The organism is Pseudonocardia sp. ICBG162 (assembly GCF_020496225.1).
GTDB classification, from domain to species: Bacteria; Actinomycetota; Actinomycetes; order Mycobacteriales; family Pseudonocardiaceae; genus Pseudonocardia; species Pseudonocardia alni.
The window spans coordinates 114,711-516,861 of record NZ_JAHLJD010000019.1; the positions used below are offsets into that span (position 1 = coordinate 114,711).

General features: G+C 75.0%; 370 protein-coding genes, 8 tRNA genes and 1 pseudogene (1 of these 379 running past the window's edge). 188 read left to right on the plus strand and 191 right to left on the minus strand.

Going from position 1 to position 402,151, the window contains the following annotated elements:
- On the minus strand, nucleotides 1-639 hold the 5' portion of the coding sequence (locus KPL60_RS19030) for a response regulator transcription factor (protein WP_226366684.1). It extends 39 nt beyond the left edge of the window; 639 of the gene's 678 nt are visible here — the first part of the coding sequence; its start codon is at nucleotides 637-639; its stop codon lies beyond the left edge, outside the window.
- Nucleotides 636-1,892 (minus strand): histidine kinase, encoded by a 1,257-nt coding sequence (locus tag KPL60_RS34735; protein WP_226366685.1) that lies wholly within the window; start codon nucleotides 1,890-1,892, stop codon nucleotides 636-638. Before KPL60_RS34735 ends, KPL60_RS19030 begins: the two co-directional genes overlap by 4 nt.
- Nucleotides 1,893-2,096: 204 nt before the next feature.
- Here KPL60_RS34735 and KPL60_RS19040 point away from each other — a divergent pair, with 204 nt between their 5' ends.
- Nucleotides 2,097-2,300, plus strand: coding sequence for a hypothetical protein (locus tag KPL60_RS19040; RefSeq protein ID WP_226366686.1), 204 nt, complete (start codon nucleotides 2,097-2,099; stop codon nucleotides 2,298-2,300).
- A 13-nt stretch (nucleotides 2,301-2,313) separates the two neighbouring features.
- Here the strand turns inward: KPL60_RS19040 and KPL60_RS19045 are convergent, their stop codons facing one another.
- The 4 genes from KPL60_RS19045 to KPL60_RS19055 are packed head-to-tail and all read right to left on the minus strand — an operon-like array spanning nucleotide 2,314 to nucleotide 7,463.
- Nucleotides 2,314-3,645, minus strand: coding sequence for an MFS transporter (locus tag KPL60_RS19045; protein ID WP_226366687.1), 1,332 nt, complete (start codon nucleotides 3,643-3,645; stop codon nucleotides 2,314-2,316).
- Between the two features lie 25 nt (nucleotides 3,646-3,670).
- Nucleotides 3,671-4,036 carry a hydantoinase B/oxoprolinase family protein gene (locus KPL60_RS33870; RefSeq protein ID WP_255656194.1) on the minus strand — a complete coding sequence of 122 codons (366 nt, stop codon included), beginning with the start codon at nucleotides 4,034-4,036 and terminating at the stop codon, nucleotides 3,671-3,673.
- Complete coding sequence (locus KPL60_RS19050; protein WP_308016781.1) at nucleotides 4,033-5,379, minus strand: hydantoinase B/oxoprolinase family protein; 1,347 nt, start codon at nucleotides 5,377-5,379, stop codon at nucleotides 4,033-4,035. Before KPL60_RS19050 ends, KPL60_RS33870 begins: the two co-directional genes overlap by 4 nt.
- Complete coding sequence (locus KPL60_RS19055) at nucleotides 5,376-7,463, minus strand: hydantoinase/oxoprolinase family protein (protein WP_226366688.1); 2,088 nt, start codon at nucleotides 7,461-7,463, stop codon at nucleotides 5,376-5,378. The genes KPL60_RS19050 and KPL60_RS19055 overlap by 4 nt, the downstream gene beginning before the upstream one ends.
- A gap of 180 nt (nucleotides 7,464-7,643) precedes the next feature.
- Here KPL60_RS19055 and KPL60_RS19060 point away from each other — a divergent pair, with 180 nt between their 5' ends.
- Nucleotides 7,644-8,366 (plus strand): GntR family transcriptional regulator, encoded by a 723-nt coding sequence (locus KPL60_RS19060; RefSeq protein ID WP_226366689.1) that lies wholly within the window; start codon nucleotides 7,644-7,646, stop codon nucleotides 8,364-8,366.
- On the opposite strand, the gene KPL60_RS19065 is transcribed toward KPL60_RS19060, so the two are convergent.
- Entirely contained in the window at nucleotides 8,367-9,443 is a 1,077-nt protein-coding gene (locus tag KPL60_RS19065; protein WP_226366690.1) for a pyridoxal phosphate-dependent aminotransferase, read from the minus strand.
- A 180-nt stretch (nucleotides 9,444-9,623) separates the two neighbouring features.
- On the minus strand, nucleotides 9,624-10,103 hold the full coding sequence (locus KPL60_RS19070; protein ID WP_226350247.1) for a hypothetical protein: 480 nt from the start codon (nucleotides 10,101-10,103) through the stop codon (nucleotides 9,624-9,626).
- Between the two features lie 286 nt (nucleotides 10,104-10,389).
- On the opposite strand from KPL60_RS19070, the gene KPL60_RS19075 reads away from it, so the two are divergent.
- Nucleotides 10,390-11,895, plus strand: coding sequence for a sugar transferase (locus KPL60_RS19075; RefSeq protein WP_226366691.1), 1,506 nt, complete (start codon nucleotides 10,390-10,392; stop codon nucleotides 11,893-11,895).
- Nucleotides 11,896-11,920: 25 nt separating this feature from the next.
- Here the strand turns inward: KPL60_RS19075 and KPL60_RS19080 are convergent, their stop codons facing one another.
- From KPL60_RS19080 to KPL60_RS19095, 4 genes are all read right to left on the minus strand, one after another.
- Nucleotides 11,921-13,204 (minus strand): NAD(P)H-dependent oxidoreductase, encoded by a 1,284-nt coding sequence (locus tag KPL60_RS19080; RefSeq protein WP_226350245.1) that lies wholly within the window; start codon nucleotides 13,202-13,204, stop codon nucleotides 11,921-11,923.
- Nucleotides 13,204-13,767 (minus strand): dTDP-4-dehydrorhamnose 3,5-epimerase, encoded by a 564-nt coding sequence (rfbC, locus tag KPL60_RS19085; RefSeq protein WP_226366692.1) that lies wholly within the window; start codon nucleotides 13,765-13,767, stop codon nucleotides 13,204-13,206. Before rfbC ends, KPL60_RS19080 begins: the two co-directional genes overlap by 1 nt.
- Before the next feature lie 112 nt (nucleotides 13,768-13,879).
- Nucleotides 13,880-14,614, minus strand: a complete 735-nt coding sequence (locus KPL60_RS19090) for a hypothetical protein (protein ID WP_226366693.1) — start codon at nucleotides 14,612-14,614, stop codon at nucleotides 13,880-13,882.
- A 104-nt stretch (nucleotides 14,615-14,718) separates the two neighbouring features.
- Complete coding sequence (locus tag KPL60_RS19095; RefSeq protein WP_226366694.1) at nucleotides 14,719-15,306, minus strand: DUF4232 domain-containing protein; 588 nt, start codon at nucleotides 15,304-15,306, stop codon at nucleotides 14,719-14,721.
- Between the two features lie 162 nt (nucleotides 15,307-15,468).
- Here KPL60_RS19095 and KPL60_RS19100 point away from each other — a divergent pair, with 162 nt between their 5' ends.
- A complete protein-coding gene (locus tag KPL60_RS19100) occupies nucleotides 15,469-17,283 on the plus strand; it encodes an aminotransferase class I/II-fold pyridoxal phosphate-dependent enzyme (RefSeq protein WP_226366695.1) in 1,815 nt (604 codons plus the stop codon).
- The gene (locus KPL60_RS19105; protein ID WP_226366696.1) at nucleotides 17,280-17,921 is read left to right on the plus strand and encodes a bifunctional 2-polyprenyl-6-hydroxyphenol methylase/3-demethylubiquinol 3-O-methyltransferase UbiG; all 642 of its coding nucleotides are present in this window, start codon (nucleotides 17,280-17,282) and stop codon (nucleotides 17,919-17,921) included. Before KPL60_RS19100 ends, KPL60_RS19105 begins: the two co-directional genes overlap by 4 nt.
- Here KPL60_RS19105 and KPL60_RS19110 read toward each other — a convergent pair.
- From KPL60_RS19110 to KPL60_RS19130, 5 genes are read right to left on the minus strand one after another with little or no spacing between them, the layout of a single operon-like run.
- The gene (locus KPL60_RS19110; protein ID WP_226366697.1) at nucleotides 17,903-18,553 is read right to left on the minus strand and encodes a hypothetical protein; all 651 of its coding nucleotides are present in this window, start codon (nucleotides 18,551-18,553) and stop codon (nucleotides 17,903-17,905) included. The genes KPL60_RS19105 and KPL60_RS19110 overlap by 19 nt on opposite strands.
- Entirely contained in the window at nucleotides 18,465-19,910 is a 1,446-nt protein-coding gene (locus tag KPL60_RS34740) for an O-antigen ligase family protein (RefSeq protein WP_226366698.1), read from the minus strand. Before KPL60_RS34740 ends, KPL60_RS19110 begins: the two co-directional genes overlap by 89 nt.
- Complete coding sequence (locus tag KPL60_RS19120; RefSeq protein WP_226366699.1) at nucleotides 19,907-20,701, minus strand: WecB/TagA/CpsF family glycosyltransferase; 795 nt, start codon at nucleotides 20,699-20,701, stop codon at nucleotides 19,907-19,909. Before KPL60_RS19120 ends, KPL60_RS34740 begins: the two co-directional genes overlap by 4 nt.
- On the minus strand, nucleotides 20,698-21,942 hold the full coding sequence (locus KPL60_RS19125; RefSeq protein ID WP_226366700.1) for a hypothetical protein: 1,245 nt from the start codon (nucleotides 21,940-21,942) through the stop codon (nucleotides 20,698-20,700). The genes KPL60_RS19120 and KPL60_RS19125 overlap by 4 nt, the downstream gene beginning before the upstream one ends.
- Nucleotides 21,939-23,369 (minus strand): polysaccharide biosynthesis tyrosine autokinase, encoded by a 1,431-nt coding sequence (locus KPL60_RS19130; RefSeq protein WP_226366701.1) that lies wholly within the window; start codon nucleotides 23,367-23,369, stop codon nucleotides 21,939-21,941. The genes KPL60_RS19125 and KPL60_RS19130 overlap by 4 nt, the downstream gene beginning before the upstream one ends.
- A gap of 316 nt (nucleotides 23,370-23,685) precedes the next feature.
- Here KPL60_RS19130 and KPL60_RS19135 point away from each other — a divergent pair, with 316 nt between their 5' ends.
- Nucleotides 23,686-25,128 (plus strand): sugar transferase, encoded by a 1,443-nt coding sequence (locus KPL60_RS19135; RefSeq protein WP_226366702.1) that lies wholly within the window; start codon nucleotides 23,686-23,688, stop codon nucleotides 25,126-25,128.
- A gap of 9 nt (nucleotides 25,129-25,137) precedes the next feature.
- On the opposite strand, the gene KPL60_RS19140 is transcribed toward KPL60_RS19135, so the two are convergent.
- The 3 genes from KPL60_RS19140 to KPL60_RS19150 form a co-directional block, all read right to left on the minus strand.
- A complete protein-coding gene (locus KPL60_RS19140; RefSeq protein WP_226366703.1) occupies nucleotides 25,138-25,848 on the minus strand; it encodes a hypothetical protein in 711 nt (236 codons plus the stop codon).
- 85 nt (nucleotides 25,849-25,933) lie between these two features.
- Nucleotides 25,934-27,460: a hypothetical protein gene (locus KPL60_RS19145; protein ID WP_226366704.1), complete on the minus strand. Its 1,527-nt coding sequence runs from the start codon at nucleotides 27,458-27,460 to the stop codon at nucleotides 25,934-25,936.
- Between the two features lie 89 nt (nucleotides 27,461-27,549).
- Nucleotides 27,550-28,230, minus strand: coding sequence for a hypothetical protein (locus KPL60_RS19150; protein WP_226366705.1), 681 nt, complete (start codon nucleotides 28,228-28,230; stop codon nucleotides 27,550-27,552).
- A 226-nt stretch (nucleotides 28,231-28,456) separates the two neighbouring features.
- On the opposite strand from KPL60_RS19150, the gene KPL60_RS19155 reads away from it, so the two are divergent.
- On the plus strand, nucleotides 28,457-29,632 hold the full coding sequence (locus KPL60_RS19155; protein WP_226366706.1) for a glycosyltransferase: 1,176 nt from the start codon (nucleotides 28,457-28,459) through the stop codon (nucleotides 29,630-29,632).
- A 2-nt stretch (nucleotides 29,633-29,634) separates the two neighbouring features.
- Here the strand turns inward: KPL60_RS19155 and KPL60_RS19160 are convergent, their stop codons facing one another.
- Nucleotides 29,635-30,375, minus strand: coding sequence for an FkbM family methyltransferase (locus KPL60_RS19160; protein WP_226366707.1), 741 nt, complete (start codon nucleotides 30,373-30,375; stop codon nucleotides 29,635-29,637).
- 223 nt (nucleotides 30,376-30,598) lie between these two features.
- Between KPL60_RS19160 and KPL60_RS19165 the strand changes: the two genes are divergently transcribed.
- The 11 genes from KPL60_RS19165 (at nucleotide 30,599) to KPL60_RS19215 (ending at nucleotide 42,539) form a co-directional block, all read left to right on the plus strand.
- The gene (locus tag KPL60_RS19165; RefSeq protein WP_226366708.1) at nucleotides 30,599-31,933 is read left to right on the plus strand and encodes a glycosyltransferase; all 1,335 of its coding nucleotides are present in this window, start codon (nucleotides 30,599-30,601) and stop codon (nucleotides 31,931-31,933) included.
- Entirely contained in the window at nucleotides 31,930-33,165 is a 1,236-nt protein-coding gene (locus tag KPL60_RS19170; protein WP_226366709.1) for a hypothetical protein, read from the plus strand. Before KPL60_RS19165 ends, KPL60_RS19170 begins: the two co-directional genes overlap by 4 nt.
- Nucleotides 33,162-34,595, plus strand: coding sequence for an O-antigen ligase (locus KPL60_RS19175; RefSeq protein WP_226366710.1), 1,434 nt, complete (start codon nucleotides 33,162-33,164; stop codon nucleotides 34,593-34,595). Before KPL60_RS19170 ends, KPL60_RS19175 begins: the two co-directional genes overlap by 4 nt.
- On the plus strand, nucleotides 34,592-36,130 hold the full coding sequence (locus KPL60_RS19180) for a polysaccharide biosynthesis tyrosine autokinase (protein ID WP_226366711.1): 1,539 nt from the start codon (nucleotides 34,592-34,594) through the stop codon (nucleotides 36,128-36,130). Before KPL60_RS19175 ends, KPL60_RS19180 begins: the two co-directional genes overlap by 4 nt.
- Nucleotides 36,127-36,825 carry a hypothetical protein gene (locus KPL60_RS19185; protein WP_226366712.1) on the plus strand — a complete coding sequence of 233 codons (699 nt, stop codon included), beginning with the start codon at nucleotides 36,127-36,129 and terminating at the stop codon, nucleotides 36,823-36,825. The genes KPL60_RS19180 and KPL60_RS19185 overlap by 4 nt, the downstream gene beginning before the upstream one ends.
- Nucleotides 36,826-36,947: 122 nt before the next feature.
- Nucleotides 36,948-37,985, plus strand: coding sequence for a GDP-mannose 4,6-dehydratase (gene gmd / locus KPL60_RS19190; RefSeq protein ID WP_226366713.1), 1,038 nt, complete (start codon nucleotides 36,948-36,950; stop codon nucleotides 37,983-37,985).
- On the plus strand, nucleotides 37,975-38,925 hold the full coding sequence (locus KPL60_RS19195; protein WP_226366714.1) for a GDP-L-fucose synthase: 951 nt from the start codon (nucleotides 37,975-37,977) through the stop codon (nucleotides 38,923-38,925). The genes gmd and KPL60_RS19195 overlap by 11 nt, the downstream gene beginning before the upstream one ends.
- 84 nt (nucleotides 38,926-39,009) lie before the next feature.
- A complete protein-coding gene (locus KPL60_RS19200) occupies nucleotides 39,010-39,315 on the plus strand; it encodes a hypothetical protein (RefSeq protein ID WP_226350240.1) in 306 nt (101 codons plus the stop codon).
- Nucleotides 39,305-40,603, plus strand: coding sequence for a JmjC domain-containing protein (locus KPL60_RS19205; protein WP_226366715.1), 1,299 nt, complete (start codon nucleotides 39,305-39,307; stop codon nucleotides 40,601-40,603). The genes KPL60_RS19200 and KPL60_RS19205 overlap by 11 nt, the downstream gene beginning before the upstream one ends.
- Nucleotides 40,600-41,490: a sucrase ferredoxin gene (locus KPL60_RS34745; RefSeq protein WP_226366716.1), complete on the plus strand. Its 891-nt coding sequence runs from the start codon at nucleotides 40,600-40,602 to the stop codon at nucleotides 41,488-41,490. Before KPL60_RS19205 ends, KPL60_RS34745 begins: the two co-directional genes overlap by 4 nt.
- Before the next feature lie 251 nt (nucleotides 41,491-41,741).
- Nucleotides 41,742-42,539, plus strand: coding sequence for a glucose-1-phosphate cytidylyltransferase (locus KPL60_RS19215; RefSeq protein ID WP_226350237.1), 798 nt, complete (start codon nucleotides 41,742-41,744; stop codon nucleotides 42,537-42,539).
- 49 nt (nucleotides 42,540-42,588) lie between these two features.
- On the opposite strand, the gene KPL60_RS19220 is transcribed toward KPL60_RS19215, so the two are convergent.
- Nucleotides 42,589-43,656 carry an LCP family protein gene (locus KPL60_RS19220; protein WP_226366717.1) on the minus strand — a complete coding sequence of 356 codons (1,068 nt, stop codon included), beginning with the start codon at nucleotides 43,654-43,656 and terminating at the stop codon, nucleotides 42,589-42,591.
- A 269-nt stretch (nucleotides 43,657-43,925) separates the two neighbouring features.
- Between KPL60_RS19220 and KPL60_RS19225 the strand changes: the two genes are divergently transcribed.
- Nucleotides 43,926-44,225, plus strand: a complete 300-nt coding sequence (locus tag KPL60_RS19225; RefSeq protein ID WP_226366718.1) for a hypothetical protein — start codon at nucleotides 43,926-43,928, stop codon at nucleotides 44,223-44,225.
- 107 nt (nucleotides 44,226-44,332) lie between these two features.
- Here the strand turns inward: KPL60_RS19225 and KPL60_RS34750 are convergent, their stop codons facing one another.
- The 3 genes from KPL60_RS34750 to KPL60_RS19240 all read right to left on the minus strand — a co-directional run bounded on the left by KPL60_RS34750 (nucleotide 44,333) and on the right by KPL60_RS19240 (nucleotide 46,918).
- Nucleotides 44,333-45,433: a class I SAM-dependent methyltransferase gene (locus tag KPL60_RS34750; RefSeq protein WP_226366719.1), complete on the minus strand. Its 1,101-nt coding sequence runs from the start codon at nucleotides 45,431-45,433 to the stop codon at nucleotides 44,333-44,335.
- Complete coding sequence (locus KPL60_RS19235) at nucleotides 45,430-46,020, minus strand: dTDP-4-dehydrorhamnose 3,5-epimerase family protein (RefSeq protein WP_226366720.1); 591 nt, start codon at nucleotides 46,018-46,020, stop codon at nucleotides 45,430-45,432. Before KPL60_RS19235 ends, KPL60_RS34750 begins: the two co-directional genes overlap by 4 nt.
- Before the next feature lie 151 nt (nucleotides 46,021-46,171).
- A complete protein-coding gene (locus KPL60_RS19240) occupies nucleotides 46,172-46,918 on the minus strand; it encodes an SDR family oxidoreductase (protein ID WP_226366721.1) in 747 nt (248 codons plus the stop codon).
- 41 nt (nucleotides 46,919-46,959) lie between these two features.
- Here KPL60_RS19240 and KPL60_RS19245 point away from each other — a divergent pair, with 41 nt between their 5' ends.
- Nucleotides 46,960-48,183: a putative glycoside hydrolase gene (locus tag KPL60_RS19245; RefSeq protein WP_226366722.1), complete on the plus strand. Its 1,224-nt coding sequence runs from the start codon at nucleotides 46,960-46,962 to the stop codon at nucleotides 48,181-48,183.
- Here the strand turns inward: KPL60_RS19245 and KPL60_RS19250 are convergent.
- The 10 genes from KPL60_RS19250 to KPL60_RS19300 all read right to left on the minus strand — a co-directional run bounded on the left by KPL60_RS19250 (nucleotide 48,140) and on the right by KPL60_RS19300 (nucleotide 59,982).
- Nucleotides 48,140-49,318, minus strand: a complete 1,179-nt coding sequence (locus KPL60_RS19250; RefSeq protein ID WP_226366723.1) for a glycosyltransferase family 4 protein — start codon at nucleotides 49,316-49,318, stop codon at nucleotides 48,140-48,142. The two genes, KPL60_RS19245 and KPL60_RS19250, sit on opposite strands and share 44 nt — an antisense overlap.
- Entirely contained in the window at nucleotides 49,315-50,196 is an 882-nt protein-coding gene (locus KPL60_RS19255; protein WP_226366724.1) for a methyltransferase domain-containing protein, read from the minus strand. Before KPL60_RS19255 ends, KPL60_RS19250 begins: the two co-directional genes overlap by 4 nt.
- On the minus strand, nucleotides 50,172-51,710 hold the full coding sequence (locus KPL60_RS19260) for an oligosaccharide flippase family protein (protein ID WP_226366725.1): 1,539 nt from the start codon (nucleotides 51,708-51,710) through the stop codon (nucleotides 50,172-50,174). The genes KPL60_RS19255 and KPL60_RS19260 overlap by 25 nt, the downstream gene beginning before the upstream one ends.
- Nucleotides 51,711-51,717: 7 nt before the next feature.
- Complete coding sequence (locus tag KPL60_RS19265; protein ID WP_226366726.1) at nucleotides 51,718-52,740, minus strand: hypothetical protein; 1,023 nt, start codon at nucleotides 52,738-52,740, stop codon at nucleotides 51,718-51,720.
- A gap of 32 nt (nucleotides 52,741-52,772) precedes the next feature.
- Entirely contained in the window at nucleotides 52,773-53,960 is a 1,188-nt protein-coding gene (locus KPL60_RS19270; RefSeq protein WP_226366727.1) for a glycosyltransferase, read from the minus strand.
- A 19-nt stretch (nucleotides 53,961-53,979) separates the two neighbouring features.
- Complete coding sequence (locus KPL60_RS19275) at nucleotides 53,980-54,834, minus strand: class F sortase (protein ID WP_308016784.1); 855 nt, start codon at nucleotides 54,832-54,834, stop codon at nucleotides 53,980-53,982.
- Between the two features lie 3 nt (nucleotides 54,835-54,837).
- Nucleotides 54,838-55,731, minus strand: coding sequence for a DUF4397 domain-containing protein (locus KPL60_RS19285; protein WP_226366728.1), 894 nt, complete (start codon nucleotides 55,729-55,731; stop codon nucleotides 54,838-54,840).
- 145 nt (nucleotides 55,732-55,876) lie between these two features.
- Entirely contained in the window at nucleotides 55,877-56,482 is a 606-nt protein-coding gene (locus KPL60_RS19290) for an HNH endonuclease (protein WP_226366729.1), read from the minus strand.
- A 210-nt stretch (nucleotides 56,483-56,692) separates the two neighbouring features.
- Nucleotides 56,693-58,693 carry a glycosyltransferase gene (locus KPL60_RS19295; RefSeq protein WP_226366730.1) on the minus strand — a complete coding sequence of 667 codons (2,001 nt, stop codon included), beginning with the start codon at nucleotides 58,691-58,693 and terminating at the stop codon, nucleotides 56,693-56,695.
- Nucleotides 58,690-59,982, minus strand: a complete 1,293-nt coding sequence (locus KPL60_RS19300) for an O-antigen ligase (RefSeq protein WP_226366731.1) — start codon at nucleotides 59,980-59,982, stop codon at nucleotides 58,690-58,692. Before KPL60_RS19300 ends, KPL60_RS19295 begins: the two co-directional genes overlap by 4 nt.
- Nucleotides 59,983-60,145: 163 nt before the next feature.
- Between KPL60_RS19300 and KPL60_RS19305 the strand changes: the two genes are divergently transcribed.
- Entirely contained in the window at nucleotides 60,146-61,174 is a 1,029-nt protein-coding gene (locus KPL60_RS19305; RefSeq protein ID WP_226366732.1) for a glycosyltransferase family A protein, read from the plus strand.
- Nucleotides 61,175-61,203: 29 nt separating this feature from the next.
- Here the strand turns inward: KPL60_RS19305 and KPL60_RS19310 are convergent, their stop codons facing one another.
- From KPL60_RS19310 to KPL60_RS19325, 4 genes are all read right to left on the minus strand, one after another.
- On the minus strand, nucleotides 61,204-62,121 hold the full coding sequence (locus KPL60_RS19310) for a class I SAM-dependent methyltransferase (protein WP_226366733.1): 918 nt from the start codon (nucleotides 62,119-62,121) through the stop codon (nucleotides 61,204-61,206).
- Nucleotides 62,122-62,183: 62 nt separating this feature from the next.
- Nucleotides 62,184-63,296: a cystathionine gamma-lyase gene (locus KPL60_RS19315; protein ID WP_226366734.1), complete on the minus strand. Its 1,113-nt coding sequence runs from the start codon at nucleotides 63,294-63,296 to the stop codon at nucleotides 62,184-62,186.
- A gap of 5 nt (nucleotides 63,297-63,301) precedes the next feature.
- A complete protein-coding gene (locus KPL60_RS19320; RefSeq protein ID WP_178376295.1) occupies nucleotides 63,302-64,360 on the minus strand; it encodes an NAD(P)H-dependent glycerol-3-phosphate dehydrogenase in 1,059 nt (352 codons plus the stop codon).
- Nucleotides 64,357-65,076: a 1-acyl-sn-glycerol-3-phosphate acyltransferase gene (locus tag KPL60_RS19325; protein WP_226366735.1), complete on the minus strand. Its 720-nt coding sequence runs from the start codon at nucleotides 65,074-65,076 to the stop codon at nucleotides 64,357-64,359. The genes KPL60_RS19320 and KPL60_RS19325 overlap by 4 nt, the downstream gene beginning before the upstream one ends.
- Nucleotides 65,077-65,206: 130 nt before the next feature.
- On the opposite strand from KPL60_RS19325, the gene cofC reads away from it, so the two are divergent.
- From cofC to KPL60_RS19345, 4 genes are all read left to right on the plus strand, one after another.
- Nucleotides 65,207-65,944: a 2-phospho-L-lactate guanylyltransferase gene (gene cofC, locus KPL60_RS19330; RefSeq protein WP_308016785.1), complete on the plus strand. Its 738-nt coding sequence runs from the start codon at nucleotides 65,207-65,209 to the stop codon at nucleotides 65,942-65,944.
- A gap of 61 nt (nucleotides 65,945-66,005) precedes the next feature.
- Nucleotides 66,006-68,387, plus strand: a complete 2,382-nt coding sequence (locus tag KPL60_RS19335) for an RNA degradosome polyphosphate kinase (protein WP_226366736.1) — start codon at nucleotides 66,006-66,008, stop codon at nucleotides 68,385-68,387.
- Nucleotides 68,387-69,334 (plus strand): NUDIX hydrolase, encoded by a 948-nt coding sequence (locus tag KPL60_RS19340; protein WP_226366737.1) that lies wholly within the window; start codon nucleotides 68,387-68,389, stop codon nucleotides 69,332-69,334. Before KPL60_RS19335 ends, KPL60_RS19340 begins: the two co-directional genes overlap by 1 nt.
- Nucleotides 69,335-69,539: 205 nt before the next feature.
- Nucleotides 69,540-70,472, plus strand: a complete 933-nt coding sequence (locus KPL60_RS19345) for an endonuclease domain-containing protein (protein ID WP_226366738.1) — start codon at nucleotides 69,540-69,542, stop codon at nucleotides 70,470-70,472.
- 198 nt (nucleotides 70,473-70,670) lie between these two features.
- Here the strand turns inward: KPL60_RS19345 and KPL60_RS19350 are convergent, their stop codons facing one another.
- The 3 genes from KPL60_RS19350 to leuC all read right to left on the minus strand — a co-directional run bounded on the left by KPL60_RS19350 (nucleotide 70,671) and on the right by leuC (nucleotide 73,316).
- Nucleotides 70,671-71,159: an HU family DNA-binding protein gene (locus KPL60_RS19350; RefSeq protein WP_226366739.1), complete on the minus strand. Its 489-nt coding sequence runs from the start codon at nucleotides 71,157-71,159 to the stop codon at nucleotides 70,671-70,673.
- 139 nt (nucleotides 71,160-71,298) lie between these two features.
- Nucleotides 71,299-71,889 (minus strand): 3-isopropylmalate dehydratase small subunit, encoded by a 591-nt coding sequence (gene leuD / locus KPL60_RS19355; RefSeq protein ID WP_226350226.1) that lies wholly within the window; start codon nucleotides 71,887-71,889, stop codon nucleotides 71,299-71,301.
- The gene (gene leuC / locus KPL60_RS19360) at nucleotides 71,889-73,316 is read right to left on the minus strand and encodes a 3-isopropylmalate dehydratase large subunit (protein WP_226366740.1); all 1,428 of its coding nucleotides are present in this window, start codon (nucleotides 73,314-73,316) and stop codon (nucleotides 71,889-71,891) included. Before leuC ends, leuD begins: the two co-directional genes overlap by 1 nt.
- Before the next feature lie 64 nt (nucleotides 73,317-73,380).
- Here leuC and KPL60_RS19365 point away from each other — a divergent pair, with 64 nt between their 5' ends.
- From KPL60_RS19365 to KPL60_RS19390, 5 genes are all read left to right on the plus strand, one after another.
- Nucleotides 73,381-74,085 (plus strand): IclR family transcriptional regulator, encoded by a 705-nt coding sequence (locus KPL60_RS19365; protein ID WP_226350224.1) that lies wholly within the window; start codon nucleotides 73,381-73,383, stop codon nucleotides 74,083-74,085.
- A gap of 116 nt (nucleotides 74,086-74,201) precedes the next feature.
- Nucleotides 74,202-75,956 carry an Hsp70 family protein gene (locus KPL60_RS19370; protein ID WP_226366741.1) on the plus strand — a complete coding sequence of 585 codons (1,755 nt, stop codon included), beginning with the start codon at nucleotides 74,202-74,204 and terminating at the stop codon, nucleotides 75,954-75,956.
- Nucleotides 75,957-76,018: 62 nt separating this feature from the next.
- Nucleotides 76,019-76,462, plus strand: a complete 444-nt coding sequence (locus KPL60_RS33895; protein ID WP_305080698.1) for a MarR family winged helix-turn-helix transcriptional regulator — start codon at nucleotides 76,019-76,021, stop codon at nucleotides 76,460-76,462.
- Nucleotides 76,462-77,859 carry an MFS transporter gene (locus KPL60_RS19385; protein WP_226366742.1) on the plus strand — a complete coding sequence of 466 codons (1,398 nt, stop codon included), beginning with the start codon at nucleotides 76,462-76,464 and terminating at the stop codon, nucleotides 77,857-77,859. Before KPL60_RS33895 ends, KPL60_RS19385 begins: the two co-directional genes overlap by 1 nt.
- Entirely contained in the window at nucleotides 77,856-78,455 is a 600-nt protein-coding gene (locus KPL60_RS19390; RefSeq protein ID WP_226350220.1) for an isochorismatase family protein, read from the plus strand. Before KPL60_RS19385 ends, KPL60_RS19390 begins: the two co-directional genes overlap by 4 nt.
- A 48-nt stretch (nucleotides 78,456-78,503) precedes the next feature.
- Here KPL60_RS19390 and KPL60_RS19395 read toward each other — a convergent pair.
- From KPL60_RS19395 to gltX, 4 genes are all read right to left on the minus strand, one after another.
- Nucleotides 78,504-78,576, minus strand: a tRNA-Glu gene (locus KPL60_RS19395).
- A gap of 48 nt (nucleotides 78,577-78,624) precedes the next feature.
- A tRNA-Glu gene (locus KPL60_RS19400) sits at nucleotides 78,625-78,700 on the minus strand.
- 58 nt (nucleotides 78,701-78,758) lie between these two features.
- Nucleotides 78,759-78,830, minus strand: a tRNA-Gln gene (locus KPL60_RS19405).
- Nucleotides 78,831-78,885: 55 nt separating this feature from the next.
- A complete protein-coding gene (gene gltX, locus KPL60_RS19410) occupies nucleotides 78,886-80,364 on the minus strand; it encodes a glutamate--tRNA ligase (protein ID WP_226366743.1) in 1,479 nt (492 codons plus the stop codon).
- A 116-nt stretch (nucleotides 80,365-80,480) separates the two neighbouring features.
- Here gltX and KPL60_RS19415 point away from each other — a divergent pair, with 116 nt between their 5' ends.
- Entirely contained in the window at nucleotides 80,481-80,789 is a 309-nt protein-coding gene (locus KPL60_RS19415; RefSeq protein ID WP_226350218.1) for an EthD family reductase, read from the plus strand.
- A gap of 43 nt (nucleotides 80,790-80,832) precedes the next feature.
- Here KPL60_RS19415 and KPL60_RS19420 read toward each other — a convergent pair whose 3' ends face one another.
- Entirely contained in the window at nucleotides 80,833-81,873 is a 1,041-nt protein-coding gene (locus tag KPL60_RS19420; protein WP_062397147.1) for a 3-isopropylmalate dehydrogenase, read from the minus strand.
- Between the two features lie 245 nt (nucleotides 81,874-82,118).
- Here KPL60_RS19420 and KPL60_RS19425 point away from each other — a divergent pair, with 245 nt between their 5' ends.
- Complete coding sequence (locus KPL60_RS19425) at nucleotides 82,119-83,129, plus strand: LLM class flavin-dependent oxidoreductase (protein WP_226366744.1); 1,011 nt, start codon at nucleotides 82,119-82,121, stop codon at nucleotides 83,127-83,129.
- A gap of 30 nt (nucleotides 83,130-83,159) precedes the next feature.
- Here KPL60_RS19425 and KPL60_RS19430 read toward each other — a convergent pair whose 3' ends face one another.
- On the minus strand, nucleotides 83,160-83,420 hold the full coding sequence (locus tag KPL60_RS19430; protein WP_226350217.1) for a hypothetical protein: 261 nt from the start codon (nucleotides 83,418-83,420) through the stop codon (nucleotides 83,160-83,162).
- A 219-nt stretch (nucleotides 83,421-83,639) separates the two neighbouring features.
- Here KPL60_RS19430 and KPL60_RS19435 point away from each other — a divergent pair, with 219 nt between their 5' ends.
- Nucleotides 83,640-85,040: an IS1380 family transposase gene (locus KPL60_RS19435; RefSeq protein WP_226365313.1), complete on the plus strand. Its 1,401-nt coding sequence runs from the start codon at nucleotides 83,640-83,642 to the stop codon at nucleotides 85,038-85,040.
- Between the two features lie 59 nt (nucleotides 85,041-85,099).
- Here the strand turns inward: KPL60_RS19435 and KPL60_RS19440 are convergent, their stop codons facing one another.
- The 8 genes from KPL60_RS19440 to KPL60_RS19475 form a co-directional block, all read right to left on the minus strand.
- Nucleotides 85,100-86,866, minus strand: coding sequence for a selenium-binding family protein (locus KPL60_RS19440; RefSeq protein ID WP_226366745.1), 1,767 nt, complete (start codon nucleotides 86,864-86,866; stop codon nucleotides 85,100-85,102).
- On the minus strand, nucleotides 86,863-87,213 hold the full coding sequence (locus KPL60_RS19445) for a hypothetical protein (RefSeq protein WP_062400879.1): 351 nt from the start codon (nucleotides 87,211-87,213) through the stop codon (nucleotides 86,863-86,865). The genes KPL60_RS19440 and KPL60_RS19445 overlap by 4 nt, the downstream gene beginning before the upstream one ends.
- 701 nt (nucleotides 87,214-87,914) lie before the next feature.
- Entirely contained in the window at nucleotides 87,915-88,787 is an 873-nt protein-coding gene (gene couO / locus KPL60_RS19450) for a 4-hydroxyphenyl-beta-ketoacyl-CoA hydrolase (protein WP_226366746.1), read from the minus strand.
- A 13-nt stretch (nucleotides 88,788-88,800) separates the two neighbouring features.
- Nucleotides 88,801-89,766, minus strand: a complete 966-nt coding sequence (locus tag KPL60_RS34755; RefSeq protein ID WP_226366747.1) for a 3-hydroxyacyl-CoA dehydrogenase NAD-binding domain-containing protein — start codon at nucleotides 89,764-89,766, stop codon at nucleotides 88,801-88,803.
- Nucleotides 89,763-91,709: an acetoacetate--CoA ligase gene (locus KPL60_RS19460; RefSeq protein ID WP_226355663.1), complete on the minus strand. Its 1,947-nt coding sequence runs from the start codon at nucleotides 91,707-91,709 to the stop codon at nucleotides 89,763-89,765. Before KPL60_RS19460 ends, KPL60_RS34755 begins: the two co-directional genes overlap by 4 nt.
- Complete coding sequence (locus tag KPL60_RS19465) at nucleotides 91,706-92,482, minus strand: crotonase/enoyl-CoA hydratase family protein (protein WP_226366748.1); 777 nt, start codon at nucleotides 92,480-92,482, stop codon at nucleotides 91,706-91,708. Before KPL60_RS19465 ends, KPL60_RS19460 begins: the two co-directional genes overlap by 4 nt.
- Nucleotides 92,479-93,987, minus strand: coding sequence for a long-chain fatty acid--CoA ligase (locus tag KPL60_RS19470; RefSeq protein WP_226366749.1), 1,509 nt, complete (start codon nucleotides 93,985-93,987; stop codon nucleotides 92,479-92,481). The genes KPL60_RS19465 and KPL60_RS19470 overlap by 4 nt, the downstream gene beginning before the upstream one ends.
- A 56-nt stretch (nucleotides 93,988-94,043) precedes the next feature.
- Nucleotides 94,044-94,523 (minus strand): MarR family winged helix-turn-helix transcriptional regulator, encoded by a 480-nt coding sequence (locus tag KPL60_RS19475; RefSeq protein WP_226366750.1) that lies wholly within the window; start codon nucleotides 94,521-94,523, stop codon nucleotides 94,044-94,046.
- Between the two features lie 85 nt (nucleotides 94,524-94,608).
- Here KPL60_RS19475 and KPL60_RS19480 point away from each other — a divergent pair, with 85 nt between their 5' ends.
- The gene (locus tag KPL60_RS19480; protein ID WP_226355659.1) at nucleotides 94,609-95,940 is read left to right on the plus strand and encodes an MFS transporter; all 1,332 of its coding nucleotides are present in this window, start codon (nucleotides 94,609-94,611) and stop codon (nucleotides 95,938-95,940) included.
- A gap of 148 nt (nucleotides 95,941-96,088) precedes the next feature.
- On the opposite strand, the gene KPL60_RS19485 is transcribed toward KPL60_RS19480, so the two are convergent.
- The gene (locus KPL60_RS19485) at nucleotides 96,089-97,540 is read right to left on the minus strand and encodes a DHA2 family efflux MFS transporter permease subunit (RefSeq protein ID WP_226366751.1); all 1,452 of its coding nucleotides are present in this window, start codon (nucleotides 97,538-97,540) and stop codon (nucleotides 96,089-96,091) included.
- Between the two features lie 150 nt (nucleotides 97,541-97,690).
- Here KPL60_RS19485 and KPL60_RS19490 point away from each other — a divergent pair, with 150 nt between their 5' ends.
- The 4 genes from KPL60_RS19490 (at nucleotide 97,691) to KPL60_RS19505 (ending at nucleotide 101,209) form a co-directional block, all read left to right on the plus strand.
- Entirely contained in the window at nucleotides 97,691-98,860 is a 1,170-nt protein-coding gene (locus KPL60_RS19490) for a geranylgeranyl reductase family protein (RefSeq protein WP_226366752.1), read from the plus strand.
- 52 nt (nucleotides 98,861-98,912) lie between these two features.
- Nucleotides 98,913-99,452 carry an isopentenyl-diphosphate Delta-isomerase gene (gene idi, locus KPL60_RS19495; RefSeq protein ID WP_062400875.1) on the plus strand — a complete coding sequence of 180 codons (540 nt, stop codon included), beginning with the start codon at nucleotides 98,913-98,915 and terminating at the stop codon, nucleotides 99,450-99,452.
- A gap of 24 nt (nucleotides 99,453-99,476) precedes the next feature.
- Nucleotides 99,477-100,472 (plus strand): small ribosomal subunit Rsm22 family protein, encoded by a 996-nt coding sequence (locus KPL60_RS19500; protein WP_226366753.1) that lies wholly within the window; start codon nucleotides 99,477-99,479, stop codon nucleotides 100,470-100,472.
- Between the two features lie 164 nt (nucleotides 100,473-100,636).
- Nucleotides 100,637-101,209, plus strand: coding sequence for a hypothetical protein (locus KPL60_RS19505; protein ID WP_226355655.1), 573 nt, complete (start codon nucleotides 100,637-100,639; stop codon nucleotides 101,207-101,209).
- A gap of 16 nt (nucleotides 101,210-101,225) precedes the next feature.
- On the opposite strand, the gene KPL60_RS19510 is transcribed toward KPL60_RS19505, so the two are convergent.
- Nucleotides 101,226-102,227, minus strand: coding sequence for a GTP-binding protein (locus KPL60_RS19510; protein ID WP_226366754.1), 1,002 nt, complete (start codon nucleotides 102,225-102,227; stop codon nucleotides 101,226-101,228).
- A 98-nt stretch (nucleotides 102,228-102,325) separates the two neighbouring features.
- On the opposite strand from KPL60_RS19510, the gene KPL60_RS19515 reads away from it, so the two are divergent.
- Entirely contained in the window at nucleotides 102,326-103,315 is a 990-nt protein-coding gene (locus KPL60_RS19515; protein WP_226355653.1) for a carbohydrate kinase, read from the plus strand.
- A 3-nt stretch (nucleotides 103,316-103,318) separates the two neighbouring features.
- Here the strand turns inward: KPL60_RS19515 and KPL60_RS19520 are convergent, their stop codons facing one another.
- Nucleotides 103,319-104,428 carry a glycoside hydrolase family 16 protein gene (locus tag KPL60_RS19520; RefSeq protein ID WP_226366755.1) on the minus strand — a complete coding sequence of 370 codons (1,110 nt, stop codon included), beginning with the start codon at nucleotides 104,426-104,428 and terminating at the stop codon, nucleotides 103,319-103,321.
- Between the two features lie 581 nt (nucleotides 104,429-105,009).
- Between KPL60_RS19520 and KPL60_RS19525 the strand changes: the two genes are divergently transcribed.
- Complete coding sequence (locus KPL60_RS19525) at nucleotides 105,010-105,411, plus strand: cupin domain-containing protein (protein ID WP_226366756.1); 402 nt, start codon at nucleotides 105,010-105,012, stop codon at nucleotides 105,409-105,411.
- A gap of 25 nt (nucleotides 105,412-105,436) precedes the next feature.
- Here KPL60_RS19525 and KPL60_RS19530 read toward each other — a convergent pair whose 3' ends face one another.
- The 4 genes from KPL60_RS19530 to KPL60_RS19545 are packed head-to-tail and all read right to left on the minus strand — an operon-like array spanning nucleotide 105,437 to nucleotide 110,610.
- On the minus strand, nucleotides 105,437-106,471 hold the full coding sequence (locus KPL60_RS19530; protein ID WP_226355650.1) for a PHP domain-containing protein: 1,035 nt from the start codon (nucleotides 106,469-106,471) through the stop codon (nucleotides 105,437-105,439).
- Nucleotides 106,472-106,481: 10 nt separating this feature from the next.
- Complete coding sequence (locus KPL60_RS19535) at nucleotides 106,482-108,068, minus strand: CHAD domain-containing protein (protein ID WP_226366757.1); 1,587 nt, start codon at nucleotides 108,066-108,068, stop codon at nucleotides 106,482-106,484.
- 60 nt (nucleotides 108,069-108,128) lie between these two features.
- On the minus strand, nucleotides 108,129-109,616 hold the full coding sequence (locus tag KPL60_RS19540) for an FAD-binding oxidoreductase (RefSeq protein WP_226366758.1): 1,488 nt from the start codon (nucleotides 109,614-109,616) through the stop codon (nucleotides 108,129-108,131).
- Between the two features lie 40 nt (nucleotides 109,617-109,656).
- On the minus strand, nucleotides 109,657-110,610 hold the full coding sequence (locus KPL60_RS19545) for an FAD-dependent oxidoreductase (protein WP_226366759.1): 954 nt from the start codon (nucleotides 110,608-110,610) through the stop codon (nucleotides 109,657-109,659).
- Between the two features lie 73 nt (nucleotides 110,611-110,683).
- Between KPL60_RS19545 and KPL60_RS19550 the strand changes: the two genes are divergently transcribed.
- Nucleotides 110,684-111,295, plus strand: coding sequence for an MSMEG_1061 family FMN-dependent PPOX-type flavoprotein (locus KPL60_RS19550; protein ID WP_226355646.1), 612 nt, complete (start codon nucleotides 110,684-110,686; stop codon nucleotides 111,293-111,295).
- On the opposite strand, the gene KPL60_RS19555 is transcribed toward KPL60_RS19550, so the two are convergent.
- The gene (locus KPL60_RS19555; protein ID WP_226356672.1) at nucleotides 111,282-112,253 is read right to left on the minus strand and encodes an o-succinylbenzoate synthase; all 972 of its coding nucleotides are present in this window, start codon (nucleotides 112,251-112,253) and stop codon (nucleotides 111,282-111,284) included. The two genes, KPL60_RS19550 and KPL60_RS19555, sit on opposite strands and share 14 nt — an antisense overlap.
- Before the next feature lie 49 nt (nucleotides 112,254-112,302).
- Between KPL60_RS19555 and KPL60_RS19560 the strand changes: the two genes are divergently transcribed.
- The 4 genes from KPL60_RS19560 to KPL60_RS19575 are packed head-to-tail and all read left to right on the plus strand — an operon-like array spanning nucleotide 112,303 to nucleotide 115,996.
- Nucleotides 112,303-112,908, plus strand: coding sequence for a TetR/AcrR family transcriptional regulator (locus KPL60_RS19560; protein WP_226366760.1), 606 nt, complete (start codon nucleotides 112,303-112,305; stop codon nucleotides 112,906-112,908).
- Between the two features lie 26 nt (nucleotides 112,909-112,934).
- Entirely contained in the window at nucleotides 112,935-113,696 is a 762-nt protein-coding gene (locus KPL60_RS19565; RefSeq protein ID WP_226366761.1) for a siderophore-interacting protein, read from the plus strand.
- 52 nt (nucleotides 113,697-113,748) lie between these two features.
- Nucleotides 113,749-114,489, plus strand: coding sequence for a response regulator transcription factor (locus KPL60_RS19570; RefSeq protein WP_226366762.1), 741 nt, complete (start codon nucleotides 113,749-113,751; stop codon nucleotides 114,487-114,489).
- Nucleotides 114,490-114,493: 4 nt separating this feature from the next.
- Nucleotides 114,494-115,996 (plus strand): cell wall metabolism sensor histidine kinase WalK, encoded by a 1,503-nt coding sequence (locus KPL60_RS19575; RefSeq protein ID WP_226355642.1) that lies wholly within the window; start codon nucleotides 114,494-114,496, stop codon nucleotides 115,994-115,996.
- On the opposite strand, the gene KPL60_RS19580 is transcribed toward KPL60_RS19575, so the two are convergent.
- The 3 genes from KPL60_RS19580 to KPL60_RS19590 form a co-directional block, all read right to left on the minus strand.
- Nucleotides 115,985-116,779: a MerR family transcriptional regulator gene (locus KPL60_RS19580; protein ID WP_226355641.1), complete on the minus strand. Its 795-nt coding sequence runs from the start codon at nucleotides 116,777-116,779 to the stop codon at nucleotides 115,985-115,987. The genes KPL60_RS19575 and KPL60_RS19580 overlap by 12 nt on opposite strands.
- A 349-nt stretch (nucleotides 116,780-117,128) precedes the next feature.
- Nucleotides 117,129-117,668 (minus strand): spermidine N1-acetyltransferase, encoded by a 540-nt coding sequence (gene speG / locus KPL60_RS19585; RefSeq protein WP_226355640.1) that lies wholly within the window; start codon nucleotides 117,666-117,668, stop codon nucleotides 117,129-117,131.
- A 62-nt stretch (nucleotides 117,669-117,730) separates the two neighbouring features.
- Entirely contained in the window at nucleotides 117,731-117,931 is a 201-nt protein-coding gene (locus KPL60_RS19590) for a hypothetical protein (protein ID WP_226355639.1), read from the minus strand.
- Between the two features lie 165 nt (nucleotides 117,932-118,096).
- Here KPL60_RS19590 and KPL60_RS19595 point away from each other — a divergent pair, with 165 nt between their 5' ends.
- Both KPL60_RS19595 and KPL60_RS19600 read left to right on the plus strand, forming a co-directional pair.
- Nucleotides 118,097-119,755, plus strand: a complete 1,659-nt coding sequence (locus KPL60_RS19595; protein ID WP_226366763.1) for an AMP-binding protein — start codon at nucleotides 118,097-118,099, stop codon at nucleotides 119,753-119,755.
- 53 nt (nucleotides 119,756-119,808) lie between these two features.
- Nucleotides 119,809-120,720, plus strand: a complete 912-nt coding sequence (locus KPL60_RS19600) for a sucrase ferredoxin (RefSeq protein ID WP_226366764.1) — start codon at nucleotides 119,809-119,811, stop codon at nucleotides 120,718-120,720.
- On the opposite strand, the gene KPL60_RS34760 is transcribed toward KPL60_RS19600, so the two are convergent.
- A complete protein-coding gene (locus KPL60_RS34760; protein WP_226366765.1) occupies nucleotides 120,717-121,502 on the minus strand; it encodes an HAD family hydrolase in 786 nt (261 codons plus the stop codon). The genes KPL60_RS19600 and KPL60_RS34760 overlap by 4 nt on opposite strands.
- On the minus strand, nucleotides 121,499-121,999 hold the full coding sequence (locus tag KPL60_RS19610) for a GNAT family N-acetyltransferase (protein ID WP_226366766.1): 501 nt from the start codon (nucleotides 121,997-121,999) through the stop codon (nucleotides 121,499-121,501). Before KPL60_RS19610 ends, KPL60_RS34760 begins: the two co-directional genes overlap by 4 nt.
- Before the next feature lie 112 nt (nucleotides 122,000-122,111).
- Here KPL60_RS19610 and KPL60_RS19615 point away from each other — a divergent pair, with 112 nt between their 5' ends.
- From KPL60_RS19615 to KPL60_RS19640, 5 genes are all read left to right on the plus strand, one after another.
- Nucleotides 122,112-124,229 carry a glycosyltransferase family 39 protein gene (locus KPL60_RS19615; protein ID WP_226366767.1) on the plus strand — a complete coding sequence of 706 codons (2,118 nt, stop codon included), beginning with the start codon at nucleotides 122,112-122,114 and terminating at the stop codon, nucleotides 124,227-124,229.
- Nucleotides 124,230-124,312: 83 nt separating this feature from the next.
- Nucleotides 124,313-125,614, plus strand: a complete 1,302-nt coding sequence (locus KPL60_RS19620; protein ID WP_226366768.1) for a bifunctional glycosyltransferase family 2/GtrA family protein — start codon at nucleotides 124,313-124,315, stop codon at nucleotides 125,612-125,614.
- The gene (locus KPL60_RS34300) at nucleotides 125,611-127,701 is read left to right on the plus strand and encodes a glycosyltransferase family 39 protein (protein ID WP_305080699.1); all 2,091 of its coding nucleotides are present in this window, start codon (nucleotides 125,611-125,613) and stop codon (nucleotides 127,699-127,701) included. The genes KPL60_RS19620 and KPL60_RS34300 overlap by 4 nt, the downstream gene beginning before the upstream one ends.
- Before the next feature lie 206 nt (nucleotides 127,702-127,907).
- Complete coding sequence (locus KPL60_RS19635) at nucleotides 127,908-128,459, plus strand: PH domain-containing protein (protein ID WP_226366770.1); 552 nt, start codon at nucleotides 127,908-127,910, stop codon at nucleotides 128,457-128,459.
- A complete protein-coding gene (locus KPL60_RS19640) occupies nucleotides 128,456-130,093 on the plus strand; it encodes a PH domain-containing protein (protein ID WP_226366771.1) in 1,638 nt (545 codons plus the stop codon). Before KPL60_RS19635 ends, KPL60_RS19640 begins: the two co-directional genes overlap by 4 nt.
- An 8-nt stretch (nucleotides 130,094-130,101) precedes the next feature.
- Here KPL60_RS19640 and KPL60_RS19645 read toward each other — a convergent pair whose 3' ends face one another.
- Nucleotides 130,102-131,670 carry a helicase HerA-like domain-containing protein gene (locus KPL60_RS19645; RefSeq protein WP_226366772.1) on the minus strand — a complete coding sequence of 523 codons (1,569 nt, stop codon included), beginning with the start codon at nucleotides 131,668-131,670 and terminating at the stop codon, nucleotides 130,102-130,104.
- Between the two features lie 79 nt (nucleotides 131,671-131,749).
- Here KPL60_RS19645 and orn point away from each other — a divergent pair, with 79 nt between their 5' ends.
- From orn to KPL60_RS19675, 6 genes are all read left to right on the plus strand, one after another.
- Nucleotides 131,750-132,382 carry an oligoribonuclease gene (orn, locus tag KPL60_RS19650; protein ID WP_208821361.1) on the plus strand — a complete coding sequence of 211 codons (633 nt, stop codon included), beginning with the start codon at nucleotides 131,750-131,752 and terminating at the stop codon, nucleotides 132,380-132,382.
- Between the two features lie 64 nt (nucleotides 132,383-132,446).
- Nucleotides 132,447-132,519: transfer RNA gene (locus KPL60_RS19655), tRNA-His, on the plus strand.
- Between the two features lie 81 nt (nucleotides 132,520-132,600).
- Nucleotides 132,601-132,676 (plus strand) — tRNA-Lys (locus KPL60_RS19660).
- A gap of 100 nt (nucleotides 132,677-132,776) precedes the next feature.
- Nucleotides 132,777-133,559, plus strand: coding sequence for an SDR family NAD(P)-dependent oxidoreductase (locus KPL60_RS19665; RefSeq protein WP_226355629.1), 783 nt, complete (start codon nucleotides 132,777-132,779; stop codon nucleotides 133,557-133,559).
- 26 nt (nucleotides 133,560-133,585) lie between these two features.
- The gene (locus KPL60_RS19670; protein WP_305080700.1) at nucleotides 133,586-135,514 is read left to right on the plus strand and encodes an NAD(P)/FAD-dependent oxidoreductase; all 1,929 of its coding nucleotides are present in this window, start codon (nucleotides 133,586-133,588) and stop codon (nucleotides 135,512-135,514) included.
- A gap of 81 nt (nucleotides 135,515-135,595) precedes the next feature.
- Nucleotides 135,596-137,041 (plus strand): MFS transporter, encoded by a 1,446-nt coding sequence (locus KPL60_RS19675; protein WP_226366773.1) that lies wholly within the window; start codon nucleotides 135,596-135,598, stop codon nucleotides 137,039-137,041.
- 16 nt (nucleotides 137,042-137,057) lie between these two features.
- On the opposite strand, the gene KPL60_RS19680 is transcribed toward KPL60_RS19675, so the two are convergent.
- The 7 genes from KPL60_RS19680 to KPL60_RS19710 form a co-directional block, all read right to left on the minus strand.
- On the minus strand, nucleotides 137,058-137,867 hold the full coding sequence (locus tag KPL60_RS19680; protein ID WP_226364783.1) for a D-glutamate cyclase family protein: 810 nt from the start codon (nucleotides 137,865-137,867) through the stop codon (nucleotides 137,058-137,060).
- Complete coding sequence (locus tag KPL60_RS19685) at nucleotides 137,864-139,195, minus strand: MFS transporter (protein WP_226364784.1); 1,332 nt, start codon at nucleotides 139,193-139,195, stop codon at nucleotides 137,864-137,866. The genes KPL60_RS19680 and KPL60_RS19685 overlap by 4 nt, the downstream gene beginning before the upstream one ends.
- 191 nt (nucleotides 139,196-139,386) lie before the next feature.
- Nucleotides 139,387-139,860 (minus strand): VOC family protein, encoded by a 474-nt coding sequence (locus tag KPL60_RS19690; RefSeq protein WP_226355624.1) that lies wholly within the window; start codon nucleotides 139,858-139,860, stop codon nucleotides 139,387-139,389.
- A gap of 11 nt (nucleotides 139,861-139,871) precedes the next feature.
- The gene (locus KPL60_RS19695) at nucleotides 139,872-140,813 is read right to left on the minus strand and encodes a biotin-dependent carboxyltransferase family protein (protein WP_226355623.1); all 942 of its coding nucleotides are present in this window, start codon (nucleotides 140,811-140,813) and stop codon (nucleotides 139,872-139,874) included.
- Nucleotides 140,810-141,445, minus strand: coding sequence for an allophanate hydrolase subunit 1 (locus tag KPL60_RS19700; protein ID WP_226364785.1), 636 nt, complete (start codon nucleotides 141,443-141,445; stop codon nucleotides 140,810-140,812). Before KPL60_RS19700 ends, KPL60_RS19695 begins: the two co-directional genes overlap by 4 nt.
- Nucleotides 141,442-142,242: a LamB/YcsF family protein gene (locus KPL60_RS19705; RefSeq protein WP_226364786.1), complete on the minus strand. Its 801-nt coding sequence runs from the start codon at nucleotides 142,240-142,242 to the stop codon at nucleotides 141,442-141,444. Before KPL60_RS19705 ends, KPL60_RS19700 begins: the two co-directional genes overlap by 4 nt.
- The gene (locus tag KPL60_RS19710; protein WP_226355620.1) at nucleotides 142,239-142,913 is read right to left on the minus strand and encodes a GntR family transcriptional regulator; all 675 of its coding nucleotides are present in this window, start codon (nucleotides 142,911-142,913) and stop codon (nucleotides 142,239-142,241) included. Before KPL60_RS19710 ends, KPL60_RS19705 begins: the two co-directional genes overlap by 4 nt.
- Nucleotides 142,914-143,060: 147 nt before the next feature.
- Here KPL60_RS19710 and KPL60_RS19715 point away from each other — a divergent pair, with 147 nt between their 5' ends.
- The 3 genes from KPL60_RS19715 to KPL60_RS19725 are packed head-to-tail and all read left to right on the plus strand — an operon-like array spanning nucleotide 143,061 to nucleotide 145,957.
- Entirely contained in the window at nucleotides 143,061-143,693 is a 633-nt protein-coding gene (locus KPL60_RS19715) for a class I SAM-dependent methyltransferase (protein ID WP_226355619.1), read from the plus strand.
- Nucleotides 143,694-143,702: 9 nt separating this feature from the next.
- A complete protein-coding gene (locus KPL60_RS19720) occupies nucleotides 143,703-144,944 on the plus strand; it encodes an FAD-dependent oxidoreductase (RefSeq protein ID WP_226364787.1) in 1,242 nt (413 codons plus the stop codon).
- Between the two features lie 32 nt (nucleotides 144,945-144,976).
- Nucleotides 144,977-145,957: an asparaginase gene (locus tag KPL60_RS19725; protein ID WP_226364788.1), complete on the plus strand. Its 981-nt coding sequence runs from the start codon at nucleotides 144,977-144,979 to the stop codon at nucleotides 145,955-145,957.
- A 9-nt stretch (nucleotides 145,958-145,966) separates the two neighbouring features.
- Here the strand turns inward: KPL60_RS19725 and KPL60_RS19730 are convergent, their stop codons facing one another.
- Nucleotides 145,967-146,944 carry a YafY family protein gene (locus KPL60_RS19730; protein ID WP_226364789.1) on the minus strand — a complete coding sequence of 326 codons (978 nt, stop codon included), beginning with the start codon at nucleotides 146,942-146,944 and terminating at the stop codon, nucleotides 145,967-145,969.
- Nucleotides 146,945-147,019: 75 nt separating this feature from the next.
- Between KPL60_RS19730 and KPL60_RS19735 the strand changes: the two genes are divergently transcribed.
- On the plus strand, nucleotides 147,020-148,471 hold the full coding sequence (locus KPL60_RS19735) for a carboxylesterase/lipase family protein (RefSeq protein ID WP_226366774.1): 1,452 nt from the start codon (nucleotides 147,020-147,022) through the stop codon (nucleotides 148,469-148,471).
- A gap of 49 nt (nucleotides 148,472-148,520) precedes the next feature.
- Nucleotides 148,521-148,850, plus strand: a complete 330-nt coding sequence (locus KPL60_RS19740; RefSeq protein ID WP_020623433.1) for a putative quinol monooxygenase — start codon at nucleotides 148,521-148,523, stop codon at nucleotides 148,848-148,850.
- 22 nt (nucleotides 148,851-148,872) lie between these two features.
- Here KPL60_RS19740 and KPL60_RS19745 read toward each other — a convergent pair whose 3' ends face one another.
- The 3 genes from KPL60_RS19745 to KPL60_RS19755 form a co-directional block, all read right to left on the minus strand.
- Nucleotides 148,873-149,877 carry a TerC family protein gene (locus KPL60_RS19745; protein ID WP_226355614.1) on the minus strand — a complete coding sequence of 335 codons (1,005 nt, stop codon included), beginning with the start codon at nucleotides 149,875-149,877 and terminating at the stop codon, nucleotides 148,873-148,875.
- A 110-nt stretch (nucleotides 149,878-149,987) separates the two neighbouring features.
- Complete coding sequence (locus KPL60_RS19750) at nucleotides 149,988-150,887, minus strand: hypothetical protein (protein ID WP_226366775.1); 900 nt, start codon at nucleotides 150,885-150,887, stop codon at nucleotides 149,988-149,990.
- Between the two features lie 23 nt (nucleotides 150,888-150,910).
- Nucleotides 150,911-152,221, minus strand: coding sequence for an SLC13 family permease (locus KPL60_RS19755; RefSeq protein ID WP_226366776.1), 1,311 nt, complete (start codon nucleotides 152,219-152,221; stop codon nucleotides 150,911-150,913).
- 367 nt (nucleotides 152,222-152,588) lie between these two features.
- Here KPL60_RS19755 and KPL60_RS19760 point away from each other — a divergent pair, with 367 nt between their 5' ends.
- Complete coding sequence (locus KPL60_RS19760) at nucleotides 152,589-153,110, plus strand: MarR family winged helix-turn-helix transcriptional regulator (protein ID WP_226366777.1); 522 nt, start codon at nucleotides 152,589-152,591, stop codon at nucleotides 153,108-153,110.
- 3 nt (nucleotides 153,111-153,113) lie between these two features.
- Here KPL60_RS19760 and glpK (KPL60_RS19765) read toward each other — a convergent pair whose 3' ends face one another.
- Nucleotides 153,114-154,631, minus strand: coding sequence for a glycerol kinase GlpK (gene glpK, locus KPL60_RS19765; protein ID WP_226366778.1), 1,518 nt, complete (start codon nucleotides 154,629-154,631; stop codon nucleotides 153,114-153,116).
- Nucleotides 154,628-155,389, minus strand: a complete 762-nt coding sequence (locus KPL60_RS19770; protein WP_226355607.1) for an IclR family transcriptional regulator — start codon at nucleotides 155,387-155,389, stop codon at nucleotides 154,628-154,630. Before KPL60_RS19770 ends, glpK (KPL60_RS19765) begins: the two co-directional genes overlap by 4 nt.
- A gap of 302 nt (nucleotides 155,390-155,691) precedes the next feature.
- Between KPL60_RS19770 and KPL60_RS19775 the strand changes: the two genes are divergently transcribed.
- The 8 genes from KPL60_RS19775 to KPL60_RS19810 all read left to right on the plus strand — a co-directional run bounded on the left by KPL60_RS19775 (nucleotide 155,692) and on the right by KPL60_RS19810 (nucleotide 164,197).
- Nucleotides 155,692-156,432, plus strand: coding sequence for an MIP/aquaporin family protein (locus tag KPL60_RS19775; RefSeq protein ID WP_374228726.1), 741 nt, complete (start codon nucleotides 155,692-155,694; stop codon nucleotides 156,430-156,432).
- A 52-nt stretch (nucleotides 156,433-156,484) separates the two neighbouring features.
- Entirely contained in the window at nucleotides 156,485-158,002 is a 1,518-nt protein-coding gene (glpK, locus tag KPL60_RS19780; RefSeq protein WP_226366780.1) for a glycerol kinase GlpK, read from the plus strand.
- Nucleotides 158,003-158,132: 130 nt separating this feature from the next.
- Nucleotides 158,133-159,845: a glycerol-3-phosphate dehydrogenase/oxidase gene (locus KPL60_RS19785; protein WP_374228724.1), complete on the plus strand. Its 1,713-nt coding sequence runs from the start codon at nucleotides 158,133-158,135 to the stop codon at nucleotides 159,843-159,845.
- A 15-nt stretch (nucleotides 159,846-159,860) separates the two neighbouring features.
- Complete coding sequence (locus tag KPL60_RS19790; protein ID WP_226366781.1) at nucleotides 159,861-160,163, plus strand: hypothetical protein; 303 nt, start codon at nucleotides 159,861-159,863, stop codon at nucleotides 160,161-160,163.
- Between the two features lie 110 nt (nucleotides 160,164-160,273).
- Nucleotides 160,274-160,867, plus strand: coding sequence for a DinB family protein (locus KPL60_RS19795; protein WP_226366782.1), 594 nt, complete (start codon nucleotides 160,274-160,276; stop codon nucleotides 160,865-160,867).
- Between the two features lie 154 nt (nucleotides 160,868-161,021).
- Nucleotides 161,022-161,984: a cytochrome c oxidase assembly protein gene (locus KPL60_RS19800; protein WP_226366783.1), complete on the plus strand. Its 963-nt coding sequence runs from the start codon at nucleotides 161,022-161,024 to the stop codon at nucleotides 161,982-161,984.
- A gap of 49 nt (nucleotides 161,985-162,033) precedes the next feature.
- Entirely contained in the window at nucleotides 162,034-162,990 is a 957-nt protein-coding gene (locus tag KPL60_RS19805) for a pyridoxal-phosphate dependent enzyme (RefSeq protein WP_226366784.1), read from the plus strand.
- A 67-nt stretch (nucleotides 162,991-163,057) separates the two neighbouring features.
- Nucleotides 163,058-164,197 (plus strand): NAD(P)/FAD-dependent oxidoreductase, encoded by a 1,140-nt coding sequence (locus tag KPL60_RS19810; RefSeq protein WP_226366785.1) that lies wholly within the window; start codon nucleotides 163,058-163,060, stop codon nucleotides 164,195-164,197.
- On the opposite strand, the gene KPL60_RS19815 is transcribed toward KPL60_RS19810, so the two are convergent.
- Genes KPL60_RS19815 through KPL60_RS19825 form a run of 3 tightly spaced genes read right to left on the minus strand, consistent with a single transcriptional unit; the run spans nucleotide 164,174 to nucleotide 166,667 of the window.
- On the minus strand, nucleotides 164,174-164,695 hold the full coding sequence (locus KPL60_RS19815; RefSeq protein WP_226366786.1) for a DUF2127 domain-containing protein: 522 nt from the start codon (nucleotides 164,693-164,695) through the stop codon (nucleotides 164,174-164,176). The genes KPL60_RS19810 and KPL60_RS19815 overlap by 24 nt on opposite strands.
- A complete protein-coding gene (locus KPL60_RS19820) occupies nucleotides 164,692-165,855 on the minus strand; it encodes a YncE family protein (protein WP_226366787.1) in 1,164 nt (387 codons plus the stop codon). The genes KPL60_RS19815 and KPL60_RS19820 overlap by 4 nt, the downstream gene beginning before the upstream one ends.
- Before the next feature lie 23 nt (nucleotides 165,856-165,878).
- Entirely contained in the window at nucleotides 165,879-166,667 is a 789-nt protein-coding gene (locus tag KPL60_RS19825) for a polysaccharide deacetylase family protein (protein ID WP_226350893.1), read from the minus strand.
- Nucleotides 166,668-166,790: 123 nt separating this feature from the next.
- Here KPL60_RS19825 and KPL60_RS19830 point away from each other — a divergent pair, with 123 nt between their 5' ends.
- Nucleotides 166,791-168,503 (plus strand): MFS transporter, encoded by a 1,713-nt coding sequence (locus KPL60_RS19830; RefSeq protein WP_226366788.1) that lies wholly within the window; start codon nucleotides 166,791-166,793, stop codon nucleotides 168,501-168,503.
- A gap of 29 nt (nucleotides 168,504-168,532) precedes the next feature.
- Here KPL60_RS19830 and gndA read toward each other — a convergent pair whose 3' ends face one another.
- Nucleotides 168,533-169,969, minus strand: coding sequence for an NADP-dependent phosphogluconate dehydrogenase (gene gndA / locus KPL60_RS19835; RefSeq protein WP_226366789.1), 1,437 nt, complete (start codon nucleotides 169,967-169,969; stop codon nucleotides 168,533-168,535).
- Between the two features lie 94 nt (nucleotides 169,970-170,063).
- A complete protein-coding gene (locus tag KPL60_RS19840) occupies nucleotides 170,064-170,927 on the minus strand; it encodes an alpha/beta fold hydrolase (protein WP_226366790.1) in 864 nt (287 codons plus the stop codon).
- 77 nt (nucleotides 170,928-171,004) lie between these two features.
- Here KPL60_RS19840 and KPL60_RS19845 point away from each other — a divergent pair, with 77 nt between their 5' ends.
- Entirely contained in the window at nucleotides 171,005-171,829 is an 825-nt protein-coding gene (locus KPL60_RS19845) for a sulfite exporter TauE/SafE family protein (protein ID WP_226366791.1), read from the plus strand.
- Nucleotides 171,830-171,864: 35 nt separating this feature from the next.
- A complete protein-coding gene (locus KPL60_RS19850; protein WP_226366792.1) occupies nucleotides 171,865-174,168 on the plus strand; it encodes a UvrD-helicase domain-containing protein in 2,304 nt (767 codons plus the stop codon).
- Here KPL60_RS19850 and KPL60_RS19855 read toward each other — a convergent pair.
- The 5 genes from KPL60_RS19855 to KPL60_RS19875 form a co-directional block, all read right to left on the minus strand.
- Nucleotides 174,165-175,175 (minus strand): IS481 family transposase, encoded by a 1,011-nt coding sequence (locus KPL60_RS19855; protein ID WP_226364751.1) that lies wholly within the window; start codon nucleotides 175,173-175,175, stop codon nucleotides 174,165-174,167. The genes KPL60_RS19850 and KPL60_RS19855 overlap by 4 nt on opposite strands.
- A gap of 123 nt (nucleotides 175,176-175,298) precedes the next feature.
- On the minus strand, nucleotides 175,299-176,186 hold the full coding sequence (locus KPL60_RS19860; protein ID WP_308016786.1) for an SCO1664 family protein: 888 nt from the start codon (nucleotides 176,184-176,186) through the stop codon (nucleotides 175,299-175,301).
- Nucleotides 176,183-176,767, minus strand: coding sequence for a DUF3090 domain-containing protein (locus tag KPL60_RS19865; RefSeq protein WP_208821306.1), 585 nt, complete (start codon nucleotides 176,765-176,767; stop codon nucleotides 176,183-176,185). The genes KPL60_RS19860 and KPL60_RS19865 overlap by 4 nt, the downstream gene beginning before the upstream one ends.
- 97 nt (nucleotides 176,768-176,864) lie before the next feature.
- On the minus strand, nucleotides 176,865-177,572 hold the full coding sequence (locus tag KPL60_RS19870) for a histidine phosphatase family protein (protein WP_226366793.1): 708 nt from the start codon (nucleotides 177,570-177,572) through the stop codon (nucleotides 176,865-176,867).
- Nucleotides 177,573-177,601: 29 nt separating this feature from the next.
- A complete protein-coding gene (locus KPL60_RS19875) occupies nucleotides 177,602-178,423 on the minus strand; it encodes an undecaprenyl-diphosphate phosphatase (protein ID WP_226355602.1) in 822 nt (273 codons plus the stop codon).
- Nucleotides 178,424-178,591: 168 nt separating this feature from the next.
- On the opposite strand from KPL60_RS19875, the gene KPL60_RS19880 reads away from it, so the two are divergent.
- Nucleotides 178,592-179,539, plus strand: coding sequence for an aldo/keto reductase (locus KPL60_RS19880; protein ID WP_226355601.1), 948 nt, complete (start codon nucleotides 178,592-178,594; stop codon nucleotides 179,537-179,539).
- 105 nt (nucleotides 179,540-179,644) lie between these two features.
- Complete coding sequence (locus KPL60_RS19885; protein ID WP_062400830.1) at nucleotides 179,645-179,929, plus strand: DUF5703 family protein; 285 nt, start codon at nucleotides 179,645-179,647, stop codon at nucleotides 179,927-179,929.
- 13 nt (nucleotides 179,930-179,942) lie between these two features.
- On the opposite strand, the gene KPL60_RS19890 is transcribed toward KPL60_RS19885, so the two are convergent.
- The 3 genes from KPL60_RS19890 to KPL60_RS19900 all read right to left on the minus strand — a co-directional run bounded on the left by KPL60_RS19890 (nucleotide 179,943) and on the right by KPL60_RS19900 (nucleotide 182,689).
- The gene (locus KPL60_RS19890) at nucleotides 179,943-180,320 is read right to left on the minus strand and encodes a VOC family protein (protein WP_226366794.1); all 378 of its coding nucleotides are present in this window, start codon (nucleotides 180,318-180,320) and stop codon (nucleotides 179,943-179,945) included.
- A gap of 66 nt (nucleotides 180,321-180,386) precedes the next feature.
- Nucleotides 180,387-181,157 (minus strand): SDR family oxidoreductase, encoded by a 771-nt coding sequence (locus KPL60_RS19895; protein WP_226355599.1) that lies wholly within the window; start codon nucleotides 181,155-181,157, stop codon nucleotides 180,387-180,389.
- A 200-nt stretch (nucleotides 181,158-181,357) separates the two neighbouring features.
- A complete protein-coding gene (locus tag KPL60_RS19900; RefSeq protein WP_226366795.1) occupies nucleotides 181,358-182,689 on the minus strand; it encodes a M20/M25/M40 family metallo-hydrolase in 1,332 nt (443 codons plus the stop codon).
- A 99-nt stretch (nucleotides 182,690-182,788) separates the two neighbouring features.
- Between KPL60_RS19900 and KPL60_RS19905 the strand changes: the two genes are divergently transcribed.
- The 4 genes from KPL60_RS19905 to KPL60_RS19920 all read left to right on the plus strand — a co-directional run bounded on the left by KPL60_RS19905 (nucleotide 182,789) and on the right by KPL60_RS19920 (nucleotide 186,351).
- Nucleotides 182,789-182,873, plus strand: a tRNA-Leu gene (locus KPL60_RS19905).
- A 125-nt stretch (nucleotides 182,874-182,998) separates the two neighbouring features.
- The gene (locus tag KPL60_RS19910) at nucleotides 182,999-184,180 is read left to right on the plus strand and encodes an oxygenase MpaB family protein (RefSeq protein ID WP_226366796.1); all 1,182 of its coding nucleotides are present in this window, start codon (nucleotides 182,999-183,001) and stop codon (nucleotides 184,178-184,180) included.
- 78 nt (nucleotides 184,181-184,258) lie between these two features.
- A complete protein-coding gene (locus tag KPL60_RS19915; protein WP_226366797.1) occupies nucleotides 184,259-184,699 on the plus strand; it encodes a metalloregulator ArsR/SmtB family transcription factor in 441 nt (146 codons plus the stop codon).
- Nucleotides 184,696-186,351, plus strand: coding sequence for a SulP family inorganic anion transporter (locus KPL60_RS19920; protein ID WP_226366798.1), 1,656 nt, complete (start codon nucleotides 184,696-184,698; stop codon nucleotides 186,349-186,351). Before KPL60_RS19915 ends, KPL60_RS19920 begins: the two co-directional genes overlap by 4 nt.
- Nucleotides 186,352-186,358: 7 nt before the next feature.
- Here the strand turns inward: KPL60_RS19920 and KPL60_RS19925 are convergent, their stop codons facing one another.
- A complete protein-coding gene (locus KPL60_RS19925; RefSeq protein ID WP_226355594.1) occupies nucleotides 186,359-187,552 on the minus strand; it encodes an MFS transporter in 1,194 nt (397 codons plus the stop codon).
- Nucleotides 187,553-187,678: 126 nt separating this feature from the next.
- Between KPL60_RS19925 and KPL60_RS19930 the strand changes: the two genes are divergently transcribed.
- The 3 genes from KPL60_RS19930 to KPL60_RS19940 all read left to right on the plus strand — a co-directional run bounded on the left by KPL60_RS19930 (nucleotide 187,679) and on the right by KPL60_RS19940 (nucleotide 191,547).
- Nucleotides 187,679-188,872, plus strand: coding sequence for an aminotransferase (locus tag KPL60_RS19930; RefSeq protein ID WP_226366799.1), 1,194 nt, complete (start codon nucleotides 187,679-187,681; stop codon nucleotides 188,870-188,872).
- Nucleotides 188,873-188,923: 51 nt separating this feature from the next.
- The gene (locus KPL60_RS19935; RefSeq protein ID WP_226366800.1) at nucleotides 188,924-190,360 is read left to right on the plus strand and encodes an MFS transporter; all 1,437 of its coding nucleotides are present in this window, start codon (nucleotides 188,924-188,926) and stop codon (nucleotides 190,358-190,360) included.
- An 86-nt stretch (nucleotides 190,361-190,446) separates the two neighbouring features.
- Nucleotides 190,447-191,547, plus strand: coding sequence for a diguanylate cyclase domain-containing protein (locus tag KPL60_RS19940; protein ID WP_226366801.1), 1,101 nt, complete (start codon nucleotides 190,447-190,449; stop codon nucleotides 191,545-191,547).
- Nucleotides 191,548-191,557: 10 nt separating this feature from the next.
- On the opposite strand, the gene KPL60_RS19945 is transcribed toward KPL60_RS19940, so the two are convergent.
- The gene (locus KPL60_RS19945) at nucleotides 191,558-193,213 is read right to left on the minus strand and encodes an FAD-dependent oxidoreductase (protein ID WP_226366802.1); all 1,656 of its coding nucleotides are present in this window, start codon (nucleotides 193,211-193,213) and stop codon (nucleotides 191,558-191,560) included.
- A gap of 165 nt (nucleotides 193,214-193,378) precedes the next feature.
- Between KPL60_RS19945 and KPL60_RS19950 the strand changes: the two genes are divergently transcribed.
- Nucleotides 193,379-194,533: a DegT/DnrJ/EryC1/StrS aminotransferase family protein gene (locus tag KPL60_RS19950; RefSeq protein WP_226355589.1), complete on the plus strand. Its 1,155-nt coding sequence runs from the start codon at nucleotides 193,379-193,381 to the stop codon at nucleotides 194,531-194,533.
- Nucleotides 194,534-194,558: 25 nt separating this feature from the next.
- Here KPL60_RS19950 and KPL60_RS19955 read toward each other — a convergent pair whose 3' ends face one another.
- A complete protein-coding gene (locus KPL60_RS19955) occupies nucleotides 194,559-195,218 on the minus strand; it encodes an ATP-binding protein (protein WP_226366910.1) in 660 nt (219 codons plus the stop codon).
- Nucleotides 195,219-195,342: 124 nt separating this feature from the next.
- Between KPL60_RS19955 and KPL60_RS19960 the strand changes: the two genes are divergently transcribed.
- The 4 genes from KPL60_RS19960 to KPL60_RS19975 all read left to right on the plus strand — a co-directional run bounded on the left by KPL60_RS19960 (nucleotide 195,343) and on the right by KPL60_RS19975 (nucleotide 199,364).
- Nucleotides 195,343-195,942: a sigma-70 family RNA polymerase sigma factor gene (locus tag KPL60_RS19960; protein WP_226366803.1), complete on the plus strand. Its 600-nt coding sequence runs from the start codon at nucleotides 195,343-195,345 to the stop codon at nucleotides 195,940-195,942.
- 212 nt (nucleotides 195,943-196,154) lie between these two features.
- Complete coding sequence (locus tag KPL60_RS19965; RefSeq protein WP_226355588.1) at nucleotides 196,155-196,988, plus strand: DUF5134 domain-containing protein; 834 nt, start codon at nucleotides 196,155-196,157, stop codon at nucleotides 196,986-196,988.
- Nucleotides 196,985-198,391, plus strand: a complete 1,407-nt coding sequence (locus KPL60_RS19970; protein WP_226355587.1) for a PepSY domain-containing protein — start codon at nucleotides 196,985-196,987, stop codon at nucleotides 198,389-198,391. Before KPL60_RS19965 ends, KPL60_RS19970 begins: the two co-directional genes overlap by 4 nt.
- A 79-nt stretch (nucleotides 198,392-198,470) precedes the next feature.
- The gene (locus KPL60_RS19975) at nucleotides 198,471-199,364 is read left to right on the plus strand and encodes an oxidoreductase (protein ID WP_226355586.1); all 894 of its coding nucleotides are present in this window, start codon (nucleotides 198,471-198,473) and stop codon (nucleotides 199,362-199,364) included.
- Between the two features lie 53 nt (nucleotides 199,365-199,417).
- Here the strand turns inward: KPL60_RS19975 and mftD are convergent, their stop codons facing one another.
- Nucleotides 199,418-200,635: a pre-mycofactocin synthase MftD gene (gene mftD / locus KPL60_RS19980; protein WP_226366804.1), complete on the minus strand. Its 1,218-nt coding sequence runs from the start codon at nucleotides 200,633-200,635 to the stop codon at nucleotides 199,418-199,420.
- 596 nt (nucleotides 200,636-201,231) lie between these two features.
- Between mftD and KPL60_RS19985 the strand changes: the two genes are divergently transcribed.
- The 7 genes from KPL60_RS19985 (at nucleotide 201,232) to KPL60_RS34770 (ending at nucleotide 211,296) form a co-directional block, all read left to right on the plus strand.
- Nucleotides 201,232-202,113 carry a LytTR family DNA-binding domain-containing protein gene (locus tag KPL60_RS19985; RefSeq protein ID WP_226356667.1) on the plus strand — a complete coding sequence of 294 codons (882 nt, stop codon included), beginning with the start codon at nucleotides 201,232-201,234 and terminating at the stop codon, nucleotides 202,111-202,113.
- A 104-nt stretch (nucleotides 202,114-202,217) separates the two neighbouring features.
- Nucleotides 202,218-203,231, plus strand: a complete 1,014-nt coding sequence (locus KPL60_RS19990; protein WP_226366805.1) for a hypothetical protein — start codon at nucleotides 202,218-202,220, stop codon at nucleotides 203,229-203,231.
- Nucleotides 203,232-203,420: 189 nt separating this feature from the next.
- Nucleotides 203,421-206,534 (plus strand): LCP family protein, encoded by a 3,114-nt coding sequence (locus KPL60_RS34765; RefSeq protein ID WP_308016787.1) that lies wholly within the window; start codon nucleotides 203,421-203,423, stop codon nucleotides 206,532-206,534.
- A gap of 138 nt (nucleotides 206,535-206,672) precedes the next feature.
- Nucleotides 206,673-207,671, plus strand: a complete 999-nt coding sequence (locus KPL60_RS20000; RefSeq protein ID WP_226355583.1) for an ABC transporter substrate-binding protein — start codon at nucleotides 206,673-206,675, stop codon at nucleotides 207,669-207,671.
- Nucleotides 207,672-207,725: 54 nt separating this feature from the next.
- Nucleotides 207,726-208,727 carry an iron ABC transporter permease gene (locus tag KPL60_RS20005; RefSeq protein ID WP_226366806.1) on the plus strand — a complete coding sequence of 334 codons (1,002 nt, stop codon included), beginning with the start codon at nucleotides 207,726-207,728 and terminating at the stop codon, nucleotides 208,725-208,727.
- Nucleotides 208,724-209,773, plus strand: coding sequence for an iron chelate uptake ABC transporter family permease subunit (locus tag KPL60_RS20010; RefSeq protein WP_226366807.1), 1,050 nt, complete (start codon nucleotides 208,724-208,726; stop codon nucleotides 209,771-209,773). The genes KPL60_RS20005 and KPL60_RS20010 overlap by 4 nt, the downstream gene beginning before the upstream one ends.
- On the plus strand, nucleotides 209,770-211,296 hold the full coding sequence (locus KPL60_RS34770) for an ATP-binding cassette domain-containing protein (RefSeq protein ID WP_308016788.1): 1,527 nt from the start codon (nucleotides 209,770-209,772) through the stop codon (nucleotides 211,294-211,296). Before KPL60_RS20010 ends, KPL60_RS34770 begins: the two co-directional genes overlap by 4 nt.
- On the opposite strand, the gene asnB is transcribed toward KPL60_RS34770, so the two are convergent.
- Entirely contained in the window at nucleotides 211,221-212,834 is a 1,614-nt protein-coding gene (gene asnB, locus KPL60_RS20025; RefSeq protein WP_226355580.1) for an asparagine synthase (glutamine-hydrolyzing), read from the minus strand. The two genes, KPL60_RS34770 and asnB, sit on opposite strands and share 76 nt — an antisense overlap.
- Nucleotides 212,835-213,095: 261 nt before the next feature.
- On the opposite strand from asnB, the gene KPL60_RS20030 reads away from it, so the two are divergent.
- The 3 genes from KPL60_RS20030 to mihF all read left to right on the plus strand — a co-directional run bounded on the left by KPL60_RS20030 (nucleotide 213,096) and on the right by mihF (nucleotide 215,620).
- Nucleotides 213,096-214,526, plus strand: coding sequence for an NAD(P)/FAD-dependent oxidoreductase (locus tag KPL60_RS20030; protein ID WP_226355579.1), 1,431 nt, complete (start codon nucleotides 213,096-213,098; stop codon nucleotides 214,524-214,526).
- 91 nt (nucleotides 214,527-214,617) lie between these two features.
- A complete protein-coding gene (locus tag KPL60_RS20035) occupies nucleotides 214,618-215,061 on the plus strand; it encodes an ester cyclase (RefSeq protein WP_226355578.1) in 444 nt (147 codons plus the stop codon).
- 247 nt (nucleotides 215,062-215,308) lie between these two features.
- Entirely contained in the window at nucleotides 215,309-215,620 is a 312-nt protein-coding gene (gene mihF / locus KPL60_RS20040; RefSeq protein WP_020621796.1) for an integration host factor, actinobacterial type, read from the plus strand.
- 70 nt (nucleotides 215,621-215,690) lie between these two features.
- Here mihF and KPL60_RS20045 read toward each other — a convergent pair whose 3' ends face one another.
- Genes KPL60_RS20045 through KPL60_RS20060 form a run of 4 tightly spaced genes read right to left on the minus strand, consistent with a single transcriptional unit; the run spans nucleotide 215,691 to nucleotide 219,258 of the window.
- A complete protein-coding gene (locus KPL60_RS20045; RefSeq protein ID WP_226366808.1) occupies nucleotides 215,691-216,677 on the minus strand; it encodes a glycine betaine ABC transporter substrate-binding protein in 987 nt (328 codons plus the stop codon).
- Between the two features lies 1 nt (nucleotide 216,678).
- Nucleotides 216,679-217,473, minus strand: coding sequence for an ABC transporter permease (locus KPL60_RS20050; RefSeq protein WP_073575474.1), 795 nt, complete (start codon nucleotides 217,471-217,473; stop codon nucleotides 216,679-216,681).
- Entirely contained in the window at nucleotides 217,470-218,606 is a 1,137-nt protein-coding gene (locus KPL60_RS20055; protein WP_226366913.1) for an ABC transporter ATP-binding protein, read from the minus strand. The genes KPL60_RS20050 and KPL60_RS20055 overlap by 4 nt, the downstream gene beginning before the upstream one ends.
- 4 nt (nucleotides 218,607-218,610) lie before the next feature.
- Nucleotides 218,611-219,258 carry an ABC transporter permease gene (locus KPL60_RS20060; protein ID WP_226355575.1) on the minus strand — a complete coding sequence of 216 codons (648 nt, stop codon included), beginning with the start codon at nucleotides 219,256-219,258 and terminating at the stop codon, nucleotides 218,611-218,613.
- Nucleotides 219,259-219,341: 83 nt separating this feature from the next.
- Between KPL60_RS20060 and KPL60_RS20065 the strand changes: the two genes are divergently transcribed.
- Nucleotides 219,342-220,361 (plus strand): alpha/beta hydrolase, encoded by a 1,020-nt coding sequence (locus KPL60_RS20065; protein ID WP_308016789.1) that lies wholly within the window; start codon nucleotides 219,342-219,344, stop codon nucleotides 220,359-220,361.
- On the opposite strand, the gene KPL60_RS20070 is transcribed toward KPL60_RS20065, so the two are convergent.
- Together KPL60_RS20070 and KPL60_RS20075 are read right to left on the minus strand one after the other, a co-directional pair.
- Nucleotides 220,343-221,041, minus strand: coding sequence for a response regulator (locus KPL60_RS20070; protein WP_226355573.1), 699 nt, complete (start codon nucleotides 221,039-221,041; stop codon nucleotides 220,343-220,345). The genes KPL60_RS20065 and KPL60_RS20070 overlap by 19 nt on opposite strands.
- Nucleotides 221,038-222,666: a sensor histidine kinase gene (locus KPL60_RS20075; protein WP_226366809.1), complete on the minus strand. Its 1,629-nt coding sequence runs from the start codon at nucleotides 222,664-222,666 to the stop codon at nucleotides 221,038-221,040. Before KPL60_RS20075 ends, KPL60_RS20070 begins: the two co-directional genes overlap by 4 nt.
- 144 nt (nucleotides 222,667-222,810) lie before the next feature.
- Between KPL60_RS20075 and KPL60_RS20080 the strand changes: the two genes are divergently transcribed.
- The 6 genes from KPL60_RS20080 to KPL60_RS20105 all read left to right on the plus strand — a co-directional run bounded on the left by KPL60_RS20080 (nucleotide 222,811) and on the right by KPL60_RS20105 (nucleotide 229,589).
- Nucleotides 222,811-223,845 (plus strand): tripartite tricarboxylate transporter substrate binding protein, encoded by a 1,035-nt coding sequence (locus KPL60_RS20080; protein ID WP_226355571.1) that lies wholly within the window; start codon nucleotides 222,811-222,813, stop codon nucleotides 223,843-223,845.
- A gap of 234 nt (nucleotides 223,846-224,079) precedes the next feature.
- The gene (locus KPL60_RS20085; RefSeq protein ID WP_226366810.1) at nucleotides 224,080-225,042 is read left to right on the plus strand and encodes a tripartite tricarboxylate transporter substrate binding protein; all 963 of its coding nucleotides are present in this window, start codon (nucleotides 224,080-224,082) and stop codon (nucleotides 225,040-225,042) included.
- A complete protein-coding gene (locus KPL60_RS20090) occupies nucleotides 225,039-225,572 on the plus strand; it encodes a tripartite tricarboxylate transporter TctB family protein (RefSeq protein ID WP_226355569.1) in 534 nt (177 codons plus the stop codon). The genes KPL60_RS20085 and KPL60_RS20090 overlap by 4 nt, the downstream gene beginning before the upstream one ends.
- A complete protein-coding gene (locus KPL60_RS20095; RefSeq protein WP_226366811.1) occupies nucleotides 225,572-227,080 on the plus strand; it encodes a tripartite tricarboxylate transporter permease in 1,509 nt (502 codons plus the stop codon). The genes KPL60_RS20090 and KPL60_RS20095 overlap by 1 nt, the downstream gene beginning before the upstream one ends.
- 148 nt (nucleotides 227,081-227,228) lie before the next feature.
- Nucleotides 227,229-227,603: a hypothetical protein gene (locus KPL60_RS20100; RefSeq protein WP_226355567.1), complete on the plus strand. Its 375-nt coding sequence runs from the start codon at nucleotides 227,229-227,231 to the stop codon at nucleotides 227,601-227,603.
- 15 nt (nucleotides 227,604-227,618) lie between these two features.
- A complete protein-coding gene (locus KPL60_RS20105) occupies nucleotides 227,619-229,589 on the plus strand; it encodes an amino acid transporter (protein ID WP_226366812.1) in 1,971 nt (656 codons plus the stop codon).
- Here the strand turns inward: KPL60_RS20105 and KPL60_RS20110 are convergent.
- Nucleotides 229,586-231,172: an AMP-binding protein gene (locus KPL60_RS20110; RefSeq protein WP_226355565.1), complete on the minus strand. Its 1,587-nt coding sequence runs from the start codon at nucleotides 231,170-231,172 to the stop codon at nucleotides 229,586-229,588. The genes KPL60_RS20105 and KPL60_RS20110 overlap by 4 nt on opposite strands.
- The gene (locus KPL60_RS20115) at nucleotides 231,172-232,323 is read right to left on the minus strand and encodes an acyl-CoA dehydrogenase family protein (protein ID WP_226355564.1); all 1,152 of its coding nucleotides are present in this window, start codon (nucleotides 232,321-232,323) and stop codon (nucleotides 231,172-231,174) included. Before KPL60_RS20115 ends, KPL60_RS20110 begins: the two co-directional genes overlap by 1 nt.
- A gap of 67 nt (nucleotides 232,324-232,390) precedes the next feature.
- Here KPL60_RS20115 and KPL60_RS20120 point away from each other — a divergent pair, with 67 nt between their 5' ends.
- From KPL60_RS20120 to KPL60_RS20130, 4 genes are all read left to right on the plus strand, one after another.
- The gene (locus tag KPL60_RS20120; protein ID WP_062400803.1) at nucleotides 232,391-233,005 is read left to right on the plus strand and encodes a TetR/AcrR family transcriptional regulator; all 615 of its coding nucleotides are present in this window, start codon (nucleotides 232,391-232,393) and stop codon (nucleotides 233,003-233,005) included.
- Between the two features lie 268 nt (nucleotides 233,006-233,273).
- A complete protein-coding gene (sfnG, locus tag KPL60_RS20125; RefSeq protein ID WP_226356663.1) occupies nucleotides 233,274-234,392 on the plus strand; it encodes a dimethylsulfone monooxygenase SfnG in 1,119 nt (372 codons plus the stop codon).
- Nucleotides 234,393-234,553: 161 nt separating this feature from the next.
- Nucleotides 234,554-234,625, plus strand: a complete 72-nt coding sequence (locus tag KPL60_RS35160) for a putative leader peptide (RefSeq protein WP_350590274.1) — start codon at nucleotides 234,554-234,556, stop codon at nucleotides 234,623-234,625.
- A gap of 194 nt (nucleotides 234,626-234,819) precedes the next feature.
- Nucleotides 234,820-236,058 (plus strand): acyl-CoA dehydrogenase family protein, encoded by a 1,239-nt coding sequence (locus KPL60_RS20130; protein ID WP_226366813.1) that lies wholly within the window; start codon nucleotides 234,820-234,822, stop codon nucleotides 236,056-236,058.
- Between the two features lie 70 nt (nucleotides 236,059-236,128).
- On the opposite strand, the gene KPL60_RS20135 is transcribed toward KPL60_RS20130, so the two are convergent.
- Together KPL60_RS20135 and KPL60_RS20140 are read right to left on the minus strand one after the other, a co-directional pair.
- A complete protein-coding gene (locus tag KPL60_RS20135) occupies nucleotides 236,129-236,956 on the minus strand; it encodes an SDR family oxidoreductase (protein ID WP_226366814.1) in 828 nt (275 codons plus the stop codon).
- A gap of 119 nt (nucleotides 236,957-237,075) precedes the next feature.
- Nucleotides 237,076-238,389: a TMEM165/GDT1 family protein gene (locus tag KPL60_RS20140; protein ID WP_226355560.1), complete on the minus strand. Its 1,314-nt coding sequence runs from the start codon at nucleotides 238,387-238,389 to the stop codon at nucleotides 237,076-237,078.
- A gap of 316 nt (nucleotides 238,390-238,705) precedes the next feature.
- Between KPL60_RS20140 and KPL60_RS20145 the strand changes: the two genes are divergently transcribed.
- From KPL60_RS20145 to KPL60_RS20155, 3 genes are all read left to right on the plus strand, one after another.
- Nucleotides 238,706-239,875 carry a thiolase family protein gene (locus KPL60_RS20145; protein WP_226366815.1) on the plus strand — a complete coding sequence of 390 codons (1,170 nt, stop codon included), beginning with the start codon at nucleotides 238,706-238,708 and terminating at the stop codon, nucleotides 239,873-239,875.
- A gap of 17 nt (nucleotides 239,876-239,892) precedes the next feature.
- Complete coding sequence (locus KPL60_RS20150; protein ID WP_226366816.1) at nucleotides 239,893-240,639, plus strand: E3 ubiquitin ligase family protein; 747 nt, start codon at nucleotides 239,893-239,895, stop codon at nucleotides 240,637-240,639.
- Nucleotides 240,640-240,750: 111 nt separating this feature from the next.
- Entirely contained in the window at nucleotides 240,751-242,271 is a 1,521-nt protein-coding gene (locus tag KPL60_RS20155; RefSeq protein ID WP_226366817.1) for a S1C family serine protease, read from the plus strand.
- A 132-nt stretch (nucleotides 242,272-242,403) separates the two neighbouring features.
- Here KPL60_RS20155 and KPL60_RS20160 read toward each other — a convergent pair whose 3' ends face one another.
- From KPL60_RS20160 to KPL60_RS20170, 3 genes are read right to left on the minus strand one after another with little or no spacing between them, the layout of a single operon-like run.
- Nucleotides 242,404-243,060, minus strand: a complete 657-nt coding sequence (locus KPL60_RS20160; protein ID WP_226355556.1) for a DedA family protein — start codon at nucleotides 243,058-243,060, stop codon at nucleotides 242,404-242,406.
- Entirely contained in the window at nucleotides 243,057-243,857 is an 801-nt protein-coding gene (locus tag KPL60_RS20165) for an MBL fold metallo-hydrolase (protein WP_226366818.1), read from the minus strand. Before KPL60_RS20165 ends, KPL60_RS20160 begins: the two co-directional genes overlap by 4 nt.
- Before the next feature lie 16 nt (nucleotides 243,858-243,873).
- On the minus strand, nucleotides 243,874-244,308 hold the full coding sequence (locus tag KPL60_RS20170; protein ID WP_226355554.1) for a pyridoxamine 5'-phosphate oxidase family protein: 435 nt from the start codon (nucleotides 244,306-244,308) through the stop codon (nucleotides 243,874-243,876).
- A 211-nt stretch (nucleotides 244,309-244,519) separates the two neighbouring features.
- Between KPL60_RS20170 and KPL60_RS20175 the strand changes: the two genes are divergently transcribed.
- Both KPL60_RS20175 and KPL60_RS20180 read left to right on the plus strand, forming a co-directional pair.
- Complete coding sequence (locus KPL60_RS20175) at nucleotides 244,520-245,212, plus strand: hypothetical protein (RefSeq protein WP_226366819.1); 693 nt, start codon at nucleotides 244,520-244,522, stop codon at nucleotides 245,210-245,212.
- Nucleotides 245,213-245,376: 164 nt separating this feature from the next.
- A complete protein-coding gene (locus KPL60_RS20180) occupies nucleotides 245,377-245,973 on the plus strand; it encodes a class F sortase (protein ID WP_226366820.1) in 597 nt (198 codons plus the stop codon).
- Here KPL60_RS20180 and KPL60_RS20185 read toward each other — a convergent pair.
- A complete protein-coding gene (locus tag KPL60_RS20185; RefSeq protein ID WP_226366821.1) occupies nucleotides 245,913-247,223 on the minus strand; it encodes a citrate/2-methylcitrate synthase in 1,311 nt (436 codons plus the stop codon). The genes KPL60_RS20180 and KPL60_RS20185 overlap by 61 nt on opposite strands.
- 69 nt (nucleotides 247,224-247,292) lie before the next feature.
- On the opposite strand from KPL60_RS20185, the gene KPL60_RS20190 reads away from it, so the two are divergent.
- From KPL60_RS20190 to KPL60_RS20210, 5 genes are all read left to right on the plus strand, one after another.
- Complete coding sequence (locus tag KPL60_RS20190; RefSeq protein WP_226366822.1) at nucleotides 247,293-248,465, plus strand: citrate/2-methylcitrate synthase; 1,173 nt, start codon at nucleotides 247,293-247,295, stop codon at nucleotides 248,463-248,465.
- Nucleotides 248,466-248,567: 102 nt separating this feature from the next.
- The gene (locus tag KPL60_RS20195) at nucleotides 248,568-250,040 is read left to right on the plus strand and encodes an MFS transporter (protein WP_226366823.1); all 1,473 of its coding nucleotides are present in this window, start codon (nucleotides 248,568-248,570) and stop codon (nucleotides 250,038-250,040) included.
- A gap of 541 nt (nucleotides 250,041-250,581) precedes the next feature.
- A complete protein-coding gene (locus KPL60_RS20200) occupies nucleotides 250,582-252,531 on the plus strand; it encodes a 3-oxoacyl-[acyl-carrier-protein] synthase III C-terminal domain-containing protein (RefSeq protein WP_226366824.1) in 1,950 nt (649 codons plus the stop codon).
- Between the two features lie 184 nt (nucleotides 252,532-252,715).
- Entirely contained in the window at nucleotides 252,716-258,337 is a 5,622-nt protein-coding gene (locus KPL60_RS20205; RefSeq protein WP_226366825.1) for a biotin carboxylase N-terminal domain-containing protein, read from the plus strand.
- Nucleotides 258,334-259,101, plus strand: coding sequence for a beta-ketoacyl-ACP reductase (locus KPL60_RS20210; protein ID WP_226355546.1), 768 nt, complete (start codon nucleotides 258,334-258,336; stop codon nucleotides 259,099-259,101). The genes KPL60_RS20205 and KPL60_RS20210 overlap by 4 nt, the downstream gene beginning before the upstream one ends.
- Before the next feature lie 69 nt (nucleotides 259,102-259,170).
- Here the strand turns inward: KPL60_RS20210 and KPL60_RS20215 are convergent, their stop codons facing one another.
- Both KPL60_RS20215 and KPL60_RS20220 read right to left on the minus strand, forming a co-directional pair.
- Nucleotides 259,171-260,358 carry a glycoside hydrolase family 3 N-terminal domain-containing protein gene (locus KPL60_RS20215; RefSeq protein ID WP_374228727.1) on the minus strand — a complete coding sequence of 396 codons (1,188 nt, stop codon included), beginning with the start codon at nucleotides 260,356-260,358 and terminating at the stop codon, nucleotides 259,171-259,173.
- 125 nt (nucleotides 260,359-260,483) lie between these two features.
- Nucleotides 260,484-261,473, minus strand: coding sequence for a glutathione S-transferase family protein (locus tag KPL60_RS20220; RefSeq protein WP_226355544.1), 990 nt, complete (start codon nucleotides 261,471-261,473; stop codon nucleotides 260,484-260,486).
- A 35-nt stretch (nucleotides 261,474-261,508) separates the two neighbouring features.
- Between KPL60_RS20220 and KPL60_RS20225 the strand changes: the two genes are divergently transcribed.
- The 4 genes from KPL60_RS20225 to KPL60_RS34780 all read left to right on the plus strand — a co-directional run bounded on the left by KPL60_RS20225 (nucleotide 261,509) and on the right by KPL60_RS34780 (nucleotide 264,736).
- Entirely contained in the window at nucleotides 261,509-261,871 is a 363-nt protein-coding gene (locus tag KPL60_RS20225) for a hypothetical protein (protein WP_226366827.1), read from the plus strand.
- Between the two features lie 28 nt (nucleotides 261,872-261,899).
- Nucleotides 261,900-262,715, plus strand: coding sequence for an acetyl-CoA hydrolase/transferase C-terminal domain-containing protein (locus KPL60_RS20230; protein ID WP_226366828.1), 816 nt, complete (start codon nucleotides 261,900-261,902; stop codon nucleotides 262,713-262,715).
- 336 nt (nucleotides 262,716-263,051) lie between these two features.
- Nucleotides 263,052-263,903 (plus strand): class I SAM-dependent methyltransferase, encoded by an 852-nt coding sequence (locus KPL60_RS34775; RefSeq protein WP_308016790.1) that lies wholly within the window; start codon nucleotides 263,052-263,054, stop codon nucleotides 263,901-263,903.
- Entirely contained in the window at nucleotides 263,900-264,736 is an 837-nt protein-coding gene (locus tag KPL60_RS34780; RefSeq protein ID WP_308016791.1) for a methyltransferase domain-containing protein, read from the plus strand. Before KPL60_RS34775 ends, KPL60_RS34780 begins: the two co-directional genes overlap by 4 nt.
- A 31-nt stretch (nucleotides 264,737-264,767) precedes the next feature.
- On the opposite strand, the gene KPL60_RS20240 is transcribed toward KPL60_RS34780, so the two are convergent.
- From KPL60_RS20240 to KPL60_RS20260, 5 genes are all read right to left on the minus strand, one after another.
- Complete coding sequence (locus KPL60_RS20240; RefSeq protein ID WP_226355542.1) at nucleotides 264,768-265,679, minus strand: alpha/beta fold hydrolase; 912 nt, start codon at nucleotides 265,677-265,679, stop codon at nucleotides 264,768-264,770.
- Complete coding sequence (locus tag KPL60_RS20245; protein WP_226366829.1) at nucleotides 265,643-266,218, minus strand: GtrA family protein; 576 nt, start codon at nucleotides 266,216-266,218, stop codon at nucleotides 265,643-265,645. The genes KPL60_RS20240 and KPL60_RS20245 overlap by 37 nt, the downstream gene beginning before the upstream one ends.
- A 127-nt stretch (nucleotides 266,219-266,345) precedes the next feature.
- On the minus strand, nucleotides 266,346-266,921 hold the full coding sequence (gene pcaG, locus KPL60_RS20250; protein WP_226355540.1) for a protocatechuate 3,4-dioxygenase subunit alpha: 576 nt from the start codon (nucleotides 266,919-266,921) through the stop codon (nucleotides 266,346-266,348).
- On the minus strand, nucleotides 266,918-267,616 hold the full coding sequence (gene pcaH, locus KPL60_RS20255; protein WP_226366830.1) for a protocatechuate 3,4-dioxygenase subunit beta: 699 nt from the start codon (nucleotides 267,614-267,616) through the stop codon (nucleotides 266,918-266,920). Before pcaH ends, pcaG begins: the two co-directional genes overlap by 4 nt.
- 29 nt (nucleotides 267,617-267,645) lie before the next feature.
- A complete protein-coding gene (locus KPL60_RS20260) occupies nucleotides 267,646-268,869 on the minus strand; it encodes a 4-hydroxybenzoate 3-monooxygenase (RefSeq protein ID WP_226366831.1) in 1,224 nt (407 codons plus the stop codon).
- 70 nt (nucleotides 268,870-268,939) lie between these two features.
- Here KPL60_RS20260 and KPL60_RS20265 point away from each other — a divergent pair, with 70 nt between their 5' ends.
- The gene (locus tag KPL60_RS20265; protein ID WP_226366832.1) at nucleotides 268,940-269,698 is read left to right on the plus strand and encodes an IclR family transcriptional regulator; all 759 of its coding nucleotides are present in this window, start codon (nucleotides 268,940-268,942) and stop codon (nucleotides 269,696-269,698) included.
- A gap of 57 nt (nucleotides 269,699-269,755) precedes the next feature.
- On the plus strand, nucleotides 269,756-270,883 hold the full coding sequence (locus tag KPL60_RS20270) for an epoxide hydrolase family protein (RefSeq protein ID WP_226355536.1): 1,128 nt from the start codon (nucleotides 269,756-269,758) through the stop codon (nucleotides 270,881-270,883).
- A gap of 4 nt (nucleotides 270,884-270,887) precedes the next feature.
- On the opposite strand, the gene KPL60_RS20275 is transcribed toward KPL60_RS20270, so the two are convergent.
- Together KPL60_RS20275 and KPL60_RS20280 are read right to left on the minus strand one after the other, a co-directional pair.
- A complete protein-coding gene (locus KPL60_RS20275; RefSeq protein WP_226355535.1) occupies nucleotides 270,888-272,117 on the minus strand; it encodes an FIST N-terminal domain-containing protein in 1,230 nt (409 codons plus the stop codon).
- Between the two features lie 96 nt (nucleotides 272,118-272,213).
- Nucleotides 272,214-272,681 carry a S24/S26 family peptidase gene (locus KPL60_RS20280; protein WP_226366833.1) on the minus strand — a complete coding sequence of 156 codons (468 nt, stop codon included), beginning with the start codon at nucleotides 272,679-272,681 and terminating at the stop codon, nucleotides 272,214-272,216.
- On the opposite strand from KPL60_RS20280, the gene sodN reads away from it, so the two are divergent.
- Both sodN and KPL60_RS20290 read left to right on the plus strand, forming a co-directional pair.
- Entirely contained in the window at nucleotides 272,634-273,041 is a 408-nt protein-coding gene (gene sodN, locus KPL60_RS20285; RefSeq protein ID WP_062400785.1) for a superoxide dismutase, Ni, read from the plus strand. The genes KPL60_RS20280 and sodN overlap by 48 nt on opposite strands.
- 116 nt (nucleotides 273,042-273,157) lie before the next feature.
- The gene (locus tag KPL60_RS20290; protein WP_226366834.1) at nucleotides 273,158-273,691 is read left to right on the plus strand and encodes an AAA family ATPase; all 534 of its coding nucleotides are present in this window, start codon (nucleotides 273,158-273,160) and stop codon (nucleotides 273,689-273,691) included.
- Between the two features lie 12 nt (nucleotides 273,692-273,703).
- Here the strand turns inward: KPL60_RS20290 and KPL60_RS20295 are convergent, their stop codons facing one another.
- Complete coding sequence (locus KPL60_RS20295; RefSeq protein WP_226355532.1) at nucleotides 273,704-274,171, minus strand: MarR family winged helix-turn-helix transcriptional regulator; 468 nt, start codon at nucleotides 274,169-274,171, stop codon at nucleotides 273,704-273,706.
- An 80-nt stretch (nucleotides 274,172-274,251) separates the two neighbouring features.
- On the opposite strand from KPL60_RS20295, the gene KPL60_RS20300 reads away from it, so the two are divergent.
- The 3 genes from KPL60_RS20300 to KPL60_RS20310 all read left to right on the plus strand — a co-directional run bounded on the left by KPL60_RS20300 (nucleotide 274,252) and on the right by KPL60_RS20310 (nucleotide 276,856).
- Nucleotides 274,252-275,427: an FAD-dependent monooxygenase gene (locus KPL60_RS20300; RefSeq protein WP_226366835.1), complete on the plus strand. Its 1,176-nt coding sequence runs from the start codon at nucleotides 274,252-274,254 to the stop codon at nucleotides 275,425-275,427.
- A gap of 19 nt (nucleotides 275,428-275,446) precedes the next feature.
- Complete coding sequence (locus KPL60_RS34305; RefSeq protein ID WP_308016792.1) at nucleotides 275,447-276,001, plus strand: DUF1697 domain-containing protein; 555 nt, start codon at nucleotides 275,447-275,449, stop codon at nucleotides 275,999-276,001.
- Between the two features lie 255 nt (nucleotides 276,002-276,256).
- Complete coding sequence (locus KPL60_RS20310; RefSeq protein WP_226366836.1) at nucleotides 276,257-276,856, plus strand: superoxide dismutase; 600 nt, start codon at nucleotides 276,257-276,259, stop codon at nucleotides 276,854-276,856.
- Between the two features lie 57 nt (nucleotides 276,857-276,913).
- Here KPL60_RS20310 and KPL60_RS20315 read toward each other — a convergent pair whose 3' ends face one another.
- Nucleotides 276,914-278,206, minus strand: a complete 1,293-nt coding sequence (locus KPL60_RS20315) for a competence/damage-inducible protein A (protein ID WP_226366837.1) — start codon at nucleotides 278,204-278,206, stop codon at nucleotides 276,914-276,916.
- A gap of 405 nt (nucleotides 278,207-278,611) precedes the next feature.
- Here KPL60_RS20315 and KPL60_RS20320 point away from each other — a divergent pair, with 405 nt between their 5' ends.
- On the plus strand, nucleotides 278,612-280,057 hold the full coding sequence (locus KPL60_RS20320) for a glycosyltransferase family 2 protein (RefSeq protein WP_226366838.1): 1,446 nt from the start codon (nucleotides 278,612-278,614) through the stop codon (nucleotides 280,055-280,057).
- A 44-nt stretch (nucleotides 280,058-280,101) separates the two neighbouring features.
- Here the strand turns inward: KPL60_RS20320 and KPL60_RS20325 are convergent, their stop codons facing one another.
- Nucleotides 280,102-280,578, minus strand: coding sequence for a thioesterase family protein (locus KPL60_RS20325; protein WP_226366839.1), 477 nt, complete (start codon nucleotides 280,576-280,578; stop codon nucleotides 280,102-280,104).
- A 255-nt stretch (nucleotides 280,579-280,833) separates the two neighbouring features.
- Between KPL60_RS20325 and KPL60_RS20330 the strand changes: the two genes are divergently transcribed.
- From KPL60_RS20330 to KPL60_RS20340, 3 genes are all read left to right on the plus strand, one after another.
- The gene (locus KPL60_RS20330; RefSeq protein ID WP_226355526.1) at nucleotides 280,834-281,226 is read left to right on the plus strand and encodes an STAS domain-containing protein; all 393 of its coding nucleotides are present in this window, start codon (nucleotides 280,834-280,836) and stop codon (nucleotides 281,224-281,226) included.
- Between the two features lie 6 nt (nucleotides 281,227-281,232).
- Nucleotides 281,233-281,325: transfer RNA gene (locus KPL60_RS20335), tRNA-Sec, on the plus strand.
- A gap of 43 nt (nucleotides 281,326-281,368) precedes the next feature.
- On the plus strand, nucleotides 281,369-282,622 hold the full coding sequence (locus KPL60_RS20340) for an amidase family protein (RefSeq protein WP_226366840.1): 1,254 nt from the start codon (nucleotides 281,369-281,371) through the stop codon (nucleotides 282,620-282,622).
- Nucleotides 282,623-282,635: 13 nt separating this feature from the next.
- On the opposite strand, the gene KPL60_RS20345 is transcribed toward KPL60_RS20340, so the two are convergent.
- Together KPL60_RS20345 and selD are read right to left on the minus strand one after the other, a co-directional pair.
- Nucleotides 282,636-283,682: a PLP-dependent cysteine synthase family protein gene (locus tag KPL60_RS20345; protein WP_226356662.1), complete on the minus strand. Its 1,047-nt coding sequence runs from the start codon at nucleotides 283,680-283,682 to the stop codon at nucleotides 282,636-282,638.
- 75 nt (nucleotides 283,683-283,757) lie between these two features.
- Nucleotides 283,758-284,792 (minus strand): selenide, water dikinase SelD, encoded by a 1,035-nt coding sequence (selD, locus tag KPL60_RS20350; protein WP_226366841.1) that lies wholly within the window; start codon nucleotides 284,790-284,792, stop codon nucleotides 283,758-283,760.
- 151 nt (nucleotides 284,793-284,943) lie between these two features.
- Here selD and KPL60_RS20355 point away from each other — a divergent pair, with 151 nt between their 5' ends.
- The 5 genes from KPL60_RS20355 (at nucleotide 284,944) to KPL60_RS20375 (ending at nucleotide 290,114) form a co-directional block, all read left to right on the plus strand.
- Complete coding sequence (locus tag KPL60_RS20355; RefSeq protein ID WP_226366842.1) at nucleotides 284,944-285,843, plus strand: DivIVA domain-containing protein; 900 nt, start codon at nucleotides 284,944-284,946, stop codon at nucleotides 285,841-285,843.
- A 67-nt stretch (nucleotides 285,844-285,910) separates the two neighbouring features.
- Entirely contained in the window at nucleotides 285,911-287,242 is a 1,332-nt protein-coding gene (gene selA / locus KPL60_RS20360; RefSeq protein ID WP_226366843.1) for an L-seryl-tRNA(Sec) selenium transferase, read from the plus strand.
- A 3-nt stretch (nucleotides 287,243-287,245) separates the two neighbouring features.
- Nucleotides 287,246-289,066: a selenocysteine-specific translation elongation factor gene (locus tag KPL60_RS20365; RefSeq protein ID WP_226366844.1), complete on the plus strand. Its 1,821-nt coding sequence runs from the start codon at nucleotides 287,246-287,248 to the stop codon at nucleotides 289,064-289,066.
- Nucleotides 289,067-289,114: 48 nt separating this feature from the next.
- Nucleotides 289,115-289,528, plus strand: coding sequence for an STAS domain-containing protein (locus tag KPL60_RS20370; RefSeq protein ID WP_062400770.1), 414 nt, complete (start codon nucleotides 289,115-289,117; stop codon nucleotides 289,526-289,528).
- 259 nt (nucleotides 289,529-289,787) lie between these two features.
- On the plus strand, nucleotides 289,788-290,114 hold the full coding sequence (locus tag KPL60_RS20375; protein WP_060710891.1) for a WhiB family transcriptional regulator: 327 nt from the start codon (nucleotides 289,788-289,790) through the stop codon (nucleotides 290,112-290,114).
- Nucleotides 290,115-290,218: 104 nt separating this feature from the next.
- Here the strand turns inward: KPL60_RS20375 and KPL60_RS20380 are convergent, their stop codons facing one another.
- Nucleotides 290,219-290,704, minus strand: coding sequence for a hypothetical protein (locus tag KPL60_RS20380; RefSeq protein WP_226355520.1), 486 nt, complete (start codon nucleotides 290,702-290,704; stop codon nucleotides 290,219-290,221).
- 443 nt (nucleotides 290,705-291,147) lie between these two features.
- Nucleotides 291,148-293,445, minus strand: coding sequence for a SpoIIE family protein phosphatase (locus KPL60_RS20385; protein ID WP_226355519.1), 2,298 nt, complete (start codon nucleotides 293,443-293,445; stop codon nucleotides 291,148-291,150).
- A 215-nt stretch (nucleotides 293,446-293,660) separates the two neighbouring features.
- Between KPL60_RS20385 and KPL60_RS20390 the strand changes: the two genes are divergently transcribed.
- From KPL60_RS20390 to KPL60_RS20405, 4 genes are all read left to right on the plus strand, one after another.
- Nucleotides 293,661-294,089: an STAS domain-containing protein gene (locus tag KPL60_RS20390; RefSeq protein ID WP_226355518.1), complete on the plus strand. Its 429-nt coding sequence runs from the start codon at nucleotides 293,661-293,663 to the stop codon at nucleotides 294,087-294,089.
- 82 nt (nucleotides 294,090-294,171) lie between these two features.
- Complete coding sequence (locus KPL60_RS20395; protein ID WP_226366845.1) at nucleotides 294,172-294,603, plus strand: ATP-binding protein; 432 nt, start codon at nucleotides 294,172-294,174, stop codon at nucleotides 294,601-294,603.
- 1 nt (nucleotide 294,604) lies between these two features.
- The gene (locus tag KPL60_RS20400) at nucleotides 294,605-295,381 is read left to right on the plus strand and encodes a SigB/SigF/SigG family RNA polymerase sigma factor (protein ID WP_226355516.1); all 777 of its coding nucleotides are present in this window, start codon (nucleotides 294,605-294,607) and stop codon (nucleotides 295,379-295,381) included.
- Between the two features lie 90 nt (nucleotides 295,382-295,471).
- Nucleotides 295,472-296,689: an NAD(P)/FAD-dependent oxidoreductase gene (locus KPL60_RS20405; protein ID WP_226366846.1), complete on the plus strand. Its 1,218-nt coding sequence runs from the start codon at nucleotides 295,472-295,474 to the stop codon at nucleotides 296,687-296,689.
- Nucleotides 296,690-296,742: 53 nt separating this feature from the next.
- Here KPL60_RS20405 and KPL60_RS20410 read toward each other — a convergent pair whose 3' ends face one another.
- Nucleotides 296,743-296,964, minus strand: a complete 222-nt coding sequence (locus KPL60_RS20410) for a DUF3618 domain-containing protein (protein WP_062404273.1) — start codon at nucleotides 296,962-296,964, stop codon at nucleotides 296,743-296,745.
- Nucleotides 296,965-297,239: 275 nt separating this feature from the next.
- Between KPL60_RS20410 and bcp the strand changes: the two genes are divergently transcribed.
- From bcp to KPL60_RS20425, 3 genes are all read left to right on the plus strand, one after another.
- On the plus strand, nucleotides 297,240-297,707 hold the full coding sequence (gene bcp / locus KPL60_RS20415) for a thioredoxin-dependent thiol peroxidase (protein WP_305080701.1): 468 nt from the start codon (nucleotides 297,240-297,242) through the stop codon (nucleotides 297,705-297,707).
- 35 nt (nucleotides 297,708-297,742) lie between these two features.
- The gene (locus KPL60_RS20420) at nucleotides 297,743-298,393 is read left to right on the plus strand and encodes an HNH endonuclease signature motif containing protein (RefSeq protein ID WP_226366847.1); all 651 of its coding nucleotides are present in this window, start codon (nucleotides 297,743-297,745) and stop codon (nucleotides 298,391-298,393) included.
- Nucleotides 298,384-298,456, plus strand: a tRNA-Leu gene (locus KPL60_RS20425). The genes KPL60_RS20420 and KPL60_RS20425 overlap by 10 nt, the downstream gene beginning before the upstream one ends.
- Nucleotides 298,457-298,474: 18 nt before the next feature.
- Here the strand turns inward: KPL60_RS20425 and KPL60_RS20430 are convergent.
- The gene (locus KPL60_RS20430; RefSeq protein ID WP_226355513.1) at nucleotides 298,475-299,188 is read right to left on the minus strand and encodes a TVP38/TMEM64 family protein; all 714 of its coding nucleotides are present in this window, start codon (nucleotides 299,186-299,188) and stop codon (nucleotides 298,475-298,477) included.
- Nucleotides 299,189-299,365: 177 nt separating this feature from the next.
- Here KPL60_RS20430 and KPL60_RS20435 point away from each other — a divergent pair, with 177 nt between their 5' ends.
- Nucleotides 299,366-299,764, plus strand: coding sequence for a carboxymuconolactone decarboxylase family protein (locus KPL60_RS20435; RefSeq protein WP_062404267.1), 399 nt, complete (start codon nucleotides 299,366-299,368; stop codon nucleotides 299,762-299,764).
- Nucleotides 299,765-299,767: 3 nt separating this feature from the next.
- On the opposite strand, the gene KPL60_RS20440 is transcribed toward KPL60_RS20435, so the two are convergent.
- From KPL60_RS20440 to KPL60_RS20485, 10 genes are all read right to left on the minus strand, one after another.
- Nucleotides 299,768-300,457 carry a non-canonical purine NTP pyrophosphatase gene (locus KPL60_RS20440; protein ID WP_226366848.1) on the minus strand — a complete coding sequence of 230 codons (690 nt, stop codon included), beginning with the start codon at nucleotides 300,455-300,457 and terminating at the stop codon, nucleotides 299,768-299,770.
- Complete coding sequence (gene rph, locus KPL60_RS20445; RefSeq protein WP_226355511.1) at nucleotides 300,454-301,254, minus strand: ribonuclease PH; 801 nt, start codon at nucleotides 301,252-301,254, stop codon at nucleotides 300,454-300,456. Before rph ends, KPL60_RS20440 begins: the two co-directional genes overlap by 4 nt.
- A 22-nt stretch (nucleotides 301,255-301,276) precedes the next feature.
- Nucleotides 301,277-302,062, minus strand: coding sequence for an MBL fold metallo-hydrolase (locus KPL60_RS20450; protein WP_226355510.1), 786 nt, complete (start codon nucleotides 302,060-302,062; stop codon nucleotides 301,277-301,279).
- 8 nt (nucleotides 302,063-302,070) lie between these two features.
- Complete coding sequence (locus tag KPL60_RS20455; RefSeq protein ID WP_226366849.1) at nucleotides 302,071-302,472, minus strand: hypothetical protein; 402 nt, start codon at nucleotides 302,470-302,472, stop codon at nucleotides 302,071-302,073.
- Nucleotides 302,465-302,839, minus strand: a complete 375-nt coding sequence (locus tag KPL60_RS20460) for a hypothetical protein (protein WP_226366850.1) — start codon at nucleotides 302,837-302,839, stop codon at nucleotides 302,465-302,467. The genes KPL60_RS20455 and KPL60_RS20460 overlap by 8 nt, the downstream gene beginning before the upstream one ends.
- A gap of 62 nt (nucleotides 302,840-302,901) precedes the next feature.
- A complete protein-coding gene (gene murI, locus KPL60_RS20465; protein ID WP_062400757.1) occupies nucleotides 302,902-303,732 on the minus strand; it encodes a glutamate racemase in 831 nt (276 codons plus the stop codon).
- The gene (locus KPL60_RS20470; RefSeq protein ID WP_226366851.1) at nucleotides 303,729-304,331 is read right to left on the minus strand and encodes a rhomboid family intramembrane serine protease; all 603 of its coding nucleotides are present in this window, start codon (nucleotides 304,329-304,331) and stop codon (nucleotides 303,729-303,731) included. Before KPL60_RS20470 ends, murI begins: the two co-directional genes overlap by 4 nt.
- 49 nt (nucleotides 304,332-304,380) lie before the next feature.
- The gene (locus tag KPL60_RS20475) at nucleotides 304,381-305,328 is read right to left on the minus strand and encodes a PLP-dependent cysteine synthase family protein (protein ID WP_226355508.1); all 948 of its coding nucleotides are present in this window, start codon (nucleotides 305,326-305,328) and stop codon (nucleotides 304,381-304,383) included.
- Between the two features lie 62 nt (nucleotides 305,329-305,390).
- Entirely contained in the window at nucleotides 305,391-305,666 is a 276-nt protein-coding gene (locus KPL60_RS20480; protein ID WP_226356660.1) for a MoaD/ThiS family protein, read from the minus strand.
- 115 nt (nucleotides 305,667-305,781) lie between these two features.
- Nucleotides 305,782-306,276: a Mov34/MPN/PAD-1 family protein gene (locus KPL60_RS20485; protein WP_226366852.1), complete on the minus strand. Its 495-nt coding sequence runs from the start codon at nucleotides 306,274-306,276 to the stop codon at nucleotides 305,782-305,784.
- 134 nt (nucleotides 306,277-306,410) lie between these two features.
- Between KPL60_RS20485 and KPL60_RS20490 the strand changes: the two genes are divergently transcribed.
- Nucleotides 306,411-308,096: a bifunctional UDP-sugar hydrolase/5'-nucleotidase gene (locus KPL60_RS20490; RefSeq protein WP_226366853.1), complete on the plus strand. Its 1,686-nt coding sequence runs from the start codon at nucleotides 306,411-306,413 to the stop codon at nucleotides 308,094-308,096.
- Between the two features lie 15 nt (nucleotides 308,097-308,111).
- Here the strand turns inward: KPL60_RS20490 and KPL60_RS20495 are convergent, their stop codons facing one another.
- Together KPL60_RS20495 and clpS are read right to left on the minus strand one after the other, a co-directional pair.
- A complete protein-coding gene (locus KPL60_RS20495) occupies nucleotides 308,112-308,663 on the minus strand; it encodes a DUF2017 domain-containing protein (protein WP_226366854.1) in 552 nt (183 codons plus the stop codon).
- A gap of 2 nt (nucleotides 308,664-308,665) precedes the next feature.
- Entirely contained in the window at nucleotides 308,666-308,974 is a 309-nt protein-coding gene (clpS, locus tag KPL60_RS20500) for an ATP-dependent Clp protease adapter ClpS (protein ID WP_226355505.1), read from the minus strand.
- Between the two features lie 124 nt (nucleotides 308,975-309,098).
- Between clpS and KPL60_RS20505 the strand changes: the two genes are divergently transcribed.
- Nucleotides 309,099-310,385 carry a nicotinate phosphoribosyltransferase gene (locus KPL60_RS20505; protein WP_226355504.1) on the plus strand — a complete coding sequence of 429 codons (1,287 nt, stop codon included), beginning with the start codon at nucleotides 309,099-309,101 and terminating at the stop codon, nucleotides 310,383-310,385.
- A 3-nt stretch (nucleotides 310,386-310,388) separates the two neighbouring features.
- Nucleotides 310,389-310,964: an isochorismatase family protein gene (locus KPL60_RS20510; protein ID WP_226355503.1), complete on the plus strand. Its 576-nt coding sequence runs from the start codon at nucleotides 310,389-310,391 to the stop codon at nucleotides 310,962-310,964.
- Nucleotides 310,965-311,146: 182 nt separating this feature from the next.
- Here KPL60_RS20510 and KPL60_RS20515 read toward each other — a convergent pair whose 3' ends face one another.
- Together KPL60_RS20515 and KPL60_RS20520 are read right to left on the minus strand one after the other, a co-directional pair.
- Complete coding sequence (locus tag KPL60_RS20515; RefSeq protein ID WP_226365313.1) at nucleotides 311,147-312,547, minus strand: IS1380 family transposase; 1,401 nt, start codon at nucleotides 312,545-312,547, stop codon at nucleotides 311,147-311,149.
- 122 nt (nucleotides 312,548-312,669) lie between these two features.
- The gene (locus KPL60_RS20520) at nucleotides 312,670-314,475 is read right to left on the minus strand and encodes a BCCT family transporter (RefSeq protein WP_226355502.1); all 1,806 of its coding nucleotides are present in this window, start codon (nucleotides 314,473-314,475) and stop codon (nucleotides 312,670-312,672) included.
- A gap of 742 nt (nucleotides 314,476-315,217) precedes the next feature.
- Between KPL60_RS20520 and KPL60_RS20525 the strand changes: the two genes are divergently transcribed.
- Nucleotides 315,218-316,366: an aromatic ring-hydroxylating dioxygenase subunit alpha gene (locus KPL60_RS20525; RefSeq protein WP_226366855.1), complete on the plus strand. Its 1,149-nt coding sequence runs from the start codon at nucleotides 315,218-315,220 to the stop codon at nucleotides 316,364-316,366.
- 76 nt (nucleotides 316,367-316,442) lie between these two features.
- Here KPL60_RS20525 and KPL60_RS20530 read toward each other — a convergent pair whose 3' ends face one another.
- On the minus strand, nucleotides 316,443-317,363 hold the full coding sequence (locus KPL60_RS20530) for an alpha/beta hydrolase (RefSeq protein ID WP_226366856.1): 921 nt from the start codon (nucleotides 317,361-317,363) through the stop codon (nucleotides 316,443-316,445).
- A 177-nt stretch (nucleotides 317,364-317,540) separates the two neighbouring features.
- On the minus strand, nucleotides 317,541-318,389 hold the full coding sequence (gene purU / locus KPL60_RS20535; protein ID WP_226355499.1) for a formyltetrahydrofolate deformylase: 849 nt from the start codon (nucleotides 318,387-318,389) through the stop codon (nucleotides 317,541-317,543).
- Between the two features lie 138 nt (nucleotides 318,390-318,527).
- On the opposite strand from purU, the gene KPL60_RS20540 reads away from it, so the two are divergent.
- The gene (locus KPL60_RS20540) at nucleotides 318,528-319,193 is read left to right on the plus strand and encodes a GntR family transcriptional regulator (protein WP_226366857.1); all 666 of its coding nucleotides are present in this window, start codon (nucleotides 318,528-318,530) and stop codon (nucleotides 319,191-319,193) included.
- Between the two features lie 7 nt (nucleotides 319,194-319,200).
- Here KPL60_RS20540 and KPL60_RS20545 read toward each other — a convergent pair whose 3' ends face one another.
- The 10 genes from KPL60_RS20545 to KPL60_RS20590 form a co-directional block, all read right to left on the minus strand.
- Nucleotides 319,201-320,073 carry a bifunctional 5,10-methylenetetrahydrofolate dehydrogenase/5,10-methenyltetrahydrofolate cyclohydrolase gene (locus tag KPL60_RS20545; protein WP_226355497.1) on the minus strand — a complete coding sequence of 291 codons (873 nt, stop codon included), beginning with the start codon at nucleotides 320,071-320,073 and terminating at the stop codon, nucleotides 319,201-319,203.
- On the minus strand, nucleotides 320,070-320,690 hold the full coding sequence (locus KPL60_RS20550; RefSeq protein WP_226355496.1) for a cyclodeaminase/cyclohydrolase family protein: 621 nt from the start codon (nucleotides 320,688-320,690) through the stop codon (nucleotides 320,070-320,072). Before KPL60_RS20550 ends, KPL60_RS20545 begins: the two co-directional genes overlap by 4 nt.
- Nucleotides 320,691-320,778: 88 nt before the next feature.
- Complete coding sequence (locus KPL60_RS20555) at nucleotides 320,779-323,250, minus strand: FAD-dependent oxidoreductase (protein ID WP_226366858.1); 2,472 nt, start codon at nucleotides 323,248-323,250, stop codon at nucleotides 320,779-320,781.
- 31 nt (nucleotides 323,251-323,281) lie between these two features.
- Entirely contained in the window at nucleotides 323,282-323,938 is a 657-nt protein-coding gene (locus tag KPL60_RS20560; protein ID WP_226366859.1) for a sarcosine oxidase subunit gamma, read from the minus strand.
- Nucleotides 323,928-326,714 carry a 2Fe-2S iron-sulfur cluster-binding protein gene (locus KPL60_RS20565; RefSeq protein ID WP_226355493.1) on the minus strand — a complete coding sequence of 929 codons (2,787 nt, stop codon included), beginning with the start codon at nucleotides 326,712-326,714 and terminating at the stop codon, nucleotides 323,928-323,930. Before KPL60_RS20565 ends, KPL60_RS20560 begins: the two co-directional genes overlap by 11 nt.
- Complete coding sequence (locus KPL60_RS20570) at nucleotides 326,711-327,001, minus strand: sarcosine oxidase subunit delta (RefSeq protein WP_226355492.1); 291 nt, start codon at nucleotides 326,999-327,001, stop codon at nucleotides 326,711-326,713. Before KPL60_RS20570 ends, KPL60_RS20565 begins: the two co-directional genes overlap by 4 nt.
- Nucleotides 327,002-327,018: 17 nt before the next feature.
- Nucleotides 327,019-328,290 (minus strand): sarcosine oxidase subunit beta family protein, encoded by a 1,272-nt coding sequence (locus tag KPL60_RS20575; RefSeq protein ID WP_226366860.1) that lies wholly within the window; start codon nucleotides 328,288-328,290, stop codon nucleotides 327,019-327,021.
- Nucleotides 328,287-329,591 (minus strand): serine hydroxymethyltransferase, encoded by a 1,305-nt coding sequence (gene glyA, locus KPL60_RS20580; protein WP_226366861.1) that lies wholly within the window; start codon nucleotides 329,589-329,591, stop codon nucleotides 328,287-328,289. The genes KPL60_RS20575 and glyA overlap by 4 nt, the downstream gene beginning before the upstream one ends.
- 181 nt (nucleotides 329,592-329,772) lie before the next feature.
- The gene (locus KPL60_RS20585) at nucleotides 329,773-330,942 is read right to left on the minus strand and encodes an NAD(P)/FAD-dependent oxidoreductase (RefSeq protein ID WP_226355489.1); all 1,170 of its coding nucleotides are present in this window, start codon (nucleotides 330,940-330,942) and stop codon (nucleotides 329,773-329,775) included.
- Entirely contained in the window at nucleotides 330,942-331,295 is a 354-nt protein-coding gene (locus KPL60_RS20590; protein WP_226355488.1) for a bifunctional 3-phenylpropionate/cinnamic acid dioxygenase ferredoxin subunit, read from the minus strand. Before KPL60_RS20590 ends, KPL60_RS20585 begins: the two co-directional genes overlap by 1 nt.
- Nucleotides 331,296-331,622: 327 nt before the next feature.
- On the opposite strand from KPL60_RS20590, the gene KPL60_RS20595 reads away from it, so the two are divergent.
- The 6 genes from KPL60_RS20595 to KPL60_RS20620 all read left to right on the plus strand — a co-directional run bounded on the left by KPL60_RS20595 (nucleotide 331,623) and on the right by KPL60_RS20620 (nucleotide 338,333).
- A complete protein-coding gene (locus tag KPL60_RS20595; protein WP_226355487.1) occupies nucleotides 331,623-333,062 on the plus strand; it encodes an MFS transporter in 1,440 nt (479 codons plus the stop codon).
- A gap of 135 nt (nucleotides 333,063-333,197) precedes the next feature.
- Nucleotides 333,198-334,571 carry an L-serine ammonia-lyase gene (locus KPL60_RS20600; RefSeq protein ID WP_308016797.1) on the plus strand — a complete coding sequence of 458 codons (1,374 nt, stop codon included), beginning with the start codon at nucleotides 333,198-333,200 and terminating at the stop codon, nucleotides 334,569-334,571.
- 3 nt (nucleotides 334,572-334,574) lie between these two features.
- On the plus strand, nucleotides 334,575-335,921 hold the full coding sequence (locus tag KPL60_RS20605; RefSeq protein WP_226366862.1) for a folylpolyglutamate synthase/dihydrofolate synthase family protein: 1,347 nt from the start codon (nucleotides 334,575-334,577) through the stop codon (nucleotides 335,919-335,921).
- Nucleotides 335,918-336,589, plus strand: a complete 672-nt coding sequence (locus tag KPL60_RS20610) for a GntR family transcriptional regulator (RefSeq protein ID WP_178374185.1) — start codon at nucleotides 335,918-335,920, stop codon at nucleotides 336,587-336,589. Before KPL60_RS20605 ends, KPL60_RS20610 begins: the two co-directional genes overlap by 4 nt.
- A gap of 29 nt (nucleotides 336,590-336,618) precedes the next feature.
- Nucleotides 336,619-337,707: an S-(hydroxymethyl)mycothiol dehydrogenase gene (locus KPL60_RS20615; RefSeq protein WP_226366863.1), complete on the plus strand. Its 1,089-nt coding sequence runs from the start codon at nucleotides 336,619-336,621 to the stop codon at nucleotides 337,705-337,707.
- Entirely contained in the window at nucleotides 337,707-338,333 is a 627-nt protein-coding gene (locus tag KPL60_RS20620) for an MBL fold metallo-hydrolase (RefSeq protein WP_226364609.1), read from the plus strand. Before KPL60_RS20615 ends, KPL60_RS20620 begins: the two co-directional genes overlap by 1 nt.
- Nucleotides 338,334-338,431: 98 nt before the next feature.
- Here KPL60_RS20620 and KPL60_RS20625 read toward each other — a convergent pair whose 3' ends face one another.
- A complete protein-coding gene (locus tag KPL60_RS20625) occupies nucleotides 338,432-339,322 on the minus strand; it encodes a thioesterase family protein (protein WP_226355484.1) in 891 nt (296 codons plus the stop codon).
- A 145-nt stretch (nucleotides 339,323-339,467) separates the two neighbouring features.
- On the opposite strand from KPL60_RS20625, the gene KPL60_RS20630 reads away from it, so the two are divergent.
- Together KPL60_RS20630 and KPL60_RS20635 are read left to right on the plus strand one after the other, a co-directional pair.
- On the plus strand, nucleotides 339,468-341,561 hold the full coding sequence (locus KPL60_RS20630; protein WP_374228728.1) for an ATP-dependent DNA helicase: 2,094 nt from the start codon (nucleotides 339,468-339,470) through the stop codon (nucleotides 341,559-341,561).
- Nucleotides 341,562-341,634: 73 nt separating this feature from the next.
- A complete protein-coding gene (locus KPL60_RS20635) occupies nucleotides 341,635-342,051 on the plus strand; it encodes an organic hydroperoxide resistance protein (RefSeq protein ID WP_226355483.1) in 417 nt (138 codons plus the stop codon).
- 17 nt (nucleotides 342,052-342,068) lie between these two features.
- On the opposite strand, the gene KPL60_RS20640 is transcribed toward KPL60_RS20635, so the two are convergent.
- The 4 genes from KPL60_RS20640 to ctaD are packed head-to-tail and all read right to left on the minus strand — an operon-like array spanning nucleotide 342,069 to nucleotide 346,465.
- The gene (locus tag KPL60_RS20640) at nucleotides 342,069-342,689 is read right to left on the minus strand and encodes a carboxymuconolactone decarboxylase family protein (protein WP_226355482.1); all 621 of its coding nucleotides are present in this window, start codon (nucleotides 342,687-342,689) and stop codon (nucleotides 342,069-342,071) included.
- Between the two features lie 10 nt (nucleotides 342,690-342,699).
- Complete coding sequence (locus KPL60_RS20645; protein ID WP_226355481.1) at nucleotides 342,700-343,455, minus strand: peptidyl-tRNA hydrolase; 756 nt, start codon at nucleotides 343,453-343,455, stop codon at nucleotides 342,700-342,702.
- Complete coding sequence (gene serB / locus KPL60_RS20650; protein ID WP_374203834.1) at nucleotides 343,452-344,663, minus strand: phosphoserine phosphatase SerB; 1,212 nt, start codon at nucleotides 344,661-344,663, stop codon at nucleotides 343,452-343,454. Before serB ends, KPL60_RS20645 begins: the two co-directional genes overlap by 4 nt.
- 47 nt (nucleotides 344,664-344,710) lie before the next feature.
- The gene (gene ctaD / locus KPL60_RS20655) at nucleotides 344,711-346,465 is read right to left on the minus strand and encodes a cytochrome c oxidase subunit I (protein ID WP_226355480.1); all 1,755 of its coding nucleotides are present in this window, start codon (nucleotides 346,463-346,465) and stop codon (nucleotides 344,711-344,713) included.
- A gap of 240 nt (nucleotides 346,466-346,705) precedes the next feature.
- On the opposite strand from ctaD, the gene KPL60_RS20660 reads away from it, so the two are divergent.
- A complete protein-coding gene (locus KPL60_RS20660; RefSeq protein WP_226366864.1) occupies nucleotides 346,706-347,824 on the plus strand; it encodes an acyltransferase in 1,119 nt (372 codons plus the stop codon).
- Here KPL60_RS20660 and KPL60_RS20665 read toward each other — a convergent pair.
- On the minus strand, nucleotides 347,817-348,623 hold the full coding sequence (locus tag KPL60_RS20665) for a PIG-L family deacetylase (protein ID WP_226366865.1): 807 nt from the start codon (nucleotides 348,621-348,623) through the stop codon (nucleotides 347,817-347,819). The genes KPL60_RS20660 and KPL60_RS20665 overlap by 8 nt on opposite strands.
- Before the next feature lie 127 nt (nucleotides 348,624-348,750).
- Between KPL60_RS20665 and KPL60_RS20670 the strand changes: the two genes are divergently transcribed.
- Nucleotides 348,751-350,418: a benzoate-CoA ligase family protein gene (locus tag KPL60_RS20670; RefSeq protein ID WP_226355477.1), complete on the plus strand. Its 1,668-nt coding sequence runs from the start codon at nucleotides 348,751-348,753 to the stop codon at nucleotides 350,416-350,418.
- 96 nt (nucleotides 350,419-350,514) lie between these two features.
- Nucleotides 350,515-350,958, plus strand: a complete 444-nt coding sequence (locus KPL60_RS20675; RefSeq protein WP_178374194.1) for a GNAT family N-acetyltransferase — start codon at nucleotides 350,515-350,517, stop codon at nucleotides 350,956-350,958.
- Between the two features lie 3 nt (nucleotides 350,959-350,961).
- On the opposite strand, the gene KPL60_RS20680 is transcribed toward KPL60_RS20675, so the two are convergent.
- Complete coding sequence (locus KPL60_RS20680; RefSeq protein WP_226366866.1) at nucleotides 350,962-351,486, minus strand: DUF3558 family protein; 525 nt, start codon at nucleotides 351,484-351,486, stop codon at nucleotides 350,962-350,964.
- Between the two features lie 192 nt (nucleotides 351,487-351,678).
- Here KPL60_RS20680 and boxC point away from each other — a divergent pair, with 192 nt between their 5' ends.
- The 3 genes from boxC (at nucleotide 351,679) to KPL60_RS20695 (ending at nucleotide 355,480) form a co-directional block, all read left to right on the plus strand.
- Complete coding sequence (boxC, locus tag KPL60_RS20685) at nucleotides 351,679-353,391, plus strand: 2,3-epoxybenzoyl-CoA dihydrolase (protein WP_226366867.1); 1,713 nt, start codon at nucleotides 351,679-351,681, stop codon at nucleotides 353,389-353,391.
- A gap of 3 nt (nucleotides 353,392-353,394) precedes the next feature.
- Nucleotides 353,395-354,807: a benzoyl-CoA 2,3-epoxidase subunit BoxB gene (gene boxB, locus KPL60_RS20690; protein ID WP_062400733.1), complete on the plus strand. Its 1,413-nt coding sequence runs from the start codon at nucleotides 353,395-353,397 to the stop codon at nucleotides 354,805-354,807.
- 109 nt (nucleotides 354,808-354,916) lie between these two features.
- A complete protein-coding gene (locus KPL60_RS20695) occupies nucleotides 354,917-355,480 on the plus strand; it encodes a hypothetical protein (protein ID WP_226355473.1) in 564 nt (187 codons plus the stop codon).
- Nucleotides 355,481-355,523: 43 nt separating this feature from the next.
- On the opposite strand, the gene KPL60_RS20700 is transcribed toward KPL60_RS20695, so the two are convergent.
- On the minus strand, nucleotides 355,524-356,948 hold the full coding sequence (locus tag KPL60_RS20700) for a ferric reductase-like transmembrane domain-containing protein (RefSeq protein WP_226366868.1): 1,425 nt from the start codon (nucleotides 356,946-356,948) through the stop codon (nucleotides 355,524-355,526).
- A 144-nt stretch (nucleotides 356,949-357,092) separates the two neighbouring features.
- Between KPL60_RS20700 and KPL60_RS20705 the strand changes: the two genes are divergently transcribed.
- Nucleotides 357,093-358,115, plus strand: coding sequence for a YdcF family protein (locus KPL60_RS20705; protein WP_226366869.1), 1,023 nt, complete (start codon nucleotides 357,093-357,095; stop codon nucleotides 358,113-358,115).
- 7 nt (nucleotides 358,116-358,122) lie between these two features.
- Here the strand turns inward: KPL60_RS20705 and KPL60_RS20710 are convergent, their stop codons facing one another.
- Both KPL60_RS20710 and KPL60_RS20715 read right to left on the minus strand, forming a co-directional pair.
- Entirely contained in the window at nucleotides 358,123-359,640 is a 1,518-nt protein-coding gene (locus tag KPL60_RS20710; RefSeq protein ID WP_226366870.1) for an alpha/beta hydrolase, read from the minus strand.
- Nucleotides 359,641-359,769: 129 nt separating this feature from the next.
- Nucleotides 359,770-360,981 carry a macrolide family glycosyltransferase gene (locus tag KPL60_RS20715; protein WP_226366871.1) on the minus strand — a complete coding sequence of 404 codons (1,212 nt, stop codon included), beginning with the start codon at nucleotides 360,979-360,981 and terminating at the stop codon, nucleotides 359,770-359,772.
- Between the two features lie 54 nt (nucleotides 360,982-361,035).
- On the opposite strand from KPL60_RS20715, the gene KPL60_RS20720 reads away from it, so the two are divergent.
- On the plus strand, nucleotides 361,036-361,812 hold the full coding sequence (locus tag KPL60_RS20720; protein ID WP_226366872.1) for an alpha/beta hydrolase family protein: 777 nt from the start codon (nucleotides 361,036-361,038) through the stop codon (nucleotides 361,810-361,812).
- A 16-nt stretch (nucleotides 361,813-361,828) separates the two neighbouring features.
- Here KPL60_RS20720 and KPL60_RS20725 read toward each other — a convergent pair whose 3' ends face one another.
- Nucleotides 361,829-362,548 carry an SDR family NAD(P)-dependent oxidoreductase gene (locus KPL60_RS20725; RefSeq protein ID WP_226366873.1) on the minus strand — a complete coding sequence of 240 codons (720 nt, stop codon included), beginning with the start codon at nucleotides 362,546-362,548 and terminating at the stop codon, nucleotides 361,829-361,831.
- Between the two features lie 100 nt (nucleotides 362,549-362,648).
- Between KPL60_RS20725 and KPL60_RS20730 the strand changes: the two genes are divergently transcribed.
- Nucleotides 362,649-363,512, plus strand: coding sequence for a helix-turn-helix transcriptional regulator (locus tag KPL60_RS20730; protein WP_226366874.1), 864 nt, complete (start codon nucleotides 362,649-362,651; stop codon nucleotides 363,510-363,512).
- Between the two features lie 31 nt (nucleotides 363,513-363,543).
- Here the strand turns inward: KPL60_RS20730 and KPL60_RS20735 are convergent, their stop codons facing one another.
- From KPL60_RS20735 to KPL60_RS20745, 3 genes are read right to left on the minus strand one after another with little or no spacing between them, the layout of a single operon-like run.
- Nucleotides 363,544-363,960 (minus strand): META domain-containing protein, encoded by a 417-nt coding sequence (locus KPL60_RS20735; protein WP_226366875.1) that lies wholly within the window; start codon nucleotides 363,958-363,960, stop codon nucleotides 363,544-363,546.
- Nucleotides 363,944-364,312: a cupin domain-containing protein gene (locus KPL60_RS20740; RefSeq protein WP_226366876.1), complete on the minus strand. Its 369-nt coding sequence runs from the start codon at nucleotides 364,310-364,312 to the stop codon at nucleotides 363,944-363,946. Before KPL60_RS20740 ends, KPL60_RS20735 begins: the two co-directional genes overlap by 17 nt.
- Nucleotides 364,313-364,329: 17 nt before the next feature.
- Nucleotides 364,330-364,548 carry a hypothetical protein gene (locus KPL60_RS20745; protein WP_145983253.1) on the minus strand — a complete coding sequence of 73 codons (219 nt, stop codon included), beginning with the start codon at nucleotides 364,546-364,548 and terminating at the stop codon, nucleotides 364,330-364,332.
- Between the two features lie 126 nt (nucleotides 364,549-364,674).
- Here KPL60_RS20745 and KPL60_RS20750 point away from each other — a divergent pair, with 126 nt between their 5' ends.
- Nucleotides 364,675-366,747, plus strand: coding sequence for a copper-translocating P-type ATPase (locus tag KPL60_RS20750; RefSeq protein ID WP_226366877.1), 2,073 nt, complete (start codon nucleotides 364,675-364,677; stop codon nucleotides 366,745-366,747).
- Here the strand turns inward: KPL60_RS20750 and KPL60_RS20755 are convergent.
- Nucleotides 366,740-367,744: a LacI family DNA-binding transcriptional regulator gene (locus KPL60_RS20755; RefSeq protein WP_226355461.1), complete on the minus strand. Its 1,005-nt coding sequence runs from the start codon at nucleotides 367,742-367,744 to the stop codon at nucleotides 366,740-366,742. The two genes, KPL60_RS20750 and KPL60_RS20755, sit on opposite strands and share 8 nt — an antisense overlap.
- Nucleotides 367,745-367,837: 93 nt before the next feature.
- Between KPL60_RS20755 and KPL60_RS20760 the strand changes: the two genes are divergently transcribed.
- A complete protein-coding gene (locus KPL60_RS20760) occupies nucleotides 367,838-369,490 on the plus strand; it encodes a glycoside hydrolase family 13 protein (RefSeq protein ID WP_226355460.1) in 1,653 nt (550 codons plus the stop codon).
- A gap of 64 nt (nucleotides 369,491-369,554) precedes the next feature.
- Here KPL60_RS20760 and KPL60_RS20765 read toward each other — a convergent pair whose 3' ends face one another.
- The gene (locus KPL60_RS20765) at nucleotides 369,555-370,496 is read right to left on the minus strand and encodes an SDR family NAD(P)-dependent oxidoreductase (RefSeq protein WP_226366878.1); all 942 of its coding nucleotides are present in this window, start codon (nucleotides 370,494-370,496) and stop codon (nucleotides 369,555-369,557) included.
- A gap of 176 nt (nucleotides 370,497-370,672) precedes the next feature.
- Between KPL60_RS20765 and KPL60_RS20770 the strand changes: the two genes are divergently transcribed.
- The 10 genes and pseudogenes from KPL60_RS20770 (at nucleotide 370,673) to KPL60_RS20815 (ending at nucleotide 380,713) form a co-directional block, all read left to right on the plus strand.
- Entirely contained in the window at nucleotides 370,673-371,251 is a 579-nt protein-coding gene (locus KPL60_RS20770) for a TetR/AcrR family transcriptional regulator (RefSeq protein WP_226355458.1), read from the plus strand.
- 88 nt (nucleotides 371,252-371,339) lie between these two features.
- Complete coding sequence (locus KPL60_RS20775) at nucleotides 371,340-371,840, plus strand: MarR family winged helix-turn-helix transcriptional regulator (RefSeq protein ID WP_226366879.1); 501 nt, start codon at nucleotides 371,340-371,342, stop codon at nucleotides 371,838-371,840.
- A 137-nt stretch (nucleotides 371,841-371,977) separates the two neighbouring features.
- Nucleotides 371,978-373,246: an FAD-dependent monooxygenase gene (locus KPL60_RS20780; protein ID WP_226366880.1), complete on the plus strand. Its 1,269-nt coding sequence runs from the start codon at nucleotides 371,978-371,980 to the stop codon at nucleotides 373,244-373,246.
- Nucleotides 373,247-373,258: 12 nt separating this feature from the next.
- The gene (locus tag KPL60_RS20785; RefSeq protein WP_226366881.1) at nucleotides 373,259-374,665 is read left to right on the plus strand and encodes an MFS transporter; all 1,407 of its coding nucleotides are present in this window, start codon (nucleotides 373,259-373,261) and stop codon (nucleotides 374,663-374,665) included.
- Nucleotides 374,662-375,447: a xanthine dehydrogenase family protein subunit M gene (locus KPL60_RS20790; protein WP_226366882.1), complete on the plus strand. Its 786-nt coding sequence runs from the start codon at nucleotides 374,662-374,664 to the stop codon at nucleotides 375,445-375,447. Before KPL60_RS20785 ends, KPL60_RS20790 begins: the two co-directional genes overlap by 4 nt.
- The gene (locus KPL60_RS20795; protein WP_226366883.1) at nucleotides 375,440-377,794 is read left to right on the plus strand and encodes a xanthine dehydrogenase family protein molybdopterin-binding subunit; all 2,355 of its coding nucleotides are present in this window, start codon (nucleotides 375,440-375,442) and stop codon (nucleotides 377,792-377,794) included. The genes KPL60_RS20790 and KPL60_RS20795 overlap by 8 nt, the downstream gene beginning before the upstream one ends.
- Nucleotides 377,791-378,264, plus strand: a pseudogene (locus tag KPL60_RS20800) ((2Fe-2S)-binding protein); the annotation flags it as partial. The gene KPL60_RS20795 and the pseudogene KPL60_RS20800, both read left to right, overlap by 4 nt.
- Nucleotides 378,265-378,431: 167 nt before the next feature.
- On the plus strand, nucleotides 378,432-379,085 hold the full coding sequence (locus KPL60_RS20805) for an isochorismatase family protein (protein WP_226366884.1): 654 nt from the start codon (nucleotides 378,432-378,434) through the stop codon (nucleotides 379,083-379,085).
- On the plus strand, nucleotides 379,082-379,939 hold the full coding sequence (locus KPL60_RS20810) for an alpha/beta fold hydrolase (RefSeq protein WP_226355450.1): 858 nt from the start codon (nucleotides 379,082-379,084) through the stop codon (nucleotides 379,937-379,939). Before KPL60_RS20805 ends, KPL60_RS20810 begins: the two co-directional genes overlap by 4 nt.
- 288 nt (nucleotides 379,940-380,227) lie before the next feature.
- On the plus strand, nucleotides 380,228-380,713 hold the full coding sequence (locus tag KPL60_RS20815; protein ID WP_226366885.1) for a hypothetical protein: 486 nt from the start codon (nucleotides 380,228-380,230) through the stop codon (nucleotides 380,711-380,713).
- A 582-nt stretch (nucleotides 380,714-381,295) separates the two neighbouring features.
- On the opposite strand, the gene KPL60_RS20820 is transcribed toward KPL60_RS20815, so the two are convergent.
- The 7 genes from KPL60_RS20820 to aroQ all read right to left on the minus strand — a co-directional run bounded on the left by KPL60_RS20820 (nucleotide 381,296) and on the right by aroQ (nucleotide 388,052).
- On the minus strand, nucleotides 381,296-382,213 hold the full coding sequence (locus KPL60_RS20820; protein ID WP_226366886.1) for a PfkB family carbohydrate kinase: 918 nt from the start codon (nucleotides 382,211-382,213) through the stop codon (nucleotides 381,296-381,298).
- A complete protein-coding gene (locus KPL60_RS20825; RefSeq protein ID WP_226366887.1) occupies nucleotides 382,210-383,652 on the minus strand; it encodes a cytosine permease in 1,443 nt (480 codons plus the stop codon). The genes KPL60_RS20820 and KPL60_RS20825 overlap by 4 nt, the downstream gene beginning before the upstream one ends.
- 12 nt (nucleotides 383,653-383,664) lie before the next feature.
- Nucleotides 383,665-384,666 (minus strand): ADP-ribosylglycohydrolase family protein, encoded by a 1,002-nt coding sequence (locus KPL60_RS20830; RefSeq protein ID WP_226366888.1) that lies wholly within the window; start codon nucleotides 384,664-384,666, stop codon nucleotides 383,665-383,667.
- Nucleotides 384,663-385,367: a GntR family transcriptional regulator gene (locus tag KPL60_RS20835; protein WP_226366889.1), complete on the minus strand. Its 705-nt coding sequence runs from the start codon at nucleotides 385,365-385,367 to the stop codon at nucleotides 384,663-384,665. Before KPL60_RS20835 ends, KPL60_RS20830 begins: the two co-directional genes overlap by 4 nt.
- 191 nt (nucleotides 385,368-385,558) lie before the next feature.
- Complete coding sequence (locus KPL60_RS20840; RefSeq protein ID WP_305080711.1) at nucleotides 385,559-386,284, minus strand: Asp/Glu racemase; 726 nt, start codon at nucleotides 386,282-386,284, stop codon at nucleotides 385,559-385,561.
- Between the two features lie 23 nt (nucleotides 386,285-386,307).
- Nucleotides 386,308-387,354, minus strand: coding sequence for a leucyl aminopeptidase (locus tag KPL60_RS20845; RefSeq protein ID WP_226355444.1), 1,047 nt, complete (start codon nucleotides 387,352-387,354; stop codon nucleotides 386,308-386,310).
- A gap of 98 nt (nucleotides 387,355-387,452) precedes the next feature.
- On the minus strand, nucleotides 387,453-388,052 hold the full coding sequence (aroQ, locus tag KPL60_RS20850; RefSeq protein WP_226366890.1) for a gamma subclass chorismate mutase AroQ: 600 nt from the start codon (nucleotides 388,050-388,052) through the stop codon (nucleotides 387,453-387,455).
- A gap of 62 nt (nucleotides 388,053-388,114) precedes the next feature.
- On the opposite strand from aroQ, the gene KPL60_RS20855 reads away from it, so the two are divergent.
- A complete protein-coding gene (locus tag KPL60_RS20855; protein WP_226366891.1) occupies nucleotides 388,115-389,002 on the plus strand; it encodes a 3-keto-5-aminohexanoate cleavage protein in 888 nt (295 codons plus the stop codon).
- Nucleotides 389,003-389,130: 128 nt separating this feature from the next.
- On the opposite strand, the gene KPL60_RS20860 is transcribed toward KPL60_RS20855, so the two are convergent.
- Entirely contained in the window at nucleotides 389,131-389,286 is a 156-nt protein-coding gene (locus tag KPL60_RS20860) for a hypothetical protein (RefSeq protein ID WP_178374212.1), read from the minus strand.
- 196 nt (nucleotides 389,287-389,482) lie between these two features.
- Between KPL60_RS20860 and KPL60_RS20865 the strand changes: the two genes are divergently transcribed.
- Entirely contained in the window at nucleotides 389,483-391,219 is a 1,737-nt protein-coding gene (locus KPL60_RS20865) for a pyruvate dehydrogenase (RefSeq protein WP_226366892.1), read from the plus strand.
- 10 nt (nucleotides 391,220-391,229) lie between these two features.
- Here KPL60_RS20865 and KPL60_RS20870 read toward each other — a convergent pair whose 3' ends face one another.
- Nucleotides 391,230-392,435, minus strand: a complete 1,206-nt coding sequence (locus KPL60_RS20870) for an ROK family transcriptional regulator (RefSeq protein ID WP_226366893.1) — start codon at nucleotides 392,433-392,435, stop codon at nucleotides 391,230-391,232.
- Between the two features lie 45 nt (nucleotides 392,436-392,480).
- Here KPL60_RS20870 and KPL60_RS20875 point away from each other — a divergent pair, with 45 nt between their 5' ends.
- Nucleotides 392,481-393,689, plus strand: a complete 1,209-nt coding sequence (locus KPL60_RS20875) for an MFS transporter (protein WP_226366894.1) — start codon at nucleotides 392,481-392,483, stop codon at nucleotides 393,687-393,689.
- Nucleotides 393,690-393,802: 113 nt separating this feature from the next.
- On the plus strand, nucleotides 393,803-395,389 hold the full coding sequence (locus tag KPL60_RS20880) for an AMP-binding protein (RefSeq protein WP_226366895.1): 1,587 nt from the start codon (nucleotides 393,803-393,805) through the stop codon (nucleotides 395,387-395,389).
- On the opposite strand, the gene KPL60_RS20885 is transcribed toward KPL60_RS20880, so the two are convergent.
- The gene (locus KPL60_RS20885; protein WP_226366896.1) at nucleotides 395,377-396,165 is read right to left on the minus strand and encodes an RNA methyltransferase; all 789 of its coding nucleotides are present in this window, start codon (nucleotides 396,163-396,165) and stop codon (nucleotides 395,377-395,379) included. The two genes, KPL60_RS20880 and KPL60_RS20885, sit on opposite strands and share 13 nt — an antisense overlap.
- A gap of 9 nt (nucleotides 396,166-396,174) precedes the next feature.
- Entirely contained in the window at nucleotides 396,175-397,404 is a 1,230-nt protein-coding gene (locus KPL60_RS20890) for an MFS transporter (RefSeq protein ID WP_226366897.1), read from the minus strand.
- Nucleotides 397,405-397,483: 79 nt separating this feature from the next.
- On the opposite strand from KPL60_RS20890, the gene KPL60_RS20895 reads away from it, so the two are divergent.
- The gene (locus KPL60_RS20895; protein ID WP_226355435.1) at nucleotides 397,484-398,299 is read left to right on the plus strand and encodes a crotonase/enoyl-CoA hydratase family protein; all 816 of its coding nucleotides are present in this window, start codon (nucleotides 397,484-397,486) and stop codon (nucleotides 398,297-398,299) included.
- Between the two features lie 6 nt (nucleotides 398,300-398,305).
- Here KPL60_RS20895 and KPL60_RS20900 read toward each other — a convergent pair whose 3' ends face one another.
- The 5 genes from KPL60_RS20900 to KPL60_RS20920 are packed head-to-tail and all read right to left on the minus strand — an operon-like array spanning nucleotide 398,306 to nucleotide 401,724.
- A complete protein-coding gene (locus KPL60_RS20900; RefSeq protein ID WP_226366898.1) occupies nucleotides 398,306-399,139 on the minus strand; it encodes an SAM-dependent methyltransferase in 834 nt (277 codons plus the stop codon).
- Nucleotides 399,140-399,144: 5 nt separating this feature from the next.
- A complete protein-coding gene (locus KPL60_RS20905; protein ID WP_226355433.1) occupies nucleotides 399,145-399,993 on the minus strand; it encodes an energy-coupling factor ABC transporter ATP-binding protein in 849 nt (282 codons plus the stop codon).
- Entirely contained in the window at nucleotides 399,990-400,721 is a 732-nt protein-coding gene (gene cbiQ / locus KPL60_RS20910; protein WP_226355432.1) for a cobalt ECF transporter T component CbiQ, read from the minus strand. Before cbiQ ends, KPL60_RS20905 begins: the two co-directional genes overlap by 4 nt.
- Nucleotides 400,721-401,011 (minus strand): energy-coupling factor ABC transporter substrate-binding protein, encoded by a 291-nt coding sequence (locus KPL60_RS20915; RefSeq protein WP_226355431.1) that lies wholly within the window; start codon nucleotides 401,009-401,011, stop codon nucleotides 400,721-400,723. Before KPL60_RS20915 ends, cbiQ begins: the two co-directional genes overlap by 1 nt.
- Complete coding sequence (locus KPL60_RS20920) at nucleotides 401,008-401,724, minus strand: energy-coupling factor ABC transporter permease (protein WP_226355430.1); 717 nt, start codon at nucleotides 401,722-401,724, stop codon at nucleotides 401,008-401,010. The genes KPL60_RS20915 and KPL60_RS20920 overlap by 4 nt, the downstream gene beginning before the upstream one ends.
- Before the next feature lie 56 nt (nucleotides 401,725-401,780).
- Here KPL60_RS20920 and KPL60_RS20925 point away from each other — a divergent pair.
- The coding region (locus KPL60_RS20925) for a hypothetical protein (RefSeq protein WP_226366899.1) at nucleotides 401,781-402,151 on the plus strand (371 nt) is incomplete at its 3' end.

Genomic DNA, 402,151 nt, shown 5'->3' on the forward strand with positions numbered 1-402,151 from the left:
GTGGTTCTGGTAGGCCCAGACGACGGCCTGCAGCCGCGAGGTGACCCCCAGCTTCGGCAGCATCCGGGCCAGGTGGGACTTCACCGTCGACTGCTCGACGACCAGCGTCCGGGCGATGTCGTCGTTGGACATCCCCTGGGCGAGCAGGAGGAGGATCTCGTGCTCGCGGGGGGTGAGCAGCTCCTCCGCCCGCCGGCCGGTCACCGGCTGCAGGCTCCGCCGGTGCACGAACTCGCGCAGGATGCGGCGGGTGAGGGTCTGGTCGATCGTGCCCTGGCCCGCGGCGACCTGGCGGACCGCGCGGATGATGTCGTCGGGGTCGGAGTCCTTGAGGAGGAACCCGGACGCCCCGGCCTCCAGCGCGCCGAACACGTAGTCGTCGAGGTCGAAGGTCGTCAGGACCAGCACCGCCACCTCGCCACCGGCGGCGGACAGCTCCCGGGCGACCTCGATGCCGCTGCGGCCCGGCATCCGGATGTCGAGGCAGGCGACGTCGGGCCGCAGCTCGTGGGCCAGCTCCAGGGCCCGGGTCCCGTCGGCGGCGACACCGACGACGTCGATGTCCGGCTCGGCCCCGAGCAGCGACGCCAGGCCCGCGCGTACCAGCGGCTGGTCGTCGGCGACGAGGACACGGATCATGCAGGGGCCTCCGGGCGCGGTGCGGTCGCGTCGACCGTACCGACCGTCTCGCCGAGCGGGAGCGTGAGCCGGACCTCCCAGCCGCCGTCGGCGGTGGGCCCGTGGGTGAGGTCCGCGCCGACGAGCTGCGCCCGCTCCGCCATGCCGACCAGCCCGAACCCGCCGCCGGGGCCGGGGTCGGGTCCGGCGGGCACACCGTTGCGGACGACGACGGCGACCCACCCGTCGCGGGGCGCGCCGATCTCGACCACGCAGCGGGCGCCCGGTGCGTGCACGGCCGCGTTGGCCAGGGATTCCTGCACCATCCGGTGGGCGACGAGCTGGGCGAGCGGCCCGAGGTCGACCTCCGGTGCGGCCACGACGAGATCCACCTCCGCGCCCGACGCCCGCCGCGCCCGCACCAGGGCGGCCACCGCGTCGAGGGTGGCGGGCGGTCGGTCGGCGTCGGTCTCCTCGCGCAGCAGACCGACCAGGCGGCGCAGGTCGTCGAGGACGGCGCGGCTGTGCTCCCGGATCCCGCGGGCCGACCGTCTCGCGGTCGCCGGGTCGGACTCGATCTGCCGGTCCATCGCCGCCGCCATGACCGCGATCCCCGACAGGTGGTGGGCGGCGATGTCGTGCAGCTCGCGGGACAGCGCGGTGCGCTGGCGGGACATCGCGGCCGCGAGCACCGCGTCCTGCTCACGGCGCAGCGCCAGCACCTCGTTGCGGCGTGCCCGTTCGGCGTCCCGCCGGGCGGCGACGACCAGCCCGACCAGCAACGGCAGCCCGACGACGACCGCCGCCTGCGCCACCGCACCGGCGGCGGCCGGCCCGGCCCCCGCTCCCCGGCCGACCTCGTTGACGAACTGGCCCGTCGCCAGCAGCAGCCCGGCCCCGGCCAGGGCGCCCCACAGCCGTCGCAGGGGGCGGGCGACGACGGCGAGGAACACCGCGGCGAGCTCGGCGACCGCGGTCAGGCTGTACGCCCCGCCCGGCGCCGCCCACGCGAGCAGCAGGGGCAGCGCGGTCACCCCGAGCAACGCCACGACGGGCGACCGGCTCACCCAGACGACCGTCACCGCCTGGGCCACCAGCACCGCGACGACCGCCCACCACCCGGCCCCACCGGTGCGGGGCACCGGCCCGAGGTCCGGGTCCCCACCGACGGCGGACGGCAGGGCCAGCAGCAGGGCCGTCGCGAGGACCGCGCACCCGACCGCGGCCGGGACCCGGAGCGGGGCTCGCCGGGGCTGCTGCGCTGCGGTGGACACGGCGGGCCTCCCCCGGCGGGACGATCGGTCGCGCCCATCATCGGACACGGCGCCCGGCCCGGGGCGCGGCCGGGCGCGATCTGCATCGAAAGACGGAGGTGCCCGACCGCGTCCCTCCGGCCGATGCCGGAGGGACACGTGCCGGGTCAGGCTCGGTCGCAGCGGACGGCCACCCGGGCCGCCGACCAGCGAGGAGGCACCACCATGACCGCCGACGACCGGACCGCACCGTCCCGCCCGCCGTCCCGCCCGCTGCTCTGGACGCTGCTCGTCGTGGCGCTGGCGGCGAACGCCGGCCTGTCGCTGGCCGCGCTGCCCGTGGCCGCGGCCGTCCCCGGGCTGCTCGTCCTGGTGGCCGGGGCGCTGCTGGTCCGCGACCACCGGCGCCGGGCCCGGGCCCGACCGTGACGGCCCGCGCGGCTCAGCGGTCCATGGTCGTCTCGATCCGCCGGCCCGTGGTCAGCACGACTCCGATGCCGGCCACCATGACCGCCGCGATCGTCAGCAGCGCCCAGGTGTAGCTGCCGGTCGCGTCGTGGATCGCGCCGGTGACGTACGGCCCGACGAAGCCGGACAGGTTGCTCACCGAGTTGATCACCGCGATGCCGGCGGCCGCGGCGGCGCCGGTCAGCGCCAGCGGCGGGATCCGCCAGAACTGCGGCATCGCGCTGTAGATCCCGGCGGTGCTCAGGCACACCGCCGCGACGAAGAGGAACCCGCTCCCGGCGAAGGTCGCGAGCACCAGCCCGGCAGCCCCGACGGCCATCGGCACCACGGTCGCCGTGACCGCGCTGAGCCGGCCCGACACCCGCGACCAGATGATCATCACGACGATCGCGAAGGCCGCGGGGATCGCCGAGACCAGCACGCTGTTCACGTCGCCGCCCGCCGCGTCGCTGATCGTGGAGATCATCGTCGGCAGGAAGAACGCGAGCGGGTAGAGGCCGAAGACGACGGCGAAGAACGCGATCGCGAGCCCCCACACGCGGCCGCTGCGCAGCGAGGCGCCGAACCCGCTGATGGCCCCGCCGGCGATGCGCTTCTCCTCGTCGGCGCGCAGGGCCGCCTCGACCCGCGCGCGGTCGTCGTCGGAGAGCCACTTCGCGTCCGTCGGACGGTCCGGCAGCAGGCAGAAGACGACCACCGCGATCAACAGCGTCAGCACGCCCTCGACCAGGAACAGCGACCGCCACGCGGCCAGCGGGAACAGCGCGTCGCCCCAGGACAGCAGGGCCGCGGCGAGCGGGGCACCCACGATCGACGACAGCGGGATCATCAGGAAGAACGTCGCCATCACCCAGGACCGCACCTTCCGGGGGAACCAGAAGGTGAGGTAGAGCAGGATGCCGGCGGCGAGCCCGGCCTCGGCGAAGCCCAGGGCCAGCCGGGCGAGGTAGAGGTGCGTCGCGGAGTCCACCCAGGAGGTCATCGCGGTGATCAGGCCCCAGGTGACCATGATCCGCGTGATCCACTTGCGGGCCCCGAAGCGGCGCAGCGCCATGTTGCTCGGCACCTCGACCAGGACGTAGCCGATGAAGAACAGCCCACCGGCCAGACCGATCTGGGCCGCGTCGAGCCCCAGCTCGCGGGACATCGGCTGGGCGACGTAGCCCAGGTTGGCCCGGTCGATGTAGCTCATCAGGTAGGCGAGCCCGACGATCGGGATGATGCGCCAGGCGATCCGGCGCCACAGGCGGCGCTCCGCCTCGTCCTGGATCTCCGGTTCCGTGCCCATGACGTCACTGCTGCTCATGACAGTGGCCTTCCGGTGTGTGGCCTCAGCGGGCCGAGCGGAGGAGTGCGGTGGCGGGGTGGTCGACGTGCCCGTCGTCGGTGACGACGACGCGGTAGTCCTCGCGGGCGCCGCGGGGGCTGACCTTCTGGTCGAGGACGTCGTCGAGCACGGCCTCGGGGTCGCGGGTGAACGGGTCGCCGTGTCCCCCGCCGCCGGCGGTGGTCTGCCGGTGCCGGGCGCCCGCGGGGAGCGTGAGGTGCGGCTTGGTGTCGAGCAGGACCTCGTCCGGGCCGGGGTCGCGCAGGTTCACCGACGGCGTGCCGTCGCAGCCGCCGGCGAGACCGTAGGGCAGCGACGTGCGCCGGTCGGACCGGATCTGGACGGTCGCCTGCGACGCGAGGACGGTCATGTCCCGGAAGGTGGCGGCCCGCCGCGGTAGCGGCCGGCGCCCGCCGAGTCGGTGAGGTAGCCGTAGCCGTCGATGCGGACGTGCCCGGACCGTTCGATGTCCTCGACCGGGGTGTTCGCGAGGTTGGCGCCGAGCGGGCTGATCCCGTCGATGCCGTCCTGGTCCGGCCGGGCGCCCCAGGCGCCGCACAGGACGTCCCAGAGCACGGTGGACGAGCCGTCGTCGCCGGTCACGCCGATCACCACCGAGTTCGGCCCGCCGTCGCCGGCCGCGGGGGTGCGGTCGGGGAACACCGGGGCGAGCGCCCCGAGGACGGTGTCGATGAGCCGGTAGGCGACGAGCCCGCGCGCGCCGCGGGCGGCGGGCCGGTGCGCGTCGAGGATGGAGCCGGTGGGGATCTCGAAGCGGAACACCCGCTGGAAGCCGCTGTTGGCCGGGATGTCGGCGGCGAGCAGGCCCTGCACCGCGGCGTAGCAGGCCGAGCGGGTGAACGACGCGGTGGCGTTCAGTGCGGAGGCCACCTGCGGCGAGCTGCCGGTGAAGTCGAAGCCCAGGCCGTCGGCGTCGACGGTGACCCGGACCCGGAACGGGATGGGGTCGCCGCCGAGCCCGTCGTCGTCGATCCGGTCGGCGAACTCGTAGGTGCCTGCGACCGCGCCGTCGAGCTCGGCCCGCAGCAGGGTCTCGGAGTAGTCCAGCAGCTCGTCGACGAGGCGGCCGAACTCCCCGGTGCCGTGCCGCTCCACCAGGTCCCGCAGGCCGCGGGCCCCGGTGTGGTTGGCGGCGAGCTGGGACTCCAGGTCGCCCCGGAACAGCTCGGGCTCGCGCACGTTGCGCAGGATCAGCTCGAGGAACGTCTCGTTGGTCCGGCCGGCCTCGACGAGCCGGGACGGCGGGATCTGCACCCCCTCGGCGAAGATGCTCGTCGACTGGACGGCCATCGAGCCGGCCGCCCATCCCCCGACGTCGGCGTGGTTGACGACGCTGACCGCGAACCCGGCCAGCACGGCGTCGACGAAGACCGGGGTCACCGCGAAGACGTCGGGCAGGTGCATCCCGCCGAGCGAGGGGTCGTTGAGGATGTAGACGTCGCCGTCGGCGAGCGTGTCGCCGAAGCGCTCCAGCACCGCGTCCATCGCGTCGGGGATGGAGCCGAGGTGCACCGGGCAGGTGTTGGCCTGGGCGATGGTCCGCCCGGTGGCGTCGCACAGCGCGGCGGAGAAGTCCATGCTCGACGCGACGATCTGGCTGTGCGCGGTGCGCAGCACGCTGATCGCCATCTCGTCGGCGGCGCCGGTGACGGCGTTGCGGAAGACCTCGAAGGTCGCGGCGTCGCGGATCACGGTCGGCTCCAGGAGATGACGATGTTGTTGAGCTGGTCGCGGTGCGCCGTCGCACCGGGCGGGACGAGCGTCGTCGAGTCCATGTCCTCCACGACCAGCGGGCCGGTCCGGGGGGTCGCGTCCAGCGCGGCCCGGCCGACGACCGGGACGTCGACCTCCCGGCCGTCGAAGAAGCACCGGCGGCGGGTCTCCGGTGCCGCGGGCGGGAGCGGCGCGGCGAGCGCGTCGTCCAGCCGGACACCGGCCCCGACCCGCCCGACCACCCGCAGGGTCACGATCTCGACGAGCTCGTCGGGGCCCCGGCGGCCGTAGGTGCGCCGGTGCTCGGCGTGGAACCACTCGCGGGCGGCGGCCAGCGCCGCCTCGTCGAGCGGCCCGGACGGCAGCGGCGCCCGGAGCTCGAAGCGCTGGCCGCGGTAGCGCAGGTCCAGGAACCGCTCGACGACGACCTCCCGGTCCGCGGCGGCGGACCGCAGCTCGGCCTCGACGACGGCGGCGAGCCGGTCGAACTCGTCGCCGACGGCGGCCGCGTCGGCCCGGTCGGGGTCGTGGGCGGCCGAGGCGTGCCGCTCGATGTCGGCGACGAGCAGCCCCAGCGCGGAGAACAGGCCGGGGTGGGTGGGGACGACGACGGTGCCGATGCCCAGCTCGCGGGCCAGCGCGGCGCTGTAGAGGGGGCCCGCCCCGCCGAAGGCGACCATCGTCGTCTCGCGCGGGTCGCGGCCGCGCTCGCTGGTGACGGCCTTGACCGCGGTGGTCATCCCGGAGACGGCGACGTCGTAGGCGCCCCGGGCGGTCTCGGGCACCCCGGCGCCCAGCTCGGCGGCTACCCCGGCGAGCGCCTTGGCGGCCAGGTCGGGGTGGATCCGCACCCGCCCGCCGGCGATCGCCTCCGGGTTGAGGTAGCCGAGGACGACGTTGGCGTCGGTCAGGGTGGGCCGCTCCCCGCCGTTGCCGTAGGCGGCCGGGCCGGGGCGCGAGCCCGCGCTGGACGGCCCGACGTGCAGCGCCCCGGCGGCGTCGGTGCGGACGATGCTGCCGCCACCGGCGCCGATCTCGGCGATGTCGATCGACGGCGCCCGCACCGGGTAGCCGGCGCCGGAGCCGAGTCCGCGGGCCACGTTCATGCCGCCGCCGACCTCGTAGTCGGCCGAGACGAACGGGGACCCGTCCTCGATCAGCGAGGCCTTGGCCGTCGTGCCGCCCATGTCGAAGGCGACGACGCCGGGCAGGTCCATCGCGCGGGCCAGCGCCGCCACCGCGGTCACGCCGGCCGCCGGGCCGGACTCGATGATCTCGACCGGGCGTCGGCCGACCTTCTCCGCGTCCAGCAGCCCGCCGCCGGACTGCATCACCAGCAGCGGGGCGGTGACCCCGGCGGTGACCAGGTCCCGCTCCAGCACGGTCAGGTAGTCCTGGACGGTGGGGCCGACGTAGGAGTTCACCACCGCGGTGCTGGTGCGCTCGAACTCCCCGGGCTCGGCGCCGAGGTCCACCGAGGCGGTCACGTAGACGCCCGGGAGCAGCCGGCCGAGCTCCGCGGCGATCCGCCGCTCCTCGTCGGCACGCAGGTGCGAGTTCACCAGGCACACCGCGACGGACGCGGCGCCGGAGCCCCGGATCTCCTCCGCGACCCGTGCGATCCGCCCGGGCGACGCGGCGGGCTCGACGGTGGAGTCGGCGTGGATCCGGCCGTCGACCTCGAACCGCCTGCGGCGCGGGACGAGCGGGGCGGGCTTGGTCCAGCCGAGGTCGTAGAGCGTGGGGCGACGCAACCGTCCGAGCTCGAGCACGTCCCGGAACCCGGCGGTGGTGACCAGCGCGGTCACCGCGCCGTCCTTCTCCAGGATCGCGTTCGTGGCGACCGTGGTGCCGTGCAGCATCCCGGTCACCTCCGCCGCGGTGACGCCCGCGGCCTGCACCGCGGCCGTCGTCGCGGTGACGACGCCCTCGCCGAAGGCCGGCGGGGTCGAGAGCACCTTCATGGGGACGATCCGTCCGCCGGGGCCGAGGGCGACGACGTCGGTGAAGGTGCCACCGACATCGGCTCCGACCCGCCAACCGGCAGGGGGTGAGTGGGCCACGAACGACCTCCGTCTGCGCAAGTGCGGTACCCGGACCGGCGTCGTGATGACGGGCGACGCCGCCCGGGTTGCCAAGTGGAATGCACAGTAGAAGGCGTCTGAGATCTCAGCAAGACCTCGTTGAGATCCTTGATATCGTCGCAACATATTCCACCGGCCGGACGCTGCTATCGTTCGACGGTGCGTCACGAGCCGGATCTGCTCCGCGAACCGCCCCCGGCCGACCGGCTGATGGAGACCGCCTACCGGCGGCTGAAGCGGTCGATCATCGAGCTGCACCGTCCACCGGGCACCCAGTTCTCCGAGCAGGCGGTCGCGCGCGAGTTCGGGCTGAGCAAGACCCCGGTCCGCGAGGCGCTCGCCCGGCTGCACCGTGACGGGCTGGTCACCCCGCAGCCCCGCGCCGGGTACGTGGTCTCCCCCGTGACCCTCAGCGACGTCGGCGACCTGTGCGCGATGCGCTCGTTGCTGCAGTCCGAGACCGCGGCGCTGACCGCGCGGCACGGCCTGTCCGCCGGCGAGGCGGCCCGCCTGCAGGAGCTCTGCGTCGACGACGAGGACGGCCAGCTCGGCGGACCGCGCTTCGAGGAGCGGTTCCGGGACAACTACGAGTTCGAGTCGATCATCGCCAACGGCTGCCGCAACGCCCGGCTCGCCGCGGCGGCGGTCGACACGCTGGACGAGATGGAGCGGGTGGTCCGGCTGGCACTGCGGCTGGACCCGTCGATGCCGCCCGGGCGGATCGACGAGCGCCGGGCCCTGGTCGACGCGGTCCTCGCCCGGGAGCCGGACACCGCGCGGGCCGCGATGGCCCGGCGGACGGCGTCCGCGCAGCGGGAGATCGTCGGGGCGCTGACCGCGAGTGCCGCGGTGACCAGCGCCCCGATCGCGCTCCCCCTGTAGTCAGGCGAGTCGGCGCCCGAGCTCGACGATCCCGGCGTCCGGACCGCCGTACAACAGCCGGGCGTGGTCGGCGGGGCCGCCGAACGCGTCGCCCGCGAGTGCGACGATCCCCCGGGCGAGCAGTGCGTCCTCCAGCTCCCGGCCCGCGCCGATCCGGGACAGGTCGGCGAACGCGAAGATGCCCGCCGTCGGCGGCACGACCGGCACGTCCGCCGTCCGCAGCGTCTCGACCAGCAGGTCCCGCTTGCCCCGGAACAGGCCGAACACCGTGTCGAGCCAGTCCTGCGGGCCGGTCACCGCCGCCTCCGCGGCCGCCTGCGGGATGTCCCCGACGTTGATCGCGTCCCACTCGAACGCGGTGTGCACGCGGTCCAGCAACGGCGCGGGGGCGTGCACGTAGCCGACCCGCCAGTGGGTGAACGCGTAGTTCTTGCTGAGGCTCGTCACCGTCACCAGGTCCGGGTGCCGGTCGCGCAGGGACTGGAGCGGGACGTAGCCGGGTCCGTCGTGGACGTAGCGCTCGTAGGACTCGTCGGAGAGCACGACGAGCCCGTGCCGCGCCGCGAGGTCGACGAGCTCGGCGAGCCGGTCCCGGGTGGGGGTGTGACCGGTCGGGTTGTTCGGGTTGCAGAGCAGCAGCGCGCGGGTGGCGGGGGTGATCGCGGCCGCCAGCGCCGCCGGGTCGGCCGCCCAGCCGTCGCCGGCGCGGGCCGGGACGTGCACCGGGTGCGCGCCGGCCATCCGGACCATGCCGTCGAAGAAGTAGGTCGGGGTCGGGACCAGCACCTCGTCGCCGGGCCGGAGGAGCGCGCGCAGCACCACGCTCATGCCGTGCTGGGCGCCGTGGGTGACCAGTAGCTCGCGGTCCGGGTCGTCCGCGCCGATGCGCGCGGCGAGCGCCGCGCGCAGGCTGGGCGACCCCCGGCTGAGCCGCGGGAACGGGGTGCCCGCCACGGCACGCACCGCCTCGACGACGTGCTCGGGCATCGGCAGGACCGGGACGCCACCGAGGACGACCGGGTCGGGGCGGGAGGCTCCGCGCTCGGCGAGGGCGAGGGCGGGAAGACGGTCGAGCATCGCAGCTCCTGATGACGGCACCGCGGAACGGGTGCGGAACGGTCCCGGGCGGCACGCGGCGGAGGCGTGCGGGGCCCGGGCGGGGACGAGCTCACCGGGGAGCGGTGTCATCAGGCCGCCCCGGCGTCACCGGACACTACCCACGGCGCCCCGGGTCCGCGAGGCCCCGGCACCGGAGGCTCAGAACGGCAGGTGCCCCGACAGCACGACGGCCGTGGCGACGGCGGCGGTGAGCACGACCAGGACCGCGGCCACCGTCGTCCGTCGGCGCCCCGTCGTGGGACCCGCCGACGTGGCGGCGGTACCCGGGTGCGACCAGAGGGGCCGGCCCGTCCGGCGGGCGGCGGGCCACGGCGCGACGCCGTCGTGCTCCCGGCGGGCGGCCGCGGTCAGCGCCGCGGCCCGGTCGGCCGTGGCGGGGTCGACTCCCCCGTCCCCGGCCAGCGCGGCGAGCAGCGCGCGGGTCGCGGCCTCGTCGTCGGGCAGGGTCCGTCCGCGGACGATGCCGCGGACCCGCGTCACCGGGGTCCGCAGCCGGCGCGCGATGTCGCGCTCGGACCGGCAGCCGTTCCGGTCGTGGACGGTGTCGAGCAGGTCGAGCAGCTCGCGGTGCGGACCGTGCTCGGGCCAGGACGTCCGGTCGAAGCGGCGCAACGGCACCCGTCGCCTCCTCACGCAGGATGATCGTTCGATCACCTGTCGCATTCGGGCCCGGCGGCGTTACTCAATTCTGATGAGACGCCGCGATCCACAAAGGTGATGACAACCTCCGGACCGCTGTAGGGCGATCGGCGCAACTTCCGCGGATACCGGCCGGTGATCGTTAACGGTCCGCGCGCGAGGGCCGACAACGGGGACAGCGAACGGTGCACTCCGTGTACCGGCCGGGCGACGGCGCCGACCCCAGCGGCCCCGTGGCCCCCTCTCCCAAGGAGCCTGCCGTCCCGTGAGCACGCACCCCGACGTCTCGCACGCATCCGAGTGGACGGTCCCGAGCCCACGGGTCCCCGTGGCGGACGGCGGGGCCCACCGCCCCGGCCCGCATCCGGACCCCGAGCACGGGCGACGACGGTTCACCGCCCTGGTCGTCCTCGGCGACCTCACGACCGTCGCGGTGCTCACCGCGGTCGCGGTCCTGGTGGGGCTCACCGGCTTCGAGGCCGCCGACCGCGCCCGGATCGGCTCGGGTCTGCTCGCGGCCGGTCTGCTGGCCGTCGCGCTGCCGCTGTCCCGCGCCTGGGACGGCCGGGTGCTCGGCACCGGGTCGGCGGAGTTCGTGCGGGTGGCCCGGGCCGTGGTCCTCGCCGACGTGGCACTGGCCCTGGGCGGCCTGGCGCTGATGGTCGACTCGTCGCGGGAGTGGGTGTTCCTGCTCGTGCCGGGCACCGGACTCGCGCTGCTCGGTGTGCGGTTCGCGCTGCGCAAGATGCTGCACGCCCAGCGGGCGCGGGGCCGGGGCCTGGCCCCGGTGCTGGCGGTCGGCGAGGAGGCGTGCGTGGCGGACCTGATCCGCCGCACCCGTCGCGACCCGTACTTCGGCTGGCGGGTCACCGGGGTGTGCACCCCGACCGGCACCGGCACCGGGGGCGGCTACGTCGTCGACGGCGTCCCGGTGCTGGGCGACCTCGACGCCGTGACCGGGCTGGCCCGCGACGGCGGGCACCGGGTCGTCGCGATCTGCCGCTCGCCGGGCTGGGGTCCGGCGCGGCTGCACCGCCTCGCCTGGGACCTGGAGGGGTCCGAGACCGAGCTCGCCGTCGATCCCGGCCTCATGGAGATCGCCGGGCCGCGCATGCACATCACCCCGGTCGACGGGATGCCGCTGCTGCGCCTGTCCGAGCCGCGGTTCTCGGGCGCGTCGAAGATCGTCAAGTACGTCGCGGACCGCGCGGTGGCCGCGCTGTTGATGCTGCTCGTCGGTCCGCTGTTCCTGGTGCTCGCCGTCGCGGTGAAGCTCGGCGACGGCGGCCCGGTGTTCTTCCGCCAGGAGCGCGTCGGGACGCACGGCCGGACCTTCGGGATGCTGAAGTTCCGGTCGATGTGCGTCGACGCCGAGGCGCGGCTCGCGTCGCTGGCCAACGACCACGGCGACGGCCCGCTGTTCAAGATGCGCCGCGACCCGCGCGTCACCCGGGTCGGGGCGTTCCTGCGCCGGTACTCGCTCGACGAGCTGCCGCAGCTGCTCAACGTCCTCGGCGGGTCGATGAGCCTGGTCGGGCCGCGTCCGCCGCTGCCCCGCGAGGTCGCCGCCTACGCCGACGACGCCCGCCGCCGCCTGCTGGTCAAGCCCGGCATGACCGGCCTGTGGCAGGTCAGCGGCCGCAGCTCCCTGACCTGGGAGGAGTCGGTCCGCCTCGACCTGCGCTACGTCGAGAACTGGACCCCCGCGCTGGACCTGCTGATCCTGTGGAAGACCGTGGGCGCGGTGCTCCGCAGCCGCGGCGCCTACTGACCCGGCGCCGCGGCCTGCGGGCCGCTCAGGCGAAGAGCTTCTCCTGCTCCTCGCGCAGCGCGTCGACGAGCCGGCCCGGGGGCAGGGTCACGTCGTCGTAGGTGAGCACGGCGTCCTTGGCGACGTCGCGGATGAGCGTGCAGCCCTCCGCGACACCCATCGGGAGCAGCCGCTCCGACCGCGTGACCGGCGAGGACTCGGCGACGCCGTAGGTGTCGTAGCCGCCCAGCCCGTCGACGGTGTGCCCGGCCCGCAGGTCCTGCTTGGCGGTGGCGACGACGTCGACCCGCTGCCCCGCGGGCGGGCTCAGCGCGGCGTCGGCGAAGTCCACGGCCCGCACGATGGTGTTCGGGACCTCGAAGTGACACAGGTGGTACGGGGTGTAGAAGCTGTACAGCGGGCCCTCGCCGAGCTTGTACAGGTTCAGGTAGTGGCGCTGCTTCGGGTCGTCGTGGGTGCCGAGCACGTAGATGCCGGGGCCCGGCTTGGCCCCGACCACGTAGTCGACGACGCCGCCCAGCTCGCGCAGCTCGTCGACGTCGTAGGTCTGCGTGAGCTCGTCGACGTGCCCGGCGTGGTCGCGCCCGTACATGCCGCGCTTGCCGACGGTGAAGCCGAACGCGTTGGCCACGATCGCCTGCTCGAACGACACCTTGGTGCCGTCGGCGAAGCTGGTGACCATGTAGGGGTCCTGCCCCCACTTCTCGGCGAACGCCTGCTGCGTGGTGGGCGTGCGGTACTCGTCCTGCAGACCCTTGATGTTGCCGGCGACGAGCGGGGTGACCCCGATGCCCTTCACGAAGCGCAGCAGGTTGGCCTGGACGCCGGGCTGGTCGCCGTCGGCGCCGGTCAGCACGACCCCGGCCGCGCGGGCCCGGTGCGCGAGCAGCGGGCCGACGGTGCCGTCGAGCTCGGCGTTCATCGTGACGACGGGCAGCCCGCGCTCGATGGCGGCGACGGTGACCCGGGCGCCGAACTCGACCGCGCCGGTGACGTCGACGAGCACGTCGATGTTCTCCGCCGCGAGCAGCGCGAAGGCGTCGTCCAGCACGGCCGGGACGCCCTTCGCGATCATGGCCTCGACCTGCGCGGTCGTCGACACCTCGACCGGCTCCAGCCCGGCCTCGGTGTAGGCGCGCACGGCGGTGGCGACGGTGCGGTTGGCGATCGCGGCGACGTCCATCCCGGGGGTGGAGTTCACGATCTGGTTGACCAGGCCGCGGCCCATGAACCCGGCGCCGACCAGACCGACGCGGATCGGGCGGTTCTCGGCGGCGCGCTTCGCGAGGGCGGTGTCGAGGATCAGCATCAGCGGGCTCCGGTGACCGACGGGAAGTCGGCGTTGTCGGCCAGCAGCGGCCAGTTCGCGTCCTTGTCCGAGACGTGGTCGACCGCGTGCGGCCACGCGACGTCCAGGGCCGGGTCGTCCCAGCGCAGGCCGCGCTCGGCGCCCGGGGTGTAGGGCGTCGAGACCTGGTAGATCGTCGTCGCGTCCGGGGTGAGGGTGAGGTAGGCGTGCGCGAAGTTCCGCGGCACGTACATCGCCCGGTAGTTGTCCTGGGACAGCTCGGCGCCGAACCACTGCAGGTAGGTGTCGGAGTCCGGGCGCAGGTCCACGATCACGTCGAAGATCGCGCCGCGGACGCAGCGGATGACCTTGACCTCGGCGTTCGGCTCCAGCTGGTAGTGGAAGCCGCGCAGGGTGCCCGCCTCGTGGTTGTACGAGAGGTTGCACTGGGTGATCGTCGGGTCCAGCCCGGCGTCGCGGAACTCCTGCTCGCAGAAGGCACGGGCGAAGAAGCCGCGGTCGTCCTCGAGTCGCTTCAGGTCGATGAGAGCCGATCCGGGGAGCGGGGTCTGGTGAATCTCCACGCCCGGCATCATCGGCCAGGGCCGGTCGGCCGTTATCGGGGCCCCCCACGACCGTGGCGAGGGCAACGATGACGGTCACGCTCCGTGCGCGCGACCGCCGCCGTCCTCACGGTCAGCTACTCGACCAGAGCGTCGTTCCGTTGTCGGAGATGATGATCCGGCCGTCGTCGGTGACGGACAGGAGCGCCGTGGGACGGGCGGCACCGGGGCTGGTCCACACCGGGGCGCCGGAGGCGTCGTGGACGACGAGGTGCCCGTCGCCGTCGAACTCGACGCGCGAGTGGCCCGACCACCGGTCACCCAGCACCCGCTGCAGCGCCCAGACCGGGGTGCCGTCCGGGCGACGGGACAGGACGAGGTTCCCGTCGTCCTGGAACCGCAGGGCATAGGCACCCGACGGCGACGTGTACTCGCGGCCGCGCTCCAGGTCGGTCTTCGCCGGGATCCCCGGCGACCGCACGTCGACGGTCACGGTGAACGAGCCGGTGTTGTCGTGGTGGAAGTCGACGTTGTCGTTGACGATCAGGTACAGCTCGCCGTCCTCGGTCGCGGTGTGCTGCACCGCCGGTCCGACGAGGAAGGCCGGACGGGGCGGGGCGTCCGGGGCGAGCGGGTAGCGCGGCACCTCCGGGCTGATCATGCCGAGGAGCGCGACCGAGGGCAGTGACGCCACCATCGACCGGCCGTCGGCCCGGCCGCCGTCGCCCTCGGGACCGAACTCCCGCGCGCTGTTCTGGATCCGGATCCGGCCCGTCGCCGTGATCGAGACCGTCGCGCCGCGACCGACGTGGACTCCCGTGGGGAACCACTTGGCGGACGTGGCGGGGACGAACGTCAGGGTTGTCATCGTCGGTCTCCTGGCTCGGGACGACGGTGGCGGGGCCACCGCGGATCGGTCGAGTCGATCACGCGGCGGGCCCCGGCGAATCGTGCCGATTGACGATCTGCCCGTCAGACCGACCCGGGCGCCACCGGGTGGATGTAGGTGCCGGGGTGGGTCGCGCCGTCCTGGCGGAGGACCGGGCCCTGGTCCCACTTCAGCGTCGTCGACGTGGTCTCGTCCGGAGCGGTCACGACGATGTCGGTCGGCGTCCAGCTGTCGCCGGGCAGCCAGGTGATCACGGTGTGCGCGGTGCCGCCCGGCTTCACGACGACCGAGGTGGGCTGCTCCCCGGCGCGCGGCAGCGAGTACGACGGCCCCCACTGCGGGTCGTCCGGGCCGCGCAGGTCGACGCCGCCGAACCCGGTCATCGTGCAGGGCGCGTCGGAGGTGTTGCGCCAGACGATGGTCGTGTCCTTCTGGTCGTTGCCGAGCGTGGTGCCGACCGACGCCTCCACGGTGCCGCTGGTGCAGCGGGCCACCTGCCCGCTCTCCGGCGACGCCTCACCGGTGGGCTGCTGCGCGGCCGTGGTGGGCGCCGACGACAGCGCGGCCGGGGCCTGTGCGGGGGCCGGGGCGGCGTCGTTGCCTCCGCAGCCGGTGACGAGCAGGCCGGCCGACAGCAGTCCGATCAGGAGCGAGATGCGGTGAATCGTCATGCGCGACACCGTTCCCCGGTTCGCCGGGCCCCGCCGCGCGACGGACGGAGGACCACCCGGAGGTGGGACACCCGCACCGGGTAACAGGAGGTCAGGGCTCCGCGAGTCCCTCCACACGGCTCTCGTGCCGGTGGAGTCGACGAGGAGATGCGGGGGACCCGGATGCGCGCGATCATCCTGGCGGCCGGGCTCGGCCGCCGCATGCTCCCCCTGACCCGGGACACCCACAAGACCCTGCTGCAGGTCGGCGACCGGACCATCATCGACCGGCTCATCGGCTCGCTGGAGGAGAACGGCGTCACCACCGTCACCGTCGTGACGGGCTACCTCCACGAGCAGCTCGAGCGCCACCTGCTCGAGCACCACCCGCACCTGGACATCTCGTTCGTGCGCAACCTGCGCTTCGACGAGACCAACAACATCTACTCGCTCGCGCTGGCGTTCGAGCAGATCGACATCGACGACGACCTGCTCCTGCTCGAGTCCGACCTGATCTTCGAACCGGCGGTGATGCGGCGGCTCATCGAGTGCGACCGGCCCAACGTGGCGCTCGTCGACCGGTACCGGATGGGTCTCGACGGGACGGTCGTGACGGTGTCCGGGTCCGACGTCATCACCCAGGTGATCCCCGCGTCGCTCCAGGACGCCGCGTTCGACTTCACCGACAAGTTCAAGACGCTGAACCTGTACAGGTTCTCGGCGGAGTTCTGCCGGGACGTGTTCAGCAAGCTGCTGCGGTACTACACGCAGAACTTCGACAACCAGTGCTACTACGAGCTGATCCTCGGGATGCTCGTCTACATGGGACAGGCCCGGATCCACGCCGAGCAGCTCGACGGCGAGACCTGGGCCGAGGTCGACGACCCGAACGACCTGGAGAACGCCGACTACCTGTTCGCACCCGACCGTCGTCGCCGGCACCTGGAGTCCTCCTGGGGCGGCTACTGGAACCACGAGCTGCTCGACTTCGCCTTCATCCGCAACATGCACTTCCCGCCGGACTCGCTGGTCTCCCAGATGCGCGCCTACCTGCCGCGGCTCATGGAGAACTACGGCTCGGCCCAGTCCGTACTGGACCGCAAGCTCGCCCACCACCTCCTGTGCCGTCCGGAGCACGTCGTCCTGCTCAACGGTGCGGCGCAGTTCTTCCCGACGCTGCGGACGGCGTTCGCCGGGGCGCGGGTGCTGGTCCCGTCACCGACGTTCGGCGAGTACCCGCGCGCGTTCCCCGGCGCCTCCGTCTACGACGACCGTGGCACCTTCGACCCCGACGCCGTCGCACGCGCGGCACGCGACCACGACCTGCTCGTCGTCGTGAACCCGAACAACCCGACGGGCACCACCGCCCGCACCGCGGACGTGGTCGCGGTCCTCGACCGGCTGCGCGGGAGCGGCACGACGGTCGTCGTCGACGAGTCCTTCATCGACTTCTCCGACGAGCCCTCCCTGGTCCCGCTGCTGGAGCGGGAGCCCCGCGACGGCGTGGTCGTGCTCAAGAGCCTCAGCAAGACCCTCGGTGTCCCGGGTCTGCGGATCGGCTACGTGTTCAGCACCGACCCGGCCTGGACCGCACGGGTCCGCGACGACCTCCCCGTGTGGAACATGAACTCGGTGGCCGAGCACTACGTGGAGTCGCTGCTGAAGTACCCGTCGGAGCTGGTGTCGTCGTTCGAGCGCACCAAGCTCGACCGGGACCTGTTCGCCGAGGAGCTGCGCGTGCTGCCCGCCGTGACGGCCGTCCACCCGAGCGGCGGCAACTTCCTGCTGGTGGAGCTCGGCCCGGACGCCGCGGCCGTCGCGACGTTGGAGCAACGGCTGCTCGTCGAGGAGGAGATCCTCGTGAAGAACGTGTCCGCGAAGTTCCCCGGCGACCGACGGCTCTGGCGGCTGGCGGTCCGTTCCGTGGGGGAGAACCGGCGTCTGTGCCGCTGCCTGCACCGGCTCGCCCCCGTTCCCGAAGAGGTGGTGTCCCGATGACCCGCAGCGACGTGTGGCGCTCGGTCTGGAACGACCGCGACGACGACCGCGCCGACTGGAACGGCTACGAGGCCACGATGCCCGCCGCGGAGTACGAGCGGTTCACCGCCGCCACCGCGGACCTGGTCCGCCGCCGGCTGGGCCTGGGCCCGGACGACGTCGTCGGCGACCTCGGCTGCGGCACCGGGCGGATCGCGGCGCACCTGGCACCGCACGTCGCGGCCGTCCACGGCTTCGACTACTCCGAGACCGTGCTGCGTGTCGCGCGGGAGCGCCGCGACCTGCCGAACGTCGAGTACCACTGGGCGGACCTCAACGACCTCACGTTCGAACCGCACGGCCTGACCCAGGCGTTCTCGGTCGGCGGGTTCCTCTACCTGGACTCCGAGCGCACCGCGGTCGACCTGATCCGTCGCCTGCACGTCGCCGGTATCGGGGTGGCCGTGCTCGACATCCCCGACAGCAGCCTGGTCGACACCCGCGAGCGCGCCTACGACCGGTCGGTCTACAGCCACCTCGCGATGGACGCCGACCGGCTGGCCGCGGCGTTCCCCGGCGCGGGGATCCACCGCGACGAGCTGGGGCTCGACTACGCCAACGCGGGGGTCCGGTTCAACTTCTACCTGCCGGTGTCCTGAGCCGGTCCGACGACCCAGGGGCGGGTCTCGACGACCGTCCCGTCGTCGGTGAGGTAGTGCCAGTCGGTGACCGGGATGCGCCAGTCGCCGTAGTGGCGGCGCAACAGTCCCTCGTGGTCCACCGGCTTGTTCCAGCGCCGGCCGAGGAAGGAGAAGGTCTCCGGGCGCTGCGCGGGGATCCGGCCGAGGACCTCGACCGGTTCGAGCCCGTCGCTGCCGAACATGCGGTACTCCTGCTCCTCCCCGGTGGTGGTGAGCCGGAAGAACTCGAACTTCGAGCCGCGCCGCACGAAGACACGTTCGCGCAGCTCGCCGTCGGAGTCGCGGTAGCTGAACCACGGCCGGAACCCCGCGGCCCGCAGCGCGGGCACGGCGGCGGCGAACTCGGCGTCGGCGCTCGCGTCGTAGCAGAAGTCGGCGTCACCGACGTCGTGGGCGAGCAGACCGCCCTCGCGGGCCCAGCCGAGCAGCATCCCGCCCCAGACCCAGTAGTGGGCACCGAACCGGGTCCCCGCCAGGACGTCGTTGAGCAGCAGCAGGTCCTCACGGAACGCCGCCGCCCGCCGTCGGCGGTGCGCCGGGGCCAGCAGCGGCAGCCGGCCCGCCACCCGGTGGGCGGCCAGCGCGAGCACCGTCCGCGGCCGGATCTGGCCGTTCTCCGGGACCGACCGGAGCCGGTCCAGGCGCCGGGCCCGCGAGCGCCAGCCACGGACGAGGTCGTGCCACCGGGACGTGACGGAGCGGGACGTCGTGACGGTCATGGGGTTCCTCCTCGTCGGCCGGTGCCGGATCACGGTCCAGCCGGGCCAGGGCCAGTGCGACGACGACGAACACCGGCACCAGGTGTCCCGCGTCGAGATCCTCGAACACCGACCAGACCGCGACGGTCGCGACGATCGCCCGGGGCAGCGCGGAGCGGGCCGCGCAGGTCCGCCACAGGGCGACCCCGCACACCAGCAGCGCGAGCAGCCCGACCAGGCCGGCGCGGAAGGTCAGGCCGAGGTAGGTGCTGTGCGTGGCGATGCTGGCGACCAGCCCCTCGCCACGCGGCTTGAGTCCGTACCCGAGCACCGGCAGGCCGAGCTCGGCGAGCCGGTCGAGCGTGGCGGTGTAGATCGCTCCCCGGGACTCCGCCGACCCCGCGCGGGCCGCGTTCACCGTGGTCACGGCCTCGACGACGCCGGGGGCGAACCCGGCGAGGCCCGCGGCGAGCAGCCCGCAGGCCGCCACGACGACCGCGGGTCCCGTGCGGCGGGCCCGCCAGAGCCGCCGCAGCAGGACCACCAGCAGGGCCACGGCGAGCGCGATCTGGGTGGCCCTGCTGTAGGACAGGTACACCGCGGCGACACAGGCCACCCCGGCGAGGAGCCGCCACGGTGCGGGCGCCCAGGAGCGTGCCGCCGGGCTCAGCAGGACCAGCACCGTCAGTGCGGACACCGCACCCGACCACGTGGTGTTGCCCATCATCCCCACGGCGCGCAGGACGCTGCCGTCGAGCCACCCGTGCACCACCAGCTCGTCGGTGGTGAACGCGGCGACGCCGGGCGGGAGCGATCCCGCGTACCGCGCCAGCAGCGGGACCGGCAGCAGCGTCGGGTACAGCCACACCGCGACGACCGCGACCACGCTGTGCACGGTGCCCACGGTGAGCACCGCGCGGACCAGGCGTCGCAGCTCGTCGGGCCCCGACGCCGCGACGACGCCGGTCATCGCGGCGAGCGCGAGCCACACGGCGACGTTGGCGGCGAGCCCGACGAACCGGTCGACGGAGGCGTACCCGGCAGCGGACCCGATCGCCGCGGACAGCACCAGCGCGGCGGCCACGACCAGCAACGCACCGCTCACCGCGGTCAACCGGGACCGCAGCAGCGCCGGGAGCAGCACCACGGCGGCCAGCACCCAGAACCCCGCGGCGAGGCCGAGCGTCCAGAGCACGACGTAGGCGAGGACCAGCCCGGCGAGCCGGCCGCCCGGTCCGGCCGTGCTCACGGTGGGCCGCCGGTCGTCGTCCTGCCGGACAGGGCGAGCCGCGCGACGGTCAGGGCTCCCCGGCCGTAGCGGGACGCGAGGGCCGGTCGCTGGGCGAGGCGCCAGAGCCACTCCAGGCCGCTGCGGCCCGCGATCCCGGGCGCCCTGGCCTCGTCGCCGGTGAGGAAGCCGAGCAGCCCGCCCGCGGTCAGCACGAGCGGAGCGGTGATGTCCGGCAGGTGGCGGCGTACCCAGCCCGCCTCCAGCGGCATGCCCATCGCGACGACGAGGACGTCGGGGTCCCCGGCCCGGATGGCGGCCAGCGCCCCGGCGTAGTCGTCGCGGTAGCCGTCGCACACCCCGGCGTCGACGGCGCCGAACCGCTCCCCGAGGACGGCGGCCGCACGTCCGGCCAGGCCGGGCGGCCCACCGACGATCGCGACCCGGGGCGGGCGGCCGAGCTCGAACGCGAGCCGCTCGACGATCTCCGGGGCGACGTCGGTCGTGGTGGTGCGTTCCATCCAGACCGCGCCCGCGAGACGTCCGAGCAGCACGACCGACATGCCGTCGGCGTAGACGAACCCGGCGGAGTTCATGGTCTCCGCGAACTGCGGGTCACGGGCCGCGTTGAGGCCGCCGACGTGCATCGCGAACATCACCGTCGGCCGCGCCGCCCGGCGCTTCACCGCGTCCACCGCGCGGTCGACGATGTCGTGGCGGGCGAGGTCGACCACGTCGATCCCGGCGATGCGCACGGTCGGCAGGCCCGGACGCTCGGCGGTCCCGCGGGTGGGCGCCGGTTCGACCGTCATGGTGCCTCCTGGGATCGCTCGGTTCGGAGGGCCGCGGTCCACAGTGCGCAGGACGCGACCAGATGCAGGCAGGCGAAGGACCAGGCGAAGGTGACGACGTCGCCGCGCGACAGCGCGAACAGGCTGCCGCCGGCGACCAGGGGGGCGGTGATCGTCCGGCAACGGAGGATCGTGCGGGTCGCCCCGGAGGTGAGCAGGGCCAGGGTCGGGATGGTGGTCAGGGCGGACACCGCCTGCCGGACGGCGAGCGCGGCGACGACGGTGGCCGCGACCGTCCACGTCGGGCCGAGCAGCGCGGTGCCCCACACCGCGGGGAGCAGGGCCAGGCCGAGCCCGCAGGCCAGGGCGGCCAGCGCGACGCCGGAGAACACCGGTGCGGCCGCGCGGAGCCGGCGGGTGCGTCCCGGGGGCAGGTCGCGCAGACGCGGGACGGCGGTGGTCTCGCAGGCGAGCAGCAGCACGGTGACCGGGCCGAGTGCGGTCTGGCCCAGCCGGAGCGCGCCGGTGGCCACGACCGTCAGGAACACCCCGGCCGCGACCAGGACGACCTGGTCCAGCCCGGTGTAGACGAGGTGGTCGAGCAGCAGGTGGCGTCCGGCCCGGGACCCGGGCGGGGCCGGATCGGGTCGCCAGCGGGACGACCACGGTGCGAGCACGGTGAGGGCGGCGACGGCGGGCGCCACCGCGAGTCCCGCCGCGACCACCAGGAACTCCCCGGTCACCAGCGGGACGACGGCGAACCAGGCCAGCCCGGTGAGCAGACAGACGATCTCGCCGCGGGTGAGCACCGGGTAGCGACGCGTGCCCTGGTGGTGGGCCCGGACCGCGTCCCAGTAGAGGACGGGCGGGAGACCGAGCGCGAGCGCCCAGCAGATGTCCCGCAGTCCCCCACCCGCGACGGCCCCCACCACCGACGCGACGACCGCGGCCGTCCCGGACAGCGCCAGCACCCGCGTCCGGACCTCCCGCTGGGGCGGACGTTCCCCGGCCCCGGGGCGGATCATCATCGGGGTCAGGATCCCGGCCCGCGTCACCCCCACCGCGAACATCAGCACCAGCTGCACGACGGCGAACCGTCCGAACGCCACGACGTCGAGCCGGCGCGCCACCAGCGCGGTCGCGGACAGCGCGTACAGGCTGGCGGTGGCCTGCGGGGCCGCCGCGGTGCGCCGGAGGAGGTCGGCCCCCGGGATCCGCGACGCGCGGGGCGGCGCGGCGGTGAGGACGGGCCGCCCGGTCACGTCGGGACCCTCGGGTCGGGTTCCGAGCGCTGCGGCACGACGGTGGCGGCCGGGGCCCCCACGGCGGGGGCCGGCGGGAGCGGGTCGCGGCGGTAGTCGGCGTACTCCGCGACGTGCGACGGCGGGCTCGCGCTCACCACCGTGCCCAGTGGACGCACCGAGACGGTCGCCAGGACGTGCAGCGCCTCCGCGACCCGGGGATAGGTCGCGGTCCGGTACCGGCACACCAGCAGCACACCGTCGGTGGCGGGAGCGAGTGCGGAGGCGTCGGCGAACAGCAGCAGCGGCGGGGTGTCGACGAGGACGATGTCGAAACGGGACCGGGCGGACGCCAGCAGTGCCGTCATGCCGTCGCTCGCCAGCAGCTCGCTGGGGTTGGGGACCGGGCAGCCCGCGGCGAGCACCGTGACCCCGGCGGAGCCGGCGTGCTGCAGGGCGCGCTCGAACGACACCCGTCCGACCAGGACGTCGGCGAGCCCGACCGTCGGCTCGACGCCGAGGGACTCGGCCAGCGCCGGACGGCGCAGGTCCGCGTCGACGACGAGCACGCGGCGACCGGCGGTGGCCAGCGTGGCGGCGAGGTTGACGACCGTGGTCGTCTTCCCCTCCCCCGACACCCCGCTGGTGACGAGCACGACCCGTCGCGGCCTGGCCACGTCGACGAACGCGAGCGTGGTGCGCAGCCGGCGGAACGCCTCCGCGAACTGACCGGTCGCGGCGGCGGTGGCGACGAGCCGGGTGCTGCGCAGACCGGCGTCGGTCGGGACGGACGCGAGGGTGGGGACGCCGCTGACCTCCTCGAGCCGTTCGGTCGACCGCACCGACACGTCGAGCAGCCTGCGGGCCAGCACCACGCCGCAGGCCAGCGCGAGGGCGACCGTCGCGCCCACCGTCGCCAGGAGCGCGAGGCCGGGCGGGGACGGACGGTCCGGCGCCACGGCGGGCTCGACGACGCGCAGCGTGACGGGCGCGACGGCGTCGGGCCCCGGCGGCGTCTCCATCTCGGCGACGACCTGCGTCATCACCCCGCCGATCCGGTTGGCGATCGTCGCCGCGCGGGCCGGGTCCCCGTCGCGGACCGCGACGTCGATGAGCACCGAGTCCTCCGTGGAGGTCGCGGTGACCCGGTCGGCGAGGTCCTCGGGACGCTCCGGCAGCCCGAGCTCGTCCACGACCTCCGCACTCACCCGGCGACCGGTCACCAGCAGGGTGTACGAGCGCACGCGTTGCTCGGACAGCTGTGCGCCCTGGAACGCCTGCTGGGAGTCGGCGGCGCCCCGGGCGGACACGTAGAGCGTCGCGTGGGCCGTGTACTGCGGCGGCAGCACGACGAAGAGGCCGGCGCCCGCGGCTCCGCCGAGCAGGGTGACCAGGACGATCGTGAGCCATCGCTCACGCAGGATGCGCAGACAGTCGGCGACCGTCATCGCCCGTCACCTCCAGCACTGGGACCCGGCGGTCGCGACGCGCGGTGACCCGGTGGTCATCCCCCGTGTTCACCCCGGCGCCGTCTCCCGTTCGTGCCACGACACTCGCCGGTCCTGCCACGGCGTTACGGGGAGTAAGCGGTACTGCTCCACTGATCCCATATCGCAAAACCGTCAGCTCCGTCGCGATCACGGGGTGTGCCTTGTGGACCCCGATACCGCTCCCGACCTGTGCAGCGGCTAACGCGACGCCCTCGTGCCACGAGGAATGCCGCAGCGCCCCGGCACGGGGAGTGCGCACGGGGAGGAGGCGGCGATGACCACCACCACGCCGGACGGGACCCGGACGGCGGCGGACCGCACCGTGGCACCGCGACCGGGATGGCCGAGGCATCCGGTGCGCACCACCGTCGTCGTCGACCTGTGCGCGGTGGCACTCACCGTCGCGACGGCGGTCGTCGTCGGCCTGACCGGGGAGCCCGCCGCCGACCGGGCACGCATCGGCACCGGGGTGGCCGCCGCCGTGCTGATCGCCCTGGCGCTGCCGGCCACGCGGGCGTGGGAGGCGGTGGTGGTCGGCCAGGGGTCGGTCGAGTTCGCCCGGGTCGGCCGGGCCGTCCTGCTGGCCGACGTCACGCTCGCCCTGACCGGGCTCGCCCTGCTCGTGGAGTCCGCACGCGAGTGGGTGTTCGTGCTGGTCCCGCTGACCGGGACGGTGCTGCTGGCGGCACGTTTCGCACTCCGCAAGGCCCTGCACCGGCAGCGCGGTCGGGGGCGCGGCCTGACCGAGGTCCTGGCGGTCGGCGACGAGACCGCCGTCGCCGGACTGATCCGGCGGACCCGCCGGGACCCCCACTTCGGCTGGGTGGTCACCGGGGTCTGTGTCCCGACCGGCGCCGGGGTCGCGATCGACGGCGTCCCGGTGCTCGGTGACCTGGACTCCGTGCCGCGGATCGCGACGGCGGGCACGCACGGTGTCGTCGCGGTGTGCCAGGCACCCGGCTGGGGCCCGGCGCGGCTGCACCGCCTCGCCTGGCACCTGGAGGGCTCCGACACCGAGCTCGCCGTCGACCCCGGTCTCATGGAGATCGCCGGCCCGCGCATGCACATCACCCCGGTCGACGGGCTGCCGCTGCTGCGGCTGTCCCGGCCGCGTCTGACGGCGGTGACACGGTTGCTCAAGCACGCGGCCGACCGGCTGGTCGCCGGTCTGCTCCTCGCACTGTCCGCCCCGGTGTTCGTGCTGGTGGCGGTGCTGGTGAAGGCGGGCGACGGCGGCCCGGTCCTGTTCCGGCAGGAACGCGTCGGCGCGCACGGACGCGCCTTCGGGATGCTCAAGTTCCGGTCGATGTGCGTCGGCGCCGAGGCCCTGCGGACCGCGTTGACCTCCGACGGCGACGGCCCGCTGTTCAAGGTCCGCGGCGACCCGCGCGTCACCCGCGTCGGGGCGTTCCTGCGCCGGTACTCGCTCGACGAGCTGCCCCAGCTGCTCAACGTCCTCGGCGGGTCGATGAGCCTGGTCGGACCCCGCCCGCCGCTGCCCCACGAGGTCGCCACCTACGCCGACGACGCCCGGCGGCGGCTGCTCGTCAAACCCGGCATGACCGGGCTCTGGCAGGTCTCCGGACGGTCCACCCTGACCTGGGAGGAGTCGGTCCGCCTCGACCTGCGCTACGTCGAGAACTGGACCCCCGCACTGGACCTGCTGATCCTCTGGAAGACCCTCGGCGCCGTGCTGTCCGGGCGCGGCGCCTACTGACCCGGGCGCTCAGCGGGACACGGCCGCCGCCCGTGGGGCCAGCTCGGCGACGACGGTGTGCACGGCGTCGAAGATCCGTCGTACCGCGTCGCGGTGGGCGGACTCGGGCCCGCCCATCGGGTCGGGGACGGTGTCGTCGGCCCGGGGGACCGTGCCGCGCGCGGCGCGGGCGAGACCGACCAGCGACCGGCCCCGCTCGACCGGGTCCGGCGGGAGCGCGGTGGTGTCGGCGGCCACGGCCAGTCGGGCGAACTCACGCAGCGCGAACGTGCGGTCCAGCAGGTGTGGGTAGCGCTCGAGGACGGCGGAGCGGTGCCGCACGTCGGCCCCGAGCACCAGGTCGGCCCCGGCGACCGCCCGGTCGTCGAGACCGCGGGCCCGGAACGCCTCGGCCCGGGTGTCGAGCCCCCACGGCGCGAGCTGCGCCCGGGAGAACGGGTGCATCCCCGACCCGACGACGGCGGCGACGCCGGCGCTGGAGACCTCCACCCGCGCGGCCGCCCGCCCGCCGAGCCGCCCGACCAGCAGGGACCGCATCAGCAGCTCGGCGGCCGGCGAGCGACAGATGTTGCCCGTGCACACCACCAGCACCCGGAACCGGTCGTCCGGTCCGGAACCCCGGGGGACCTGCTGCGGGATCGCCGGCGCACCGGTGGGACGGGCGTGCGGCGGATCCGGTGGCTCAGCACGGGTGTCGGCCCGCTCCGCCAACGATGTCATGGCCCTCCCCCGACGGTCCGTCCTCCGTTGAGTCGTGCGGAGGGCTCCGGCCATTTCGCCGGACGCCCGCGGGCCGCCGAGATCATCAAGATTGATGAGAACCCGGTGCCAGCGACCAGATGTACAAGGTCCCGAGCCCGGTGACCTCACCCCGGTAGAGCGGCGGCGCGGCGCACACGTCGAGACCGACCCGCGGCCCCGTCCCGAAGTACGGCTCCTCGACCCGGCACCCCACGGTCTCGCCGGGATGGGTCAGCCGGGCGAGGTAGCCGACCCCACGGTCCGCCAGCCACTCCCCCGCCGTGCCCGCCTGCAGGGCGCGCAGGTAGTCGACCGAGCCGACCAGCCCCTCGGTCTGGACGACGGGGTGACGGGTGGAGTAGGCGAACGTCCCCGCCCAGTCCCCCATCGCGATGACCGCACCCGGGGGCAGGTGCGCGTCCGCCCACGCGCCGGCGTCGATGTCGCGGGTCGCCGGGGACACCGACGTCGGGAGCTCGCCCAGCACCCTGCCCTGGTTCAGCACGACCGCGCCGAGCGCCGCCACGACCAGCGCGACGACCAGTGCCCGGCTGCCGGCGCCGCGGACGACGGCGTTCCCGATCACGCCCGCCGAGAGGACGAGCGCGACGACACCGCAGCTGAAGTACCAGCTCTGCAGCTCCCACGACGTCGCGACGGCGTAGTAGCCGACCTGGACGACCGAGGCGGCGCACAGCAGCACGACGAGCGCACGCAGCGGCCGTGCGTACTCGGCCCGCAGGCCGACGACCCGCTCGGCCCGACCGGGCGCGAGGAGCAGCACGGCGCACGCCGAGGCGAGGAGCACGGTCGCACCGAAGAACATCGGGAGCGGTCCGACCTGCCCGTAGAGCAGGAAGTCGACCACCACCCGGCCGTTCGCACCCCGCGGCCCGAGCTGCTTCGCGAGACCGCTCACCGGCACGGCCGTGCCGAACCACAGGTGGTTCAGCACCAGGTAGAGCCCGAAGGTCACCGCCGTCGGGGCGAGGAGGGGCACGAACGTGCGCAGCCACACCGACACCGGCCGCCCCCACGTCCCCCGGGCGACGAGCAGCGCCACCCCGGCCACGACGACCAGGAGGTCCAGGCGGGCGAGCACGAGGCAGGCGAGCAGCACCCCCGTGCCGGCCAGGATCCGGCGCCCCGGCGGCCGCGCGGTGAGGAGCCTGCCGCGCAGGACCAGCAGCACCAGTCCGAGCAGGAGCACCGTGGCCACGGCGTTCTCGCATCCGCCCCACCACCGGGAGTGGACCAGCAGGGCCACCAGGCCCGCCGTCGAGCCGTACCCGGCCCCGAGGACCGAGGCGATCCGGTACAGCAGGTACACCGCCCCCACCCAGAGCAGCGTGAGCAGGACCATGGTGACCACCAGGGCGTCGCCGCGGTCGGACACCGGCAGGTAGGCCGCCGACAGGATCCAGAACCACAGCGGCTGGTAGCCGTTGGTCGGGGTGATCCCGTCGAAGGTCGGCCCGAGCCCGTCCGACCAGTTCAGCGCGGTGAGCAGGTAGTAGTACAGGTCGTCGGAGGCGAAGGCGAGCGGGCGGCGCTGCGGCGGGAGCACCGCGAGCACGGTCAGCTGCACCACCGGTGGCACGACGGCGACGAGCGCGTGGATCGTGCGGACCGCTCCGTTCCCGCGGACCCCGGCCCGGTCGGCCGCCGTCGTGGTCCGGGTCAGCGGACGACCGTCTCGTCGACGTGGAACAGCTTGCTGTCCTGGTTCAGCGGCCCGATCACGCGGGCGGGGCTCCCGGCGTAGATCGTCCAGGGCTTGGGCAGCCTGCGGGTCACCACCGAGCCGGCGGCGACGAGGGCGTACTCGGGCACGCGCGCACCGGGGAGCAGCGTGCAGCGGGTCGCGACGAGCGCCCGCTCCTCCAGCACGACCGGCTTGACGGTCTGCCTGCCCTCCGCCACGTCGACGGAGTGGGTGAGGATCATCGACCAGTAGCCGGCGACGTGCGAGTAGTCCTTGAACTCCACACGGTCGCAGCAGTCGAGCAGGTTCATCACCTGGAGGCTGGCGTTGACGCCCATGATCAGCTCGAGGTGACGGTCGAGACCGGCGAAGAAGTCCTTGTCCCGGCCGACGGCGTTGATCCAGTTGAGGTGGTTGACCAGGGCACCCCGGTCGAGCCGGACGAGCTCCAGACCCCGGATCAGGTTCAGGTGCCCGATGCGGGCACCGGGCCCCATGACCAGCCGGTCCACGTTGACGACCGAGCGGCCGATCGTCGCCGTCGGGTGGATGTCGTGGCCGAGGAGCCGGTGGTGCACCGACCTCCGCAGACGGGCGGGGAGGACGACCACCAGCGCGGCCAGGAACAGTCGCGGCAGGGGGTGGCGGACACGCATCCGGGAGCTCCTTCCGAACGCCGCGGGCACCGGTCGGGGGAACGGTTGCGGCGTCGATCCTGGCTCATCTCGGTGGTCACACGCCGCGCGTTACGGATCACTGCCGGTCCGGCACCACCGCCTCCGTGACCCCGCCCCGCACGCCGGCCGGGAACGGCGTCCGGGAGGATCCGCGGACAGGACCGGGCGGTGCGACCGGGCCGACCCACACCGTCCGGAGGCCACAGTGGATGTCGAGCGGCGCGCGATCTCCGTGCTGCACGTGATGGGTGTGCTCACCGGGGACCGCGGTGGCGCGACCACCGCGACGCTCGCGATCGCCGAGGCGACCTCGCTGGCGGGCGACCGGGCCACGATCCTGACCACGGTGGCCCCCGGCGACGACCTGGACGCGGTCCGGTCGCTCACGGGCGTCGACCTCGTCACCGCTCCCCGGCACGCGCCCCGGCACGTGAGTACGTCGCTGCCCCTGGTCGGGTGGCTGTGGCGGCACGTGCGCGAGCACGACCTGGTGGAGGTGCACGAGGTCTTCGCGTTCCCGACCGTCGCCACCCGGGTGGTGTGCCGGCTGCGCGGGGTGCCGATGGTCGTCCACCCGCACGGGTCGCTGGAGCCCTACGACATGCGCAAGCACGCCCGGGTCAAGGCGCTGCTGCGGCCGGCCCTGCGGCGTCTCCTCACCGGCAGCGCGGCGGTCTGGCTCACCGCGCAGCGGGAGGCGGACAACCTCGCCCACCTCGGCGGCGGGATCACGACGGTGGTCACCCCGTTGCCGGTGCGCCCCGACGGTCTGCGCGGGGACCGGGCCGCCTTCCGCGCCCGGTACGGCCTCGACGGCTCCGACCGGGTCGTGCTGTTCCTGGGCCGGCTCGACCCGAAGAAGGGCATCGACCGGCTCGTCGAGGCGTTCGAGCGGGTCCGCGACGACGACGAGCGCGTCCGCCTGGTCGTCGCGGGGGGCGGCGACCCCGGGTTCGTCGCGACCGTGGAGCACCGCCTGGCCTCCGGCCGGCACGCCGCGTCGGTCCGGACGACCGGGTTCGTCGCCGGGCAGGACCGGGCGGACGCCTTCGCCGGCGCCGACCTGTTCTGCCTGCACTCGGACCGGGAGAACTTCGGGATCGCCCCGGTGGAGGCCGCCGGGGCCGGGCTGCCCGCACTGCTGTCGGACGAGGTGTACGTCGGCGACGACCTCGCCGCCGCCGGGGCCGCCGTGGTCGTCGCCGCGACCGACGTCGCGGCCCTGGCCGGGGCGATGGCCCGGCTGCTGGCCGACGACGCCGAGCTGGCGCGGCTCGCGACCGCGGCCCGGGCCGCCGGTGCGGGCTTCGCGCCGGAGCGGGTGGCCGAGCTCGACGCCGGGGTCCGCCGGGAGCTGCTCGGCTCCCGGCGGCGGGGCTGACCTCAGGTCCCGGCGGCGTCCGCCCGGCGCCGGAACAGCAGGTCCGCCTGGAGCTGCCGGCCGGCCCGGGTCGTGACCCCCGAGACGTGGACCAGGTCGAAGCCGCGGTCGGCCAGGAAACCGACGACCTCACCGGCCAGCGCCTGTCCGGTGTAGAGCTCGACGAACGAGCACTCGCACAGCAGCTCGTCGACCCGGCCGAGGTCGTCCCCCGCACCGCGCAGGACCTCGAGCTCGAAACCCTGGACGTCGATCTTCAGCAGGACGGGCCCCTCGGCCGTCGCGAGGTGTCCGGCCAGTGTGGTCACCGGGACCTCGCGGGTCCCGGTGGCCGCTGTGCCGGGGAAGACCTCGGCCTGGTGCCCGATCGGGAGCAGCGACGACGAGTCGTCGTGCCCGGACACGTGGATGTCGACGGCGCCGGGGCTGCTGCCGACCGCGGTGACGTGCACCTCGACCCGCCCCGGGACGACCTCGTGGATCCGGCGCGCCGCCTCCGCCAGCGGTTCGAAGCAGACGATGCGGGCCGCGGGCCAGGTGTGCCGGGCGAAGGTCGCGAACTGGCCGCGCGAGGCCCCGACGTCGACGACCGTCGCGAAGTGCGGCCCGAGGCCCGCGTCGGCGTGGTCGGTGGACGCGAGCACCCCCTTCCGCAGCGCGGCCCGGTATCCCGGGTGGCGCAGCACCCGGGAGAGCTTGCGCGCGCGCAGACGGGCGAGTGAGACCTGTGTGGACAGCGACATGTCGAGTGCTCCTGGCCGGACGTCCGGCGGTGGGTGCCGGCGGCGCCTCCGGATCTGTTGCGCTGTCGGGGGTCCGCCCCCTCCCGTTACCGCCCGCGCCGCAGACGTGCGGAATCCCATGGCGCGGTAACGATGCCGCCCCGCCGGTCGAGTCGATCACGACGGGCGAGGCCCCCCGAGACCGCTCGGTCGTGGCCGCCCGCTGAACGGAACCGGAGAGCTCGTGCGCCGACTCGACGTCCTCGTCCTCGGGCTGAACTACCCACCCGAGGTGACGGGCATCGCCCCCTACACCGGGGGGCTGGCGCGGGCCCTCGCCGGTGCCGGGCACCGGGTCCACGTCGTCGCCGGGTTCCCGCACTACCCGCAGTGGCGCATCCCGGACGGGTACCGGGGCCTGCGGCGCGTCGAGCGCGACGGGGAGGTGCGCCTCACGCGGGTGCGGCAGCCCGTCCCGGCCGATCCGACCGGTCCGGGCCGGGTCGTGATGGAGGCGGCGTTCGCGGCCGCGACCTGCACCGTCCGGACCGGACGGTCCGACGCCGTCGTCGTGGTCAGCCCGGCGCTGCTCACCGTGGCCGCGGCGCTGCTGCGGTCCCGGCTCACCCGCGGGCGGCCACCGGTCGGGGTCGTCGTGCAGGACGTCTACGGCGCCGCGATGCGGGAGACCGGGGTCCTCGGCGGGCGGGCCTCGCGGCTGGTGGGTGCCCTGGAACGGGCCCTGCTCGACCGGGCGGACCGCATCGTCTGCATCCACGACACCATGCGCGACACGCTGGTGCGGGCCGGGGTCCGCACCCCGGTCGACGTCATCCGGAACTGGTCCCACGTCGGGACCCCGTCGGTCCCGGCGGCGGAGCAGCGGGCCCGGCTCGGCTGGCGCCCCGGGCGCGTCGTCGCCCTGCACGCCGGGAACATGGGCGCCAAGCAGGGGCTGGAGAACGTCGTGGCGGCCGCGCGGCTGGCCCAGGAGCGGGACCTGCCGATCGAGTTCGTCCTGCTGGGCGACGGCAGCGCACGCCCCGGGCTGGAGCGGCTCGCCGCCGGGTGCGACCGGATCTCGTTCCTGTCCCCGCTGGCCGCCGGGCTGTTCGAGAGCACCCTGGCCGCCGCCGACGTGCTCGTGCTGAACGAGCGCGCGTCGGTGCGCGAGATGTGCGTGCCCAGCAAGCTCACGTCCTACTTCGCCGCGGCCCGGCCGGTCGTCGCGGCGTCGGCCGAGGGCGGGGCGACGGCGTTCGAGATCCGCCGCAGCGGGGGCGGGGTCGTCGTCGCGCCCGAGCGTCCGGACCTGCTGCTCGACGCGGCGCTGGGGCTCGGGCTGCGACCGGGCGACACCGGGGAGCGAGGCCGGACCTACGCCGGCACCGAGCTCACACCGGCCCGGGCCGAGACGGCCTACCGGGACTGGGTGGACGCGCTCGCCGCGCGTGCCCGCCCGGTCCGCACCGGCACCGCCGCGCTCCGGCACGGCGGACGCGGTCCCTACGCGCTCGCCCGGCGGGCAGTGGGCCGCGCCGTCGCCCGGGCCGGCACCGGACGGAGCCGCCCGACGTGACCGTGCTCGGTGCACCGGTCCGGAGACGGTCGGTGCCGCCGTCGCTGTTCGGGATGGCGTCGCAGCTGCTGAACGCGCTGACCAACGTCGCGACCGCCTACATCGCCTCGACCGCGCTGCAGCCCGCGGCGTTCGGTGAGTTCGTCCTGGCGTTCGCCGTGGTGACCCTGCTGCTGGCCACGGGCCGCGGGCTGATCGGCTCGACCCTGCTGACCCAGCTCCCGGCCACCGCGCCCGACGCCCGGCCCGCGCTGCTCCGCTCGGTGGCCGGGGCGACGGTGCTGGCCGGTCTCGGCGCGGCGGTGGTCCTCGTGGTGCTCGGTGCGGTCGCCCTCCCGGCGGTGCTCTGGTTCGCCCCCTGGATGGTGGTCGTGCTGTTCCAGGACGCCGGGCGGCACGTGTTCATCGCGACCGGCCGGTTGCGCGACGCGTTCCTCGCCGACGCCGTCTGGGCGCTGGTGCAGGGTGTCGCGCTGGCCGGGCTCCTGGCGGCCGTCGGCTCCGTCCCGGTCCCCGGTCTGGTCGCCGCCTGGGGGCTCGGCGCCCTCGCCGGCGCCGTGGTCGTCGTCGTGCGGGCGGGGCTCCCCGCCCGGCCGGGCGGACCGCGGCCGTGGGCACGCGCGACCCGTGACCTGGCCGGCTGGTTCACCGCGCTGTCGATGCTCGGCCAGCTCGAGACCTACCTGGTCCTGACCCTCACCGGAGCCCTGCTGGGGGCGGCCGACGCGGGCGGGCTCCGCGCGGTGCAGCTCCTCGTCCTCCAGCCGCCGATGGTGCTGCTCGGGGCGATGCTGGCGCTCATGGTGCCCGGGTTCGCGCGCCTGCCCGCCGACGACCCGGCGCGACGCGGCCTGTGGCTGCGCCGGTTCGCGCTCGTCGCGCCGGTGTCGGTCGGCGTCCTGCTCGTGGCCGCGCTCGCCGGACCGCTGATGGACCTGCTCTTCGCGCAGTACTCCGCCTACACCCCGCTGGTGCTCCCGGTCGCGGTGCAGTCGGCCCTGCTGGCCCTGCTCCTCCCGACGATGGCGCTGCTCGCGGGCACGCGGCGCGGACGCACCGCCTTCGTCCTGCACGTGCTGCGGACCGCGACGATCGTCGTCGGCGTCCTGGTCGGCATCGCCGTCGCCGGTGCGGCGGGTCTCGCCTGGTCGCTGGCCGTCTCGGGGGCCGTGGTCGCCCTCGTGACCACCGTCGTCGCCGCCCGTGTGACGCGGACGGGGGCTCCGCGATGAGCTCCCGCCCGTCGGCCCCGGTGCTGCTGTGGGCGGTGCTCACCGTGCTCGGCGCCGCGGGACTCGTCGTCGCCCGGGACCTGCTGGACGTCCCGCTCTGGGCGACGGTGGCCGGGGCCGTCGCCGTCGCCGGGGTCGTGCTCGCGGCCGCCGTGCTGGGGGTGGACGGGCTGGCCGTGCTGCTCCTGGTGCTCGCGGTGGGGACCTCCACCTGGAACGCGGTGGCCGCGGGACCGGTCAAGCCCGGCCCCGTCCTGCTGGCCGCCTCGGTCGTCCTGCTGCTGGTCCTGCAGGCCGGAGCCCCGGAACGGGTCCGGGTCCCCTCCTGGGTGTGGGTGCTCGGCGGGACGATCCTGCTGGTCACCGTGGCCGCGGCGCTGTTCCCGCCCTCCATCCCCTACCTGGCGGCCCGGTTCGTCAGCGACCACACCTACTCGCTGGACCAGCTGGGGACGGCGTGGGTGCTCAACCTCCTCGAGGGCGCGCAGTGGCTCGTCGCGGCGGTCGCCCTGCCGGTCGCCGTGTGCGTGGCGGCCCGCTACCGCGCCGGGCTCCTCGTCGTGCTGGTCGAGGCGTGGATCGTCGGGACGGCCGTCAACGCCGGCGTCGGCGTCGCGGACGAGTGGGCCGGGACGGGCATCAGCAGGGCCCTCATCGGCACCGTCGACATCGGCGGCCGGCAGGCGGGCCTGACGGTGCAGCCGAACCACCTGGCCGTCGCGGTCGCGATGACGCTGCCGGTGGCGCTGTGGCTGGCCCTGCGCGGGAGCCGGCCCGTGCTCATGGGGGCCTGCGCCGTGGTCGCCGCGGTGGGCCTCGCGACCACCGAGTCCCGTGGCGGGCTGGCCGCGGCGGCGCTCGCCTGCGGCGTCGTGCTGCTCGCCGACCGGCGCGCTCGCTCCGCCCTCCCGGTGCTGGGCGTGCTCGGGGTCGCCGGTGCCGTGCTCGCCGTCGCCCTGTTCCCGGACCGTCTGCTGCGCCTGGCCGAGGGCCTGCGCCTGGTCGGCGCGGCGAGCGCCCGGGAGAGCAACTCGATCCGCGTGATGATCCTGCACCAGGCGCTGGCCGACTTCACCCACGCACCGGTCCTCGGGGTGGGGCTGGAGGTCGTCGTGCAGGGCCACAACATCTGGCTCCAGCTGCTGGCCTCCGGCGGTGTGGTCCTCCTGACGGGGTTCCTCGTCGCCTGCGTCGGGTTCGCCCTGGACGCCCGGGCGACCCGTGGCGGTGCGACCGACCTGTCCACCGCGCTGCTCGTCTCCGTCGGCACCTGGCTCGGTGTCGGCGTCGTCGAGAACAACCTCACCGACCTGTTCCTGTACGTCCCGTTCGCCGTCGTCGCCGCGATGCGTGCGACGACCCCGCCCGACACCGGGCCGCCGGCCGATCCCGTCCCGGTCCACCTCACCACGGGGGAGCTCCGTCCATGACCCTGATGTCGCTGCTGCGCAGCCTGCGACGACGATGGACCTTCGTCGTCGCCGGGCTGGTGCTCGGCCTGGTCGCGGCCGGGGCGGTCACCCTGCTGACCCCACGGACGTACGCGTCGACCGCGAGCCTCTACGTCTCGGCCTACGACAGCTCCCAGAGCGCCCAGTCGGCGTACCAGGGCACGCTGCTCTCCCAGCAACGTGTGGCCTCCTACGCCGAGCTGCTGGTGTCCCACCGGGTCCTGCAGCCGGTGGCCGACCGTCTCCAGGTGGCGGACGGCGCCACCGGCCTGGCCGACGAGGTCGCGATCGGTACGACGACCGAGTCGACGATCCTGACCGTCACCGTGGACGACCGCGATCCGGCCCGCGCCACGGCGCTCGTCAACGGCATCGCCGAGCAGTTCACCCAGGTGGTGACGACGCTGGAGCGCCCGTCCCCGACGCTCCCGCCCGCGGTGAACGTCAACGTCGTCGACCCGGGGACCGTCCCGGTCGACCCGGTGAGCCCGAAGGTGTGGGTCAACCTCACCGTCGGTGCCGTCGTGGGGCTCCTCGCCGGTGTCGGGGCCGCGCTCGTCGTCGGGAGCCTGGACACCACGGTCCGCAGCCGGTCCGACCTCGGCCCGCTCGTGCCCGGCTCGGCGCTCGGCGCCCTGCCCGAGCAGGAGGAGCTGCGGTCGCGCACGCTGGTGCCGGTCCTCGACGGGACGCCCTACGCGGAGGCGGTGCGCCGGATCCGGACCAACCTGCTGTTCGCCGGGGTCGACGACCCGCCGAAGGTGCTCGCGGTGGCCAGCTCCGTGCCCGGCGAGGGCAAGACGACGCTGGCGTGCTCGCTGGCGGCCGCGTTCTGCGCGACCGGGCGGGTCGTCGTCGTCGAGGGTGACCTGCGACGCCCGGTGATGGCCGGGCGGCTCGGCCTGGTCCCCGACGTGGGGCTGACCGACGTCCTGACCCGGCGCACGACGCTGCGGGACGCGGTGCAGCCGTGGCAGGGGTCGGTCGACGTCCTGGTCTGCGGGGCGCCGCCGCCCAACCCGAACGAGCTGCTGTCGTCGCGGGCGTTCGCCCATCTCGTCGACCAGCTACGTGCCGACTACGACACCGTGATCATCGACGGCCCCCCGCTGGTACCGGTCGCCGACGGCGCGATCATCGCGAGCCGGTCCGACGGCGTCGTCCTGCTGTGCCGGGTGGGGTCGACCGGTGCCGCGCAGGTCCGTGCTTCGACCGAGGCGCTGGCCGCCGTCGGCGCGCGGGTGATCGGCTCCGTCCTGACGATGACCGACCCCGGGCCGGTGGGGCCGCAGTACGGCTACGGCCCGCAGCCGCAGGACCGTCCCCGTCCCGGGCCCGCGACCACCGCGTCCCCCCGCCCCGGGCCCCCGCCGCAGAGCCACCCGGGCGCACCGGGTGGTCCGCGCCCGGGCGAGGCCACCGAGCGGCTCCGGCTCACCCCGCAGGGCCGCGGCAGCGGCGGGGTCAACGGGCACGCCCGCACCGACGCGTCCCGCCCGGAGGTCCGCCCGTGAGGACGCGGCGGCAGGTGCTGGTCCTCGGCGCCGCGGGCCTGGCCGGCCTCGCCGTCCCGGCGGGCTGCGGCACGTCCGGGGAGGTGGTCCCGGTGTCCGCCCCCGAGGTGCCCGTGCGGGTGCGGACCCGGTGGGCCGGACGCCCCGCGGGCCCCCTCCCGGCCGCCGGGGACGAGGGGGTGCCGTTCACCATGTCGCTCGCCGGGACGACGGAGCGGCCGTCGACGGACGGTCGCGGCCTGGTCGGGAACCTGCCCGACCGGCCGTCGGCCGCCTACGTCATGCAGGGCCTGCCGGACAAGGTGCACCGCATCGGGGCGAGGGTCGGGTTCGGGCCCGGATCGGCCGAGGGGATGCTGGCGCTCGTCGCCTGGGACCCGTCGGCGCCGATGACCGCCCACTGCCACTTCGTCCTCACCCCGGACCACTGGGTCGGTGCCACCGCGGGCGACGGGTCGCTGGACGAGCTCGGCCGGGGCCGGCTCTCCGCCGATCTCCCCGGCGACGGGTCGCCGGTCACCTTCGAGGTCGTGGTGTCCGGCCGCACGGTGTGGGTGCACCTGCCCGACGGCTCGGTCACCGCGGTGCAGGGCGAGGCCGTGGAGCGGATCCAGGGCTCGATCGCCTGCTGGGAGTTCTACCGGAACGCGCCCGGCGGAGCGCCCGTGACGATCTACGAGACCTGGGCAGGATGATCCGCCCCGGCCACCGGTAACGGATCTTGCCTGCTCTCCGAGTGCCCGGTTGCACCGAGCACCCGTCGATCCCCAGCGACGGCTCATCCCGCCCGATCCCCAGGGCAGCAAGGACGTTCCCGATGCCGGACCCGACCGCCCCGACGACCGGGAGACGCGCCCTGATCACCGGTATCACCGGCCAGGACGGCTCCTACCTGGCCGAGCTGCTGCTGGCGAAGGGATACCGGGTCCACGGGCTGATCCGCCGCGCGTCCACGTTCAACACCGGCCGGATCGACCACCTCTACCAGGACCCGCACGACCCGGACGCGCGGCTGTTCCTGCACTACGGCGACCTCACCGACGCGAGCCGCCTGGTGACCCTGGTGGACAAGATCCGCCCGGACGAGGTCTACCACCTGGGGGCCCAGTCCCACGTGCGCGTCTCGTTCGACGAGCCCGAGTACACCGGCAACACGACCGGTGTCGGCACCACACGCCTGCTCGAGGCGATCAGGATGGTCGGCGTCGACTGCCGCTTCTACCAGGCGTCGTCCTCGGAGATGTTCGGGGCGACACCGCCCCCGCAGAACGAGCGGACCCTGTTCTACCCGCGGTCGCCCTACGGCGCGGCGAAGCTCTACGGCTACTGGATCGCCCGCAACTACCGCGAGGGTCACGGCCTGTACGCCGTCAACGGCATCCTGTTCAACCACGAGTCCCCCCGCCGGGGCGAGACGTTCGTGACGCGCAAGATCGCCCGCGCCGCCGCCCGCATCGCGCTGGGCATCGACCGCGACGTGTACCTCGGCAACCTCGACGCCGTCCGCGACTGGGGCTACGCCCCGGAGTACGTCGAGGGCATGTGGAGGATGCTGCAGGCCGACGAGCCCACCGACTACGTGCTGGCCACCGGCACCGCCTACACGGTGCGCGACTTCGCCCGGTTCTGCTTCGAGCACGTCGGCCTGGACTGGCACGACCACGTGCGGTTCGACGAGTCCTACCTGCGGCCCACCGAGGTCGACGCCCTGATCGGCGACGCGAGCAGGGCCGAGGAGGTCCTCGGCTGGAAGGCCCGGGTCCTGCCGCCGGAGCTGGCCCGCATCATGGTCGACGCCGAGCTGGAGCTGGAGAAGTCCGGCGGGCCGCTGGTCAGGAGTGTCGATGCTCGATAGGGACGCCCGGCTCTACGTCGCGGGCCGCCGCGGGCTCGCCGGGTCCGCGGTCGTCCGCGCCGCGCGGGCGGCCGGGTTCACCGACGTCGTCGGCGCCACCAGCGCCGAGGTCGACCTGCTCGACCGCGACACCGTGTTCGCCCACCTCGCCGCGGTCCGCCCGGACGCGCTGGTGCTGGCCGCGGCGAAGGTCGGCGGCATCGTCGCGAACGCCAGCTTCCCGACCGAGTTCCTGTCGGAGAACCTCCGGATCCAGGTCAACGTGATGGACGCGGCCCGTGCGGCGGGTGTGCGTCGTCTGCTGTTCCTCGGCTCGTCGTGCATCTACCCGAAGCTGGCCGAGCAGCCCATCCGGGAGGACTCGCTGCTCACCGGACCGCTGGAGCCGACGAACGAGGCCTACGCCGTCGCCAAGATCGCCGGGATCATGGCCGTGCAGTCGGTGCGCAGCCAGTACGGGCTGCCCTGGATCTCGGCGATGCCGACGAACCTCTACGGCCCCGGCGACAACTTCCACCCCGAGCACTCCCACGTCCTCCCCGCGCTGATCCGCCGCTTCCACGAGGCGGCCCGGTCCGGGGCGCGCGAGGTCGTGCTGTGGGGAACCGGGACGCCCCGCCGCGAGTTCCTGCACTCCGACGACCTCGGCCGCGCGCTCGTCCACCTGCTCGACCACTACGACGACCCCCGGACGATCAATGTCAGTGTGGGGTCGGACGTGACCATCCGCGAGCTCGCCGAGCTCGTCGCGGACGTCGTCGGGTTCGACGGCGCGATCGTGCAGGACACCGACCGGCCCGACGGCACCCCGCGCAAGCTGCTCGACGTCAGCCGGCTCACCGCGCTCGGCTGGGAGCCGGCCGTCGGCCTGCGTGAGGGCGTCGAACGGACCTACCGCTGGTTCGTCGAGCACCACGGCGGGGCCCGGGTCGGGCGGTGAACGACATGGCAGCCGGTCCCGGCGCATGATCGCGGACCGTCCGGGGTAAGCGCCGTCCACACCGCCACACGCAGGAGGAACACCATGGCTCTGAACGACGACGACATCACCACCTCGGGCGGCTCCGGCCCCGAGGGCCCCGCGGACTCCGGCGCCGGCCAGGGCACCCCCGGCCAGCACGACGGCGGCGCCGACGGCGGCGCGGACTCCGGCGCCGAGGGCCCGGCCGACTCCGGCGCCGGCCAGGGCACCCCCGGCCAGCACGACGGCGGCGCCGACGGCGGCGCGGACTCCGGCGCCGAGGGCCCCGCGGACTCCGGTGCCGGCGAGGGCACCCCCGGCCAGCACGACGGCGGCGCCGACGGTGGCGCCGACAGCGGTGCGAACTGAGCTGAGCGAGCCGACGGCCGGTGCCGGGCAGCCCTCCACGGGCGCCCCGGTACCGGCCGGCGCGCGTGCGGCGTCCGGCAACGGTGCGCTCGCGCGGCTGGTCGGCTCGGACACCGACTCGTTCGCCGCCCGGCACTGGGGCACCACCGCGCTGCTGCGCACCGGCGCGGACACCGGCGCGTTCCGCGACCTGCTCGACCTCGACGGCGTCGACGAGCTGCTGTCCCGCCGCGGGCTGCGCACCCCGTTCCTGCGGCTGGCCCGCAACGGGTCCGTCGTCGGCTCGGCCGACTTCACCGGCCCGGGCGGGGTGGGCGCCGAGATCGGCGACCAGGTCCGCGACGACAGGGTCGCCGCGCTGTTCGGCGACGGCAGCACCGTCGTCCTGCAGGCGCTGCACCGCGTCTGGCCCGGCGTCATCGACTTCTGCACCGCGCTCGCCGAGGACCTCGGCCACCCGGTCCAGGCGAACGCCTACATCACCCCGCCGCAGTCGCAGGGCTTCTCCGCCCACTACGACGTGCACGACGTGTTCGTGCTGCAGCTGGCCGGGCAGAAACACTGGCGCGTCCACGCACCGGTCCACACCGACCCGCTGCGCGGCCAGCCCTGGAGCGACCACGGCGACGCCGTCGCCGCCCGCGCCCGCGACGACGAGCCCGTGATCGACCGGGTCCTCGAACCCGGCGACGTGCTCTACCTGCCCCGCGGCTGGCTGCACTCCGCCACCGCGCTCGGGGACGTCTCGGCGCACCTGACCGTCGGCGTGCACGTGGTGACCCGGTACGCGCTGGTCGAGTCGTTGCTGGCGCTGGTCGCCTCGGACGAGCGGCTCCGTGCGAGCCTGCCACTGGGCGTCGACCTGGCCGACCCGCAGCAGCTCGCCCCGCACCTGGACGCGGTGCGCGCCGCACTGACCGGTGCCGTCGCCGCCGTCTCCGCCGAGGACGTGTCGCGCCGGGTCCGGAGCCGGGTGTGGTCCGGCGGGCGCCCGGAGCCGGTCCGGCCGGTCGCCTCCGCCGCGTTCGCCCGCGATCTCGCGCCCGGGGACACCGTGCGCCGGCGCCTAGGGGTGCACCACCGCCTCGTCGCGGGTGATGATCGGGTCGTGCTGGAGCTGGCCGAGAAGACGCTGACGTTGCCCGCCGTCGTCGTACCCGCGCTGCGGGCCCTGCTCGGCGGCGGCACCCACACCGTCGGGGACCTCCCCGGTCTGGACGCCGACGACCAGGTCGTCCTCGTCCGGCGGTTGCTGCGGGAGGGCGTCGTCGTCCCGGCCACCGCGTGAGCGACGCACGACGGTTCCGGCGCTGCGCCGACCTCGCCGAGGCGGCCGGTGACCCCGCCGAGGGCACGGCGCCGCCCGCGCGGTTCTGGTTCCTCGTCGAGCACCCCGGGCCGTGGCCGCGTCAGGCACTGGCCGCGCTCGACCCGGACACCGCCACCACGCTCGGGACGTGGGCCGACCGGGTCGGCGCCCGGGTCGTGCTCGTGCGTCGGCCCGGGCGCCGGGACCGCGAGGCCGTCGAGCCGGGGCGGCGCTGGTTCCGCGTCGACGCCCGGCCCGGGCACGAGGACGTCCGGACCGGCACCTGGTCCTCCCCCGCCGAGCTGGCCGCCGCCGTCCACGCCGACGGCGACCCGCACCCGGACCCGCTGGTGCTGGTCTGCGCCCACGGCAGGCACGACGCCTGCTGCGCCGTCCGCGGCCGGCCGCTCGCCGCCGCGCTCGTCGCCGACGACCCGGACGGCACCTGGGAGTGCAGCCACATCGGCGGCTGCCGGTTCGCCCCCGCCCTGGTGCTGCTCCCCCACGGCCTGACCTACGGCGGCGTGACCCCGGCCGAGGGGCCCGCCGTCGTGCGTGAGTACGGACGCGGGCTCGTCGTCCCCGGCACGCTGCGGGGCCGCTCCGCGCTGCCCCCCGCCGTGCAGGCCGCCCAGCACCACGCGCGGGTCGCCACCGGCGCGACCGGGGTGGACGACCTGGGCGTCGCGGGCGTCGACTCCGACGGGCAGCCCCCCGGGCACACGTCCTGGCGGGTCACGTTCCACCACCCGGACTGCGTGGTCGAGGTGCGGGAACGGTTCGTGGGGGTGGACCGGCCGCTGACGTGTGCGGCCCGTCCGGCCGGCCGGATCCGCGTGTTCGACCTCGTCGACGCCCGCTCCTGACGTCCGGCGGGGCCCCCGTCGTTTCCGAAACGGAACCGATGGCCGGGCACCCCCGTCCACAGCAGATCCCCGGATGACCTGCGGAGGGGGCGCCGGCCCGGTCGTGACCGGGCGACCCCCGCTGTCCGGTTCCGCCCGGTGTGAGACGGCGAACAGCCCCGAGGCGATAACAGTGCGGTAGTGGTGTTCGGTTGCACCATTACGACGCCGTCGCCCCACCACGCTCCCCACGAAGGAACGGAAGAACCCGTATGGACCCCCAGACCCCCGTCGTCATCCTCTGCGGAGGCAAGGGCACCCGCATCCGGGAGGCCTCCGAGAGCCTGCCGAAGGCGATGGTCGAGATCGGCGGACGGCCGATCGTCTGGCACATCATGAAGACCTACCGGGAGCACGGCTTCCGGCGCTTCGTCCTGTGCCTGGGGTACAAGAGCTGGGCGATCAAGGAGTACTTCCTCGACTACCGGGCCCGCTCCGCGGACTTCACCCTGTCCATGTCCGACCGGCACCGCATCGACTTCCACAGCGGCGTCGACGAGGACTGGGAGATCACCTTCGCCGAGACCGGCCTGGAGGCCGCCACCGGCTCCCGGGTGCGCACCATCGCGCCCTACGTGGACACCGAGAACTTCTTCCTGACCTACGGCGACGGCGTCGCCACCGTCGACATCACCGCACTGGCCAAGGAGCACGAGCAGTCCGGGAAGATCGGCACCGTCACCGGGGTGCACCCGACCTCGAAGTTCGGCGAGATGCAGGTCGAGGGCGACCGGGTCGTCGAGTTCAACGAGAAGCCGACCCAGGTCACCGGCTTCGTCTCGGGCGGCTTCTTCGCCTTCAAGCGGGAGTTCCTCGACTCCTACCTCGGCGAGCCCGGCGACGACGACGTCTGGCTCGAGCACGAGCCGCTGCAGCGCCTGGCCCGCGACGGGCAGCTCAACGTGCACCGCCACGAGGACTTCTGGTCGGCGATGGACACCTTCAAGGACTACGAGTACCTCAACAGCCTGTGGGCGCGCGGCGAGGCGCCCTGGAAGATCTGGGCCTGACCGACGTCGGCGACGGCCGGTCCGCTCCCCCGGGCGGGCCGGCCGTCTCCTACGACGGCGTCGAGCTCAGCGCCTCGGTCGGGTTCGGGTCCGCGTACTGCGCCACCGACCCGTTGCGGATCGCTCCCCACAGCTGCGCGCTGCGCTGCTCGTCCAGGTACACGACCGACTGCGCCCCCTCCCGCCCCAGCCCGGCCACCGGCGCGGTCACGAACGCCACACCCGAGCCGCGCAGGTTGCGGTTCTCCAGGGCCAGCTGCACCAGCCCGGTGTTGGACAGCGAGTCGTCCACGCTCACCGCGTCGCCGACGCTGGTCGCGAACGAGTAGAGCGCGGTCGGGTCGGTGGTGGCCTTCTCCTGCACCTTCGCGAGCAGCGCCTTGATCGCGTTCTGCTGGCGGGCGGCGCGGTCGATGTCGCCGTTCGGGAGGCCGTAGCGCTGGCGGACGTAGGCCAGGGCCTGGGCGCCGTCGAGGTGGTTCTCCCCCGCCCGGAAGTCCACACCGGCGTTGCTCGTGGCCCGCGCCACGGTCACGTCGATGCCGCCGACCGAGTCGACGAGCGAGGTGAACCCGGCGAAGTCGACGACGCCGAAGTGGTCCACCCGCACCCCGGTCAGCTTCTCCACGGTCTCGATGAGCAGCGGGGCGCCACCGAAGGCGTACGCGGCGTTGATCTTGTTCATGCCGCGGCCGGGGATGTCGACCCAGGAGTCGCGCGGGATCGACACGACGCTGGCGTGCTCGCCGTCGGGGGCGAGGGTGCCGAGCATGATCACGTCGGAGCGCTGGGAGCCCGCGTCGACGCCCGGGGCGGCGTCGGTGCCGGTGGTGGGGGCCTCGGCCCGGGAGTCGGTGCCGACGAGCAGGAACGTGGTGCCGCCGAACGTCGCGGGGCGGCTGCCGGCGTCGATCCCGCGGAACGCGTCCGGGATGCGGGCGATGCCGCCGCCGATGCTGGAGGTCAGGTAGGCGACCACGCCGCCGACCGCGAGCAGCAGCACGAGGACCAGCGCCGCCAGCACGGCGAGCACCCGCCGCCCGCGACACCGCGGACGCCCGTCGCGCAGGCCGGGCACGACGTCGTCGTGCCGGGTCGGGGGGACGGCGTCGCGCATCGGGTCTCCTGGATCTGTGTGGACGGTCGTCCGGTTCGTCGCTCCCGCGCGTACGGCGTTACGTGACACCGCACGGTCCCACTCCCGGTGCCCCACAACGTCACCGGTCGTCGCAGGTCAACGGCACGGTGCGCACACAGCGCAGTCACACGGGGGTGCTGTGTCATCAGATGTGTGGAACCGACGGCCCTCTCGCTAATGGTCCGGACGGACCAGGCGAATTCAGGGGCAGAACGGCCGCACGGCCGTCGCGGACCGAGGAGGAACCCATGAGCGTCACGCCCGAGACCCCCGCCACCGTCGACACCGATACCGCTCCGGTCGCCGTCCCGGCGCCGCGCGGCGCCGCCGAGAACGGCACGCTGCCGCCCGTCGCGGCCACCCCGGTCGCGGTCGACCTGTGCCGCTGCGGGCACGAGCGCGACGCCCACGACCACTACCGCGCCGGCACCGACTGCGGTGTCTGCGGCACCGCCTGCCGCGCCTTCCACGCCCGCACCGGTTCCGCCGCCGGCCGCTCGGCCGGTCGCGCCGCCCGCCTCACCTCGGCCCTGCTGCGGCGCCGCTGACCCCTGCCCTCCGTCCCCGGACGGTCCGCCGGGAGACGTTCCACGAACGCCCCCGCCTCCTCCCGTGAGGCGGGGGCGTTCGCGCGTCCGGTGCCGCCCCGGCCGGGTCACGCCCGGACCGGCACCGCGTCGGGGAGCAGCCACGTGCCGCCGGTCGCCTCCACCTGCGGCAGTGCGCGTCGCATCTCCGGGAGCAGGTCGTCGACGAACAGCAGCACCGACCGCGGCGCCGCCGCGACGAGCGCGTCCGGGGCGACGATCGGGATCGCCGTCCCCGGGGTGCGCCTGCCCTGCTTGGCCGCCGAGCCGTCGGCGATCGCGGGCAGCAGGTCCGGTCCGATCCCGGCCCGCGACAGCAGCGCCACCGCCCGCGACGCCGCGCTGTAGCCCCACACCGGGCGTCCGGCGGCATGCTCGGCCTCCAGGAACTCCCGCACCCCGGCCGTCGTCCGGTCCGCGGCCCGCTGCAGCGACGCGACCGTCGCCGCGTCGCGCATGCCGGCGGCGTCCTCGTCGGTGACCAGCGCCCGCACCGAGTCCTCCGGCTCACCGCCGGCCCGCGCGGTGAGCAGCACGGTGCCGCCGTAGAGCGGGAACCACCAGGCCCGCACCGCGGTGAGGCCGACCGTCTCCAGCATCCCGGCCAGCGCCGGGGTCGAGTAGTAGGCGAAGTGGCCGTGACGCAGGTCGTTCCACTGCGCCCCGTCGACGATCGCGCGCAGCGTGTGGAACCCGACCACGAGCGTCCCGCCCGGCCGCAGCCGGTCGGCCCGCTCGCGCAGGGCGGCGGCCTGGTCGGCGTCGTGCATGAGACCGAGGTTGTCGACGACGACGTCGGCCCGCTCCCCCGGCGCCACCGGCGTCGCGCCGGTCGCGGTCAGGTCGGCCACCCAGGAGCCGCCGTGCGGGCTGCCGTACTCGGTGAAGCCCACACCCGGCCCGACGACCCCGGCCGCGGCGAGCGCGGCGACGGCGGCACGGCCCTGCTCGACCAGCGCCGCGGGCTCCAGGCCGACGACCTCCTCCACCCCGCCCGGGTCCTCGGCGAGCTGGGCCAGCCCACACCCGTCGCACAGCCACATGCGCAGCGGGAACGTCGCGTCCGGGCCCGGGTCGGCGGCGGGCGGGAAGGTCTTGCAGTCCGGCTGGACGCCGAGGTCGAGCACGACCTCGCCGTCGATCCCCGCGCAGAACCGGCAGGCCGTCACCGGCCGGCCTCACCGCGCGGGGCCGGGACCTCGCCCGGAGCGCCGTCGAGGGTCCGCAGGTAGTCCGCCCACGACGGCGCGACCCGGTCCCGCTCGCTGGTGGCCGACGGCGGCATTGGCCAGTCGACACCGAGGTCCGGGTCCGCCCAGTGCACCGAGACGGCCTGGATCGGGTCGTGCACGCGGTCGATGGCGTAGCAGACGTCGGCGACCTCGCCGACCACCTGGAACCCGACGAGCATCCGGCGCGGCACCCGGATCGAGACCATGTCGTGGTCGTCGAGCCGGACGGCGACGTGGCGGCCCAGCGTCGGTGACTCCAGCCGCCCGTCGACGACGACCAGGTGCGCCGCGCCGTGCGCCACCCGGATGATCTTGCCCTCACCGCCGTGGTTGCGGCCGTGCAGCCCGCGGAGCACCCCGTGCCCGGAGCGGGACTGGCTGTCCTGGACGTAGTCGGCGCGGGTGATGCCCCACTCCCGCGCCACGGCGTCGTCGTAGGTGCGGGAGAAGAAGCCGCGGTCGTCGCGGAAGGGGTTCGGCCGGAAGAGCAGTACGCCCTCGAGCGCGGTCGTCTCGACGTCCACCAGTGGCTCCCTCGCGGCCGGCGGCCCGATCGGCCGCACCACGAGCGAGGTCGTCCCATCACTGATCATTGTTACGGGGTGTCGTGATAGCCACGGCCCGCGCTGCGCCGACCGGCAGGAACAGCGGCTTTACGCCACCGCCCGATCACCGTCAGTCACGACTGCGGCGGCCGAGCATGCGCTTCACCGGCCCCAGGACGCGGCCCGCGGCGTCGCGCAGCCGGGTGTCGGGGACCTCCACCACCGCGGTGTCGCGCCGCTGCGCGTCCAGCGCGGCCGAGGCCACCTGCTCCGGGGTCGCCCACCGCCACTCCGGCACCCAGGACACGTCCTCGCCGTGCCGGTCATGGAACGGGGTCCGGGTGAACCCCGGGCGCACCACGGTCACCCGCACCCCGCGCGGCGCCGCCTCGTCACGCAGTGCCCCGGCGAGCGCCTCGACCGCGGCCTTCGTCGCCGAGTAGACCGGGGTGCCCGCCGTGGGGTGCACCGCCGCCGAGCTGGACACCATGACGATGCCGCCCCGGCCGCGGCGCAGCATCGGGGTCAGCGCGGCCCGCGACAGCCGCGCCACCGCGGTGAGGTTCAGCGCGACCTGGGCGTCGATGTCGTGGTCGGCGTGCTCGGACAGGGTGCCCGGCCCCGCCGTCCCGGCGTTGTTGACCAGCAGCCCGACCGGGTCGCCGGCCATCGCCTCCTCGGTGGCGGCCAGACCGGCCTCCGTCGCCAGGTCCGCGACCAGTGTCCGCGACCGCGGCACCCCGGCCGCGACGTCGTCCAGCCGCTCCGCGTCGCGTCCCACCAGCAGCACCGGGACCCCTCGGCGGCCCAGCTCGCGGGCGAACGCGGCACCGATCCCGCTCGACGCGCCCGTCACGACCGCCCGTTCCGTCATCATGGTCCCTTCCGTCCCCTACGCCCCGGGCCAGGGATCTTGGCATGATCGGGAACGTGTGTCACCGCCGCGTCCTCGTCACGCTCGTGCTGGTCGTGGCGGTGCTCGCCGGTTGCGGCGCCGCGGCCGCTCCCCCGCCGCCGCCCGGCACCGAGCCCGCGACCGCCCCCGCGGTGTGCGGGCTGTGGGTCGCCACCGGCGGCACCCCCACCGACGAGCAGGTCCGCTATGCGGCCGGGCGCTACGGCGTGGTCGTCCTCAACGCCTGGGAGACCGACGTCGCGCGGCGGCTGCGCGCCCAGGACCCGGGGATCACGCTGCTCGTCTACAAGGACCTGTCGTCGACCCGCGGCTACGCCGAGGTCGGGCTGCACGGCGGGCTCCTGCCGACCGGTGTCGACGGCGCCACCGCCGACCCGGCCTGGTTCGCCACCGACACCGCGGGCCGGCGCATCGAGTGGGCGCCCTACCCGCAGCACTGGCAGATGACCGTGTGGGACGAGGGCTACCAGCGGGCCTGGACCGACCGCGTCGTCGCCGAGACCGTCCGCGACGGCTGGGACGGCGTGTTCGCCGACAACGACATGTCCTCGCTGCGCTTCTACTCCGACGCCGTGGTCGCCGGGACCACCGACCGCCACGGCACCGACACCCTGCTGCGCGACGGCCTCGACGCGCTGGTGACCCGCGCCGGGACCGCGCTCGCCGAGCGGGGCAAGGTGCTGGTGCCGAACCTGTCCGAGGCGCGGCTGTTCCCCGGCCGGTGGACCCGGCACGCGCGCTTCGGCGGGGCGATGGAGGAGAACTTCGCCCAGTACGGCGACGACGGCGCGCTGACCACCTGGCAGGGCCACCAGTGGGCGGAGATGCTCGCCGCCCCGCCGCAGGACCTGACCCTGCTGGTCACCGCGACCGCCGGGCGGCCCGAGGCCCGGCCCGGCGCGGCCGAGCGGGCCGGGTTCGCCGGGGCCGCCCTGCTCGGCGGTCCCCGCACCTGCTGGACGCCGTCGACGACCAGCGACTACTCCCGTCCCGAGTGGTCCGGCTACCGGTCGCTCGACCTGGGCGCGGCGAGCGGGCCCGCGGTCCGCGACGGCCGCACCGGCGTGTGGACCCGCGGGTTCGCCGGCGGCTGGGTGGCGCTCAACCCCACCGCCGACGACGCCGAGGTGCCCGTCCCGGACGGGCTGCGGACCGTCGGCGGGGCGCAGGCCGGGGGCACGGTCACCGTCGGGTCGGCCGACGCGACGATCCTGGTGCGGCGCTGAACAGCCCGTCCGGCCCCGGCCGGCCGAGCAGCGAGCGGTAGAGCGCCAGGTGCGACCGCGCCGACGCCGGGGCCGAGTACCGCTCGGCGGCCCGGGCGGCGAGGAGCCTCCCGGTCAGGCCCGGGTCGGGGTCGGCGAACAGCGCGCGCAGCGCCGTCGCCAGCGAGTCCGGGTCGCCGGGGGTGGCGGTGAACCGCGCGGCGCCGGGGGCGGCGAGCATCGTCGCGGTGTCGCCGGTGTCGGTGGCGAGCACCGGCTTGCCCGCGGCCATCGCCTCGATCACGACCAGCGGCTGCTGCTCCATCCGCGACGGCACGACGACCGCGTCGGCGGCACGCATCAGCTCCGGCACGTCCGCCCGGAACCCGAGCAGCCGGATCCGGCCGCCCGAGGCGGCGGCGCGGGCCTCGATCGCGGCGCGCTCGGGGCCGTCGCCGACGACGGTGAGGGTCGCGTCGTCGGGGAACACCCCGGGCCGCTCCAGCGCGTCGATCAGGTCGGTGATCCCCTTACGGGGCAGCAGGAGCCCGGCCGTGACGAGGTGGCGCACCGGCCCGGCGGGCGGGTCGGACGGGCCGAGGTCCAGGCCGTTGTCGATGTGCACGAGCCGCCGTGCGGGCAGCCGCAGCCGCCCGGACAGGAAGCGGCGCATCGGTTCCGCGCAGACCACGGTGCGGTCCAGCGCCCGCCCGACGACGGCGTCCGCGGCGAGCGTCGCGCGGGTGTAGCGCGACGGGGCGGGCGCCCCGGCGGTGCCGCGGAACCACGCCTCGCCGACGTCCTCGGGCACCCCGTGGTAGGTCTGCAGCAGGCGCGGGCGGCGCCGTCGCCACGCCGTCGTCGCGAGGACGAGGCCGGCGCGGCGGTCGTGGGCGTGCACCAGGTCCGGTCCCCAGTCCGCGATCCGGGTGAGCAGCGCGCGGCCCGCGGCGACGTCGGTCTTGTCCCCCACCCCGGACTCGGTGAACAGCCCGTCCGGCACGCCGGGGCCGCGGGCGGGGCGCGGGCCGAACACCCGGACCGTCGCGGCACCGGTGCGGTGCAGCTCGCGGGCCAGTGCCAGACACACCTCGACCGGGCCGCCCCGGTCCTGGGTGAGGACGAGGGCGACCCGCGGCGGCCCCGCGGGGCTCACTGGGCGCCCCGGTACTCGCCGGGCATCGCCGACGCGGGCAGCGGGGTGTCCGAGCGCGCGCCCAGGAACCAGACGCCGCTGGCGCCGTCGGACTGGAACGGCTCCGGGATGACCCGGTCCAGCAGGCGCAGCCAGAACAGCGCGAGGCGCACCGCCCGTCCGGCGGCCCGGGAGCGGGTCAGGCCCGTCACGACGGCGCCGATCGTCCAGATCAGCTGCACACCGGGTCCGCCGACCACCCCGGAACCGATGCGGTCGAAGCCGCGGAACAGCCAGCGGTGGCCGGACTCGGTGAACCGGGTGAAGTCGTAGGGGCCCTCGTGGACCTGCTGCAGGAACGGGGTCTCGGCGTAGACCAGACCGCCGGGGACGAGCACGCGGTGGATCTCGGCGACGACCGTCGCCGGGTCGAGGACGTGCTCCAGCACGGCCTGCACCACCACGCCGTGCACGACGCCGTCGGCGAAGGGGATGCGGTGCCCGTCGGCGACGAACTGCACGTGCGGGCTCGCGTAGATGTCGAAGGCGAGGACCTCGACGCCGGGGTCGGAGTAGAGCCGGTCCGCGCCGTTGCCGATCTCCCCGCCCCCGACGACGAGCACCGTCGGGCGGGTGTGCCGGGCGCGGAGCCGGTCGAGGAACACGTCGAGGTTGCGACGGGTGCCGCCGTCGGGGTTGGTGATCCGGCGCAGGTTCCGGCGCAGCGCGGCGAGCGCGCCGTGTCCCCGGTCGATCTCGCTGGCGGCGCCGCCGGCGAGCAGCCGGTCCCGGTCGAGGACGCTGGTGGCGAAGTCGACGTACACCGGGGTGTCGCCGACGTGCAGCGGCTCGGACGGCCACTCGACGAACGCGCTCAGCCGCTGCGCGGGTGCGAGCATTCCCCCACCTCCGGGTCGGTCGGGCGGGCCCCGTCGTCCGGGGCGTCGCGCAGCCCGCCGCGCAGGTCGCGCAGCAGGTCCAGGTTCGTCACCGCGACGACCGCGGCCACCGTCACGACGACGACGGTGCCGGCCGCCAGCAGCGCGGGCACCGAGGCCGGGTCACCGGCCCCCGCGGCGCGGACGGCGAGGTGGGCGAGCCCGCCCGCGACGAGCGCCGCGACCAGCCCGCCCGCGGTCCGCAGCACCGGCCACACCCGCGGGAGGCCACCGGCCCGGTGCAGCACGAGCAGCGCGGGCGGGACCACCAGCCACACCGCGACCAGCTGCGCCCAGGCCGTCGCGACGACGCCGTAGGGGACCAGCAGCGCGAGCCCGGCGACCAGCAGCGCCAGGTGGGCGAGCTGCAGCAGCAGGTAGGCACCGGGCCGGTCCACGGCCCGCACGACCTCCTGCAGCATGTACTGCACGCCGAAACCGATGCCGTAGCCGCAGAGCACCACCAGCACCGGCGCGGCCGGGGCCCAGCGCTCGTCGAGCACGACGATCCGCTCCGCGAGCAGGGCGAACGCCACGTAGGGCACCCCGGCGAGCACGAGCAGCGCGCGGACAAACCGGGTCACGGCGGGCCGCAGGTCGCGGCGCTCGCGGCGCAGCCGGGCGTACACCGGGAACGACACCGCGCCCAGCACCAGCGACACCATCACGTACGGCGCCCAGGCGATCCGGAAGCCCAGCGAGTAGACGCCGACCGCGTGCGGGCCGAGCGTCCGGGACACCGCGAGGTAGTCGACGTTCACCAGCAGCACCGCGACGACCGCGCCCGGCCCGACGACCCGGGTCCAGCGCAGCGCCTCGGCGGCGGCCGGGGTGTCCCAGCAGGGACGGATGCGCACCCCGGCGGCGATCCCGAGCAGCGGCAGCACCACCGCACCGGCGAGCAGGCCGACCGGCAGGGACAGCGCGCCGAACCCGCCCGCCGCCAGCGAGACCGCGAGCACCGTGGCGACCAGCGCGGACCCGACGTCGGGGACCATCCGGCGGCGGAACTGCAGGTTGCGGTGCATGAGCCCCATCTGCACGCCGCCCGCCGCGGTGAACGGCAGCGACAACGCGGCGATCCGCACCAGCGGCTCGGCCTCGGGAGCGCCCATCGCGGCCGCGATCGGGGCGGCCCCGAGCAGCCCGGCCAGCGCCAGCAGCGCCCCGATGCCGACCGAGACCGTCATGAGGACGCCGGCCATCACGTCGGGGTCGCGGTCGGTGCGCGCGACGATGTCGAACACGCCCATCGACTGCACGATCTGCCCGACGCCGACCAGCGCGACGGCGACGGTGACCAGGCCGAGCTCGGACTCGGTGAGGAACGCGGCGAGCACGACCGTCAGGACGATCTGGCTGCCCTTGGCCAGCAGGTTGACCAGGCCGAGCCACAGGGTCCCGCGGGTGGCGCTGCGGGCGAGACCGGTGTCGGACCCGGCCCCGGGTCCGGTGCCGGCCCCGGTCGGCGTCACGGTCACCTCAGGACACGACGGCGGCGAGCACCCGGGTGCCCGGGCGCAGCGCGCGGACCGCGGCGTCGAGGTCGGCCCCGTCGGCGGCACGGTCGACGACGAGCACGAGCGACTCGTCGGTCCCCCCGCCCGCACCGGTGCCGGGCTCGCGGGCCAGGTCGGCCTGCAGGGCGAGCACCGCGTCGGCGACGCCGGGCGACCCGGCGGCGACCCGGACCGGGCCGCCCGCGGCACGGGCCAGCACGAGCAGGCGCTCACCGGCGTCGGCGTCGCGGGCGCTCAGCACCGGAACGATCCCGTGCCCGGCCGCGACCAGCGTCGAGAGCACCGAGCGGCGCGCGTCCCCGCGGCGGGCGCGCACCCGGCGGACCAGTACCACGGCGGTGCCCAGCCCGGCGAGCGTCCCGGCGATCAGGCCCAGCCCGACGCCGAGCGTGAGGTCCGGGCCCTTCTCCAGCAGGGTGGCCTGCCGGTCGAGGACCCGCAGGGTGCCGGCCGGGGCGAGCAGGTCGGCGGCGGCGACGCGGCCGGCGAAGGCCTCGGCCAGGCGCGCGGCGAGCTCCGGCGAGCCCGCCTGGACCGACACCCGGGCCACGCCGGAGCCGGCGAGCAGCTCCACCGACACGTCGTCGGCCAGCTCGTCGGGGGGCGGGGAGCCGGGCACCGCGGCGGCGACGGCGTCGAGGGTCGACGGGGAGGTCACCAGGTCCGCGATCGAGGGCATCGCCAGGGTGACGACCTCGCCGTAGCTGGTGGACACCCCGGACTCGCTGATCAGCGCGGAGCCGGTGGAGCCCGAGGGCAGGGCGAGCAGCCCCACCCGGCCCTCCCAGCGGCCGGGCAGCAGCGCGAACACCCCCGCGACGAGCGCGGTCACCAGCAGACCCACGAGCACCGCGACCGCGGCGACCCGCAGCCCCGGGCGACGCGGCCCGGCGGCCGGGGCCGTGCGGGCGGGCGGCGGGCCGGGGTCCAGGGGTGTCGCGCGCGGGACGTGCCGATCGCGCACCACGCCGTTCGACCTGCTCACCGCGTTCCTCCCCCACCGCTCGGACCGGTTGATCATCCGGCTACTCCTGAGTCGCTCCCGGCCGTCGATCCGTTCCCCGGAGCCGCCTCCGGCGAGGATGACGTCGGCCACTCCCGCCCGGCCAGCTCCGCGACGAGCGCGGCGACCCGGGCGGTCACCCGGGTCCGGTCGAACAGTTCCTCGGCCCGGGCACGGGCCGCCCGCCCCTCCCCGGCGGCCAGGTCGGGCGCGGCCAGCCGGAGGGCGACCGCGTCGGCGAGGGCGGGCACGTCACCGGGTGGGACGGTCCGCCCGGCCGGGCCGACCGCCTCGGCCATCCCGGTCACCGCGAACCCGACGACCGGGCGCCCGCTCGCCATCGCCTCCAGCGCCACCAGTGGCATGCCCTCCCACCGCGACGGCAGCACCACGACGTCCGCGGCCCGGTGGTACGGCGCAGGGTCGGTCGTCGCCGGGTGCAGCAGCACCGAGTCGCGCAGCAGCGGGTCGGCCGCGCAGCGCTCCCCCAGCGTGGCGGCGTCCGGGCCGTCGCCGACGACCAGCAGCCGCGCGCCGGGCACCTGCGCACGGACCGACGGCCAGGCGTCGAGCAGCAGGTCCTGGCCCTTCTGCGCGGTGACCCGGCCCAGGCACAGCGCCCACGGTCCCGGGCCGAGGCCCAGCGCGGTGCGGGCGTCGTCGGGTCCGGCCGCGGTGAACCGGTCGAGGTCGACCCCGTTCGGTACGACGACGGCGGCCCCGCCGATCCCGGCCGCGCGGCCGGTGGCGAGCTCGTCGGCGGACACGCACAGCAGCAGCGACGTCCAGCGGGCCGCGACCCGTTCCCAGGTCCGGGCGGCGCGGGCGACCGGCCCGGCGACGGCGTCGAAGGACCAGGCGTGCGGCTGCACGACGGTCGGGACCCGGCCGCGGACGGCGAGCCGCCCGGCCAGCCCGGCCTTCGAGGAGTGCAGGTGCACGACGTCCGGTGCGGTGCGGGCCACGATCCGGGCCAGCGCGCGGACCTCCGCGGGGACCGACCGGCCGGGTGAGCGGGTCGCCGCCCACGTCTCGACGGGTACCCCCGCGGCGCGAGCGGCGTCGGCGAGCGGGCCGTCGGGGCAGGCGAGCCGGACGTCCCAGCCGCGGTCGTGCTGGTCGGCGCACAGCGTGCGGACGACGCCGGCCACACCGCCGTCGACGGGCTGGCTGACGTGCAGGACGCGCAGGGGTCGGGTCATCGGGGCTCCGCGGGTGCGGTCAGTGGACGGAGGCGTACACGACGACGTTGTCGGTGTAGGAGCGGACGGCACGGTCGAACGACCCGCCGCAGGTGATCAGCCGGAGCTGGGCGTTGGCGGTGCCGCCGTAGACCTCGGCGGCGGGGAAGGCGTCCTTCGGGTAGGTCGCGACCCGGTCGACGGTGAACGTGGTCCGCTTCCCGTCGGTGCGCGGGACGACGATCTGCGCACCGACCGGGATGTCGCGCAGCCGCCAGAACACCGCGGGCCCGGCGACCGAGTCGACGTGCCCGACGATCACCGCGGGCCCGGCCTGGCCGGGCCGGGGACCGGCGGCCCACCAGCCGATCCGGCGGAAGTCGGCCGGGGCGCCGAGCGTCCCGTCCGGACCGACGGCCAGCTGTTCCGGTGCGCCCGCGGTCAGCCCGATCGCGGGCACGACCAGCCCGGACGGCGGGGCGACCGGGCGCGCGGCGCGGGCCCCGGTCGTCGCGACGGCGGCGGCGCGGGTGGCCTCCGGGGCGGACGGCCCGGTGACCGAGGCAGCGGTGACCACCGGCGGCGACGCCGGTTCCGGCTCCGCCGCCGGGGTCAGCACCGGGATCAGCGGCAGCGCGAGCACGGCGGCGGCGACGGCGGCCCGGACCGCGGGCCCGGCCGGGGTGCGGGCGACCCCGGCGCGGGCGGACACCCCCACCCCGGAGGCCGCCGCCCGCAGCCGCCGGACCGGTCCGGGCGGGGTCCGCAGCGGCGGGGTCCAGGCGGGGGCGGTCGGGGTGCGCAGCGGCGCCCGCCAGGGCAGACCGGTCGCGTCGAGCCGCGTGGGGTCGGGGGTGCCGCCGGGGTGGGTGCTGCCGGGGCGCGGCGCGGACACGGCTCAGCCCCGGCGGCGCGAGGCGCGGAGCACCGAGGTCCCGTAGACCAGGACCGGCGCCGCGAGCAGGCACAGCACCAGCGGCAGCACGCCCGGGCCGTCGTCGCCCGCCGTGCCGCCGGCTCCGGCGGGGACACCGCCCCGGGGCAGCGGGGTGCCGTCGTGGGTGGCGGCGGGCTGCGCGGCGCCGACCGGCAGGCCGGGGGTGTCGGTGAGCGGGTGCACCGCGAGCGCCCCGCCGGGGCCGCCGGTCACGACGACGGTGGTGACCGACCCGCCGCCGACCGGGAGCTGCGCGGCCTTCGTCGCGGCGCCGGAGGACAGGCGCACGTCCCAGGTGCGGGCGGCGACGGTCGCGTACTCGGTGACGGCGCCGTAGCCGAGGTCGGTCGCCAGCCGGGGGCCGCCGACCGCGAGCGCCTGCAGCGGGGTGGCCGTCTCCGCGCCCTGGACGACCCGGACCCGGCCGGAGCCGGCGGCGGGCGCGGTCAGGTCGTCGGTGACGAGGTCGCCGCGGACCTGCCCGGAGCCGGTGTCGAAGAAGAACAGCGACTGCGCGGTGCCGGGCGCGATCTGCAGTCCGGCCGACAGCGGGGCGGGTGCGGACGGATCGCTCCCGACCGGACGCATGTACACCGTGTAGCGACCCGGGACGAGCCGCAGGTAGCCGGTGACGTCGCCGTAGGCGGCGTCACGGGCGACGACCTGCTCGGTGGACCCTGCGCCCTCGGGACCGGAGATCGTCGCGACGACGGCGCCGGTCCCCGGCGACAGGTGGCCGAGCCGCAGCTGCCCGACCGGCTGCGCCGCGCCCGCGACCGGCGAGAACGCCAGTCCGGCCGCGACCGCGAGCAGGATCGTGCCCACCAGAACGGCGAGCCGCCCACGCCCCTGCATCACGCTCTCCCTCGCCCCGTGCCCGGCTCGGTCACCGGGTCCGCCGCATCGCAGGATGCAACGATCATGACGGGGCGAGGTTACCCACGATCAGGGCATGATTTCCAATCTCGTGACCCTGTGTGCCCGACCGTGGACGAGCGGTTCATGCGGCGATGGTCAACCACGGCTCCCAGGCCGGCAGCGGCTCCACGGCCAGCACCAGGACCCCGGCCCCGTTGCGGGCCGGCGGTGCCGGAGTGGTGCGCAGTGTCCAGCCGATCTCCTCGATCAGCCGGTCGGCCTTGCGGGAGTTGCACGCCTTGCAGGCGGCGACGCAGTTCTCCCAGCTGTGCGCCCCGCCGCGGCTGCGCGGGACCACGTGGTCGATCGTGTCGGCGCGTTTGGCGCAGTAGGCGCAGCGGCGGGCGTCGCGGCGCAGCACACCGGCCCGGGTCATGGGGACGACGCGGCGGTAGGGCACCCGGACGTAGCGGGACAGGCGCAGCACCGACGGGGCGGGGAGCGAGAGGGACTCGGAGCGGAACTCCGCGCCCTCCAACGCCTCCTGGAGGCACTCGGCCTTGCCGGAGAGCAGCAGGCAGATCGCACGTTTGGACGTGACGACGGCCAGCGGTTCGAAGCTGGCGTTGAGGAGCAGGACCCGGGACCCCGCCGGGATGCGAGCCGTGGTCGGCGGCTCGGTCCCCGGTGCCGGGACGGGATCGTCGGGGAGCGGATCGACCGCTCTCAGGTCGCCAGGGACGATCATCTCGGCACCACTGGGGACGGGTTGTCGGTACGGCACGCGACCACCTCCGGAACGCACGAGGTCCGTGATGTAGTCGACCATACGGAAGCCCGGTTACGCGAGAGTGATAATGAGGCCTCCGGGACGTGACCGCGCGGCGCAGGCTCCCCGGGACCGCACACCGGACCGACGGCACCGCACGACGGCCCTCCCGGTCCGTACGACCGTTCGTCAGGTCAGGACGACGGCCAGCACCCGCTCCCGTTCCGGGACGGCCGCGAGGGTGCCGGTGAGGTCGTCGGTGCGGGTGCGCCGCGGGTCCGCGAGCGCCACGACCGCGCCGGGCCGGGCCCGTCCGTCCACCGGACCGTCGCGCAGCGCGAGCGCCTCGGTGATCCGCCGGGCGTCGGTCTCCAGGCCGGGTCCGGCCGGCACCACCCGCGTCACGTCCGGCCCGGCCAGCAGCCGGATCCGGTCGACGAGCACCGGGTCCGCCGCGTCCAGCACCGCGACCGGGCCGCGGCCCGCCGCGGCGACGGCACGCAGCAGCGCCGTGTGCGGGGTGGCGCGCCGCCGGGGCAGCAGCGCCGCCCCCGTCACGACGGCGACGACGATCCCCGCCAGCAGCGCGAGCGCGGCGGCCAGCGTGGTGGAGGTGGCGACCGGGGTCACCGCGGCCCGGGTGTCGACCGGCACCAGCCGTCCGGCCGGGTCGAGGACGTCGGCCGCCACGACCTGGTCGGCGACGGCCTCGGCCAGCGCCGCCGCACGGGCCGGGTCGGGGTCGCGCACCGAGATCCGCGCCAGTCCCGACGCCGGGACCAGCTCCACCGACACGGCGCGGCGCAGCTGCTCGGGGTCGGGCCCGCCGGGCACCGCGGCGGCCGCCCGGCCCAGCAGCGACGGCCCGGTGGCGATCTCGGGCAGCGCGGGCAGGGCCAGCGAGACGACCTCGCCGTAGCTGGTGGAGACCACCGAACGGGCCGTGTTCAGCGAGATCGTCGCGCCGGCGTCCGGGCGGGCCACCAGCGTGACGGTGGCCTGCTCGGTGCCCGGCCCGAGCGCGACGGCCAGCAGCACCGCGACGGCCGTCGCGAGTCCCGCGAGCGCGGCGACCGCGCCGAGCCAGATCCGGCCGGGACCGCCGGTGCCCACGGCGCGGGCGTCGCGCAGCAGCGCGTCGTAGCCGGCGGCCTGCGCGGCCGGGTCGTGCTCGGCGGCCACCCGGGCCCGCCCGGCCGCGGCCAGCGCCTCGCGGCGGCGCGGGTCGGCCAGCCGGTTCAGCGCGGCGACGACGGCGGCCGGGTCCCCCGGCGGGACGAGCAGCCCGGCGGCGGGTGCGTCGCCGCGCGGGCCGAGCGCCTCACGGACGCCGTCGACGTCGGTCGCGACCACCGGGAGCCCGGCGGCCATCGCCTCCAGGACGACCATCGGCAGGCCCTCCCAGTCGCTGGTCAGCACGGCGACGTCGGCGGCGGCGAGCAGGGTGGGCATGTCGTCGCGGGCCCCGAGGAACCGCACCCGGTCCCCCAGGTCCGCGGCCCGGTCCTCCAGGCCGGCGCGCAGCGGGCCGTCCCCGGCGAGGAGCAGCACCGGCCGGCCCGGCACCGAGCGCCAGGCGTCGAGCAGCACGTCGTGGCGCTTCTGCGGGACCAGCCGGGCCGCGCACAGCGCGACACCGGCGTCGTCGGGCAGGTCGAGGGCGCGCCGGGCCTCGGCCCGGTCGGGCAGCACCGGCGGGGTGACGGCGTTGCGCAGCACCGCGATCCGGGTGTCGTGCAGGCCCGCGGCCCGCAGCCGGTCGGCGACCGCCGCGGACACCGCCACCACGACGTCGGCGGTGCGCGACAGCAGCCGGGCCGCGGCCGGGTAGTCCTCGGCGGCGACGCCGTGGAACACCGTCACCGGCGTCGGGCTGCGGCGCCGGGTGTGCGCGGCGAGCCGGCAGACCAGACCGACCAGCACGTTGTGGGCGAGCACGACGTCCGGGCGGTGCCGCCGGACGGCGGCGGCCACGGCGAGGGCGCCGCGCAGGATCCCGGCCGGGGTGCGGCGCACGAGCGGCATCGTCTCGGTGCAATACCCCTGTGCGGCCAGCTCGTCGGCCCGCACCCCGCCCGAGGACAGGACCACGGTGTCCCAGCCGAGGCCGGTCCCGTGCCGGGCGAGGTCGGCGACGACGCGCTCCGCTCCCCCGGTCCCCATCTCGTTGACGACCTGCAGGACCTTCACCGGATCGCTCCCTCGCTGCGCAGGCCCACGGCGCAGGCCGCGGCGGTCAGTGCCCACAGGGGCATGTAGTACTGCTCGGACAGGAACGCCGAGGCGACGCAGACCGCGATCAGCGCGGTCTGCACGGCCAGCGGCAGCAGCCGCCCGGCGCGGTCGCGCGCGGCCCGGACCGCCCGCTCGGCCGACCACAGCGCGACCGCGATCATGCCGACGAACCCGGCCAGCCCGAGCACCCCGAGCTCGGCGGCGACCTCGACGTACATGTTGTGGGCGACCGGGGTCTGTTCCTCCAGCTCGGCGTTGTGCGAGGCCGCGAGGTAGTGCGAGCGGAACCCGCCGGGCCCGACGCCGAGCAGCGGGTGCTCGGGCAGCAGCGTGGCCGCCACCTCCCAGCGCAGCGCCCGGCTGTCGATGTTGGAGGCGGCGACCTGGTCCTTCTGGGACAGCGCGCGGCCGACGTCGTCGGGGAAGGCGGCGACCAGCCCGACCCCGGCGACCACGACGGCGACGGCGGCCGCGGCGAGCACCCGCGGCGCGATCGCCCCGCGCCCCGCCAGCCACACCAGGGCGACGGCCAGCGCGATCATCCCGCCGCGGGACACGGTCACCGCCGCGCCCAGCACGAGCAGCACCAGCACCACGCCGACCAGGATCTGCGCGGCCCGGGGGGCGCGCTCGCGCCCGTCGCGGCGCGGGCGGCGCAGCCACAGCGCGAGCAGCAGCGGCACCGCCGAGACCAGCACGTAGGCCAGGTCGTTGGGGTCCTCCAGCGGCCCGGTCGCCCGCGGCGAGCCCTCGATGAGGAAGCTCCACAGCGCCCCGCCGGCGGCGACCGTCGCACCGGTGACCGAGGCCCACACCGGCACCCGCACCGGGACCTCGCGGGAGCAGACGTCGATCAGCACCGTGACGGTGACCAGGAACGACACCCAGCGCTGGGCGTAGGTCATGGTGAAGGTGTCGCCGGCGTGCACCGCGGTCGAGGCGAGCACGGCCACGACCAGCACGGCGAGCGGCACGTGGACCGGGTGGAAGCGCGGCATCCGGAACGGGCGCAGCCGGGCGACCAGCCAGACGAGCACGAGCGTCGCCGCGGGGACCTTGGTGACGACGTCGTTGATGTCGAGCAGGTAGCCCTCGCAGGAGGCCACGCCGACGGTCAGGAACACCAGGCCCTGCAGCAGCCGGGCCAGCGGCGTGCGGGTGGCGACGTCGTGCACCAGCGGGGTGCCGGGCCGCGGACCGGTGTCCCGCAGGACCACCCCGGCCGGTGCGGTCTGCTGCACCATCCCCGCCTCCACCCGCCGTCCGACATCCGTCCGTACGGCGGTGCATTCGGCCGTCCACCGGGGTTCGTTACCCCCTGTGGCGGAGATCAACGACACGGCGGCGTAACACCGGCGCCGCTCCGGTACGACGATCATCCCAGCGACCCCGACAGAACGGACGACCATGGGCCACCACCGTCAGGAACGTCCGCGCGTCAGCTTCCTGTCGACCGCGTACCGCACCGAGCACGCGGTCTCGGGGATGATCGGGTCGGTGCTGGCCCAGACCGACCCGGACTGGGAGCTCGTCGTCGTCGACAACGGGATGTCCGACGAGATGGCCCGGATCGTCGGCTCCCACGCCGAGCGCGACCCGCGGATCGTGCTCGTCCGTCAGCCGAACCGGGGCGCCGCGGGCGGGATCAACCGCGCCTCGGCCGAGTCGTCGGGCCGCTACGTCGCCCTGCTCAACTCCGACGACCAGGTGCTGCCCGACTTCTGCGCCCGGCTCGGCGACGTGCTCGACTCCCGCCCGGACCTCGCCGCCGTCACCTGCGACGCCTGGTTCACCGACGCCACCACCGGGGAGCGGTTGCCCGCCTCCTACCTGGAGAACGCCGGGGCGCCCGCGCCGGACCCGGAGCACGTGCTGACCCTGCCCGAGCTCATCGAGGGGCCGTGCCCGTACTACACCGGGGTGGTGCGCCGGGAGGTGTGGGACGCCCACGGCCACGTCGACGACGCCGGGGTCACCGTCGCGGACCTGCACCTGTTCCTGCGGATCGTCGCGGCGGGCCACCGGATGGTGACCCTGCCCGAACGCCTCGCGAGCTACACCCAGGCCCCGCAGTCGCTGTCCCGCGGCGGGCCCGCGGTGCTGGCCGTGGAGCAGGCCCGGGAGCGGGCGGTCCGCGCCGCGGCCGCACGCTCGGACGACCCGGCCGTTCCCGCCGCGCTGGAGCGGGAGCTGCGCCGCAGCAGGCACCGTCGCGGCGTCGTCGGGGCCCGGGTCGCGCTGTTCGAGGGCGACGTCCCGACCGCCCGCGCCCGGGTCCGGGCGGCGCTGCGGGAGCGGGCCGACCCGCGGACCCTCGCCGTCGCCGCCGCGGTGCTGCTCGCGCCGGGGCCGACCCGCTGGGCCTACCGCCGCGCCCGGGGCGGGTCCGGCGCGGCGCCGGCCGCCCCGGTCCGGGTCGCCGATGCCACGGGCTGATCCCGCTCGGCCGGTCCGGCGGGTCCCGCTCAGCCGGTCCGGCGGGCCAGCACGACGAGCTTGTTGCCCCGGCCCATCCGCCGGAACAGCCCCTCCGCCGCGGGCCAGCCGCGCGCGAGCAGCCGGTCCACCAGGCCGGAGCCCTCGGCCCCGTGGTCGAAGGTGGCCTGCATCTTCGCCACCGGCGAGGTCATGCGGTGCACCTCGACGATGCTCACCCCGTGCGGCGCGAGGACCCGCTCCAGGCCCCGCTCGGTGAAGTAGATCTTGTGCTCCCAGTAGTACATGTTCTTGGCCAGGTCGACCCGCCCACCGGTGACCCGGTGCAGCGCGCGCACCAGCGGGCGCACCGGGAACGCGGCGTCCGGGGTCTCCAGCAGCACCCAGCCGCCGGGACGCAGCCGCGACAGTGCGTCGGTGAGGAACGGGCCCGGGTCGGCGACGTGCTCGATCACGTCCCACAGGGTGACGACGTCGACCTCGGTGTCCTGCGCGGCGAGCTGCTCGGGGGTGAACACCGTCAGGCCGCGGGCGGCCGCGCCGGCCAGTGCGCGCTCGTCGACGTCGGACCCGACGGCGTCCAGTCCGCGGGCCGTCGCCCAGGCCAGGAAGTTCCCGATACCGCAGCCGACGTCGAGCACCCGCCCGCACCGTCCGGCCCGGGCCTCGAGCCGGTCGAACACGGCGCCGTAGCGCTGCTCGTAGCCCTCGCGGACGGCGTCGCCCGCGTAGACGTCGAACTTGTAGTCCTCCCAGTACTCCCCCGCGGTCGAGCCGCCGGGGACCGGGTCGCGCAGGAACTCGGTCGCACAGCCGGTGCAGCGCAGCAGCCGGTACCGCTCCTGGACGACGTGGCGGAGCACCCGACCCGGGGCCCCGCAGGCCGGGCAGGCGGCGGCACCGGCGGGGACGGTGCCGGACGTGGGGTCGGCGTGGTCGGTGGTCATGGACGGCACCTCGTCTCGCGGCGGATCATGCACCGCTGCGGTCGTGCCGGACCGCCCCGCCGTTACCCCCCGAGGGCGCCGATCACGTCCGCGAGGAGGTCGTCGGTGTCCTCGACCCCGCAGGACAGCCGCACCAGACCGTCCGGCACCGCGTCGCCCCAGCGGGCCCGCCGGTCCGCGGCGGTGCGCAGCCCGCCGAAGCTCGTCGCCGAGTCGACCAGCGTCGTGCGGGCCAGGAAGTCCGAGACGGCGTGGGTGTCGGCCAGGGTGAACCGCAGGATCCCGTTCCAGCGGCGCATCTGGCTCCGGGCGAGCACGTGCGACGGGTCGTCGGCCAGCCCGGGCCAGCGCACGTCGTGCACGCCCGGGGTCTCCCGCAGCGCGACGGCGAGCGCGCGGGCGTTCTCGGCCTGCCGGGCCAGCCGCAGGTCCAGGGTGCCGAGCCCGCGCAGCGCCAGCCAGGTCTCCATCGGCCCGGCGATCGCGCCGCCGCGGGTGCGGAAGGCCCGGACCCGCTCGTGGTGCACCGGGTCGGCCGCGGACACGTGCCCGAGCAGCAGGTCCCCGTGCCCGGACAGCGCCTTGGTGTCGCTGGCGACGACGAGGTCCGCCCCGAGTGCGAGCGGCTGCTGCCCGAGCGGGGTGCACGTGGTGTTGTCGACGGCGACGACCGCCCCGGCCGCGTGTGCGGCGGCGGCGACCGCGGCGACGTCGCAGACCTCCAGGCCGGGGTTCGACGGCGTCTCCAGCATCACCAGCGCGGGCCGGTGCCGGGCGATCGCCGAGTCCCAGTCGCCCGCGGTCGCGCAGTAGGCGACCGGCACCCCGAGCGGGGCGAGCTCCTCGTCGGCGAGCAGACGCGCGACGTAGTAGCCGTCGCTGGGCAGCAGCACGCCGCGCCCGGTGCCGGTGAAGGCGCGCAGGACGGCGGCGACCGCGGCCATCCCGGACGGGAAGACCGTGCACGGCCCGCCGTCGAGCTCACCGACGGCGGCCTCGAACTCCCGCCACGTCGGGTTGTCGGCGCGGGCGTAGAAGTCCGCGCCCTGGTCGGCCTCCTCCGGGCGCCCGAGGTGGTACGTGCTGGTCAGCACCGGCCCGCGGTGCACCGGCTCGCCCACGGCGTGGGCGTCGTGCTCCCCGCCGCGCACGCAGCGGGTGCCGTCTCCGAGCATGGGGTTCACTCCGGCTTCGGGGCCCGGGAGATCAGTTCCTTGGCCATCTGGTGGGCGGTCATGCCCTCGTGGCAGACCCGGCGCACCGCGTCGGCGATGGGCAGCTCCACCCCGGCGCGCTCACCGAGCTCGCAGATCGACAGGCAGGACTTCACGCCCTCGGCGACCTGGCCGTGGTTGGCCTTCTCCGCCTCGGCGAGGCTCGCGCCGCGGCCCAGCTGCTCGCCGAAGGTGCGGTTGCGCGACAGCGGGGAGCTGCACGTCGCCACCAGGTCGCCCATGCCGGCCAGACCGGCGAAGGTCAGCGGCGAGGCACCGAGCGCCATCCCGAGCCGGGACATCTCGGCCAGCCCGCGGGTGATCAGCGAGGCCCGCGAGTTGTCGCCCAGCCCCATCCCGGACGCGACGCCGACGGCCAGCGCGATGACGTTCTTGCCCGCCCCGCCCAGCTCCGCCCCGACGACGTCGGTGTTGGTGTAGGCGCGGAAGTAGCCGGTCGCGCAGGCGGTCTGCAGCGCCACCGCACGGTCGTGGTCCTCGCAGGCGATGACGGTGGCCGTCGGCTGCTCGTGCGCGATCTCCGCGGCCAGGTTCGGCCCGGACACGACGGCGAGCCGGTCCACCCCGACGCCGGTGACGTCGTCGATGACCTCGGTCATCCGCTTGAGCGTCCCCAGCTCGACGCCCTTGGCCAGGCTGGTGAGGGTGACCCCGGCCGGGACCAGGTCGCGCCAGCGCTCCAGGTTGTCGCGCAGCGACTGCGACGGCACCGCGAGGATCACCGCGTCGGCCCCGTCGAGGGCCTCGGCCGCGTCGTGGGTGGCCCGCAGCGTGTCCGGCAGCGCGACGTCGGACAGGTAGTCGGGGTTGCGCCGGTCGGCGTTGATCGCCTCGGCCACCTCGACCCGGCGGGCCCACAGCCGCACGTCGCGGCCGGCGTCGCCGAGGACCTTCGCGAACGCGGTGCCCCAGCTGCCCGCGCCGAGCACGGCGACGCGGTGGATCGAGTGCACGGGCTCGTTGACCGGACGCTCCCCGAACGACGGGGCCGGGGGGACGCTCATCGGCCCGCCTCGCTCTCCGGGCGGCGGCGGTAGAACTCCTCCGGCGCGTCCTCGTCGCGGACCTCGGCGAGCAGCTCCCGCACCCGTCCCATGATCAGGTCGGTGACCTCGCGCAGGACGTGGGCGTCCAGCGGGCGCCCGCGGTAGGCGCTCAGGTCCACCGGGTCCCCCGCGCGCAGCACGACGTCGGTGCGCGGCAGCGGGCGGAACTTCTTCTCGTAGCCGTTCAGGACCTCGCGGGTCCCCCAGTGCACCATCGGGATGACCGGCACGTCCGAGGCCAGCGCCATCCGCGCGACGCCGGTGCGCGAGCGCATCGGCCACCCGTCGGGGTCGCGGGTGATGGTGCCCTCCGGGTAGATGATGACGATCTTGCCGTCGGCCAGGGCCTGCGTCCCGGCGGCCAGGCTCTGCTGGGCGTCGGCGGAGTCGCGGTAGACCGGGATCTGCCCCGAGCCGCGCAGCACCTGCCCGAGCACCGGCACCTGCCACAGGCTGCTCTTGGCCAGGAACCGGGGCACCCGCCCCGCGCTGTGCACGTAGGTCCCGGTGTGGATCGGGTCCAGGTGGGAGATGTGGTTGCCGACCAGCAGCGCGCCGCCGCGGGCCGGGAGGTGCTCACGGCCCTGGTAGCGCGGCCGGCCGGTGAGCCAGCCGATCGAGTAGAAGAACGGGACGGCGAAACCGACCCAGAATCCGCCCTTCTCGCGTGCCACCGGCGGCCTCCTCCTGCCCGCCTCCGGGGCGGGTCGTGGGGTCGTCGCGGATCGGGATGATCCGGATCTCGTCCGTGGAGTCTCCCCACAGAGGCCCCACGGTGTCACGTGGGGTGCCAGACTGGGGCCTGTGACCCTGCGGGTGGACCTGGTCGTACCGGTGAAACCGCTGCCCCGCGCCAAGACCCGGCTGCGCGGTGCCGCCGACGGCGGGGTGGGTGATCTCGACGCGCACCAGCGGCTCGCGCTGGCCCTGGCCCGCGACACCGTCGCCGCCGCCGTCGCCGCGACCGCGGTCCGGCACGTGCTGGTGATCTCCTCGGACCCGGCGGTGGCGATGGAGGTCGGCGCGCTCGGTGCGGAGGTCGTCACCGACCCCGGCCGGCGGCTCAACGGCGCGCTGCGCCACGGTGCCGCGCTGCTGCGCTCGCGCGACCCGCACGTCGCACTGGGGGCGCTGCAGGCCGACCTGCCCGCGCTGCGCCCGGCCGAGCTCGACGACGCCGTCGCCGCGGCCGCCGTGCTGTTCGCCGCCGGCGCGACCCGCGCCTTCCAGCCCGACGCCCCCGGCGAGGGCACCACGCTGCTGCTCGTCGCGCCGGGCCACGACCTCGACCCGCACTTCGGCCGCGGGTCGGCCGCCCGGCACGGCGCCTCCGGGGCACGCCCGCTGCCCGGTGACCGTCCCGGCCTGCGCCGCGACGTCGACACCGCCGCCGACCTCGACGACGCCGTCGCCCTCGGGGTGGGCACGTGGACCCGGGCCGTGGTCGACGCCCGGCACGGGCCGCCCGCCGCACCTCACCCACCCGGATGTCCCCCGCCCGGTGACGCCGTCGCCCGACGGTGTGGCACACCACGTACGTGACATCGCCGGGCGGGGCCGTGTCCACGTGGACGGTTGCGGAGCGGTACGAAACAATCGCGACGTGAGTGACGACTCGGCGACCCCGGACGGACGGAACGGCACCTCCGCGCACCCGGGAGGCCGTCCCCGGACGGCGGCGCGCCGTGCCCCGCGTCCGGCGTCGCGGCGGCTGCACACCGCGAGCCGCAGCGTCGCCGACCAGGCACCGTCCGCGGAGATCCCGGCCCAGCAGCACGTGCCGTCGGGTCCCGCGGCGCCGTCCGCGCCGCCGGCCGCCGCGCCGTCGCAGGTCCAGGGGGCCGCCCCGATCGCGCCGCCCGCGGGGGCGACCACCCCGGCGTCGACGATGGCCGAGCTGCTCCCCGAGGACCGCTACCTCAACCGTGAGCTGTCCTGGCTCGACTTCAACGCCCGGGTGCTGGCCCTGGCCGAGGACTCCAGCCAGCCGCTGCTGGAGCGCGCGAAGTTCCTCGCGATCTTCGCCTCCAACCTCGACGAGTTCTACATGGTCCGGGTCGCGGGCCTGAAGCGCCGCGACGAGACCGGCCTGTCCGTGCGCAGCGCCGACGGCCTGACCCCGCGCCAGCAGCTGGCCCGGATCACCGAGCGGAGCCGCGCGCTGTCGCGGGCGCACGCCGAGGTGTTCATGGACGAGCTGCTCCCCGAGCTCGACGCGGCCGGCGTCCACCTGCGCAGCTGGGAGGACCTGACCGACGCCGAGCGCCTGCGGCTGTCGGACTACTTCACCGAGACGGTGTTCCCGGTGCTGACCCCGCTCGCGGTGGACCCGGCGCACCCGTTCCCCTATATCTCCGGGCTGTCGCTCAACCTCGCGGTGACCGTCCGCGACCCCGAGGGCCGGACCGAGCGGTTCGCCCGGGTCAAGGTGCCGAACAACGTGCCGCGGCTGGTGTCGGTCGACCCGCCGGACACCGACACCCGGGCCGGGAACCGGCAGTGCACGTTCCTGCCGATCGAGGACCTGATCTCCGCGCACCTCGGTGACCTGTTCAACGGCATGGAGGTCACCGAGGTCCACCCGTTCCGCGTCACCCGCAACGCCGACCTCGAGGTCGAGGAGGACCGCGACGAGGACCTCCTGCAGGCCCTGGAGCGCGAGCTGGCCCGGCGCCGGTTCGGCCCGCCGGTCCGCCTCGAGGTGCTCGACACGATGTCCGAGCACGTGCTGGAGCTGCTGCTGCGCGAGCTCGACGTCGACCCGAACGACGTCGTCACCGTCCCCGGGCTGCTCGACCTCACCGGTCTGTGGCAGGTGCACGGGGTCAACCGCCCCGACCTGAAGGACGAGCCGTTCCGCCCCGCGACGCACCCGGCGTTCGCCGAGCGGGAGACCCCGCGGAGCGTGTTCGCGACCCTGCGCGAGGGCGACGTGCTGGTGCACCACCCCTACGACTCGTTCTCGACGTCGGTGCAGCGCTTCATCGAGCAGGCCGCCGCCGACCCGAACGTGCTCGCGATCAAGCAGACCCTCTACCGCACCTCCGGCGACTCCCCGATCGTCAACGCCCTGATCGACGCCGCCGAGGCGGGCAAGCAGGTCGTCGCCCTGGTGGAGATCAAGGCCCGGTTCGACGAGCAGGCCAACATCCGCTGGGCACGCAAGTTGGAGAAGGCCGGCGTGCACGTCGTCTACGGCCTGGTGGGGCTCAAGACGCACTGCAAGACCTGCCTGGTCGTGCGCCAGGAGGGGTCGGAGATCCGCCGCTACTGCCACATCGGCACCGGCAACTACAACCCGAAGACCGCGCGGCTCTACGAGGACGTCGGCGTGCTCACCGCCGACCCGACCATCGGCGCGGACCTCACCGACCTGTTCAACTCCCTCACCGGCTACTCGCGGCAGACCTCCTACCGGAGCCTGCTCGTGGCTCCGTACGGGATCCGCCGCGGCATCGTCCGCCGCATCGACGACGAGATCGAGGCGCACCTGTCCGGCGAGTCCGGCGCGCGGGTGCAGATCAAGGCGAACTCGCTGGTCGACGAGGCCATCATCGACGCCTGCTACCGGGCGTCGCAGGCGGGCGTGCCGGTCGACATCGTGGTGCGCGGCATCTGCGCGATCGTCCCCGGGCGGCCGGGGCTCAGCGAGAACATCACCGTCCGGTCGATCCTCGGGCCGTTCCTGGAGCACTCCCGGGTGCTGCACTTCGGCTCGGCCGACGAGTACTGGATCGGCTCGGCGGACATGATGCACCGCAACCTGGACCGCCGGGTCGAGGTCATGCTGCGGGTCGCCGACCCGAAGCTGGCCGACCAGCTCGGCGCGATGTTCGACTCCTGCCTGGACCCGGCGACGCGCTGCTGGACGCTCGGGCCGGACGGGACCTGGTCGCCGTCGCCTGCGCCGGGGTCGGAGAACATCCGGGTCCGCGACCACCAGGTCGAGATGATGAACTCCCGCCGCGGCAGCAGCGAGGACTGATGCTGTCCGCACAGCTCCGGACCGACGGCGCCGAGGTCGACCCGGCGGGGATCGCCGACGTCGTCGCGGCCGGGACGGTGCCGTGGCGCCGCGCGGACGACGGCACCGTCGAGGTGGCCCTGGTCCACCGTCCCCGCTACGACGACTGGTCCTGGCCCAAGGGCCATCAGGACCCGGGCGAGGCGCTGACCCTGACCGCGCTGCGCGAGACGGCCGAGGAGGCGCACCTGGGGTGCCGCCTCGGCGCCCGGCTCGGCCACACCGCCTACTCCGTGCCCGGCCGGGGCCACAAGGTCGTGCACTACTGGGCCGCCGAGGCGGTCCGCGACCACGGCTTCTCCGTCACCGACGAGACCGACGACCTGCGCTGGCTGCCCCGCGACGAGGCCGCCGCGCTGCTCACCCGCCCGGCCGACGCCGACCTGCTGGACCGGCTCGACCGGGTGGGGCCGCCGTCGTCGACGGTGGTGCTCGTGCGGCACGCCAAGGCGGGCAGCCGGACCGCCTGGGAGGGCGACGACGACCTGCGCCCCCTGTCCGGCACCGGGTTCACCCAGGCCGACCGGCTCGCGGACTTCCTCGCCCGCTTCGGCCCGGACCGGCTCGCGACCGCCCCACCGCTGCGCTGCGGCCAGACGATCGAGCCGTACGCCCACGCGTCCGGCGCGGGCGAGCCGGACGTGGAGCCGCTGCTCGGCGAGCACGGCTACTGGGTCTCCCCCGCCGACGGCCTGGCCCGCTTCCGCACCCTCGCGGCGCAGCCCGGCGTGACGCTGCTGTGCAGCCAGGGCGGGGTCATCCCGGACGTCGTCGGGCACCTGCTCGCCGCCGCGGGCCGGTCCCCCGACCCCGACCTGCCCTCGCACAAGGCCAGCACCTGGGTCCTGGGCTTCGGCGACGACGGCGCCCTGCTGTCGGCCGACTACTACCGCCGCCCGCCCTCCTGACCCGCCGCGCCGTCCCGCACCCGGCGGCCCCGGGTCCGGGCCGCTCGTCGATCAGTACCCGAGTGCTGTCCGACCCCGGGCCGGCAGCACTGGTGCACTGATCGACCGGGTCCCGGAAGCCCGCTCCCGGCGACGGCGTGTGCGATCGCGAACGGGCGCACCGGTTCCGGCCCGCCGGGCGTGGGCCGGGGTGCAGGGTGCGCGGGTGGAGGAGCCGTTCCGGGGGTCGGAGGCCGTCGCGCGTGGGACCGTCACGCCGGGGCGGCTGCGCGGGCCACGGTTCGTGCGCCTGTTCCCCGACGTGTACGTCTCCGCCGCGGTCCCCGTGACGCCGGTGCTCCGGGCCCGGGCCGCATCGATCCACGCCGGGCCCCTCGGTGCGGCGTCGGCCTACTCGGCGGCCGAGATCCTCGGCGCGTCCTGCGGACCGTGGACGGCGCCCGCCGAGCTCGTCGCACCACGGCGGATCCGGTCCCGCCCGGACCTGCGCGCCCACCAGGGCGTCCCGCTCGAACCCGGGCTCTGCGACGGCGTCCGGGTCACCTCACCCCGCGCCACGGCGTGGGAGCTGTGCCGGCGGCTCGAGCTCGTCGACGCCGTCGTCGCCCTCGACGCGCTCGCCGCCCGGAGACGGGACCGGCCGGTGTTCGTCGCGGTGCGGGGCACACCGGCCCCCGAGCAACGGACGCTGTCCCGGATGACGGCGCCGTGCCCCGGCTTCGACCCCGCCGACCTGCTGGTCCGGCGGTCGCTCCACCCGCACGTGCGGGGCTCGGCCCGGCTGGACAGGGTCGTCGCGCTCGCCGACCCACGCGCGGAGTCCCCGCCCGAGACCCGGCTACGGCTGTTGCTCGTGCTCTCCGGGCTCCCCGTCCCCCAGGTCCGGTTCCCGCTGTACGACGGCCGGAGCCGCCCCTGGGTGCGGTTCGACCTCGCCTACCCCGACGCCCTGCTCGCGATCGAGTACGACGGCGCCCACCACGACGACCCGCTCGACCGCATCCGCGACACCCGCACCGCGGCGCTGGGATGGCAGACCCTCCGGATCACCGCCGACGGCCTCACCCGCAACGCCGGTCGCACCGTCGGGACGGTCCGCGCCCTGCTCGCCCGACGGACCCGCCTCGCGCCCTACTGACCCCGACCGCACCCGGCTGCGTCACCGATGCCGCGATCCCCGTCGATCAGTACATGAGTGCTGTCCGCACCCGCTCGAACAGCACTCATGTACTGATCGACGCGCCCGCAGGCAGCGCCGGGCGGCGCGACGCGGGCAGCGCGGAACACCGTGGCGCAGCGCGGGGCGGCGCCGACCGGGGGCAGTGCGGTGGCGCGGCTACTTCTCCGCAGCGGCCTTCCGCCGGGCCGGCTTCTTCGCCGACGCGGCCGCCTTCTTCGGGGCAGCCGCCTTCTTCGCCGGTGCCGCCGCGGCGGCCGGAGCGCCCGCGGTCTCCGGCGTGATCGTCTTGCGGGTCGCGGTGCTGCGACCGTTGCCCGTCGCGGCCCGCTCGGTACGGCGGGGGGCGCTGGTCGCGTTCGCGGCGGCGGCCTCGCTGGCGGCCACCCGTTCCTTGAAGGCGGCGCCGGGCCGGAACGACGGCACCACGGTCTCCCCGACGGGCACCGTCTCCCCGGTCCGCGGGTTGCGGGCGGTGCGCGGTGCACGTCGTCGCGGCTCGAAGACCCCGAACCCGGTCAGGGTGACGGTCTCACCACGCCCGACGGCGTCCACGATCACCTCGACCATCGCGTCGACGGCCGACGTGGCGGCACGACGGTCTCCGAGCCGGGCGGTCAGCGCATCGACGAGCTGAGCCTTGTTCATGGTCACGAAAGGTAAGGCTGCGCCCCTGCCGCGCACCAGATCCCGACGCGAGTCCAGGTCGCATACCATCCATCAGTACAGGTCCGAACGGGTGATCACCACGACATCTGTCGGAGCATGGTGACCACCCGTGTTCGGATCAGGCCAGAGTGCGTGGCATCCGGGCGGGCCGGGTTCCCTCGAACGCGGTGATGTCGGCCTCGTGCCGCAGGGTGAGTCCGATGTCGTCGAGACCCTCCAGCAGCCGCCACCGGGCGTAGTCGTCGATCTCGAACGGCACGGTCAGGTCGCCGGCCTGCACGGTCTTCTCACCCAGGTCCACGGTGATCTCCGTGCCGGGCTCGGTCTCGAGCTTCTTCCAGATCAGCTCGACGTCGGGCTGGGCGACCTCGGCGGCCACCAGACCCGCCTTCGCCGAGTTGCCGCGGAAGATGTCGGCGAACCGCGACGAGATGACGACCCGGAAGCCGTAGTCCATCAGCGCCCAGACCGCGTGCTCACGCGAGGAGCCGGTACCGAAGTCCGGGCCCGCGACGAGCACCGACCCCCGGTCGAAGGGCTCGTTGTTGAGCACGAAGGACGGGTCGTCGCGCCAGGCGGAGAACAGGCCGTCCTCGAAGCCGGTGCGGGTGACCCGCTTGAGGTAGACGGCCGGGATGATCTGGTCGGTGTCCACGTTGGACCAGCGCAGCGGCACGCCGATCCCGGTGTGGGTGTCGAACTTCTCCATCAGTCCAGGTCCTCCGGGCTGCTCAGCGTGCCGCGCACGGCGGTCGCGGCGGCGACCAGCGGCGACACCAGGTGGGTACGGCCGCCCTTGCCCTGCCGCCCCTCGAAGTTGCGGTTCGAGGTGGACGCGCAGCGCTCACCGGGCGCGAGCTGGTCGGGGTTCATGCCCAGGCACATCGAACAGCCCGCGGAGCGCCACTCGGCACCGGCGGAGGTGAAGACCTTGTCCAGGCCCTCCTCCTCGGCCTGGAAACGCACCCGCATCGACCCCGGGACGACGAGCATCCGCACGCCCTTCGCGACCGAGCGCCCGTCGAGCACCTCCGCGACCGAGCGCAGGTCCTCGATCCGGCCGTTGGTGCAGGAGCCGACGAACACCGCGTCGACGGGCACCTCCCGCAGCGGGGTCCCACCGGTGAGGCCCATGTAGGACAGCGCCTTCTCCACGGCGGCGCGCTCGCCGTCGTCGGAGATGGCCTCGGGGTCGGGCACGGACTCGCCCAGCGGCAGGCCCTGGCCGGGGTTGGTACCCCAGGTGACGAACGGGGTGAGCTCGTCGGCGTCGATCCGCACGACCCGGTCGAACTCGGCGCCGTCGTCGGTGCGCAGGGACCGCCAGTCGGCGACGGCGGCGTCCCAGTCGTCGCCGACCGGGGCGTGGTCGCGGCCCTTGAGGTAGGCGAAGGTCGTCTCGTCCGGGGCGATCATGCCCGCGCGGGCACCGGCCTCGATCGACATGTTGCAGACCGTCATCCGGGCCTCCATCGAGAGGTTCTCGATGACGTTGCCCCGGTACTCCAGCACGTGGCCCTGCCCGCCGCCGGTCCCGATCCGCGCGATCACGGCGAGGATGACGTCCTTGGAGGTGACGCCCGGGCGCAGCGTGCCGTCGGCACTGGTCACCTCGATCGCCATCGTCCGGAACGGCTTGAGCGGCAGCGTCTGGGTGGCGAGCACGTGCTCGACCTCGGAGGTGCCGATGCCGAACGCCATCGCGCCGAACGCGCCGTGGGTGGAGGTGTGGGAGTCCCCGCAGACCACCGTGGTGCCGGGCTGGGTCAGCCCCAGCTGCGGTCCGACCACGTGCACGATCCCCTGCTCGGGGTCGTTCATCGGGTGCAGGCGGACGCCGAACTCCTCGCAGTTGCGACGTAGGGTCTCCACCTGGGTCCGCGAGACCTCGTCCGCGATCGGGGCGAGGACGTCGAGGGTCGGGACGTTGTGGTCCTCGGTGGCGATGGTGAGGTCCGGACGGCGCACCGGACGGCCCGCGAGCCGGAGCCCGTCGAACGCCTGCGGGCTCGTGACCTCGTGCACCAGGTGCAGGTCGATGTAGAGCAGGTCGGGCTCGTCGCCCTCGCCCTTGCGGACGAGGTGCCGGTCCCAGACCTTCTCGGCCAGCGTGCGCGGCTTCTCTGCGGTGGTCACGCCCGCCTCCTCTGTGATCTGATCGCGGTGGACTTCCCAGATCGTGGGAAGCTAGTATCGGAACGTGGGACAGTCTAGCGGGATCGGCGTGCTCGACAAGGCCGTGGGGGTTCTCCGGGCGACGGCGGAGGGGCCGTGCGGCCTGGCGGAGCTCTGTGAGCGCACCGGCCTGCCCCGGGCCACGGCCCACCGGCTCGCCGTCGGGCTCGAGGCGCACGGGATGCTGCTGCGCACACCGGACGGGCGCTGGCACCCCGGCCCGACCCTCGGCCAGCTCGCGGGCGGCCGGCCGGACCCGCTGCTCGACGCCGCGGCCGCCGTCCTGCCCCGGCTGCGCGACATCACCGGTGAGAGCGTCCAGCTCTACCGGCGCGACGGGATCCACCGGATCTGCATCGCGCACGCCGAGCCGCCGTCCGGCCTGCGGGACACCGTGCCCGTCGGCTCCCGGCTGCCGATGACCGCGGGCTCCGGGGCGAAGGTGCTCGCCGCCTGGTGCGACCCGGCCACGCAGCGGCTCATCCTCGCCGACGCGAGCTTCTCCGAGCGCGTGCTCGTCGACGTCCGCCGTCGCGGCTGGGCACAGAGCGTCGCCGAACGCGAGGCCGGGGTGGCGTCGGTGTCGGCCCCGGTGCGCGACGCGGCGGGCCAGGTCGTCGCCGCCGTCTCGGTGTCCGGGCCGGTGGACCGGATCGGGCGCCGTCCGGGGGTCCGCTGGGCCGCCGACCTGCTCGCCGCGGCCGACGCATTGCAGCACCGGCTCACCTGATCGGCCCCTGCCTGCGGCACCGACGCGACTGAGGTGACGGTTCCGGGCTCCACTACCGTGTGGAGGTCCGGCACCGGGCCGGACCCTTCGGACATGGTCGGCACACCGGGGAGACGATGGGTTACCTGCTGGGCATCGACGTCGGCACCACCCGCACCGCGGCTGCGGTCATCGGCTCCGGCACCGTCGAGATGGTCACGCTCGGTGACCACTCGGTCGACATCCCGTCCGTGGTCTACGTGGCGCCCGACGGCGGTCTGCTGTTCGGCGAGGCCGCCGAGCGCCGCGCGCTGACCGAGCCGGACCGCGTCGCCCGCGAGTTCAAGCGGCGCATCGGCGACCCCACGCCGATCCCGCTGGGCGAGCAGTCCTTCGCCCCCGAGCAGCTGTCCGCGCTGCTGGCCGAGCACGTCGTCGACGTCGTCGCGCGCACCGAGGGCGGCGCGCCCGAGCGCATCGCGGTGACCCACCCGGCGTCCTGGGGCACGCACAAGTGCGACCTGTTCGCCGCGGCCCTGGCCGAGCGCGGCCTGACCGTCACCTTCCTCACCGAGCCGCAGGCCGCCGCGCTGCACTACGCGACGAACGAGCGGGTCGAGCCCGGCGCGACCGTCGCCGTCTACGACCTGGGCGGCGGGACCTTCGACGCCGCCGTGGTGCGCAAGGAGGCCGCGGGCGGCGGGTTCACGCTGCTCGGCAGGCCCGAGGGCGTCGAGCAGCTCGGTGGCGCCGACTTCGACCAGGCCGTCGTCGACCACGTGCGCGACGCCGTCCCGGCCGCCTTCGAGGGGCTCGACGAGACCGACCCGAACGTCCTGTCCGCGATGGCCCGGCTGCGCCGCGACTGCCGCGAGGCCAAGGAGGGCCTGTCGGCCGACACCGAGGTCTCGATCCCGGTGTGGCTCGGCGAGGTCCGCACGACGGTGCGCCTGCACCGCAGCGACTTCGAGGAGCGCATCCGGCCCCGGCTGGAGGAGTCGGTCGAGGCGCTGCAGCGCGCGATCGCCTCGGCCGGGCTGGCCGCGTCCGGGCCGTCGGTGGTGCTGCTCGTGGGCGGGTCCTCGCGGGTCCCGCTGGTCGCCGAGCTGGTCTCCACCGGGCTCGGGCGTCCCGTGCAGGTCGACGCGGACCCGAAGAACACCATCGCGAAGGGCGCCGTCGTCGCGCTCGGGCCGGCCGACCCCGTGCCCGGCACCGGCTCGGGCGGGTTCGGCGCGGTGTCGGCGAGCAGCGGCCTCGCGCTCGCCCCCGACCCCGGCCCGCTGCCCTGGGAGAACCCGGACCCGGTCACCGACCGGATGCCGACCGGCGGCACGACCCAGCTCGACGGCGACCGCACCGCCTACCTCGAGGGTGCCCGCGCCGACCCGCCCACCGACCGCTTCCCCGTCGTACCGCCGATGGGCTACGACCAGACCGCCGTGCACGGGTACGGCGGCTACGACGACGGCGAGACCACCGTCGCCCCCGGGCCCGCACCCGTCCGCCGCTCCCCCGCGCTGCTCATCGGTGCCGGCGGGGTCGTCGCGGCGCTGGCCGTGCTGGGCACGGTGTTCCTCTGGCCGCAGGACCACTCGATCGGCAACGCGATCCCCAACCTTCCCGCGACGCCGACGACCACCGAGGCCCCGCCCCCGACGACCGTCGAGGAGCAGCCGGTCCGCCAGCCGGAGCGGACCCGGGAACGCACCACCGAGGCCGTCCCGACGACGACCGACGCCCCGGTCCCCGTGCCGCCGCCGGTCGTGACCACGACGACGGACGCACCGCCACCGCAGAGCTCGACGTCCTCGTCCTCCTCGACGCCGCCTCCGCCGGACAGCTCGACGCCCAATCCGCCGGAGGGGAATCCGGTCCCGCCCGGAACCTGAGGCAGCCGACAGATCGACAGTCGGGATTGATGAATCCGGACTGTCGACCTATCGTGGGTTGCATGTCGCAACCGAACACAGGGACCTCCGCCGCCACCACCGCTCGCGCGGTCCGGATCGGCGTCGGCCGGCTGCGCCGCCGCATGCGCGAGCACTACGACCGCGACCAGCTGACGGCGTCGCAGACCGCGCTGCTCGGCCGCCTCGACCGCGGCGGCCCCAGCACCGCCGCCGCGCTCGCCGCCGCCGAGGGCGTCCGCCCGCAGTCGGTCGCGATGTCGATCGCCGCCCTGGAGGAGCGGGGCCTGGTCGAGCGCCGCCCGGACCCGTCCGACGGGCGCCGTCAGATCGTCTCGGCCACCGAGCTCGGTCGCCGGTTCACCGCCGACGCCCGGTCCGCCGGCGAGGACTGGCTCGCGGGGGCGCTCGCCGACCGGCTCTGCGACGACGAGCTGCGCACCGTCAACGAGGCGATGCGGCTGCTGGAGCGGGTGACCGAGCCGTGATGCCGCACCGGAGCCGCCGCACCGGCCCGCCCACGTTCGACCGCCGGCTGCTCGTACCCATGATCGGCGGGGCCGTGCTGAACCCGGTGAACTCGTCGCTGATCGCGGTCGCGCTGGTGCCGATCGGGCTCGCCCTCGGCGCCCCCGCGACCGAGACCGCCTGGCTGGTGTCCGGTCTCTACCTCGCGACGGCGGTCGGCCAGCCCGTCACCGGGCGCCTGGTCGACCTGTACGGGCCGCGCCCGCTCTACCTGGCCGGTGCCGTGCTGGTCGGCGTCGGCGGGGTCCTGGGTGCGCTCGCCCCGGACGTCTGGTGGCTGGTCGCGGCGCGGGTCGTCATCGGGCTCGGGACGTGCGCGGGCTACCCGGCGGCGATGGCGCTGATCCGCGGCGAGGCCGACCGCACCGGCACCGACAGCCCGGAGGGCGTGCTGACGGTGCTGTCGATCGCGACGTCGACGATCGCCGTCGTCGGGCCGAGCCTGGGTGGGCTGCTCCTCGGGGTCGCGGGATGGCGGGCGGTGTTCGTGGTGAACATCCCGCTGGCCCTGCTGTGCCTGGCGCTCGGTGCGCTGCGGCTCCCCCGCACCCCGGTCACCCAGCGCGGGGTGCGGGCCGCGTTGCGCCGGGTCGACCCGCCGGGGATCGTGCTGTTCGCGGTCACCGTCGTGGCACTGCTGTTCGCCCTGCTGCACCCCGATGCCGGGGCGGTCGCCCCCGCGGTGGTGGCCGTCGCCGCCGGGGCGGCGCTGGTGGTGCGCGAGCTGCGGACCCCCGAGCCGTTCCTGGACCTGCGGGTGCTCGGCGGGAACGTGCCGCTGCTGCTGACCTTCGTCCGCGCTGTGCTCACCGCGACCGTCTCCTACTGCGTGCTGTACGGCTTCACCCAGTGGCTGGAGCAGGACCGCGGGCTCACCCCCGCGACGGCCGGGCTGGTCCTGTTGCCGATCTTCGTCACCGGGATCGGGGTGACCGCGCTGACCGGCAGGCGGCGCGCGGTCCGGGGCAAGCTGCTCGTCGGCGGGGCGGCACAGGTGCTGCTCGCCGCACTGCTGTTCGCCCTCGGGCCCGCCAGCCCGGTCTGGGTCATCGTCGTGGTCGCACTGCTCGCCGGACTGCCCCAGGGCCTGAACAACCTCGCCGTGCAGAACGCGGTCTACCGGCAGGCCGACCCGGAGCGGGTCGCGTCGTCGGCCGGGCTGATGCGCACCTTCTTCTACCTGGGCGCCATCGCCGCCTCGGCCGCGGGCGGGATCGCCTTCGGCGGTGGTACGGCGGGCGACGGCCTGCCCGTCCTCGCCGCGGTGATGCTCGTCGCCTCGACGCTGTTCGTCCTGCTCACCCTCGCCGACCGTTCACTGGCCCGGCTCGCCGGACCGGAAGGAGCACCCTCGTGACCGACCAGCTCGACCCCACCCGCACCGTGGTGCTCGTCATGGACTACCAGCGCTCGATCGTCGACGCGGTGGCCGAGCGCACCGGGCACCCCGCGCCGGTCGACGCCGCCGCCCGCGCCGTCGCCACCGCCCGGGCCGCGGGCGCCCTGGTGGGGCACGTGCGCGTCGCCCTCACCGACGAGGAGGCCGCCGCGGCCCCCGCACACAGCCTGTTCGGCCGGGCGATCGCCGCGCGGCCCGCCGGGTCGATGCACCCCGACCACCCCGGCACCGCCTTCGACGAGCGGGTCGCCCCGGAGCCCGGGGACGTCGTGGTCCGCAAGTCGCGGGTGGGGGCGTTCTCCACCACCGATCTCGACGCGCGGCTGCGCGCGGCGGGCGTCACCACCGTGGTGCTCGCCGGGCTGTCGACCAGCGGGGTGGTGCTCACCACGGTGCGCGAGGCCGCGGACCGGGACTTCCGCGTCGTCGTCCTCGGCGACGCCTGCGCCGACCCGCGGGCCGACGTCCACGACGTCCTGCTGTCCGCGGTGTTCCCCACCCAGGCCCTGGTCACCACGACCGACCGGCTCCCCGGGCTGCTCGGCGCGACCTGACCCGGGCACGACGAAGGCCCCGCTCCGTGGAGCGGGGCCTTCGTGGAGTAGTCCCGACGGGATTTGAACCCGCGCTACCGCCTTGAGAGGGCGGCGTCCTAGGCCGCTAGACGACGGGACCAGGACATTCGGCTCGATCTCGATTGCGGACCCCCTGCGAGGGAGTCCGTGGTAGTCCCGACGGGATTTGAACCCGCGCTACCGCCTTGAGAGGGCGGCGTCCTAGGCCGCTAGACGACGGGACCTTGGACGAGACCGTGCCGATTGTCAGAAATCATCATTCCGGAGAACTCGTGATTTCCGCTGGGGTACCAGGACTCGAACCTAGACTAACTGAACCAGAATCAGTCGTGCTGCCAATTACACCATACCCCATCGAAAAGCGGGCCCCGTTCCGGAGCGAGGCCCGCTCTCCGTTGATGTAGGTACTCTAACCCATGCCCTGGGAGCGTCTGACACCGGCCCCCAGGCGGGCGAGCGACCGCTCGCGGCCCAGCAGCTCCATGCTCTCGTAGAGCGGCGGGGACACCGTGCGCCCGCTGATGGCGACGCGGACGGGGGCGAACGCCTTCCGCGGCTTGAGCTCCAGACCGTCCACGAGCGAGGTCTTGAGCGACTCCTCGATCGCGGCGGCCGACCACTCCGGCAGGTCCGTGAGCCCGGCGACGGCGGCCTCCAGCACCGGGGCCGCGTCGGCGCCCAGGTTCTTCGCGGCGGCGTCGTCGTCGGGGGTGAAGGTGTCCTCGTCGCGGAAGAGGAAGGCCAGCATCCGGGCCGCGTCGGACAGCACCTGGCTGCGCTCCTGCACCAGCGGCGCGGCGGCGGCGAGCACCGAGCGGTCGGGGTCGGTGATCCCCTCGGCGGCGAGGTACGGCACGACGCGCGCGGCGAAGTCGTCGGGGGCGAGCAGGCGCAGGTGCGCGGCGTTGATCGCCTCGGCCTTCTTCAGGTCGAAGCGGGCGGCGTTGCTCGACACCCGGGACACGTCGAAGGCGGCGACCATCTCGTCGAGGGAGAACACGTCGCGGTCCTCGGCGATCGACCAGCCGAGCAGCGCGAGGTAGTTGAGCAGCCCCTCCGGCACGAACCCGCGGTCGCGGTAGTGGAACAGGTTCGACTGCGGGTCCCGCTTGGACAGCTTGCGGTTGCCCTCACCGGTGACCAGCGGGAGGTGGGCGTAGGTGAAGGTGCCGTGGCCGATGCCGACCCGGGCCAGCGCCTCCAGCAGCGCGATCTGCCGCGGGGTGGAGGCCAGCAGGTCCTCCCCTCGCAGGACGTGCGTGATCTCCATCAGCGCGTCGTCGACCGGGTTGGTCAGCGGGTACAGCGGGGTGCCGTCGCCGCGGGCCAGCACGAAGTCGGGCACCTGCCCGGCCCGGAACGTGATCTCGCCGCGGACGAGGTCGGTGAAGGTGATGTCGTGGTCGGGCATGCGCAGCCGGTAGACCGGGGCGCGGCCCTCGGCCCGGAACGCGGCGCGCTGGTCCTCGGTGAGGTCGCGGTCGGCGTTGTCGTAGCCGAGCTTGGGGTCGCGGCCCGCGGCGCGGTGCCGGGCCTCGATCTCCTCGGCGCTGGAGAACGACTCGTAGACCTCGCCGGCGTCGATCAGCCGGCGCAGGGCGTCGGCGTAGACCTCGCCGCGTTCGCTCTGCCGGTACGGCCCGTGCGGGCCGCCCTTCTCGACGCCCTCGTCCCAGTCGAGGCCGAGCCACTCCAGCGCGTCGAGCAGGGCCCGGTAGGACTCGTCGGAGTCGCGGGAGGCGTCGGTGTCCTCGATCCGGAACACCAGGGCCCCGCCGTGATGGCGGGCGTGGGCCCAGTTGAACAGGGCGGTGCGGATGAGGCCGACGTGCGGGGTACCGGTGGGCGACGGGGAGAACCGCACCCGGACCTGGGCTGGAGTACTCATGGTCGGTCCAGCGTATCGACCCCGTACGGAGGGGTGGTGCACGCGGGCGCCGGATGGACCATGGTGGAGGCAGTCGCGGCGCACCGGAGCGCCGTGCGACGCGAGGAGGGAACCCCGTGTTCCAGTTGACCGCTCTCTACAACCACCCCGAGGACGTCGCCGCGTTCGACACGCACTACGACACGGTGCACGCGCCGCTGGCACGGAAGATCCCCGGCCTGGCGCGGTTCACGGTCTCCCGGCCCGCGCCGGGTCCGGACGGGGCGAAGCCGGCGTACCACCTGGTGGCCGTGCTGGAGTTCCCGGACGCGGCCGCGTTCCAGGCCGGCATGGGCGGCGAGGAGGGGCAGGCGGCCGTCGCCGACCTCGAGAACTTCGCCGGCGCCGGGGTGTCCCTGCTGACCGGGCCGTCGAACCAGATCTGAGCCGGTGGGTGGCCGCCGGGCTCCGGCGGCCACCCGTACCGCGTCAGTTGGTGGCGACCTCGCGGCTCGACACGAGCGCGGCGAGCCGGTCCCCGATCGACGAGGTGTTGCCCGTCGCCGCGTGGTCCCGAGTGGCCAGGTCGAACGCGACCGCGGCCTCGATGCGGCGGGCCGAGTCACGCTGGCCCATGTGGTCGAGCAGCAGCGCGACCGACAGCACGGCGGCCGTCGGGTCGGCGATGCCCTGGCCCGCGATGTCCGGGGCGGAGCCGTGCACCGGCTCGAACATCGACGGGTTGGTACGGCTGGCGTCGATGTTGCCGCTGGCCGCCAGGCCGATGCCGCCGGTGACCGCCGCCGCCAGGTCGGTGAGGATGTCGCCGAACAGGTTGTCGGTGACGATCACGTCGTACCGGCCCGGGTCGGTGACCAGGTGGATCGTGGTCGAATCGACGTGCTGGTAGGCCACCGACACCTCGGGGTACTCCAGCGACACCTCCTCGACGATCCGCGACCACAGCGCACCGGCGAAGGTCAGGACGTTGGTCTTGTGGACCAGCGTCAGGTGCTTCTTCGGCCGCCGCTGGGCGCGGGCGAACGCGTCGCGCACGACACGGTCGATGCCGAACGCCGTGTTCTGGCTGACCTCGGTCGCGATCTCGTGCGGGGTGTCCTTGCGGAGCAGGCCGCCGGTGCCGACGTACGGACCCTCGGTCCCCTCGCGCACGACCACCAGGTCGATCTCCGGGTTGCCGGCCAGCGGGCCGCGCACCCCCGGGTAGAGCCGCGCGGGGCGCAGGTTCACGTGGTGGTCCAGCTCGAAGCGCAGGCGCAGGAGCAGGCCGCGCTCGAGGATGCCGCTGGGCACCGACGGGTCGCCGACCGCGCCCAGCAGGATCGCGTCGTGCTGCTTGATCTCGGTCAGCACCGTCTCCGGGAGCAGCTCGCCCGTGGAGTGCCAGCGGGCGGCACCGAGGTCGTACTCGGTCGTCTCCACGTCGCGGGCGACCTCGCCCAGGACCTTGAGTGCCTCGTTGATCACTTCCGGGCCGATGCCGTCACCGGGGATGACCGCAAGGCGCATGACCTCGTCCTCTCGTCGTACTGCTGGCCGCACGCTACCGCCTGCCGACGCAGGGTCATCGTTCGGCCACCCGGTGGGGTGGTCCCGTCCGGGTGACGCGTGCGCCGCACGCGGTCGGAGTACCCGCGACACGCGGCCGTTCCGGGGACTCCGGCCCGTTCCGAGGGGTGGGACGCCCGCCGCGGCCGTCACCCGTCCGGATGGTAGTGGGGAAGAAGCGCGACGACGGCGTCGTTGCCCCGGACGTGCCCACGCCCGACCGCCCGCTGCGTCGCCTCGGCTTCCTCACCATCGGTTCCTTCGACGGCGACGACCCCCGCCCCGGCCACGAGACGACCCTGGAGATGATCGCCCTCGGCGAGCGTCTGGGCTTCGACTCGGCCTTCGTCCGGCACCGTCACCTGCAGTTCGGCATCTCCTCGCCGGTCGCGGTGCTCGCCGCGGCGAGCCAGCGGACCTCGCGGATCGAGCTCGGGACGGCCGTGGTCCCGCTGGGCTGGGAGAACCCGCTGCGCCTCGCCGAGGACCTCGCGACGGTCGACGTGCTCTCCGGCGGCCGGCTGAACCCGGGCGTCTCTGTCGGGCCGCCGATGCAGTGGGAGCACGTGCGGGACGCGCTCTACCCGGACACCGCCGACGTCGAGGACTTCGGCCGCGAGCGGGTGTCGCGGCTGCTGCGCCTGGTGCGCGGGGAGCGGGCGAGCACCTTCTCCGGGACGGTCGGGATCGAGTCGTTCTCCGAGCGGGTGCAGCCGCACTCCCCCGGTCTGGCCGGGCGGATGTGGTACGGCGCGGGCAGCGACTCCTCCGCCGTCTGGGCCGCGGGGCAGGGCCTGAACCTGCTGACGAGCAACGTGGTGCGCTCCGGCGGGGAGACCGACTTCGCCGCGATCCAGTCCCGGCAGATCCGGGCGTACCGCGAGGCGAACCCCGCCGGGCGCGTGTCGCAGGGCCTGGTCGTCGTCCCGACCGACTCGGCGACGCCCGCCCAGCGCGAGCGCTACGCCGCCTACGCCCGCGAGCGCGACGCCCGGGTCGGCGTCCCGCAGGGCCCGGCCGGGCTGCTGTTCGCCCGCGACCTGGTCGGCACCTCCGCCGAGATCGCCGAGCGGCTGTGGGCCGACGCCGGGTTCCGCGAGGTCGACGAGGCGGTGTTCGCGCTGCCGTTCGGCTTCCCGCACGACGACTACGTCCAGATCGTCACCGACATCGCCGGCGCGCTCGGACCGGCGCTGGGCTGGGCGCCGCGCGACTGACCCGGCGGCCGCGGCACGGCCGCCCCGGGCTCAGTGCCCGGCGCGCGGCAGCGCCCGGCGGGCCCGCACCCGGCCCGGGGCCTCGATCATCGCGACGAGCGCGGCGAGGACCACGAGCATGCCGGGGCCGATCGTCATCGTCGCCGACGGCGGCCCGGTCACGATCGCCATCACCGACACGACGTAGGGCACGGTCAGCGACAGCCCGGTGACGAAGCCGACGCCGAGCAGCACCAGGCACCCCACACCGACCGCCGTGCCCGCCAGTACCAGTGCCCGCAGCCAGCTCACCGGGTCCCCCTCCGCTCGTGGCGAGCAGACACGATCCCACGACCGACCGGGTCCGCGCAGCCGTTTCCCGCAGTGCGGGACGGGGCCCGGTCGGTCAGCCTGGATCCACCGCAGGTATGCGCCGGTAGGGGCGGGTCGTGACACACGAATGCCCTTCTGAGCTGGGAAGATGTGCTTACCACGGCAACATCGATCCCTGCAGAGAAGGGCATCCGCTGGATGCGACTATCCCACGCCTGCCGCGCGATCAGCGTGCGCTTCGATGATCCGAATCTCGTGTCGTGTGTCGGGCTGGTCCCGGTCATGGCGCTGGCCGCCAGGTGCGGGCTGCGGTCCCTGCTGGCCGAGACGTTGACCCTGACCGGGACGGGCGCCGCGAACGCGGCCGCGAAGATCACCGCGCTGATCGGCGGGATGGTCGCCGGGGCGGACTCGATCACCGACATGGACATGCTGCGCCACGGCGGCATGGGCCGGGTGTTCGACCAGGTGCGGGCTCCATCGACGCTGGGGACGTTCCTGCGCCGGTTCACCTTCGGTCACGTCCGCCAACTCGACGCCGTCGCCGCGCGCCTGCTGGCTCGGCTCGCCGCGGCGACCCCGCTGCTGAGGAGCGCCGATCAGGTCGCCTACCTCGATCTGGATGACACGGTGCGCCGCACCTACGGGTACGCCAAGCAGGGCGCCGGACGCGGCTACACCGGGGTGAAAGGGTTGAACGCGCTGCTCGCGGTGCTGTCCGCCCCGGCCGCGGCGCCGGTGATCGCGGCGACCCGGCTGCGGCGCGGCGCGACGAACTCCGCCCGCGGCGCGCCCCGGCTGCTGGCCGAAGCGCTGGGCACTGCACGCCGGATCGGTGCCGGCAGCGCCCGCCACGCGATGCTGCTGGTCCGCGCGGACTCGGCCTACTACGGCCACGACATCATCAACACCTGCCGCCGCGCCGGAGCCCGGTTCTCGGTCACCGCCCGACTCACCAAGACCGTGACCAGGGCGATCAGCAGCATCGACGACGATGCGTGGACCGCGATCCGCTACCCGAACGCGATCTACGACCAGGACGAGCAACGCTGGATCTCCGACGCCGAGGTCGCCGAAGTGTCGTTCACCGCGTTCACCGGCCGCCGCAAGGCAGACCACGTCACCGCCCGGCTGATCGTGCGCCGCGTGCGGCGTCTCAACCCCCGCACCGTCACGGCCGGGCAGTCGGAGATGTTCGCGGTCTACCGCTACCACGCGGTGTTCACCGACACCCCCGAGCCGATGCTGGCGGCGGAGGCCACCCACCGTGACCACGCCATCATCGAGCAGGTCATCGCCGAACTGAAGAACGGCCCGCTCGCCCACCTGCCCTCCGGGGTGTTCACCGCGAACGCCGCCTGGCTGGTCTGCGCCGCGATCTCCCATAACCTCACCCGCGCCGCCGGTGCCCTGGCCGGCGGCCGGCATGCCCGTGAACGCGCCGCGAGCCTGCGCCGACGACTCATCGTCACCCCCGCCCGGGTCGCGCACTCCGCGCACCAACAGGTAGTCCACCTCCCCCGGGACTGGCCCTGGGAACCCGGCTTGGACGAACTGTTCCGCCGCGCTCTGCACGACCCCCTCCCCGCAGCGTCCTGACCACCCCCCACCAGGGCCGACCGGAGAACACCAGTGGAACAGCCGGACAGTCCGGCGGCTCACCCGCGCCCCGGCACCACTACCAGTCCCAAAAGATCAACAACCTGGCGGCTCAAGATCGACGGTGGATCCAGGCTGAGCGTGCCGTCCTGGGCGATGTCCACCATGCAGACCCGGTGGTCGCCGTCGAGCCCGGTGCGGGCCACGAAGTAGTTCGCGGTCGCGAGGCGCTGGGGCTGGTCGGTGTGGTGGTAGTAGCCGTCGTCACCGCGCTCCAGGTTGTCCAGCGCGCCCCAGTGCGGGCCCGCGCCGGTCTGGTCCGGGTTGATGCCGACCGTGCCCTTGAGCGTCGGGCAGTCGCCCTCGGCGCCACCGGCGGTGGTCTCCTCGATGGTGTCGATCGAGCAGCCCGGGGTCGGGCCCGAGGCCAGCAGCTTCTCGATGTCGAGCGCGATGACGCCGCCCGCGGTGCCCTTGTCGTCCGGGCCCAGCGTGCCGGCCTTGCGGCCGATCGTGGCGTGGTACAGCGTCCGGTCGTCGGCGCTGGTCTGGATCCAGCCGCCGTTCGCGCTCGGGCCGCCGTTCTCGCCACCGACGCCCAGCTCGGGCGCGGAGGTCGCCAGGTCGAAGACCTCGCGCCACTCGGGGTTGTCGGCTGTGATGTCCGGCGTGTAGAAGATCGCGCCGCCCTGCATGGTCATCGCGAACGCGCCCTTGTGCTCCGGGCGGTTGGTGACCGTGGTCTCCATGACGGCGCGGTTCTCGTTGCGCAGCGGGTCGACGCCGTTGCTGCGCGGACCGGTCGGCAGGTACTGCACCGACTTGACCTTCGGCTTGTTCAGGTCGGAGATGTCCCAGGTCCGCACGGTGGGCCGGCGCAGGTACGGCGACGGGTTCTTCACCGGGTCGAGGATGATCGTCCGCGGCTCCGCGTAGTCACTGGTGACCATGGTGTTCAGGTCCTCGCGGACCTGGATGCCGTGCGGGTTCGCGCAGGTCGGGTTGCCCAGGGCCGGCATGTTGAGGCACTGGGTCGGGTCCTCGGGCGTCTCGGTCGCGGCCGGGGCCTCGACGAGGTTCTTCCCCTCCTGGTCGAACCGGACCACCGAGCCGGGAGAGCCCGCGAAGCCGTTGCCGGTGCGGACCTCGCCGTTGGTGTAGCGGCACGGACCCGGGGCGACGGGGCCGCCCATGTAGGTGCCGTAGGCGGTGCCGTCCTTCAGGACCCAGTAGGCGTCCGGCACCGAGCCGCAGAGCGTCTGCGACGGCAGCGAGATGCCGGACAGCTTGATCTCCGGCAGCGCCGCGACGTCGAAGACGTAGGTGGCCGCGGAGAACAGGCCGCCCGCGTAGATCTTGTCGCCCTTGCGCCACGAGTACTGCATGTGGTGCGGCTCGTTCTCCACGAGCGGGCCGACGGTCGCGGTGTTGACGACCTTGCCGTAGTCCGGGGTGCCCTTGGTGACGTCGACGACGGCCAGGAAGTCCGGGCCCGGCGCGGCGTCGCGGACCTTGTCGACCGGGTCGAGCAGCGACCCGGGCAGGTTGCGCACGTCGGCGACCGCGGTGTCGGCGACGTTCTCGTCACCGGCCCAGACCAGCGCGTACTCCTTCTTGGGCCCGTCGGCGGACTGCTGACGGGCCTCCGGCGTGAGGTTGTTCTCGACCCAGTAGTTCTTGCCGTCGGCGCCGGTGACCTCGGACTTGACCTTGTCGATCGTTCCCTGGGCCGACGCGGGGATCGCGACGACCCCGGCGACGACGGCGGCGCTCGCGAGGGCGATGAGCCCCCGCCGCGCCCAGCGGGACCTCGGGAGCAGGCTCATTCGCCCGCCCCGCCGCTGAGGAAGGTCGGGGTGATCTGCTTCGGCGCCTTCGACACGACGTCGACCAGGCCGGCGGCGGGGACGCCCGCGGGGGCGAAGTCGCGCAGCTGCTGGATCGGCTGGTCGGAGTCGAACGCCTCGTAGGACGACTCGACCGGGGGCGCGGTCGGCGCCGGGTCGGGCTGGTCGTCGTTCGGGGCGCTGAGGATCGGTCCGAGGTCGGGGACCAGGTCCGGGGTGGCCGCCTGGGCCGCGCCGGACAGGCCGATCAGGGCGGTGCCGGCGAGAGCGGCGCCGCCGGCGATCAGCCGGGCCCGGGACGCGGACCGTGCGCGGTGCTGAGGCACGACGTGTCTCCTTCTTTCGTGACGGGGAGCGAGGTGGAGTCCGATGTGGACATCCGCCGAGCGGCGAGCCGGGGCGTCGTCCGTCGTGGACGGCGCCGCGGGGCGCGGGCAGGTGCGGGCGTGCGCTCCGAGGGGCGTCGGACTCCGCCCTCCCGGGCCGCCGGGAGGGCGGGGCGGGAGGTCCGCGCGGGGGCGCGGTGGTGTGTCGGGGAGTGCTGGGGGCGGTCCCGTGGCTACCGCGGCTGCGGACCCCGTGCCGGGGTCGGCGTGCGGCGGAGCGCGGGCGCGCCCCGGGAGCCGGGCGCGGTCAGGCGCCGGAACAGAGCGCGCTCGCCTGGCGGCGCAGGTCGACGTGACGCCGAACCGCGAACCGGGAGACGAGGTGCATGGGAACCAGTAAACAGACCCGTTCGGACCAATCCGACACCGGACAGGTCCACATCATGGGATCGGGCCCACGGGGCCCCGGGATCGGGCGCGGGGAGTGACCTGGGCTACCCGGTGCGGACCGGGACGACCCGCCCCGGTGCACCGGAACCGGGCGAAACGAATCACCCGATCGTGTCAACGGCGTCGGGAACCGGTCCGGCACGAGGCGCTGACCTGCGACGACGCGGGCCGCGGCAGCCCGTGCGGGAACCGGTCCGGACAACCCGGCCGCCGCCCCCGCCGGTCGGTACGGCGGCGGGGGCCGGCGCCGGTCACCCCAGGCCGAGCATCCGGACCGCGTTGTCCTTGAGGATCATCGGCCGGACCTCGGGCTTCATCTCGAGGGTCTCGAAGTCCGCGCGCCACCGGTCCGGGGTGATGACCGGGTAGTCCGAGCCGAACAGCACCTTGCGGCGCAGCATCGTGTTCGCGGCCCGCACCAGCTGCGGCGGGAAGTACTTCGGCGACCAGCCCGACAGGTCGATGTACACGTTGGACTTGTGGGTGGCGATCGAGATCGCCTCGTCCTGCCAGGGCACCGACGGGTGGGCGAGCACCACGGTGAGGTCGGGGTGGTCGGCGGCGACGTCGTCGAGCAGCATCGGGTTCGAGTAGCGCAGCTTGATGCCGCGCCCGCCCGGCAGCCCGGCGCCGATCCCGGTCTGTCCGGTGTGGAACAGCGCGGGCACGCCGAGCTCGGCGATGGCCTCGTAGAGCGGGTAGAAGCGCGTGTCGTTCGGCTCGAACGCCTGCAGGCTGGGGTGGAACTTGAAGCCGCGGACCCCGTGCTCGGTGACCAGCCGGCGGGCGCGGGCGACGGCGGCCTTGCCGGTGTGCGGGTCGACCGAGCCGAACGGGATGAGGATGTCGGCGTGCGCGGCGGCGGCGTCGGCGATCTCCTCGCTGGACAGCGGCGGGTGCCCGGTGCCCGACGGCGCGTCGACGGTGAACACCACCGCGGCGATCCGGCGTGCCCGGTAGTGCTCGGCGACCGCGTCGATGGTCGGCGTGCGGTCCTGGTCGGCCTTGAAGTACTTCGCCGAGGCGTCGAGCAGCTCCTGGTCGAGGGCCAGACAGCCGTGGCCGTCCTGTTCGACGTGGACGTGCACGTCGATCGCGTCGACGGCAGCGAGGTCGATGGGCATGGGGGAACCTCCGTCAGGGGAGCTCGGTACGGGACTTGGCCTCGAGCAGGGCGGCGAGGACGGTGTCGCGGCGGGCGGCGAGCGCGGGGCCGTCGAGGTCGCCCAGCTCGTCGCGGACGCCGTCGACCAGCGTCGCGGCCAGCTCGGGGGTGAGCGTGACCCGGCCGAGGTCGCGCCACCACCGCTCGGTGGGCGGACCGAGGTGCTCCAGGATGTGCGCGAGGCCGCCGGGGCCGCCGGACAGGTGCTGGTTGGCGAACGGGCCGAGCACCGCCCAGCGCAGGCCGGGGCCGTGGGAGATGGCGGCGTCGACGTCGGCGACCGTCGCGACACCCCGCTCGACCAGCGAGTACGCCTCCTGCCACAGCGCGGCCTGCAGCCGGTTGGCCAGGTGGCCCGGCACCTCGGCGCGCAGCCGGACCGGCCGCTTGCCCAGCGCGGTGTAGAAGGCGAGCGCGGCCTCGACGGCGGACTCCGCCGTCCGCTCCCCCGGCACGACCTCGACCAGCGGGATGACCTGCGGCGGGTTGAACGGGTGCCCGACGAGCACCCGCTCGGGGTGCCGGGCGGCGCCGCGGGCGATCGTCGTCGGCAGCAGGCCCGAGGAGCTGGAGGCGAGCACGACGCCGGGGGCGGCGGCCTCGTCCAGCTCGGCGAACAGGGTGTGCTTGAGGTCCTCGCGCTCGGGGCCGTTCTCCTGCACGAACCCGGCGGGCCCGGCGGCGTCACCGGCGCTGCCGGCGAACACCAGGTTCGCCACCGGCAGCGGGCCGTCGTGGCCGGGGAACGGTCCGAGCGCGGCGAGGTCGGCGCGCAGCCGGTCCTCGGCGCCCGGTGCGGGGTCGAAGGCGCGCACGTGCAGGCCGCGGGCCAGGAACAGCGCCGTCCAGCCGACGCCGATCACCCCCGTCCCGACGACGGCGACGGTGCCGACCCCGGCCACGGCACCGGCGCCGCCGGGGGTCCCGGGCGCGCTCACGCCGGCGTCCCGGAGGCGAAGCGGACGAACGCGTCGAGCGCGGTCGGGTCGGCGAGCACGTCGCGGGAGGCGACGTCGTCGACGGCCGCGCCGAGCAGGATGCGCTTCACGGGGACCTCCAGCTTCTTGCCGGTGCGGTTGCGCGGCACGACCGGCACCGCCTCGACCCGGTCCGGGACGTGGCGCGGGGTGAGCTCGCCGCGCAGCGCGGTGCGGATCCGGGTGACCAGGGCGTCGTCGAGGGGGGTGCCGTCGGCGGGCTGCACGAACAGCAGCAGCTCGCCGTTGCCGCCCGCGGGGTCCTCCAGGTGCACCACGAGCGAGTCCTCGACCCCGGGCAGCTCCTCGACGACGCGGTAGAACTCGGCCGTCCCCAGCCGGACGCCGCCCCGGTTGAGGGTGGCGTCGGAGCGGCCGGCGACGACCGCGGAGCCGTCGGCGGAGAAGCGGACCCAGTCGCCGTGCCGCCACACCCCGGGCCAGGTGGCGAAGTAGGTGTCGCGGTAGCGGCTGCCGTCGTCGTCGCCCCAGAAGCCGACGGGCATCGACGGCATGGGGGCCCGGATGACCAGCTCGCCGAGCTCGTCGACGACCGGGCGGCCCGCGTCGTCGAAGGCGGCGGCGTCGACCCCGAGGCAGGGCCCGGAGATCTCGCCGGACCACACCGGCTGGAACGGGCTCCCCTGCACGATGCCCGAGCACACGTCGGTGCCGCCGCTGCCCACGTTGAGCAGTACGTCCGGGCCGAACTGCTCGGCCACCCAGCGGTAGCCCTCCGGCGGGAGCGGGCTCCCGGCGGCGCCGATCTGGCGGACCGCGGACAGGTCGTGCTCGGCGGCCGGGCGCAGCCCCGCGGCGCGCGAGGCCATGAGGAACCCGGGGCTGGCACCCAGCAGCGTCGCGCCGGTCTCGGCGGCGAGACGCCACTGCCACCCGAGGTCGGGGTGGGCCGGGTTGCCGTCGATCAGCACGATCGAGGCCTGCCGCAGCAGCCCGGACACCAGCGCGTTCCACATCATCCAGGCGGTCGTGGAGTACCAGAGGATCCGGTCGCCGGGGCCGAGGTCCCAGCTCAGGGCGTGGTTCTTGAGGTGCTCGACCAGGATGCCGCCGTGGCCGTGCACGATCGCCTTGGGCAGCCCGGTGGTGCCGGAGGAGAACAGCACGCACAGCGGGTGGTCGAACGGGACCGGGTCGGCGCCCGGCTCCGGGTCGGCGGCCAGCAGCTCGTCCCAGGTCATCGCGTCGGGCACGGTGTGCGGCCCGTACGGCACGGCGACGACGTGGCGCACCCCGGGCAGCCCGGCGCGCAGGGCGGCGACCTCGTCCTGGCGGTCGACGTCGCGTCCGGCCCAGCCGTAGCCGCCGACGGTGAGCAGCACGACCGGGTCGACCTGGCCGAACCGGTCGAGCACGCTGCGGGCGCCGAACTCGGGGGCGCAGCTCGTCCAGACCGCGCCGAGCGAGGCCGTCGCGAGGAACGCGACGACGGTCTCGGGCAGGTTCGGCAGGTACGCCGCGACGCGGTCGCCACGGCCGACGCCGAGCCTGCGCAGCCCGGCCCGGGCGCGGGCGACCTGCTCGCGCAGCCCGCCCCAGGTGAGCTCGACCTTCTCGCGGGTCTGGGAGTACGCGACGACGGCGACGTCGTCCTCGGGTCCGTCCAGGGCGTGCGCGGCGTAGTTCAGCGTCGCGCCGGGGAACCACTGCGCGCCCGGCATCCCCCGGCGCCCGAGCACCGCCCGGGGCGGGGTGTCGAACCGGACGCCGAGGTGGGTCGCGACCGCGGACCAGAACGCCTCGGGCTCGGTCACCGACCAGCGGTGCAGCGCGGCGTAGTCGGGCAGGGTCAGGCCGTGCCCGCGCTCGACGGCGGTGACGAACCGGCCGATCTCCGTGGTCTCCCGGACGTCGTCGGCGACCGGGCGCAGCAGCTCGCTCACCGGCGGACCTTCCCGCCGCGGCCGTCGAGGAAGGCCCGCATCCGTTCCTGGGCCTCGGCACTGGACGAGGCGACGGCGGCGACCAGCGACTCCATCATGAAGCCGTGGTCCGGGGAGGCCTCGGCGATCCGCGGCAGCGCCTGGAGCACCGCGACGTTGGTGATCGCCGAGTTCCCGGCGACGGTGCGGGCCAGCTCGCAGGCGCGGGCCAGGCCCTCCCCCGGACCGGTGCGGTAGTGCGACAGGCCCAGCGTGTGGCCCTCGTCGGCGTCGAGGACGCGGCCGGTCAGCATCATGTCGGTCATCCGGTGCACGCCGATCAGCCGCGGCACCCGCACCGACCCGCCGCCGCCGACGAACAGCCCGTGCTGGCCCTCGGGCAGCGCGTAGAAGGTGGAGTCCTCGGCGACGCGCAGGTGGGTGGCCGAGGCCAGCTCCAGCCCGCCGCCGACGACGGCACCCTTGAGCACCGAGACGACCGGCAGCCGTCCCTCGGCGAGCCGGGCGAACGCGCGGTGCCACATCCGGGAGTGCTCCATCGCCGCGACGACGTCGCGGTCGCCGAGCTCGGACAGGTCCAGCCCGGCGCAGAAGTGGTCGCCCTCGGCGTCGAGGACGACGGCGCGCACCCCCTCGGGCGGGCGGGCGAAGAAGTCCTCGATGCCGAGCACGGTCGCGTCGTCGAGGGCGTTGCGCTTGCGGGGCCGGGACAGGCGCAGCACGGCCACCTCGTCGTGGCGTTCCACGGTCAGCGACTCGGGCAGAGAGTTCACGACAGCTCCTCGGCGACGGCCGCGGCCGCGCGCAGGTCGACGCGCCGGACCTTGCCGGACGCGTTGCGGGGCAGCTCGTCGACGAACCGCACGTACTTCGGGACCTTGTAGCGGGCCAGCCGCCCGGCGAGCAGCGCGCGCACCGCGTCGGCGTCGAGGTCGGCGCCGGGGCGCAGCTGCACGTAGGCCGCGCCGACCTCGCCCCAGCGCTCGTCGGGGACCCCGACGACGGCGCAGTCGGCGATGTCGGGATGGGTGACCGCGACCGCCTCGACCTCGGCCGGGTACACGTTCTCCCCGCCCGAGATGATCATGTCCTTGACCCGGTCGACGGCGAACGCCCAGCCGTCGTCGCCGGCCCGGAGCACGTCGCCGGTGCGGAACCACTCCCCGCGCCGCGACGCCGCGGTCTCGTCCGGGCGGTTCCAGTAGCCGGGACTGACGTGCGGCCCACGGACCAGCAGCTCGCCGGGCTCGTCGTCGAGGGGGACGAGCTCGCCGTCGCGCTCGACGGCGACGTCGGTGAAGAAGTGCGGCACCCCGACCGAGGTCGGCGGGTGCGCGGCCGTGCCGTCGCGGGTCGCCATGTGCACCCCGGGCGAGGCCTCGGTCATCCCGTAGCCCTGCTGCAGCGCGACGCCGCGCTCCAGCCAGGCCCGGGCGACCCGCTCCTGCACCGGGGACCCGCCGTAGACCACGGTGCGCAGCGACGACAGGTCCGTGCCCGCGAACGACGGGGACTCGCACAGCATCTGCAGCATCGTCGGGACGGCGGCGAAGCTGGTGATCCCGGCCTCGGCGATCCGGCCCAGGACCGCCGCCGGGTCGAACCGGGCGACGAGCTCGACGCTGCCGCCCTTGAACAGCGTGGGCAGCGTGACCTGGGAGAGCCCGACGCAGTGGAACAGCGGCGAGATGCACAGCGTGCGCTCGTCGGAGCAGACGTCGACGTGGGCGAGCTGGTTGACCGTGTTCCAGGTCAGGTTGCCGTGGGTCAGCACCGCCGCCTTCGGACGGCCGGTGGTGCCGGAGGTGTAGAGCAGCACGGCCGGGTCGTCGAGACCGGCACCGGCGTCGTCGCGGGCGGGCCCGCGGGCGAGGTCCTCGACGCCGCGCACGACCGGGATCCGCGGGGCGGTCGCGGCGACGAGGTCGTCGGCGTCGGGGCCGTGCACGAGCAGCGTCGCGCCGCAGTCGTCGAGCATGTAGCCGACCTCGGCGGGGGCCAGGCGGTAGTTCAGCGGGACCGCGACCGCGCCGAGGCGCCACGCCGCGAAGCAGGTCTCCAGGGTGGCGACGGCGTTCACCCCGAGCCAGGCGACCCGGTCCCCCGGCCCGACGCCCCGCTCCACCAGACCGCCGGCGATCCGGGCGGCGCGCCCGGCCAGCTCGGCGTGGTCGACCGCCCGCTCCCCGTCGGACAGGGCCAGGGCGTGCGGACTGATCCGCGCGCGGCGGGCGGGCCAGGTGCCCAGCCCGAGGCCGGGACCGGTGATCGGGCTCATGGGGCTCCCTCGCTCCTTGATATCAAGCAAGTTGATAGCAAGGTGCTTGCCATGGGTCAAGCGTCGCCGTCCGGCGGGATCCCGTCGCGACCGGCCAGTGCGGCGAGGCACCGTTCGAGGGCGTCGGCGAACACCTCGGCCTGGTCGGGCTCCAGCGCGTCGAGCATCCGGCGCTCGACGACCCCGGCCGCGGTGTGGCAGCGGGCCAGCGTCGCGTCGCCGTGCGGGGTGAGCCAGACCTGCAGGATCCGGCGGTTGTCCGGGTCCGGCCGGCGCTCGACGATCCCGTCGCGCTCCATCGCTGCGACGAGCTGCTGCATCGCCTGCGGGGTCACGAAGTGCCGCCGCGCGAGCTGCGCCGAGGACAGCCCGCCGCGGCGCTCCAGCACGCTGAGCGCGGTGTACTGGGCCAGCGTCACGCCCAGCGGACGCAGCGCCTCCTCCATCCGGGCCCGCTCGGCCATCTGCAGGCGCTTGACCAGGTAGGTCAGCCGCTGCCCCCGCGTCCCCGTCGGTACCGACGCCGCATCCGTCACGTGTGCGATCCTAACGATCGTGGCGCGGATCACAAGGTACTTGCTATAAAGCTGCTTTCCATCTCACGGAAGGCAGGGAGCTGCGATGACGCACCCCCGGTTCTCCCCGACCCAGCGCCGGCGCGCGGTCCTGTCGAGCTACCTCGGCAGCCTGATCGAGTACTACGACTTCCTGCTCTACGCGACGGCCTCGGCCGTCGTGTTCAACGCGGTCTTCTTCTCCGACCTCGACCCGCTGGTCGGCACCGTCGCCGCCTTCGGCACGCTGGCCACCGGCTACCTGGCCCGCCCGCTCGGCGGGATCGTGTTCGGCCACTTCGGGGACCGGGTCGGGCGCAAGAGGATGCTGGTCATCAGCATGGTGCTGATGGGGGTGGCGAGCACCCTGATCGGCCTGCTCCCCACCTATGCGCAGGTCGGCGCGCTGGCCCCGGTGCTGCTGATCGTGCTGCGGGTCGTGCAGGGCGTCGCGGTCGGCGGGGAGTGGGGCGGCGCGGTCCTGATGTCGGCCGAGCACGCGTCGTCGCGGCGGGGGCTGTGGGCGAGCTTCACCAACGCGGGCGCGCCGAGCGGCATGGTGCTGTCGACGCTGGTGCTGGCGCTGTCGGCGTCACTGACCGGGGACGCGTTCCTCACCTGGGGCTGGCGGATCCCGTTCCTGCTCAGCGTGGTGCTGCTGGGCATCGGCCTGTTCGTCCGGCTGTCGGTCACCGAGACCCCGGTGTTCGCCGCGGCGGCCGCCGCACAGCCGGCGACGCCGGCCCGCGCACCGCTGCTGGAGGTGCTGTCCCGGCCGCGCAACCTGCTGCTCGCCGTCGGCGTGGGGTTCGGGGCGTTCGTGGCGCAGGGAACGCTCACCACGTTCCTGATCTCCTACGCCGTCGGTGCCGGGTTCGAGCGCCAGACCGTGCTGAACGCGCTGACGCTGTCCTCGCTGGTCGCCATCGTGGGGATCATCGGCTTCTCCGCACTGTCGGACCGGGTCGGACGACGGCCGGTCGTCCTGGGCGGGGCCCTCGCCACCGGGCTGTGGTGCGTCGCGATCTTCCCGATGATCGACACCGGCTCGGCGGTGCTGCTCACCCTCGCCGTGGTGGTCGGGCAGGGCGTGACGCACGCGGCCTGGTTCGGGCCGTCCGCGGCGCTGTACTCGGAGATGTTCTCCACCGGCTCGCGCTACACCGGGGCCTCACTGGGCTACCAGATCTCCGGGATGGGCGCGGGCCTCTCGCCGGTGCTGTTCGCGTCGCTGCAGGCCGCCGGGTTCGGCACCGGGGTGCTGTCGGCCGTGATCGGGGTGCTGGCGCTGGTCTCGGTCGGGTCGGTGCTCGCGCTGCGCGAGACCTCCCGCGACGGGCTGAACGACCCGGACGTCCCCGCCCCGGCCGGCACCACCGAGAACACCCCCACGCGCTGACCCGCCGCGCCGCCGCAGCACCCCGCCACCTGCCGCGGCGGCCCATCGCCTGCTGCGGCGACCCGCGCGCGGGGTGCCGGGCGACGTCACGGGGCGCCACAGCGGTCCCGTACGCCGGCGGGGCGCGGGTCGCGGGGCGCGGCGGGGGTCAGGCCCGGGCGTCCTGCGGGGCCGCGGTGGGCGCCGGCAGGCGGGACGCGGCCACCGCGACGACCACCGTCACCAGGGACACCCCCGCCGCGACCAGGAAGGCCGCGTGCACCCCGGCCGCATCGACCCCGGCGCCGGCCGAGGCCAGCGTCATGACGGTGATGAACAGCGCCGTCCCCGCCGCGCCCGCGACCTGCTGCAGCGTGGTGAGGATGGCGCTGCCGTGCGAGTACAGCTCGCCGGGCAGCGAGCCGAGCGCGTCGGTCATCAGCGGCGTGAACATCAGCGCCAGCGCCGCGGACAGGCCCACGTGCAGCACCACGACCAGCCAGATCGGCGTCGCCGCGGCCAGAGTGGTGAACCCCCACATCACGATCGCGAGCAGCACCGAGCCGGGCAGCACCAGCGGACGGGCGCCGACCCGGTCGTAGGCCCGGCCGACGAACGGGCCCAGCAGCCCCATCACGAGCCCGCCCGGCAGCACCACCAGGCCGGCGACGAACGCGCTGTCGCCCAGCACCTCCTGGATGTAGAGCGGCAGCAGGATGATCGCGCCGAACAGCGACATGAACCCGGTCGCGACGAGCACCAGCGACAGCGAGTACCGGCGGACCGCGAACGGACGCAGGTCCAGCAGCGGGGCCGTGCCGGTGCCGCGCTGCAGCCGGACCTGGCGGTGCACGAACACCGCCAGCGCCGCCGCCCCGAGCACCAGCGGCACCCACGGCGGCACCGCGGTGTGCGCGCCCCCGGCGGCGGACTCGCCGATCGCGGACAGCCCGTAGACGATCCCGGAGAACGCGACCGCCGAGATCAGGACCGAGGCGACGTCTAGCGGGGTCCGCGTGGTCTCCGCGGCCACCCGCAGCCGCAGCGCCCCCGCGACCAGGGCGACCAGCGCGATCGGCAGCACGATCCAGAACATCCAGCGCCAGCCCAGCGCGGAGAGGATCACCCCGGACAGCGTCGGGCCGACCGCGGGCGCCACCGCGATGACGATCGAGATCGTGCCCATCGTCTGCCCGCGGCGGCTCGCCGGGACCAGGCGCAGGATCGTCGTCATGAGCAGCGGGATCATCACCGCGGTGCCGGTGGCCTGCACGACCCGCCCGGCCAGCAGGAACCCGAACGCGGGCGCGACCGCGCACAGCAGGGTCCCGGTGCTGAACAGGCCCATCGAGGCGAGGTAGACCGACCGCGGCGGGAACCGCCCCAGCAGGTAGCCGGCGATCGGGATGACCACGGCCATCGTCAGCAGGAACCCGCTGGTCAGCCACTGTGCGGTGGCCGGGGTGACCCGCAGGTCGGCGATCAGCGCGGGCAGCGCCACGCTCATGATCGTCTCGTTCAGGATCATAACGAACGCCGAGCCGACGAGCAGCGAGATGATCAGCAGGGCTCCGGCGGGCAGCCGCTCGGCGTCGCGGCCGGCGGCCGGCTCGGTGGTCACAGCGTGCTCCTCGGTACGTGACGGACGCGCCCACCCGCGGCGGCGGCGCACGGCGCGGCCGGGCGACGGGGTGGCGGTGTGCGAGTGCACCACGGCCGGGCGGGCGGTGGCGAGCCGTTTCCGCCCGGGCGCGGAGGGGACAATGGCGCCATGTCCACCTACGACGTCGTCGTGGTCGGGGCCGGTCCCGCCGGCTGCGCCGCGGCACTCAACGTGCTGCGGCTGCGACCGTCGGCGTCGGTGCTCCTGCTCGACGCCGCGGCCTTCCCCCGCGACAAGACCTGCGGCGACGGCGTCGCGGCCGAGGTGTTCGACCTGCTCGACGAGCTGGGCGCCACCGGGGTCCGGACGCTCGGCGTCGCGGCACCGCGGCTGCGCCTGCGCACCCCCCAGGGCCGGGTCGTGCACCGCACCGCGCCCCGGCCGAACCGGGTGGTCACACGGCTGGAGCTGGACGCGGCGCTGGTCGACGCGGCCGTCGCCGCCGGGGCGCAGCTGCGCCGCCACCGGGTCCGCACCGTCGTCCCGCACGGGGACCGGGTGCTGCTCGACGACGACGTCGTCGCGAGGGTCGTGATCGGCGCCGACGGGGCCCACTCGGTGGTCCGCCGCGCGCTCGGCGCGCCGGGCGTGCCGCCGTCGTCGACGGCGGTGGCGATCCGCGGGTACGCCCCGGTCGCCGCCGAGCCGGGGACGCTGTCGATCGAGTACGCCGGCGGCGCCGTCCCGGCCTACGCCTGGTCGTTCCCGATCGCGGGCGGCGGCGCGAACGTCGGCTACGGCGTGTTCGACGAGCGCGGCGCCGGGAACCGGGCGTCGTTGCTGGAGCGGCTCGCCGCCCTGCTGCCCGGCCAGGAACCGGACCCGGCGACGCTGCGCGCGCACCACCTGCCGCTGTCCACCGCGCCCCGGTTCCAGCCCGACGGCCGGGTGCTGCTGGCCGGCGACGCCGCGGCGAAGGTGAACCCGCTGACCGGCGAGGGGATCTTCGACGCCGTCGCCTCCGGGATCCTCGCCGGGCGCAGCGCGCTGCGCGGCGACGACGCGGGCGCCGCCCACCGCGCCGCCATGGAGCGGACCTTCGCCCGCCACCACCGCCACGTCGGGGCGCTCGCGCGGCTGGCCGCGCGTCCCGCGTTCCTCGACGCCGCGATCGGCGCCGCCGCCCGGAACCAGCGGGTGTTCGACTGCGCGGTCGGGCTGGGGCTGGCGCGGGGCACGGTCTCCCCCGCCGCGCTCGCGGTCGTCGCCGCGCACCTGCCGGGTGCCGCGCTCGGCGGCGCGGTCCGGCGCCGCGCGGCCGCCCGCTCCGGGGTGTGAGCCGGTACCGGCCGACGGGCCGCGGCCGCCGGGCTCCGGTAGACAGGACGGCATGGAACAGGTCGTGCTGCTGGACGACGACGGCAACCCGGTCGGCGTCGCGGACAAGGCCACCGTGCACGGTGCGAGCACCCCGCGGCACCTGGCGTTCTCCTGCTACGGCGTCGACGACGCCGGCCGGCTGCTGGTGACCCGGCGCGCCCGCACCAAGACCGCCTTCCCGCTGGTCTGGACCAACACCTGCTGCGGGCACCCCGCCCCCGGCGAGGACATGGCCGACGCGGTGCACCGCAGGCTGGCCGACGAGCTGGGCATCCGCGCGACCGAGCTGCGGATGGTGCTGCCGGACTTCAGCTACCGCGCGTCGCAGGACGGGATCGAGGAGAACGAGCTGTGCCCGGTGTTCGTCGCCCGGATCAGCGGCGAGCCCGAGCCGCGCCCCGACGAGGTCGAGGACGTGGCCTGGTGGAGCTGGTCTCGTTTCCGCGCCGCCGCCGACGACCCGGCCTCCGGGCTGTCGCCGTGGGCGCGGATGCAGGCCCCGCTGCTCGACGTGCTGGCCGACCCGCTGCTGGTCGGCGCCCGGGGCTGAGCCCGGGACTGGTGGAATGGGCGGGTGGTCCCCGACCTGTCCCCCGACCTGTCCGGCGCGCTGGGCGCCGCCCTCGACGACGCGCTCGACCGGGTCCCCGCCGCGCGGCTCGCGCCGGTGGTCGACCGGCTGATCCGCGACTACCGCAGCGGCACCGTGCCCACCGCGCCGATCCTGCGCACCGACGACGACGCGGCCGCCTACGCCGCGTACCGGATGCCCGCGACGCACGCGGCGGTCGTCGACGTGCTGGAGCGGGCCGCCGCGCGGGTGCCGGAGCCGGTGTCGCTGCTCGACCTCGGCGGCGGGACCGGCGCCGCGGTGTGGGCCGCGGCGCAGGTCTGGCCGTCGCTGGAGCGGGCCACGGTGCTGGAGGCTGCCGCGCCGGCCCGGGCGCTGGGCCGCAGGCTCGCGGGCGGGGCGCCGTCGGCACTGCTGCGCGGGGCCCGCTGGGAGGCCGCGGTGCTCGGCACCGCCCCGGCGCTGCCGGACACCGACCTGCTGACCGCCTGCTACCTGCTCGGGGAGCTGCCGGTGCCGGTGCGCGACGCCGTCGTCGACGCCGCCGCCCGGGCCGCGCGGGTGGTCGTGCTCGTCGAGCCGGGGACGCCGGCCGGGCACGCGCGCATCCTCGACGCCCGTGCCCGGCTGCTCGCCGCGGGCCTGACCGTCGCCGCGCCCTGCCCGCACGACGGCGCCTGCCCGGTGACCGGCGACGACTGGTGCCACTTCGCCGTGCGCGTCGGGCGCAGCTCGCGGCACCGGGTGCTGAAGGCCGGCTCGCTGGGCCACGAGGACGAGAAGTTCTCCTACGTCGTCGCCGTGCGTGACGACGACGGCACCGTCGGACGGGCCCCGGGCCGGGTGATTCGGCACCCGCACACACGCAAGGGACTGGTGACGCTGCGTGTCTGTGAGGCGGACGGGACGCTGCGGGACACCCCCGTCCCGCGCAGTCGCAAGGAGCTGTTCCGGCACGCCCGTGACACCGCGTGGGGCGACGCCTGGCCACCCGGGTGAGCCCTCCGGGTTGCTCGCAAGCGGGGGAGGCGAACGTCACAGCCCGGACGTGCCGAAGAACGTTGTGAATCTGTAACACCGACCGGCATCGTGGGCGACTGACCGGGCGAGACGGCCATCAGGTGGGCCGCGAGCAGCAGCATTCTCACAGATCGAGCACGACCATGAACGACTTCGTCGCCGGCGCCCCCGCCGACCGCCTGCCCACCCTCGTCCGCACCCGTACCGGATATCGCGTGTACGACCCGGCCCTGATCGCCGGCACCGACTACGTCGTCGACGACGCGGGCGACCTCGTCTACACGAAGCTCCCGGCCGGTGCGATGACCGGCTCCGCCGTCGTCGCCGCCGCCGTGGTGGCGCTCACCGTGGGTGAGAACAGCTGGTCCTGGTCGGCGCTGGCGTTCCTCGTCTGCCTGCCCGTCGCGCTGGGGCTGGCGATCGGGGTGCTCTCGGTCATCCACGCGGTCACCGACCCGGTCCGGCCCTACCGCGCCCGCACCGGGCACACCCGTTTCGCCCGCGACATCGCCGCGACCGACCCCGCCTCCTGGCAGCTCTGCGTGCGCGCCGAGCGGCTCGCGGCGACGCCGTCGTGGCAGGCGGGCCGGATCGACCCGACCCGCACCCTCGGTGTCCTGCTGTGGACCGCCGTCGCCGGTGGGGAGGCGTGGGCCGCCGAGGCGCTGACCCAGCTGGCCGAGCCGGCGACGGGCCCGGACCTCACCTCGGTCTGAGCCCTCCCCGGGGTCGTCAGGTCGCGTAGCGGGCGACCGGGAGCAGGGCGTCGGCGTCGCGGCGGTCGGTGTCGGTCGCGACGCAGGCCCGCAGCGACCGGTGCAGCGCGTCGGAGTCCAGCCCGGTCCCGATCAGGACCAGGGTGGTGCGGCGGGGCTCGTCGGTGTCCCACCGGCTCCGGTGGAACCGCACGTACCGGCCGACGGTGTGCAGGTCCCAGCGTTCCCGGTCGGGGGCTGCGGCGAAGCGCACCGAGCCCTTGATCCGGTACAGCCCGGACGGCCGGGCGTCGAGGAGGTCCTGCAGGCGGGCGGCGTCGAGCGGCTCGTCGCACAGGAACGTCAGGCTCTGGTAGCCGGCGTGCAGGTGGTGGGCGTGCGGCTCGTCGACGCGCTCGCCCAGCATCAGCTGCCTGCCCGGCACGATCTCGATGTCGAACAGCAGCGCCGGGTCCACCGCGCCGTCGCGGACCGGGACGATCGGGGCCCGCGGGTTCGCCTCGCGGCACAGCCGCCGGACCCGCCACAGCGGCCCCGGCCCCACCCGGTCGATCTTGTTCAGGACGACGAGGTCGGCCATGCCGACGTGCTTGTCGAGCTGGGGGTGGCGGCGCCGCGAGTCCTCGAACTCCGCGGCGTCGACGACCTCGACGAGCCCGCCGAAGCTCAGGTGCTGGCCCAGCGCGTCGAGCACGAGCTGGACCAGCGTGCCGGGCTCGGCGATGCCGCTGGCCTCGATGACGACGACGTCGATCTCGTCGCGGCGGCGGGTCAGCTTCTCCAGCACCGAGGAGACGCCGCCCTCGCCGACCTCGCAGCACAGGCAGCCGTTGCCGAGCCCGACGACGTCGCCGGCCTGACCGGCCACGCGCATCGCGTCGATGCCGACCGACCCGAAGTCGTTGACGACCACGCCGATCCGCGCGTCCCCGCCCGCGGCGAGGAGGTGGTTCAGCAGTGTCGTCTTGCCGGCTCCGAGGAATCCGGCCAGCACCACGACCGGGATCTTCCGGGGCATCCGTCATGCCTACCACGTGCGTGTCGACGCACCGTGACGTGGTCGTGACCCGTCACGGACCTGTCCGGGGACCCCGATCGGACCACTACAGTGCGGCCATGCCCGACACAGCTGCCGGACGCCCGCCACGCGGAGTGATCGCCGTCGCCGGAGAAGCACTCGTCGACATCGTCCCCGCCCCCGCGCACGGGTACTGGGAGCTCGCCCCCGGCGGCAGCCCCGCGAACGTCGCGGTCGGGCTGTCCCGCCTCGACGTGCCGGCCCGGATGCTGGCCCGGCTCGCCGACGACCTGCTCGGGCGCAAGCTGCGCGACCACCTCGCGGACAACGGCGTCGACCTGTCGCACTCGGTCGAGGCGGACGAGCCGTCGTCGCTGGCGATCGTGGAGCTGGCCGCCGACGGGCAGGCGTCCTACGACTTCCGGATCGCGGGCACCGCGGACTGGCAGTGGACCGACGACGAGCTCGCCGGGGCCCTCGACGACGGCCCGGCCGGCCCGGTCGTCGCCGTCCACTCCGGATCGCTGGCGCTGACCACCGCGCCCGGTCACGAGGCGCTGCGCGAGCTGCTCGCCTCCGCCGTGGACACCGCGACGGTGAGCTACGACCCGAACTTCCGGCCGCTGCTGATGGGCACGCCGGAGGAGATCCTGCCCGGCGTGCACGAGCTGCTCGGCGTGGCCGACGTGGTGAAGGTCAGCGAGGAGGACCTGGGCTGGCTGCACCCGGGCCGCGAGCCCGGCGACGTCGTCGGCGAGTGGCTCGAGCTCGGTCCGGCGGTCGTCGTGGTCACCCTCGGGGCGAACGGGGTGCTGGCCGGGACGTCGTCGGGGCTGCACCTGGTGCTGCCCGGCCGCACCGTCGAGGTCGTCGACACCGTCGGTGCCGGGGACAGCTTCTCCGCGGCGCTGCTCGCCGGTCTGCACCGGCGCGGGCTGCTCGGCGCGACCGCCCGCGACGACCTCTACCGCATCGACCGGCCGACGCTGGAGGCCGTGCTGACCGAGGCCGTCGCGGCGTCGGCGATCACCTGCTCGCGGCACGGCGCGAACCCGCCCACCCGCGCGGAGCTCGACGCCGCGGTCTGAGCCTCAGCGGTGCTCGCGGGCGAGCATCGCGGTCTGCGCCTGCTGCTCGGGCCCCGACAGCTCGCGCGGCTTCCGGTCGGGGAAGTCGCGGGGCTGCCCGGTCGCGGCCGAGCCGGGCGGGAGGCTCAGCGTGGCCACGGTGCTCTGCGGCAGCGCCCACTGCCGGGCCCAGTCCATGTGCATGGCGGTGGGGCCGCCGGCGTTGCCGAAGTAGTCCAGCTGCATGGTCATGTTCATCGGGCGCGGCGGGAACTGGTCGGTGTCGGTGTTGGAGTACCACTCCTTCCCGTTCACGTACGCGGTGATCTTCTCCGGGGTCCACTCCAGCGCGTAGGCCGACCACTGCGTCGAGTCGTGCTTCACCGACCCGTAGTCCTGGTCGTTGCCCGGTCCGTAGTGGAGGAAGAAGCTGGTCTTCTGGCGGGAGTCGTCCATGATCTCCATCCAGTCGACCTCGCCGCCGACCGGGAAGTCCTCGGCCACCGGCCAGAGCAGCAGCAGCGCGTTGATCCCGCCCCGGCCCTCGTCCGACTTCACGCAGGCCTCCCAGCGGCCGTACTTCTGGCCGGGGTGCCAGCTGACGGCACCGGTGTTGCCGTCGGCGTCGGCGGAGATGGTCATCGCCCCGTCGGCGACCGTGACCGCCTCCGGGGTGCGGGTGCCCTTCTTGTTGTGGCCGGGCTCGGGGCCGTAGGGGTGCCAGTCCGGCGGGACCGTGGTGCCGTCGAAATCGGACTCGCGGGTGGGAGCGCCCCAGCCGAGCTCCTGCGCCGCGGTCTCGGTGCAGTGCGACGACGCCGGGGGTGCGGCGGGGTCGGCCGGGGCCGCCTTCGCCGTCCCGCCGGCCGGGTCGCCTCCCGGGGTCGCGGTGCCCGCGGCCGGGCCGGTCGGGTCTCCGCCGGCCGGGTCGGTCGGGTCTCCGCCGGTCGGGGTGGGCGCGGCCGCGCCGCTGCCGTCCCGCGGGGGCGCCGGGTCGTCGGCGACGGTCCGGGCCACGGCGCTCGCCGGCGCCGCGGGTGCCGCCGACGCCGCCGACGCACCGGCCGTCGTGACCGCCGACAGCGTGAGCGTCGCGGCGAGCACCGCCACCGTCGTCCTGGTCCTGGTCCGCACCGTGGATCACTCCCGTCACTCGGTCACCTGCGGTCCCATCTCACGTGCGGTGGGTGAGGAGCACCAGTCGAACCACCCGTCCGGGGAGCGCGCGGACGGGTGGGATGCGGTCGTCAGTGGACGGAGGGTGATTCTCCTGCGGGCACCGGTGACGACGGGTGACCGTCCCGGTGCGCGGAGGCGGCTGTGGCGCCCCGTCGCGGCGCGGGGCACCCCGCGCGCGGGGTGCCGGGCGCGGTGGCGGGTCGCCGCGCCTCGCGCGCCCGCCGGTCGGCGCGGTCGCCGCGCCTCGCGCGCCCGCCGGTCGGCGCGGTCGCGGCGCCGACACGCACCCGGGCCGGTCGGCGGCCGCCGCCGCGGCGCACCCGGGTCCGCCGACGCGGCCGGCCCGGAGAGGCGGCGCGGTCCGGCGTCGCACCCCGCGGACGGAGGTGTCGCACCCCGGCGGGGGCTCCCGCACCCGCCGCGACGGGTGCGGCGACCGCACCAGGGGTGCGACGCGCCCCCGGGGGCCGATGCCCCGGGGCGCTGCGAGGTGGGGGTCCGGGAGGGACTGCGCGTCCGCCTGCCAGAGTGGCGGCGTGGCTCGCCCCGACCTCGCCGTCGCGCTGGACCTCGCCCCGCACCCGGAGGGTGGCTGGTACCGGCGGACCTGGACCTCACCGGTCGTCGTCGCGACCCCGTACGGTCCTCGCCCCTCGGCGACGGCGATCCTCTATCTCTTCGACGCCCCCGGCCGGTGGCACCGCGTCCGGTCCACCGAGCTGTGGTGCCGGCACTCGGGCCCCGAGGCGGACCTAATCCTCGGTGGTGACGGGCCGGACCCCGTCCCCGGGGCCCGGTTGCGCCTCGGGCCGGCCGGCCCGCAGCAGGAGGTCCCGGCCGGGGTGTGGCAGCGGGCGGAGCCGGCGGGGCCGGGGGCGGTCCTGGTCAGCTGCGTCGTCTCCCCCGGCTTCGACTTCGCCGACTTCGAGCTGCGCTGAGCCGGGCGCCCGCCGGCACAGGAGGTCAGCGGCGCAGCAGGCCCGCGAGGTCGCGGGTGTTGCGGATCCGCTCCGGGTCCACCCCGCAGGCGACGGCGCGGGCGCAGCCGTGGTCGAGCCAGTCGAGCTGTCCGGGGGCGTGCGCGTCGGTGTCGATCGTGAACTCGCACCCGGCCTCGACGGCCAGGCGCAGCAGCCGCTTCGGCGGGTCGAGGCGCTCGGGCCGGGCGTTGATCTCCACGGCGACGCCGTGTTCCGCGCAGGCGGCGAAGACGGCGTCGGCGTCGAACTCGGACTCGGGGCGCTTGCGGCGGCCGGTGACCATCCGGCCGGTGCAGTGCCCGAGCACGTCGACGTGCGGGTTCGCGACGGCGGTGAGCATCCGCTCGGTCATCTCGTCGCGGGGCATCCGCAGCTTCGAGTGCACGCTGGCCACCACCACGTCGAGCGCGGCGAGCAGGTCCTCGGACTGGTCGAGGGCGCCGTCGTCGAGGATGTCCACCTCGATGCCGGTGAGCACCCGGAAGTCCGACCCGGACGCGGCGATCCGCTCGTTGAGCTGCGCGATCTGCTCGACCTGGCGGCGCAGCCGGTCCGCGGACAGCCCGTTCGCGACGGTCAGGCGTGGCGAGTGGTCGGTGACGACGAGGTAGTCGTGGCCCAGCCCGATCGCGGTCTCGGCCATCTCGGCGAGCGGGGAGCCGCCGTCGGAGGCGTCGGTGTGGCTGTGGCAGTCCCCGCGCAGGCCCTCGCGCAGCCGCAGCGCCGCCTCGGCCAGGGGCACCCCGGTGGCGTCGGCGCGGGCGACGGCGTCCTCCAGCCGTCGCAGGTAGACCGGTTCCTCCCCGGCGACGGACTCCCCCACGCAGCGCGCGGTCACCTCGCCGACGCCCTTCAGGTCGGTGAGGCCGCCCGCGGCGTGCAGCCGGGCCAGCTCCTCGGTGTCACGGCCGCGCAGCGCGGCGGCCGCGGTCCGGAACGCGCGCACCCGGTAGGTCGACTCCTGGGCGCGTTCGAGCAGGAACGCGATCCGGCGGAGGTCGGCGACGGCGTCTCTCACCCCGCGCAGGCTAGCGGCGCATCCACCGGCGGGCGCGCCGCGTCCACGCCGTCTCCCACACCGTGGGCAGCCTGCGCTCCAGGTCGAGCATCGTCGCGGTGTCCCGGCCGTGCAGCACGCCGAAGGTGAACCCGTTGTCCCGCTCGGCGCCGGCGCGGGCCCCGAGGGTCCGCAGGGTCTCCCGGGAGACGACGGCGTCCTGGTGCTCGCCGAGCACGTCGGAGACCTTCTTGAGCCGCTTCGCGAACGCCCGCGCGTCCTTCCCGACGCCGGGCCGGGCGACCTCGGTGGCGTAGCGGAGCTGCTTGCCGGTCTTGCGGGCGTCGTGCAGCGAGTCGGGGGCGACCCGACCGGCGTCGAGGTCGGCCAGTGCGCGTTCCATCCGCCGCTCCAGCTTGCGGGCCGTGCGGCCCACCATCGCGGGCAGGACCGCGGTCGCAGGCCTGCGGGCCCGGCGCGACAGCGGCGGGTCGGCGAGCAGCCGGCGCAGCGCGCCCTGCAGCGCGGCGTAGCGCTCCCCGTCGACGACGTCGAGCACCGCCGCGCCGGTCTCGGCGCGGGTGCGGGCGAAGTGTCGGGTGACGGCGGCCTGCACCGGTCCCAGCAGCAGCTCCGGCTCCAGCGCGGTCAGCCGGGCGTTCAGGCGCTCCTCCTGGACCTCGGCGTCGCGCTCACCGGCCAGCGCCCGGCCCAGCCAGCGCAGCTCGGCGACCACGTGCGCGGCCCGCGGGCCCTCCAGGAGCCTCGCGTAGGTGCGCAGCGCGCTGCGCATCCGGCGGGCGGCGATGCGCATCTGGTGCACCGCGTCCGGGCGGTCGGCGCGCAGGTCCTGCTCGCGTGCGGCGAGCGCGTCGACCTGGTCGCCGAGGTAGCGCAGCAGCAGCGCACCGGCGCTGCCCTTGCGCCCGGTCCGCCGCGGCGGGTCGACGGGCGCCGCCTCGGCCAGCAGCGCGGTCAGCCGGGCGTACCCGCCGCGCGGGGCCCGGACGAGGCCGGTGGTGCGCAGGGCGTCGTCGAGCTGCTGCAGCAGGGCGGTCCCGGCCGTCCCCGGTTCGACGACGGCCTCGGTCCAGCTCTCGACGGTCGCCGACCCGCCCAGCGTCGCGACGTCGACCTGCTCGCGGGTCAGGGTGGCCAGGTCGCGCCCGGCGTCGTCGCGCAGCCTGCTGACGGTGCGGGTGACGTGCAACCGGCCCACCGGCACCAGCGGCGCGTCGCCGCGGATCCGGCGGACGAGCGCGTCGATGCCGTCGGGGACCGACCGGTCGGCGACGCCCTCGACCTCGCTGCCGGACAGCGGGACGCGCAGGTCGTCGTCGGGGCCGGCGTCGGGCAGCCGCAGCACCCAGACCGAGCCGGGCGCCACCACCGAGGCCCGGTCGGGCACCACGTGCTCGACGACGAGCTCGATGCCCGCGGAGAACAGCCGCAGGTCGGCGGTGTCGAGACGGTCGACCTCGCGGACCTCGGCCGCCACCACCGCCACCACCTCGTGCACGCCGTCCACGCCGGACAGCCGCGGCGCGCCGGTGTGCGCCGGGCCCCGGTAGGTCAGGGCGAGCGCGGACGGGACCAGGGCCGGGTCGGTCGTACTCATCCTCCGGGGTTCCCCGGCGCGGGGACGATCACGCGCGGCCATCCGGGCGACGCATCCGGTTCAGACGGCCTTGCCCGGGTTCAGGATGCCGTCCGGGTCCAGGGCCGCCTTCACCGCCCGCTGCAGGGCGAGCACCTCCGGGCCGAGCTCCCGCTCCATCCCGTCGCGCTTGAGCAGGCCGACGCCGTGCTCGCCGGTGACCGTCCCGCCCAGCTCGACGGCCGCGCCGATGATCTCGTCGAACGCGGCGCGGGTGCGGTCCCGGGCGTCCGGGTCGTCGTGCGGGGTGAGCATCAGCGGGTGCAGGTTCCCGTCGCCGGCGTGCGCGACGGTCGCGATCCGGACCCCGCGGCGACGGCCGATGTCCTCGATCCGGGCGAGCATCTGGGCCATCCGCGGCCGGGGGACGCAGACGTCCTCGGTCAGCATCCCCATCCCGAGCTGCTCCAGCGCCGGGTAGGCCATCCGGCGGGCGGCGAACAGCGCCTCGGACTCGGTCTCGTCGGTCGAGGCCATCGCCTCGGTCGCCCCGTGCGCGGTGAACGCGGCCAGGATCGCGTCGGCCTCGGCCTGTGCGGCGGGCTCGGGCAGGTCGGTCTGGGCGATCAGCAGCGCCGCGGCGCCGGTCGGCAGGCCCGCGTTGCGCCACGCGTTGACCGCGGCCAGGCACTCCCGGTCGACCAGCTCGAACACCGCGGGCTGCAGCCCCTGCTCGGTGACGGCGGCGACCGCGGCCCCGCAGTCGGCGAGGGAGTCGAAGAACCCGACGACGGTGCGCGGCGCGGCCGGGCGGGCCGGGCGCAGCTTCACGGTGATCTCGGTGATGATCCCGAGCGTCCCCTCCGAGCCGACCATCAGCCCGGCGAGGTCGTAGCCGACGACGCCCTTCGCGGTGCGCCGCCCGACCCGCACGACCTCCCCGGTGGCGGTGACGACCTCGAGGGCGAGCACGTAGTCGCGGGTGACGCCGTACTTGACGCAGCACAGCCCGCCCGCGTTGGTCGCGACGTTGCCGCCGATCGTCGACCAGGGCGCCGACGCCGGGTCCGGCGGGTACCAGAGGCCCTGCTCCGCGCAGGCGGCCCGCAGGTCGTCGTTGACCACCCCCGGTTCGACGACGGCGAGCCGCTCCCCCGCCGAGATCTCCCGGATCGCGGTCATCCGTTCCAGGCTGACCAGGACGCAGCCGTCGACGGCGTTCGCCCCGCCGGAGAGCCCGGTGCCCGCGCCCCGCGCGACGACCGGGACCCGGTGGGCGGCGCAGGCCCGCACGGTCGCGGCGACGTCGGCGGTGGTCCGTGCCCGCACCACGCAGAGCGGTGTGCCGTACTCGGCCCACTCGGCCTCGTCGTGGACGTAGGGGCGCACGACGTCGGGATCGGTGAGGACCCGGTCGGCGTCGAGCGCGGCGGCCAGCTCGGCGAGCACCGCGCGCCCGGCGGTGTCCGGGCCGGAGGCGTCGAGCTCCGCGGGCGCGGTGGACCCGCCGAACGGCCGTCCCTCCGGTTCGACGACGACGGGGGCGGCAGCGGTGGCGCGGTCGGGCATGCCCACGACGGTAGGTCGCCGACGCCGACGCGGCCAGGGCTCAGCGGCCCGGGCGCCCCGCGAGCTCCCCGGCCAGCTCCAGCCCGGACAGCCAGGCCGTCTGCACCCGGGACCGGCCCCAGCCGTCCCCGGCGAGGGCGATGCCGTCGTCGCCGAGGTGGAAGGTCTGCTCCCGCGTGCCGGCGGGGGCGGCGAAGCGCCAGCGGTGCACGTGCGTCCAGTCCGGCTCCGCGGTGATGCCCAGCAGCTCCCGGACGGCGGCGGTCATCGCGGGCACCGCGCCGGCGGGGTCGGCGTCGTGGGCGCGGGCGAGGTCGCCGGTGGAGTGCGCGACGAGCACCGGGGCGTCGTCGCCGCGACGGTCGCCGTCGTCGGCGACGAGGGACAGGACGGGGTGGTCGTTGACGAACGCCGCGGGCAGCCGCGGCCAGTCCCGCGCGGCGAACCCGGCGGTCAGGGCGAGCACCGGGTTCCACGCCCGCCCGGCGACCGCGGCGCCCGCGGGGGTGTCCGGGTCGAGCAGCCGGGCGGCCTGCGGGTCGGGCATCGCCAGCACGACGGCGTCGGCGCGCTCCCCGTCGACGGTCGGGCCGTCCGGGCCGGGGCGGACCCGCTCGACCGTGTGGCCGGTGCGGACGTCGAGGTCACGGGCGGTGTCGGTGACCAGCGACCGCAGCCCGGCGGGCGCCGCGAACCGCAGCGGGCCCGGGTTGTCCGCGCCCCGGGCGGCGCCGTCGAACACCGCGAGGGTGTCGGTCCACCCGCGGACCAGGCCGTCGTCGCGCCAGCGGCGGACGCGGGCGTCGAACCGGTCGTCGGAGACGGTGAAGTAGGCGGCGCCGATGTCGGCGGGACGGCCGTCGTGGCGGTGCACCGCGAGCCGTCCCCCGGCTCCGCGGGCCCGCTCGTACACCGTCACGTCCACGCCGCGGGCGGCCAGCTCCGCGGCGCAGGTCACCCCGGCGATGCCGGCCCCGATCACGATCACGCCCACACCGGGACCCTAGGCGGGGGTCGCCCCGGGAGCACGTCCACGGTTAGGGTGACCTAAGAACGAGGGGGATGCGATGGAACACGTGACCGACGAGGCCAGGCTCCGGGAGATCATCGGCGAGGTGCCCGAGTTCATCCGGGACAAGGCGCGCGACCGGGTGGACCCGGTGACCGCGGAGTTCCTGGCCGCGTCGCCGTTCTTCCTGCTGGCGACGACCGGGCCGGACGGCGTCGACGTCTCGCCGCGGGGCGACCCGGCGGGCTCGCTGATCGTGCTCGACGAGCACTCGGTCGCCTTCGCCGACCGCAAGGGCAACCGGAAGCTCGACTCGATGCGCAACATCCTGCACGACCCCCGGGTCGGGATGATCGTCGTCGTGCCGGGGTCGAACGACACCGTGCGGATCAACGGGCGGGCCCGGATCGTGTACCGGCCGGACTTCGCCGACCGGCTCACCGTGAAGGGCTCGACCCCCGAGGTGGCGATCGTCGTCGAGATCGACGAGCTGTTCCTGCACTGCGCGAAGGCGTTCCTGCGCTCGTCGCTGTGGGACACGGCGACCTGGCCGGGCAAGGCCGCGGTGCCCAGCGCCGGGAAGCTGGTGAAGGGCCAGTACCAGGTGCCCGGTCCGGCGCGGGCGATCGACGCGGCGCTGCGCCGCGACGGGCGGGTCAACCAGTACTGACCCGGCCGGCGCCGGTGGCCGCGTCGAGCAGGGCGGCGACGCGGTCGTGCCGGTCGCGCCACCAGGCGGCGCGGTCCGGGGCGGCGGCGACCCCGGCCCGGTGCACCGGCTCGGGCGCGACCCGCGGCACGGGCAGGTAGCCCCGCTGCGGGGCGAGCGGCTCGGCGACGACGTCGGCGGCCAGCAGCGAGACCGTCCCGAGCCCGCAGGCGTGGTGCAGCTCCGGCAGCGCCCCGGCCAGCGCGAGCCCGGCGGCGAGCCCGACGCTCGACTCCACCGCCGAGGACACGACGACCGGCAGCCCGACCTCCTCGGCGATCCGCAGGGCCCGGCGCACCCCACCCAGCGGCGACACCTTCAGCACGACGACGTCGGCCGCCCCGGCCCGCACCACCCGCATCGGGTCCTCGGCGCGGCGGATCGACTCGTCGGCGGCGATCGGCACGTCCACCTTCCGGCGGACGGCGGCGAGGTCCTCGACCTCCCAGCAGGGCTGCTCGACGTACTCCAGTCCCCCGGCGGCCCGGTCCAGCTCGCCGATCGCGGCGACGGCCGTGTCGACGTCCCAGGCGGCGTTGGCGTCCACCCGGACCAGCCCGGCGGGGCCGAGCGCGTCGCGGACGGCGGCGACGCGCTCGACGTCCCCGGACAACGGCGCGCCGGCGTCGGCGACCTTGACCTTCGCGGTGGTGCAGCCGGAGGCGCGCACGATCCGCTGCGCGTGTTCGGGGCCGACGGCGGGCACGGTGCAGTTGACCGGTACCCGGTCGCGCACCGGCTCCGGCCAGCCCACCTCGGCCGCCTCGCGGGCCGCGGCCAGCCACGCGACGGCCTCGCGGTCGTCGTACTCGGGGAAGGGGCAGAACTCCCCCCAACCGGCCGGGCCGGACAGCAGCAGGCCCTCGCGCACGGTGATCCCGCGGAACCGGGTGGTCATCGGCAGGGAGTAGACGTCCATTCCGCTCACTTCCTACCGTCGGTAACTTACTGCGGGTAAGCTCTCGCCCGTGACCGCGCAGACCGTACCCGGCCCCCGCCGCCGCGTGCCCAGGGCGGAGCGGGAGCGTCAGATCGTCGACGCGGCCGTCGCCGTCTTCGGCGAGCGGGGCTACGCCGAGGTCTCGATGGAGCAGGTCGCGGAGCGGGTCGGGGTCACCAAGCCGGTGCTCTACACCCACTTCGGGTCCAAGGAGGGCCTGCTGCTGGCCGCGATCGCGCGGGCCCGGTCCGAGCTGCTCGACGTCGTCGCACAGGCGGCGGGGGCCGCGGACTCGCCGGAGGCGATGCTGCGGGGCGGGACGCTGGCCTTCTTCCGCTACCTCGACCGGCGGGCGCCCGCCTGGCAGCTGTTCTGCTCCGAGGCCGGGGTCACCGACACCGCGCTGGAGGAGATCCGCGCCCAGCAGACCGACTTCACCGCCGCCCTGCTCGCCGCGCAGGTCCCCGGCACCGAACCGGCCCGGCTGACCGGCTGGGCGCAGGTGATCGTCGGGGCCTGCGAGCGGCTCGCCGTCTGGCGCGGCCAGGACGAGTCGGTCACCGCCGAGCAGGCCACCGAGTACCTGATGGACCTGGTCTGGACCGGCCTGGCGGGCCTCGGCCACCGGGCCTGAGCGCGCGTCCGGGACAATTCCCGGCCATGAGCACGACCGCACCACGCCTGCTGCAGGTGGCCCGCACCGAGCGGGTCACCCCCGGCATGGTCCGGGTGACCCTGACCGGCGAGGAGCTGGCCGGGTTCCCCGGGCACGGCCCGGACCGCCGGATCAAGATGTTCTTCCCGGTCGAGGGCCAGGAACGGCCCGCCGTGCCGCGCGCCTCGACCGGCGGACCGGTCTGGCCCGCCGGGGAGGCCCGCCCGGCGATCCGCACCTACACGGTGCGCCGCTTCGCCCCCGACGCCGGCGGCCACGGTGAGCTCGACGTCGACTTCGTCGTGCACGCCGGGCACGGCCCGGCCGCCGCCTGGGCCGTGTCGGCCGCCCCCGGGGACTGGGTCGGGGTGTCCGAGCCCGGCGGGCGCTGGGAGCCGGACCCGGCCGCCGCGCACCACCTCGTGATCGGCGACGAGTCCGCGCTGCCCGCCATCGCGACCGTCTGCGAGACCCTCGCCGAGGACGCGCCCGGGGTGCCGGTCCGGGTCGTCGCCGAGGTCGCCGACGCCGGCGAGGAGCAGACCCTGCCCGGCGACGTCGCCGTCACCTGGGTGCACCGGGGCGACGCCCCGGCAGGTGAGCCGCTGGTCGCGGCGGTGCGGGCCGCACAGCTGCCCGACGGGCGCGGCCAGGCGTGGCTGTCCGGCGAGTCCGCCGCGGTCAAGGAGCTGCGCGCGCACCTGCTCGGCGAGCGGGGGTTCGACCGGCGCGCCGTCTACGCCACGGGGTACTGGCGCGCCCGGTGAACCGACAGCCGGTGCACAGCCGTCGCACAGGTTCGTGCGGTGTGCTCCTAGCATGACCGAGGTGATGGACCGGGACGCCGACCCGCTGCGCCGCGCCGACGGCGGCCCGATCCGGGTGCTCGTGGTGGACGACGAGTCGACGCTGTCGGACCTGCTGTCGATGGCCCTGCGCTACGAGGGCTGGGAGGTCCGCGCCGCCGCCGACGGCATGTCCGCGGTCCGCCACGCCCGCGAGTTCCGCCCGGACACGATCGTGCTGGACGTGATGCTGCCCGACTTCGACGGCTTCGAGGTGCTGCGCCGGGTCCGCGCCGACACCCCCGAGGTGCCGGTGCTGTTCCTGACCGCGCGCGACGCCGTCGAGGACCGGGTCGCGGGCCTCACCGCGGGCGGCGACGACTACGTCACCAAGCCGTTCTCGCTGGAGGAGCTGGTCGCGCGGCTGCGCGGGCTGCTGCGCCGCGCCGGGATGGCCGCCGCCCAGCGCTCCTCGGAGCTGGTCGTCGGCGACCTGGTGCTCGACGAGGACGCGCACGAGGTGTCGCGTGCCGGCGACCCGGTGGAGCTGACCGCGACCGAGTTCGAGCTGCTGCGCTACCTCATGCGCAACCCGCGCCGGGTGCTGTCGAAGGCCCAGATCCTCGACCGGGTGTGGAACTACGACTTCGGCGGCCAGTCCAACGTGGTCGAGCTCTACGTCTCCTACCTGCGCAAGAAGATCGACGCCGGGCGCCGGCCGATGATCCACACGGTGCGCGGCGCGGGCTACGTGCTGCGTCCCGCGGCGGAGTGACCCGGTGGTCGTCACCCGCGTCTCCGGCCGGGTCCGCTCGCTGCGGGCCCGGCTGGTCGTCACGGTGCTGCTGCTGTTCACGGTGGCGTGCGTGGCGATCGGCGTCGCGACGACGCTCTCCCTCGACCGCTACCTGTCCACCCGGCAGGACCACGAGCTGTCGTTCTCCCTGGAGGGCTTCGTCGCCCAGCAGACCGGGCGCGCCCCCGGGCCGCTGACCCAGGACGAGGGCGACGGGACCGGCGCCCCGTCCGGCGACGGCGGCCGGCGCTCCGGCCCGCCCGACGGGGTGTTCCTCGGCCCCGGCCCGAGCGCGAACGCGATCGGCGCGGTGTTCGACGACGGCCGTGTCGTCGTGGCCCGGCTCGCCCAGCGCGGCGGCACCAGCACCGCGGTGTCCGACGACGACCTCGGCGCGCTCCGATCGGTGCCCGCCGACACCGCACCGCACGACGTCACCCTGTCCCTGGGCGACTACCGGGCGATCGGCTGGACCGAGGGGACGACGACCTACCTGATCGCACAGCCGGACAACGCCGGCGCCACCGTGACCAGGCTCGTCGTCACCGAGCTCGTGGTGCTGGGCGGGGCGGTGGTGCTCGCGGGCATCGCGGCGGCCGTGCTGGTGCGCCGCGAGCTGCGCCCCCTGGAGCGCGTCGCCGGCGTCGCCGCGCAGGTCGGCGACCTGCCGCTGGACCGGGGCGAGGTCCACCTCGCCGCCCGCGTCCCCGACCCCGACCCCCGCACCGAGGTCGGCCAGGTCGGCACCGCGCTCAACCACATGCTCGACAACGTCGAGGGCGCGCTCGCCGCCCGCCAGGAGTCCGAGACCCGGCTGCGCCGCTTCGTCGCCGACGCCAGCCACGAGCTGCGCACCCCGCTGACGGCGATCCGCGGCTACGCCGAGCTGTCGCGCCGCGAGCGCGACCCGGTCCCGGAGCGGACCACGCACGCACTGGCCCGGATCAGCTCGCAGGCCGAACGCATGTCCACCCTGGTCGAGGACCTGCTGCTGCTCGCCCGGCTCGACGCGGGCCGCCCGCTGGAGCGCGCCGAGGTGGACCTCACCCGGCTGGTCCTCGACGCCGTCGGGGACGCCCACGTGGCGGGCCGCGACCACCGCTGGTTCCCGCAGCTGCCCGACGAGCCGGTCACGGTCACCGGCGACGCCCACCGGCTCGCCCAGGTGGTCACCAACCTGTTCGCGAACGCCCGCACCCACACCCCGCCCGGCACGACGGTCACCGTCTCCCTCGACCGGCCCGTCCCCGGCCGGGTCCGGCTGCGGGTCGCCGACGACGGCCCCGGCATCGCCCCGGACGTCCTGCCCCGGGTGTTCGAGCGGTTCGCCCGCGGCGCGGAGGGACGCACCCGCGCCGGGAACGACACTCCCAGCACCGGGCTGGGCCTCGCGATCGTGGCCGCGGTCGTCGCCGCCCACGACGGGACGGTCGGGGTCGACAGCGCCCCCGGCCGGACGGTGTTCACCGTCGACCTACCGGTCTGAGTACGGCTCCGCGGCCCCGGGGCCGACGGGCGGGTCGGCCGGGGCGAGGTCGGTGGACAGCCGGCGGATGAAGTCGTCCATCGCCTGCTGCATCGTCTGGCGGAAGGCGCCCAGCAGCGACTGGGTGGCGACCGGCTGCAGGGCCTCGACCGCCGTGCGCAGGTCCGCGACGCCGCTGCGGGGCAGCCCGGCCGCGACGTGCGCCGCCCAGACCTGCTCCCGGAACAGCTCGACGAAGATCTCGGCGATCTCACGGGTGCGGGTCAGCAGCTCGTCGCCGACCTGCTGCACCGCCTCCGGGGCCAGGCCGAGGGCGACGGCGTGCGCCCCGGACCGGACCATCGACGGGTTGAGCACGCGCAGCCGCCCCGGGCCGGTGCGCTCGATCATCCCGGAGGCGACCAGCTGCCCGACGAACTCCGGGGACGTCCGGGCGCCGGCCCACTCGGCCAGGTCCTCCTCGGCGAGCTCGACCGGCTCCTCCGGCTGCCACGGGGCGAGCATGCCGCGGTAGAGGCGCAACGCCTCCTCGGCGCTGCCGGAGGGGGTCTGGTTGATCAGCACACCGATCGCGGCGAGCGAGAACCCGCGCCGCTGCAGGCCGGCGATCAGCTCCAGCCGGGCCAGGTGGACGGGGCCGTACCAGGCGGTGCGCCCGCGCATCTCCCCCGGCTGCAGCAGCCCGCGGGACAGGTGGGCGCGCACGTTGCGGACGGTCATGCCGGCACGCGCGGCGAGCTTGTCGATCGGGAACTCGTCCCCGGCCGTCGGAGTTCCGGACATCGGGGCGGATCCTACCCGGGGTAGCCGGGCGCGCACGGCGACGACGGGCGGGCCGCAACCACCCCGTGACCCGCGGCGACGACGGTCGCGGGCACTCACCCGACGATCAACGATGTCATCGGTTGCCCGATCCGCACCGCGACATCGAGCTGACACCGACCCACACCCGGTTCCTGCTGGTCATGGGCGCAGCGTAGCGGAACGTTGACACGAGTACGTGGCGGGATAGTACTGTTCATGGGTGTCGTCGTCATCACGGTCGACGCGCCCGACTCCGGTCGCATGCCCGCGACCGGTGCACGCCGGGCCGGCCGACGGGTCCCCCTCCCTGCCGGCCGGTCCGGTCCGCTCAGCGCGGTCCGTCGACGGTGCGACCGAGGTGCTCGCGCTGCAGCACCGCCATCCGGTACGCGTCGTGGTAGCGGCCGCTGGCGAAGTACTCCTCGCGCAGCTCGCCCTCCACGACGAAGCCGGTGCGTTCGTAGGCGCGCACGGCGCGGGCGTTGTCGACGTCGACGACGAGGTACACCTTGTGCAGGTTCAGCACGCCGAAGGCGTAGTCGAGGGCCGCGGCGGTGGCGCGGGCGGCGAGACCCCGGCCCTGGAAGGCGGGGGCGACGATGATCTGGAACTCGGCGTTGCGGTGGATGTAGTCGATCTCCACCAGCTCGACCAGGCCGGCGCGCTCGCCGGCGCAGTCGATGATGAACCGCCGCTCGCGGTTGTCGTGCACGTGCCGGGCGAAGATCTCCTGCAGCTCGACGAGCGACTCGTAGGGCTCCTCGAACCAGTACGACATGATCCCGGAGTCGTTCGACAGCCCGTGGACGAACGGCAGGTCCTCGCGCTCGAGGGCGCGCAGCCGCATCTCGGGGGTGGGCGTACTCATGGGGCCTCCGCGGTCGACGGGCCCGGTGCCCGTCGACCCGGGAACCTACGAGGCCGGGGCGTTCAGCGCCCGGCGCGGGCCCGCTGCGGTGTGCAGGACGGACAGTCGCGCCACGGCAGGGCGCGCGCGTCGGCGGGCCGGGCCGCTCCGCAGCGGCAGACGCCGGCGAGGCCGCCGAACCCGGGCATCGACTTGGTCGGACGTCCCGCGCGGACCAGGGTGCGGCCGGAAGTGGACGTGCGTGTGGGCAGGTAGAGGCGCATCAGGATCCCCGACGGTGTGTGGTGGAGAGTTCGGCGACCTGTGGGTCACCGAGGGACACATCGTCTTCACCCTACGAAACATGACGGACATGCTCAGTGACCTCTGACACAGATCCCCGGACCGGACCCGACGCGGCTGCGGGTGGCCCTGCCAGACTGCGCCGCATGGCTGGCTCCCCGCTGCTCCAGAACCTCTCCGGCACCGCCCGTACCGCCTACGAGCTGGGCAGCGGCACCGCCCGCGCCGCCGTGGCCCTGACCCGCTCGGGAGTCGTCCGCCCGCTCGGCCCCGGGAAGCTGTACGGGATGGGCCGGGCCCTGGTGCGCTACGGCAACAGCATCACCGCCGCGTTCGCCGTCGGGGCGGCCCGCCACCCGTACCGGCTCGCCGTCGTCGACGACGACGGGGTCACCACCTACGCCGAGCTGGAGGCCCGCACCGACAGCCTCGCGCTGGCGCTGCTCGACTCCGGCGCCGGGCCGGGCGCCCCGGTCGGGGTGCTGTGCCGCAACGCCCGCGCGCCGATCGAGGCGATGGTCGCGGCGGGCAAGGCGGGCGCCGACGTCGTGCTGGTCAACACCGGGCTCTCGGCCGAGCAGATGCGCGGGGTGCAGGAGCAGCAGCAGCTGCACACCCTCGTCGCCGACCCGGACTTCCTCGACATCGTCCCGGACGGGCCGCGCGTCGTGCTGACCCGCACCCCGGACGGGCCGCGCCCCGCGGGCGACCGCGCGCTCGACGACCTCGACGCGATGGTCGAGCGCGGCGGGCCGGGCGAGCTGCCGTTCAAGCCGGAGCCGTCCAAGCAGATCGTGCTGACCTCCGGCACCACCGGGACGCCGAAGGGCGCCAAGCGGCCGCACCCGTCGACCCTCGCCCCGGCGGCGTCGATCCTGTCGGCGATCCCGCTGCGCGCCGGTGAGCCGACGCACATCGCCGCACCGCTGTTCCACACCTGGGGCAACGCCGGGCTGCTGCTCGCCTCGCTGCACGGCGCGACCGTCGTGCTGCGCCGCAGGTTCACCCCCGAGGGGTTCCTCGACGCCGTGCGCGAGCGCCGGTGCACGACGGTGTTCGCGGTGCCGGTGATGCTCCAGCGGGTCCTGGAGTCCGAGGCCGAGGGCTGGGGCGACGACGAGGGCCCGCGGATCGTGGCCGTCTCCGGGTCGGCGCTGCCCGGCGGGCAGGCCAACCGGTTCATGGACCGCTTCGGCGACTGCCTCTACAACCTCTACGGCTCCACCGAGGTCTCCTGGGTCTCGATCGCCGGACCGGAGGACCTGCGCGACGCCCCCGGCACCGCGGGCCGCGCCCCGGCCGGCACCACCCTGGTCATCCTCGACGACGACGACCGGCCCGCCGCGGCAGGCGTCGACGGCCGGGTGTTCGTGGGCAACGACCTGCCGTTCGAGGGCTACACCGGCGGCGAGGACGGCCTGGAGGAACGCGACGGGCTGCTCGGGACCGGCGACGTCGGACACCTCGACGAGCAGGGACGGCTGTTCCTCACCGGCCGCGCCGACGACATGATCGTCTCGGGCGGGGAGAACCTGCACCCCGGCCCGGTCGAGGAGCTCGTCTCGGGGATGGACGGGGTGCGCGAGGCCTGCGTGCTCGGGGTGGACGACGACGAGTACGGCCAGCGGTTCGCCGCCTGGGTGGTGCTCGAGCCGGGAGCCGACGTCACCGCGGACGCGATCCGCAGCCGGGTGAAGTCCGACCTCGAGAAGTTCGCCGCCCCACGGGACGTGCACTTCCTGGACGAGCTGCCGCGCAACCAGACCGGCAAGGTCCTGCGCAAGGAGCTCCCCGGCCGGGAGTGACCCGACCGGGCGTCCCGGGTTGAAGTCAGGGAAACCTTCCCTAAGATGGCCCGATGACGGTCACCGCGGCACGTGGCGCACTCGGCGGTCCCCCCGCCGGGGCGCCCGCCGCGGGCTGTGCCGGGCTGAGCGAGGCCGTCGGCGAGCCGATGACCGGCACCGCGCCGCACGTGCGCCGCCTCGTCGCCGTCGAGCACATCGGGGCGTGGCCGCGGAAGGTCGCCGACCACCCGGACCCGGCGGTCACCGCGCTGTCCGACCGGCTCCGCGCCGACGACGTCATCCTCCTGCTGATCCGCCGCCCCGGCCGCGAGGGCCGCTGCGACGCCGACGGCGACCGCACCGTCTACGTCGCCGACCTCGCCCCGGGCGGCTCGCGGGTGTGGTCGCGCACCGTGCGCGGCACCGACGACCTCGCCCGCATCGACCTCGACCCGGGCGCGGGCACGCCGGTCACCGACCCGGTGATGCTGGTGTGCGCGCACGGCAGACGTGACGTCTGCTGCGCCGTCCGCGGCCGCGCGCTCGCCGGGGAGCTGGCCGCCGAGGGCGCCGACGTCTGGGAGTGCACCCACCTCGGCGGGCACCGGTTCGCGCCGACCGCGCTGGTGCTGCCCACCGGCTACGCCTACGGCCGCCTCGACACCGGCGGTGCGCTGGCCGCGCTCAAGGCCGCGGCCGGGGGCGGCGTCGACCCGTGGAGCTGCCGCGGGCACACCGGGCTGGACCCGGTCCGCCAGCTCGCCGAGCTCGCCGTGCGCGAGCACACCGGCATCGGGGACGCCTCGGCGCTGCTCGTCGACGCCGTCGACGGACCCGGGGACGTGACCGTCCGCTCCCGCGACGGCCGGACCTGGACGGTGCCGGTGGTCCTCGACCCGTCGCTGCCGCCGCGGCCGCCGTCCTGCGGGGCGGCCCTCGAGGCGGCGACGCCGCTGGTCGCGGGCACCCCCGTCGAGCACTAGCCGAACGCGCGCTCCAGGGCGCGGGCCAGGCCGTCCTCCGCGACGGTGCCGGTGGACTCGTCGGCGTCGGCGTGCACCTGCGGCGGGGCCTGCCCCATCGCGATCCCGCGGCCCGCCCAGCGCAGCATCGCGCGGTCGTTGTCGCCGTCGCCGACGGCGAGGACCTCGGAGCGGTCGACGCCGAGCCGGGCCGCGACCCGCGCGAGCCCGGACGCCTTGGACACCCCGGCCGGCACCAGCGTCACCCACGGCAGCTCGTGGTCCAGGGTCGGCTCGGTGCCGGGAACGTGCAGCCGGGCCGCGCGGGCCGCGGTCTCGTCCGGGTCGTGTCCCGGCCAGTACATGACGAGCTTGGGCGTCGGCTCGTCGAGCAGACCGGCGCGGCCGACCTCGGTGACGGTGCCGGCGAGCACGCCGTCCGGGAACGGGGCGCTGACCCGCTGCCCGACGCCGACGTGCTCGCAGGCGAACACCGCCCCCGGGAACAGCCCGGTCATCGCGTCGAGCGCCGCGGTCACGGCCTCGGGGGCGAGCCGCTCCATCGCCAGCACCCGGCGGGTCGCGGTCTCCATCTCGACCGCGCCGTTCGAGGTCAGGGTGACGCCGTCGCGCAGCCCGATCGCGTCCAGCGCGCCGGCCACGCCGACGACGGTCCGGCCGGTGCACAGCATCACCTCGGCCCGGGTCCCGGCGAGCGCGATCGCGTCGAGGACCGCGGGGCTCGGGGGCCTGCGCCCGTGGACGATGGTGCCGTCGATGTCGAGCGCGACGAGCCTGATCACGTGCCCGACCCTACGTCGAGCCGGAACCGTGCGACGCCGTCGCGGGTCCCGGTGGGGCGCATCCCGATCCGCTGCAGCACCCGCTCCGAGGCCGGGTTGCCCGGCTCGACGCCTGCGACCAGCGGGGACGCCCCGGCCGAGCGGGCCAGCGCGAGCAGCAGGCGGGCGGCCTCGACGGCGTAGCCGCGGCCGCGGCGGGAGGGCACCACGCCGTAGCCGAGCTCGACGGCGGCCGGGCCGTCGTCGGGGGCGGGGAACAGGCCCGCGCCGCCGACGACCGTGCCGCCGTCGCGTTCGACGAGCAGCCGGTGCCCGAGCTCGCCCCAGCCCGGCCCGGACGGGTCGCGGGCGAGGAGCCGGGCGATCACCCGGTCGCCCTCGGCGGGGAAGTCCGGCGCCCAGTCACCGCGCCGGGTCCCGGCGACGACGGCCGCCGCGACCTCCGGGGTCCAGCCGGGGAGCACCAGCCGGGGGCCGGTCGGGACGGGGGTCGACACACCACCGATCCTCCCCGGCGCCCGCCCCGTGCCGGCGTCGGGGTGGACCGGCACAGGTGGTTCACAGGTCGATCACCGGTTCCGCACAGCGCGGCGGAGCAGCGTCGCCCGGGTGACGAGCACCCTGTCCCGGCCCCGGCCCGCCCCCGCACCGTCCCCGCCGCCGACCCGCCGGTGGCGGCACCTGCCGCTCGCGGTGCTGCTCGCCGCGACGGCCGCGCTGTACCTGTGGGGGCTGTCGGCCTCGGGCTGGGCCAACGCGTTCTACGCGGCGGCCGCGCAGGCGGGCGGGCAGAGCTGGTCGGCGTGGTTCTTCGGCGCCTCCGACGCGGCCGGGGGCATCACCGTCGACAAGGCGCCGGGGGCGCTGTGGCCGATCGGGCTGGCGGTGCGGCTGTTCGGGCTGTCGAGCTGGAGCGTGCTGGTGCCGCAGGCGCTGATGGGCGTCGCCGCGGTCGCGCTGCTGCACGCCGCGGTCCGGCGCGTCGCCGGGCCGGGGGCCGGGCTGGTCGCCGGGGCCGCGCTCGCGCTCACCCCGGTCGCGGTGCTGATGTTCCGCTTCGACAACCCCGACGCGATGCTCGTGCTCGTCCTGACCGGCGCCGCCTACGCCCTCACCCGGGCGATCGAGCAGGGCCGCACCCGGTGGCTGGTGCTCGTCGGGGTGCTGATCGGCTACGGCTTCCTCACCAAGATGCTGCAGGCGTTCCTGGTGCTGCCGGCGTTCACCGCCGTGTGGCTGCTCGCCGCCCCGCTCGCCTGGTGGCCGCGGATCCGGGCGCTGCTCGTCGCCGGGGCCGCGCTGCTGGTCTCGGCGGGCTGGTGGGTGCTGGTCGTGGAGCTGTGGCCGGCCGCGGACCGGCCCTGGATCGGCGGCTCCCAGGGGAACAGCGTGCTGGAGCTGGTCTTCGGCTACAACGGCGTCGGCCGGCTCACCGGCGACGAGGTCGGCTCCGTCGGCGGCGGCGCGGGCGGACGTGCCGGTGGCTGGGGCCGGACCGGGCTGCTGCGGCTGTTCGGCTCGGAGATGAGCCGGGAGGCGTCCTGGCTGCTGCCCGCGGCGCTGGTGCTGCTCGGGGTCCTGCTGTGGTGGACCCGGCGGGCCCCGCGCACCGACCCGCTCCGCGCGGCGACCGTGCTCTGGGGCGGGTGGCTGCTGGTCACCGGGCTGACGTTCAGCCTGATGGCCGGGATCGTGCACAGCTACTACACCGTCGCGCTGGCCCCGGCGGTCGCCGCGCTGGTCGGGATCGGCGGGGCGACGCTGTGGCGGGACCGTGCGTCCGCGGCCGCCCGCTGGTGGCTGGCCGTGGCGGTCGCGGCGACGGCGGTGTGGGCCTACGCCCTGCTGCCCGCGGCCTGGCTGGGGTGGCTGCGGCCGGCGGTGCTCGTCGTCGGGCTCGGCGCGGCGCTCGCCCTGCTCGGGGTGCACCGGATGCCGCGGGTGCTCGCCACCGGGGTGCTCACCGCGGCGCTGCTGGCGGGGGCCGGCGGGACGACGGCCTGGGCGCTGGCGACGGCGGCGACACCGCACGCCGGCGCGATCCCGAGCTCCGGGCCGGAGGGCTACGCGTCCGGACCGGGCGGGGGCCGGGGTGGCCCCGGCGGGATGCGCGGGCCGTGGGCCGGTTCCGGGTCCGGCGCCCCGGGTGGCGCATCCGGCCCGGCCGGAACCGTCACCGGTGGGGCCGTCGGGGCACCGGGCGCGGCCGGGGGTGGTACGGCTGCGGGCTCGGCCGGGACCGGTGGGTCCGCGGGCGCACCGGGTGCCGCGACGGCGGGCGGGCCGGGCGGCCGGTGGGCCGGTGGCGGACCCACCCGGGGGCCGGGCGGTGCCGGCGGGCGCGGCGGCGGGCCGGGCGGCATCCTCAGCGCCCCCACGCCGTCGTCGCAGGTCACGGGGTTGATCGCGGCAGACGCGGACGACTTCACCTGGGCCGCGGCCACGGTGAGCTCCATGCAGGCGGCGGGCTACCAGCTCGCCTCGGGGGCACCGGTGCTCGCCGTCGGCGGGTTCAACGGCACCGACCCCTACCCGACGCTCGCGCAGTTCCGGCAGATGGTGGCGCAGCACCGGATCCACTGGTTCATCGGCTCCGCGGGCAGCGACATGATCTCCACCGCCTCCGGCGGCAGCGACGACGCGCGCCTCATCGCCGAGTGGGTCGCGGCGACGTTCCCGGCCCGCACCGTCGACGGCGTCACCCTCCACGACCTGAGCGCGTCGTGACCCGGCGGGCGGCCGACCGGCTCACAGCCGACGCACAGGTCGATCACACGGCCGCGACAGCGCAGGCCCCGATCGTCGATCCCATGACCACAGTCGTCGCCGGCCCCGCCACCGGCACCCACCCGGGCCACCCCGAGGCGCGTCCGTCCGACCGCGGCCGGACCGTGCTCGACATCGTCGTCCCCGTCTTCGACGAGGAGCGCGACCTGGAGTCCTCGGTGCGGCGCCTGCACGCGTTCCTCACCTCCGGGTTCCCCTACTCCTTCCGGATCACCGTCGCCGACAACGCCAGCACCGACGCCACCCCGGCGATCGCCCGGCGGCTGGCCGCCGAGATCCCCGAGGTCCGCACGGTGCGCCTGGAGCAGAAGGGCCGCGGCCGCGCCCTGCGCCGGGTCTGGTCGGACTCCGACGCCGATGTCCTCGCCTACTGCGACGTCGACCTGTCCACCGACCTCGGCGCGCTGCTCCCGCTCGTCGCCCCGCTCGTGTCCGGGCACTCCGACCTCGCGATCGGGACCCGCCTGGGTCGCGGCTCGCGGGTGGTGCGCGGCCCGAAGCGGGAGTTCATCTCGCGCAGCTACAACCTGATCCTGCGCGGCGCGCTCTCGGCCCGCTTCTCCGACGCCCAGTGCGGGTTCAAGGCGATCCGCTCCGACGTGGCCCGGCGGCTGCTGCCGCTGGTCGAGGACACCGGCTGGTTCTTCGACACCGAGCTGCTGGTGCTGGCCGAGCGGTCCGGGCTGCGCATCCACGAGGTGCCCGTCGACTGGGTCGACGACCCGGACTCCAGCGTGGACATCGTGGCGACGGCCGTCGCGGACCTGAAGGGCGTGTGGCGGGTCGGCCGGGCACTGGCGACGGGTGCGCTGCCGCTGGCCGAGGTCCGCGCGCAGCTCGGGCGGGCGCCGCTGGCCCCGCCGGAGGTGCCCGGGGTGCCCCGGGCGATGCCGTTCCAGCTGGCCCGCTTCGCCGCGATCGGCGTCGCGTCGACGGTGGCGAACCTGCTGCTGTTCCTCGCGCTGCGCGGGATGCTCGGGCCGATCGCGGCGAACGTCGTCGCGCTGCTGGTCTGCGCGGTCGCCAACACCGCGCTGAACCGGCGGTTCACCTTCGGGGTCCGTGGCCGGGACCGCGCGGTCACCCACCAGTTCCAGGGGCTGATCGTGTTCGCGCTCGGCCTCGTCCTGACCACCGGCGCCCTCGCCGTGCTCGGCGCCGTCGCACCCGGCGCGCACCTGGCCGTCGAGGCCGCGGTGATCGTCGGGGCCAACCTGGTCGCGACGGTGCTGCGCTTCGTCCTGTTCCGCTCCTGGGTGTTCCGCTCCTGGGTGTTCCGCACCCGGTCCACCACCGCACCGCTCGAGAAGGCGACCGCCGCATGACCAGCACCCTCGACCGGTTCCCCACCCGGTCCGACGCTCCCCCGCCCCCGTCCGACGGTCCCCGCCGCTGGACCCGGCCCGGCTCGGTCGCCGCGCTGCTCGTCGCGACGGGCGCGCTCTACCTGTGGAACCTGGGCGCCTCCGGCTGGGCCAACTCCTTCTACGCCGCCGCGGTGCAGGCCGGGGCGAACGACTGGACGGCGTTCTTCTTCGGCTCCCTCGACCCGGCGAACGCGATCACCGTCGACAAGCCGCCCGCGTCGCTGTGGCCGATGGAGATCTCCGCACGGATCTTCGGGTTCTCGTCCTGGAGCCTGCTGGTGCCGCAGGCGCTGATGGGCGTCGCCGCGGTCGGGCTGCTGTACGCCGCGGTGCGCCGGGTGTCCGGGCACGGCGCCGGGCTGCTCGCCGGGGCGCTGCTGGCGCTGACGCCCGTCGCGGCGCTGATGTTCCGCTTCGACAACCCCGACGCGCTGCTGACACTGCTGCTCCTCGCGGCGGCGTACCTGCTGGTCCGGGGTCTGGAGGACGGCCGGAACCGGTGGATCGCCGCGGTCGGGCTGCTGCTCGGTTTCGCGTTCCTGACCAAGTCCCTGCAGGCGTTCCTGGTGCTTCCCGGTCTGGCCCTGGCCTGGCTGTGGGCCGCACCCGGCCGTCCGTGGCGACGGGTGTGGCAGCTGCTCGTCGGCGGTGCCGGGATCGTCGTCGGCGCCGGCTGGTGGCTGCTCGCCGTCGCGCTGTGGCCGGTCGACGCCCGCCCCTACATCGGCGGGTCCGGGGACGACACCCCGCTCGGCCTGGCCTTCGGCTACAACGGGCTGGGCCGGCTCGTCGGCGGCGAGGGCGGCCGCGGCCGTGACACCGTGCGCGACGCCGCGGCCGGTGCGTTCCCGGGTGGCGCCCCCGCCGGTGGCGGCATGCCGCCGGGTGGTCCGGGTGGTGGGAGCTTCGGCGGTCAGGCCGGGTTCCTGCGGATGTTCGAGACGTCGTTCGGCACCCAGGTCTCCTGGCTGCTCCCGGCCGCGCTGCTGCTGCTCGTCGCGGCGCTGGTGCTGCGCGGCCGCGCGGTGCGCACCGACGCCGTCCGCGGCTCGCTGCTCGTGTGGGGCGGCTGGACGCTGGTGACGGTGCTGGTGCTGTCGTTCATGGAGGGGATCGTCCACCCGTACTACACGGTGGCGCTGGCGCCCGGGATCGCGGCGCTGGTCGCGGTCGGCGGCCGCGAGCTGCTCGCGCACCGGGACCGACGGTGGGTCCGTGGGGTGCTCGCCGTCGCCGTCGCCGGGACCGCGGTGTGGGCGTTCGTGATGCTCGGCTGGTCGCCGCAGTTCCTGCCCTGGCTGCGCTGGGTGGTGCTGGTGGCCGGCGTCGTGGCCGGCGCGGCCCTGCTGGCCCCCGCCCGCGGACGGCGATGGCTCGCCGTGGCACTCGGCGTCGCGGTCCTGAGCGGGGTCGCCGCCCCCGCGGCCTACGCGGGCCAGACCGTGGCGACCCCGCACGAGGGCTCCATCCCGACCGCCGGGCCGGAGGTCGCCGGAGGCGACCGGGGCCCGGGCGGGTTCCGCGACCGGCGGGGCGACCGGGACCGGGGCCTCGACGGGACCGGCGCGGCGGCTCCCGGCGGACCCGGGGGCCCGGCCGGTACCGGCCCGTCGGCCGGCGGCGGGCTCCCGGCCGGTACCGGGCAGGGCGGTGCGTGGCAGGGCGGGAGGTTCGGCGGCGGCCCGGAGACCGAGCGGACCGGCGCGCAGGTCGTCGCGCTGCTGCGGGACGCGGGTCCCGCCCGCTGGGCCGCGGCGACGATCGGCTCGCAGGGCGCGGCGTCGATGATGCTCGCCGCGGGCGGGGACACCGCCGTCATGGCGATCGGCGGCTTCTCCGGCAGCGACCCCTCCCCCACCCTGGAGCAGTTCCGGCAGTACGTCGCGCAGGGCGAGGTCCGGTACTTCGTCGGCGCCGGCGAGCGGGGTGGCCCCGGCGGCGGCCGCGGCACCGGGGCGGAGATCACCGCCTGGGTCGCGCAGCACTACACCGCGACGACCGTCGACGGCACCACGGTCTACGACCTGTCCGCGCCGGCCCACTGACCGTCGTCGCCCGCCGAGTGGCACACCGCGTACCCGGGCCCGGATCCCGGACGCACGTGGTGTGCCACTCGGCGGCACCCTCTGTCGGCCGCGCCCCTCTGTCGGCCGCGCCCCTCTGTCGGCCACGCTCCCTCTTTCGGCCACAGTGGGGTCTCCGACGGCGTGCTCGGATGCTCCCGCCGGGTGCGGTTCGGCAGAGTGGGACCATGACCGCCTCCGGCCCCCGCACCGGCGACCCCGGACCCGGGATCCCGACCGACGCGCTGCCGCTCCCGTTGCGCCCACCCGCGAACCGGGTCGACCCCCGCGCGATCTGGTGGTGGCGGCTCTCGGCGGCGCCCGTCCCGCTCGTGCTGCTCGTCGGCCAGGTCGTCGCGTGGTTCCTGCTGCCCGCGGTCCCGTGGCACGGGGTGCTGATCGCGACCATGGTGCTGACGGTGCTGTGGCTGCTGGTCGGGACGCTCGTCGTGCCCGGCCTGCGGTACCGGCTGCACCGCTGGGAGGTGACCGAGGACGCCGTCTACACCCGGTCGGGCTGGCTGGTGCGGGAGTGGCGGATCGCGCCGATCCCGCGGGTGCAGACCGTCGACACCGAGCACGGCCCGCTGCAGCAGGCGCTGCGCCTGGCGACGGTGACCGTCACGACCGCGTCGGCCCGCGGCCCGGTCCGCATCGCCGGCCTCGACGCCGACGCCGCCGCCGAGCTCGCCCGCCGGCTCACCGAGACGACCGGGCGGCACAGCGGGGACGCGACGTGACCGAGCCCGCACCCGTCGCACCCGTGGACGGCACCGGCACGACCCCCGACGAGGTCGGCTGGCGACGGCTGCCGGGCCGGATGCTGCTCGTCGGCCCGGCCACCGCGCTGCTGCGGCTGGCCCCCGCGCTGGTCGTGCTGGTCCTGTTCGGCGCGGGCAGCGGCAACTCCACCCAGGTCTGGATCGCGGGGGCGGCGGTCGTCGTCGCGGTCGCGGTGGGCGTCGTGCGCTGGCGCACCACCCGCTACCGGATCACCGACGAGCGCGTCGAGCTGCACAGCGGGCTGCTGAACCGGCAGCGCCGTTCGGTGCCGCGGGACCGGATCCGCACCGTCGACCTGACCGCACCGCTGCTGCACCGGCTCGTCGGGCTGTCGGTGGTGAAGGTCGGCTCCGGGCAGAGCGGGTCGGACGCGGGCCTGGACCTCGACGCCGTCATGACCGACGAGGCCGAACGGCTGCGCCGCGAGCTGCTCGCCCGCCCCGCCCCGGCACGCGGACCGGCCGCGGTCGCCGACGGGACCGGGACGGACCGGGCCCGGGTCGAGGGGGACGGTGCCGACGGCAACCATGCCGACGGGGACGCGGCCGCCGGCGACGGGACCGCAGGCCCGGCCGATCACGTCGACCCCGCGGGCGCAGAGCTCGACCGGATCCGCTGGTCCTCGCTGCGCTTCGCCCCGCTGACGGTCAGCTCGCTGGCCGCGATCGGTGCGCTGGCCGGCGCCGGCTGGAACGTACTCAACGAGACCGGCCTCGACCCGCGCTCGCTGCCCGGCGCGGACGCCGTCGCCGGGGAGCTGTCGGCCGCACCGGTCTGGGCGACGGTGCTCGTCGCGGTCGGGCTCCTGCTGCTGGTCATGGTCGCCGGCAGCATCGTGCTGTTCGTGGAGCGCTGGTGGGACTACCGGCTCAGCCGCGAGCCCGACGGCACGCTGCGGGTGCGACGCGGCCTGCTGACCAAGCGGTCGCTGTCGGTGTCCGAGCAGCGGCTGCGCGGGGTGACGGTGTCCGAGCCGCTGCTGGTGCGGGCCCTGGGCGGCGGCGCCCAGGCCGGGGCGCTGACCGTCGGGCTGGCCGGGGAGGACAAGGACTCCGGCGGCGGCGCCCTCGGCCCGCCGGTGCGCCGCGCGCACGCCCACGCCGTCGCCGCGACGGCCGCACGCGCGACCGGCCCCGTCACCGACGGCCCGCTGCGGGCGCACCCGGCGCGGGCCCGGACCCGGCGGCTGGTCCGCGCGGTCGGTCCGGCGCTCGTCCCCGCCGCGGCGCTCGGGGTGCTCGCCTGGTTCGACGCCGCGGTGTGGCCGGTCGTGGTGGGTGTGGCACTGGTGGTGCTGGCCGTGCCGCTCGCGCTGGACCGTTACCGCGCCCTGGGCCACCGGCTCGACGAGCGCTACCTCGTCGCCCGGCACGGGTCGCTGCTGCGCACGACGACCGCGCTGCGCCGCGACGGCGTCATCGGCTGGCGGGTGCGGCAGAGCCTGTTCCAGCGCCGCGCCGGGGTGCTGACGCTGGAGGCGACCACCGCCGCGGGCGGCGGCGCGGTGCAGGTGCTGGACCTGAACCCCGCCGACGCCGTCGCGCTGATGGCCGCGGTGACCCCGGACGCGGTCGCCCCGTTCCGGGCCTGACCCGGGGGTCAGCGACGCCGGCGGGTCCCGAACAGGCTGCGGGTGATCTCGCGGGTCACCGTGTTGGTGAGCTGGCGGCCGGTCGGCGACTGCAGGAAGTCCCCGATCTTGGAGAAGAACCCGCCGCCCGGCGAGTCCTGCGGCGGAGGCGGGGGCGGCGGGGCCTGGCCCGGCTCCGGGGCGGGTGCCGGGGGCGCCTCGACCGGCGTCGCCTCGCCGCCCGGCCCGGCCGCGATGCTCGCGGTGAGCTTCTCGTAGGCGGACTCGCGGTCCACCATCTGTCCGTACTTCGCCTGCAGCGGTGAGGCGGCGGCGTCGGCGCGGACGTCGTCGACCGGCAGGGCGGCCATCAGCGAGCGCGGGGCCCGCAGCCGGGTCCAGGCGACCGGGGTGGGCGCGCCGCGCTCGGACAGCACCGTCACGACCGCCTCACCGGTGCCCAGCGAGGTCAGCGCCGACTCCAGGTCGTAGACGTCGGACTTCGGGTAGGTCCGCACCGTGCGCGACAGCGCCTTCTGGTCGTCCGGGGTGAAGGCCCGCAGCGCGTGCTGGATCCGCGCGCCCAGCTGGGACAGCACCTCGTTCGGCACGTCGGTGGGCAGCTGGGTGCAGAAGAACACGCCGACGCCCTTGGACCGGATGAGCTTGACGGTCTGCTCGATGCGGTCGAGGAACGCCTTCGAGGCGTCGGTGAACAGCAGGTGCGCCTCGTCGAAGAAGAACACCAGCTTGGGCCGGTCGAGGTCGCCCGCCTCGGGCAGCTCCTCGTACAGCTCGGCGAGCAGCCACATCAGGAACGTGGAGAACAGCACCGGGTTCGCGGCGCGTTCGGCCAGCTCCAGCAGGGTGACGACGCCCTTCCCGTCGATCTGACGCATCAGGTCCGCGGGGTCGAACTCGGGCTCGCCGAAGAACTCCTCGCCGCCCTGGGCCTCCAGGTTGACCAGCGCGCGCAGGATGACCCCGGCCGTCGCCGGGGAGACCCCGCCGATGCCCTTGAGGTCGGCCTTGCCCTGGTCGGAGGTGAGGTGCTGGATGACCGCGCGCAGATCCTTGGTGTCGAGCAGCGGCAGCCCGCGCTGGTCGGCCCAGTGGAAGATCAGGCCGAGGGTGGACTCCTGGGTGGCGTTGAGGCCGAGCACCTTCGCCAGCAGGATCGGGCCGAACTGGGTCAGCGTCGCCCGCACCGGGACGGCGACGCCGCCGTCGCCCAGCGACAGGAACTGCACCGGGTACGCGGTCGGGACCCAGTCGTCGCCGGTGTCGGTCGCGCGGGCGGTGACCTTGTCGTCCGGCTCGCCCGCACGGGCCATGCCGGACAGGTCGCCCTTGACGTCGGCGAGCAGGACCGGGACCCCGGCGTCGGACAGCTGCCCGGCCAGCGCCTGCAGGGTCTTGGTCTTGCCGGTGCCGGTCGCCCCGGCCACCAGGCCGTGCCGGTTCAGCGTCGCGAGCGGGATCCGGACCCGTGCCTGCGGGTCGCACACCCCGTCGACCAGGACGGTGCCGAGCTCCAGCGCGGCCCCGTCGGTGGCGTATCCGGCGGCGATGGTGCGAGCAGGTGTGTCGTCAGCCACGGCGCGAGCCTAGGGCACTCCCCCGACGGTGACGGGCGAGGCTCGCACCCGTCGCACCGATGTCACCTAGGCTGTGGCGATGACCGATCGGCTGGTGTGGATCGACTGCGAGATGACCGGGCTGGATCTGGGCTCCGACGCCCTGATCGAGATCGCGGCACTGGTCACCGACGGCGACCTCAACATCCTCGGCGAGGGCGTCGACGTGGTGATCGCCTGTGACGACGCGAAGCTCGACGCGATGCCCGACGTCGTGCGCGACATGCACGCCCGGTCCGGGCTGACCGAGGAGGTCCGGCGCGCGACGGTCACGATCGAGCAGGCCGAGAAGATGGTGCTCGACTACGTCCGCACCCACGTCCCGGACGCCCGCTCCGCGCCGCTGGCGGGCAACTCGATCGCGACCGACCGCGGCTTCATCGCCCGGGACATGACCGAGCTCGACGGGTACCTGCACTACCGGATGATCGACGTCAGCTCGGTGAAGGAGCTGGCGCGGCGCTGGTTCCCGCGGGTGTTCTACGCGAAGCCGGAGAAGGGCCTCGCGCACCGCGCGCTCGCCGACATCCGCGAGTCGATCCGCGAGCTGGCCTACTACCGGCAGGCGCTGTTCGTGGCCCCGCCCGGTCCGACGACCGAGCAGGCGCAGGCCGCGGCGGCCGCGGTCGCGCACGTCGCGGCACCCCCGGAGGGCGGTACGACCCCCGCCTGACACCCCCCGGAGCGGGCGGGCTACAGTAGTCCAGCGCTTCCGGGAGTGCCCGGGAGAACGCATGGTGGGTGTAGCTCAGTTGGTAGAGCACCTGGTTGTGGTCCAGGGGGCCGCGGGTTCAAGTCCCGTCACTCACCCGGTCGCCGCCTCGGCGATCGATCCCACCGCACGTCCGGGATCGATCCTCCGTGCGTGGGCGAGGCACGACAACTCCACACGCGCCGTTAGCTCAATTGGCAGAGCAGCTGGCTCTTAACCAGCGGGTTCGGGGTTCAAGTCCCTGACGGCGCACCATCACGACGGCCGCCCTCCACACGGAGGGCGGCCGTCGTCGTCGTGGGGCACGGTCCACGGTTTTCTAGCGAGGCTTAGAAACGGTCGTTATGCTCGCCGCGTGACCGACCCCGCACCCCCGCCCTCCCCCGGCCCCCGCCCGTGGGTCCTCGTCGCCGGAGGGTCCGGTGGGATCGGCGCCGCCGTCTGCACCGCGCTCGCCGACGACGGCTGGGACGTCGCCCTCACCTACCGAGCGAACGCCGGCCGCGCCGAGGAGACGGCGGCGGCCGTGGCCGCGCGCGGCGCGCGCGTCCGGACCGAGGCGCTCGACCTGCGCGACGCCGGGGCGACCGGCGCGCTGGTCGACACCCTCGCCCGGGAGCACGGGCTGGCGGGCGTCGTCTACGCGGCGGGCCCGCACATCCACATGGACTACGTCGCGAACACCTCCCCGGAGCGGATGCGCGACCAGCTCCACGACGACACCCTCGCCTGCTACACGCTGCTGCAGGCGTCGCTCGCGGCGCTGCGGGAGACCTCGGGCGCGATCGTCGCCGTGTCGACGCCGGCGGTCGTCCGCTACCCGAAACGCGACCTGCTCTCCTCCGCCCCCAAGGCGGCCGTCGAGGCGATCGTGCGCGGGATCGCCGCCGAGGAGGGGCGCTACGGGGTGCGGGCGAACTGCGTCGGGCCGGGCCTGATCGAGGCCGGGATGTGGCACGACCTGAACGAGCGCGGCGACTACACCGAGCGCGCCCTGGAGATCGCCCGGTCGAACATCGCGCTGCCGCGGCTCGGGACGGCCGAGGACGTCGCGCACGCCGTGGCGTTCCTGCTCTCGGCCCGGGCGGGCTGGGTCACCGGGCAGACCCTGTACGTCGACGGCGGGTACAGCGTGTGATCCGGGCGACCCCGCGGACCGTCACGATGACGGCCGGCGACGACGAGCTCCGGGCCGCGCTGGAGTCGGCGAACCTGCCGACGCTGCTGCTCGTGCTGGAGCGCTTCACCGGTGACCCGCGCTGGCTGGCCGACCCGTACCGGCCGAGCCGGACCAAGGGCCTCGACGACAACGACGACGGCGGGTTCCCCCCGGAGGTCCGCGACCGGATCCGGAAGGCCGCGTTCACGGTGCTGACCGAGTGGCGCGACGGCCGGCGCGCACTGCCGGAGCCACCGCCGGACTCCGCGATCACCGGGCTGCTGAGCGTCTCCCTGGGCGAGACCGTCCCGCCCGAGTACGGCCCGGGCATGGCCGCGGAGGCCGGCTTCCACCCGCGCCCGGAGGTCCGCTGGACCGCGGGACGCCCGGCGGCGGCGGACCGGATGCACGTGCTGGTGGTCGGGGCGGGGCCGTCCGGGGTGGCGACGGCTGCGACGCTGCGGGAGCTCGGCATCCCCCACACCGTCGTCGAGCGGGGCGGCGACGTCGGCGGGGTCTGGGCGCAGAACGACTACCCCGGCGCCGGGGTCGACACCCCGACCCACCTCTACAGCTACTCGTTCCTGCCCCGGCCCGGCTGGACGCGGTACTACGCGAAGCAGCCCGAGATCCTCGGCTACTTCCGGCACGCCGCCGACGAGCTCGGGATCCGCCCGACGGTCCGGTTCCACACCACGGTCACCGACGCGGAGTGGGACGAGGCGGCCGCCCGGTGGGACGTCACGCTGCGCGGACCGGACGGCACGACCGACCGCATGCGGGTCACCGCGGTCATCAGCTGCGTCGGCGTGCTCACCGAGCCGTCGGTCCCGGACCTGCCCGGCGCGGACACCTTCGCGGGCCCGCTGTTCCACTCCTCCCGCTGGGACCACGCGCTCGACCTCACCGGCAGGCGGGTCGCGGTCATCGGGACCGGGGCGACCTCGCAGCAGATCGTCCCGGCCATCGCCGACGCCGCGGGCCGGGTGCTGGTCTTCCAGCGCACGCCGCAGTGGGTCGCCCCGAACCCCAACTACCGGCGGGAGGTGCCCGAGGGCGCCCGGCTGCTGCTGGAGCAGGTCCCCTACTACGGCGCCTTCTACCGGATCCGGCTGGTCTGGCAGTTCCAGGACAAGCTGCTCGCCACCCTGCACCGGGACCCGGGGTGGGAGCACCCCGAGCGGTCGGTGAACGCCGCCAACGACCGGCACCGGGCCTTCTTCACCCGGCACCTCGAGGCGGAGCTCGGCGACCGCACGGACCTGCGGGACAAGGTCCTGCCGGACTACCCGCCGTACGGCAAGCGGATCCTGATGGACAACGGCTGGTTCCGCACCCTCCTGCGCGACGACGTCGAGCTCGTCACCGACGCGGTGACCGGCTTCGACGCCCACCACGTCCACACCGCCGACGGCGGGCGGCACGAGGCCGACGTCGTCGTCCTGGCCACCGGCTTCCGGACCAGCGCCATGCTGGCCTCGATGCGCGTCCGGGGCCGGTCCGGGGCGACCCTGCGCGACCACTGGGGCGACGACGACGCCCGCGCCCACCTCGGGACGACGGTGCCGGACTTCCCGAACCTCTTCCTCGTCGGCGGGCCCAACACCTTCCTCGGCCACGGCGGCAGCACGATCCACGTCACCGAGTGCTCGGTCGCCTACATCGCCCAGCTGCTGGTCCGGATGGTCGAGGACGGGATCGCGGCGCTGGAGGTGCGGGAGGACGTGACCGCCGCCTACAACGCCGAGATCGACGCCGCGCACGAGGGCCTCGTCTGGACCCATCCCGGCACCACCAACTGGTTCCGCAACCGGGCGGGCCGGGTGGTCGCGCTGAGCCCGTTCCGCGGCGTCGACTTCTGGGCGCGGACGCGGACACCCGACCTCGCCGACTTCCACCTCACCCCGGCGGAGCCGGACCCCGCGGCGGGGTGAGACCGGTCGCCGTCGCGGGCCGGGCGCCGCGGGGCGGTCTATCGTCGACCCCGGTTCGTTAGCTCCGGACAAGGAGATGCCGTGGGGAACGACATCGTCGTACCTGCCGGGCCCGCCGGACGCCGGCACCGGCTGCTGATCCTGGCCGTGCTGTGCACGAGCATCCTCGTCGTCTCCATGGACGTCACGATCATCAACGTGGCGCTGCCCGCGCTCGTCGCGGACCTGCACGCCTCGATCACCGAGCTGCAGTGGACCGTCGACGCCTACACCGTCGTCCTGGCCTGCTTCCTGATGCTGGCCGGTGCGACGGCCGACCGGGTCGGGCGCCGCCGCGTCTTCCAGACCGGGCTCGTCCTGTTCGGGATCGGGTCGCTGCTGTGCAGCCTGGCACCGACGGTCGGCTGGCTGATCGGGGCGCGGGTGGTGCAGGCCCTCGGCGGCGCGATGCTCAACCCGGTCGCCATGTCGATCATCACCAACGTCTTCACCGACGTCCGGGAGCGGGCCCGCGCGATCGGCGTGTGGGGCGCGATGGTCGGCATCTCGCTGGGCGTCGGCCCGGTGCTCGGCGGGCTGCTCGTGGACACCGTCGGCTGGCGGGCGATCTTCTGGGTGAACATCCCCGTCGTGCTGGCGGCCTGGGCCCTGACGGCCCGGCTCGTCCCGGAGTCGCGGGCCGCCCGTCCGCGGCGGGCCGACCCGGTGGGGCAGCTCCTCGTGGTGGCGCTGCTCGGGTCGACGGTGGCGGCGGTGATCGAGGGGCCGCGGCTGGGCTGGTCGTCGGCGGGGGTGCTCGGGCTGGCGGCGCTGGCCGTCGTCGCGCTGGTCTGTCTGGTCGTCTGGGAGCGGCGCCACCCCGAACCGCTGGTGGAGCTGCGGTTCTTCCGGAGCGCCCCGTTCACCTCGGCGACGGTGATCGCGGTCTGCGCGTTCGCCGCGTTCGGCTCGCTGCTGTTCCTGTCCGCGCTCTACCTGCAGGACGTCCGCGGGCTCGGTGCGCTGCAGGCCGGGCTGACCCTGCTGCCGGCCGCCGTCGCCACCACGGTGGTCGCGCCGCTGTCCGGGCGGATGGTCGCCGCCCGCGGGGCACGCCTGCCGCTGGTGCTGGGCGGCAGCGCGATGGTGCTGGTCGCGCTCACCTTCTCCCAGCTCTCCCCGACGACGCCGCTGTGGCTGATCCTGCTCGCGCACGGGGTGTTCGGCTGCGGGTTCGCCCTGCTCAACCCGCCGATCACGAACACCGCGGTGAACGGGATGCCGCCGGAGCGGGCCGGGGTCGCCGCCGCGGTGGCCTCGACGAGCAGGCAGGCCGGGCAGTCGTTCGGCGTCGCGGTCAGCGGGACCGTGGTCGCCACCGCGGCGAGCTCCGCCGCCGGGGTCGCGACGGCGTGGGCGGTCGTGACGCCGCTGACCGTGGCGGTCGTGGTGCTCGGCGTGCTGGGGACGACGGCGCGGGCCCGTGCCTCGGCGGCACGGGTCGCGGCGCTGTTCCCCGCGGCCCCGTCCCCCGCCCGCGCGTCCTGAGCGGGGGACGGCGGCGTCACCCCCGCGGGCCGGCGGCCGCGGCCGCGTCGACCGAGTGGTCCAGCACGACCATGTGCCCGGCCGCGTGGGTGAACACGTACTCGGCGCCGCTGCCGGGCAGCGCCAGCTGCGGGGTGACGCCACAGCCCCAGAAGACCGGGACGTCGCCGTCCTCGACCACCGGCGCCGGGCCGAAGTCCGGTGCCGCGAGGTCGGCGATGCCCAGCGCGGCGGGGTCGCCGACGTGCACGGGCGCACCGTGCCCGGTCGGGTAGCGCGCCGTGACCTCCCGGGCCAGGTCGACCAGTGCGGCGGGCACCGCGCGCATGCTCACCACGAGCGGCCCGTGGACGCGGCCCGCGGGGACGGTGGGCCGGGTCGTGACGTAGACCGCGGGCGCCGGGGACTCCGGGTTGCGCCGCACCGGGACACCGGCCCGCTCCAGGGGCTCCTCGAAGGTGTGGCTGCACCCGAGCAGGAACGCCACCGAGTCCTCCCGCCACCGGTCGCGCAGGTCGGTCGGCCCGCCGTCGTCGACGCCGTGGCGCCAGGTCCGGTAGCGCGGGAAGTCGGTGCGGACGTCGACCCGGGTGTCCCCGACGGTGACGACCGGGTCGCCGGTGTCGCCGACGCCGAGCAGCGGGCACGGCGTCGGGTTCCGCACGCAGAACAGCAGGAAGTCGTACGCCGCCGCCTGCGGGACGACCACCAGGTTGGCCTGCTGGTACCCGCCGAACAGGCCCGCGGTGGGCCCGGTCCAGCGCCCGGCGGCGGCCAGTGCCCGCAGCTCGGCCGGGGTGGCGGGCGCCGTCGTCGCGGCGGTCATCGGGCCAGCTCCCGGCGTGCGGTCTCGCGGACGGTGAGCAGGGTCAGCAGCGCGACGACCGTCGCGACCATCAGCAGGTAGCCCGGCGCGAGGGGGTCGCCGGTGACCGAGGTCAGCCAGGTCGCGAGGAACGGCGTGAGACCGCCGCCGATGATCGTCCCGCCGTTGAAGGCCAGGGACAGGCCGGTGTAGCGGACCCGGGTCGGGAACTGCTCGGCGTAGGTCGGGTAGGTGACGGCCTGGACGACCGGCATGGGCAGGGCCAGCAGGAACATGCCGACGACGGCGAGGGTGAAGTCGCCGGTGCCCATCAGCGCCATCGTCGGCAGGACGAGCACCGAGTAGCCGAGGAAGCCGACGACGATGAGCTTCTTGCGGCCGTAGCGGTCGGACAGCGCGCCGGCGATCGGCATCAGGCAGGCCACGAACAGCCCGATCGCGGCCATCAGCCAGAACGTGCTCGACTTCGGGTAGCCCAGCTCCGAGGTGAGGTAGATGTTCATGAAGATCAGGCCGATCCAGTAGCCGGCGTTCGACCCGGTGGCCAGCAGCAGCACGGTCACAAGCGCGCGGCGGTGGTGGGTGAACACCTCCCGCACCGGAGCCTTGGGCAGCTCACCGGAGGCGCGGCTCTGCTCGAACTCCTCGGAGTCCTCCAGCCGGTGCCGGGCGATGAGCGTCAGCACGACCAGCGGCAGCGCGAGCAGGAACGGGATCCGCCAGCCGAACGCCGTCAGCTGCTCGGTGGTGAGGACGGTCGAGGTGATGCCGGCGACCAGCGCGGCGGTGCCGCCACCGAGCGCGACCCCGACCGGGGTGAAGGACCCGAAGAAGCCGCGACGGCCGGCCGGGGAGGACTCCGCGAGGTAGGTGGCCGACCCGGTCACCTCGCCACCGGCGAAGAAGCCCTGCGCGAGCCGGGCGAGGACCAGCAGCGCCGGGGCGAGCAGACCCGCGGTGGCCGCGGTCGGCAGGAGCCCGACCAGCGCCGTCGCGGTGCCCATCCCGGTGATCGTGAACACCAGGACGGGCTTGCGGCCGAGGCGGTCCCCGAGCCGGCCGAGGACGATGCCGCCGAGCGGGCGCATCAGGAACGCGCTGCCGAACACCGCCAGCGTCGACAGCAGGGACGCGACCGGGTCGGCGCTGGGGAAGAACAGCGGCCCGATGACGACGGCGAGGTAGCCGTAGACCCCGAACTCGTAGTACTCGACGGCGGTCCCGGACGCGGCGGCGAGCGCCGCGCGGCGGGACCGGGCCGGGCTCGGCGGGGCGACGGGCGCCGTTCCGACGGACCGCCCGGTGGGGGCGTCGCTTGATAGGGTCATGGTGGTCTCCCGGTGAGGAACGCCCGCGGGAGCGGGCAGGCGTGATCGCGATGTGGTGGGCGGACGAACCCGGCGCGCGCGAGACGGCGACACCGGCGGCACAGCGGGTCATCGGTGGGCGGCATCCCGCCGATGACCCGGCCGCGGACCGTCCGGGGACGGGCCGCGACCGTACGGGGACCTCCCCGCCGTCAGACGGCGAAGAGCTGCTCCAGGTCGGCGAAGGCCTTGAACTCGAGCGCGTTGCCCGCGGGGTCGAGGAAGAACATCGTCCACTGCTCCCCCGGCTCGCCCTCGAACCGCACGTAGGGCTCGATGACGAAGTCGGTGCCCGCGGCGGTGAGCCGCTCGGCCAGCGCGCGGAACTCCGGGACGCTCAGGACCAGGCCGAAGTGCGGGACCGGCACGTCGTGGCCGTCGACGGGGTTGGTCCCGGCCACACCGGCGCGCGGGGTGTCCGACGGCTCGCCGACCTGGTGGGTGACGACCTGGTGCCCGGCGACGTTCCAGTCCGTCCAGCGCTCGGCGGAACGGCCGCGGCCGAAGCCGAGCAGCGTGCCGTAGAACTCCCGGGCCGCCTCGATGTCGTCCACCGGGATCGCCAGGTGGAACGGCGGGCGGACGGACGTGACGATCGCGGGGGTTTCCGTGGTCGGTGCGGACACAGGGGTACCTCTCATCCTTCGGTGTCGCGCCCGGACACGATGGCGTCCAGACGCAGGGGGTCCCCGGGCCGGAGCTGGCCGAGGAGGTCGATGTCGGCGTCGGCGACGACGCCGACCACCGGGTAGCCGCCGGTCACGGGGTGGTCGGCGAGGAACAGGATGGGCTCGCCCGAGGGCGGGACCTGGATGGCGCCGAGCGGCACACCCTCGCTGGGCAGCGAGCGGTCGCCGACCGCGAGGGTGGCGCCGGTGAGCCGGATGCCGACCCGGTCGCAGTGCCCGGAGACCCGCCACGCGGCGCGCCGGAGCAGGGACCGGTCCGCCGGGCCGAGGACCGCGTCGCGAGGGCCCCAGTGGAACCGGACCCGGGTGCCGGGGCCGGGGAGCCGGGGCGCGACCAGCTCGACGGGGACGGCGGGCGGCTCGCCCGGCGCCGGGCCGAGCGGCAGGTCGGCCCCGGGGCCGACGACGGGCGGGCCGAGGCCGGTCAGCGAGTCCCGGGCCCGCGAGCCGAGCACCGGTGCGGGGCGGACCCCGCCGCCGACGGCGAGGTAGCTGCGCAGACCGTGTCGCGGGGTACCGAGCCGCAGCTCGGCACCGGCCGGGACCCGCAGGCACCGGGGGTCGGCGACCGGCCGGCCGTCGAGGGTGACCGGGACCGGGGCGCCGGTGACCGCGACCCAGCGCGGCGTGTCCAGCACGACCGCCAGGCCGCCCAGGGTGACCTCGATGGCCGCCTCCTCCGGCGGGTTCCCGACGAGCCGGTTCGCGGTGGCGAACGCGGCCCGGTCGACCGGCCCGGAGGCCGTGACCCCGAGGTGGGCGAGCCCGGGCCGGCCGGGGTCCTGCACGCTGCAGCCCGGCCGGACCTCGAGCACCCGCAGCCGGGCCCCGACGGCGGACGGGCCGGCGGGTCGCGCGGCGCGGGCGGGCGGGTCGAGCAGCGTGGTCATGCGGGCACCTCCACGAACCGGACGCGGTCGCCGAGCGCCAGCCGGTTGGGCGGGGTCGCGTCGACGTCCCAGAGGACGGCCGTGGTGGTGCCGATCCGGTGCCAGCCACCGGGCGTCCCACCCGGGTAGACGACGGTCTGGTTCCCGGCGATCGCGACCACCCCGGCTGCGACCCGGGGCCGGGGTGCGGACAGCCGCGGCAGGCGCAGCGCCTCGGGGAGCCCGTCGAGGTAGGCGAAGCCCGGCGCGAACCCGAAGAAGCCGACGTGGTGCTCGGCGGCGGCGTGCCGCCGGGCGACGAGCTCCGGGGTCGTCCCGAGCCGCTCGGCGACGGCGGGCAGGTCGGGGCCGTCGTAGCGGACGGGGACCTCGACCGTGCGGGGCCCCGGGACGGGTGTCCCCCGGCCCCGCGGGGTGCTCCCGGCGAGGGCGCGCAGGTGGCGGCGCAGCGCCGCCATCCGGGCACCGGGGCGGGCGACGACCAGCACGGTGCACGCGGCCGGGACGACGTCGGTCACCCAGGCGTCCCACCCGTCGGCCGCGGCGCCGTCGGCGACCTGGCGGACGGTCCCGGGGGGACAGTCCACGATCCACGCCCGGTCGCCCGCGCGGTGCACCGCGGGCGCGGTCACCGGAGGGCCCCGGTGACGGGGGCCAGCGGCTCCGGGCCGCAGCCGAACCCGGCGGCGGTGAGCGCGGCCCGCGCGGCCCGCGCCAGGGCGTCGGCGCCGGGGGTGTCGCCGTGCACGCACAGCGCGGCGACCGCGCCGCCCGCCGGGCGTACGGACACGACCGTCCCGTCGACGGCGGTGACCCGGCCGTCGCGGGCGATCGAGACGGCCCGGGCGGCGGCCTCGGCCGGGTCGCGCACCAGGTCGCCGGGCTGCCCGCGGGGCACCAGACCGCCGGCGGCGGTGTAGCCGCGATCGAGGAACGCCTCGGCCCGCGGGCTCAGCCCGGCCGCGCGGGCCCGCTCCCACACCTCGGTCCCGGGCAGGCACACCAGCGGCAGGCCCGCGTCGACCAGCCGGACGGCCTCGACGAGCGCGTCGGCGTGGGCCGGGTGCGTGCCGCTGGCGTGGTAGAGCGCGCCGTGCGCCTTCACGTACCCGACGCGGGTCCCCGCGGCCGCGGCGAACGCCGTCAGGGCACCGATCTGGTAGACGATGTCGTTCACCAGGGAGTCCCGGGCGACGTCGACGAAGCGGCGGCCGAACCCGGCGAGGTCGCGGTAGGACACGTGCGCACCGACCGCGACGCCGCGGCGCGCGCAGTCGTCGCAGGTGCGGCGCATGACGTCGGGGTCGCCGGCGTGGAAGCCGCAGGCGATGTTGGCCGCGTCGACGACGTCGAGCAGCGGGCGGTCGTCGTGGACCCACGCGCCGAAGCTCTCGCCGACGTCGGTGTTGAGCGCGATCGCGGTGCTCACCTCGCCTCCCGTGCCGCCCAGAACGCGGAGAGCTCGCCGCGGTCGGCCGACCAGGCCGCGTGCAGGCCCTCCTGGCCGCCGTCGATGTGGGCCAGCACGAGACGGCCGAGCTCGTCGGCGTCGCCGTCGGCCAGTGCCTGGACCATGCCCCGGTGCTCGTCCTGCACGCGGTCGTAGGCGCCGGTGCCGTGCACGTAGAACCGGGAGTAGGGCTCCAGGCGGTGGTAGAGCTGGGAGATCAGCTCGTAGCGCAGCGGCAGCCGGGCGAGCCGGTACATGTCGAGGTGGAAGGCCAGGTTGGTGCGGGACCACTCGGCGGCACCGGTCCGGGCGACCTGGTCCATGTCGCCGGCCATGCCGTCGAACCGCGCGACGTCGCGCCGGGACACCCGGTCCGCGACGTGCGGGGCGAAGCTCGGCTCGACCATGCGCCGCAGGTCGTAGATCTCGTCGATCTCGGCCAGGTCCAGCTCGGTGACGAAGGTGCCGCGGCCGGCCTCGCTGCGCAGCAGGCCCTCGCCGACCAGGGTGCGCAGCGCCTCCCGCAGCGGGATGCGGCTGACGCCGTAGCGGTCCGCCAGCTCCTCCTGCACCAGCCGGTGGCCGGGCGGGTACACGCCTTCCACGATTGCGCGACGCAGGGCGTCGACCAGCGCGTCATCCGGTGCCATGTGCTCTGTATACGGTGGATACAGCGTGTACGGAAGCCCCTCGGCGATCGCTTTATAGGAACGACACCGACCGACACACGCCCGTCGCCGGGTGACCCGGATCGCCCGGACATGACCGGGACCGCGCGAACGGCCACGATGTACCGCATGGGCCGACCCGACCACGCCGTCTTCCTCAAACGCTCGTTCTCGAAGATGGACCAGCTCGCGACCCCGTTCCTCACCGGACGGCGGCTGTGCCGCCAGCTCGCCGCCGTCGTCCCGCGCGGGACGAACGGCGTCGTCGTCGAGCTCGGCGCCGGACCAGGGGTGCTCGCCGAGCCGATCCGTGAGCGGCTCGGACCGCACGCGCGCTACCTCGCGATCGAGATCGACTCCGAGCTGGTCGCGCACCTGCGCCGGCACAAGCCGTGGCTGGAGGTCGTGCAGGGCGACGTCGCCGACCTGGACCGGATCCTCGACGAGGCCGGCATCACCGAGGTCGACGCGTTCGTCTCGACCCTGCCGTGGGCGGTGTTCCCGCAGACCCTGCGCCTGCAGGTCATGGGCACGATCGCGCGCCGGCTGGTCCCGGGCGGGGTGATGAGCATGATCATCACCTGGATGGCGCTGCCGAACCGGGTGCGGGTGCTGCGCGACCTGCTCGACACCCACTTCGACGAGGTCGTGGAGACCGCGACCGAGTGGCGCAACCCGCCGCCCGCCCGCACCTTCCTGTGCCGCCGACCGCTCCCCCAGTTCAACTCTCTCGACGAGCGAGACACTCGTTCGGCGAGCTAACATGGCCGGGTGACCGCGGAACGGACGATCGTCGCGGGCGGTGGCCCCGGCGGCATGCTGCTCGCCTACCTGCTGGCCCGGGCGGGCCTGCCGGTGACACTGCTCGAACGCCACCGGGACTTCGACCGCGACTTCCGCGGCGACTCCCTGCACCCGTGGACGCTCGAGCTGTTCGACCGGCTCGGGCTCGCCGGACGCCTGCTGGAGCAGCCGCACGTCCCGGCCCGGCGGTTCCGCTTCCGCACCGGTCGCGGGACGGTCACCACCACCGACTACGGCCTGCTCGACACCCCCTACGACTACGTCGCGCTCATGCCGCAGGCCCGGTTCCTCGACTTCCTCGCCGCCGAGGCGGCGACCCTGCCGACCTTCGAGCTGCGCACCGGCGCCGCGGTGAACGGCCTGCTCGGCGCGGGCACCGACGACGACCCCGTCCGCGGGGTGACCCTGCGGTCCGGGGAGCGGATCGACGCCGGGCTGGTCGTCGCCGCCGACGGCCGGTTCTCCCGCCTGCGCACCCTCGCCGGGCTGACCGCGGAATCCCAAGGAGCCACCACCGACCTGCTGTGGTTCGCGCTGCCCCGCCACGACGACGACCCGCCCGACGCCGCCGTCGACCTGTTCCTCGGCACCCGCAGCTACGTCGGGCTGCTCGGCGGCGAGGAGCGCTGGCAGGTCGGCCTGTCGCTGCCCAAGGGCGGCTACCCGGCGCTGCGCGAGGCCGGGGTGGAGCACGTGCGCCGCGAGGTCGCCGGGCTCGTGCCGTGGCTGGCCGACCGGGTCGGGCTGCTCACCGACCTGAACGACGCCACACTGCTGTCGGTCGACATCTCCCGGGTGCCGACCTGGCACCGGCCCGGCCTGCTGCTGATCGGCGACGCCGCGCACGTCATCTCCCCCGTCGGCGGCAACGGGATCCTGATGGCCCTGCAGGACGCGCTCGCCGCGGCGAACCACCTGGTTCCCGCGCTGCGGGCGGGCACGGTCGGCACCGCGACGCTCGCCGCGGTCCAGGCCGAGCGGGAGCCCGCGATCGTGTCCGTGCAGAGCCGGCAGGTCCGCATCGAGCGGGGCGTCGCACGGGCCCGCGAGCGCGGCCGCACCATCGCCCCGCCCGCGTTCGTCCGGCTGCTGATGCGCCTGCCCGCCGTGCGGCGGCGCTCGGCCCGGGGCAACGCCTACGGTCCCGTCCCGGTGCACCCGACGCCGGAGCTGGCACGGGAGCTGGGTCTGGCCCCGGTCCCCGCCTGAGCGCCCGCCGCGGCGGACGTAGCGTCGGCCGCATGAGCACGCCCGGCCCCGTCCCACCCGTCCCGCCCGTCCTGGCCGCCGCCGTGCCGCTGGCCGTCGTCGAGCGGGAGGGCACCGTGGAGTCGGTGCACCTGGGCACCGTCGCGGTGCACCACCCCGGCGGCACCGTGACCGGCTCCGGCGACCCGGACGTGGCGTTCCTGCCGCGCTCGGCGCTCAAGCCGGTGCAGGCGGTGGCGATGCTGCGGGCCAGGCTGGACCTCGACGGCGAGCTGCTCGCGCTGGCCTGTGCCTCGCACTCCGGCGAGCCCGGCCACGTCGACGGCGTGCGGCGCATCCTCACCGGTGCCGGGCTCGACGAGTCCGACCTGGACAACACCCCGGACCTGCCGCTGGGGCCGGCGGCCGCGGCGGCCGTCCGCGCGGCGGGGACGGGACCGTCGCCGGTGCTGCAGAACTGCTCGGGCAAGCACGCCGCGATGCTCGCCGCCTGCGTGGCCGCGGGGTGGCCGACGGCCGGCTACCGCGACCCCGCGCACCCGCTGCAGCGGCTGGTCCGGGAGACCGTCGCCGAGCTGACCGGGGTGCCGGTCGGCGTCACCACCGTCGACGGCTGCGGCGCCCCGCTCTTCGGCACCACCCCGGCCGGGCTGGCCCGGGCCTTCGCGACGCTGGCGACGGCCGCCCCGGACACCGCCGAGGGGCGGGTCGCGGCCGCGGTCCGCGCGCACCCGTGGTGGGTCGGCGGCACGGACCGGCCGGTGACCCGGCTGGCGGGCGCGGTGCCGGGCCTGGTCACCAAGGACGGCGCCGAGGGTGTGCTCGCGGCCGCACTGCCCGACGGGCGGGCGTTCGCCGTCACCGTGCTGGACGGGTCGCCGCGACCGCTGCCGGTCGTCGCACGCGCCGTGTTGGAGTCCCTCGGCGCCGGGTCCGACGCGCTCACCGCCGCGACCCGCACCGACGTGCTCGGCCACGGCACGCCCGTGGGCGCGGTCCGCGCCCTGCTCTGAGCGGCCCGGTCAGCCGCCGCCGTTCGCGCGCGCGTGGTCCGCGGCCCGCCCGAGGCGGGCGGCGACCGCGTCGAGGTGCTCCACCAGCTCGACCGGCTCGACCACCTCGAAGTCGACGCCGAAGAAGCACAGCCACACCGCCAGCGACTCCAGGGTCCAGGCCCCGGCCGTGAGCTCGCAGCGGTCCCCGCCGAGGTCGGTCACGATCCCCGACGCCGGGGTGACGTGCTCGGCGATCCGCTCCGCCGGGGCGTGGAACACGATCCGCGCCCGGTGCGGGTAGGCACCCGAGGAGATCCCGCGCTGGGCGAACGCGGCGAGCCCGCCCTCCGGTTCCGGGCGCGGGGCGAAGCGCGGCCCCGCGGGCAGCTTGGGCCGCATCCGGTCCACCCGGAAGGTGCGGCGGTCGTCGCGGCCGGTGTCCCAGGCGACGAGGTACCAGCGGCGCCCGGTGTGCACGAGCCCCTCGGGCTCGGCGACCCGGCGGGTCTCGGTCCCGTCCCCCGCGACGTAGTCGAACCGCAGGACCTCGTGGTCGCGGCAGGCGGCGGCCAGCGCGGACAGCACGTCCGCGTCGACGGTCGGGCCGCGCGCGGCGAGTGTGGACGTCGCGGTGCCCAGCGCGGCGACGCGGCGGCGCAGCCGGTTCGGCAGGACCTGCTCCAGCTTGGCCAGGGCACGGACCGAGGTCTCCTCGATGCCCGAGACCGACCCGCCCGCGGCGGTCCGGAGCCCGACCGCGACGGCGACGGCCTCGTCGTCGTCGAGCAGCAGGGGTGGCAGCGCGGCCCCGGCGCCGAGCCGGTAGCCGCCGGTCACCCCGGGTGTGGAGTGGACCGGGTAGCCGAGGGTGCGGAGCTTGTCGACGTCGCGGCGGACGGTGCGCACGTCGACGTCGAGGCGCTCGGCCAGGGCGGGCCCCGTCCAGTCGCGCGGCACCTGCAGCAGCCCGAGCAGGCGCAGCAGCCGCGCCGATGTCCCCATCACGACGACCAGTGTGCCGCCGATTCCGGTCGGATCCTGTCCTGGATGGCGGCGGGCGGATCGGAGTAGACCGGAACCATGGCATCCGAGGAGATCGTCGGCACCACCTCCGGACCGGTGCGCGGCGTCCGCACCGGCGACGTCGTCCGGTTCCGGTCCGTGCCCTACGCGGCACCGCCGGTGGGCCCGCTGCGCTACGCAGCCCCGGCCCCCGCCCCGGTGTGGGAGGGGGTCCGCGACGCCTCGGGCCCGCCCGGCCCGAACGCCCCGCAGCCGCCGCGCATGATCGCGGGCGGCCTGGACATGAGCCCGGTGATCGGCACCGGGCGGCGGCCCGGCGAGGACTTCCTGACCGTCGACGTGTGGACCCCCGACCCCGGCGCGGGCGGGCTGCCGGTGCTGGTGTTCCTGCACGGCGGCGCGTTCGTCGCGGGTGAGTCCTCGGCCCCCGCCTACGACGGGGCCGTGCTCGCGGCGGGCGGCGCCGTGCTGGTCGCGGCGAACTACCGGCTCGGTGCGGAGGGGTTCCTGCCGCTCGGGGGCGGCGCGACGAACGTCGGGCTCCGCGACCAGCTGGCGGCGCTGGAGTGGGTGCGCGACAACGCGGCCGCCTTCGGCGGGGACCCGGACCTGGTCACCGTGGTCGGCGAGTCGGCGGGGGCGATGAGCATCGGCCTGCTGCTGGCCTCGCCGCGCTCGGCCGGGCTGTTCCGCCGCGCGGTGGTGCAGTCCGGGGGCGCCGAGATGTGCCGGTCCGCGCCGGAGCGGGCGGCCCCGCTGGCCGCGGTGCTGGCCGCCGAGCTCGGCGTCGCGCCCACGGCGGAGGCCTTCCGGTCCGTCCCGGTCGACGACGTCATGGCCGCACAGGCCCGGGTGGACCTGCCCGGCCGCCGCGGCGACCTGCGCGAGCCCGGCGGCGGCGACCCCGGCTTCGGCCTGGCCGGGTTCCTCCCGGTCCTCGGCGACGACGTGCTGCCCGCCGACCCGCTCGCCGCGCTGCGCGCCGGGGCGTCGGCCGGCGTCGACCTGCTCGCCGGGAGCAACGCCGAGGAGATGAACCTCTACCTCGTCCCGACCGGGGTGCTCGACGCGCTCACCGAGGACCAGGCACGGGGCGCGCTCGCCGCCGTCGCACCGCGGGTGACGCTGCCCGGCGGCGGCACCCCCGGCGAGCGCTATGCCCGCGCCATGACCGAGCTGGTGTTCGCCGGACCGACCCGGCGGCTGCTCGACGCGCACACCGGACGCCGGTTCGGCTACCTGTTCGCGCACCGCTCCGACGCCTGCGACGGCCGGCTCGGCGCGGCACACGCGACCGAGCTGCCCTACGTGTTCGGGACGCTGGACTCCGCGTACGGCCCGTCCGGGCTCGCCGGGCACCACCCGTCGGCGGAGCTGTCGGAGCGGATGCGCGCGACGTGGCTGCGGTTCGCGGCCACCGGGGACCCCGGATGGTCCACCTGGGACCCGGCCGCCCCGGTGCACCGCCGCTTCGACGGCCCCGGCGACGCCGACGAGCCCGCGGGCTGAGCCCGCCCCGACCCCGGGGCGCCGGGAGGGGCCGTCTACGGTCGCCGCCGTGGACACGAGCGAGCGGGTCGGCCGGTACGTGCGGATGGTGGCCCTGGAGGGACAGGGGACCGAGCTGGCGGGCGCGCTGCTCCGCGTCGCCGACGACATGGCCGCCCAGCCCGGCTGCCTCGCCTACGTCGTGAACGCCACCCCCGACGAGCCCGACGTCGTCTGGGTCACCGAGATGTGGTCCGACGCCGCGTCGTCGGAGGCGGCGCTGAGCCGTGACATCGGCGAGAGCGGTCTGGGCGACGTCCTGGCGCTGCTCACCGCCCCGCCGGACTACATCGAGGTCACCCCGCTCGGCGGGCCCGGCCTGGCCGGCCTGCCCGGCTGAGCGCCGGGCCGGCCGGACCGGCTCAGTCGCGCTGCTCGGAGCGCTCCTTGCGGGCGCGCAGCGACCCGGCGTGGGCGGTCATCGACGGGTCGCCCTTGGTCTTGACGAGGCTGGCGACGGTGACGACCGCGAGGATCCCCAGGATCACGACCAGGCTGACCATGGTCGGGATCTCGGGCACGGCCGGCGAGATGTCGACGTGGAGCCAGTGCAGGATCAGCTTCACGCCGATGAACGCGAGGATGACCGCGAGCCCGGCCGACAGGTAGACCAGCCGGTCCAGCAGGCCCTTGACCAGGAAGAACAGCGCCCGCAGGCCGAGCAGCGCGAAGGCGTTGGCGGTGAAGACGATGAACGCCTCCTGGGTCACGCCGAACACCGCGGGGATCGAGTCGAGGGCGAACAGCAGGTCGATGCCGCCGATCGAGACCAGCACGATGAACATCGGGGTCGCGACCCGGCGGCCGTTGTCCCGGGTGAACAGCTTCCCGCCGTCGTACTCCTCGGTGACCGGGAAGAGCCTGCGCGCGCCCCTCACGACCATGTTGTCCTCGATGTCGGGGTCCTCGTCCTTGTGCCGGTAGAGCTGCACGGCGGTCCACAGGAGCAGCAGACCGAAGACCAGGAACATGAACGAGAACAGGTTCAGCAGCGTCGCCCCGACCGCGATGAAGATCGCGCGCATGATCAGGGCGAGCACGATGCCGAAGGTGAGCACCTTGTGCTGGTGCTCCTCCGGCACCGCGAACGTCGTCATGATCACGACGAAGACGAACAGGTTGTCGACCGACAGGCTCTTCTCGACGATGTAGCCCGTGAAGTACTGGGTTCCGAAGTCCCAGCCGTGGATCGTCGCGAACACCAGTCCGAACGCGATCGCGACCAGGATGTAGAACACCGACCAGGCGGTGGCCTCCTTGAATCCCACCCGGTGCGGCCGCAGCCAGCCCAGGACGAGGTCGAACGCGAGCAGCGCGATGATCACGCCGATCGTGACGGCCCATTCGAGACCGCTGATCTCGAGCACCGGGGGTCCTCCTGCAGGTCACCGCACCGACCACGGCGGTCGGTTGCGGAGCGCACCATATCGGGCAGTCAGGACATCGCGCCCGTCCTGAGGACGGGCGCGGACCGCGATCAGCCCTTCGGACGCGCCGCGAAGACCCCCTCGGCGGGGAACGCCCCGTTCGCCAGGGCCGTCCGGGCGAACGCCCCGCCGAGCTCGCCGAGCCGTGTGGCCCCGTCGGCGCCGAGCGCGGACCACGGGGCGGCGCCGAGGCGGTGGGTGTCGTTCTCGATCCGCTTGCGCAGCGCCGTGCCCTCCTCGGTCAGGACCGGTTCGACGGCGTCGTCCCCGGCCGTGTCGGCCGGCTGCAGCAGGCCGCGGTCCGCGAGTCCGGCGACGGCGGCGTTCCACTCGGCGGCCGACCAGCCGCGGCTGCCGCGGGCGAAGGCCACGGTGAACCCGGTGCCCGTCGCGGTCGCGGTGACCAGCGCCTCCAGCCCGGACAGCCCGGCCTCGACCAGCAGCGCGATGTGCCCGTCGCCGCGGTGCTCGCGCAGGATCGACAGCGCGTGCCAGAGGACCAGGTGCGGCGCGGTCGGCCAGGGCACGTCGAGGTGGCCGGCGGCGAGCGGGCGCCCGTCGGGGGTGACGGCCCCGGCCGCGGTCCGGGCCAGCCCGGCGGCCTCGGCCATCTCGGGCGAGGCGACGGCGTCGTCGCCCAGGGTGCGGCGCAGCGAGGCGTCGGCGACGGCGAACCGCACGTCGAGCAGATCCGGTGCGGACACCAGCTCCCAGGCCCGCGGGACCGACCTCGCGACCAGGCGCGGGGAGAAGTTGTAGAACGTCGCGGTGACCACCGAGGCGCCGACCGCGCCCATCGGTGCGGCCCGCGGGGCGAAGTAGCTCATCCGGCCCGGCTCCAGCCCGGCGGCGGTGTAGGCCGGTTCGCCCTCGGGGGCGAAGTAGACCTGGGAGTGCAGCGGTTCCAGCCCGCGGGCGAGGCGCCCGGCGGCCACGGCGGCGTCGTTCATGGCCGCGACGCTAGTCGGGCGGGTCAGAGGATGCCGGGCAGCACGAGCAGTGCCCAGGCCAGCAGCGGACCGACCAGCACGACGACGCCGGCGTAGGCGAGCATCTGCCGGTAGAAGCGGTCCCGGTCGACGTCGGCGGGCGCGTTGGCGAGCACCAGCGCCCCGTTCGTGGAGAACGGGCTGACGTCGACGACGGTCGCGGCCACCGCGAGCGCCGCCACCATCCCGACCGCGGACACCTCGCCCTGCTGCAGGAACGGCAGGGCCAGCGGGATCGCGACACCGAGGATCGCCACCGAGGACGCGAACGCCGAGAGCACGCCGCCGACGTAGCAGAGCAGCAGCGCCGCGAGCAGCGGTGCGCCGATCCCGCTGATCCCCGAGGAGACCAGGTCGACCGCGCCGGCCTCCAGGAGCACGCCGACGTAGGTGACGACGCCGCAGATCAGCAGGACGGTGGACCAGGAGATCTTCCCGACGACGTCCGGGCGGCGCGGGGCGACCAGCCGCAGCACGATCGCGACCGCGAGCGCGACGACGCCGACGTCCCAGCCGAACGCGGCGGAGCCGACCGCCATGAGCGCGATGCCGGCCAGCGTGATGCCCTGCTCCAGCCCGACCCGGCCGACGACCGGGGCCTCGGTCACGGTGCCGGTCGCGGCGCCGCTCCCGGTCCCGGCGTCCCCGGCGGGGGCGGCGTCGTCGTCCGGTGCCTCGACCGGGTCCACCGTGCGCCCGACGAGCGACCGGCCGCCGAGCACCAGGAAGATCCCGACGGCGATCACGACGTTGACCACGAGCGGGGTCAGGAACAGCGCGATCGGGTCGCTGGGCAGGCCCACGGTCGCCATCGTCGAGTTCACGAACGCGCCGTAGACGGTGATCGGCGAGAACGCCCCGCCGAGCGCGCCGTGCACGACCATCATGCCCATGAGCAGCAGGTTGATGCCGTAGCGCCGGGCGAAGGGCATCGCCAGCGGCGCGACGATCGCGACCGCGAACAACGCCCCGAGCGCCGAGAGCCCGCAGGAGATCGCGAAGAACACGAACGGCGCGAGCACCAATCGTCCGCGGACGGCCCGCATCGCCCAGTGGACCAGCAGGTCGACGGTGCCGTTGGCCGTCGCCAGCGCGAACAGGTAGGTCAGCCCGACGAGCAGCAGGAACAGGTCTCCGGGGAAGCCCGCGAGGACGCCGTCGAGGCTCAGCCCCAGCACGCCGATCCCGACCGCGGCCGCGGCGAGGAACCCCAGTGCGCCGAGGTTGACCGGCATCGTCGTGGCGATCACGAACATGACCACCAGCACGGCGATCGCGATGATCTCGGGCCCCATCGGCCTCGCTCCTCGGTGTCGACCGGCCCGGACGGCGGTGACCGGGCCGGTCGACACCGTGACAGATCACCCACATCGTGAGCAAGCCACCACATCGCGACTTTCCGTCGTCCGGTCGACCGCAGACAGCCGATCGCGACTGTGAAGCATCGCGCCGCGTTCCAGGCCGTCCGGCCCGCCGAGCTGGTAGGTGGACCCGGTGACCGTCGATCCCCCGCCTCCGATGGAGGACTCCCTCTTCGGAAACCCTTCACGGCGTGAACGGTTCTCCGGCCACCACCCCCGCTCGAGCCCCGACTCCGACTCCGGCTGTCCGGACGGCACCACCGAGCCGGAGTGGACTCCCCGAGATGGTTCATCGCATGAAGTGTTTCCACCGACATGGGGCCTCGACCCCGACCAGGTCGACCGCGTCGTCGCGCTCGGGACACTCCTCCCCCGCTGGGAGCTGACCGCGCTCTACCGGCTCCGCGTGGTCGCAGCACGCCTCGACCTCACCCTGAACGAGCTCCTCGTGGTCGCCGAGCTGCTGGTACGGGACCGGACCCTCAGCGGGGCGGAGATCGCCGGGATCGTCGGCCTCGGGGCACCGGCCGTCACCGCGATCCTCGCGCGACTCGAGGAGCGTGATCTCGTCCACCGCGATCCGGACCCGCACGACGCTCGACGCCAGGTCGTCGCCGCCTCGCCGGAGGCACGGACGATGCTGCACCGCGCCCTCCACGACCACGACACCCGACACCTCCTCGACGGTCTGTCGGCCGAGGCGGCGGACGGGGTGCTCGTCGCCGTGGGGCGGGCGGCCGACCACGGTCTGCGCCGGGTGCAGCGTGACCGCTGGGCGGACGAGCGGATCCGGCGGTCCCGCCTGGACGCACCGCGGGCGTGAGCCTCAGTCCGGGCGCGCCCACCCCGTGCTCCGCTGCACCGCGCGGCGCCAGTTGTCGTGCTCGCGGCGGCGCAGGCCGGGGTCCATCGTCGGCTCCCAGGCGGCCGCCCGGTGCCAGTTGCGGCGCAGCACCTCCGGGTCCGGCCAGTAGCCGACGGCCAGGCCGGCCGCGTAGGCCGCGCCGAGCGACACCGCCTCCGACCCGAGGGGGCGTTCCACCGTGAGGTCCAGGACGTCGGCGACGCACTGCATGAGCAGGTGGTTCGCGGTCATGCCACCGTCGACCTTCAGGCGGGTGACGGGCAGCCCGGAGTCGGCGTTCATCGCGTCGAGCACCTCGCGGGTCTGCCACGCGGTCGCCTCCAGCACCGCGCGGGCGAGGTGGCCGCGGTGGATGTAGGAGGTCAGGCCGACGATCACGCCGCGGGCGTCGGGGTACCAGTGCGGGGCGTAGAGACCGGAGAAGGCGGGGACGACGTAGCAGCCGCCGTTGTCCGGGACGGTCAGTGCGAGCGTCTCGATCCGGGCCGCCGTGGAGATCATGCCCAGCGCGTCGCGGAACCACTGCACCAGCGAGCCGGTCATCGCGATGGAGCCCTCGAGCGCGTAGACCGGGTGGTCGCCGAACAGGTAGCCGACGGTCGGGATCAGGCCGGCCTCGGAGCCCGCGATGCGGGAGCCGGTGTTCTTCAGCAGGAACGCGCCGGTCCCGTAGGTGCACTTCGCCTCGCCGGGTGCGAAGCAGGTCTGGCCCACCAGCGCCGCCTGCTGGTCGCCGAGGGCGCCGGCGACCGGCACCCCGTCGAGCAGACCGGAGCACCGGCCGTAGACGCGGGCGTTCGGCACGATGGTCGGCAGCATCCCCCGCGGCACCCGCAGCGCCGAGCACAGCGCGTCGGACCACTCCAGCGTGCGCAGGTCCATCAGCATCGTGCGGCTGGCGTTGGTGACGTCGGTGACGTGCACGCCGCCGTCGGGGCCGCCGGTGAGGTTCCAGATCAGCCAGGACTCCATCGTCCCGAACAGGACCTCGCCGCGTTCGGCGCCGTCGCGCGCGCCCGGCACGTGGTCGAGCAGCCACTGCAGCCGCGGGCCCGCGAAGTACGTCGCCGGGCCGAGCCCGCTGACCCGGGCCCAGCGGGCGGCGTCGGTGTCTGCGGCGAGACCGGCGACGATATCGGTGGTCCGGGTGTCCTGCCAGGTGATCGCCCTCGCGAGGGGGACCCCGGTGCGCCGGTTCCAGATGACCGTCGTCTCGCGCTGGTTGGCGATGCCGAGCGCGACGACGTTCTCCGGCCCCAGCCCGGCCCGCCGCAGCGCCGCGGGCACCACCCGGGTCACCGCCCGCCAGATCTCCGACGCGTCGTGCTCGGCGCGGCCCGGGCTCGGGAAGTGCTGCCGGTGCTCGCGCTGGGCGACCGCGACCATCCGGCCCGAACGGGTGAACAGCAGGCAGCGCGTCGACGTCGTCCCCTGGTCGATCGCGGCGACCACCCGCTCCCCCGACGACAGGCCGCTCACGTCAGTCCCTCCAGCCCGTCGGCGATCTCGGCGGCCGCGGCGACGAGCTCGACGACGGCCTCCGGGCGGGCGCGGCCGTCCGCGGCGAACAGCTCCTCGACGGGGGCGCCGATCCCCAACGCCGCGACGGTCAGCCCGCCCCCGCTGCGGACCGGCACCGCGAGCCCGCCGACGCCCGGCTCCCAGCCGCCGGCGTCGGCCGCCCAGCCGCGCCGCCGCATCGCGGTGATCTCGCGGGTCAGCGCCGCCGGGTCGGTCACGGTCGCCCGGGTGTAGGTCTCCAGCGGCTCGACCGCCCGCACCGACGCCGGCGCGAACGCCAGCAGGCACCGCCCCCACGCCGTCGCGTGCAACGGCTGGGTGGTGTTGGTCCGCAGCCGCTGCGGCGTGTCGTCGGGCCGGAACACGTGGTGCACCACGTCGACCCCGGCCCCGTCGGCGGACGGCACGCCCAGGTACACCGCGCAGCCGGTGCCCGCCGCCAGCGCGTCGGCCCAGTTCATCGCCCGGGCGCGCAGGTCGTGCCGGTCCCACGGGGTGCCCAGCCGCCCCAGCCCCTCGCCCAGCAGGTAGCGGCCCGACGACGACTCCTGCGCCACCAGCCCCTCCTCGCGGAGGGTGCGCAGCAGACCGTGCGCCGTCGGGCGCGGCAGGTCCAGGGCCGCCGCCAGCTCGGCCAGCGCCAGCGGGCGCCCCGCGCCGCCGAGCAGCCGCAGCAGCGCCGCCGCCCGCTCCACCGACTGGATCGCCCGTGCCACGCAGCGATCGTAGGCCGTCCGGACGCTCCGCGGAGCGGATCATGGACCGATCGACCCGCAACGTTCGGCATCGTCGAACGATCCTCGTTGCCCGCGACCGCGCGCGCTCCTAGCGTCCTACGTCACACGGCGGGGCCGCCCGGTCCCGTGAGGGGGACTCACCAGGAGGGGGTTCGATGACGAGCTCCGAGAACACCGCGGCCGATCCCGCACCCGCGGCACGGACCACACGGGCGACCCCGGCGGCCGCCGCCAAGGCGCCGTCGCTGATCGGCGAGCTGAGCGCCGAGTTCGCCGGGACGATGATCCTGATCCTCTTCGGCGTCGGCGTCGTCGCGCAGGTCGTCACCACACCGGACGGTTCGAAGGGCGCCTACGACTCGATCGCCTGGGCGTGGGGCTTCGGCGTGATGCTGGGCGTCTACGTGGCGGGCCGGATCTCCGGCGCCCACCTGAACCCGGCCGTCACGCTCGCGTTCGCCGTCTACGAGGGCTTCCCGTGGCGGAAGGTCGCACCGTTCGTGCTGGCCCAGACCCTCGGCGCGTTCGTCGCCGCGCTGATCGTCCGGTTCGTCTACGCCGACTTCATCCGGTCGGTCGACCCGAACCTGACCGAGACCCAGGGCATCTTCTCGACCTCGCCGGGCGACCCGACGACGATCACGACGGCGTTCTTCGACCAGGTCGTCGGCACCGCGATCCTGGTGTTCGTGATCTTCGCGCTGGTCCACCCGCGCAACAAGGGCCCGCTGTCCAACATGGCCCCGTTCATGATCGGCATCCTGGTCGTGGGCATCGGCATGGCCTGGGGCGCGAACGCCGGCTACGCCATCAACCCGGCCCGCGACTTCGGCCCGCGCCTGGCATCGTGGATCACCGGGTACGAGACCGCGTGGGTCACCGGTGACGGCACGCCGTACTGGTGGCTGCCGATCGTCGCGCCGCTGGTCGGCGCCCTCGTCGGCGGCGGCCTGTTCAAGCTGCTGATCGACCGCTACATCCCCGTCGAGGACGCTCCGCAGGAGGTCGGCGACGTGCGCTGACCGCACCCGCCCCCACCCCCGAACCACCCGCTCGAGACATACAGGAGAACTCATGGCCGAGTTCGTCGGCGCCGTCGACCAGGGCACCACCTCCAGCCGCTTCATGATCTTCGACCACAGCGGCAACGAGGTGGGTCGCCACCAGCTGGAGCACGAGCAGATCCTGCCGCAGGCCGGCTGGGTCGAGCACGACCCGATCGAGATCGTCGAGCGCACCAACACCTGCCTGCAGCAGGCGCTCACCAAGACCGGACTGTCCGCCTCCGACCTGGTCGCGCTGGGCATCACCAACCAGCGTGAGACCACCGTCGTGTGGAACCGGCGCACCGGGCGCCCGTACTACAACGCGATCGTCTGGCAGGACACCCGCACCGACCGGATCGCGACCGCGCTCGACCGCGACGGCCGCGGCGACGTCATCCGCCGCAAGGCCGGCCTCCCGCCCGCCACCTACTTCTCCGGCGGCAAGATCCAGTGGATCCTGGAGAACGTCGACGGCGTCCGCGAGGCCGCCGAGAACGGCGACGCGGTCTTCGGCAACACCGACACCTGGGTCATCTGGAACCTCACCGGCGGCACCAACGGCGGGCTGCACGTCACCGACGTGACCAACGCCAGCCGCACCATGCTGATGGACCTCGAGAGCCTCGACTGGGACGACGAGCTGCTCGGCTTCTTCGGCATCCCGCGGCAGATGCTGCCGGAGATCAAGCCGTCCTCCTCGGCGACCGCGTTCGGGAAGACCCTCGCGAACGGCCCGCTCGGCGGCGAGGTCCCGATCACCGGTGACCTGGGCGACCAGCAGGCGGCGACCGTCGGCCAGGTCTGCTTCGCCCCCGGCGAGGCCAAGAACACCTACGGCACCGGCAACTTCATGCTGCTCAACACCGGCACCGAGCTGGTCCGCTCGGAGTCCGGCCTGCTCACCACGATGTGCTACCAGTTCGAGGGCGAGCGTCCGGTCTACGCGCTGGAGGGCTCCATCGCGGTCACCGGCTCGGCCGTGCAGTGGCTGCGCGACCAGCTCGGCATCATCTCCGGCGCCTCGCAGTCGGAGTCGCTGGCCCGCCAGGTCGAGGACAACGGCGGCGTGTACTTCGTCCCGGCGTTCTCCGGCCTGTTCGCGCCGTACTGGCGTTCCGACGCCCGCGGCGCGATCGTCGGCCTGTCCCGGTTCAACACCAACGCGCACCTGGCCCGGGCCACGCTGGAGGCGATCTGCTACCAGTCCCGCGACGTCAGCGACGCCATGACCAAGGACTCCGGGGTGACCCTGGAGACGCTGAAGGTCGACGGCGGCGTCACCCAGAACGAGCTGTGCATGCAGATCCAGGCCGACGTGCTGGGCGTCCCGGTCTCGCGGCCCGTCGTCGCCGAGACCACCGCGCTCGGTGCGGCCTACGCGGCCGGGCTGGCCGTCGGGTTCTGGAAGAACACCGACGAGTTGCGGGAGAACTGGAACGAGGCCCGGCGCTGGGAGCCGACCTGGTCCGAGGAGCAGCGCAACGAGGGCTACGGCCGCTGGAAGAAGGCCGTCGAGCGGACCCTGGACTGGGTCGACGTCCAGTAGGACCACCCGCCCGGTGTCGCCCTCACCACACGTGGGGGCGACACGGGGCACACCCGCGATCGGACGGGTGTTCAACGGGTAGTCCCCCGGCGGGACAGCACGAGCACGAACCACTCAGGAAGGTCTGATCATGAAATCGGTGGCGCTCTCCCCGGAGGCCCGTACCACGGCGCTGCAGGCGATGGGCGACCGCGAACTGGACGTGCTGGTCGTCGGCGGTGGCGTCGTCGGCGCCGGTGCCGCCCTCGACGCGGCCACCCGTGGTCTGTCGACCGGGCTGGTCGAGGCCCGCGACTTCGCGTCCGGCACGTCGAGCCGTTCCTCCAAGCTCATCCACGGCGGCCTGCGCTACCTGGAGATGCTCGACTTCCGCCTGGTGGCCGAGGCGCTGCAGGAGCGGGGGCTGCTGATCCAGACCCTCGCGCCGCACCTCGTCCGCCCGGTGCCGTTCGTCTACCCGCTCAAGCACCACGTGTGGGAGCGCTTCTACGCCGGTGCCGGCGTCGCGCTCTACGACTCGCTCGGGCTGCTGTCCGGCCGGGCCCGCGGCCTGCCCCACCACCGGCACCTCACCCGTCGCGGCGCCCGCAAGGTCGTGCCGTCGCTGCGCAAGGACGCCCTGGTCGGGGCCCTGGAGTACTACGACGCCCAGGTCGACGACGCCCGCCACACCATGGAGATCGCCCGTACCGCGGCCGCCTATGGCGCGCACGTGGCGACCCGCGCCCGCGTCGTCGGGCTGCTGAAGGACTCCGGCCGCGTGATCGGCGCGACCGTGCAGGACCTGGAGTCCGGCGACCGGTTCGACGTCCGCGCCAAGGAGGTCATCAACGCCACCGGGGTGTGGACCGACGACACCCAGGGCCTCGCCGGCGAGCGCGGCCAGTTCAAGGTGCGTGCGTCTAAGGGCATCCACCTGGTCGTCCCGCGCGACCGGATCCGCGGCGACGCCGGGCTGATCCTGCGCACCGAGAAGTCGGTGCTGTTCGTCATCCCGTGGGGCCGGCACTGGATCATCGGCACCACCGACACCGACTGGGACCTGGACAAGGCGCACCCGGCGGCGAGCGCGGCCGACATCGAGTACCTGCTCGCGCACGTCAACGAGGTGCTGGAGCAGCCGCTGACCCACGAGGACGTCGAGGGCGTCTACGCCGGCCTGCGCCCGCTGCTGCACGGCGAGTCCGAGGCGACCTCGAAGCTGTCCCGTGAGCACGCCGTCGCCACCCCGGTTCCCGGGCTGGTCGTCGTGGCCGGGGGCAAGTACACGACCTATCGCGTGATGGCCGAGGACGCCGTCGACGCGGCCGTGCACTCGCTCGACGCGAAGGTGCCCGCCTCCTGCACCGAGAAGGTCCCGCTGCTCGGCGCCGAGGGCTTCACGGCGCTGCGCAACTCGACCCACCAGCTCGCCGCGCGCAGCGGGCTGCACCCGGTGCGGATCGAGCACCTGCTCGGCCGGTACGGCTCGCTGATCGACGAGGTCCTCGACCTCCTCATCGCCGACCCGACCCTGGCCGAGCCGCTCACCGGCGCCGAGGACTACCTGCGGGCCGAGGTCGTCTACGGCGCCTCGCACGAGGGCGCGCGGCACCTGGAGGACATCCTCGCCCGCCGCACCCGGATCTCGATCGAGACCTTCGACCGGGGCGTGGGTGCCGCCGAGGAGACCGCGAAGCTGGTCGCCCCGGTGCTGGGCTGGAACGACGAGCAGATCGCCCGCGAGGTCGACCACTACGTCAAGCGGGTCGAGGCCGAGCGGGAGAGCCAGAAGATGCCCGACGACGCCACCGCCGACGCCGCCCGCCTCGGCGCGCCGGACGTGGTGCCGGTCAGCGGCTGAGCACGCCGCCACCCCGTGAGCGAACCCGAGCGGACCCCGGACGGCCGGTACATCGTCGTCCGGGGCCGCCGGTGGCGCGCCACCGACCCGACGATCCCCGACGACGTGCGGTCCGCGCTGCAGCAGCACCTCGGGAAGGCCCGCGCCGAGGTCGGGGCCGGCAGGCGGACCGGCGACGACGACCGCGTCGCCGCCGCCCGGACGCGGGTGTCCGCGGCCAAGCACGGCCTCGGCGAGCGCGGCACCCCCTGGTGGGACCTGGACGACGACGCCCGCCGGGAGCGCTGGGAGACCGCGCTGCACGAACTCGACGACTGATTCCGGAGACGCCCCTGATCGAGGACCGGATCCGTCCGCGATCGGTCCTATCGTCGTTCCCGTCGGACCGGGACGGACCCGGTCCGCGGACCCCGAGAGGCGGCCCCGGAATGAACGCCACCGACGAGAAGCAGGCCCTGACCGGCGAGCGTGCCGAGCTGATCGCCACCCTGGAGCGGCACCGCGGCTTCCTGCTGCAGACCGCCGACGGGCTGACCGAGGAGCAGGCGCGCACCCGCAGCACGGTGAGTGCGCTGACAATCGCCTCGCTGCTCAAGCACGTCGCGGACACCGAGGAGCAGTGGTTCCGCTTCGCCGTCGAGGGCGCCGCCGCGTTCGGTGACGTCGAGGTCTACAACGACTCCGTCGACTGGGGCGCCGTCGACGCCGAGGCCGACGCGAACGGCGGTGACTGGTCCGCCTCCGGCGAGGAGTGGGTGGACACCCGGTTCGTCCTGGCCGACCACGAGACCCTGGACTACCTGCGGGCCCGGGTCGAGCAGGTCGCCGCGCGCACCGAGGAGGTGCTGCGGACCGCGGACCTGGACACGGCGCACCCCCTGCCGGTCGCGCCGTGGTTCGAGCCGAACACGTCCTGGTCGGTCCGCCGGGTCGCGATCCACATGCTCGCCGAGACCAGCCAGCACGCCGGGCACGCCGACATCATCCGCGAGGCGATCGACGGCGCGCGGACGATGGGCTGAGCCCGGGCCCGCTGCTCCGGACGACCCGCACGAACGTCGCCGAACGGATCCCGGGCGGGTTCGACGCAGTCGTGCCGACCCGCCCACCGTCCCTTCCACGGCGGTCCGGAGCGGCGCAGGATGACGCCGTGACCTGCTCCCCCGCGGCCCGACGGTGACGGCCGCCGCGCTGCTGCCGCCGCTGACGGCGCTCCGGCTGTTCACGACGTGGCGGTTCGCGCCCCTCCTGCTCGGTGCGAGTGCCACGGCGGCCGCGGGCTACACGGTCGCCGCCCGGGGCCGCCCCGGATGGCCGCGGGGCCGTGCCGCCGCGTTCGGCGCCGGGCTGGTCGTCGCCGTACTGGCCGGGTCGTCGTTCGTCGGGGTGTACGACGACACGCTGTTCTGGGTGCGCGCCGTGCAGAACCTGCTGCTGCTCATGGTGGTGCCGATGCTGCTCGCGCTCGGTGCGCCGCTGACGCTGCTGGCGGCGGGCGTGCCGGAGGACCGTCGCCCGGCCTGGCGACGGGTGCTGCGCTCCCGGGTCGCGCGGGTGCTGACCGGCCCGTTCGCGGCGACCGTGCCGCTCGTCGCGCCCCTGATGGTCGTCTACCTCACCCCGCTCTACGCCATGACCCTGCGCGACGGCGTCGTGTCCGGTGCCGTCGGAACCGGCCTCGTGGCCTGCGGGTTCGTCTACTTCTGGACCCGGCTGCGGATCGACCCGACACCCGCGTCGACGCCGTACCCGGTGACCCTGGTGCTGACGATCGCCGAGATGGTCGGCGACGCCGTGCTCGGGATCGTGCTGTGGCTGGGCCCGGCCGTCGCGGCGGCGTACTACCTGGGGCTGCACCGCGGCTGGGGCCCGGACCCGCACACCGACCAGGTGCTCGGCGCCGGGGTGCTGTGGATCGGCGGCGACGTGGTCGGGCTGCCGTTCCTCGGGGTCGTGCTGTGGCTGTTCTCCCGGGAGGACGCACGCCGGGCCCGCGCGACCGACGCCGAGGTCGACGCCGCCGAGACCCCGGCTCCTGCGTCCGGCCCGGAATCCGGAGCCGACGCCGCGCCCGCCCCGTCCCGGCTGTGGTGGCAGGACGACCCGCAGCTCGCCGACCGCTTCCGGCCCCGGACCTGACCGGGCCCGGCCGCGGGGCCGGGGTTACGTTGCGGCGGTGGCGGACCGGGTGAGCATCGCAGACATCGAGACGGCGGCGGAGCGGATCGCCGGGGGCGTGGTGCGCACCCCGACCGTCCCCTCCCCCGGGCTGTCCGCGGCCCTCGGCGCGCCCGTGCTGCTCAAGCTGGAGCACCTGCAGCGGGCCGGGTCGTTCAAGCCGCGCGGGGTGCTGGCCAAGCTCGCGTCGCTGACCGACGTCGAGCGCGCCGCGGGCGTCGTCGCGGTGTCGGGCGGCAACCACGGGCTCGCCGTCGCCGAGGTCGCGGGCGCCGCGGGGGTGGACGCGGTCGTCGTCATGCCGCGCACCGCGCCGGCCCGGTCGGTCGCCGCGGCCCGCGCCGCCGGTGCCGACGTGCGGCTCACCGACGACATCGCGGCCGCGTTCACGCAGGCCGGGGAGCTGCAGCGGGCCGGGCGGACGCTGGTGCACCCGTTCGACGACCCGGTGATCGTCGCCGCGCAGGGCACCGTGGGGCTGGAGCTGGCCCGCGACGCCGTCGCCCTCGGCGAGCCGCCGACCGACGTGCTGGTCTCCATCGGCGGCGGGGCGCTGATCTCCGGGGTCGCCACGGCCGTCCACGCCCTGCTGCCCGGCACCCGGGTGTGGGGTGTGGAGACCGTCGGTGCCGAGGCGATGTCCGCCGCCCTGGCCGCGGGCGGCCCGACGCCCGTCACGATCTCGTCGGCGATCACCACGCTGTCCGCGCCGTCGGCGTCGCAGCTGACCTACGACCACGTCCGCGCGCTGGTGCACGAGGTCCTCGTCGTCGACGACGCCGAGGCCTGCCGCGGCACCCTCGCCCTCGCCGAGCACGCGGGGATCTGGGCCGAGCCGGCCGCGGGCTGTCTGGTCCCGGCCGCCCGCCGGATCGTGGAGCGGCACCCGGACGCCCGGCTCGCCCTGGTCGTCTGCGGCGGCAACGCCGACGTCGCCGACGTGGTCCGCGCCGCGGCGCAGCCGTGATCACCGGTTGTGGAGCGCAGCGTCCGCGAGGCGGGCGTGATGCTCCACAACCGGCGATCACCGCGGGATGACCGGGTGCGGCCGGGGCGTTGGCCCGGGTGTGGAGCGGACCGGGGTCGTGGTGATCGGCGCAGGCCAGGCGGGCCTGTCGGCGGCGGCCGGGCTGCGGCGCGGCGGGCTGGAGCCGGGCCCCGGGTTCGTCGTGCTCGACGGCGAGGAGGGCCCCGGCGGCGCGTGGCGGCACCGCTGGCCGACCCTGCGGATGCGCACGGTGAACGGCATCCACGACGTCGCCGGGGTCCGCTCCGGATTCGACGCCCCCGGCGCCGACCCGGACCTGCCCGCGCGGGACGCCGTCCCGGCCTACTTCGGGCGCATCGAACGCGAGCTGGACCTGCGGGTCGTGCGCCCGGTGCACGTCCGCCGGGTGTCCGACGCCGGCGGGCCGCCGGACGTCGACACCGGCGGGCCGCTGGCGGTCGACACCGACCGCGGGACCTGGGTCGCCGACCACCTGGTCAACGCCACCGGCACCTGGACCCGCCCGTTCGTGCCCGCCTACCCGGGCCTCGCGACGTTCCGCGGCACGAGCCTGCACGCCCGTGGGTACCCGGGTCCCGAGGCCATGGCCGGCCGGCGGGTCGTCGTGGTCGGCGGCGGGATCACCGCGGTGCAGCTGCTGCTGGAGATCGCCCCGTACGCCGCCGCGACGACCTGGGTCACCCGCCGGGAGCCCGAGTGGCACGACGGGCCGTTCGGGCCCGGGCAGGGGCGCGCCGCCGTCGCCCGGGTCGAGGAGCGGGTCCGGGCCGGGCTGCCACCCCGCAGCGTCGTCGGTGTGACCGGGCTGGGGCTCACGCCCGGGGTGCGGGCCGGGATCGCGAGCGGGGTGCTGGCCCGCAGGCCGATGTTCGCCCGGGTCGTGCCGGACGGGGTGGAGTGGTCCGACGGCACCCGCGAGCCCGCGGACGTGCTGCTGTGGGCGACCGGCTGGCGGCCCGCGCTGGGCCACCTCGCCCCGCTGCGGCTGCGCGGACCGGGCGGCGGGATCGTCATGGGCGCCCCGCTGGACACCGGCGTCGTCGCCGACCCGCGGGTGCACCTGGTCGGCTACGGCCCCTCGGCGAGCACGATCGGCGCCGACCGGGCCGGTCGCGCCGCGGCGCGCGCGGTCCTGGAGCGGCTACCGGTCGCTGCCGGCGCCTGAGTCGGCGGCCTCCCGGCCGAGCAGCCGGTACTCCCGGACCACCATCACGATGATCGCGATGTCGAGCGCGGCGAGGAACGGCAGCACGATGGAGTGCGTGTGCCAGGCGTGGACCAGCTCGTACACGACGAACACCGCCAGGATCACCACCGCGGGCGGGTAGGCGGGGCGCCAGCGGGTCAGCAGCGCCGCGACCAGGCCGAGCTTGAGCACGCCGTGCAGCCCGAGGTAGACGATCACGAAGGTGCGGTCCCCGCCGGCGAAGCGGTCGACGCCCTCGGTCAGGTGCCGGGCCAGGGTGCCGTCCGGTGGACCGATCAGGTCGCGGGCGAGGATCTGCGCGACGACCCGGTGCAGCCAGTCCCCCGACACCAGCACCAGCGCGACGGCGCCCAGCAGCTCCGCGGCCCCGTCGATGCCCTTCACGACCAGGGCGACGCGGAACAGCTGCTCGGTCCGGCGGGCCGAGGTCGTCGTCGCCGTCGGTCCGGCGGTCACCGGGTGATCCCGGTGTGGCCGAGGGAGTAGCGGCCGGGCTGCGGCCACACGCACAGCCCGTGCGGGCCGTCGCCGACCGGGATCCGACGGATCAGGTGCCCGTCGTCGGTGGAGAGCACGTACACCTCCCGGTCGTAGCGCCCGGACAACCACAGGGTCCGGCCGTCGGCCGAGACGTTACCCATGTCGGGACTCGCCTTCCCGGGGATCCGCCAGAGCGCCTTCGTCGCCCCGGTGCGGGAGTCCAGCACCGAGACGCTGCCGTCGTGCCGGTTGGTGACGTAGAGGTCGCGGGCGTCGCGGGAGAGGTAGAGCCCGTGCGCGCCGGCGCCGGTCGGGATCTCGCGCAGCACGCGGGTGGCGGCGCCGTCGAGCACCCAGACCCCGTTCTCCTCGGAGTCGGCGATGTAGAACACCGAGCCGTCCGGGGCGAGCTTGATGTCCTGCGGGCCCATCATGGTGTGCTGCACCGGCATGTCGACCATCCGCAGCAGCCGTCGTCCCGGGATGTCGACGACGGCGACGCGGCCGGCGAACTCGCAGGTGAACACCGCGGTCCGGCCGTCGGGGGTGAAGTCGGCGTGGTCGATGCCCGCGCAGTCCGGGGTCGGGATCTCGGTCTGGCGGGCCCAGGTGTGCGGGTCGTAGAAGACCAGCTTCCGGCGGGCCTCCGCGACCGAGATCGCCGAGGCCCCGTCCGGGGTGAAGTACATGTTGTAGGGGTCCTCGACCGGGATGTTCCGGCCCGGCAGCCCGGTGCGCGGGTCGAACGGGGTGATCTTGTTCGTGGTGTCGTCGGTGGCGTAGAGGGTCTGCATGTCCCACGCCGGGACCACGTGCTGCAGCTCCCCGCCGAGGCGGTAGGTGCCGACGGTGGCGAAGGTCGCCGGGTCGATCACCCGGACCTCCCCCGACTTCGTGTGCGGGACGTAGACCAGCGGCTTCGCCGCACGGGCGGCGTCGGAGAGCATGTTCGCGCCGGCGGCCGCGTCGACGTTGCCGGGGTCGGTCACCGGGGGCATGCCGGGCAGCCCGGCCTGCTCCGGCGCGGCCTGCGCGGCCGACGGGGCCGGGGACGCCCCGGGGGTCGTCGGCGCGGGGCCGGAGCAGCCCGCCGCGAGCGCGGCGAGGGCCAGCAGGACGTACAGCGGGCGGCGCACGGGTTCCCTCCGGGGTGGGCGGGTCATGCCGGGGCCAGCAGGCGGGTCGCGGTGACCGCGCGCAGGCCGCGGGCGTCGAGGTCGTCGAGGACGGCGGGGAGCGCGGCGAGCGTGCCGGGGTGGCCCAGGTGCATGCTCACGACGCTGCCGGGCCCGGCCGTCCGCACCCGGGCGGCGACGGCGGCCGGTCCGGGGTCGGTGAAGTCGCGGGAGTCGACGTCGTAGGACAGGGTCACCGGGTAGCCCGCGTCGGCGGCGAGGCGGCGCAGCAGCGGGGTCGCGTGCTGGGCCTGCGAGGGCCGGAAGAACGCCCCGGGCCCGCCGGTGGCCGCCGCGATCACGTCCCGGCAGCGCTCGATCTCGACGCGGGCGGCGGCCTCGCCGAGGCCGTCGACGTCGCCGTGGGACCAGGTGTGGTTGCCGATCTCGTGGCCGAGCCCGGTGACGATCCGGGCGGCGTCGGGGCTGTCGGCGAGCCAGGTCCCGACGGCGAGCACGGTCACCGCGGCGCCCCGGTCGTGCAGCAGCGTGAGCACCCGGCGGGCCAGGTCGAGCTCGCCGGCGCCGTGGAAGGTGAGCGCCAGCTCGGGGCGCCCGGTGCCGGCGTGCGCGACCTCGGTCCCGGCCGGGTCCGGGGCGGGCGTGGTGGTCGGCGGAGCGGACGGGGTGCCGGTCACCGGGGACGGCGGCGGGGATGCCGCGGTGCCCGTGGAGCACCCGCCCGTCGCCGCCAGCAGGGCTGCGGCGGCCGCCGCGCGCAGCACCTCGCGCCGGGTCGTCCCGGCGGACGGCTCCACCCCTCGCCACCTCACGCCGCGGACTGTAGACCCCGCCCGACCTGGGAATTCCTTTACCCGAGGGAGGATCGGGACGGACCGGACGAGCCGGGCGAGACCGTGGCGCGAACGCGCACCGGAGAGCTACAGTTATTAGCGATGCTCAACAAATCGGGACCGGCCGACCGGTACAAGTGGGTCGCACTGTCGAACACCACGATGGGCGTGCTGATCGTGACGATCAACATGTCGATCCTGCTGATCGCGCTGCCGGACATCTTCCGCGGCATCGGGATCGACCCGCTGGCGCCGGACAACATCGACTACCTGCTGTGGCTGATCATGGGGTACCTGGTCGTCACGGCGGTGCTGGTCGTGAGCTTCGGCCGGCTCGGCGACATGTACGGCCGTACCCGCATGTACAACCTGGGCTTCGCCGTCTTCACGGTGTTCTCGGTGCTGCTGGCCGCCACCTGGATGCAGGGCGACGCCGGCGCGGTCTGGCTGATCACCATGCGGGTGCTGCAGGGCGTCGGCGGGGCGCTGCTGCTCGCCAACTCGACCGCGATCCTCACCGACGCGTTCCCGGTCCACCAGCGCGGGCTCGCGCTCGGGATCAACTCCGTCGCGGCGATCGCCGGCTCGTTCCTCGGGCTGGTCGTCGGCGGGGTGCTCGCCCCGGTGAACTGGCACCTGGTGTTCCTGGTGTCGGTCCCGGTCGGGGTGTTCGGCACGATCTGGGCCTACGCCCGGCTCCGCGACACCGGCGCCCGCCGCGCGGCGCGGATCGACTGGTGGGGCAACCTGACGTTCGCGGTCGGGCTCGTCGCCGTCCTGATGGGCATCACCTATGGCATCCAGCCCTACGGCGACGACGTCATGGGCTGGACCAGCCCGCTCGTCCTCGGCCTGATCCTCGGCGGGATCGCGGTGCTGGCGCTGTTCACCTGGATCGAGCGCCGGGTGCCCGAGCCGATGTTCCGCGTCTCGCTGTTCTCGATCCGCGCGTTCACCGCGGGCAACATCGCGAGCCTGCTGGCCGCGCTCGGCCGCGGCGGGCTGCAGTTCATCCTGATCATCTGGCTGCAGGGCATCTGGCTGCCCGAGCACGGCTTCCCGTTCGAGACGACGCCGCTGTGGGCGGGCATCTACATGGTCCCGCTGACGATCGGGTTCCTCGTCGCCGGACCGGTGTCGGGCATCCTGTCCGACCGCTACGGCGCCCGCGCCTTCGCCACGGTCGGGATGCTCGGCGCGGCCGCGACGTTCCTCGCGCTGCTGGCGCTGCCGGTCGACTTCGACTACCGGGCGTTCGCGCTGCTGCTGGCGCTCAACGGCCTGGCGATGGGCCTGTTCAGCTCCCCGAACCGGGCGGCGATCATGAACTCGCTGCCCGCGCACCAGCGGGGCGCCGGGGCCGGCATGACCTCGACCTTCCAGAACGCGGCGACGGTGCTGTCGATCGGGGTGTTCTTCTCGCTGCTCATCGCGGGCCTGTCGACGACGCTGCCCACGTCGCTGCACGACGGGCTCATGGCCCAGGGCGTGCCGGAGCTCGCGGCGGACCGGGTCGCGGCGCTGCCGCCGGTCGGGATCCTGTTCGCGGCGCTGCTGGGCTACAACCCGATCGCGACGCTGCTCGGCCCGCAGGTCCTCGGCGCGCTGGCGCCCGCGCAGTCGGCGTACCTGACCGGGCGGGAGTTCTTCCCGCAGCTGATCTCCGGCCCGTTCGCCGACGGGCTGACCTTCGCCCTCGGCTTCGCCGCCGTCGCCTGCCTGGTCGCCGCGGTGGCGAGCGCGCTGCGCGGCGGGAAGTACCACCACGTCGACGACGAGGCCGACGTGGTGGCCCCGGTCCCCGCCCGGACCTGACCCCCGGGGCCGGGCGGGGACCGCGGGCGTCAGTCCGCGGCGACCTCGCTGCCGTCCTGGCTCCAGCGGGTGTGGAACTTGCCGTCGGCGTCGGTGCGCGCGTACGTGTGCGCCCCGAAGTAGTCGCGCAGCCCCTGGATCAGGTTGGCCGGGCCGCGCTCGCGGCGGTAGCCGTCGTAGTAGGACAGGCTGGAGGAGAACGCGGGGATCGCCACGCCCTGCTCGGTCGCGGTCACCACGACCCGGCGCCACGCGTCCTGTGCGTTCGCGACGGCCTCGGTGAAGTACGGGACCATCAGCAGGTTGTCCAGGTCCGGGTGGGACTCGTAGGCCTCGGTGATCCGGTTGAGGAACTGGGCGCGGATGATGCAGCCGCCGCGCCAGATCCGGGCCATCGCGCCGAGGTCGAGGTCCCAGTCGTTGGCCTGCGAGGCGGCACGCATCTGCGCGAAGCCCTGGGCGTAGGCGACGACCTTGGACGCGTAGAGGGCCTGGCGGATGTCCTCGACGAGCTCGTCGCGGTTCTTCCCCGAGCCCGGGGTCGGGCCGCCCAGCGTGGTCGAGGCCTCCCGGCGCTCGTCGCGCAGGTTGGACAGCGTGCGGGCGAACACGGCCTCGGTGATGCCGGTCAGCGGGACGCCGAGGTCGAGCGCGTCGATGGCCGTCCAGCGGCCGGTGCCCTTCTGCTCGGCCTGGTCGACGATGACGTCGACGAGCGGCTTCCCGGTCTTCTCGTCGGTCTTGGCCAGCACGATGCCGGTGATCTCGATGAGGAAGGACTCGAGGTCGCCCGAGTTCCACTCCTCGAAGATCTTGCCGATCTCCGGCGCGGACAGCCCGGCGACGTGCGTGAGCAGGTCGTAGGCCTCGGCGATGAGCTGGATGTCGGCGTACTCGATGCCGTTGTGCACCATCTTCACGTAGTGCCCGGCGCCGCCGGGGCCGACGTGGGTGCAGCACGGGGTGCCGTCGACGTTCGCGGCGATCGCGGTGAGGATCTCCTCGACCTCGCCGTAGGCCTCCCTCGGGCCGCCGGGCATGATGCTCGGCCCGTTGAGGGCGCCCTCCTCGCCGCCGGACACGCCGATGCCCATGAAGCGCAGCCCGCGCTCCTCGCAGTACGCGGCACGGCGGTCGGTGTCGGGGAAGTGCGAGTTGCCGGCGTCGATGATGATGTCGCCCCGGTCGAGCAGCGGGGCCAGCTCGTCGATGACGGCGTCGACCGGCTTGCCCGCCTTCACCATGACGACGATCTTGCGCGGGGTCTCCAGCGCGTCGACGAACTCCTGCAGCGACTCGGTGCCGGTGAAGGCACCCTCGTCGCCGTAGTCCTTCATGAACTCGGTCGTCTTCGAGGTGGTGCGGTTGTGCACCGCCACCGGGAAACCACGGCGGGCCATGTTGCGGGCGAGGTTCGCCCCCATCACCGCCAGCCCGGTGACCCCGATCCGGCTCTTCTCCGCCATCAGTGCTTCCTCCGTGTCGTTCGGACGCCGCTGTACCCGACCCATCCTGGCCCGCGGCCCTCGGCAGCGCAGCGAGGAGCGCGTGTCCCCTCGGTCACCCTGCGAGGAAGTCGGCGAGCAGGGCGCTCGCGGTCTCCGGCGCCTCCTCCGGGATCCAGTGCCCGCAGCCCTCGACGAGCTCGAAGCGGAAGTCGTCGACGTACGCCGAGGACCCCCGCATCTGCCCCTCGGTGAGCGCGAGGTCGCCGTCGCTCCACACCCCCATCGTCGGCACCGTGATCCGCGGGGGCTGCGGGATCGTGGTGGGCACGAACGTCGCCGGGTCGATGTTGGCGCGGTACCAGTTCAGCGACGCCGTCAGGGCGCCCGGCCGGGACAGGTCGGCGAGCTGGCGGACGGCCATCGGGTGCCCCTCGGGCAGGGTCGCGTGCAGCCAGCCGCGCAGGAACTGCCAGTCGTCGGCCGGCATCACCTGCTCGGCGACGCCGGGGAACTGGAACCAGAGCATGTACCAGGACATCGCCTTCTGCCGGAACCCCGCGGTGGCGAACGCGGCCGGGTGCCCGACGGAGAACGCGGCGTAGCGGGTCACCCGCGGCGAGGCGAGGGTGAGGGCCCAGCCGAGGGAGGCGCCCCAGTCGTGCCCGGCGAGGGCGAACCGGTCGATCCCGAGAGCGTCGGCGACGCCGAGGACGTCGGCGACCAGGGCCCGCATCCGGTAGTGCTCGACCTCGGCGGGCCGGTCGGAGTCCCCGAAGCCGCGCAGGTCCGGGACGACGACGCGGTGCCCGGCCCCGGCGAGCGCGGCGGCCTGGTGGGTCCACAGGGCGGCCCGGTCCGGCCAGCCGTGCAGCAGCAGGACGGGGCTGCCGTCGCCGCCGGTGTCGTGCACGGACAGGGTGATCTCGGGCAGGGTCGTGCCGGGGACGGTGATCCGCTGCGGGGCCGGGAGCGTCATGGGCCGACCGTATCCCCGGTTCCCGCCCGCTGGGACGCCGCGCACGGCGGGACCGCCGGTGGGGTGACACTGGCCCGATGGTCCGCCTCTCCCCCGACACGGACCGGGACGGCCGGGCCGTGCCGGTGGGCGTGATCGGCCTGGTCGGCGGTGTCGTCGGCGGGCTGATCGGCGGCGGCAGCGGGGTGCTGTTCGTGCCCGCGCTCGACCGGTTCACCGCGATGTCGCGGGCCCGGATCCACGGCTCGTCGACGATCGCGAACATCGGGGTCTGCGTCGCCGGTGCGGCCGCCTACGCGCTCGGCGGCGGGACGCTGGACCTGCGGACCGGCGCCGGGCTGATCGTCGGCGGCACGGTCGGCGGGTGGATCGGGCCGAAGCTGCTGGCGCGCGCGTCGGAGACGCTGCTGCGGGTGCTGCTGGTGGCCGTGCTGGTGCTGACGGCGACGAAGCTGCTCGTCGACGCGCTGGGCGTGCCGCTGCTCGGCGGGGCGGTGGTGCCGGCGTCGCTGGTCGCCGATCCCTGGTTCCTGTACCCGACGGCGACGGTGGTCGGCCTGGTCATCGGGGCCTGGGCGGGTGCGATGGGACTCGGCGGCGGACTGCTCGCGGTGCCGGCGATGGTGCTGCTGTTCGGCACGGACCTGCACGTCGCGGCCGGGACCTCGCTGCTGATGTTCATCCCGAACTCGATCGTCGGGACGGTCGTGCACCTGCGTCAGGGCACCGCGTCCGGGAAGTGGGGCACGGTGCTGGCGGTGACCGCCGCGCCGGGCACGGTGGCGGGCGCGTTCCTCGGCCTGGCGCTCGACGCGGTCGTGCTGGGGCTGGTGTTCGGCACGTTCGCGACGGCGATGGCGGTGCGCGAGACCGTCGGGCTGGTCCGCCGACGACGGGAATGAGTGCGCAGGGAACCGGGGGCGCGCTACCCTGTGGGGTGCGCTCAGAACACAAGAACGTGGACCTGCACTTCAAGTGTAACACGGATGGCAAGCCCCCGGCGACCACCGACTCCGCCTACGAGGCGGAGCTGACCCGCGAGACCCGGCACCTCCGCGGGCTGCACGCCCTGCTCGACGACGAGCTCGCCGCGGCGGGCGCGCAGGCCCGGGGCGCCGCCGCCGAGCGCGCCGGGGAGCAGCTCAGCGCCCGCTGGGAGCGCGACGTGTCGGTGCAGCGCGCCTCGGAGCGGGTGCGCACGCTCACCGCGGCCCGCGCGGGACTGTGCTTCGGGCGTCTCGACCACACCGACGGGGCCGCCCCGACCCGGGTCGGCCGGATCGGGCTGACCGACCCGGCCGACGGCGAGAGCGCGCTGGTCGACTGGCGGGCCCCGGCCGCGCAGCCGTTCTACTGCGCCACCCCGGTCACCCCGCTCGGGGTGACCCGGCGCCGGCACTACACCGTCGCCGGCACCGCCCCGCACGAGCGGGTCGCCGGCTTCCACGACGACCTCCTCGACGGCGACGGGCCCGGCACCGGGACCGTGTCGGCGTCGGACCCCGCGCTCCTCGCCGCCCTCACCGCGCCGCGCGGGACCCGCATGCGCGACATCGTCACGACGATCCAGTCCGAGCAGGACGAGATCATCCGGCTGCCGCTGTCGGGCACCGTCGTGATCGAGGGCGGCCCCGGGACGGGCAAGACCGCCGTCGCGCTGCACCGGATCGCGTACCTGCTCTACACCCACCGCGACCGGCTCGCCCGCAGCGGCGTGCTCGTCGTCGGGCCGAGTGCGGGGTTCGTGCACTACGTCGGCGGGGTGCTGCCCGCGCTCGGCGAGTCCGCGGTCGTGTTCACCACCCCGGGACGCCTCGCGCACGGCGTCGTGGCGGAGACGACCGACCCGCCGGGGACGGCCCGGCTCAAGGGCGACCTGGCGATGGTCGACGTGCTGCGCCGCGCCGTCGACGACCGCCAGGAGCTGCCCGGGACACCGGTCGCGATCGAGATGGACGACGTCACCGTCGAGATCGACACGCCGCTGGCCGCCGAGGCGCGCCGCCGGGCCCGCGCCACCGGGCAGCCGCACAACACCGCCCGCGCCACATTCCGCGACACCCTCGGGCGGCTGCTCGTCGACCAGGGGCTGGAGCGGCTCGAGGTCGGTCTGGAGGACCCGCCGGAGCTCGCGGAGCTGCTGGCGGGGCTGGACATCCCGGAGATCGAGCCCGCCGGGGCGGCCGAGGTGTCGGCCGAGATGCGGGCCGAGCTGCGCGACGCCGTGCGCACCGACCCGCGGTTCCACGCGGCCGTCGAGCGGCTGTGGCCGGTCCTGACCCCGCAGCGGGCCCTGACCGAGCTGTACGCCGACCCGGACCGGCTGGCCGCCGCGGGCGCTCCGGAGTCGCTGCGGCGGGACCCGGGCACGCCGTGGACCGTGGCCGACGCGCCCCTGCTCGACGAGCTCGCCGAGCTCCTCGGCCCGGTCCCGGACGGGACACCCGCCGCGGCGCCCGAACCGGACAGCGCCTACGCCGCCGAGGTGCTGACCGTGCTGGAGTCCGCGGACCGGTCGCTCGCCGGGGAGGACCCGGACGAGCTGCGCCCCACCGACTTCGTGACCGCGGACATGCTCGCTCAGCGGCACGTCGCCGGGGTGCCGCTGACCGTGGCCGAGCGCGCGGCAGGTGACCGGGACTGGCGCTACGGGCACCTCGTCGTCGACGAGGCGCAGGAGCTGTCCGCGATGGACTGGCACGTGCTGCTGCGGCGCTGCCCGGCGCGGTCGATCACCGCGGTCGGCGACCTCGCCCAGCGCAGCGCCCCGGCCGGCGCCCGGGCCTGGGCCGACGTGCTCGCCCCGCACCTGGCCGGACGCTGGACGCACCGCACGCTGACGGTGAACTACCGGACGCCGTCGGAGATCATGGACGCCGCCGCGCGGGTGCTGGCGACCTACGCCCCGGACCGTCGCCCGCCGGAGTCGGTGCGCAGCACCGGTGAGCAGCCGTGGACCCGCACGGTCCCGGCCGGGGAGCTCCGCGCCGCGGTCCGCGCCGCCGTCGACGACGAGCGGGCCCGCACCGCCGGCGGGACGGTCACCGTCATCGCCCCGCCCGGCACCGACCTGGGGTCACCCGGCGTGCCGGTGCACACCCCGGTGTCGTCGAAGGGCCTGGAGTTCGACGCCGTCGTGATCGTCGACCCGGAGCGGATCCGGGCGGCCGACCCGGCGGACCTCTACGTCGCGATGACCCGCGCGACGCAGCGGCTCGGGCTCCTGGAGGTGACCGGCTAGATGTGATGCCCAGCCAGGTTGTTCAACCTGGTGATGGGTGTGGCCTTTCCGATTGCCGAGTGGGGCCTGTGGTGGTTGTAGTCGTGGACCCATGCTGGCAGAGCCGCGAGTCGGGCTGACTCGGAGTTGTAGAGCTTCTTGAAGGCCCAGCCCTCGGCCAGGGTCCTGTGGAAGCGCTCGATCTTCCCGTTCGTCTGCGGCCGGTAGGGCCGTGTCTTTTTCGGGGTGATGCCCAGCTCGGCACAGGTGTCGCGCCAGAGATGAGACTTGTAGCAGCCGCCGTTGTCGCTGAGCACGCGTTTGACCGTGACACCGCGGCAGGCGAACCAGGCGACCGCGTTACGCAGGACCGCGGCCGCGGTCTGCTTGGTCTCGTCCTCGTGTGCTTCGACATAGGCGACTCGAGAGTGATCGTCGATGACGGTGTGCAGGTAGCAGGTGCCCAGCAGAGGCTGGTGGTACCGACTCCTGGGCAGACCGGTTCGTGTCGAGGTCACCGCACGGTTCTTCTCGCCTTGTCGACGACCGACGTAGCGCCATCCGCCTCCGTCGGGGACCTTGCCGAGCTTCTTGACATCGACGTGGATCAAGTCGCCGGGCGCCTCGTGCTCGTAGCGGCGGATCGGCTCGCCAGTAGCCCGGTCGATGTGGGTGAGCCGGTTGATGCGACAGCGCACGAGCACGGCGTGCACGGTCGAGGACGCCATGTCGAGCCGGTCGCCGATCTCGACCGGTCCCAGGCGCTGCTTCCAGCGCAGGTGCACGATCTTGCGGACCACCGGCGCCGGCGTGCGGTTCGGCTGGTGACGGGGGGCCGAGGACCGGTCGTGCATCCCGGCCGGGCCTTCATCGCGGTAGCGCTGGGCCCACTTGTTCGCAGTCCGCCACGAGACGTCGTAGCGCTCGGCGGCGCGGGCCACAGACCAGCCTAGATCGACGACCAAGCGAGCGAGTCGGAGTCGGGCACGACAGGTGAGCGCGGCATTGGAGTGGGTAGCGTGGGACACGAAGGCCTCCTGGGTGCGGAGCGGTTCCTCGACAGCTCCACTCCACACCCGGGAGGCCTTCGCCCATCTACAGATCAGACCGTGTCGTCACACGATCTCGACCAACGTGCCTGGGCATCACAGCTAGAACGCCGGCCAGGGGATGGCCGGGCCGTAGCCGTCCGGGCCGGGGAAGCGCGGCTCGGCGAGCAGGTGGTCGATCCGGGAGCGCAGCGCCGCGACCTCGCGGCGGGTGACGTGCTCGCCGAGGACGTCGGCGAACTCGCCCGCCAGCCGGGCCCGCAGCTCCTTGAGGACGGCCGTGTGCTCCTCGCCGAGCTCGTCCCCGACCCAGCCCCACAGGACGGTGCGCAGCTTCGGCTCGGTGTGCAGGGTCAGGCCGTGGTCCACGCCGTAGACGTCGCCGTCCCCGGCGAGGATCACGTGCCCGCCCTTGCGGTCGGCGTTGTTGACGACGACGTCGAACAGCGCCATGTCCCGCAGCTGCGGGTGGTCGGCGTGGACCAGCACCACCGGGTCCCCCGCGCCGTCCCGGGCACGGAGCACCGGCAGCCAGCCGCCGGGGATCTCGTGCGGCTCGCACAGCTCGACCAGCGACTCGGTGGCGAGCTGGACGGTCTCCTCGGTGATGCCGCCGTCCAGCTCGTCGCCCGCGCCGTCGGCGGGCGGCTCGGACAGGGCGCTCTCGTCACCCGAGGAGACCCAGGCCTGCACCATGCCGGTCCCGAACGGGGCCTGGTCGCGCAGCACCGTGGGCGGGACGACGTCGAGCCCGGAGATCTGGGAGACGAGGAAGGCACCGACCTCGCGCCCGGCGAGGGTGCCGTCCGGGAAGTCCCACAGCGGGCGCTCCCCGCGCACCGGCTTGTACACGCAGCGCAGCTCGACGCCGTCGAGGGAGACGGTGCCGAACAGGGTGGCGTTGGAGGCGTCGACCATCCGGCCGGTGATGTCCATGCGGCCGGTGCGCAGGACCTCGAACACCGCGGGGTCGCGCAGGTCGAGCGTCACTCCGTCCCGGCCACGGGGTTGCGGTCGTGATAGCCGTTGAGGCGCACGCAGACGTGGCCCGCCGGGTCGAGTGGCTCGGCACACAACGGGCACGGGGCACGGCCGGCGTCGACGACCTTCTCGGCGCGCTCGGCGAAGGCCTTCGCCGCCGTCGGGGACAGGAACACGCGCAGCGCGTCCGGGCCCTCCTCGGTGTCGTCGAGGACGACCGACTCGTCGATCTCCTCCTCGGTGACCGCGAGCAGCTCGACGACGATCGAACTCGAGTCGGCGTCCCAGCCCAGGCCCATCGTCCCGACCCGGAACTCCTCCTCCAGCGGGACCGCGAGCGGGTCGTTGTCCGAGGACCCCGTGGTCACGGTCGCGCCGAGCAGGTTGTCCTCGCCGAAGCGCTTGGACACCTCGCCCAGCAGCGCCGTGATGCGTTCGGCCAGCACCGAGACCTGCTGTTTCTCCAGCAGCACACTGATCGTGCGGCTGCTCTCGATCGCCTGCAGGTAGAAGGCGCGATCGCCGGGCTCGCCGACGGTCCCGGCCACGAAGCGGTCGGGTCGGCGGAAGACGTGGATGACGCGTGCCATGACCCTTCCCAGGGTAGGCGTATCCGGCTGCGGGGGCATCCCCGCGGTGACCTGTGGGTGCGTCCACCAGGGACGATGCGAGGTGGATCACCCCGTCTCACGCGTTCGTGGAACCCCCGACCACGGCGTCGGAGGCGTTCACCGGCTGCTCCTCGCCCTCGGCGGGCTTCGGCTTGGGGACCAGGCTCGCGACGTCGCCGGACTGCTCGTTCATCCGCGCGACGAACGGCCGCAGCTCGGTGTAGGTGACGACGCTCACCGAGCAGGTGTCGACGACGATCCGCTGGAAGTTGTCGAGGTGGCTGGCCAGCGCGTCGGCGAGGATCGCCTTGATCACGTCACCGTGGCTGCAGGCCAGGACGATCGCGTCCTCGCCGTGCTCGGCCCGGACCCGGGCGACGTGGCGACGCACCGCCGCGACCGAGCGGGCCTGCATCCCGGCCAGGGACTCGCCGTCCGGGAAGGTCGCCGCCGACGGGTGCGCCTGGACGACCTTCCACAGGTCCTCCTTGAGCAGGTCGGTGATCTTCTGCCCGGTCCACGCGCCGTAGTCGACCTCGGCCAGGTCGTCCTCGACGACCGGCTCCAGCCCGCGGGCCGCCGCGAGCGGCGCGACGGTCTGGCGGCACCGCTCCAGCGGGGAGGTCACGACCGAGGCGATCGGCAGGGCCGCGAGCCGGTCGACGACGGCCGCCGCCTGCTCGCGGCCGCGGTCGTCGAGCTCCACGCCCGGGGTGCGCCCGGCCAGCACGCCCGCGGTGTTCGCGGTGGACCGGCCGTGCCGCAGCAGGATCAAGGTCGTCACGCCGACCGAGGCTACGGGAGTGACGGCGGTCAGTACGCGCTGACCGCGCCGAGCGACAGGGCGGCGAGCAGGGCGACACCCAGCGCGATCCGGTAGGCGACGAACACGTAGACGGTGTTGTTCTGCACGAACCGGAGCAGCCAGGCGATCACCGCGTAGCCGACGACGAACGCGACCACCACCGCCACCAGCATCTGCGCCCCGGACGGGCCGTCGCCGGCGAACACGTCGGGCAGCGTGAACAGGCCGGCCCCGAACACCGACGGGATCGCCAGCAGGAACGAGTACCGCACGATCGCGGGCCGGGTCAGCCCCAGGAACAGGCCGGCGGTGATCGTGCCGCCGGACCGCGAGACACCCGGGATCAGCGCCATGGCCTGGGCGAAGCCCAGCAGGATGCCGTCCTTGACGGTGATCCGTTCGACCGGCTTGACCTGCTTGCCGAAGCGCTCGGCCAGGCCGAGCAGGACACCGAACACGATCAGCGTGGTCGCGACCAGCCAGAGGTTCCGGGCGACGCCCTCGATCTGGTCCTTGAACAGCACCCCGAGCACCGCGATCGGGACCGACCCGATGATGACCAGCCAGGCCAGCCGGTAGTCGTCGGTGGCGCGGACCTCCGCGTCGCGGAACCCGCGCACCCAGGTGATGAACAGGTGCCAGATGTCCTTGGCGAAGTAGACGATCACCGCGGCCTCGGTGCCGAGCTGGGAGACGGCGGTGAACGCCGCCCCCGGGTCCCCGCCGAAACCGACCGCCGAGACGATCCGCAGGTGTGCCGAGGAGGACACCGGGAGGAACTCGGTGAGCCCCTGGACGATCCCGAGGACGACGACCTCGAGCCAGCTCACGAACGGCTCCCGTCGCGGCCGCGGACCGGGGTGCTCCGGTCCGGGGTCGTCCGGTCCTGGCGGCTCGGCTCCTGGTTGATCACGGGCCGTCACCGTACTCGCCGAGACGGGGGTCACTCTGCGCGCCCTCACCGGTCCCGCGGGCCCGCGCGCCTAGGCTCGACGACCGTGCAACGCAGACCGGTGGGCAGCAGCGGCCTCGAGGTGTCGCGGGTCGGCCTGGGCACCATGACCTGGGGCGAGGACACCTCCCCGGCCGACGCCGCGGACCAGCTGCGCGCATTCGTCGACGTCGGCGGGACCCTCGTCGAGACCGCCGAGGACTACGGCGGCGGCGCCGCCCAGCAGGTGCTCGGCGGGCTGCTGCGGGGCACCGTGCGTCGCGACGACGTCGTCCTCGCCGGGCGCGGCACGGCCGCCCCCGACGCGGGTGAACGGGCCTCGCGGACCGCGCTGCTGCGCTCACTGGACCGCACGCTGCGCCGGCTGGGCACCGAGCACCTGGACCTGTGGCAGTTCCCCGGCTGGGACCCCCGGGTGCCGCTGGACGAGACGCTGTCCGCGGTGCAGGTCGCCGTCTACTCCGGACGGGTGCGCTACGCCGGGCTGGTCGCCCCGGCCGGCTGGCAGCTGGCGACCGTCGCGGGCGGCGCCACCGCCGGGCCCGACCCGGCCGTCTGCCGTCCGGTGTCGGCGCAGGTGGAGTACTCGCTGCTCGCCCGGGAGCCGGAGGCCGAGCTCCTGCCCGCCGCCCGGCACCACGGCCTCGGGCTGCTGGCCTGGGCCCCGCTGGGCCGGGGTGTGCTGACGGGCAAGTACACCGACGGCACCCCGGCGGACTCCCGCGGCGCGAGCGCGCTGCTGGCCTCGTACGTGGAGGCGCGCCGCACCGAGCACTCGGCGCGGATCGTCCAGTCGGTCCTCACCGCCGCCGACGGGCTCGGCACCTCGCCGCTGTCGGTGGCGCTGACCTGGGTGCGGGACCGTCCGGGGGTGGCCTCGGCCGTCGTCGGGGCGCGGGACGCGGCCCAGCTGCGGGCCTCGCTCGCGGCCGAGGACCTCGTGCTGCCCGCCGAGATCCGCACCGCGCTCGACGACGTGAGCGACCCCGTCTGAGCCTCCCCCGCCGGCCCGGGTGCCCTTTACAGTGGGAATGCCCGACGCGACACCCACCGTTCACCCGGTGGGCACCGACGAGCACGGCACGACCGGGAGGCACGCATGACCGAGGGCGCTGGGAACGGGTCGGAGGACTCCGCCGCCGGGAATCGGGTGGCCGGGACTCGGGACGGCGACGGCTGGACCGACGACCGGTACGAGTACCGCCCGGTGCGCATCGAGGGGGACGTCTCCCGGCTCACGGCGTCGGTGCGGCTGGCGATCCAGGCCGAGTTCTCCGGCTGGGAGCTGTCCCGGCTGCGCCTCTACCCCGGTGGCGTACGCAAGATCGTGCTGCGACGACGGCTCGGTGCCCAGCAGGGCCTGCTGCCCGAGCCCACCTTCTGACGGTCCCCGCCCGTCAGCCGCCGTAGGGCACCGTGATGAGCTCCATCCGGTGCCCGGACGGGTCCTCGAAGTAGACGCCCCGGCCGCCGTCGTGGGTGTTGATCTCGCCGGGACGGCTCCCGCCGGGGTCGGCCCAGTACTGCTGGCCGCGGGCGGTGATCCGGGCGAACGCGGCGTCGAACTCGTCGTCGGAGACCAGGAACGCGTAGTGCTGCGGGACGATCGTCGCCGGGTCGGCGTCCATGAAGTCCAGGTCGACGCCGTTCGCGACGCGCACGACCCGGAACGGACCGAACGACGTCGGCTCGGGCAGTCCCAGGATCTCGGTCAGGTACGCCGCCCCGGCGCGCTTGTCACGGGAGTGGACGATGGTGTGGTTCAGCTCGGCCATGCCCCCAGGATGTGACCTGCACCGTGGTTCAGGTCAAGACGGTCCGGGTCACGACAGGCTCCGCGCTCAGGCGTCCTGCCAGCCGACCTCCGGCGGCGTGCCCGCCCCCCGCGGGCTGGGCACCCCCCGGAACCCGTAGGGCGCGGGCTCGCGGCCGGGCTGCACGTACCAGCACTCCCCCGGCTCGCCCCGCTCCAGGATCTGCTCGACGGCCGCGGCGACGTCGTCGGCCCCCAGCAGCGGGAAGTCACCGAACTGGGCGCGGACGTTGCCGATCAGCGGGGTGTCGGCGAACCCGGGGCACACCGCGGTGACCCGGATGCCCTCCCCCGCCAGCGCCGGGCCCGCGGCCCGGACGTAGCCGACGACGGCGTGCTTGGTCGCGGTGTAGAGCGCGTCGCCGGGCAGGCCGATCAGCCCGGCCAGCGACGCGGTCGCCACCACGTGCCCGCCCCCGGCGCGGCGCAGCGCCGGGACGGCGGCGTTGAGCCCGAACACCACGTGGTCGAGGTTCACCCCGAGGATGCGCCGGTAGCCGTCCAGGTCGAGGTCCTCGACGCCGGACTGGCCCGCCGTGATGCCGGCGTTGAGCAGCACGATGTCGAGCCGACCGAAACGCTCCTCGGCCGCGGCCACCGCGGCGGCCATCGCCGCGGGGTCGGTGACGTCGGCGGCGTGGGCGAGCCCACCGGCCTTCTCCGCGACGGCCGCGGCGCCGTCGGCGTCCCGGTCGACGACCACGACCTGCGCACCCGCCGCCACCAGCCGGTCGACCGCGGCCGCGCCGATGCCCGACGCGCCCCCGGTGACCAGGGCGACCTTCCCGGAGAGATCCATGGAGGTCACCCTGCCACCCGGCGACCGGTGCCGTCATCCGTCCCGGCGCCGGGCAGCGGCTCAGGCCGTCCGCAGGCCCCGCCCGATGTTCCTGCTCACGCTGTGCGCAGGCCCTGCCCGATGTTCCTGCTCACGCTGTGCGCAGGCCCTGCCCGATGTTCCTGCTCACGCTGTGCGCAGGCCCTGCCCGATGTTCCTGCTCACGCTGTTCGCAGGAAGCGGTCGAGCACCCGGGTGCCGAACCTCAGCGCGTCCACCGGCACCCGCTCGTCGATGCCGTGGAACAGCGACGCGAAGTCCAGCTCCGGGGGCAGCCGCAGCGGCGCGAAGCCGTAGCACTTCATGCCCAGCGTCGAGAACGCCTTCGCGTCGGTCCCCCCGGACAGCATGTAGGGGACGATCTCGGCGGTCGGGTCCTCGGTGCGCAGCGCGGCCTGCATCGCGTCGGTCAGCGCACCCTCGAACGGCGTCTCGACGGCGGGCAGGTCGGTGACCCACTCCCGCTCGACGTCCGGGCCCAGCAGCTCGTCGACCTCGCGCAGGAACGCCTCCTCGCGGCCCGGCAGCACCCGGCAGTCGACGACCGCCTCGGCCGTCGACGGGATGACGTTGGCCTTGTACCCGGCGTTGAGCATCGTCGGGTTCGCGGTGTCCCGGACGGGCGCGCCGATGATCCGCGAGATCGGGCCGAGCTTGGCCAGGGCGCCCTCGAGGTCGTCCTCCGGGTACTCGACGCCGGTCAGCTCGGTCATCCGGTCCAGGAACGCCTGCACCGTGTCGGTGATCGTGAGCGGGAACGTGTGGTTCCCGAGCCGGGCGACGGCCTCGGCCAGGATGGTGACGGCGTTGTCGTCGTGCAGGAACGAGCCGTGGCCGGGCTTGCCCTTGGCCCGCAGCCGCATCCAGGCGATGCCCTTCTCCGCGGCCTCGATCAGGTAGGCCCGCTGGTCCTCACCGAGGGTCAGCGAGAAGCCACCGACCTCGCCGACGGCCTCGGTGCACCCCTCGAACAGGTCCGGCCGGTGCTCGACCAGCCACTGCGCGCCCCACTTCCCGCCGGCCTCCTCGTCGGCGACGAAGGCCCACACGATGTCCCGCGGCGGGACGACGCCCTCACGCTTGAAGCGGCGGGCGACCGCCAGCATCATCGCGTCCATGTCCTTCATGTCGACGGCGCCGCGGCCCCAGACGTAGCCGTCCTGCACGGCCCCGGAGAACGGGTGCACCGACCACTCGCTCGCGTCCGCGGGGACGACGTCGAGGTGGCCGTGCATCAGCAGTGCGCCGCGGGAGCGGTCCGCGCCCTCGAGCCGGGCGATCACGTTCATCCGCCCGGGCATGCCGGACTCGACCAGCTCGACGTCGTAGCCGACCTCGCGCAGCTTGTCCGCCACGTAGTCGGCGGCCTCGGCCTCACCGACGAGCGTCTCCGGGTCGGCAGTGTTGGTCGTGTCGATCCGGATCAGCTCCGAACACAGCTGCACGACCTCGTCCTCGGCGCTGCTCGGGTCGTCGTTCGCTGAAGCGGTCATGGGCGTCGTTCTACCACCGGCGGCGCGTGCCGACCCCGCCGCAACCCGGCCGTGGGCCTCGGCTATGCTTCCCTCACGACGCGATCGAGAGATCGCGACGTCCGAGTGGCGGAATGGCAGACGCGCTAGCTTGAGGTGCTAGTCCCCGTATAAGGGGGTGGGGGTTCAAGTCCCCCCTCGGACACACATCCTCCGAAACCGGTCACGGTCCTCCGTGGCCGGTTTCGTGCGTTCCGGGCCCGTCGCCCTCCGTAAGGGGGGATCGGCACGCCGTGGTTGTCGCCGGGCGGCGCAACTAGGAACGACGTCATGACCACATCGAACGGAGCTCCTCCGGTACCCGGGCGGGCCGTCGGCCTCGCCGCCGCCCGTACCCGCCACGGCGACGACGTCGACCTGCTGCTGCGGATGTTGCGGGTGGGCGACCCGCTCGCCGACGCCGTCGTCGCCGAGTTCGACGAGCTCGGCGCCCCCGCCCGCGACGCGCTGCAGCGCGGTCTCGCCGCGGGGCGGGCCGGTGTGCCGGACGCCCCACCGGCCGTCGACGCGCTGCTCGCCCAGGTCGAGACCGTGCCCGGCTGGGTCTCACCGGAGCTGCTGGACACCGGCGACCGGATCTCGCTCGCCGTGCCGCCGCACTGGAACCACCTGGCCTTCGCCGGCGGATCGCTGACCCACACCTACAGCTCGCCCTCGATGGCGAGGCTGCTGGTGGGGACCGGCCGGCTGACCGCGACCGCGCCGCGCCGGCTCGCCGAGACCGGGATGTGGGCCGCCGCGGCGACCCTGCCCGGCGGTCTGCGCCGCGGCGCCCCCGGCTACGTGCAGACCGTGCAGGTCCGGCTGCTGCACGCGCGGGTCCGGGCCTCGGCCACCCGGCACGGGTGGGACGCCGACCGGTGGGGGGTGCCGGTCAACCAGGCCGACGTCGCCCGCACCTGGCTGGACTTCACCCTCGTGCCGTTCACCCTGCTGGCGGGCATCGGCCACCACCTCACCGCCCACGAGCAGTCCCGGCTGTACCGCTACTGGTGGTACGTGGGCCACCTGCTGGGCCTCGACGAGCGGCTCTTCCTCGGCATCGAGGACCACGAACGGGCCCGGACGCTGCTCGACCTGCTCGACTCGACCGCCGACGCACCGGACGCGAACAGCAGGGCGCTGGTCGAGGCCCTCTACGCCGCGGCGACCGCCAACCTCGCCGCCGCGCCGGGCTCACCGATGGACGCGGCGGGCTGGCGCGACCTGCTCCATGCCGTCGCCCGCAGCTGCCACGGCGAGGAGGTCGCCGCGGCGCTCGGCATCCCGGAGTCCCCGTTCGCGCCGTTGCTGCCGCTCCTGGCGGCGGGCGAGGCGACGGCGCGCCACCACCGGCGGCAGGTCCCGGGGGCGATGCGGCAGGCCGAGGAGGACGGCATCGCCGCCCGCCGCGGGCTCGTCGCCGTCGTCACCGGCAGCACTGCGTTCCAGGACCACATCACGCACCCGTGAACACCCGGGTGACGCGCCCGACCGTCCACGTTCTGTTTGACGACTTACGATAGTCGTCAAACGAGGAGGTGGGCGCCGGTGTCGCTCGACGACCGACGGACCGAACCGCTGTACCGGATCAAGGCCGAGCTGTTCAAGTGCCTCGCCCACCCGGTCCGGATCCGGATCCTGGAGGAGCTCGCCGCCGCGGAGGGCGACGCGGTCGCGGTGTCCGAGCTGCTCACCGTCACCGGGTGCGAGGCCTCCCAGCTCTCCCAGCACCTCGCCGTCCTGCGCCGGGCCGGGCTCGCCACCTCCACCCGCAGCGGCAACGCCGTCGACTACCGGCTGGCGGCACCGCTGGTGGCCGAGCTGCTGGTCGTCGCCCGGGCGTTCCTCCTGGCCGGTCTGGCCCGCGACGAGACGCAGCTGGCCGCCGCACGGGCACTGCCCCCGCTGCCCGGGGCCAGCGCGCGGGTCCTGCTCGAGGCGGGCGACGCCCCGGCCGGGGCCGAGGCCGGCACCGCGGCGCTGCGGTGAACGTCGCCGACCTGCTCCCCCGTCGCGAGGACTACGACCTCCGCCCCCGCACGCTGCGCGCCGACCTCGCCGCCGGGGTCACGGTCGGCGTCGTCGCCCTCCCCCTCGCGCTGGCGTTCGGCGCGAGCGCCGGGGTCGGACCGGCGGCGGGCCTGGTCACCGCGGTCGTCGCCGGGATCGTCGCCGCGGTCCTGGGCGGCTCGAACGTCCAGGTGTCCGGCCCGACCGGTGCGATGGCCGTGGTGCTCGCCCCGATCGTCGCCGCGCACGGTGCCGGCGCGGTCGCGCTCGTCAGCGTGCTCGCGGGGCTGATCGTCCTGGTCGCGGGCGTCGCGCGGCTCGGCCGGGTCGTCGGCTACCTGCCGTGGCCGGTGGTGGAGGGCTTCACCCTGGGCATCGCCTGCATCATCGCGCTCCAGCAGGTCCCGGCCGCCCTGGGCGTGCACGCCGAGGCCGGGCACGACACGGTCGTCACCGCGGTCCGGGCCGTCGTCGCGGCGGCCGGGTCCGCGTCGCCGACCACGGTCTGGACGCTCGGCGCGGGCGCCGTGGTGGCGGTGCTCGTGCCGGTCCTGTCGCGGCTGCACCCGGGCATCCCGTCCTCGTTGGTCGCGGTCGTGGTCGTCACCGTGGTCGCCGAGCTGACCCACGCGCCGGTGCCGCGGATCGGTGCGCTGCCGGACTCGCTGCCGTTGCCGGTCGTCCCCGGGTTCGACGTCGCCACGCTGCGTGAGCTCGCCGGTGCCGCACTCGCCGTGGCCGCGCTGGCCGCGGTCGAGTCGCTGCTCTCGGCCCGGGTCGCGGCGTCGATGACCCGGACCGGGTACCGCGCGGACCGCGAGCTCGTCGGCCAGGGGCTGGCCTCGGTCGCGAGCGGGCTGTTCGGCGGGATGCCCGCCACCGGCGCCATCGCCCGGACCGCGGTGAACGTGCGCGCGGGCGCCCGGACCCGGCTCTCGGCCGTGGTGCACGCGCTCGTCGTGCTGGCCGTCCTGTACCTCGCCACCGGGCCGGTCTCCCGGATCCCGCTCGCCGCGCTGGCCGGGGTGCTGCTCGTGACCAGCGTGCGGATGATCCCGGTCGCGACGGTCCGCGCCGTCGTCGGCGGGGGCCGGGCCGCGGCGTTCACCTTCGCCGTCACCGCGGTGCTCACCGTCGCCGTCGACCTCATCGTGGCGATCGAGATCGGGATCGGGATCGCCGCGTTCTTCGCGCTGCGGCACCTGTCCCGCGACGCCGGGGTGCGCCGCGAGCCGCTGCCCGGCCCCGCCGAGCCCGGTGACGAGCACATCGCGCTGTTCCGGCTGCAGGGCGCGCTGTTCTTCGGCGCCGCCGACCGGATCCTGACCACGGTGCTGGAGGGGACCGCCGGGACCGGGGCGCAGGTGGTCGTCCTGCGGCTGTCCGGGCTCGGCATCCTCGACGCGACCGGTGCCCGTGCGCTCGGCGAGCTCATCGACACGCTCGAGGCGGGCGGGCTCACCGTGATCGTCAAGGGGGTCCGCGGGGAGCACCGCGACGTGCTGAGCGGGGTGGGGGCGCTCACCGGGCTGCGGCACCCGTCGCACCTGCACACCGACCTCGACGAGGCGGTCGCGCACGCGCGCACGCACGTCCGGCGCCCCGTCGTGGACGGCACGGGGCCCCGGTAGAGCCGGGTCAGCGCGGATCACGGACCCGGGTGCCGACGGCCAGCACCGCCCCCACCGCCGCGGCCCCGGCGAGCACCGCGAACAGCTGCGGGTAGCCCCCGAGCGGCCCGGCCAGCGCCGCACCGGCCCACGGCGAGACCGCGACCGCCACCGTCGCGGGCGCCGACAGCAGCCCGCCGAGCCGCCCGTAGAACCGCGACGGCCACCGGTCCGACACCGCCGTGGCCTGCAGCAGGGTCGTGATCCCGCGGGCCGCGCCGGTCAGCACCGCCGCGCCGACCAGCAGCCACGCCGGGCCGGGCAGCAGCCCCAGCAGCGCGGTCGACGCGGCCAGCGCCGCCAGGACGAGCACCGCCCGTGCCGGTGGGGCCAGCCGTCCCACGGCGCGGGTGTAGAGGGCCCGCCCGGCGACCTGCCCGACCCCGCCGAGCCCGAGCGCCCAGGCCGCCGTCTGCACGTCGAGCCCCCGCTCGATGAGCAACGGCACCTGGTTCACCGCGACCGCGAACCCGCAGAACGTGCCGAGGAACACCGCGGCCACGGTCAGCAGGAACGGGCGGCTGCGCGCGATCGCGCCCGGGTCGGCGTGCTCGGGCGGGGCGGGGGCCTCCGGCCACGGGCCGCGCAGCCCGAGCAGGTGCGCGGGGACCGTCACGACCAGCAGGACGACGGCGAGCACCAGGTAGGTCCCGCGCCACCCGAACCCGCCGAGCAGCGCCGCCGACAGCGGCGCGAACACCGTGCTGGCCAGGCCGCCGGCCAGGGTGAGCCCGGTCAGCGCACGCACCCGGTCGCTCCCCCACCAGCGGGTCAGCGCCGCGAACGCGGGCGGGTACAGCGTCGCCGACTGCGCGAGCCCCGCGACCAGCCACGCGGCGAGGAACCACGGCCACGACGGTGCGACGGCGATCCCGACGACGGCGGGCACCCCCAGCAGCGACCCGGCCGTCATCACCCAGCGCGGGCCCCACCGGTCCAGCAGCCGTCCGACGACGATCCCGGCCAGCGCGGACACCCCGAGGCCCGCGGAGAACGCGCCGGTCACCGCGCTCACCGACCAGCCGGTGTCGGCGGAGACCGACGGCGCGAGCACCGGGAACGCGTAGTAGAGGACGCCCCAGCTGGTGATCTCGGTCAGGCACAGGACGAGCAGGACCCGGCGGCGGAACCCCGCGCCGGGCGCCGTCCGGACCTCGACCACCGTGCCACCTCGCAACGCCTCGTGCGGCGACCGTATCCCGAGGGTCGCTGGACCGCCCCGGGCCGCGTCGGCGACGATCGGACCCGCAGGACCGACGCAGGACGACCCGGAAGGCGGCATCCGACGGTGCGACTCGACCCCACGACGGCGGCCGGCAGCGACTCCCCCATCGGCGCGGCCCTCGCGCTGGCCGGCGAGCGGGACCCGGCGCGGAACGCGACGCACCCGTTGCTGGACCTGTCGCAGGCCGCGCCGCCGTACCCGCCGGCACCGGAGGTCGTCGAACGGGTGGTGGAGGTCGCCCGGGACCCGGGACTGTCCGGCTACGCGCCGGTGCCCGGCATCGCCCCGCTGCGCCGGGCGGTCGCCGACGAGCTGACCCGCGACTACGCCGGCGGGATCTCCCCGGACGACGTCGTCGTCACGGCGGGCTGCAACCAGGCGTTCGCCGTGGTCGCCGACGCCCTCGCCGGCCCGGGTGACGAGGTGATCTCGCCGCTGCCCTACTACTTCAACCACGACATGTGGCTGCGGATGCGCGGCGTCACCCCGGTGTACCTGGAGCCCGACGCGGACCTGGTCCCCCGGGCCGCCGACGCGGCGGCGCTGATCACTCCCCGCACCCGCGCGATCGTGCTGGTCACCCCCGGCAACCCGAGCGGGGTGACGGTGCCGCCGGAGGAGATCGTCGCGTTCGCCGAGCTGGCCCGCCGCCACGACCTCGCGCTGGTCCTCGACGAGACCTACCGCTCGTTCCGGCCCGACGCGCCCGCGCCCGCGCACCCGCTGTTCGCCGACCCGTCGTGGCGCTCGACCGTGGTCAGCCTGCACTCCTACTCCAAGGACCTGGCCATCCCGGCGTACCGGGTCGGATCGGTGATCGCGGGCCCCGAGCTGCGACGCCAGGTGCTCAAGCTGCTCGACTGCATCGCCATCTGCGCGCCGCGGACCGGGCAGGAGGCCGCGCTGGCCGGGCTCACCCGCGCCGGGGCGTGGCGGGCCGACCGGGTCGCGGAGATCGCCCGGCGACGGGAGTGGGTCGGTGCCGCACTCGCCGACCGGCCGGGTGGGTTCGAGATCGCCGCGCTCGGCGGGTTCTTCGCCTGGGTGCGCCACCCGTTCCCGGACCGACCGACCCTCGACGTCGTCCGGACGCTGCTGCTCGACCACGACACCCTGACCATCCCGGGCACCGCGTTCCTGCCCGACGACCGGCAGATGCTGCGGCTGTCGGTGGGGCGGGTGGACGAGGCGGCCGCGGCGCTGCTGGCCGAGCGGCTCACCGAGGCCGGGCGGCGGGCGGGGGTGGTCACCGGCTGACCCCGGGGCCCGGCGGCGGAAGAGACCGGGACGTCCCGGTGTTCGCCGACCATGGACACCGGACTGCGCACCGGCACCGCGGCCGGCCGCTGGGTCATCACGGCCTGCGTGCTCGGCTCGGGCATGGCGATGCTCGACAACACCGTCGTCACGATCGCCCTGCCCCGCATCGCCGAGGACCTCGGCGCGGGATTCGCCGGTCTCCAGTGGACGGTCAACGGCTACACCCTGACCCTGGCCGGGCTGATCCTGCTCGGCGGCTCGCTGGGCGACCGGTTCGGCAGGCGGCGGATCTTCGTGACCGGGGCGGTGTGGTTCGCGCTGGCCTCGCTGCTGTGCGGGCTGGCGCCGAGCGTCGAGGTGCTCGCCGCGGCCCGGGCCCTGCAGGGGGTGGGCGGGGCGCTGCTGACCCCGGGCAGCCTGGCGCTGATCTCGGCGTCGTTCCACGGGGCGGACCGGGCGGCGGCGATCGGGGCCTGGTCCGGGCTCGGCGGGGTCGCGGGGGCACTGGGCCCGTTCGTCGGCGGGACGCTCGTGGAGTGGTCGTGGCGGGCGGTGTTCCTGATCAACCTGCCGCTCGCGGCGGTCGTCGTCGCGGTGGCGGTGCGGCACGTGCCCGAGTCGCGTGACCCCGACGCCGCGCACCGGCTCGACGTCCCGGGCAGCGTGCTCGCCGTCGCCGGGCTGGCGTTGCTGACCTGGGCCGGGACGGCGGCCGGCGCCGGTGCGTCGCCCGGGCTGCAGGTGTGGGGCGCGGGCCTCGCCGGGGTGGCGGCACTGGTGGCGTTCGCGCTGGTCGAGCGGCGCAGCCGGTCCCCGCTGGTGCCGCCGGAGCTGTTCACCGGCACCGGCGACGCCGGGGACGGGCGCCGGTTCACCGGCGCGAACGTCGTGACCGTCGCCGTCTACGCGGCGCTGGGGCTGCTGTTCGTGCTGCTCGCCGTGCAGCTGCAGATCGTGGCCGGGTTCTCCCCGTTGCTCGCGGGGACCGCGACGCTGCCGGTCACCGTGCTCATGCTGCTGCTGTCGGCCCGCGCCGGTCGCCTCGCGACGCGCACGGGCCCGGCGCCGCTGGTCACCGGCGGGCTGCTGCTGGCCGCGGCCGGGATGCTGCTGGCGTCGCGGATCGGGCCGGGCGCGGCCTGGCTCACCGACGTGCTCCCGGCGACGGCGCTGGTCGGGCTGGGGCTGTCCGCGGCCGTCGCGCCGCTGACCACGGCGGTGCTCGACGCGGCGGCGGACCGGCACGCGGGCGTCGCGTCGGGGGTCAACAACGCGATCGCGCGGGCCGCGGGCCTGCTCGCGGTGGCGGCCGTGCCCGCCATCGCGGGGATCCGTGGGGACGCCCCGGCCGATCCGGCGTCGTTCGGGCCGGGGTTCACCATCGCCATGACGATCGGGGCGGCACTCCTCGTGACCGGCGCCGTACTCGCCGCTGCGCTACTCCGGGGACGACCTGCGACTCACACCACACCTACGCTGCAGTAGTCAGCACCCAGCGTATACCGTAAAGACAAGCGTTACTGCAAGCGAGTGAGGTGTGTGTGCGCGGACTCGGACCGGATTCCCCGGCCGTGTTCGACGCTGCGGACCGTCCCTCACGGACCGTCACCAAACCACTGCTCGTCGCGCTCGCCCGGGCGACCGAGGAGTTCGCACTCGCCCCGTCCCGGGACCGGCCGATGGCCGTCGTCGGGCTCTTCCAGCGGTCGGAGTACCTCGGGCCGGTGCTCGGCGCCTGGGACCGGCTCGCCGCCGCCTGCGGGGACGGCGCCGTCGTCGCCACCGTCGGTGCGACCCCCGACGGGCTCCCCGACGGCCTCGGGCACGTCCGTCTCACCGACGGCGAGGACGCGGCCCGCGAGTGGAGCGTCACCGTCCTGACGCCGCGGTCCGGGGCGACCGTCGTCGCCCACGACCTGGAGGCCGTCGACGGGTCGGCGCGCTCGCTGGAGCGGGGCAGGCTGTTCTCGGCCCGCTGGTCGTTCCGGCACGCCGACGCCCACTCCGAGCTGCTGCGGCTGCGCCACCAGCTCGGCGCGCGGCTGGGCTCGCGGCACACCGGCGGGCTCGACGAGGTGCTCTCCCGGGTCGTCCCCATCCCCGGCACGGCCACCGACCACCGCTACGACGCCGCCGCGGACACCCTCGCCCGTGAGCTGTCGCTGGAACGCCGCCGCGCCGACGCCGCGCAGACCCGGCTCGACGAGCTCGAACCCGGCGCCGAGCGCGACCCGCGCAGCGGGCTGCCGACCCGGGCCTTCCTGGACCGCTGGCTCGACGGGTCGGCGCCGGGCACCCTGCCGCTGGGCCTGGTGCTGCTGCGGGTGCACGGGCTGGGGTCGATGACCCGGCGGCACGGGTTCCGCGCCGAGACCGCGGTGCTCCGCGGGATCGCCCGGCTGCTCACCGGGCAGGTCGGGTCCGCCGGGCGGCCGGTGCGCGTCGGGCGCGAGGAGTTCCTCCTCCTGCTGCCCGGCACCGACGTCCGGTCCCTGGCCGCGGCCGCCCAACGGCTGTGCGAGACCGTCGCCGGGCTGGCGGCGGTGTTCCCGTTCGTCCCGACGCCGTCGCACGCGGTGATCACCCGGACCCGGCACCGCCCGCTTCCCCTCGAGGAGATGTGGGCGGCGCTCGACGACGCCGGGACCGGCGTCACGCTGCTGCGCGGCTGACCGCGCGGGCTCAGCCCCGGACGTCGGCCGCGATCAGCTCCGCGGTCCGGCAGGCCAGCGCGACCAGCGCCAGCGTCGGCCCGACCGCCCCGGCCGACGGGAACACCGCGCTGGAGGCGACGTGCACGTTCGGCGTGCCGTGCACCCGGCACGCCGGGTCCACGACGCCGGTGCGCGGCGAGTCCGACATGCGCAGCAGCCCCATCTGGTGGGTGCCGTCGGTCATGTCCATGTCGTGCACGCGCTCCACGTCGGACAGGTCGACGTGGGCGAGCCCGGTCCGCTCCAGCTCCTTGCCGATCAGCGACAGCGACGTCGCGATCGCCTCCCGGTCACCCGCGGAGACCCGGTAGTCGACCCGCAGCCGGTGCTGGCCCAGCGCGTCGCGCTCGCGGTCGAGCGTGACCCGGTTCGCCGGGTCGGGGGTCTGCTCGGCGTCGAACCGCAGCCGGCAGTGCGCGGAGTCCAGCGGCATGAACGACGGCACCCGCCGCTCCCCGGTGATCCGCGGCCGCGCCCATCCGCGGGCGAAGCGCGCCACCCGCAGCGGGTCCGCGGCCACGTTGCGCATGTGGTGGCCGATGTCGGTGGTGTGGCTGTACTGGGCGTGCGTCCCGGCGGCCTTGAACCCGGCACGGAGCTTGCCCAGACCCCAGTAGGTCAGCGCGAACGTCGACAGCAGCGCGTCGCCGTGCTCGGCGTCCTTGGGGTCGGCGAACCACAGCGCCGCCTTCAGGTTGCCCAGCCGGTGGTCGGCCTGGACCTGCGGGGACAGCGAGAGCATCCGGCGGGCGTAGACGCCGTCGTCGGTGGGCAGGTAGCCCAGGCCCAGCGTGCGCCCGGCCGTGGTCAGCCGCAGCCGCCCGACCTCGCCCACCGGGTGGGTCATGTAGTGCCGCCCGACCTGGCCGTACTCGTCACCGATCCCGGCTCCGGTCCCGGTGCCGCCGTAGCCGTCGGAGGCCAGCAGGATCCGGACCGACTCCAGACCCCCCGCCGCGACGACGAAGTGCCGCGCCCGGATCCGGATGTCGCACCCCGGCCGCGGGACGACGACGGCCTCGGTCGCGTTGCCCGACACCGGGTCGCGCTCCAGGCGGGCGACGGTGGCGTGCAGGAACAGCCGGATCCGGCCGGCCTTCGCCATGTTCTCCACGGTCGGCGCGAACGACGTCGGCGGGCTCCAGCGCCACAGGTCGTCCCAGCGCAGGGTGTCGCTGCGGATCCCGGGCGGGGGCGCCGGGAAGCCCGATCCGTCGGCCGAGTACTCGCAGGCACCGGCGTCGAGGTGCCGCTGGGCGGCCGGGTACCAGGCGCGCAGCTCCTCGTGCGGGATCGGCCACGCGGCACCGGGCATCCACTCGCGGTCGGAGAAGTCGACGTCGTCGAGCGGGGCGCAGCGGCCGCCCCAGACCAGCGAGGTGCCGCCGAGGCGCTTCTGCCGGACGGCGTCGACCGGGTCGTGCTTGCCCCGCCCGGTGATGCCCCGGTAGGTGTCGCGGGCGGTGCGGCTCAGGCCCGGGCCGCCCCCCTCCAGGACGACGACGCGCAGGCCGCGGTCGGCCAGCTCGGTCGCGGCCGCGGCCCCGGCCGGACCGCTGCCGATCACGCAGACCTCGGCCTCGAAGATGGAGCCGGGGAGCGCGCGCCGGGTGTCGATGAGCATGGAGGGCGGTTCCTTCCGAACGTGGTGCGGTACTGCCACCGATGGTGCCCCGGCTCCGCTGTGAGGACGCTGTGGCTGCTCCCACCCTCCCGTCCCCCGGTCGCGCCGACCCCGCCCGGTACGGTCGTGTCCGGTTCACACGGTTCGCATCCGGAGGAGCACGGTATGGGACTCGCCGCCATGGCGACGACCGCACGGGGGATGGCCGCGACGGTCCGGGTCCTCGGGCGCGGGGAGCTGGGACGCTTCACCGGGGGCGACCGCTCGGAGGTCGCACGGTTCGAGTCCGAGCTCGCCGGGTTCCTCGGGACCCCGCACGCGCTGGCCGTCAACAGCGGCACCAGCGCCCTGGTCGCGGCACTGGTCGGTGCCGGGGTCGGCCCCGGCGACGAGGTGCTCGTCCCCGCCTACACCTGGGTGTCGACGGCCGCCGCGGCACTCGCCGTCGGCGCCGTGCCGGTCCTGGTCGAGGTCGACGCCTCGCTCACGATGGACCCGGCCGACCTCAAGGACCGGATCACCCCGCGCAGCCGGGCGGTGCTGCCGGTGCACATGCTCAACCACGTCGCCGACATGGACGCGATCATGGACGTCGCGGCCGCCCACGACCTCGTCGTGATCGAGGACGCCTGCCAGGCCATCGGCGTCACCTACCGGGGGCGCCCGGCCGGGTCGATCGGCCACGCCGGGGCCTTCAGCTTCAACCAGCACAAGAACATCCGCTCCGGCGAGGGCGGCGCCCTGGTCACCCGGGACCCGAAGCTGTTCGAGCGGGCGTCGATGTACCACGACGTCGGCAGCTACGAGCGCGCCGGATTCGCCGGGGCCGACGCGGACCTGATCGTCGGGGTCAACCTTCGGATGCCCGAGCTGTCCGCGGCGGTGCTGCGTCCGCAGCTGGCCGGTCTGCGGGCGCAGATCGCCCGGCGCGGGCGGCACCGCGACATCATGCTGTCGGCGCTGGCGGACCGGATCGGGCGCGACCTGGAGCCGGTCCCGCACCACGACCCGGCGAACGCCGCCGGCCTGGCTCTAGCCTTCCGGACCCCCGAGGAGGCGGCGGAGTTCGGTGCCCGCCGCGGCGTGCACCGGCTCATCGACACGGGCCGGCACGTCTACACGAACTGGCGCTCGCTGAGGGCCCGCAACCCGCTGCACCCCGGGTTCGACCCGTACGCGGCGAACGGCACCGAGATCGACCACGGCCCCGGCGCCTGCCCGGGCACCCTGGAGATCCTGGCCCGGACCTGTGTGGTCGACCTCGCCCCCGAGCTGCCGACGCCGGCGTTCCGGCTGCTCGCCTCCCGCACCGCGGGCTGAGCCGCCCGGCGGCCCCGGCCCGGTCTCAGCCGGCCGGGGCCAGCACGGCCTGCACGTGGCCGTCGCGGGCGACGGTGCCGGTGACCGCGACCGGCACCTCGTGGGCGAACCCCGGCCCGTCGGTGACGAAGGTGTGGAACTCGCCGTTCTCCCCGCACGGGTCCACTCCCGGTGGCAGCGCGGCCAGGAACTCCGCGTCGAAGGCGGCCCCGGCGAGCCGCGCGGGGACCCGGTCCGGGTCGACGGCGACGACGACCGCCCGCAGCCCGGCGTCGAGCATCCCGGCGGCCAGCGCGCCGGTCGCCGCGCCCCACAGCGGGAACACCCCGGTGACCCCGGTGCCGTCGAGGACCTCCTCTCGGAACGCACGGACGTCGGCCAGCGCCAGGTCGCCGTGCACCAGCCCCGTGACATCGGACGCGGCGGCCGGCGCGAGCGCGGCCCGCAGCCGGGCCCGGTACTCCCCGTCCGGGCACGACGGCGGCAGCTCCACCCGGTGCAGCGGCAGGCCCAGCGCGTCGGCCTGGGCGGCGACGAGCGCGGCGCCCACGCCGTGCACCGCGATCTCCGCGCCACCGGGCCCGGCCGTGACGGTGCTGAGCAGCCCGGTCACCCGCGTTCCGGCCCGTCGCGCGGCGGCCAGCGCCGTCGCCGCGTCCTTGCCCCCGGACCAGCTGACCCACATGTCGGACACTCCGCGACGGTAGCGTCCGGACAGCATCGATCCGGTCACACACCGTGTTCCCACGGAGCGGACGGTGACCGGGTCGGGCTTCTGCCCCGCACGGCCGACGGCTACCGTGACCAGCGTGCCCGAACGCCACGACGACGCCACCGTGACGGCGTGGGCGTTGGCCGCGGGTGCCGGTGACACCGCCGCGCTCGCGGAGTTCGTGCGGGCGACCCAGGTCGACGTCCACCGCTTCCTCGTCCACCTCGCCGGTCGCGACGACGCCGAGGACCTCGCGCAGGAGACGTTCCTGCGGGCCCTGCGGTCGCTGCCCTCGTTCGCGGGCCGCTCCACCGCCCGCACCTGGCTGCTGTCGGTCGCCCGCCGGGTCGCCGTCGACGCGGTGCGCACCGCGGTCCGCCGGCCCCGCGTGCGGGACCTGGGCGAGGACACCCAGGAGGTGCTGGAGCGCGCGGTGCCCCGCACCGGCGCGCAGGAGGCCGTCCTGCTGCGGACGCTGGTCGACGCGCTGCCCGACGACCGTCGCGAGGCGTTCGTCCTGACCCAGGTCCTGGACCTGGGCTACGCCGAGGCCGCGCAGGTCTGCGGCTGCCCGGTCGGCACCATCCGGTCCCGGGTCGCCCGGGCCCGCGAGGACCTGCTGCGCGCGCTCGGCGAGGACGGGGCCGGGACCGCCGGGGCGCCCGCGTCCGGCGTCCGGCGCGCCGCCCGCCCCTGAGGCCGCGCCGCACCCGACGCGTCCCACCCTGCCGCCGCCCCGACCGCCGCGGCATCCGGCCGCATGCCACCCGACCACCGCCGTCCGACGGTCATGACGGGAGTGACCGGCGTCGCACCCACCGGACCGGTACGGGCGGGAACCGGACGGGCCCCGCCGGCGACCACTTCCGGCGTGCGCCCCCGCACCTCCCCCGCCCCCGAGGAGTACCTGTGATCTCGTCGTTGCCGCTGGCCTGGGCCCTGACGGCGGTGTTCGCCGCCACCGGGTCCTACGCACTGGCCCGCTGGGCCGCCGCGGTCTCGGAGCGCCGCTCCGCCGCGCACCGCACCGCGGAGCTCGCGCACCTGCTGATGAGCGCGGCGATGGTCGTCATGACCTGGACCTGGTACGGCAGCGCCGGGCTGTGGACCCAGATCGTCCTGTTCGGCGTGCTGGGCGTGTTCTTCCTGGTCACCGCGTCGCGCGGGGTGCCCTGCGGGCCGTCGGGGCGGGTCGCGGGCGCGGCGCACGCGCTGATGGCCGCGGCGATGGTCTGGATGCTCGCCGCGATGCCGCTGATCATGGCCTCGCCGGTGGCGGCCGCGGGCGGCGGCGGTGCCCACGCCCACCACGGCGGCGACACCATGGACATGTCCGGGACGGCCCACGCCGCGGGCCCGGCCGGATGGGCGGTCGCGGTGACCGTGGCGCTGTGCGCCGTGCTGCTGGCCGCCGCCGGCTACTGGGGTGCCCGCGCGCTGAGCCACGACCGCGACGCCGGGGACCCGCTGACCCCCGACGACGCGTCCACGGCCGCTGAGGCGACCGACCTGGCCGCCTGCGACTGCGCCGACCCCGCGGCGGCCCCGCAGGCCGCGCAGGCCGCGCAGCCGGTGCCGGCCGAGGCGGCGGGGGCGGCGGGGGCGACCACCGCGCTCGCCGAGCGGGTCGGGGCGCCCGCGCGGCCGGCGGGCCGGCTCGGCGCGCGCTCGGACGCCGCCTGCCACGCCGCGATGAGCGTCGGCATGGTCGTCATGCTCGCGGCGATGGTGGCGGGCTGGTGAGCGCCGGCCTCGACACCCGGCCCGGGGCGCCCGTCCCGCCGCCGGAGCGGCCCCCGCTGTTCCGGGGCCTGAAGGGCCTCGTCACCCGGATCCACTTCTACGCGGGCCTGTTCGTCGGCCCGTTCCTGCTGGTCGCGGCGCTGACGGGGCTGCTCTACACGCTGTCGCCACCGATCGAGCGCTGGATGTACGCCGACGCGCTGACCGCCCCGGTCAGCGGCCCGGAGCTCCCGCTGTCCCGGCAGGTCGAGGCGGCCGTCGCGACCCAGCCCGGCCTGCCCGTCACCGAGATCCGGCCGTCGCGCGAGCCCGGCGCGACGACCCGGGTGTCGTTCGACGCCGACCTGCCCGAGAGCTACAGCCGCACCGTGTTCGTCGACCCGTACACCGCGCAGGTGCGGGCCACCCTCGACACCTACGCCGAGTGGCTCCCCGCCCGCGGCGTGATCGACAACCTGCACCGCTCGCTGCTGCTGGGCGCCCCCGGGCAGGTCTACACCGAGCTCGCGGCGTCCTGGCTGGCCGTGCTCACCCTGTCCGGCCTCGTGGTGCAGGTGACCCGCCGGGTACGACGACGCCGGGAACGGCTGCTGCCGCGGACCGGCGGGTCGTCGCGGTCGCGGCTGCGGTCCTGGCACGGCGCGGTGGGCGTCTGGGCCTCGGTCGGGTTCCTGTTCCTCGCCGCGACCGGCCTGACCTGGTCGCAGTTCGCCGGGGCCAACGTGGGCGCGCTGCGCACCGCCCTGGACTGGACGACGCCGTCGGTCAGCAGCACGCTGCCCGCCGCCGGTGGCGACGCGGCCGCGCCCGTGACGGGTGCCGCGACGGCACCGGTCGCCCCGCGGGCGGTCCCTGCCGTCGCCCAGCGGGTCCTCGACGCCGCGCGCGCCGACGGCCTCGTCGGACCGGTCGAGCTCACCCCGGGCGAGGCCGGGGAGGCCTGGAAGGTCCAGCAGACCGTGCGCAGCTGGCCGTCGCAGCAGGACTCCGTGGCGGTGGACCCGGCGACCGGGACGATCACCGACCGGCTCGCCTTCGCGGACTGGCCGGTCGCGGCGAAGCTCGCCCGCTGGGGCATCGACGCGCACATGGGCCTGCTGTTCGGCACCGTCAACCTGGTCGCGCTCGCCGCGCTCGCGTCGGCCGTGGTCGTGCTGGTCGTGTGGGGCTACCGGATGTGGTGGCTGCGCAGGCCGACCCGGCCGGACGGGTCGCGTGCGCTCGCCGGGCCGCCCGGGTCCCGCGAGCGGCCCTCCCCCGCCGCGGTGGCGCTGGTCGGGCTGGCCGCGGTGGCGGCCGGGCTGGTGCTGCCGGTGCTGGGGGTCTCGCTGATCCTCTTCCTGCTCGTCGACGCCCTGGTCGCGGCCCGGCGGGACCGGCCGGCCGCCGAGGTGGCGGGCTGACCCCTCCGGGGTGCGGGCGGGTGGGACCCGGCCGGAGCGGGTAGACCTGGACACCCGTTCCCCGTGAAGGAGTCACCCCGTGTTCCGGACCTCACCCGCCCCCTGGACGACGGCGGACATCCCGCCCCAGCAGGGCAGGACCGTGATCGTCACCGGCGCCACCAGCGGGCTCGGGCTGGAGACCGCCCGGGCCCTGGTGCACGCCGGTGCACGCGTCGTGCTGGCCGTGCGGAACACCACGCGCGGCGAGGAGATCGCCACCGAGCTCGGCGGGGCGGCGTCGGTGCGCCGGCTCGACCTGGCCGACCTCACCTCGGTCCGCGAGTTCGCCGCCGGGTTCGAGGGCACCGCCGACGTCCTGGTCAACAACGCCGGGCTGATGGCGGTGCCGTTCTCCCGCACCGCGGACGGCTTCGAGACCCAGCTCGGGGTCAACTTCCTCGGCCACTTCGCCCTCACCGGGCTGCTGGCCGACCGGATCACCGAACGCGTCGTGACGCTGTCCAGCCTCGCCCACCGGATGGGCCGGATCGGCATCGACGACCTGAACTTCGAGCGCCGCCGCTACGAGCGCTGGACCGCCTACGGCCAGTCCAAGCTCGCCTGCCTGATGTTCGCCTACGAGCTGGAGCACCGGTTCGTCGCCGCCGGGTCGCGGCTGCGGTCGATGGCCGCCCACCCGGGCCTGTCCTCCACCAACCTCATGGGGCGCACCGAGTCCTTCCAGGACACGATCATGTCGGTGTTCACCCCGCTGGTCGCCCAGCCGGCGCCGATGGGCGCGCTGCCGACGCTGTTCGCGGCGACCGTGCCGGACCTGCCGGGCGGTGCCTACATCGGACCCGACGGGATCGGCGAGGCACGCGGCAACCCGCGTCCGGTGGGGTCCACGGCGGCCTCGCACGACCGCCGGATGCAGCGGGCGCTCTGGGAGCGCGCCGAGGAGCTGACCCGGGTCACGTACCCGCTGTGAGCAGGCGGTGGTGCGGGGGCCCGGTCGCGCCGGGCCCCGCACCACCGGGTGTCTCAGAGCTTCGAGACGCGGGTGAAGTTCTCCGGGACGATCAGGTCGTCGCGGGAGAGCTCGTGGACCGACTTCTTGCCCAGGCCCAGCAGCGCCTCGTCGATCCCCTTGTAGAGGATCGAGAGGACGTTGGTGACCCCGCGCTCGCCCTGCGCGGCCATGCCCCACAGGTACGCGCGGCCGATCAGGACCGCGCGGGCACCGAGCGCGAGCGCCTTGACGACGTCGGCGCCGCGGCGGATGCCGCCGTCCATCACGACCTCGACCTGGTCCCCGACGGCATCGACGATCGCGGGCAGCGCCCGGATCGCGGCCGGGGTGCCGTCGAGGTTGTTGCCGCCGTGGTTGGACACCGAGACCGCGGTGGCGCCCGCGTCGACGGCGCGACGGGCGTCGTCGGGGTGCATGATGCCCTTGACCATGAACGGGCCACCCCACTTCTCGCGGAGCCAGGCGATGTCGTCCCAGGTCGGGAGCGGGGTCGTCCACCAGACGCCGTAGGCGCCGAAGAAGGTGGGGGCGTCACCGCCGCCGGGGGGCGCCATGTTCGGGGCCTTCAGGTCCGGGATCCTCCCGGATTTCGCCCAGTCCAACAGGTAGCGCGGCTTGGTGATCATCTCGGGCGCGAACTGCAGCGCGGCCTTGACGTCGACCTTCTCCGGGATGGGCGGGCTGCCCCAGTCGCGGCGGGTGGCGAAGGTCCAGTCCAGGGTCACGATGAGGCCCTTGGCGCCCGCCCGCTTCGCACGCAGGGCGCGCTCGAGGATGTCCTCCTTGGACCCGGCCCAGTAGACCTGGAAGAAGACCTTGTCGTGGACGGCACAGACGTCCTCGACGGAGCGGGACGCGAACGACGACAGGCCCATCGCCGTCGACACGGTCTGGTCGGGGTTGAGCGGGTTCTGGATGTTGGAGCTGTGCGCCGCCCGCGCGACGGCGACCTCGCCCTCCGGGTCGACGGCCTGGACGCCGGTCGGCGAGATCAGGACCGGGAAGTCGATCTCCTGGCCCATCACGGTGGTCTTCTGGTCCCGCTGCGGCGGCAGCCCCGCGATGTGCGGGCGGAATCCGAGCTCGTCGAAGGCGGCGACGTTGTCCGCCAGCGTGATCCCCTGCTCCGCGCCGGCGACCAGCGCGTAGTAGACCGACTTCGGCAGACGCTTGCGCGCCCGTCGCTGTGCCTCCGCGACCGTCTCGAACCAGTCCTTCGTGCTCGCCATGCCTGCCCCTTCGCAGTCGGAGGTTTGCGCCCGGCCACCGTCGGTCGCGGCCGGTCCGACACGCCGACCGGGTACGAGACGGTCCCACGTGGCGGGTCTCACGGCACGGTAGCGTTTCGGCACCGAGTGCCACAATGGCACCCGCCCGCAGCCCGTCCGATCGGCGGGGGAACGACCCTCCGCCCGACCAGCCACGACGCCGTCCCCGGCCCGTCCCACGGCCGGAGGACGCACCGCGTCCACGACCGGCTGCCACGACTCGTGACGCTCCGCTGTCACGTCCACTCCGACGGCCCACCCCGGATCGTGTGGAACGAGAGGCCGGACCGGCCGTCGGTGACGCTCCGCTGTCTCGATACGGTGTGCCCGCAGTCACCGGTCAGCGGGCGGTGTGCCCGCGGCAAGGAGGAGCCGTGTACAGCCACGCGCGGGGTGGGCACGCTTCGGGCGCGACGCCCGCCGGCCCGGTCGGCCACGTGCTGCAGCCCGGGTACGGCGCCGCGAGCAACCACCGGCCCATCGGGGTCCCGGGACAGCTCCGCGCCCCGGAGCCGCCGCAACCACCGCCTGCCGCCGCGGCGGGGACACGGCTCACCGTGCTCGCCGTCGACGACGAGGAACCGGCCCTGCTCGAGCTGGCGCACCTGCTCGGCGAGGACCAGCGGGTCGCGACCGTGCTGACCGCACCGGACGCCACCGAGGCGCTGCGCATCCTGCACGGCTCGCAGGCCGACGCGAACACCCCGACCGTCGACGTCGTGTTCCTCGACATCCGGATGCCCGGCCTCGACGGCCTGGAGCTCGCCCGGGTGCTGAACGCGATGGCCGACCCGCCGCCGGTGGTGTTCGTGACCGCCCACGACGACCGCGCCGTCGACGCCTACGAGGTCGGCGCCGTCGACTACCTGCTCAAGCCGCTGCGCACCGAGCGGCTGTCCGGCTCGCTGGACCGCACCATGGCGCTGCGCGCGGCCCGCCGGGCCGCCCCCGGCCCACCCCCGGCGCCGCCGCGCCACGGCGCCGAGCAGGGCGGCAGGCCCGACCCCGCGGCCGCCCGCCGGGGCGCCCCCGCCGCGACCACCGACGACGAGGTGGTGCCGGTCGAGCTGGCCGGCACCACGAAGCTCGTCCCCCGCTCCTCGATCCGGTTCGTCGAGGCCCAGGGCGACTACGCCCGGCTGCACACCAACGAGGGCAGCCACCTGGTCCGGATCCCGGTCTCGGTGCTGGAGGACCGCTGGGGCGAGGCCGGGTTCGTGCGGATCCACCGCGCCTACCTGGTGTCGCTGCCGCTCATCACCGAGCTGCGCATGTCCGGGTCGGGGTACGTGGTCCGCCTCGGCAACGGGCCGGGTGCGGTCGAGCTGCCCGTCAGCCGGCGGCACACCGCGGGCCTCAAGCGGATCCTGCGGGGACGTCCGCCGCGTCCGCAGCGCGGGCCCGAGGACGGCCCGGACGGACCCGTCGTCCCGCGCTGACGCGGGGCTCACGACCGCGGCGGGTCACGGCCCGTCGCGTGGCCGACACGCCCGGTCACCGTCCGTACTGCCGTGCGCGATCCTGTCGCCTAGCCTGGTGACCGGTGTCCATCTCGGGTGAGTCCTCGCACGTCCTGTCCGTCACGAACCGTCGCCGCCCCGCGCGTCGCACGCGTCCGCCTGCGCTGCTCGTGGCGCTGCTGACCGCGTGCGCGCTGGTCGCGGGCTGCTCCGCGAGCGCCGCCGCCCCCGCCCCGGCCCCGGCCGCCCCGCCGTCCCCCGCGCAGCCGGCGCCCACCTCCGCCGCGCCCGCGGTGCCGGAGCTTCCCGGTGGTGGCACCGAGGTCTTCCCGGGCCGCCGGATGGCCGCGCTCTACGGCCACCCGGGCACCCCGTCGATGGGGGTCCTCGGCGAGCAGGACCTGCCGCGCTCGATCGCCCGCGCGAAGGACCTCGCCGCCGACTTCCAGCCGCTCGTGCGCGAGCCCGTCGTGCCGGCGTTCGAGATCATCACGACGGTCGCCGACCGCGCCCCCGGCCCGGACGGCGACTACTCGGCGGAGATGAGCGTCGACGAGCTGCGGCCGTGGGTCGAGCAGGCCGGGAAGGCCGGCGTCTACGTGGTGCTGGACCTGCAGCCCGGGACCACCGACTTCCTGACCCAGGCCGAGCGCTACGCCGAGCTGCTCGCGCAGCCGCACGTCGGGCTCGCGCTCGACCCCGAGTGGCGGCTGAAGCCGGGCCAGCGCCACGGCGTGCAGGTCGGCTCGGTGACCGCGGCCGAGATCAACCGGACCTCGGAGTGGCTGGCCGGGCTGGTGCGGGAGAAGAAGCTGCCGCAGAAGGTGTTCCTGATCCACCAGTTCCGGGTCTCGATGATCTCCGACCGGCAGACCGTGGTCACCTCCCACCGCGAGCTCGCGACCGTGCTGCACGCCGACGGCTACGGCACCCGCCAGGAGAAGACCGAGACCTGGAACGCGCTGCACGCCGCACCCCGTCCGCCGGGTCTGTGGTGGGGCTGGAAGAACTTCATCGACGAGGACAGGCCGACCTTCACCCCGCGCGAGACCTACGCCGTCCGGCCCGAGTCACCCGTCTTCGTGTCGTACCAGTGACGGGTATGTCCACCCTGTCCGGCGCCACCCACCGGGGTGGGTGGCCGCTCACCGAGATCGTGATCACGGCAAGTACCCTCACCGGGACCCGAGCGCCGTCGTCGCCGCCGGGTGCGCAGGCACGTGCCGCGGCTCCTCCGCGCGGCACGGCCACCCCGCCCGTGCCGACCAGTGAAGGGGGTGCCCCGGGTGGACGAACGACCGCAGGAGGGCTCCCGCCCCACCGGTCCGGACCGGCCACGACGACCCGGCCCTCCCGAGCGCGCCCGCCGCGACGACCGCCCGCACCTGCGGGACGAGGCCCGGCGCGGCACCCCGCCCCGGGACCGCGGTGAGACCCCGCCGCCGAACGACCGTCGCGACACCCCGCCGCCGTCCGCCCGTGGCGGTGCCGCACCCCCGCCCGGCCCCGCCGGGCCCCCGGCCCCGCAGTCCGGCAGGCCCGGCGACCGCAGACCCCCGCAGTCCGGCAGGCCTCCCCAGGAGCAGCCGTCGGGCCCCCGGCGACGACCCGGTCCGCCCGCCCCCGGTGCGCCACGCCCGCCCGCCGGTGACCCGCGCCCCGGGACCGGTCCCGCGGCGCGTCCCGGTGGCAGGCCCCCCGGCCCGCCGGACGGTGCCGGGCGCCCCGCCGAGGACGAGTCCTGGCTCCCCCGGCGCGAGCGCGAGGCCCGGGCCGCGGCCCGGCGGGCCGCCGCCTGGTCGTCCCGCTCGACCCGGGACGAGACCCCGGGCCGTGGTGGGCACAGCGACAGCAGGCCCACCGACATCCGTTCCATCCGCGCGACCCGTCGTGGCATCGGTGAGACCGTGAAGGTCCCCGGCCGGCCGGACACCGCCGCGGAGCACCGGCGGCACCGCGCGTCCGAGCCCGACGCCCCGCCGGAGGAGCGCGACCGCGCGGCCCGGCTCAGCGGTGAGCTGCCGATCGTGCCGCGCCGGCCCGGCGACCGTCCCGGTGGCCCTGTCTCCGGCGGCGCAGCGTCCGGTGGCGCAGTGCCCGGCGGCGCCGCACCCGGTGGCGCAGGGCCCGGCGACCGTTCCGGTCGCGCGGTGCCCGGCGGCCGTCCCGGTGGTGCCGTGTCCGGTGGCCCCGTGCCCGGTGGTGCCGGTGCGTCCGCGCCCGCGGGTTCGCGCCCGGACGCACCGTCGCGCCCCGGGGGCCCCGCGGTGCCGAGCGGTCCGGGTCAGTCGGGTCCGGGCCAGGCGGGTCCGGCGTCGGTGCCGCCGGGTGGCCCCCGGCGCCCCGGTGAGACCCGTCCCGGCGGTCCCGACCCGCGCTCCGGCGGCCGCCCCGACACCGGCCCGCAGGCCGTACCGGGCCGTCCCGCCGCGACCGGGCAGCCCGGCGGCGCCACCGCGGCGCCCTCCGGTGCGCGGCCGTCCGGTGCCGTCCGCCCGGACGGCACCCCCGGCCGCCCCGACACCGGCCGACCGGACGGCCCGCAGGGACGCCCCGCCGACGCACGCCCGGCAGGTCCGGGCGGGTCCGCGCCGGAGGCCCCGCGCGACACCGCACGTTCCGCTCCCCCGCGGCCGCCGCACACCGGCCTCGCCGCCGGTGCCGCGGCGGGCACCGCCGCAGCAGGGTCCGCAGCGGCGGGAGGCTCCGTGGCGAAGGCCCGGGGTGGCCGCGGCGACGCGCGCGACGAGGACACCACGCTGTCCCCGCCCGCCGGCCCGTCGGCCGCACCCGACCCCGCGCGGCGCACCCTCGCCGCCGCGCTCGGCCTCACCGCGGCATCCACCCTGGTGCCCGGCAGCGGACACCTCGCGCTGCGCCGCCGTCGTACCGGTGGGCTGATCCTCGGCACGCTGGTCGCGATCGTCGTCGGGCTGGCGGCGCTGGTGCTCCTGGCCCGCCGCTCGACGCTGCTCCAGAACCTGCTGTCGACGACCACGCTGACCGTCATCGCGGGCGCGCTGGTGGTCGCCGGGATCGCCTGGATCGCCCAGGTCGCGCGGACCTACGCACTCGCCCGGCCGCGCGGGATGCCACTCGGCCGGAAGATCCTCGGCACCGGGACCGCGGCCCTGCTGTGCCTCACCGTCGCGGTGCCCTTCGGCTACGGCGTCGAGCTGGTGAACTCCCAGCGCGGGCTGCTGAACTCGCTGTTCCAGGGCGGTGGGACCTCGGCGGCCGAGGCGCTGGGCAAGCCCCGGCTGAACGTGCTGCTGCTGGGCAGCGACGCCGGCGACGACCGGACCGGTACCCGTACCGACACCATGATGGTCGCCAGCATCGACACCCGTTCCGGCCGGACGACGCTGTTCAGCCTGCCCCGCAACATCCAGCGGGCCGAGTTCCCGCCGGGCAGCCCGGCCGCGGAGAAGTTCCCGAACGGCTTCCACGACCCGTCGCAGCCGCTGTCGGGCGACTACCTGCTCAACGCCATCTACGCCTACGCCCAGCAGCACCCCGAGATCGCGCCGTCGGGGCCGACGTCGTCGCCGGGCATCAACCTGCTCCAGTCCTCGATCGCGTACATGACCGGCCTGCCGCTGGACTACTACCTCGAGGTCAACATGGCCGGGTTCTCCTCGATGATCGACGCCGTCGGCGGGGTCACCGTGAACGTCGGGCCCGAGCCGATCCCGGTCGGCGGCGTCACCGCGTTCGGCAGGCACGTCACCCCGGACCGCTACATCAGCCCCGGGGTGCAGACCCTGGGCGGCGAGGACGCGCTGTGGTTCGCGCGCTCCCGCCGCGACGGCACCGACTACCAGCGGATGGGCCGCCAGCGCTGCCTGATCCAGGCCGTCATCTCGCAGACGACCGCGACCGAGCTGATCTCCCGGTTCCAGAGCATCGCCGCGGTGACCCGGGACAACGTCGCCACCGACATGCCCCAGCAGGTGCTGCCCGCGCTGGCCGTCCTGGCCGACGAGGGGTTCCGGCTGGAGAGCGTCGCGTTCGACCCGTCGCTGCCGGACCCGAACTCCTCGACGGGTTACTTCGTCACCGCCGACCCCGACGTCTCCTACATGCGCGAGGTCGTCCGCAACGCCATCGCCGACCCGGCCCCGGAGCCGGCGCCCGGGACCGCCCCGGCGCTCGCCGCCCCGACGACGCAGCCGTCCCCGAGCACGGAGTCGTCGCGGTCGTCCTCGGCGAGCGCGTCGCCGACCCCCGACCCCGCCGCGGCCCTGCCGCAGTCGGTCGAGGAGTCCTGCGCCGCGACCGGTGCGGCCGACGTCCCCGCCGGGGGCGAGCCCGGCACGTCGCAGGACCCGTCCGCGACCGGTTCGACCGGGGTCTCCGGCTCCGACCAGGTCGACGGCCTCCGCCCCGACCAGAACTGAGCCCCTGCCGCCGGGCCCGCCGTACCGGGGCCGCCCTGCGGCAGTTGTGGCGCAGACGGCTGCGGTCCGCTCTTCCGTTCGCCGCACCCGGGATGATGAAGTGAGGGTCACCTGTTCAGTGGAAAGGCGGCCCTTACCGTGCGTCGAACGCTCCCCCTGTTCGCCGGTCTGCTCACCGTGCTGATGGTGCTGGCCGGATGCGGCTCACCGGGACCCGCGCCCGCGCCCGGGACGGCTCCGTCCGGGGACGGCGCGTTCCCGGTGACGATCCCGACCGCGTTCGGCGACGTCACCGTCCCCGAGCAGCCCCGCCGGGTCGTCGCCCTGGGGTGGAGCGACGCCGAGACCGCACTGGCCCTGGGCATCGAGCCGGTCGGGGCCGCGGACTGGCTGGCCGTCGGCGGCGACGGCCTGGGGCCGTGGGTGCAGGCCCGCTACACCACCCCGCCGCAGATCCTCGGCACGCTCGAGGTCGACCTGGAGGCCGTCGCTGCGCTGGACCCGGACCTCGTCCTGGACACCCGGGCGTCCGGCGCCCGCGACCGCCACGACCGGCTGACCCAGCTCGGCGTCCCGGTGGTCGGCATCCCCGCCGGCGCCGAGAACTACAAGACGACCTGGCGCGACCAGCTCCGTATGGTCGGCGCCGCCCTGGGGAAGCCGCAGGAGGCGGCGCGCGCGCAGGCCGACCTGGAGCAGCGCTTCGCCGACGCCCGGGCACAGCACCCGCAGCTGCAGGGCGCCACCGTCGTATCCGGGGCCCGCAACACCCTCGGCGAGTACGCCGCCTACACCGGTGACTCCGGGCGGATCGCGTTCCTGTCCGAGCTCGGCATGGTCAACGCCCCGCAGATCGCCTCGCAGCGCACCGACGGCTTCTCCGTCCCCGTCTCCCGCGAGCGGATGAACCTGCTCGACGCCGACGTCACCGTCATGCAGGCGATCTCGAAGGACACCTCCGAGATCGCGGCCGACCCGCTGTGGCGGGCCGTGCCGTCGGTGGCCGCCGGGCGCGGCGTGCTGCTGTCGGACCGCGACGTGTCCCAGGCCTTCTCCAGTGCCTCGGTCGACGGCTGGCGCTACGCCCTCGACCGCACCGTGGGCCCGCTCGCGGACGCGGCGGCGAAGGCGCGGTGACCGCCCCGGCGACCACCGCCCCCGTCCCGCCCCCCGCCGGGCGCACCCGCGACCGTGCGGCGCCGGCGGTGGCCCGCCGCGGCCGGCCTGGCCGCTGCGCTGCTGACCGTGGCCGCGCTGAGCCTGCTGGTCGGGGCCCGGCCGCTCGCGCCCGGGTTCGTGTTCGACGTGCTCACCGGCGCCGTCGACCGGACCTCGCCGGAGGCGCTCGTCGTCACCGAGGTGCGGCTGCCGCGCACGGTGCTGGCGGTCCTCGCCGGGTCCGCGCTCGGCGTGGCCGGGGTGCTCGCGCAGGGCATGACGCGCAACCCGATCGCCGAGCCCGGCATCCTCGGGCTCAACACCGGCGCCGCGCTCGCCGTCGTGCTCGGGATCGCGCTGCTCGGCGTCGACACCCTCACCGGCTACGTCTGGTTCGGCTTCGCCGGGGCGGCGGTGGCGGCCGTCGTCGTCGCAGGGGTGGCCGGGATCGGCCGGCGCGGCAGCGTCTCCCCCGCGACGCTGGCCCTGGCGGGCGCCGCGCTCGCCGCGGGCCTGCAGTCGATCACCACCCTGTTCCTGCTCACCGACCCCCAGGCCTTCGACGACTACCGGTTCTGGCAGGTCGGCTCGGTCGCCGGGCGGGACCTGGGGATCGCCGCGCAGGCCGCGCCGTTCGTCGTCGCCGGGCTCGCACTGGCCCTGACCTGCGGGCCGCGGCTCAACGCGCTGGCGCTCGGCGACGACGTCGCCCGGTCGTTCGGCCGCGCGGTCGGAACCGACCGTGCCGTGTGCGGAGTGGCCCTGGTCGTACTGGCCGGGGCGGCGACCGCCGCCGCCGGACCGATCGCCTTCCTCGGGCTGGCCGTGCCGCACCTGGTGCGCCGCCTCGCCGGGACCGACCACCGGGTGGTGCTGCCGCTGGCGGCGCTCGCCGGGCCCGTCCTGCTGCTGGCCGCGGACGTCCTCGGGCGGATCGTCACCCCGCCCGGCGAGGTCCAGGCCGGGGTGGTGACGGCCGTCGTCGGCGCCCCGCTGTTCGTCGCGCTGGTCCGGCGGCGGAGGTTCCTGCGATGACCGCCGCGACCCTCGGCGACGACCCCACCGCGGTGCTGCGCCGGATCCGGGCCCGGTCCCGGCGCCGGCGCGCGACGGCCGGGCTCGCCGTCGCCGCGGCCGCGCTCGCCGCGTTCGTCGCCTCCCTCTCGGTCGGCGCGCAGGGCCTCGGCCCCGGCGACGTGCTGGCCGCGCTGGCCGGGCTCGGCACGCCGCGCACCGAGCTGGTGGTGCTGCGGCTGCGGATGCCGCGGGCGCTGACCGCGCTGCTGGTCGGCGCCGCGCTCGGCCTGGCCGGGGCGCTGTTCCAGCGGGTGCTGCGCAACACCCTGGCCAGCCCGGACGTGATCGGCGTGGGTGCCGGTGCCGCCGTCGGTGCGGTCACCGCCTCGGTCGTGCTCGGCCTGTCCGTCACCGGGACCTCGGCCGGCGCGGTCGTCGGCGCCGTCGCGGCGGCGCTGCTCATCAGCGTCCTGGCCCGCCGCGACGGCCTCGGCGGCACCCGCTTCGTGCTGGTCGGGGTCGGGATCGGGTCGGCGGCGATGGCCGTCGTCTCCTACCTGATGATCACCGCGTCGCTGACCACGGCGCAGCAGACGCTGGTCTGGCTGACCGGCAGCGTCACCGAGACCGGCTGGTCCACCGCCGTCCCGCTGGCGCTCGCCTGCGCCGTGCTCGTCCCGGCCGGGCTGCTGCTGGCCCGCGCGCTGCCCCGTCTGGAGCTCGGCGACGACACCGCGACCGCGCTCGGGCTGCCCGTCGGCCGGGCCCGGGCCGCGCTGCTGGCGGTGGCCGTCCTGCTGGTCGCCGCCGCGGTCGCCGCGGCCGGGCCGGTCTCGTTCGTCGCGCTGGTCAGCGGGCCGCTCGCCGCCCGGCTCGCCGGCCCCGGGCGGGCGTCGCTGCCGCACGCCGCCGGGGTCGGGGCCGCACTGGTACTGCTCGCCGACGTCGTCGCCCGCACCCTGATCGCCGAGGTCGCGCTGCCCGCGGGCGTCGTCACCGGCGCGATCGGCGCCCCCTACCTGCTGTGGCTGCTCGCCCGCTCCCGGACCGGAGGAATCCCGTGACCACGCCCGCCACCGCCCCCGCCGGGCCCGCGCTGGACGCCGACGACCTGGTCCTGCGCTACGACGAGCGCGTCGTCGTCGACGGTCTGACCGTGCACGTCCCGCCCGGCCGGATCACCGTGATCGTCGGCCCGAACGCCTGCGGCAAGTCCACCCTGCTGCGCGGGCTGGGCCGCATCGTCGCCCCGGCCGCCGGGACCGTGCGCCTCGACGGCACCGACCTCCGGACGCTGCCCGGCCGCGAGCTGGCCCGGCGGCTCGGGCTGCTGCCCCAGTCCCCGACCGCCCCGGACGGCATCACCGTCGCCGACCTGGTGGAACGCGGCCGGTCGCCGCACCAGGGCTGGTTCGGCGGCCGCGGCGACGCCGACGACGCCGCCGTCGCCGACGCGATGCGCGCGACCGGGGTGCTGGAGCTGGCCGACCGCCCGGTCGACGAGTTGTCCGGCGGTCAGCGCCAGCGCGTGTGGATCGCGATGGTGCTGGCCCAGGACACCGGGGCGCTGCTGCTCGACGAGCCGACCACGTTCCTGGACCTGCCGCACGCGGTCGAGGTGCTGGACCTGCTCGTCGACCGGAACCGGGAGCGGGGCAGCACGGTCGTCGTCGTCCTGCACGACCTGAACCTTGCCTGCCGCTACGCCGACCACCTGATCGCGATGGCCGACGGCGCGATCGTCGCGCAGGGCCCGCCCGCGACGACGATGACCGCCGACCTGGTGCGCCGGGTGTTCGGGATGGAGTCGCGGGTGGTGCCCGACCCGGTCGCGGGCACCCCGATGGTCGTCCCGGCCGGCCGGCACCACCCGCTCGCCGCACCGGGCACCGGCGCGGCCGACGGTTCCGGGATCCGGACCGAGGAGGAGCTGCGCGCCGTCGTCGCGGAGCCGCACCCGCTGGTCGCGGGCAAGTCCACCGACCGGGTCGACGAGGTCGCCGCCCGGTTCGTCGCCGCGTCGCCTCTGGTCTTCCTCGGCACCACCGCCCCCGACGGCACCGTGACGGTGACCCCGCGCGGCGACGCACCCGGTTCCGTGCGGGTCCTCGACGGCGGTCGCCGCCTCGCCGTCCCGGAACGGCCGGGCAACCGCCGCGTCGACAGCATGCGCAACCTGCTCGCCCGCGACGGCGTCGGCCTGACGTTCTGCGTGCCGCGCTCGGCCCACGTGCTGCGCGTGCACGGCCGGGCCCGGGTCACCCGGGACCCCGAGGTGCTGGCGCTGTGGGGGCCGTCCGACGCCGACGCCCAGGGCCCGGCGGCCCACCGGCCACCGCCGTTGGCGCTGCTGGTCGACGTGCACGACGCCTACGTGCACTGCGGCCGTGCGCTGACCGCGGCCGGGCTGTGGGATCCGGACAGCTGGGGCGACGGCCACGACACCCCCGGCCTGAAGGAACTCGCCGACGCGTCCCGCGCCGACCGGGCGGCCCGGGGCCGCCCTGCGGCTCAGGCCGTCGCGAACGCCCCGAGCACGTGGTCCGGCCGGATCCCGTCGAAGTGGGTGCGCCAGATCCCGTGGTAGAGGACCTCCTCCTCGCTGCGCAGCGGCCAGGAGTCGGACGGGTGCTCGGGCACCCCGTCGGTCACCCCGGCGTCGGCCGCGGCGGCGGCCTTGCGGGCGGCCAGCTCGGCGAGCACGGTGCCGGCACCGGAGCCGTCGCCGAACTGCTCCTTGCCGCGCCACAGCAGGTCCTCGGGCAGCCAGCCCTCGAACGCCTCGCGCAGGATCGCCTTCTCGGGGCGGCCGTCCGGGCACTGCTTCCACTCCGGCGGCAGCGCCAGCGCGGCCCGGACCAGGCCGGAGTCGAGGAACGGCTCGCGGGCCTCCAGCCCGAAGTACATGGTGGTGCGGTCGCAGCGCTGCAGGTTGAGGTGGTGCAGCTGCTCCAGCGAGCGGACCAGCTCGGCCTGCAGGGTGTCCGGGTCGGCGTATTCGGGTCCGTGGATGTAGGAGTAGCCGGCGAACAGCTCGTCGGCGCCCTCCCCGGTGAGCACGACCTTGACCTTCTTCGCCGCCTCGCGGGCGAGGATCAGGTTGGGCACCGCGCTGCGGACCAGGGCCGGGTCGTAGTGCTCGATCACCTCGACGGCGTGGTCGAGGGCCTCGGCGATGTCCTCGGGGGTCACCAGGATCTCGTGGTGGTCCGACCCGATGTGCGCGGCGACCTTGCGGGCCGCGATCAGGTCACCGGACTCCGCGGTCCCGACGGCGAAGGTGGGCAGCTGCTCGCCGCGGGCCCGGGCCTCCTGCGCGGCGATGGCCGCGACCAGCGCCGAGTCCAGGCCACCGGACAGGAACACGCCGACACCGACGTCGGACATCATCCGGCGGCGGACCGCGGACACCACGGCCTCGCGCACCCGGGACAGGTCCGCGTCGTCCCAGCCGGGGCGGATCGCGCGACGCGCCGGGCGGACCTCGACCGGCACGGCGTCGGCGAACCGCACCAGCCCCGACGACGGGCTCCACAGACAGCCGGGCGGGAACGAACGCACGTACGGGCGGTCCTCGGGGTCGAACGCGCGGAGCTCGCTGGCGAACAGCACCGTCTCCGAGGGGTCCGGCGCGGTGTACGGGACGTCGTCGCCACCGGTCTCGGTCGGCGGCACCCAGTACAGCGGCTTCACGCCGAACGGGTCCCGGGCGACGAGCCCGGCGCCGTCGGTGCGCCCCATGGCGACGGCGAACATGCCGTTGAGGGAGGCGACCGCGGCCTGGCCGTCCCACATCACCGCGTGCAGCGCGGCCTCGGTGTCGGACTTGGTGCGCACCGTGCCGTCCGGGAACGCCTTGGCGATGCGCTCGTGGTTGTAGATCTCGCCGTTGCCGACGATCCACGCGGTGCGGGCGGCGTCGGACATCGGCTGGTGCCCGCCGCTGACGTCCATGATCGACAGGCGCTGGTGGCCGAGCCAGGTGTTCCCCACGACCTGCACGCCGGTGTCGTCGGGCCCGCGGTGCGCCACCCGGGCGAGCATCCGCTCGTACTTCTCGGGGTCGGCGGGCTCACCGCCCGGCCACGCCGTGGGTCCACCGAACGCCGCCACGATCCCGCACATGGGCCCCATCGTCGCACGGTCGTGCGAACCCGCATCCGGCTTCCGCTCCCCCACCGTGTGAGTTCGGACTCTGAAAGGCGTTTCCGGAGCGATCCGAATTGCCCCGGCGGCCGTGGGTTCGTACGGTCGGAGACCGGCCAGGACGGCCGCCGTCCACCGCCGACACCAGGACTCAGGGTCCGGAGGCGGGGACCGACACCGGCCATCGAGCAGGTGCGCGGTGACGCCGCGCCAGGACCGACCGACAAGGGGCGGACTCAGGTGAGCACGGCAGAGCACGACGAGCGGCAGGGCCGGCACAAGGTCGTGATCGTCGGCGGAGGGTTCGGCGGTGTGCAGGCCGCCAAGGCGCTCAAGGGCGCCGATGTCGACGTGACGATCGTCGACCGCACGAACCACCACCTCTTCCAGCCGCTGCTCTACCAGGTGGCGACGGGCATCCTGTCCCCCGGCCTGATCGCCCCGGCCCTGCGCCGGGTGCTGAAGAAGCAGAGCAACGTACGCACCCTGCTCGCCGAGGTCGGCGACATCGACCTCGAGGCCAAGGTCGTCCACGCGGCCGCGCCGGACGGGCAGCGGATCGTGCTGCCCTACGACACCCTCGTCGTCGCCGCGGGCGCCACGCACGCCTACTTCGGGCACCCGGAGTGGGCCGAGCACGCGCCCGGCATGAAGTCGATCGAGGACGCCCGGCTGCTGCGCTCGCGCATCCTGGGTGCCTACGAGCTCGCCGAGGTCGCGACGACCGAGGAGGAGAAGCAGGCGTGGATGACCTTCGTGGTCGTCGGCGCCGGCCCCACCGGCGTCGAGCTCGCCGGTCAGCTCGCCGAGCTGGCGCAGTACGTGCTGCCGCGTGAGTACCGGTCGATCGACACCCGCTCCGCGAAGATCATCCTGCTCGACGCGGCGCCGGCGGTGCTCCCGCCGTTCGCGAAGAAGCTGCAGAACTACACGCGCAAGACGCTGGAGAAGAAGGGCGTCGAGGTCCGCCTGAACACCATGGCGACCGGGATGGACGCCGACTCCATCACGGTGAAGGGCCCGAACGGCGAGGAGCGCATCACCGCCCGCACCAAGGTGTGGGCCGCGGGCGTCCAGGCGTCGCCGCTGGGTGAGCTGCTGGCGAAGGCCTCCGGCGGTGAGGTGGACCGCGCGGGCCGTCTCACCGTCGACCCGGACTGCAGCCTGCCGGACCGCCGCGACGTGTTCGCGATCGGCGACATGGTCTCCACCATCGACCGGCTGCCCGGCGTCGCGCAGGTCGCGATGCAGCAGGGCACCTACGTCGGCAAGCTGATCAAGGCGCGGGCGAAGGGCGACGACACCACCCCGGCCCCGTTCAAGTACTTCGACAAGGGCTCGATGGCCACCATCGGCGCCCGCGAGGCCGTCGCCGACGTCCGCGGCATCAAGCTCACCGGCTGGCTCGGGTACTTCATCTGGTGCTACGTGCACGTGATGTTCCTGATCGGCTGGGGCAACCGCTTCGGCACGCTCTACAACTGGCTGCGGTCGCTGCGCTACGCCCGCTTCCGCGGGCACCGGCTGATCAGCGTCACCGCCTCCTACGACAAGGCGGTCGACCCGGAGAAGCCGCTGGGCGAGAAGACCGACGAGCGCGCCGAGCTGGACCCGCGGGTCTCGCCCGGCACGCCGCCCGCGCCCGAGGAGCGACCGGCCGCCACGGCCTGAGCCGGCCACGCACCACGACCGACGCCCGGGGGCATGTGCCCCCGGGCGTCGTCGCGTGCGCGGGTGGGCCGGGGCGTGGCACCGTGATCGGGTGACCCCGGCGATGCAGGTCCTGATGCGCGACATCGCACGGCTCTGGGACACCGCGGCCGACGCGCTCTACGACGCGGGCGACCCCGGTCCGGCGACGGCGGCGCTGGCCACCGATGTGAGCTGGACCGAGCTGCCGACCGGCGCCGGGGGCCACGGCCGGGACGCGGTCGCCGCGCACCTGGCCGCCGTCGCCGCGGCCCGGCCGTCCGGGCTGACCCGGACCCGGGTGTCGCGCACCGTCGACGTCCGCCGGGTGGTCGACGAGGTCCGCGTCGGCTTCACCCACGACCGGGAGCTGCCGTGGCTGCTGCCCGGGATCGCCCCCACCGGGCGCGCGGCGGAGGTGCTGGCGGTGCAGCTGGTGCGGGTGCGGCAGGGCCGGATCGACGAGGTCCGGACCCTCTGGGACGTCGCGGGACTGCGCTCCGTGCTCGACGGGTGAGCCCATCGTCACCGCTTTCGCGTTCTCATGCCGCTGACCTGCGGCAACAGTCCCGACCCCGCGTCGTGCGACGGGCGGTCGCCCGGGTGCGGTGAGCAGCGCCACGGACGGCCCCGAACAGGGCCGACACGCCCTGAAGAGGGGGTTCCCGCAGGTCGTGGCGATGTCTCTGCCAGTCTGTACCGCGATCGGAGATGGCAGTCCACCCCGGTGAGCGGGGTGCGTGAACCGAGAGGAGTTGTCAGCGATGGCTCTGCCCACCCTGACCCCGGAGCAGCGCGCCGAGGCGCTCAAGAAGGCGGCTGCGGCCCGTACCGCCCGCAAGGAGCTCCGCGACAAGATCGCCAGCGGCGAGGAGACCATCCCCGCGGTGCTGGGTCGCGCGAAGACCGACCAGATCGTCGGGAAGACCAAGGTCGCGGACCTGCTCAAGAGCGTCCCGGGCTGGGGCCCGGCGAAGGTCTCCAAGGTGATGGAGGAGGCCGGCATCGACGTGTCGCGCCGTGCCGCCGGCCTCGGCGACCGTCAGCGCGCCGCGCTGATCGAGAAGGTCGGCTGACCTTCCCCCAGCGCCTCGCGACGGCCCGGTACGCACACTGTGCGGACCGGGCCGTCGCGCGTTCTGCGGGTCAGGCCCCGATGAGGCCGTGGCCGGCGAGGAACTGCTGGGCGACCGACGTGGCGCTGCGGCCCTCCAGGTCGACCAGCCCGTTGAGCTCGATCATCACCTCGACGGTGAGCAGCTCGCCCAGCGTCGCGGCCAGCGTCCGCAGCGGCGGGTACCGGTCCACGGTCTCCGCCCGGCAGGTCAGCGCGGCCAGCTGGGTGGTGAAGAAGTTCCGGTCGTCGGCCAGCACGACGAGGTCGAGCGAGCGGATCCGCGCGTCGGTCGTGAACACCTCCGCGAGGTCGCACGGGCTGGACCGGGCGACGTTGACGAAGTTCAGCGCGAAGTCGTTCTGGTAGGTCTGCGCGGCCGGGAACGTGATGCCGTAGGCGGCCTGCATGTCGGCGAACTCGCGGTCGAGGAACTCCGCGGCCCCGCAGAACGTCGCCCGGGACTCGTCGGCGGCGAAGTAGGGCCCCAGGTCGGACAGCGTCCGGACCTCACCGAGCGGGCCGTCGGCGTCGCCGCGGCGGGCGACGGCGTACTGGTTGCCGAAGCGGGCGGGCCCGAGCCAGGCGACGTCGTTGCGCTCGAGGTCCTGGGCGGCGACGGCGTCGTAGAGCGCCCGCTCACCGGGGATGGTCGTGTCGTTGCCCAGGAACAGCGTCCAGCCGGTGCCGGCGTACTCCCAGTAGACGTCGACGTCGCCCTGTTCCAGGGCCGCACGGACGATCGTGGAGCCGGACAGGCCGGTCCGGTCGACGGTGCGGGCCCCGCAGGCCTGCAGCGCGAGCAGGGTGATCGCGCCGAGCACCCGCTGCTCGGTGAACTCCTTCGAGCCGACGGCCAGCTCGGCGCCGGACAGATCGACGTCGCGGGCCAGGGACCCGCCGCGCAGCTGCTGCGGCGACGGGCCGGCGACGGCGGCCGCGGCGCCGCAGCCCGAGACGAGCGCCGCGACCCCGGCGAGCAGGCCGGGCAGCGCGCGGCGCGGGAAACGGGTGGTCATCTCAGAGCCCCTTCGGGTGCAGGACGTCCTCGGCGAGGCCCGCCAGCCAGTCGATGAGCAGCGCGAGCGCCGCGACCAGCACGCTGCCGGTGACCAGGACGAGGGTGCGGTTGGACGCCAGACCGTTGGAGATGATGTCGCCCAGCCCGCCGGCGCCGATGAACGTCGCGAGCGCGACGGTGCCGGTGGTGATCGTCAGCGTGGTCCGGACGCCGGCCAGGATCACCGGCACCGCGAGCGGCAGCTCGACGGAGAACAGCACGCCGCGGCGCGTCATGCCCATCCCGCGTGCCGCCTCGATCACCGAGCGGTCGACCTGCTCCAGCCCGGCGATCGTGTTCCGGACGATCGGCAGGATCCCGTGGAGCACGAAGGCGAGCACCGCGATCACGGTGACCGGCAGGGTCAGGAACGCCACCGCGAACAGCACGATGAGACCGATCGACGGGATCGCCTGGCTGATGTTGGCCACGGTCAGCACCGGCCCGGCGAAGCGGCGGGTGGCCTCCCGGGTCAGCAGCACGCCCAGCGGCACCGCGATCACCAGCACCAGCACCGACACGACGGCGGTCAGCCAGACGTGCTGCCAGGTGCGGCTCGCGATGTAGGCGGCGTCGAGGCTGCGCGCCTCGATCGAGTCGAGCTCGCGGGAGGACACGACCAGGTACAGCGTCGTCAGCGCGACGACGACCACGAGCGGCCGGGCGAGCAGCGCCGCCCACCGCCGGGCCGGGCGGGCGGTCCCGTCCGGCCGCGGCCCGGTCGTCGCGCCCGGGCGGGCGGCGGTGACGGTCATCGGGCGACGCTCCGGGTGTCCTGGCCGGCCGGGGCCGCGCCCGCGGGCCGGTGCACGGTCGCGAGGATCGTGTCGAGGTCGAGCACGCCGCGGTGCACGCCGTCGCCGTCGACGACGGCCACGGCGTTCGCGTTGCCGGCGAGCATCGCGTCGAGCGCGGTGTGCAGGGTGTCGTCCGGGCCGATCCGGGTGACGACGGGCAGCCCGTGGTCGAGCACGTCACCCGAGGCGTCGCGGGGCAGCCAGCCCAGGGGGCGGCGGTCGTCGTCGAGGAGCAGCACGAACTCGTGCTCCCCCGCGCGCAGTGCGGCGAGACGCTCCTCGCGGGTCGCGCCGCGCCCGACCGTCGGCCGGACGGGCACGTCGACCTCGCCGACCCGGGTCAGGGTGAGCCGCTTGATCGTGGCGCCCGCCCCGACGAAGTCGGCGACGAACTCGCTCGCGGGCTCGGTCAGCAGCTTCTCGGGGGTGTCGAACTGCTCCACCCCGGAGCCCGCGTCGAACACCGCGATCCGGTCGCCCATCTTCACGGCCTCGTCGATGTCGTGGGTGACGAACACGATCGTCGTGCCGAGCTCGGCCTGGATGCGCAGCAGCTCGTTCTGCAGGGTCTCGCGGGTCAGCGGGTCGATCGCGCCGAACGGCTCGTCCATCAGCATCACCTCGGGGCCGGCCCCGAGTGCGCGGGCCACGCCGACGCGCTGCTGCTGGCCACCGGAGAGCTGCTTGGGGAAGCGGCCGCGGAACTCGTCCGGGTCGAGCCCGACCAGGGTGAGCAGCTCGTCGACGCGCTCGGCGGTGCGGCGGCGGTCCCAGCCGAGCATCTTCGGCACGGTCGCGACGTTCTCGGCGACGGTGCGGTGCGGGAACAGCCCGGTCTGCTGGATGGCGTAGCCGATCCGGCGGCGCAGCTGGTCCGGGTCGACGGAGGTGACGTCGTCGCCGTCGAGCAGGATCCGGCCCGAGGTCGGCTCGATCAGCCGGTTGATGAGCTTCATCGTGGTCGTCTTGCCGCAGCCCGACGGGCCGAGGAACACGACGAGCTCGCCGCGCGGCACCTCCAGGTCCAGGCGGTCGACGGCGGGCCGCTCCTGCCCCGGGTAGCGCTTGGTGAGCTGTTCCAGCCGGATCATCGGCTCAGGCACGGATCCCCCTCGAGGTGGTCAGGCGGGTGAGCAGGGCGATCGCGGCGTCGAACAGGACCGCCAGCACGACGATCCCGGCGATGCCCTGCACGGTCAGGTAGATCGCGAACGGGGTGCCCGCGCTGGACAGGCCGGACAGGATCAGGTTGCCCAGCCCCGGCCCGTTGACGGCCGCGGAGATCGCGGCGATGCCCAGCAGCAGCTGCGCGGCGACCCGGACCCCGGCGAGCACCACCGGCCAGGCCAGCGGCAGCTCGATGCCCAGCAGCAGCCGGGTGCGGTCCATCCCGACGCCGCGGGCGGACTCGGTGACCGCCGGGTCGACCGCGCGGAGCCCGACGATCGCGTTGCGGACCACCGGCAGCAGGCCGTAGAGCATCAGCGCGACGACCGCGGGGCCCCACCCGAGCCCGAGCAGCGGGATCAGCAGCCCGAACAGCGCGTAGGACGGCACCGTCATGATCAGCGACGACCCGTTGACGGCGGCGGCCCGGCCGAGGTCGGTCCGGTAGGTGGCGACGGCGAGCGGCACGCCCACCACCACCGCGAGTGCCAGCCCCACCACGACGAGCGCGGCGTGCTCGAGGGTGTACCCGAGCACCTCGCCCCAGTTCGTGGAGAGATACTCCCAGAAGCCCATGACCGGCATTCTCTACGCACACCGGACCAACCCCCCACCCGGTCGGCGGAGGCGGACCGTCACCGGTCTGGCAGCCTGCGCATGTGGAGATCGCCGGCACCGTACGCGAGGTCGAGACCGAGCCGGGCGTGACCCTCTGGGTGCAGGACCTGCCCGCACACCGGCCGACTCCGGCGGCGCCGGTGCTGCTGGTGAACGGGGCGGGCTCGGCGGGGTACGGCTGGCCGGACGCGCTGGTCGAGGTGCTGCGCGAGCGGCACCGGGTGGTCCGCTACGACCATCGCGACACCGGCCGCTCGACCCACGCGTTCGAGGACCGGCCCTACGCCGTCGCCGACCTGGCGACCGACGCGCTCGCGGTGCTCGACGGCTGCGGGATCGACCGGGCGCACCTGGTCGGGATGTCGCTGGGCGGGACGCTGGTCCAGCTGCTCGCGCTCGACGCGCCGCACCGCATGGTCAGCGCGACGCTGCTGTGCACCGCAGCGCTCGACACCGGCGACGCCGACCTGCCCGGCCCGACCCGGGACGTGCAGCGGATGTGGCAGGAGCTGGGCGACCCGCGCGACGAGGCCGGGGAGCTGGCCTGGCGGGTCGAGTACTGGCGACGCGTCTCCGGCGGGGTGCTGCCGTTCGACACCGCGGAGTTCGCCGCGCGCGAGCGGCGGATCATGGACCACACCGGGCGGGTCGAGCCGTGCACCGCGCACGCCCAGGCCGACCTCGACGGGCTGGACCGCGGCGCCGAGCTGGGCTCGGTCACGGTGCCGACGCTCGTCGTCGAGGCGCCGGAGGACCCGGTGCACCCGCCGCCGCACGCGGACCACCTGGCGGCGCGGATCGGGGCGGCCGCGCAGCTCGTCACGGTGGACGGGATGGGGCACGCCCTGCCGGACCTGCTGTGCGAGCCGATCGCGGCGGTGCTGCTGGAGCACGCCGCCGAGGCCGAGGAGGCAGAGGCCGACCCGGTGGCACCGCAGGCGGAGGCGGACCCGGCGGCTCCGCGGGCGGAGGCCGATCCGGCGGCTCCGCGGGCGGAGGCCGATCCGGCGGCTCCGCGGGCGGAGGCGCTGCGGGGCGCCGGTCAGCCGACCCAGCGGTAGCGGCGCTCCGGGCGGCCGGTGCCGCCGTAGCGCAGCCGTACGGTGACCTGCCCGGTCGACACGAAGTGCTCCAGGTAGCGGCGTGCGCTGACCCGGGACAGCCGGGTGGCCTCGGCGCACTCGGTCGCCGACAGGTCCGCCTCCGCGTCGGTCCCCGAGTGCTCGCGCAGGGTCCCCGCGACGAGCTCCGCGGTCGGGGTCGTCAGCCCCTTCGGCATCCGTTCGGGGCCGCCGGGGGTGCGGGCCGGGGCGGCACCGGTGCCGCCGAAGAGCCGGTCGATGTCGGACTGGTCGCGGACCCGGTCCAGGTCGCGCCGGATCCGCGTCGCGCGGTGCACCTGGGCGGCGAGCGCGGCGGAGTCGAACGGCTTGACCAGGTAGTGCAGCGCACCGCCGTGCAGGGCGGCGGCGACCGTGTCGGAGTCGTCGGCGGCGGTCACGACCAGCACGAACGGGTCGTCGGCGGCGCCGGTGCGCAGCCGCGTCAGCACCTCCAGGCCGGACATGTCGGGGAGGTAGACGTCGAGCAGCACCAGCTCCGGGCGGAGCCGGGCGGCGGCGTCGAGGGCGTCGGCGCCGTTGTGCGCGACGCCGACCACGGTGCAGCCCTCGATCCGCTCCACGTAGCCGGAGTGGACCTTCGCGACCATGAAGTCGTCGTCGACGACCAGGACCCTCACACCCGCACCCCCGTCGGCGCCACCGGCAGCACCGCCTCGAACACCGCACCGACCCGGCCCGCCGGTGCCGGCCGCACCGCGATGGTGCCACCCCGGCGCAGGCACGCCTGCCGGGCCAGGGCCAGGCCGAGCCCGCGGCCGCCGATCTCGGCGGCCTTGGTCGAGTAGCCGGCCCGGAACACCTCCTCGGCCAGCTCGGAGGCGATCCCGGGGCCGGAGTCGCGGACCTCGACCCAGACCTCGTCGCCGTCGGTGTCGCCGCCGCCGGCGAGCCCGATCTCGATCCGGCGCGGGCCGTCCCGCCCGGCGGTCGCGTCGATCGCGTTGTCGATCAGGTTGCCGAGCACGGTCACGAGGTCGGCGGACAGGTCCGGGTCGTGGTCGGGGTCGGTCGGGTCGAGCCGGGACTCCGGGTCCAGGGCCAGCTCCACGCCGCGCTCGGCGGCCTGGCTGTTCTTCGCGACGAGCAGCGCGGCCGTCGCCGGGTCGCCGACGCTGGCGGTGACCTCGCGGCGCCACCCCTCCGAGGCGGCGACGATCCCGGCGACGAACCGGCGCACCTCGTCGTGCTCGCCGAGCTCGGTGAGCCCGGCGATGGTGTGCAGCCGGTTGGAGAACTCGTGGGCCTGGGCGCGCAGGGTGTCGGTGACGGTGTGCGAGGCGTCGAGCCGGTGCTGCAGGGTGGTGAGCTCGGTGCGGTCCCGCAGGGTGACCACGGCGCCCACGTCGCGGCCGTCGACGCGGACCGGACGGCGGTTGAGCACCAGGGCCCGGGTGTCGCGCAGCACGAGCTGGTCCTCGCCGTCGGCGGCACCGGTGAGGACCTCGCGGAGCCGGTCGTCGATGCCCAGGTCGGCGACGGCGTCGCCCTCGCGCGCACCGGGCAGCTCCAGCAGCTCGCGGGCGACCGGGTTGAGCAGGGTGATCCGGTCCGCGGTGTCCAGCCCGACCACGCCCTCCTTGATCCCGAGCAGCATCGCCTCGCGGCGCTGCACCAGCTCGACGATCTCGTCGGGCTCCAGGCCGAGGGTCTGGCGGCGGACCCGGCGGGCGAGCAGCAGCGACCCGAGGACGCCGACGCCCAGCGCCAGCCCCAGCAGCGCGCCGGTCTCCGCGCGGGCCCCGGCGAGGGACTCCCACAGCGACGGCGCGCGGATCCCGGCCGACACCAGACCGGCGACGGCGCCGCGGTCGTCGATCACCGGCACCTGGGCGACGACGGTGCGCCCGTCGGGGTTGCCGACCCAGGCCCGGCCCTGCGGCGCGGTGCTGGCACCGGGGTCGAAGCGCTGCCGGACCCGGGACGGGTCCGGTGAGGTGCGCACGACGAGCCCGGCGTCGACGATCTCGATCTCGTCGGCCCCGGACAGGTTCTCCGCGCTGCGGGCGAACGACGGCAGCAGGTCGTAGCGCCGGGTCTGCAACGCCTCGCGGACGGTCGGCACGGACGCGACGTCCTCGGCGACCGACAGCATCCGGCGCCCCTGGGTCTCGCGGAACGACTCCGAGGACTGCACGGCGGCCAGCGCCGCGACCGCGGCGAGCAGCACGACCACGACCACCAGCTGCCAGACGAGGAACTGGCGGGCCAGCGGTCCACCCGTCCCCCCGGCGCGCCGTCGCATGCGCCCAGCGTAGGACGCGCGGCGACGGCGGCGGCCACGCGAGGCGGTGGGACCACGACGCGTCGCGCGGCTCACCCTCGGTGGACCGGCCCGGCCGCGGACGCGCAGACTCACCGGCGGCGGCACGGCGACGGGCGGGTGGGCATGGCGGGGACGGTGACGCGGCCCGGCGGGCCACCGGTCGCCCGCCGCGCCCGCCGGGGCCCGGTCGTCGCGCTGGTCGCGGTGCTCGTGCTGGCCCTCGCCGCGGTCGTCGTCCCGATCGTGCTGACCGACGGGCCGCGGCCGTTGTCCGACCTGCGCATCCTGGTCCCCAACCCACCCGGCGGCGGCTACGACGTCACCGCGCGCAGCGCGGCGAAGGTGCTGTCCGACACCGGGATCGCCGGCCCGGTCGAGGTGTTCAACCTGTCCGGTGCCGGCGGGATCGCCGGGCTCGGCCGGGTCGAGGGCGAGGCCGGCAACGGCAGGCTCCTGATGAGCATGGGGCTCGGGATCGTCGGGGCGACCGCGTCCCGGGACACCCCGCTCTCGCTCGCCGACACCACGCCGATCGCGCGGCTGACCGAGGAGTCGGAGATCGTCGTCGTGCCCGCGGACTCGCCCTACCGCGACGTCCGCGCGCTGCTCGACGCCTGGCGCGCCGCCCCCGGCGGGCTCACCGTCGGCGGCGGCTCGACCGTCGGTGGGCCGGACCACCTCGCCACGATGCTGCTCGCCGAGGGCACCGGCATCGCCCCCGCCCGGGTCCGCTACGTGTCCTACGAGGGCGGCGGTCCGCTGCTCGCGGCGGTGCTGCGCGGCGAGGTGGCCTTCGCGGTGTCCGGGGTGGGCGAGTTCGCCGACCAGATCGGGTCCGGGGACCTGCGGGTGCTCGCGGTGACCGCGGGCGAGCGGGTGCCCGGCCTCGACGTGCCGACGCTGCGCGAGTCCGGGGTGGACGTCGAGTTCAGCAACTGGCGCGGGCTGGTCGCGCCGCCCGGTCTGTCCGACGCCGACCGCGCCGCGCTGGCCGACGCCGTCGCCGCGATGCGCGGCACCCCCGAGTGGCGGCAGGTGCTGGCCGCGAACGGGTGGCACGACGCCTGGCTCCCGGGCGCGGACTTCGCCCGGTTCACCGCCTCCGAGAACGAGCGGGTGGAGCACGTCCTGGGTGAGCTGGGCCTGCGGTCGCGCTGACCCCGTCCGGCGCGACCGAAACGACCACAACGACCGTTGTGGCCGTTACGGAGACACCGGACGGGTGACTCCGCACACTTCAGCGCGTTCGCTTCGCAACGGTGAGATCGGACGCACATGCCCCAGTCGACGGCTCCTCCGCAGTCGCAGGAACCGCCCTCGCAGCACCGGCCCACGCCGGACGACCCCGCGCCGCCCGTGCCGCGGCCCCGGGTCGGACCTCTCCTCGGCACGGTGGTGGCCGTCCTGGCCGCGCTGCTCCTCGTCCCGCCCGCGGTGGGCGCGATCGGCGGCGGCGGCGACGGCACCCAGCTCCGCGGACTGCGGATGCTGGTCCCGAACGCCCCCGGCGGCGGCTACGACGTCACCGCCCGCAGTGCGGCAAAGGCCATGGAGGACGCCGGGCTGACCGGGTCGGTCGAGGTCTTCAACCTGCCCGGTGCGGGCGGCACGGTCGGGCTCGGCCGGACCGTCAACGAGGCCGGCGACGACCGGCTCGTGATGAGCATGGGCCTGGGCGTGGTCGGCAGCGTGTACTCCAACGACTCGCCGGTCACGCTCGAGCAGACCACGCCGATCGCGCGGCTCACCGAGGAGACCGAGATCGTCGTCGTCCCCGGTGACTCGCCCTACCGGAACCTCGGCGACCTGCTGGCCGCCTGGCGGGCGGCCCCGGGGAAGACCCCGGTCGGCGGCGGCTCCTCCCCCGGTGGCCCGGACCACCTGGCCCCGATGCTGATGGCCGAGGGCGCCGGCGTGGACCCGCGCGCGGTCAACTACATCTCCTACGACGGCGGCGGCGAGCTGCTCGCCTCGGTCCTCGGCGGCAAGGTCGCGTTCGGGGTGTCCGGGCTCGGCGAGTTCGCCGACCAGATCGCCTCCGGTGACCTGCGGGTGCTCGCGGTGACCGCGGGCGAGCGGATCCCGGGCCTCGACGCGCCGACGCTGCGCGAGTCCGGCATCGACGTCGAGTTCACCAACTGGCGCGGCGTCGTCGCGCCGCCGGGGCTGGGCCCCGAGGGCGTCGCCGAGCTGGAGCGCGCCTACGCCGAGCTGCACGCGACGCCGGAGTGGCGCGAGGTGCTGGCACGCAACGGCTGGCAGGACGCGTACCTGCCGGGGCCGGAGTTCGGCCGGTTCCTGGCCGACGAGGACGCCCGCGTCGAGCGGGTGCTGACCGGGCTGGGGCTGACGTGACGACCATCGGGGACACCGGGAACACCGGGACCGCTCGCTCCTGGTGGAAGGAGCACTCGGAGCTGGGTGTGTCGGTGCTGCTGGCCCTCACCGGCCTGCTGGTGCTCGGCGACACCCTCGCCGAGGGCGGCGGCGGCAGCGCGTCCGACCCGCTCGGACCGCGCACCGTCGCGTTCGTGCTCGGCGCGGCGCTGCTGGTGCTGGCGGCGCTGCTGACCGTCGACGTCCTGCGCGGCGGCCGCGGCGAGGCCGAGGGCGGCGAGGACGTCGACCTCGACGTGCCGATGGACCTGCGCACGGTCGGGATGCTGGCCGGGGTGATCGTCGCGACGGCGGCGCTCATCCCGCTCGCCGGCTGGCCGATCGCCGGGACCGTCCTGTTCGCCGGCGCCACCTACGCGCTCGGCTCGCGCGCGGTGCTCCGCGACCTCGGCATCGCCGCCGGGGTCTCGCTGCTGACCTGGGTGCTGTTCGACGCGGTGCTCGGCGTCGACCTGCCGGGCGGCCCGCTGATGGGGGTGTTCGGCTGATGGGCACGTTCGACCTGCTCATGAACGGGTTCGCGCACGCGCTGACCCCGCAGAACCTGCTGTTCGCAGCGTTCGGGGTGCTGCTCGGCACCGCGATCGGCGTGCTGCCGGGCATCGGCCCGGCGATGGCGGTGGCACTGCTGCTGCCGGTGACCTACGCGTTCGACCCGACCGGTGCGTTCATCATGTTCGCCGGCATCTACTTCGGGGCGATGTTCGGCGGGTCGACGACGTCGATCCTGCTGAACACCCCCGGCGAGTCCGCCTCGGTGATGGCGGCCATCGAGGGCAACCCGATGGCGAAGTCCGGGCGCGGCGCCCAGGCGCTCGCCACCGCCGCGATCGGGCACTTCATCGGCGGCATCGTCGGCGTGACCGGGCTGGTCCTGGTCGCCCCGCTGATCGCCTCGGTGGCCGTCGACATCGGCGCCCCGGACTACTTCGCGATCATGGTGCTGGCCTTCGTCGCCGTCAGCGGCGTGCTGGGCGCCTCGCGGGTCCGCGGGTTCGCCGCGCTCGCCCTGGGCCTCACGATCGGCCTGGTCGGGCTCGACCCGATCTCCGGGCAGCCGCGGCTCACCTTCGGGGTGCCGCAGCTGGCCGACGGCATCGACGTCATCATCGTCGCGGTCGGGCTGTTCGCGATCGGCGAGGCGCTGTGGGTGGCCGCCCACCTGCGACGACGCAAGCAGGAGGTCATCCCGGTCGGCCGTCCGTGGCTGGGCCGCGAGGACCTGAAGCGCACCTGGAAGCCGTGGCTGCGCGGCCCGTTCATCGGGTTCGGCTTCGGCTCGATCCCGGCCGGCGGCGCCGAGATGTCGACCTTCATGGCGTACGTGACCGAGCGGAAGCTCTCGAAGCACCCGGAGCAGTTCGGGAAGGGCGCCATCGAGGGCGTCGCCGGGCCGGAGTCCGCGGCCAGCGCGTCGTCGGCGGGGACGCTGGCGACGATGCTGACCCTCGGCCTGCCGACGACGGCGATCGCCGCCGTCATGCTCGCCGCGTTCCAGCAGTTCGGCATCCAGCCCGGCCCGCTGCTGTTCCAGAAGGAGCCGGACCTGGTCTGGACGCTCATCGCGAGCCTGTTCATCGGCCTGGTCATGCTGCTGGTGCTGAACCTGCCGCTGGCCCCGGCCTGGGCGAAGCTGCTGCGGATCCCGCGGCCGTACCTCTACGCGGGCATCCTGTTCTTCGCCTGCGTCGGCGCGTACGCGGTCTCCGGCCAGCCGGTCGACCTGCTGGTGCTGCTCGCGATCGGCGGCATCGGGTTCCTGATGCGCCGGTTCGGGCTGCCGGTGCTGCCGGCGATCATCGGCGTCATCCTCGGTCCGGACGCGGAGCTGCAGCTGCGCCGCGCCCTGCAGATCGCCGACGGCGACGTCACCACCCTGGTCTCCACCCCGTTGGCGATCGTCGTGTACTCGCTGATCGCGATCCTGCTGGTCGCCCCGGTCGTGCTCCGCGCGGTCCGCGCCCAGCGGGGTGACCGGGAGTCCGAGACGGTCTGACCCCGTCGGCGCCCCGACACGCCCCGCGGCCGCACCGGCCGCGGGGCGTCGTCGTGCGCGCGGTGATCCGTGCGCCGCGCGCGTCCGGACGCACGCGCGGCACGGATCACCGCGCGCACAGCGGATCACGTCACGGCAGGATCGGGTCATGGGGTTCGACGCCGCCCGCGCGCTCGCCGAGACGCTGCTGGCCCACCAGCGCCCGGAGCTGTGGGAGCGCGCGCAGCGGGCGGCGATCGCGGCCCGCACCGCCGCCGAGGACGGCGGGCACGACCGGGACCTGCTGATGACGGCCGCGGTGCTGCACCCCATCGGGCACTCGCCGGTCGCCCGCCGGACCGGGGACCCGCAGCGCGACGCCGCCCGGTTCCTCGAGGTCCGCGGCTACGACGCGCGGGTCGTCGAGCTCGTCGCCGGGCGCGGCCCGCTCGCCGGTGCGCTGCGCGCCTGCACCGACGCGGCCACCATCACCCCGTCGGATACGGACGATCCGCCCGCAGGAGCGGCGCCGACCGTGTCGTAGCGCAATCCTGGGCCGGTGGCGATCACCGAGACCCCGCGGCGGGTCCGCAACCGGGTGGGCTCCTGGCTCCTGCAGGACGCGCACCGCCCCGACCGGCAGGGCCCGCACGCCCGGCCCGAACCGGAGCACCCACGCCACGCCTGGTGGAAGGTCATGTGCCTGACCGGCGTCGACTACTTCTCGACGCTGGGCTACCAGCCGGGGATCGCGGCGCTCGCCGCCGGCGTGCTCTCCCCCGTCGCCACCCTCGTCCTGGTGGCGGTGACGCTGCTGGGCGCGCTGCCGGTCTACCGCCGCGTCGCCCGGGAGAGCCCGCACGGCGAGGGCTCCATCGCGATGCTGGAACGGCTGCTGCCCGGGTGGCGCGGGAAGGTGTTCGTCCTGGTCCTGCTCGGGTTCGCGGCCACCGACTTCCTCATCACGATGACGCTGTCCGCGGCCGACGCGACCGCGCACCTGGTGCAGAACCCGCTGGCCCCCGCGGCCCTGCAGGGGCAGAACGTGCTGATCACGCTGCTGCTGCTCGCGCTGCTCGGCGGGGTGTTCCTCGCCGGGTTCTCCGAGGCCATCCGGATCGCGGTCGCGCTGGTCGCGGTCTACCTGGTGCTCAACGCCGTCGTCGTGGTGGACGGGCTGGTCCGGATCGTCGCGGCGCCGCACGTCGTCGCGGGCTGGTCGGCGCTGCTCGTGTCCCGCTACCCGGACCCGCTGCTCATGGTGGGGGTCGCGCTGATCGTGTTCCCGAAGCTGGCGCTGGGCCTGTCCGGGTTCGAGACCGGGGTGTCGGTGATGCCGCTGGTGCGCGGCCGCGACGGTGACACCGAGGACCGCCCGGAGGGCCGGATCGCGGGCACCCGGCGGCTGCTCACCGTCGCCGCGCTGGTCATGAGCACCTTCCTGGTGACCTCCAGCGTCGTGACCGTGCTGCTGATCCCCGAGCCGGAGTTCGCCCCCGGCGGGCAGGCGAACGGGCGGGCGCTGGCGTTCCTGGCCCACCGCGACCTGGGGAACGTCTTCGGCACCGTCTACGACCTGTCCACGATCGCGATCCTGTGGTTCGCCGGGGCCTCGGCGATGGCGGGCCTGCTCAACCTGGTGCCGCGGTTCCTGCCCCGCTACGGGATGGCGCCGTCCTGGGCGCGGGCGGCGCGGCCGCTCGTCCTGGTCGTGATGGTGGTCGCGTTCGCGGTCACCCTGCTGTTCGACGCCGACGTCGACGCCCAGGGCGGGGCCTACGCCACCGGCGTGCTGGTGCTGATGACCTCCGCGGCGGTCGCCGTCGCGCTGTCGGTGCGGCGCACCGGGAGCCGCCCGGCCGTCGTCGCGTTCGCGCTGATCGCGCTCGTGTTCGTCTACACGACGGTGGCGAACGTCGTCGAGCGGCCGGAGGGCGTGAAGATCGCCGCCTGTTTCATCGCCGGGATCCTGGTGGTGTCGCTGCTGTCGCGCACCCTGCGCGCGTTCGAGCTGCGCATCACCGACGTCACCCTCGACGACACCGCCCGCGGGTTCCTCGACGAGTGCTCCGGCTCCGGCAGGCCGCTGCGCCTGGTCGCGCACGAGCCCCGCCCCGGCGAGCGGGACAGCGTCGCCCGCGACGAGGAGTACCGGGAGAAGCTGGCCGAGGAGACCGAGGACCACCACATCCCCGACCCCGGCCGCGTGGTGCTGGTCGAGGTCACCGTCACCGACCCGTCGGAGTTCGAGTCGGGCATCGCCGTGCGCGGGGAGCGCCGCGGCCCGTACCGGGTGCTGACGACGTCGGCGCCGTCGGTCCCGAACGCGATCGCCGCGCTGCTGCTGCACCTGCGCGACGTCGGCGACCGCGCCCCGCACATCTACTTCGACTGGACCGAGGGCAACCCGGTGCGCCACTTCGGCCGGTACCTGTTCACCGGCGTCGGCGAGGTCGCCCCGATCACCCGGGAGATCCTCCGGGAGGCCGAGCCCGACGTGGCCCGGCGCCCCGTGGTGCACGTCGGCTAGGGCGGCCCGTAGTGGCCGGCGTGGGTCTCGCGGACGACGTTCTTGCGGATCTTCCCGGTCGAGGTGCGCGGCAGCTCGTCGGCGACGATCACCGCCTTCGGGACCTTGTAGGGGTCGAGGTGCCCGCGCAGCGCGGCCAGCAGCGCGTCCGGGTCGACCGTCGCGCCGGGCCGGGGCACGACCACCGCGGTGATCGCCTCGCTCCACCGCTCGTGCGGCAGCCCGACCACGACCGCCTCCGCGACGTCCGGGGCGGCCGCGTAGACGGCCCGCTCGACCTCCAGCGAGGCCACGTTCTCGCCTCCCGTCTTGATCACGTCCTTGACCCGGTCGGCGAACCACAGCACGCCGTCCTCGCCGAGCCGGCCGACGTCGCCGGAGTGGAACCAGCCGTACCGGAACGCCTCGGCGGTCGCGGCGTCGTCGTCGAGGTAGCCGTTCATGGTGGACGGGCCGCGGTAGACGATCTCGCCCTCCTCCCCCGGGCCGAGCAGGGTCCCGCCGGAGTCCATGACCGCGACCCGGACCCCGGTGATCGGGGTGCCGACCGCACCGATGTGGGTCAGCTGGTGCTCGGGCCGGAACAGGGTGGTGCACGGGCTCATCTCGGTCTGTCCGAACAGCAGCGCGAAGTCGCAGCCGAAGCCGTCCAGGCAGGCCCGGATCAGCGGCTCGGGCATCGGCGCCATCGCGTACACCGCGCGCCGCAGCGACGACAGGTCCCGACCGGCGAACGACGGGTGCTCCAGCGCCGCCCGGTACATCATCGGCAGCCCGAACACCTGGGTGATCCGCTCGCGCTCGACGGTGTCGAGGAACGCGGCGGGCTCGAACCCCCGGGCGAGGTGGATCGTCGCCCCGACCAGCACCGCCGGGGTGCAGAACGCGTTGAGCTGCGCGGTGTGGAACATCGGCATCATCGCCAGGAAGCGGTCCGCCGCCGACCAGCCCGAGTCCAGCGCCGCGGAGAACGACTCCAGGGTGACCGCCAGGTGCGAGGTGACGACGCCCTTCGGGAACGACGTCGTCCCCGAGGTGTACAGGTAGGACAGCGGGTCCCGATCCTCGACCAGCACCTCGACCGGCCCGGCGCCGTCCCCTCCCCCGGCCTCGACGTCGGCCAGCGGGACCCCGGCACCGGCCACCCCGCCGGTGCCGGGCGCGACGAACACCTCGGTCACCGCGGGCACCTGCTCCCAGGCGGGCGCGAGCGCCGCGACCAGCTGCGCCTCGACGACGATCCCGCGGGCCCGGGAGTGGCCCAGGACGTAGGCGACCTCGTCCGGACGCCAGCCCAGGTTCACCGGCACGCAGACCAGGCCGAGGCGGGCGCAGGCGTAGTAGACGGCGAGGAACTCGGCGCTGTTGCCCGAGGCCAGCGCGAGCGCGTCGCCGCGGGTCCAGCCGCGCGCGGCGAGCCCACGGGCCAGCCGGTCCACCCAGGCGTCCAGCTCGGCGTAGGTCCAGGACCGCTCCCCGTCGACGACGGCGGTCCGCCCCGGCCGGGCGGCCGCGCTGCGGCCGAGCGCGTCGGCGACGTTGACCCGCCCGATCAGGTTCCGGTCGAGCTCGCCGGCACCCATCAGTACGACCTCGGCAGCCCGAGCCCGTGCTGGGCGACGTGGTTGAGGATCATCTCGCGGTTCACCGGCGCGACCTGCATGAGCCGGGCCATCCCCCAGTACGGGATCAGCCCGTACTCGCTGGCCAGACCGTTGCCGCCGTGGGTCTGCATGGCCGCCTCGACGGCGTGCGTCGCCGCCTCGGCCGCCGCGTACTTGGCCATGTTGGACTCCTCGCCCGCGGGCATCCCGCGGTCGTGCAGCCAGGCGGCCTTGCGGGTCATCAGCGCCGCGAGCTCGGTCTCGATCCGGGCCCGCGCCAGCGGGTGCGAGACGCCCTGGTGGGCGCCGATCGGGGTGTCCCAGACCTGCCGGGTGCGGGCGTAGTCGGCCGCCTTGGCCAGCGCGAACCGGGCGATGCCGACGCCGAGCGCGGCGCCGGTGATCCGCTCGGGGTTGAGGCCGCGGAAGACCTGGCGGAACCCGTCGCCCTCGGCGCCGACCAGGTTGCCCGCCGGGACGCGGACGTCGTCGAAGTGCAGGACGTGCTGCTTGTCCGGGGCGATGAGGTCCACCGGCAGCGGGGTGCGGGTCAGCCCGGGCGAGTCGACCGGCACGACGAACAGGCTCAGGCGCGCCTTCCCGTCCGGCGCCTTCCCGGTCCGCGCGACGACCAGCACGGCCTCGGCGTCGTCGGTGCCGGAGATGTAGTGCTTGGTGCCGGTGAGCACCCAGTCGTCGCCGTCGCGGTCGGCGCGGGTCGCCATCCGGTGGGTGTTGGAGCCCGCCTCCGGCTCGGTGATCGCGAAGACGACCTTGGTCGAGCCGTCGGCGAGCCCCGGCAGCCAGCGACGGCGCAGCTCCTCGGAGCCGAACTCCCCGATCACCTCGGCCGAGATCGCCGCGGACACCAGCACCAGCAGCAGCGGGGCGCCCTGCGCCGCGGCCTCCTCGCAGACGATGGACAGCTCCACGAGCCCGCCGCCACCGCCACCGTGCTCCTCGGCGACGTTGACGCCCAGGAACCCGGCCTGCCCCATCGCCTTCCACAGCTCGTGGGTGTGCCTGCCCTCCCGGGCGCACCGCAGGTAGTACTCGCTGCCGTAGGAGGCCGCGATGGCGGCGACGGCCGCCCGCAGATCGCGTTCCTCGTCGGTCTCGGTGAAGTCCACACCGACTCCCTAGTGATCCGTTGTTCACTTGTGGCGGACCGTACCGCGCGGATGCGATGCTGGAAAGATGCCGACGCGAACCAGCTCCGGAACCGCGGGACCCCCGCGGCGGCGCGACCCGGAACGCGGGGAGCGGATCCTCGAGGCGGCGGCCCGGCTCGCGGCCGGTCGCGGCTTCCACACCGTCGGGATGGCCGAGATCGGCGCCGAGGCCGGCATCGTCGGGTCCGGGATCTACCGGCACTTCGCCTCCAAGGAGGCGGTCCTGCTCGCCCTGCTCGACCGAGGCATGGCCCGTCTGGAGGCCTCCGCGGCGGCGGCGCTGGCCGCGGGCACGCCCGAGCGCGAGACGCTGACCGTGCTGGTGGCCGACCACATCCGGCTGGTGACCGAGAACCGCACCGAGTTCGCCGTCTACTACGGCGAGGTCCACACCCTGCCCGCCGAGGCCCGCCGCGACCTGCGGCGCCGTCAGCGCCACCACGTCGAGGACTGGGTGCACGTGCTCGCCCCGCTGCGCCCGGACCTGTCCGACGGCGAGCTGCGCGTGCTGGTGCACGCCTGCGTCGGCGCGATCCAGTCGACGCTGTTCTTCCGCAGCGGCCTGGACCAGCACCGGCTCGTGGGGCTGCTCGGCGGGCTGGCGCACGGCCTGCTCGGGGTCGACCCGGTCCACCGGTGAGGACCCGTGGTGATCTCCCCGGCATCCGGTTGACAACAACCGGCTCCGCGGGTTCGGTGGGAGCGTGACCGGCTTCCTGCTGACCCGACGCCGTCACGTCGACAACCTCGTCGTCGTGAGCCAGGCCTGTCGCTGATCGCGTCACCGCAGGTCCGTTTCCTCCCTCTTTCCTCTCTTTCCGGCGCCGTCGCGCGCCCGTCTGCCGTGCCCGGCACACCCCGAGGAGTCTCCCGTGTCCGATGCTCTCGCCACCACGCCCAACACCCGGATCCAGGAGCCGCTGAAGTTCGCGTACTGGGTCCCGAACGTCTCCGGCGGGCTGGTCACCAGCACCATCGAACAGCGCACCGACTGGGGCTTCGAGTACAACCGGAAGCTGGCGCAGACCGCCGAGAACAACGGCTTCGAGTACGCGCTGTCCCAGATCCGCTACATGGCCAGCTACGGCGCCGACCACCAGCACGAGGCCACCGCGTTCTCCCTCGCGCTGGGCCTGGCCACCGAGCGGCTCAAGGTGATCGCCGCCGTCCACCCCGGCCTGTGGGAGCCCTCGGTGCTGGCCAAGTGGGTCGCCACCGCCGACCACCTGACGAACGGCCGGCTCGCGGTCAACGTCGTCTCCGGCTGGCTGAAGGCCGAGTTCACCGCGATGGGCCAGCCGTGGCTCGAGCACGACGAGCGCTACCGCCGCAGCAACGAGTTCATCCGGGTGCTGCGCGAGATCTGGACCTCCGACGGCGGCGCCGAGTTCGCCGGCGACTTCTACCGGATCCGCGACTTCGACCTCAAGCCCCGCCCGGTCGACGTCCCCGGCCGTCCGCACCCGGAGATCTTCCAGGGCGGCAACTCCACCGCGGCCCGCTACAACGGCGGCACCGTGTCGGACTGGTACTTCTCCAACGGCAAGGACTACGACGGCTTCTCCGAGCAGGTCGAGGAGGTCCTCGGCCACGCGAAGACCGCCGAGCGACTGCAGCCCGTCCGGTTCGGCCTCAACGGCTTCATGATCGCCCGGGACGGCGAGAAGGAGGCCCGGGACACCCTGCGCGAGATCATCGAGAAGGCCAACCGGCCCGCCGTCGAGGGCTTCCGCGACGCCGTCCAGCAGGCCGGCAACTCCACCGGCGACAAGCGCGGCATGTGGGCGGACTCGTCGTTCGAGGACCTCGTCCAGTACAACGACGGCTTCAAGACCCAGCTCATCGGCACCCCGGAGCAGATCGCCGACCGCGCGATCGAGTACAAGCGGCGCGGCGCGAACCTGCTTCTGCTCGGCTTCCTGCACTTCCAGGAGGAGGTCGAGTACTTCGGCGCGAAGGTGCTGCCGGTCATCCGGGAGAAGGAGGCCGAGCTGGCCGCCCGCGAGCCGCAGCTCACCACCGTCTGACCGACACCGCCCGACCGACACCGTCCGCACGGGCCCGGCGACCGTCGTCGCCGGGCCCGTTCGCGTTCCCGGGGCCCGTCCTGACCGGACATCCCGCGCCGCGTCCCATTTCCGGGAACGTCTCGTTGACTTCCACCGTGATCTCCCCGAACACTGGGACCGTGCTGTTCACCGAGCTCACCCGTCGACGCCACGTCGACCTCTCGCGTGTGACCTCGTCGCTCTGTCGCTGACCGGCATCCCCGCGGAGCAGGCTCTCTGACCTGCGCCGCGGCCGGCGACCCCGGTCGCCGGTGACCGCCCCGACAGTTCCCTCCCGTCCGGGCCCACCGTTCCTCCGCCGATTCGGTGCGCATTCCCGCGCGTATCCGCCGAATCGTGCGCCGCCGTGCCCGGACGCCTTTCTCCGACGACGAGGAGACACACCGTGACCACGACCGAGAACCGTTCCGAGCCCACCACCGTCGAGTCGCTCGACTGGTCCGCCACGCCCACCGACGCCGCGGGCTGGCTGGCCCGGGCCCGCGACGTCCGCCGCGTCCTGGAGCGTGACGCCGCGGCCCGCGACCGGGCGGGCGCCACCCCGCACGACGAGGTCGCCCTGCTCAAGGACTCCGGCCTGGTCACCCTGCTCGGCCCGGTCGAGCACGGGGGCGGCGGACAGGAGTGGCCGCTGGCCTACCGGGTGATCCGCGAGGTCGCCGCGGGCGACGGCTCCATCGGCCAGCTGCTCGGCTACCACCTGCTCTGGTTCTGGGCCGCCCGGCTCGTCGGGACGCCCGAGCAGATCGCGGCGGTCGAGGCCGACGCCACCCGCAACCGCTGGTTCTTCGGGGGCGCGGTCAACCCGCGCGACGCCGAGCTGACCATCCGCGACGAGGGCGACGAGCTCGTGTACTCCGGCCGCAAGTCCTTCTCCACCGGCAGCAGGGTCTCCGACGTCACCGTGCTGGAGGGGGTGATCGAGCGGACCGACACCCACGTCTTCGCGATCGTGCCGAGCCACCAGGAGGGCATCGTCTTCGGCGACGACTGGGACAACATCGGCCAGCGCCTCACCGAGTCCGGCAGCGTCACGATCACCGACGTCCGGGTGCCGTGGGCGGCGGCCGCCGGGTTCACCGACCGGGTGTTCACACCGCGGGTCTACAACACGCTCAACGTGCCGATCATCCAGCTCGTCTTCGTGGCGTTCTACCTCGGCATCGCCCGCGGGGCGCTCGAGACCGCAGCGCGCTTCACCCGCGAGCGGACCCGGCCCTGGCTCCACGGCGGCCACGAGCGCGCCGTCGACGAGCCCTACCAGCTCGACCTCCACGGCGACCTGCACGCGAAGCTGTGGGCGGTCGAGGCGCTGGCCGACGCCGTCGCGCAGGAGCAGCAGGTGATCCACCGCGACGCCGACGGCGTCACCGCCGAGCAGCGCGGTGAGCACGAGGTGCGGGTCGCCGCGGTGAAGGCGCGGGCCACCGACGTCGCGCTGGAGATCACCTCGGGGATCTTCGAGGGCCTCGGGGCCCGCGCGACGACGACGGAGCTGGGCTTCGACCGGTTCTGGCGCAACGTCCGCACGCACACCCTGCACGACCCGGTCGCCTACAAGCGGCGCGAGGTCGGGGCGTGGGTGCTGCGCGACGAGCTGCCCGAGCCGACCTGGTACTCCTGACCCCGCCCGCGGTGCCCGCCCCCGTCCGGTCGGGGCGGGGCGGGCACCGCGCCGGGACCGCGGCGGCGCCTCAGGTCAGGGCGGCGCGCAGCGACCCGGCGTGCTCGGCCGCCCAGGCCTCCACGGTGGTCCCCGGCCGCCCGGTGACCTGCTCGACCACACCGTTCGGGGCCGCCGCGCCGGCCCGCAGGAACTCCCCGAGGACGGTGTGGACGACGACGCCCGCCCGGTCGGCGTCCATCGACCCGGCCAGCACGGCGGCCGCCTCGTCCGGGGTGACCTGCTCGAACCCGATCGGCACCCCGGTCGCCGCCGCGATCGCCGCGACCCACCGGCGGCGGGTGACCGCCTCCGGGCCGGTGAGGGTGAGCGCGCGCCCGTGGTACTCCTCGCCCGCGGTGAGGGCGACGGCGGCGACCTCGGCGATGTCGGTCATCGCGGTCGGGGTGCTCGCCAGGTCCGGCCACGGCTCCCGGACCACCCCGTGCGCCGCGATCTGCGGCAGCCACATCCGGCAGTTCTCCACGAAGTCCGCGGGCCACAGGTGGGTCCACGGGACCGGCGCGGCCTCGACCGCGGTGACGACCGTCCCCCACCAGCTCTCCGGCTCACCGGACAGGTCGACCACGTGCCCGACCCCGGCGGCCGCCGCCCGGTCGAGGACCTCGGCCACGGTGGGCACGTGCGGTGCGAGGTAGACCGCGCGGACGCCGTCGAACACCCGGTCCAGCGACGCCGGCCGGTGCAGCGAGCCGCGCACGACCTCGACGTCGCCGGGCAGCGCGGCCCGGACCGGGTCGACGGTGAGCGCGCGGACCGGCTCGTCGGTGCGCGCCCGCAGGTGGTCGACGACCATCCGGCCGATGTTGCCGGTCGCGCCCGTGACCAGGACCGTCATGACCCCACCGTACGACGGCGCGGGCCCCCCGACACGACACCGCCCGCCCCGGTCGCGCCGGGGCGGGCGGTGTCGTCGCGCGGCGCTGCCGCGGCGCCGCCGGAGCGGTGCCGGGACGCTCAGCCGACGGTCGTGCGGTCGCCCTCACCCGCGGGGGTGCGGTCGGTGCGGACCCGCGGGAGGAACCGGCCGGTCCGGGCGCGGTACTCGTCGTACTCGGCGCCCAGCGCGCTGCCCAGGCCGGGCTCGTAGACCGCACGGGCCTGGATCTGCACCGCCACCAGGATCAGCACCCCGGCGAGCACGCCGAGCAGGGTCGGGGCCATGAACAGCATCCCGGCGCACCCGACGATCAGGCCGGTCAGCGCGGGGTTGCGGACGCGGCGGTAGATCCCGCCGGTGGCGAGCACCGGGCGTCGTGCGGCGTCCGGGTCACCGGCCGCGGCCGCCCCGGCCTCGGTGGCCGAGCGGCGCCACACCGTGCCGAGCTGCAGCATCGCGACCGCGACGACGGCGAAGCCGAGCAGCAGCAGCCCCGCCCCGACGACGGCGACCGCCGGCCGGGCCAGCACCGAGATCGGCTGCAGCACGTCGAGGGCGACCAGCAGCGGCGCACCGAACCCGAGCACCGCGGCCAGCACGAACAGCGTGCGGGCCCACCAGGCCGGGCTGCCCGGGGTCCGGGCGACGTCGAGCCTGCGCTCCCCGCGGGCGCGGTGCGCCCGACCGCGGAACCACAGCCCGGCGCCGACGGCGAGCGCCCCCAGCACCAGCGCGGCCCAGCCGAGCCCGTGGTGCCCGGCGACGTCGAACACGCGGCCCCAGGCGTCCTCGCCCCACACCTGCGGGACGGCCTCGTAGAGCAGCCAGGCGCCGAAGACGAAGAACATCACCGCGGCGCCGATCGAGATGGCCCGCTCCGGGAGCCGCTTGCCGAGCTGACGCCCGACGACGATGGCCAGCCCGTCCGCGGCGACCATGCCGACCGTGGATCCGGCCCAGATGCCGATCGACCCGGCGAGGGTGTCGTGCTGGGCGGCCAGGGTGATCGTCGCGAGCATCGTCTTGTCACCGAGCTCGGCGAGGAAGAACGCGACCGACGCGGCGACGACGGCGGACCCGCCGGCCCGCTTGGCCTTGGCCTCCTCGTCCTCGGAGAGGCTGTCGCCGCGCAGTGTCCAGGCGCCGAACGCCAGGAAGGCGACCGCGGCGACGAGCGCGATCCAGCCGGTCGGGATCGACGCGCCCAGGCCGTAGCCGACGGCGACCGACACGAGGTGGGTCACCGAGGTGGCGATCGTGATCCCGATCAGGACCGGGATCGCGTTGAAGCGCGTCGCGAACGTGAGGGCCATGAGCTGCGACTTGTCGCCCAGCTCGGCCACGAAGATGACGCCGAAGCTGATCGCGAACGCGATCAGGAAACCGTTCATGTCCATCCCTCGATCTCGACCGGACCGAGGTGGGGGTGCCCTCGACCCGGAGTATCCGGATCGAAGGTCTCGCTCGCCTGGTGGTGGTCAGGCCGCTGCACCCGGGTCGGCCGTCGGAGTACGAGGCGGACCAGTATGTCGAGCGCAGCGTTGGGAGCTACTCCCCTTCGCGTACGCCGGAGACGGTACCTCATCGATCCAGAGCGTCTCGACACCTGGTGCGCATCCGGCGCTGTGATCGCCCTCTCAGCGCCGACCCCCTCCGATGGCTTAGCGTCGCGAACGAGTCGTGTCACCGGTGACCAGGAGGACCCCCATGCCCGAGGCCGTCGTCTGTGCCGCCGTCCGCACACCGATCGGGAAGCGGAAGGGGTCGCTGGCCGAGGTCCACCCGGTCGACCTGTCCGCCGCCGTCCTGAGCGCCCTGGCCGAGCGGACCGGGATCGACCCCGCCGTCGTCGACGACGTCGTGTGGGGCTGTGTGAACCAGGTCGGCGACCAGGCCGCGCAGATCGGCCGCTACGCGCTGCTCGCCGCGGGCTGGCCGGAGACGGTGCCCGGGGTGACGGTGAACCGCGCGTGCGGGTCGAGCCAGTCCTCGTTCGACTTCGCGGCCGGGATGGTGCTGGCCGGGCAGTACGACGTCGTCGTCGCCGGTGGGGTGGAGTCGATGACCCGGGTGCCGCTGGGCGCGGGCCGCGACCTGGGACGTCCCTACGGGCCGCTGGTGCGCGAGCGCTACCGCGCCGACCTGGAGTCCGGGGAGTTCCCGAACGGGGACTTCAACCAGGGCGTCGGCGCCGAGCGGATCGCCCGGGGCTGGGGACTGTCGCGGACCCGGCTCGACGAGTACGCGGCACGCAGCCACGAGCTCGCCGCCGCCGCGATCGACGCCGGCGTGTTCGACGACCAGCTCGTCGACGTCCCCGGCGCGCCCGGGTTCACCGCCGACGAGGGCCTGCGCCGTGGCACCACCGCCGACACCCTGGCCGCGCTGAAGCCGTCGTTCTCCGCGGACGGGGTGATCCACGCCGGGAACAGCTCGCAGATCTCCGACGGCGCGTCGGCGGTCCTCGTGACCACCCCGGAGCGGGCCCGCGAGCTCGGCCTGACCCCGATCGTGCGCTACCACTCCGGGGCCGTGTCCGGTGCGGACCCGCTGCGGATGCTGACCGGGCCCATCCCGGCGACGCAGAAGGTGCTGAAGCGTTCCGGGCTGTCGATCGGTGACATCGGCGCGTTCGAGGTCAACGAGGCGTTCGCGCCGGTCCCGCTGGCCTGGCAGGCCGAGCTGGGCGCCGACGACGCCGTGCTCAACCCGCTCGGCGGGGCGATCGCCGTCGGGCACCCGCTGGGGGCCTCGGGCACCGTGCTGCTCACCCGCCTGGTGCACCACATGCGCGACCGCGGGATCCGCTACGGGCTGCAGACCATGTGCGAGGGCGGCGGCACCGCCAACGCCACGATCGTGGAGCTGGTCGCCTGACCTGCTAGGTTCCGCCCGTGCTGTGGGTGGGGATCATCGCGCTGCTGGCCGGGGCCGCCTGCATCTGGGTCGCGGTCCGCACCCAGCGCCGGGTGCACGCGATGATGGCGGCCGAGACGCTGTCGGTGCCCGAGCTGCTCGACCTCGCGGGCGTCGCGGCGGAGCTCGCCGGGCGGCCGGGCACGTTCCGGAAGGTCTGCGAGGTCGTCGGGCAGACCGCGCCCGCCCCGGTCGGGGTGCTGCGCTCCGACCTCGCGGGCGTCGACTGCGTGTGGCACATGCAGCGGGTCGAGCGCCGGTTCGAGCGCCGTGAGCGCGACGACGAGGGCCGCACCCGGACGCAGACCCACACCGAGACCGTGTCCGAGCGGACGTCCCCGCACGGCTGGGCGCTGCTGCGCGACGGGCACACCATCGGCGTCGACCCGGGCGGGCGGCACCCGGACCCGGTGGAACGGGTGCTGGACCGGTTCGACCCGGCCGACGACCGGGGCCGTGGCGGGGACCGGACCGTCGGCTACCGCAACCAGGAGTGGGTGCTGCGCCCCGGCGTCGCGATGTACGTCCTCGGCGAGGTCGACGATCGCGACGGGCCACTGGTGATCCGGCCCCCGCAGGACGCCGGCGGGACCTTCGTGCTGTCCACCCGCACCGAGGCCGAGCTGACCGAGTCCGACCGGCGCGCGCAGCGGCTGTGGGCCCGCGGCGGGGCCGCCCTCGCGGTGCTGGGACTGGTGCTCACGGTGGTCGGCGCGATCTCCTGACCTGCCCGGACCGCCGGTGAGGACCCGCGTGCCGGGCACTCTCACCCGATGCCCGAGCGATTCCCAGCGCGGTCACAGGGTCGTCTCAGAGTCACGGCGCACAGTTGCCCCATGACCGAGAACGGGCCGGGAACGGGCGAGTCGTCCGACGGACGGACCTCCACCGGAGGCGGCGCCACCGACCCCGTCCGGCCCGCACGGCGTCACGAGGGGGCGGTCCCCGCCCACCCGGCCGGCGACGACGGCACCCACGCACAGGAGGCGACCACCGTGACCGACACCGACCACCGGCAGCAGGGCGGCAGCCAGGGGGGCGACCCGGGCGGCAGCCACGGGGCCCAGACTCCCCCGCCGTGGGCGACGACGAGCAACCCCACGATCCCGGCCTACGGCGCGGGGAGCCCGCCCACCTCGGTGTACCCGCCGTTCCCGCAGCAGGGTCCGGCTCCGAGGCCGCCGCGCCGGTTCGGTGCGGGCCTGGCCGCCGTCACGCTGACGGCCGCCCTGGTCGGCGGTGCGGCCGGCGTCGGCGGCGCCTACCTGGTGCTCGACGGCTCCTCCACCCCGGCCACGCTGACCAGCGCCGCCGCCCCCGGCACCCCGGCCACCCCCGCCGACGGCTCGATCGCCGGTGCCGCGGCCGCGATCACCCCGAGCACGGTGGACATCCAGGTCCGCACCGCGCAGAGCGTCGCCGAGGGGTCCGGGGTCATCCTGACCTCCGACGGCCAGATCCTCACCAACAACCACGTGGTCGCGAACGCCACCGACGGCGGCCGGATCACCGTGTCCACCGCCGACGGGAAGCAGTACACCGCGACCGTCGTCGGCACCTCCCCCAGCTACGACCTCGCCGTCATCAAGCTGCAGGGCGCCAAGGACCTCAAGCCCGCCACCCTCGGGGAGTCCTCGAGCGTGCAGGTCGGCGAGCAGGTCGTCGCGAACGGCTCGCCGCAGGGCCTGTCCGGCACCGTCACCGCGGGCATCGTCTCGGCGCTGAACCGGACCGTCACCGCGGGCGGCGACGGCCAGGCCCCGGTCGTCTACAACGGCCTGCAGACCGACGCCCCCATCAACCAGGGCAACTCCGGCGGCCCGCTGGTCAACCTGGCCGGGCAGGTCGTCGGCATCAACTCCGCGATCGCCACCGCCGGGCAGAGCTCCGGCTCGATCGGGCTGGGCTTCGCGATCCCGGTCGACACCGCCAAGCGGGTCGCCCAGGAGCTGATGGACTCCGGCGTCGCGACCAAGCCGCAGCTCGGCGTGCAGGGCTCGGTGTCGGCCTCCGGCAGCGCCCCGAGCGAGACCGCGGGCGCGCAGATCACGACGGTGGAGCCGAACTCGCCGGCGGCCGCCGCGGGCATCAAGGCGGGCGACGTCGTCACCAAGGTCAACGAGTACCCGGTGTCGAGCTTCGCGGACCTGATCGCCCGGGTCGGCAACTTCACCCCCGGCCAGCAGGTCACGCTGACCGTCGGCAGTGGGTCCGGTGCCCGTGAGGTGCCGGTGACGCTCGGCAGCGTGCGCGACACCGCCGCCGCGACCGCCCAGAACGGGGCGCGCACCGTGCCCGAGGGCGGCTCCACCGGCGAGCTGCCGTTCGGCATCAACCCCTTCGGCGGCGGCAACTGACCTGATCCCCCCGGGGCGACGCCACGCCCCGGGCACCCGCTCCGGCCGGGCGCGACATCCCCCTCCCGTCGCGCCCGGCCGGTTCCGTGTGCGCGGGTGGACGAGCGTGCCGGCCGGCGGGGCCGCCGGGGATCAGCCGGTGGGGTGGCGGGCCCGCAGCCGGGTCCGCACCCGCCCGGCCAGCGCGGTGACCGCCGCGACGACAGCCACCAGCCCGACCGCGAGCAGCGCGGCCACCAGCGGGGAATCGGTGAGGTTGCCGGTCAGCACCCCGAGCACGCCGTAGAGCAACGTCCACAGCACCGCCCCGGCCGCGACCGCGGGCACCAGCTTCGCCCAGGTCATCCCGGAGACCGCAGCCGCGATCAGGGTCGGCACCCGCCCCGCGGGGGCGACCCGTCCGACCAGCACGACCAGCCAGCCGCGCTCGGCGAACGCGCCGCGCATCCGTTCGATCCGGGCCGCGGTGCGCTCACCGCCGAGCCGCCCGCCCGCGACCGCGGCGCGGACCGGGTCACCGGCCAGGCGGGCGACGGCGAAGGTGATGACGTCACCGAGCAGGGCCGCGGCGAAGGACAGCAGCAGCACCACCGGCAGCGACAGCGCGGAGCTGGTCATCGCCGTCGCGGCGGCGGCGCCGACGATCGCACCGGTCGGCACGACCGGCACCACCGACCCGAGCAGCACTCCCCCGGCGACGACGAGGTAGGCGATCCGCCCGGCGTCCGGGCTGAGCTCGGCGTCGAGCCACTCCTGCGCGGACGCGGCCAGCAGGTGCGGCGCGCTCACGCCGGCGTTCCGACGGCGGCGCCGGGCGGGAGCACGAGGGCGCGGGTGGGCAGCCCGGCCGCGGCGACGGCGTCGGCGAAGTCGTGGGGCGGGCGCACGAGCAGCTCCCGCATCCGGGACCCGGTCCGCCCCGGGACCGAGCACAGCCCGGCGACGGCGAGGGTCCCCCAGTGCACCGGCAGCGCGACGGCCGGTGCGAGCCGCCGGACGGCCTCGGCGGCACCGGCCGGGTCGAGGTGGCCGGGTCCGAGGTTCGGGCCCCAGCCCCACACCGGCAGCGCGGCGAGGTCGATCGGGCCCTGGGCGGCGACGTCGTCGAGCCCGGGGAACAGGCCGGTGTCCCCGGCGACGTAGACGCGCAGCCCGTCGCCCTCCAGCAGGTGCCCCATCGCGTCGGCCTGCGGGCCGTGGGTGAACCGGGGCCCCCACCGGTGCCCGGAGTGGTCGGCCGGTGTGCCGGTGACCCGCAGCCCGTCGAAGACCCGCGTCTGCCCGACGGCGAGCTCGGAGACCCGGGCGACGCCGCGGCGGCGGAGCCAGTCGCCGGCGCCCGCGGGCACCACGACCTCCACCGCGCGCGGCAGCCGGCGCAGCGAGGCGAGGTGCAGGTGGTCGGCGTGCAGGTGGGAGATCAGGACCAGGTCGGCCCCGGCGGGCCACTCCGGGTCGACGGCCGGCGCGGTGCGGCGCAGTGGCCCGACCGACCGACCGCACACCGGGTCGGTCAGGACGGTGCGCCCGCCGATCCGCAGCCGCAGGGTGCTGTGGCCGAGGAAGGTCGTCTCCGGCAGGTCCACACCGGCGAGTATCCCCTCAGGCGTTGCCGAGGACCCGGTCGACCGCGATCTGCAGCACCACCCGTGCCGGGTTCTCCCGGGGCTGCTTGTACTCGGCGGCGTAGCGGCGCTCGGCGTCGGCGACGACGTCTGGCTCGTCCCGCACGACGGCGCGGCCCTCCAGCGTGGACCAGGTGCGCCCGTCGACGACGGTGACGCTGACCCGGGCCCCGTCCGGCCCGGCCGCGGCGACGTTGCGCGCCTTCTGCGACCCGCCGCTGCAGATCACCCGGGCCGTTCGCTCGGCCACGTCGACGGTCACCCCCACCGGCACCGCGTGCGGGGTGCCGTCGCGGCGCGGGGTCACCAGGACGCACGGGCGGCGCTGGGACCAGAGCTCGACGAACGCGTCGGAGACGGCGTCGTCGAGGGACCGGCGGCGGCGCCGGGGCGGTTCGGGGGTGGTCGTCACGGTCGCCATCCTGGACGTCGTGCCGGGCCCCGCGCGCCCCGGCACGCCGAGGCCCCGGTCACTCCGGGCGACGCCACCCGCCCCGGTGATCCCCGTACGGGCGACTTCCCTGGCCCTCTCGACCGGGTGTCGCTTCACTCTCCGCCATCGGACAGGGCGTCACGTTCGCCCCACCGGTCACCAGGATCACGTTCGTCACAGGGAGTGGATCATGACCGCACGTTCGCTCGTCCGCCGCACCGGCGCCGTCGCCGCGTCGCTCACCCTCGCCGCGCTCGCCGGGGTCCCGCTGGCCGGGGCGGCGTCGGCCGCGGAACCGGCCGTCACCCCGGTGGCGAGCGCCGTCACGGCCCCGACCGTCGCCACCGCGGGCCCGGTCGTCACGGCCCCGGCCCAGGAGGACACCGAGGAGCCGCCCGCCGAGGAGCCCGCGGACGACGCGACGCCGGCCGACGAGGACCCCGACGCCACCGCCCCGGACGCGACCGATCCCGAGGAGACCGCGCCCGAGGAGACCGCCGCGGCCCCGGAGGCGACCACCCCCGCGGCCGGGTCCCCCGCCGCCGGGCGCGGCAGCAACCTGGACTGCGTCGACCTCTCCCGTGCCCAGGCCCAGGCCGTGCTCGCCGCCGACCCGTCGGACCCGAACAACCTGGACCGCGACAACGACGGCCGGGCCTGCGAGGGCTCGGACCTCGTCGCGGCCGCCGGTACCGGGCAGGTGCGCGCGGTCCCGGGCGGTGGGGTCGAGGCCGGTGACGGCTCCGGCGGCGCCGGGGTCGACCCGACGGTGTTCCTGCTGGCCGGGACGGGCGCGGTCCTCGCCGCCGGGGCGGGCGTCGTCGTGTGGAACGGGCGTCGCACCGGCCGCGCCGCACTCCCCCTGACCACCCGCCACTCGTGACCCCCACCCCCACCCCCGCCCTCGCACCCGCACACCCGTCGGGACACCGGACGCGCACCGGTCCGGAGAACGCGCTCCCGATCGGGGACGCGTCCTCCGACCCCGCGCGCGTCCGGGAGCCGCGGGGGCCGCTCGGGCCGCGTGGGTCGCGCGGGCCCCGTGCGGTGCGACGGGTGTGGTGGGGGCTGCTCGTCGTGCTGGCGCTGGCCGTCCCGCTCGGGGCGCCGCCGGTGGCGCTCGGTGGGGCGGTGCCGCCGCTGCCCACCACCACGCTCCGTCCGGCGGCGGCCCCGCTGCCGCCGTCGGAGCCGGTGCGGGTGCGGGCGCCCTCGATCGGGCTCGACAGCGGGCTCGTCCCGCTCGGCCTGACCGGGCGCGGAACCCTCGAGGTGCCGCCCGACGGCGCCGACACCGGCTGGTACACCGGCGCTCCCACCCCGGGCGCCCGGGGACCGGCGGTGCTCGCGGCGCACGTCGACTGGGACCACGAGCCGGGCCCGTTCCACCGGCTGCACGCACTGGCCCCCGGTGACCTGGTGTCGGTCGACCGCGCCGACGGCACCACCGCGACCTTCGAGGTCCAGGCGGTGCGCCGCTACGCCAAGGACCGCTTCCCCACCGCGGCCGTCTACGGCGACCTGCCCGGCGCGGGCCTGCGGATGATCACCTGCGGCGGGACGTTCGACCGGGGCGTGCGCAGCTACACCGACAACGTCGTGGTGCTCGCCTCGCTGGTCGACCCGGGCCGCGGCCCGGTGTAGACGCCGGTCGGCCGGAACCGCAGACCGGGCTCGGCGTACTCCTCCAGGGCGTGCGCCACCCAGCCGACCGTCCGGGCGCAGGCGAACAGCAGCTCGCCGGCGTCGGGGCGCAGGTCGTGGGCGTGCATCAGCGCGGCGAGCGCGAGGTCGACGTTCGCGGCGGGTCCGTCGCCACCGCGGTCCATCCCCGCGACGACGGCGTCGACACAGGCCATGACGCGGTCCGCGGCCGGGTCGGCGCGCAACCGGTCGAGCAGCACCGTGGCCCGCGGGTCGGTGCCCCGGTAGACCGAGTGCCCGAAGCCCGGGACCCGCTCGCCGGCCCGCAGCCGCTGGGCGAGCGCGCCGGGCGGGTCCTCCAGCGCGTCGGTGAGGAAGCGGTGCGCGAGCCCGCTGACCAGGCCGTGCCGGGGCCCGTCGAGGGCGCCGAGCCCGGCCGAGACGACGGCGTGCACGTCGGCCAGGGTGCTCGCGGCGACCCGGGCGGCGACCGTCGACGACGCCAGGCCGTGGTCGGCGAGCAGGACCAGCGCGGCGCGGAGGTGTCCGGCCGTCGCCGGCGCGGGTGCCCGGTCCGGGTCACGGACCAGCGCCGGCAGCAGCCGCTCCGCCAGGTCGGACCGGCCGGACCCCGCGGGCACCGGCTCCGCCCGGGGACCCGGCTCCCCGCCGGGCCCCGCCCCCACTGCGCCCCGTAGCCCGCCCGCGGCTCCCGGGTCCCCGGCGAGCGCGGTCACGACCGTCCCCAGCAGCGACGACGCCGTCGCCACCACCGCTCCCGGCCGGGCGTCGGCGCGCAGCGGGTCGGCCGCGGCCACCGCGGCGACGGCGAGCCGGAACCGGTCGGTCGCCCGGGCCCCGGCGGGGGCGGCGGCGAGCACGGCGCGCGCCGGGGCGAGCAGGTCCGGGTCCGCGTCGAACGGCACCCGGCCGGGGACCTCCCACAGCAGCGCCGCGACGTGCTCGAGGTCCGAGGACGCCGCGAGCGCGGGCACCGCCACCCCGCGGAACCACGGCCCGTCGTCGGCGACGAGTGTGATCCGCGTCCTGATGCGCTCGACCGTCCCGGACGGCTCGCCCGACTCGCGGCCGCGCGCGGCGAGGGCCTCCACCTCGTCCTGGGCGAACCGGCTCCCCCGCCGCTGCGCGCCGCGCACGCTGGTCAGCAGCCCGCGGCTGGCGTAGGCGTACACGGTCTCCCGCTTCACCCCGAGGCGTTCCGCGGTCTCGGCGACGGTCAGGTACTCCACGACGTGGACCGTATCAACATTGACTGCATCAATATTGACAACGGTTCCCGACGGGCGGACGGTCCGGTCATGACCAGCACCGACAGCATCGGCGCCGCCGTCCCGCAGGTCCCACCGGGCCTGCGCGGCGTCGCCGTCACCAGCACCCGCATCGGCGACGTCCGCGGCGACGAGGGCTTCTACCACTACAGCCGGTACTCCGCGGTCGACCTCGCGCGCACCCGCACCTTCGACGACGTGTGGTTCCTGTTCGTCCACGGCCGTCTCCCGGACGCGTCCGAGGCCGCGGAGTTCGCCGCCGCCACCGCGGAGCGCCGGGTCCTGCCCGACGCCGTCGCCGCGCAGCTGCCCGCGATCGCCGACGCCTGCGGGCCCGACCTGCTCGCCGGGCTGCGCACCGCGCTGTCGCTGCTCGGCCCGCAGCACGGGATGCGCCCGCTCTGGGACGACCCGGCGGCGGGCACCCGCGACGCCGCGACCGTCTGCGCCGCGACACCGACCGTCCTCGCCGCGCTGCACCGGCTGCGGCACGGCCTCGACCCGGTCGCGCCGCGCACCGACCTGTCCTCCGCCGCGAACTGGCTGTGGATGCTGGACGGGGCCGAGCCCGCGCCGGCGCACGTCCGCGCGCTCGACGCCTACCTCGTCGCGACGGTGGACCACGGCTTCAACGCCTCCACCTTCACCGCCCGGGTGGTCGCCTCCACCGGCGCCGACGTCGCGTCCTGCGTGGTCGCCGCGCTCGGGGCGTTCGCCGGGCCGCTGCACGGCGGCGCCCCCGACCGGGCGCTGGAGAGCCTCGACGCGATCGACCGCGACGCCGGCGGCTCGCCGGAGCGCTGGGTGGCCGACCGGCTCGCCGCGGGGATGCGGATCATGGGGTTCGGCCACGCCGTGTACCGCGGGCCGGACCCGCGCTCGGCGCTGCTGCGCGAGGTCGCCGCGGAGCTGGGCGGGCCGCTGCCCGCGCGGGCCGCCGACGTCGAACGGCGGGTGGCCGCCACCCTCGCGGAGCTGCGCCCGGACCACCCGCTGTTCGCGAACGTCGAGTTCCACGCGGGCGTGGTGATGGAGGGCTGCGGGATCCCCCGCAGCATGTTCACGCCGACGTTCGCGGTCAGCCGGGTCGTCGGCTGGTGCGCGCACGTGCTGGAGCAGGCCGCCGAGCGACGCCTGATCCGGCCCTCCGCGGTCTACGACGGCCCGCCGCCGCCCGAACCGGTTCCCGCGCGCGGGAGGTGACCCGGCTTGCCGGACGGGTGACCGGCATGCTCATCTGATGGGTGACTCCCGCTTCAGCGGGGTCGTCCGCAGGCACGATCTGTCACCCACCACGGAGGTCGAGTGTTCCGGGCACGCCGTCCGCACCAGCAGCCCGAGAGCACCCACCCCGAGGGATCCGCACCGGCGCCGCCGCGCCCCGGCGTCGCGATCGCCGTACTGGCCTCGTGCGGGCTGCTCGTCTCGCTGGTCCAGACCATGGTCGTCCCGCTGCTCCCGCGGTTCCCGGAGCTGCTCGACGTCAGCGGGTCGACGGCGTCGTGGCTGATCACCGCCAACCTGGTCGCCGGCGCGGTGTCGGCGCCGGTGCTGGGGCGGCTCGGCGACATGTTCGGCAAGCGGCGGATGCTGCTCGTCGCGCTCGGCCTGGTCGGGGCGGGGTCGCTGCTCGGCGCGCTGGCGCCCGGGATCGGGCTGCTGCTCGTCGCCCGGGTGCTGCAGGGCGCCGCGTTCGGGGTGATCGCGCTCGGGATGAGCCTGATGCGCGACGTCCTGCCCGCCGACCGGGTCGGGTCCGGGGTCGGGCTGATGTCGTCCTCGCTCGGCTTCGGCGGGGCGATCGGGCTGCCGATCACCGGCGTCGTCGCCCAGTTCGCGAGCTGGCGCTGGCTGTTCGCCGGGGCCGCGGTGCTCGGCGTCGTGCAGATCCTGCTGGTCCGGCGGCTGGTGACCGAGTCACGGCTGCGCACCGGCGGCCGGTTCGACGTGCCCGGGGCGCTCGGCGCCGGCGGGGCGCTGGTGTGCCTGCTGCTGGCGATCTCCAAGGGCAACGACTGGGGCTGGGCCTCCCCGACCGTGCTCGGTCTGTTCGCCGGCACCGTGGTTCTGGTGGCCGCGACCGTCCGGTGGGAGCTGCGCGTCCCCGCACCGCTGGTGGACCTGCGGGTCTCGGCACGGCCCGCGGTGCTGCTCACCAACCTGGCCTCGGTGCTGGTGGGCTTCGCGATGTTCGCCGGCTTCGTGCTCGCCACCCAGATCCTCCAGGCACCGGTCACGACCGGCTACGGGTTCGGGCTCTCGCTCGTCGTCGCCGGGCTGGTGCTGCTGCCGATGGGCGGGTCGATGGTGGTGTTCTCCTCGGCCTCGGCGCGGCTGTCGCGGCTGCGCGGCCCGCGCACCACGCTGGTGATCGGCACGCTCCTGCTGGGGGCGGGCAACTTCGCCTTCGCCGCGATGCCCTCGACGGTGCCGCTGCTGATGGCCGCCTCCACCGTGGCCGCGGTCGGCGCCGCGCTCGCCTACTCGGCGATCCCGCTGACGATCATGCGTGCGGTGCCGGAGTCGGAGACCGCCGCGGCGAACAGCCTCAACACTCTGGCCCGCCAGCTCGGCACGAGCTCGTGCACCGCGGTCGTCGCGGCCGTGACGGCGACCTACGTGCTCGGCGACGGCGGACCCCCCTCGGCGACGGCGTACACGATCTCCTTCGTCGCGGCGGGCGCCGCCGGGCTGCTCGCCACGGTGCTGGTGCTGCTCACGCCCGCTCCGGCGGCGGAGACCGTCGAGGCCCCGGCCCCGGCCACCGCCCACGGCTGAGCACCGGACCGCCCGGGAACGGTGCGCCGGGAATGGGGACCGCATTCCACCGACGCATTCCCCCCGGGTGCCGTCCCGGCCGTCCCGGCCGCGTGCCGCTGCCCGCGCGCGACCGTCCACATCGGAGGCGGGGCGCCGTCCTCCCCCGTTCGGACGATGGCGCACCCCACCAGGTGCGGGTGACGATCACCGCACGGGCTGTGACGCCGACGACCACGCTCCTGCCTGCATGTGCACGCGTCGGGACCGACCGGCCACGCCCGGTGATCATTCCACTGTGGACGACCTCCGCCCGCCAACCTGCGGATCTGCGGAATTCTTTCGGGGAACCGACGAGTAGAACCGACCGGTAACATTCTCGCCGGTAACAGTCCGAGTTGACCGACCATCCGTGAGAGCGCACACTCGGCGGCTGGATCACATTCCGATCGTGACTGTTCATCGATAGCGTTGCAGGCACCGCAACCGATCCGATCGACCAGGCCGCACCGCGTCCCGCCTGGCGATTCCGCCGGTCGACGCCGCTGCTGGAGGTCGTCACATGAAACCGTTCGTGGTCAACAACCACGACCGACTGGTCTTTCCCGCCAATTTTCTCGGAGAACTCGACTTCTCCGTCATCGACGATATGGAGCAGTTCACCGCCATCGTCGGTCGCGATTTCGAGGCAAAGGCGCCCACCGGCACCGACATCCTCGAGCGGGTCACCAGCGGCGCCTACGAGAGCCGCTTCGCACTGCTGCGCGACATGAGCCAGAACCTGTTCTGGGTCAACCGGTACACGCTCACCATGTTCGAGAAGCGTCCGACCCGCTGGCGTGACCTCCCCCGCCACCGCAACGACGTCTTCCTCCCGCTGCTCACCCCGTGGCGCGACGGCGACAAGAAGGTCCGGGCCGTCGCCGACGCCTTCGCCGCGCTCCCCAGCACCTGGGACGAGGCGACCGAGCGCCGCATCTTCGACCTCCTCTTCGACGTCTACGGCAACCGTCGCCACCACGCGACCGAGCTGCCGGCCGTCAAGCCGACCGTCGAGCAGTTCCTCACCACGCCGGGGGCGCAGACCTTCGTCGTGCCGCAGCACGACCCGGACTACCCGGTCTTCTCCTTCAACGAGATCCTCGACGCGCACGCCGAGCGTCCCGAGCTCGAGGCCCTGACCCGCTGGGCCATGGTGCTGCACAACCAGTACCCCTGGGACCGTGCCGCCACCGAGCTGCGCACCGCCGACGAGATCGGCGACGACGAGTACGTCATCGCCTTCCACCCCCGCAACCGCGACGTCGAGCAGTTCCTGGACCGCGCCACCGGCACCCGCCCGGCGCGCCGCGGCCGGCTCTCCACCCAGTCCGACCCGGTCGAGCCCGCCACCCCGCTGCCCCCGATCCGGGTCCGTGAGGCGTTCGCGGTGCAGCCGAGGATCGAGGCGCTCGCCGTCGTCCGGGGCGAGCACGTCTGCTCCAACGACGACGTCGTCCGCAACTCCGCGTTCTCCTGGTCGCCGATGAGCGCCGACGAGATCTCCGCCAAGACCGGCATCGACCAGCGCCGCTACACCGAGCTGGACATCGAGGACCTGGCCTGGGCCGCCGCGGTCCGCGCGCTGGAGCACTCCGGCCGCGACCGCTCCGAGATCGGCGCCGTGCTCGTCGCCACCTGCACCAGCGAGCGGCTCATCCCGTCGCTGTCGACGTGGCTGTCCGGGCGGCTCGGGCTGCTCCAGACGCACTGCTCGGCCGACATCGTCGCCGCCTGCGCCGGGCTGCCCTACGGCCTGTCCGAGGCCGTGCGCCAGCTGCAGGAGGTGAACCGGCCGGTCCTGCTGGTCTGCGTCGAGAAGTTCTCCGACAAGATCGGCAACGTCCGCACCTCGCGGATGATCTTCGGTGACGGCGCGGCCGCGATGGTCGTCGCCCCGGCCGCCGAGGGCGAGCGTGGCGACATCGACCTGCTGCAGACCTACGCGTCGGGCCCGGACACCCAGGTGAACTCGATCATCTGGCCGAACCCGGAGTTCGACAACGACATCACCGTCTACGGCCCCGAGGTCAAGGCGCTCGTCGCCCGCTACCTGTCGCAGATGATCGGCGAGCTCACCGAGCAGGCCGGCCCCGACGGCGAGGGCTCGATGCTCGACGCCGTCGACCTGATCGTCCCGCACCAGGCCAACAAGACGATGATCCTGCAGCTCGCGGGCAAGGCGGGGCTCTCGGCCGACCAGCTGTACTTCAACATCGAGTCGATGGGGAACGTGTCCGCGGCGTCCATCCCGATCGCGCTGTTCGACTCCGTGGCCGACGGCGTCGTGTCCGGCCGGACCCGGGTCTTCGCGCCCGGCTTCGGGGCCGGCGCGGTGGGCGGCTACGCGGTGCTGGAGGTCGACCCGACCGTGATGGCACCGGAGGTCCACCTGGACCCGACCGCCGCCGCACTGGCCGAGCCGGCCGCCGCACCGACCTCGGACGACGTCCGCATCGCCTTCGGCGAGTAGGCACGACCGGGTGACACGGGCCACAGTGGGCGGGAAGATCCCTGTCCGAGAGGTGAGCCCGCCCGCATTCCGGCACCGACCGGGCCACCGTCCGTACCGACCCGCCGACCGCACGACGACGATGTCGATGCGGCACACCGCCGCCGTCCCGTCGTCGCACCCGTAGGAGCAGTGAAGCCCAGCCATGTTCTCGCGCATCGCCATCGTCAACCGCGGCGAACCCGCCATGCGGTTGATCAACGCCGTCCGTGAGTGGAACGCCCAGAACGGGCCCGACCGCCGCCTGCGCACGATCGCGCTGCACACCGCCGTCGACCGGCGGGCGATGTACGTCCGTGAGGCCGACGAGGCCGTCCTGATCGGGCCGGACGACCCGGACCACATGGGCGCCAGCCCCTACCTCGACCACGCCGAGCTGGAGCGCGCGCTGCGCGCCACCCGCGCCGACGCGGTCTGGCCGGGCTGGGGCTTCGTCTCGGAGAAGGCCGACTTCGCCGAGCTGTGCGAGCGGCTGGGGATCACCTTCGTCGGCCCGTCGGCCGAGGTGATGCGCCGGCTCGGGGACAAGATCGCCTCCAAGCAGCTGGCCGAGTCGGTCGGCGTGCCGATGGCGCCGTGGTCCGGCGGTCCGGTGGCCGACGTCGAGACGGCGCGCAAGGCCGCCGAGACCGTCGGCTACCCGCTGATGGTGAAGGCGACCGCGGGCGGCGGGGGCCGCGGCATCCGCTACGTGCCGGGCCCCGAGCAGCTCGACGAGGCCTTCGAGCGGGCCGCGTCGGAGGCGTCGAGGACCGCCGGGGACGCGACCGTGTTCCTGGAGCGCGCGGTGTCGGGCGGACGGCACGTCGAGGTGCAGGTCGTCGCCGACGCCACCGGTGACGTCTGGACCCTCGGGGTGCGCGACTGCTCGGTACAGCGGCGCAACCAGAAGGTCATCGAGGAGTCGGCGTCCACCGCACTCGACCCCGAGCAGGAGGCGCTGCTGCGCAGCTCGGCCGCCGAGCTGGCCCGCGCCGCGGGCTACGTCAACGCCGGCACCGTCGAGTTCCTCTACCAGCCCGAGGAGAAGCTCCTCTCCTTCCTCGAGGTCAACACCCGGCTGCAGGTCGAGCACCCGGTCACCGAGGCGTGCACCGGCGTCGACATCGTGAAGCTGCAGCTGCACGTCGCCGCGGGCGGCACGCTCGCCGAGGTCGCCCGCGAGGTCCCGGCGGCCCAGGGCTGGGCGATCGAGGCCCGGCTGACCGCCGAGGACCCGGAGCGCGAGTTCGCGCCCGCCCCGGGGCGCATCGAGCACCTGGCGCTGCCGTCCGGTCCGGGCATCCGGGTCGACACCGGCGTCGCCGCGGGTGACGTCATCCCGCCGCAGTTCGACTCCATGATCGCCAAGGTGATCGCCTGGGGCCGCGACCGCGACGAGGCCCGCGCGCGGCTGTCCCGTGCGCTGCGCCAGACCTCCGCGGTGATCGACGGCGGCTCCACGAACAAGGCGTTCCTGCTGGACCTGCTCGACCGCGACGAGTTCCGGTCGGGCGAGCTGCAGACCACCTGGCTCGACACGATGATGGCCGACGGCTACGCGCCGCCGCGCCGCCTCGACGTCGCGCTGCTCGCCACCGCCGTGCAGAGCCACGACGGCCACGTCGCCCGCCAGCAGGAGCGGCTGTTCCGCTCCGCCGAGGCCGGCCGGCCCGAGGTGGGCTACGAGACCTGGCACCAGACCGACGTCACCGTCGCCGGGCAGTCCTACAAGCTGAAGGTCGCCCGCACCCGCGCCGGCCGCTACACCGTCGAGCTGGACGGCGTGTCGGTCGACGTCGACGTCGAGCGCAACGGCGCCTACGAGCGCCGGCTCACCGTCGGCGACCTGTCCTGGACCGTGCTGTCGGTCGCACAGGAGGCGGACTACCTCGTCGAGGTCGACGGCGCCGTGCACCGCATCTCCGGCGGCGAGGCCGGCATCGTCCGCGCCCCCGCCCCGGCGATGGTCGTCGCGCTGCCCGTCACCGCGGGCCAGACCGTCTCCGAGGGCGACACCCTCGCCATCGTCGAGTCGATGAAGCTGGAGACCTCGCTGCGGGCGCCGTTCGACGGCACCGTCGCCGAGATCCTCGTCCCGGCCAACACCCAGGTCGACGGCGGCACGAAGCTCGTGCGGCTGGAGCCGTCGGCCGACGCGGACTCCGCGGTCCCCAGCGGGGAGCGCGCCGACCTGTCCGCGTTCGCCGCGGCCGGCGCCGACACCGACGCCGCCGCGACCGCGGCCGACGCCCTGTCCGCGCTGCGCTTCCAGGTGCTGGGCTTCGACGTCGACGAGCGCCAGGCCCGCCCGCAGCTGCGCCGTCTCGCCGGCGCCCGCGAGCAGCTGGCCGCCGACGACCCGGCCGTGCTGGCCGGGGAGACCGCCGTCCTGCAGATCTTCGCCGACCTCTGCCAGCTCTCGCGCAACCGGTCCGAGACCGACGACGAGACCGGCGAGACCGAGCGCAACCCGCAGGAGTACCTCTACGCCTACCTGCGCTCCCGCGACGCCGACGACGAGGGCCTGCCCGAGTCGTTCCAGACCAAGCTGCGCCGGGCGCTGGCCCACTACGGCGTCACCGAGATCGACGGCGGGACCGGCCGCGCCGACGACCTCGGCCCGGCGCTGTACCGGATGTTCCTGGCCCACCGCCGCGCGCCGCAGCAGGTGCCGGTCGTGCTGGACCTGCTGAACTGGCGGCTGCGTCACCCGGAGTCGGTCGCGAACCTCTCCCCCGCGGCGCGCGAGGACTACCTGCGCACCCTCGACGAGGTCGTCGTCGCCACCCAGCTGCGGCACCCCGTCGTCGGGGACACCGCGCGGCTGGCCCGCTACCGGGCGTTCGACGCCCCGGTCGTCGCCGCCGAGCGGGACCGGGCGCTGACCGAGGTCCGGGAGAGCCTGGACGTGCTCGCCTCGGACCCGGACACCGCGGACCGGGCACGCCGGATCGACACCCTCGTCGGGTCCTCGGAGCCGATCCTGGGCGTGTTCGGGGAGCGGCACGACGCCGTCCTGCTCGAGGTCATGACCCGGCGCTACTACCGGGTGCGGGTGCTGCGCGACCTGGAGCTCGTCGAGCACGCGGGCAAGCCGCTGCTGACCGCCCGCTACCAGCACCTGGGCCGGGACCGCACGGTCTTCGCCTCGGTGATCGACAACAACGACCCGTCCGCCGCGCAGGCCGTGTCCGACGAGCTGCGCCGCCGCGTCGGCGAGCTCGACGGGGACCGCACCGCGCTCGTCGACCTCTACGTCACCTCGACCAAGGCCGACGACGGCGGCGACCCCGACGCCCGCGCCGAGCGCGTCCGCGCCGCCCTGGGCAAGGTGCCCGCGCACCTGCACCGGGTCGCCGTCGCCGTCCGACCGAACCCGCGCGCCGCGGGCACGGCGAGCGACGAGGCCGAGCCGCCGACCTGGTTCACCTTCCGGCCCGACGAGACCGGCGAGCTGGTCGAGGACCGCACGCTGCGGGGCATGCACCCGCTGGTCGCGGACCGGCTGCGGCTGTGGCGCTTCCGCAACTTCGAGCTGCACCGCCTGCCCGCCGCCACCGACGTGCACCTGTTCCGGGCCACCGGCCGCGAGGTCACCGCCGACGACCGGCTGGTCGCGATGGCCGACGTCCGCGAGCTGACCGTGCTGCGCGACGAGGAGACCGGGAAGGTCCGCTCGCTGCCGCAGTTCGAGCGCGCGCTCGACGCCTGCATCAACTCGCTGCGTGCCGCCCGCGCCGGGGACCGCACCCTGGCCCGGATGTCGTGGAACCGGATCGCGCTCTACGTGTGGCCGGAGGTCGACGTCCCGCTCGCCGAGCTGGACTCGGTGGTCCGCCGGCTCGCGCCGCGCACGGCCAGCCTCGGGCTGGAGCAGGTCCTCGTCGAGTTCCGCACCGCCGACCCGCAGGTCACCGGCGGCCAGGGCGGTCCGCGCTCGATGCTGCTGCGCATGTCGCGCCCGCCCGGCGCGGGGCTCACGGTCAAGCTCGACCAGCCCCCGACCGAGCCGATGCGCGAGCTCGACGCCTACGACCAGAAGGTGCTCAAGGCCCGTCGCCGCGGCGCCGTCTACCCGTACGAGATCGTCCCGCTGCTCACCGCCCCGGTCGACGCCGGCCCGGGCACCTGGCAGGAGTACGACCTCGTCGACCCGGCGGACCCGGCGCTGCCGGTGCCGGTCGATCGCGCGCCCGGCGGCAACAGCGCCAACCTGGTGCTCGGCGTCGTCTCGGTGCCGACGCGGCGCTACCCGGACGGGATGAAGCGGGTCGTGCTGCTCGGCGACCCGACCCGGGCGCTCGGCGCGATCGCCGAGCCGGAGTGCCGCCGCGTGATGGCCGCGATCCACCTGGCCCGCGAGCTGGACGTGCCGATCGAGTGGTTCGCCGTCTCGGCGGGCGCGAAGATCGCGATGGACTCCGGCACCGAGAACATGGACTGGATCTCCCGGGTGCTGCGCGGGATCATCGAGTTCACCCAGGACGGCGGGGAGCTCAACGTCGTCGTCACCGGCATCAACGTCGGCGCCCAGCCCTACTGGAACGCCGAGGCCACGATGCTCATGCACACCAAGGGCATCCTGGTGATGACGCCGGACTCGGCCATGGTGCTGACCGGCAAGCACTCGCTGGACTTCTCCGGCGGCGTCTCGGCCGAGGACAACTTCGGCATCGGCGGCTACGACCGGATCATGGGCCCGAACGGGCAGGCGCAGTACTGGGCGCCGGACCTGGGCGGCGCCGTGGGCGTGCTGCTGGCGCACTACGCCCACACCTGGACCCAGCCGGGCGAGCGGTTCCCGCGGCCCGCGCCGACCACCGACCCGGTCTCCCGCGACGTCACCACGGCGCCGCACTCCGGGCCGAACTGCGACTTCACCACGCTCGGCGAGATCTGGGCGCCGGAGACCAACCGGGAGCGGAAGAAGCCGTTCGACATCCGCTCGGTGCTGCGCGGCGTCGCCGACGCCGACCACCCGACGTCGGAGCGGTGGGCCGACATGCACGACGCCGACTCGGTCGTCGCGCTCGACGCCCACCTCGGCGGCCAGCCGATCGCGATGATCGGCATCGAGTCGCGGCCGCTGCCGCGGCGCGGGCCGCGCCCGGTCGACGGGCCGTCGCAGTTCACCGCCGGGACGCTGTTCCCGCGCTCGTCGCGCAAGTGCGCGCGGGCCATCAACGCGGCGTCGGGCAACCGGCCGCTGGTCGTGCTGGCGAACCTGTCCGGGTTCGACGGCTCGCCGGAGTCGCTGCGCGGCCTGCAGCTGGAGAACGGCGCCGAGATCGGCCGGGCCATCGTCAACTTCGACGGCCCGATCGTGTTCTGCGTGGTCTCCCGCTACCACGGCGGCGCGTTCGTGGTGTTCTCCGGAACGCTGAACGACAACATGGAGGTCGCCGCGATCACCGGCTCCTACGCCTCCGTGCTGGGCGGGGCGCCCGCCGCGGCCGTCGTGTTCGCCGGCGAGGTCAACGACCGCACCGCCAAGGACGAGCGGGTCACCGACCTGGAGACACGGATCAAGCAGGCCGTCACCGACGGGGACGAGGCGACGGCGGCACGGCTGCGCGGCGACCTCGCCACCCTCCGCCCGGACGTCCGCTCCGAGAAGCTCGGCCAGGTCGCGGACGAGTTCGACACCAAGCACTCCATCGAGCGGGCGCAGTCCGTCGGCTCGGTGCACCGGATCGTCTCCCCCGACCAGCTCCGGCCGTACCTGGCCGACGCGGTCCAGCGGGGCATGAAGCGCACTCTCGACACCCTTGGAGGAAACGCATGACCGCTATCACCGATACCCACCCGGAGCAGCGCGTCGCCATCGTGACCGGGGGTGCGCGCGGGATCGGCGCCGCGATCACCACCGCGCTGGCCCGCACCGGGGTGCACGTCGCCGCGGGGTACTCGTCGAACTCCAAGGCCGCCGACGAGCTGAAGGGCAAGCTGGAGGCCGAGGGCGCGTCGATCTCGGTGCACCAGGGCAACGTCGGCTCGCCCGAGGACTGCCAGCGGGTCGTGTCCGAGGTCCTGGAGCAGCGGGGCCGCGTCGACTACCTGATCAACAACGCCGGCATCACCGTGGACAAGACCGTCCGCAAGCTGACCGTCGACGACTGGCACGCCGTGCTGCGGATCAACCTGTCCGGCGCGTTCTACATGACCAAGGCCGTGCTGGAGCACATGACCGGCAACGAGTTCGGCCGGATCGTGAACATCTCCTCGGTGATCGGCCAGACCGGCGCGATGGGCCAGGCCAACTACGCCTCGTCGAAGGCCGGCCTGATCGGCTTCTCGAAGTCGCTGGCCCAGGAGGTCGCCCGCAAGGGCGTCACCGTCAACTGCGTCGCGCCGGGCTTCATCGAGACCGAGATGGTCGCCGCGGTGCCGGAGAAGGCGCTCGAGAAGATCGTCTCGAAGATCCCGGTCGGCCGCCTCGGCCAGGCCGACGAGATCGCCCGCGCCGTGCAGTTCCTCGTCGACGACCGCGCCGGCTACGTGACCGGCTCGGTGATCAGCGTGAACGGCGGGCTGGACATGGCGTCCTGACCGTCGTTCTCCCCGGCCGAGGGCCTCGCACAGTGTCGTGCGGGGCCCTCGTGCGTTCCGCGGGGGCGCTCAGCCGCGGCTGCAGAGCCCCTTGGCCGCCAGCACCCGCGCGACGGCGGTGTCGTTGGCCTGCGCCGTGATCCGCCCGTCGGCCAGCGCCTTCTCCGCGGCGTCGAGCAGCGGGGCGACCGGGGTGACGTTGGAGAACAGCGCCATGTCCGCGCCGGCGGTCAGGGCCCGGGTGGTGGCCTCGGCGAGCCCGAAGCGGTCGGTGATCGCCTTCATCGCACCGAGGTCGTCGGTCATGGCGAGGCCGTCGAACCGGTAGTCCTCGCGCAGCAGCCGGTAGGCGGCCGGGGCGATGCTGGTGGGCACGTCGGTGGTCAGGCCCGGGACGTCGAGGTGGCCGAGCATGACCCCGACCCGCCCGTCGAGCGGCTTCCCCGGTCCGACGAGGTCGGCGTAGGGCCGGAGGTCACCGGCACGCAGCCGGTCCAGCGGCGGCGTGCTCACCGAGCCCTTGTGCGAGTCACCGGAGCTGTGCCCGTGGCCGGGGAAGTGCTTGAGGACGCCGAACACCCCGCCGGCCTGCTGACCCTCGGCCCAGGCCGCGGCGTAGCGGGTGACGGTGGCCGGGTCGTCGGAGAACGAGCGGTCCCCGATGACGGCGGTGCGCGGCTGGTCGGAGACGTCGACCGACGGCGCGAGGTTCCAGGTCACGCCGCGGGCCTTCAGCTGCCCGGCGCGCTTGCGGGCGATCTCGGTGACCTGCTCGGGGCTGTCGGACGCGGCCATCTGCCGGGCGCTGGGGACGTCGCCGTCGAGCTCGTCGATGCGCTGGACCCGGCCGCCCTCCTCGTCGACGGCGACGGCGAGCGGCGTGCGGGACGCCTTCTGCAGCGCCGCGAGCCGGTCGTCCTGCAGCAGCGCGGTCGCGTTGCCGCCGAGGAACACCCCGCCGACCTGCGAGTCCCGCACGATCGCGGTGGCGCCGGCCGGGTCGGCGGCGTCCACCCCGACCATCAGGCGCTGGGCGAGCCGGTCACGCGGGGACAACGCCGCCACCATCGGGGCGCAGGTGTCCGGGTCCGGAGCAGGCTGCGCCGCCGGTGCCGCCTGCGGCGCTGCGCCCGGCGGGGCGGCGTCGGTGCTGTTCGCGGTGAGCTGCGGCCCGGCGACGGCGACGAGCCCCGCCGTCAGCGCGCCCACGACGGCGGCGGTGAGCAGTCCGGTGCTGCGACGGCGTCGCTGCCGGATCACGGGGTGGGGTCGTCCAGGCACTCGCATCGCGACCATCGTGACAGGCCCGCCGCGGCCCGGCGCCCCCGCCGCGCCGCGGTCACCGGCTGCCCCGGCCCGACCCGCTCCGCCGGATGCGGGGCTCAGCCGATCGCGGGGACCCGCTCGGACTCCGGCGGCGGGCCGGGCGGGGTGCCGTCGCCGAACGGGCGCCCGCCCAGCTCCTCGCGGCCGTGCGCGGTCGTCCAGCCGGCGGTGTCGGGCCCCTTCGGGACGATCCCGGTCGGGTTCACCGACGCGTGCACGCCGTAGTAGTGCTGCTTGACCTGCTCGAAGTCGATGGTGTCGCCGAAGCCGGGGGTCTGGAACAGGTCCCGGGCGTAGGCCCACAGCACGGGGAGCTCGGTGAGCTTGTGCCGGTTGGCCTTGAAGTGGCCGTGGTAGGCGGCGTCGAAGCGGACCAGGGTCACCCACAGCCGGATGTCGGCCTGGGTGATCGAGTCACCGACCAGGTAGCGGCGCGTCGACAGGTGCTCGGACAGCTCGTCCATCCGGGACCACAGGGCGTCGTAGGCGCGGTCGTAGGCAGCCTGGGACGAGGCGAACCCGCACTTGTAGACGCCGTTGTTGACGTCGTGGAAGATCCCCTTCCCGATCTCCTCGATCGCGTCCGGGTCGGTCCACAGGTCCGGGGCGCCCTCGCGGTGGAGCTCCCGCCACTGGGTGGACAGGTCGCGCTCCAGCAGCGCGTACTCGTTGGTGACGACCTTGCCCGAGGAGACCTCGACCATCGCGGGGACGGTGACGCCCTCGTCGTAGCCGGGGACGGCCTTCTCGTAGGCCTCGCGCAGGTACTCGATGCCGAGCACGGGGTCGACGTCGCCCGGGTCGAGGTGGAAGCGCCAGCTGCGCTCGTCGTGCAGCGGGCCCGCGACGCCCATCGAGATCGCGTCCTCCAGCCCGAGCAGCCGCCGGGTGATGATCACCCGGTTCGCCCACGGGCAGGCGCGCGCACCGACGAGGCGGTAGCGGCCCGCCTCGACCGGCCACGGCGACGACCCGTCGGCCGTGATCCGCTCGGCCACCCCGAGCGCCTCCCGTACGAACTCACCGCTGTCCTGGTCGGTCCCCATGCCCGCCAACGCTAGCCCTGTGGTCGGATGGGCGCATGGGTGTCGACGGTGACCTCGCACGCGGCCTGTCCGAGCTGGTCACACCGGGTTCCCGGGTGGCGCTGGCCGACGGCTGCGGGCTCCCCTACGCGCTCGCCCGCCCGCTCTCGGCGGTCGCGGCCCGGGCCGGGGGTGTGCGGCTCGTGCTGGGCTGGGTGCCCGGCCCGGCCCCGGACCTCGACCCGGCGGCGTTCGCCGACATCCGGACCGTCGTCGGGGGGGCCGGGGGCGCGGGCGCTGATCGAGTCCGGGCACGCGCACCGGGTCCCGGCCCGGCTCTCGGCGACGCCCGCGCTGCTGGCCGGTCCGCTGCGCCCGGACCTGCTGCTGGCGACCGTCGTCCGCGACGACCGCGGTGAGCTGCGGTTCGGCGCGGAGGCGTCCTGGATGCGCGGCCTGTACGACGCCGGGGTCCCGGTCGCGGCGGTCGTGTCCCGCTCCGCGCCGCACGCCGACGCCGGTCCCCCGCTGGCCGGGGTGGAGGTGCTCGGTGAGGTCGACGGGCCGGACGGGGCCCCGCACACCGTCGCCACCCCCGCACCGGGCGACGCCGACCGGGCGGTGGCCGCCGAGGTCGCGGGCCTCGTCCCGGCCGGGGCGCGGATCCAGTTCGGCCCCGGGCGGCTGGCCGCGGCACTCGTCGAGGCCCTGGACGTGCCGGTCGCGGTGGACTCCGGGCTGCTCGCCGACGCGGTCGTCGACCTGGACGAGCGCGGGCTGCTGCGCGGGACGCCGTCGTCGACGGCGCTCTACGGCAGCTCCCGGCTCTACGACTGGGCGGACCGGCTGGGCCGCGCCGGGCACGGCACGGTCCGCCCGGTCGAGTACACCCACGACGTGTCCCGGCTCGGCTCCGATCCGGGCCCGCTGGTCGCACTGAACACCGCCCTGGAGATCGACCGGGACGGTCAGGTCAACGTGGAGGGCGTCGCCGGCTCGGCGGCCGGGATGATCGGCGGGCACCCCGACTTCGCCGCCGCAGCGGCCCGCGGGCCGGGGCTGTCGGTGATCGCGCTGGCCTGCGCGCACCGGGGCCGCCCGACCCTGGTGGAGCGGCTCGGCGGACCGGTGACGACGCCGTCGCACGACGTCGACGTGGTCGTCACCGACCGGGGCGTGGCCGACCTGCGGGGGCTCGGCCGCGGGGAGCGGCGACGCGCACTCACCGCGCTGTGGGGTGGCGCCGTTGCGACGGACGGGTGAAATCCGATCCGTGCTGTGACCGGGAACACAGATCACCCGAGGTAAGCGACGGGGCCTCGCGACACGCCCGGAGGCGGCCGACGGTGACCGGTCGTCCACAGCGGACCCACGCCGTGTGACGTCCGGGTAACACCACTGGTCGGCGCGCGCGCCACGCGCCGCCGAGCGCGTCGGCCGTGCGATGTCCGAAAACGTCCCCGATGACCGGCCGAGTTGCGTATAGCACAACTCTCGGGCCCGATCCAGGCCCGCGGCCGGGGACCGGACGGGACGCCCGCCCCCGCCCTACGGTCGGCCCGCCCCGCACCCGACACCTTCGACGAGGAGGCGCGGTACATGACGGCCGACCAGCGCAGCGGACCACCCGGGCTCGACGGCACCGTGCAGGAGTTCGGCGACTCGCCGACCGAGGTCCGCGAGTCCACCCACTACAAGCAGGAGTACGTCCAGTCCTTCGTGGACAAGTGGGACGAGCTCATCGACTGGCGCGCCCGCTACGCGAGCGAGGGCCGGTTCTTCGTCGAGCAGCTGCAGCGGCGCGGTGTGCGGAGCGTCCTCGACGTCGCGACGGGCACCGGCTTCCACTCGGTGCGGCTGCTCGAGGAGGGCTTCGACACCGTGGTGTCGGCCGACGGCAGCGCCGAGATGCTGGCGAAGGCCTTCGACAACGGCATGCGCTTCGGCGGGCACGTCCTGCGCGTGGTCCAGGCGGACTGGCGGTGGCTCAACCGCGACGTGCACGGCGAGTACGACGCGATCATCTGCCTCGGGAACTCCTTCACCCACCTGTTCTCCGAGCGCGACCGGCGCCGGGCGCTCGCCGAGTTCTACGCGATGCTCTCCCACGACGGCGTGCTGGTCCTCGACCAGCGCAACTACGACGCGATCCTCGACAACGGCTTCACCTCGACGCACCGGTACTACTACTGCGGCGACGACGTCGTCGCCGAGCCGGAGTACGTCGACGACGGCCTCGCCCGGTTCCGCTACCGGTTCCCCGACGGGTCCCAGTACCACCTGAATATGTTCCCGCTGCGCAAGGACTACACCCGCCGTCTCATGCACGAGGTCGGGTTCCAGCGGGTCGAGACCTTCGGCGACTTCCAGTCGACCTACGCCGACGACGAGCCCGACTTCTTCGTGCACATCGCCGAGAAGGCCTACCTCGACCAGGAGGACGCCGAGTGACACGGACGACCCAGGACACCGCCGAGCACACCGCCCGGTCCTACTACGACTCCGACGACGCCGACACCTTCTACTCCCGGGTCTGGGGCGGCGAGGACATCCACGTCGGCGTCTACCGGGCACCGGACGAGCTGATCTCGGTCGCCAGCGCCCGCACGGTGACCCGGATGGCCGAGGTCGCCGGGGTCGGCCCAGGCACCCGGGTGCTCGACCTCGGGGCGGGCTACGGCGGCGCGGCCCGCCGGCTGGCGGTCGCGCACGGGGCCACGGTGCACTGCCTCAACCTCTCCCCGGTGGAGAACGCCCGCAACGAGCGGATGACCCGGGAGCAGGGCCTGGACGGTCGGGTCGAGGTGACCACCGGCAGCTACGAGGACGTGCCGGTCGAGGACTCCTCGGTCGACCTGGTGTGGTCGCAGGACGCGTTCCTGCACTCCGGCTCCCGCGACACCGTGCTGGACGAGATCTCCCGGGTGCTCCGCCCCGGCGGGCAGGTGGTGTTCACCGACCCGATGGCCGTCGACGGGCTCGACCAGTCCTCGATCCAGCCGATCCTCGACCGCATCGCACTGTCCACGATGGCCACGCCCGGCTTCTACACCGGCGGTCTGGAACGGCGGGGCTTCACCGGGGTCCGGTTCCTCGACCACGCCGAGCACCTGCCGACCCACTACCGCCGGGTACGCGAGGAGCTGGTGGCGCACGAGGAGGAGCTGTCGTCGTCGATCTCGGGGCCCTACCTGACCGCGATGAAGGCGGGCCTGCAGCACTGGGTGGACGGTGGCCGGGCCGGGAAGCTGACCTGGGGGATCGTGCACGCCGTCCGCGGCTGAGCGCAGTCCGCGGCCGGGACCCGGCCGCGGCTCAGCCGCCGAGGAACGCGCGGACCGCGGCGGTGGTCGCGGCGGGCTGCTCGTCGACCAGGAAGTGCCCGGCCCCGGTGACCGCCTCGCCGGTGACCAGCGCGGGGTCGGCGGCGGCGCGGCGCCAGACGTCGAGCGGGCTCTCGTCGTTCGCGCCGACCACGCCGCGCTCGCCCCACAGCACCAGCGTGGGAGCGGCGATCCGCTCGTGCGCGGCGGCGGAGGCGGCGTCGTGCTCGAGGTCGATCGAGGCGCCGGCGCGGTAGTCCTCCAGCATCGCGTGCCGGGCCGCCGGGTCGGCGAACGCGCGCTCGTAGGTGGCCAGCGCCTCGGGCGGGTGCGCGTCGAGCCCCGAGCCCCAGCCGCCGAGCAGCGAGTGCAGGTAGCCGATCGGGTCCCCGGCGATGAGCCGTTCGGGCAGGTCGGCGGGCTGGATGAACAGGAACCAGTGGTAGTACGCCGTCGCCAGCGCCCGGTCGGTGTGGGCGTAGACGTAGGCGGTGGGGAGGATGTCGAGCAGCGCCGCCCGCGCGACGCGCTCGGGGTGGTCGAGCAGCATCCGGTGGGTGACGCGGGCGCCGCGGTCGTGGCCGACCACGGCGAAGCTGTCGAACCCGAGCCGCGCCATGACGTCGACCTGGTCGGCGGCCATCGCCCGGAACGAGTAGCCGGCGTGGTTCTCGCCGTCGGCGGGGCGGCCGGACTCGCCGTAGCCGCGCAGGTCGGTGGCGACGACGGTGTGGTCGCGCGCCAGGTCCGCCGCGAGCGGCCCCCACATGGCGTGGGTCTGCGGGAAGCCGTGCAGCAGCAGCACCGGCGGGCCCTCGCCACCGCGCACCCCGTGGACGACGACCCGCTCCTCGGGCGGGCCGACGGTCAGGTCGAAGGCGTCGAAGTCGACTGTTCCGGGCACGGGTGCCGTCCTCCCTGGTCGGATCGCGCACCGGCAGCCGGCCGCGCCACATCGAACACCCAGAACCGCAGCACCGCGAACCGCAGCAGCCCGCCGGCGAGGCTGGCGACCGCGACGACCGCGGCCTCCTCCCCCGGCGTGGTGGCCCCGCCCAGCTGGTGCAGCGCGAGCAGCACCGCCGAGGTGTAGGTCGCGTAGAACGCGACGGTGCCCGCGTCCTGCACCCACTCGCGCAGCCGGTGCGCGGGGGCGCCGTCGAAGGCGAAACGGCGGCTGGCCTCGGTGCTGATCGCGGTGGTGAGCACCAGCGCGACCAGGTTCGCCGGGACGGCCGGGAGCACCGGGCGGAACAGCAGGAACAGCGCGGCGTTCAGCGCCGTCGCCCCACCGCCGACGGCGGCGTAGCGGGCGAGCTGCACGGCCAGCGGGTACCGCCGCGACAGCGCGACGACGGCACCGGTCACCGGCCCGGGGACCCGGGCCGCGGAGGTCGCCGGGTCCCCGAACGGCACGTGTGCCGCCGACTGTGCTGCGTCCACCGTTCCTCCCGCCCCTGCTGGGTAGATCTTCGCAGGAGTACCCCCGACGGATCACCGGGAATCAACCGGACGCGTCACACCTCCACGGTGTGATGCCCCGGGCGGGTGCGCGCGCGGCCGGGCACCGTCACAGTGCGAGGAACACCGTCTCCCCCTCGCCGCGCAGGCGGATGTCGAACCGGTACCGGCCCGGGCCCTCCGCGACGGCGACGAGCGTGTGCCGGCGCGCCTCCGGGACCGCCGCGAGCAGCGGGTCGGTGGCGTGGGCGTCGGCGTGCTCGGGGAAGTAGATGCGGGTGACGACGCGGTCGAGCAGGCCGCGGGCGAACACCGAGACGTTCACGTGCGGAGCCTCGGCGGAGCCCGCACCGGAACCGTCGGGCAGCGCACCCGGCAGCACGGTGCGGATCCACCACCGGCCCTCGTCGTCGGTGGGGCAGCGGCCGAAGCCGCGGAAGCCCTCCACCGTGGACTTCGCGGCGCCGCGCGGGTCGTCGGGGTGGTCGAAGCGGCCGTCCGGGTCCGCCTGCCAGGTCTCGACCAGCGCGTCGGGCACGAGCGCGCCGGTGCCGTCGACCACGGTCCCGCCGATCAGGACGGCGCCCGGGGTGCCGTCGGGCACGACGTCCGGGCCGTCCGGCCAGGGCAGGCCCAGCGACAGGTACGGGCCGACGGTCTGGGTGGGGGTCAGCGGCAGGCTCATGCGTGGGGCTCCTCGAACGGGGTGGCGCCGCGGCCGCGCAGCACGATGTCGAAGCGGAAGGCCAGCGCCCACTCGGGGCGGGTCGCGTCGAGGTCGAAGGTGGACACCAGCCGCCCGCGAGCCTCCTCCGGCGTCGCGTTGTAGATCGGGTCCTGGCCGAACAGCGGGTCGTCCGGGAAGTACATCTGGGTGACCAGCCGCTGGGTGAAGGCCCGCCCGAACAGCGAGAAGTGGATGTGGGCGGGGCGCCAGGCGTTGTGGTGGTTGCCCCACGGGTAGGCGCCGGGCTTGATCGTGGTGAACGAGTAGTTGCCCTGCGCGTCGGTGAGGACCCGGCCGCCGCCGGTGAAGTTCGGGTCGAGCGGGGCGGGCCAGTTGTCCCAGCGGTGGGCGTAGCGGCCCGCGGCGTTGGCCTGCCAGACCTCGACGAGGGTGTCCGGGACGGGGCGGCCGTCGGATTCGAGCACCCGCCCGGCGACGACGATCCGCTGGCCGAGGGCCTCGCCGCCGGCGCCGACGGTGAGGTCGTCGTCGCCGGGGCGGACCGGGCCGGTCAGCAGCGGGCCGGTGATCTCGGTGAGCCGCTGGGGCAGGATCACCGGCTGCTCGGACGGCGCCCGCAGCGCGGTGCTGCGGTAGTCCGGTGAGAGCAGCGGTGCGTGGGTCCCGGCCGGGACGGGGGCGTAGCCCTGCATCGGCGGTCCTTCCTCGTGGTGGGTGGGGTCTAGACGGCGCCGTGCGGGAGGCCGACGTAGTTCTCGGCGAGGCTCGTCGCAGCGGCGCGGGAGGTCACGGTGTAGCGCAGCTGGGAGCGCTGCAGGCCGACGCCGAACGCGTCGCCGCCCTCGGTGGCGGGGTCGAAGCGGTGCAGCATCGAGGTCATGAACCAGGAGAAGTGCTCGGCCCGCCAGACCCGGCGCAGGCAGGTGTCGGAGTAGGTGTCCAGGCCGCCGGTGTCGCCGTCGCGCAGCGCGCGGACGACGGCGTCGGCGAGCACCCGGACGTCGGCGATGGCGAGGTTCATGCCCTTCGCCCCGGTGGGCGGGACGATGTGCGCGGCGTCGCCGGCGAGGAACAGCCGTCCGCGGCGCATCGGGGAGGCGACCATGCTCCGCATCGGGGTGACCGAGGGCTTCTCCAGGAACTCGCCCTCGTGCAGGATGAAGCCGTTGCAGGCCAGGCGGGTGTGCAGGGCGTCCCAGATGCGGGCGTCGGACCAGTCGGCCGACCTGGTGTCGTTCGGGACCTGGACGTAGAGCCGGGTCACCTCGGGGCTGCGCATCGAGTAGAGCGCGAAGCCGTCGTCGTGGTGGGCGTAGACGAGCTCGTCGGTGGTGGGCGCGGCTTTTGCGAGCACCCCGAGCCAGGAGAACGGGTAGACCCGCTCGGCGACGTCCGGGGCCACCAGCGGGCGGGAGACGCCGTGGAAGCCGTCGCAGCCGGCGATCACGTCGCAGCGCAGGACGTGCTCGGCGCCGTCGGCGTCGGCGTAGGTGACCGACGGGGTGTCGGTGTCGACGTCGTGCAGGACGACGCCGGAGACGCCGAACTCGACGGGCAGGCCCGCGTCGTCGACGCGGTCGGCGAGCAGGTCCTTCACGACCTCCTGCTGGCCGTAGACGGTGATCCCGGTGCCGACGAGGTCGGCGAAGTCGATCCGGTGGTCGGCGGCGGGGGCGCCGGGGGCCTCGGCGAAGCGCAGCGAGATGCCGGTGTGCGGCATGCCCTCGCGGTCCAGCCGTCCGGCGACGCCCATCCCGCGCAGCAGCTCGACCGTGGGTGCCTCCAGCACCCCGGCGCGGACCCGGGCCTCGACGTAGCCGCGGTCGCGGGCCTCCAGCACGACCGAGTCGACACCGGCCAGCGCCAGCAGCTTCGCCAGCACGAGCCCGGCGGGGCCCGCCCCGACGATGCCGACCTGGGTCCGGGACTCGCGTCGCTGCGTCATGGGACCCACCTTCCCGTTCCCGGGCGCGGCCATTCGACCGAGCTTCCGCTCTACGGAAGAATGCCCGGTCATGACGACGCGTCCGGTCCGCTCGGGGGTCACCGCGCGGGTGCTGGACGTGCTGGGCGCGTTCAGCGCGCAGGCCCCGGTGCTCGGGCTGACCGACATCGCCCGGCGCACCGGGCTCCCGCTGACGACGGTGCATCGGATCGCGGGTGAGCTCGCCGCGGGCGGGGCGCTGGACCGCGGCGACGACGGCCGCTACCGGATCGGGCTGCGGCTCTGGGAGATCGCGCACCTGGCCCCGGCCAGCCACGGCCTGCGGGAGGCGGCGATGCCGTTCCTGGAGGACCTGCACGAGGTCACCCGGCACAACGTGCAGCTCGCCGTGCTCGACCCGGACGACGCCGGCGAGGTCGTCTACGTCGAGCGCCTGTCCAGCCACGACGCCGTCTCGATCGTCACCCGGACCGGGTCACGGCTGCCGTCGACGGCGACCGGGGTCGGGCTCGTGCTGCTCGCGCACGCCGACCCGGCCGCGGTGGAGGCCGTGCTGGCCCGGCCGATCCGCCGGTTCACACCGTGGACGGTGTGCCGCGCCGACGGCGTCCGGGCGCTGCTCGCCCAGGCCCGCACCGGCGGGTTCGTGGTGTCCGACCGGCAGATCGAGGAGGTGTCGATGTCGGTGGCCGCCCCGGTGCGCAGCGGCGACGGGCCGGTCGTCGCCGGGCTGTCGATCGTCGTGCCGGCCGCGACGAACCCGCACACCCTGGTGCCCGCGGTGCGCGCGGCGGCCCGCGGGATCAGCCGGGCGCTCGCCGCATCGTGATCGTTCCGATGCCGTGGCCGGTACGCCCGTCGTGGCGTTCCGTGCCACCGTGACGACGTGCGCGAGTTCCGGATCGAGATCCCCGACGCCGAGCTGGACGACCTGCGTGAGCGGCTCGCCCGCACCCGCTGGCCGGACCCGGGGACCGTCGACGGCTGGTCCCAGGGCGTCCCGCTGGACTACGCCCGCGAGCTGTGCGAGTACTGGCGCACCCGCTACGACTGGCGCCGCGTCGAGGCCGAGATCAACGCGTGGCCGCAGTACCGCACCGGCCTCGACGGCGGCGGCGACGACTCGGTCGAGATCCACGTGCTGCACGCCCGCTCGAAGCACCCGGACGCGATGCCGCTGCTGCTCACCCACGGCTGGCCGGGCTCGCTGGTCGAGTTCCTCGGCGTGCTGCCGGCGCTGACCGACCCCGAGGACCCGGCCGACGCCTTCCACGTCGTCGTGCCGACGCTGCCCGGGTTCGGGTTCTCCGGCAAGCCCACGACGACCGGGTGGGGGGTCGAGCGGATCGCCGTCGCCTGGGCGCAGCTGATGGACCGGCTCGGCTACGAGCGTTTCGCCGCGCAGGGCGGCGACTGGGGCTCGATGATCACCTCCGCGCTGGGGACCGCGGCCCCGGAGATGCTCTACGGCATCCATCTGACGATGGCGCTGGCCCCCAAGCCCGACGACGCCGCCGAGCTCACCGCGCAGGAGAAGGCCGACATCCGCTTCTCCAAGGAGTTCTCCCGCTACGGCTCCGGCTACTCCGCCGAGCAGTCCACCCGTCCGCAGACCATCGGCTACGGGCTCGCCGACTCCCCCGCCGCGCAGTGCACGTGGATCGTGGAAAAGTTCTGGGACTGGACCGACTGCGCGGGCCACCCGGAGAACGTGATCAGCCGGGACCGGCTGCTGGACAACGTCATGCAGTACTGGCTGGGCTCGGCCGGCGCGTCGTCGGCGCGGATCTACTGGGAGAGCTTCGCCCGCCGCCGCCTCGACGACGTCGAGGTCCCGACCGGCGTCGCCCAGTTCCCGCACGAGATGGTGAAGCTCCCCCGGTCCTGGCTGGAGCGCCGCTACACCGACCTGCGCTGGTTCTCGCGTCCCGACGTCGGCGGGCACTTCCCGTCGCTGGAGCAGCCCGAGTCCTTCGTCGACGAGGTGCGGGGGTTCTTCCGCACCCTGCGCTGAGGTCTCAGACCACCAGCACGGACGCGGTGAACGCGTGCAGGTGGTTGCCCGGCCCGACCGGTCCGATCTCCCCGGCGGCGAAGAAGCCGGCCACCCGGGGACCGGCCGCGTCGCCGGACCCGCTCGCGTGCGGGTCGAGGCCGACGCGCACGGCGTGCACGTCGTGATCGGCGTCGCCGAACATGCCGGCGCCGCGGCCGTTGCAGGAGAACAGCAGCGCGCCCGCGGCCGGCGCGGCGCGGCGCACCGGGGCGAGCAGCTCGTGCAGGTCCTGGGCGGCACCCGCGGCGTCGCGGACCTGGAAGCGCACGGTGGTGCCGACCTCGACGACGTCGCCCGCGATGACGGCGCCGTCGCCGACGTCGACGGCCAGCACCGCGCGGACCAGGAAGTCCCCGCGGTCGTGGGACTCGGCGTACTCGTCGACGGCGACGCCCAGATGCAGCCCAGTCAGCGCCTGCTGCTGCTCCTCGGGCGGCAGCGCGGTGACGATCTCGCGCAGCCGCTCCGCCGCGGGCCGCCCGGCGAGCTCGGCGATCCGGTTCTCCTCCGCGCGGGTGACGACCATCGGCGGCCCGATCGGGCGGCATCCCTGGCTCACGACGACCCGCGCGTCGGACGTGCCGCCGAGCAGCACCCCGACCGCGCCGCCGTGGTGCACGGTGCCGCCGGCGAACAGCCGGTTGGCCCCGGGACCGCCGGGCCCGCTGGCCAGGCCGCCGATCACCGGGAAGCCCGGGTTCGTCGACGCGAGCCGGTCCAGCACCCCGCTGACCGGGAACGCGAACGGGTCGGCGAGCAGGACGGCGACCCGGTCGTCCTCGGCGGGCGGGACCAGGCCGCGCACGCCGATCGCGTCGCGGCCGTCCGGTCCGGCGCCGGGGCGGCGCTCGGCGACCGGGAAGATCGTCCGGACCCGGGTGCCGGGCAGCGACGCCGCCCAGACGGCGACGGCGGGCTCGCCCTCGACGCCGCGGCCGTCGGCCATCACGCCGTGCGCGGTGGTCCCGATCGTCGCGCCGGGCGCGGCGAGCTCCATCACCCGCAGCCCCGCGGCCTCGACCTCCTCGACCGGCGCGGCAGCCCCCGCACCGGGGCACACGAAGAACACCACGAGGTCGGGGACGACGCCGAGCGCGGCCAGCGCCTGCCCCGTCGCGACCTCCGCGGCGCCGACGAGATCCGGCCCGACAGCCAGCCCGTCCCCGACCTGCACGACGCCACCCACCACCATGGCTCCCGACGCTACGTCAGCCGGCGGCTCCCGCACGGGTTCGGGCGTCCCGCACGGGATCGGGACCCGTGTGGGACGCCGGATCCCGTGCGGGACTCAGCGGCGGAGGGCGGGGACCCGGCCGGGGCGAGGCCAGAGGCGGTGGCGGGCGACGGCGTGGACGTGGGCGGGGCCCAGGGTCGCCGAGTCCGTGGAGCCGAACGGGTTGTCGCCGCGGACGTGCCAGCCGTCGCCGTCGGGGTGCACGGCCCGCTTCACCGACAGCTGTCCGGGGCGGGACTCCCAGGTCACGAGGACGACGTCGCCGGACCGGACGGGTGCACCGAACCGGACCAGCACGACGTCGCCGTCGGACAGGGCCGGGGACATCGACGGCCCCCGCACCGTGACCCTCCGCAGGCGCATCCCGGACTCCCTCCAGAGTGGATCTCTCGTGACGTGGTCGTCCTGCCCGACCACCGCCGCGAGGGTAGGGTCGCCGGTGCCAGAACGATCACCCCACCAGGGAGGACACTCATGCGGCTGTCCCGCATTCTCCGTCCGCGACTGGAGGCCACCGCGCACTGCGACCTCCCCTGCGGCGTGTACGACCCGGCCCAGGCCCGGATCGAGGCCGAGTCGGTCAAGGCGATCCAGGAGAAGTACCAGGGCAACGAGGACGTGGACTTCCGGGCCCGCGCCATCGAGATCAAGGAGCAGCGCTCCGACCTGGTCAAGCACCACCTGTGGGTGCTCTGGACCGACTACTTCAAGCCGCCGCACTTCGAGAAGTACCCGGAGCTGCACGAGCTGTTCAACAAGGCCACCAAGGCCGCCGGCGCGTCGGGCACCAAGGGCTCGAACGACCCGGCCACCGGCCAGGAGCTGCTCGACTACATCGCCCAGATCGACAAGATCTTCTGGGAGACCAAGCAGGCTGCCTGATCCAGGCGCACGACGGCGCCGGTCGGCGGGGAGCGATCCCCCCGGCCGGCGCCGTCCGCGTTCCGGGGGCACCCGACCGCGCAGATCCGGCCGGGGCCCCGGAGTACGGTCGCCCGGTGATCATCTGGCTCAACGGCGGGTTCGCCGCGGGGAAGACCACGCTGGCCCGGGAGCTGCACCGGCGCCTCCCCGACGCCGTCGTGTACGACCCCGAGGACGTCGGCCTGATGCTGTGGAAGTGGCTGCCGCCGGGCGAGGACTTCCAGGACCTGCCGAGCTGGCGGGAGCTGGTCGTCGCGACGGCCCTGTCGCTGCGCAGGCACCACGCACGGACGCTGGTCGTGCCGATGTCCCTGGTCCGCGACACCTACCGGGCGGAGATCCTCGACGGCCTGGCCGACGCGGGCGAGGACGTCCTGCACGTCTTCCTGGACGCCGCCCCCGAGGTGCTGCGGGACCGGCTCCGCGCCCGTACGCCGCCACCCGGTGACCATCGCCCGGACGGGTCGGCGCTCGACTGGGCCCTGAGCCGGCTGGACCCGGCGGCCGCGGGCCGGCAGCCGGCGGGGACCCTCGTCCTGCGCTCGGACCGGCTCACCCCGGCGGAGCTCGCCGACGCCGTGCTCGCCGCCGCCGACCGACCGTCGTGACCGTCGTCGGCGTCAGGTCGGCTCGTCGTCGACCTGCGCGGTGAGGTCGTCCAGCATCCGCCCGAGCAGCCGGGCGAGGTCGGAGCGGTCCTGCTCCGACCAGCCCTCCATCGCGCCGGAGAACCACCCGAGCGCCTCGCGCAGGTAGCGCCCGACCGCGTCGGCACCCCCGGGGGCCAGCTCGACGAGCCGGGCCCGCTGGTCGGCCGGGTCGGCGACGCGGCGCACCAGGCCGCGGCGCTCCAGCTCGTTCACCTGCCGCGTGACGTGCGGCCCGACCACCTGCATCCGGGTGGCGATCTCCCCCACCCGCAGCGGGCCGCCCGCCGTGTGCAGCGTGATCAGCACCGACAGGGCGGGACGGTCGACGTCGATGCCCGCGGCGGCGACCGCGCGCTCGACCACGCGTCCCCGGCTCAGGACGGCGCTGAGCTGGGTGATCCGCGGCAGCAGCGCGGCCAGCACCGGGTCGTCGGACACACGTCCCCCTTGATAGATACCTAAGTTAGGTATATGTTCGGCGTCGTCGGAAAAGGATACCTAAGTTAGGCAGGTACATCATGAAGGGGACGATCCTCGTGTCCGGGGCGAGCATCGCGGGGCCCGCGCTCGCCTACTGGCTGCACCGCCGGGGCTTCGCCGTCACCGTCGTCGAGCGGGCCGGCGCGGTCCGCGGCGGTGGCTACCCGATCGACGTCCGCGGCACCGCGGTCGAGGTGGTCGACCGGATGGGCCTGCTCCCCCGCGTCCGGGCGGCGCACGTCGACTCGCAGCGGCTCACCTTCCTCGACCCCGACGGCACGACGATCGCGACCGTCGACCCGGAGGCCGCGACCGGCGGGACGCACGGTCGCGACGTCGAACTGCAGCGCGGCGACCTCACCGGCGCGCTGTACGACGCGGTCCGCGACGACGTCGAGTTCGTGTTCGGCGACTCGATCGCGAGCCTGACCGACCACGACCACGGCGTCGACGTGACCTTCCACAGCGGAGCCGAGCGGAGATTCGACCTGGTCGTCGGCGCGGACGGGCTGCACTCGGCCACCCGCGCGCTCACCTTCGGGCCGGAGGAGCAGTTCCACCACTACCTCGGGTACTGCTTCGCCGGGTTCACGATGCCGAACCACCTCGGCCTCTCGCACGAGGGCGTCCTGTGGAACGTGCCGGGCCGGGCAGGCATCCTCTACGCGACGGGCGAGGCCCCCGAGGTGCACGGCTTCCTGAACTTCGCCCGCACCGACCCGCCGTTCGACGCCTTCCGGGACCCGCAGGCCCAGCGCGACCTCGTCGCGGAGACGTTCGCCGGGGACGGCTGGGAGATCCCGCGGATGGTCGCGTCCATGTGCACCGCCGACGACCTGTTCTTCGACGTCGTCAGCCAGATCCGGATGCCACGCTGGTCGTCGGGCCGGGTGGCGCTCGTCGGCGACGCGGGTTACGCGCCGTCGTTCATGAGCGGGCAGGGGTCGAGCATGGCGCTCGTCGGGGCCTACGTGCTCGCCGCCGAGCTGGCCGCGGCCCCCGACCACGCCTCCGCGTTCGCCGCCTACGAGGACGGGCTGCGCGGGTTCGTCGAGCTCAACCAGGCCCTCGCCACCGGGGGCGGCGGGCTCGTCGCACCCCGTACGACCGAGGACCTGGAGCGGCGCAACGCGGCGTTGCGCGAGCCGGTGGGCCCCACCGGTGACCGCATCCGCGAGGCGGCCTCGGCCTTCACCCTCCCGGCCGCCGCGTAGACGCGGCACCATTCCCGGCGTGCGTACCCACGTCGCGCTGCTGCGCGGGATCAACGTCGGCGGCCACGGGAAGTTCCCGATGGCCGACCTGCGCCGGGTGCTCGGCGAGCGCGGCTGCGCCGACGTCGTCACCCACATCCAGTCCGGAAACGTCGCCCTGACCAGCCCCGCGGGCGACGACGAGGTCGTCGCCACGGTCGCCGCGGCGCTGGTCGAGGAGTTCGGCGTCGAGCGCCCGGTGGTCGTGTTCGGCCGCGAGGACTACCTCGCCGCGGTGGCCGCAAACCCGTACCCGGAGGTCACCGACCCGAAGCAGCTGCACGCCCTGTTCCGGGCCGGCCCGGTGTCCGACGACGACCGCGAGCGGATCGCGGCCGCGCTGGCGGCCGAGCGGGCGAAGGGCGGGCGGGGCGACGCCGTCGCCCACGGGCGGGCGGTCTGGCTGCACCTGCCCGACGGGCTGGGGCGCAGCGAGCTCGCCACCCGGCTGGCCGCCCGGACGAAGGCCGGTGACCAGGGCGGGACGATGCGGAACCGGGCGACCGTGGAGAAGCTGGCCGAGCTCCTGGGCTGAGCCGGACACGCGACGGCGCCGCGGCCGCGTCCGGTCGGACGTGACGCACGGCGCCGTCGACGGTGGATTCGAGCTGCCAGAACGATCCCCACCGCGTCACCCACATTCCTGCAAGTGACTTGCAGAAGAGTACATGTGGCGAATCGCTGCGTCCATGCGTGCGCATCACCCGTCGCGGGTAGGCGGCAGTTGCTACATAGTGGCAAGTGACCACGCGTGGCATCCCGCCGCGCGTCCCCGACGAGGAGAGGACCCATGGCCGAGTACACGCTCCCGGACCTGCCCTACGACTACTCCGCTCTTGCCCCGCACATCGCGCCCGAGATCATGGAGCTGCACCACTCCAAGCACCACAACACCTACGTCCAGGGCCTCAACACCACCCTCGACAAGCTCGCCGACGCCCGCGACAAGAACGACTTCGGCGCCGTCGTCGGACTCGAGAAGACCCTCGCGTTCAACCTCGGCGGCCACGTCAACCACTCCGCCTTCTGGAACAACCTCTCCCCCGACGGCGGCGACAAGCCCACCGGCGATCTCGCCACCGCCATCGACGCCGACTTCGGCTCCTTCGACGGCTTCCAGGCCCACTTCACCGCCGCCGCCACCACCATCCAGGGCTCCGGCTGGGCCATCCTCGGCTACGACCAGCTCGGCGGACGCCTGCTCATCCACCAGCTCTACGACCAGCAGTCCCAGCTCCCCGCAGGCCAGACCCCCATCGTCCTGCTCGACATGTGGGAGCACGCCTTCTACCTGCAGTACAAGAACGTCAAGCCCGACTACGTCAAAGCCTGGTGGAACGTCGTCAACTGGGCCGACGCCGCCGAGCGGTTCGCCGCCGCGAAGGGCTGAGCCTCCCCGCACCGCCACCGCGCCCCGCCCGGGAACCCCGGGCGGGGTGTCGTGCCCTCAGCGGTGCGCGCCCGGCCCGGTGACGCCGGTGGCGCGCAGCAGCAGGTGCATCGCCAGGTCGACCGAACGCTCGCGGACGTCGGCGCGCCCGCCGGGCAGCTGCGGGTCGCGCGCGATGACCTGGCCGTCGGCGGTGGTCACGCAGAAGCAGACGTAGCCGACGGGCTTGGCCTCGGTACCGCCGCCGGGGCCCGCGACGCCGGTGACACCGACGCCGACGTCCGCCCCGAACCGCGCCCGCGCACCGTCCGCCAGTGCCCGCGCGACCTCCGGCGACACGGCCCCGTGCGCCTCGATGAGCGCGGCGGGGACGTCGAGCAGCGCGGTCTTGGCCTCGTTCGAGTACGCGACCACACCCCCGGCGACATAGGCCGACGACCCGGCCCGGTCGACGAGCCGCCCGGCCAGCAGCCCGCCGGTGCAGGACTCGCCGGTCGCGACCGTCCAGCCCTTCGTGCCCAGCGCCGCGGCGAGCAGCTCGTCGGTGGTGCTGCCGTCGTCGCTGATGAGTGCGCGGCGGTGGCGGTCGACGATGCGGGCGGCCAGATCGCGGGCCACGGGCTCGGCGCCGGGCAGCGGGTGCAGGTCGACCTCCAGCTCCGAGCGTCGCAGGCAGGTGGTCACCTCCACCCCGGACATGTCGAGCTCGGCCTCCAGGACGCGCAGCGTCTCGGCGATCTCGGACTCCGGCAGCCCGGCGAAGCGCAGGAGCGTGGCCTCCGCACGGGGCACCCGGGTCAGCAGCTCCGCCACGGGCGCCGACTCCAGCGCGGCGGGCCACATGCCCTGCAGCTCGCGCGGCGGCCCCGGCAGCACGACGACGAGCGGCCCGCCCGGCCGCGTCACGGCCAGCCCCGGCGCGGTCCCGACCGGCTCGAGGACGCTCGCGCCGCGCGGCACCCTGGCCTGCTTGGCCGTCGCCGCGTCGAGCGCGGGCCCGGCCCAGCCGGCGCGGCTCGCCCAGCCGGCGACCCGGTCGTGGATCCGGCCCTGCAGCGCGGTGTCGACCTCCATCTCCGCGCCCGCGAACCCGGCGACGACCTCGGCGGTCAGGTCGTCGGCGGTCGGCCCGAGCCCACCCGAGGTGACGACGAGGTCGTCGGAGGCGACGAACTCCAGCGCCGAGCGCAGGTCCTCCGGGCGGTCCCCCACCAGCAGGACCCGCGAGACGGCGAAGCCGAGCTCGCCGAGGGAGCGGGCGACGAAGGGACCGTTGGCGTCGGCGACGTGGCCGGTGAGCAGCTCGCTCCCGGTGACCAGGACCGACGCGGTGGGACGGGACTCGCTCATGATCCGAACCTACCCGCGCCGGGACGTCCGCACCCTGTCGCGCGCGGGGTCACCATCGGTGCAGGTCCGGGGCGTCGGGACGCCGTCCGGAGTGGACTCGCCACCCGTTCGGGTGATGATGGTGCGCGACACGCCCGGAACCGGACCACTCCGGCGTGTCGTCGCATCGCGAATGCCGCTCGTCGTGCCCCCGGACGGCCGCGGGCAACCGCCCCGCGCGGCCGCCGTCGTCACCCGTACGGCGCACGATCGGGCGGCACGGCTCCGACCTGCACCGACGCCGTCCGTCGCACCACATCCGGTGAACTCCGTGACCGCGCACACGCACAGTGTCCGTTTTCCGGCAACTGCGCACTCTCAGTGTGAGCACAGCGGGCGTACCCGACACTGTGTCCCATGTCAGGGATGTCTGCGCCGAACGACGCCGCGACCTGGGTCGGTGAACTGGACCGGCTCGGCCCGCTGCGTGATCTGCGGGTCGACCCGGCCTTCCACGCCGCCCGTCTGCTCGTCACCGTCGGTGGCACTCCGCAGGGCCAGGTGACCGTGCCGCTGCGTGGCGGTCGCGCCACGATCGCGGAGCTGCGGTCCGCACTGATCACCCTGGGGTCGCCCGAGCAGGTGGCCCCGGCGCCGGTCGCGGGCGACCCGGTGACGGTGGTGATCGCGACCCGCAACCGGCCGGACTCGCTGGCCCGCTGCCTGCGCGCGGTCCTCGCCTCCGACCACCCGGCGCTGTCGGTCGTCGTCGTCGACAACGACCCGCCGGACGAGCTCACCCGCGACGCCGTCGCCGCCGCCGGGTCCCCGCGGGTCCGCTACGTCCGCGAGCCCCGCCGGGGCGCGTCGGTCGGGCGCAACCGGGGTCTCGCCGAGGCCCGCACCGAGATCGTCGCCTTCACCGACGACGACACCGAGGTCGACCCCGCCTGGGCCTCGCGCATCGCCGGCGCCTTCGCCACGGACCCCGAGCTCGCCTGCGTCTCCGGCCCGGTGCTCGCCGCCCGCCTGGGCAGCCCCGAGGAGCGCGCCGCCGACGTCGCCCTGGCCTGGAACAAGGGCTTCACCCCGCGCCGGTTCACCCTCGCCGAGCCCCCCGCGGACTCCCCGATCTTCCCGTTCGCACCCGGCCTGTTCGGCATCGGCGCCAACCTCGCCGTGCGGGCCGGGGCCGCCCGCGCCGTCGGCGGCTTCGACGAGGCCATGGGCCCGGGCACCCCCACCCACGGCGGCGAGGACTGCGAGTTCCTCGTCCGCATGATCCTCGCCGGCAACGTCCTCGGCTACGCCCCGGGCGCCTACCTCTGGCACCACCACCGCCCCGACCAGGCCGCGCTGCGCAAGCAGATGGAGGGCTACGCCGTCGGGCTGGGCAGCTTCCTGGCGAAGGTGGCGCTGTCGCCGCAGGGCCGCTCGGTCGCACTGCGCCGGCTCCCGGCGGCCGTCGCCCGGCTGCGCCACATCTCCGACCGCGAGGCCGGCGCGGGCGTGGCGATGCCCGCCGACGCCGACCAGACGCGCAACCGGGGCCTGCTGAACGGCCCGCGGGCCTACCTCCGGTCACGCCGCGCGGTGCGGCGGGCCGGCGGAGCGGTGCCGCCGCTGATCGGGCCTGCGCGGGCCGGGACGACCGCCCCGCACAAGATCCTCGCGACCGGCGGCCACCCGGCCGTCACGCCCGCCCGGCCGCACGGCACCGGCGGGTACCCGGCCGTCGCGCCGGCCCGGCCCCAGGGCACCGGGGGCCACCCGGCCGCCGTACCCGGGCGGCCGCAGGACACCGGCGGGTACCGGCCCGTCCCCGCCCGCACCGGCGGCCCGTACGGCGCCGGCCCCGCCCGGCGCGGCTGAGCCGCCCGCGGGGTCGTGGCGACGACCCGCCGCCACGGCCCGCGCTAGGACGTGGTGACGTCCGGACCCGGCCCCAGCAGGGCCGGGTCCGACGACGCGGCGACGAGCCTGCCGTGCGGGTCGGCGACCAGCCGTCGCGTCGTGGTGTCGAGGACCCCGAGGGTGCACTCCACCTCGGCCGCGAGATCGTCCGTCCGGGCCCCGTCGGCCGCGGCCACCCGGACGATCCGGTGACTCATCGTGAACGGCTTGCGCGCCGTGAACGCGATCACCGAGTCGATCCGCAGCTCGTCGCCGGCGCGCAGCTCGGCCCGGAAGTGCGCCGTCGTCGACAGCAGCACGATCGTCAGGCCGTGCGCGCCGAGCGCGTGCTGGGACAGCCCGGCGGCGCGGAAGTGCTCCATCCGGGCGTGCTCGCCGTACTGGTGGTAGACAGCATGGTTGACGTGCCCGTTCACGTCCATCTCGTAGCTGCGGCCACCGATCCGGACCCCGAACGGCGGAGACTGCTCGACGCTCATGGTCCACACCCTGCCAGCCGGGCCGGACCACCCCGGGCAGCGCGCCCGACCGCGTCGCGGAACGTTTGTGCCACCTGCGACCGCGGTCGTAGGGTGGGTGGCCGCGCTGACTAGGCTGGTGCGGAGGCAGCACGAGCGGTACGTCAAGCAACGGCGGCCGGTTGTCACTCACGGTGAAGTCGATGGCGCGTCCGGGAACGGACCACGAGCACGTCGACGGCGCCGACGGCGACGACTCGCGAGGGAGCACGACACATGAGCAGTGAGACGCCCACCGGGGTGGGGGGAGACCAGGGCCCCGACGTCGGCGAGGTCGTCCGCTTCGAGGTGGTCGAGCACGGTGACGGCGCCGTCGTCGTCCACGTGCACGGCGAGATCGACACGATGACCGCGCCCGTGCTGAGCGAACGACTCGCCGAGCGGATCGGCTCCGCGAGCCTGCTGGTGGTGGACCTGACCCGGGTCACGTTCCTCGGGTCGGCCGGGCTGGCGGCCCTCGTCGAGGGCAAGGAGAAGGCGGAGAACGCCGGCAGCCGGCTGCGGCTGGTCTGCGGCTCGCACGCCGTCACCCGCGCACTCGAGGCGACCAACCTGATGTCCCTGTTCGACGTGGCCGACGGCGTGCCGGAGGCGCTCCGCACGGCCTGACGACCCGGAGGCGTATGGGTGCCTGGTGGCCCCCGCGGTCTTCAACACCGACGTGGCCGAGCATCTCGGCCAGGCGGGTTCGATTCCCGTCCGCCTCCGCCGACCACCACCCCCGACGACCGGGACGACGAGCCCCACCGCGATGAGCATCCTGCACCTGGACGAGCTGTCCCCCACCTCGGGTAACGGCCCGTCCGGTGTGCCGGAGCTCGCGGCCGCGGTACGCGAGGGACGGCTGAGCGCAGCCACCGTCGCCGAGCGGCTCCTCGCCACCCCCGACGACACGGTGCCCGTGGGCGCCGGGCTGGTGGTGGATCCCGGACCGCTGCGCGCGGCCGCCGCGGCGCTCGACCGGCGCACCGACCGGTTCGCCCTGCCGCTGGCAGGCGTCCCGGTGGTGGTCGAGGACGGCATCTCCGTGGCCGGGCGCGGGGACGAGATCGTGCGCAGGCTGCGGGCCGCGGGCGCACTCGTCGCCGGGCGGGCGCGGACCGCCGAGCACGAGGTGGGCCTCGACGCCACCCCGGGCGGCCGGGCCACCGCGACCGTGGTCGCCTCCGGCGTCGTCCCGCTCGGGATCGGTGTCGACGGCGACGGCACCCTGCGCTGCGCCGCCGCCGCGCACGGGATCGCCGCGCTCAAGCCGGGCCGCCGGGTGCTCCCGCTGCCCGACGCCGCCGAGCGACGCTGGTACGGGCTGGCCGAGCCGACCCTGCTCGCCGGGCGCGCGGAGGACCTCACCGCGGTGCTCGACGCGCTCTCCCGCGGCACCGGCGGGCCGCCCGCGCCGTCGTCGGTACTGCGGCTCACCACCCCGGCCGGTACCGGCCCCGGGCCGGCCGCGGCGCCCGTCTCCTCGCTGGCCGCGTCGCTGCGCACCGGCCGCACCCGGCTCGCCGGGCCGGACTCGGCGTCCGCGGTGCACGCGGCGATCCGGATCCTGCAGGACGCCGGACTGGGCCTCGTCGCGGCCGACCCGCCGTACCGGGCCGTGCTGGTCGTGCACTCGGCCCGCCGCCGTCAGGCCGGGCTCGCCCGCCGGGTGGAGGACCTGGGCCTCGACCCCGCCGAGCTGCCGCGCAGCGCCCGCAGCCTGGTCCGGCGCGGCCGCCGCGTCCGGCGTCTGGGCGGGCTGCGTCCCGCGACGCCCGCGTCGTGGCGGCAGCGGATGGTCGCCTGGCTCGACGACGCCGGCGCCGAGGCCGGTCTGCTGCCCGCCCCGCCCGGGGCGTCCGGGGCCGGGTCCACCGGGGTGGCCGCGTGGAACCTGGCCGGGCTGCCGTCGCTGGTCGCGCCGGTGCACCGGCCCGGGGAGCACGGCTGCGTGCAGCTCGTGGGCCGGCCCGGTTCGGAGCGGCGGCTGCTCGCGACCGCCGCCCTGCTCGCCGGGGAATGATCCCCGGCCCGGCTCAGTCCGCGGGCGGGGACCAGACCCCGGTCGCGACGAACCGGTCGAGGGTCTCCCTGTAGGGCGCCAAGTCCATCCCCTGGGCGGCGACCCAGGCGTCGTCGTAGTAGCTGTGGCGGTAGCGCTCGCCGCCGTCGCACAGCAGGGTCACGACGCTGCCCGCGCGTCCGGCGCGGAGCATCTCCGCGACGACCTGGTAGACGCCCCACAGGTTGGTGCCGGTCGACCCGCCCGCCCACCGGCCGGTGCGGTCGCGCAGGTGCCGGGCGGCGGCGACGCTGGCCGCGTCGGGCACCGGGACCATCCGGTCGATCACCGACGGGACGAAGCTCGGCTCCATCCGGGGCCGCCCGATCCCCTCGATCCGCGACGCCGCCCCGGTCGCGTACGACGGGTCCCCCGCCGTCCAGCCGGGCAGGAACGCCGACCCCTCCGGGTCGACGACGGCCAGCCGGGTCGCGAGCCGCCGGTAGCGCAGGTAGCGGCCGATCGTGGCCGAGGTGCCCCCGGTCCCGGCCCCCACGACGATCCACTCCGGCACCGGGTGCGGCTCCTCGGCCAGCTGGGCCAGGATCGACTCGGCGATGTTGTTGTTGCCGCGCCAGTCGGTCGCGCGCTCGGCGTAGGTGAACTGGTCGAGGTAGTGCCCGCCGGTGTCCGCGGCGAGCCGCTCGGCCTCGGCGTAGACCTCGCCGCCGTGGTCGACGAAGTGGCAGCGCCCGCCCTCCCGCTCGATCAGCGCGATCTTCTCCGGGCTGGTCGAGCGCGGCATGACCGCCACGAACGGCACCCCGAGCAGCCGGGCGAAGTACGCCTCGGAGACCGCCGTCGACCCGGAGCTGGCCTCGACGACCGTGGTGCCCTCGGTGATCCAGCCCGACGCGAGCGCGTAGAGGAACAGCGACCGGGCCAGCCGGTGCTTGAGGCTGCCGGTGGGGTGCACAGACTCGTCCTTGAGGTAGACCTGCACGCCCCACTCGGCGGGCAGCTCCAGCACGTGCAGGTGGGTGTCGGCGGAACGGTTCGCGTCGGCCTGGACGCGGCGCATCGCCTCGTCGACCCAGGCGCGGGTACGGGCACAGGAACGGTCGACGGGCTGCACGCCCCCGACCCTAGATCGGGCTCAGAGCCGGACCAGCCCGGTCCCCTCGGTCACGGTGCCGATCCGGGCCGCGTCGTGCCCGCGCCCGCGCAGCCACGCGACGGCGGCGTCGCCGCGGCCGGGGGCGGCGCCGAACAGCAGCCCGCCGGAGGTCTGGGCGTCGGACAGGACCAGCAGGTCCTCCTCGCCCGCGGAGCCCGCGACGACCCGGTCGTCGATCCAGGCACGGTTGCGCAGCGTGCCGCCGGGGACGACGCCGTCGGCGACCAGCTCCCGCACCCCGCCGAGCAGCGGCACCGCGGCGACGTCGACGTGGGCGTCCACCCCCGAGGCGACGGTCATCTTCGTGAGGTGCCCGAGCAGGCCGTAGCCGGTGACGTCGGTGCAGCCGGTGGCGCCCGCCTCGCGGGCGGCCGCGGCGGCGTCGGCGTTCGGGGTCGTCATGACGGCGACGGCGGCGTCGACGTCCGCGGGCACCCCGCGCTTCACCGCGGTGGTGGTCACGCCGATGCCGAGCGGCTTGGTCAGCACCAGCTCGTCGCCCGGCCGGAGCCCGGCGTTGGTCAGGACCCGGTCCGGGTGGACCTCTCCCACCACGGCGAGGCCGTACTTCGGCTCCGGGTCGTCGATCGTGTGCCCGCCGACGACGGCGAACCCGCACCGCCGCCCCACCCCGGCGCCGCCCTCCAGGACCGCGGCCAGCACGTCCGGCCCGAGCTGCTCGGACGGCCAGCAGACCAGGTTCAGCGCGAACAGCGGGGTGCCGCCCATGGCGTAGACGTCGGAGACGGCGTTGGTGGCGGCGATCGCGCCCCAGGTCCCCGGGTCGTCGACGATCGGGGTGAAGAAGTCGGTGGTCGCGACCAGCGCACGGTCCGCGGACAGCCGCCAGACCGCGGCGTCGTCGCCGGTGTCGGTGCCGACCAGCAGGTCCGGGTGGGACGGGGGCGTGACCGCCGCGAGGACCTCCCCCAGCTGGGCCGGTCCGAGCTTGCAGCCGCAGCCCGCGCCGTGGCTGAACTCGGTGAGACGACGGGCGACACCGGTGTCGGACATGTCCCCATCCTGGCAGCGTCGCTCCGTGATCGCCCGCGTCACACACCGTCGACCGCCGGGCTGCCGCCGTCCGCCGAACGGGGGCTGTCGGGCTGCGCCGGGGACACGGAGACTGACGCACCGTGAGCAGCTGCACGGGGGGTACGACGAGGTGACCGACGGTGTCACGGATACCGGCGCCGAGGTGACGGCCGAGGACGTACGCGACGACGAGACGACCCGCTCCGGGGACGCGGTCCCCCCGGCCGGACCCGTTCCCGAGGCCGTGCTCCCTCCGACGACGGCCGCCGGACTGCCGCAGCGCGCCCCGCGCGGCGGCGACGGCGCCCGCAGCGTCGAGCACACCGTCGAGGACCTGGTGGGCCGCCTCGCCGCGGCCGAGTACGCCCGCGACGCCGCCGAGCGCCGGGCCGAGGCACTCGCCGCCGCCCTGGAGGACGCCCGGTCCCGGCCCGCGGAGACCTTCGGCATGCGCGCGGACAAGGTGCTGCGGATGGCCGAGCACGAGGCCGCGATGCGGCGACGCACCGCCGAGACCGAGGCCGCGCAGCTAATGGACGCAGCCCGCGACGAGGCCGCCCGGATCGTCGACGACGCCCGCGCGGAGGTCGACCGGCTGCGTGCGGCCGGGGTGGCCGCGCGGCGCGACAGCGAGCTCGTCGCGGACACCGCGGCGTCGATGCACGCCCACGTGTCCGCGTTGCGCTCGTCGGTGCGCGAGGAGATCGCCCGGCTGCACGGGATGCTGGGGTCCGAGCTCGGCAGGCTCGACGCGCCCGCCCGCGCCGCGCGCGGCGCCGACCAGGGCGAGCGTGTCCGGCGCCCGGTGGGCGGCCCGGCGCACGCCCTGCGGACCGGGGAAGCCCCCGGGGCCGACGGGGCACCCGTCGCCGACCCCGCCACGGTCGAGGACCACGACGAGGAGGCCGTCGACCTCCCGGCGGTGGTGCTGCCCGAGCAGCGGGAGCCGGAGCCGGAGCCGCCGGCCGATGCGGCCCCGGCGACCGGCACCGCCGCCGGCACCGAGGGCAGCGGGCAGCGGACGTCCTGACCCCGCCCCGGAGCGCGACGGCGCGGAGCACGGGACAGCACGGTGTGACGGGGGTTACGGTGCGCCGGTGACCCCCGCCGAGCCCGACCCGCGCCGGCGCGTCCCCCGGACCGACGTCGTCCTGGCCGACCCGGCGCTGGCCGGGGCCGCCGCACGGTTGGGCCGGCCGCGGGTCAAGCGCGCCGTCGTCGCGGCGCAGCAGGACGCGCGGGCGGGCCGGATCGCGCCCGAGGAGGTCGCCGCCGTCGCCGGGGCGGCGCTGCCCGCCGCCGCGACCGGGATCCGGGCGGTCCTCAACGCGAGCGGTGTCCTGCTGCACACCAACCTGGGCCGGGCGCCGCTCTCGGCCGCCGCCGTCGACGCGCTGGGGGTGGCCGCGGGCACCTGCGACGTCGAGCTGGACCTGGCCACCGGGCGGCGCGGGCCGCGCGGCACGGACGCGCTGGCCGCGCTGCGCGACGCCGTCCCGGGTGCGGGGGCGGCCTGGGTCGCGAACAACGGCGCCGCCGCCCTCGCGCTGGTCTGCGCCGCCCTCGCCGGCACCGGTCGCGAGGTCGTGGTCTCCCGGGGCCAGCTCGTCGAGATCGGCGACGGCTTCCGCATCCCCGAGCTGATCGAGTCCACCGGGGCCCGGCTCCGCCCGGTCGGCACCACCAACCGCACCCACCTGCGCGACTACGCCGGCGCGATCGGCCCGGACACCGCGTTCCTGCTGGTGGTGCACCCGTCGAACTTCGTGGTGACGGGGTTCGTCTCGGCCGTCGGGGTCCGGGAGCTGGCCGGGCTGGGACCACCGGTCGTCGTCGACATCGGGTCCGGGCTGCTGACCCCGCACCCGCTGCTGCCCGACGAGCCCGACGCCGCGGGCACCCTCGCCGACGGCGCCGACCTCGTCACCGCCTCCGGGGACAAGCTGCTCGGCGGACCGCAGGCCGGTCTGCTCCTCGGCGGCGGGGACCGCGGCGCCGCCCTGGTCGAGCGGGTGCGGCGCTTCCCGCTGGCCCGGGCGATGCGCGTCGACAAGCTGACCCTCGCGGCACTGGAGGCGTCGGTGGCCGGTCCGCCGACTCCCGTCCGGGAGTTCCTCGACGCCGACCCGGCCGCGCTGCGGGCGCGGGCCGACGCGCTCGCAGCGGCCCTGGCCGCCGACGGGATCGACGCGACCGCGACGGACACCGTCGCCGGGGTCGGCGGGGGCGGCGCACCCGGGGTGGAGCTGCCCAGCGCCGCGGTCGCGCTGCCCGGGCGGTACGCGGCCGCGCTGCGCGCCGGTGACCCGCCGGTGCTGGGCCGGGTCGCCGACGGGCGCTGCCTGCTCGACCTGCGGGCGCTGCCGCCGTCGGCGGACGCGACGCTGGCCGGGGCCGTGCGCGCGGTGCCCGTGCGTCCGGAGGACTGAGCCGTGCACGTGCTCTGCACCGCCGGCCACGTCGACCACGGCAAGTCCACGCTGGTCCGGGCGCTGACCGGGATGGAGCCCGACCGGTACGCCGAGGAGCGCCGCCGCGGGATGACCATCGACCTGGGCTTCGCGTGGACCGAGGTGCCGGGGGCGGGCACGGTCGCGTTCGTCGACGTCCCCGGGCACGAACGCTTCGTCGCCACGATGCTCGCCGGGGCCGGCCCGGTCCCGGCGGCGCTGTTCGTCGTCGCCGCGGACGAGGGCTGGATGCCCCAGTCCGGGGAGCACGCCGACGCGCTCGCGGCCGCAGGCGTCACCGACGGACTGCTCGTGGTCACCCGCTCCGACCTGCTCGACCCCGAGCTGGCCCTCGACGACGCCCGCGCCGCGCTCTCCGCCCGCGGCCTCGGCGGCTGGCCCTCGGTCGCCGTCTCGGCCCGCACCGGCACCGGTCTCGACGCGCTGCGCGGCGCGCTGGCCGCGCTCACCGCCCGGCTGCCCGCACCCGACCCGGACGGGCCGGTGCGGCTGTGGGTGGACCGGGCGTTCACCGTCCGCGGGGCCGGGACGGTCGTCACCGGCACGCTGCGCAGCGGCACCGTGCGCCCCGGCGACACCCTGGAGCTCGACGGCGCCGCCGGCCGGGCACCGGTGACCGTGCGCGGGGTGCAGGAGCTCGGCGAGCCGGTCGACGCCGCCGCCGCGGTCGCGCGGGTCGCGCTGAACCTGCGGGGCGTCCCCCGCGACCGGGTCGACCGCGGCGACGCGCTGCTCGGCCCGGGGGCGTGGCCGGTGACCGGGGAGGCCGACGTCCGGCTGCACGGGGTCGGCGGGCCGGTGCCGCTGCCGTCGTCGCCGGTCGGGCTGACCCTGCACGTCGGCTCGGCGGCCGTGCCGGTGCGGGTCCGCCCGCTCGGTCCCGGACCGGCGGGCGGCGAGCCGGTCGTGCGGCTGACCCCGGCACGGCCACTGCCGCTGCGGATCGGGGACCGGGCGGTGCTGCGTGACCCGGGTGCCGGACGGATCGTGGCCGGGGTGACGGTGTTGGACCCGGCACCGCCGCCGTTGCGCAGGCGCGGCGCGGCCCGGCGCCGGGCCGACGAGCTCGCCGGGGCCGGGGCCGTCCCCGACGCCGACGCCGAGCTCGCCCGGCGCGGCACCGTCCGGGCCGACGACCTGGTGCGCTGGGGCGTGCCCGCCGGCGAGGTGGCCGCGCTCGCGGCCCGGGTCCCCGGCGCGGCGGGCCGGCTGCTGCACCCGGCCGCCGCCGCGTCGTCGGCCGCCGCACTGGCCGTCGCCGTCGCCGCGCACGACGCCGAGGACCCCCTCGACCCCGGGCTGCCGCTCGCCGCGGCCCGGCGCGCCGCGGGGCTGCCGGACGTCGCACTGGTGGAGGCCGTGCTGTCCGCCGTCGGCGGGGCCGGTCTCGTCCTGCGCGACGGGCGGGTGCGGGCCGCCGCGGACGCCGGCCCGCCCGCCGCGCTGCGCGACGCCGCGGCCCGCGTGCGCGCCGACCTCGACGGGGCCCCGTTCGCCGCGCCGGGGGCGGCCCGGCTCGCGGAGCTGGGGCTCGGGCCGCGGGAGCTGGCGGTGCTCGACCGGGCCGGGGAGCTGCTGCGGGTGGCCCCGGAGGTCGTGCTCGGCCCCGACGCGCCGGAGCGGGCGGTCGCCGTGCTCGGCGGGCTCGACGGCGCGTTCACCGTCTCCGCCGCCCGGGAGGTGCTCGGCAGCAGCCGCCGCGTCGTCGTGCCGCTGCTGGAGCTGCTGGCCCGCAGGGGCCTCACCGTGCGGATGCCCGACGGGACACATCGCCTGCGCTGAGCGGGCTCCGAGTGGCGACGCCGTGCCGCGGTGCCTACCGTCGACCCAATGACCGACCCCCGTCCGCCCGCCGCCGGCACCACCGACGGCTCGGGCGGGACGTCTCCCGATGTCACCGACACCTGCGACGGGCTGCGGCTGGAGACCTCCCGGCCCGCGGACGGGACGGTCGTCGTCGCGGTGACCGGTGAGCTGGACATGCTGACCGCGCCGGAGCTGCGGCACGCGGTGGCCGAGCAGATCTCGGCGGCCTCGCTGGTCGTGCTGGACCTCGACGGGGTCCGTTTCCTCGGCACCTCCGGGCTGGCGGCGCTGATCGAGCTGCGGGAGCAGGCACACCGGGCCGGGGTCGAGCTGCGTCTGGCGTGCACCGAGCGGCGTGTCCTGCGCCCGATCGGCATCGCCGGGCTGCACCATCTGTTCGACATCCACGACGACGTGCAGGCCGCACTCGACTCCTGAGAAAGTGACCTGAGTCACATCTCGGCGTGCCCGGATCCACCCGACGGCCCGGCGCCGCTCGCGGCGCGTAGGTGCGTGGCGGTGTCGTGAACAGGGGCGATGCCCGGTCCGTCCGACCGGGCGGCCGGCCCCGGACACCTCGCACGGCCCGTCGCTAGCACCGATCCCGACATCGCGCAGGTTTGATCTCGAACCCCCTCGGGAACCGGGGTGAGGAGCCAACCCGGTCCTCCCGGGCCCCGAGCGACGAGGTGAGCACGTGAGCGACGTTTCCCGGCTTCCCGGCCCGATGGACGACGTGTGGCAGTGGCAGCGACTGGGTGCGTGCCGCGGCATGGACAGCGCCGTGTTCTTCCACCCCGACGGGGAGCGCAACCCCTCCCGGTCGCGTCGCACCGAGCGCGCGAAGCAGGTCTGCCGAGGATGTCCCGTGCTGCAGGAGTGCCGTCGCTTCGCGCTGGCCAGCCGTGAGCCGTTCGGCGTGTGGGGCGGGCTGGGCGAGTCCGAGCGCCGCGCCATCATCGAGCGTCGCGACGCCGAGCGCATCGTCGCCGAGCAGGGCCCCGGCCTCGCCGCCGTCGTCTGACGGACCACGTACGACGGATCTCCGATCCGGCACGGCCCGCCCGGGATCCGGGCGGGCCGTTCTGCTGCGCGGGCCGTTCCGACCGCTCGGCGGCTCGGCCGGCGTCACACCGCCGAGGGCAGCGCCTCCGGCTCCGGGACGTCCTCCGCGAGGGGCCCGGCGGGCCGGTAGGGCAGCACCGGCAGGCCGTAGACCCGGGCGACGCGGCGCACCGCGCGGCGGACCACCTCGATCTCCGGGTCGTCCACCGGCCCGGCGGCGGCCGGGGCCACGCACCAGGTGTCGTCGTCGGGGTCGAACCCGACCAGCTCCGAGAGCGCCGCGACGAGGTCCGCCTCGTCGCCGTCCTGCACCGCCCAGCGCAGCCCGAGCCGGTGCACCCGCACCCGCTCGACCGGCAGCGCCTCGACCGGCACGTCCTCGGTGTCGTCCTCGGCCGCCAGCAGCTCCCGCGCCTCGGCCGGTGTCAGCGGGCGCCGGGTGGGGGCCGGGTCGTCCCGCACGACCAGCAGGTCGGTCTCCCCCGCCTCACCGGAGAGCGCCGCGAGCGGGCCCCCCGCACGGGCGGACTCCGCCGCGGTCAGTGCCACCGCGACCAGCCTCCGCGGTCGCGTCGTCCCCTGCCTCACGCTCGCCCCCGTCGATCCCACACGTCGTCGTCCCTCGAGTACAACGCCCGGATCCCCGATTCGGGCGCCGATTACCCACCCGGACGGACGAGTGGGGTCACCCGGTCCACGAGCGGGAGACGACCCCCTGTCCGGAACCCACGGACGGCGCCGACCGCAACAACGCCGTGACCTCGGCCCGCCCACCGGTAGCGCGGATGGGCCGGGCGGTCGAACGGCGCAGGCCCGCCGCCGGGCGGGGCACCGCCGGTGAGCGGCCGCCCCGGACGGTCGAACCCGGACGCCCGACGCGGCCGGAGCGGTCGACTCCGCCGGCCGGGGCCGCCGACACGGGAGACCGGCCGCCGATCGGGTCGGCCGGTGCGGCCGATCGGGGCGGTCGGCGCAGCCGGTCGACCGGACCGTCAGGCCGGGTGGTCCAGCCGGATCGCGAGCAGGGCGATGTCGTCGTCGAGCCGGTCCGGCAGACACACCTCGAGCACCCGCTCCACCACCCGCTCCGGGTCGGCGTCGGACGGCAGCTCCTCCAGCGTGCGCTCGATGAGCTCGGTGCGGGCGTCGGCGTCCTCACCGACGATGTCGGTCAGCCCGTCGGTGTAGAACACGAGCAGCGACCCGGCGGCACACGGGACCGTGGCGCCACCGCGGTGCGCCCCGGCGGCCCGCCCGAACTCCGGGACCGCGCCGAGCATCGGCGAGTGGTGCGCGTCGAGTCGGTGCAGCCGGCCCTGCGGGTCGCGCAGCAACGGCGGCGGGTGCCCGGCGTTGGCGTAGGTCAGCTCGCGTCCGCCGTCGGGGCCCGCCGGCCCGAACCGGGCGTAGACCGCGGTCGCCATCGCGGCGATGTCCAGGCCCTGCACCAGCTGGTCGCAGCGGTCGAGCACCGGACCGGGCGCGTCCCCGCCCCAGGCGTAGGAGCGCAGCACACCGCGCAGCTGCCCCATCGCGGCCGCCGCCGACAGGTCGTGCCCCACGACGTCGCCCACCGCGGCGCCGACCGAGCCGTCCGGCATCGGCAGCACGTCGTACCAGTCCCCGCCCACCTGGTTGCCGTCCGCGCCGACCAGGTAGCGGGCCGCGACCCGCATCCCCGGGACCTGCGGCAGCGCCGGGAGCAGGCTGTGCTGCAGGGTCGCCGCCGCGGCCCGCTCCACCTCGTAGAGCCGGGCGTTGTCGACGGCCAGCCCGGCGCGGCCCGCCAGGTCCGAGGCCAGGTGCACGTCGCGCTGGGTCCAGCGACGGCCGTAGGGGAACTGGGTGGACAGCGTCACCAGGCCGAGCACCCGGCCGCGGCCGAGCAGCGGGACGACCATCGCCGAGCGGATCCGCAGCCGCTCGTAGGCCTCGGCCGCCTCCGGGTCGTCGGGGTAGACCTCGCGGCCGTCGTCGGGCAGCTCCTGCACCAGGTACGGCTTGCCGGTCCGCACCGCGGTCTCGGCCTGCTGCTCGATCCGCACGGCCCCCAGTGGACCGGACCGCGACAGCAGCGCCTCGTCGTCGGCGTCGCGGGCGGCGACGGCCATCCGTTCGCGGGTCGCCCCGTCGGGGGTGTCGAGCAGGTCCACCGTGCACAGGTCGGCCAGCTCCGGCACCACGATCCGGGAGAAGCGGCGGCAGGCGTCGGCCACGTCGAGCGCCGTCGTCATCTGGGTGGTCGCCTCGGCCAGCAGCCGCAGCTGGGCCCGCGCCGCCTCGGCGTCGGCGAGCGCCGCCCGCCGCTCCTGCTCGACGACGACCCGCTCGGTGACGTCGCTCTGCACGCCGACGAAGTTGACCAGCTCGCCGTCGCCGTCGTGCACCGGCGAGATGGACACCTGGTTCCAGAACGCGGTGCCGTCGCGCCGGTAGTTGAGCAGCACCTCGGTGATCGCCCGCCGTTCCCGCAGCGCCTCGCGCACCCGGCGGACCGCGGACCGGTCGGTGTTGGGGCCCTGCAGGAACCGGCAGTTGCGCCCGACGACCTCGTCGAGGGGGTATCCGGTCAGCCGTTCGAACGACGGGTTCACCCAGGCCAGCGGGTCGTCCTCACGCTGCGGGTCGGAGATGGTGAACGACATCTCGGTGGCGAGCACCGCACGGTCGCGCAGGAACCCCATCCGGTCGCGGTCCTCGCCCTGGCCGACCTCGGAGTCCGACAGCGGCAGCAGCACGGCCAGCGCCCGGCCGGGCCCGGTGGCCGAGGCCTGCGCGAACGTGCCCTGGCCCTGGGCACCCGGGTCCGCCAGCGCGAACCCGGTCACCCAGACCAGGGTGCTGGACGCCGTGGCCCCCTCCCCCGGGACCGGGACGCCGTCGCGGTCGGGCATCAGCCCCGGCCCGTGCAGCGCGACCGGCTCGCCGGACACCGCCTCGCCGGAGGCGATCCGGGCCAGCGGGGACCCCTCGCCGGTGTACGGACGGCCGTCCAGGTCGGTCAGCCGCGCGGCCTCGCTCCACTCGCGGACCCCGATGGGCAGCCGCACCGGGCGGTCACCGGCCAGCTCCAGCGCGGTGGTGTTGGCGTAGACGATCCGCCGCTCGGAGATGTCGATCATCAGGACGGCCACCTGTGCCCCGCCGCGCACGTGCGGCATGGCCGGGGTGCTCGGCTGCTCCCCGAAGGACTCCACCGAGGTCGCGACCGCCTGGTCGACGGCCCGGTCCACCGCGTCGCCGGGGGGACCGGCCGGGGCGTCGGGGCCGAGATCGGAGTACCGCGTCACCCGGGCGAGCCTAAGGGCAGGCGCCGTGCCGGGCCCGCCGAGCCCGGCCGGTATCGTCGGGCCCGGTCTCCTGTCGTGGGTGGACCGGACCCGGCGCGGGCCAGGACGGCCCCGCCGCGACCCCGGTGCGTCGTGCGGCGCGAGAAGACACCTGCCCGTCGAGAGCACGGCGGCGCTCCGCAACGCTTCCGCGCCGCCCGGCGCCCGACACGGAGGTGATCACCCTGCCCGGATCCGCGCCGGCGCAACCGTCCCGGGGGGACGGGGACGCCGAGCTGGACGGCACCGACTCCGCCCACCTCGGCGTCGGCTTCTCCTCACCGCGCAGCGGCCTGACCGTGCTCACCGTGCGCGGCGAGGTCGACACCCTGACCGCACCGCGTCTCGAGACCGCCCTCGACGAGCTGCTGGACCTCGCCCCCGACGGCGACGGCCGCGACCTCGCCGTGGACCTGGAGGGCGTCACGTTCCTCGCCTCCAGCGGCCTCGGCGTGCTCATCCACACCGCCCGGCGGGCCGCCCGGGACGGACGGCGGCTGTTCGTCGTCGCCACCAACCGGGCCGTGCTCCGGCCGCTCGAGGTCACCGGCTCCGCCCAGCTGTTCACCGTCCTGCCCGACCAGGAGGGCATTCCCGGCGCCTGAGCGGGCACCCGGTCCTGCACACCCCCGCCGGAGGCGACATGATCCGGCCCGACACCCCCGTCGCACGAAAGGACTCGTCAGCGTGGCCCAGGAGGACGTGGCAGGCACGGCGCACGGCGCCGGCACCGACAACACCGTCGAGATCAGGGTCGCGGCGCGGCCCGCGCTGATCCCCACGGTCCGTGCGGTGGCCTCCGACCTCGCCGCACGCGCGGACTTCGACCTGGACGCGGTCTCCGATCTGCGGATGGCCGTCGACGAGGCGTGCGCGACGCTGGTCGCGATGGCCGCCCCCGGCTCGCCGCTGCGGTGCACCTTCGCCGTCTCCGACGAGCGGATCGAGGTCGCCGCCCGGGTCGAGACCGGCACCGGTGCGCAGCTGCCCACCGACTCCTTCGGCTGGCGGGTCCTGCAGACCCTGGCCGACCACGTCGCCGTCGAGTCCGGTGAGGAGGACGGCGGGCGCCCGGCCCTCACCATCCGCCTGCACAAGCTCGCGGGTCACGGGCTGTGACGTGACGTCGGACCCTCAGTACGCCCACCTCACCCCGCTGCTCGAGCAGTACGCGGGTCTCGACGACGGCGACCCCCGCCGGGACCGGCTGCGCGAGCAGCTCGTCACCGGCTACCTGCCCGTCGCCCAGCACATCGCCCGCCGGTTCAACCACCGCGGCGAGCCCCTCGACGACCTCGTGCAGGTCGCGACGGTCGGGCTGATCAACGCCATCGACCGGTTCGACCCGGAGAAGGGCGGCGAGTTCTTCTCCTTCGCCGTGCCCACGATCTCCGGTGAGGTGCGCCGGCACTTCCGGGACCAGAGCTGGTCGATGCGGGTGCCGCGACGGCTCAAGGACATGCACGTGTCGATCAACGGCGCGGTGTCCGAGCTGTCCCAGACCCTCGGCCGCGCGCCCCGCCCCTCGGAGCTCGCCGAGTACCTCGACCTGCCCGTCGGCGAGGTCCTGGAGGGACTGGAGGCCGCCGAGGCCTACCGCAGCTCCTCGCTCGACGAGATGCTGTCGTCGGAGGACGGCAGCGCCACCGTCGGCGAGCTGGTCGGTGACGCCGACGCCGAGCTCGACCGGGTCGACTACCGCGAGTCGCTGCGCCCGCTGCTCGCCGAGCTGGCGCCCCGCGAGCGGACCATCGTGATGCTGCGGTTCTTCGGCAACCGCACCCAGACCCAGATCGCCCAGGAGGTCGGCATCTCCCAGATGCACGTCTCCCGGCTGCTCGCGCAGACCCTGTCGCGGCTGCGCAACCGGCTCGACCCGGAGGACCGCACCTTCTGACGCCCGGGCCGCGCGGCGGCGCCGTGCCCCGTCCGCGAGGATCGGGGCGGGACCGGCGCACCGACCGGGCCCGGAGCGGGGAGGTAGGAGATGAGCGTGCCGGAACACGTGCTGGTGGTCGGCGCAGGACTGGCCGGGCTGCGCACGGTGGAGAACCTGCGCCGGGACGGTTACGAGGGCCGGATCAGCCTGGTGGGCGCGGAGGAGCACCTCCCCTACGACCGCCCGCCGCTGTCCAAGCAGTTCCTGGCCGGTGAGTGGGAGCGCAACAAGGTCGACCTGTGCACCGCCGAGGACCTCGACGAGCTCGGCGTGCGCACCCACCTCGGCCGCTCCGCGGTCGCCCTGCGGCCCGCCGGGGACCCGGCCGACGGCTCCGAGGTCGAGCTCGACGACGGCACCGTGCTGCACGCCGACGCCGTCGTCCTCGCCGTGGGGGTCACCTCCCGGGTGCTCGACGACCAGCCCGACTCCGCGCACCTGCTGCGCGCCGTCGACGAGTCCGAGCAGCTGCGCGACGCGCTGGCCTCGGCGTCGTCGCTGCTCGTGGTGGGTGCCGGGTTCATCGGGGCCGAGGTCGCGAGCACCGCGCGGGACCGGGGTGTCACGGTCACCGTGGTCGAGACCGGCACCGTGCCGATGGCGCGGCTGCTGGGCGAGCAGGCCGGCGCGGTGGTGGCCCGGCTGATGAGCGACGCCGGGGTCGACCTGCGCACCGGGGTGTCGGTGGCGGAGCTGACGGACGCGGGCGCCACGCTCTCCGACGGGTCGACGGTGACGGCCGACGAGATCGTCGTCGGCGTCGGCGGGATGCTCAACCTGGGCTGGCTGGAGGCCACCGGCGTCGACGTCGCCGACGGCATCCCCTGCGACCACCGTGGCCGGGTCGACGGGCTGCCCGGGGTGTGGGCGGCGGGCGACGCCGCCGCCTGGACCGACCCGGACACCGGCGAGCGCACCCGGCTGGAGCACTGGACCTCGGCGAGCGATCAGGCCGCCGCGGTCGCCGCGGACATCACCGGCACGACCCCGCCGCCCGCCGCGGTGCCGTTCTTCTGGTCCGACCAGTTCGGCATGAAGATCCAGCTCGTCGGGCGGCCGGACCGCGCGGACTCGCTGCTGCCGCTGCACGGCGAGGGTCTCGACGACGGCCCGGTGAAGGGCACGGTGCTCGGCTACCTGCGCGGCGACGACCTCGTCGCCGTCGCCGGGTTCGGCGCGGCCCGGCTCGTCGCCCGCTACCGCCGCCCGCTGGCCGAGGGCGCCGACCGCGCCGCGACGCTGGAGCTGCGCGACTCGCTGTCCTGACACACGAACGCCCGGCCGGTGCGCACACCGGCCGGGCGTGACGTGCAGGCGGTCTAGCGGAAGATCGAGCGGACGATCGCCAGCCCGACCAGCGCGCCGACCGCGATCAGCGAGTACTTGACCTTCGGGTCGGCGAGCCGCTCCGCGAGCTGCTCCTTGCCGCCCTCGATGAGGTTCTTCGGGTTCGCCCGGTCCGCCAGGGCGTCCAGACTCTCGGCCAGCGCGTCCCGGGTCTTCTCGATCTCGCGCTGGATGTTCTCGGGGTCGCGGGCCACCACGTCCACCTCCGGTTCGGCCGGTACGCGTCCGCGCCCGGGACTCCTGCTGCTCGCGCCCGACGCTGCCCCGACACCGACGTCCGGGCACCGCGAGCGGCGTGGCACACACCGTAGCCACCGCACGGCCCGGTCCGCGCGCCCGGCCACCGGCGCGCCGCCGATCGGGTCGGCCCGGCGGTCGTCCGCGCCGCATCCGTCCACAACCGGCCGGTACGTCCACAGGCACCGCACTCGGGTCCGCGGCCCGCCCGGCGGGTGGCACGCTGATCGTCATGAGCACACGGCTGCAGGCGGGCGACACCGCCCCCGACTTCACCCTCGACGACGCCGACGGCACGGCCGTCTCCCTGGCGGACTACCGCGGCCGCAAGGTCGTCGTCTACTTCTACCCGGCGGCGAGCACCCCGGGCTGCACGAAGGAGGCCTGCGACTTCCGCGACAACCTCGCCGAGCTGAACGGTGCGGGCATCGACGTGCTGGGCATCTCCCCCGACAAGCCCGCCAAGCTCGCGACCTTCCGCGACAACGAGAAGCTGACCTTTCCGCTGCTGTCCGACCCGGACCGCGGGGTCCTCACCGCCTGGGGTGCCTTCGGCGAGAAGAAGCTCTACGGCAAGACGGTCACCGGGGTCATCCGGTCCACCTTCCTGGTCGGCGAGGACGGCACGATCGTCGACGCGCAGTACAACGTGAAGGCGACCGGGCACGTGGCGAAGCTGCGCCGGGACTGGAAGGTCTGATGCCCGTCCGGCCGGCGGGCGCGGGGTGAGCGGACGTGCCCCGCGCCCGCCGGTGGACCGACGAGGAGCTGGTCGCGGCGGTGGCGGCGGCGCGGACCCTGGCCGAGGTGTGCCGAGCCCTCGGGCTGCGCCCGGGTCGCTACGACTGGCTGCGCGCCCACATCGCACGGGTGGGCGCCGACGCGAGCCACCTGCCGGGCCCGGTGGAGGGCCGCCGACGCCACCACTGGACCGACGACGACCTGGCCGCGGCCGTACGCGATGCGGAGACGGTGTCGGCCGTCCTGCGCCGTCTCGGCTACGCCCCCAGCGGCGGGATGCACCGGCTGGTCGTCGGGCACATCCGGCGTCTGGGACTCGACACCACCCACTTCCGCGGCCAGGCGTGGTCACGCGGACGATCGACGGCGACCCGGGCCCCACGCCCGTTGTCCGAGGTGCTCGTCCGGAACTCGCCGATGCGCAACACCGGTCACCTGCGCAAGCGCCTCGTCGCCGCCGGGCTGAAGGAGGCCCGGTGCGAGCTGTGCGGGCTGGACCGGTGGCGGGACCATCCGTTGCCGCTGCAGCTGGACCACGTCAACGGTGACCACACCGACAACCGGCTGGAGAACCTCCGTATCCTGTGCCCGAACTGCCACGCCCAAACGACGACGTGGTGTGTCCGCAAGAGCCGGCCGGCGTAGCCCAACGGCAGAGGCACGGTCTTTAGGTGGCCGCGAGTGCGGGTTCGAATCCCGCCGCCGGCACGCGTCGCGTCGCCCGCCTCACCCGGCGGGCGGCGCGGTCCCGGCCGGCTCCGCGCCCCCGGGCGCGACGCCGTCGGCCTCGTCCGGCAGCGGCCGCCGGGCGGCGAGCAGCACCCCACCGAGCCCGAGCACCGCGCAGATCCCGGAGACCAGCAGCAGGGCCGGCGGTACGTGCCCGGTCACGGCGTCGCCGAGCGCGACGACGGCGATGGTGCTCGGCGCCGACCCGATCACGGTGCCGACCAGGTAGGGCCAGAACCGCACCTGGGACAGCCCGGACAGGTAGTTGAGCACCGCGAACGGCACCATCGGGATCAGCCGCAGCGACGTCACCGCCAGCACGCCGTGGTGGTCGAGCCTGCGGCGCACCCACACCGCACGCGGGTGGCCGGCGTAGCGGGCGACGAGCCGCCCGCCGGTGGCCCGGACGAGCGCGAACGCCACCACCGCGGACAGCGCGGTCGCGAACAGGGTCAGCGCCGCACCGCCGACGGCGCCGAACAGCACCCCGGCGGACACGGTGAACACCGTCCGGGGGAAGGGCGGGACGTTCAGCGCGACCTGGAGCAGCACGAACACGACCGGGCCCCAGATCCCGGCGGCCTCCACGGCCCGGCGCAGCTCACCGAACCGGGGGACGGCGGACAGCCCCAGGGACCGGGCCACGAGTACGACGAGTGCGGCCGCGAGCACCAGCCCGAGGCAGCCCAGCAGAAACCGCCACCACCGCACGGAGATCACGGTACCGAGACCCGCACCGGTGCCGTCGGCCGCGGTCGTCGCACGTGACCGGGCTCCCCCGTGTGCGCCGCCGGCCGCGGCCGACCGCGTGGCCGGGCACCTCCGGGCGCGCCGCCGGGCGCGGCCGGCGCAGGTGCCGCCGGGGCCGGCCGTGAGAGGCTGCCGACCATGAGCGACTCGGGTATCGACCCCGCCGAACTGGACGCCGACGGGCTGGCCGTGCGCCGCGAGGTCCTCGGCTCGGACTACGTCGACGCGGCGCTGGGCCGCGTCGACGACACGACCGCGGACTTCCAGAAGCTGATCACCCGCTACGCCTGGAACGAGATCTGGACCCGCCCCGGGCTGGAGCGCCGGATGCGCTCGGCGGTGACGCTGACCGCGCTCGTCGCGCACGGGCACTGGGAGGAGTTCGAGCTGCACGTGCGGGCGGCCCGGCGCAACGGCCTGACCCGCGACGAGATCGTCGAGATCATCCTGCAGACCGCGATCTACTGCGGGGTCCCGGCGGCGAACTCGGCGTTCCGCATCGCGCAGCGCGTCCTGGCCGAGCCCGCCCCCGAGTAGTCCTCAGCCGTCGGCGAGCAGCGCCTGCAGGTGCGGGACGAGCGCGCGCAGCGCGGTCCCCCGGTGCGAGGCGGCGTCCTTCTCCTCGGCGCTGAGCTCGGCCGAGGAGCGGCCGTCGCCCTCCGGGGCGAAGATCGGGTCGTAGCCGAAGCCGTTCTCCCCCCGCGGGGCGCGCAGCAGGGTGCCGCGCCACGTCCCGTGCACCACGGTGCGCCCGGGCACGGAGGCCTCCGCGTCGGGGCCGCCGGTGCCGTCGGTGCCGCCGGAGGCGGGGTCGGAGTCGAGGCCGGCGGCGGCCGCGTCGGGCGTCACGAGCGCGGCGGCGCACACGAACGCGGCGCCGCGGCGCTCGTCGGGGACGTCGGCGGTCTGCCCGAGCAGCAGCTGCAGGTTGGCCTCGTCGTCGCCGTGCCGGCCGGACCAGCGGGCGGAGAAGATGCCCGGCATGCCGTTCAGGGCGTCGACGGTGATGCCGGAGTCGTCGGCGATCGCGGGCAGCCCGGTCGCGGCGGCGGCGTCGCGGGCCTTGGCGAGCGCGTTCGCGGCGAAGGTCGCTCCGGTCTCGGGGGCCTCCGGGAACTCGGGGACGTCGGCGAGCCCGACGATCTCCACCCCGGAGAGCCCGGCGGCCTCGGTGATCCGGCGCAGCTCGACGAGCTTCTTGGCGTTGCGGGTGGCGAGCAGGATCTTCACGCCTCGCCCTCCCCCGCGGTGTCCGGGGCGTCGGCGGCGGCCTGCGCGGCGATCTTCGGGTGCGGTGCGGCGAGCACCTCGACCTGCAGGCGGGCCAGCTCGGCGATCCCGGCGAGCGCGGAGTCGAGCATGGCGTCGAGGGTCGAGCGGGAGAACGTGGCGCCCTCGCCGGTGCCCTGGACCTCGATGAGGGTGCCGGTCTCGGTGGCGACGACGTTCGTGTCGACCTCGGCCCGCGAGTCCTCCTCGTAGGGAAGGTCGAGCCGGACGCGGCCGTCGACGACGCCGACCGACACCGCGGCGACCTGGCAGGAGATCGGCTTGGGGTCGGACAGCTTGCCCTGCTCGCCGAGCCAGGTGACGGCGTCGCACAGGGCGACGTAGGCGCCGGTGATGGCCGCGGTGCGGGTGCCGCCGTCGGCCTGCAGGACGTCGCAGTCGATCGCGATCGTGTTCTCGCCGAGCGCGCGCAGGTCGATGCAGGCGCGCAGGGACCGGCCGATCAGCCGGGAGATCTCGTGGGTGCGGCCGCCGATCCTCCCCTTCACCGACTCCCGCGACGAGCGGGTGTCGGTGGCCGAGGGCAGCATCGCGTACTCGGCGGTGACCCAGCCGAGGCCGGATCCCTTCCGCCAGCGCGGTACCCCGTCGGTGACGCTGGCGGCGCACAGCACCTTCGTGTCACCGAACTCCACCAGCACCGATCCCGCGGGGTGCTTCTGGAAGCCCCGGGTGATGGTCACCGGCCGCATCTCGTCGTCGGTCCGGCCGTCGGCCCTGCCCTCTGTTCGTGTCACCCGGCCATCGTAGGAAGCCGGTTCAGACCTCGAACACCGCGTCGGGCCGGGCGAGCTCGACGGTCCCGCCGAAGGCCGCCTTGGCCTCGGCGCCGAGGGACTCGCGGTCGAACCAGGCCGGGACGTGGGTGACGACCAGGCGCCGGGCCCCGGCGGCCGCGGCGTGCTCGCCCGCCTCCCGTCCGGACAGGTGCACCCCGGGCGGTCCGGCCTCGGCGTGCGGCCAGCTGGCCTCGCAGAGCAGCAGGTCGGCGTCGCGGGCGGCCTCGACGAGCCCGGGGCAGGCGGCGGTGTCCCCGGAGTAGGTCAGGACCCGGCCGCGGTGCTCGAGCCGCAGCGCGTAGGCGGGGCAGACGTGCACAACCTCGTACGCGGTGACGGTGACGGCGTCCTCGCCGGTGCCGACGGTGAACGGCTCCCCCACCACGAGGTCGTGGAAGGAGAAGACGTCGGTGAGGTCGGTGCGGGCGTAGTCCTCCTCGGTGACGGCGTCGGCGCGGGCGAAGCGGGTGTGCGCACCGGCCGGGGCGTGCACGGCCAGCTTGCGCGCGGTCGCGTCGAACGGGGGCCGGGGGTGGTAGCGACGGTGCACCACCAGCGACGGGAAGTCCGAGCAGTGGTCGGGGTGCAGGTGGCTGAACACCGCGGCGTCGAGGGAGAACGGGTCGGCGTGCCGTTGCAGGGCGCCGAGGGTGCCGTTGCCGAGGTCGAGCGTGAGGCGGGTCGCCCCGGCCTCGACGAGGTAGCCCGATGCCGGGGACTCGGGTCCGGGGCCGCTGCCTGAGCACCCGAGAACGATCAGCCGCATGCGCGACCCTAACCCGTTCGTGAGGTACGCCGCAGCCACCAGAGCCCGATGAACGGCAGCACCAGCGGGACGAAGCCGTAGCCCGCGCCGAAGTGCGACCAGACCGTCTCGCGGGGGAAGTCGGCGGGGACGAACGTGGTGAACGCGCCGACCGCGAGCACGCCGACGAGCTCGAAGACCACGGCGGACCAGGCGAGGCGGCGGAAGCCGGGGCCGGTGCCCGCCAGACCGACGGTGGCCAGGATGTAGACGAAGCCGGCGAGCGCGGACAGCGAGTACGCGAGCGGCGCCTCGCCGAAGCGTTCGGCGATCTGCACGCCGGCCCGCGCCGAGGCCGAGAGCGCGAAGATGCCGTAGACGGCGATGAGGATGCGGCCGGGGCCGGTGGCGGTGGCGCGGGGCTCAGGCACCGGGCACCCCCGGGATCCACAGGCCCTGCAGGCGCAGCACGGCGACGAGCGTCCCGATCACGCCGACGGCGATCACGGCGCCGCCCCAGCGGCTCGGCTCGGCGGTGGCGAACTGCAGCGCGATCACCGGGACGCAGACCGCGACGGCCAGGTAGATGAGGAAGGTCGACTGCTCGGGCAGGGTGACCCCGCCGAGCAGGACCCGGTACGCCGCGATCGCCGCCTGCACGACGATGAGCGCCACACAGATCCCGACGGCGACGGTGTGCACCCGGCTCGGGGGCCGGTTCAGCGCCGTCGTGACCAGACCGAACAGCGCGGTGGCCGAGAGCGCCACGGTGATCACCAGGACGAGCGTTCCGATCACGGCGGGAACGCTACCCCCCGCTCCCGGTACGGCGCGGAGGACCCGCCCGTCGCGGCCGGTGGTCAGGCGGACGGGAGCGCGGCGCCCGCGCGGCCCACGACCGAGCCGATCTCGGGGCCCAGGAAGCGGCGGCCGAGCCGGGCGAAGGGTTCCGGGTCGCCGGTGGCGAGGAAGCGGTGCGGCGCGGGCGGGGTCGTGTCGTCGCGCAGCAGGTCGTGCGCGTGCAGGGTCCGGACCAGGGTGCGGGCGGTCTCGTCGGCCGAGGACACCAGCGTCACGTCCGGGCCGAGGACGATCTCCAGCACCCCGGACAGCAGCGGGTAGTGGGTGCAGCCGAGGACGACGGTGTCGACGCCGGCGCGCTGCAGCGGCTCCAGGTACCCCTGGGCGACGCCGAGGACCTGGCGTCCGCTGGTGGTGCCGCGCTCGACGAAGTCGACGAACCGGGGGCAGGCCACCGAGGTGATCTCGGTGTCGCGGGCGGCGTCGAAGGCGTCGGCGTAGGCGCCCGAGGCGATGGTCGCGGCGGTGCCGATGACCCCGATCCGGCCGTTGCGGGTGGTGGCGACGGCGCGGCGCACGGCCGGGCGGACGACCTCGACCACCGGCACCGGGTAGCGCTCGCGGAAGTCGGCGAGACAGGCCGCCGAGGCGGAGTTACAGGCGATGACCAGGGCCTTGACCCCGGAGTCGACGAGCTCGTCGCCGATCGCGAGCGCGAGGCGCCGGATGTCGGCGAGCGGGCGCGGCCCGTAGGGGCTGTGCGCGGTGTCGCCGACGTAGACGATCTGTTCGGCGGGCAGCAGGTCGATGACCGAGCGGGCGACGGTGAGCCCGCCGACGCCCGAGTCGAAGATCCCGATCGGTGCGTCGATACCGGGTGCGTCGCTCACACCCGCGAGGGTAGGCGGTCCGCCTTGGCGACCCAGTAGGCGGCGACGACTCCGCCGATCGCGCCGAACAGGTGGCCCTGCCAGGAGACCATCGGGTCCGAGGGCAGGACGCCCCAGAGGATCGACCCGTAGATCAGGAACAGCACGATCGCGAGCAGGATCTGTCTGCCGTTGCGGGCGTAGAAGCCGCGGGTGAGCAGGAACAGGAACCAGCCGAACACGATGCCGGACGCGCCGAGGACCGGGGCGGGCGAGGTCAGCCAGACGCCGAGCCCGCTGACCAGCCAGATCGTGGCGGTGACGGCGACCCACTGGACGGGGCCGCCGGACATCGCGAGGAACCCGAAGATCAGGAACGGGAGGCTGTTCGCGGCGAGGTGGGCGTAGTCGGCGTGCAGCAGCGGCGCGGTGAGGATCCCGGACAGCCCGTCGACGTCGCGGGGGTAGATCGCCGCGGCGGAGTCGACCATGCCGCCGGAGGCCTGGTCGACCGCCTCGAGCACGTAGAGCGCGGCGGTGAACGCCAGCATGATCACCGCGGCGCGCACCGGCGCGGGCGGCAGCACACGGGCGGGGCGGCCGTCCGGGAGTGCGGTCATGTCACCCACGGTACCGGCACGGCCGCCCGTTATGCCTGTTGTGCCCGGTTCAGGCCCAGAGGTGGCCGTCGATGCCCTGCGCTGCGGTCCCCAGGTCACCGGAGTAGGCACCGGTGGACAGGTACTTCCAGCCGCCGTCGCAGACGATCATGACGACGTCGGCGCGCTGCCCGGCGTCGAGCGCCTTGTTCGCGACGCCGAGTGCGGCGTGCAGGATCGCGCCGGAGGAGATCCCGGCGAAGATGCCCTCCTGCTCGACGAGCTGGCGGGTGCGGCGCAGCGCGTCGTAGGAGCCGACCGAGAACCGGCCGGTCAGCACGGTCTCGTCGTAGAGCTCCGGGACGAAGCCCTCCGACAGGTTCCGCAGGCCGTAGACGAGCTCGCCGTAGCGGGGCTCGGCCGCGACGACCTGCACGTCGGGCTTGTGCTCGCGCAGGTAGCGCCCGGCGCCGACGAGGGTGCCGGTGGTGCCGAGCCCGGCGACGAAGTGGGTGATCGACGGCAGGTCCCGCAGGATCTCCGGGCCGGTGCCGCGGTAGTGCGCGTCGGTGTTGGCCGGGTTGCCGTACTGGTAGAGCATCACCCAGTCCGGGTGCTCGGTGGCGAGCTGCTTGGCGACGGCGACGGCCTGGTTCGACCCGCCCGCCGCCGGCGAGGAGATGATCTGCGCGCCGTACATGGCGAGCAGCTGCCTGCGCTCCTCGGAGGTGTTCTCCGGCATCACGCAGATGATCTCGTAGCCCTTGAGCTTCGCGGCCATCGCGAGCGAGATCCCGGTGTTGCCCGAGGTGGGCTCCAGGATCGTGCAGCCGGGTGTGAGCAGCCCCTGCTTCTCGGCGTCCTCGATCATCGCCAGCGCGGGCCGGTCCTTGATCGAGCCGGTGGGGTTGCGGTCCTCCAGCTTCGCCCACAGTCGCACGTCCTCCGACGGCGACAGGGACGGCAGCCCGACCAGCGGGGTGTCGCCGACGGCGTGCAGCAACGAGTCATAACGCACGGGTTCTCCTCACACGACGGCACCGGGCGGGGACGCCGCCCGGTGCCGGGGTCCGGTGGGGCTCAGCGACCGCCGGCCACGGCCGGGAGGATCGTGAACGTGGAGGACTCCTTGACCGGGGCCTCCAGGCCGCCGGCGAAACGGATGTCCTCGTCGTCGACGTAGATGTTGACGAAGCGGTGCAGCTTGCCGTCGGTGATCAGACGGTCCTTGATGCCGCTGTGCCGCGACTCCAGGTCGTCGATGACCGCCGAGACGGTGTCGCCCTTCGCCTCGACGGTCTTCTCACCGTCGGTGTGCGTGCGAAGGATGGTGGGGATGGAGACGGAGACGGCCATCTCGGTGATCACTCCTGGTGGGTCGCTCTGGCGTGGATTTCTCACGCGCGACAACGCGGCCGGAGTACGGCGACATTCCCGCGCGACCTCCGGCGCGGGTGCGCGAGAGGGTCGATCAGGCCCGGTCGGGCACGTCGTCGGAGCCGGTGTGGGAGAACATGCAGGACTCCACGACCGCCAGCTCGTCCTCCACGACCTCGCCGTCGGCGAGGTGGTAGGAGCGCACCTCGGGCTCGGCGTCGGCGGTGGCGAGGCCCACGATCAGCCAGTGCTGGTCGGGGGTCCACTCCATCTGGGCGACGTCCTTGGGCGACGGGTAGGCCTCGGGCAGGCCGGTGTGCGCCACCGGCCGCCGCGGCAGCCGCGTGTGGGAGTGGACGACGAGCATGCGGCGCTCACCGGCCGCGTCCAGCTCGCGCTCCAGGCGGATGTCCTCGGCCGGGGAGAAGGCGAAGTCGCTCGCCACCTCGTCGGCGTTGGTCATCGGCACGTAGCGCTCGGGGTGCTCGCCGGTCTCGGGACCGACGAGCTGCCCGCACGACTCGACCGGGAAGTCCCGGCGGGCGTGCGCGACGAGCGCATCGACGAGGTCGGACCGGAGGACGAGCACGACCCGAGGATACGCGGCCCCGGCCGCGGGACCGAACACCCGCCGGGCGGGAACCGGCCGTTCACGCACTCGACACCACGGTCTGTGATCCCGGCCACGGCCTCCCGCTCGGGGGTACGTCCATACTGCCCTGCGTGCCCTCCTCCGGTCGCCGTGTCGGATTCGTCCTCGCCGCCGTGCTCGTCGTCGTCCTCGCGGTGGGGGTCACCGTCGAGGCGGTGACGCTCTCGGGCCGCCCCGCCGCGGGCGCGCCCGGCTCCGGCACGGTGCGGCTCATCGCGCTCAACGACCTGCACGGCAACCTGGAGCCGCCGTCGGGGTCCTCGGGCCGGGTGACCGACGACGCCGGCGCGCAGGTCGAGGCCGGTGGCGCCGCGTTCCTGGCCGCGCACGTCGCGGCGCTGCGGGCGCAGGCCCCGGCGAGCGTGGTGCTGTCCACCGGCGACAACGTCGGCGCGTCCCCGCTGGCGTCGCCGCTGTTCCGCGACGAGCCGACCGTCGAGGTGCTGGGGCGGGTCGGCGTCGCCGCGTCCGCCGCAGGCAACCACGAGTTCGACGAGGGCATCACCGAGCTGCGCCGGCTGCAGCGCGGCGGCTGCCACCCGGCCGACGGCTGCCGCTTCACCCCGTCCTACGACGGCGCGTCGTTCCCGATCCTGTCGGCGAACGTGACCCAGGGCGGGATGCCGGCGCTGGCAGCGTCGACGGTGGTGGAGGCGGGCGGCGCCCGGATCGGCGTCATCGGCGCCACCCTGTCCGAGCTGCCCGACCTGGTCTCCCCCGACGGCATCCGCGGCCTGGAGGTCGGCGACGAGGTCGCCGCGGTCGACGCGGCGTCGCGCGAGCTGACCGCGCAGGGGGTGCGGGCACAGGTGCTGCTGCTGCACCAGGGCGACGAGGCGACCGGCGACGGCGGCCCGGACGCCTGTGCGATCGAGCCCGGCGGGCCGGGGTCGCGGATCGCGGCCGCGGTGTCCGCCGACGTCGACGCGGTGTTCTCCGCGCACACCCACCAGCAGTACGCGTGCTCGGCGACCGACCCGGCCGGGAACCCGCGACCGTTCGTGCAGGGCCTGTCGTTCGGCAGGCTGCTGTCGGTGGTCGACCTCGCCCTGACCGGCGACGGCGACGTGGACCGCGGCGCGACGACCGCCCGCAACGAGGTCGTCACCCGCGACGTCGCGCCCGACCCGGCCGTCGCCGACGTCGTCGACCGTGCGGTCGCGCAGTCGCGACCGCTGGCCGAGCGGCCGGTCGGGACGGTGGCCGGGCCGCTGCTGCGCGCGGCCGCGCCGACCGGGCTGTCCCCGCTCGGCACGGTCATCGCCGACGCCCAGCTCGCCGCCTCCCGCGGCGACGGCGCCCAGCTCGCCCTCACCAACCCCGGCGGGGTCCGCGCGGACCTGGTGCCCGGCGCGGGCGGGCGGGTCACCTACGGGCAGGCCTACACCGTGCAGCCGTTCGGCAACATCCTGCAGACCATGACGCTCACCGGCGCCCAGCTGCGCGCGGTGCTCGACCAGCAGTTCACCGTCGACGACGGCCCGACGGTCCTGCAGAGCTCGTCGAACCTGCGCTACACGGTGGTGGCCGGGAACCGGGTCGGTGACATCTCGATCGGCGGCGTCCCCGTCACCGACGACGGCCGCTACCGGGTCGCGACGAACAACTTCCTGTCCGCGGGCGGCGACGGCTTCGACACCGTCACCGCCGGGACCGAGCTGGTCGGCGGCCCGGTGGACCTCGACGCGTTCGTCGCCTACCTGGGCGCGAACCCGGGCCTGGCCGCGCCGTCGACCGACCGGATCGTGCGCCGCTGAGGGTGGGCCCGGCGGTCAGAGCCCGCGGACGCGGACCCGGACCAGGGAGTCCTGCACGTAGGTCAGCCAGTGGTAGACGCCGAGGTGCTGGGCCCGCGGGTCGTCGTCGGGCAGCTGCTCGGGCATGTCCTCGTTCACGTCGAGGGCGGTGCCGAGCGCGAGCCGTACGTCGTTGAGGGCGGCCAGCCAGGCGTCGACCTGGGCCTCGGTGAGCTCGAGCCGTCCGCCCGCCTCGGGCAGGGTGTCCAGCACGGTCGCCGCGGCGGTGTCCTTGGCCTCGATCAGCGACGGCTCGTGCAGCGAGCGCATCCCGCCGGCGAGGTCGGAGTCCTCGGTGGTGAAGTCCGGGAGCAGCCGGGCCAGCACCCGGTCGGTCGGCCGCGACGTCGGGCCGGTGCGGATGCCGGTGAGCTCGGCGAGCTCGTCGGTGGGCGCGAGCTCGGCACGACCGGCGAACATCTGGCGGATCTCGACGAACAGCCCCCGCAGGACGACGGCCTCCTCGCCGGAGAACCCGGACGTGTAGCGGACGCGGTCGCCCCGGCCGCTGCGCTTCCAGCCGTTCACGCTCAGGCCCGCTGCATGGTGGCCCACAGGCCGGCCGCGTGGAGCTGGGCGACGTGTCCCTCCACGGTGTCCTTGTCCCCCGCCGACACCGCGGCGCGTCCCTTGTGGTGCACGTCGAGCATCAACGCGGTGGCCTTCGGCTCGGGGTAGTGGAACACCTTCTGCAGCACGTAGGTCACGTACGACATGAGGTTGACCGGGTCGTTCCAGACGATGGCCTGCCACGGCGTGTCGGGGCCGGCGGACTCGTCCAGGTCGGGCGCGACCTGCTCGGTGGGCGCCGGGGACGGCGCTGGGGACGGCGCGGACATGCGCCCCATGGTGGCACAGCCGGGACAGCGGTCACGGCCCGACCGCACGGCCGCGCGGCCCGCGGACGGCACCGGCCACAGCGGCACCGACCACGACGGCGCGGGCGGCCGTAGGCTCCCGGCCATGACCGGCACGGCCCTGCTGACCGACCGCTACGAGCTGACGATGGTGGCGGCGGCCCTCGCCGACGGCACCGCGGAACGCCACTGCGTCTTCGAGCTGTTCGCGCGCCGCCTGCCCGACGGGCGGCGCTACGGCGTCGTCGCCGGGACGGGGCGGCTGCTGGAGGCGATCGAGCGCTTCCGCTTCTCCGACGCCGACCTGGAGTTCCTCGCCCCGGTCGTCGACGCGGCGACCCTGGAGCGTCTGCGCGACTACCGCTTCTCCGGCGACGTCGACGGCTACCCGGAGGGCGAGCTGTACTTCCCCGGCTCCCCCGTCCTCACCGTGACCGGCACCTTCGCCGACGCGGTGATCCTGGAGACCGTCGCCCTGTCGATCTTCAACCACGACAGCGCGATCGCCTCGGCGGCGGCCCGGATGGTGACGGCGGCGGCCGGCAGGCCGCTGATCGAGATGGGCTCGCGCCGGACCCACGAGGAGGCCGCGGTGGCCTCCGCCCGGGCGGCGTACCTGGCGGGCTTCGCGACGACGTCGAACCTCGCCGCGGGCGCCCGGCACGGCATCCCGACCGCGGGCACCGCCGCGCACGCCTGGGTCCTGCTGCACGACGACGAGCCGGCCGCCTTCGCCAGCCAGGTCGCCGCGCTGGGCACCGGCACCACGCTGCTCGTCGACACCTACGACATCCGCCGCGGCATCGAGCACGCCGTCGCGGCCGCCGGTCCCGGGCTGGGTGCGGTCCGCATCGACTCCGGGGACCTCGGCGAGCTGGCCCGCCAGGCCCGCGAGCAGCTCGACGCGCTCGGTGCCACCGGGACCCGGATCGTGCTGTCCGGCGACCTCGACGAGTACGCGATCGCCTCGCTGCGCGCCGAGCCGGTCGACTCCTACGGCGTGGGGACCTCGGTGGTCACCGGGTCGGGCTCGCCGACGGCCGGGATGGTCTACAAGCTCGTCGAGGTCGACGGGCGCCCGGTGGCCAAGCGGTCGAGCGCCAAGGAGTCCCGCGGCGGGCGCAAGGCGGCGCTGCGCCGGTTCAAGCCGACCGGGACCGCGGTCGAGGAGGTCGTGTACCCCTACGGCACCGACCCGGTCCTCGGCCCGCACGACCGGGCGCTGCCGGTGCCGCTGGTGCGGGACGGGAAGGTCGTCGCCGACGACGTCGTCACCGGGCTGGAGGCCGCCCGGGAGCGGCTGCGGACGGCGCTGGTCGCCGTACCGTGGGAGGGGCTGAAGCTGTCCCGCGGCGAGCCTGCGATCCCGACCACCTTCCTCACCGGGAGCTGAGCCATGGCACGAGCGTTGATCGTCGTCGACGTCCAGAACGACTTCTGCGAGGGCGGCGCCCTCGCGGTGGCCGGCGGGGCCGTCGTGGCCGCCGGGATCGGGCCGCTCGCGACCGCCGGCCGCGACGGGCGGGTCTACGACCACGTCGTCGCCACCCGGGACGTGCACGTGGACCCGGGGCCGCACTTCTCCGACACCCCGGACTTCGTCGACTCCTGGCCGCCGCACTGCCGCGCGGGGACGCCGGGCGCGTCGTTCCACCCGGCCCTGGACGTGGCGCCGATCGAGTGCGTCTTCGACAAGGGCGCCTACACCAGCGCCTACTCCGGGTTCGAGGGCGCGAGCGGGAACGAGTCGGGCACGCCGCTGGGCGACTGGCTGACCGAGCGCGGGGTGACCGAGGTCGACGTCGTCGGCCTGGCGACCGACCACTGCGTCCGGGCGACCGCGCTCGACGCGTCGCGGCTCGGGCTGGCGACGACGGTGCTGCTGCACCACTGCGCCGGGGTGGCCCCGGAGACGACGGAGCGGGCGCTGGCCGCGCTGGCCGAGGCCGGGGTGGAGCTGCGCACCGCCTGAGCCGGGCACCGGCCGGGAACGCGTCCCGGCCGGTGCCGGTGGCTCAGCCTGGATCCACCGTCGATCTTGAGCCGCCAGGTTGTTGATCTTTTGGGACTGGTAGTGGTGCCGGGGCGCGGGTGAGCCGCCGGACTGTCCGGCTGTTCCACTGGTGTTCTCCGGTCGGCCCTGGTGGGGGGTGGTCAGGACGCTGCGGGGAGGGGGTCGTGCAGAGCGCGGCGGAACAGTTCGTCCAAGCCGGGTTCCCAGGGCCAGTCCCGGGGGAGGTGGACTACCTGTTGGTGCGCGGAGTGCGCGACCCGGGCGGGGGTGACGATGAGTCGTCGGCGCAGGCTCGCGGCGCGTTCACGGGCATGCCGGCCGCCGGCCAGGGCACCGGCGGCGCGGGTGAGGTTATGGGAGATCGCGGCGCAGACCAGCCAGGCGGCGTTCGCGGTGAACACCCCGGAGGGCAGGTGGGCGAGCGGGCCGTTCTTCAGTTCGGCGATGACCTGCTCGATGATGGCGTGGTCACGGTGGGTGGCCTCCGCCGCCAGCATCGGCTCGGGGGTGTCGGTGAACACCGCGTGGTAGCGGTAGACCGCGAACATCTCCGACTGCCCGGCCGTGACGGTGCGGGGGTTGAGACGCCGCACGCGGCGCACGATCAGCCGGGCGGTGACGTGGTCTGCCTTGCGGCGGCCGGTGAACGCGGTGAACGACACTTCGGCGACCTCGGCGTCGGAGATCCAGCGTTGCTCGTCCTGGTCGTAGATCGCGTTCGGGTAGCGGATCGCGGTCCACGCATCGTCGTCGATGCTGCTGATCGCCCTGGTCACGGTCTTGGTGAGTCGGGCGGTGACCGAGAACCGGGCTCCGGCGCGGCGGCAGGTGTTGATGATGTCGTGGCCGTAGTAGGCCGAGTCCGCGCGGACCAGCAGCATCGCGTGGCGGGCGCTGCCGGCACCGATCCGGCGTGCAGTGCCCAGCGCTTCGGCCAGCAGCCGGGGCGCGCCGCGGGCGGAGTTCGTCGCGCCGCGCCGCAGCCGGGTCGCCGCGATCACCGGCGCCGCGGCCGGGGCGGACAGCACCGCGAGCAGCGCGTTCAACCCTTTCACCCCGGTGTAGCCGCGTCCGGCGCCCTGCTTGGCGTACCCGTAGGTGCGGCGCACCGTGTCATCCAGATCGAGGTAGGCGACCTGATCGGCGCTCCTCAGCAGCGGGGTCGCCGCGGCGAGCCGAGCCAGCAGGCGCGCGGCGACGGCGTCGAGTTGGCGGACGTGACCGAAGGTGAACCGGCGCAGGAACGTCCCCAGCGTCGATGGAGCCCGCACCTGGTCGAACACCCGGCCCATGCCGCCGTGGCGCAGCATGTCCATGTCGGTGATCGAGTCCGCCCCGGCGACCATCCCGCCGATCAGCGCGGTGATCTTCGCGGCCGCGTTCGCGGCGCCCGTCCCGGTCAGGGTCAACGTCTCGGCCAGCAGGGACCGCAGCCCGCACCTGGCGGCCAGCGCCATGACCGGGACCAGCCCGACACACGACACGAGATTCGGATCATCGAAGCGCACGCTGATCGCGCGGCAGGCGTGGGATAGTCGCATCCAGCGGATGCCCTTCTCTGCAGGGATCGATGTTGCCGTGGTAAGCACATCTTCCCAGCTCAGAAGGGCATTCGTGTGTCACGACCCGCCCCTACCGGCGCATACCTGCGGTGGATCCAGGCTCAGCGGCGCTCGGCGGTGGCGACCGGGGTGGCCCGGTCGTCGTCGGCCGGGGTGGCGCCGTCGTCGCCGGAGCGCTCCGGGGCGGCCGGGACACCAGGCGGGTCGACCGCCCCGACCGGGACGGGGCCCGCGTCGGTGTCCCCGTCGTCGTCCTTGGCGAAGGAGCCGACCTTCACGTAGAAGTCGTCGCCGTGGTTGTCGGTCGCCCAGTCGACGGCCTGTTCCATCACCTCGGCGCTCTTGACCGCGCGCAGGATGACCTTGTCGCGGCGCACGTCGCGGTGCAGGGCCACGCACAGCAGCACCATGATCACCACGAACGGTGCCGCGACCAGGATCGTGAGGTTCTGGATGCCCGACAGAGCGTCCTCACCCCCCGTGACCAGCATCAGCACCGCGACCGCGCCCATCGCGGCGCCCCAGAAGACGACCACCCACCGGCTCGGCTCGATGGTGCCGCGCTGGGACAGCGTGCCCATCACGATCGACGCGGCGTCCGCGCCGGACACGAAGAAGATCGCGACCAGGACCATCACCAGCAGGCCGGTGGCGGTGGCCCAGGGGTAGGCGCCGAGCATCTGGAAGAGCTGGACGTTGGAGTCGTCGGAGAACTGCGCGCCCTGCTGGGCCTGCTCGACGGCGGTGCCGCCGAAGATGCAGAACCAGACCAGCGAGACCAGGCTCGGCGCGAGGATGACGCCGCCGACGAACTCACGGATGGTGCGCCCGCGCGAGATCCGCGCCAGGAACATGCCGACGAACGGCGTCCACGAGATCCACCACGCCCAGTAGAAGACGGTCCAGCTGGACAGCCACTCCAGCATCGGCTCGCCGCCGACGGCCTCGGTGCGCCCGACCATCTCGAAGAACTGCGCGAAGTAGGCGCCCAGCGCGGTGGGCACCAGGTCCAGGATGATCACCGTCGGGCCGACGACGAACACGAACAGCGCCAGCGCCCCGGCCAGCACCATGTTGGTGTTGGACAGCCACTGGATGCCCTTGGCGACCCCGGACACCGCGGAGAGGATGAACGCCGCGGTCAGCACGACGATGATCGCCGCGAGCACGCCGGCCCCCGGCACCCCGTCGACCCAGCCGACGGTCTGCATGCCGCCGCCGATCTGGAACGCGCCGAGACCGAGGGACGCGGCCGAGCCGAACAGCGTCGCGAAGATCGCGAGGATGTCGATCGCCTTGCCGATCGCCCCGTCGGCGGCCTTCTGCCCGATCAGCGGGACGAACGCCTGGCTGATCAGCTGCCGCCGGCCCCGGCGGAAGGTGGAGTAGGCGATCGCGAGCCCGACGACGGCGTAGATCGCCCACGGGTGCAGCGTCCAGTGGAACAGCGACGTCGCCATCGCGACCTGCATCGACTCGGTCGTCGCCGGCGCGGCGGACCCGGGCGGCGGGGACCGGAAGAAGGTCAGCGGCTCGGTGACCCCGAAGAACATCAGCCCGATGCCCATGCCGGCCGAGAACATCATCGCGATCCAGGAGACCGTGCGGAACTCGGGCTCCTCGTCGTCGGCGCCGAGCCTGATCCGCCCGAACCGGCTGAAGGCCAGGAACAGCGCGAAGGCCACGAAGGCGGTCGCGGCGAGGATGAAGCCCCAGCCGCCCCCGCGCATCAGGGCCTCGATCATCCCGGACGCGGTCGTGCGCAGGCTCTCCGGCGCCGCGACCCCCCAGACGACGAACAGCAGCGCCAGCGCGGCGCCGATCCCGAAGACCGTCCAGTCCGTGCGGGGGCGTTCCGGGGGTGCTCCGGGGTCCTCGGTACACGACCGGGGATCGACCTGCGTCATGACGTCTCCACCTCTGTCCGGGTGCGGGGGAAGTGCGGTACGTGCGCCGCTCCGTGGGTCGTGCGGGCCCGCCGCCGGGATCGCCGGCACGACGGGGGGCGGGGAGCGGGTGCCGCCGGCCCGGGAGAGGGGCGGCGGACGGGCGGCGATCGGCCAGGGTCGCGACCCGGCAGCACCTGCTCCCCATCAGATACTCGATTAATATATCTGTGCACGTTATGATGAGGCCGAAGCGGCGGTCAAGCCCCGACCAGCCGCCCGGAGCCCGACGACACCGGAGTCGCCACCGTGCCCCCAGCAGTTCCGTCACCCCACCCGCGGCGACCGGCCCACGCCCCGGGCCTGCACGAACACCACCGCTGCGGCCCCTTGACACCGACCCGGGAGACGCGCTCCCATCGTGGTGCGCATTGAGCGACTCGTTGCTTGTTACGCAACAGTTTCCGGTATTTCTCGTGTGTTTCCGCGGTCCCGATCGCCGCCGTCGTCCTCGTGTCGGAATCCCACTGCAGGAGGTGATCCGCTGTGCCGCAACGTTTCCACCGTGACCGCACGCCGGTCGCCTCCGGCGCCCGGCCGTCGCGCGGGCCCCCGGTCCCGCGGCGCCGGCCTCCGTAACGCACCGATGCCGTCGCACCGATCCCGAGCTCGGCCCGCGAGGACGTCACCTCGTCGACGCGCCCGACCTCGACCCGACCCGCCAGCCGCCCCATCCCGACCGTCGCCCACGAGGAGTACCGCCATGACGACCGGCGAGTTGTCGAACCCCGCCACCGGGGGTCAGAGCCTCCCGGACAGCCTGCGAGAGACCCTCGCGGGCCACTACTACACCGACCCCGCGATCTTCCGGGCCGAGCAGGACAACATCTTCCACAAGACGTGGTTCTGCGCGGTGCTGGCCGCGGACCTGGACAAGCCCGGCGCGTTCGAGACCGTCCAGATCGGGCGGGAGAGCGTGATCGTCACGCGGGCCAGGGACAACTCCGTGCGGGCCTACCTCAACGTCTGCCGGCACCGCGGCGCGCGGCTGTGCACGGAGGAGAAGGGCGAGGTCAAGCGCTCCTTCCAGTGTCCGTACCACGCCTGGACCTACGGCCTGGACGGCAAGCTCATCGCGGCGCCGAACCTGAGCTCGATGCCCGACGTCGACAAGGTCGAGTACGGCCTGCACACCGTGCACGTCCGCGAGTGGCTGGGCTACGTCTGGCTGAGCCTGGCCGAGGAGCCGCCCTCGTTCACCGACACGGTGATCGGTGACGTCACCACCCGGCTCGGTTCGCCGGACGCGATCGTCGGCTACGACGTCGAGAACCTGAAGCTCGGCCGGCGCATCTCCTACGACGTCAAGGCGAACTGGAAGCAGATCGTCGAGAACTTCATGGAGTGCTACCACTGCGCGACGATCCACCCCGAGCTCACCGAGGTGCTGCCGGAGTTCGCCGACGGCCTGGCCGCCCAGTACTTCGTCGGGCACGGCGCGGAGTTCGGTGAGGAGATCCAGGGCTTCACCGTCGACGGCTCGGAGGGGCTCGCCCGCATCCCCGGCGTCGCCCAGGAGCAGGACCGTCGCTACTACGCCATCACCGTGCGGCCGTCGGTGTTCATCAACCTGGTCCCCGACCACGTGGTGTTCCACCGCATGTTCCCGCTGACCGCCGAGCGCACCCTGGTCGTCTGCGACTGGCTGTACCTGCCCGAGGTCGTCGACTCCGGCGCCGACATCGACCGCTCGGTGGAGCTGTTCCACCGGGTCAACGTCCAGGACTTCGACGCCTGCGAGCGCTGCCAGCTCGCGATGGACTCGCGCTCCTACGAGAAGGGCGGCGTGCTCGTGCCCAGCGAGCACCACATCGGCGAGTTCCACGACTGGGTGCGCGACCGCGTGGGCTGATCCCCCGCACCACCACGGACGCCCCGCCCGGCCCCGCCGGCGCGGGGCGTTCGTGTGTCCCGGCGCGCGGCCGGGGTCAGAGATGGCGGCGGAAGAACGCGCTGAGGGACCCGACGGCCCGGTCGACGTACTCGGGCACGTCGTACATCTCGTAGTGGCCCGCGCCCTCGACGACGACCGGGCCCTCCGCGTTCGGCGCGAGCCGTCGCAGCCGTTCACCGTCCTCGTACTGCCCGGTGGAGCCCCGGCGCCCGGCGACGACCACCTGCAGCGGTTGGGTGAGCAGCCGGTCGGCCAGATGGAAGGCGTCGAACCCGATGAGCAGGGAGTCGCTGCGGCGCAGGCGACGGTTCGTGGACCGCTCGTGGTGCCCGCGGGGCGTGCGGTAGTAGGTGACCGCCTGGAGCGCGTCGACGTCGGTGAGCCCGGCGGCCGCCGCGTCCTCGGCCGAGTCCGGGAGCCAGTTCACGCGGTCGAGGGTCCCGCCCAGCACCTCGGCGGTCCGCTCGGCGGCGAGGTCGTCGAGAGCCGTGGCGACCCCGTCGGCGGCGGGCCCCCGGCCGCGCCGGGCGGCCCCGATGTCGACGGCGACGACGGTGCCGAGTGCCGCGATGCGGTGGTCCGTCCGGGCGGCGTGGACGGTGTAGCCGCCACCGGCGCAGATGCCGAGCGCGCCGATCCGCGCCGGGTCCACGCCCGCGACGGTCGTCAGCGCGTCGACGGCGTAGGAGACGTCCTCGCTCCGCCGGTAGGGGTCCTCCAGGTCGCGGGGCTCGCCTCCGCTCTCCCCCTGGTGGGCGGGGTCGAACGCGAGGGCGACGAACCCGGCGGCCGCGAGCCGCGCCGCGTAGCCGGCGGCGATCTGCTCCTTGACGCTGCTCCCGGGGCCGCACAGCACGACCGCGGCGCAGGACCCCGCGGGGTCGAACCCGTCGGGCAGGTGCAGCGCGCCGGCGAGGTCGACCGGGCCGCGGGGGATGACGAGGGGACGGGGCATCCGGACCGCCTCCGGGGTGGGTTCGGTGCTCCCGCATCTCGTCCGGGAGCAGTACTGGTCCGACCGACAGTGAACCAGTGAGGGACCGCGCCACGGCGGAGGGCGTCGCGTGCCGGGACGCGGAACGGCCCCGCCCCCGCGGTGCGGGGACGGGGCCGTGGGCTCGCGGAGCGGGCGCTACCGGAAGACGACCGTGCTGCCGCCGGTCAGCAGCACCCGGCGCTCGCAGTGCCAGCGCACCGCGCGGGACAGGGCGAGCGCCTCGGCGTCGCGGCCGACCATCTGCAGCGCCTTCGGGTCGTAGGAGTGGTCGATCCGGATCACCTCCTGCTCGATGATCGGGCCCTCGTCCAGGTCCGGGGTCACGTAGTGCGCCGTGGCGCCGACCTGCTTCACACCGCGTGCGTAGGCCTGGTGGTAGGGGCGGGCGCCCTTGAAGCCGGGCAGGAACGAGTGGTGGATGTTGATGGCCCGGCCCTCGAGGGCCTTGCAGGTCTCGTCGGAGAGCACCTGCATGTAGCGGGCGAGCACGACCAGCTCGGCGTCGAACTCGTCGACGAGCGACAGCAGCCGTGCCTCGGCCTCGGGCTTCGTCTCCGCGGTCACCGGGACGTGCACGAACGGCAGTCCGGCCGCCTCGGCCATCGGGCGCATGTCCTCGTGGTTGGAGACGACCGCGACGATGTCGGCGCCGAGGCTGCCGGCCCGCCAGCGGAAGATGAGGTCGTTGAGGCAGTGGCCGAGCTTGGAGACCATCACCAGGATCCGGGCGGGGACGCCGTCGGTGAAGGTGAAGCTCATGCCGAACTCCGCGGCGACGGCCTCGAAGTCGCGGCCGACGGCGTCGAGGTCCACGTCCTGCTCCGCGCCGACCTGGGTGCGCAGGTAGAGGCGGCCGCGCAGCGGGTCGTCGAACTGCTGGTACTCGCCGATGTCGCAGCCGTGCTCGAACAGGAAGGCGCTGACCGCCCGCACGATGCCGGTGCGGTTCGGGCAGTCCAGGGTCAGGATGAAGGAACGGGACACGGCGGCCTCTCCTCGGTCGGACGCGCTCCGCGGAGACCGCGGCACGGTGTAGATAGTGCATTGATATATCAGTCTTAGTCAAGAGGTGTGGGCACGTCCGGCGACTGTTAGGCACGTCTGTCGCGTTAACATGCGACCGTGACCGCATTGCCCGACGACGCCGAGCCGGAGTACACGTCCCTCGCCGACAAGGCGTACACGGTGATCCGGGATCGGCTGATCATGCTCGACATCCCGCCGATGACGGCCATCGACGACGTCGCCCTCGCGAAGTCCCTGGAGGTCGGTCGCACCCCCGTCCGGGAGGCACTCAAGCGGCTCGAGATCGACCGGCTGGTCGTCTCCTACCCGCGTCGCGGGACGTTCGCGACCGGTGTCGACATCACCGACCTCGCCTACATCTCCGAGATCCGTGTGCAGCTGGAGCCGCTCGCCGCGCGGCGCGCCGCCGAGTACGCCGGCCCCACCACGCGGGCCGACCTGGCCGAGCTGGCCGACACGATCGACCGGATCGACGTGCGCACGCTGGACCGCGACGAGCTGATGCGCTGGGACCTGCAGGTGCACCGGACGATCTACGAGGCGGCGGCCAACCCACACCTCGAGGACACCCTGATCCGCTACGACAACCTGGCGACCAGGATCTTCTGCCTGTTCCTGGACCGGATGACCCACTTCGACCAGCACGTCGGCGAGCACTCGGGCCTGCTGCGGGCCATCGCGGGCCAGCAGGCCGACGAGGCGGCCGACCGGGCCCGCGCGCACGTCATCGGGTTCGAGAAGGCGGTCCGCGAGGTCGTCTGAGCCCGGCTCAGACGTGGGCGCGCGCCGAGCGGACGGTGTGCGTCAGCAGCAGGGCCGTGGTCACCGGTCCGACACCGCCGGGCACCGGGGTGAGTGCCCCCGCGCGGGTGGCGACGTCGGCGGCGTCGACGTCGCCGACCAGGCTGCCGTCGGGCGCGGTGTTGGTGCCGACGTCGACCACGACCGCGCCGTCGGCGACGTGCTCGGCGCGGATCAGCCCGATCCGCCCGACCGCGACCACGAGCACGTCCGCGGTGCGGGTGTGCTCGGCCAGGTCCTTGGTGTGGCGGTGGCAGATGCCGACCGTCGCGTCGCGCTGCAGCAGCAGCTGCGCGGTCGGCTTGCCGACGACCAGCGAGCGCCCCACGACGACCGCGCTGCGCCCGGCCAGCTCGACGCCGTGGTGGTCGAGCAGCTCGAGCACCGCGGCCGCGGTGGCCGGCGGGTAGGCGGGCAGCCCCGCGGCGAGCCGGCCCGCCGACAGCGGGTTGGCGCCGTCGACGTCCTTCTCCGGGACGATCGACGCGGCCAGTTCCTCGACCCGCACGCCGTCGGGCAGCGGGGTCTGCAGGATGATGCCGTGCACGGTGTCGTCGCTGCTCAGGCGGGCCAGGGTGCGGCCGATCAGCTCGGCGTCGGCGTCCGGGCCGAGGTCGACGACCTCGCACTCCACACCGACCCGGCGGGCGGCGCCGGACAGCGAGCGGACGTACCAGCCCGCGCCCTCGTCGGCGGTGGCGACGACGACGGCCAGCCGCGGCGCGACGCCGAGGACGGTGAGCGCGGCGGCCTCGGCCTGCACGCCCTGGCGCAGCTCGCGGGCGCGCGCGGTGCCGTCGAGCAGCACGTGGTCGGGGTGGGGGGTGGGTGGCGGGGTCATCGGCGGATCTGCTCCCGTACGTCGTCGGTCACCTTGTCGGCCCGGCGCAGCAGGTCGTCGACGCCGGTCAGCGCCGCCTCCAGCTCGCTGCGCGCCGGCGGGTCGGTGAGGCCCGCCAGGTTGATCTCGACGTTGAGCCGGGCGGTGCTGGCCGCGGCCCGTGCGGCGTCGGCCGCCGCGCCCACGTCGCTGATCACGTTGGGGTTGCCGATCGGCCGCAGTCGCTCGGCGAGGTCGACCACCTGCTCCGCGGCGCGGATGACCTGCGCCGGGATCCGGCCCGCCTCGACCAGTGCGGCGGCGATCGCGGCGGTGCGGGCCCGCTTCGCCTCGTCGGTGTCGCGGGGCAGCGTGTAGGCCGCGCCGACGGCGCCGAACGCACGGGCGTCGTCCTCGGCGAGGCCGAGGCCGGTGATGCGCAGCTCGTCGGCCCGGTTGCGGACCGCCAGCACGGTCTCGGCGTGCTCGGCGTAGCGCTCGCCGTCGGTGTAGCGGGCGACCATGCCGAGCAGGGCGGCGGCCTGCGCGAGGTGCAGGCCGGCCGTCGCGCCGCCCCCGGGGGCGGGGACGCGGGCGGCCAGGTCCCAGAGGAACCGGTCGAGGGTGTCGGAACGCATGGGGGTCCTTCCGTGCGGCGGTGCGACGGGCGGGGTGGCACGTCGGCCCGGGGCCCGGCCGGGTGGGCCGGGCCCCGGGTCGTGCGGGTCAGCGCCGGATGCGGCTCATCTCCGGGTCGAACAGCGGCTCGGCCGCGACCGAGGCCCGGATCCGGCGGTCGAAGTACTGGATCTCGACCGTCGATCCGACCGGCAGTCCGGCGGGCAGCCAGGCGTAGGCGATCGGGGTGCCCAGGGTGTAGGCGTACGCCGCGGAGGTGACGTAGCCGGCCGGCTCCCCGTCGACGAGCACGGCCTCGTGACCGAGGACGACGCTGCGGCCGTCGTCGATCGTGAGGCAGGTCAGCCTGCGGGTGACGGCGTCCGGGTCGATCTTCTCGACGGCCTCGCGGCCCACGAAGTCGCCCTTCGTGTGCGGGCGGACGGCGAAGCCGAGCCCGGCCTCGTAGGGGTTGTGCTCGGTCGAGACGTCGGCGCCCCAGGAGCGGTAGCCCTTCTCCAGCCGCAGGCTGTTGAACGCCGCGCGCCCGGCCGCGACGACGCCGAGCGGGCGCCCGGCCTCGTACAGCACGTCCCACAGCTTCCGGCCGTACTCGGCGCTGGTGTAGATCTCCCAGCCGAGCTCGCCGACGTAGGACAGCCGCATCGCGGTCACCGGGATGCCGGCGATGTGCGCGGACATCGCGCGGAAGTACTTCAGCCCCTCGTGGGAGAAGTCGTCGCGCGACAGCGGCTGCACCAGGTCGCGGGCCAGCGGGCCCCAGACACCGATGCAGCAGGTACCGCCGGTGATGTCGCGGACGACGACCGAGTGGTCGTCGGGCAGCGCGCGGCGCAGGTGGTCGAGGTCGAGGTTGGAGTTCGCGCCGACCTGGAACAGCTGCTCGCCCAGCCGGGCGACGGTGAGGTCGCTGCGGACGCCGCCGGCCTCGTCGAGCATCAGCGTGTAGGTGACCGCGCCGACGGACTTGTCCATCTTTCCGGTGGTCAGACCCTCCAGGAACGCGCAGGCGCCCGGCCCGGACACCTCCAGGCGCTTCAGCGGGGTCATGTCGTACATCGCGACCGCGGTGCGGGTCCTCCACGCCTCGACCGCGACGACCGGCGAGTGGAACATCGCCGACCAGGCGTCGCGGGACGGGGCGCGCCACTCGGCGGGCATGTCCTTCGCCAGGGCGGCGTTGGCCTCGTACCAGTGCGGGCGCTCCCAGGCGTGCGACTCCAGGAAGAACGCCCCGAGCTCGCGCTGGCGGTCCACGAACGGGCTGGTCCGCAGGTCGCGCGGGGACAGCTTCGGCTGCAGCGGGTGCAGCACGTCGTAGATCTCGACGAAGTTCTGCTGCGAGGTCTCGTCGACGTAGGCGTCGGTGGTCTCGACCTCGTCGAAGCGGTGCACGTCGCATCCGTGCAGGTCGAGCTCGCTGCGGCCCTCGACGAGCAGCTGCGCGACCGAGCGGGCGACGCCCGAGGAGTGGGTGACCCACACGGCCTCGGCGATCCAGAAGCCGGCGACGTCGGCGGACTCGCCGATCAGCGGCCCGCCGTCGGGGGTGAAGGAGAAGACCCCGTTGAAGCCGTGCTCGATCTTGGACCGCTGTAGGCCGGGCAGCAGCTGCGTGCTCTGCTCCCACTGCTGTGCGAAGTCGTCGGAGGTGAAGGGCAGCATCGAGGGCTGGGTGCGCTCGCCGACCTCGCCGTCGCCGACCTCGGGCAGCTCGGAGATCGACACCGGCATCGGGCGGTGGGCGTAGGAGCCGATGCCGATGCAGTCGTTGTGCTCGCGGTAGTAGAGGTCGGCGTCCTGGTGGCGCAGGATCGGCAGCCGCGCCTCGACGAGCTCGTCGTTGCGTCCGACGAGCTGCTCGACCTGGGTGGTGCGGGCGTACTGGTGGGCCAGCGGCAGCAGCGGCACCCGCATGCCGACGAGCTTGCCCAGCTCACGGCCCCAGAACCCGGCGCAGGACACGACGATGTCGGCGGGGACGGTCTCGCCGTCGGCGGTCTCGACGCCGGTGACCCGGCCGCCGGACTGGGCGATGCCGGTGACGCGCACCGAGCCGCGGAAGACCGCGCCGCGGGACTCGGCGCGCCGCGCCAGCGCGACGACGGCGCGGGCGGCCTTGGCCAGGCCGTCGGTCGGGGTGTGCAGGCCGCCGAGGACCTGACCGGCGTCGAGCAGCGGGTGCAGGCGGGCGCACTCGGCGGCGTCGACGACCGACGCCGGGACCCCGCGGGAGACTGCCCAGCCCTGCTTGCGGTGCAGGTCGGCGAGCCGCTCCGGGGTGGTCGCGACCTCCAGGCCGCCGACCTGGTTGAAGCACCAGCCGCCGTCGACGTCCAGGCTCTTCAGCTTCTCGACGGTGTAGGTGGCGAACGCGGTCATGGTCTTCGACCCGGTGGTCTGGAAGACCAGGCCGGGGGCGTGCGAGGTGGAACCGCCGGTCAGGGGCAGCGGCCCCTGGTCCAGGACGGTGATGTCGGTCCAGCCGCGGGTGGTGAGCTCGTCGGCCAGGTTCGCCCCGACGATCCCGGCTCCGATGATGACGACGCGGGGGGTCATGGTGGTCTCCTTCTCGGTGGTCGTCGGGCGGTCAGCCGGCGAGGGCCGGTGACGCGGCGGGGTCGGCGGCGGTGTCGGCGCGGAACTCCAGGGCGGCGTCGAGCAGCCAGTCGGCGAGGTGGCCGGCGAACGAGCTGCGGACGTGCACGTCGAGGACCGCTCCCCCGTCGGCGTCGGCGGCGGCGTCGCGGACCAGGAGGATCACCCCGGCCCCGCCGAGCAGCGTCTGGGCGCTGCGCCCGGCCGGGAACGAGCGCGGGTGCAGGTCCAGCGAGCAGCCGAAGGACAGCAGCTCGCGGGCCAGGCGCCCGCCGATCCGCAGCACGACCCGCTGGGCGGAGGTGTCGACCGCGGCGCCGCCCGCCTCCCCGGCGACGAGCGCGCGCAGCGCCGCCTCGGAGACCGCGGCGTTCGGAGAGCGGCTGCTGACCAGCCACTCGTCGGGGCCGAGCCAGACGACCTCGCCGTCACCGGCGGCGGCCCAGGTGTTCGCACCTGTCGGCAGGGCGGTGCCGAGCGCGGCGTCGACACCGGCACGGGCCGGGCCGGCCGGGTCGAGCCGCAGGGTCACCGACTGCGCGGTCGGCAGGACCTCGACCGAGAGGCCGCCGCCGGTGTCCCGGGCGAGCCCGGTCAGTGCCGGGGCGTGCGCGTCGAGCGGGTGCGTGGTGGCGAGCTCAGCCGTCACGGCGGGCTCCTTCCGGGTCGACGAGGACGGGTCCGGTGATCTCGACCGGGACCAGCGCCCCCTGGTGCGGGACGTGCACGACGTCGCCGATGCGGTCGCGACCGCCCTTGAGCAGGGCCAGGGCGAAGGGCCGCGCCAGCTCCGCGGACAGGTAGCTGGAGGTGACGTGGCCGAGCATCGGGACCGGCGGCGGGGGCAGGGTGCCGTCGGGCGAGAACTCGACGATCTGCGCTCCCTCGGGCAGCCGGGTGCCGCGGTCGGTCGGGAGCAGCCCGACCAGGTGCTTGCGCATCGGGTCGGTGTTGGAGGCGCGGGCAAAGGAGCGCTTGCCGACGAAGTCGACCTTCTTCTTCGACACCGCCCAGCTCATCCCCAGGTCGTGCGGGGAGACGGTGCCGTCGGTGTCCTGCCCGATGATCGGGTAGCCCTTCTCGGCGCGCAGCACGTGCATCGTCTCGGTGCCGTAGGGGGTGATGCCGTACGGCTCGCCGGCGGCGACCAGCCGCTCCCACACGGCGAGGCCGTACCGGGCGTCGACGTTGACCTCGAAGGCCAGCTCGCCGGAGAAGGAGATCCGGGCCAGCCGGACCGGGACGCCGTCGAGCTCGGTGTCGCGCCAGGTCATGAACTCGAACGCCTCGGCGGAGGCGTCGACGCCGGGGAAGACCGCGGCGACCACGTCGCGCGAGCGGGGCCCGACGACCGGGAACACCGCCCAGTGCTCGGTGACCGACGCGAGGTTGACCCGCAGATGCGGGACCTCGGTCTGGCGCCAGTCCTCGAGGTGGTCGAGGACCGGGGCCGCGCCGCCGGTGGTCGTGGTCAGCAGGAACCGGTCCTCGGCGATGCGCAGCACGGTGCCGTCGTCGGTGACCATGCCGTCGTTGCCGCACATGACGCCGTAGCGGACGCGGCCGACCTTCAGGCTGCTCATCAGGTTCGTGTAGACGAGGTCGAGGAACGCCCCCGCGTCCGGCCCCTGGACGTCGATCTTGCCCAGGGTGGAGCCGTCCATGATCGCGACGTCGCGGCGGGCCGCGGCGCACTCGCGCAGCACGGCGGCGTCCATGTCCTCGCCGGCCCGCGGGAAGTGGCGGGGCCGCTTCCACTGGCCGACGTCCTCGAACACCGCGCCGTGCGCGACGTGCCAGGGGTGCACCGCGGTGGTGCGGACCGGGTCGAACAGGTCCCCGCGCTCGCGGCCGGCGAGCGCGGCGAACGACACCGGGGTGTAGGGCGGGCGGAACGTGGTGGTCCCGAGGTCGCCCGCCGGGCGGCCCAGCAGCTCCGAGGTGATCCCGGAGGCGATGGTGCCGGAGGTCTTCCCCTGGTCGTGGGCGGTGCCGATGGTGGTGTAGCGCTTCACGTGCTCCACCGAGCGGAGCCCGGCGCCGACGGCCCGCTCGATGTCGGCGACGGTCGCGTCCCGCTGGACGTCGACGAACTGGCGCGCGGAGTCCCCCGCGGTGCGCCACAGCACCAGGCCGGGGGTGCGCGCGGGCTCCGGGGCGGAGCTCGGGGCGTCGCCGCCCGCGCCCTCGGCCAGGCAGCCCGCCAGGTCGAGGGTGCCGTTCGCGGCGCCGATCACCTCGGTGCCCGCGATGTCGGCGCCCGGCCGGAAGGCTCCCAGACCGGAGTCGTAGACCAGCTGTCCGCGCACGTGGCTGAACAGGTGCGCGGTGGGCGTCCAGCCGCCGGAGACCAGCAGCAGGTCGCAGGGCAGCACCTCGGTGGCCCCGCCGTCGGCGACGTGCGCGGCGCGGACCCGGCCGGCGTCGTCGGCGTCGGACCCGACGACGGTGGCCCCGGCGCGCAGGGTCACCCCGGCCTCGGTGCACTCCCGCGCCCGCTCGGCGGGCGGCGCGGTGCGGGCGTCGACGAGGGTGACGCGCGCCCCGGCCCCGGCCAGGTCGGCGGCGGCGAGGTAGGCGGCGTCGTCGGTGGTGAAGACGACGACCTCGCGCCCGGCGAGCACGCCGTAGCGGTGCAGGTACTCCCGCGCCGCGGAGGCGAGCATGACGCCCGGGCGGTCGTTGTCGGCGAACACCACGGGGCGCTCGATCGCGCCGGCCGCGACGACGACCCGCCCGGCCCGGATCCGGTGCACCCGCTGGCGGGAGCGGTGGGTCGGGGCGGCCGCGCCGAGGTGGTCGGTGCGCCGCTCCAGGGCCAGGACGAACCCGTCGTCGTAGTGGCCGAAGGCGGTGGTGCGCTGCAGGTGCAGCACCTCGGGGTTCTCCGCGAGCTCGGCGACGACGTCGGCGACGAACCGGTGCGCGGCGCGGCCGTCGATCCGGTCGGTCGGGACCAGGGAGCCGCCGGCCTCCGGACGGTCGTCGACGAGCACCACGCGGTCGCCGCGGCGGGCCGCGGTGCGCGCGGCGAGCAGCCCGGCCGGGCCGGCGCCGATCACCAGGGTGTCGCAGTGGGCGTGGCGGCGGTCGTACCGCGCGGTGTCGGGGACCGTCGCCAGCCGGCCCTGCCCGTTCAGGCCACGGGCGACCAGGCCGTCGTACAGCTCGACGGTGGCGGCCTGCAGCATCGGCTCGGGGAACGGCTCCTCGATCTGCACGAGGCCGACCGGGTCCTCGGTCCAGGCCCCGCCGATGCCCCGCGGGCGGCCGAGCTTGACCGAGCCGCCCAGCACGGTGACCCCGTTCGCGAGCAGCGCGGAGGCCAGCGTGTCGCCCGGGTGACCGGTGTGGGTGGTGCCGTCGAAGACGAAGGTCAGGGTACGGGTCCGGTCCACGCGACCGAAACCATCGATGCGGGTCATGCGCGGGTCCCCGGGATCTGCGGCCGGGCCTCGCCCATCGGATAGACGGCGAGGAACCGGTAGGTGTGGGTGTCACGGACGGCGTTGAACCAGCGGCGGCAGCCCGCGGAGTGGCTCCAGCGCTCGGCGAACGGGCCCTTCGGGTTGTCCCGGAAGAACACGTAGTGCGCCCACTGCTCGTCGTCGAGCTCGGCCGGCGCGGCCGGGTACTCGACGTGGGCCTGGCCGCCGTAGTGGAACTCGACCTCCTCGCGGGGGCCGCACCAGGGGCAGTCGATGAGTTGCACGTCGGGCTCCTGGGGTGTCAGTGGGCGACGCCGGCGGCGCCGTGCTCGTCCACGAGCGCGCCGGTGACGAACCGGTCGAGGGAGAAGGGGGCGATGTGCGGGTGCAGCTCGTCGGTGGCGATGGTGTGGGCCAGGCACCAGCCCAGCCCGGGCGTCACCTTGAAGCCGCCGGTCCCCCACCCGGAGTTGACCAGCACGTTCGCGTACGGGGTGCGGCCCACGATCGGCGACGCGTCCGGGGTGACGTCGACGATGCCCGCCCAGCTGCGCAGCAGGTGCGCCCGCGCGAACACCGGGAACAGCTCGACCGCGGCGGCCATCTGGCGCTCGATGATGTGGAAGGCGCCGCGCTGGCCGTAGCCGTTGTAGGAGTCGACGCCAGCGCCCAGGACGAGCTCGCCCTTGTGCGCCTGGGAGACGTAGACGTGCACCGCGTTCGACATGACGATCGTCGGGTGCACCGGCTCCAGCAGCTCGGACACCAGCGCCTGCAGCGGGTGCGACTGCAGCGGGGTGTCCACGCCGAGCCGGTCGAGCAGGGTCGAGGTGTGCCCGGCCGCGCAGAGCGCGACCTGCCCGCAGGCGATGTCCCCGCGGCTGGTGCGGATCCCGGTCACCTTCGCGGTGCCGTCGGCCACCGACCCCTCGGTGAGGAAGTCCAGCACCTCGCAGTCCTGGATCAGGTCGACCCCGGCCTCGTCGGCGCGGCGGGCGAAGCCCCAGGCCACGTAGTCGTGCTTGGCGATGCCGGCCCGGGGCTGGTAGGTCGCGCCGAGGACCGGGTAGCGGATGTCGTGCGAGACGTTGACGATCGGGCAGATCTTCGCGACGTCGTCGGGGCCGAGGTACTCGGCGTCGATCCCGTTGAGCCGGTTCGCCTCGACCCGGCGGACCGAGTCGCGCACGTCCTGCTCGGTGTGGGCGAGGTTCAGCACGCCGCGCTGGGAGAACAGGATCGGGTAGCCGAGGTCCTCCTCCAGCCCCTCCCACAGCTTCAGGGCGTGCTCGTAGATGAAGGCCGACTCGTCCCACAGGTAGTTGGAGCGGATCAGCGTGGTGTTGCGGGCCATGTTGCCGCCGGCGAGCCACCCCTTCTCCAGCACCGCCACGTTGGTGATCCCGTGGTTCTTGACCAGGTAGTGGGCGGTGGCCAGCCCGTGCCCGCCGCCGCCGACGATGACCACGTCGTAGGAGCGCTTCGGCTCGGGGTTGCGCCACAGGGCGTCGGGGTGCTCGGGCAGGTGCGCCCCGGGAGGTGTGTTCCCGGTGCCGGTCTTCTCGGTGCTCATGCCGTCAGCTCCGGGTAGAGGGGGTGGCGGTCGGCGAGGACGGTGAGGCGGGCGGCGAGCTCGTCGAGCTCGGCGTCGCCGGCGGCGGGGCGCAGGGCGCGGGCGATGATGTCGGCGACCTCGGTGAAGTCCTCGGCACCGAAGCCGCGGGCGGCCAGCGCGGGGGTCCCGATCCGGACCCCGGAGCTCACCATCGGCGGGCGCGGGTCGAACGGGACGGCGTTGCGGTTGACGGTGATGCCGACCCGGTGCAGCCGGTCCTCGGCCTGCTTGCCGTCGAGCTCGGAGTCGCGCAGGTCGACCAGGACCAGGTGGACGTCGGTGCCGCCGGAGACCACGCCGACGCCGGGCTCCTGGACCAGCCGCTCGGCGACGATCCGGGCGCCCTCCAGGGTGCGCTGCTGGCGCTCGGCGAACGCGGGCTCGCCGGCGAGCTTGAACGCGACGGCCTTGGCCGCGATCACGTGCTCCAGCGGGCCGCCCTGCTGGCCGGGGAAGACCTGGGAGTTGAGCTTCTTGGCGAGCTCGCCGCGGGCCAGGATGATCCCGCCGCGCGGGCCGCCCAGGGTCTTGTGGGTGGTGCTGGTGACGATGTCGGCGTAGGGCACCGGCGACGGGTGCAGCCCGGTCGCGACGAGGCCCGCGAAGTGCGCCATGTCGACCATCAGGTACGCACCGACCGCGTCGGCGATCCGCCGGAACTCGGCGAAGTCGAGCTGCCGCGGGTAGGCCGACCAGCCGGCGATGATCAGCTTCGGGCGGCGCTCGTGGGCCAGGCGCTCCACCTCGGCCATGTCGACGCGGTGGTCCTCGGCGCGGACGTGGTAGGCGGCGACGTCGTAGAGGCGGCCGGAGAAGTTGAGCCGCATGCCGTGGGTGAGGTGCCCGCCGTGGGCCAGGTCGAGGCCCAGGATGGTGTCGCCCGGGTCGAGCAGCGCGGCCATGGCGGCGGCGTTGGCCTGGGCGCCGGAGTGCGGCTGGACGTTGGCGTAGTCGGCGCCGAACAGCGCCTTCACGCGGTCGATGGCGAGCTGCTCGATGACGTCGACGTGCTCGCAGCCGCCGTAGTAGCGGCGGCCGGGGTAGCCCTCGGCGTACTTGTTGGTGAGCACCGAGCCCTGCGCCTGCATGACGGCGAGCGGGGCGAAGTTCTCGCTGGCGATCATCTCCAGGGTGCCGCGCTGGCGACCCAGCTCGGCGGCGACGGCCGCGTGCACCTCCGGGTCCACGTCGCGCAGCGTCCCGTCGAGGACCCCCGTCGCACCGTTCGACGGACCCCGATCCACGGCGAACGTCGTCATGGGCACCTCCAGATATCTTCTCCAGCGGACTGATATATCAACTGTCTGCGTTCAGCGTCGCACGGCACTCCCGGCAGGTCAAGAGGCTGATCGTGGTCCGTGCGACCGGGCTGCGACCGGCCCCGGACACGCCTGCGGCGCAGGTCCCCACGAGGACCTGCGCCGCAGGTGACGTGCCGGGTCAGCGGAGCCGTTTCGCCAGCTCCCGGCGCATCCGCCCGAAGGGCCGGGGACGGTCGACGCCGAGCACGCCGACGGCCTCCCCCGCGGCGTCGAGGAACACGGCGAGGAACCCGCCGTCGGCCCCGGGGTCGCCGTCGTCGATCCGGACCGAGCCGTCCGCGGACCGGTGTCCCGCGAACTGGATGCTGTGCCCGTACTGGTCGGACCAGAAGTAGGGCACCGCGTGGTGGGCCGGCAGCGAGTGCTCGGTCCCGAGCAGCGCCGCGGCCGCGACGGCCGGTTGCTGCAGCGCGTTGGTCCAGTGCTCCAGGCGCAGCCGGGAGCCGGTGTAGTCGCGATGGGTGCTGGCACAGTCCCCCACCGCGACGACGCCGGGCAGGTTCGTGCGGCCCGCCGCGTCGGTGACGACGCCGTCGTCGAGGTCGAGGCCGGAGCCCTCCAGCCACTCGACGTTCGGGATCGCGCCGATCCCGACCACGACGACGTCGGCGGGCAGCTCGCGGCCGTCGGTGAGCTCGACCCCGGTGACCCGGGGCGAGCCGACGAGCCGGGCCACACCCGTCCCGAGGTGCAGCGGCACCCCGGCGGCGGCGTGCAGGCGCCCGCAGGCGGTGCCCATCTCGGGCCCGAGGGCCCGCTGCAGCGGCACCGGGGCGGCCTCGACGATCGTGACGTCCAGGCCGAGGCCGTGCGCGGTCGAGGCGACCTCGGCCCCGACGAACCCGGCGCCGACCACCACCAGCCGCCGGCCCGGGACGAGGTCGGCGCGCAGGGCACGGGCGTCGTCGAGGGTGCGCAGGGTGTGCACCCCGCCGGGCAGCTCGCCCGGCAGGTTCCGGGCGCGGGCGCCCGTGGCGAGGACGACGGCGTCGGCCGAGAGGGTCGAGCCGTCGTCGAGGGTGACGGTCCGGGTCGGACCGTCGAGGGCGAGTGCGGTGCGACCGAGGCGCCACTCGACGTCGAGGGCGGCGTCGTCGTCCTCGGTCAGGGCGATGGCGTCCTCGTCGGAGCTCCCGGCGAGGAACTCCTTGGACAGCGGAGGGCGGTCGTAGGGGGCGTGCTTCTCGTCGCCGACGACCGTGATCGTCCCGGCGAAGCCCTGGGCGCGCAGGGCGCGCGCCGTGGCGAGGCCGGCGAGCGAGGCGCCGACGACCGTGACGTCGCGCATCAGGTGCCGGCCTGTACGCCCGGGCGGACGCCGGTCGCGGCACCGGAGGCGGGGACCGACTCGACGACGTGGACCACACCGTCGGCGATCACCACCTGGTGCGTGCGGACGGGTGTCTTCGCGGGCGGGCCGCTCGGCATCCCGGTCCGCAGGTCGAAGCAGGCCGCGTGCAGCGGGCACTCCACCGCACAGTCCTCGAGCCATCCGTCGGACAGCGAGGCGTCCTGGTGGGTGCACGTGTCGTCGATGGCGTAGAGATCGCCGTCGACGTTGAAGACGGCGATGGGCACCGTCCCCTGGACACGAACGGACTCCCCGACGGGGATGTCGGACAGCTCGCCCACGAAGATCATGCTTCCTCCACTGTTGCCTATCGCGAAACTCGCCATGCCATGCGCAACCGTATGGTGAGGCCGCAGGTCGCAGCCGTCAACGAGCGATTTTTCGGCCGGCCCGGGACGGGGCATCGGCGTCACGACGTGGAAATGTGAGCGGCTGTCCCCGGTGACCGAAAGGCCCCGAAAACCGGCACCGGCACACTCCGGGCCGCCCGTCGACGAAAGATATATCACTCGTGGACACGTGACACCATGGCCGCGAGAATGATGGTGTGGCGATACTGCATCGCCACGTCGGCGTGGCTGCTGCCGCGGCGCGGCCGATCGATCCGAGGAGACCCCATGACCGACGGACCGCGCAGGCCCCGACGCCGCGGTCCGGTCGCGGTCGAGGAGGAGCGCACGGTCCGGCGGGCGGCCGCGGCGGCCTCGGTCGGCAACGTCGCCGAGTGGTACGACTTCGGCCTCTTCTCCTTCCTCTCCGCGGTGGTGCTCAACCGGGTCTTCTTCCCGGAGGCCGGCGAGTGGTCGCTGGTGCTGACGCTGGCGACGTTCGCGGCCGCGTTCGTCGTCCGGCCGCTCGGCGGGTTCGTGTTCGGCCCGCTCGGGGACCGGATCGGCCGCACCCGGGTGCTCGCGTTCACGGTCCTGCTGATGACCGTCGCGACGCTCGCGCTGGGCTTCGTGCCCTCCTACGAGACGGCGGGGATCGCCGCGCCGCTGCTGGTGCTGCTCATCCGGATGCTGCAGGGCTTCTCCGCGGGCGGGGAGTACACCGGCGCGCTGACCCTGGTCGCGGAGTACGCGCCCGACCGCCGTCGCGGGTTCTTCGGCAGCTGGCTGGAGTTCGGCACGATCACCGGCTACACCCTCGGCGCCGGCGTCTGCGGCGTGCTCGTCGCGGTGCTGCCCGAGGAGGACCTGCTCGCCTGGGGCTGGCGGATCCCGTTCCTGCTCGCCCTCCCCCTCGGGATCGCCGGCATCTACCTGCGGATGCGCCTGGAGGACACCCCGGCGTTCCGGCAGCTGATGGAGCGCTCCCCCGCGCTCGCGACGATGCCCTACCGGCGGGCGATGCAGATCCTGGTCCGCCGCTACCGGGCACCGGCCCTGGTGACCGCGGCGCTGGTGGTCGCCTGGAACGTCACCAACTACGTGCTGACCAACTACATGCCCACCTACCTGACCGGGACGCTCCCCCGGCACGGCCAGCACGGCGCCTCCGGGGCCGCCACCGGCGCCATGCTCGTCGCGGTCATGCTGGTCATGCTGTGCGCGATCACCGCGGTGGGCAGGCTCAGCGACCGGGTCGGCCGCAAACCGGTCCTGATGGTCACGAGCCTGGCCCTGGTGGCCGTCGGACTGCCCGCGGTCTGGCTGATGCGCGACGGCATGATCGGCCAGTTCGTGGGCCTGCTGCTGATGGCCACGGTGCTGGTCGGCTTCGCCGCGGTGCTGCCGTCGACACTCCCCGCACAGTTCCCGACGATGGTCCGCTACGGCGGCCTGGGCGTGGTGTTCAACCTGTCGGTGTCGCTGTTCGCGGGCACCGCACCGACGCTGATCGAGACCGCCGTGACCGCCACCGGCAACCTCGACTGGCCGGGGTACTTCCTCGTCGCCGCGGGCCTGGTCGGCGTGGTCGGCGTGGCGTTCCTGCCCGAGACCGCGGGCCGCCCGCTGGCCGGCGCGGCACCGCTGACCTCCAGCGCGGACCTGCCCCCGCCGCCGATGTCGTCCGACGGCGTCCCGCTCGAGCAGCCGTACGACCACACGCACTGACCCACCCGCACCGGCCCACCCGCACCGGCCCACCCGCACCCGGCACGAACCGCCCGTCGCCCGCCTCTTGGCACGATTGATATATCAGTCTAACATCGTCGGCATGACCAGAGCCCGGCGTGGATCGGAGCGACCGTGAGCATCTCCGTGTTCGACATGTTCAAGGTCGGGATCGGACCCTCGAGCTCGCACACCGTGGGCCCGATGCGGGCCGCGGCCCGGTTCGTCGCGCGGCTCGCCGCCTCGGGCGAGCTGCCCCGTACCGCCTCGGTACGGGTCGAGCTGTTCGGCTCCCTCGGCGCGACCGGGCACGGCCACGGCAGCGTGAAGGCCGTCGTGCTCGGGCTCGCCGGGCACGAGCCGCACCTCGTCGACCCGGTCGGAGCCGACCCGATGGTCGCCGACGTCCGCGCCGGGGGCCGGATCCGCCTCGGCGGGATCCACGAGATCACCTTCGCCCCCGACGACGACGTGGTCCTGCACCGCAACCGCCGGCTCGACTTCCACTCCAACGGCATGCTGCTGCAGGCCTTCGACGCCGACGGCGCCGTCCTGGACAAGCGCGAGTACTACTCGGTGGGCGGCGGCTTCGTGCTCGACTCCGACGAGGCGGGCCGCCCCGTCCTGGTGGAGGACGCGACCCCGGTCGCCTACCCCTTCACGACCGGCGACGAGCTGCTCGGTCTCACCCGCGCCCACGGCCTGTCGATCTCCGACGTCATGCTGGCCAACGAGCTGTCCCGGCGCACCGAGGACGTGGTGCGCAGCGAGCTGCTGCACATCTGGTCGGTGATGCAGGAGTGCGTCGAGCGCGGCGCCCGCACCGGCGGCACGCTGCCCGGCGGGCTGAAGGTCCGGCGCCGGGCGATGGCACTGCGCGAGCGGCTGGAGGCCGCGACCGGCGAGCCGGACGCGCTGCACGCGATGGAGTGGGTGACGCTCTACGCCCTCGCCGTGAACGAGGAGAACGCGGCGGGCGGGCGCGTCGTCACCGCCCCCACCAACGGCGCCGCCGGGATCGTCCCGGCCGTGCTGCACTACGCCGAGCGCTTCCTGCCCGGCTTCGACGACGACTCCGTCGTCCGGTTCCTGCTCACCGCGGGCGCGGTCGGGCTGCTGTTCAAGGAGAACGCCTCGATCTCCGGCGCCGAGGTCGGCTGCCAGGGCGAGGTCGGGTCGGCCTGTGCGATGGCGGCCGCCGGGCTCGCGGAGATCATGGGCGCCACGCCGGAGCAGGTCGAGAACGCCGCCGAGATCGGCATCGAGCACAATCTCGGGCTGACCTGCGACCCGGTCGGCGGGCTCGTGCAGATCCCGTGCATCGAGCGCAACGCGGTCGCCTCGATCAAGGCCATCACCGCGGCGCGGATGTCGGCGCACGGCGACGGGATGCACCACGTCTCGCTGGACAAGGCCATCAAGACGATGCGGGAGACGGGCGCGGACATGAAGGACAAGTACAAGGAGACCGCCCGCGGTGGTCTCGCGCTGAACATCGTCGAGTGCTGAGCCGTGTTCTCCGAACAGGACGAGCTGGAGCGGTTCCTGCTGTCGCGCCCGGCGACCGGGCGCCGGAACGGCACCGCACCCGACGCGCCCCGGGACCGCACCCGCGAGGTGCTGGCCGGGCTGGGTGACCCGCAGGAGGCCGTGCGGACCGTGCACGTCGCGGGGACGGCGGGCAAGGGGTCGGTGTGCGCGTTCGTCGCGTCGCTGCTGACCCGCCACGGGTTCCGGGTCGGCGTGCAGGCCTCGCCGCACGTCTACGGCATCCGCGAGCGGTTCCGCATCGGTGACCTCGCGGTCCGCGCGGACGTGCTCGACGACCGGCTCGCCGCCGTCGCGCGTTCGGTGGCCGCGGTCGAGGCGCGCCGGGGCGAGCGCTGCTCGTTCTTCGAGGTCGTGACCGCGCTCGGGTTCGCCGCCGTCGCCGGGCGGGCCGACTACGCCGTCGTCGAGACCGGTATCGGGGGCCGGCTGGACCCGACGAACGTCGTCGCCCGGCCGGACAAGCTGGCCGTGCTCACCGCGATCGGCCTGGACCACGTCGACATGCTCGGCAGCACGCTCGGCGAGATCGCGACGCAGAAGGCCGGGATCCTGCCGGTCGGCGGCCGCGCGGTGCTGGCCCGTGGCGGCCCCGAGACCGACGCCGCGGTGGCCCGGGAGGCGGTGCGCCGCGACACCCTGGTCGACGTCGTGGACGTCGCCGCCGCGGCCGCGCTGGCCCGGACCGGTCCGGCGGGCACCACGGTGGACCTGGCCGGGTGGTCGGACGTGCCGCTGGGCCTGCACGGCAGGCACCAGGCCGGGAACGCGGTGCTGGCGCTGCACGCGGTGTCGGTGCTCGCCCGGCGCGACGGCTGGCGGCTCGACCCGCTCGCCGTCCGTCAGGGGCTGGCGCTGACCTCGCTGCCGGGGCGGTTCGAGCGGCGCACCGTCGCCGGCACCCCGGTCGTCCTCGACGGCGCGCACGACGCGCTGAAGCTGTCCGCGCTGGCCACCACGGTGGCCGAGACCCACCCGGGCCGCCCGGTGACCTGGGTGCTGGCGCTGGCCCGGGACAAGGACCTGGGCGAGGCCGTCCGGGCGGTCGCCGGGGCCGGGGCGCGGGTCGTCGCGACCGGGCTGCCGGGCGGGGAGCACGCGTCGCGGCACTGGAGCCCGTCCGAGATCGCCGCGGCCGCGGGGGCGGCCGGGGTGCCGGCCGTCGCCGTCGCGGACCCGGCCGACGCCGTCGACCACGCCCTGACGACCGGCGGGGGTGACCCCGTCGTGGTGACCGGGTCGTTTCGGCTGCCCGGCGCGGTCGCGTCGCGGCTGGACCGCCCGGCCGTCCCCGAGGGGCAGCCGGCATGACGATCACCGAGGACGTGTTCGTGGACTTCGACAGCCCGCGGTCGCTGGCCGACCGGGCCTACGTGGCCATCCGGGACCAGCTGATCATGCTGGAGATCCCGCCGCTGGCCCCGATCGACGACGAGGCGCTGTCGACCCGGCTCGGCCTGGGCCGGACCCCGGTGCGCGAGGCGCTCAAGCGGCTGGAGACCGAGCGTCTGGTCGTGTCCTACCCGCGGCGGGGGACGTTCGCGACCGCCGTCGACATCTCCGACCTGCGCGACGTCTGCGAGGTCCGGACCGTGCTGGAGCCGACCGCGGCGCGGCGGGCCGCCGTCGTCGCCCCGCGGTGGCGGCGCGACGAGCTGCGCGAGCTGGCCGTGCGGGTCGCCTCGCTGGAGGCGCCGCGGATGGGCCGGATCGAGCTCATGCGGTGGGACGTGACGGTGCACCGGTCGGTGTACCGGGCCGCCGGGAACCCGTACCTGGAGGACACGCTCACCCGCTACTACCACCTGGCCACGCGGATCCACTGCCTGTTCCTGGACCGCATGGACCAGGTCGGCCACCACGTGCACGAGCACGGGGCGCTGCTGACCGCGATCGCCGACGGCGACGCCGACCGCGCCGAGGCCGTCAGCCGCGACCACGTCGTCGGCTTCGAGACCGCCGTCCGCGCGGTCCTCTGAACCCGCTCCCCTCTACGGAAGGAACCACTGTGCCGCAGCGTGTCCAGGGCGTCGTCGCCCTCGAGAAGGGCAAGCCCGTCTCCGTCGAGACGATCATCGTCCCGGACCCCGGTCCCGGTGAGACCGTGGTCAAGATCCAGGCCTGCGGGGTCTGCCACACCGACCTGCACTACAAACTCGGCGGCATCAACGACGAGTTCCCCTTCCTGCTCGGCCACGAAGCCGCCGGCATCGTCGAATCCGTCGGCGAGGGCGTCACCGACGTCGAACCCGGCGACTACGTCGTCCTGAACTGGCGCGCCGTCTGCGGCAACTGCCGGGCCTGCAAGAAAGGCAAACCCCAGTACTGCTTCGACACCCACAACGCCGCCCAGAAGATGACCCTCGACGACGGCACCGAACTGTCCCCCGCACTCGGCATCGGCGCGTTCATCGAGAAGACCCTCGTCCACTCCGGACAGTGCACGAAGGTCAACCCCGACGCCCCCGCCAAGGTCGCCGGCCTGCTCGGCTGCGGCGTCATGGCCGGACTCGGCGCTGCGGTCAACACCGGCGGCGTCGGACGCGGCGACTCCATCGCCGTCATCGGCTGCGGCGGCGTCGGCGACGCCGCCATCGCCGGCGCCAAGCTCGCCGGCGCCACCACCATCATCGCCGTCGACACCGACCCCCGGAAACTCGACTGGGCCCGCGAGTTCGGCGCGACCCACACCGTCAACGCCAAGGACACCGACCCCGTCGAGTACATCCAGAGCGTGACCGACGGCAACGGCGCCGACGTCGTCATCGAAGCCGTCGGACGCCCCGAGACCTACAAGCAGGCCTTCTACGCCCGCGACCTCGCCGGCACCGTCGTCCTCGTCGGGGTCCCGACCCCGGACCTGCAGGCACCCGAGATCCCGCTCATCGACTACTTCGGCCGCGGCGGCGCCCTCAAGTCCTCCTGGTACGGCGACTGCCTGCCCAGCCGCGACTTCCCGATGTACGTCGACCTGTTCCTGCAGGGACGCTTCCCGCTCGACAAGTTCGTCACCGAGGAGATCGGGATCGACGGCGTCGAGCAGGCCTTCGAGAAGATGCACGCCGGTGAGGTCCTCCGCTCGGTGGTGATCCTCTGATGGCCCCGGTCGACCACGTCGTCACCTCCGGCACCTTCAACCTCGACGGCGGATCCTTCGACGTCGACAACAACGTCTGGATCGTCGGCGACGACCGCGAGGTGTTCGTCATCGACGCCGCCCACGACGCCGACGCCATCGCCACCGCCGTCGGCGACCGCCGCGTCAAGGCCGTCGTGTGCACCCACGCCCACGACGACCACGTCAACCAGGCCCCCGCCCTCGCCGACCGGTTCAGCGCGCCGATCCTGCTCAACCCCGCCGAGCAGGTGCTGTGGGACATGACCTGGCCCGACCGCAAGCCCGACCAGGAACTCGCCGACGGCCAGGTCCTCTCCGCCGGCGGGATCGACCTGACCGTGCTGCAGACCCCCGGCCACTCACCGGGCTCGTCCTGCCTCTACGCACCCGAACTCGGCATCGTGTTCACCGGCGACACCCTGTTCCAGGGCGGACCCGGCGCCACCGGACGGTCCTACTCCAGCTTCGACACGATCATCGAGTCGATCCGGACCACGCTGCTGCCCCTGCCCGCCGACACCCGCGTCCGCACCGGACACGGCGACTCCACCAGCATCGGCGACGAGGCGCCCCACCTGGAGGAATGGATCCGCAACGGATCCTGACCCCGCCCCTCGACGCGGGATCCGTCGCGGAGATGCAGCTCAGCGGGGTGTGGAGATCCACAACTCCCGCTGGGCCGCATCTCGGTGCACGTGCGGGGTCAGTCCCGGAAGCGGAACGGGGCGAGCTTCTCCGCGAGGAGGACCGGGTCGCCGTCCTCACCCGGGGCGTGGTGGAAGCCCTCGGCCTCGGCCAGGCCGATGAGCTCGCGGTCGTGGAACAGGCCGCAGACGTAGCGGACGGTGTCCTCGCCGATCTCGGTGACCGCGACGCGCATCTGGTAGATGCCCGGGTAGTGCACCTCGGCGAGGTACTGGACCGACAGCGTCGACGGGGAGAGCCCGTCGAGCGGGCCGCCCGCGGGGTAGCCCAGCACGTCGGAGTGCAGCTCGGCGAGGCCGTCGAGGTACCAGGAGGCCAGCGCGACGTTGTTCACGTGGCGGTTGGTGTCCAGGTCGGTGAAGCGGGTGCGGACGTCCCAGCGGAACGGGTAGTTCTCGCGGACGGCGCGGGCGTCGCCGCGCTCGGGACGGACCGGGGCGGGGGCCTCGATGCGCAGGGTGGTCAGCGCGCCGCGGACCTCGTCGGTCAGCGGGGCCGGGGCGTCGCCGTCGGTGTGCACCGAGGTCGACTCGCCGGTGGCGACGCACTCGTCGCCGGCGAAGACCGCGTACCGGTAGGAGAACGACGTGGTGCCGATGTGGCTGACGCCGACACCGATCCGGTAGGAGCCGGTGACCCGCAGCGGGGCCAGCACGTCGACCCGGATGGCGGCGAGCAGCAGCCGCACGCGGGACTGCAGGCGGGCGACCAGGTCGGCGCCGAAGGTGTCGCGCTCGACGGCGACGCGGGCGTCCTCGAACCAGCGCACCAGGGCGTCGCGGCCGATCCGGCGGCTCGGGTCGAGGTCGGCGTAGCGGGCCTCGTGCTCGATCAGCACCGGGAACATCCCCGGCTCGGGCACGGTCGGCGTCGTGATGGTTGCTGTCACCCCCCCATCGTGACGCTGTGTCGCCGCTCACCGGCAACCGGCCGTCCGATATCACACCCGGTGAGCTGCCCGGGTACGCCGGGTGCGCGGTCCCGGGTGCCGGGCGGCACGGTCACGGCCGGACCTGTCGGGGGCGCTCGGTAACCTGCCGGACGTGCCTCCCCCCTCGACGGCCCCCGTGCGGACCCAGGACCTGCCCGGTGTGCACGAGCTGCTCGAGGTGGCCGTCACCTCGGTCGGCGGGTCACGCCGCGAGGGCCAGGACCGGATGGCCGACGCGGTGCGCCGCTCGCTGTCGTCCGGGGAGCACCTGGCCGTGCAGGCGGGCACCGGCACCGGGAAGTCGCTGGCCTACCTCGTGCCCGCGATCCGGCACGCGATCGCCCGCGACACCACGGTCGTCGTCTCGACGGCCACGATCGCGCTCCAGCGCCAGCTCGTGGACCGGGACCTGCCGCGCGTCGCGAAGAGCCTCAAGAAGGTGCTGGGCCGCGAGCCCACCTTCGCCATCCTCAAGGGGCGGCGGAACTACCTGTGCATGAACAAGCTCCACGGCGACATGGGGGACACAGCCGACGATTCCGAGGAACTGTTCGACGCGTTCGCCATCTCGGCGCTCGGGCGGCAGGTGAAGCGGCTGCACGAGTGGTCGTCGGACACCGAGACCGGGGACCGCGACGAGCTGGTCCCCGGCGTCCCGGACTCCGCGTGGCGGCAGGTGTCGGTGACGGCACGGGAGTGCCTCGGCGCGAGCCGCTGCCCGGTCGGTGAGGACTGCTTCGCCGAGAAGGCCAAGGCCGAGGCGGGGCGGGCGGACATCGTCGTCACCAACCACGCCCTGCTCGCGATCGACGCGATGGGCGAGGCACAGGTGCTGCCCGAGCACGACGTGGTGATCGTCGACGAGGCGCACGAGCTCGTGGACCGGGTCACCGGCGCGGCCACCGCCGAGCTGACCGCGGACACCGTCGCGACCGCGGCCCGGCGCTGCGGCAAGCTCGTCGACCAGGACACCGCGGACCGGCTCGCGGAGGCCGGTGAGGGTCTCGCCGCGGTGCTGGAGGACATGACTCCCGGGCGCTGGGAGTCGCTGGGCACCGCCGCCGCGGGCGCACTGAACGCGATCCTGTCGGCCGGGGCGGGCTGCCGGCAGTCGATGGGCGCGAACAAGCGCAGCGACGACGCCGACCCCGAGGGCGCCGCCGCCCGCAAGCTCGCCCAGGCCGTGCTCGACGAGGTCGTCGACACCGCCGCGCGGCTGCTGGAGACGTTCAAGGAGACCGACGCGGCCACGCGCCGCGACGTCGTCTGGCTGGGTGAGCAGGGGCCCGACGGTTCCCGCCACAAGGTGCTGCGGGTCGCGCCGCTGTCGGTGGGCGGGCTGCTGCGCGAGCGGCTGTTCAACACCCGCACCACTGTGCTGACCTCGGCGACGCTGGCCCTGGGCGGGTCGTTCGACGCGTTGGCCCGGCAGTGGGGCCTGCCCGCGTCGCAACCCCGGGAGGCCGGGTCCACCCCGCCGTCGAGCGTCGACGAGGGGCACGGCCCGGTCCAGGACCCGGAGGCGCCGCGCTGGCAGGGCCTCGACGTCGGGTCCCCGTTCGCGCACGCCAAGTCCGGGATCCTCTACCTCGCCCGGCGGCTGCCCAGCCCCGGCCGCGACGGCCTCGTGCCGGAGACCCTCGACGAGATCGAGGGACTCGTCCGCGCCGCCGGGGGCCGCACGCTGGGCCTGTTCTCCTCCACCCGCGCGGCGAAGCAGGCCACCGAGGCGCTGCGCGGCAAGCTCGACACCCCTCTGCTGTGCCAGGGCGACGACTCCACGATGCTGCTGGTCAAGCGGTTCGCCGAGGACCCGGAGACCTCGCTGTTCGGCACGCTGTCGCTGTGGCAGGGCGTCGACGTGCCCGGCCCGTCGCTGTCCTGCGTGATCATCGACCGGATCCCGTTCCCGCGCCCGGACGACCCGCTGATCGCGGCCCGGCAGAAGGCCACCGACGCACGCGGCGGGAACGGCTTCCTGTCGGTGTCGGCGACGCACGCGGCGCTCCTGCTCGCCCAGGGCGCCGGACGGCTGCTGCGCGCCACCGACGACCGCGGCGTCGTCGCGATCCTGGACCCGCGGATCGCGACCGCGCGCTACGGCGGCTTCCTGCGGGCGAGCCTGCCCCCGTTCTGGGAGACCACCGACCGGGAGAAGGTGCACGGCGCGCTGCGGCGGCTGCGCGAGTCGTCGTGACCGGCTCCATACGGCGGACGACCCCCGACCCGAGATAGGTTGTGTGCAACCAATCGAGTCCGGAGGAGCACCCATGGCGAACTACACGACCGAGGCCACCTCGACCGGCGGCGGCCGCGACGGCCACATCCGCAGCGACGACGGCTTCATCGACCAGGACCTGAAGATGCCGCCGGAGCTGGGCGGCCCCGGGGGCGCCACCAACCCCGAGCAGCTGTTCGCCGCGGCCTACGCGGCCTGCTTCCACGGCGCGCTGCGGATGGCCGCCCGCAAGGCCAAGACCGCCGTCCCGGACGACGCCCAGGTCACCGCGACGATCCAGCTGGCGCCCGACGACGTCAGCTTCCACGTGGCCGCCGACATCACCGCGCACCTGCCGGGTCTGGACCAGGCGGCCGCGGACGAGCTCGTCGAGGCCGCCCACCAGGTGTGCCCGTACTCCAAGGCCACCCGCGGCAACGTCGAGGTCACCCTCACCGCGACCGTCTGACCGCGGAGCCCGGGTGGTCACGGTGCCGGGGGGATCTCCGGCGCCGGGATCTCGAAGGCGTTGAGCAGCGCCGACACCGACAGGTACATGCCGGTGAGGTGCACGGTGTCGAGCACCCCGTCGCGGCCGAGCGCGGCCTCGGCCGCGGCGTAGGTCCCCTCGGACACCCGGTGCGTGCGGACGAGCTCGTCGACGAACCGGTGCACGACGAGCTCGTCGCCGGTCAGTACGTCGGCGGCGGTGCCGTCCTGCAGCGCCCGCACCGCGTCCTCGGCCAGCCCCACCGACCGGGCGACGGCGGTGTGCGCGTACAGCTCGTACGCCGCGCCCCAGGCCGCGCCGACGGTGAGGATCACGACCTCGCGCACGGTCGCCGACAGCGAGGAGTCCCGCTGGTCGGTGCCGACCCAGCGGTTGAACGCCTTCCCGGGGCCGGGCCGCAGCACGAAGGCGTTGAACGGGCCGATGAGGCCACCGTCGTCGTCGGTGGCGGCGAAGCCGGACTCCTCGGCCCACCGGACCGAGCCGGAGCGGAGCCGCTCGGCGGCGGCGCGCTGCTCGTCGTCGAGGTCGAGGGTCTCGTTGCGGGGCAGCCGGCCGCCCCAGTCGCGGGCACCGGCGGAGGGATGTGTGGTCACACCCGGTGGATCACCGCCCGGCGGTCCCGGCAAACGCGGCCCGGGCCAGCGCGAGGCAGGTCATGGTCCCCGGGTCGACCTCGGTGAAGCCGGCGTCGCGCACCCCGACCACGCCGTCGGTGCCGTCGTCGGCGGCCGGGCACAGCCGGTCCCAGGCGGCCCGGTCCGCGGTCCGCACCGCGCACACCGGTGCCGCGCCGACCGGCCAGCCGAGGGCCGCACCGAGCAGCATCGTGGCGTGCCCGACCTGCGCGGCGGCCTTGCCGACCGTCATCTCCGCGTACGGGGACAGCAGCACCAGCGGGGCGCCGGGGTCGGGCGGGCCCGGCTCGTCGACGGGCAGTTCGGTGCCCCCGATCTGCAGCCGCGAGACCACCTTCGGCGCCTCGTCGACCGGTCCGGGCAGCAGCGCGCGGGCCTCGGCGTCGCCGACCCGCACCGTCACGCCGGGCAGCTCCCCGACCGCACGCCAGTGCGCGCCGCGCGCCCGGCGGGCGATCTTGCGGATGCGCCCGTCCACCCAGGGGGCGACGGCGTCGGACCACTCGCCGCCGGGCTGGGCCCGCGGGTCGGTGCAGACGGCGACCGCGGCCGTCGCGGCGGCCTCCAGCAGCGCGGTGCGTCCGGGGAGCGGGTCGCGCTCGATCCGCAGCACGACCGGCATCGCCCGGACGACGCCGTCGGCCTCCGGCGCGATGTCGCGCTCCCGCGCCCCGGCCCCGTAGCGGCCCGCGAGCAGATCCAGGATCGGTGCGGGACCGGTCACGCCAGCGGGACCCGGCGGAGCACACCCTCGGCGGCGTCGGCGGCCTCGACCTCGGTGCGGGTGATGCCCAGGACGAACAACACGACGTCGAGGTAGGGCACCGACACCGAGGTGTCGGCGATCTCGCGCAGCGCCTGCTTGGCGTTGAACGCCACGCCGAGCCCGGCGGTGGAGAGCATGTCGATGTCGTTCGCGCCGTCGCCGACCGCGACGGTCTGGTCGAGCGGGATGTCGTGGGTCTCGGCGAACCGGCGCAGCGCGACGGCCTTCCCGGCCCGGTCGACGACCTCGCCGACGACCCGCCCGGTGAGCGTCCCCCCGGAGATCTCCAGCTCGTTCGCGGCCACGAAGTCGAGCTTGAGCTCGCGGGCGAGGCCGGCGATGACCTGGGTGAACCCACCCGAGACGACGCCGCAGCGGTAGCCGAGCCTGCGCAGCGTGCGGATCGTGGTGCGGGCGCCGGGGGTCAGCTCGATCCCGGCGGCCACCTCGTCGACGACGGAGGCGGGCAGCCCCTCCAGCGCGGCGACGCGGCGGGTCAGCGACTCGGTGAAGTCGAGCCGGCCCGCCATGGCCTCCTCGGTGACCCGCCGGACCTCGGCCTCGACGTCGGCCCCGGCGCGGGCGGCCAGCATCTCGATGACCTCGCCCTGGATCAGGGTGGAGTCGACGTCGAACACGATCAGCCGCTTGCTGCGCCGGGCCAGCCCGGCCCGGGCCACCGCGACGTCGACGCCCGCCTGCCGGGCCACCCGGACCAGCCGCCTGCGCAGCGTGCCGGGCGGGTAGGCGTCGGCGTCGCCCTCGGGGACCGGGGAGACGAGCAGCTCCAGCCCGGTCACCGGGTAGTCGGCGACCCGGCGGATGGAGTCGATGTTGGCGCCGACCGCGGCGAGCTCCGCGGCGATCGCGCCGAACGCGCGGGCCGTGATCGGCCTGCCCAGCACCGTGACGACGTGCGTCGACGGCGTCCGGGCGGCCTGGCGGCCGTCGCGCTGGATCTCGATGTGCACGGTCATGGCGATGGAGTCCATCGCCGCGCCGACCGTCTCCTGCAGGTCCTCCGGGTCCCCCGCCGGCACGACGAGCGCGCCCAGGGTGAGCCGGCCGTTCACCACGACCTGCTCCAGGTCGAGCAGCTCGACACCGGCCGCGGTGAGCGCGGTGAACAGGACGGAGCTGACACCAGGCCGGTCCGGCCCGGTCACCGTGACGAGCACGGTGGGCCGGGCCGGACCGGGAAGTACTGGGGCCACTACTTCGACTTGGGGTCGCTGTCCGGCTGCGACTCCTTGCCGACCGACTGTGCGAGGACCTCGGTCGGGTGCGCCCGGTTGCCGACGTGCGCCTCGGCGCGCGCCTTCTCGACCAGGTGCGGGTAGTGCAGGTCGAACGCCGGGCGCTCGGAGCGGATCCGGGGCAGCTCGGTGAAGTTGTGCCGCGGCGGCGGGGACGAGGTCGCCCACTCCAGCGAGTTGCCGAAGCCCCACGGGTCGTCGACGGTGCAGACCCGGCCGAACCGGTAGCTCTTGAACACGTTGTAGAAGAACGGCAGCGTCGAGGCACCGAGGATGAACGCGCCGATCGAGGAGATCGTGTTCAGCGTGGTGAAGCCGTCCGAGGGCAGGTAGTCCGCGTAGCGACGCGGGTAGCCCTCGTTGCCCAGCCAGTGCTGCACCAGGAACGTCAGGTGGAACCCGACGAAGGTCAGCCAGAAGTGGATCTTGCCGAGCTTCTCGTCGAGGAACCGGCCGGTCATCTTCGGGAACCAGAAGTAGATCCCGCCGAAGGTCGCGAACACGATCGTGCCGTAGAGCACGTAGTGGAAGTGCGCGACGACGAAGTAGGTGTCCGACACGTGGAAGTCCACCGGCGGCATCGCGAGCAGGATGCCGGTCAGACCACCGAAGAGGAACGTGACCAGGAAGCCGACCGAGAACAGCATCGGCGTCTCGTAGGTGATCTTGCCCTTCCACAGGGTGCCGATCCAGTTGACGAACTTGACGCCCGTCGGAATGGCGATGAGGAACGTGGTGAAGGCGAAGAACGACAGCATGATCGCGCCGGTGGCGTACATGTGGTGCGCCCACACCGCGACCGACAGCGCCGCGATGGCGATGGTCGCGAAGACCAGGCCCTTGTAGCCGAACAGCGGCTTGCGGGAGAACACCGGGAAGATCTCCGAGACGATGCCGAAGAACGGCAACGCGACGATATAGACCTCCGGATGGCCGAAGAACCAGAACAGGTGCTGCCAGAGCACCACACCACCGTTGGCCGGGTTGAAGATCTGCGCACCGAGGTGGCGGTCCGCGGCCAGCGCCAGCAGCGCTGCGGTCAGGATCGGGAACGCGATCAGCACCAGCAGCGCGGTGATGAAGATGTTCCAGGTGAAGATCGGCATCCGGAACATCGTCATGCCCGGCGCGCGCATGCAGACGATGGTCGTCACGAAGTTGACGCCACCGAGGATCGTGCCCAGACCGGAGACGACCAGACCCATGATCCAGAGGTCACCGCCCGGCCCCGGCGAACGCACCGCGTCCGACAGCGGGGTGTAGGCGAACCAGCCGAAGTCCGCCGCGCCGCCCGGGGTCAGGAAGCCGGAGACGACGATGAGGCCGCCGAACAGGTACAGCCAGTACGAGAACGAGTTGAGCCGCGGGAACGCGACGTCGGGGGCACCGATCTGCAGCGGCACGATGTAGTTCGCGAAACCGAAGACGATCGGCGTCGCGAACAGCAGCAGCATGATCGTGCCGTGCATGGTGAACAGCTGGTTGTACTGCTCGGTCGACAGGAACTGCAGCTCCGGCCGTGCGAGCTCGGCGCGGATCAGCAGCGCCATGACCCCGCCGACGGCGAAGAAGCCGAACGACGTCGTCAGATAGAGGATCGCGATGTCCTTCGGGTCCGTCGTCCTCAACATCTTGAGGAACGTGGATCCCTTGCCCTCACGCCGCGCCGGATACGGGCGCGTCGAGATCGGCTTGGGCTCGACGGCTGTCACCTGGGCCTCCATGCACTTGCCTGACCTGAGCACGTCCTCGCGGACGGGCAGACTGTACTTCCCGACCGGCGAGCGGCGCCCGTCCGGTCCGGGAGATCCACTTCGTGGGTCCCGGCTCGTCGCACGGCGCGCGCCGATTGTGCTCTACGGAGAGTAGAACCGACACCCCCCGACCGCGCACTCAGGGCGCCCTTCACCCGGATCAACAGGTCGCCGGCGGTGTGCGACGGTGGAGATGTGGTGGTTCCGACACCCCCGCCGGGCACCCGTCGCCGGGAGCCGGGCTGGGACGTACTGCGCAGCACCTTCGTGCTGCTGGTCGTGCTCTACCACGCCACGCACCTCGGACCGGTGCTCCACCCGGAGCTGGCGCCGCGCAGCCTCTCCTTCGACCACCAGGTCGGGGCGAGCCTGCTGCTGGTCGTCTCGGCCTACTTCGCCTGCGCGACGCTCGGGCGCCACTCCCCCGGGCGCTACTGGTGGGGCCGGGTCGCGCGGCTGCTGCCGGCGTTCGTCGTCGCGGTGCCGCTGGCCTGGGTGGCCCTGCGCTTCGTGTCCCCGCCGGACTGGGCGTCGCCGCCGGCACGGGAGATGGTCGTCAACTGGCTGATGCTGGGGAACTGGGACACCGAGCGCTACCCGTGGCTCGACCCGGCGTTCTGGACGCTGCCGCTGCAGCTGATGGCGTTCACCGCCGCCGCGGTGCTGAGCGTGACGCGCTGGGGGTACGGGCCACGGCTGCGGGTGCTGCTGTGGGCGATGGTGGTCGTCCCGCTGCTGCTGTGGCCGCTGCGGGCGCGGCCGGGCGACGTCGCGGACCCGCCGTGGTGGTACCGGACCGTCGTCGACGGGCTGGGGTTCCACCGGCTGCACCTGTTCGTGGCCGGGATCGCGGTGTGGCTGTGGTCGACGCGGCGGATGCGCACCCCGCACGCGATCGCCCTGCTCGCGGTGTGCGGCCTGGCCCAGTTCGTGCACGGCCTCGAGCCGGGGCCCGACGGCGTCGTGCGGATCGACCTCGACCACCTCGACGCGGTCGCCGCCGCGCTGGTCTGCGCCGGGATCGCGCTCGTCGCCGTGGTGGCCCGGCTGCCCCGGCCGGGCTCGCGGATGCCCGCCCCGCTGGCGACGGCGGTGCGCAGGCTCGCCGGCATCTCCTACGGCGTCTACCTGGTGCACCAGACCGTCGGCTACGTGCTGATGCGCCGGCTGCAGGACCTCGGCGCCGGGCCGCTGGCGCAGTCCGCGGCGATGCTGGCGACGGCGGTGCTGCTCGGCTGGGCGCTGACCCGGCTGGTGGAACGCCCGGCCCACGCCGCGCTGATGCGGGCGTGGGACCGGCGCGCGGGCGTCACCTGAGCGGCTCGAAGACCTCGGTCCAGATCTCGGGCGCGGTGGCCGGGTTGGGCTGCGCGTCGACGATGTAGAACTCGGTGCCCAGACCCATCGCGAACACCGGGTCCGGCATCGTCAGCATGAAGTGGTCGGGGCCCATCTGGCTGGCGTGCGCGCGCATCGAGGCCCGCTTGGTCTCGGCGTACTCGACGGCCTCGACCCGGTGGGTGATCTCGGACTCGGGCTTGCCGAACGACCCGTCGTCGGGGATCTCGGGCATCTGCCAGTCGCCGCCGCGCTCCTTCTGGAGCCCGCGCATGCCGCGGAGCAGCCAGTCGCGGTTGGTGGTGTTCTGCGCGACGACCGGGACCCCGGCGAGCTCCCCGGCGCGGGCACCGACCCGGTGCACCTGGATGTGGTCGGGGTGGCCGTAGCCGCCGTTGTCGTCGTAGGTGGTGAGGACGTCGGCCTCCTCCTCCTCGAGGATCAGCGCGAGCCGCTTGGCCGCGTGCTCCACCGGGGCCTGCCAGAAGCAGTAGGGGGCGTCGTTGCTGGGCTCGCCCATCATCCCGGAGTCGACGTAGCCGAGGAACTCCACGCGGGCGACGCCGAGGGTGCGGGCCGAGGCGTGGCACTCCGCGGAGCGGCGGACCGGCAGCTGCTCCCCCTCGGCCAGGACGCCGGGTACCGGCTTCCCCAGCTCGCCACGGGTGGCGAAGACGAGGACGACGCGGTGGCCGAGCGCGGCGGCCTTGGCGAGCGTGCCCGCGGTGCCGATCGACTCGTCGTCGGGATGGGCATGGAAGCTGACGAGGGTCCCCACGGACGGTGAGCCTAGGAGCCGGTCCCGGCCGCCCCGCACCGGGCCGTCGTCGATCTACAAACCGTTGACGCGCCGTCCGATGTGTGTAGCATCACAGGTCCCCGAACCGGCACAGGAGCCACCCACCATGGCCGATGTCGTCAGCGTCGACAACGTCGATCCCGCCCACACCACCGTGCCCGTCCCCCGCAGCGCGCAGCAGGCGCCGGAGGCGTTCAACGCCGCCGCGCACCTCACCGCCGCCCGGGTCGGGGCCGGGGACGGCGGCCGCACCGCCGTCCGGTTCCCCGGCGGCTCGCTCACCTACGCCGCCCTGACCGACCGGGTCCGGCTCGTCGCCGGGGCCCTGCGCCGGGCCGGCGTGCGGCCCGAGCAGCGCGTGCTGCTCGTGATGCCCGACGACGTCGAGCTGTTCACCGCGATCCTCGCGACCCTGTGGGCGGGCGCGGTCGCCGTGCCGTGCTCGACGATGCTGACCGGGCGCGAGCTCGCCGTGCTCGTCCGGGACTCGCGGGCGACCACCGTGATCGGCGGCGAGGCGTTCGCCGCGCACCTCACCGAGGCCGTCGCGGGGGCGCCCGACCTGGAGCGCGTCGTGCTCACCGGGGCCGACCCGCTGGTCACCGGGGTCACCTCCCTGACCTGGGACGCCCTGCTCGACGGCGCCGACCCGCTGCCCGAGCCGCACCCGACCTGGGCGGAGTCCCAGGCGCTGTGGCTCTACACCTCGGGCACGACCGGCAAGCCCAAGGGTGCCATGCACCGCCACGACGACATCCGGTTCGTCGCCGACACCTACGGCCGCCAGGTCCTCGGCATCCACCGCGACGACGTCTGCCTGTCGGTCGCGAAGCTGTTCTTCGCCTACGGCATCGGCAACTCGATGTTCTTCCCGCTCTCGGTCGGCGCCTGCGCCGTCCTCGAACCGTCCCGGCCGAACCCCGAGCACTACTCCCGCCTCGCCGAGCAGCACGGCGCGACGCTGTTCTTCGCCGTCCCCAGCTTCTGGGGCCCGATGATCGCCGCCGAGCTGCCGCGCGAGCGGTTCGCCACCGTGCGCCGCGGCGCCTCGGCGGGCGAGGCGCTGCCCGCGCGGATGTTCCACGGCGTGCTCGACCGCTACGGCTTCGAGGTCCTCGACGGCATCGGTTCCACCGAGGCGCTGCACATCTTCATCTCCAACCGGCCGGGCGAGGTCGTGCCGGGCAGCTCCGGCTTCCCGGTCCCCGGCTACGAGGTGGAGCTGCGACGACCGGACGGCAGCGTCATCGACGGCCCCGGCGAGCAGGGCATGCTCTACGTCGCGGGCGACTCGGTGTGCACCGGCTACTGGTGCCGCACCGAGGTCAACCGCGCAGTGTTCCAGGGCCGCTGGATGCGCACCGGCGACCAGTACGTCCGCGGCGAGGACGGGTCGTGGACCTGCCTGGGCCGGGCCGACGACGTCCTCAAGGTCGGGGGCATCTGGGTCTCCCCCGGCGAGGTCGAGACCCGCCTGCTGGAGCACCCGGGGCTCGCGGAGGCGGTCGTCGTCGGGATCCCGGACGACGACGGGCTGGACAAGCCGGTCGCGTTCGTCGTGCCCCGCGACCCGGCGGCGGCGCCGTCGGAGGCCGAGCTGGTCGCGTTCTGCCGCGAGGGGCTGGCGTCGTTCAAGCGGCCGCGCGCCGTGGTCACCGTCGACGAGCTGCCCAAGACCCCCACCGGGAAGATCCAGCGCTACCGGCTGCGCGCGCACGCCGCCGCGCTGCCGGGGGCCACCGGGCACCCCGGCGACCCGGAGACGGTGGTCTGAGGACCGTCCGGAGTGTCTCGATGTAGGACGTTCGCTCGACCCGGGCCGCTCCGCCGGGGTTCACTCGGCGGACACACCGACGGCGAGGAGGCCGGCGTGGACACGTGGGACTGGATCCCGGAGACCCCCGCGACCTGGGACGACCGGAAGGGCCGGGTGCTCGACGGTCTCGACCCCGCGCTGTTCGGCCTCGGCCGTCCCGGCGACGGCGACCCGCTCGGCGACGAGTGGTGGCGCGTCGAGGACGCCGACGGCACGACCGTCGCCTACGGCCGGCTCGACGGCAGCTGGGGTGACGCCGAGATCCTGGTCCTCGTCGCCCCCGCGGCCCGGCACTCCGGCGTCGGCTCGTTCGTGCTGGAGCGGCTGGAGGCCGAGGCCGGCCGGCGGCGGCTGAACTACCTCTACAACGTCGTGCCGCACGGCCACCCCGACCCCGAGCCGGTGACCGCCTGGCTCACCGCGCGCGGCTTCGCCCGCAACGACGTCGGCGAGCTGCGCAAGCAGGTCCCGGCCGCGCTGGTGCAGAACCAGGGCTGAGGCTCAGGCCGCGCCCGCGGTGCGCAGCGCGGTCGAGACGATCTTCCGGGCCGCGCCGCAGGGGTCGGACGGGGCGGAGCCGACGACCGACAGCATCCCCGATCCGGCGTCGACGACCACGAGGCAGACACCCTCGGTCTGCGACACCGCGGCGCGGCGACCGTCGAGGGTCTCCTCGGTGACCGCGGACCCCTGGGTGCGCATCTGCGTGAGCCCGGCGTCGAAGGCCCCGGGCTGCGCGGCGACGAGCAGCGTCGTCGGCACGGAGAAGGAGAACCCCGCCGTCCCGCCCCCGGTGCCGACGGTGTCCCAGCGGCAGCTCGGCGCGGGCTCGCCGGTGGCCGTGCCCGGCCCGGTCAGGCCGAGCCCGGCCAGCTCGCCCTCCGGGACGTACGAGCACGGCGGCGCGGACAGGTCCAGGGCCGGCGCGGCGGCCGGGGTGGCGGCCCCGGGCCCTCCGGAACAGCCGGCGAGCAGGGAGAGGGACACGGCGGCGAGGGCGAGGCCCACGAGCGGGGATCGATGCACGAAGTGGATCATTCCCGGACCGGTCCGGCGCCGGGGCGGAATGCGGAGGTCCGGCGGTCGTGGCCGTCACACCGGTCGGCGCGAGCCGGTCCGGCGGCTCGCCGTGATCGCAGACACTCCACACTCTTCCGTCGCCACGTCATCTGGTTGTAGTCTTTGATGGCCGCAACGACGCGAGGAGGAGCGGAGTCCATGAGCAGTGCAGACCCGTCCGTCGACCCGGACGACGGCGCCGTCCCGCGGGTGGACTTCGACCGCGACCCGTCGGGCTACCGGCACTGGCAGCTCGCGCTCGACCCGGACGACCCCACGGTCGCGTACGTGAAGCTCGACGTCGACGAGGCGGGCGGCCTCGTCCCCGGCTACGAGCTGAAGATGAACTCCTACGACCTCGGCGTCGACATCGAGCTCTACGACATCACCCAGCGGTTGCGGTTCACCCATCCGCAGGTCAGGGCCGTCGTGCTGACCAGCGCCAAGGACCGCAACTTCTGTGCGGGCGCGAACATCCGGATGCTCGCCGGGTCCTCGCACCCGTGGAAGGTGAACTTCTGCAAGTTCACCAACGAGACCCGCAACGGCATCGAGGACGCGACCGCGTACTCCGGCCAGACCTGGATCGCCGCCGTCAACGGCACGGCCGCCGGCGGCGGCTACGAGATGGCGCTGGCCTGCGAGCGGATCCTGCTGATCGACGACAACTCCTCCACCGTCGCGCTGCCCGAGGTCCCGCTGCTGGGCGTGCTGCCCGGCACCGGCGGCCTCACCCGCGTCACCGACAAGCGCCGCGTCCGCAAGGACCGCGCCGACGTGTTCGCCACGAGGTCCGAGGGCTTCGGCGGGAGGCAGGCCGTCGAGTGGAAGCTCGTCGACGAGGTGATCCCCAAGCGCCGCTGGGACGAGACGGTGGCCGAGCGGGCCGTCGAGGCCGCGGCGGCGTCGACGCGGCTGCCCGCGGACGAGGGGATCGAGCTGCCCCCGCTGGAGCGCACCGAGACCGCCGACGGCATCACCTACCCGCACGTGCGCGCGGAGTTCGACCGCGACCGGGGCCTGGTGGAGATCACCGTCGACGGGCCCGAGGGCGGTGTCCCGGAGAGCATCGAGCGCGTGCACGCCCTCGGCGCGGACTTCTGGCCGCTGGCCATGACCCGCCAGCTCGACGACCTGGTCCTGCGTCTGCGCAGCAACGAGCCGGAGCTGGGCACCTGGGTGATCCGCACCCGGGGCGACGTCGAGGACGCGCTGGTCTTCGAGCGCGTCATCGAGCAGCACTCCGGCGACGACTGGCTGGTCAACGAGATCCGCCACTACTTCAAGCGCACCCTCAAGCGCCTGGACGTCACCAGCCGCAGCCTGATCGCGCTGGTCGAGCCGGGCTCCTGCTTCGCCGGTGCGCTGCTGGAGCTGGCCCTGGCCTGCGACCGCCAGTACATGCTCGACGGCACGATCGAGGGCGACGAGCAGGGCGACGAGGCCCAGATCATGCTCACGGCGTCGAACTTCGGCACCTTCCCGATGCCCAACGGGCCGTCCCGGCTCGCGAGCCGCTTCCACGGCGACGACGACCACGTCGCCACGCTCCGCAAGGAGGTGGGGCGCCGCCTCACCGCGGGCGAGGCGCTGGAGCTGGGCCTGGTCACCGACGCCCCGGACGACATCGACTGGGACGACGAGGTCCGCATCATGCTCGAGGAGCGGGCCTCGCTCTCGCCGGACGCGTTGACCGGGATGGAGGCCAACCACCGGTTCGTCGGGCCGGAGACGATGGAGAGCCGCATCTTCGGCCGGCTCACCGCCTGGCAGAACTGGATCTTCGTGCGCCCGAACGCCTCCGGGCCGGAGGGTGCACTGCGCAAGTACGGGACGGGCCGCAGGGCCGATTTCGACCGGAAGCGAGTCTGAGCGATGAGCATCGACTACTCGGAGAAGATCCCCAACAACGTCGACCTCGCCGGGGACCGCAAGCTGCAGCGCGCCCTGGAGTCGTGGCAGCCCAACTTCCTCACCTGGTGGAAGACGATGGGCCCGGCCGTGCCGACCCAGGACGTCTATCTGCGTACCGCCGTCGACGTCGGCAAGGAGGGCTGGGCGCAGTTCGGCCACGTCGCGATGGAGGAGTACCGCTGGGGCGTGTTCCTGGCCGAGCGCTCCGACGACCGCCGGATCGCCTTCGGCGAGAACCGCGGCGAGCCGGTCTGGCAGCAGGTCCCCGGCGAGTACCGCGCCGACCTGCAGCGCCTGATCGTCATCCAGGGCGACACCGAGCCCGCCTCGGTCGAGCAGCAGCGCCGCCTCGGCGAGACCGCCCCCAGCCTCTACGACCTGCGTAACCTGTTCCAGGTCAACGTCGAGGAGGGCCGCCACCTCTGGGCGATGGTGTACCTGCTGCACGCCTACTTCGGCCGCAACGGCCGCGAGGAGGCCGAGGCGCTGCTGCAGCGCAACTCCGGTGACCTGGACAGCCCCCGCATCCTCGGCGCGTTCAACGAGGAGACCCCGGACTGGCTGTCGTTCTTCATGTTCACCTACTTCACCGACCGGGACGGCAAGTACCAGCTCGGCACGCTGAAGGAGTCCGCCTTCGACCCGCTCTCGCGCACCTGCGAGTTCATGCTGAAGGAGGAGGCCCACCACATGTTCGTGGGCACCACCGGGATCGACCGGGTGATCCAGCGGACCTGCGAGCTGATGCGCGAACACGACACCGCCGACATCGCCCCGCACGGCGGCATCCCGCTGGACGTGATCCAGAAGTACATCAACTTCCACTACTCGGTCAGCCTCGACCTGTTCGGCTCCGAGCAGTCGACGAACGCGGCGAACTACTTCACCGCCGGACTCAAGGGCCGCTGGCAGGAGGAGCGGCGTCGCGACGACCACGTGCTGACCGAGGACGGCTACGGCATGGAGCAGGTCCGCGACGGCGGCGTCGTCACCGACGAGGTCCCGGCCCTGCTGGCGCTGAACCTGGACCTGCGCAACGAGTACGTGAAGGACTGCCAGTCCGGGCTGAAGCGCTGGAACCGCATCCTGGAGAAGAACGGGTTCGACGACCGCGTCTATCTCCCGCACGTCGGGTTCAACCGGCAGGTCGGGTTGTTCTCCTCCCACGAGCTCACGCCGAAGGGCGACCTGATCTCCGCCGACGTGTGGGCGTCCCGCCAGGACGACTGGCTGCCGTCGGAGGCGGACCGGACGTTCGTGCAGAACCTGATGCGCCCGGTCTACGAGCCCGGGAAGATCGCGGGCTGGATCGCGCCGCCGTCGAACGGGATCAACGGCAAGCCGTTCGAGTACGAGTACGTCCACCTCGCCTGATCGTCCACACCGGACCGTTCACCGAGAGTGGTCACCGTTCGCCGACCGGGTGACCGTTCGCCGCCCGTCGCGCTCGCGTGACCCCGGATCGGGCCCGTTGACTGACCCCGTGGTGACAGGACGGGGTGCGGCGGGCACACAACGCGACGACGACGCCGGCGACACCGCCGACCGGGTCGACGACCGGGTCGGCGGCGCGGGTGTGGCCGCCCGCTTCGGCCGCGGCGCCGACGACGACGCGTCGCCCCCGGTGTTCGGCACCGCCCCGTGGGGCTACCGGCGGGCCGAGGTCGACGCCTGGGCGAGCTGGGTCGCCCGGCTCGTGGAGCAGGGCCGCCGGGAGACCGTGCGGGCGGACAGCGCGGAGGCCACCCTGCAGGCGACCCTGCAGCGCCTCGACGAGCTGGAACGACGGCACCACCCGGCCCCCGCGACCCCGGCCGCTGAGGCCGAGGGTTCGCCGGACCCGGCCACGCCGGACACGGGTCGGCCGGACCCGGGGTCGACCGCTCCGGGCACGTCGGGCACCGGCGCCCCGGCCGCGCTGCCCCGTCGTCGTCCCGGTGCGGCGGGCGCGCCCGTGCCGCCCGGCAGCGAGGAGGGGCAGCGCCTGCGGGTCGTCGAGACGACCCTCGGCGAGGTCATGGCGCTGCTGCAGCGTCTGGCGCCCTGAGCCGTCCGCCCCGCCCAACCGGCCCGGGCTCCCGGACGCGCCGTCAGCCGAAGTTCTCCACGTGCACGCGCCGCTCCGGCACCCCGGCGTCGAGCACGGTGCGCCGGACCATCGCGGTCCACCGGCCGGGTCCGCACACGTACACCTCGCGCACCGCGATGTCCGGGATCCGGGCCCGCAGCGCGGCGAGGTCGTCGGCCCGGCCCGCGTCGGCGCCCCACCACGACCCCGCCCCCCGGCGACGCCCGGGCGAGGCCACCACGTGCAGGTTCCGCTCCCGGGCCAGGCGGGTGAACTCCCGCGCGAACAGCGGCTCGCGGGTGAAGCGGTGCACCACCACGACGTCGGCGGACTCGTTGAGGAACTTCTCCGCCAGCGCCCGCAACGGGGTCATCCCGACGCCCGCCCCGATCAGCGCGACCCGCGGGCTGGTCCGGGTGCGCGGGGTCAGCCTGCCGTAGGGGCCCTCGATGTAGACCCGGGTGCCCTGCCGCAGGTTCGGGACGGCGGCGCTGCCGTCGCCGAGCTGCTTGACGGTGATCCGCAGCGAGCGGGCCGTCGGCGGCGCCGACAGCGAGTACGGGTTGCCCGCGGGCCAGCCGCGCCCGGACCGGAACCGCCAGACGAAGAACTGCCCGGCCGAGGCGCCGAGCTCGCGCAGCCGGTCACCGGTCATGTGCACCGACACGCTGCCGTCGCCCTCGGGCAGCACCGCGGCGACGGTGATCCGGTGCCGGCGCGACCGGAGCACCGGGACCGCGACCCGCCAGACCACGACGGCGAGCACCGCGGCGATCCACAGCCCCCACCAGAACACCGTCCGCGACGGCGAGGTGGTGAACTCCCGCCCCGCCCACAGCTGGTGCGGCAGCGCGAGGAACACCCCGGCGTAGCCCCACAGGTGCAGCAGGTGCCACCACTCGTAGCGCAGCCGGGTGCGGATCCACCGCGCGCTGGTCACGACGACGAGCACCACCAGGACGGTGCCGAGCGAGGCCGCGACCATCCCGGGCCAGGTCCACGTCAGCTGCCAGAACCCGGCGGGGACGCGACCCGCACCGGCGGGGCCGTGCGCCCAGCTCGCGCAGCCGACGTGCGCCAGCATCCCGGCGAACGAGGCGATGCCGGTACCGCGGTGCAGCGCGATGAGGTGCCGCTGGCCGAACGCGTGCTCCAGCAGCGGGATCCGGGCGGCGAGCAGCACCTGCCCGAGCAGCAGCAGCGACGCCAGCAGCCCGCAGAGCCGTCCGGTCTCGGCGACGGCCCCGGTGCCGCCCTCCAGCAGCCCGGCGGGGCCGCCGCCGTCGACCCACCAGGCGAGGACGAGCAGCACCGCCAGGGCGGCGAGCACCCCCGTCGCACGGCGGACCCGGCGGTCGGCGCGGGCGACGTCGCGCGCGGGGACCGGTGGGTCCGGCTTGAAGCGGCCACCGGGCACCCGGACGGTGGGGGCGGAGAGGGACGACACAGTGCCGCCATCCTCCCCGACCACCGGGCGGCGCCGTCGCCGGACCCGGTCCGGCGCACCGGGGCGACCGCCGACCGCCACGACCGGGTGGCCGCCCGCACCGTCGGGGGCCGGTCCGTGGGGCGGGGAGAAGGATCGTCGTCGATGTCCGACTCGTACCTCACCCTGCTCGTGACCGTCCTCGCGGTCGTGCTGCCCGCCGTGCTCGCGGTCGTCGTCACCGTGTTCACCGTGCGGCGGATCCGGCGCGACCCCCGACGGCTGGGCAACGCCTACTGGCTGCTGGCCACCACGCTGCTCCTCGGGTGGGTGCTCGGTGTCGCCGGGTCCGGCGGGAACCCGGTGTTCGGCGCGCTCGGGCTCCTCATCGTGCTGTCGCCGCTGATCACGGTGGTGTTCGCGGTGTTCTGCGTCCTCAACGGCGCGGTGATGCTGCGCCGGGAGCGGTTCTCGCTCGGCAACTCGCTGTCGCTGCTCACCGGCCTGGCGATCATCGGCCTGCTCGTCGCGGTCTGGCCGGTGCTGGCGCTGCACTCGCTCGTGCTGCGCGCGCTGTGGCTGGCCTGCCTGCTCGCGGCGGCGTTCCTGGCGTTCCAGTTCGCCGCGTTCCTCGGCTACGCGCGGCTCTACCGGTGGCTGGTGCGCGACCGGCCCGCGGACTGGGTGGTCGTGCTCGGCTCCGGGCTGCACGGCAGCGAGGTGCCGCCGCTGCTGGCGTCGCGGATCGCGACCGGGATGGACGAGCTGACCCGGCGTGGGGCCGGACGGCTGGTGCTGTCCGGCGGGAAGGGCGACGACGAGCGGCTCGCCGAGGGCGAGGCGATGGCCCGCTGGGCCGCGGCGCACGGCGCCGACCCGGCGGTGCTGACCGCGGAGACCGCCTCGCGGACCACCGAGGAGAACCTGCGGTTCAGCTCGGCGCTGGTCGGCGACGGCCCCGGCGTCATCGTGACCAGCAACTACCACGCGTTCCGGGCCGCGCTGCTGGCCCGGCGGCTCGGCGTCGACGCCCAGGCCGTGGGGGCGCCGACCGCCGGCTACTACTGGCCCAGCGCGGTGCTGCGCGAGTTCGTCGCGGTGCTGCGCGAGTACCGGGTGGCGAACGCGGTGCTGCTGGCCCTCGTCGCCGTCCCGGTACCGCTGGTGCTCGTGCTCGTCGCCGGCTGAGGCCGGCTCAGCCGCCCACGGCCGCCGGGGACGGCGGCGGCAGCGGCGGGCACTGCTTGTCCGACCGGTCGCCGCCGGTCCGCTTCGGCAACGCGCCGGTGAGCAGGTAGTCGGCGACCGTGTCGTCGGTGCACGCGATCCCCGACAGCGACGACGAGTGGGTGTGACCGCCGACGCCCTCGACCAGCGACGAGCCGGGGAAGGTCCGCCGGGCCTGGAGTGCGCCCTCGTAGGGGGTGGCGCCGTCGTAGGTCTCGGAGATCAGCAGCGGACCGGTCTTCAGCTTCCCGGCGACCTTCGGCGCGGGCCCGGGCTTCACCGGCCAGTCCCGGCACGGCGCGTTGTACCAGGCGTTGCCCCAGGTCTCGAACGGCGCCTTCCGGTCGGTGGCGGTGTTGTCGCGCTTCCAGGTGGCCCAGTCGTGCGGAAACGGGGCGTCGGTGCACTGGGTGGCGAGGTAGACGGCGTAGTTGTTGTCGTCGGTCGGCGAGCCGGCCTGGTCGTAGGCGGCCTTGAGCTTCGCCGCGTCCTTCTTCGTGCCGGCGACGAACGCGTCGGCGACGGAGGTGTACTCCCCCACGTTGTAGCCGGCGCGCAGGAAGATGTCGGTCCACTCGGAGGACCCGATCTTCCCGCCCAGCGGGGCCTTCCGGAACTCCGCGGCGAGGTCGTAGAAGCGCTTCTCGACGGCGTCGCCGGTGTTGCCGAGGTGGTAGGTGGCGTCGTTCTTGGCGACCCAGTCGAAGAAGGTCTCGATGTTGCGCTGGAACGCGACGTCCTGGTTCAGGTTGGCCCGGTACCACCAGTCACGGGGGTCGACGACGCCGTCGAGGACCATCCGGCGGACCTTGTCCGGGAACATCGTGGCGTAGACCTGGCCGAGCATCGTGCCGTAGGAGAAGCCGTAGTAGTTGATCTGCTTCGCGCCCAGGGCCTGGCGGATCAGGTCCATGTCGCGGACGGTGTCCTCGGTGCGCAGGTGCGCGAGCAGGTCGCCGCCGGCCTTGCCGCAGGCCTGGGCATACGCCTCGACCTTCGGCAACCACGCCTTCTCGGCGCCGTTCTCCGGCCGGTAGTCGGGGCGGGCGTAGCCGCCGTAGTCGGCGTCGCAGGTCAGGGCGGGACGGCTGGTGCCCACCCCGCGCGGGTCGAAGCCGATCCAGTCGTAGGCGGCGCCGGCGTTCTTCGGGACGGCGCCGCCGAGCCGGGACAGGCCCAGCCCGGGGCCGCCCGGGCCACCGGGGTTGACCAGCACGACGCCCTGGTACCGGGCCTCGGGCACGGTGTGCCGGATCCGCGACACCGCGATCTCGATCTTCTTGCCGGCGGGCTGCGCGTGGTCCAGCGGGACCTTCAGGAAGCCGCACTCGGCCTTGGCCTGCTGCAGCGACGGGCTCGTGCACGGACCCCACGTGATGCCCTGCCCCGGCGGCGGCGCGGGCGGGGCGGGCGCGGCCAGGGCCGGACCGGCCGTCCCGAGCGTCACCCCGACGGCGACGAGCAGCGTGATGATCGTCCTGCGCACCGGCTCCACCTCTCCGGGCGCACGCGCCCGCCCCCCGACCGAGAGGCAGACGTTGCCATTAGCAACGCTGTGTCCACAATCGCCACGCCCGACGGTGCCCCGAACGGACCAGCGGGGGTCGGGACGGGCTCAGCGGCGTCCCCCGCAGCCACCGACGAGTGCGCAGGCCGCGCACAGCGCGGAGGGCGCCAGACCCTCGACGACGTCCGCGGCGGCCGCGGCCCCGCCGGCCGCCCGGGCGGTCGCCTTCTCCTCGGCGCAGCGGCGCGCGACGGTCTCCGACGACGACACCCGCAGCACCGCCTCCCGCAGCGCCTCCGGGGTCACGTCACCGGCGGGCAGGTGCTCCCCCACCCCGAGCGCGGCGATCCGGTCGGCGTTGCCGAACTGGTCCACCGCCTGCGGGACGGCCACCATCGGCACCCCGTGCCAGAGCCCCTCGGTGCAGCCGCCCATCCCGGCGTGGGTGACGAACGCCGACGCGTGCGCCAGCAGCGCGAGCTGCGGCACCCACTCGCGGACGGTGACGTCGTCGGGGACCGCGTCGAGGTCGTCCGCGGACACGTGCGGGCCGGTGGCGAGCACGGTCTGCCAGCCGGTGCCGGTCATCGCCTCGATGCAGGCCCGCCAGAACTCCGGCCGGTCGGTGTAGGCCGAGCCGAGCGACACCAGCAGCAGCGGGGCCTTCGGCTTCGGCCACAGCCCCTGGTGCGAGCGGTCGCCGATGACCGGGCCGACGAAGGTGTAGCGGTCGCGGTCGACCCGGTCGAGCTCGGGCTGCATCGCCTCGGGGATCAGCGCCACCGAGCGGTCGGGGTGGCCCAGGAACTCCCGGTTCCCGACGCCGGCGCCGACCTCGTCGAGCCAGGCGTCCAGCTCGGCGCGCCAGGCGAGCCCCTCGGGGGTCTCCAGGAACGCGAAGGCCTCGGCCATGTCGGTCTCGAAGCCGTCCCAGGCCACCATGTGCGGGGACAGCTCCACCCGCGGGATGCCCCGGACCCGGGAGAACGCGTGCCCGGCCCAGCCGCTGCCGTCGTAGCAGACGACGTCGGGGTGCTCGTACTGCAGCGCGTCGGCGATCTGGTCGTAGGCGGAGCGGGCCTCGGCCGAGAACAGCCGCATGGCCTCGATCCCGCCGTCGGGCCACTGCTCGCCCTTCGCCGGGTCGGGCAGGTCGGTGCGGATCCGCAGCGGCGTCGCCCCGGTCGCGGCGACGGCCTCGGCGAACCGCTCCGGGACCGGGTAGGTGACGCGGTGGCCGCGGGCGACCAGCTCGGCCATCACCGGCAGGTTCGGGTGGACGTGGCCGTGCGCGGCGGTGGTCGACATGAGGACGTGCACGACCAGAGTGTGCCTTGACCGGCCGGTCGCGCGCCGACGAGGATCACCGCCGGAATGGCCCGGCTGCGCTGCGACGTCGTCGCCGACTCCCTCGGACTGGCCACCTCGGTCACGGTGCTGCTGCCCCAGCCGTCGCGGACCCGGATCGGCGCCGGGGTGCGCGACCTCGACGCCCCGCCGCCGGTGCTCTACCTGCTGCACGGCCTGTCCGACGACGACACCGCCTGGACCCGCTACACCGCCGTCGAGCGGTACGCCGACGAACTGGGTCTCGCCGTCGTCATGCCGCAGGTGCACCGCAGCTTCTACACCGACCAGGCCTACGGCGGCCGCTACCGCACCTGGGTGACCGAGGAGCTCCCGGCGCTGGTGGCGCGGTTCTTCCGGGTGTCGGCCGACCCGGCGGAGACGTTCGTGGCGGGCCTGTCGATGGGCGGCTACGGCGCGCTGTCCTGGGCGCTGGCCGAGCCCGGCCGGTTCGCGGCCGCGGCGTCGCTGTCCGGGGCGCTCGACCTCGCCGCGCTGGCCGCGGGCCCCCCGCGCGAGGAGGACCCCCGGATCTGGGAGCGGATCCTCGACGGCGCCCCGGTGGCCGGCACCGACGCGGACCTGTCCACCCTGCTCGCCCGGCTCGACCCGGCCACCGCGCCCGCGCTGTACGCGTGCGCCGGCACCGAGGACCCGCTGCACCCGCAGTCGGTGCGCTTCGTCGAGCTGGCCCGGGCCGCCGGGGTGTCCGTGACCACCGCGTTCGGCCCCGGCGAGCACGAGTGGGGCTACTGGGACGCCCGGATCCGCGACGTCCTGGACTGGCTGCCGCTGCCCCGCTGAGCCCTCGCGTGCCCGTTCACCAGGGCAGCGGGCCGTGCCGGTCGGAGTAGGAGCCCGACGCCGCCGCCGCGTCCCCGGTCGCGGCGGCGACGATCGCGTCGGTGCCCTCCTCCACGGTCTGGGTGCCGGAGTTCCCGTTGAGGTCGGTCCGGGTGTAGCCGGGGTCGACCACGGCGACGTGGACGTCGGGCAGCTCGGCGGCGTACCGCGCGGCGACCATGTTCAGCGCCGCCTTCGACGACTGGTAGGCGAACCCCGGCACCCGGGACTCGATCCGCTCCGGGTCGGCGGTCAGCCCGTGCGACCCCAGGCCGCTGGACACCATGACGATCCGCGGGGCCCGGGCCGCCGCGAGCAGACCGAGCATCGCGTGGGTGACCCGGACCGGGCCGAACACGTTGGTCTCGTAGGTCGTGCGGACCAGGTCGGCGGTGGTGTCCGCCGCGGCCGAGCGGCCGCCGACCACGCCGGCGTTGTTGACCAGGACGTCCAGGTGGCCGTACTCCGCCCGGATGCGGTCGGCCGCCGCGGTGACCGACGCGTCGTCGGTGACGTCGAGGTCGACGGCGACGGCGTCGATCCCCTCGGCGGCCAGCTTCCCGGCGGCCTCGGTCCCGCGGCCGTGGTCGCGGGAGCCCAGCAGGACCGTGTGGCCCAGCGCGCCGAGGCGCCGGGCGGTGGTGAGGCCGAGGCCCTTGTTGGCGCCGGTGACGAGGACGATCGTGGAGTCGGTCATGGCACGAGCCTGCGCCCGGCCGGTGGGTCCGGCCAGGCACGGCGTAGCCGGGGACCGGTCGTACCAGGCTGGGGACGGCCGGCGCGGGCATCCTGGAGCCGTGGACCGTACGGAGCTGGGACGGGTGCTGCGGACGTGGCGGGAGCGGCTGCGCCCGGCCGACGTCGGGCTGCCCGCGGGCTCCCGTCGCCGGACGCCGGGCCTGCGCCGGGAGGAGGTCGCCGCGCTCGCCGGGGCGGGCGTCGACCACCTGACGCGGATCGAGCAGGGCCGGGGCGCGCATCCGTCGGAGTCGGTGCTCGGCGCGCTGTCCCGGGCGCTGCGCCTGGACCGGGCCGAGGCCGAGCACCTGTACCGGCTGGCCGGGGCCGCCCCGCCGGGGCCGGGCCGGATCGGCCGCTCGGTGCGCCCCGCGGTGCTGCGGCTGCTGGACCGGTTCTCCGACCTGCCCGCGGTGCTGCTGAACGCCCGGATGGACGTCCTGGCCTGGAGCCCGCCCGCGACGGCGCTGCTGGGCGATCTGTCCGCGCTGCCGGAGGAGCGGCGCAACCTGTGGGTGCAGCACTTCCTCGACAGGGCCGACCGGGTCGTCGTCGCCGACGACGACGAGCGGGACCGCCGCGACCTCGCCCTGGTGTCCGACGCCCGCGCGGCGCTGGCCCGCCATCCCGGCGACCCGGAGCTGGCCGCGCTGGTGGACCGGCTGCGCCGCGGCAGCCCCCGGCTCGCGTCGCTGTGGGAGGAGCGCACCGTCGTCGAGCACCTCGACGACCGCAAGACCTTCGCCCACCCCGCGCTCGGCGCGCTCACCCTGGACTGCGTGCTGCTGCGCATCGACGACGACGACCAGCGCCTGCTCGTCTACTCCGCCACCCCCGGCTCACCCGACGCCGACGCGCTGGCCCTGCTGCGGGTGCTGGGCACCCAGGAGGTGGCCGCGCCGGTCGCCCCGCCCCGGCCCTGACCGGCCCGGTCCCGACCGCGCCGGGCCCCGGTCAGCGCACCAGCCGGACGGGGGCGCCCGCGGTTCCGTGCAGGAGCAGGTCCGGCCCGTCGGCCTCGGCGTGGACGGCCTCGGAGACCCAGCGGGCGACCGGCACGTTCTCGCAGGCGATCTCGGTGCTCGGGCCCGCCGTCGCGCGCAGCCCGCCGTCACCGTCGAGGGTCCAGTCGCCACCCTGCCCGTTGCAGCCGTCCGAGCCGGTCCAGGTGCCGTCCGGGGCGAACTCGGCGAACGCCCGGCCCTGCGCGGCGCCGTCGGCGGGCAGCCAGCGCACGCCGGTGAGGTCGGCGGCGACGGCGGCCCGCGGCCCGGGGGCGCCGGCCCCGCCGGCCCCGGCCTGCGCACCGCAGCCGGCCAGGACCAGCGCCGCGAGCAGCGCGGGGGCCAGGAACCTACTGCTCGTCGTCACGGTGGGCGGCACCGATCTCGAAGGCGGGCAGGCAGACGGCCACGTACTCCGCGCCGTCGGGGCCGGGCGAGCTGTAGCGCACCCACTCCCCCGGCGCGGTGTGCACGGCCTGCCCGGCGGCGACGTCGAGCTCCCCGCCGTCGAACTCGACCCGCAGCGCGCCGCGCAGGACCAGGGTGTACTCGTCGAACTCCGGGGTCTGGCCGGGCTCGGCCCAGCCCGACGGGCTGCGCATGTGGGCGACCGAGACCCGGCCGTCGCCGGAGTTCACCCGCCCGACGTACTCGTCGATGGTCTTCGGCGGGGTCCCGGCGGCGGTGACCCGGCTGGCGTTCTCGATCAGCTTCGGCACGGCACCATCCTGCCGCCTCAGCGCTCGGCGGGCGGCCGGGGTGCGGGCAGCGCCGGTGCGGGGCGCCCGTCCACCGGCTCGGCGGGGAACGGTCCGCCGTGCGCGGACAGGTCGATGCACACCGTCCGGGCGTGCGGCAGGACGAGCACCGTCTGGTCGGCACCGGGCCGCATCGGGTGCCGGTAGTGCGCGGCGACCCAGCTGCGGTTGCGCCAGTGCCCCTCGACCCGGACCACGCCGACCACCTCCCGTGGTGTCCCCGCGGGACGACCACGACGGTACCCCGCGCGGCCCGTCGACCGGGAATACCCTGGGGGGGTATATGCGCTGCAGCGGGCGTCCACGACGTCGGGAGGTAGACGATGCACGACGGGCCACGGGCGGCCTCCGCCCCGCAGGAGCACGGGACGCACCCCGGCGGCGCCCCCGGGACCCACAGCGGCCACGCCGGACACGGCGGCCACACGGGACACGGGCATGCGGGCCACGCGGCGGTGTTCCGGGACCGGTTCGTCGTCGCGCTGGTGCTCGCCGTCCCCGTCGTCGGGTTCAGCGCGATGACCGGGATGCTGCTCGGGTACTCGCCCCCGGCGTGGTCGGCGTGGATCCCCCCGGTGCTCGGCACCGTGATCCTCTTCTGGCCGGGGTGGCCGTTCCTGTCCGGCGCCGTCGCCGAGATCCGGGCGCGCCGGCCCGGGATGATGCTGCTCATCGGCATGGCCGTGGGCGTGGCGTGGGTGGCGAGCATGCTGAGCTCGCTCGGCGTCGGCGGGCTGGACTTCTGGTGGGAGCTGGCGCTGCTGGTCGTGATCATGCTGCTCGGGCACTGGCTCGAGATGCGTGCGCTCGGGCAGGCGTCCGGGGCCCTCGACGCGCTGGCCGCGCTGCTGCCCGACACCGCCGAGCGGGTCGGCGCCGACGGCACGGTCGGCACGGTCGCACCGGCCGACCTGACCGTCGGCGACGTCGTGCTGGTCCGGTCGGGCGCCCGGGTGCCCGCCGACGGCACGGTCGTCGACGGTGCCGCCGAGGTGGACGAGTCGATGATCACCGGCGAGTCCCGGCCGGTCCCGCGCGGTACCGGCGACCGGGTGGTGGCGGGCACCGTCGCCACCGACTCGGCGCTGCGGGTCCGGGTCGACGCCGTCGGCGAGGACACGGCGCTGTCGGGCATCCGCCGCCTGGTGAAGAGCGCGCAGGGTTCTCGCTCCCGGGCCCAGGCACTCGCCGACCGCGCGGCGGCGCTGCTGTTCTGGTTCGCCGCGGGTGCCGGGGTGGCGACCTTCGCCGCATGGACGCTGCTCGGCGACACCGCGCAGGCGGTCACCCGCACCGTCACCGTGCTCGTCATCGCCTGCCCGCACGCGCTCGGGCTGGCGATCCCGCTGGTCATCGCGATCTCGACGGCCCGCGCGGCACGCTCCGGGGTGCTGGTCACCGACCGGCTCGCGCTGGAGCGCACCCGCACCGTCGACACCGTGCTGTTCGACAAGACCGGCACGCTCACCACCGGCAGCCCGCGGGTCGTCGGGACCGCGGGCGCTACGGACACCCTGGCCCTGGCCGCCGCCGTCGAGGCCGACAGCGAGCACCCGCTGGCCCGCGCCGTCGTCGCCGCGGCGGACGGGCGGGCCGTCCCGGCCGCACACGGGTTCCGCTCGCACACCGGACGCGGGGTGTCCGCCACCGTCGACGGGCGGCCGGTCTCCGTCGGGGGTCCGGCGCTGCTGCGCGAGCGTGATCTCGACGTGCCCGCCGAGCTGACCGGCGACGTGCGCCGGTGGAGCGACGACGGCGCCACCGTGCTGTACGTGGTGGCCGGTGCGGATCCCGGCGAGGTGGTGGGCGCGCTCGCCCTCGCCGACGCGGTCCGCCCGGAGTCCCGGGCCGCGGTGGACGCCCTGCACGCCCGCGGTGTACGGGTCGTGATGCTCACCGGTGACGCGCGCCCGGTGGCCGAGGCGGTCGCCCGCGACCTGGGCGTCGACGAGGTGGTCGCCGAGGTGCTGCCCGAGGGCAAGGACGAGGCGGTGGCCCGGCTCCAGGGCCGCGGCGCGGTCGTCGCGATGGTCGGCGACGGCGTGAACGACGCCCCGGCGCTGGCCCGGGCCGACGTCGGGATCGCGATCGGGGCCGGCACCGACGTCGCCGTCGCCTCGGCCGGGGTCGTCCTCGCCTCCTCCGACCCGCGCGGGGTGCTGTCGGTGATCGCGCTGTCCCGCGCCGGGTACCGGAAGATGCTGCAGAACCTGTGGTGGGCGGCCGGCTACAACCTGGTCTCGGTGCCGCTCGCGGCCGGGGTGCTCGCCCCGGTCGGGTTCGTGCTCCCGCCCGCGGTCGGCGCGCTGCTGATGAGCCTGTCCACGGTCGTCGTCGCGCTCAACGCGCAGCTGCTGCGCCGGGTGGAGCTGCGCCCGGACCGGCTGGTCAGCTGACCCGGGGTGGCGCCGTCGTCGCCCGGACCACCAGCCGGGTCGGGACCTCGACGTCGCCGGGGACGTCCCCGCCCAGTGCGGCGAGCAGTGCCCGGGCGGCGAGCTCGCCCTGGCGGCGGACCGGCTGGGCGACCGTGGTGAGCTCGGCGACGGCGGCCGAGTCGTGGTCGTCGAACCCGACCACCGACACCTGGCCCGGCACCGTCACGCCGGCGCGGCGCAGGGTGCGCAGCACGCCGACGGCGAGCTCGTCGGACATCGCGAACACCGCGGTCGGCATCACCGGGAGGGAGAGCAGCTCGGCGGCCGCGGCGTCGCCGTCGGTCACCCCGGCCCCCGTGGCGACGACGGGGCCGCGGGGCCGCCCGGCCTCGGCGTGCGCGTCGGCCCAGCCGTCGCGCCGGTCGGTCGTCGTGGCGCGGCCGTTGGCCTCGTCGGGGTCGAACGACACCAGCGCGACGCCGCGGTGGCCGAGCCCGAGCAGGTGCCGGACGGCGGTCCGGGCACCGGCGCGGTCGTCGATGCCGATCCGCGGCCGTCCCGGCATGTCCCCGCCGAGCACGACGACCGGGATCCCCAGCGCGTCCAGCGCCGCGGCCTCGGTGGTGTCGATCGCCGAGGCGACGACGATCAGCCCGTCGGCGCGCCCGCGCACCGGCAGCGTCGCGAAGAAGTGCGCCCGCGCGTCCGGGTCGCCGAGGTTGTGGAGCTGGGTGACGTGCCCGGCCGCGGACAGCACGCCCTCCACCCCGGCGACGGCCTCGGCGAAGAACCAGCGGGTCGGGAAGCGGGCGAGCACGGCGACGGTCAGCGGCCGGACGGGGACGGAGTAGCCGAGGGAGGCCGCCGCCCGGCGTACGCGTTCGCGGGTGTCGTGCGAGACGGGGGTGCCCTCGCGCAGGGCGCGCGACACCGTCGCCGGGGAGACCCCGGCGAGTTCGGCGACCCGCCGGACACCCACCCGGCGTACGACCTCGCGCACCGGCTCGTCCGTCACGGGGGTCATCGTGCCCGCGCCTCGACAGCGGTTGCAACCGGATGAAACACTCTGCAACACCGCCCCGCCCCACGATCCGTACCCGGGAGCATCATGTCCGTGCACGAGCAGGACTGGTGGCGCAACGCCGTCGTCTACCAGGTCTACATCCGCAGCTTCGCCGACGGGAACGGCGACGGGACCGGTGACCTCGCCGGTCTGCGCAGCAGGCTCGACCATCTCGCCCGCCTGGGCGTCGACGCGATCTGGATCAACCCCTGGTACCCGTCGCCGCTGGCCGACGGCGGCTACGACGTGGCCGACTACCGCGCGATCAACCCGATGTTCGGCGACACCGCGCAGGCCGAGGCCCTGATCGCCGAGGCGCACGCGCGCGACATCCGGGTGCTGCTCGACATCGTCCCGAACCACCACTCCGACGAGCACGTGTGGTTCCGGCAGGCGCTGGCCGCGGGCCCCGGCTCGCCCGAGCGCGAGCGCTACCTCTTCCGTGACGGCCGCGGCGAGAGCGGTGAGCTCCCGCCGAACAACTGGGAGTCGATGTTCGGCGGGCCCGCGTGGGAACGGGTCGTCTCCCCCGACGGGACGCCGGAGCAGTGGTACCTGCACCTGTTCGACATCCGGCAGCCGGACGTGAACTGGGAGCACCCGGAGGTCCGCGCCGACTTCGAGGAGACCCTGCGCTTCTGGTTCGACCGGGGCGTGGACGGGTTCCGCGTCGACGTCGCGAACTCGATGGTGAAGGAGCCCGGGCTGCCCGACATCGTGAAGGGCGTCAACGACGCCCAGGACGGCGGCCACCCCTACCTCGACCGCGACGGCGTGCACGACATCTTCCGGTCGTGGCGCCGGATCGGCGACACCTACGACCCGCCGCGGGTGTTCGTCGCCGAGGCCTGGGTGCCGGACCCGCAGCGCCTGGCCCGCTACCTGCGCCCGGACGAGCTGCAGACCGCGTTCAGCTTCAACTTCCTCACCGCGGCCTGGCTGGCCGACGACCTGCGCGCCAACATCGACGACGCGATCGCCGAGAACACCCGGGTCGGCGCGCCGGCGACCTGGGTGCTGTCCAACCACGACGTCTGCCGGCACCCGAGCCGGCTGGCCCGCAAGCCCGAGGCCGGGCGCGGCTGGAACCTCGACGACGTGATCGCCCTGCCCGCCGACCCCGAGCTCGGCCTGCGCCGGGCTCGCGCGGCGACGCTGCTGATGCTCGCGCTGCCCGGCACCGCGTACCTGTACCAGGGCGAGGAGCTCGGGCTGCCCGAGGTCGAGGACATCCCGACCGACCGTCTCGACGACCCGACCTGGGAGCTGTCCGGGCACACGCTGCGCGGCCGCGACGGCTGCCGCGTCCCGCTGCCCTGGGCCGCGGGCGAGCCCGGCTTCGGGTTCGGCCCGTCCGGGACGCCGTGGCTGCCGCAGCCCGACGTGTTCGCCCGGCACGCGGCCGACGTGCAGGAGGCCGACCCGGACTCGGTGCTGCACCTCTACCGGGACGCCCTGGCGATCCGCCGCGCGCACCCCGCGCTCGGCGGCGGCGCGCTGACCTGGCAGGAGTCGCCGGAGGGCACGCTGGCGCTGGCCCGCACCTCGGACTCCGGCGACGGCGGCTTCACCTGCCTGGTGAACGTCTCCTCGGCGCCGGTGTCGCTGCCCGAGGACGCCGAGGTGATGCTGTCCAGCGGCCCGCTCACCGCCCGCGGCGAGGTCCCCGCCGACACCGCGGTGTGGCTGCGTCACTGACCGGCGCCACCGGCCGGTCCGCGACGGCCGGGCCGGGCGGACGCCCGGTCCGGCCGCCGGCGGCTCAGGCCACGATCGGCAGCCCGGCGAACCAGACCTCGCGCAGCGTGCGCTCGGTCCAGCGCCAGACCCGCCGTGCCGCGACCGGGTCGAGCGCGTGCGTGGCGACCCCGCCCGCCACGCCCGGCCCGGCCGGTCCCGCCTCCGCGAGCCCGGCGAAGTAGCGCCCGCTGATCCCCCCGACCAGCGGCGACGCCGCGGCCAGCACGACCGTGGCGGCCCCCTGCTCGGGGTCGGTCCCCACCGGGCCGGGGTCGGCGGCGTTCACCGCGATCCCGTCGCCCGACCAGCGGCGCGCGGCCTCGACCGCGTGCAGCAGCGCCGCGCTGCGGGACCGGGCGTGGGCGAGGTGGGCGTCGTAGCGCTCGTCGGAGAAGTGCGGGTCCTCCGGGTCGAACGCCGCGTCCCGGTGGGCGGCGGAGGTCACGGTGACCACCCGCGCGCCGTCGACCGCGGTGAGCGCCCAGTGCAGCCCCGAGGTGAGCGACGCCGGCCCGAGGTGGTTGACGGCCAGGTGCAGCTCCCAGTCGTCGACGGTGCGGGTCAGCGGGGCACCGGTGACGGCCGCGGCGTGCACGAGCATGTGCAGCGGGCCGTCCCACAGGCGCACGAAGCGGGCGATGGAGCGCTGGTCGGACAGGTCGAGCTCGCCGACGGCGACGCGCTCGTTGCCGGTGTCGGCGACGATGCCGTCGCGGGCGGCGGCACCGGCCTCGGCGTCGCGCACGGCGAGGGTGACCTCGGCCCCGGCGGCGGCCAGTGCGCGGGCGGCCGCGAGGCCGACCCCGGTGGTCGCACCGGTGACGACGGCGCGCCGGCCGGTGAGGTCGACGCCGGCGAGCACGTCGGAGGCGGTGGTCCCGGCCGGTGCGGCCGGCAGGACGGCACGGGAGGTGCCGGTGGTGGACAGCGGACGGGATCGGTCGGTCGTGGAGCGGAACAGCATGGCGTGATCCCTTCTGAGCACCGGGTACGCGGTCGGTGACGTCGTCGTTGCGTCGCCGTGTCCCCGGGGACAAGTAAACGGAGGATCCTCCGTATGACTCGGGACTCTATCCGGAGCATCCTCCGGATCGCAAGACGTATCGTGGGATCGTCAGTCCCACCCGAGGAGGCACCGTCATGGGCACCAGCACACGTTCCGGCCTGCGTGCGGACGCCGCACGCAACCGTGAGCTGCTGCTGGCCGCGGCCGTGCGCGCGTTCACCGCGGAGAGCCGTGGCGGCCCCGCCACGACCCTCGACGGCATCGCGAAGGACGCCGGCGTCGGCATCGGCACGCTCTACCGGCACTTCCCGAACCGGGACTCCCTGGTCGAGGCCGTGTACCGCAACGAGCTCGACCGCCTCTGCGCCGCGGCCGAGGAGCTGCGCACCGAGCTGCCCGCGGACCGGGCGCTGCGGGCCTGGATGGACCGCTTCGTCGACTACGTGATCACCAAGAAGCACCTCGCGGACTCGCTGCACGCACTCGTCGCCTGCGGGCACAACCCGTTCGCGCAGAGCCGCGAGCGGATGGTCGAGGCGGTCCGCCTGCTCCAGAAGGCGGGCATCGCCGACGGCACCCTGCGTGACGACGTCGACGCCGCGGACGTGCTCGTCGGCACCAGCGGGATCTGCATGGCCGTCGCCGACCCGCAGGGCCGCGAGCAGGCCGGACGCCTGCTGGACCTGCTCGTCGACGGCCTGCGCCCGCGCTGAGCCCCGGCCCGGCCACCCCGGGTGATCGTCCGGACACGTAGGATCTCCCGCGGACGAGGGCCCCGGCCCGGACGAGCACGGAGGCATGATGGGTGAGCTGTTGCGCCGCGGAACAGGCGTCGCACCCGCTCCCCCGGCCGACCTCGTCGCCGCCCCCGGCTACGGCGCGCGCCGGATGTACCAGGCCTACCTCGCCGCCTGGAGCCGCCACGTCGACCCGGTGCTGACCGGTCCGCAGTTCGCGGTGCTCTCGGCGATCCGTGCCTACCCGGAGTCCGACCAGAGCTCGCTGGCCGGCGCCGTCGCCCTGGACACCTCGACGATGGCCGACGTCTGCCGCCGGATGGAGCGCCGCGGGCTGATCGAGCGCACCGAGTCCCCCCGCGACGCCCGGCGCAAGATCCTCTCCCTCACCGACGACGGCGCGGCCGCCCTCGCCGAGGTCACCCGCCGGACCCGGCGCCTGGACGCGGAGCTGCTGGCCGCGGTGCCCGAGGACCGGCGCTCGGAGATCGCCGGTCTGCTCAACACCCTCGGCGCCCACTGGGAGGCGGTCGCGGAGCGGACGTCGTTGCCCGACAACGACTGAGTCCCGGCCGCCCGGGTTACGTCCCGGTTTCCCTTCCGGGTCGTTCGCACGAAAACCTTGCGTATCCGGATAGTACGTGCTCGGATTACTTCTCGTGCGGGCCACGTCACAGGCCCGGCGGACGCGAGGAGGTAGTCGTGGCACCCAGCCAGTCCCTGGAGATCACGGTCACGGGCGGCGGTCTCGGCGGGCTGACCGCCGCACTGGCCCTGCGCCGTCAGGGCTTCCGGGCCACCGTGCTGGAGGCCGCGCCGCAGCTCGGCGAGGTCGGTGCCGGCATCCAGACCGCCCCCAACGCCAGCCGGATCCTGTTCGGCCTGGGGCTGCGCCGGTCGCTGGAGCGGATCCACACCGCCCCGCAGGACCAGGTGCGCCGCCGCTGGGCCGACGGCTCGATCATCGCCCAGCTCCCGCTCGGGCAGCAGGTCGTCGACACCTACGGCGCCCCGTACTGGCACTACCACCGCGCCGACCTGCACCGGATCCTGCTCGAGGCCTGCCTCGACGCGGACGGCCCCGGCCCCGCGGTCACCGTGCACACCGACGCGAAGGTCGTCGAGCTCGACCGCACCGACCCGGAGCGCCCGGTCGCGGTCACCGCGCGCGGGCTGCGCGTCGCGGGCGACGTGCTGGTCGGCGCGGACGGCATCCGGTCCGGTGTCCGCGACCTCGCCGGGTTCGACGACACCCTCGTCTTCTCCGGCGAGATGGCCTACCGCGCCCTGATCCCCGGCGAGCTGATCGCCGCGGACCCGGCGACCCGGTTCCTGCTCGACCGCTACCACTCCACGATCTGGTACGGCCCCGGCAAGCACCTGGTGCACTACATGATCCGCCGCGGCGAGTACCTCAACGTCGTCGCGATCGTCCCCTGCACCGAGCAGGTCGAGCGCGACTGGAGCGCCCCGGCGACCGCCGAGGACCTCGTCGCCGACTTCGCCGACTGGGACGACCGCGTTCCGGCGATGCTGTCCAAGGCCAAGGACGACGTCTCGGTGTGGGCGCTCTACCGCCGCCGCCGCGACCCGGTCTGGATCGACGGCCGGGTCGCCCTGCTCGGCGACGCCTGCCACGCGATGCTCCCCTACCAGGCCCAGGGCGCCTCCCAGGCGATGGAGGACGCCGCCGTGCTGGCCGAGGAGCTCGGCGCGGTCGGCCGCGGCGGGATCGACACCGCGCTCGCCCGCTACGTGCAGCGCCGCGCCAAGCACGCGGGCGTCGTGCAGGACGCCTCGCTGCAGAACATGGACTTCTACCACCTGCCCGACGGCCCCGAGCAGCGCGAACGCGACGAGAAGCTGCGCCGCTTCCAGGGCGAGTCCGACGTGTCGTACGACTGGCTGTGGCGGGGCTCCCCGCTGAACGACCCGGACGACGAGTCCGTCACCTACCCCTTCGCCCGATAGAGGAGCACCGACATGCGTACCGGAGACCAGGTCGTCCAGGACCTGCCCTGGCGCTGGGGCGTCCAGGGGAAGATCTTCCTCATCGGCGGCCTCGGCTACATGTTCGACGCCTGGGACGTCGCCCTCAACGGCTTCCTCACCCCGCTGCTCGGCGTCGAGTTCGACCTCTCGACCGGCCAGCGCGGCCTCGTCGCGACGGCCAACCTCATCGGCATGGCCGTCGGCGCCGTCGCGTTCGGCACGATCGCCGACCGGATGGGCCGCAAGCGGGTCTTCAGCATCACCCTGCTGATCTTCGCCCTGTTCTCGGTGCTCGGCGCCTTCTCCCCCAGCTGGGAGATCTTCCTGGCGCTGCGCTTCCTGGCCGGCATCGGGCTCGGCGGCTGCATCCCGGTCGACTACGCGATCGTCAGCGAGTTCTCACCCCGGAAGTACCGGGGCAAGGTGCTCGCCGCGATGGACGGCTGGTGGCCGATCGGCACCACCCTCGCCGGGCTCTCGGCGACGCTGCTCGTGCCGGTCGAGGGCAACTGGCGCTGGATGCTCGCGCTGATGGTGCTGCCCGCGCTGCTGCTGTTCTGGATTCGCCGCGGTGTCCCGGAGTCCCCGATCTACCTGGCCCGCACCGGCCGCGAGGCCGAGGCCCGCACCGTTATCGACGACATGGTCCGCCGCACCGGAGCCCCGGTGGAGCAGTACGCGATCACCGCCGCCGCACCGGAGCCGACCACCTCGCGCCGCCGCGGTCTCGGCGCGCTGGGCGAGCAGCTGAAGATGGTGTGGGCGTTCAGCCCGCGCATCACCGGCGTCGCCTGGTCGCTGTTCATCACCGTCATGGTCGTCTACTACGCCGCGCTGTCCTGGATGCCGTCGATCCTGCGCGCCCAGGGCATGGGCGAGGTCGCCGCATTCGCCTCCACCACCGTCATGAACGCGGTCGGCATCCTCGGTGTCATCACCTCGGTGCTGCTGGTCGAGGTCGTCGGCCGCAAGTGGGTCATCGGCGTCGCCGGTCCGTGCGCCGCGCTGTCGCTGGTCGTGTTCTCGCTGGTCATGGGCTCGCCGACGGCGGCGGTCGCGATGATCGCGGTGTTCGGCTTCTTCGCCCTGGTCGTCATCCCGGTCATGTACGCCTACGTCTCCGAGCTCTACCCGACCGAGCTGCGGGCCTCGGGCTTCGGCTGGGCGTCGTCGTCGAGCCGGGCGGTCACCGGGTTCGTCCCGCTGATCTTCGGCAGCCTGCTGTGGCCGGTGCTCGGCCTGCCGCTGACCTTCACGCTGATGGCGCTGCTGGTCTTCGCCGCCGTGACCTTCATGGCGCTCGGCGCCCCCGAGACGCGGGGTCGCGAGCTGGACCGCATCACCGGCGACGAACAGACGCTCGACGCGCCGGCCGTGGAGCGGGTGGAGAAGGCGTGAAGCCCGCCGCGTTCACCTACCACCGGGCGTCGTCGGTGCGCGGGGCGGTCGACCTGCTGACCGAGCTGGCCGACGACGAGCCCAAGCTGCTCGCCGGCGGGCAGAGCCTGGTCGCGATGATGAACTACCGGATGGCCCGACCCGGGCACCTGATCGACCTCACGCACGTGCCGGGCCTGGCCGGCATCCACCACGCCGACGGGGCGCTCCGGATCGGCGCGCTCACCACCCACCGGGCCGTCGAGCGGGCCGACCTCGGGCCGGACTTCGCGGTCCTGCCGGCCGCGATGCGCTGGGTCGGGCACCTGCCGATCCGCACCCGCGGCACCGTCGGCGGGTCGATCGCGCACGGCGACGCCACCGCCGAGTGGTGCCTGCTGGCCGTGCTGCTCGACGCCGTGGTCGTCGCCGAGGGGCCGGGCGGACGCCGTGAGGTCCGGGCCCGGGAGTTCTTCCTCGGCCCGTTCACCACCGCCCTGGACCCCGACGAGGTGATCGTGGAGATCGTCTTCCCCCGTCCCGCGCCGCGCGCGGCGCTCACCGAGTACGCCGACCGCCGTGGCGACTTCGCCGTCGTCGCGGCGGGGGCGGACCTGGACACCGGTGAGGTCGTGCTCGGCGGGGTCGGCGCCGTCCCGGTGCTGGTGCCCGACGCCGGCACGCCGGACGAGGTCGCCGACGGTCTGGAGCTGCGCGACGAGGCCGGGATCCCCGCGGGATACCGCCGCGGGCTGGTCCGCACCCTCGTCGCCCGGGCCCGGGAGGAGGCCGCCCGTGGCTGAGCCCGGATTCCGCCGCGACGGCAGCTGGGTCGGCGCGTCCGTCCCGCGCCGGGAGGACCCGCGGCTGCTCACCGGCCGCGGCCGCTTCGTCGACGACATCACCCTGCCCCGGATGCTGCACGCGGCGTTCGTGCGCAGCACCGAGGCGCACGCCCGGGTGGTCGACGTCGACCTGTCCGAGGTCCGGCAGGTGCCCGGCGTCGTCGCCGCGTTCGACGCCGCCGACCTCGCCCTCGGCGACATCACCGCGCTCCTCGACCGGCCCGTCGAGGAATTCGTCCCCACCTCGATGCCCGTGCTGGCCGGCGACAAGGTCCGCTACGTCGGCGAGCCGCTCGCGATCGTGATCGCCACCGACCCCTACGCCGCCGAGGACGGGGTGGAGGCCGCCGTCGTCGAGCTCGACCCGCTCGACCCGGTGGTGACCGAGGCCGCCGCGCTGGCCGCGGCCGGTCCCCCGGTGCACGACGAGGCCCCCGGCAACGTGCTCGTCGACGTGTCGCTGTTCGCCACCGAGGGCATCGACGGCGTCTTCGACGAGGCGCACACGGTGGTCACCGTGGAGGCCCGCACCGGGCGGCAGAACGCGCTGCCGCTGGAGACCCGCGGCGTCGTCGCCGACTGGGACGACCGCGACGAGCAGCTGGTAGTGCGCACCTGCACCCAGGTCCCGCACCAGGTCCGCACGGTCCTGGCCCGCTGCGCCGGGCTCGACGAGAAGCAGGTCCGGGTCGTCGTGCCGGACATGGGCGGCGGGTTCGGGCAGAAGTGCGTCGTCGGCCGGGAGGAGATCGCCGCCGCGGCCGCCGCGCGGCGCCTCCGCCGTCCGGTGAAGTGGATCGAGGACCGGCGCGAGGCGCTGACCGCGAGCTTCCTGGCCCGCGAGCAGCACTACACCGCCCGCGCCGCGTTCACCGCCGACGGGGAGATCCTCGCCCTGGAGTCCGATGTCGTCTGCGACATGGGCGCCTACTCCTGCTACCCGTTCACGGCCGGGATCGAGCCGCTGATGGCCTCGGCGGAGATGCCCGGCGTCTACCGGGTCCCCGCCTACCGGGTGCGCGGGCGCGCGGTCACCACGAACAAGGCGCCGACCGCGCCGTACCGCGGGGTGTCCCGGCCGCAGTACGTGATGGTGATGGAGCGGCTGATGGAGCGCGCCGCCCGCGAGCTCGGGCTCGACGCGCTGGAGGTCCGCCGGCGCAACCTGATCACCGAGTTCCCCTACCGCGGGGTCAACGCCATCACCTACGACCCGGGCTCCTACCGGGAGTCGCTGGACCTGTGTGAGCAGGTGCTGCGCGACGAGGGCTGGCCCGGGCGCACCCTGCCCGACGGCCGGGTGCTGGGCATCGGCTACTCCTGCTTCTCCGAGCGCACCGGCTACGGCTCCGGCGCGTTCGCGGCACGGAAGATGCAGGTCGTCCCCGGGTTCGACCTGTCCCAGATCACGATGGACCTCGACGGCACGGTCACCGTCACCACCGGCACGCTGTCGCACGGCCAGAGCCACGAGACGACCTTCGCCCAGATCGTCGCCGACCGGCTCGGCCTGCCCTACGACAAGGTCAAGATCGTCCAGGGCGACACCGACCGGATCACCTACGGCTGGGGCTCGTTCGCGTCCCGCTCGGTGACGATCGGCGGGTCCGCGGCGGCCGCGGCGGCGGTGAAGCTGGGCGACCAGCTGCGTGCGCTGGCCGCCCACCTGGCCGACGCCGACGTGGACTCGGCCGAGCTCGACGGCCGCGGCGGGGTGCGCGCCGGGGACCGCACGTTCTCCTACGCCGAGCTGGCCGACGTCGCCTACCTGCGCGCGCACCTGCTGCCCAAGGAGGTCGGGCCGGGCCTGACCGCGACGGCGAGCTTCGACGTCGGCGGCGACGGCACGTTCTCCAACGCCACCCACGGCTGCGTCGTCGCGCTCGACCCGGGCACCGGTGGCGTGGAGATCCTGCGCTACGTCTGCGTCGAGGACTGCGGCGTCGCCATCCACCCGCGCGTCGTCGAGGGGCAGGCCCGCGGCGGCATCGCCCAGGGCATCGCCGGGGCGCTGTTCGAGCAGGTCGTCTACGACGAGCTCGGCCAGCCCCTCGCGCCGAGCTTCATGGAGTACAAGGTCCCGACCGCCGCGGAGATCCCGGACGTGCGCATCGAGCACCTCGAGACGCCGTGCGCGTTCACCGCCGACGGCGCGAAGGGTGCGGGTGAAGGCGGCACCATCGGCGCGCCCGCGGCCGTGCTCAACGCCGTCAATGACGCGCTGCGCCCCACCGGCGTCGAGCTGGACTCCACCCCACTGTCGCGCGCGGACCTGTTCGCCGCGCTGAACCGGGAGGCACCGTGACCGACATCCAGCTGGTCGAGCTGACCGTCAACGGGGAGCGTCACGAGCTGGCGATCCCGCCGCGCCGCACGCTGGCCGACGTGCTCCGCCACGACCTGGGGCTGACCGGCACCCACGTCGGCTGTGAGCACGGCATCTGCGGGGCGTGCACCGTGCTCGTCGACGACGCGCCCGCCCGCGCCTGCCTGCTGTTCGCCGTGCAGGTGGAGAACGCCGCGATCCGCACGGTCGAGTCGCTGTCCGGTCCCGACGGCGAGCTGTCGGACCTGCAGCAGTGCTTCGGTGAGCACCACGGGCTGCAGTGCGGGTTCTGCACGCCCGGGTTCCTGATGCTGGCCGAGGGCTACCTCGCCGAGGAGCCCGACGCGAGCCGCGAGGAGATCCGCGAGGTCGTGGCGTCGAACCTGTGCCGGTGCACCGGCTACCAGACCATCGTCGACGCCGTGGAGGACTGCGCGGGCCGCCGCCGCGCCGCGCTGCAGTCCGCACTGGACTCCGCTCCCCTGTCCGCAGCGCAGCCCGCAGCGCAGTCCGCCCCGCAGTCCGCCCCGCAGTCCGCCCCGCAGTCCGCCCCGCAGTCCGCCCCGCAGTCCGCCCCGCAGTCCGCCCCGCAGTCCGCACTGGACGGAGCATCCGCATGAGCCCGCACCCCACCGGTCTGCACGGGGCCGGTACCGACGCGACCTACGCGACCGCCGGGTTCGGCGCCGCCGCCCGGCGCGGGACCCGGCCCGCGGTCGTCGTCGTGGACCTGACGGTCGGGTTCACCGACCCCGCGCTGCCCACCGGCAGCGAGCTGTCCGAGGTCGTCGCGGCGACCTCGACGCTGGTCGAGGCGGCCCGCATGCTCGGCGCGCCGGTGGTGTGGACGACGATCGCCTACACCCCCGCCGAGCTCGACACCCTGCCCTGGCTGGTGAAGGCGCCCGGCATGCGCTCGCTCGTCGAGGGCTCGGCCGCCGTCGGCTTCGACCCCCGGCTCGACGTCCGCGGCACCGACCACACCCTCACCAAGAAGGGCGCGTCGGCGTTCTTCGACACCGGGCTCGCGACCCTGCTGCGGTCGTCCGGTGTGGACACCGTGCTCGTGTGCGGGGCCACCACCTCGGGCTGCGTCCGCGCGACCGCCGTCGACGCCGTCCAGTCCGGCTTCGGCGTGCTGGTGCCGCGCGACTGCGTCGGCGACCGCGCGGCCGGGCCGCACGAGGCGAACCTGTTCGACATCCACGCGAAGTACGGCGACGTGCTCGGTCTCGACGACGCGCTCGCCTACCTGAAGGGACTCCTGTGACCGTCACGTCCACCCTGGTCCGGCAGGTCCGCCAGGACGCGCTCGCCGACCTCGCCGACGTCCCCGCCGTGTCCCGCTGGGTCCGGCACGGCGACCTGGCGCTGCACGCCCTCGACTACGGCGGCGACGGCGCCCCCGTCCTGGTCCTGCCCGGCATCACCAGCCCCGCGGTGACGATGGACTTCGTCGCCCGCGAGCTCGTCGACCTGTGCCGCCCGGTGGTGCTCGACGTCCGCGGCCGCGGGCTGTCCGACACCGGGGACTCGTGGACCCTCGACGACTACGCCGGCGACGCACTGGCCGTCCTCGACGCGCTGGACCTCGGCCCCGACACCATCCTGTTCGGGCACTCGATGGGTGCCCGGATCGCCGCCGTCGCCGCGACGCGACGGCCGGTCGGCGGCGCCGTGCTCGTCGACCCGCCGCTGTCCGGCCCCGGCCGCGCGCCGTACCCGACGACGCTGGAGGCGTTCCTGGGTCAGCTGCACGAGGCGCAGCGCGGCACCGACGCCGACGGGGTGGCCCGGTCCTGGCCGCGCTGGCCACGCCGCGAGCAGGAGCTGCGTGCGCGCTGGCTGTCCTCCTGCGACGAGTCCGCGATCGCCGCGACGCACGCCGGGTTCGAGTCCGAGGACTTCTTCGACGCGTGGCCGCACGTCCCGGCGCCGGTGACCCTGCTGTACGGCGCGGACTCCCCCGTCGTGCCCGCGTCCGGAGTCGCCGAGATCGCCGCCGCCCGGCCCGACGCGCGGCTCGTCGCCGTCCCGGACGCCGGGCACATGGTGTTCTGGGACAACCCGGCCGAGGCGCTGGAGCTGCTGCGCGGGGCGCTGGGCGGCCCGGCCCGGGGCTGACCCGATCCGGGGCCGACCGCTCCCCCGGGCACCGGTCCGGGGGACACCGTTCCCGGGCCGCCGGTGCCGGGCCACTGGTACCGGGCCGCCGGTGCCGGGCCGCCGGTATCGGGCCACTGGTACCGGGCCACTGGTACCGGGCCACTGGTACCGGGCCACTGGTACCGGGCCGCCGGTACCGAGCCGCTGGTGCTGGTCCGGCTGCCACGGGGTCGGCCGGAGCCGTTCGACGACCCGGGCCGCCGGGCCGGAGCGGCGGGGCGGATCGGACGGGCCTACCGTCGCGGTGTGCAACCGTGCCCGCGCCCGACCACCTCCCTGCTGCGGGCGGCCACCCTGCTGGTGGCCGCCCTGCTCCTCGCCGGCTGCTCCGCCGACCGCCCCGCCGCCTCGTCGACGAAGGACACCCAGCCCTGGCCGGGACAGACCGCCTCGGAGCGCGTCGGCGCCCAGGGGCTGGAGGCGCTGCGGACCAAGTTCCGCTTCTACGCCCAGGACCCCTGCTGGTCGAGCGACCCGGCGAAGGTCTTCCCGCGCTGCGGCCGGTTCACCACCGAGATCCGCAACGCCCTGCCCCAGGTCCGCCAGGACGCACCCGCCGCGGCCGCGCAGGCCGACCTCGTCGGGAAGGCGCTGGACGACTTCGCCGCGAAGGGCTGCCAGGCCGACCCGGGCACCCTCGCCGAGGGCGACGCCGCCGTCTGCGGCCCGGCCTTCCGCGCGGTCCAGGAGACCGCCCAGGGCATGGCGACGGCCGCCGGCGCCGGGACCTGAGGGCCCCTGTCCGTCCATGATCACCGGTTGTGGAGCCAGGAGTGCGCTCGACGACCTCTGCGCTCCACAACCGGTGATCACGAACCGGTGGAGCCGCGCCGGCAGTGGACGGCGAGTGGGCCGCCGCACGCACGGACCCGGTACCTCGTAGGCCCGGCACCCCATCGGCCCGGCACCTCGTCGACCCGGCACCTCGACCGGCGGCCCCGTCCATGATCGCCAGGAGTGGAGTCGGGAGTGCAGTCCGCCGTCCTGTGCATCCACACACGGCGATCATCGAGCGACGACCCCACAGCCGCCCGCCCGGCCCGACGGGCCCGCGCCGGCCCCCCGCCCGCCCGGGAAGCATCAGACGATGATCGCCGAGTTTGGAGTCCGGAGCGCAGTCCACCGGCCTCCGCGCTCCACTCTTGCCGATCATGGAGCGACGACCCCGCGCCGACCGGCGGCCCGCACCGTGCCGACGGGCGCGCCCTGCCGACGGAGCTCCTTACCGACGGAGCTCCTTGCCGACGAGGCGCGCCCTGCCCGACGGAGCGCAGCCAGCCCGACGGAGCGCAGCTCGCCCGTCGGAGCGCACCGTCACCCCGCGGCGGCCCCGGCGAGGAACGCGTCGAGCTCCGCGCGGGTCGGCGCGGTGGCCGGCCCGTACCGGGTGACCGCGAGCGCCGCGGCCGCACCGGCCCGCGCGACCGCCTCGGACCACCCGGTGCCGCGCAGCAGCTCCGCGGCCAGGACCCCGCAGTGGGCGTCCCCGGCCCCGTTGGTGTCGACAGCGTCCACCACCGGCGCCGGGACGGTCTCCACCACCCCGTCGCGGACGACCACGCAGCCCGCGGCACCGTCGCGGACGACCACGGCCGCGTCGTCGCGCAGCCGCCGGGCCAGCGCCCCGGCGGCACGCGCCGCGGTCGGCTCGCCGGTGAGCAGCCGCGCCTCCCGCGCGTTGGTGCTCAGCACCCCGGTGGCGGCGAGCATCCGCTCCCACAGCGTGTCCGGCACGTCCGTGACCAGGGGCCCGGGATCGAGCAGGACCGTCGCCGAGGACTCCTCGGCCGCGGCGACCAGCGACGCGGCCTTGTCCGGGACGAGCAGGCTGTAGCCGGAGACGTAGAGCACGTCGTCGGCGGTGGTCTCCGGGAGCCCGGCGGGTGCCGCGGTCTCGACCCCGCTGCCGGTGACGAAGGTCCGCTCCCCGGACGGGTCGACCAGGGTCACGCAGATGCCGGTGTCGCCGCAGGGATCGGGCGGCGCGGTCGCCGTGACACCCTCCGCGGCCAGCGCGGCCCGCACGAGGTCACCGTGCGGACCGGTGCCGTGCCCGCCGGCGTAGAGGACCTCGGCCCCGGCCCGGGCGGCCGCGGCGACGACGTTGAACCCGCCGCCGGGCAGCATCGTGGTGCCGGTGGCGAGCACGTCGCCGCCGGGCGGGGGCAGCGCGGGCACCCGCATGACCAGGTCGACCAGGACCTGTCCGGAGTGGACGAGCCGGCCGGTCACCGCTGCTCCCGGGCCCCGCCCAGCGCGGCGTACACCCCGGCGGCGACGACGAAGGTGATCACCCAGGCCAGCCCGTTCTCGCCGAACCAGGTGCCGGCCAGCGGCCCGGTGAACCACGGCTCGGCCGACGGCCCGACGGTGGCGAACAGGTAGCCGACGACGATCGCCAGCGCCCAGGCCGCCGTCGCCCGCGGCTCGATCCCGCCGCGGTACCAGTAGCCGCTGCTGCGCGAGGTGTCCATCAGGGCCACCGGGTCGTAGTGGCGGCGACGCAGCATGTCGACGGCGAACACCCCGACCCAGGCGGTGATCGGGACCGCGAGGGCGCTGATGAAGGCGATGAACGGCGGGTAGAACCCGTCGGCGATCAGCATGAAGTAGATCGCGCCGGCGAAGGTCACCAGCACGTCGACGACGACGGCGTACACCCGCGGCAGCCGCACGCCCAGGGTCAGGGTGGTCAGCCCGGCCGAGTAGACCGACAGGTGGTTGGACAGCAGCAGCCCGCCGAACGCGGCGACCAGGTACGGGATCGCCATCCACGCGGGGAGCAGGTCGCGGATCGCGGCGACCGGGTCGTCGGCGGTGGCCAGGGTCGGGTCCCCGGCGGCGAGCAGGCTGCCCAGCGAGATGAGCAGGACCAGCGGGATGCCCGCACCGGCCGCGGCCGAGGCGACCAGGGAACCGGCCCGCACCGACGGGGACTGGTAGCGGGACATGTCGGCCGAGGCGTTGGCCCAGCCGATCCCGGTGCCGGCCGCGATCACCCCGACCGCGGCGACGACCGCACCCGACGGCGCGGGGGCGGCCGCGGCGACCGCGGCCCAGTCGACGGTCGCGACCAGGAACCCGCCGACGACGATGTTCAGCGCACCGAACACCCAGGTCGCCCAGCGCTGCACCGCCACGAGCACCGCGTGCCCCAGCCCGGCGACGAGCACCGTGCACAGCACGAACACCGCGATGCAGACGATCGTGATCACCGGGTGGTCCTTCGCCGACGGGCTGGTGCCCGCGACGATCGTGACCAGCGACAGCAGCGCGAACGCGGCCGTGGTGGTGTTCACCGTCTCCCAGCCCAGCCGCGACAGCAGCGACACCAGGGTCGGGCCGATGTTGCCGCGGGCGCCGAACACCGCGCGCGACAGGGTCAGGCCGGGCGCCCCGCCGCGCCGACCGGCGATCGACACCGCGCCGACGATCGCGAACGACCCGACGCTGCCGAGCACCGCGGCGAGCACGGCCTGGGTGATGTTGAGCCCGGACGCGACCAGCGTCGCGCCGAGCGGGAGGCCGAGGATGGAGATGTTGGCGGCGAACCAGACCCAGAAGAGCTGGCCCGGGCGGCCGTGCCGCTCGGCGACCGGGACGGGCTCGATGCCCCGGGTCTCGAGCGTCCCGTTCCCGGCGGTGCCGGTGTCGGTCGTGCTGGTGGCCATGGCGGCCTCCTGTCAGGAGGGAAGGCGGAGGCGGAGCAGCCCCTCGACCACGTCGTCGAGGGGGTCGAGCAGGGGCGCGTTGACCCGGCGGACGGTGCCGACGAGGTCGGCGGGCAGTGCGGCGGCGCCGTGCACCGCCCCGAGGACCGCCCCGCAGATCGCGGCGACGGTGTCGGTGTCGCCGCCGAGGGACGCGGCGGTGACCAGCGCGGCCCGCGGGTCGTCGCCGAGGGCGGCGGCGAGCCCGAGGGCGGCGACGACGGACTCGGTCGCGGTGACCGAGGTGCCGACGACGTCGGTGAGGGTGTCGGCGAGCGCGGCCCGGTCGAGCCCGGGCAGGATCCGGAACGCGACGTCGAGGCGGGCGGCGACGTCGGCGCCCGCCGCCCAGCCGCCGCGTCGCGCACCGGCCCGGGCGGCGTCGAGCGCGGCGTCCAGCGCGGCAGGGAGCCCCGCGCCGGACACCCCGGCCGACACCGCGGCGGCCACCGCGGCGGCGGCCGCGATCCCGGGTGCGGTGTGGTGGGTGACGACCGCCGACTCGACGACGGCGTCGAGGAGCCGCGGGCCGGTGTGCGCGACGCCGACCGGCGCGACGCGCATCGCGGCGCCGTTGGTGACGCCGTCGCGGCCGGCGAGCTCGGGGGGCTCGCCGTCCGCGAGCCGGGTCAGGGCCCGGCGGGTGGAGGGGCCGAGCAGGTCCAGCGACCCGCGCCGGATCATGTCCTGCTCCCACGCCTCCAGGGCACCGGCGAACACCCGGGCCGGGACGTGACCGTCGTGGTCGAGCAGGATCCGGGCGAGCAGCAGCGCCTGCTCGGTGTCGTCGGTGACGGTGCCCGCCGGGAGCTTCGGGGCGATCGGCTGGTCGTCGGCGCCGTCGAGGAGCCGGTCGACGACGCCGTAGCGCTCCGCGATCGCGGCCCGGGACAGCGACTGGGTGGGCATCCCGAGCGCGTCGCCGACGGCGAGACCGAGCAGCGCGCCCAGCGCGCGGTCGTGCGGGTCGCTCACCGGTCCTCCCCGAACGCGAGGTGGAACCGGAAGCGCTGCGGGTCCAGCAGGCTGACGACGTGCTCGACGAGCCCGCCGCGGGCGTCGCGGGTGACCCGGACGGCGTGCAGGAACAGCTCGCCGGGCTCGCGTTCGAGGGTGACGGCGTCGGCCGTGTCGAGCGGGGCGACCGCGATCCACTGCTCCCCCGCGACGCCGAGCAGGCCCGCCGCGGCGAGGGTGGCGGTGATCGAGCCGTCGACGAGACCGGTCTCCGGGAGCCGCGCGAGGTCACCGGTGGCGGGTAGCGAGGCGGTCTCCAGCGAGACCGGGACGGCCCCGGCGCGCCGCAGCCGGCGCACGGTGACCAGCGGGCCCTCGTACCCGGTGGGACCGGGGTCGCCGCCCGCGGTGATGCCGAGCAGCTCGGTGCCGACGGCCGCGCCGGACGCGGCGAACGCCTGGGCCCAGCCGAGCCGCTGGTCCAGGGGCGACCCGTCGAAGGTGACGAACGAGCCGACGCCGGTCTCGGTGGTGATGAGGTCGCGCCGGGCGAGCTCGGCCAGGGCACTGCGGACCGTGCCGCGGGAGACGGCGTAGGTGCGGGCGAGCTGGTTCTCCCCCGGGAGCTGCTCGCCGTTCGGCAACCGGCCGGAGCGGATCCGCCCGGCGAGGTCCTCGACGAGGCGCGCCCTCTTCGAACGCCCACCCTGTTCAGACATGTACAAACATGTACAGCACCGAATCAGGCGCGTCCACCCCCTGCGCCGGACGGCCGGCATCCCGTGATCCTTCTCCGTGGAGCCGCGAGCGCCCGCCGGGGACGCCCGCACTCCTCAGGGAAGGATCATGGCCCGCGGACACGACGAGGACCCGCGTGCCGGCGCAGCACGCGGGTCCCGGTCGTACGGCCTCAGCCGGCGAGCAGCGCCCCCGCCCCGGGCACCCGTGGCTCCAGCCCGAGCCCGGTGAGGATGCGGTGCGTGGTCGCGGTGGCGGCGGAGAGCACCGGGATGCCGGCCGCGTCCTGCACCGCCTCGATCGACGGCAGCGACGGCATCTGCACGCACGCGCTGAGCACCAGCGCGTCGGCGCCGGTCAGGTCCAGCCTGCGCCAGTGCTCGCGCAGGTCGGCCGGGTCGAGCCGGGCGACGGCGAGGTTGTCGGGCACCTGCAGCGACAGCGAGTCGACGACCTCGACCCCCGCGTCGGTGAGGTAGTCCACGACCGCCTTCGTCAGCGGCTCCATGTACGGGGTGATGATCGCGACCCGCTTCGCGCCGAGCGCGGCGATCCCCGACAGCAGCGCCCCGGCGCTGGAGACGACGGGGGCGTCGGAGCCCTCGGCCCGCAGCGCGGCGGTGATGTCGTCCTCGGCGGTGCAGTGGTAGCCGGGGCCCTGCGCCATGATCGCGACCAGGCAGGCCGTCGCGACGACGTCCGGCCGGGCGTCGGCCAGCTCGGCCGCGGCCCGCTGGGCCTGGGCGTTCATCGCGCGCAGCTGCTCGGGGGTCACGTGCTGCATCCGGGCCCGCGCCGCGTGGAAGACGAACCGGTCGTCGGGCAGCACGTCCTCACGGGCGCGCAGCATCCGCGGGAGCTCGGTCTCCATCGTCAGGTTCGAGCTCGGCACGATCATGCCGATGTGGTGGTCGCGGGGGCTCACCGCCGGTTCACCGGCTTCATCTCGGGCACGGTCAGCTCGCCGGCGTCGACGATCAGCTCGTCGTCGAGGAACAGGGAGTTGCCGCGCATCGGGATGTCGAAGTGGCAGGCGGTGTCGTTCGGGCCGCCGAGCTCGTTGTTCGGGCCGATGGAGAACATGACGTTGCCGTAGAAGCTGCGCAGCTCCATGCCCATGCCGCCGCCGAACTGGGTCAGGCCGTGCCAGTGGGCGCGCTCGTCGAGGCCCCAGCCGACATGGCTCATGCCGTAGCCGCGCGGGTCGTCGAAGGACTCGATGTAGGAGCGGAGCAGGTCCGCGTCGAGACCGGAGGAGCCGGCGCCGCCGCGGATGTCGCGGATGAAGCCCTGCTCGATGGTGATCTCGACCGGGGTCTGCACGTAGGTGTTGAACGGCAGCAGCACGTCCCCGGGGGCGAGGACGATCTTCCCGTCGACGCCGTCGTCGGAGCCGCCGGTGAACACGAACGCCGCGGGCCAGTGGTCCCAGCGACCGGGGGTGTCGGTGTAGCCGTACTCGCTCAGCGTCGGGTACATGCCGAGCTGGTAGGTCACGTCGGTGCCGTGCGGGCTGGTGATCCGCATGGTCGAGGCCTTGGCCAGCAGCTCCGCGCCGGTCTCGACGCGTTCGCGCAGCTCGGTGGTCGGCATCAGCCGGGCCAGCAGCTCGGGCGGCTCGACCGCGGTGAGGATGCGGGTGCCCGCGTCCTGGATGGCGAACTGCTCCTTGCTGAACAGCAGGAACGTGCAGTCCACGACCATGTCCGCGGCCTTGAGGGCGTCCACGGCCAGGGGGATGTTCCCCAGGCCGGAGTCGCCGACCGCCCAGGCGCCGCCCGCGCTCGCCGGCGACGGCAGCCGCATGTGGTAGCCGGTCGCGCCCAGCTTCTGGATCGCCCAGAGGAACGCGTCGGCGTACTCGGTCCGTTCCGCGCCCCGGGTGAGCACGACGACCGTCTCCCCCTCGTGCACGCCCGACAGCGTCAGCTGCTGCAGGCAGATGTCGTTGAACAGGTTCTGGTCCATCGCGCACCTCCGTGTCTCGTCCCATTAATCCGAGCACGTACTATCCGGATACGCAAGACCTTCCGACGAGCGGAAACGGCACCGTCACACGGGGCGGATCAGCCGGGGGCGCCGTCGCAGACGGACTTCAGCGACCGCCCGAGGGCGTTGCGGTGGACCTCGTCGAGCCCCTGCGCCTGCTCGACCGCGGCCTGGGCCAGGGTCGACGGGCACTCCTCGTTCGCCCGGGCCGGTCCGGCCAGCTTCAGGGCGGCCACGAGCTCGTCGCCGATCCGGTCGAGCTGCGGCCGCACCCGGGCCAGCTCGGGACGCTGCGCCGGACGCGTGTCGAGCCGGTCGGTCCACTGCCGGATCAGGTCGTTCTGCACCTGGGTGCTCGCCGCGATCTGGTCGGCGACGATCCGGGCCGTCCAGTCGGGGTCGACGCCGTCGCGGGTCGCGTCCGCCCGCGCCTCGGCGACGACGGCCGCCTCCCGCGCCGGGTCGGTGACGGCCGCCCCGGTGCCGAACTTCGCCGCCGCGACCTGGTCGGAGACCTGGGCGCGCTGCGCGGACAGCTGCACGACCCGGATGAGCCCGTCGGCCGGGGACGCGCCGGGCGGCCCCTCGGTCAGCGGGAGGGGCTGGTCGCCGCACCCGGCCAGCAGGCCCAGGACCAGGAGCGACCCGGCCAGTGCGGTACCGCGTGTGCCGATCACGGTGACGAGCCTACGACCGCAGCGGTCGCGCCCCACCGCCGCCTGCGGCGATGCTGGCGGGCGTGGACACCGCGGTCATCCTGGAAGTGGCGCTGAACGGCACGACGACGCGGGAGCGCAACCCGCACGTGCCCCGCACCCCGGCGGAGGTGGCCGAGCAGGCCGTCGACGTCCTCGACGCGGGCGCGGCGATCGTGCACCACCACAACGACGAGCCGATGTTCACCGTCGACGGGGTGCACGCCGTCGAGCCGTACCTGGCGGCCTGGGACCCGGTCCTGGCCGCGCACCCCGACGCGCTGCTCTACCCGACGATGGCGGCCGGGGCCCGCGACATCCCGGTGACCCGGCGGTGGGCGCACGTCGAGGAGCTGGGCCGGCGCGGGCACATGACACTGGTCGACCCCGGCTCGGTCAACGTCGGCCTGCTCGACGACGGCACGTGCCCGGACGCGGCGGCGCCGGAGCCGTACCAGAACTCCTTCGCCGACACCGAGTACATGTTCGCCCGCACCGCCGAGCTGGGCGCCGCCCCGAGCATCTCGATCTTCGAGCCGGGGTTCCTGCGCACCACGCTGACCCTGCACCGGCACGGGCGGGTCCCGCCGGGCGCGATCGTGAAGCTGTACTTCGCCGACCGGCTGCAGTTCGGGCTGCCGCCGACGCCCGCCGCGCTGGAGGCCTACCTGGAGCTGCTGGAGCCCTCGGGCCTGCCGTGGTCGGTGGCCGTGCTGGGCGGTGACGTCGTCGCCTCCGGGCTGGCCGAGCTGGCAGTGCGCCGCGGCGGGCACCTGCGGGTCGGCCTGGAGGACTTCGACGACGGCCGGGGCACGGCGCCGTCGAACCGGGAGCTGCTCGACGGCGCACTGCGCGTGCTGGACCGAGTGGGCACGACACCGGCCTCCCCCGCGGCCGCCCGCGACATTCTCGGAATCCGGCCGCGCGGGTGATCCTTTCGCCGTGACACACCACGGGGGTGCGTTTCCGGTCCACCCGGACACGCACCCCCGCGGAGAATTCGACGACGCCGGCCGTCACCCGGTCCGCGGATTCCCGCGGCCGGGTCCGGCCGGCCCGGTCAGAACCAGGCCTTCCGCCCGCCCACCGGCCGTCCGATCGCTCCCAGGATCAACAGGACCACACCGACGATGACCAGCAGGCCACCGAGGTAGTAGAGAATGGAGATGCTGGTGAAATACCCCACCAGCAGCAGGATCAGACCGAGAATGATCATTTCGTGTCCCCTCCCAGGAATGTGAGGGGAAAGTACTCACGTCCGGGGGATTCCGCAGCGCGGGAATCGATTCCGATGCCCGAGTCGTGACCTGCCGTGCGCCGGACGGTGCGCGGGGACCGTCACACACCGCAACGGTTCGACCTGGCTCCACAGGGGGAACACGGCCCTCGCACCCGAGCGCGAGGAGGACGACATGGGCCGCACCGTGGCCGACCAGATGATCGAGCTGCTGCACCAGGCCGGCGTCGAACGGATCTACGGCCTGGTGGGTGACAGCCTCAACCCGATCGCGGACGCGATCCGCCGCGACGGTCGCATCCGGTGGGTGCACGTGCACAACGAGGAGGCCGCCGCGCTCGCGGCCGCCGCGGAGGCCCAGCTCACCGGGCGGCTCGCGGTCTGCGCCGGCAGCTGCGGCCCCGGCAACACCCACCTGATCCAGGGCCTGATGGACGCCCACCGCACCGGTGCGCCGGTGCTGGCGATCGCCTCGCACATCCCCTCGGTCCAGATCGGCACCGGCTACTTCCAGGAGACCCACCCGGAGCGGCTGTTCACCGAGTGCTCGGCGTACTGCGAGCTGATCTCGCGGCCCGAGCAGATGCCCCGGATGCAGCGGATCGCGATGCAGACCGCGCTCGCCGAGTCCGACGTGGCGGTGCTGGTCCTGCCCGGCGACGTCAGCGCGCTCGACGCCCCGAACGACACCGGCACCTCGCACCTGTCCCCGCCCACCGGCGTCGTGGCGCCGTCGGAGGAGCAGGTGGCCGAGCTGGCCCGGCTCGTCGACGCCGCGGACACCGTGACGCTGTTCGTCGGCGCCGGGATCGAGCACGCCCGCGAGCAGGTGCTCGCCCTCGCCGACCGGGTGAAGGCGCCGATCGGCCACTCGCTGCGCGGCAAGGAGTGGATCCAGTACGACAACGCCCACGACGTCGGCATGTCCGGGCTGCTCGGCTACGGCGCCTGCTACGAGGCGACGCACGAGGCCGACCTGCTCGTCCTGATCGGCACCGACTTCCCCTACGACTCGTTCCTGCCGCAGGCGCGGACCGTGCAGATCGACACCGACCCCGCGCGCCTCGGGCGTCGCACGCTGCTGGAGCTGGGCGTGCACGGCGACGCCGCCTCCACCCTGGACGCGCTGCTGCCGCGGATCGCGGAGAAGACCGACCGCTCCTTCCTGGACCGGATGCTGCGCAGGCACGCCGAGGCGCTGGAGAAGGTGGTGGGCGCCTACACCCGCAAGGTCTCCGACCTGCGTCCCGTCCACCCCGAGCACGTCGCGGCGGTCCTCGACGAGGAGATGGCCGACGACGCCATCGCCACCGTCGACACCGGCATGTGCAACGTGTGGGCGGCGCGCTACCTGTCCCCCAACGGCCGGCGCCGGATCATCGGCTCCTACCGGCACGGGACGATGGCCAACGCCCTGCCGCACGCGATCGGCGCCCAGTTCGCGTACCCGGACCGGCAGGTGGTGTCGCTGTCCGGCGACGGCGGGCTGACGATGCTGCTCGGCGAGCTGCTGACCGCGGCCGAGCACGACCTGCCGCTCACCGTCGTCGCGTTCAACAACGGGTCGCTGGGCATGATCCGGCTGGAGATGATGGTGGCGGGCTACCCGTCGTTCCAGACCGACCACGGCCCGGCCGACCTGGCCGGGATCGCCCGTGCCGCCGGGCTGTACGCCGAGGCCGTCGACGACCCGTCCGACGTGCGCGCCGCGCTGCGCCGGGCGCTGGACCACCGCGGCCCGGCCCTGGTCGACGTGCGCACCGACCCGAACGCGCTGTCCATCCCGCCGCACATCACCGCCGCGCAGGTCCGCGGGTTCGCCCTCGCCGCGACCCGCACGGTGCTCGACGGCGGCGTCGGGAAGATGGTCGAGCTGGCGCGCAGCAACCTGCGGTCGATCCCCCGGCCCTGAGCGGGACGGGTCAGCCGGCGCGGGCGGCGAGCCCGGGGGCCGAGACCGCGTGGTCCAGCGCGATCGCGGCGGCACCCCGGAGCACGCCGTCCTCGCCGTGCGCGTCGTCGTGCACCGGCGGCGCGACGGCGCGGCGGAAGGCCATCAGCCCGGCGTCGTAGGCGACGGCGAACGCCTCCGGCGCCGCGGCCCGCAGCGCGGGCCCGAGCCCGGCCAGCACGACGACCTCCGGGTCGTGCGCGTTGACCAGCCCGGCGATCCCGCGGGCCAGCGACGCCGACGCCGAGGTCACCGCCGCCGACGGGCCGGGCTCCCCGGCGGCGGCGCGGTCGAGGACCGCGCGGGTGTAGGTGTAGGGCGCGTCCGGCTGCGGTTCGCCGAGCATCACGGCGAGCGCCCGGCCGTCGACGCCGGTCGTCCAGCAGCCGCGGGCGCCGCAGACGCAGTCCGCACCGGGTTCGCCGAACGGCAGGTGCCCCAGCTCCCCCGCGGCGCCCCGGGCGCCGGTCTGGGCGCGCCCGTCGAGCAGCAGCGCACCGCCGATGCCGACCTCGACGGTCACGAACAGCGCGGTGCGCGCACCGGCGGCGGCGCCGTCGCGGACCTCGGCGACACCGGCGAGGTTCGCGTCGTTGCCGACCAGCACCGGCAGGCCGAGCCCGGCGCCGATTCGGCGCACGTCCAGTGGGCTCCAGCCCTGGCCGCCCCCGACCTCGGCGATGTGCTCGTCGACGACGGTCGCGGCGATCCCGATCCCCACCGCCACCACCGGGCCGGCCGCGGCGGCCACCAGCTCGGCCACCACCCCGTCCAGCTCCGCGGCGACGGCGTCGGGGTCGCGACGGCGGTGCCGCCCCGAGCGCACCGCGACCGGGGTCCCGTCGAGCCCGGCGAACCCGGCCCGCCAGCCCTCGAACCGCACGTCGACGGCGACGACGCCCGGCCCGTCCGGGTTGGGCGTCAGGGTCGTGGTCGGCCGCCCGCGCCCGCCGCAGGGGGCGCGCTCCTCGGTGACCCAGCCGAGGTCGCGCAGCCGGGCCGCGATCTCGGTGGCCGAGCCGCTGGCCAGGCGCAGCCGCCGCGCGAGCTCGACGCGGGTGAGGCCGGGTTCGCGGCGGACCTCGTCCAGGACCTCGGCGGTGGCGCGCCAGCGGTCGGTCTCGGCGCGCCCGGGCGCATCCGTGCCGGAACGTGAACCGGCCGACATCGACGTCATCCGGTTTGACACCTCCGGCCTCCCGAGATTTATCCTCGTGTCGCGATGAAAAAGGCTCTCACCTCGTCCCAGTCTCCCACCACCGGGCCCGCGCTCGCCGCGATGGCCCTCGGCGGTCTGGCCATCGGCACCACCGAGTTCGCCTCGATGGGTCTGCTGCCGGCCTTCGCCGCCGACCTCGGCGCCACCGTGCCGCAGGCCGGCACGGCCATCAGCGCCTACGCGCTCGGCGTCGTCGTCGGCGCGCCGGTGCTCGCCGTGCTCGGCGCGCGGTGGCCCCGCAAGCACCTCGTCCTGGCCCTGGCGGGCGCGCTGGCGGTGACCAACGTGGCGTCGGCGTTCGCCCCGACCTTCGGCACCTTCGTCGCCACCCGGTTCCTGGCCGGCCTGCCGCACGGCGCCTACTTCGGCACCGCCTCGGTGCTCGCCGCCTCCCTGGTCCCCCGCGAGCGGCGGCCACGGGCGATCGCGACGGTGATGAGCGGGCTGATGATCGCCAACATCGTCGGCGTGCCGGGCGCGACCTGGCTCGGGCAGAACGCGGGCTGGCCCGCGGCCTACCTGACCGTCGGCGCCGTCGCGGCGCTCACGATGCTGGCCGTCTGGCGCCTGGTCCCCGACGTCCGCGACGAGCGCCGCGGCTCGGTACTGGGCGAGCTGTCGGCGCTGCGCCGCGGCCAGGTCTGGATCACGATGGCGGTCATCGCGACCGGGTTCGGCGGCTCGTTCGCCGTGTACAGCTACATCACCCCGGTGCTCACCGAGGTGTCCGGCCTGGCCGTCTCCGCGGTGCCGCTCGCACTGGCGGTGTTCGGGGTCGGCATGACCCTGGGCAACCAGGTCGGCGGCCGGCTGGCCGAGGCCGCCCCGGTGCGCACGATCGCGGCCGGGCTCGCCTCGGCCGCGGTCGCGATGGCCGTGTTCGCGGTGACGGCGTCGTCGCCGGTGCTGGCCCTGCTGGCGCTGTTCGCACTGGCGTTCACCACCACCGCGACCACCCCGGCGCTGGCGACCCGGCTGATGGACGCCGGTCGCGAGGGCCCGACCCTGGGCGCGGCGCTGCACCACGCCGCGTTCAACGTGTCCAACGCCCTCGGGGCCGCACTGGGCGCCCTGGTGCTGACCGCCGGATGGGGCTGGACCACGCCCGCCGCGGTCGCGACCGTCCTGCCGCTGCTGGGACTGGCCGCACTGGGGGTGGCGGTCCGGATGGAACGCGCCGAGCGGCGCGAGGAGCTCGCCCTGGCCGCCTGAGGACCGCCTGGCAGGTCACACAAGCGAGAGGTGTCGATCAGATCACCTCCGGGAAGCCTGCCCTCGAGTTGATCGTTGCGTAAGACAACGATCCCGTCGAGAGGAGCCCGGACATGTCCGCCGGTCTGGACCGCGCCACCGCGCCGCGCAACGACACCGCCACGCAGAGCGGGACCGCCCTGCACAGCGACGTCGAGGAGCTCCTCGACGCCCTCGCCGCCGACCGCGGCCGCGAGGCCCTGGTGCACCGCGACCGCAGGATCACCGCGGGCGAGCTCGTGGACTCCGTGCACCGGCTCGCCCACGCCCTCGACGACCGGGTCGAGCCGGGCCGGGTCGTGGCGCTGCTGGCCGGGAACACGCCCGAGGCGATCGTCGCGCGGCTCGCGGTGACGCTGCTCGGGGCCGGCATCGCCCAGCCGCACGAGGGCCTGTCCGCCGCCGCGCAGGCCCGCATCGTCGACGACGTCGAGGCGCCGCTCGTCCTCGTCGACGCCGACGCCGCGGCGGCCGCCGAGCCCGTCCTCGCGCTGGTCTCCGGCGTCGACGTGCTCTGGCTCGGCCCGCACGGCACCGACACCGACGTGACGGCCGAGGCCGCGACGGCGTCCACCGCACCGGTCCTGGGCCGCGCCCGGCCGGACGCCGTCGAGCAGATCCGGCACACCGGCGGCACCACCGGCCACCCGAAGGGCATCACCTACACCTTCGACCACCACCGTCGCGGTGCCGCGATGCGCCGCGGGGCAGGCGGGTTCGGCAGCGGCGACACCGGCGCGCGCCTGCTCGTCGCCACGCCGGTCGCCCACGTCGGCGGGGCGCTCGCCGACCGCACCCTGGCCGACGGCGGCACCGTCGTCCTGCAGGACGACTTCGAGCCCGGCGCCTACCTCGCCGCCGTCGAGCGGGAGCGCATCACCCACGGCTTCCTGCTGCCGCCGCTGATCTACCGCCTGCTCGACCACCCCGACCTGGACCGGACCGACCTGTCGTCGCTGCGGTCGCTGGTCTACGGCGGCGCCCCCGCCAACCCGCGGCGCATCGCCGAGGCGCTGCGCCGGATCGGCCCGGTGTTCACCCAGTTCTACGGCCAGACCGAGGCCGGCGGGATCAGCGTGCTCACCGCCGAGGAGCACCGGAACCCCGACCTGCTCGGCACCGTCGGGCGGCCGATCCCCACCACCACGATCGCGATCACCGACGCCGACGGCCGCCCCGTCGCCCCGGGCGGGCGCGGTGAGCTGTGGGTGCACACCGGCATGGAGATGGACGGCTACTGGAAGCAGCCGGAGCTGACCGCCGCCACCGTCGTCGACGGGTGGGTGCGGACCGGCGACGTCGCCCGCCAGGACGCCGACGGCTACCTGCACCTGCTCGACCGGGTCAAGGACATGATCGTCGTCGTGGGCGGGCACGTGTACACCTCCGAGCTGGAGGACCTGCTCATGGAGCACCCGGCCGTCCGGCACGCCGCGGTCTTCGGGGTGCCCGACGACGACGGCACCGAGACCGTGCACGCCGCCGTCGTCACCGACTCCCCGGCGCCGAGCCCGGACGAGCTGACCGGCCTGGTCGCCGACCGCGCCGGCGCGATGTACGTGCCGGACACCGTGGAGTTCGTCGAGCGGATCCCGCTGACCGGGATCGGCAAGACCGACAAGAAGCGGCTGCGCGCCGAGCTCGCCGGTCAGCCGCGCTGACGGACCGCCTCGTAGAGCACCACGGCCGCGGCGATCGAGGCGTTGAGCGAGTTGACCCGCCCGCGCATCGGGATGACCACCGTGGCGTCGGCCCGGTCGAGCCACGCGTCGGTCACCCCGGTGGCCTCGGTCCCGATGACCAGCGCGGTCGGCCCGGTCAGGTCGGCGCCGGCGAGCCCGGTCGTCCCGGCCGGGGTGGTGACGAGGGTGGCGATGCCGCGCCGGTCGAGCCAGTCGAGGACCTCGGTGGTGGACGCGGACGCGACCGGCACCGCGAACACCGTCCCCTTCGACGCCCGCACCACGTTGGGGTTGGCGAAGTCGGTGCCGCCGCGCTCCGGGGTCGCGATGACCACGGCGTCCACCCCGCACGCCTCGGCGGTGCGCAGCATCGCCCCGACGTTGCCGGGCTTCTCGACGCCCTCGGCGACGAGCACGAGCGGGTCCGGGCCGAGGTCCAGCTCGTCGAGCGGGCGGCCGGGGGCCGGGGCGACGGCGAGCCAGCCGTCCGGGGACTCGCGGTAGGCGATCCGGGCGAACACCTCGCGGGTCACCGAGAACACCCGCGCCGACGGCATCCGGGCCAGCAGCGCGTCCGACCGCACGAGGTCCGGCGCCCAGTACACCTCGGTCGGCTCCACGCCGGCGTCGAGCGCGAGCGCCAGCTCGTCGTGCCCCTCGATCACGGTGACGCCCGCGGCGTCGCGGTGGCGGCGGGTGCGCAGCCGGACCAGGTTCTTGACACGCGGGTTGGCGGTGCTGGTCAGGTCGGGCACCCGACGAGCCTAGGACGGCGGGGCCTCCGGGGACCGGCCGGGACCGGGTGCCCGGTCCGGGTCCCCGGAGCGGACCGCGAGCCACCCGGCGGTGACCGCGGCCGCGACGGCGAGCACCGCCAGCGGGGCGGCGAGCGCCGTCGTCGCGACGAACGCGGTGGCCAGCCACGGCGCGGCGAACCCGGTGTAGGCGGCGGTGTATAACAGCCCGTTCACCGCGCCCCGCCCGGACGCCGGCGCCAGCCGGCCGACGCGGGTGAGCCCGGCGTTGAGGCAGAGCCCGCCACCCGCGCCGAACAGCACCCCGGCCACCGCGACGCCCGCGACGGCGGCCGGTCCGGGTGGCGCGAGCAGCGAGGTGAGCGTCGCGGCGGCGGCCCCGAGGGCGCCCAGCCCGGCCCCGGCGGGCCCGGTGCGGCGGCCGAGGCGGTGCGCGAACGGCTGCACCAGCGTCCCGGTGCCCAGGGTCAGCGCGGCGAGCAGCCCGGTGAACGCGACCGCACCGGAGATCCCGGGCAGCAGCAGCGGCAGCACGGTCACCGCGACCGACGGGAACGCGTACACGCACACCGCGGTCGGCACGACCACCCGCACGAACACCCGCCGCGCGGCCGGGGTCAGGCCCGGCCGGGGCAGCAGGCCGCGGGACGGCGGCCCGGCCGGGCGGGTCCCCGTCCCGACGGTGGCGAGCACCGCGGCGACCGCCACCACCAGCAGGGCCACGTGCACGAGGTAGGGCAGGGCCAGCGGCAGCGGCCCGGAGGTCGCGAGCAGCCCGGAGGTCAGCGGCCCGAGGCAGAAGCCGGCGGTCTGGGCGACCGACGCCGCCCGCGCGGCCCGCGGCGCGCCGTCCGGCCCGGCGAGGTCCTGCAGCCAGGCGCTGCCCACCGAGAACACCGCACCGGACGCCAGCCCCTGCAGGAACCGGGCCGCGAACAGCAGCCACAGTGCCGACGCCCCGCCGAGGAACAGCAGCGACGCCCCCGCGACCCCGGCGGCGACGGGCAGCAGCACCCGCACCCGCCCGAACCGGTCCGACGCCGGCCCGCCCAGCAGCAGCGACGGTGCGAGCCCGAGCGCGTACACCCCGAAGATCGCGGCGAGCGTGCTCGCCGACAGGTCGAGCTCGGCCCGGTAGACCAGCAGCAGCGGGGTCGGGACGTTCGTGCCGAACGCCGTCGCGAACAGCAGCCCGCAGGCCGCGAGCCACGTCCGGTCCCCCCGGCCTCCCTGCCGCACCGCCGCATCCTGCCAGCCGGGGGTTACCTACCGGTAGCCTCCGCAGCGAGGACCGGCGACGAGGACGGAGTGACGCGACATGGGTGAACCGACGGGGATCGCGGTCGAGGTGGCGGACGGGGTCGCGCGACTGCGCCTGGACCGCCCGAAGGCGGCGAACGCGCTGCACGAGCCGATGTGGTTCGGGCTGCGCGACGCGGTGCGCGAGCTGGACGCCGACCCCGCCGTGCGGGTCGTGGTGATCAGCGGCAACGGGCGGCACTTCTGCTCGGGCATCGACGTGTCGATGCTGGGCGGGCTGCGCGAGACCGCGTCGGACGACTCGATGGGGCACGGCGCCGACGCGCTGCGCCGCACCATTCTCGACCTGCAGGACTGCCTCACCGCGATCGAGCGCTGCCGGAAGCCGGTCGTCGCCGCGATCCAGGGCGTCTGCATCGGGGCCGGCCTGGACCTGGCCGTCGCCTGCGACCTGCGCTACGCGACCGCCGACGCGTCGTTCGTGCTGAAGGAGGTCGACATGGGCCTGGCCGCCGACGTCGGCGTGCTGCAGCGGCTGCCGCGGATCGTCGGCGAGGGTGTGGCCCGCGAGATGGCCTACACCTGCCGGCCGGTGTCGGGCACCGAGGCGAAGGAGCTGCGCCTGGTCAACGGCGTGTACCCCGACGCCGACGCCCTCGAGGCGGGCGTCGCCGAGCTGGCCGCGTCGCTGGCCGCGAAGTCGCCGCTGGCGCTGCGCGGCACCAAGCACGCGATCACCTACGCCCGCGACCACTCGGTCGCCGACGGGCTCGACCAGATCGCCACCTGGAACGGCGGCCAGCTGGTCTCGGCCGACCTGACCGAGGCCGTCAGCGCGTTCATGGAGAAGCGCCAGGGCGTCTACCGGGACTGACCCGGCCTACCGTCGCGGGACGACCTCCCCGACGACCGCGTACATCCCGGCGGGCGGCTGCCCGTCCTCGGCCTGCCAGTCGCTGACGTCGACCAGGCCCGGTTCCAGCAGCTCCAGCCGGTGCCCGGGCCGGTCGACGAGCAGCCTGCGCAGCAGGGCGCGGTCCCGGGACCGCGCCGGCTGCGCGGTGTCCCGGGTGAACCGCTCGATGGTGCGCATCCGCTCGGCGGTGTGCGGGTCGTCGACGTCGGTGCTGCCGTGGGACACGACGAGCATGCTGCCGGGCCCGAACGCCGTCACGTAGCGGTCGAACAGGGCGCCGAGCAGGTCGTCGTCGCGGACGAAGTGCAGCACCGACACCGCGAGCACGGCGACCGGCTCGGCCGGGTCGAGCAGGCCCGCCACACCCGGCGCGGCGAGCACGGCCTCGGCGTCGGTGAGGTCGGCGGCGGTGATCGAGGCACCGTCCACACCGGTCAGGATCTGGCGGCTCATCGCGACCGAGACCGGCTCGACGTCGACATAGGCGACGCGCGCCGCCGGGTCGGCGCGGTGGGCGATCTCGTGCACCGGCTCGGCGGTGGGGATGCCGGAGCCGAGGTCGAGGAACTGGCGCAGCCCGCGGTCTAGGCAGGCCCGCACGGCCCGGCCGAGGAAGGCCCGGTTGGCGAGCGCGAGCTCCCGCGTGTCCGGGAGCACGGCGAGCACACGCTCGGCGAACTCGCGGTCGGTGGCGAAGTTGTGGGCGCCGCCGAGCATGTAGTCGTAGACGCGGGCCGGGTTGGGGAGCGACAGGTCGATCTCGTCCACCGGGTCGGGCACGGGCTCCGGGGTGGTCATGGGCGTCACCCTCTCGCCGGTGTCTCCCGGGTCGCAAGTCCCGATAGGACATCGTGCAGCTCCGCCGCCGTGCCGGGGGCCACGCCGGGGTGCCCCGCCAGCGCGAGCAGCCGCGCGACCGCGGGTGCCCAGGCCGGACCGAGCCGGGCGTCGGCGAGCAGCGCGGCATCGCCGAGGATCTCCGCGGCCGGGCCGCGCCGGACCCGCCCGCGCGCGACGACGGCGACGTCGTCGGCCCAGCGGTGGGCGAGGTCGACGTCGTGTGTGGACAGCACGACCGCGGTCCCGGCGCGCTGCAGGTCCGCCAGCACGACGACGAGCTCCTCCACCCCGGCCGGGTCCAGGCCCGCGGTCGGCTCGTCGAGCACCAGCACCCGGGGCCGGACGGCGAGGGCCCCGGCGATAGCGACCCGCTTGCGCTGCCCGAACGACAGCCGGTGCGTCGGCCGGTCGGCGAGGTCGGCGACGCCGACGGCGGACAGCGCCTCGTGCACCCGGGCGTCGACCTCGGCCTCGTCGAGACCGAGGTTCAGCGGGCCGAACGACACGTCCTGCGCGACGTCGGCGGAGAACAGCTGGTCGTCGGGGTCCTGCAGGACGAGCTGGGCGGACTCGCGCAGCCGCACCAGCCCGCGGCGGGTGCGGCGGACCGGCTCGCCGTCGAGCAGGACCTGCCCGGCCGACGGGGCGAGCAGCCCGAGCAGCAGCCGGAACAGGGTGGTCTTGCCGCCGCCGTTGGGGCCGAGCACCGCGAGCCTGCGCCCCGGGTCGACGACGAGGTCCGCCCCGTCGAGCACGACCGGCCCGTCCGGGTAGGCGAAGACCAGCCCGCGGGCCTCCAGGACCGCGGTCACGGGACGACCACCAGGGCCAGGACCGGCACGGCGACGAGCAGCACCGCGCTCGCCGCGACGAAGGCGGGCGAGACGGTGCGGGCGGGTACCCGGACGCGCAGCGAGCCGTCGTAGCCGCGGGAGGCGAGGCCGGCCTCGAGGCGGCGGGCACGGTCGAAGGCGCGGACGAACACGGCCCCACCCTGCCCGGCCAGCGACCGGAAGGTGGTCCGCCGCGTCCGGAACCCCATCCGGAGGGACTGGGCCTCCCGGACCGCGGTCAGCGAGTCCAGCAGCAGGAACAGCATCCGGTACACGAGCAGGGTGATCTCCAGGACGGCCGGCGGCACCCACCGCAGCCGGGGCAGGGTGTCGGCGAGCGGCGTCGTCGCGGCGAAGAGGATCAGGCAGGACACCGCCGCCAGCGAGCGTCCGACGAGCGCGGCCGCCCGGGCCGGCCCGCCCGACGCGAGCGCGAGCCAGGGGTCCCCGCCCACGGTCACCAGCAGGGGCAGCGCCCCCACGATCACGAACCCGAGGGGCAGCGCGAGCAGCCGCAGCGCGGTCCGCCACGGCACCCGGGCCCCGGCCAGCAGCAGCGCCAGCGCCGCGGCACCGGTCAGCACGGCCCCCGGCCACGGCGGGAGCGCGACGGCGAGCAGCAGCAGCCCCAGGGCGAGGAACGCCTTCTCCCCCGGGTGCCGGGACCGCCAGCGGTTGGCGTGGGCGGTCTCGTCGATCAGCAGCATCAGGTCTGCCGGGCGGCCTTCTCCCGGCTGCGGGTGCGGGCGACGCCGATGCAGTAGCCGAGCACGCCCGCGCCGGCCGCGGCCTGCATCGCGAAGATGCCGGACTCGATCTCGCCCGACGGCGGCTCCCACACCGGGCTGAACCACGGCTCGTAGCCGGTGGCCTCGATGGCCTCGCCCGCCTGGCCGTCGGACCCGGCGTACTCGCCGGGCACGAACAGCACCGGCACCGCGAACAACGCGACGACGGCGACGACCAGCAGGATGTTCACGACGGTCGAGCGGCTCACGCCGACGCCTCCTTCTCGGTGGTGGCGGTGGGACCGGTCGCGGCGGTGGTCGCCGGGCGCAGCACGCCGAGGCGGCGCAGCTCGTCCGGGGTGATGCGCACGAGCAGCCGCACGACGAGCACCGTCAGCAGCCCCTCGGCCACGGCCAGCGGGATCTGCGTGATCGAGAAGATCGAGGCGAAGGTGACGAACGCTCCGCCGAACCCGGAGGTGGGGTCGGGGAACGCAAGCGCGAGCTGCGCGCTGGTGATCGTGTAGGTGCCGAGGTCACCGAGGAAGGCCGCGGCGAACACCGCGGGTCCCAGCGAGCCCCCGAGCCTGCGGACCACGACGTAGGCGCCGTAGGCGATCCACGGCCCGGCGATCGCCATCGAGAAGGCGTTGGCGCCGAGCGTGGTGAGCCCGCCGTGGGCGAGCAGGACGGCCTGGAAGAACAGCACCACCGTCCCGAGCAGGGCCATCACCGGTGGTCGGAACAGCACCGCGCCCAGCCCGGTCCCGGTCGGGTGCGACGACGACCCGGTCACCGACGGGATCTTCAGCGCCGAGAGGACGAAGGTGAACGCGCCCGCCGCGGCGAGCAGCAGCTTGGTGTCCGGGTCCTCCCGCACGCGGCGCACCACGGCGCGGGCGCCGTGCACGACGAACGGCGCGGCGACGACGGTCCAGGCCGCCGCGTGCAGCGGCGGCAGATAGCCCTCGGCGATGTGCACGGGCGAACGCTACGGCCACGTCATTCGATCGTGCAAGCCTGAACATCCGGTCAGGTGTGCAGGCCCTGACACACGGCGACGCCCGGACCCGGCCGGGCCCGGGCGTCACCGGTGGCTGCGGTGTGCCGTCAGAGGCGCAGGCCGTTGGTGTGGTGCACCTCGGCGGGGCGCTCGGCGGTGGCCTTGTGCTCGGCCGCGGCGGCGAGCCGGCCCGCCTCCTGCTCGGCCTCGCGACGACGGTTCTCCCGCTCGGCGGGCGTGGTCTCGGCGTACCGACCCCGCTGCCCGGCCGGCCGGCGACGACCTGCTCCTTCGCCAGCCTGCGGGCCTTCTTCTCCGCCTTCGCGGCGGCGTCGCGCTTGGCGACCTTCTCCAGCCGCGCTGCCTTGGCCTTCTTGGCGGCCTTCTTCTCCGCGGCCGCGGCCTT

Bases quoted from the DNA above. Each gene is read 5' to 3' on its own strand.
- KPL60_RS20530 (WP_226366856.1), bottom strand. From the start codon at position 317,363: ATGCCCCGTCCCCTCGTCATCCCCCGCGGCCCGGTCGACCTCGCCGGC.
- gmd (WP_226366713.1), top strand. From the start codon at position 36,948: ATGCCGGACCCGACCGCCCCGACGACCGGGAGACGCGCCCTGATCACC.
- KPL60_RS20705 (WP_226366869.1), top strand. From the start codon at position 357,093: ATGTCCGACTCGTACCTCACCCTGCTCGTGACCGTCCTCGCGGTCGTG.
- KPL60_RS20875 (WP_226366894.1), top strand. From the start codon at position 392,481: ATGAAAAAGGCTCTCACCTCGTCCCAGTCTCCCACCACCGGGCCCGCG.
- KPL60_RS19750 (WP_226366775.1), bottom strand. From the start codon at position 150,887: ATGAACGACGCCGCCGTGGCCGCCGGGCGCCTCGCCCGCGGGCTGGAA.
- KPL60_RS19040 (WP_226366686.1), top strand. From the start codon at position 2,097: ATGACCGCCGACGACCGGACCGCACCGTCCCGCCCGCCGTCCCGCCCG.
- KPL60_RS20155 (WP_226366817.1), top strand. From the start codon at position 240,751: ATGACCGAGAACGGGCCGGGAACGGGCGAGTCGTCCGACGGACGGACC.
- KPL60_RS19900 (WP_226366795.1), bottom strand. From the start codon at position 182,689: ATGACCGCTTCAGCGAACGACGACCCGAGCAGCGCCGAGGACGAGGTC.
- KPL60_RS20515 (WP_226365313.1), bottom strand. From the start codon at position 312,547: ATGCGACTATCCCACGCCTGCCGCGCGATCAGCGTGCGCTTCGATGAT.
- KPL60_RS19540 (WP_226366758.1), bottom strand. From the start codon at position 109,616: ATGCCCGACCGCGCCACCGCTGCCGCCCCCGTCGTCGTCGAACCGGAG.
- clpS (WP_226355505.1), bottom strand. From the start codon at position 308,974: ATGTCCGCGCCGTCCCCAGCGCCGTCCCCGGCGCCCACCGAGCAGGTC.
- KPL60_RS19320 (WP_178376295.1), bottom strand. From the start codon at position 64,360: ATGAGCGTCCCCCCGGCCCCGTCGTTCGGGGAGCGTCCGGTCAACGAG.
- KPL60_RS20865 (WP_226366892.1), top strand. From the start codon at position 389,483: ATGGGCCGCACCGTGGCCGACCAGATGATCGAGCTGCTGCACCAGGCC.
- KPL60_RS20805 (WP_226366884.1), top strand. From the start codon at position 378,432: ATGAGCCCGCACCCCACCGGTCTGCACGGGGCCGGTACCGACGCGACC.
- bcp (WP_305080701.1), top strand. From the start codon at position 297,240: ATGAGCACACGGCTGCAGGCGGGCGACACCGCCCCCGACTTCACCCTC.
- KPL60_RS19950 (WP_226355589.1), top strand. From the start codon at position 193,379: ATGGGACTCGCCGCCATGGCGACGACCGCACGGGGGATGGCCGCGACG.
- KPL60_RS19220 (WP_226366717.1), bottom strand. From the start codon at position 43,656: ATGCGCGACGCCGTCCCCCCGACCCGGCACGACGACGTCGTGCCCGGC.
- KPL60_RS20480 (WP_226356660.1), bottom strand. From the start codon at position 305,666: ATGGCCGTCTCCGTCTCCATCCCCACCATCCTTCGCACGCACACCGAC.
- KPL60_RS19795 (WP_226366782.1), top strand. From the start codon at position 160,274: ATGAACGCCACCGACGAGAAGCAGGCCCTGACCGGCGAGCGTGCCGAG.
- KPL60_RS20860 (WP_178374212.1), bottom strand. From the start codon at position 389,286: ATGATCATTCTCGGTCTGATCCTGCTGCTGGTGGGGTATTTCACCAGC.
- KPL60_RS20145 (WP_226366815.1), top strand. From the start codon at position 238,706: ATGCCCGAGGCCGTCGTCTGTGCCGCCGTCCGCACACCGATCGGGAAG.
- KPL60_RS19285 (WP_226366728.1), bottom strand. From the start codon at position 55,731: ATGCAGGGGCGTGGGCGGCTCGCCGTTCTGGTGGGCACGATCCTGCTC.
- KPL60_RS19565 (WP_226366761.1), top strand. From the start codon at position 112,935: ATGAGCACGACCGCACCACGCCTGCTGCAGGTGGCCCGCACCGAGCGG.
- KPL60_RS19385 (WP_226366742.1), top strand. From the start codon at position 76,462: ATGCCGCACCGGAGCCGCCGCACCGGCCCGCCCACGTTCGACCGCCGG.
- KPL60_RS20175 (WP_226366819.1), top strand. From the start codon at position 244,520: ATGACCGCACGTTCGCTCGTCCGCCGCACCGGCGCCGTCGCCGCGTCG.
- couO (WP_226366746.1), bottom strand. From the start codon at position 88,787: ATGCCCATCGACCTCGCTGCCGTCGACGCGATCGACGTGCACGTCCAC.
- KPL60_RS19090 (WP_226366693.1), bottom strand. From the start codon at position 14,614: ATGACAACCCTGACGTTCGTCCCCGCCACGTCCGCCAAGTGGTTCCCC.
- asnB (WP_226355580.1), bottom strand. From the start codon at position 212,834: ATGTGCGGGATCGTGGCGGCGTTCGGTGGACCCACGGCGTGGCCGGGC.
- KPL60_RS19695 (WP_226355623.1), bottom strand. From the start codon at position 140,813: ATGACCACGCTGCTCGACCCGCCCGCCCGCGCCGCGCGACCCGCCGGC.
- KPL60_RS19555 (WP_226356672.1), bottom strand. From the start codon at position 112,253: ATGGACGTCTACTCCCTGCCGATGACCACCCGGTTCCGCGGGATCACC.
- KPL60_RS20100 (WP_226355567.1), top strand. From the start codon at position 227,229: ATGGGGTTCGACGCCGCCCGCGCGCTCGCCGAGACGCTGCTGGCCCAC.
- KPL60_RS19255 (WP_226366724.1), bottom strand. From the start codon at position 50,196: ATGCTCGCACCCGCGCAGCGGCTGAGCGCGTTCGTCGAGTGGCCGTCC.
- KPL60_RS19515 (WP_226355653.1), top strand. From the start codon at position 102,326: ATGCCCGACACAGCTGCCGGACGCCCGCCACGCGGAGTGATCGCCGTC.
- cbiQ (WP_226355432.1), bottom strand. From the start codon at position 400,721: ATGCTGCTGATCGACGAGACCGCCCACGCCAACCGCTGGCGGTCCCGG.
- KPL60_RS19480 (WP_226355659.1), top strand. From the start codon at position 94,609: ATGACGCACCCCCGGTTCTCCCCGACCCAGCGCCGGCGCGCGGTCCTG.
- KPL60_RS20525 (WP_226366855.1), top strand. From the start codon at position 315,218: ATGACGACCGGCGAGTTGTCGAACCCCGCCACCGGGGGTCAGAGCCTC.
- KPL60_RS20760 (WP_226355460.1), top strand. From the start codon at position 367,838: ATGTCCGTGCACGAGCAGGACTGGTGGCGCAACGCCGTCGTCTACCAG.
- KPL60_RS20110 (WP_226355565.1), bottom strand. From the start codon at position 231,172: ATGGGTGCCGGCGAGCTCGACCGGAACCTGATCGGGCGGGTCAACGTC.
- KPL60_RS20785 (WP_226366881.1), top strand. From the start codon at position 373,259: ATGCGTACCGGAGACCAGGTCGTCCAGGACCTGCCCTGGCGCTGGGGC.
- KPL60_RS19200 (WP_226350240.1), top strand. From the start codon at position 39,010: ATGGCTCTGAACGACGACGACATCACCACCTCGGGCGGCTCCGGCCCC.
- orn (WP_208821361.1), top strand. From the start codon at position 131,750: ATGACCGATCGGCTGGTGTGGATCGACTGCGAGATGACCGGGCTGGAT.
- KPL60_RS20055 (WP_226366913.1), bottom strand. From the start codon at position 218,606: ATGATCCGGCTGGAACAGCTCACCAAGCGCTACCCGGGGCAGGAGCGG.
- KPL60_RS20135 (WP_226366814.1), bottom strand. From the start codon at position 236,956: ATGACGGTCCTGGTCACGGGCGCGACCGGCAACATCGGCCGGATGGTC.
- KPL60_RS19045 (WP_226366687.1), bottom strand. From the start codon at position 3,645: ATGAGCAGCAGTGACGTCATGGGCACGGAACCGGAGATCCAGGACGAG.
- KPL60_RS20205 (WP_226366825.1), top strand. From the start codon at position 252,716: ATGTTCTCGCGCATCGCCATCGTCAACCGCGGCGAACCCGCCATGCGG.
- KPL60_RS20845 (WP_226355444.1), bottom strand. From the start codon at position 387,354: ATGGACCAGAACCTGTTCAACGACATCTGCCTGCAGCAGCTGACGCTG.
- KPL60_RS20435 (WP_062404267.1), top strand. From the start codon at position 299,366: ATGAGCGACTCGGGTATCGACCCCGCCGAACTGGACGCCGACGGGCTG.
- KPL60_RS20300 (WP_226366835.1), top strand. From the start codon at position 274,252: ATGAAGGGGACGATCCTCGTGTCCGGGGCGAGCATCGCGGGGCCCGCG.
- KPL60_RS19240 (WP_226366721.1), bottom strand. From the start codon at position 46,918: ATGATGACGGAACGGGCGGTCGTGACGGGCGCGTCGAGCGGGATCGGT.
- KPL60_RS20555 (WP_226366858.1), bottom strand. From the start codon at position 323,250: ATGACCCCCCGCGTCGTCATCATCGGAGCCGGGATCGTCGGGGCGAAC.
- KPL60_RS19340 (WP_226366737.1), top strand. From the start codon at position 68,387: ATGCTGTCCGCACAGCTCCGGACCGACGGCGCCGAGGTCGACCCGGCG.
- KPL60_RS20340 (WP_226366840.1), top strand. From the start codon at position 281,369: ATGAGCATCCTGCACCTGGACGAGCTGTCCCCCACCTCGGGTAACGGC.
- KPL60_RS20225 (WP_226366827.1), top strand. From the start codon at position 261,509: ATGGGTGTCGACGGTGACCTCGCACGCGGCCTGTCCGAGCTGGTCACA.
- KPL60_RS19845 (WP_226366791.1), top strand. From the start codon at position 171,005: ATGGTCCGCCTCTCCCCCGACACGGACCGGGACGGCCGGGCCGTGCCG.
- KPL60_RS20825 (WP_226366887.1), bottom strand. From the start codon at position 383,652: ATGGCCACCAGCACGACCGACACCGGCACCGCCGGGAACGGGACGCTC.
- KPL60_RS20775 (WP_226366879.1), top strand. From the start codon at position 371,340: ATGGGTGAGCTGTTGCGCCGCGGAACAGGCGTCGCACCCGCTCCCCCG.
- KPL60_RS20725 (WP_226366873.1), bottom strand. From the start codon at position 362,548: ATGACCGACTCCACGATCGTCCTCGTCACCGGCGCCAACAAGGGCCTC.
- KPL60_RS20265 (WP_226366832.1), top strand. From the start codon at position 268,940: ATGACGACGCGTCCGGTCCGCTCGGGGGTCACCGCGCGGGTGCTGGAC.
- glpK (WP_226366780.1), top strand. From the start codon at position 156,485: ATGGCCGAGTTCGTCGGCGCCGTCGACCAGGGCACCACCTCCAGCCGC.
- KPL60_RS20765 (WP_226366878.1), bottom strand. From the start codon at position 370,496: ATGCTGTTCCGCTCCACGACCGACCGATCCCGTCCGCTGTCCACCACC.
- KPL60_RS19195 (WP_226366714.1), top strand. From the start codon at position 37,975: ATGCTCGATAGGGACGCCCGGCTCTACGTCGCGGGCCGCCGCGGGCTC.
- KPL60_RS19370 (WP_226366741.1), top strand. From the start codon at position 74,202: ATGGGTTACCTGCTGGGCATCGACGTCGGCACCACCCGCACCGCGGCT.
- KPL60_RS20835 (WP_226366889.1), bottom strand. From the start codon at position 385,367: ATGTCTGAACAGGGTGGGCGTTCGAAGAGGGCGCGCCTCGTCGAGGAC.
- KPL60_RS20230 (WP_226366828.1), top strand. From the start codon at position 261,900: ATGCGCGGCCTGTACGACGCCGGGGTCCCGGTCGCGGCGGTCGTGTCC.
- KPL60_RS19590 (WP_226355639.1), bottom strand. From the start codon at position 117,931: ATGCGCCTCTACCTGCCCACACGCACGTCCACTTCCGGCCGCACCCTG.
- KPL60_RS19305 (WP_226366732.1), top strand. From the start codon at position 60,146: ATGGGCCACCACCGTCAGGAACGTCCGCGCGTCAGCTTCCTGTCGACC.
- KPL60_RS20310 (WP_226366836.1), top strand. From the start codon at position 276,257: ATGGCCGAGTACACGCTCCCGGACCTGCCCTACGACTACTCCGCTCTT.
- KPL60_RS20275 (WP_226355535.1), bottom strand. From the start codon at position 272,117: ATGGTGGTGGGTGGCGTCGTGCAGGTCGGGGACGGGCTGGCTGTCGGG.
- KPL60_RS19635 (WP_226366770.1), top strand. From the start codon at position 127,908: ATGACCGCCTCCGGCCCCCGCACCGGCGACCCCGGACCCGGGATCCCG.
- mftD (WP_226366804.1), bottom strand. From the start codon at position 200,635: ATGGCGAGCACGAAGGACTGGTTCGAGACGGTCGCGGAGGCACAGCGA.
- sodN (WP_062400785.1), top strand. From the start codon at position 272,634: ATGCGGCTGTCCCGCATTCTCCGTCCGCGACTGGAGGCCACCGCGCAC.
- KPL60_RS19550 (WP_226355646.1), top strand. From the start codon at position 110,684: ATGGAACACGTGACCGACGAGGCCAGGCTCCGGGAGATCATCGGCGAG.
- KPL60_RS19315 (WP_226366734.1), bottom strand. From the start codon at position 63,296: ATGCTCGGAGACGGCACCCGCTGCGTGCGCGGCGGGGAGCACGACGCC.
- KPL60_RS20050 (WP_073575474.1), bottom strand. From the start codon at position 217,473: ATGACCGTCACCGCCGCCCGCCCGGGCGCGACGACCGGGCCGCGGCCG.
- KPL60_RS19670 (WP_305080700.1), top strand. From the start codon at position 133,586: ATGACGGCCGGCGACGACGAGCTCCGGGCCGCGCTGGAGTCGGCGAAC.
- KPL60_RS20220 (WP_226355544.1), bottom strand. From the start codon at position 261,473: ATGGGGACCGACCAGGACAGCGGTGAGTTCGTACGGGAGGCGCTCGGG.
- KPL60_RS19080 (WP_226350245.1), bottom strand. From the start codon at position 13,204: ATGCTGATCCTCGACACCGCCCTCGCGAAGCGCGCCGCCGAGAACCGC.
- KPL60_RS19840 (WP_226366790.1), bottom strand. From the start codon at position 170,927: ATGACGCTCCCGGCCCCGCAGCGGATCACCGTCCCCGGCACGACCCTG.
- KPL60_RS34300 (WP_305080699.1), top strand. From the start codon at position 125,611: ATGACCAGCACCCTCGACCGGTTCCCCACCCGGTCCGACGCTCCCCCG.
- KPL60_RS19890 (WP_226366794.1), bottom strand. From the start codon at position 180,320: ATGGCCGAGCTGAACCACACCATCGTCCACTCCCGTGACAAGCGCGCC.
- KPL60_RS20075 (WP_226366809.1), bottom strand. From the start codon at position 222,666: ATGCGACGGCGCGCCGGGGGGACGGGTGGACCGCTGGCCCGCCAGTTC.
- KPL60_RS19130 (WP_226366701.1), bottom strand. From the start codon at position 23,369: ATGACGGTCGCCGACTGTCTGCGCATCCTGCGTGAGCGATGGCTCACG.
- KPL60_RS20635 (WP_226355483.1), top strand. From the start codon at position 341,635: ATGGCGAACTACACGACCGAGGCCACCTCGACCGGCGGCGGCCGCGAC.
- KPL60_RS20670 (WP_226355477.1), top strand. From the start codon at position 348,751: ATGGCCGATGTCGTCAGCGTCGACAACGTCGATCCCGCCCACACCACC.
- KPL60_RS20060 (WP_226355575.1), bottom strand. From the start codon at position 219,258: ATGGGCTTCTGGGAGTATCTCTCCACGAACTGGGGCGAGGTGCTCGGG.
- KPL60_RS19100 (WP_226366695.1), top strand. From the start codon at position 15,469: ATGCGCGCGATCATCCTGGCGGCCGGGCTCGGCCGCCGCATGCTCCCC.
- KPL60_RS19140 (WP_226366703.1), bottom strand. From the start codon at position 25,848: ATGACATCGTTGGCGGAGCGGGCCGACACCCGTGCTGAGCCACCGGAT.
- KPL60_RS20575 (WP_226366860.1), bottom strand. From the start codon at position 328,290: ATGAGCACCGAGAAGACCGGCACCGGGAACACACCTCCCGGGGCGCAC.
- KPL60_RS19580 (WP_226355641.1), bottom strand. From the start codon at position 116,779: ATGTCCGGAACTCCGACGGCCGGGGACGAGTTCCCGATCGACAAGCTC.
- KPL60_RS19945 (WP_226366802.1), bottom strand. From the start codon at position 193,213: ATGCTCATCGACACCCGGCGCGCGCTCCCCGGCTCCATCTTCGAGGCC.
- KPL60_RS19830 (WP_226366788.1), top strand. From the start codon at position 166,791: ATGCTCAACAAATCGGGACCGGCCGACCGGTACAAGTGGGTCGCACTG.
- KPL60_RS19725 (WP_226364788.1), top strand. From the start codon at position 144,977: ATGAGCACGCCCGGCCCCGTCCCACCCGTCCCGCCCGTCCTGGCCGCC.
- KPL60_RS19685 (WP_226364784.1), bottom strand. From the start codon at position 139,195: ATGACCCTATCAAGCGACGCCCCCACCGGGCGGTCCGTCGGAACGGCG.
- KPL60_RS19620 (WP_226366768.1), top strand. From the start codon at position 124,313: ATGACCACAGTCGTCGCCGGCCCCGCCACCGGCACCCACCCGGGCCAC.
- KPL60_RS20080 (WP_226355571.1), top strand. From the start codon at position 222,811: ATGGCGGGGACGGTGACGCGGCCCGGCGGGCCACCGGTCGCCCGCCGC.
- KPL60_RS19935 (WP_226366800.1), top strand. From the start codon at position 188,924: ATGGACACCGGACTGCGCACCGGCACCGCGGCCGGCCGCTGGGTCATC.
- KPL60_RS19535 (WP_226366757.1), bottom strand. From the start codon at position 108,068: ATGAGTACGACCGACCCGGCCCTGGTCCCGTCCGCGCTCGCCCTGACC.
- KPL60_RS20620 (WP_226364609.1), top strand. From the start codon at position 337,707: ATGGCCCCGGTCGACCACGTCGTCACCTCCGGCACCTTCAACCTCGAC.
- KPL60_RS19095 (WP_226366694.1), bottom strand. From the start codon at position 15,306: ATGACGATTCACCGCATCTCGCTCCTGATCGGACTGCTGTCGGCCGGC.
- KPL60_RS19895 (WP_226355599.1), bottom strand. From the start codon at position 181,157: ATGGATCTCTCCGGGAAGGTCGCCCTGGTCACCGGGGGCGCGTCGGGC.
- KPL60_RS19135 (WP_226366702.1), top strand. From the start codon at position 23,686: ATGACCACCACCACGCCGGACGGGACCCGGACGGCGGCGGACCGCACC.
- KPL60_RS19505 (WP_226355655.1), top strand. From the start codon at position 100,637: ATGAACGACTTCGTCGCCGGCGCCCCCGCCGACCGCCTGCCCACCCTC.
- KPL60_RS19270 (WP_226366727.1), bottom strand. From the start codon at position 53,960: ATGACCCGACCCCTGCGCGTCCTGCACGTCAGCCAGCCCGTCGACGGC.
- gndA (WP_226366789.1), bottom strand. From the start codon at position 169,969: ATGGCGGAGAAGAGCCGGATCGGGGTCACCGGGCTGGCGGTGATGGGG.
- KPL60_RS20880 (WP_226366895.1), top strand. From the start codon at position 393,803: ATGTCCGCCGGTCTGGACCGCGCCACCGCGCCGCGCAACGACACCGCC.
- KPL60_RS19175 (WP_226366710.1), top strand. From the start codon at position 33,162: ATGAGCTCCCGCCCGTCGGCCCCGGTGCTGCTGTGGGCGGTGCTCACC.
- KPL60_RS19225 (WP_226366718.1), top strand. From the start codon at position 43,926: ATGAGCGTCACGCCCGAGACCCCCGCCACCGTCGACACCGATACCGCT.
- KPL60_RS19180 (WP_226366711.1), top strand. From the start codon at position 34,592: ATGACCCTGATGTCGCTGCTGCGCAGCCTGCGACGACGATGGACCTTC.
- KPL60_RS19350 (WP_226366739.1), bottom strand. From the start codon at position 71,159: ATGAACAAGGCTCAGCTCGTCGATGCGCTGACCGCCCGGCTCGGAGAC.
- KPL60_RS19150 (WP_226366705.1), bottom strand. From the start codon at position 28,230: ATGCGTGTCCGCCACCCCCTGCCGCGACTGTTCCTGGCCGCGCTGGTG.
- KPL60_RS20200 (WP_226366824.1), top strand. From the start codon at position 250,582: ATGAAACCGTTCGTGGTCAACAACCACGACCGACTGGTCTTTCCCGCC.
- KPL60_RS19310 (WP_226366733.1), bottom strand. From the start codon at position 62,121: ATGACCACCGACCACGCCGACCCCACGTCCGGCACCGTCCCCGCCGGT.
- KPL60_RS20750 (WP_226366877.1), top strand. From the start codon at position 364,675: ATGCACGACGGGCCACGGGCGGCCTCCGCCCCGCAGGAGCACGGGACG.
- KPL60_RS19785 (WP_374228724.1), top strand. From the start codon at position 158,133: ATGAAATCGGTGGCGCTCTCCCCGGAGGCCCGTACCACGGCGCTGCAG.
- KPL60_RS20330 (WP_226355526.1), top strand. From the start codon at position 280,834: ATGAGCAGTGAGACGCCCACCGGGGTGGGGGGAGACCAGGGCCCCGAC.
- KPL60_RS20585 (WP_226355489.1), bottom strand. From the start codon at position 330,942: ATGCGCGACGTCACGGTCGTCGGCGCCTCGCTCGCCGGCCTCGCCACG.
- KPL60_RS20505 (WP_226355504.1), top strand. From the start codon at position 309,099: ATGACCGGCACGGCCCTGCTGACCGACCGCTACGAGCTGACGATGGTG.
- KPL60_RS19290 (WP_226366729.1), bottom strand. From the start codon at position 56,482: ATGATCGTCCCTGGCGACCTGAGAGCGGTCGATCCGCTCCCCGACGAT.
- KPL60_RS20095 (WP_226366811.1), top strand. From the start codon at position 225,572: ATGGGCACGTTCGACCTGCTCATGAACGGGTTCGCGCACGCGCTGACC.
- KPL60_RS19775 (WP_374228726.1), top strand. From the start codon at position 155,692: ATGATCCTGATCCTCTTCGGCGTCGGCGTCGTCGCGCAGGTCGTCACC.
- KPL60_RS20140 (WP_226355560.1), bottom strand. From the start codon at position 238,389: ATGAACGGTTTCCTGATCGCGTTCGCGATCAGCTTCGGCGTCATCTTC.
- KPL60_RS19810 (WP_226366785.1), top strand. From the start codon at position 163,058: ATGACCGGGTGCGGCCGGGGCGTTGGCCCGGGTGTGGAGCGGACCGGG.
- boxC (WP_226366867.1), top strand. From the start codon at position 351,679: ATGAGCAGTGCAGACCCGTCCGTCGACCCGGACGACGGCGCCGTCCCG.
- KPL60_RS20045 (WP_226366808.1), bottom strand. From the start codon at position 216,677: ATGACCACCCGTTTCCCGCGCCGCGCGCTGCCCGGCCTGCTCGCCGGG.
- KPL60_RS20545 (WP_226355497.1), bottom strand. From the start codon at position 320,073: ATGACCCCGCCACCCACCCCCCACCCCGACCACGTGCTGCTCGACGGC.
- KPL60_RS19600 (WP_226366764.1), top strand. From the start codon at position 119,809: ATGACGGTCACCGCGGCACGTGGCGCACTCGGCGGTCCCCCCGCCGGG.
- KPL60_RS19955 (WP_226366910.1), bottom strand. From the start codon at position 195,218: ATGTGGGTCAGCTGGTCCGGGGGCAAGGACGCGGCGACGGCGCTGGCC.
- KPL60_RS20190 (WP_226366822.1), top strand. From the start codon at position 247,293: ATGACCAGCACCGACAGCATCGGCGCCGCCGTCCCGCAGGTCCCACCG.
- KPL60_RS20590 (WP_226355488.1), bottom strand. From the start codon at position 331,295: ATGATCTTCGTGGGCGAGCTGTCCGACATCCCCGTCGGGGAGTCCGTT.
- leuD (WP_226350226.1), bottom strand. From the start codon at position 71,889: ATGGAGAAGTTCGACACCCACACCGGGATCGGCGTGCCGCTGCGCTGG.
- KPL60_RS19865 (WP_208821306.1), bottom strand. From the start codon at position 176,767: ATGGCACGCGTCATCCACGTCTTCCGCCGACCCGACCGCTTCGTGGCC.
- KPL60_RS19105 (WP_226366696.1), top strand. From the start codon at position 17,280: ATGACCCGCAGCGACGTGTGGCGCTCGGTCTGGAACGACCGCGACGAC.
- KPL60_RS20010 (WP_226366807.1), top strand. From the start codon at position 208,724: ATGACCGCCGCGACCCTCGGCGACGACCCCACCGCGGTGCTGCGCCGG.
- KPL60_RS19440 (WP_226366745.1), bottom strand. From the start codon at position 86,866: ATGAGCCTGCTCCCGAGGTCCCGCTGGGCGCGGCGGGGGCTCATCGCC.
- KPL60_RS20370 (WP_062400770.1), top strand. From the start codon at position 289,115: ATGACCGACCCCCGTCCGCCCGCCGCCGGCACCACCGACGGCTCGGGC.
- KPL60_RS34775 (WP_308016790.1), top strand. From the start codon at position 263,052: ATGACGGCCGACCAGCGCAGCGGACCACCCGGGCTCGACGGCACCGTG.
- KPL60_RS20595 (WP_226355487.1), top strand. From the start codon at position 331,623: ATGACCGACGGACCGCGCAGGCCCCGACGCCGCGGTCCGGTCGCGGTC.
- mihF (WP_020621796.1), top strand. From the start codon at position 215,309: ATGGCTCTGCCCACCCTGACCCCGGAGCAGCGCGCCGAGGCGCTCAAG.
- KPL60_RS20120 (WP_062400803.1), top strand. From the start codon at position 232,391: ATGCCGACGCGAACCAGCTCCGGAACCGCGGGACCCCCGCGGCGGCGC.
- pcaG (WP_226355540.1), bottom strand. From the start codon at position 266,921: ATGAGCCTGCCGCTGACCCCCACCCAGACCGTCGGCCCGTACCTGTCG.
- KPL60_RS19435 (WP_226365313.1), top strand. From the start codon at position 83,640: ATGCGACTATCCCACGCCTGCCGCGCGATCAGCGTGCGCTTCGATGAT.
- KPL60_RS19570 (WP_226366762.1), top strand. From the start codon at position 113,749: ATGACCGAGGTGATGGACCGGGACGCCGACCCGCTGCGCCGCGCCGAC.
- KPL60_RS19120 (WP_226366699.1), bottom strand. From the start codon at position 20,701: ATGACGGTCGAACCGGCGCCCACCCGCGGGACCGCCGAGCGTCCGGGC.
- KPL60_RS20520 (WP_226355502.1), bottom strand. From the start codon at position 314,475: ATGACGCAGGTCGATCCCCGGTCGTGTACCGAGGACCCCGGAGCACCC.
- KPL60_RS20900 (WP_226366898.1), bottom strand. From the start codon at position 399,139: ATGACCACCCCGGAGCCCGTGCCCGACCCGGTGGACGAGATCGACCTG.
- KPL60_RS19245 (WP_226366722.1), top strand. From the start codon at position 46,960: ATGATCGGGAACGTGTGTCACCGCCGCGTCCTCGTCACGCTCGTGCTG.
- KPL60_RS20720 (WP_226366872.1), top strand. From the start codon at position 361,036: ATGGCCCGGCTGCGCTGCGACGTCGTCGCCGACTCCCTCGGACTGGCC.
- KPL60_RS33895 (WP_305080698.1), top strand. From the start codon at position 76,019: ATGTCGCAACCGAACACAGGGACCTCCGCCGCCACCACCGCTCGCGCG.
- KPL60_RS20320 (WP_226366838.1), top strand. From the start codon at position 278,612: ATGTCTGCGCCGAACGACGCCGCGACCTGGGTCGGTGAACTGGACCGG.
- KPL60_RS20610 (WP_178374185.1), top strand. From the start codon at position 335,918: ATGACGATCACCGAGGACGTGTTCGTGGACTTCGACAGCCCGCGGTCG.
- KPL60_RS20315 (WP_226366837.1), bottom strand. From the start codon at position 278,206: ATGAGCGAGTCCCGTCCCACCGCGTCGGTCCTGGTCACCGGGAGCGAG.
- KPL60_RS20870 (WP_226366893.1), bottom strand. From the start codon at position 392,435: ATGACGTCGATGTCGGCCGGTTCACGTTCCGGCACGGATGCGCCCGGG.
- gltX (WP_226366743.1), bottom strand. From the start codon at position 80,364: ATGAGTACTCCAGCCCAGGTCCGGGTGCGGTTCTCCCCGTCGCCCACC.
- KPL60_RS19160 (WP_226366707.1), bottom strand. From the start codon at position 30,375: ATGTCGCTGTCCACACAGGTCTCACTCGCCCGTCTGCGCGCGCGCAAG.
- KPL60_RS19510 (WP_226366754.1), bottom strand. From the start codon at position 102,227: ATGCCCCGGAAGATCCCGGTCGTGGTGCTGGCCGGATTCCTCGGAGCC.
- KPL60_RS19065 (WP_226366690.1), bottom strand. From the start codon at position 9,443: ATGCTCGACCGTCTTCCCGCCCTCGCCCTCGCCGAGCGCGGAGCCTCC.
- KPL60_RS19300 (WP_226366731.1), bottom strand. From the start codon at position 59,982: ATGGTGCAGCAGACCGCACCGGCCGGGGTGGTCCTGCGGGACACCGGT.
- KPL60_RS20470 (WP_226366851.1), bottom strand. From the start codon at position 304,331: ATGACCGCACTCCCGGACGGCCGCCCCGCCCGTGTGCTGCCGCCCGCG.
- idi (WP_062400875.1), top strand. From the start codon at position 98,913: ATGGAACAGGTCGTGCTGCTGGACGACGACGGCAACCCGGTCGGCGTC.
- KPL60_RS20895 (WP_226355435.1), top strand. From the start codon at position 397,484: ATGGGTGAACCGACGGGGATCGCGGTCGAGGTGGCGGACGGGGTCGCG.
- KPL60_RS20450 (WP_226355510.1), bottom strand. From the start codon at position 302,062: ATGCGGCTGATCGTTCTCGGGTGCTCAGGCAGCGGCCCCGGACCCGAG.
- KPL60_RS19755 (WP_226366776.1), bottom strand. From the start codon at position 152,221: ATGGGGCCCGAGATCATCGCGATCGCCGTGCTGGTGGTCATGTTCGTG.
- speG (WP_226355640.1), bottom strand. From the start codon at position 117,668: ATGAGTACGCCCACCCCCGAGATGCGGCTGCGCGCCCTCGAGCGCGAG.
- KPL60_RS20510 (WP_226355503.1), top strand. From the start codon at position 310,389: ATGGCACGAGCGTTGATCGTCGTCGACGTCCAGAACGACTTCTGCGAG.
- KPL60_RS19710 (WP_226355620.1), bottom strand. From the start codon at position 142,913: ATGGCACCGGATGACGCGCTGGTCGACGCCCTGCGTCGCGCAATCGTG.
- KPL60_RS20345 (WP_226356662.1), bottom strand. From the start codon at position 283,682: ATGCGCCGCGTCCAGGCCGACGCGAACCGTTCCGCCGACACCCACCTG.
- KPL60_RS19470 (WP_226366749.1), bottom strand. From the start codon at position 93,987: ATGAGCCCGATCACCGGTCCCGGCCTCGGGCTGGGCACCTGGCCCGCC.
- KPL60_RS19910 (WP_226366796.1), top strand. From the start codon at position 182,999: ATGACCACATCGAACGGAGCTCCTCCGGTACCCGGGCGGGCCGTCGGC.
- KPL60_RS20405 (WP_226366846.1), top strand. From the start codon at position 295,472: ATGAGCGTGCCGGAACACGTGCTGGTGGTCGGCGCAGGACTGGCCGGG.
- KPL60_RS33870 (WP_255656194.1), bottom strand. From the start codon at position 4,036: ATGACCGTCCTCGCGTCGCAGGCGACCGTCCAGATCCGGTCCGACCGG.
- KPL60_RS19490 (WP_226366752.1), top strand. From the start codon at position 97,691: ATGTCCACCTACGACGTCGTCGTGGTCGGGGCCGGTCCCGCCGGCTGC.
- selD (WP_226366841.1), bottom strand. From the start codon at position 284,792: ATGTCCGACACCGGTGTCGCCCGTCGTCTCACCGAGTTCAGCCACGGC.
- boxB (WP_062400733.1), top strand. From the start codon at position 353,395: ATGAGCATCGACTACTCGGAGAAGATCCCCAACAACGTCGACCTCGCC.
- pcaH (WP_226366830.1), bottom strand. From the start codon at position 267,616: ATGCAGGGCTACGCCCCCGTCCCGGCCGGGACCCACGCACCGCTGCTC.
- KPL60_RS19595 (WP_226366763.1), top strand. From the start codon at position 118,097: ATGGCTGGCTCCCCGCTGCTCCAGAACCTCTCCGGCACCGCCCGTACC.
- KPL60_RS19715 (WP_226355619.1), top strand. From the start codon at position 143,061: ATGGGCCGACCCGACCACGCCGTCTTCCTCAAACGCTCGTTCTCGAAG.
- KPL60_RS19680 (WP_226364783.1), bottom strand. From the start codon at position 137,867: ATGACCGCCGCGACGACGGCGCCCGCCACCCCGGCCGAGCTGCGGGCA.
- KPL60_RS19215 (WP_226350237.1), top strand. From the start codon at position 41,742: ATGGACCCCCAGACCCCCGTCGTCATCCTCTGCGGAGGCAAGGGCACC.
- KPL60_RS19420 (WP_062397147.1), bottom strand. From the start codon at position 81,873: ATGCGCCTTGCGGTCATCCCCGGTGACGGCATCGGCCCGGAAGTGATC.
- KPL60_RS20210 (WP_226355546.1), top strand. From the start codon at position 258,334: ATGACCGCTATCACCGATACCCACCCGGAGCAGCGCGTCGCCATCGTG.
- KPL60_RS20840 (WP_305080711.1), bottom strand. From the start codon at position 386,284: ATGATCGTGCCGAGCTCGAACCTGACGATGGAGACCGAGCTCCCGCGG.
- KPL60_RS20770 (WP_226355458.1), top strand. From the start codon at position 370,673: ATGGGCACCAGCACACGTTCCGGCCTGCGTGCGGACGCCGCACGCAAC.
- KPL60_RS20260 (WP_226366831.1), bottom strand. From the start codon at position 268,869: ATGACGCAGCGACGCGAGTCCCGGACCCAGGTCGGCATCGTCGGGGCG.
- glyA (WP_226366861.1), bottom strand. From the start codon at position 329,591: ATGACGACGTTCGCCGTGGATCGGGGTCCGTCGAACGGTGCGACGGGG.
- KPL60_RS19735 (WP_226366774.1), top strand. From the start codon at position 147,020: ATGGCATCCGAGGAGATCGTCGGCACCACCTCCGGACCGGTGCGCGGC.
- KPL60_RS20565 (WP_226355493.1), bottom strand. From the start codon at position 326,714: ATGACCCGCATCGATGGTTTCGGTCGCGTGGACCGGACCCGTACCCTG.
- KPL60_RS19885 (WP_062400830.1), top strand. From the start codon at position 179,645: ATGACCGAGGGCGCTGGGAACGGGTCGGAGGACTCCGCCGCCGGGAAT.
- KPL60_RS20550 (WP_226355496.1), bottom strand. From the start codon at position 320,690: ATGCGTTCCGACACCCTCGACCGGTTCCTCTGGGACCTGGCCGCCCGC.
- KPL60_RS20325 (WP_226366839.1), bottom strand. From the start codon at position 280,578: ATGAGCGTCGAGCAGTCTCCGCCGTTCGGGGTCCGGATCGGTGGCCGC.